Annotated in this window: 314 protein-coding genes and 2 tRNA genes (1 of these 316 running past the window's edge); 112 read left to right on the top strand and 204 right to left on the bottom strand. The window is 68.7% G+C overall.

All coding sequences use genetic code 11. The features are described from left to right. Window positions 1-225: 225 nt before the first annotated feature. Window positions 226-1,038 (bottom strand): rhomboid-like protein, encoded by an 813-nt coding sequence (locus LOK44_RS18365; protein ID WP_237571508.1) that lies wholly within the window; start codon window positions 1,036-1,038, stop codon window positions 226-228. A gap of 8 nt (window positions 1,039-1,046) precedes the next feature. Continuing rightward, window positions 1,047-1,940, bottom strand: a complete 894-nt coding sequence (locus LOK44_RS18360; RefSeq protein ID WP_372481263.1) for an adenylate/guanylate cyclase domain-containing protein — start codon at window positions 1,938-1,940, stop codon at window positions 1,047-1,049. Window positions 1,941-2,184: 244 nt separating this feature from the next. Between LOK44_RS18360 and LOK44_RS18355 the strand changes: the two genes are divergently transcribed. Together LOK44_RS18355 and LOK44_RS18350 are read left to right on the top strand one after the other, a co-directional pair. Next, the gene (locus tag LOK44_RS18355; protein ID WP_237571507.1) at window positions 2,185-3,222 is read left to right on the top strand and encodes an oxygenase MpaB family protein; all 1,038 of its coding nucleotides are present in this window, start codon (window positions 2,185-2,187) and stop codon (window positions 3,220-3,222) included. A 3-nt stretch (window positions 3,223-3,225) separates the two neighbouring features. Beyond that, a complete protein-coding gene (locus tag LOK44_RS18350) occupies window positions 3,226-4,479 on the top strand; it encodes an acyl-CoA dehydrogenase family protein (protein WP_237571506.1) in 1,254 nt (417 codons plus the stop codon). On the opposite strand, the gene LOK44_RS18345 is transcribed toward LOK44_RS18350, so the two are convergent. The 4 genes from LOK44_RS18345 to infC are packed head-to-tail and all read right to left on the bottom strand — an operon-like array spanning window position 4,469 to window position 6,543. Further along, window positions 4,469-5,236 (bottom strand): TrmH family RNA methyltransferase, encoded by a 768-nt coding sequence (locus LOK44_RS18345; protein ID WP_237571550.1) that lies wholly within the window; start codon window positions 5,234-5,236, stop codon window positions 4,469-4,471. The two genes, LOK44_RS18350 and LOK44_RS18345, sit on opposite strands and share 11 nt — an antisense overlap. Further along, complete coding sequence (gene rplT, locus LOK44_RS18340) at window positions 5,233-5,622, bottom strand: 50S ribosomal protein L20 (protein WP_163917593.1); 390 nt, start codon at window positions 5,620-5,622, stop codon at window positions 5,233-5,235. The genes LOK44_RS18345 and rplT overlap by 4 nt, the downstream gene beginning before the upstream one ends. A gap of 58 nt (window positions 5,623-5,680) precedes the next feature. Then, complete coding sequence (rpmI, locus tag LOK44_RS18335) at window positions 5,681-5,875, bottom strand: 50S ribosomal protein L35 (RefSeq protein ID WP_163917594.1); 195 nt, start codon at window positions 5,873-5,875, stop codon at window positions 5,681-5,683. Between the two features lie 8 nt (window positions 5,876-5,883). After that, window positions 5,884-6,543 (bottom strand): translation initiation factor IF-3, encoded by a 660-nt coding sequence (gene infC, locus LOK44_RS18330; protein WP_237571505.1) that lies wholly within the window; start codon window positions 6,541-6,543, stop codon window positions 5,884-5,886. Window positions 6,544-6,741: 198 nt separating this feature from the next. Here infC and LOK44_RS18325 point away from each other — a divergent pair, with 198 nt between their 5' ends. From LOK44_RS18325 to LOK44_RS18310, 4 genes are all read left to right on the top strand, one after another. Then, on the top strand, window positions 6,742-7,104 hold the full coding sequence (locus tag LOK44_RS18325) for a DUF1844 domain-containing protein (protein WP_163917595.1): 363 nt from the start codon (window positions 6,742-6,744) through the stop codon (window positions 7,102-7,104). A gap of 58 nt (window positions 7,105-7,162) precedes the next feature. Beyond that, complete coding sequence (gene lysX, locus LOK44_RS18320) at window positions 7,163-10,492, top strand: bifunctional lysylphosphatidylglycerol synthetase/lysine--tRNA ligase LysX (RefSeq protein ID WP_237571504.1); 3,330 nt, start codon at window positions 7,163-7,165, stop codon at window positions 10,490-10,492. An 88-nt stretch (window positions 10,493-10,580) separates the two neighbouring features. Continuing rightward, window positions 10,581-11,957 carry an alpha/beta hydrolase gene (locus tag LOK44_RS18315; RefSeq protein ID WP_237571549.1) on the top strand — a complete coding sequence of 459 codons (1,377 nt, stop codon included), beginning with the start codon at window positions 10,581-10,583 and terminating at the stop codon, window positions 11,955-11,957. Window positions 11,958-11,973: 16 nt separating this feature from the next. Beyond that, a complete protein-coding gene (locus tag LOK44_RS18310) occupies window positions 11,974-13,083 on the top strand; it encodes a Gfo/Idh/MocA family protein (RefSeq protein WP_237571503.1) in 1,110 nt (369 codons plus the stop codon). Between the two features lie 6 nt (window positions 13,084-13,089). On the opposite strand, the gene LOK44_RS18305 is transcribed toward LOK44_RS18310, so the two are convergent. Then, a complete protein-coding gene (locus LOK44_RS18305; protein WP_237571502.1) occupies window positions 13,090-14,187 on the bottom strand; it encodes a hypothetical protein in 1,098 nt (365 codons plus the stop codon). Continuing rightward, window positions 14,184-15,506 (bottom strand): hypothetical protein, encoded by a 1,323-nt coding sequence (locus LOK44_RS18300; RefSeq protein ID WP_237571501.1) that lies wholly within the window; start codon window positions 15,504-15,506, stop codon window positions 14,184-14,186. The genes LOK44_RS18305 and LOK44_RS18300 overlap by 4 nt, the downstream gene beginning before the upstream one ends. A 63-nt stretch (window positions 15,507-15,569) precedes the next feature. On the opposite strand from LOK44_RS18300, the gene LOK44_RS18295 reads away from it, so the two are divergent. Further along, window positions 15,570-16,187, top strand: coding sequence for a hypothetical protein (locus tag LOK44_RS18295; protein WP_237571500.1), 618 nt, complete (start codon window positions 15,570-15,572; stop codon window positions 16,185-16,187). Between the two features lie 4 nt (window positions 16,188-16,191). Here the strand turns inward: LOK44_RS18295 and LOK44_RS18290 are convergent, their stop codons facing one another. From LOK44_RS18290 to LOK44_RS18280, 3 genes are all read right to left on the bottom strand, one after another. Then, window positions 16,192-17,490 carry a CHAT domain-containing protein gene (locus LOK44_RS18290; RefSeq protein ID WP_372481262.1) on the bottom strand — a complete coding sequence of 433 codons (1,299 nt, stop codon included), beginning with the start codon at window positions 17,488-17,490 and terminating at the stop codon, window positions 16,192-16,194. Next, window positions 17,487-19,229, bottom strand: coding sequence for a hypothetical protein (locus tag LOK44_RS18285; RefSeq protein WP_237571498.1), 1,743 nt, complete (start codon window positions 19,227-19,229; stop codon window positions 17,487-17,489). The genes LOK44_RS18290 and LOK44_RS18285 overlap by 4 nt, the downstream gene beginning before the upstream one ends. An 86-nt stretch (window positions 19,230-19,315) precedes the next feature. Continuing rightward, complete coding sequence (locus LOK44_RS18280) at window positions 19,316-19,813, bottom strand: lipoprotein LpqH (RefSeq protein WP_237571548.1); 498 nt, start codon at window positions 19,811-19,813, stop codon at window positions 19,316-19,318. A 175-nt stretch (window positions 19,814-19,988) separates the two neighbouring features. Here LOK44_RS18280 and LOK44_RS18275 point away from each other — a divergent pair, with 175 nt between their 5' ends. Together LOK44_RS18275 and LOK44_RS18270 are read left to right on the top strand one after the other, a co-directional pair. Then, window positions 19,989-20,261: a PspA/IM30 family protein gene (locus LOK44_RS18275; RefSeq protein WP_237571547.1), complete on the top strand. Its 273-nt coding sequence runs from the start codon at window positions 19,989-19,991 to the stop codon at window positions 20,259-20,261. A 5-nt stretch (window positions 20,262-20,266) separates the two neighbouring features. Continuing rightward, the gene (locus LOK44_RS18270; RefSeq protein ID WP_237571497.1) at window positions 20,267-21,439 is read left to right on the top strand and encodes a winged helix DNA-binding domain-containing protein; all 1,173 of its coding nucleotides are present in this window, start codon (window positions 20,267-20,269) and stop codon (window positions 21,437-21,439) included. A gap of 15 nt (window positions 21,440-21,454) precedes the next feature. Here the strand turns inward: LOK44_RS18270 and uvrA are convergent, their stop codons facing one another. Next, the gene (gene uvrA, locus LOK44_RS18265; RefSeq protein WP_237571496.1) at window positions 21,455-24,364 is read right to left on the bottom strand and encodes an excinuclease ABC subunit UvrA; all 2,910 of its coding nucleotides are present in this window, start codon (window positions 24,362-24,364) and stop codon (window positions 21,455-21,457) included. A 111-nt stretch (window positions 24,365-24,475) separates the two neighbouring features. Between uvrA and LOK44_RS18260 the strand changes: the two genes are divergently transcribed. Together LOK44_RS18260 and LOK44_RS18255 are read left to right on the top strand one after the other, a co-directional pair. Beyond that, window positions 24,476-25,165 carry an MBL fold metallo-hydrolase gene (locus tag LOK44_RS18260; protein ID WP_237571495.1) on the top strand — a complete coding sequence of 230 codons (690 nt, stop codon included), beginning with the start codon at window positions 24,476-24,478 and terminating at the stop codon, window positions 25,163-25,165. Next, window positions 25,162-25,662 (top strand): DUF427 domain-containing protein, encoded by a 501-nt coding sequence (locus LOK44_RS18255; RefSeq protein WP_237571494.1) that lies wholly within the window; start codon window positions 25,162-25,164, stop codon window positions 25,660-25,662. Before LOK44_RS18260 ends, LOK44_RS18255 begins: the two co-directional genes overlap by 4 nt. Before the next feature lie 9 nt (window positions 25,663-25,671). Here LOK44_RS18255 and LOK44_RS18250 read toward each other — a convergent pair whose 3' ends face one another. The 4 genes from LOK44_RS18250 to LOK44_RS18235 all read right to left on the bottom strand — a co-directional run bounded on the left by LOK44_RS18250 (window position 25,672) and on the right by LOK44_RS18235 (window position 29,908). Next, window positions 25,672-26,115, bottom strand: coding sequence for a universal stress protein (locus LOK44_RS18250; protein ID WP_237571493.1), 444 nt, complete (start codon window positions 26,113-26,115; stop codon window positions 25,672-25,674). Between the two features lie 270 nt (window positions 26,116-26,385). Beyond that, window positions 26,386-28,017, bottom strand: coding sequence for a UbiD family decarboxylase (locus LOK44_RS18245; RefSeq protein ID WP_237571492.1), 1,632 nt, complete (start codon window positions 28,015-28,017; stop codon window positions 26,386-26,388). 28 nt (window positions 28,018-28,045) lie between these two features. Then, window positions 28,046-28,465: an SRPBCC family protein gene (locus LOK44_RS18240; protein WP_237571491.1), complete on the bottom strand. Its 420-nt coding sequence runs from the start codon at window positions 28,463-28,465 to the stop codon at window positions 28,046-28,048. Between the two features lie 9 nt (window positions 28,466-28,474). Further along, complete coding sequence (locus tag LOK44_RS18235; RefSeq protein WP_237571490.1) at window positions 28,475-29,908, bottom strand: UbiD family decarboxylase; 1,434 nt, start codon at window positions 29,906-29,908, stop codon at window positions 28,475-28,477. A gap of 101 nt (window positions 29,909-30,009) precedes the next feature. Here LOK44_RS18235 and LOK44_RS18230 point away from each other — a divergent pair, with 101 nt between their 5' ends. After that, a complete protein-coding gene (locus LOK44_RS18230; protein WP_237571489.1) occupies window positions 30,010-30,531 on the top strand; it encodes a TIGR02444 family protein in 522 nt (173 codons plus the stop codon). A gap of 18 nt (window positions 30,532-30,549) precedes the next feature. After that, window positions 30,550-31,119 (top strand): UbiX family flavin prenyltransferase, encoded by a 570-nt coding sequence (locus LOK44_RS18225; RefSeq protein ID WP_237571488.1) that lies wholly within the window; start codon window positions 30,550-30,552, stop codon window positions 31,117-31,119. 12 nt (window positions 31,120-31,131) lie between these two features. Here LOK44_RS18225 and LOK44_RS18220 read toward each other — a convergent pair whose 3' ends face one another. Both LOK44_RS18220 and LOK44_RS18215 read right to left on the bottom strand, forming a co-directional pair. Continuing rightward, entirely contained in the window at window positions 31,132-31,983 is an 852-nt protein-coding gene (locus LOK44_RS18220; protein ID WP_237571487.1) for an acyl-CoA thioesterase, read from the bottom strand. 27 nt (window positions 31,984-32,010) lie between these two features. Next, complete coding sequence (locus LOK44_RS18215; RefSeq protein ID WP_237571486.1) at window positions 32,011-33,009, bottom strand: hypothetical protein; 999 nt, start codon at window positions 33,007-33,009, stop codon at window positions 32,011-32,013. A 277-nt stretch (window positions 33,010-33,286) separates the two neighbouring features. Here LOK44_RS18215 and LOK44_RS18210 point away from each other — a divergent pair, with 277 nt between their 5' ends. Further along, the gene (locus tag LOK44_RS18210; RefSeq protein ID WP_237571485.1) at window positions 33,287-33,775 is read left to right on the top strand and encodes an Rv1352/Rv1906c domain-containing protein; all 489 of its coding nucleotides are present in this window, start codon (window positions 33,287-33,289) and stop codon (window positions 33,773-33,775) included. A gap of 64 nt (window positions 33,776-33,839) precedes the next feature. On the opposite strand, the gene LOK44_RS18205 is transcribed toward LOK44_RS18210, so the two are convergent. Continuing rightward, entirely contained in the window at window positions 33,840-34,190 is a 351-nt protein-coding gene (locus LOK44_RS18205) for a hypothetical protein (protein WP_237571484.1), read from the bottom strand. A gap of 489 nt (window positions 34,191-34,679) precedes the next feature. Between LOK44_RS18205 and LOK44_RS18200 the strand changes: the two genes are divergently transcribed. Continuing rightward, window positions 34,680-34,907 carry a hypothetical protein gene (locus LOK44_RS18200; protein WP_237571483.1) on the top strand — a complete coding sequence of 76 codons (228 nt, stop codon included), beginning with the start codon at window positions 34,680-34,682 and terminating at the stop codon, window positions 34,905-34,907. A 26-nt stretch (window positions 34,908-34,933) separates the two neighbouring features. Here the strand turns inward: LOK44_RS18200 and LOK44_RS18195 are convergent, their stop codons facing one another. Next, entirely contained in the window at window positions 34,934-35,167 is a 234-nt protein-coding gene (locus tag LOK44_RS18195; protein WP_237571482.1) for a hypothetical protein, read from the bottom strand. 85 nt (window positions 35,168-35,252) lie between these two features. Continuing rightward, the gene (locus tag LOK44_RS18190) at window positions 35,253-35,462 is read right to left on the bottom strand and encodes a hypothetical protein (RefSeq protein ID WP_237571481.1); all 210 of its coding nucleotides are present in this window, start codon (window positions 35,460-35,462) and stop codon (window positions 35,253-35,255) included. A 119-nt stretch (window positions 35,463-35,581) separates the two neighbouring features. On the opposite strand from LOK44_RS18190, the gene LOK44_RS18185 reads away from it, so the two are divergent. Then, window positions 35,582-35,989 (top strand): hypothetical protein, encoded by a 408-nt coding sequence (locus LOK44_RS18185; RefSeq protein WP_237571480.1) that lies wholly within the window; start codon window positions 35,582-35,584, stop codon window positions 35,987-35,989. A 20-nt stretch (window positions 35,990-36,009) separates the two neighbouring features. Here LOK44_RS18185 and LOK44_RS18180 read toward each other — a convergent pair. Both LOK44_RS18180 and LOK44_RS18175 read right to left on the bottom strand, forming a co-directional pair. After that, a tRNA-Cys gene (locus tag LOK44_RS18180) sits at window positions 36,010-36,080 on the bottom strand. Between the two features lie 60 nt (window positions 36,081-36,140). Beyond that, the gene (locus LOK44_RS18175) at window positions 36,141-36,896 is read right to left on the bottom strand and encodes a DUF899 domain-containing protein (RefSeq protein WP_237571479.1); all 756 of its coding nucleotides are present in this window, start codon (window positions 36,894-36,896) and stop codon (window positions 36,141-36,143) included. A gap of 89 nt (window positions 36,897-36,985) precedes the next feature. Here LOK44_RS18175 and LOK44_RS18170 point away from each other — a divergent pair, with 89 nt between their 5' ends. Next, window positions 36,986-37,726, top strand: a complete 741-nt coding sequence (locus LOK44_RS18170) for an MgtC/SapB family protein (protein WP_237571478.1) — start codon at window positions 36,986-36,988, stop codon at window positions 37,724-37,726. Here LOK44_RS18170 and LOK44_RS18165 read toward each other — a convergent pair. Both LOK44_RS18165 and uvrB read right to left on the bottom strand, forming a co-directional pair. Further along, window positions 37,723-39,111, bottom strand: a complete 1,389-nt coding sequence (locus tag LOK44_RS18165) for an MFS transporter (protein ID WP_237571477.1) — start codon at window positions 39,109-39,111, stop codon at window positions 37,723-37,725. The two genes, LOK44_RS18170 and LOK44_RS18165, sit on opposite strands and share 4 nt — an antisense overlap. A 38-nt stretch (window positions 39,112-39,149) precedes the next feature. Then, window positions 39,150-41,312 carry an excinuclease ABC subunit UvrB gene (gene uvrB / locus LOK44_RS18160; protein WP_237571476.1) on the bottom strand — a complete coding sequence of 721 codons (2,163 nt, stop codon included), beginning with the start codon at window positions 41,310-41,312 and terminating at the stop codon, window positions 39,150-39,152. Between the two features lie 70 nt (window positions 41,313-41,382). On the opposite strand from uvrB, the gene LOK44_RS18155 reads away from it, so the two are divergent. The 3 genes from LOK44_RS18155 to LOK44_RS18145 are packed head-to-tail and all read left to right on the top strand — an operon-like array spanning window position 41,383 to window position 42,826. Then, the gene (locus LOK44_RS18155; RefSeq protein WP_237571475.1) at window positions 41,383-41,679 is read left to right on the top strand and encodes a hypothetical protein; all 297 of its coding nucleotides are present in this window, start codon (window positions 41,383-41,385) and stop codon (window positions 41,677-41,679) included. Continuing rightward, window positions 41,676-42,194, top strand: a complete 519-nt coding sequence (locus LOK44_RS18150) for a ribonuclease FAU-1 family protein (protein WP_237571474.1) — start codon at window positions 41,676-41,678, stop codon at window positions 42,192-42,194. The genes LOK44_RS18155 and LOK44_RS18150 overlap by 4 nt, the downstream gene beginning before the upstream one ends. An 11-nt stretch (window positions 42,195-42,205) precedes the next feature. Continuing rightward, window positions 42,206-42,826: a hypothetical protein gene (locus LOK44_RS18145; RefSeq protein ID WP_237571473.1), complete on the top strand. Its 621-nt coding sequence runs from the start codon at window positions 42,206-42,208 to the stop codon at window positions 42,824-42,826. 4 nt (window positions 42,827-42,830) lie between these two features. Here LOK44_RS18145 and coaE read toward each other — a convergent pair whose 3' ends face one another. Further along, entirely contained in the window at window positions 42,831-44,012 is a 1,182-nt protein-coding gene (gene coaE / locus LOK44_RS18140) for a dephospho-CoA kinase (RefSeq protein ID WP_237571472.1), read from the bottom strand. 78 nt (window positions 44,013-44,090) lie between these two features. After that, window positions 44,091-45,548 carry a 30S ribosomal protein S1 gene (rpsA, locus tag LOK44_RS18135; RefSeq protein WP_163917618.1) on the bottom strand — a complete coding sequence of 486 codons (1,458 nt, stop codon included), beginning with the start codon at window positions 45,546-45,548 and terminating at the stop codon, window positions 44,091-44,093. A 212-nt stretch (window positions 45,549-45,760) separates the two neighbouring features. Here rpsA and LOK44_RS18130 point away from each other — a divergent pair, with 212 nt between their 5' ends. Continuing rightward, window positions 45,761-46,894, top strand: a complete 1,134-nt coding sequence (locus tag LOK44_RS18130) for a PrsW family intramembrane metalloprotease (protein WP_237571546.1) — start codon at window positions 45,761-45,763, stop codon at window positions 46,892-46,894. A 30-nt stretch (window positions 46,895-46,924) separates the two neighbouring features. On the opposite strand, the gene polA is transcribed toward LOK44_RS18130, so the two are convergent. Next, window positions 46,925-49,654, bottom strand: coding sequence for a DNA polymerase I (gene polA, locus LOK44_RS18125; RefSeq protein ID WP_237571471.1), 2,730 nt, complete (start codon window positions 49,652-49,654; stop codon window positions 46,925-46,927). Between the two features lie 9 nt (window positions 49,655-49,663). After that, window positions 49,664-50,551: a LysR family transcriptional regulator gene (locus LOK44_RS18120; protein ID WP_237571470.1), complete on the bottom strand. Its 888-nt coding sequence runs from the start codon at window positions 50,549-50,551 to the stop codon at window positions 49,664-49,666. A gap of 70 nt (window positions 50,552-50,621) precedes the next feature. On the opposite strand from LOK44_RS18120, the gene LOK44_RS18115 reads away from it, so the two are divergent. From LOK44_RS18115 to LOK44_RS18105, 3 genes are read left to right on the top strand one after another with little or no spacing between them, the layout of a single operon-like run. After that, window positions 50,622-51,341 (top strand): alpha/beta fold hydrolase, encoded by a 720-nt coding sequence (locus LOK44_RS18115; protein WP_237571469.1) that lies wholly within the window; start codon window positions 50,622-50,624, stop codon window positions 51,339-51,341. 28 nt (window positions 51,342-51,369) lie between these two features. After that, window positions 51,370-51,840, top strand: a complete 471-nt coding sequence (locus LOK44_RS18110; RefSeq protein WP_372481261.1) for a Zn-ribbon domain-containing OB-fold protein — start codon at window positions 51,370-51,372, stop codon at window positions 51,838-51,840. Then, window positions 51,837-53,072 (top strand): lipid-transfer protein, encoded by a 1,236-nt coding sequence (locus LOK44_RS18105; RefSeq protein ID WP_237571467.1) that lies wholly within the window; start codon window positions 51,837-51,839, stop codon window positions 53,070-53,072. Before LOK44_RS18110 ends, LOK44_RS18105 begins: the two co-directional genes overlap by 4 nt. 51 nt (window positions 53,073-53,123) lie before the next feature. Here the strand turns inward: LOK44_RS18105 and LOK44_RS18100 are convergent, their stop codons facing one another. The 6 genes from LOK44_RS18100 to LOK44_RS18075 all read right to left on the bottom strand — a co-directional run bounded on the left by LOK44_RS18100 (window position 53,124) and on the right by LOK44_RS18075 (window position 59,061). Further along, window positions 53,124-53,891, bottom strand: a complete 768-nt coding sequence (locus LOK44_RS18100) for an ABC transporter ATP-binding protein (RefSeq protein ID WP_237571466.1) — start codon at window positions 53,889-53,891, stop codon at window positions 53,124-53,126. Continuing rightward, a complete protein-coding gene (locus LOK44_RS18095) occupies window positions 53,875-54,732 on the bottom strand; it encodes an ABC transporter ATP-binding protein (RefSeq protein WP_237571465.1) in 858 nt (285 codons plus the stop codon). Before LOK44_RS18095 ends, LOK44_RS18100 begins: the two co-directional genes overlap by 17 nt. Continuing rightward, window positions 54,729-55,937, bottom strand: coding sequence for a branched-chain amino acid ABC transporter permease (locus tag LOK44_RS18090; protein ID WP_237571464.1), 1,209 nt, complete (start codon window positions 55,935-55,937; stop codon window positions 54,729-54,731). The genes LOK44_RS18095 and LOK44_RS18090 overlap by 4 nt, the downstream gene beginning before the upstream one ends. Continuing rightward, window positions 55,934-56,971, bottom strand: coding sequence for a branched-chain amino acid ABC transporter permease (locus tag LOK44_RS18085; RefSeq protein WP_237571463.1), 1,038 nt, complete (start codon window positions 56,969-56,971; stop codon window positions 55,934-55,936). The genes LOK44_RS18090 and LOK44_RS18085 overlap by 4 nt, the downstream gene beginning before the upstream one ends. 95 nt (window positions 56,972-57,066) lie before the next feature. Beyond that, a complete protein-coding gene (locus tag LOK44_RS18080; protein WP_237571462.1) occupies window positions 57,067-58,278 on the bottom strand; it encodes a branched-chain amino acid ABC transporter substrate-binding protein in 1,212 nt (403 codons plus the stop codon). Window positions 58,279-58,455: 177 nt separating this feature from the next. Continuing rightward, entirely contained in the window at window positions 58,456-59,061 is a 606-nt protein-coding gene (locus LOK44_RS18075; RefSeq protein ID WP_237571461.1) for a two-component system response regulator PdtaR, read from the bottom strand. A 96-nt stretch (window positions 59,062-59,157) separates the two neighbouring features. Here LOK44_RS18075 and LOK44_RS18070 point away from each other — a divergent pair. After that, window positions 59,158-59,234, top strand: a tRNA-Leu gene (locus tag LOK44_RS18070). A gap of 94 nt (window positions 59,235-59,328) precedes the next feature. Here the strand turns inward: LOK44_RS18070 and LOK44_RS18065 are convergent. From LOK44_RS18065 to LOK44_RS18025, 9 genes are all read right to left on the bottom strand, one after another. After that, entirely contained in the window at window positions 59,329-61,281 is a 1,953-nt protein-coding gene (locus tag LOK44_RS18065) for a cellulase family glycosylhydrolase (protein WP_237571460.1), read from the bottom strand. Between the two features lie 467 nt (window positions 61,282-61,748). Beyond that, window positions 61,749-63,728: a cellulase family glycosylhydrolase gene (locus LOK44_RS18060; RefSeq protein WP_237571459.1), complete on the bottom strand. Its 1,980-nt coding sequence runs from the start codon at window positions 63,726-63,728 to the stop codon at window positions 61,749-61,751. 542 nt (window positions 63,729-64,270) lie between these two features. Next, entirely contained in the window at window positions 64,271-64,768 is a 498-nt protein-coding gene (locus LOK44_RS18055) for a Dps family protein (RefSeq protein WP_237571458.1), read from the bottom strand. 95 nt (window positions 64,769-64,863) lie between these two features. After that, window positions 64,864-66,651, bottom strand: a complete 1,788-nt coding sequence (locus LOK44_RS18050; RefSeq protein ID WP_237571457.1) for a DUF2339 domain-containing protein — start codon at window positions 66,649-66,651, stop codon at window positions 64,864-64,866. 78 nt (window positions 66,652-66,729) lie between these two features. Then, on the bottom strand, window positions 66,730-67,389 hold the full coding sequence (locus tag LOK44_RS18045; RefSeq protein WP_237571456.1) for a response regulator: 660 nt from the start codon (window positions 67,387-67,389) through the stop codon (window positions 66,730-66,732). Then, complete coding sequence (macS, locus tag LOK44_RS18040) at window positions 67,376-68,530, bottom strand: MacS family sensor histidine kinase (RefSeq protein WP_237571455.1); 1,155 nt, start codon at window positions 68,528-68,530, stop codon at window positions 67,376-67,378. The genes LOK44_RS18045 and macS overlap by 14 nt, the downstream gene beginning before the upstream one ends. A gap of 34 nt (window positions 68,531-68,564) precedes the next feature. Beyond that, window positions 68,565-69,317, bottom strand: coding sequence for an amino acid ABC transporter ATP-binding protein (locus LOK44_RS18035; protein WP_237571545.1), 753 nt, complete (start codon window positions 69,315-69,317; stop codon window positions 68,565-68,567). A gap of 5 nt (window positions 69,318-69,322) precedes the next feature. Then, window positions 69,323-70,249: an amino acid ABC transporter permease gene (locus tag LOK44_RS18030; RefSeq protein WP_237571454.1), complete on the bottom strand. Its 927-nt coding sequence runs from the start codon at window positions 70,247-70,249 to the stop codon at window positions 69,323-69,325. Between the two features lie 8 nt (window positions 70,250-70,257). After that, window positions 70,258-71,142: an ABC transporter substrate-binding protein gene (locus LOK44_RS18025; protein WP_237571544.1), complete on the bottom strand. Its 885-nt coding sequence runs from the start codon at window positions 71,140-71,142 to the stop codon at window positions 70,258-70,260. A 211-nt stretch (window positions 71,143-71,353) separates the two neighbouring features. On the opposite strand from LOK44_RS18025, the gene LOK44_RS18020 reads away from it, so the two are divergent. The 6 genes from LOK44_RS18020 (at window position 71,354) to LOK44_RS17995 (ending at window position 78,228) form a co-directional block, all read left to right on the top strand. Continuing rightward, window positions 71,354-72,016 (top strand): HdeD family acid-resistance protein, encoded by a 663-nt coding sequence (locus LOK44_RS18020; RefSeq protein WP_237571453.1) that lies wholly within the window; start codon window positions 71,354-71,356, stop codon window positions 72,014-72,016. Window positions 72,017-72,106: 90 nt separating this feature from the next. After that, entirely contained in the window at window positions 72,107-73,555 is a 1,449-nt protein-coding gene (locus LOK44_RS18015; protein WP_237571452.1) for a cytochrome ubiquinol oxidase subunit I, read from the top strand. 9 nt (window positions 73,556-73,564) lie between these two features. Next, entirely contained in the window at window positions 73,565-74,605 is a 1,041-nt protein-coding gene (gene cydB / locus LOK44_RS18010) for a cytochrome d ubiquinol oxidase subunit II (protein ID WP_237571451.1), read from the top strand. Between the two features lie 23 nt (window positions 74,606-74,628). Next, on the top strand, window positions 74,629-76,233 hold the full coding sequence (cydD, locus tag LOK44_RS18005; RefSeq protein WP_237571543.1) for a thiol reductant ABC exporter subunit CydD: 1,605 nt from the start codon (window positions 74,629-74,631) through the stop codon (window positions 76,231-76,233). After that, complete coding sequence (locus LOK44_RS18000) at window positions 76,220-77,758, top strand: amino acid ABC transporter ATP-binding/permease protein (RefSeq protein ID WP_237571450.1); 1,539 nt, start codon at window positions 76,220-76,222, stop codon at window positions 77,756-77,758. The genes cydD and LOK44_RS18000 overlap by 14 nt, the downstream gene beginning before the upstream one ends. Beyond that, window positions 77,755-78,228 carry a DUF4190 domain-containing protein gene (locus tag LOK44_RS17995; protein ID WP_237571449.1) on the top strand — a complete coding sequence of 158 codons (474 nt, stop codon included), beginning with the start codon at window positions 77,755-77,757 and terminating at the stop codon, window positions 78,226-78,228. Before LOK44_RS18000 ends, LOK44_RS17995 begins: the two co-directional genes overlap by 4 nt. Here LOK44_RS17995 and LOK44_RS17990 read toward each other — a convergent pair. The 13 genes from LOK44_RS17990 to LOK44_RS17930 all read right to left on the bottom strand — a co-directional run bounded on the left by LOK44_RS17990 (window position 78,225) and on the right by LOK44_RS17930 (window position 96,168). Beyond that, on the bottom strand, window positions 78,225-79,133 hold the full coding sequence (locus LOK44_RS17990) for an acyl-CoA thioesterase II (protein ID WP_237571448.1): 909 nt from the start codon (window positions 79,131-79,133) through the stop codon (window positions 78,225-78,227). The genes LOK44_RS17995 and LOK44_RS17990 overlap by 4 nt on opposite strands. Window positions 79,134-79,158: 25 nt before the next feature. Then, window positions 79,159-80,580 (bottom strand): pyruvate kinase, encoded by a 1,422-nt coding sequence (gene pyk / locus LOK44_RS17985; protein ID WP_237571447.1) that lies wholly within the window; start codon window positions 80,578-80,580, stop codon window positions 79,159-79,161. A gap of 27 nt (window positions 80,581-80,607) precedes the next feature. Next, entirely contained in the window at window positions 80,608-82,116 is a 1,509-nt protein-coding gene (locus LOK44_RS17980; protein WP_237571446.1) for a glutamate synthase subunit beta, read from the bottom strand. Next, complete coding sequence (gene gltB / locus LOK44_RS17975; protein ID WP_237571445.1) at window positions 82,109-86,689, bottom strand: glutamate synthase large subunit; 4,581 nt, start codon at window positions 86,687-86,689, stop codon at window positions 82,109-82,111. Before gltB ends, LOK44_RS17980 begins: the two co-directional genes overlap by 8 nt. Window positions 86,690-86,771: 82 nt before the next feature. Next, on the bottom strand, window positions 86,772-87,182 hold the full coding sequence (locus LOK44_RS17970; protein WP_237571444.1) for a DUF2752 domain-containing protein: 411 nt from the start codon (window positions 87,180-87,182) through the stop codon (window positions 86,772-86,774). Further along, entirely contained in the window at window positions 87,172-87,651 is a 480-nt protein-coding gene (locus LOK44_RS17965; protein ID WP_237571443.1) for a TM2 domain-containing protein, read from the bottom strand. The genes LOK44_RS17970 and LOK44_RS17965 overlap by 11 nt, the downstream gene beginning before the upstream one ends. A gap of 47 nt (window positions 87,652-87,698) precedes the next feature. Beyond that, the gene (gene lgt, locus LOK44_RS17960) at window positions 87,699-90,185 is read right to left on the bottom strand and encodes a prolipoprotein diacylglyceryl transferase (RefSeq protein ID WP_237571442.1); all 2,487 of its coding nucleotides are present in this window, start codon (window positions 90,183-90,185) and stop codon (window positions 87,699-87,701) included. Next, window positions 90,182-90,973, bottom strand: a complete 792-nt coding sequence (gene trpA, locus LOK44_RS17955) for a tryptophan synthase subunit alpha (protein ID WP_237571441.1) — start codon at window positions 90,971-90,973, stop codon at window positions 90,182-90,184. Before trpA ends, lgt begins: the two co-directional genes overlap by 4 nt. After that, on the bottom strand, window positions 90,970-92,238 hold the full coding sequence (gene trpB, locus LOK44_RS17950) for a tryptophan synthase subunit beta (RefSeq protein WP_237571440.1): 1,269 nt from the start codon (window positions 92,236-92,238) through the stop codon (window positions 90,970-90,972). Before trpB ends, trpA begins: the two co-directional genes overlap by 4 nt. Window positions 92,239-92,336: 98 nt before the next feature. Next, window positions 92,337-93,155, bottom strand: coding sequence for an indole-3-glycerol phosphate synthase TrpC (trpC, locus tag LOK44_RS17945; RefSeq protein WP_237571439.1), 819 nt, complete (start codon window positions 93,153-93,155; stop codon window positions 92,337-92,339). 92 nt (window positions 93,156-93,247) lie between these two features. Then, on the bottom strand, window positions 93,248-93,853 hold the full coding sequence (locus LOK44_RS17940) for a TIGR02234 family membrane protein (RefSeq protein ID WP_237571438.1): 606 nt from the start codon (window positions 93,851-93,853) through the stop codon (window positions 93,248-93,250). Beyond that, entirely contained in the window at window positions 93,850-95,415 is a 1,566-nt protein-coding gene (locus tag LOK44_RS17935; RefSeq protein ID WP_237571437.1) for an anthranilate synthase component I, read from the bottom strand. Before LOK44_RS17935 ends, LOK44_RS17940 begins: the two co-directional genes overlap by 4 nt. Before the next feature lie 42 nt (window positions 95,416-95,457). Then, window positions 95,458-96,168, bottom strand: coding sequence for a phytanoyl-CoA dioxygenase family protein (locus tag LOK44_RS17930; RefSeq protein WP_237571542.1), 711 nt, complete (start codon window positions 96,166-96,168; stop codon window positions 95,458-95,460). A 103-nt stretch (window positions 96,169-96,271) separates the two neighbouring features. Here LOK44_RS17930 and LOK44_RS17925 point away from each other — a divergent pair, with 103 nt between their 5' ends. Next, window positions 96,272-96,745, top strand: a complete 474-nt coding sequence (locus tag LOK44_RS17925; RefSeq protein WP_249783691.1) for a peroxiredoxin — start codon at window positions 96,272-96,274, stop codon at window positions 96,743-96,745. Then, a complete protein-coding gene (locus tag LOK44_RS17920) occupies window positions 96,742-97,539 on the top strand; it encodes an ABC transporter ATP-binding protein (RefSeq protein WP_237571436.1) in 798 nt (265 codons plus the stop codon). The genes LOK44_RS17925 and LOK44_RS17920 overlap by 4 nt, the downstream gene beginning before the upstream one ends. Before the next feature lie 24 nt (window positions 97,540-97,563). Here the strand turns inward: LOK44_RS17920 and hisI are convergent, their stop codons facing one another. The 8 genes from hisI to hisD are packed head-to-tail and all read right to left on the bottom strand — an operon-like array spanning window position 97,564 to window position 103,988. Continuing rightward, window positions 97,564-97,914: a phosphoribosyl-AMP cyclohydrolase gene (gene hisI / locus LOK44_RS17915; protein ID WP_237571435.1), complete on the bottom strand. Its 351-nt coding sequence runs from the start codon at window positions 97,912-97,914 to the stop codon at window positions 97,564-97,566. Then, window positions 97,911-98,699, bottom strand: a complete 789-nt coding sequence (gene hisF / locus LOK44_RS17910; RefSeq protein WP_237571434.1) for an imidazole glycerol phosphate synthase subunit HisF — start codon at window positions 98,697-98,699, stop codon at window positions 97,911-97,913. The genes hisI and hisF overlap by 4 nt, the downstream gene beginning before the upstream one ends. Then, window positions 98,696-99,514 carry an inositol monophosphatase family protein gene (locus LOK44_RS17905; RefSeq protein ID WP_237571433.1) on the bottom strand — a complete coding sequence of 273 codons (819 nt, stop codon included), beginning with the start codon at window positions 99,512-99,514 and terminating at the stop codon, window positions 98,696-98,698. The genes hisF and LOK44_RS17905 overlap by 4 nt, the downstream gene beginning before the upstream one ends. A 5-nt stretch (window positions 99,515-99,519) precedes the next feature. Continuing rightward, a complete protein-coding gene (gene priA / locus LOK44_RS17900) occupies window positions 99,520-100,275 on the bottom strand; it encodes a bifunctional 1-(5-phosphoribosyl)-5-((5-phosphoribosylamino)methylideneamino)imidazole-4-carboxamide isomerase/phosphoribosylanthranilate isomerase PriA (protein WP_237571432.1) in 756 nt (251 codons plus the stop codon). A 5-nt stretch (window positions 100,276-100,280) separates the two neighbouring features. Next, complete coding sequence (gene hisH, locus LOK44_RS17895; protein ID WP_237571431.1) at window positions 100,281-100,901, bottom strand: imidazole glycerol phosphate synthase subunit HisH; 621 nt, start codon at window positions 100,899-100,901, stop codon at window positions 100,281-100,283. Then, window positions 100,898-101,518, bottom strand: coding sequence for an imidazoleglycerol-phosphate dehydratase HisB (hisB, locus tag LOK44_RS17890; RefSeq protein ID WP_163917671.1), 621 nt, complete (start codon window positions 101,516-101,518; stop codon window positions 100,898-100,900). Before hisB ends, hisH begins: the two co-directional genes overlap by 4 nt. Next, a complete protein-coding gene (locus LOK44_RS17885) occupies window positions 101,515-102,645 on the bottom strand; it encodes a histidinol-phosphate transaminase (protein ID WP_237571430.1) in 1,131 nt (376 codons plus the stop codon). The genes hisB and LOK44_RS17885 overlap by 4 nt, the downstream gene beginning before the upstream one ends. Continuing rightward, the gene (gene hisD, locus LOK44_RS17880) at window positions 102,642-103,988 is read right to left on the bottom strand and encodes a histidinol dehydrogenase (RefSeq protein ID WP_372481260.1); all 1,347 of its coding nucleotides are present in this window, start codon (window positions 103,986-103,988) and stop codon (window positions 102,642-102,644) included. Before hisD ends, LOK44_RS17885 begins: the two co-directional genes overlap by 4 nt. 44 nt (window positions 103,989-104,032) lie before the next feature. Between hisD and LOK44_RS17875 the strand changes: the two genes are divergently transcribed. The 3 genes from LOK44_RS17875 to LOK44_RS29790 all read left to right on the top strand — a co-directional run bounded on the left by LOK44_RS17875 (window position 104,033) and on the right by LOK44_RS29790 (window position 106,575). Further along, window positions 104,033-104,419 carry a nitroreductase family deazaflavin-dependent oxidoreductase gene (locus LOK44_RS17875; RefSeq protein WP_237571429.1) on the top strand — a complete coding sequence of 129 codons (387 nt, stop codon included), beginning with the start codon at window positions 104,033-104,035 and terminating at the stop codon, window positions 104,417-104,419. A 54-nt stretch (window positions 104,420-104,473) separates the two neighbouring features. Further along, window positions 104,474-105,109, top strand: coding sequence for a LysE family transporter (locus LOK44_RS17870; protein WP_237571428.1), 636 nt, complete (start codon window positions 104,474-104,476; stop codon window positions 105,107-105,109). Between the two features lie 224 nt (window positions 105,110-105,333). Beyond that, the gene (locus LOK44_RS29790) at window positions 105,334-106,575 is read left to right on the top strand and encodes a hypothetical protein (protein WP_283817855.1); all 1,242 of its coding nucleotides are present in this window, start codon (window positions 105,334-105,336) and stop codon (window positions 106,573-106,575) included. A 3-nt stretch (window positions 106,576-106,578) separates the two neighbouring features. Here LOK44_RS29790 and nadC read toward each other — a convergent pair whose 3' ends face one another. The 3 genes from nadC to nadA are packed head-to-tail and all read right to left on the bottom strand — an operon-like array spanning window position 106,579 to window position 110,059. Further along, window positions 106,579-107,436, bottom strand: coding sequence for a carboxylating nicotinate-nucleotide diphosphorylase (gene nadC, locus LOK44_RS17860; protein ID WP_237571427.1), 858 nt, complete (start codon window positions 107,434-107,436; stop codon window positions 106,579-106,581). Continuing rightward, complete coding sequence (locus tag LOK44_RS17855) at window positions 107,436-109,013, bottom strand: L-aspartate oxidase (protein WP_237571426.1); 1,578 nt, start codon at window positions 109,011-109,013, stop codon at window positions 107,436-107,438. Before LOK44_RS17855 ends, nadC begins: the two co-directional genes overlap by 1 nt. Continuing rightward, window positions 109,010-110,059 (bottom strand): quinolinate synthase NadA, encoded by a 1,050-nt coding sequence (gene nadA, locus LOK44_RS17850; protein ID WP_237571425.1) that lies wholly within the window; start codon window positions 110,057-110,059, stop codon window positions 109,010-109,012. Before nadA ends, LOK44_RS17855 begins: the two co-directional genes overlap by 4 nt. 46 nt (window positions 110,060-110,105) lie before the next feature. Between nadA and LOK44_RS17845 the strand changes: the two genes are divergently transcribed. Both LOK44_RS17845 and LOK44_RS17840 read left to right on the top strand, forming a co-directional pair. Continuing rightward, window positions 110,106-110,819, top strand: coding sequence for an NUDIX hydrolase (locus tag LOK44_RS17845; protein WP_237571424.1), 714 nt, complete (start codon window positions 110,106-110,108; stop codon window positions 110,817-110,819). 34 nt (window positions 110,820-110,853) lie between these two features. Beyond that, window positions 110,854-112,206 carry a lipase family protein gene (locus tag LOK44_RS17840; RefSeq protein ID WP_237571423.1) on the top strand — a complete coding sequence of 451 codons (1,353 nt, stop codon included), beginning with the start codon at window positions 110,854-110,856 and terminating at the stop codon, window positions 112,204-112,206. Here LOK44_RS17840 and LOK44_RS17835 read toward each other — a convergent pair. Genes LOK44_RS17835 through bioB form a run of 3 tightly spaced genes read right to left on the bottom strand, consistent with a single transcriptional unit; the run spans window position 112,142 to window position 114,036 of the window. Further along, complete coding sequence (locus LOK44_RS17835) at window positions 112,142-112,813, bottom strand: DUF2567 domain-containing protein (RefSeq protein ID WP_237571422.1); 672 nt, start codon at window positions 112,811-112,813, stop codon at window positions 112,142-112,144. The two genes, LOK44_RS17840 and LOK44_RS17835, sit on opposite strands and share 65 nt — an antisense overlap. Beyond that, a complete protein-coding gene (gene bsaP / locus LOK44_RS17830) occupies window positions 112,810-113,019 on the bottom strand; it encodes a biotin synthase auxiliary protein BsaP (protein WP_237571421.1) in 210 nt (69 codons plus the stop codon). Before bsaP ends, LOK44_RS17835 begins: the two co-directional genes overlap by 4 nt. A gap of 9 nt (window positions 113,020-113,028) precedes the next feature. Further along, the gene (gene bioB, locus LOK44_RS17825; protein ID WP_237571420.1) at window positions 113,029-114,036 is read right to left on the bottom strand and encodes a biotin synthase BioB; all 1,008 of its coding nucleotides are present in this window, start codon (window positions 114,034-114,036) and stop codon (window positions 113,029-113,031) included. 48 nt (window positions 114,037-114,084) lie between these two features. Between bioB and LOK44_RS17820 the strand changes: the two genes are divergently transcribed. Next, entirely contained in the window at window positions 114,085-114,717 is a 633-nt protein-coding gene (locus tag LOK44_RS17820) for a TetR family transcriptional regulator (protein ID WP_237571419.1), read from the top strand. Here LOK44_RS17820 and LOK44_RS17815 read toward each other — a convergent pair. From LOK44_RS17815 to LOK44_RS17800, 4 genes are read right to left on the bottom strand one after another with little or no spacing between them, the layout of a single operon-like run. Next, window positions 114,667-115,188 carry a 2'-5' RNA ligase family protein gene (locus LOK44_RS17815; RefSeq protein WP_237571418.1) on the bottom strand — a complete coding sequence of 174 codons (522 nt, stop codon included), beginning with the start codon at window positions 115,186-115,188 and terminating at the stop codon, window positions 114,667-114,669. The genes LOK44_RS17820 and LOK44_RS17815 overlap by 51 nt on opposite strands. Beyond that, window positions 115,188-115,877 (bottom strand): dethiobiotin synthase, encoded by a 690-nt coding sequence (gene bioD, locus LOK44_RS17810; RefSeq protein WP_237571417.1) that lies wholly within the window; start codon window positions 115,875-115,877, stop codon window positions 115,188-115,190. The genes LOK44_RS17815 and bioD overlap by 1 nt, the downstream gene beginning before the upstream one ends. Beyond that, window positions 115,874-117,034: an 8-amino-7-oxononanoate synthase gene (locus LOK44_RS17805; RefSeq protein WP_237571416.1), complete on the bottom strand. Its 1,161-nt coding sequence runs from the start codon at window positions 117,032-117,034 to the stop codon at window positions 115,874-115,876. The genes bioD and LOK44_RS17805 overlap by 4 nt, the downstream gene beginning before the upstream one ends. Window positions 117,035-117,063: 29 nt before the next feature. Further along, on the bottom strand, window positions 117,064-118,356 hold the full coding sequence (locus tag LOK44_RS17800; RefSeq protein ID WP_237571415.1) for an adenosylmethionine--8-amino-7-oxononanoate transaminase: 1,293 nt from the start codon (window positions 118,354-118,356) through the stop codon (window positions 117,064-117,066). Between the two features lie 79 nt (window positions 118,357-118,435). On the opposite strand from LOK44_RS17800, the gene sucT reads away from it, so the two are divergent. The 5 genes from sucT (at window position 118,436) to LOK44_RS17775 (ending at window position 127,356) form a co-directional block, all read left to right on the top strand. Beyond that, on the top strand, window positions 118,436-120,613 hold the full coding sequence (gene sucT / locus LOK44_RS17795) for an acetyltransferase SucT (RefSeq protein WP_237571414.1): 2,178 nt from the start codon (window positions 118,436-118,438) through the stop codon (window positions 120,611-120,613). 56 nt (window positions 120,614-120,669) lie between these two features. Next, window positions 120,670-122,796: a glycogen debranching protein GlgX gene (gene glgX, locus LOK44_RS17790; protein WP_237571413.1), complete on the top strand. Its 2,127-nt coding sequence runs from the start codon at window positions 120,670-120,672 to the stop codon at window positions 122,794-122,796. Between the two features lie 56 nt (window positions 122,797-122,852). Next, window positions 122,853-125,105, top strand: coding sequence for a malto-oligosyltrehalose synthase (treY, locus tag LOK44_RS17785; RefSeq protein WP_237571539.1), 2,253 nt, complete (start codon window positions 122,853-122,855; stop codon window positions 125,103-125,105). Then, window positions 125,098-126,831, top strand: a complete 1,734-nt coding sequence (treZ, locus tag LOK44_RS17780) for a malto-oligosyltrehalose trehalohydrolase (protein WP_237571412.1) — start codon at window positions 125,098-125,100, stop codon at window positions 126,829-126,831. Before treY ends, treZ begins: the two co-directional genes overlap by 8 nt. Before the next feature lie 81 nt (window positions 126,832-126,912). Then, a complete protein-coding gene (locus LOK44_RS17775) occupies window positions 126,913-127,356 on the top strand; it encodes a hypothetical protein (RefSeq protein WP_237571411.1) in 444 nt (147 codons plus the stop codon). Here the strand turns inward: LOK44_RS17775 and ilvA are convergent. Continuing rightward, window positions 127,344-128,636 carry a threonine ammonia-lyase IlvA gene (gene ilvA / locus LOK44_RS17770; RefSeq protein WP_237571410.1) on the bottom strand — a complete coding sequence of 431 codons (1,293 nt, stop codon included), beginning with the start codon at window positions 128,634-128,636 and terminating at the stop codon, window positions 127,344-127,346. The genes LOK44_RS17775 and ilvA overlap by 13 nt on opposite strands. A gap of 146 nt (window positions 128,637-128,782) precedes the next feature. On the opposite strand from ilvA, the gene LOK44_RS17765 reads away from it, so the two are divergent. Next, window positions 128,783-129,013: a hypothetical protein gene (locus LOK44_RS17765; RefSeq protein WP_237571409.1), complete on the top strand. Its 231-nt coding sequence runs from the start codon at window positions 128,783-128,785 to the stop codon at window positions 129,011-129,013. Here the strand turns inward: LOK44_RS17765 and LOK44_RS17760 are convergent. From LOK44_RS17760 to lspA, 6 genes are all read right to left on the bottom strand, one after another. After that, on the bottom strand, window positions 129,010-129,384 hold the full coding sequence (locus tag LOK44_RS17760) for an SRPBCC family protein (RefSeq protein WP_237571408.1): 375 nt from the start codon (window positions 129,382-129,384) through the stop codon (window positions 129,010-129,012). The two genes, LOK44_RS17765 and LOK44_RS17760, sit on opposite strands and share 4 nt — an antisense overlap. Continuing rightward, on the bottom strand, window positions 129,384-132,914 hold the full coding sequence (gene dnaE, locus LOK44_RS17755; RefSeq protein ID WP_237571407.1) for a DNA polymerase III subunit alpha: 3,531 nt from the start codon (window positions 132,912-132,914) through the stop codon (window positions 129,384-129,386). Before dnaE ends, LOK44_RS17760 begins: the two co-directional genes overlap by 1 nt. Before the next feature lie 12 nt (window positions 132,915-132,926). Beyond that, entirely contained in the window at window positions 132,927-133,559 is a 633-nt protein-coding gene (locus LOK44_RS17750; RefSeq protein ID WP_237571406.1) for a TetR/AcrR family transcriptional regulator, read from the bottom strand. Window positions 133,560-133,774: 215 nt separating this feature from the next. Then, the gene (gene rarD / locus LOK44_RS17745; RefSeq protein WP_237571538.1) at window positions 133,775-134,659 is read right to left on the bottom strand and encodes an EamA family transporter RarD; all 885 of its coding nucleotides are present in this window, start codon (window positions 134,657-134,659) and stop codon (window positions 133,775-133,777) included. A 35-nt stretch (window positions 134,660-134,694) separates the two neighbouring features. Further along, entirely contained in the window at window positions 134,695-135,609 is a 915-nt protein-coding gene (locus LOK44_RS17740) for an RluA family pseudouridine synthase (RefSeq protein ID WP_237571405.1), read from the bottom strand. 8 nt (window positions 135,610-135,617) lie between these two features. Beyond that, window positions 135,618-136,283 (bottom strand): signal peptidase II, encoded by a 666-nt coding sequence (lspA, locus tag LOK44_RS17735; RefSeq protein WP_237571404.1) that lies wholly within the window; start codon window positions 136,281-136,283, stop codon window positions 135,618-135,620. A gap of 82 nt (window positions 136,284-136,365) precedes the next feature. Between lspA and LOK44_RS17730 the strand changes: the two genes are divergently transcribed. After that, window positions 136,366-137,310, top strand: a complete 945-nt coding sequence (locus LOK44_RS17730; protein ID WP_237571403.1) for an asparaginase — start codon at window positions 136,366-136,368, stop codon at window positions 137,308-137,310. Between the two features lie 11 nt (window positions 137,311-137,321). Here LOK44_RS17730 and LOK44_RS17725 read toward each other — a convergent pair whose 3' ends face one another. Next, on the bottom strand, window positions 137,322-138,698 hold the full coding sequence (locus LOK44_RS17725) for a DNA polymerase IV (protein ID WP_237571402.1): 1,377 nt from the start codon (window positions 138,696-138,698) through the stop codon (window positions 137,322-137,324). Window positions 138,699-138,750: 52 nt separating this feature from the next. On the opposite strand from LOK44_RS17725, the gene LOK44_RS17720 reads away from it, so the two are divergent. Both LOK44_RS17720 and LOK44_RS17715 read left to right on the top strand, forming a co-directional pair. Beyond that, window positions 138,751-138,966 carry an RNA-binding S4 domain-containing protein gene (locus tag LOK44_RS17720; protein WP_237571401.1) on the top strand — a complete coding sequence of 72 codons (216 nt, stop codon included), beginning with the start codon at window positions 138,751-138,753 and terminating at the stop codon, window positions 138,964-138,966. Window positions 138,967-138,975: 9 nt separating this feature from the next. Then, the gene (locus LOK44_RS17715) at window positions 138,976-140,304 is read left to right on the top strand and encodes a hypothetical protein (protein WP_237571400.1); all 1,329 of its coding nucleotides are present in this window, start codon (window positions 138,976-138,978) and stop codon (window positions 140,302-140,304) included. A gap of 3 nt (window positions 140,305-140,307) precedes the next feature. Here LOK44_RS17715 and ileS read toward each other — a convergent pair whose 3' ends face one another. Both ileS and LOK44_RS17705 read right to left on the bottom strand, forming a co-directional pair. Beyond that, window positions 140,308-143,490, bottom strand: coding sequence for an isoleucine--tRNA ligase (gene ileS, locus LOK44_RS17710; RefSeq protein ID WP_237571399.1), 3,183 nt, complete (start codon window positions 143,488-143,490; stop codon window positions 140,308-140,310). A 299-nt stretch (window positions 143,491-143,789) separates the two neighbouring features. After that, a complete protein-coding gene (locus tag LOK44_RS17705) occupies window positions 143,790-144,389 on the bottom strand; it encodes a condensation domain-containing protein (protein ID WP_237571398.1) in 600 nt (199 codons plus the stop codon). 151 nt (window positions 144,390-144,540) lie between these two features. Here LOK44_RS17705 and LOK44_RS17700 point away from each other — a divergent pair, with 151 nt between their 5' ends. From LOK44_RS17700 to LOK44_RS17675, 6 genes are all read left to right on the top strand, one after another. Continuing rightward, window positions 144,541-144,906, top strand: a complete 366-nt coding sequence (locus LOK44_RS17700; protein WP_237571397.1) for an XRE family transcriptional regulator — start codon at window positions 144,541-144,543, stop codon at window positions 144,904-144,906. A 44-nt stretch (window positions 144,907-144,950) separates the two neighbouring features. Beyond that, window positions 144,951-145,685 carry a hypothetical protein gene (locus LOK44_RS17695; protein ID WP_237571396.1) on the top strand — a complete coding sequence of 245 codons (735 nt, stop codon included), beginning with the start codon at window positions 144,951-144,953 and terminating at the stop codon, window positions 145,683-145,685. Between the two features lie 401 nt (window positions 145,686-146,086). Continuing rightward, a complete protein-coding gene (locus tag LOK44_RS17690) occupies window positions 146,087-147,817 on the top strand; it encodes an AMP-binding protein (RefSeq protein WP_237571395.1) in 1,731 nt (576 codons plus the stop codon). A gap of 106 nt (window positions 147,818-147,923) precedes the next feature. Further along, window positions 147,924-148,859 carry an efflux ABC transporter ATPase subunit, DrrA-related gene (locus LOK44_RS17685; protein WP_237571394.1) on the top strand — a complete coding sequence of 312 codons (936 nt, stop codon included), beginning with the start codon at window positions 147,924-147,926 and terminating at the stop codon, window positions 148,857-148,859. Beyond that, window positions 148,856-149,593 carry an ABC transporter permease gene (locus tag LOK44_RS17680; protein WP_308192763.1) on the top strand — a complete coding sequence of 246 codons (738 nt, stop codon included), beginning with the start codon at window positions 148,856-148,858 and terminating at the stop codon, window positions 149,591-149,593. The genes LOK44_RS17685 and LOK44_RS17680 overlap by 4 nt, the downstream gene beginning before the upstream one ends. Then, entirely contained in the window at window positions 149,590-150,384 is a 795-nt protein-coding gene (locus LOK44_RS17675; protein ID WP_237571392.1) for an ABC transporter permease, read from the top strand. Before LOK44_RS17680 ends, LOK44_RS17675 begins: the two co-directional genes overlap by 4 nt. Before the next feature lie 11 nt (window positions 150,385-150,395). Here the strand turns inward: LOK44_RS17675 and LOK44_RS17670 are convergent, their stop codons facing one another. From LOK44_RS17670 to LOK44_RS17645, 6 genes are all read right to left on the bottom strand, one after another. Beyond that, window positions 150,396-151,328: a glycosyltransferase family 2 protein gene (locus tag LOK44_RS17670; protein ID WP_283817854.1), complete on the bottom strand. Its 933-nt coding sequence runs from the start codon at window positions 151,326-151,328 to the stop codon at window positions 150,396-150,398. A 56-nt stretch (window positions 151,329-151,384) separates the two neighbouring features. Continuing rightward, entirely contained in the window at window positions 151,385-152,701 is a 1,317-nt protein-coding gene (locus LOK44_RS17665; RefSeq protein WP_237571391.1) for a UDP-glucose dehydrogenase family protein, read from the bottom strand. Window positions 152,702-153,000: 299 nt separating this feature from the next. Further along, complete coding sequence (locus LOK44_RS17660; RefSeq protein ID WP_237571390.1) at window positions 153,001-153,693, bottom strand: class I SAM-dependent methyltransferase; 693 nt, start codon at window positions 153,691-153,693, stop codon at window positions 153,001-153,003. 58 nt (window positions 153,694-153,751) lie between these two features. Then, on the bottom strand, window positions 153,752-154,387 hold the full coding sequence (locus LOK44_RS17655; protein WP_237571389.1) for a class I SAM-dependent methyltransferase: 636 nt from the start codon (window positions 154,385-154,387) through the stop codon (window positions 153,752-153,754). 129 nt (window positions 154,388-154,516) lie between these two features. Then, on the bottom strand, window positions 154,517-155,329 hold the full coding sequence (locus tag LOK44_RS17650; protein WP_237571388.1) for a hypothetical protein: 813 nt from the start codon (window positions 155,327-155,329) through the stop codon (window positions 154,517-154,519). Window positions 155,330-155,912: 583 nt separating this feature from the next. After that, complete coding sequence (locus LOK44_RS17645; protein WP_237571387.1) at window positions 155,913-159,074, bottom strand: MMPL/RND family transporter; 3,162 nt, start codon at window positions 159,072-159,074, stop codon at window positions 155,913-155,915. Window positions 159,075-159,333: 259 nt separating this feature from the next. On the opposite strand from LOK44_RS17645, the gene LOK44_RS17640 reads away from it, so the two are divergent. Further along, window positions 159,334-160,587: a glycosyltransferase gene (locus tag LOK44_RS17640; RefSeq protein ID WP_237571386.1), complete on the top strand. Its 1,254-nt coding sequence runs from the start codon at window positions 159,334-159,336 to the stop codon at window positions 160,585-160,587. Here LOK44_RS17640 and LOK44_RS17635 read toward each other — a convergent pair. The 8 genes from LOK44_RS17635 to mutA all read right to left on the bottom strand — a co-directional run bounded on the left by LOK44_RS17635 (window position 160,584) and on the right by mutA (window position 178,437). Beyond that, entirely contained in the window at window positions 160,584-161,933 is a 1,350-nt protein-coding gene (locus tag LOK44_RS17635) for a hypothetical protein (protein ID WP_237571385.1), read from the bottom strand. The two genes, LOK44_RS17640 and LOK44_RS17635, sit on opposite strands and share 4 nt — an antisense overlap. After that, a complete protein-coding gene (locus LOK44_RS17630; protein WP_237571384.1) occupies window positions 161,930-163,297 on the bottom strand; it encodes a hypothetical protein in 1,368 nt (455 codons plus the stop codon). The genes LOK44_RS17635 and LOK44_RS17630 overlap by 4 nt, the downstream gene beginning before the upstream one ends. A gap of 2 nt (window positions 163,298-163,299) precedes the next feature. Beyond that, window positions 163,300-164,787: a condensation domain-containing protein gene (locus tag LOK44_RS17625; RefSeq protein WP_237571383.1), complete on the bottom strand. Its 1,488-nt coding sequence runs from the start codon at window positions 164,785-164,787 to the stop codon at window positions 163,300-163,302. Between the two features lie 59 nt (window positions 164,788-164,846). Next, window positions 164,847-171,143, bottom strand: a complete 6,297-nt coding sequence (gene pks2 / locus LOK44_RS17620) for a sulfolipid-1 biosynthesis phthioceranic/hydroxyphthioceranic acid synthase (RefSeq protein WP_308192762.1) — start codon at window positions 171,141-171,143, stop codon at window positions 164,847-164,849. A gap of 759 nt (window positions 171,144-171,902) precedes the next feature. Continuing rightward, window positions 171,903-173,171: an esterase/beta-lactamase LipL gene (gene lipL, locus LOK44_RS17615; RefSeq protein WP_237571382.1), complete on the bottom strand. Its 1,269-nt coding sequence runs from the start codon at window positions 173,169-173,171 to the stop codon at window positions 171,903-171,905. A 108-nt stretch (window positions 173,172-173,279) separates the two neighbouring features. After that, entirely contained in the window at window positions 173,280-174,257 is a 978-nt protein-coding gene (meaB, locus tag LOK44_RS17610; RefSeq protein WP_237571381.1) for a methylmalonyl Co-A mutase-associated GTPase MeaB, read from the bottom strand. Continuing rightward, entirely contained in the window at window positions 174,258-176,534 is a 2,277-nt protein-coding gene (gene scpA / locus LOK44_RS17605; RefSeq protein ID WP_237571380.1) for a methylmalonyl-CoA mutase, read from the bottom strand. A 1-nt stretch (window position 176,535) separates the two neighbouring features. Continuing rightward, the gene (mutA, locus tag LOK44_RS17600; RefSeq protein ID WP_237571379.1) at window positions 176,536-178,437 is read right to left on the bottom strand and encodes a methylmalonyl-CoA mutase small subunit; all 1,902 of its coding nucleotides are present in this window, start codon (window positions 178,435-178,437) and stop codon (window positions 176,536-176,538) included. 165 nt (window positions 178,438-178,602) lie between these two features. Here mutA and LOK44_RS17595 point away from each other — a divergent pair, with 165 nt between their 5' ends. Then, window positions 178,603-179,352, top strand: coding sequence for a TVP38/TMEM64 family protein (locus LOK44_RS17595; protein WP_237571378.1), 750 nt, complete (start codon window positions 178,603-178,605; stop codon window positions 179,350-179,352). 10 nt (window positions 179,353-179,362) lie between these two features. On the opposite strand, the gene LOK44_RS17590 is transcribed toward LOK44_RS17595, so the two are convergent. From LOK44_RS17590 to LOK44_RS17580, 3 genes are read right to left on the bottom strand one after another with little or no spacing between them, the layout of a single operon-like run. Continuing rightward, window positions 179,363-179,719 carry a DoxX family protein gene (locus LOK44_RS17590; RefSeq protein ID WP_237571377.1) on the bottom strand — a complete coding sequence of 119 codons (357 nt, stop codon included), beginning with the start codon at window positions 179,717-179,719 and terminating at the stop codon, window positions 179,363-179,365. Next, the gene (locus tag LOK44_RS17585) at window positions 179,716-180,936 is read right to left on the bottom strand and encodes an SPFH domain-containing protein (protein WP_237571376.1); all 1,221 of its coding nucleotides are present in this window, start codon (window positions 180,934-180,936) and stop codon (window positions 179,716-179,718) included. The genes LOK44_RS17590 and LOK44_RS17585 overlap by 4 nt, the downstream gene beginning before the upstream one ends. A gap of 16 nt (window positions 180,937-180,952) precedes the next feature. After that, window positions 180,953-181,384: an NfeD family protein gene (locus tag LOK44_RS17580; RefSeq protein WP_237571375.1), complete on the bottom strand. Its 432-nt coding sequence runs from the start codon at window positions 181,382-181,384 to the stop codon at window positions 180,953-180,955. Window positions 181,385-181,443: 59 nt separating this feature from the next. On the opposite strand from LOK44_RS17580, the gene LOK44_RS17575 reads away from it, so the two are divergent. Next, entirely contained in the window at window positions 181,444-182,301 is an 858-nt protein-coding gene (locus LOK44_RS17575; protein WP_237571374.1) for an Rv1486c family protein, read from the top strand. Here the strand turns inward: LOK44_RS17575 and LOK44_RS17570 are convergent. The 9 genes from LOK44_RS17570 to LOK44_RS17530 form a co-directional block, all read right to left on the bottom strand. Further along, entirely contained in the window at window positions 182,298-183,386 is a 1,089-nt protein-coding gene (locus LOK44_RS17570) for a ferrochelatase (protein WP_237571373.1), read from the bottom strand. The genes LOK44_RS17575 and LOK44_RS17570 overlap by 4 nt on opposite strands. A 13-nt stretch (window positions 183,387-183,399) precedes the next feature. After that, window positions 183,400-184,209 carry an NADH-dependent enoyl-ACP reductase InhA gene (inhA, locus tag LOK44_RS17565; protein ID WP_237571372.1) on the bottom strand — a complete coding sequence of 270 codons (810 nt, stop codon included), beginning with the start codon at window positions 184,207-184,209 and terminating at the stop codon, window positions 183,400-183,402. A gap of 49 nt (window positions 184,210-184,258) precedes the next feature. After that, a complete protein-coding gene (gene fabG1, locus LOK44_RS17560) occupies window positions 184,259-184,975 on the bottom strand; it encodes a 3-oxoacyl-ACP reductase FabG1 (protein WP_237571371.1) in 717 nt (238 codons plus the stop codon). A gap of 74 nt (window positions 184,976-185,049) precedes the next feature. After that, on the bottom strand, window positions 185,050-186,057 hold the full coding sequence (locus LOK44_RS17555) for a VWA domain-containing protein (RefSeq protein WP_163917729.1): 1,008 nt from the start codon (window positions 186,055-186,057) through the stop codon (window positions 185,050-185,052). A gap of 31 nt (window positions 186,058-186,088) precedes the next feature. After that, complete coding sequence (locus LOK44_RS17550) at window positions 186,089-187,027, bottom strand: DUF58 domain-containing protein (RefSeq protein WP_163917730.1); 939 nt, start codon at window positions 187,025-187,027, stop codon at window positions 186,089-186,091. After that, window positions 187,024-188,166 (bottom strand): chaperone MoxR1, encoded by a 1,143-nt coding sequence (gene moxR1 / locus LOK44_RS17545; protein ID WP_237571370.1) that lies wholly within the window; start codon window positions 188,164-188,166, stop codon window positions 187,024-187,026. Before moxR1 ends, LOK44_RS17550 begins: the two co-directional genes overlap by 4 nt. A gap of 142 nt (window positions 188,167-188,308) precedes the next feature. After that, window positions 188,309-188,950: an NlpC/P60 family peptidoglycan endopeptidase RipB gene (gene ripB, locus LOK44_RS17540; protein ID WP_237571535.1), complete on the bottom strand. Its 642-nt coding sequence runs from the start codon at window positions 188,948-188,950 to the stop codon at window positions 188,309-188,311. A gap of 68 nt (window positions 188,951-189,018) precedes the next feature. Further along, window positions 189,019-190,479, bottom strand: a complete 1,461-nt coding sequence (gene ripA, locus LOK44_RS17535) for an NlpC/P60 family peptidoglycan endopeptidase RipA (protein WP_237571369.1) — start codon at window positions 190,477-190,479, stop codon at window positions 189,019-189,021. Window positions 190,480-190,697: 218 nt separating this feature from the next. Then, window positions 190,698-191,270, bottom strand: a complete 573-nt coding sequence (locus tag LOK44_RS17530) for an Rv1476 family membrane protein (protein WP_249783687.1) — start codon at window positions 191,268-191,270, stop codon at window positions 190,698-190,700. 142 nt (window positions 191,271-191,412) lie between these two features. Here LOK44_RS17530 and acnA point away from each other — a divergent pair, with 142 nt between their 5' ends. Together acnA and LOK44_RS17520 are read left to right on the top strand one after the other, a co-directional pair. Further along, window positions 191,413-194,217: an aconitate hydratase AcnA gene (acnA, locus tag LOK44_RS17525; protein WP_308192761.1), complete on the top strand. Its 2,805-nt coding sequence runs from the start codon at window positions 191,413-191,415 to the stop codon at window positions 194,215-194,217. A 37-nt stretch (window positions 194,218-194,254) separates the two neighbouring features. Next, window positions 194,255-194,818 carry a TetR/AcrR family transcriptional regulator gene (locus LOK44_RS17520; RefSeq protein ID WP_237571367.1) on the top strand — a complete coding sequence of 188 codons (564 nt, stop codon included), beginning with the start codon at window positions 194,255-194,257 and terminating at the stop codon, window positions 194,816-194,818. 11 nt (window positions 194,819-194,829) lie between these two features. On the opposite strand, the gene LOK44_RS17515 is transcribed toward LOK44_RS17520, so the two are convergent. The 7 genes from LOK44_RS17515 to LOK44_RS17485 all read right to left on the bottom strand — a co-directional run bounded on the left by LOK44_RS17515 (window position 194,830) and on the right by LOK44_RS17485 (window position 200,893). Further along, entirely contained in the window at window positions 194,830-195,015 is a 186-nt protein-coding gene (locus tag LOK44_RS17515; protein ID WP_163917737.1) for a helix-turn-helix domain-containing protein, read from the bottom strand. A 122-nt stretch (window positions 195,016-195,137) separates the two neighbouring features. Further along, window positions 195,138-196,766: an ABC-F family ATP-binding cassette domain-containing protein gene (locus tag LOK44_RS17510; protein WP_237571366.1), complete on the bottom strand. Its 1,629-nt coding sequence runs from the start codon at window positions 196,764-196,766 to the stop codon at window positions 195,138-195,140. Window positions 196,767-196,836: 70 nt separating this feature from the next. Further along, window positions 196,837-197,673, bottom strand: a complete 837-nt coding sequence (locus LOK44_RS17505; RefSeq protein ID WP_237571365.1) for an enoyl-CoA hydratase — start codon at window positions 197,671-197,673, stop codon at window positions 196,837-196,839. Window positions 197,674-197,714: 41 nt separating this feature from the next. Further along, window positions 197,715-198,080 (bottom strand): thioredoxin, encoded by a 366-nt coding sequence (trxA, locus tag LOK44_RS17500; protein ID WP_163917740.1) that lies wholly within the window; start codon window positions 198,078-198,080, stop codon window positions 197,715-197,717. 66 nt (window positions 198,081-198,146) lie between these two features. After that, complete coding sequence (locus LOK44_RS17495) at window positions 198,147-199,247, bottom strand: oxidoreductase (RefSeq protein ID WP_283817853.1); 1,101 nt, start codon at window positions 199,245-199,247, stop codon at window positions 198,147-198,149. A 52-nt stretch (window positions 199,248-199,299) separates the two neighbouring features. Then, window positions 199,300-199,938: a hypothetical protein gene (locus LOK44_RS17490; RefSeq protein ID WP_237571363.1), complete on the bottom strand. Its 639-nt coding sequence runs from the start codon at window positions 199,936-199,938 to the stop codon at window positions 199,300-199,302. A 70-nt stretch (window positions 199,939-200,008) separates the two neighbouring features. Beyond that, window positions 200,009-200,893 carry an ATP-grasp fold amidoligase family protein gene (locus tag LOK44_RS17485; protein ID WP_237571362.1) on the bottom strand — a complete coding sequence of 295 codons (885 nt, stop codon included), beginning with the start codon at window positions 200,891-200,893 and terminating at the stop codon, window positions 200,009-200,011. 326 nt (window positions 200,894-201,219) lie between these two features. Here LOK44_RS17485 and LOK44_RS17480 point away from each other — a divergent pair, with 326 nt between their 5' ends. Both LOK44_RS17480 and LOK44_RS17475 read left to right on the top strand, forming a co-directional pair. Continuing rightward, the gene (locus tag LOK44_RS17480) at window positions 201,220-202,155 is read left to right on the top strand and encodes a methionyl-tRNA formyltransferase (protein WP_237571361.1); all 936 of its coding nucleotides are present in this window, start codon (window positions 201,220-201,222) and stop codon (window positions 202,153-202,155) included. A 53-nt stretch (window positions 202,156-202,208) separates the two neighbouring features. Then, entirely contained in the window at window positions 202,209-203,486 is a 1,278-nt protein-coding gene (locus LOK44_RS17475; protein ID WP_237571360.1) for an HNH endonuclease, read from the top strand. A gap of 19 nt (window positions 203,487-203,505) precedes the next feature. On the opposite strand, the gene LOK44_RS17470 is transcribed toward LOK44_RS17475, so the two are convergent. The 7 genes from LOK44_RS17470 to LOK44_RS17440 are packed head-to-tail and all read right to left on the bottom strand — an operon-like array spanning window position 203,506 to window position 209,823. Beyond that, window positions 203,506-203,853: a metal-sulfur cluster assembly factor gene (locus tag LOK44_RS17470; RefSeq protein WP_237571359.1), complete on the bottom strand. Its 348-nt coding sequence runs from the start codon at window positions 203,851-203,853 to the stop codon at window positions 203,506-203,508. Next, complete coding sequence (sufU, locus tag LOK44_RS17465) at window positions 203,850-204,362, bottom strand: Fe-S cluster assembly sulfur transfer protein SufU (RefSeq protein ID WP_237571358.1); 513 nt, start codon at window positions 204,360-204,362, stop codon at window positions 203,850-203,852. Before sufU ends, LOK44_RS17470 begins: the two co-directional genes overlap by 4 nt. Before the next feature lie 5 nt (window positions 204,363-204,367). Then, entirely contained in the window at window positions 204,368-205,639 is a 1,272-nt protein-coding gene (locus tag LOK44_RS17460) for a cysteine desulfurase (RefSeq protein ID WP_237571357.1), read from the bottom strand. Between the two features lies 1 nt (window position 205,640). Beyond that, complete coding sequence (sufC, locus tag LOK44_RS17455) at window positions 205,641-206,414, bottom strand: Fe-S cluster assembly ATPase SufC (RefSeq protein WP_237571356.1); 774 nt, start codon at window positions 206,412-206,414, stop codon at window positions 205,641-205,643. Window position 206,415: 1 nt separating this feature from the next. After that, a complete protein-coding gene (gene sufD, locus LOK44_RS17450) occupies window positions 206,416-207,621 on the bottom strand; it encodes a Fe-S cluster assembly protein SufD (protein WP_237571355.1) in 1,206 nt (401 codons plus the stop codon). Window positions 207,622-207,649: 28 nt separating this feature from the next. Then, window positions 207,650-209,083: a Fe-S cluster assembly protein SufB gene (gene sufB / locus LOK44_RS17445; RefSeq protein ID WP_237571354.1), complete on the bottom strand. Its 1,434-nt coding sequence runs from the start codon at window positions 209,081-209,083 to the stop codon at window positions 207,650-207,652. Further along, the gene (locus LOK44_RS17440) at window positions 209,080-209,823 is read right to left on the bottom strand and encodes a helix-turn-helix transcriptional regulator (protein ID WP_237571533.1); all 744 of its coding nucleotides are present in this window, start codon (window positions 209,821-209,823) and stop codon (window positions 209,080-209,082) included. The genes sufB and LOK44_RS17440 overlap by 4 nt, the downstream gene beginning before the upstream one ends. A gap of 149 nt (window positions 209,824-209,972) precedes the next feature. Here LOK44_RS17440 and mptB point away from each other — a divergent pair, with 149 nt between their 5' ends. The 4 genes from mptB (at window position 209,973) to LOK44_RS17420 (ending at window position 214,585) form a co-directional block, all read left to right on the top strand. Beyond that, the gene (gene mptB / locus LOK44_RS17435) at window positions 209,973-211,688 is read left to right on the top strand and encodes a polyprenol phosphomannose-dependent alpha 1,6 mannosyltransferase MptB (RefSeq protein ID WP_237571353.1); all 1,716 of its coding nucleotides are present in this window, start codon (window positions 209,973-209,975) and stop codon (window positions 211,686-211,688) included. A 77-nt stretch (window positions 211,689-211,765) separates the two neighbouring features. Further along, window positions 211,766-212,668: an ABC transporter ATP-binding protein gene (locus LOK44_RS17430; RefSeq protein WP_237571532.1), complete on the top strand. Its 903-nt coding sequence runs from the start codon at window positions 211,766-211,768 to the stop codon at window positions 212,666-212,668. Window positions 212,669-212,765: 97 nt separating this feature from the next. After that, window positions 212,766-213,542: an ABC transporter permease gene (locus LOK44_RS17425; RefSeq protein ID WP_237571352.1), complete on the top strand. Its 777-nt coding sequence runs from the start codon at window positions 212,766-212,768 to the stop codon at window positions 213,540-213,542. 53 nt (window positions 213,543-213,595) lie between these two features. Continuing rightward, window positions 213,596-214,585, top strand: a complete 990-nt coding sequence (locus LOK44_RS17420) for a COX15/CtaA family protein (RefSeq protein WP_237571351.1) — start codon at window positions 213,596-213,598, stop codon at window positions 214,583-214,585. Here LOK44_RS17420 and LOK44_RS17415 read toward each other — a convergent pair. After that, on the bottom strand, window positions 214,502-215,440 hold the full coding sequence (locus LOK44_RS17415; protein WP_237571350.1) for an ATP-grasp domain-containing protein: 939 nt from the start codon (window positions 215,438-215,440) through the stop codon (window positions 214,502-214,504). The two genes, LOK44_RS17420 and LOK44_RS17415, sit on opposite strands and share 84 nt — an antisense overlap. Before the next feature lie 19 nt (window positions 215,441-215,459). Between LOK44_RS17415 and LOK44_RS17410 the strand changes: the two genes are divergently transcribed. Next, entirely contained in the window at window positions 215,460-216,437 is a 978-nt protein-coding gene (locus LOK44_RS17410) for a quinone oxidoreductase family protein (RefSeq protein ID WP_237571349.1), read from the top strand. A 32-nt stretch (window positions 216,438-216,469) separates the two neighbouring features. Further along, window positions 216,470-216,901: an alternative ribosome rescue aminoacyl-tRNA hydrolase ArfB gene (arfB, locus tag LOK44_RS17405; RefSeq protein WP_237571348.1), complete on the top strand. Its 432-nt coding sequence runs from the start codon at window positions 216,470-216,472 to the stop codon at window positions 216,899-216,901. Window positions 216,902-216,908: 7 nt separating this feature from the next. Here arfB and LOK44_RS17400 read toward each other — a convergent pair whose 3' ends face one another. Next, window positions 216,909-217,829 (bottom strand): heme o synthase, encoded by a 921-nt coding sequence (locus LOK44_RS17400; protein WP_237571347.1) that lies wholly within the window; start codon window positions 217,827-217,829, stop codon window positions 216,909-216,911. 207 nt (window positions 217,830-218,036) lie between these two features. Here LOK44_RS17400 and tkt point away from each other — a divergent pair, with 207 nt between their 5' ends. The 7 genes from tkt (at window position 218,037) to LOK44_RS17365 (ending at window position 226,161) form a co-directional block, all read left to right on the top strand. Beyond that, on the top strand, window positions 218,037-220,130 hold the full coding sequence (gene tkt / locus LOK44_RS17395) for a transketolase (protein ID WP_237571346.1): 2,094 nt from the start codon (window positions 218,037-218,039) through the stop codon (window positions 220,128-220,130). A 40-nt stretch (window positions 220,131-220,170) separates the two neighbouring features. Beyond that, on the top strand, window positions 220,171-221,289 hold the full coding sequence (gene tal / locus LOK44_RS17390) for a transaldolase (protein ID WP_237571345.1): 1,119 nt from the start codon (window positions 220,171-220,173) through the stop codon (window positions 221,287-221,289). A gap of 74 nt (window positions 221,290-221,363) precedes the next feature. Continuing rightward, a complete protein-coding gene (gene zwf, locus LOK44_RS17385) occupies window positions 221,364-222,845 on the top strand; it encodes a glucose-6-phosphate dehydrogenase (protein WP_237571531.1) in 1,482 nt (493 codons plus the stop codon). Continuing rightward, window positions 222,842-223,753 (top strand): glucose-6-phosphate dehydrogenase assembly protein OpcA, encoded by a 912-nt coding sequence (gene opcA / locus LOK44_RS17380; protein WP_237571344.1) that lies wholly within the window; start codon window positions 222,842-222,844, stop codon window positions 223,751-223,753. Before zwf ends, opcA begins: the two co-directional genes overlap by 4 nt. Next, window positions 223,746-224,486 carry a 6-phosphogluconolactonase gene (gene pgl / locus LOK44_RS17375; protein WP_237571343.1) on the top strand — a complete coding sequence of 247 codons (741 nt, stop codon included), beginning with the start codon at window positions 223,746-223,748 and terminating at the stop codon, window positions 224,484-224,486. Before opcA ends, pgl begins: the two co-directional genes overlap by 8 nt. A 19-nt stretch (window positions 224,487-224,505) precedes the next feature. Continuing rightward, a complete protein-coding gene (locus LOK44_RS17370; RefSeq protein WP_163917761.1) occupies window positions 224,506-224,883 on the top strand; it encodes an ATPase in 378 nt (125 codons plus the stop codon). After that, window positions 224,884-226,161, top strand: a complete 1,278-nt coding sequence (locus LOK44_RS17365; protein ID WP_237571342.1) for a cytochrome P450 family protein — start codon at window positions 224,884-224,886, stop codon at window positions 226,159-226,161. A gap of 3 nt (window positions 226,162-226,164) precedes the next feature. On the opposite strand, the gene ppc is transcribed toward LOK44_RS17365, so the two are convergent. The 12 genes from ppc to LOK44_RS17305 form a co-directional block, all read right to left on the bottom strand. Continuing rightward, window positions 226,165-228,972, bottom strand: a complete 2,808-nt coding sequence (gene ppc, locus LOK44_RS17360; RefSeq protein ID WP_237571341.1) for a phosphoenolpyruvate carboxylase — start codon at window positions 228,970-228,972, stop codon at window positions 226,165-226,167. A 48-nt stretch (window positions 228,973-229,020) separates the two neighbouring features. Next, window positions 229,021-229,257 (bottom strand): preprotein translocase subunit SecG, encoded by a 237-nt coding sequence (gene secG / locus LOK44_RS17355; protein ID WP_163917764.1) that lies wholly within the window; start codon window positions 229,255-229,257, stop codon window positions 229,021-229,023. A gap of 44 nt (window positions 229,258-229,301) precedes the next feature. Beyond that, window positions 229,302-230,087 carry a triose-phosphate isomerase gene (tpiA, locus tag LOK44_RS17350; RefSeq protein WP_237571340.1) on the bottom strand — a complete coding sequence of 262 codons (786 nt, stop codon included), beginning with the start codon at window positions 230,085-230,087 and terminating at the stop codon, window positions 229,302-229,304. Window positions 230,088-230,092: 5 nt separating this feature from the next. Further along, entirely contained in the window at window positions 230,093-231,307 is a 1,215-nt protein-coding gene (locus tag LOK44_RS17345; protein WP_237571339.1) for a phosphoglycerate kinase, read from the bottom strand. A gap of 15 nt (window positions 231,308-231,322) precedes the next feature. Further along, on the bottom strand, window positions 231,323-232,345 hold the full coding sequence (gap, locus tag LOK44_RS17340; RefSeq protein ID WP_237571338.1) for a type I glyceraldehyde-3-phosphate dehydrogenase: 1,023 nt from the start codon (window positions 232,343-232,345) through the stop codon (window positions 231,323-231,325). 91 nt (window positions 232,346-232,436) lie between these two features. After that, window positions 232,437-233,414 carry a DNA-binding protein WhiA gene (gene whiA, locus LOK44_RS17335; protein WP_163924634.1) on the bottom strand — a complete coding sequence of 326 codons (978 nt, stop codon included), beginning with the start codon at window positions 233,412-233,414 and terminating at the stop codon, window positions 232,437-232,439. Window positions 233,415-233,427: 13 nt separating this feature from the next. Continuing rightward, window positions 233,428-234,438 carry a uridine diphosphate-N-acetylglucosamine-binding protein YvcK gene (gene yvcK / locus LOK44_RS17330; protein ID WP_237571337.1) on the bottom strand — a complete coding sequence of 337 codons (1,011 nt, stop codon included), beginning with the start codon at window positions 234,436-234,438 and terminating at the stop codon, window positions 233,428-233,430. Further along, the gene (gene rapZ, locus LOK44_RS17325) at window positions 234,435-235,352 is read right to left on the bottom strand and encodes an RNase adapter RapZ (RefSeq protein ID WP_237571336.1); all 918 of its coding nucleotides are present in this window, start codon (window positions 235,350-235,352) and stop codon (window positions 234,435-234,437) included. The genes yvcK and rapZ overlap by 4 nt, the downstream gene beginning before the upstream one ends. Further along, the gene (gene uvrC, locus LOK44_RS17320) at window positions 235,349-237,355 is read right to left on the bottom strand and encodes an excinuclease ABC subunit UvrC (protein WP_237571335.1); all 2,007 of its coding nucleotides are present in this window, start codon (window positions 237,353-237,355) and stop codon (window positions 235,349-235,351) included. The genes rapZ and uvrC overlap by 4 nt, the downstream gene beginning before the upstream one ends. 10 nt (window positions 237,356-237,365) lie before the next feature. Then, complete coding sequence (locus LOK44_RS17315) at window positions 237,366-238,745, bottom strand: Mur ligase family protein (RefSeq protein WP_237571334.1); 1,380 nt, start codon at window positions 238,743-238,745, stop codon at window positions 237,366-237,368. A gap of 10 nt (window positions 238,746-238,755) precedes the next feature. Beyond that, a complete protein-coding gene (locus tag LOK44_RS17310; protein WP_237571333.1) occupies window positions 238,756-240,093 on the bottom strand; it encodes a MurL-like N-terminal domain-containing in 1,338 nt (445 codons plus the stop codon). Next, window positions 240,090-240,803 carry a hypothetical protein gene (locus LOK44_RS17305; RefSeq protein ID WP_237571332.1) on the bottom strand — a complete coding sequence of 238 codons (714 nt, stop codon included), beginning with the start codon at window positions 240,801-240,803 and terminating at the stop codon, window positions 240,090-240,092. Before LOK44_RS17305 ends, LOK44_RS17310 begins: the two co-directional genes overlap by 4 nt. 182 nt (window positions 240,804-240,985) lie before the next feature. Between LOK44_RS17305 and LOK44_RS17300 the strand changes: the two genes are divergently transcribed. After that, window positions 240,986-241,456, top strand: coding sequence for a GNAT family N-acetyltransferase (locus LOK44_RS17300; protein WP_237571331.1), 471 nt, complete (start codon window positions 240,986-240,988; stop codon window positions 241,454-241,456). Here the strand turns inward: LOK44_RS17300 and LOK44_RS17295 are convergent. From LOK44_RS17295 to LOK44_RS17280, 4 genes are all read right to left on the bottom strand, one after another. Then, window positions 241,431-241,904, bottom strand: coding sequence for a PH domain-containing protein (locus LOK44_RS17295; RefSeq protein WP_237571330.1), 474 nt, complete (start codon window positions 241,902-241,904; stop codon window positions 241,431-241,433). The two genes, LOK44_RS17300 and LOK44_RS17295, sit on opposite strands and share 26 nt — an antisense overlap. Next, the gene (gene ribH / locus LOK44_RS17290; RefSeq protein WP_237571329.1) at window positions 241,901-242,377 is read right to left on the bottom strand and encodes a 6,7-dimethyl-8-ribityllumazine synthase; all 477 of its coding nucleotides are present in this window, start codon (window positions 242,375-242,377) and stop codon (window positions 241,901-241,903) included. Before ribH ends, LOK44_RS17295 begins: the two co-directional genes overlap by 4 nt. Beyond that, the gene (locus LOK44_RS17285; RefSeq protein ID WP_237571328.1) at window positions 242,374-243,702 is read right to left on the bottom strand and encodes a bifunctional 3,4-dihydroxy-2-butanone-4-phosphate synthase/GTP cyclohydrolase II; all 1,329 of its coding nucleotides are present in this window, start codon (window positions 243,700-243,702) and stop codon (window positions 242,374-242,376) included. The genes ribH and LOK44_RS17285 overlap by 4 nt, the downstream gene beginning before the upstream one ends. 155 nt (window positions 243,703-243,857) lie before the next feature. Continuing rightward, window positions 243,858-244,457 (bottom strand): riboflavin synthase, encoded by a 600-nt coding sequence (locus LOK44_RS17280; protein WP_237571327.1) that lies wholly within the window; start codon window positions 244,455-244,457, stop codon window positions 243,858-243,860. 101 nt (window positions 244,458-244,558) lie between these two features. On the opposite strand from LOK44_RS17280, the gene LOK44_RS17275 reads away from it, so the two are divergent. Together LOK44_RS17275 and LOK44_RS17270 are read left to right on the top strand one after the other, a co-directional pair. Further along, window positions 244,559-245,269 carry an LppX_LprAFG lipoprotein gene (locus LOK44_RS17275; RefSeq protein ID WP_237571326.1) on the top strand — a complete coding sequence of 237 codons (711 nt, stop codon included), beginning with the start codon at window positions 244,559-244,561 and terminating at the stop codon, window positions 245,267-245,269. Next, complete coding sequence (locus LOK44_RS17270) at window positions 245,269-246,855, top strand: MFS transporter (protein ID WP_237571325.1); 1,587 nt, start codon at window positions 245,269-245,271, stop codon at window positions 246,853-246,855. The genes LOK44_RS17275 and LOK44_RS17270 overlap by 1 nt, the downstream gene beginning before the upstream one ends. Before the next feature lie 16 nt (window positions 246,856-246,871). On the opposite strand, the gene LOK44_RS17265 is transcribed toward LOK44_RS17270, so the two are convergent. From LOK44_RS17265 to LOK44_RS17225, 9 genes are all read right to left on the bottom strand, one after another. Further along, window positions 246,872-247,027 (bottom strand): hypothetical protein, encoded by a 156-nt coding sequence (locus LOK44_RS17265; RefSeq protein ID WP_237571324.1) that lies wholly within the window; start codon window positions 247,025-247,027, stop codon window positions 246,872-246,874. Between the two features lie 246 nt (window positions 247,028-247,273). After that, a complete protein-coding gene (gene ribD / locus LOK44_RS17260) occupies window positions 247,274-248,257 on the bottom strand; it encodes a bifunctional diaminohydroxyphosphoribosylaminopyrimidine deaminase/5-amino-6-(5-phosphoribosylamino)uracil reductase RibD (protein WP_237571530.1) in 984 nt (327 codons plus the stop codon). Window positions 248,258-248,274: 17 nt separating this feature from the next. Then, on the bottom strand, window positions 248,275-248,979 hold the full coding sequence (rpe, locus tag LOK44_RS17255) for a ribulose-phosphate 3-epimerase (protein WP_237571323.1): 705 nt from the start codon (window positions 248,977-248,979) through the stop codon (window positions 248,275-248,277). Window positions 248,980-248,984: 5 nt separating this feature from the next. Further along, window positions 248,985-250,367 carry an RsmB/NOP family class I SAM-dependent RNA methyltransferase gene (locus tag LOK44_RS17250; RefSeq protein WP_237571322.1) on the bottom strand — a complete coding sequence of 461 codons (1,383 nt, stop codon included), beginning with the start codon at window positions 250,365-250,367 and terminating at the stop codon, window positions 248,985-248,987. Continuing rightward, on the bottom strand, window positions 250,364-251,290 hold the full coding sequence (fmt, locus tag LOK44_RS17245) for a methionyl-tRNA formyltransferase (RefSeq protein ID WP_237571321.1): 927 nt from the start codon (window positions 251,288-251,290) through the stop codon (window positions 250,364-250,366). The genes LOK44_RS17250 and fmt overlap by 4 nt, the downstream gene beginning before the upstream one ends. Before the next feature lie 52 nt (window positions 251,291-251,342). After that, window positions 251,343-251,879, bottom strand: a complete 537-nt coding sequence (locus tag LOK44_RS17240) for a LemA family protein (RefSeq protein ID WP_237571320.1) — start codon at window positions 251,877-251,879, stop codon at window positions 251,343-251,345. After that, window positions 251,873-253,693 carry a DUF2207 domain-containing protein gene (locus LOK44_RS17235; RefSeq protein WP_237571319.1) on the bottom strand — a complete coding sequence of 607 codons (1,821 nt, stop codon included), beginning with the start codon at window positions 253,691-253,693 and terminating at the stop codon, window positions 251,873-251,875. Before LOK44_RS17235 ends, LOK44_RS17240 begins: the two co-directional genes overlap by 7 nt. 23 nt (window positions 253,694-253,716) lie before the next feature. Continuing rightward, a complete protein-coding gene (locus tag LOK44_RS17230) occupies window positions 253,717-255,717 on the bottom strand; it encodes a primosomal protein N' (protein WP_237571318.1) in 2,001 nt (666 codons plus the stop codon). Further along, window positions 255,714-256,445 (bottom strand): lysoplasmalogenase, encoded by a 732-nt coding sequence (locus LOK44_RS17225; protein ID WP_237571317.1) that lies wholly within the window; start codon window positions 256,443-256,445, stop codon window positions 255,714-255,716. The genes LOK44_RS17230 and LOK44_RS17225 overlap by 4 nt, the downstream gene beginning before the upstream one ends. Here LOK44_RS17225 and LOK44_RS17220 point away from each other — a divergent pair. From LOK44_RS17220 to LOK44_RS17210, 3 genes are all read left to right on the top strand, one after another. Continuing rightward, the gene (locus LOK44_RS17220; protein WP_237571316.1) at window positions 256,444-257,397 is read left to right on the top strand and encodes an alpha/beta hydrolase; all 954 of its coding nucleotides are present in this window, start codon (window positions 256,444-256,446) and stop codon (window positions 257,395-257,397) included. The two genes, LOK44_RS17225 and LOK44_RS17220, sit on opposite strands and share 2 nt — an antisense overlap. 68 nt (window positions 257,398-257,465) lie before the next feature. Next, window positions 257,466-258,401, top strand: coding sequence for an alpha/beta hydrolase (locus LOK44_RS17215; RefSeq protein ID WP_237571529.1), 936 nt, complete (start codon window positions 257,466-257,468; stop codon window positions 258,399-258,401). Then, entirely contained in the window at window positions 258,398-259,891 is a 1,494-nt protein-coding gene (locus tag LOK44_RS17210) for a flavin-containing monooxygenase (protein WP_237571315.1), read from the top strand. Before LOK44_RS17215 ends, LOK44_RS17210 begins: the two co-directional genes overlap by 4 nt. Here the strand turns inward: LOK44_RS17210 and LOK44_RS17205 are convergent. The 7 genes from LOK44_RS17205 to mihF form a co-directional block, all read right to left on the bottom strand. Beyond that, entirely contained in the window at window positions 259,888-260,649 is a 762-nt protein-coding gene (locus LOK44_RS17205; protein WP_237571314.1) for an SDR family NAD(P)-dependent oxidoreductase, read from the bottom strand. The two genes, LOK44_RS17210 and LOK44_RS17205, sit on opposite strands and share 4 nt — an antisense overlap. A 15-nt stretch (window positions 260,650-260,664) precedes the next feature. Continuing rightward, window positions 260,665-261,678, bottom strand: a complete 1,014-nt coding sequence (locus LOK44_RS17200; RefSeq protein WP_237571313.1) for an acetamidase/formamidase family protein — start codon at window positions 261,676-261,678, stop codon at window positions 260,665-260,667. A 110-nt stretch (window positions 261,679-261,788) separates the two neighbouring features. Continuing rightward, the gene (metK, locus tag LOK44_RS17195; RefSeq protein ID WP_237571312.1) at window positions 261,789-262,997 is read right to left on the bottom strand and encodes a methionine adenosyltransferase; all 1,209 of its coding nucleotides are present in this window, start codon (window positions 262,995-262,997) and stop codon (window positions 261,789-261,791) included. Between the two features lie 112 nt (window positions 262,998-263,109). After that, complete coding sequence (gene coaBC / locus LOK44_RS17190; RefSeq protein WP_237571311.1) at window positions 263,110-264,363, bottom strand: bifunctional phosphopantothenoylcysteine decarboxylase/phosphopantothenate--cysteine ligase CoaBC; 1,254 nt, start codon at window positions 264,361-264,363, stop codon at window positions 263,110-263,112. A gap of 30 nt (window positions 264,364-264,393) precedes the next feature. Further along, a complete protein-coding gene (rpoZ, locus tag LOK44_RS17185; RefSeq protein WP_163917793.1) occupies window positions 264,394-264,690 on the bottom strand; it encodes a DNA-directed RNA polymerase subunit omega in 297 nt (98 codons plus the stop codon). Window positions 264,691-264,779: 89 nt separating this feature from the next. Next, window positions 264,780-265,334 carry a guanylate kinase gene (gene gmk, locus LOK44_RS17180; RefSeq protein WP_237571310.1) on the bottom strand — a complete coding sequence of 185 codons (555 nt, stop codon included), beginning with the start codon at window positions 265,332-265,334 and terminating at the stop codon, window positions 264,780-264,782. Between the two features lie 36 nt (window positions 265,335-265,370). Continuing rightward, on the bottom strand, window positions 265,371-265,694 hold the full coding sequence (mihF, locus tag LOK44_RS17175; protein ID WP_067811067.1) for an integration host factor, actinobacterial type: 324 nt from the start codon (window positions 265,692-265,694) through the stop codon (window positions 265,371-265,373). A 789-nt stretch (window positions 265,695-266,483) separates the two neighbouring features. Between mihF and LOK44_RS17170 the strand changes: the two genes are divergently transcribed. After that, a complete protein-coding gene (locus tag LOK44_RS17170; protein WP_237571309.1) occupies window positions 266,484-266,813 on the top strand; it encodes a hypothetical protein in 330 nt (109 codons plus the stop codon). Window positions 266,814-266,827: 14 nt separating this feature from the next. On the opposite strand, the gene pyrF is transcribed toward LOK44_RS17170, so the two are convergent. Genes pyrF through pyrR form a run of 7 tightly spaced genes read right to left on the bottom strand, consistent with a single transcriptional unit; the run spans window position 266,828 to window position 275,609 of the window. Then, window positions 266,828-267,646 carry an orotidine-5'-phosphate decarboxylase gene (gene pyrF / locus LOK44_RS17165; RefSeq protein ID WP_237571308.1) on the bottom strand — a complete coding sequence of 273 codons (819 nt, stop codon included), beginning with the start codon at window positions 267,644-267,646 and terminating at the stop codon, window positions 266,828-266,830. Beyond that, a complete protein-coding gene (gene carB / locus LOK44_RS17160; RefSeq protein WP_237571307.1) occupies window positions 267,643-271,008 on the bottom strand; it encodes a carbamoyl-phosphate synthase large subunit in 3,366 nt (1,121 codons plus the stop codon). The genes pyrF and carB overlap by 4 nt, the downstream gene beginning before the upstream one ends. Next, complete coding sequence (gene carA, locus LOK44_RS17155; RefSeq protein ID WP_237571306.1) at window positions 271,008-272,156, bottom strand: glutamine-hydrolyzing carbamoyl-phosphate synthase small subunit; 1,149 nt, start codon at window positions 272,154-272,156, stop codon at window positions 271,008-271,010. The genes carB and carA overlap by 1 nt, the downstream gene beginning before the upstream one ends. Further along, on the bottom strand, window positions 272,153-272,722 hold the full coding sequence (locus tag LOK44_RS17150) for a PH-like domain-containing protein (RefSeq protein ID WP_237571305.1): 570 nt from the start codon (window positions 272,720-272,722) through the stop codon (window positions 272,153-272,155). The genes carA and LOK44_RS17150 overlap by 4 nt, the downstream gene beginning before the upstream one ends. Beyond that, a complete protein-coding gene (locus LOK44_RS17145) occupies window positions 272,715-274,040 on the bottom strand; it encodes a dihydroorotase (RefSeq protein WP_237571304.1) in 1,326 nt (441 codons plus the stop codon). The genes LOK44_RS17150 and LOK44_RS17145 overlap by 8 nt, the downstream gene beginning before the upstream one ends. Then, window positions 274,037-274,984, bottom strand: coding sequence for an aspartate carbamoyltransferase catalytic subunit (locus LOK44_RS17140; RefSeq protein WP_237571303.1), 948 nt, complete (start codon window positions 274,982-274,984; stop codon window positions 274,037-274,039). Before LOK44_RS17140 ends, LOK44_RS17145 begins: the two co-directional genes overlap by 4 nt. Before the next feature lie 31 nt (window positions 274,985-275,015). After that, complete coding sequence (gene pyrR, locus LOK44_RS17135; RefSeq protein WP_283817852.1) at window positions 275,016-275,609, bottom strand: bifunctional pyr operon transcriptional regulator/uracil phosphoribosyltransferase PyrR; 594 nt, start codon at window positions 275,607-275,609, stop codon at window positions 275,016-275,018. Window positions 275,610-275,725: 116 nt separating this feature from the next. On the opposite strand from pyrR, the gene LOK44_RS17130 reads away from it, so the two are divergent. Next, entirely contained in the window at window positions 275,726-276,946 is a 1,221-nt protein-coding gene (locus LOK44_RS17130; protein WP_237571302.1) for a serine hydrolase domain-containing protein, read from the top strand. A 3-nt stretch (window positions 276,947-276,949) separates the two neighbouring features. Here LOK44_RS17130 and LOK44_RS17125 read toward each other — a convergent pair whose 3' ends face one another. Continuing rightward, window positions 276,950-278,356 (bottom strand): amino acid permease, encoded by a 1,407-nt coding sequence (locus tag LOK44_RS17125; protein ID WP_237571301.1) that lies wholly within the window; start codon window positions 278,354-278,356, stop codon window positions 276,950-276,952. Window positions 278,357-278,464: 108 nt separating this feature from the next. On the opposite strand from LOK44_RS17125, the gene LOK44_RS17120 reads away from it, so the two are divergent. Next, complete coding sequence (locus tag LOK44_RS17120) at window positions 278,465-279,424, top strand: haloalkane dehalogenase (RefSeq protein WP_237571300.1); 960 nt, start codon at window positions 278,465-278,467, stop codon at window positions 279,422-279,424. 6 nt (window positions 279,425-279,430) lie between these two features. Here the strand turns inward: LOK44_RS17120 and LOK44_RS17115 are convergent, their stop codons facing one another. From LOK44_RS17115 to LOK44_RS17100, 4 genes are read right to left on the bottom strand one after another with little or no spacing between them, the layout of a single operon-like run. Continuing rightward, window positions 279,431-279,973 (bottom strand): hypothetical protein, encoded by a 543-nt coding sequence (locus LOK44_RS17115; RefSeq protein ID WP_237571299.1) that lies wholly within the window; start codon window positions 279,971-279,973, stop codon window positions 279,431-279,433. A 2-nt stretch (window positions 279,974-279,975) separates the two neighbouring features. Beyond that, window positions 279,976-280,569 carry a transcription antitermination factor NusB gene (gene nusB, locus LOK44_RS17110; protein WP_237571298.1) on the bottom strand — a complete coding sequence of 198 codons (594 nt, stop codon included), beginning with the start codon at window positions 280,567-280,569 and terminating at the stop codon, window positions 279,976-279,978. Continuing rightward, a complete protein-coding gene (efp, locus tag LOK44_RS17105) occupies window positions 280,562-281,125 on the bottom strand; it encodes an elongation factor P (RefSeq protein ID WP_237571297.1) in 564 nt (187 codons plus the stop codon). Before efp ends, nusB begins: the two co-directional genes overlap by 8 nt. A 46-nt stretch (window positions 281,126-281,171) precedes the next feature. Next, complete coding sequence (locus LOK44_RS17100) at window positions 281,172-282,266, bottom strand: M24 family metallopeptidase (protein ID WP_237571296.1); 1,095 nt, start codon at window positions 282,264-282,266, stop codon at window positions 281,172-281,174. Between the two features lie 33 nt (window positions 282,267-282,299). On the opposite strand from LOK44_RS17100, the gene LOK44_RS17095 reads away from it, so the two are divergent. Continuing rightward, the gene (locus LOK44_RS17095) at window positions 282,300-282,932 is read left to right on the top strand and encodes a B-4DMT family transporter (protein WP_237571295.1); all 633 of its coding nucleotides are present in this window, start codon (window positions 282,300-282,302) and stop codon (window positions 282,930-282,932) included. A 16-nt stretch (window positions 282,933-282,948) separates the two neighbouring features. Here LOK44_RS17095 and aroQ read toward each other — a convergent pair whose 3' ends face one another. The 10 genes from aroQ to LOK44_RS17045 all read right to left on the bottom strand — a co-directional run bounded on the left by aroQ (window position 282,949) and on the right by LOK44_RS17045 (window position 292,848). Continuing rightward, entirely contained in the window at window positions 282,949-283,389 is a 441-nt protein-coding gene (gene aroQ, locus LOK44_RS17090; protein ID WP_237571294.1) for a type II 3-dehydroquinate dehydratase, read from the bottom strand. Window positions 283,390-283,452: 63 nt separating this feature from the next. After that, the gene (aroB, locus tag LOK44_RS17085) at window positions 283,453-284,532 is read right to left on the bottom strand and encodes a 3-dehydroquinate synthase (protein WP_237571293.1); all 1,080 of its coding nucleotides are present in this window, start codon (window positions 284,530-284,532) and stop codon (window positions 283,453-283,455) included. Next, window positions 284,525-285,163, bottom strand: a complete 639-nt coding sequence (locus LOK44_RS17080; RefSeq protein WP_237571292.1) for a shikimate kinase — start codon at window positions 285,161-285,163, stop codon at window positions 284,525-284,527. Before LOK44_RS17080 ends, aroB begins: the two co-directional genes overlap by 8 nt. Next, window positions 285,163-286,380, bottom strand: a complete 1,218-nt coding sequence (gene aroC / locus LOK44_RS17075) for a chorismate synthase (RefSeq protein WP_237571291.1) — start codon at window positions 286,378-286,380, stop codon at window positions 285,163-285,165. Before aroC ends, LOK44_RS17080 begins: the two co-directional genes overlap by 1 nt. A gap of 159 nt (window positions 286,381-286,539) precedes the next feature. Continuing rightward, on the bottom strand, window positions 286,540-286,965 hold the full coding sequence (locus LOK44_RS17070) for a prepilin peptidase (protein WP_237571290.1): 426 nt from the start codon (window positions 286,963-286,965) through the stop codon (window positions 286,540-286,542). Window positions 286,966-286,974: 9 nt separating this feature from the next. After that, window positions 286,975-287,760: a shikimate dehydrogenase gene (locus LOK44_RS17065; protein WP_237571289.1), complete on the bottom strand. Its 786-nt coding sequence runs from the start codon at window positions 287,758-287,760 to the stop codon at window positions 286,975-286,977. Then, a complete protein-coding gene (mltG, locus tag LOK44_RS17060) occupies window positions 287,760-289,124 on the bottom strand; it encodes an endolytic transglycosylase MltG (RefSeq protein ID WP_237571288.1) in 1,365 nt (454 codons plus the stop codon). Before mltG ends, LOK44_RS17065 begins: the two co-directional genes overlap by 1 nt. Continuing rightward, on the bottom strand, window positions 289,117-289,620 hold the full coding sequence (ruvX, locus tag LOK44_RS17055; RefSeq protein ID WP_237571287.1) for a Holliday junction resolvase RuvX: 504 nt from the start codon (window positions 289,618-289,620) through the stop codon (window positions 289,117-289,119). Before ruvX ends, mltG begins: the two co-directional genes overlap by 8 nt. 4 nt (window positions 289,621-289,624) lie before the next feature. Beyond that, window positions 289,625-292,330, bottom strand: a complete 2,706-nt coding sequence (gene alaS, locus LOK44_RS17050; RefSeq protein ID WP_237571286.1) for an alanine--tRNA ligase — start codon at window positions 292,328-292,330, stop codon at window positions 289,625-289,627. Between the two features lie 116 nt (window positions 292,331-292,446). After that, complete coding sequence (locus tag LOK44_RS17045) at window positions 292,447-292,848, bottom strand: secondary thiamine-phosphate synthase enzyme YjbQ (protein WP_237571285.1); 402 nt, start codon at window positions 292,846-292,848, stop codon at window positions 292,447-292,449. 98 nt (window positions 292,849-292,946) lie between these two features. On the opposite strand from LOK44_RS17045, the gene LOK44_RS17040 reads away from it, so the two are divergent. Further along, entirely contained in the window at window positions 292,947-293,234 is a 288-nt protein-coding gene (locus LOK44_RS17040) for a GlsB/YeaQ/YmgE family stress response membrane protein (protein ID WP_163917821.1), read from the top strand. Between the two features lie 156 nt (window positions 293,235-293,390). Here the strand turns inward: LOK44_RS17040 and LOK44_RS17035 are convergent, their stop codons facing one another. From LOK44_RS17035 to LOK44_RS16990, 10 genes are all read right to left on the bottom strand, one after another. Then, a complete protein-coding gene (locus tag LOK44_RS17035) occupies window positions 293,391-293,861 on the bottom strand; it encodes an SRPBCC family protein (RefSeq protein WP_237571284.1) in 471 nt (156 codons plus the stop codon). Beyond that, window positions 293,858-294,238 (bottom strand): ArsR/SmtB family transcription factor, encoded by a 381-nt coding sequence (locus LOK44_RS17030; RefSeq protein WP_237571283.1) that lies wholly within the window; start codon window positions 294,236-294,238, stop codon window positions 293,858-293,860. Before LOK44_RS17030 ends, LOK44_RS17035 begins: the two co-directional genes overlap by 4 nt. A 103-nt stretch (window positions 294,239-294,341) precedes the next feature. Continuing rightward, window positions 294,342-294,677 (bottom strand): YciI family protein, encoded by a 336-nt coding sequence (locus LOK44_RS17025; RefSeq protein ID WP_237571282.1) that lies wholly within the window; start codon window positions 294,675-294,677, stop codon window positions 294,342-294,344. Continuing rightward, window positions 294,674-296,002 (bottom strand): replication-associated recombination protein A, encoded by a 1,329-nt coding sequence (locus LOK44_RS17020; protein ID WP_237571527.1) that lies wholly within the window; start codon window positions 296,000-296,002, stop codon window positions 294,674-294,676. Before LOK44_RS17020 ends, LOK44_RS17025 begins: the two co-directional genes overlap by 4 nt. 51 nt (window positions 296,003-296,053) lie before the next feature. Then, window positions 296,054-296,899 (bottom strand): DUF3097 domain-containing protein, encoded by an 846-nt coding sequence (locus LOK44_RS17015; RefSeq protein ID WP_237571281.1) that lies wholly within the window; start codon window positions 296,897-296,899, stop codon window positions 296,054-296,056. 79 nt (window positions 296,900-296,978) lie between these two features. Continuing rightward, the gene (locus LOK44_RS17010) at window positions 296,979-297,296 is read right to left on the bottom strand and encodes a DUF4333 domain-containing protein (protein ID WP_237571280.1); all 318 of its coding nucleotides are present in this window, start codon (window positions 297,294-297,296) and stop codon (window positions 296,979-296,981) included. A gap of 76 nt (window positions 297,297-297,372) precedes the next feature. Further along, window positions 297,373-298,431 carry a zinc-binding metallopeptidase family protein gene (locus LOK44_RS17005; RefSeq protein ID WP_237571279.1) on the bottom strand — a complete coding sequence of 353 codons (1,059 nt, stop codon included), beginning with the start codon at window positions 298,429-298,431 and terminating at the stop codon, window positions 297,373-297,375. Next, window positions 298,424-299,347, bottom strand: a complete 924-nt coding sequence (locus LOK44_RS17000) for a transglutaminase family protein (RefSeq protein WP_237571278.1) — start codon at window positions 299,345-299,347, stop codon at window positions 298,424-298,426. Before LOK44_RS17000 ends, LOK44_RS17005 begins: the two co-directional genes overlap by 8 nt. Further along, window positions 299,344-302,019, bottom strand: a complete 2,676-nt coding sequence (locus LOK44_RS16995) for a circularly permuted type 2 ATP-grasp protein (protein WP_372481259.1) — start codon at window positions 302,017-302,019, stop codon at window positions 299,344-299,346. Before LOK44_RS16995 ends, LOK44_RS17000 begins: the two co-directional genes overlap by 4 nt. A gap of 27 nt (window positions 302,020-302,046) precedes the next feature. Beyond that, complete coding sequence (locus LOK44_RS16990; protein ID WP_237571277.1) at window positions 302,047-302,976, bottom strand: DUF389 domain-containing protein; 930 nt, start codon at window positions 302,974-302,976, stop codon at window positions 302,047-302,049. A gap of 307 nt (window positions 302,977-303,283) precedes the next feature. Between LOK44_RS16990 and LOK44_RS16985 the strand changes: the two genes are divergently transcribed. From LOK44_RS16985 to LOK44_RS16950, 8 genes are read left to right on the top strand one after another with little or no spacing between them, the layout of a single operon-like run. Next, window positions 303,284-304,102 carry a DeoR/GlpR family DNA-binding transcription regulator gene (locus LOK44_RS16985; RefSeq protein WP_237571276.1) on the top strand — a complete coding sequence of 273 codons (819 nt, stop codon included), beginning with the start codon at window positions 303,284-303,286 and terminating at the stop codon, window positions 304,100-304,102. Beyond that, a complete protein-coding gene (locus tag LOK44_RS16980) occupies window positions 304,099-305,580 on the top strand; it encodes an FGGY-family carbohydrate kinase (protein WP_237571275.1) in 1,482 nt (493 codons plus the stop codon). The genes LOK44_RS16985 and LOK44_RS16980 overlap by 4 nt, the downstream gene beginning before the upstream one ends. A 58-nt stretch (window positions 305,581-305,638) precedes the next feature. Continuing rightward, the gene (locus LOK44_RS16975; RefSeq protein ID WP_237571274.1) at window positions 305,639-306,964 is read left to right on the top strand and encodes an ABC transporter substrate-binding protein; all 1,326 of its coding nucleotides are present in this window, start codon (window positions 305,639-305,641) and stop codon (window positions 306,962-306,964) included. Between the two features lie 49 nt (window positions 306,965-307,013). After that, window positions 307,014-307,874, top strand: coding sequence for a carbohydrate ABC transporter permease (locus tag LOK44_RS16970; RefSeq protein ID WP_237571525.1), 861 nt, complete (start codon window positions 307,014-307,016; stop codon window positions 307,872-307,874). A 23-nt stretch (window positions 307,875-307,897) separates the two neighbouring features. Next, window positions 307,898-308,698 (top strand): carbohydrate ABC transporter permease, encoded by an 801-nt coding sequence (locus tag LOK44_RS16965; protein WP_372481266.1) that lies wholly within the window; start codon window positions 307,898-307,900, stop codon window positions 308,696-308,698. A 10-nt stretch (window positions 308,699-308,708) separates the two neighbouring features. Beyond that, window positions 308,709-309,797 (top strand): ABC transporter ATP-binding protein, encoded by a 1,089-nt coding sequence (locus tag LOK44_RS16960; protein ID WP_237571273.1) that lies wholly within the window; start codon window positions 308,709-308,711, stop codon window positions 309,795-309,797. Further along, a complete protein-coding gene (locus LOK44_RS16955) occupies window positions 309,794-310,567 on the top strand; it encodes an SDR family NAD(P)-dependent oxidoreductase (RefSeq protein WP_237571272.1) in 774 nt (257 codons plus the stop codon). The genes LOK44_RS16960 and LOK44_RS16955 overlap by 4 nt, the downstream gene beginning before the upstream one ends. Window positions 310,568-310,620: 53 nt before the next feature. After that, complete coding sequence (locus LOK44_RS16950) at window positions 310,621-311,442, top strand: BtpA/SgcQ family protein (protein ID WP_283817851.1); 822 nt, start codon at window positions 310,621-310,623, stop codon at window positions 311,440-311,442. Between the two features lie 22 nt (window positions 311,443-311,464). On the opposite strand, the gene LOK44_RS16945 is transcribed toward LOK44_RS16950, so the two are convergent. Continuing rightward, window positions 311,465-311,944 carry a winged helix-turn-helix transcriptional regulator gene (locus LOK44_RS16945; protein ID WP_237571271.1) on the bottom strand — a complete coding sequence of 160 codons (480 nt, stop codon included), beginning with the start codon at window positions 311,942-311,944 and terminating at the stop codon, window positions 311,465-311,467. 96 nt (window positions 311,945-312,040) lie between these two features. Between LOK44_RS16945 and LOK44_RS16940 the strand changes: the two genes are divergently transcribed. Together LOK44_RS16940 and LOK44_RS16935 are read left to right on the top strand one after the other, a co-directional pair. Continuing rightward, the gene (locus LOK44_RS16940; protein WP_237571270.1) at window positions 312,041-313,231 is read left to right on the top strand and encodes a thiolase family protein; all 1,191 of its coding nucleotides are present in this window, start codon (window positions 312,041-312,043) and stop codon (window positions 313,229-313,231) included. 82 nt (window positions 313,232-313,313) lie between these two features. Next, window positions 313,314-313,730 carry a RodZ family helix-turn-helix domain-containing protein gene (locus LOK44_RS16935; protein WP_237571269.1) on the top strand — a complete coding sequence of 139 codons (417 nt, stop codon included), beginning with the start codon at window positions 313,314-313,316 and terminating at the stop codon, window positions 313,728-313,730. 82 nt (window positions 313,731-313,812) lie between these two features. Here LOK44_RS16935 and LOK44_RS16930 read toward each other — a convergent pair whose 3' ends face one another. Then, window positions 313,813-314,277, bottom strand: a complete 465-nt coding sequence (locus tag LOK44_RS16930) for a nitroreductase family deazaflavin-dependent oxidoreductase (protein ID WP_237571268.1) — start codon at window positions 314,275-314,277, stop codon at window positions 313,813-313,815. Window positions 314,278-314,319: 42 nt separating this feature from the next. Continuing rightward, complete coding sequence (gene aspS, locus LOK44_RS16925; RefSeq protein ID WP_237571267.1) at window positions 314,320-316,104, bottom strand: aspartate--tRNA ligase; 1,785 nt, start codon at window positions 316,102-316,104, stop codon at window positions 314,320-314,322. Between the two features lie 85 nt (window positions 316,105-316,189). Here aspS and LOK44_RS16920 point away from each other — a divergent pair, with 85 nt between their 5' ends. Both LOK44_RS16920 and LOK44_RS16915 read left to right on the top strand, forming a co-directional pair. After that, window positions 316,190-317,104, top strand: coding sequence for an oxidoreductase (locus LOK44_RS16920; RefSeq protein WP_237571266.1), 915 nt, complete (start codon window positions 316,190-316,192; stop codon window positions 317,102-317,104). Window positions 317,105-317,129: 25 nt separating this feature from the next. Then, the gene (locus LOK44_RS16915) at window positions 317,130-317,654 is read left to right on the top strand and encodes an SRPBCC family protein (protein WP_237571265.1); all 525 of its coding nucleotides are present in this window, start codon (window positions 317,130-317,132) and stop codon (window positions 317,652-317,654) included. Here LOK44_RS16915 and LOK44_RS16910 read toward each other — a convergent pair. After that, entirely contained in the window at window positions 317,623-319,122 is a 1,500-nt protein-coding gene (locus LOK44_RS16910; RefSeq protein ID WP_237571264.1) for a carboxylesterase/lipase family protein, read from the bottom strand. The two genes, LOK44_RS16915 and LOK44_RS16910, sit on opposite strands and share 32 nt — an antisense overlap. A gap of 75 nt (window positions 319,123-319,197) precedes the next feature. On the opposite strand from LOK44_RS16910, the gene ypfJ reads away from it, so the two are divergent. From ypfJ to LOK44_RS16885, 5 genes are read left to right on the top strand one after another with little or no spacing between them, the layout of a single operon-like run. Continuing rightward, the gene (gene ypfJ / locus LOK44_RS16905; protein WP_237571263.1) at window positions 319,198-320,094 is read left to right on the top strand and encodes a KPN_02809 family neutral zinc metallopeptidase; all 897 of its coding nucleotides are present in this window, start codon (window positions 319,198-319,200) and stop codon (window positions 320,092-320,094) included. Next, on the top strand, window positions 320,091-320,648 hold the full coding sequence (locus LOK44_RS16900; RefSeq protein ID WP_237571262.1) for a DinB family protein: 558 nt from the start codon (window positions 320,091-320,093) through the stop codon (window positions 320,646-320,648). Before ypfJ ends, LOK44_RS16900 begins: the two co-directional genes overlap by 4 nt. A gap of 46 nt (window positions 320,649-320,694) precedes the next feature. Continuing rightward, window positions 320,695-321,297 carry a TetR/AcrR family transcriptional regulator gene (locus LOK44_RS16895; protein WP_237571261.1) on the top strand — a complete coding sequence of 201 codons (603 nt, stop codon included), beginning with the start codon at window positions 320,695-320,697 and terminating at the stop codon, window positions 321,295-321,297. Further along, window positions 321,290-322,867 (top strand): flavin-containing monooxygenase, encoded by a 1,578-nt coding sequence (locus LOK44_RS16890; protein WP_237571260.1) that lies wholly within the window; start codon window positions 321,290-321,292, stop codon window positions 322,865-322,867. The genes LOK44_RS16895 and LOK44_RS16890 overlap by 8 nt, the downstream gene beginning before the upstream one ends. Continuing rightward, window positions 322,864-323,691 carry a mycofactocin-coupled SDR family oxidoreductase gene (locus LOK44_RS16885; protein WP_237571259.1) on the top strand — a complete coding sequence of 276 codons (828 nt, stop codon included), beginning with the start codon at window positions 322,864-322,866 and terminating at the stop codon, window positions 323,689-323,691. The genes LOK44_RS16890 and LOK44_RS16885 overlap by 4 nt, the downstream gene beginning before the upstream one ends. Here the strand turns inward: LOK44_RS16885 and LOK44_RS16880 are convergent. Beyond that, window positions 323,676-324,368, bottom strand: a complete 693-nt coding sequence (locus LOK44_RS16880; protein ID WP_237571258.1) for a DUF427 domain-containing protein — start codon at window positions 324,366-324,368, stop codon at window positions 323,676-323,678. The two genes, LOK44_RS16885 and LOK44_RS16880, sit on opposite strands and share 16 nt — an antisense overlap. A gap of 7 nt (window positions 324,369-324,375) precedes the next feature. Next, window positions 324,376-325,254 carry an acyl-CoA thioesterase gene (locus tag LOK44_RS16875; RefSeq protein ID WP_237571257.1) on the bottom strand — a complete coding sequence of 293 codons (879 nt, stop codon included), beginning with the start codon at window positions 325,252-325,254 and terminating at the stop codon, window positions 324,376-324,378. 108 nt (window positions 325,255-325,362) lie between these two features. Between LOK44_RS16875 and LOK44_RS16870 the strand changes: the two genes are divergently transcribed. From LOK44_RS16870 to LOK44_RS16855, 4 genes are all read left to right on the top strand, one after another. Continuing rightward, the gene (locus LOK44_RS16870) at window positions 325,363-326,019 is read left to right on the top strand and encodes a TetR/AcrR family transcriptional regulator (protein WP_372481258.1); all 657 of its coding nucleotides are present in this window, start codon (window positions 325,363-325,365) and stop codon (window positions 326,017-326,019) included. Window positions 326,020-326,150: 131 nt separating this feature from the next. Next, entirely contained in the window at window positions 326,151-327,380 is a 1,230-nt protein-coding gene (locus LOK44_RS16865; RefSeq protein WP_237571256.1) for an amidohydrolase family protein, read from the top strand. Window positions 327,381-327,426: 46 nt separating this feature from the next. Then, window positions 327,427-328,569, top strand: coding sequence for an acyl-CoA dehydrogenase family protein (locus tag LOK44_RS16860; protein ID WP_237571255.1), 1,143 nt, complete (start codon window positions 327,427-327,429; stop codon window positions 328,567-328,569). Beyond that, window positions 328,566-329,822 carry an acyl-CoA dehydrogenase family protein gene (locus LOK44_RS16855; protein ID WP_237571254.1) on the top strand — a complete coding sequence of 419 codons (1,257 nt, stop codon included), beginning with the start codon at window positions 328,566-328,568 and terminating at the stop codon, window positions 329,820-329,822. The genes LOK44_RS16860 and LOK44_RS16855 overlap by 4 nt, the downstream gene beginning before the upstream one ends. A gap of 14 nt (window positions 329,823-329,836) precedes the next feature. Here the strand turns inward: LOK44_RS16855 and LOK44_RS16850 are convergent, their stop codons facing one another. The 3 genes from LOK44_RS16850 to LOK44_RS16840 all read right to left on the bottom strand — a co-directional run bounded on the left by LOK44_RS16850 (window position 329,837) and on the right by LOK44_RS16840 (window position 332,295). Next, complete coding sequence (locus LOK44_RS16850) at window positions 329,837-330,595, bottom strand: alpha/beta fold hydrolase (protein ID WP_237571253.1); 759 nt, start codon at window positions 330,593-330,595, stop codon at window positions 329,837-329,839. Between the two features lie 74 nt (window positions 330,596-330,669). Next, on the bottom strand, window positions 330,670-331,680 hold the full coding sequence (locus LOK44_RS16845; protein ID WP_237571252.1) for an Rv2578c family radical SAM protein: 1,011 nt from the start codon (window positions 331,678-331,680) through the stop codon (window positions 330,670-330,672). Window positions 331,681-331,722: 42 nt separating this feature from the next. Then, entirely contained in the window at window positions 331,723-332,295 is a 573-nt protein-coding gene (locus LOK44_RS16840; protein WP_237571251.1) for a TetR/AcrR family transcriptional regulator, read from the bottom strand. A 69-nt stretch (window positions 332,296-332,364) separates the two neighbouring features. On the opposite strand from LOK44_RS16840, the gene LOK44_RS16835 reads away from it, so the two are divergent. Then, window positions 332,365-333,513: an MFS transporter gene (locus tag LOK44_RS16835; protein ID WP_237571250.1), complete on the top strand. Its 1,149-nt coding sequence runs from the start codon at window positions 332,365-332,367 to the stop codon at window positions 333,511-333,513. On the opposite strand, the gene LOK44_RS16830 is transcribed toward LOK44_RS16835, so the two are convergent. Further along, window positions 333,479-333,895: an Rv2576c family protein gene (locus LOK44_RS16830; protein ID WP_237571249.1), complete on the bottom strand. Its 417-nt coding sequence runs from the start codon at window positions 333,893-333,895 to the stop codon at window positions 333,479-333,481. The genes LOK44_RS16835 and LOK44_RS16830 overlap by 35 nt on opposite strands. Window positions 333,896-334,149: 254 nt before the next feature. Here LOK44_RS16830 and urtA point away from each other — a divergent pair, with 254 nt between their 5' ends. The 5 genes from urtA to urtE are packed head-to-tail and all read left to right on the top strand — an operon-like array spanning window position 334,150 to window position 338,941. Next, the gene (gene urtA / locus LOK44_RS16825; RefSeq protein ID WP_237571248.1) at window positions 334,150-335,427 is read left to right on the top strand and encodes an urea ABC transporter substrate-binding protein; all 1,278 of its coding nucleotides are present in this window, start codon (window positions 334,150-334,152) and stop codon (window positions 335,425-335,427) included. 7 nt (window positions 335,428-335,434) lie between these two features. Continuing rightward, entirely contained in the window at window positions 335,435-336,319 is an 885-nt protein-coding gene (urtB, locus tag LOK44_RS16820; RefSeq protein ID WP_237571247.1) for an urea ABC transporter permease subunit UrtB, read from the top strand. Next, a complete protein-coding gene (gene urtC, locus LOK44_RS16815) occupies window positions 336,316-337,434 on the top strand; it encodes an urea ABC transporter permease subunit UrtC (RefSeq protein WP_237571246.1) in 1,119 nt (372 codons plus the stop codon). Before urtB ends, urtC begins: the two co-directional genes overlap by 4 nt. Then, window positions 337,431-338,249 carry an urea ABC transporter ATP-binding protein UrtD gene (gene urtD, locus LOK44_RS16810; RefSeq protein ID WP_237571245.1) on the top strand — a complete coding sequence of 273 codons (819 nt, stop codon included), beginning with the start codon at window positions 337,431-337,433 and terminating at the stop codon, window positions 338,247-338,249. Before urtC ends, urtD begins: the two co-directional genes overlap by 4 nt. After that, the gene (gene urtE, locus LOK44_RS16805) at window positions 338,249-338,941 is read left to right on the top strand and encodes an urea ABC transporter ATP-binding subunit UrtE (RefSeq protein ID WP_237571244.1); all 693 of its coding nucleotides are present in this window, start codon (window positions 338,249-338,251) and stop codon (window positions 338,939-338,941) included. The genes urtD and urtE overlap by 1 nt, the downstream gene beginning before the upstream one ends. Here the strand turns inward: urtE and dtd are convergent. From dtd to LOK44_RS16790, 3 genes are all read right to left on the bottom strand, one after another. Further along, window positions 338,938-339,372 carry a D-aminoacyl-tRNA deacylase gene (gene dtd, locus LOK44_RS16800; RefSeq protein WP_237571521.1) on the bottom strand — a complete coding sequence of 145 codons (435 nt, stop codon included), beginning with the start codon at window positions 339,370-339,372 and terminating at the stop codon, window positions 338,938-338,940. The two genes, urtE and dtd, sit on opposite strands and share 4 nt — an antisense overlap. 196 nt (window positions 339,373-339,568) lie before the next feature. After that, the gene (hisS, locus tag LOK44_RS16795; protein WP_237571243.1) at window positions 339,569-340,843 is read right to left on the bottom strand and encodes a histidine--tRNA ligase; all 1,275 of its coding nucleotides are present in this window, start codon (window positions 340,841-340,843) and stop codon (window positions 339,569-339,571) included. After that, window positions 340,843-340,873, bottom strand: partial view of an MBL fold metallo-hydrolase gene (locus tag LOK44_RS16790; protein WP_237571242.1) — the 3' portion only. The gene runs 668 nt beyond the window's last position; only the last 31 of its 699 coding nucleotides appear in the window; its start codon lies off the right edge, out of view — the gene reads right to left on this strand; it ends in the stop codon at window positions 340,843-340,845. The genes hisS and LOK44_RS16790 overlap by 1 nt, the downstream gene beginning before the upstream one ends.

Here is a 340,873-nt window from a genome sequence, read left to right as displayed (position 1 = left end):
AGCCCACCGCTTTCGCGTCATCTACAACACCATCCGACCACACCAAGCCATCCAGGACCGCACCCCACAACAGGCCTACCTGAACCCCATTAACCTGGAAATCCTGCCAACTCCTTGACTCAAGACAACTCGTGTACGACAAGAGTTCGCAACGAAAACCGGTGCTGACCAGGGTGTGGACGAACACGGCACTGGGGATGAACGGGCCCTCAGACTGCCGCTGCGTCAGACCCGAGGTGTAGCGCCGCAGCGGTCATGACTTGCTCCCAGGTGGGCACGACGAGCGGCCGTCAACGCGCAGGCCACGACCGCTCCCGTCGCGCCGCAAGCCGCTGCCGCCGCCATCGCCTCGACCGTGCCGGCGAGCATCAGGAACCCGAACCACGACGCGACACCCAGCAACACCAACCGCCAGCCGGTCCAGGCACCTGGCGCACCGAACCTGGTCGCCACTGCCATTCCCAGCAGCAGGGCGAGGCCATGGCCAACGTCCGTGAAGTCCCGACCTACCGCGACCGCGGCCACGCCGACGCCCAGCCACGCTCCTATCACGGCGGCTCGCCACCGCCCCGGGACCGCGACGGCCAAGGCGCCGAGCACCGCGGTCGCGCCATAGCTGGTGCCGACATCGGTGGCGCGGGTGATGTCCGCCGACGTCCAACCGGACTGGACCGCGGTCGTGAGCCCGATGGCCACCAGCAGTGTGGCGCCCACGTGTCCGGTCACGAAGGCGTAGATCAACTGCTTACTCCCCCATATCGACTCACCCAGGCCCAGTAGGCACAGCAGACCCGGCAGCCACAGTGCGATGGGTCCGGCGTCAACGACGAACGCGCTACCGAGCAGCGTCCCCACATGACCATGACTGAGGTTGTGGAGGTTCGTGCTCGCGCGCTCGACGGCACGGGCCTGCGCCTGCGGCCCGAGCGCGACGAGTGCCGACGTGACGGCGACCAGGATCGTTCCGTAGAGGAGCGTCGCCCGCAGCCGTCCCAACGACCGCAGCCGCCGCCACCCGGACATGCGTGCACGCACCACCGGGTCGACTATGCCCCCGGTGGCCTTCGTTCCCGGGCATCGTCAGCTGGCAGATCCCTGCGGGTCTTCACCCAGTACATTGCGAGATCCTCTGGCACGCCGGAGATCTTCGGCGCGAAGAGTTGCTTGCGTATCCGCTTGACCGTCAACCCGAGTGCCTGCAGATCGTCCTCCGAGATCTCGTCGAGAGTCGTCTGCGACACCACGAGCCCGCCTCTGGTGGCGCGCTCCATGACGCGCGCAGCGATGTTCACGTCGATGCCGAGCCAGTCGGAACCGATGCGCTGCGGTCGGCCGGTGTGTACGCCCGCGCGCATCAGCGGCGTATATCCCTCGACCTCAACGGTTTTGACGGCCTCCAGCGCGTCGACCACGGCGCGTACCGCGGTCGTCGGGTCGGCGAATACCGCCATCGCGCCGTCACCCATCCGCTTGACGATCTGGCCACCGGCCGCCAGCAGCGGCGGCTCCATCACCTGGGCCACGCGTCGCAGCAATCGCAGCGTCGCGTCGTCACCCGCGGACAGCGACCAGTCGGAGAAACCCACGAGGTCGGTGAACACCAGGGTCACCTCGCGGTAGGCGGGACGTCCCGACACCCTTTCGGTGAGGGCCTGCCACACCTGCAGCGCGCCGAGGCTCACCTCGCGGGAAGCGGCATGCCGATCCAGAATGCGGTCGGCTGCACGCGCTGCCGCACGTGGGCCACCAACCCCCGCCGCCGACAACGGATCACCGAAATCCGGGTCGCCGGGCAGCGCGCGACGGGCCCGCCTGACGAAGTCGACGACGCCGGGGCTGTGATTGGTGGACTTGAGCCAACCCAGCGGACCGCTCGCGCCATAACCCGATCCGACGCACTCATGCCCGTCGGACCGGTCATCCGACGATTCGACATCCACTACTCAACCCTAGGTGGCGCCCGGATCGACCGGCAACGACGTCGACGCCCGGCACCCTGGCGACTAGCGAAGGCGCTGGTCAGGCGATCTTGATTCGCGAGGGGCTAGACCCAGCTCACACCCCGACGTCGCAACCTGGCATCGGTCCAGCCACCGTTGCGCAGCAGTGCCCGAGGGCCGTGGACAACGCCCGTTGTCAGGAATAGTGTGACCGACAGGCACCCTGGGCACCGGCGGAGGACACATGACCGCAACGAAGGTCGACGACACCGCTGCCCCACTCGGGCCCGAGTCCCTCACCTGGAAGTACTTCGGCGATCTGCGCACCGGGCTCCTGGGCGTGTGGATCGGCGCAATCCAGAACATGCACCCGGGGCTCGGCGCGGGCGTCGAGGACCACTCGATCCTGCTGCGCGAGCCGCTGCAACGCGTTGCACGGTCGGTCTACCCGATCATGGGGGTCGTCTACGACGGTGAGCGAGCGGCCGACACGGGCGCGCAGATCCGCGGCTACCACGACACGATCAAGGGCGTCGACTCCGCCGGCCGGCGCTATCACGCGCTCGACCCCGAGACGTTCTACTGGGCGCATGCCACGTTCTTCATGCTGATCGTCAAGTGCGCCGAGTACTTCTGCGGCGGTCTCACCGACGCGGAGAAGCGGCAACTGTTCGACGAGCACGTCCAGTGGTACCGGATGTACGGCATGAGCACGAGACCGGTACCCGGAACGTGGGAGGAGTTCTGCGAGTACTGGGACCGCACCTGCCGCGACGACCTCGAACTGAGTCGCGCCGCACGCGACGTGCTGAACATCCGCATCCCCAAACCGGCCTTCGTTCCCGTGCCAACCACTTTGTGGGACCAGGCATTCAAACCGTTGGTGGCCGGACAACGCTGGATCGCCGCCGGCCTGTTCGACCCCGCGGTGCGCGAGAAGGCCGGCTTGCGGTGGACGCCCGGCGACGAGGTGCTGCTACGCCTGTTGGGCAAGGCGATCGAACTCGCTTTCGTCGCAGTGCCCGACGAGATCCGGCTGCATCCGCGAGCATTGGCCGCCTACCGCCGCGCCGCAGGCCGGCTACCCGCCGACGCGCCGTTGGCCGAGGCACCATCGTTCACCGCCCCACCCCGGGACCGTCGCGGACTGCCGGTGCACTACGTACCGCCGTCCAGGTCGATGATGGAACGAGCCGGGTCACTGGTGCACACCACGTTCTCCCTCGCCGGGCTGCGGCCCGCGCGCGACCGACATACGAATGACCGACGAAAGGCAGCCTGACACATGCTCGAATGGTCCGAGGTCGACCTCGCCGTACGCGACGCCGTTCGCGACTTCGTGGACAAGGAGATCAGGCCGCACCTCGACGACCTCGAGAGCGGCGACATGCCGCCCTACCCCATCATCCGAAAGCTGTTCAGCACGTTCGGCATCGACGCGATGGCCAAGGAATCGCTCGAGCGGCGGCTGGCCAAGATGCGCGATGGGTCGGAATCGGAAGGCAAGTCGGCATCCGGCGGCATGTTCGGCGGCGGCGGCGACCAGGCAGGCATGGGTTTCGTGCTCATCAGCGAGCTGTGCCGGGTCAGCATGGGAGTCGTCACCGGCCTTGGCGTCAGCCTGGGACTCACCGTGCCCACCATCGCCTCCCGGGGCACCCTGGCGCAGCAGGAGCGCTGGCTGCCTGAACTGGTGACCTACGAGAAGGTGGGCGCCTGGGCAATCACCGAACCCGACTCCGGCTCCGATGCGTTCGGCGGTATGACGACCAATGTGGTTCGTGCCACCGATGGGTCGGGCGACTACGTCCTCAATGGGCAGAAGACGTTCATCACCAACGGTCCCGATGCCGACGTGACGGTGGTCTACGCGAAGCTCGACGATGGCGACCGCAGCGTGGACAAGCGCAAGCGCAAGGTCCTCACCTTCGTCCTCGACAAGGGCATGGACGGCTTCGTGCAGTCGAAGCCCATGCGCAAGATGGGCATTCACAGCTCGCGAACCGGTGAACTGTTCTTCACCGACGTGCGCCTCGGACGCGACCGGCTCCTCGGTGAGACGGAGCAGAACGCCTCCGGCGACGGGCGCGACAGCGCGAAGTCGAACTTCTCCTCCGAGCGCATCGGAGTCGCCGCGATGGCGCTCGGCGTCATCGAGGAGTGTCTGCGACTGTCTGTCGACTACGCGAAGTCACGCAAGCTGTGGGGCCAGGAAATCGGTCAGTTCCAGCTCATTCAGCTCAAGCTGGCGACGATGGAAGTGGCGCGGATGAACGTGCGCAACATGCTCTTCCGCGTCATCGAGGCCGCCCAGACCGGCACCCCGATCTCGCTCGCCGAGGCTTCTGCGATGAAGTGGTACTGCTCGCAGGCGGCAACGGATGTCGCGATGGACGCCATTCAGATCTTCGGTGGCAACGGCTACATGACCGAGTACCGGGTCGAACAGCTCGCGCGCGACGCGAAGTCGCTGATGATCTATGCAGGCAGTAACGAGGTTCAGATCACGCACGTGGCGCGAGGACTGCTCAGCGGGTAGCCCTGGCGCTCTGGTACAGGCAGATCGCCGCTGCGGCCGCGACGTTGAGGCTCTCGGCGCCACCGGCCATCGGGATCCGCACGCGGACGTCGGCCGCTGCGGCGACCTCGACGGGCAGACCGTGCGCCTCGGAGCCGAACAGCCACGCCGTCGGCACGTCGAGTCTCACGTCGTCGAGCGACGTCTCGCCGTCGAGCGTCGCGGCCATGACCACCAGCTCCGCGTGCACCAGTTCGGATATCAGCGCGAGGGTGTCCGGCACGTCGACGACGGGCACCGAGAAGATGCTGCCCGCCGACGCGCGAAGACACTTCGCGTTGTAGGGATCGACGCTGTCGCCGGCCAGGATGAGGGCGTCGGCGCCCAGGGCGTCGGCGAGCCGGATCAGCGTTCCCGCGTTGCCAGGGTCGGCGGTGTCGACCGCGACGGCCACCAGTCGAGGCGCTGCCAGCACTGAGGCGAGCGTCACCTCCGGCATGCGGCACACCGCCACCAGACCGACCGGTGTGACGGTGTCCGACAACGCCTTTGCAGCGCGATCTGTCACCAGGTGAACCGGGGCGTCGATGAGGAGGTCGCGAAACCGGTCGGCGGCGACCTCGGTGACGAAGACCTCGTCAACGAGACCACGCCGCAACGCCGACTCGACGAGGTTGGAACCTTCGGCGAGGAAGCGTGCGGCGTGGCGGCGTCCAACGGGACGCTGCAGCTTGATCGCCGCAGCTACCCGATTGGACTTCTCGGTCAGCGGTGTCAGGCGGCTTCGCCCGACGGAGCGTTGACGTCCTCGGGAAGCGCCTTCCTGGCGACCTCGACGAGGGCGGTGAACGCGGCCGGATCGCTCACGGCGATCTCGGCGAGGTTCTTGCGGTCCACCTCGACACCCGCGGCCTTGAGACCCTGGATCAGCCGGTTGTAGGTGATCCCGTTGGCGCGGCCCGCGGCGTTGATGCGGGAGATCCACAGCTTGCGGAAGTCACCCTTGCGCGCCTTGCGGTCACGGTAGGCGTAGGTCAAGGAGTGGAGCTGCTGCTCCTTGGCCTTGCGGTACAGGCGTGACCGCTGGCCGCGGTAGCCCTTCGAGGCCTTGAGGACGGTACGCCGCTTCTTCTGGGCGTTGAGTGCGCGCTTCACGCGTGCCATGGGGGTGTTCCTATTCTCGATCGGTCAGGTGGGAGGCCACGAAGGCCTGCAGGCAAGGTCAGCCGTTGAGCATCTTGGTGACGCGGGCGGTGTCGTTCGCCGCGACGGTGGTGCGCCCGTCGAGGCGGCGGGTGCGCTTGCTCGCCTTGTGCTCGAGCAGGTGGCGCTTGCCGGCCTTCTGCCGCACGATCTTGCCGGTTCCGGTCTTGCGGAACCGCTTCGATGCGCCGCTATGGGTCTTGGCCTTGGGCATGAGAGTCCTCAGTTCTGTGGTGGATCGGTCGGTGCTTCGTCGGCCTGCGCGCTGCCGCGTTGGCCGGCGGGTGTGTCTGCGTCGTGCGCCGCCTTGGCGCGAGTCTTCGCGCCGCGGTGCGGTGCCAGCACCATCGTCATGTTGCGGCCGTCCTGCTTGGCGGACGTCTCGACGAAGCCGTAGTCGGCGACGTCGGCGCCCAGGCGCTGCAACAGGCGGTAACCGAGTTCGGGCCGCGACTGCTCGCGGCCGCGGAACATGATCGTGACCTTGACCTTCGACCCCGCCTCCAGGAAGCGGACGACGTGACCCTTCTTGGTCTCGTAGTCGTGGGGGTCGATCTTGGGCCGCAGCTTCTGTTCCTTGACGACGGTCTGCTGCTGGTTCTTGCGAGACTCGCGCAACTTCTGAGCCGTCTCGTACTTGAACTTGCCGTAGTCCATGATCTTGCAAACCGGCGGTTTGGCATCTGGAGCTACTTCGACGAGGTCGAGATCGGCATCCGCGGCGACGCGAAGGGCATCTTCGATGCGCACGATTCCTACCTGTTCACCGCCCGGTCCAATCAGGCGGACTTCAGGTACGCGAATGCGCTCGTTGATGCGTGTCTCAGTGCTGATGGGGCCTCCTATGTAGTCTTCGAGGAGGCCAACGCCATCGGCGCCCAAAAAGGGCCAGGCCCCGCACGTAGATGCAGGGCCCGAATGCCGACCGGTCGCGACGTACGTCGCCCGTGCAAAGCACGAAACGAACACCTCGCGATGTTCGTGACCGGACCGCTGAGCCGTGAGGCCAACGGTGGGAGCGGGACTCCACTTGCTGTCCCGGCCAATGCCGAGACGGTCGCGCATGGAAGTCTAGCAGGCATGACCGATGATCCCGAACTCCCCGACGAGGCGGCCGAACTGCCCGTCCGCGAACTGGCCGAGATCCCCGCGGTCGAGGTCATCACCCGCGCCGCAGTCATGCTCATGAGTGCGGCGGCCGAGAAGCTGGGCCTGGCCGACGGCAACCCGGAGGACAGCCCACACCAGGACCTCGACGAGGCTCGCCGCCTGATCAACGCCCTGGCTGGCCTGCTCAAGGGTTCCGTCGAGTACCTGGGACTGCACGCCGGACCCATCCGGGACGGTCTCAAGGGTTTGCAGCTGGCGTTCAAGGAGGCCAGTGCGTTCCCCGAGGAGCCGGGCAAGGGTCCGGGCGAATGGTTCACCGGACCCGTTTGGTGACACACGGTCCCCCGCAGTCCCACCCATTTCCCCGGTAGACCGAATATCCTCGCGCCCTATGACCCTGGCCGCGGCAAGCAAGCCGGCGAACACCAAGCACCGCTCCGCCTTCTGGTGGGTTCCCGCTGCGGCCGGGTGGACGGTCGGGATCATCGCCACGCTGTCGCTGCTCGCCAGCGTGTCACCGTTGATCCGCTGGGCCATTCGGATTCCGCGTGAATTCGTCAACGACTACATCTTCAACTTTCCCGACACGAGCTTCGCCTGGGCCTTCGTGCTCGCACTGCTCGCGGCCGCGCTCGCGGCCCGCAAGAGCGTCGCGTGGTGGATCCTCGTCCTGTACATGGTCGCTGCCGTCGGGTGGAACGTCTTCGATCTGGTCGACGGTGACGAGTCGATCATGGAGGACATCGGCGAGGTCGTCGGGCTCGTCTTCCACGTCGCGGCGATTGCCTTCCTGATCCTGGCCCGCCACGAGTTCTGGGCGAAGGTACGCCGGGGCGCACTGATCAAGGCGGCGCTCACGCTGGTGGCGGGCATGGCGATCGGCACCCTCGTCGGATGGGGCCTGCTCGAACTGTTCCCGGGATCGCTGGCCAGGGGCGACCGCCTGCTCTACGCGCTCAACCGGGTGAGCGCGTTCGCAGGCGCGGCCTCGGAGAACTTCGCAGGCCATCCGCACGTGTTCGTCAACGCCCTGCTTGGCCTGTTCGGCGCACTGGCCCTGATGGTCGCGGCGATCGTGCTGTTCCGGTCGCAGCGCGCGGAGAACGCGCTCACCGGCGAGGACGAGTCCGCGATCCGTGGACTCCTCGAGCTGTACGGCAAGAACGACTCACTGGGGTACTTCGCGACCCGCCGCGACAAGTCGGTGGTGTTCGCGCCGAACGGCCGTGCGGCCGTCACGTACCGGGTCGAGGTGGGCGTCTGCCTGGCCAGCGGTGACCCGCTGGGAGACCCGAAGGCGTGGCCCGCCGCCATCGGCGCGTGGCTCGACCTGTGCCAGTCCTACGGCTGGGCGCCGGGCGTGATGGGTGCGAGTTCGACGGCAGCGCAGGCGTTCAGCGCGGCCGGCCTCAACGCGATCGAACTGGGCGACGAGGCCATCCTGCACCCGGACCGCTTCAAGCTGTCGGGCCCCGACATGAAGCCGGTGCGCCAAGCGGTTACCAGGGCACGCCGCGGCGGTCTCACCGTGCGCCTGCGCAGGCACCGCGACCTGAGTCCCGACGAGATGGCCGACGTCATCCGACGCGCCGATGCGTGGCGCGACACCGAGACCGAGCGCGGCTTCTCCATGGCACTCGGTCGGCTGGGCGACCCGGCCGACGGCGACTGCCTGTTGGTGGAGGCGGTGCAGGAGCGAAGCGACACGGGGGATGGTGAGGTCGTCGCCATGCTGTCACTGGTGCCGTGGGGCACCAACGGCGTCTCGCTCGATCTGATGCGCCGCTCACCCCAATCCCCCAACGGCACCAACGAACTCATGGTGAGCGAGTTGTGCCTGCAGGCCGAGGAGATCGGCATCAGCCGCATCTCGCTCAACTTCGCCATGTTCCGCTCGGCCTTCGAGGAAGGCGCGCAACTCGGCGCAGGCCCGGTCGCGCGACTGTGGCGTGCGCTGCTGGTGTTCTTCTCGCGGTGGTGGCAGCTGGAGACGCTGTACCGCTCGAACATGAAGTACCAGCCCGAGTGGGTCCCCCGGTATGCCTGCTACGACGACGCACGCCTGGTGCCGAGGGTCGGCGTGGCATCGGTGATCGCCGAGGGCTTCCTGGTGCTGCCGTTCAGCAGACGCAACAAGCAGCACACCGGCCACCACTCGGCGGTTCCCGAGTCGCTGGCGAAGTCCGGCCTGCTGCACGGTGACGGCACCGCACCCGACCTCAGTGGCATCGCGACCGACGACGGCGAGGGTGCCGGCGGGCCCCGGTTGCCCGAGCAGGTCCGGGTCCGGATGGCCAAGCTGAAGGCGTTGCAGGACAGTGGGATCGACGCGTACCCCGTCGGTCGGCCGCCGAGCCACACCGTCGCCACGGCCGTCGAGACCAGCGGCGTGACGGTCAGCGTGTCCGGTCGCGTCCTCCGAATGCGCGACTACGGCGGCGTGCTGTTCGCCCAACTGCGCGACTGGTCGGGTGAGGTTCAGATCCTGTTCGACGACTCGCGCCTGACCGAGGGCCGCACGGCCGACGTCACCAACGCAATCGATCTCGGTGACCTCGTCGAGGTGACGGGGACCATGGGCCTCAGCCGATCCGGGAAGCCGTCGCTGCTGGCCGACCACTGGCGCCTCATCGGCAAGTGTCTGCGGCCGCTGCCGGACAAGTGGAAGGGACTCACCGACCCGGAGGCCCGGGTGCGGACGCGCTACGTCGACCTGGCCATCAACACGGAGTCGCGTGACCTCATCACCGCACGGAGCAGGATCCTGCACGCCATTCGCGAGACCCTGGTCGGCAAGGGCTTTCTCGAGGTCGAGACGCCGATCCTGCAACAGATCCACGGCGGCGCGAACGCGCGACCGTTCATGACCCACATCAACGCCTACGACCTCGACCTCTACCTCCGCATCGCCCCGGAGCTGTACCTCAAGCGACTGTGCGTGGGTGGCGTCGAGCGCGTCTTCGAACTGGGCCGCGCGTTCCGCAACGAGGGCGTCGACTTCAGCCACAACCCCGAATTCACGCTGCTGGAGGCGTATCAGGCGCACGCCGACTACAACGTGTGGGTGCACGGGTGCCGCGAACTCATCCAGAACGCAGCGCAGGCGGCCAACGGCGCCCAGGTCGTCATGCGACCCGGCGAGACCGAGGGCACGCTGGAGGCCGTCGACATCTCCGGTGAATGGCCGGTGAAGACGGTGCACGGCGCGGTGTCCGAGGCGCTCGGCGAGGAGATCGACCCGACCACCGACCTCGCCACCCTGCGCGCGCTGTGCGACCGCGTGGGCGTGCCCTACCTGACCCACTGGGACGCAGGCGCCGTCGTGCTCGAACTCTACGAACGGCTCGTCGAGGGGCAGACCCTGCAGCCGACGTTCTACAAGGACTTCCCGACGTCGGTGTCGCCGCTGACGAGACCGCACCGCAGCATTCCGGGCGTCGCGGAGCGGTGGGACCTCGTCGCGTGGGGTGTTGAATTGGGCACTGCTTACAGCGAATTGACCGATCCCGTGGAACAACGCAGGCGGTTGCAGGAACAATCGCTGTTGGCCGCCGGTGGCGACCCCGAGGCGATGGAACTCGACGAGGACTTCCTGCAGGCCATGGAGTACGCCATGCCCCCGACCGGCGGGCTGGGTGTCGGCGTGGACCGCGTCGTCATGCTGATCACCGGTCGCAGCATCCGCGAGACGTTACCGTTCCCGCTCGCCAAGCCACGCTGAACCCACTTCACAGCCGGTCCCCAGGAACGGCATCCACGATGATGCGGTGACGACGTCGACGCCGAGGATCGCCGAGCACCTTTCGCTCATGCACGGCTGGCTGCCGCTCGTGGTGCAGTTGATCGCCGTGACACTGCTGGCGCTGGCCGTCGGGTGGCGGCACCGACGCTGGCGGCTCGTGTGGCTCCCGGTCGCGGTCGTCGGTGGCCTGATCCTGACGGCGGTTGCCTACTGGTACGTGACCACCCAGGGGCTCGCCGGCGATCCTGCGCCACGACGACTGTGGGCGTGGACGACGGTGACCGGCGCGGCACTCGTGGTGCTAGTCGCCGGGTGGCGCAGTGCGGGATGGTGGCGGCGAAGTGCGTCGATGCTCGCGGTTCCGCTGTGTCTGGTGTGTGCCGCGCTGGCGTTGAACCTGTGGGTGGGCTACTTCCCCACCGTGCAGACCGCGTGGAGCCAATTGACCGCGGGCCCGCTGCCCGACCAGGTGGATCAAGCCGCGGTCGTGGCGATGCAGAAGGAGCGCAAAATTCCCGACCGCGGTTCCGTCGTCCCGGTGACCATCGGTTCTGCCGCATCGGGTTTCAAGCACCGCGGTGAACTCGTCTACCTGCCGCCCGCCTGGTTCGCATCCGATCCACCGCCTGCGCTGCCGACGATCATGATGATCGGCGGCGAGTTCAACACGCCGGCCGACTGGCTGCGCACGGGCAACGCCATCAAGACCGTCGACGACTTCGCCGCTCAGCACGCGGGCGAGGCACCGGTGCTGGTGTTCGTCGACTCCGGCGGAGCCTTCAACAACGACACCGAGTGCGTGAACGGTGCGCGCGGCAATGCCGCCGATCACCTGACGAAGGACGTCGTTCCGTACATGGAGCAGACCTACGGCGTGAGCGCCGAGAGCGCCAGCTGGGGCGTCGTGGGGTGGTCGATGGGCGGCACGTGCGCCGTCGACCTGACCGTGATGCACCCCGACCTGTTCAGCGCATTCGAGGACATCGCGGGCGATCTCAGCCCCAACTCGGGCACGAAGCAGCAGACGATCGACCGGCTGTTCGGCGGTAGCGAAGCGAAGTACGCGAGCTTCGACCCGACCACCGTCATCACCCGCCACGGCTCCTACCACGGGGTGGCCGGCTGGTTCGACGTCAACGGTCCCATGCCGTCGGCGCCGGCAGTGGTCGACGTCAGGGACGACGTGGGCAACGGCGCCGCGGGCGGCATGGCAACCGGACACACCAGTGACCAGGAGGCAGCGGCCGACTCGTTGTGCGCCCTCGGCGGCAGCCACGGAATCGACTGTGCCGTAGTGGAACAACCCGGTAAGCACGATTGGCCCTTCGCCTCGCAGGCGTTCGCCGCTGCCCTGCCGTGGATGGCCGGCCGCATCGGTACACCGGGGGTCCCGTCGACGCCGCTGCCGACGACGGCCGCAGGACTTCAGGCCACGGCGAGGTAGGCATAGTCTGTCGGGCATGGCCGACTTCACAGCAGCAGCCGCCATCGTCGGCACCGGGTTCATGGGCCGGGTGCACGCGGAATCGCTGGCCCGCATCGGGGTTCGCGTGCTGGGGATCGTCGGTTCCACGCCCGAGCGGGCGGCCGCGGCGGGGATCGCGCAGCCCTACGCCGGCATGGACGAGATGTTGGCCGACGACCGGGTGGACGTGGTGCACGTCTGCTCGCCCAACCATCTGCACCACGAACAGGCACTCGCCGCCCTGCGCGCGGGCAAGCACGTGGTGTGCGAGAAGCCGCTCGCGATGACGCCGGCGGAGGCCCGGGAACTTCGCGACACCGCCCGCGAACTACGTCTGGTGAACGCGGTGTGCTTCATCAACCGCTTCTACCCACTGTGCCAGCAGGCCGCGGCTCGGGTGCGTGCCGGCGAACTGGGTGCGGTGCGACTCGTCACCGGCGGCTACCTACAGGACTGGCTGTCGAAGGACACCGACTGGAACTGGCGTCTCGATCCTCGACTCGGCGGGTCGCTGCGCGTCGTCGGCGACATCGGTTCGCACTGGCTCGATCTCGCGAGCTACGTCACCGGCCAACGCGTCGAGTCCGTGATGGCCGATCTCACCACGACGATTCCAACCCGCCACCGACCGCTCCGTTCCGTGGAGACCTTCGCCCAAGCGGTGGACCAGGAGACCGAGCCCACCAAGGTCACCACCGAGGACATCGCAGGCATCCTGCTCCGATTCGACGGGGGTGCGCGAGGGGTTCTGACGCTGTCGCAGGTGTCCCCGGGCCGCAAGAACCACCTGACCTTCGACCTCAGCGGCTCCGACGGTTCGCTCGACTGGGGGTTGGAGAACCCCGAGCGGATGTGGATCGGTCACCGGGACGATCCCAGCCAGATCCGGATGCGCACGGAAGGCGACTACCCGCCTGGGCATGCGCAGGGATATCCGGACACCTTCAAGGCGCTGCACCACGCCGTCTACACCACGGTCGAATCCGGGGAAGCGCCCGCCGAACCCGGATACCCGACCTTCGACGACGGCCTCGAGCAGGCACTCATCGGCGAAGCGATCGCGCGGAGCGCTCGACTCGAGCAGTGGGCCACCGTCGAGCGCTGAGCGCGATCAGTAATCGGCCTCGGCCGCAAGGATCTCCGCGAGAAACGCGTCGGCGCCTGGACGTGCGAGTCGCCCCCGGGCGTAGTCCCGGATGCGCCGCCGCATGACGTCGGCATCGGGAGCGGGATCGACGTCGGCACCGACGCTGACCGTGGTCGGCGCCCAATCGTGGGTCCATGCCACCACTTCGACGACGGGACCGGTGTCGCCGGCCAAGTCGAAGCGTGCCAGGCCGTCGTCGTCCAGGACCCCGGCCCCCGAGACGCCACCCGATCGCAGGCGCACCGGCACACCGGCAGCAGGGCGGGTGCCAGCGGTCGCCACCCGAACCGTCGCGACGGCGCCGGTGTCGGTGACGTCGACCCGCCACTGAACGGTGTCGTCCGCGGCATCGAAGAGCCCCGCCGGAACCGCCGCCCAGTCGATCGAGCCGACCCCGCTGGCCACCGACGGCTGCGTGCGGCCGCCACGTCCACCCGCCGCCAGCGCGTAGTCGGCGCGGCGCGCGGAAGCCGGTACCGCGGCATCCACGTCCCACACGCCTGCGTCGTCGGCGACCTCGGCGCATGCATCGACCAACTCGACGACCCGCGGATCGCCGTCGCGCCGGTGCGCGAGCAGCGCGGCCTGGTGCGGGGCGAGCAGACCCGCCACGTCGGCGTCGAGGGCGTCGTCGTCGAAGTAGTCCTGCGCCGCCGTGGCGAGCAGCGCGACCTCGGCGTCGAGCAGTGCGGCATCGAGAGTCGGGATACCGTCACGCAGACTTCCCGGCCACCACCGCCGCGCCCAGTGGCCGACCGCCAGACGGCGCAACGGGAGCAGCGCGTCGGCGTCCAGCTCGATGCCGGGCAGATCGACGGAATCGTCGACGACCTCGCCCCCGAGCGCGTCGACCAGTGCATTGTGTCCCCGTGCACCGACCAGGCGCCAAAGCCATTGTGCCGCAGCGATATCAGTCACCGTGACGAGCGTGGCTGCGAGGCCGGCGGGATCGTCGACCGTCCACTCGAGGACCGCCCCCGCCACCTCGAGTACTGCCACCGCAGGCGGTTGCGCGGGGGTGGGCCCGAAGCTCCACAGTCCGGCTCTCGCGTCGATCCTCACCGGGCCACCTCCATTTCCAGCATCGCCTTGATCCGTTGCCGGTGGTCGAGGCTGACCGACCGTGCCACGCCCTCGAGGAGGGCGCGCACGTCGTCGACGTCGTCGCACGGCTCCTGCCACACGTCGCGGCCGTGCAGGCGCGCCCACAGCCGGCTCAGATACGGCCGCGCGAAGCAGGTGAGGTCGTCGACCACCTGCCTCTGCCGCGGGTGCAGGGCCTCCCCCTCGACGAGGTACCGGCGCGCGTGCATCACGTAGGCCTCCTTGCGAAGCCTGGCCTGGATGCTGCGGCCGAGGTCGTAGCGGGTGGGCGTGGAGTCGCTCAACGGCGCGAGGTCGACCGCGATCTCGATGCCCGCGACCAGCGTCGCCTGAATGTCCTCCGACATCAAACCCCATGGCGCACAGGCACGGTCGACCTCCTCGGCGCACAGCGACGGGATGTCCGGCAGCTCGTCGCGGTCCAACGCCCTGCGAAGCGTCGCACGCACTCTGTCGACCACGCTGCGGTCCAGCGGGCGGGCGGCCTCGGAGCCCGGCGGGACCGCGGGCGGTCGCTGCGGTTCCGTCGAACTGAGGCCGACGTCGACGATCGACCACGGAATGCCCTGCGGGGCAACCCTGACTCTGGCGCCGAAGTTGTAGGCCGTGGCGTCGCCGATCAACGCCGACCACACGCGCTGGCGCGCCATTCGCCCGTTGTGGTCGTCGGCCGTCCCGAGCACGGTGGTCAGCCCCGCCAGGAATGGACCCGCGATCGCGTCGCCCGGCTGGACGTCGCGCCAGCTGCGTTCCAACTGTGCTCCAAGCGCGTCGATCACGCGTTCGTCGTCGACGTAGCGGTTGAGCACCTCGATGGCCGTGCGGTCCCGATCGTCGTGCAGGCCGCGCAGTACGGACTCGACGAACTCGCCCTGCGAATCCCGCTGGGAGGGATGGCCATCGGTGACCGCCAGCTCGAAGCACACCGGGAAGTAGAGTTCCTGGGCGTTGCCGGTGGTGATGCGCAGCCGCCGCCGCTCGGCCTTCAGCAGCGCGAACCACGCCGCCGCACAACGCAACCGTTCGGCGTTGTCGACGATGGCATCGATCAGCTGCGCGGCCACGTCGGGCTCTAGCATCGGTGCGGAGAAATGCGGATTGGACCGCAGCCGCAACACGAGCGGGTCCAGGATCCGCTTCACGGTTCGACGCAGCGGCCCGCCGTCGGCGCTGCTGAGCACCTCGACGCCGTCGCCGATTGCCCGCCACGCCTGGTCGATCGCCGCGCGCCGAGGCACGGCGACGGCAACGGACGCCGCGACGTTCCCGGTACTCATCGCATCAGGATAGGTGGCCAGCGCCGGTTTGGTCGCCGAGAAAGTTGGGTTCGGTAGCGCGCCATGGCGAGGAATCTGATCGGCATGTCCTACGCAATCGCGCCCCCGCTGCTCGCCCTCGTCCTACTCCTGATCGCACTCGTCGTCCCGAACGCACTCAGGCGCCGCCGACCCCACCGACCCGAGTCAACCCCGGAGAATCAGGTCGCCGTGGGGATCGGCACGGTACGCACGGTCGCCGACCGCATCACCGTCGAGGTGGAGAGCGTGTCCGGGCAGACCTTCGTTGGCAGGCTGCAGCAGGCCGACGACGACGTCGCGGCACGGCTGCGACCAGGCGTCGTGCTGCTCGTCTCGTTCGACCCCGATGCCCGCGAGCAGCTCACCCTCGCCGACGACCTGCTCGCCGTGCGCACAGGCAGCGTCGCACCCGAGGACCTCATCAGGCACGGCACCAAGTCGTCCGGCGTCGTCACGGCAGTCCGCCCCGGGCGCGAGGACTATCGCGAGGTCGAGCTGGACGTGATCGTGCAGAAGCCCGAGGGCGGTCAGTTCCCGGCCCGCAAGACCGCGCTGCTGCCGGCCACCGCGCTGGACGCCGTGAAGCCCGGAAGCGTCGTCGACGCCTACTACCGCCACGGTGACGAACGAGCCGTCGCGGTGTGCGTGCCGCCCATCTGAGCGGTCACCGCGCTCCGTCCACCGCGAACGACACCACCGCCGCCCAGTACAGCGGGCTGGCGGTGGTATCACCGGATCGCCACTGGCGCATACGTTCTCGTTGCCATTGATCTAGGGCGCAACCCGCGTGCTCATCGACGTGGGCTCGGTCCACGGCCACGACGACCTCGGTCATCGGGTCGGCGTCGCCGCCGACGAACTGCCGGTAACCCGCCGTCGTCGGCAGCGACCACAGTGTGGCCGTGACCAGCTGAGCACCACCGAGCACGGCTGCCGCCACCAGCCCGGTGGCCTCGTCGAACCGGTAGTCGCCGCCGGACGCGCACGCGAGCAACGCGACCCGGGGCGGAAGCGCGAGTTCCAGCGCCATCACGTCGGCCGCCGTCAGCGGCCGTGGGTCGGCCAGGTGCAGCGCCGACTGATCTGCGCTTCCCGAGTCCGCCGCCGTGGCGTGCCCCACGTAGAGCAGACGCGACGGCCGCCGCCCGAGCATGTCGGCGAGCCACCATCGGTTGCCGTCGCTGCGACGGAACAGTTCCACCACGCCGTCGACGGGTGGGAGCACCGATCCGTCGGCAAGCAGCCGCGAGAAGTGCCGTGCCAGCGGCATGTCGGCATCCGGCCGCCCCAGCACCGAGCCCAACGAAGAGTCAGCCCGCTGGCCTGGCACCCGCGGGTCCAGCATCAGCAGCGGTGGACCACCGGCCGCCTCGGCCCAGGACCGCCGCGGCCGCTGCGCGTTCGCGATGTTCGCCGGTACCGCCATCAACACGTCGACGAGTTCCATCAACCGTCGGCCTTCGGTGGACGACGCCGTTTCGCCCTCGTCCCACGGCACGAGGGCCGCCGCCGTTCCCGCGACCGTGACCGCGGCGGCGCGGGCACGTACGAGGGAATCAGCGGATGGCCGCGCCGACGGCACGGCGAGCAGGCCCCAGGGCACCCGCCCCAGCCGGGCACTCGGTGACACGAACAGCACCGCACGTGGATCGGAGGCGCACGCGATCAGCAGCTGCCACGCCGGATCGGACAGCAGGAGCACCCCCAGCCGGTAGGCGAGTACCGCCTCGGTCTCGGGCTTCGCCAGCGGCCCCGTGACGAGCGCACGCTCGAGACCGTCGGCGACCGACTCGTCGCCGATGGGTTCCGGCAGGCCGACGTCGAGTTCGGCCAGCGCCGCCAGCAGCAGCGGTTCCTCGACCACCCACGTAACCGTGCGGGACGGATCGCCGACCACGCGAAGGCTGGCGTAGGTGGCGATCCCGACGTCGGCGAACCGCAGCACCAGAGTCGGCCGGCTCACGGCCACGTCGTCCAGGCGTTCTCGTCGGTCGTGACGTGCTGCCCGTAACGATCGAGCGCAAGCCGGCGGTAGCGGCCGAGCACCGGACCGCTCGTCGGGTCCATCGCCAGCGGAGGAAGCGGACCCAGCCGCGTCAGCGACGGCCCCGTGTCGATCCTGGGCCCCGATGCGACCTGCGCCAGCTCCTCCAGGTCGCTGATGGGCGCGGGGGCGGTCGTGACGCGCGACCAGTCGACCTCGACTGGTGCTTCCGCGGTCGCGAAGGTGCCACGCGCACTGTGGTATTCGATCAACTCGCCGACGAGTTCGGTGTTCTCCGACTCCCAGGCGACGGCGAACGCGCCGGCCAGCATCGGCGCGGAGATGCACTCGGCCCACTGTGCCCTGGCCTCGGCATCGGTGATCGAGTAGCGCACGGAGTCGACCGCCAGCGCAGCAGGGACCTTCAGTTCGGCGGCCCGCGCGAGCTTGTCCATCGCCGAGGCGAACCGGGGGCTACCGGGTTCGGCATGGGTGGCGCCCAGCGACGCCCGATACCGGGCCTCCAACTCGGCCCAGTCGTCGTCGGCGTGGCCGGCACCGTCGAAGCCGAGGTCGGCCAGCGCGTCGGACCGCCACACCGTGCCGAGGTGGTCGTCGAGACGGGCGTAGGCGACCCAACTGCTTCGTGGCGACTCGTCGAGGCAGGCGCGGGCGCGTTCGACCATGTCGATGGCCTCCTGGTAGCGGCCGCGGATGATCGCGATCCAGCTGCGCTGCAACAGTATCCGGTGGATGTGCAGTGGCCGGCCCAGTTCGCGCCAGTGCCGTTCGGCGTGCTCCCAGCTCTCGTCGGCGGCCTGCAACGCCCCCGCCCCCATTCGGGTCAGGCCGAAGTACAACCAGCACCGCGAGACATCATGCGCCCGAGCGTATTCTGCGATCACCGGGTACGCCTCCATGAGCAATCGCTCGGTGGAGAGTTGATCACCGCGGGCCCAGCACACGGTGGCGCGCTCGAGCTTGGTACGCGACACGGGTAGGTCCCATCCCCTGGCCTGTGCCCGTGCACCGGCACGCTGCAGCCAGGGCTCCGCCTCGGCCAACCGCCCCGTCTCGATGCAGAACCTGGCGTAGCCGACGGCACCGAGGACGAACAGGTTGTCGTCGGCCTCACCCGTGGAACCGCCGTCGACGTCCTCGATCACGTTGCGCCACAGCGGGATCGACTTGACGTGCATGTCGTCCTCGCACAGCGCGGCCGCGCACTGGATGCGCGCCAGGGTCCGCAGGTAGGTGTGTTCGGACGTCAGATCGGCGAACTGGGGAGCGCTCCACTCCCCCGACGCCATGCCGTCGAGCACCGCCAAGGCCGCAGCCGCACCCTCGTGATCGCCGAGCGCCGCCAGGAGACCGACCTCGAGTCCCTGAGCACGCCGGCCGTAGCGGCACGTCATGTGCAGGATCGAATCGGTCGACATCGTGGTGCGGTCGACCACGTCGGGCGCCGCGGTGCCGTCGAGCACCGACGCGTAGATCGCCAGGCACTCCCTTATTCGCCGAATTCCCTCGCGCACACCCTCGTACGCGGTGCGCACCAGGTACAGCTCGCCCAGTTGAGCGAGCACCTCGAGCATCAGGTCGTCGCGGTCGGCCTCTTCGATTTCAGGCATCAGCGACAGCAGCAACTCCTTGGCCGACGTCTCGTCGGCCGCCAGCGCAAGGTGGCGGGCCCGCTCGAGGTCGCCGGGGATGGACACGGCTCGATGATAGGTCGCGCGAGCCCGTGCACAGACGGGAAAGCGGCGGACGTGCCGTGCACGTCCGCCGCCTGCGGGGTGAACTGTCAGGAGCAGGTCACCTTGATCTCGAACTTCTTCGTGATCATCCCCGCCATCGGGTTCGCCATGTCGGCGCCCTGCGCCTCGCCGGTGATGGTGTAGGTGCTGCCGTCCACGGCCACCGCGGCCGAGCCGGTCTTCATACCGCCCATCTCCGATACCGCGAGCGCGCTGCCGTCGACGACCAGGCCGAGGGACTCCACCTTCGGCGTCTCCTCGTCGGTCATCACGACACCCAGCCCCTGCGCGCCGCCCCCGATGGGTGCACTGGCGACGTTGATCTTGCCTGCCTGCTTGACGCACGTCACCGACTCGAGGTCGAGGCCGGCGAGGTCCTGACCCTCGACCTTGACCTCGCTGCTCCCGTTGGTGCTGACCTCGCTGGTTCCGTTGCCCGCCACCGCGCTCGAAGCCGGTGTGGCCTCGCCCTTGTCGTCGGAACACCCGACCACCATCAGGGAGACCGCAACCAGTCCGACCCCTGCGGTGATGACTCGCTGCACGCCGATCAACATGTCTGCTCCTTCGTTCGCGTCGCCCCGATGGCGTCGTCGTGTGATCAGTACAGAGGGCTGCGATCGCTACCGATCCCAACTATCGGGCCGGTACGGTGACTGGGTGTCCGACACGAACGCGGCCGAACCGCCCGCTGACGAGCAGGCTCCCGTCGACGCGGAGGTGGTCGAGACCGCGCCGGTCGAGCCAGGTTTCGAGCCCGTCGTCCCGCCGGCACCGGCCGATACCGGCTACACCGCCAGTGGGGTGCCGACCTTCGATGCGGTGCGCGAGAAGATCGAGACCCGCTTCGGCACGTCGATGGGTGCCGCGGAACTCGCCGCCGAGACCCCCGAGGGCCGCAGCGTCGAGGAGCAGTACGAGGCGCGGCAGAAGGCGGCGGCCGAGCGGCTCGCACAGATCCGGGCGTCGATGAAGCCCACCGACGAATCCTAGAACCGGTGCGGCGCTTCACCGTCGAGGAGCGGCGTGCCCGGTTGGCGCGACGGCACCTGCTGGCCGACGGTACGAAACCGGACGTTGCGGGCGCGACCGCCCAGCTGGTCGGCCTGCACGCGACCGACCCGGCCACGCCGTATCTGACCCTGTGGGCTCGCCTTCCCGAGTTCGGCGTCTGCGACCTCGACCACGCACTGTACGAGGCTCGGTCGGTGGCCAAGCAGCTGGCGATGCGGCGGACGCTGTGGGTGTTCGCGACCGCTGATCTCGGGCTCGTGCAGCCGTCGTGCAGCGATCGCGTGGCGGACAACGAGCGCAGGCGGCTGATCGCGGACCTGGAGAAGTCTGGGGTCACCGACGACGGCGGAGCCTGGCTCGCCGCCGCATCGGCCGCGGTGCTCGGTCACCTCGCCGAGCACGGCGCCACCGGGGCGAAGGGTCTGCGCGATGCGCTACCGCAGCTGGCGGGTCACTACGACCCGGCTCCCGGCAAGACCTGGGGCGGAGCGACGCCGGTCGCACCGCGGGTACTCACGGTGCTTGGCGCGCAGGGCCGCATCATGCGCGGACCCAACGACGGGACGTGGACCACGTCGCGACCACGATGGGCGCTGACGCCCGACTGGCTGCCCACGGTCCCGCAGCCGTCGGCCCAGGAGACGGCGCGCGCCACGCTGGTCCGCAACTGGCTGCATACTTTCGGACCGGCCACGTTGACCGACATCACCTGGTGGTTCGGCAACACGAAGGCCTGGGCGCGGGCCGCCGTCGGCGAGACCGGCGCGGTGGAGGTGGAGATCGATCCGCAGGGAACCATCGGGTACGCCCTGCCCGACGACCTGGACCCCGAACCCGCCGTCGAGCCGTGGTGCGCACTGCTGCCCGGGCTCGACGTCACCACGATGGGCTGGCAGGCGCGCGACTGGTACCTGGGCGCTCACCGCGAGCAGGTGTTCGACCGCAACGGCAACGCTGGGCCGACGGCGTGGTCCGACGGCCGGGTAGTCGGCGGGTGGCGCCAGGACGCCGATGGCCGCGTCGAGGTCCAACTACTCGAAGACGTCGGTGCCGCCGCCCGGAAGTCGTTGCAACGCAAGGCCGACGAGCTGACCGAGTGGCTCGACGGCGTCCGGATCAAGCCCCGCTTCCCGTCACCGCTGTCGAGGGTCGGCTGACCCCTGAACCGCCGGCTACGCGCTCACCTTGCGCCGCCGCTTCGGCGCAACCGCCGGAGCGGCGGGCGGTACGGACAGCAGCTCGCCGAGGAACTGACCGGTGTAGCTCTCCGGAGTGGCGGCGATGTCCTCCGGGGTTCCCATCGCGACGACGGTCCCGCCGCCGCCGCCACCTTCGGGTCCCATGTCGACCACCCAGTCCGAGGTCTTGATGACGTCGAGGTTGTGCTCGATGACGATGACGGTGTTGCCCTTGTCCACCAGACCGTTGATGACCTTGAGCAACTTGCGGATGTCCTCGAAGTGCAGACCGGTCGTGGGCTCGTCGAGGATGTACACCGTGCGGCCGGTCGACCGCTTCTGCAGTTCGGCCGCCAGCTTCACGCGCTGGGCCTCGCCGCCCGACAGCGTCGGCGCCGGTTGCCCCAACCGCACGTACCCGAGACCCACGTCGACGAGCGTCTTGAGGTACCGGTGGATCGACGAGATGGGCTCGAAGAAGCCCGTGGCCTCCTCGATCGGCATGTCGAGGACCTCGGAGATCGTCTTGCCCTTGTAGTGCACCTCGAGGGTCTCGCGGTTGTAGCGGGCACCGTGACACACCTCGCACGGGACGTAGACGTCCGGCAGGAAGTTCATCTCGATCTTCAGGGTGCCGTCACCGGAGCAGGCCTCGCAGCGTCCACCCTTGACGTTGAACGAGAACCGGCCCGGCTGGTAGCCGCGCACCTTCGCCTCCGTCGTCGCGGCGAACAGCGTCCGGATCTTGTCGAAGACACCGGTGTAGGTCGCCGGGTTGGACCGCGGCGTGCGGCCGATCGGCGACTGGTCGACGCGGACCAGCTTGTCGAGCTGATCCAGCCCGTTGATCCTGGTGTGCCGACCCGGCACCTGGCGGGCGCCGTTGAGCTTGTTGGCCAGCACCGACGCCAAGATGTCGTTGACCAGCGTCGACTTGCCCGACCCCGACACGCCGGTCACCGAAGTCAGCACCCCGAGCGGGAACGCCACGTCGATGCCGCGCAGGTTGTGTTCGCGGGCGCCGACGACCGTGATCTGACGCTTGCGGTCGATCGGCCTGCGGATGTCCGGGACCGGGATGCTCTCCTTGCCCGACAAGTAGGCACCGGTAATGGACTTGGTGTTCTTCAGCAGGTCCTTGTAGGTGCCGCTGTGCACGATCTGGCCGCCGTGCTCACCGGCAGCGGGACCGATGTCGACCACCCAGTCGGCGTGGGCGATGGTGTCGAGGTCGTGCTCGACGACGATCAGCGTGTTGCCGAGGTCGCGCAACCGCACCAGGGTGTCGATGAGGCGCCGGTTGTCCCGCTGGTGCAGGCCGATCGACGGCTCGTCGAGGACGTAGAGCACGCCGACCAGGCCGGAGCCGATCTGCGTGGCCAGCCGGATGCGCTGCGCCTCGCCACCGGAGAGCGTGCCCGCGGCGCGCGACAGCGACAGGTAGTCGAGGCCGACGTCGAGCAGGAAGCCCAGCCGTGACTGCACCTCCTTGAGCACCTGGCCCGCGATTGCGGTCTCGCGGGAGCCGAGGGTCAAGGCGTTGAGGAAGCCCGAGCAGTCGGCGATGGACAGCTCGCACACCTCGGCGATGGACTTCGGGCCGTACTTCCCCGCCGTCAGCGAGACGGCCAGGATCTCCGGCTTGAGCCTGGTGCCCTGACAGACCGGGCACGGCACGTCGCGCATGAAGCCCTCGTACCGTTCCTTCATCTGCTCGGAATCGGTCTGCTCCATGCGACGGTGCAGGAACGCCATCACGCCTTCGAAGTCGGCGTAGTAGGAGCGGGTGCGCCCGTAGCGGTTCTTGTAGCGCACGTGCACCTGCTCGTTGCAGCCCTCGAGAATCGCCTTGCGCGCCTTCGCGGGCAGCTTGTTCCACGGCGTGTCGACGCTGAAGCCCAGCGCGTCGCCGAGGCCGGTGAGCATGCGGGTGAAGTACTCGGCGTTGTGACCCATCGACCACGGCGCGATGGCGCCCTCGGCCAGGGTGAGTTCGCCGTCGGGGACCACCAGCTCGGGGTCGACCTCCTTGCGGATGCCCAGGCCGGTGCACTCCGGGCAGGCGCCGTACGGGGAGTTGAACGAGAAGGACCTGGGCTCGAGGTCGTCGACCGCGAGAGGGTGGCCGTTGGGGCAGGCCAGCTTTTCGGAGAACCGCTGCTCGCGCTGCGGCGTGTCCTCCTCCTGGTCGACGAACTCCAGCACGACGATGCCGTCGGCGAGGCCGAGCGCCGTCTCCACGGAATCGGTGAGACGCTGCTTGGAGGAGGCCTTGACGGTGAGGCGGTCGACGACCACCTCGATGTCGTGCTTCTCCTGCTTCTTCAGCTTCGGCGGCTCGGTCAGCGGATACACGACGCCGTCGACGCGCACCCTGCTATAGCCCTGGCTGTTCAGCTTCTCGAAGAGGTCGACGAACTCACCCTTGCGGGTGCGGACGACCGGCGCGAGCACCTGGAAGCGGATGCCCTCGTCCATCGCGAGCACCTGGTCGACGATCTGCTGCGGGGTCTGGCGGGCGATCCGCTCACCGCAGACCGGGCAGTGCGGGGTGCCGGCGCGTGCGTAGAGCAGGCGCAGGTAGTCGTACACCTCGGTGATCGTGCCGACGGTCGAGCGCGGGTTGCGGTTGGTCGACTTCTGATCGATCGACACCGCGGGCGACAGACCCTCGATGAAGTCGACGTCGGGCTTGTCCATCTGGCCGAGGAATTGCCGGGCGTACGCCGACAACGACTCGACGTAGCGGCGCTGGCCCTCGGCGAAGATGGTGTCGAACGCCAACGACGACTTGCCCGACCCCGACAGGCCGGTGAAGACGATCATCGCGTCCCGGGGCAGGTCCAGGTCGATGCCCCGAAGGTTGTGTTCGCGTGCTCCCTTGACGATCAGGCGGTCAGCCAACTGATCCCTTTCCTGGTCCCATACCGCTTCCTACATCGCAGAAAGCCGTCCGGCGCCCATGCTATGTGCACCCTCCGACAAGTCTCAGCCGAGCCCGATACCGTGGCCTCCATGACTGGCTCACACATCTTGGTCACCGACGACTACACCGGCCACGTCGATCCCGGCGCCGCCGCGCGCCGAACACTGCCCGGCGCAACCATCGTCAAGGCTTCGGTGGGCCAGATGGACAACAACGCCTACCTGGTCACGTGTTCCCGAACCGGCGAGACCCTACTCATCGATGCCGCCAACGATGCGAACGTCCTGCTCGACCTCGTGGCGACCCACGCCCCGAAGCTGTCGCTGATCGTGACGACGCACCAGCATCCCGACCATTGGTTCGCCCTCGAGGAGGTCGCCGGCAAGACCGGCGCCCCGACCGCCGCGCACCAACTCGACGCCGAGCCCTTGCCGGTGCGCCCCGACCGCCTACTGGCCGACGGCGACACCGTCGAGGTCGGCGACCTCGTCTTCGACGTCGTGCACCTGCAGGGACACACCGAGGGATCGGTCGCGCTCGCACTCGGCGGAGACGCGACCGGGGGCGTCGTACAACTGTTCACCGGCGACTGCCTCTTCCCCGGCGGCGTCGGCAAGACCTGGCGGGACGGCGACTTCGAGCGGCTTCTCGGCGACGTCAGCCGCAAGGTGTTCGACGTCTATCCCGATTCCACGGTCGTCTACCCCGGCCACGGAGACGACACCACCGTCGGGGCGGAACGCCCGCACCTCGGCGAGTGGCGGGAGCGTGGGTGGTGAGCGGCTGGCCCACCCCCGACAAGCCCGGACCCGGCCAAGAGTCGGTCTGGGACTACCCGCGACCGCCCCGGCTCGAGGAGTTCCGCGGCTCGATCACCGTGGAGCTGGGCGGTCAGACCGTCGCCTCCACCGAACGTGGCTGGCGGGTGCTCGAGACGAGCCACCCGCCGACCTACTACCTGCCGGCCTCGGCCTTCGCCGACGGAGTCCTCCGCGAGGCCGACGGCTCGTCGTGGTGTGAGTGGAAGGGCCGGGCCAGCTACTACGACCTCGTGACCCCGACGCGGACGGCCACACGCGCCGCGTGGACGTACCACTCGCCGACGCGCGGGTTCGAGCCGCTGGCGGGAGCGATCGCCGTCATGGCGGCGCAGACCGACCGCTGCACCGTCAACGGCGAGCAGGTCCAGTCGCAGCCCGGGGGCTTCTACGGTGGCTGGATCACCAGTTGGGTGGTCGGCCCGTTCAAGGGCATCCCGGGTTCGATGGGCTGGTAGCCCGCCGGATCAGGACGTGTGGACGATGAGCACGTCGGTCTTCGACCGGCGCGCGACGTTGGCGGGCACCGATCCGAGCAGACGCCCGGCGATCGTGCTGAGGCCGACGTTGCCGACGACGAGCAGGTCGGCGTTCACCTCTTCGGCCAGCTCGACGAGCGCGTCGACGGGAGCGCCGACGATGGCCTTCTCCTCGATGTCCGTGGCCCCTGCGGCGTGGGCACGATCCCGAGCCTCACGAAGAATGGCGTAGATCGGGGCGTTGCCCGACATCTTGTAGCCCTCGTCCTTGAGCAGGTCGGCGGCGCGTGCGTCCTCGTTCTGCGGGAAGTAGGCGGTACTGACGATCAGCTTGGCGCCCGAACCGGCAGCGATCTCGCCTGCGCGATCCACTGCGCGCAGCGACGAATCCGAGCCGTCAGTTCCGACAACCACGGTCTTGTAGCTGCTCATGCATGCCCTCCAAGTATCGATTCCAACGCCACCGCCGAACAGTAACCGCTCGACCCGCGAGCGGGGTGCGATTCGCCGGATGGCGAGCGTTCTACCGGCACTGATGGTAACCGGAGGGCGTCGGCTCGCGGGCGAGTGGTGATGAACCGTACCCGTGTCGCGGGTCGGTGCCCGCGTCGCAACAGACGGGTCGTCGTGACCTGAGTCATGGTCGTGGTGACCGCCACGGAATCGTCGCCGCCGTCAACGGCTTTCGTCCTTCACGCCAACCTACTTGCGGTGACGCGGGTCGAAGTCGTGCGGCTCGGACTCTCCGACGGGGACTGCAAAGTCGGTGTCGGAGAACGTGTAGCGGTACCACGGCGCGTCGTCGCATCGCCCCAGTTCATGTCGAAGATTGCTGAACGCGCGGTAGACGACCTTGTACGGCTGGCCGTTGAAGTGCTGCAGGATCTCCTTCCACGTTCGCGGCGCCTCCCGGATCAGTGCCGCCATGTCCCTGGTCAACTCCTCCTCGGTGAGCGCGACGACGTCGGCCGGCGGGTCACCGAGCACGAAGGCAGTGCTGCGATCGAAGTGGGATCGCACGAAGTTGGGGCTGATCGGAATGGTGCAGTCCAGCCCGATCTTCGACGCCGTGCCCGGCGCGGCGTCATCGCCGATCATCGGGTCGACCGTCATCGTGTTGCAGTTCGGGATGGTCACGGTGTCCAGGTGCGGCATGTAGCGGAACGCCATCGCACACTGCACGGCGTTGTCGTCCCAGATGTCGACGTCCTCGTCGAAGACCATCGCGATCTTCGGGAGCCCCTGCTTCGAACACGTCAGCATCACCCCGAGCGCCTGCTTGGAGTCCCCCGCACCGCGGGTGTTGATCTTCGCGTAGGCGATGTTCGACAGTCCGCCGAGCGGGGCGCGAACCTCCTTGACGTCGATGCCTGCCATCGCGAGCCCGCCGTAGAGATCGGACTCGATCATCGGCAACTGCAGCATGTTGTCGGTGTACCAGGGATGGTCGCCGCCGATGGTCGCGTGCTGGAAGATGCCGCCTTTGCGAAAGGTCATCGCCTTCACGACGGCCCGGAAGTTGGCCTTGATGCCACCGCCGTACATTCCGGTGAACTCGCCGTAGGGACCCTCGTCGTGCGTCAGGCCCTCGGTGGCCATCAGCTCGCATTCGATGACGATTTCGGCGTTGGCTGGAACCAGCAGGTCGATCGTCTCGCACGCGACGAGTTTCGCGGGGTGACCGTAGAAGCTGCCTAGCACCTCGAAGTCGTCGGTGCCGGGCGGCACGCCGGTCAGCGCGGCCACCTTGTCGACGAGCGGTCCGCCGAGCACGATCGCCAGTTCCAGATTCTGCCCCTTGGCCTGTGCCGCTTGGGCGTTCAGTCGCGCCCGGTGCGAGGTGCAGGTCATGTCGAACAGCTTCTCGTTCTTCGTCCGGAACATGCTGCGGTAGATGCCCCAGTCGTACACGCCGGTATCGGGATGCTTGCTCACCACCATGTTGTCGTTGGTGTAGGCATGACCGTCGCGGTCGTGATGGAGGAACAGCGGCAGGCGGGTGAGATCCACGTCGTCGCCGGTGAGGATGACCTCCTTGCACGGTGCGGTGTCCACGATCTCCGGCTTGATGCGGCCCTTGCCGAGTTCGACCATCCGGCGCCCGGTTTCACTCTTGTCGCATCCGAGTGCCCATGCCGTCTGGTCCTGGTTCGAGTACGCGTTGGCGAGGAACTGGAACTCGCAATCGGTGACCTTCTCCACCAGTACCGCGGTCAGCGGATTCGCTTCCATCACCGCGGGGAGTTCGTCGACGCGCTTCTCCTCGGTGATGCGGACCAGCAAGCCGGCCTTCTCCATGTCGTCGACGAAGTCGCTCAGGCTCTGCTGGGGCATGTTCTTCCCTTGGTTGGACGGGGGCCGATCACTCGAAGGCCGCTGCCGGGTGGCCGGTTTCGACGTAGTCACGCAGGTGGTGCAGGAGCACGCCCCACGTCGTGTTGCACTTGCGGAAGTTGCCGTGGGTGCCGGGCCACCCGCCGTGCTGGAGTTCCACGACCGTGCGGCCGTCGGCCGAGCCCACCGTGAAGGTGGCCGTGGTGCCCACCGAGTCTCCGGGACCCTGGACGCAGCGCCAGACCACGCGGGTCGGGGCGTCCGACGTGACTACCTCCCAACGGAATTCGGGATGCCCGGCGTAGGCGAAGACCCAAACGCTTCCCACCTCACCGCTCCCACGGCTGCCGGGCGTGTGCCAACCCGTGACGCCGTCCAAGGTGGTCAGTGCCGCGAACACCCGGTCTGGTGGTCCGTCGATCTTGATCTCGTGGTCGATGTCGGGCACGAGGTGCTCCTACCTGCCGTGGTTGTCGAGTTCGGGGAAGTCGTACTGCTGCCAGCCGGGAACGTCGGCCACCTCGACGAACTCCTTGCCGTGTTCGGCGACCGAGGGGCCGCATGCGTCACCGGCGATCTTGATCACGGTGCCGTACGGATAGGTCGCATCGATGCCGAGGGCGGACCCCGTGCGCTGATCCAGCGGAATCGACTCGTCTATCGACGGATCCAGCGGGCCTGCCCCCAGGCCGTCGACCACGATCACGTCGCGCGCGGGCTGGCTGCGGAAGGACACCGCCCATTCCACCTGTTCGGAGTTCTGCACGTCGATGTCGGGGTCGACGACGATCACGGTCTTGGGCCGCACGTTGGTCGCCATCGCCGCGAGGATCGCCGCCCGCGCTTCGCCTGCGTACCTCGGCCGCATCGCGATCACGACGTAGAACGAGACGCCCCCGGATTGCGGGATGGCGACTCTCTCGATCGTCGGGAACTGGTGACGCATCATCTGCAGGAACGACGCCTCGAAGGCCAATTGCTTGAGCGTGTGGTTCTCCGTCGGCGGCACACCGGTGAGCAGCGCTTGAAAGTAGGCGCCATTGCGATGAGTGATCGCGGTCGGTCGCGCGATCGGCTTCATCGACGCCGGCGTGTAGTAGCCGGTGTACTCCCCCAGCGGTCCCTCCATGACCGTGGTACCGAAGACGACCTCGAACTCGATGACGAACTCCGCGCGGGCGGGCACTTCGACGTCGATCGTCCGGCACTTCACCAATTCGACCGGTGCGCCGCGGAGTCCGCCGGCGACCTCGAAGTCGTTGGTGTCGTCCGGCACCTGAATGGGACCGGTGTAGGCCAGCATCGGGTCGACGCCGATGACCAGTGCCGCATGGAAGGTCTTGTCGCCGCGGGCGACTGCCTTCGCCATGTTCTTGCCGAACCGGTGAAATGGCTGGGCCATGAACGACAGCGTGTGCGCGTCGATGATCTCGAAGCGGTAGTGGCCGATGTCCGGGACGCCGGTCTCGGGATCGCGGCTCACCACGATGCCGGGGGTGATGTACGGTCCGCCGTCGTCCGGGCTGTACCGCGGCACCGGCAACGTCGTGAGGTCGATGTCGTCGCCGAGGATCACGTTCTCGTGCACCGGCGCGTCGTCGACGAGCACCGGCGCGATCCGATGGGCCAAGCCGTCGAGGATGTGCGCGACGACCGAGTTCTCGTCGCAGCCGTAGGCGATCAAAGCCTTCGCCCGTGAGTTGTACACCCCCGCCACCAACGGGAAGTCCGTTCCGTTGTCGGTGAATACGAGCGCGGGTCCGGCCACGGACGCGCTCTTGCGCATCGCCTTGGCCACCTCCAACTCCAAGGCGACCGGCCGATCGACGTCGATGAGTTCACCGTCTACACGCAGCGCGTGCAGGAACTCCCGGAAATCCTGGAACGCCATGGTGGGATGCCCCATACTCTCTGCGTGAAGGTGGCGAGCAAATACAAGAACTACCGTGCCAAGATCACGGAGGCAAGGGGTAGGCGCTACCAGTGCCACCGATGACGGAGCGCTCCGAGTTCGTCGAGTTCGCTCTCGGCGTCTATGGGGCCGACGGCGTCTCGGCCGCCTGCCTGACGCTGCAGGACCGGTGTTCGGTAGACGTGAACCTCGTGTTTTTCGCGGCCTACCTCGGCGCCCGCCGGGGCAGGACCATCACCGCGTCGGACGTCGACCGGGCCGCGGGTCGGGTTCGGCGTTGGAATCGAGAGGTGGTGGCGCCCTTGCGGGATCTGCGCAACAGACTGAGCGACGGGCCCCCGCCCGCCCCGACCGAGGACACCGAAGCCCTGCGGAAGCAGGTGAAGGACGCCGAGTTACAGGCAGAGATGCTCGAACTCGCAGAACTGGCCACCCTCGACCACGACATCGGGATCGCTGACGGCGAAGGCGGTGCCGCCGAACGCGCCGCCGCAGCGATCGACGTGGTCCTGCGCGTCACGGGGACGTCCGCGCCCCGAGGCCGAGAAACCGACGCGGTGGGCGTGATCGCGTCGGCCGCGGCCCGGTATGGCGCGGCGTAGCCCGTGCGAAGAGTCATCGTGGCCATCACCGGTGCGTCCGGTGCCATCTACGGCATCCGCGCCCTCGAACTGCTGAGACAGGTCGCCGACGTCGAGACGCACGCGATCGTGACGCCGTCGGCTCAGCGCACCATCGCCCACGAGACGTCGTACTCCCCCGACGACGTCCGCACACTGGCCGACCACCTTCACCATCCCCGCGACATCGGCGCGGCCGTCTCGTCGGGTTCCTTCGTGTCGGCAGGCATGCTCGTCGCGCCGTGTTCGGTGAAGACCCTCAGCGGAATCGCCAACAGCTATGGCGAGGGGCTCGTCGTCCGGGCGGCGGACGTCTGCCTCAAGGAGCGTCGACGCGTCGTTCTCATGTTGCGCGAGACACCGTTTCACGCCGGCCACATCGATCTGATGGCGCGCGCCACGACGAACGGTGCCATCATCATGCCGCCGGTGCCCGCCTTCTATGCGTTGCCGACGAGCATCGACGACATCGTGCATCAGAGCGTGTCGCGCGCTCTCGAGCTGCTCGACGTCGTGGTGCCCGGCATCAAGCGCTGGGACGGCGGCTCGGCCGTCGCCGAGGAGACGTGAGCAGGGCAGGACTCACTTCCGACCGAAGTACAGCTCCTGCGTGGCGATGCAGATGACCCGTCCCGACCGGTCGTACATCGTCGCGGTGGCCAGGCCCCGTCCGTCGATTCCACTCGGCGAGAACTGATCCGAGAGCACCCATTCGGCGGGATCGAACGGCCGGTGGAACCACAGGGCGTGGTCGATGAGCGCGTTGAAGGTGGTGATGGGCGTGGCCCGTCGCATGACCAGGGCCGTCTCGAGCATCGTCGTGCCGGACAGGTACGTCAGGAGGCAGCTGTGCAGTACGGGGTCGGCAGGCACGGAATCGGTTGCCCGCCAGAACATCCGCAGGCGCGGCGACGGATCCGGGCGTTCGAGCGCCAGGCGTGGTGGCGCGTCGACGTAGCGGAGATCGAACGGCAACGGCCGCAACCAGTAGCCGTTGAGTTCGTCGACGTACTCCGCCAGCTGGTCCTGCATGGCAGGCAGCGTCTCCGGGTCCGGCGCGTCCGGCATCGCGCTCTGATGTTCGGGCCCACCGACCTCGGTGCTGAACGACGCGAGCGCCTCCAACAGCACCTGGTCACCCTGCATCGCCGTGATCCGACGAGTGGACAGCGTTCCGCCGTCGCGTGACCTCACGACCTCGAAGTCGACGGGAAGCCGGGCGTCGCCGGCGCGCAGGTAGTAGACGTGCACGCTGTGCGGCATGCGCCCCGGTGCGGTGCGACTGGCCGCCATCAGCGCCTGCCCGGCGATGTGTCCACCGACGATGTGATGCGCCGGATTGTCCAGCTGCGTCGCGACGAACTGCCCGTCGCCGACCTGCTCGACCTGCAGCGTGGAGATCACGTCGGCAAGCGACGGCGATGGAAAGCTCACGGCGGCATCATGCCGCAAGCCCGTCCGCTACCGCTCGGCCGACCACGCGGTGCCTTCGCACACCAGGTCCGTCGGTATGGGAAGCGTGCTCGGCAATTGCAGACCCATGTCGGGTAGCGCGCTGCCGATCGGAATGCCCGGCGGTGCAGGGACGACGGGCACGGGTGGCACCGCGAGCGCGGCGGCGTCGACGATTGGTGCCGCTGCGGCGGCCGCCGCTTCGGGCGCGATGGCGGGCGCCGGGATCGGTGCTGCGGCCTCGGTCAGTGTGGCGGTCGCCGGTGGTGGGAGCGGCTCGGCCGGTGGTGGTGGCGGGGGCTCGGACGCTGGCGGTGGTGGCGGGGGTGGCGGTGGCTCGGCCGCTGGAGGTGGTAGCGGCGGCGGCGGCTCTGCGGGAACCGGTAATGGCGGTGGTGGGGGCTCGACCGGAGCCGGGGGCGGTGCGGCGGCAGCGGCTTCCAATACTGGCGCTGCGGCTGGAACCGGCGATCCGGCCGGTGCAGCTGCGGCCATGTCCGCAACCGGGGCCGCAGGCACGGCGGGCGGAATCGCGACCGGTGGCGCGATCGCAGGCGGAAGGACAAGGGGTACCGGCACTCCGGCAGCAGGTACGGCGGCGGGTAGAGCAGTGCCCAACGGGATCGCGGTGGCCGCAGCGTCGACGACCGGTGCTGCCGCGGCCGCCGCAGGCGGGAGGGCGCCCGCAGCGTCGACCAGCGGAGCTGCCGTCGGCGCCGAGGCCAACGCCGGCGTGACGAGGTCGAGCGGCACCGTGGCGGCCGGTGGAACTGGTGGAGCAGGTGGCGGCACTGGCGGCGGCGGCACCGCGTTCACCAACGCAGCTGCGGCTGCGTCGTGCACCTCGGCCTGACTCGGCGGAGACGCGGCGAAATCCTGCACGATGCCCATGCACGGCACACCGGGGCTCACTCCGGGTTCAGCCCAGGCACTCGGACAAACCAGCAGTGCAGGCCAGAGCAGACCGGACGTGAACGCCGCCGCAGCCACCCGATTCGTCGCGCTCAACGTGCCTTCCCCGAAAGTATGTCGACGCGGGAAGTCCGCTACGGACGTGCGTCCTGAGAAACCTAACGCGTGACTGGTGTGGCGCAAGTGGTCACGAAGACGCGGTTACCGAACCGTTGCCGCGTAGAGTCGGATCGGAGACCACGTCCGGGTACGCCCGAATTTGCTGCGAGAACCGTTGTCGGCGAATCGAATTGACGGACGGCGTTTGCCCGGTCGACCCTGCACCGCTGCACTGGCTGGGACCCGGTGGTTAGGGCAGCTAAGCTGGATCACCATGAGGTCCACGAAGGCATCGGTCGCTGCGGCGATCACACTCGTCGGCATGTGGGCGTCGGCGGGCGTGGCCGTCGCCGAGCCGGCCCCGGCACCCGCGCCGCCGCCTGCCCCCAAGAACACCATCGACTCCGACGGCACCTATGCCGTGGGCGCCGACATCGCGCCCGGCGTCTACAAGTCCGCAGGCCCCATCGACGGCGGCGCCTGTTACTGGAAGCGCACCAGCGGCGAGAAGATGGTCGACAACGGGCTGACGAAACGTTCACCGGTGGTCACGATCGACCCCTCGGACACCTCGTTCACCACGAATGACTGCCAGACGTGGCAGCTGACCGACTGTTCGCAGTCCGTCTGCCCGCCTCCGCCTGGCCCACCGTCCGGCGCCATCGGCCCGATCCTGAGCATCCTCGGCTCCCAGCTCGGCTCGGCAGCAGGTGCGCCGCCCGCCGCGCCGCCACCGGCGGCCGGCCCCACCCCACCGGGTTAGTCCGGCTCGGACCAACGCGACACCGCCCGCATCACATTCGATGCGGGCGGCGTCTACGCGATGGTTACTGCTGGCGGCCGGGAGCGTTCTCCGACCCACCGGGTCCGTTCTGCGTCACGGTGACCGGACCTGCAGCGCTCTCGCACAGGACCTCTTGATCGTCCGATCCGGCGTCGACGGCCGTGGCCAGCGCCGTCACGTTGCCGACGTCCACGACGTCGCAGACCAGTGCGGTGATCTGCGCCGCCACGCCGACGTTGACGTCCTCGAGGACGGTGATGTCGCCGAGCGCAAGGTTGACCAGTCCGTCCTGAACCTGGACCGGAGCGGCGCTCGCGAGGCCGAGCCCTCCCGTGAACATCAACGACCCGCCGAAGACGGCGCCTGCTGCTGCTTTCACGAGCGTGTTCTTCATGGGTAACTCCTTTGGTGAGCGGAAGCAGTAAGCCGGCCCCCCGACCAGTCGTGCTGCATACCGGAGGCGGGAATGGCCCGCCAGCGCTAGGTGCACCTTCTGCTACCAGCTACTGAAATTGCCCAGGGTGCGGATACTCAAACCGAAATCACAGGAAATGTTAATGAGCAACGCGTACAATGCGGCCAGCTAATTAACTAGTGCGTAACTTTCGATCTTCATCACTCCACGTCAGACTCTGATCGGTACGTCGGGTGGCCAATCATGATCGTTACTGACCATCGAAGAAATCCTCCGAAGATCTTCGCGCAGGTCGCTGAGCAGCAGAGATCGGCAGAGTCGCCGAAACGGCGACGGATGTGTGGGTAACGGGCGCCTGCGCCGACTCGATAGACCGATTGCATGCCGTCGATCTCGGAATGGCCGAATGCGCCATCTCATCGAGTCAGGGCATATCGGCGGTGCGCAATGAATCGAAGGAGCATGAAGATGAAAGTCAAGAAGCTCGCAGCAACTTCGGCCGCCGCCGCCGCACTCTCCGTGGGAGCGCTCGGCTTCGGTTCCGCGACCGCCCAGGCCGATCCCGATTACTGGTGGATCGAGCCACCGCCACCCGGACAGGTCGGTCAGTTGATCGGCGTGCCGCCCGGACACGTCGGCCAGTTCGTGGGTGTGCCGCCCGGTCACTGGGACAAGCCATGGAAGTGGCTGAAGTAGTCCCGACGTCGGGTCGGTAACTCGGATCAACAAGCCTTCGCCGGGCTGAACACCGAACAGATGCGTTCGACCACCAGCGCTGAGTTCTGGTTCTCGATGAAGTGCCCACTGGCCGTCCTCGTCACGTGAGCCGCATCGAGCGCGTCGGCCAATCGCACACCGGCGTCCAGCAATTGGGGCCAGAACGCATTCGCATCGCCTCGGCCGAGGTAACCGAACGGCTCGTCCGAACTCAGGACGACGCTCGGGATGTCAGGCATGGGCGGTGCGGTGGTCAGGTTCGCCAGTGATTCGGGATAGTCGGGGCGCTCCGCGTCTGGCGTGCGCTCTGCCGCGGCGGCGATGTCAGCGACCCACTTGCTGCCACGATCCCTCTCCCAGCGTCGGTTCCAGATACTCGGAGGCCGGGTCGACCAGCACCAGGATCACGGCCGGCGAACCCGAACCGCTGCACTCGAGATGGATGGTCCGACCGTTGCCGACGTCCACGGGACCGTTGACCCGTGCAGCCTCGGCCGCCGCCGACGGAGTCGACGAGCCACAGCTGACCAGCACCGCCCGATCCGCAACACCTTCGAAGCCTAGGGCTGGACCTGGGGATCGGATGCCGCTCGGCGAAACCCGCTCCAGCTGTTCCCGGCTCATCGCGCCCCGCGGCGATCTACCATCCTGGAATGAACCGGACCGTCGTGGTTCTCACCGCCCTGCTGGCCCTGGCCCCGGGCGTCGCTGCGGGTCCGTTCACCGCACACGCAGAACTCCCACCACCTGGCACGCCATGTTCCTTCGCGCTGTCGCCGCCGCACGTGGTGCCATCCCCCGACGGCGACGTCGTCACCGCCACGGTGGCGCCGGCCGGGTGCATGGGCCCCTTCAGTCCCCGCCTGAGCGTCGTGTGCATCCAGCGCAGCGACACCACTCCCCAATGCAGTCAGGGGCGAGGATCGGGCACCACTCAGGTGTTCACGCCCCACGCACCGGGAGCCACCTACACCTCGACGGGCAGGGGCCTTGGCGCCGTGTTCAACGATGCCTCCGAGCCGAACTGGCAGCTGCTGGGGCCGGTCACCGCCGTCCTCTAGCGTCGACGGTCTTGCACGCGAGCGAGTGACGGGATTCGAACCCGTGTAAACGGCTTTGCAGGCCGGTGCCTAGCCACTCAGCCACACCCGCGTTGTCCATGACGATGCCAGCGTGGCCGGCCCGCGCCCAGGGTTTCGCTCCCCGTGATCGCTACTGGAGCGGCACCCCGACCGCCGGTCCGTTCTGCGGCCAGCCTTCGGGTGAGTCCTCCCAGGCCTCCTGGCGCCCGTAGGGCGTGATGTCGAGGAACGGATAGCCCGCCGATGATGGGTCCAGGCCGCGCGCGTAGGTGGTGTAGGTGTGGAACACCTCGTCACCGCGGCGCAGGAACACGCTGGCTCCCGGCCAGTCGCCCCGCAGGTCGTCGTCGGACCAGCCGTCGGCGTGCAGTTCCGCCAGCAATTCGTAGTTGTACTCCACCGGCGCGCGATCCGGGTCGAGCGTGACGTGGAGGTCGTAGGTGAAGTCCCCGTCGCGCGAGGAGTACCACGGGAACGTCCAGCCGTGCTCGTCCCGATAGCGGGCAATGGTGGCGTACGGCGCCCTCGACACCGCGACGAACGTGACGCCGCGGGCATTGAGCAGGGCTCGGTCCCGCTCGGTGAACGTGAGGTCCGCTGCCGCGGTGCAACTCGGGCAGCCACGGTCGGTCGCGTCGATCCACATGAAGTGGTGGACGTAGAGCTGCGGCCGGCCCTCGAACAGATCGGCAAGGCCGACCACGCCATCCGCACCCTCGAACGCATAGTCCTTCTCCACCTTCACCATCGGCAGCCGTCTGCGCTGGGCGTTGACCGCGTCGCGAAGATGCGTCGCCTCCCGCTCCCGCGCGAGCAGCTCCCGGCGCGCCGTCAGCCACTCGTCGCGGCTGACGACCTCCGGGCAGGCGGTCGAATCGATGGTCATGGCGTCCCCTCTCGAACGGTCACCAATGCAGACCGCCCGGCAGCCGGGAACTGATCGTCGATGCGACTGCCTCGCGATACCTTGTCGGCATGCTGCAGCTGCTCGCCGACCCACCGTTCTTCGGCGGCCCCGGACAAGGCACCCGCCAGATCGTCGAGTTGTTCGTGGCCTTCGGGCTGACCGCGCTCATCGGCCTGGAACGCGAGGTGCAGGGCAAGAGCGCCGGCTTGCGCACCCAGACGATCGTCGGCACCGCCGCTGCGCTGATCTTGCTGGTGAGCAAGTACGGGTTCCAGGACGTCCTGCAGCCTGACCTCGTCGTCGTGGACCCGTCCCGCGTCGCGGCCCAGATCGTCTCGGGTATCGGCTTTCTCGGAGCCGGCATCATCATCTTCCGCCGCGGCTCCGTCCACGGACTGACCACGGCGGCGGCGGTCTGGGAATCGGCGGCCATCGGGATGGCCGCCGGCTCGGGCCTGCTTCTGCTGGCCTGCACCGTCACGGCCATGCACTTCCTGATCGTGCTCGGGTTCATGCCGGTGGCCAGGCGGCTCGCATCACGGCTCAGTGGGTCGATCCGGATGCACGTCGTCTACGACGAAGGGCGCGGCGTGCTCACCCGACTGTTGCAGGCATGCGAGCGCCGCGGCTGGCAGCTCGCCGAACTCGCCAGCGACCCCGCAGGCGAACCGCTCGGCGCCGGGCACGGACAGTCCGGCATCGTGGTCACGTTGTCGGGCAACGGAATCGTCAACGCCCCCGGCGTGCTGGCGACGATCGAGGGCGTGACGGCAATCCGTCGACTCGACGACGACCCCGACCCGGACTAGGCCCGTTCCCGGCTCGCACGGTAGGACGCCACCGCGCCGATGACGGCCAACGCGGCGAACGTCGCGAACAGATACCGAGCGGCCGTCTCGTCGCCGCGATCGGTCATGTTCACCACGACGCCGGCCAGGCCCGCGCCGAACGCACCGCAGATCAGCTGCACGGTGTTGATCGCGGCGGCGGCCGTACCGCCCTCGGCCGGGTCGTCGACGGAGCCCATCGCCCACGCCGACAGGTGCGGCCACGCGATGCCCACCCCGGTCCCGGTGATCGCCAGCGCGACGACCCACACCGCGACGATTCCCGCCGTGGCTCCGTCCACGAGGGTCATCGCGCCCACCGCGAGGCCCGTCGCCATCACCAACGGCGCGACCATCACCAGCCGCCTGACGTTCCGGGGACCGGTCACCGAGGCGCTGGAGATCTCGCCGACGGTCCATCCGACGGCCAACGCCGCGCCCAGGAATCCCGCGGCCACAGGAACTAGCCCCGCCAGGCGCTGCCCGAACAGCGGCACGTACATGTCCACCATCGTTGCCGCCATCAACATTCCGAGCGTCAGGTAGATCCACTTCAGCGGGCCGGGTCGAAATGCCGTGGGCGGCAGCACCGATGCCGCGAGACGCCGGTCGACGACGAGGAACACGCCGATCAGCAAGGCGCCGACGCCGAGCAGGCCTGCCGTCAACGCCGCGTGCTTCGCGATTCCCGCCACGCTGATCGCGAGTGCGGCCGCACCGAGCAGCACCAGCGACCACACCGGGATTCGCTGCACGACCGGTCCATGTCCGGCACGCCGGGGTAGAGCGAATGGGACGAGGACCGCCATCGCCGCGGTGAGGATGGCAAGCACCCCGAATGCCCAACGCCACGAACCGAACTGGGCGAACAGACCGCCGGCCGCAGGACCGACGATGGTGCCGACCCCCCACATCGCCGAGACGAGGGCCGACGCCTTGGTCCACAACGACTGCGGCATGGCAGCGTTGATCACGGCGTAGCCGAGCCCGGCCATCAGACCGCCCGCGGCGCCCTGCACGACCCGCCCCGCCAGCAGGAGTTCCATGGTTGGCGCCACGGCGCACAGCACGCTGCCCGCACCGAACACCGACAGCGCCGCCACGTAGGACCGTCGCGGCCCGAGACGGGACAGCGTGGAACTGACCGTCGTGGCGGCGACGACCGAGGACACCAGGTACACCGTCGTCACCCACGCGTAGAGGCGTTGCCCACCGATCTCGGCGACCGTACTCGGCAGCAGGCTGATCGTGAGGAACTCGTTGGTCGCGTACAGCGCGACGCCACCGGCGAGGACCGTCGAGGCCCCGATGTGCTTCGGGCCCAACAGCTCGCGCCAACCGCTCCGGGCCACCTCGAGTTCCGTCATGCGCTCACGGTAGGAACTGAACCGCGGTTGAGGTCAAGCTACTTGAGGCCGGCAGCATCCATGCCGCGCAGTTCCTTCTTCAAGTCCGAGATCTCGTCGCGGATGCGGGCTGCCAGTTCGAACTGCAGATCCCGCGCCGCGGTCATCATCTGAGCCGTCAGATCCTTGATCAGGTCGGCCAGTTCGGCCCGCGGCATCGACTTGGTGTCGCGGCCCTCGTAGATTCCCGCGCTGACCGCCCGGCCCGGCTCGCCTTGGGCACGCCGTCCCCTGGACGAGTTGCGTCCCGATCCGCCGACGTCGACGGTCGCCTCGGTGTCGTCGGCCTCGCGGTACACCTGGTCGAGGATGTCGGCGATCTTCTTGCGCAGCGGCTGGGGATCGACCCCGTGCGCCACGTTGTACGCGATCTGCTTGCTGCGGCGCCGGTCGGTCTCCTCGATGGCCTGCTGCATCGAATCGGTGATCTTGTCGGCGTACATGTGCACTTCACCCGACACGTTGCGCGCCGCGCGACCGATGGTCTGGATGAGGCTTCGCGGCGACCGCAGGAAACCCTCCTTGTCGGCGTCGAGGATCGCGACCAGCGACACCTCGGGCAGGTCGAGACCCTCGCGTAGGAGGTTGATGCCGATCAGGACGTCGTACTCCCCCAGGCGCAGCTGCCGCAACAACTCCACGCGGCGCAACGTGTCGACCTCGGAGTGCAGGTACCGCACCCGGATGCCCGTCTCGAGGAGGTAGTCGGTGAGGTCCTCGGCCATCTTCTTGGTCAGCGTCGTCACCAGAACGCGTTCGTCGCGTTCGGTGCGCTTGCGGATCTCGCCGATGAGGTCGTCGATCTGGCCCTTGGTCGGCTTGACGATGACGTGCGGGTCGACCAGACCGGTCGGCCGGATGACCTGCTCGACGAACTCGCCGCCGGTCTGGCTGAGTTCGTACGGGCCCGGCGTCGCCGACAGATACACCGTCTGGCCGATGCGGTCGGCGAACTCCTCCCACGTCAGCGGGCGGTTGTCGACCGCCGACGGCAGCCGGAAGCCGAAGTCCACCAGGTTGCGCTTGCGCGACATGTCGCCCTCGTACATGCCGCCGATCTGCGGCACCGTGACGTGCGACTCGTCGATGACCAGCAGGAAGTCCTCGGGGAAGTAGTCGATCAGCGTCGCAGGCGCAGTTCCCGGACCGCGCCCGTCGATGTGCCGCGAGTAGTTCTCGATGCCCGAGCAGAACCCGACCTGCTTCATCATCTCCAGGTCGTAGTTGGTGCGCATCCGCAACCGCTGTGCCTCGAGCAACTTGCCCTGGCCCTCGAGTTCGGCCAACCGGGCCTCGAGCTCCCGCTCGATGCTCTCGATCGCCTGCGCCATGCGTTCGGGCCCCGCCACGTAGTGCGTGGCCGGGAACACCCGCAGCGAGTCGACCTTACGGATGACGTCGCCTGTCAGCGGGTGCATGTAGTAGAGCGCCTCGATCTCGTCGCCGAAGTACTCGATGCGGACGGCCAGTTCCTCGTATGCGGGGATGATCTCGACGGTGTCACCGCGCACGCGGAACGACCCGCGGACGAACGACATGTCGTTGCGGGTGTACTGCACGTCGACGAGCAGGCGCAGCAGGCCGTCCCGGGGTACCTCCTGGCCGACCTGGAGTTCGACCGAGCGGTCCATGTACGACTGCGGCGTGCCGAGGCCGTAGATGCACGACACCGAGGCCACCACGACGACGTCGCGGCGCGACAGCAGGCTCGACGTCGCCGAGTGCCGGAGCCGTTCGACGTCGTCGTTGATCGAGCTGTCCTTCTCGATGTAGGTATCGGTCTGGGCGATGTACGCCTCGGGCTGGTAGTAGTCGTAGTACGAGACGAAGTACTCGACAGCGTTGTGCGGCAACATGTCCCGAAGCTCGTTGGCCAGCTGTGCGGCGAGCGTCTTGTTGGGCGCCATCACCAGCGTGGGGCGCTGCAGACGTTCGATCAGCCACGCAGTCGTGGCCGATTTGCCCGTGCCGGTCGCGCCGAGAAGCACGACGTCGCGCTCCCCTGCCCTGACGCGACGTTCGAGATCCTCGATGGCTGCCGGCTGATCGCCGGCGGGTTCGTACTCGCTGACCACCTCGAAGCGATTGCCGGCACGCACCATCGCATCGACGGGGCGATGCTCGGAGTGCGCCAGCACAGGGTATTCGGTAGCGAAGGCCATATCACCAGATTAAGCGCGCACCCCGACAAGTTCATTCCCGCCGTACCCCGCGACGGGTTAGCGTGACGCCGTGCGCGAACCGCTGCGAGTCGCCCTACGACTACTCGGCCTACTCCTCCTGCTGTCGAGCCTCGGCTGCGCCGTCGCTCTGATCTGGCCCGGGCCGGGACGCGTGGCCGACCTCATGGGCGTGACCTGCGGCGACGACGGTCTCGGACCGTCGAGCCAGTGCGGTTGGCTCGATGCCGCCAGCCTACTGTGGGCAGGCTTCGCGGGGGGCCTGCTCGCCGGCTTCGTCCTGCGGATGCTGACCCGGCCCGACGGTCATCGGCCGCTCGTCATCGATCTTCGCCAGTACCGCTCGTGACCCCGCCGATCCATCCCCCCAAACGCGAGACCTTCGACGTACGGCACCGCACCAACACCGACCCGAAGGGCATCGTGCGCGAGGTCGAGGTCTACACCGTCACCCCGTGGGGCCTGTACATGGCCCGGCCGGCTCCAGGCCGGGCCCAGTTCCACTACCTGGAGTCGTGGCTGCTACCGGATCTCGACCTCCGGGCAACGGTGTTCCACTTCAACCCGGGCTACGAGCGCGACCAGGACTTCTACCTGGACGTGGGCCGGATCTCGGTCGACGGGGACGTGTGGCGCACCGAGGATCACTACCTGGACCTCGTCGTGCAGACCGGGCACGGCGTCGAACTGGTCGACGCCGACGAACTGGTGGCCGCCGCGTGCGGCGGGCTGCTCGACCAGGAAACGGCGGACCGGGCGATCCACACCGCGGTCGCGACCGTCGACGGTCTCGCCCGGCACGGCTATGACCTGGAGCGGTGGCTTGATCAGCGTGAAATGGTCCTCACGTGGCGCTCGGCGTAAAGTCTGCTGTCATGAGTTTCAGCAAGCGCGGACGGCACGCGGCGTTCGTCGTGACCGTCCTCGCGGTGGGTGCGCAGCTCGCTGCGCCCGTCGCGCTGGCAGACCCCGCGGCACCCCCGCTGCCTGACGTGCAGCAGGAGTCCGCTGCCACCCCGGCCGAAGGCGTCACGCCCCCAGCCGAAGCCGCGGCACCGCAGTTCGGCGAGGGACCGCACAACGTCGTCTACCGCGCACGGGTCGACGGCGTCTCGCGCGGCGCCACGATCACCTACAAGCTCTCCGACACCGAGTTCAACACCGCCGATCCGACGATGGTGCCGGGACGCACCTTCGAGACGACCGGCGTGGTGTCCGATCCTCAGCAGGCCGGCATGCAGGTCGCTATCCAGTGGCCCTACTCCGCGAGCCTGCACTGCGAGATCCTGGTCGACGACCAGATCGTCGCCCAGGCCGACCAGTTCGTGGCGCCCCGCTTCACGCCCCAGCGCAACGACCCCGGCTACGGCGTGCTCAGCTGCGGCTCGGTGGGCAACTTCCCGCAGGGCAACACCGCACCGGTCGACGCACCAGCACCCGCGCCGCCGCTTCCGCAGGCCGACCCCGCCGTCGCTCCGCCAGCACCCGTCGCCTGACGGACTAGGAGGGAGACCAGCCGGTCCGTTCGGCCCAGGAAACCGCGCGACCGTAGGCGTCGGCCAACCACGGCTCCTTGGCGTCGGCGTAGTCGCCGGACGTCTGGTGTCCGGCGTCGGCGATCCGTCTCTTCAGCTCGAGGTACTCGGCGCGCACGTCGCGCTCGGCCCGCAGCCAGTCCCGGAACAGCAGCGCGAACCGCTGGTTCGGCCAGCCCTCGACGCGCAGGTGCACGTTGGTGGGCCTGCCGGGGTCCGCTGATGCATGAAAGCGCTTCTGCCACATGGCCGGCTCGTCGGTGTGGGCCACGTCGGCGACGACCGAGTCGACCCGGGGGTAGCCAGCCGTGGTCAGTGCCGGGCCCAGTTCGTCGGCGACGTCGAGCGATTCGACGGTGACCTGTACGTCGATGACGTCCTTGGCATCGAGGCCCGGCACGGCAGTCGATCCCACGTGGTCGATGCGCAGCGCCCGGTGACCGCAGGACGTGTTGAGCCGGTTGACGATTCGCGTCGCCTGCTCCGGCCATGACGGGTCGGCGGGCACCAGGACCGGTGCCACGCGGGCCGGTTTCCCGGCCTGAAGGTTGTGCGCGAACGGTACGATCCGGTCGTGCCACAGCGCCCGGGCGGCCGCCACCAAGTCCTCGGCGGGACCGGAGTTGTCGAGCCACACGTCGGCGACGGCACGGCGCTGCTCCACGGTCGCCTGGGCGGCGATGCGGGCTCGGGCGTCCGCCTCGGTGAATCCCCGGTGCTCGATGAGCCGCGAGACCCGTAGGTCCTCGTCGGCGTGGACGATGATCACCAGCGGGAACATCGGCGCCATCTGCGATTCGACGAGCAACGGGATGTCCTCGACGATCACCGCGTCCGCCGGTGCGGCGTCGATCAACTCCTGACGTCGCCTGCCGACCAACGGGTGCACGATGCCGTTGAGGGTGGCCCGCTTCGCCTCGTCGCTGAACGCGACCGCCGCCAGCGCGGGCCGATCCAGCGCGCCGTCAGGGCGAAGGATGTCCTCGCCGAAGGCCTCCACCAGCTTCGCGAGCCCCTCGGTCCCGGGTTCGACGACCTCGCGGGCGATGACGTCGCCGTCGACGACGATGCCGCCGAGTTCGGCGAACGTCTTGGACACCGTTGACTTGCCGGCACCGATACCGCCAGACAGACCAATTCGCAGCACGGCACCAGTCTGTCAGGGGTCCCGAAACGGCGAACGCCCCGGCTCCAGGAGCCGGGGCGTTCGTCGTACTGGCCGTGGTTAGGCGTTGCCTGCGAGCTTCTCGCGCAGCGCTGCCAACTGAGCGTCGCTGGCGAGCGTGCCGCCGGTCGACTCCTCCGGGCGGGAGGACGACGAAGACGACGTCGTGCCGGCGTTGGCGGGCCTGCTGGCCGCCTCCGCGTCGGCAGCGGCGAACTTCTCCATCTGCGCGGTGTGCATCTTGTGGCGGCGCTCGGCCTCGGCGTACCGGGCCTCCCACTCGTCACGCTGCTTCTCGAAGCCCTCGAGCCACTCGTTGGTCTCGGCGTCGAAGCCCTCGGGGAAGATGTAGTTGCCCGCTTCGTCGTAGCTGTCGGCCATGCCGTACTTCGACGGATCGAACTCCTCGGTGTAATCCTCGTTGGCCTGCTTGAGGCTCAGCGAGATCCGGCGACGCTCGAGGTCGATGTCGATGACCTTGACCATCGCGTCGTCGCCGACCTGGACCACCTGGTCCGGGACCTCGACGTGGCGCTCGGACAGCTCGGAGATGTGCACCAGGCCCTCGATGCCCTCCTCGACACGGACGAACGCACCAAACGGCACCAGCTTGGTGACCTTGCCGGGCACGATCTGGCCGATCGCATGGGTGCGGGCGAAGTGGCGCCACGGATCTTCCTGAGTCGCCTTGAGCGACAGCGAAACCCGCTCGCGGTCCATGTCGACGTCGAGCACCTCGACCGTGACCTCGTCGCCCACCTGGACGACCTCGGACGGGTGGTCGATGTGCTTCCAGGACAGCTCGGAGACGTGCACCAGGCCGTCGACGCCGCCGAGATCGACGAACGCACCGAAGTTGACGATGGAGCTGACGACACCCTTGCGGATGGCGCCCTTCTGCAGCTGGTTGAGGAACTCGCTGCGCACCTCGGACTGGGTCTGCTCCAGCCAGGCGCGGCGGCTCAGCACCACGTTGTTGCGGTTCTTGTCCAGCTCGATGATCTTCGCCTCGATCTCACGACCGATGTACGGCTGCAGATCGCGGACGCGACGCATCTCCACCAGCGACGCGGGCAGGAAGCCACGCAGGCCGATGTCCAGGATCAGGCCGCCCTTGACGACCTCGATGACGGTGCCCTTGACGGCCTCGTCCTTCTCCTTGAGTTCTTCGATCGTGCCCCAGGCGCGCTCGTACTGAGCCCGCTTCTTGGACAGGATCAGACGGCCTTCCTTGTCCTCCTTGGTGAGGACCAGCGCTTCGACCTCGTCGCCGACGGACACAACCTCTGAGGGGTCCACGTCGTGCTTGATCGAGAGTTCGCGGGAAGGGATGACGCCTTCGGTCTTGTAACCGATGTCGAGCAAGACCTCGTCGCGGTCCACCTTGACGATGGTCCCCTCGACGATGTCGCCATCGTTGAAGTACTTGATGGTCTTGTCGATCGCGGCGAGAAAGTCCTCAGCCGAGCCAATGTCGTTGATGGCTACTTGCGGCGAGGTGATGGAGGGACTTGGCATATGGTGGATGGCTCCGGACAGGTTTAATAGTAGGGACGTATTCATTGCTCCGGCGCGGGTGCGCCGAGATGTCACACAGCACCCGTGATCATGCACATACGAGTACCCATCGAGGGTACTCGACTGAGGACACGCTGGACAAACCCGGTCCCACGCACCGTTACCCTGCACCCGTGCACAACCCTCCGCCTGCCTTGCCGCCGCACCTTCCGATGCCGGCACTGGCACGGCGAATCCGCAAAGTCGGTGCACCGATAGGCGTCCTCATCCTGCTCGGCCTCGTCGCCGGACTGATCGTCATCGGGTTGACCGCGCTCAACCCGGTCGGCACCGCCATCGGGTTCGTCCTGTCCACGGTCGCGATCGCCGTCGTCGTACTGGCCTACGTGTGGCTCGACCGCTGGGAACCCGAGCCTCCGCGTCTGCTGATCCTCGCCTTCCTGTGGGGTGCGTCGGTCGCCGTCATCGTGTCGATCGTGCTCGGCCTGTGGTTCGAGACGCTGGTCAACCCCGGCGCGGTGGAGACCGCGTCGGTCAGCTTCGTGTCCGTCGCCCTGGGGGCGCCTTTGATCGAGGAAGCGGCCAAGGGGGCGTTCCTGCTGGTGATGCTCACGGGACGCCGACGGCACGAGATGAACTCGCTCACCGACTGCCTCGTCTACGCCGGGCTCACCGGAGCAGGCTTCGCCTGGCTCGAGGACATCCTGTACATCGCGAACGGCGAGTCGCTCGGCGACGCGCTGGTGACCGCCGCCCTGCGGCTGATCATGGCGCCGTTCGCCCACCCGCTGTTCACCACGATGTTCGGCATCGGCGTCTACTTCGCGATGCAACGACGCGGCCTGCTGGCCAAGGCGGGTTTCCTGCTGCTCGGGTACGCGGGCGCGGTCGTCATGCACGGGTTGTGGAACGCCTCGTCGCTGATCGGCCCGGAGGCATACTTCGGCGTCTACGTGCTGTGGATGGTGCCGATCTTCGCGCTCGCGATCGTCCTCGGGGTCAACAGCCGCCGCCGCGAGCAGCGCATCGTTTCCGCCAAGCTGCCCGGCATGGTGGCCGCCGGCCTCATCACGCCAGCCGAGGCCACCTGGCTCGGCTCCATGCGAGCCCGCAAGCACGCCGTCGCCCAGGCCCGCGGGATCCACGGCAAACCCGGCGCCACCGCAACCAGTGCCTTCGCCGCACAGGTCGTCGAACTCGCCTTCGTGAAGGACAGGATCGACCGCGGGTTCGGCGATCAACGCGTGCACGCGCTGCTGGCCGAAGAGGCGTACGCCGTGCACGCGTCGCGAGCAGCCGCCCCGACGCTGCAGTGGCTGGCCGGTTACCACGCTCCCGGAGGGTGAGGCTCTCCAGCGCCGTGACGTCGCGGCCCCTCAGTGCGCCGCGGCGTCCCAACTGCGGCCGTATCCCACCGACACCTCGAGCGGAACGTCGAGCGGGTAGGCCCCACCCATCTCCTTGCGCACCAGCTCCTCGAGCGCGTCGTGCTCACCGTCGGCCACCTCGAACAGCAACTCGTCGTGAACCTGCAGCAGCATCCTCGACGTCAGACCGGCCTCTGCGATGGCGTTCTCGACGTTGACCATCGCGACCTTGATGATGTCGGCGGCGCTGCCCTGGATCGGCGCGTTGAGCGCGGCCCGCTCGGCGGCCTCGCGGACGTTGCGGTTGCTGCTGTCCAACTCCGGCAAGTAGCGCCTGCGACCGAAGACCGTCGAGGTGTAGCCGTCCTTGCGAGCCTGATCGACGACGTCGCGCAGGTAGTCGCGGATGCCGCCGAACCGGGCGAAGTACTGGTCCATCTGGACCTTGGCCTCTTCGGTGGAGATCTTCAGCTGCGCCGCCAGCCCGTAGGCGCTCAACCCGTAGGCCAGGCCGTACGACATGGCCTTGACCCGGCGACGCAGCTCGGGCGTCACCTCGTCGATCGGCACGTCGAAGGCGCGGGACGCCACGAACGAGTGCAGGTCCTCGCCGGTGTTGAAGGCTTCGATCAGCGCCTCGTCGCGGGAGAGGTGCGCCATGATGCGCATCTCGATCTGGCTGTAGTCCGCCGTCATCAGCTCGGCGTAGCCCTCGCCGACCACGAACCCGTTGCGGATCCGGCGGCCGTCCTCGGTGCGGATGGGGATGTTCTGCAGGTTCGGCTCGGTCGACGACAACCGTCCGGTCGCGGCGATGGTCTGGTTGAACGTCGTGTGGATGCGGCCATCGGAGGCCACCGAGTTCAGCAGACCGTCGACGGTCACCTTCAGCCGCGTGGCGTCGCGGTGGGCCAGCAGGTGCTGCAGGAACGGGTGCCCGGTCTTGTCGAACAGCGACTGCAGCGCATCCGCATCAGTCGTGTACCCGGTCTTGGTGCGCTTGGTCTTCGGCATCTCGAGTTCGTCGAACAGCACGACTTGGAGCTGCTTGGGCGAGCCGAGGTTGATCTGCTTGCCGATCACCGAGTAGGCCGCCTCTGCCGCGTCCCGGATCAGGTCGGCGAACTGGCTCTGCAGTTCGCCGAGCAGGTTCAGGTCGACGGCGATGCCGCGGGACTCCATCGCAGCGAGCGCCCGCTGGACCGGCAGCTCCATCTGGCCGAGCAGCGACGAGGAGTCGATGCGGGCGAGTTCCTCGTCGAGCGCGTCGGCCAGGTCCATCACGGCCGATGCCCGCAGCAGGAGCGTCTGCACGGCCTGATCGTCGACGCCGTCGGCATCGTCGAGCAGCGAGAGCTGTTGCTGCTCGGGGCCTTCCGCGCGGAGTTCACGGCGCAGGTAGCGCACCGAGAGGTCGTCGAGGGCGAAGCTCCGCTGACCCGGGCGGACCAGGTAGGCCGCGAGCGCGGTGTCGGACGTCACTCCGCGCAGCGTCCAGCCGCGTCCCTCGAGGTCGTGCATCGCCAACTTCGCCTCGTGCAGCGCCTTGGGCGGGCCGGGGTCGGCGAGCCACGACGACAGCGCCGCCTCGTCCTCCGGGCCGAGAGTGCTGGTGTCGATGTAGCAGCCCTCGCCGTCGGCGGCCACGATCGCCAGCGCCGTCGCGTCACCGTCGTACGCCAGGTGGGTCCCGACGACGGCCAGCCCGAAGCGGTTGCCCAGGCTGTGCTCGGACAGCCATGCCGCCAGGGTGCCCGGTTCCAGGACGCCGCCGCGGACGTCGAAGCCGACCTCGACCTCGGGGTCCGCCGACGCGAGCGTCTCGAAGAGCCGGTCGCGCAGCACCCGGAACTCGAGGTCGTCGAACAGGCGGTGGATCTGATCGCGGTTCCAGGGCTGCATGCGCAGCGTGTCGGGGGTCTGCGCGAGCGGGACGTCCTTGACCAGCTGCGTCAGCTCGCGGTTGAGGATCACGTGAGAGACGTTGGCGCGCAACGCATCCCCGACCTTGCCCTTAACCGTGTCGACCTGGTCGACGAGGGCTTGGAGCGAGCCGTACTCGACGATCCACTTCGACGCCGTCTTCTCCCCCACCCCCGGGATGCCCGGCAGGTTGTCGCTGGGGTCGCCGCGCAGCGCGGCGAAGTCCGGGTACTGGGTGGGCGTCAGACCGTACTTCTCGACGACGGCCTCGGGCGTGAAGCGGGTCAGCTCACTGACGCCCTTGCGCGGGTACAGCACCGTCACGTCGTCACTGACCAGCTGCAGCGCGTCGCGGTCCCCCGTGACGATCAGAACGCGGTACCCCTCGTTCTCGGCCTGGGTGGCCAGCGTGGCGATGATGTCGTCCGCCTCGAAACCCGGTTCCGCGAGCACCGTGATGCCAAGGGCGCCGAGCACCTCCTTGGTGATGTCGATCTGCCCCCGGAACTCGTCGGGCGTGGCCGAGCGGCCCGCCTTGTACTCCGGGTACCTCTCCATGCGGAACGTCTGCCGCGACACGTCGAAGGCCGACGCGATGTGGGTCGGCTGCTCGTCGCGCAGCAGGTTGATGAGCATGGCGGTGAATCCGTACACCGCATTCGTGGTCAGACCGCCCTGGGTCTTGAAGTTCTCCGCAGGCAGGGCGAAGAACGCCCGAAAGGCCAGCGAATTGCCGTCCAGCAGCATCAGAGTCGGCTTGGTGTCGGCCGACGGGGTTCCGGCGGCGCGCTGCGGCGCGGTCTTGGCGGGGCTCACGCCCTCACTCTATTCATCGGGTCCGACGCGCAGTCGACGCCGAGCCATCTCGACCAGAACCCGCGCCGCCGGGCTCATCGGCCCGTCTGCACGCCAGGCGAAGACCAGGCGGCCCCGTAGTTCCGGCACGATCGGCAGCACGTGCAGGCCGGGTCGCGCCGTCGCGGCCATCTCCGGGAGCAGCGCGACGCCCAGGCCACGCTCCGCAAGGTCGGCCAATGCAGCCGGCGTCGACGCCTCGAACGCCACCCGGACCGAGACGCCTGCCGCCGCGCACGCCTGATCGAACCGACGGCGGATGCCCGTGCCCGGCGGCAAGGCGATGACGGGCCGTTCCGCCAAGTCTTCGACGGCAATGGTGCGCCGTCGCACCCACGGGTCTGCCGCGCCGACCGCTGCGACGATGCGCTGATCTGTCACCACCTCGGCCGCGAGCCCGTCCGGGAGGTGGTCGGAGACCGACACGATGGCCACGTCGAGTCGCCCCGTGCGGATGCCATCGATCAGCGCGTCGGAGTCGTCGCTGCCCAGCGAGATGTCGACGCCAGGGTGCGCGACGTGGAACTCCGCCAGCAGTGCGGGAAGGTCGACGTCGTGTGCGGTCACCGCACCGATCGCGACCGAGCCACGGACCAGTTGGCCGAGTTCGTCGACTGCGGTGCGCGCGGCGGCGACCGCAGCGAGCGCGGCGCGGGCATGCGGCAGCAGCGCCGAGCCGGCCGCCGTGAGTCGCACCTCGCGCTTGCCCCGATCGAAGAGCGGTTCGCCGAGTTCGCGCTCGAGGCGGGCGATCTGCGCACTCACCGCCGGTTGCGCGACGTGGACGCGACCTGCCGCGCGGGTGAAGTTGGCCTCTTCCGCCACGGCGACCACATATTCGAGCTGACGCAGCTCCATAATCGTTGATTATAGTTTGAGGAGACAACCGCTATTGGACTTATGATGCGGACGCTTCCACGCTGAAGTCATGTCCACGAACCCCAACGGCAGCACCTTCGTCCTGGTCCCCGGAATGTGCCACGGGGCCTGGTGTTTCGACGACCTGGCGGCGTCTCTACGCGAGGCGGGTCACCGGGTACTCGCGGTGACGCTGAGCGGCGTGGCCGAGCGGGCGCACCTGCTCCACGGCGGGGTCAACCTCGACACCCACGTCACCGACGTCGTCGCAGCCATCGAGAACGACGCGCCGGACGGCGACCTGGTCCTGGTCGGGCACTCCTACGGCGGAATGGTCATCACCGGGGCCGCCGACCGGATCGCACGCGCGGACGACGCGTCGGGACGCCGGTGCCGCGTCGACGCGCTCGTCTTCCTCGACGCCGTGGTGGCGCACGACGGCGAGTCGTGTTGGGACGTCGTCGACGAGGACGAACGACGGTGGTACGTCGGGCTCGACGACAGCGGGTTCGGCGTGCCTCCCCTGCCCTTCTTCGACGAGCGGGCCACGGCCCACCCCCTGGCGAGCGTGCTCCAGCGACTGCGGGTGAGCGGCACTCTCGACCGGTTCCGCCGCCTCGAATACGTCTACGCCCTGGACTGGCCCGGAGAGTCCCCGCTTCGGCGCTCGTATGACCGGGTGCGCGACGACCCCCGATGGAACTGCCACGAACTGAACGGCAAGCACAACCTGATGCGCGACAAGCCCGACGATCTGCTGCAGATCCTGCTCGACGTCGCCCGCCGGTGAAACTGCAACACGTTTCAGTTCCGCGCCCATGATCGTTTACGCTGACCGGGTGCCAGGTGATACCGATGCCGCAACGCAACTACCGGCCATCGACGGTTGGTGGAGTCAGGACGATTCAGGCGCCACCTCGCTGATCGCGGGCAAGTGCACACAGTGCAGCACCTACGTCTTCCCCCCGCGGGCCAACAACTGCCCGAACCCCGGATGTGACGGCGACGACCTGGCCCAAGTGCCGATCTCGCGGCGCGGCACGGTGTGGAGTTACACCGAGAACCGTTATCCGCCACCCGCCCCGTATCCCGCACAGGAGTCCTTCGAGCCCTTCGCCATCGCCGCGGTGGAACTCGCCGACGAGGGCTTGATCGTCCTCGGCAAGGTCGTCGACGGGACGCTGGCCGCCGACCTGAAGGTCGGCATGGAGATGGAGCTGACCACGATGCCGCTGTACACCGACGAGGACGGCTTCGTGCGCAGCGTCTACGCCTGGAGGATCGCATGACGCCGGATACATCCCCCCAGTCGCTGCGCTCCGGCCCGCCGGAACCGCTCTACATCCTCGGCGCCGGCATGCACCCCTGGGGCAAGTGGGGACGCGACTTCACCGAATACGGCGTCGTCGCCGCCCGCGCCGCACTGGCCGAGGCCGGACTCGACTGGCGCCAGATCGAATTGGTGGCAGGCGCCGATACGATTCGCAACGGCTACCCGGGCTTCATCGCCGGGTCGACGTTCGCCCAGAAGCTCGGTTGGAACGGCGTGCCCGTCAGCTCGAGCTACGCCGCCTGCGCCAGCGGTTCGCAGGCGCTGCAGAGCGCGCGCGCTCAGATCCTGGCCGGCTTCTGCGACGTCGCCCTGGTGATCGGCGCCGACACCACGCCCAAGGGAGCGTTCGCGCCCGTCGGCGGAGAGCGCAAGAACGACCCGGACTGGCAACGCTTCCACCTCATCGGCGCGATGAACCCGGTGTACTTCGCACTACTGGCTCGCCGCCGGATGGACCTCTACGGCGCGACGTCAGTGGACTTCGCGCAGGTCAAGGTCAAGAACTCCCGCCACGGCCTACAGAACCCAAATGCCCGCTACCGCAAGGAATCCGCGGTCGAGGACGTGCTGGCCAGCCCCGTCGTCTCGGACCCGTTGCGACAACTCGACATCTGCGCGACGTCCGATGGAGCGGCTGCACTGATCGTCGCGAGCAAGTCCTTCGCCGAGAAGCACCTCGGCTCACTGGAAGGCGTGCCGTCGGTGCGCGCAGTGTCCACGGTGACGCCGCGCTACCCCCAGCACCTGCCCGAATTACCGGACATCGCAACGGATTCGACCGCCGTGGTGCCGGGCCCCGACCGAGTGTTCAAGGACCAGATCCTCGACGCGGCCTATGCCGAGGCGGGCATCGGGCCCGAGGACGTCAGCCTGGCCGAGGTCTACGACCTGTCGACGGCGCTGGAGCTGGACTGGTACGAGCACCTCGGTCTGTGCGCCAGGGGCGAGGCGGAGCAGCTGCTGCGCAGCGGGGCGACCACGATCGGTGGCCGCGTGCCGGTGAACCCGTCCGGCGGGCTGGCATGCTTCGGCGAGGCCATTCCCGCTCAGGCGATAGCGCAGATCTGCGAACTCACCTGGCAGCTCAAGGGTAAGGCCACCGGCAGGCAGGTCGAGGGTGCGAAGGTCGGCATCACCGCGAATCAGGGCCTGTTCGGCCACGGTTCGTCGGTGATCGTCGCCCGCTAGCGATTCGTGGAACATTTCCCGCGGTGCGCGCAGGAAATGTTCCACGAATCGCTAGGCGACGCCGAGGTAGGCGGCGCGGATGCTGTCGTCGGAGAGCAGGTCGCGGGCCACGCCCTCGCGGGTCACGCGGCCGGTCTCCAGGATGTAGGCCCGGTCGGAGCGGCTCAACGCCTGCTGGGCGTTCTGCTCGACCAACAGCACGGTCGTGCCCTGGGTGTTGATCTCGGAGATGATCCGGAAGATCTGCGAGATCACCATGGGCGCCAACCCCATCGAGGGCTCGTCGAGCAGCAGCACTTTCGGCCGCGCCATCAACGCGCGCCCGATCGCGAGCATCTGCTGCTCGCCGCCGGAGAGCGTGCCGCCGACCTGACTGCGGCGCTCGGCCAGACGCGGGAAGGTCTCCAGGACCCAGTCCAACCGTTCGCGATGCTCTGAGCGGCTCGGGAACTTCCGGCCGTAGCAACCCATTTCGAGGTTCTCGACCACGGTCATGCCGGGGAACACCCCGCGCCCCTCGGGTGCCTGGATCAGGCCGTCGGTGACCCGGCGGTGCGCCTTGATCCGCGAGACGTCCTGGCCGTCGAACCACACCGACCCCGACGTCAAGGGCCGCAGTCCGGAGATGGCCCGCATCATCGTCGTCTTGCCTGCGCCGTTGGAGCCCAGCAGCGTGACCAGTTCGCCCTCGCGGACGGTCAGCGACACCCCGTGCAGCGCCTGGATGCGGCCGTAGTGGACCACGGCGTCGCGGACCTCGAGCAGAATCGGCCGCGGGTCGGAGTCGGTCGCCGGGATGGTGTCAGGTGAGTTCGTCATCGGGCACTCCAAGGTAGGCGGCGATCACTTTCGGGTCCTCGCGGATGTCCGCGGGCAGGCCGTCGGCGATCTTGCGACCGAACTCCAGGACCACGATGCGGTCGGTGACTCCCATGACCAGGCGCATGTCGTGTTCGATCAGCAACACCGTGTAACCGTCGTCGCGGATCGCCTGGATGAGTTCGATGAGCGCGGACTTCTCGCTCGGGTTGAACCCCGCAGCCGGTTCGTCCAGGCACAGCAGCTTGGGTTCGGTGGCCAACGCGCGGGCGATCTCCAGCCGCCGCTGATCACCGTAGGGCAGGTTCTTCGCCTTCTCCTCGCCGCGATGGGCGATGCCGACGAACTGCAGCAGCGCAGCGGCACGTTCGATCGCGTCACGCTCCTCGCGCCGGTGACGCGGCGTGCGGACCAGAGCCCCGGGTACCGACGTCTTGTGGCGGGCGTCGGTGCCGACCACCACGTTCTCCAGCGCGGTCATCTCACCCCAGAGGCGGATGTTCTGAAAGGTCCTGGCGATGCCGCGGCGAGTGATCTCGTGGCGCTTGATCTTGCCCAGCGGAGCGCCGTCGAACAGCACGGTGCCCGACGTGGGCCGGTAGACCCCGGTGATCGCGTTGAAGCAGGTGGTCTTGCCCGCGCCGTTGGGGCCGATCAGCCCGAGGATCTCCCCGCGCTTGATGTCGAACGTCACCGAGTCCAGTGCGGTCAGACCGCCGAATTGAACGGTCAGGTCCTGGGTGGCCAGCAGCGTCTCGCCCTCGGCGACCAGCACGTCGCGGTGTAGGACGGCGAGATCCTCGTCGATCAACGGTTCGTCGTTAGCGGGCTGATCGGTCATGCCGCCGCCTTCGTCTCGTCGGCGCTGCGCAGCAGCCTCTTGGCCGACTTGCCATACGCCAGGAGCTGCTGGCGCACCGGGAACAGGCCCTGGGGACGGAAGATCATCAACACCACCAGCGCCAGGCCGAAGAACAGGTACTTCAGGTCGCCCATGTTGATGCCCATGAACTCCACGCCCAGGAGGCGGTTGGGCAGGTAGACGATGATGAACGCACCGAAGATCACGCCCAGCTTGTTGCCTTGCCCACCGAGCACCACGGCGCACAGGAACAGCATCGAGTTGATGATGTTGAACGTCGGCGGTGCGACGTACTGCACCTGCCCCGCGTACAGCGCACCGGACAGACCGCCGATCGCGGCGCCGATCACGAAGGCCCACAGCTTGAAGCGGAAGGTGTTGACGCCCATGACCTCTGCGGCGTCCTCGTCCTCGCGGATCGCCACCCAGGCACGGCCGACGCGGCTGCGCTCGAGGTTGCCCACCAGCAGCAGGATGCCGACCATGAACAGCAGGCCCAGCCAGAACCACCAGGTGCCGTAGTTGGCGTCGCCGGCGGAGTTGCCGTTGGAGAACACGCCGTCGGGCAGGCCCTCCTTCTCCCCCACGTGCGGGTACGCGATCTGGTTGAGCCCACGCGGGCCGTTGGTGACGTCGGAGAGATTGTCGGCCATCAGCCGGATGATCTCGCCGAACCCGAGCGTCACGATCGCCAGGTAGTCGCCACGCAGTCGCAGCGTGGGCGTGCCAAGGATCAGTCCCGCCAGCGCCGTGACCGCCATGGCCAGCGGCACGCAGGTCAGCCATGCCCAGTCCGAGCTGAAGAATCCGCTAGGGCTCATCTGGTTCCACGGACTGTCCGGACTGGTCAGAAGGGCCACGGTGTAGGCGCCGACGGCGTAGAAGCCGACGTAGCCCAGGTCCAGCAGACCCGTCTGGCCCACCACGACGTTCAGCCCGATCGCGATGATGGCGATCATCGCGAACTGGGCCATGGTGCCACCGAAGCTGATGCCGGGGGTGTCCAGGAACGCCGGGGTGTACAGCGGCAGGAAGGCCAGCAGCGTGAAGCCGATCGCGCCGACCACCCACTTGTGCGACCGGCCCAGCCCGTCCCACCACTGCCGCAACCCATCTCCGGGTGCCAGCAGGCGTGACGCCGTGGTCGACGTCTTCTTCGTGTCGGTGTCGTCGTGCGCACTCATGCTCGCGCCTTCCCCAGACTCTCGCCGAGTATGCCCGTCGGGCGGATCAGCAGAACCAGCACCAGCAGGACGAACGCCACCACGTCACGCCATTGGGTGCCGAACAACGCCTGGCCGTAGTTCTCCATGATGCCGAGCAACAACCCGCCCAGCAGAGCGCCGCGCAGGTTCCCGATGCCGCCAAGGACTGCGGCGGAGAACGCCTTGATCCCCAGCAGGAAACCGCCCGAGTAGATGATGCCCTGAGGCACCTTCAACGTGTAGAGAAGCGCGGCGGCACCGGCGAGCAGACCACCGATCAGGAACGTCGTCATGATGATCCGCTCGCGGGACACGCCCATCAACGTCGCGGTGGTCGGATCCTGTGCGACTGCACGGATTCCGCGGCCGAACTTGGTGCGGTTGATCGCGATGTCGGTGAGCAGGGCCAGGATCAGCGCAGCCACGACGATCACGATCGTCACGTTCGACACCGCGGCGCCGAAGATCGTGAACTGAGTCTTGGGCTGCACCAGCACGACCGGCTGCTGAGCGTTTGACCCGCCGTACCCGTCGATGATCTGCGGCAGGATGAAGTGCACGAACTCCTGCAGCACGAACGACATGCCGATCGCGGTGATGAGGAACGTCAACGGACGCGCATTGCGCTTGCGCAGCGGCCGATAGGCGACGAACTCCAATCCCACTGCCGCCGAACCCGACACCAGCATCGCGAAGATCATCGCGATCGCCAGATACAGCACCGTCAGCGCGATGCCCTTGTTGTAGGCGTTGCCGCTCGGGGTGAACCCGAGGATCACGTCGAGGCAGAAGTACGCGCCGAACATGCCGAGCATGAAGATCTCGGAGTGGGCGAAGTTGATCAGCCGCAGCACGCCGAACACCAGGGTGTAGCCCACCGCGACGAGCGCGTAGATCGCACCCCAGGACAGCCCGTCGATCGTGAACTGCCAGAAGCCATTCAGCAGATTGTCGACGTTGAAGTTGATGTTGGCGGCAGTACATGCGTACTCGCCAAGACAGTCGGACGGCATCCGGCGGCGGCTCCTCGTGACGGTGGTGTTCGCGTCGTGAACGAGAACGCGTCCGGAACCGTACTGTTCCGGACGCGTCCCCGTCGTCGAATGTCCTACTGGACCTTGAACATCCAGATCAGATTGGTCGTGAGCTCCCCATTCGGAGTCCACTGATAGTTGCGAGCCACACCCTGGCCGTTGTAGTTCCGGACGAAGTCCAGCAGGGCCGGGCGGGTGATGGCACCCGAGTCGATGCCCTTGAGCAGGATGGTGCCCAGGTCATAGCCCTCGGTGCTGTACGTGCCCGGGTCGGCGCTGAACTTCTGCTTGTACTCCTCGGCAAACGAACCCGTCGCCGGACCGCACGGGCAGGACAGCAGTGCGTCCTTGGACGCCTCACCTGCCTGATCCACGAACTGCTGATCCTTCGTGCCGTCGGCGCTGACGAACGTCGCGGTGACGCCGCCGTCCTTGAGCTGCTGGACCAGCGGCGCGGCCTCGGAGTAGTAGCCGCCGAAGAAGACTGCCTCGGGAGCCGCTCCGTTGATCTGCGTCACCGCGGCGGAGAAGTCCTTGTCGCCCTTCTTGACCGAGATGTTGCACTGCGAATCGGCGACCGGACCAAGCGTCTCGCGCACCGCGGTGGCGAGGCCGAGACCGTAGTCGGTGCTGTCGTCGACAACGCAGATCTTCTTCAGCCCCATGGTGTTCTTGAGGTAGTTGGCCACGGACGGACCCTGCACCGCGTCGTTGGCGAGTCCGCGGAAGAACGTCTTCCACCCGTTCTCGCTCAGCGTCGGGTTGGTGGCCGATGCAGTCACGGATGCGAGGCCTGCCTGATCGAACACCGTTCCGGTCGCCTTGGTCTCACCCGAGAAGGCAGGACCGACCAGACCGATCGTGTACTGATCGTCGACGATCTGCGGCGCGATGGCGGTGGCCTTTTGCGGGTCACCCTCGGTGTCGAACTTCTTCAGCTGAACCTGGCAGCCCGGGTTCGCCGCGTTGTGCTTGTCGATGGCCATCTGCACGCCGTTGACGATGTTGATGCCAAGAGCGGCGTCCGGCCCGTTGAGGGCCCCGGCCATCGCGATGGACACCGGTGGGCACGTTGCCTTGCCGTCGCCCGCGGGGTCAGCGGGAGCCGCGCCCTCGGCGGCTTTGACTTCCGCGCCGTTCTGGTCGATCTGGACCTGCTCGACGATCTTCAAGTCGGACTGCGACGAACTCTCCTCGGGTGCGGACTGATTGCAGCCGGCCATGGCCAGCACAAGCAAGCCCGCGCCGCCGAGAGCAAATGCACTCCGTGCCACGCGACCGTGCACGTTTCACCTCCGGGTCAGGGTTTTCATCGACATCGACGTCACGGCGCGGATCGGCCGGCTCGGCGATGCTTCGGGTAGAACATAGCCAACGCATGGCCATAGTGCGTGGTGTTGAGAAATGCCGCACCTGAAGGGGCTGAACAACCCGCTGGAATGGGCGATTTCGAAACCTGGCCGTTACGCCTCGCCCGGTTCGTCGAGGGTCTCGAGCACCACTTCGGCCACCCGCTTCATCGTGGTTCGTCGATCCATCGCGGCACGTTGAATCCACTTGAACGCCTCTGGCTCGGACATGCCCTGCTTCTGCTGCAGCAAACCCTTGGCGCGTTCCACCATCTTGCGCGTCTCGAGTCGGTCGGACAGCGTCGCGACTTCCTGTTCCAGAGCGGCGATTTCGCCGAACCGGCTGACCGCGACCTCGATGGCGGGAATGAGGTCGGTGATCGAGAACGGCTTGACCAGATACGCCATGGCTCCGGCGTCACGCGCCCGCTCCACGAGTTCGCGTTGCGAGAACGCGGTGAGCACCACGATCGGTGCGATGCGCTTGGCCGCGATCTCCGAGGCGGCGTCGATGCCGTCGCGCCGCGGCATCTTGACGTCCATGATGACGAGGTCGGGCTTGAGGCTCTCGGCGAGTTCGACGGCCTCTTGCCCGTCGCCCGCTTGGCCGACCACGTCGTACCCCTCCTCGCGGAGCATCTCGGCGAGGTCGAGGCGAATCAGCGCCTCGTCCTCGGCGATGAGGACACGTCGCGGCCTGACGGCATCGGGTGTGGTCATGACGCCATTGTGGCGTGGCGCGCGCAGATCAGCGACTTCGGGGCCATGACGAACGCTTCACCTCATCATCTATGGTGGGAAACCGCACCAGCGAAGGCCCTCGTATCCCAACTGGCAGAGGAAACGGATTCAAAACCCGTCCAGTGTGAGTTCGAATCTCACCGAGGGCACCATCTCGCTTGACGGCCGGGCAGTGACGTCCCGACGCAGTACCGCCGCGACCCCCGTGGGAGATCGCGGCGGTACGTAACCAGGCGGGACCGACTATCAGTCGTCCGACCCGCTGCTCGAGGAATCCGAGGACGAGCCCGCGGAACTCGTGGAGCCGGCCTTGGTCTTGTCCGCGCCGCTATCGGTCGTGGACTTCGTCGTCTTGGCTTCCGTCTTCGACACGCTGGTCTTCGACGCGCTGGTCGAATCAGAGTCGTCCGACTTCGTCGACGAGGTGGTCGAGTCATTGGTCGAATCAGAGTCGTCCGACTTCGTCGTACTCGAGCCGGCACCCGACTTCGTCGACGTCGCCGACTCGGTCGACGGCTTCCCCTCGCTGCCGTCGACCGACGTCGGCTCGTCCGGCTCCTCGTCGACCGGTGCCGGCTCCTCCGCCGTCACGTCGGGAACGGCCATCTCGGGCGCCACGACCTCAGGCAGCGACACCTCCGGCACCGACACCTCGACGACCGCAGGCGCTTCGACCGGTACCGGATCGAGTTCCGCGACAACGGGTTCGACAGCGTTCGGCGTCTCCGCCACCGGCTCGGTCGTGGGTTCGGCCGACACCGTGTCGACGCCCTCGTCCGCCACGACGGTGGCGTCCCCCTCCTGTTCGACCGTGGCGGCCAGCTTGCTCGCGACCGTCGGTTCGGGCTCGGTCAGCGCCAGCGTCGCAACCGTGGCGGCCGGGGCCGCGGGACGCAGGAAGCCGAACAGATTCGAGATCGCGTTGACGAACCCCTGGATGAACCCGCCCGGGTTGAACAGGTTCGCGATCGCCGACTGGAACGACTGCGCGATCTGCGCCATGGCGGCGAAGAACTGCGCCAGCGGGTTGGTCGGCGTCCCCGTGACCGGCGGCGGCGTGGTCGTGCCGGGGGGATGGGCGGCGATCCAGTCCTTCAGCATCTGGGCCGCGTCCTTCGGGTTGCCGAGGATGTCCCACAGTCCGAAGAAGTTCTCGAGATCGGCCGGGTTCTGGGGGTTGACGAGGAAGTCGCGGACGGTGTGCAGGAACACGGGACCGACGACGTCGGGGTCGTAGGTCTGCCAGTGATCGAGCAGGTCCTTGATCCAGGCTGCCTGCTGCGCTTCACTCACCCCGGCCGGCCCCGTCGCTACGCCGTACTCGGTGATCCACACCTTCTTGCCGGTGACGAGCGCCATGATCGCCTCGACCTGCTGGCGAGGGGTCAATACCGTCGCCGGGCAGGACGGGCACGAACCGGAATACTTGATCTGGTCGCCGTAGGGATGCACCGAGAGAGCGTCGAAGAAGTCGGCGGCCCCTGCGGCGAGCATCTTCTGCACGAATTCGACGGGGCTCATGGTGAGACCCGCGAACGTCTGCGTCGCCCCGACTGCGCCGGCGACCACGGTCGCGGTGGGATCGATCGCCTTGAGAACGGGATAGACCGCCTTGAGGAGGTTGGCGTAGGCCACCGGGTCGATCGGGTTGAGGAACTGGAAGTAGTTGGGCTCGTTCCAGATCTCGTAGGCCGAGACCGTGCCCTTGTACCTCGTCGCGAAGGCGGACATGAAGTCCTTGAAGAGGTTGGCGTTGGGCACACCGGAACCGAACGGCAGATTGGGTCCGTTCGCCACACCCCACACGGGGGTGCCGTTCACTTCCGCCAGCACGCCCATGTTGCGCGCCGCAGCTGCGGTCATGATGTCGTCGATGCTCGACCAGTTGTAGAAGTTGTCGATCGGTTCGACCAGACCCCACGGGACGAAGACGCGAATGTTGGTGACGCCGATGGCCAGCATGTCGTCGAGTTGCTTCTCGATCGCCGCCTTGGGCTGGCCGTACAGCGGCGACGTCGCGATCCCGACTGTGCTTGGCGTCGTTGAGATCTCGGCGACGGTTTGGAACTTCGCCTCAGCAAGACGAGGCGGCTCTATGAAGAGACCACTGGCGTAGGCGCTCGCGATCGCCACGGGCAGCGCAGCGAGGACACTGCGGGTCGCGATGCGGCGAAGCAGACGCTCCTTGGACTTGGCCATTCCCTGTTTCCCCTTGTCGTAGAGGTTCCGAATTGTCGGCACCGTCAGCCGATGGGCTGAATTTACAACTCCGTCAGCAAATTTGCATAATCAAAATCAAAACAGGGAAATGGTCTTGAAACTGGCCGACTTTGCTTCCTGGAATGACGCAAAGAATGGCTGCTATGGCGAAATTGGCGACGTTCGCCCGGTCTTCACATGACCTGTTACGGAAGTGACTCGGGCGACTGTATGGCCAGTTCACAGCTTCGTGATTTTGTGCCGACCGGTCGCTTGGAATTCGATATTGCCGCTACCGGACCCGTTTTCAGCAATGAATGACGGCCTGTAGACCCCACGCTTTACGCGGCAGCGAGAAATTGTGACAGCCACCGTCACAAATAACATAAGTCCGCTTGGCAAACGCGAAGCGCCACGGTCCCTGCGAGGCAGGGGCCGTGGCGCAGTCGGCGCGTCGGTTAGGGCGGCTAACCCTCCGCTTCCGAACCCGGGTCGGACGCGGCCACACCGGCTTCGGCCGAGACGAATCCCGACCTGGATCCCGAGTTCTCGGCGGTGCCGGTGCGTCGGTCGTGCCGGTGCCCCGGCTGCGACGTCCCGGATCTAGGCGTCGACTTCTGCACCGACTTGGTCCCAGCCTCATCGGATCCGGCAGGCTTGCTAGTGGCATCCCCCGCCTTCGCCGGCTTGGCGGAATCATCTTCGGTCGACGGGTCGCCTGCCGCCGGTTTGGTGTCATCCGACGGATCCGAAGTGCCCGAGGACGGCTTGGGTCCGGCTTCTTCGGCCACTGGCTCGGCCACCGTCGGGTCCGTATCCGGTTGTGTCGTCGCCGGTTCGGTGACTTCGGGATCGGTGGCCTCCGGCTCGACCACGACCGGCTGGGTCACGGCGGGTTCGGTGACGGCGGGCTCGGTGACGGCAGGCTCGGTCACGGTCGGCGCCGGGGCCTCCGGCGCCACCTCGGCGTCGGCGGCGATCGGATCCACACCGGCCTCGGTGGTCCCATCTCCCTCGATCGGCGAATCGCCCGCCGTCACCGTCGAAGCCGGTTCGGCCCCTTCGACCGTGCCTGCTTCGGAGTCTTCGACGACTGCCGCCAGACTGGCCAGCCTGGCCTGCACGTCGGACGTCACGGTCTCGGTGGTGACGAGCGTCGCGGCAGACGTGGGAGCGGCGAACTGCGCGAAGAAGTTCGCGATCGCCTGCGCGATGGCTTGCGCCACCGCCTGCGCCACCGCGGCGAAGAACTGCGCGATCGGATCGATCGGGTTTCCCGGATTGCCGGGGTTTCCCGGATTACCAGGGCCCCCTGGCTGATTCGCCGCCAGCCACTTCTTGAGCATCTCGGCGGCGGCCTTCATGGCGCCGGCCTCAGTCCAGAGTCCGTAGTAGTCGTGCGGATTGGTCGGGTTCAGGGCATTCGGGGTGTCGCGCCCGGTGTACAGGAAGATCGGACCGACCAGGTCCTCGTCGTAGGTCTGCCAGTGATCCAGCAGATCCTTGATCCACGCGGCCTGCTGTTCCTGCGTGAAGGGTCCGCCGGGGGTGGTGGGCAAGCCGTACTCGGTGACCCAGACCTTCTTGCCGTTGAGCATGTCCATGATCGACTCGACCTGCTCGCGCGGCGTCAGCACGGTCGGCTGGCACGTCGGGCACGACCCCGAGTACGCGATCTCCTCGCCGTACGGGTGAACCGAGAGTGCGTCGAAGTAATTTCCGGCGCCTGCGGCGAGCATGCGTTGCACGAATTGGACGGGGTCCATCGTGAAGGACGACGTCTGCGTCGTTCCGACGGCGCCGGCGACCACGGTGGCCGTGGGGTCGAGGTTCTTGATCACCGGATAGACGGCCTGCAACAGCGCCGCGTAGGCCTCCGGATTGATCGGGTTGGAGAATTGCACGTAATTGGGCTCGTTCCAGATCTCGTACGCCGAGACCGTTTCGTCGTATCTGTTGACGAAGTCGCGCATGAAGTCGGTGAACGCCCCGACGTTCGGAGTGTCTGCGCCCAACGGGAAACCGGGAGCGTTCGGGTTGGGCCCGGCCCACAGCGGAGTCGCGTTCACCTCGGCCAGCACACCCATGTTGCGCGCGGCCGCGGCGGTCATGATGTCGTCGATGTGACTCCAGTCGTAGGTGTCGTCCACCTGTTCGACGAGTCCCCATGGCACGAAGACACGGATGTTCTGCACGCCGATCGCCTGCATCTCGTCGAGCTGCTGGTTGATCTGGGCCAGCGTCTGCCCGTAGAGCGGCGAGGTGGCGATGCCGACGGTCGTCGGCGACACCGATATCTCTGCCACCGGAAGGTAGTCGTAGGCGGCGAGCCGGGGCGGCGAGGTGAATATGCCACTGGCATACGCGCCGACCATCGCGACGGGAAGCGCGGCAATGACCGTCCGCGTCGCGAGGTTGCGGAGCAACCCAGCCTTCTTCTTGCTCATCGAGGCTCCTATGCACATTCGTGATTCATCGACCGCGTCAACGTGGTGTTGCCCAAACCTAATCACGCCACAGCAAAGCTGTACAGCTATTGATCAGAACTTCTCGCCGAGTTTGCTCGACGGCTCCCAGCACAAGATCGAAACCGCGTTGATTACGGCCTCCAAGTGCAGATATAGCAAATACCGACGAATGGGATCAAAAGGGTGCTGTTTACAGACGCAAGGATCAAAAATCCCGCTATAGCCGCAGCTCACCGGGCATGCAGCGAAATTGGCTGCAACCCCTCGGGGCGGCTACGCAGCCACCTTGGAGGCAGCGCAATGGCTATCGGCAATAACTACTCTTAGGTAGCTTCTGATCGCACCGGGAAGGCAAACCCTAATTGACTTAGCCGCCAATAACGATGGCAAGCATCTGGTTAATTGATAGTTACGCCCATCACGCCCCGATCACGGGGCGTTGAACGGTAGGCACATCCCCAACGAAGACACGCCGCCCGCTATGTCAGCGGGCGGCGTGGCCGTACGTATGGGTCTCTGGACTAGACCTTGCGGTTCTCCGACTTGATCAACCACGCGAGCTTCTCCAGCCCGTCGACGAGCTGGTGCAGGATGTCCGCCGTCGTGGCGTCCTCGGCATCGACGTCGTCGTGGACGGCGCGCATGGTGTCGACCGCCGCGTACACGCGAGTGGTCACCAGGTCGACGGTCTCAGCGGTGTTCACCTCGTAGGCCGGAAATCTGGGCAGCGAGGTGCTGGCCGCGACGGTGTCGGACCGTCCGTCGGGCACGCCGTCGAGGGCGCGAAGCCGCTCGGCGATCGTGTCGCTGCCTGCGCGGGCGAAGTCGACCAATTCGTCGAGCTGCAGGTGCAGATCGCGGAAGTTGGTGCCCACTACGTTCCAGTGCGCCTGCTTGCCCTGCAGGTGCAGCTCGATCAAGTCCACGAGCACGCGCTGCAGGTTCTCGGCCAGGCCTTCCGAGGCCCGGAATCCGGTCACGTCGGCCTCGTCGCGGCGCTTGGTGGTGGTGTCGACCATCGTCTGCTCTCCCCTCTTCCGTCGAGTAAGAACTCGTCCGCCAGGTTCAACAGCGCCACCGCTGCCGGTGGTAGCGATCGCCGCCGTGAGAGTCCTCACACGCGCTGGTCTTGGTGCGTCAGCATCCGCGCGTACCCGGCTCCCATGCCGAGCAGGACGAGCCCGACGACGATGAACACCACTACGCGGAAGATGCCGTCGAGAGTGCCCAGGTCGAAGAGGAACAGCTTGGCCATCGCCGCCGCGACGAGGGCGAGACCGCCCGCGAGCGCCGCCGAACGCTCCGTGCGCGGCATCCGAGCGGCGATCCACAGCAGACCGGCCGCCACGCCGATCCACACGATCGTCGCCGCGACGTGGCCCGCGTAGAACCCGGCACCCTCACCCCCGACGAGGACGCCCGCCGTCACGAACAGCACGGTGCTCGCATACAGCGCGGCGATGCCGCAACCGCCCCAAACGATTCGAGTGACGTCGGTACCGGGATCGGGCCGGTGCGCCAGCGACCAGACGATCACCGATGCGCACGCGATGACGAGGACGCTGGTGATCAGCGTCGACACCGCGATCGCGGTGGTGACCTCGGTGGGCGTCACCAGAGCGTCGATCGATGCGTAGTCGAGGTAGTAGAGCCCACCCACCGAGGCAAAGGCGAGGGCAGCACCCCCGGCCAGCCCGCTGTGCCGTCCGGCCACGGCCATGACGCACGCCATCGCGACGAGCACGGGCGCAGCGATCGGGCCGTCGAACGCTGCGGTGACGGCAACCAGACCCGCAACCGCCGCCAACGCCGTCCAGACCCGGCGGACCGATCGCGTCACTCCCGGCAGTTCGCGGCCCAACAGCACGATGCCGAGGACGACGGCTGCGAGCGAGGCGTCCAGGACGGCCGACGTCACCCGATCGACGACCAGGGGCAGGGCCAGCACGGGCAACGTACCCACCGCGCCAAGTACCGCCGTACCCACGGGACGACTGCTGTGCGGCAGCAGAAGCAGCGCTCCCACCATCGCGAGAATCGCAGCGATCGCACACGCTGCGGAGAGCCAGCCCGCCGACGACGGCGCCGCCGCGACCAAGACGATCAGCAGGGGCAGCGTGGCGACCGCGATGCGGGCGGCGTGCATCGCCGTCCAGTTCCTGCCCAGCTGAACCGGCAGGGCTGCCGCCGACAAGGCCAGGAGGAAGGCGACCACCAGCAGAGTCAGGTCCCCTGCGACCACGGGCGCCAAGGCAAGCAGCGGTACGAGCACCAGAAGGCCCAGATGCTCGGAGTTCCACCGCCGGGCCAGGGTGAGTCCCCCGCCCGCCACCAGTGCTGCGACCACGAGGCCCGCCGGCGGCGGCACCCACCCGTAGATGGTGGTCACCGCGACGACGTCGATGTACGCGGCCGCGATACCCGTTGCCGCCAACGCGATCGCCCCCACCCGACCACCAGGCCTGCGGATGAGTCGGCAGCCGGTGGCCACCAGCCCCGCGGCCAGGACGGCACCGGCACCGACGCGGACGCCCGGCGCGAGGATGCCCGCCTGGGCGGCCAGTACCAGGAGCAGCGCGATGCCGATCAGTGTCACCGCCACTCCCGCGACGGCAAGCGCCTTGCCGATCCATCCCTCGGAACGCCCTGCTGCGGGGTGCTTCTCGGGCGGGGGCGGCCCGGGCGCGGGCAGAACCGGCGGACCGGCCGCGCGAGGCGGCGCCCAGTACGGTGCGACCGGCACCGCAACCGGCGGCGCATACGAGCCGACGGCGTCGACGCGACGCTCGGCGACGATGCGGGACAACTCAGCGAGGTCGGCAGAAGCCCGGGCGAGGTAACTGGCGATGACGGCGAAGTCCGAGGACAGTCTGCCGATCACGACCTGGTCCGATTCGGTCATACCGCCATCGTTTCAGTCTGCGGTGCCTCTGCGGATGAGTAGTACTACCTCAAAGACTGCGCCGTTGCGGTGCGTCGGTCAGTCGTCGAGGCCGTGCTCGATCGCATACCGGGCCAGCTCGACGCGGTTGGCCACCTGCAGCTTTCGGAAAGTCGCCTGCACGTGGTTCTCCACCGTGCGATGACTCAGCGACAGCCGTTCGGCGATCTGCCTGGCGGTGAGCCCCTTCGCGACGTATCGCAGGACGTCGGTCTCCCGTTCGGTCAACCGCGGCGTCGACGGGCCGGCGTCGGGCGTGCGGGCGATCCGCCGGTACTCCCCCAGCACCAGACCGGCCAGCCCTGGCGTGAAGACAGCCCGGCCCTCCGAAGTGGCCGTAACCGCTCGTGCCAATTCGGTCTTCGAAGCGCTCTTGACGAGGTAGCCCAACGCACCCGCCTTGACTGCCTCGAGGACGTCGTCGCGCTCGTCGGACGCCGAGAGCACCAGCACCCTGCTGCCGGGCGACACCTCGAGGACCGCTGCGGTCGCCTGCGTTCCGGTGCCGTCGGACAGTCGCATGTCCATCACGACGACGTCCGGCTTGACCACCCCGGCCCGTCTGCGCGCGGACTCGACGCCGTCGGCGGTCGCGATCACATCGAAGCCCTGCTCTTCGAGGTCCCGCGCCACGGCGTCGCGCCAGATCGGGTGGTCGTCGACGACCATCACGGTGGGTGTCCGCTCAGCCTCGGTCATTGCGCCCTCCCCGTCGCGGCACGGTCAACTCCCATTCGGTACCGGCGCCGGGTTCGGTCGTCAGCACCGCCGTGCCGCCCAGCGAATGTAGCCGACCGACAATGGATTTCGCGATGCCCATACGCCCCTCGGTGGCCGCCTGCTCGAGCCTGCCCTCGGCGATGCCGACGCCGTCGTCTCGGATGCTGACGACCACCTCGTCGTCGAGGTCCTCGAGCAGCAGGAACGCCCGGGCGTCCGGCCCGGCGTGTGCTGCGACGTTGTCGAGCGCGTTGGCCACCGCTGCGACCAACTCGGTTGCCACGGCCGCGTGCAGCGGCACGGGTTCGGCGGGCAGGCTCAGCGACACCCGGTCGGTCTGCCGTGACCGCAGCAGCGCGGCCACGTCCACGGTCTCGCCCGTGCCCGGCGTCTCCGCGCTCCCGTTGCTGACCAGCCGACGCAACGCACGCTCCTGCTCAGCGGCGAGTTCGGCCAGTTCGGCGGTGTCTCCGCCGATCTCACGGCCGCGCCGAGCGACGAGCGCCAACACTTGCATGGCGCCGTCGTGCACCTCGCGCGACAGCCGCTCGCGTTCCTCCAGTGCCGCGGCCAAGCGAGCCGCCTTCTCGAGTTCGGCGTGGGCCCGGCGGGCGGTCAAGGCTGCCATCCCGACCGCGAGACCCACGGCGAGTTCGATGACGATGGTCGCGTTGCGGCCCAGGTTGATGCTGACGTAGCCCTTGTAGGCCGCGTTGGCCGCCATCACCACGAGCCCGGCCAGCATTCCTCCGACGGGTCCCAGCAGGATCGCCGCCGAGATGGTGGCGTTCGTGGCCCACAGCGTGGTCGGCCACGACTGGTTGTCCAGCACCCACTGATCCGATGCCACCAGCTTCGTCGACAGCACTAGTGCGGCGACCACCAGCAGTTCGGCGCCGACCCACGCCGGCCGACGGCCAAAGCCCTCGAGGTATGCGAACCCGCACGCCGCACTCCAGACGAGCAGGACGGCAAACAGTGCCCATGCCAACCCGGGGTGCTGGAGGTCGTCGTTGACGACGACCTGGAAGTACGCCGCGTAGCCACAGCTGAGGAGACGGAAGCCCTGCGCGGCACGCCACAGCGGCGCCGCCGGGTCGGGTGCCGCCGGTTCGCGCATGGCTCCTACTACACCACCCGGCTATACCACCCGGCTACATAACCTTGGACAGGAATGCCTTGGTGCGTTCGTGTTTCGGGTCGGCCATCATCTCGCGTGGATTACCCCGTTCGACGATGACGCCTGCGTCCATGAACACCAGGTCGTCGGCGACTTCGCGCGCGAAGCCCATCTCGTGGGTGACCACCAGCATGGTCATGCCCTCGGTCGCCAATTCCTTCATGACCTCGAGCACCTCGCCGACCAGCTCGGGGTCCAGCGCGGAGGTGGGCTCGTCGAACAGCATCAGTTTGGGGTCCATCGCCAGTGCCCTGGCTATCGCCACCCGCTGCTGCTGACCGCCGGACAACTGAGCCGGATAGGCCTCGGCCTTGTCGGCCAGGCCCACCCGGTCGAGCAGTTCCCGACCACGCGCGAGCGCCTTGTCCTTCTTCAGCCCCTTGACGTGGACGGGCGATTCGATCACGTTGCCCAGAGCCGTGCGGTGCGGGAAGAGGTTGAAGTGCTGGAACACCATGCCGATCTCGCGCCGCTGCTTCGACGCATCCTTCGGCGAGATCTCGTACAGCTTGCCGCCGCGCTCCCGGTAGCCGACGAGTTCACCGTCGACGTACAGCCGGCCCGCGTTCACCTGCTCGAGGTGATTGATGCACCGCAGGAACGTCGACTTGCCAGACCCCGACGGACCCACGAGGCACAGCACCTGCCCGCGTTCGACCTCGAGCGTCACGCCCTTCAGCACGTTGAGTGCGCCGAAGTTCTTGCACACCTGTTCGGCGCGCACCATCGGCGTCATGCCGCACCCGTTCCCAACTGCGCCTTGGCGAGCGCCTCGAGTTGCTTGGTGGTGAGCTTGCGCGACGCACCACGGGAGAAGTACCGCTCGAGGTAGAACTGCCCGACCATCAGCACGCTGGTGACGAGCAGGTACCAGGTAGCAGCCACCAGGAGCATCGGCACGGGTTCGAATGTACGCGCGGCGATCTCGCGGCTGGCGATGCTGTAGAGGTCGTACGAGTAGGGCACCGCGGTGACCAGCGACGTGGTCTTCAGCATGCTGATGACCTCGTTGCCCGTCGGCGGAATGATCACCCGCATCGCCTGCGGCAGCACCGTCCGGCGCATCGTCATCACCCACGACATGCCCAGCGCGGTCGACGCCTCGCTCTGCCCCTCCGGAACAGAAGTGATGCCCGCTCTGATGATCTCGGCCATGTACGCCGACTCGTTGAGCGCGAGCCCGAGAGTCGCCAGCAGGAACGGGATCGACAGGCTCTGCACGTCCAGCTGGAAGAACGTCGGTCCGAACGGCACCCCGATCTGAATCTTCTGGTAGATCACCGGAATCAGGCCCCAGAACACCAACTGCACGTACACCGGGGTGCCACGGAAGATCCAGAGGTACACCCACGACACCGACCGGAACACCGGGTTGGGGGACAGCCGCATGACCGACAGGAGCACGCCGAGCACGATCGCGAGAACCATGGAGTAGACGGTCAGCTGCAGGGTGTTGGACACCCCAAGCATGATGCGGTCGTTGAAGAGGTACTGCAGATAGGTCTTCCAGCCATAGGCCGGGTTGGTGGCCGCCCCGTACAGGAACAGCCCGACCACGACGACGATGACGATCGCCGCCACCCAGCGCCACGGATGCCGCAATGGCACGGCGTCGATCGCCGCGGGTCCGCCGGGTGGCGACGATGCGTCAGAAGTCATCGAACGGGTCAGCTGACCGCGCCGTTGATGACCGGCTTGTCGATCATGCCGTTCTCGACACCCCAGTTCGACGCGATGGTCTTGTAGTCACCGCTCTCGATGAGGTGCTCGAGCGCCTTCTGCAGCGACTGCGCGAGCGGCGAGCCCTTCTTCACGGGCCAGCCGTAGGGCGCCGAATCGAAGATCTCGCCGGCTTGCTCGAGCTTGCCGTTGCTCTGCTTGATCGCATACGAGATCACCGGTGAGTCCGCCGACATGGCGTCGGCCTGGCCCAGGACCACGGCGTTGGTGGCGGCATCCTGGCCGTCGAACGGGATGATCTCGATGGCGGGCTTGCCGGCGTCGGTGCACGCCTTGCTCTTGGCGGGCAGTTCGTCGACCTCCTGGGTGGTGGTCGCCTGGACCGCGACCTTCTTGCCGCAGGCGTCGGTCGGGTTGATGCCCGCGCCGGGCTTCTGCGCCCAGCTGGTGCCCGCCGAGAAGTAGGTGACGAAGTCGACCGACGCCTCGCGCTCCTTGGTGTCGGTGAACGAGGACATGCCCACGTTGAAGCTGTCACCCTGGATCGACGGGATGATCTTGGCGAAGTCGGCCTCGCGGTACTCGGGGGTCAGGCCGAGCGTGGCGGCGATCGCGTTCATCAGGTCGACGTCGAAGCCGACGATCTTGCCCGTCTCGTCCTTGAACTCGTTGGGCGCGTAAGGAATGTTCACGCCGACGATGAGCTTGCCCGACGACTTGATGTCCTCCGGAACGGTATTGGCGATCTCGTCGACCTTGCTGGCATTCGCCGCAGTCGTGCTCGTCGACGGTCCTGCACTGTCGGTGCTCGACGAACACCCGGAAACGATCAGTGCGCCGCTCGCGGCGACCGCCGCAGCAAGGCGCCACATCTTTCCAACTGACACGAGTTGCCTCTTCTTTCTTCGTCGGGCCGTCGTCGTCCCCTCCAGCGGAGGAGGTTAACGACCGTTGAGCCAGCACGCATGGCCGGTAACGGAACATTAACGACCTTCGGTAGTCGGTGACGGCGTTATCGCGCGCTACGGGCGTGTACGAACGTGAATCGGCCCCCGGTCGATGACCCTGTGGAACACTGCGGGCATGACAACCCACGCGGGCCCAAGTCTGTTGCCCCACCTGTGGAAATCGGCTCTCGTCTCGGGCGTGTTGGCAGTCGCCCTCGGCATCGCCGTGGTCGCGTGGCCGGACATCTCGATCGCCGTCGCGGCGATCTTCTTCGGCGCCTACCTCCTCATCACGGGCATCCAGCAGGTGGTGTTCGCATTCAGCCTCGACGTGGCGGCGGGCGGGCGCGTGCTGCTATTCATCAGCGGCGCAGCATCGCTGATCCTCGCCGTGCTGGCATTCCGGCACCTGTACGACGCCGTCCTGCTGATGGCGATCTGGATCGCGATCGGCTTCATCTTCCGTGGCGTCGCCACGACGATCTCGGCGATCAGCGACCCGACGCTGCCCGGGCGTGGTTGGAATGTCTTCGTCGGCGTCATCAGCCTGATCGCAGGCGTGGTCGTACTCGCCTCACCCCTGACGTCGATGGAGACGCTGGCGCTGGTCGTCGGCATCTGGCTCATCGCCATCGGACTGCTGGAAGTGGTCGCGGCCGTCGGCATCCGGCGCACGACGAACGCACTGCACGACCACATCGGAGCCCACACGACTGCCCCCACGACGTCGACGCCGGTGGCCTCCGACCCGATCGCACCCGGCCCCGAGGCGCCGCCGGCCAGGGACGTCACCAGCTAGAAGAGGCGTTCGCCACTTTCCTGGGGCCTGCGGTCCGTAACTACTACGATGTGTCGTAGGTAGGGCAACGGGGCCCCGGAAGAGGTGCACATGGACTCGCTCGACGTCTCACGGTGGCAGTTCGGCATTACGACCGTCTACCACTTCGTCTTCGTTCCGCTGACCATCGGACTGGCACCGCTGATCGCGGCGATGCAGACCGCGTGGGTCATCACCGGCAACCCGGCGTGGTACCGGCTCACGAAGTTCTTCGGCAAGCTGTTCCTGATCAACTTCGCGCTCGGCGTCGCCACCGGCATCGTGCAGGAGTTCCAGTTCGGGATGAACTGGAGCGAGTACTCCCGGTTCGTCGGCGACGTCTTCGGCGCGCCCCTGGCGATGGAGGGGTTGGTCGCGTTCTTCTTCGAGTCGACCTTCATCGGACTCTGGATATTCGGCTGGACCCGGCTACACCGGCTCGTACACCTGGCCTGCATCTGGATCGTCGCCATCGCGGTCAACGCATCCGCGTTCTTCATCATCGCCGCGAACTCCTGGATGCAGCACCCCGTCGGCGCCCGGGTGAACCCGGAGACGGGCAGAGCCGAACTCACCAGCATCGTCGCGCTGTTCACCAACAACACCGCCACGGCGGCGTTCTCGCACGCAGTGGCAGGTGCGTTCCTCACTGCCGGGACATTCGTCGCCGCCGTGTGCGCCTGGTGGCTGGTGCGCACACCCGACCCCGAGCAGGCGCGGACCATGTACCGGCCCGCAACCATCATGGGTTGCCTGGTCGCCCTCGTCTCCGCGGGTGCGCTCGCCTATACCGGAGACGTCCAGGGCAAGCTCATGTTCGAGCAGCAACCGATGAAGATGGCGTCGGCGGAATCGCTGTGCCACACCGAGACCGACCCGGCGTTCTCCATCCTCACCGTCGGCAGGCACAACAACTGCGACAGCGTCACCCACCTCATCGAGGTGCCCTACGTGCTGCCCTTCCTGGCCCAGGGCCAGTTCGAGGGCGTCACGCTCGAAGGCGTCAAGGACCTACAGGAGCGCTACGAGACCCAGTTCGGTCCCGGCGACTACCGGCCGAACCTGTTCGTCACCTACTGGTCGTTCCGCGCAATGATCGGCCTGCTCGCGGTCCCTGCGCTGTTCGCGGTCGTCGCGCTCTGGCTCACCCGCCGCGGGCGCCTCCCCCGGCAGCGGTGGTTCGCGACGTTCGGACTGCTCACCCTGCCCACGCCGTTCCTCGCCAACAGCGCAGGCTGGGTCTTCACCGAGATGGGACGGCAGCCCTGGGTGGTGGTGCCCAACCCGACCGGCGACCAGGACCTGCGCCTGACCGTCGCCCAAGGCGTGTCGGGACATTCGGTGGGCCTGGTGCTGACGTCGCTGATCCTGTTCACCGCCCTGTACGCGGTGCTCGCGGTGATCTGGTTCTGGCTCATCCGCCGCTACGTGGTCGAGGGTCCGCTCGAGCACGATGCCGAACCCACCCCGCCCGCGCCACCGGGCGACGACGCCGTCGCCCCACTGTCGTTCGCGTACTAGGAGCACGACATGGCACTTCAGGACTTCTGGTTCATCGCCCTGGCCGCACTGTTCCTCGGCTTCTTCGTGCTCGAGGGCTTCGACTTCGGGGTCGGCATGCTCATGCGGTGGTTCGGCGGCGATGCCGACGACGACCGCGAACGGCACCAGCGGGCGGTGCTCAACACCATAGGACCGGTGTGGGACGGCAACGAGGTGTGGCTGATCACCGCGGGCGGCGCCATGTTCGCCGCGTTCCCGGCGATGTACGCCACGCTGTTCTCGGGCCTCTATCTGCCCCTGCTCTTGATCCTGCTCGGCATGATCGTGCGGGTCTGCGCCATCGAGTGGCGCGGCAAGATCGACGACCCCCGCTGGCGCAGCTGGGCCGACGGCGCCATCGCCGCCGGCTCGTGGCTGCCCGCCGTGCTGTGGGGCGTGGCATTCGCCGCGATCGTGCGGGGGCTACCCGTCGACGCCGACGAGCAGATGCACCTCGGAATCACCGACCTGCTGAACGGCTACACGCTGCTCGGCGGACTGGCGACCGCGGGCCTGTTCGCCTTCCACGGTGCCGTGTTCATCCGCCTGAAGACCGAAGGTGCCGTACGCGTTCGGGCCACGCACTTCGCCGCGCTGCTCGGCCTCCCGGTGTCGATCGTCGTCGCCGGCTTCGGGCTGTGGACGCAGGTGTTCTACGGCAAGGACTGGACCTGGCTGGCATTCGGCATCGCCGTGGCCGCGCAATTGATCGCCGTGATGCTGGTGTGGGGACGCGGCAGCGACGGCTGGGCATTCGCCTGCACGGCCGCCGTGGTCGCCTCCGTCGTGATCCTGCTGTTCGGCTCGCTCTACCCGAACGTGATTCCCTCGTCACTCGATCCGGCGTGGAGTCTGACCGTGGACAACGCGTCGTCGGCGCCGTACACGCTGACCATCATGTCGTGGGCGGCACTGTTCATCACGCCGTTGGTGATCGGCTACCAGGGGTGGACGTACTGGGTGTTCCGGCAACGGATCTCGGCCGAGCGGATACCCGACCCCATCGGGCTGTCACGGCGCATGCGATGACACCGTCGACCTCCTCCCCCGCCATGCGACGACACATCGCCGCGTCGGTGGGCTGCGGGACCGTCATCGCGGCCAGCGCCATCGCGGGCGCCGTCACGCTGGCACACCTCGTCGCTGGGATCGTCACAAACCCTCAGAGCCGCACCCTCGAGCACTGGTGGCCCGCCATGGCGCTGCTGGCGGCGCTGTGGCTCGTCCGCGCGGCCGCCCAGTGGGCCCAGGCCCGGCTGAGCCAGCACGGCGCCACGGCGACCATCGCCGAACTCAACCGCGACGTGCTCGAACGGGTCACTGCCCTGCCACCCCGACGCCTCGCCGAGGTTCGCGACGACGCCGCGCTCCTGGTGACGCACGGCCTCGACGGCCTCCGTCCCTACTTCACCCGCTTCCTACCGGCCGTCGTGCTGGCGGCGATCGTCACGCCGGCCGCGGTCGTCGCGATCGCTTGGTACGACCGGCAATCCGCGGTGATCGTCCTCATCGCGCTGCCGCTGATTCCGTTGTTCATGGTGCTGATCGGCCTGGTCACGCGGGACCGGTCGACGGCGTCGCTCGCCGCGATGGGCACATTGCAGTCCCGGTTGCTCGACCTCGTCGCCGGCATCCCCACGCTGCGTGCGCTCGGCCGCGCCGACGGCCCTGCGGTGCGCATCGCGGAACTGAGCGATGCTCACCGACGCTCGGCGCTGGCCACCCTGCGGATCGCGTTCCTGTCGTCACTCGTCCTCGAACTCCTTGCCACCCTTGGCGTCGCACTGGTCGCGGTCAGCGTGGGGCTGCGTCTGGTGTTCGGCGAGGTGGCGCTTGCCGACGCGCTCACCGCGCTGCTGCTGGCCCCCGAGGTCTTCTGGCCGCTGCGCCGCGTCGGCACCGAATTCCACGCCGCCCAGGACGGCAAGACCGCACTGGAGCGGGCCCGCGCCCTGCTCGCCGAACTCCCCCACCCCGCCGCCGGGGACTGCCGCGTCGCCGCGCACGGGGTGCACGTACGCCTCGAGGCATCGAGCGTTGCCGGCCGTGACGGACTGGCCCCCGACGGCCTCGACGCCGACCTGCCACCCGCGGCGGTGACCGTGCTCACCGGACCCAACGGTGCGGGCAAGAGCACCGCGCTGCAGGCGATCCTGGGACTGACCCCGCCGACCTCGGGCCGCGTGCTGATCGACGGGTGCGACGTCACCACACTCGACCACGCCTCGTGGTGGGCCAAGGTGGCCTGGCTCGCGCAGCGACCCGTACTGATCCCGGGCACGATCCGAGAGAACCTCGAACTGTTCGGCCCGCTCGAAGACGCCGAGACCGCCTGCACGGCATCGGGTTTCGACGAGGTGCTCACCGAGTTGCCGGACGGGCTCGACACCGTCGTCGGACGCAACGGTGTCGGACTGTCACTCGGGCAGCGCCAGCGGCTCGGCCTGACCCGAGCGCTCGGCTCCTCCGCGCCGGTGCTGTTGCTCGACGAACCGACGTCACACCTGGACGCCGCCTCCGAGGCGCGGGTGCTGGCCGCGATCGTGGACCGCGCTCGGGCGGGAGCGACCGTCGTCGTCGTCGGCCATCGCGACGAGGTCAAGGCCATCGGCGATCACGTCGTCCAGGTCGGAGGTGCGGTCCTTGTCCACCACTGACGAGTCCCCGATCCGCTTGACCGCGACGGCATTCGACCTGCTACGGCCCCGGCTGCCCCGGCTGGCGGCCGCCGCCGCACTCGGCGTGGCGTCGCTCGGCAGCGCGCTCGGGCTGGCAGCGGTATCGGCCTGGCTCATCGCCAGGGCGTGGCAGATGCCGTCGGTGCTGGACCTCACGGTGGCGGTGGTCGCCGTACGCGCACTGGGCATCTCACGCGGAGTCCTCGGATACTGCGAGCGACTCGCCACCCACGACACCGCGCTGCGTGCCGCCGGCTCAGCACGTACCCGCCTGTACCGCCGACTCGCCAACGCGCCCGGCGAGACGGCCATGCGCTGGCACGGCGGTGAACTCGCGTCGCGGCTGGGCGGGTCGGTCGACGAACTGTCCGACGTCCTGGTCCGATCCGTGCTTCCGATCGTGGTCGCCGCCGTCCTCTCGACGGCCGCGGTGGCCGCGCTGGCGTTGATCTCCCTCGGCGCAGCGCTGGTGCTGGCCGTCAGCCTCGCGGTCGCGGGGTGCCTCGCACCGTGGCTGGCCGCCCGCGCCACTGCAGCCGAGGAGAACGTCGCGGCCGGGCACCGGTCGGCCAGGGACACCGCGGCGATGCTCGCGCTGGACCACGGGCCCGAGCTGCGGGTGGCGGGCCGACTCGACCACGTCGTCGCCGAATGCGCACGCAGCCAACGCGAATGGGGCGCTACCTCCGATCGCGCCGCCCTGCCCGCAGCCGCGGCTGCCGCTGCGCCGACCCTCGCCATTGGGGCGAGCGTGCTCGGCGCCGTCGTCGCCGCGCTGTCGCTGGGGTCCACGTTGCCACCGACCACGGCGGCGATCCTCGTCCTGCTGCCGCTGTCGGCATTCGAGGCGACCACGGCGCTGCCCGCCGCCGCCGTCCACCTGGTGCGGGCACGCATCGCCCTGCAGCGCCTCGCCGACCTCACCGCACCCGGGCCGACCCGTCAGCGGCCCGCCGTCGCGGCACCCGACGTGGTCGCCGGTGACCGCCTCGCGGTCGTCGGTCCCAGCGGTGCGGGCAAGACCACGCTGCTGCTGACCATCGCCGAAGCACACCGTGCTTCCGGCGAGGCGGGCTTCTTCCCCGAGGACGCCCACCTGTTCGACACGACCGTCCGGGACAACCTGCTCGTCGCCCGCGGCGACGCGACCGACGCCGAACTGCACGCCGCGCTCGACGCCGTCGGACTCCGGGCGTGGGTCGACGGCCTTCCCGATGGGCTCGCCACCGTGCTGCACGGCGGCGCGGCGGCCGTCTCCGCCGGACAGCGCAGGCGACTGCTGCTGGCCCGGGCATTGGTGTCGAACTTCCCGATCGTGCTGCTCGACGAGCCCACCGAGCACCTCGATGCCGCCGCCGCGCAGCGCATCGCGACGGATCTGCTGACACCGGGGGCGCTGTTCTCCGCCGACCGCGCGGTGGTTGTCGCGACGCATCAACCGCCCGACGAGGCACGTTGTCCCGTCGTGACGGTGGGCCGCGACGCGTATTCTCGGCAGACATGACCGGGTATCCGGGCGGATATCCGCCGCCGCCACCGCCGCAACAGCCATATCCCGGCTACGGGGGCTACCCGTACCAGTACGGACCGCCGCCGGTGGCGCCGCGCAACGGGTTGGGGATCACCGCACTGGCCTTGGGCATCGTCGGGCTGCTGTCGTTCTGGTCGGTGCTCGGCGGCGTCGTGTTCGGCGTCGCCGCCGTCATCGTCGGCATCGTCGCCCGCGGCCGCGTCAAGCGGGGCGAGGCGAACAACGGCGGAATCGCGGTGGCCGGCATCGTGCTCGGCGCCGTGGCCGTCGTCGTCTCGCTCGCCTTCATCGCGGTGTGGGCCGGCGTGTTCCGGGAAGTCGGCGGCACCGACTACCTCGACTGCGTGTCCCGCGCCGGCTCGGACCAGCAGGCCCTCGACGGGTGCATCGACCAGCTCACCGATCGGGTCGACGGTCAGTTCAGCACCACCCCGTCGCGCTAACGCTCGGGGAAGTACTTGACGATGCCCTCCTGGACGACGGTGGCGAGCACGCGTCCGGACTCGTCGAAGAAGTGCCCTGTGCCCAGTCCCCGGGATTCCGCGGCCACCGGCGACACCGTCGAGTAGAGCACCCAGTCGTCGAACCGGATCGGGCGGTGGAACCACACCGAGTGGTTCATCGTGACGGCGAAGATGCGGTCGAAGCCCCATGACAGCCCGTGGGTGGTGATGATCGAATCCAGCACGGTCGTGTCCGACGAGTACACCAGCGCCGCGGCGTGGAGCACGGGGTCCGCGGGCATACTGCCCTGCGACTTCATCCACACGCGGTTGTGCGCAAGGCTCCCACCGCGGTCCCGCATGACCCACGCCGGGTCGTTGGTGTAGCGCCACTCGATCGGCCGCAACGCGTTCGCGAAGTGCGGCACGGTCTCCTCGTACCCGCGCAGCAGATCGTCGATCCCCGGCAGGTCGTGCGGGGGCGCGACGTCGGGCACGTCCACGTCGTGCTCGAGGCCGCGGCCGCCGGACAGGTGCGATACCAGCGCCGACCCCAGCAGCAGGCCATCCTGGGTCACGTCGACTCGACGGTTGGCGAAGCGCCGCTCGTCGCGCAGTCGGACCACCGAGAACTCGAGGTCCACCTCGGGATCGCCACCGGCGATGAAGTGCATCGACAGGGCGCTTGGCGGTAGCCGGGCATCGACGGTGCGGCTCGCAGCCACGAACGCCTGCGCCATCATCTGGCCACCGAACGTCCGAATCGGGTTCTTGCTGGGGTGCGACCCGGTGAACGCGTCGTCACCGACGCGGGTCAGGTCGAGGACGCGCAGCAACTCCAGGAAGTCCGGATGCGACGCGTCACCGACGGGGGCCCCACGGCCGGACGACGAAGGGCCAGACAAGCGAAGGGCCTCCTCGGATCACTCGTTACGCGTGGTCGTCCTCGCCGATCCGGTGCACGTGGATCAGGTTGGTCGAGCCTACTGTGCCGGGCGGGGCACCTGCGACGATGACCACCAGGTCGCCGCGCTTGTAGCGGCCCAGCGACAGCAGCGACTCGTCCACCTGCCGGATCATGCCGTCGGTGGTGTGCATGTGCGGAACGATGAACGTCTCGGTGCCCCACGTCAGCGCAAGCTGGCTACGCACCTCGGGCAACGGCGTGAACGCCAGCAGCGGCAGGGGGGTGTGCAGCCGTGCCAGCCGCTTGACCGTGTCACCGGACTGGGTGAACGCCACCAACGCCTTGGCGTCGAGCCGCTCGCCGATGTCGCGGGCCGCGTACGAGATGACGCCCCGCTTGGTGCGCGGCACGTGCGTCAGCGGCGGAGCGGCCGTCGAATTCTCCTCCACGGCGGTGACGATGCGGGCCATCGTGCGGACGGCCTCCAGCGGGTACTTGCCCACCGACGTCTCGCCCGACAGCATCACCGCGTCGGCACCGTCGAGGACGGCGTTCGCGACGTCGGACGCCTCCGCGCGGGTGGGGCGGGAGTGCTCGATCATCGACTCCAGCATCTGGGTGGCGACGATCACCGGCTTGGCGTTCTCGCGCGCCATCTGGATCGCCCGCTTCTGGACCAGCGGGACCGCCTCCAGGGGCAGCTCCACGCCGAGGTCGCCGCGGGCCACCATGATCGCGTCGAACGCGAGGACGACGGCCTCGAGGTCGGCGATGGCCTCGGGCTTCTCCAGCTTGGCGATGACGGGCACGCGGCGGCCCACGCGGTCCATGACCTCGTGGACGAGTTCGATGTCCGAGGGCGAGCGGACGAACGACAGCGCGACCAGGTCCACGCCGAGCTGCAGCGCGAACTCCAGGTCGGCGATGTCCTTCTCCGACATGGCGGGCACCGAGACGTTCATGCCGGGCAGCGACAGGCCCTTGTTGTTGCTGACCCGTCCGCCCTCGGTGACGGTGCACACCACGTCGTTGCCGTCGATGTGCTCGACGACGCATCCGACGTTGCCGTCGTCGATCAGCAGCCGGTCACCCGGCGACGCGTCGTTGGCGAGCTGCTTGTAGGTGGTGGACACCCGGTCGTGGGTGCCCATGAAGTCATCGACGGTGATCCGCACCGTCTCGCCGGCAGTCCACAGCGTGGCGCCCGTAGCGAACCGGCCCAGCCGGATCTTGGGTCCCTGCAAATCGGCGAGCACGCCGACGGCACGCCCCGTGGCGTCAGACGCGCTGCGCACGTAGTTGTAATTGGCCTCGTGGTCGGCGTAGTCGCCGTGGCTGAAATTCAGCCGGGCAACGTCCATGCCCACCTCGACGAGGGACTTCACCATCTCTTCGGAGCCAGTGGCCGGACCAAGGGTACAGACGATCTTTCCGCGTCTACTCACGTCTGGTGAGCATAGTCCCTAATCGATTCAGATGACGGCTAGCGGAAGCGCGCCAGGCCTGACCGGCGCAGGAAGCTCCGACTCGCCCATGAGGTACGCGTCGACCGCGTGCGCCGCGCTGCGGCCCTCCGCGATGGCCCACACGATCAGCGACGCCCCACGGTGGGCGTCCCCACATACGAACACCCCGGGGGCCTCGGTCTGCCAATCGGACCCGCACGGCAGCGCGCCGCGCCGGTTCAGGGTCAAGCCCAGTCCCTCGAGCAGCGCCATGTGCTCGACGCCCTCGAAGCCGATGGCCAGCAACGCCAGGTCGCACGGAATCTCGATGGGCTCACCGACCGGGGTGACGACCCGGCGTCCCTCCGCGTCTCGCTGCACCTTGACCTCCGCGATCTGGAGCGCACGCAGGTTCCCGTCGTCGTCACCGACGAAGCGCTGCACCGCCACCTCGTAGCGACGGGCGCCGCCTTCGGCGTGTGCCGGGGATAGCCGAGTGCGGAGCACCAGCGGCCACGTGGGCCACGGTGAGCGGGACTCGTCGCGCTGTCCGGGCGGCTCGGGGTTGTAGTCGAGCTGGGTCACCGAGATGGCCCCCTGCCGGTGCGCGGTGCCGAGACAGTCGGCCCCGGTGTCGCCGCCGCCGATGATCACCACGTGCTTGCCCTTGGCGGAGATCGGCGATTCGCCGTCGCCCTCGCACTCCTTGTTCGCAGGCATCAGGTGGTCCATCGCGAGGTGCACACCGCGCAACTCGCGGCCCTCGACCAGGTTGTCGCGTGCCCGCAGCGCACCGACTGCGAGCACCACCGCGTCGTGCTGGCTGCGCAGCGCATCGACGCGCAAGTCGACGCCGACCTCGCACTCGGTGACGAAACGGGTTCCCTCGGCGCGCATCTGGGCGAGACGCTGATCGAGCGTCGACTTCTCCAGCTTGTACTCCGGGATGCCGTAGCGCAGCAGCCCACCGATCCGGTCGTCACGCTCGTAGACCGTGACATGGTGGCCTGCGCGCGTGAGTTGTTGCGCGGCAGCCAGACCGGCGGGGCCCGAACCGACGACGGCCACGCTGCGGCCGGTCGCGATCGCGGCGGGCTGCGGCTCCACCAGACCCAGCCGCCACGCCTGGTCGGCGATCGTATTCTCGATGCGCTTGATGGTGACGGCGCCGCCTGTGGTGTCCTCGCCGATCGAGAGCACGCACGCCGACTCGCACGGCGCGGGGCACAGCCGCCCGGTGAACTCGGGGAAGTTGTTCGTGGCGTGCAGGCGGTCGCTCGCGGCGTCCCACCGGCCCCGCCGCACCAGGTCGTTCCACTCGGGGATCAGGTTGCCCAGCGGACAACCGGCAGTACCCGAGTGGCAGAACGGGATTCCGCAGTCCATGCAGCGACGTGCCTGCTCCGACACCTCCCGCGCACGGTCCTTGGGGTCCTGGCGCTCGTAGACCTCGTGCCAGTCGCCGACGCGTTCGTCGACGGGGCGCTTGGGCGCCTCGACCTTGGGCACCTTCAGGAATCCGGTGGGGTCAGCCACGGGTCGCCTCCATGATCGCCGCGTCCACGTCGCGCCCCTCGGCCTTCGCCATCCGGGTCGCCTGCAGCACGCGTTGGTAGTCGGTGGGCATGATCTTGGTGAATTGCGCACTGCGCCTTGGCCAATCCGATAGCAGCGACCTGGCCACCGTGCTGCCGGTGAGGTGCGCGTGGGCGGTGACGGTTTGGCACAGCCACTCGAGGTCCTCGGACTCGGGACGCTGCAGCTCGACCATTGCCGGGTTGACGTCGGCCGGGTCCAGCCCGAGCACGTAGGCGATGCCGCCGGACATGCCCGCCGCCATGTTGCGGCCGGTCGGGCCGAGCACGACCACGCGGCCGCCGGTCATGTATTCGCAAGCATGGTCGCCGACGCCTTCGGCGACCGCGACCGCGCCGGAGTTCCTGGCGCAGAAGCGCTCCCCCACCCGACCGCGCAGGTAGACCTCACCCGAGGTCGCACCGTAGAGCAGGGTGTTGCCCGCGATGACGTTCTCCTCGGGGATGAACAGCACGTCCTCGGGCGGGCGGACGACGATGTGGCCGCCCGAGAGTCCCTTGCCGACGTAGTCGTTGGCGTCGCCGATCAGTTCGATCGTGACGCCCGGCGGCAGGAAGGCACCGATCGACTGCCCCGCCGACCCGCTGAGCGTGACGTGGATGGTGTCGGTCGGCAGCCCCTGCGCGCCGTAGCGCCGCGTGACCTCGGCACCGAGCATGGTGCCCACCGTGCGATTGACGTTGCGGACCGGCAGGTCCAGCCGCACCGGGTGGGCGTCCTCCAGTGCGCCCTCGGCGAGCGCGATCAGCGTCTTGTCCAGCGCCTGATCCAGTGCGTGGTACTGGTCCTTGGTCTTGCGGCGCTGGGTGAGCTGCTCGCCGTGCGCGTTCTTCGGCATCGCAAAGATGGGGCTGAGGTCCAGGCCCTTGCTCTTCCAGTGCGCGACGCCGACAGCGGTGTCCAGCACGTCGGCCTGCCCGACGGCCTCGTCGATGCTGCGGAAGCCCAAATCCGCGAGGTACTCCCGCACGCCCTGGGCGATGAACCGGAAGAAGTTGACCAGGAACTCTGGCTTGCCGTTGAAGCGGGCCCGCAACTCTGGGTTCTGCGTGGCGACGCCCACCGGGCAGGTGTCGAGGTGACAGACCCGCATCATGATGCAGCCGGCGACCACCAGGGGTGCGGTGGAGAAGCCGAACTCCTCGGCCCCGAGCAGGGCGGCGACGATAACGTCGCGTGCGGTGCGCATGCCGCCGTCGGCCTGCACGGTGATTCTGTCTCGCAGACCGTTGAGCACCAGAGTCTGCTGGGCGTCGGCCAACCCGATCTCCCATGGCAGGCCCGCATGCTTGAGCGACGTCAGCGGAGCCGCACCGGTGCCGCCGTCCCAGCCGGAGATGAGCACGACGTCGGCGTGCGCCTTGGACACCCCGGTCGCGACCGTTCCGACGCCGACGGAACTGACCAGCTTCACGTGGATGCGGGCCTGATCGTTGGCGTTCTTCAGGTCGTGGATCAGTTGTGCCAGATCCTCGATCGAGTAGATGTCGTGGTGCGGCGGCGGCGAGATCAGTCCGACGCCGGGCGTGGAGTGCCGGGTCTTGGCGATGCTCGGGTACACCTTGTAGCCCGGGAGCTGGCCGCCCTCACCGGGTTTGGCTCCCTGGGCCATCTTGATCTGGATGTCCGAGGCGTTGACGAGGTAGTCGCTGGTCACGCCGAATCGACCGGACGCGACCTGCTTGACCGCACTGCGACGCCGCGGGTCGTAGAGCCGGTCGACGTCCTCGCCGCCCTCCCCGGAGTTGGAGCGGCCGCCGATCTGGTTCATCGCGATGGCCATGGTCTCGTGCGCCTCTGCGGAGATCGACCCGTAGCTCATGGCGCCGGTGTTGAACCGGGTGCAGATCGACTCCACCGACTCGACCTCCTCGAGCGGCACCGGGGGCCGCTGACCCTTCTTCAGCTCGAACAGCCCGCGCAGCGTCCCGCCCTCGCGGGACAACCGGTCGACCTCGTCGGTGTACTGCGCGAACACCTCATCGCGGCCGGTCCGCGTCGAATGTTGCAGCAGGAACACGGTTTCGGGGGTGAAGAGGTGCAGTTCGCCTTCACGCCGGAACGCGTACTCGCCGCCGACCTCGAGCCGCCGGTGCACGCGCTCGGTCGGGTTCTCCGGGTAGGCGCGCCGGTGCCGCAGCTTGACCTCCTCGGCGACGACGTCGAGACCGATGCCGCCGAGCCTGCCCGGGGTACCGGTGAAGTACTCGTCGACCACCTCGCGGTCGATGCCCACCACCTCGAAGGCCTGTGCGCCGGTGTAGGACGCGACGGTGGAGATGCCCATCTTGCTCATCACCTTCATCACGCCCTTGCCGAGCGCCTTGAGGTAGTTGCGGACCGCGGTCTTGGTCTCGATGCCGGTCAGCTCGCCCTCGCGGATGAGGTCCTCGATCGACTCGAACGCCAGGTACGGGTTGACCGCTGCCGCACCGAAGCCGATGAGCAGCGCGATGTGGTGGACCTCGCGGGCATCGCCGCTCTCGACCACCAGGGCGACGGTGGTGCGCTCCTTGGTCCGCACCAGGTGGTGGTGCACGGCCGACACTGCGAGCAGGGACGGAATCGGCGCGCGGGTGTGGTCGGAATCCCGGTCGGAGATCACCAACGTGCGGGCGCCACGGGCGATCTCCTCCGACGCACGCAGGCGGAGGTCCTCCAGCGCGTCGGTCAGGCCTTCGCCGCCGCGTTCGACGTCGTACAGCGCACGCAGCACCGCGGTCTGGAATCCGGGGTGGTCGCCGTCGTCGTTGATGTGGACGATCCGGTTCACCTCGTCGTTGTCGAGCACCGGCCAGCGCAGCAGGATCTGCCGGCACGACGCGGGCGTCGGCTCGAGCAGGTTGTGCTCGGGGCCCATCACCCGGGCCATCGACGTCACGATCTCCTCGCGGATGGCGTCCAGCGGCGGGTTGGTGACCTGGGCGAACATCTCGACGAAGTAGTCGTAGAGCAGCCGGGACCGCTGGGACAGCACGGCCGCGGGGGTGTCGGTGCCCATCGAGCCGAGCGGTTCACCACCCGATGCGGCCATGGGCGTCAGGAGGATTCGCAGATCCTCTTCGCTGTAGCCGAAGGCGATCTGGCGACGCACCACCGAGTCGTGATCGGGCTGCATCCGGCCGCGATCGGGCAGCGTCGCGACGTCGAGCAGCCCGGCGTGCAGCCATTCGTCGTACGGATGGTCGGCCGCGATCTCGGCCTTGATCTCCGCGTCGGAGATGATCCGTCCAGCTGCGGTGTCGACGAGGAACATCGTGTTCGGCTCGAGCCTGCCCCTGGCGACGATCTCGGCGGACGGGATGGGCAGCACGCCGCTCTCGCTGGCGAGGATGATCCTGTCGTCGATGGTGCGCCACCACCGGCCGGGCCGTAATCCGTTGCGGTCCAGCACCGCTCCGACGACCGTGCCGTCGGTGAACGTGACGCAGGCGGGCCCGTCCCAGGGTTCCATGATCGAGGCGTTGAACTGACACAGCGCGCGGCGCGCGGGGTCCATCGCGGTGTTGTTCTCCCACGCCTCGGGGATCATCAGCATCACCGCGTGCGGCAGGCTGCGACCACCGAGGTGCAGCAGCTCGAGCACCTGGTCGAACGACGCGGAGTCGGACGCGTCCGGCGTACAGATCGGCGACAGCCGCGCCAGGTCGCCGCCGATGAGGGGACTCGACAGCATCGCCTCCCTGGCGTGCATCCGGTTGCGGTTGCCGCGGACGGTGTTGATTTCGCCGTTGTGCGCGACGAACCGGAACGGGTGGGCTAGCGGCCACGACGGGAACGTGTTCGTCGAGAAGCGGCTGTGCACGATCGCGATGGCGCTGGTGCAGCGTTCGTCGCGCAGGTCGGTGAAGAACAGGGGCAGCTGCTTCGTGGTGAGCATGCCCTTGTAGGTCATGGTGCGGCTGGACAGACCCGTGAAGTAGACGCCTGTTCCGGCGTCTTCGTCGCTCGGCACGTGGCCGGCCCGCTTGCGCAATGGGTACACGCGCCGGTCGAGATCGATTTCGCCGAGCCGCTTTCCGTCGATCTCGGGCGAGGTGACGAAGAACTGCGCCATGTGCGGCATGCATCCTCGGGCGGTCTCCCCCAGGTCTGCGCCGTCGGGGTCGACCGGCATCGAGCGCCAGCCGAGGACGATCAGGCCCTCGTCCTCCGCGATCCCCTCGACGCGCCGCATCGCCGCGGCTCGTTGGGTGGGGTCCATCGGGAGGAAGCAGACACCCGCGGCGAAGGCGTTTGTGCCGTCGGCAGCCGGTGGCGGCAGCTCGAAGTCGACGACCTCCCTCAGCAGGTCGACGGGCAGTTGCATGAGGATGCCCGCGCCGTCACCGCTGTTGGTCTCGGCGCCGGCAGCCCCGCGGTGATCGAGGTGCTCGAGTGCCAGCAGGCCGTCGGCGACGATGCCGTGCGAGCGGCGACCCTTGATGTCGGTGACCATGGCGACGCCGCACGAGTCGGATTCGTGCTCCGGGTCGTAGAGACCCTGCGCCTGGGGCAATGCCGAGAACAGCATCGAGGAGTACCTCCGCAGTCCGGAAAATGATTTCCGGGACTACAGCGGCCCGAGTGCCGATGCTATCAGCGCACTGTCAGATCTACCCTGTGACGAACGTTGGTACCAGGGGAAACCCGGGCAAATTGCGCACCACGGTCCACGCGATCGCAGCGACGGCGATCGTCACCATGGCCGCCACGGGCATCAGCGTTTGGCCGCGGCGCCACCGCACCAGCAGCCACACCGCCAGCAGTGGCAACCCGACGAGCGCGAAGACGTTGTCGGTGACCGCGGCCGCGAAGTCCCCGTGCAGGACGTCGTGGGTCATCCGGATGCCACCGCAGCCGGGGCACTCCAGTCCCGTCAACGCCTTGAACGGGCACGGCGGGAACAGGAAGCCGGGACGGTGCGGATCGGCCAGCCCAACGTAGGCGAGCCCGCCGGTGACCAGCGCCGCGGCGCCGACGGCGACGTGACCCCGCGTGGGTCGTGTGCTGGCCCTAGGTGCCATCGCGGAGCGGGCGGCCCTCCGGGTCGCGGACCTTGTCGGTCAGGATCAGCACGGCGTCGATGATTCCCCACACCACCGCAGCGATGCCGCAGGTGACGAGGCCGACGACGAGCTGGATCACGCCGAGCTTGGTGTAGCCCAGGTAGATCCGGCCGATTCCGACGAGGCCGATGAGCCCGACGAGTTGCAGCAGTCCGCCGACGAGCTTGGACTTCTCCGAGTACGGCTCACCGGTGACGGGATGCCTGCCGTATGGCGCCAACGGGTCGTGGTAGCCGCCGCCCGGTGGCGGCGGGTACTGCTGGCTGTAGCCCTGCTGCGGGTAGCCCTGCTGCGGGTAGCCCTGCTGCGGGTAACCGGGCTGGGAGAAACCCTGCTGGGTCTGATCCTGCTGGGAGTAACCCGGCGGCGGCGGGGGCGGGGTCGACGGAATTCCATCCTCGCGGCCCCCGAACTGCGGTTCAGTCATGCGGCCAGCATGCCAGACCGGGGTGGCGCTCAGGGGGCGATGATCGATCAGCTGCGGTTGCGCTGCCACCAACGCCGACGGGTCCGTCCGGTCGTGGGCGTCGTGGAGGGGGGAGGCGTGGTGGTGTCGTTGGAAAGCGCCCTGGCGTCTTCCTCCCCGGCCACCGCCGCGTCGTGCACCTCTGCGGCATCGTCCTCGGCAGCAGACACTTCGTCACCGTCGACGGAACCCAGCCCCTCCTCGGGAGCGGCGCTCGACTCGGGGTCGTCAACATCTGATGCCGCTGCCGGGTCGGGTGTCTCCTCCGACGCGGGCTCGGCAGCCACGTCATCAGCCAACGACTCCGCCTCACCGGCACCGACCACGGCAGCCTCGTGCACCTCTGCGGCGTCGTCCTCGGCAGCAGTCACTTCGTCGCCCTCGACCGAACCCAGACCCTCTTCAGGCGCGGCACTCGACTCAGCGCCGTCATCATCTGATGACGTTGCCGCGTCGACCGTCTCAGCCGACACGTCATCAGCCAACGACTCCGCCTCATCGGCACCAACCACCGCAGCCGCATGGACCTCATCGGCGTCACCCTCGGCGGCAGTCACCTCGTCAGCATCGACCGAACCCAATCCCTCCTCAGGAGCGGCACTCGACTCAGCGTCGTCAACATCTAATGACGCTGCCGGGTCGGGTGTCTCCTCCGACACGTCATCAGCCAACGACTCGGCCTCATCGGCACCGACCACCGCAGCAGCGTGCACCTCATCAGCGTCACCCTCGGCAGCAGCCACTTCGTCGCCCTCGACCGAACCCAACCCCTCCTCAGGAGCGGCGTCGGTAGCGGTGGCACCACCATCGTCGCCCGTCTCGGATTCGTCGCGGATCCCGTCCGCAAGCGTCTCCGCATCGTCGGCACCAATGATCGCTGCCGCGTGCACCTCAGAGGCGTCACCCTTAGCGGCAGTGACCTCGTCACCGTCGACCGAGCCGAGCCCCTCTTCGGGCGCCGCAGAATCAGCCTCGGCCGGCACGTCCTCGACCAACGATTCCGCGTCATCGGCAGGATCGTCGGTCGACGCGACGGCGTCGGCCTCGGCACCCAGGTCGGCGGCGAGCGTCTCGGCCTCGAACGCACCTTCTGCGGCTGCTTCCTGAACCTCGGCGGCATCGCCTTCGGCAGCGATGACCTCGTCGCCATCGACCGAACCGAGGCCCGCTTCCGGCTTCTCATCGCCGTCGGCATCTTCGCCTGCCTCGGCGAACGCCTCAGCCTCGGCGATGTCCTCCGACGAGGCAGTCTCCACCTGCTCGACCAGATCCTCGGCCTCCGCAGCGGCCTCCGACTTCATGCCGTCGAAGTCTTCGTCGCCGTTTGCAGCGTCGTCTACGGCGGCATCGTCGGCCTCTTCGGCTGCCTCGGCGAACGCCTCAGCCTCGGCGATGTCCTCCGACGAGGCGGTCTCCACCTGTTCGACCAGATCCTCTGCCTCCGCAGCAGCCTCCGACTTCTTGCCGTCGAAGTCGTCCACGTCGGCGTCATCACCAGCTTCGGACGCGGCGCGTTCGTCTTCCTTGCCTGCCACGACCGCAGCGGCGACCAGTCCACTGGTCGCGGCGGCCGCGGTCAAGTTCTCCCCGGCCTCGTCCACCACCGACTCGCCGCCCGCCTCGGTGTCCTTGCCGCGCAGCGTCCACGGCTCCTCGCGGCCCTTGGTGGCGACCATGACGTAGACCACCGCCGCGATGAACACGAACGTCGACGTGAAGGTGTTGACGCGGATTCCGGTGTCGCCGATCGTCGTCGCGTAGTCGCTACGCATCAGCTCGATCCAGAACCGGCCGACGCAGTAGCCGGCCACGTACAGCGCGAACAGGCGGCCGTGACCGATGCGGAACCGCTTGTCGACCAGCAGGAGAAGTCCGAAGACCAGCAGGTTCCACAGCAGTTCGTACAGGAACGTCGGGTGCACGACGTCGACCAGCTGCCCCGTCGACACGCCGTTCAGCGAGTCGGGATAGCCCGCGGCGTTGCGCCGTTCGTAGACTTCGAGCCCCCACGGCAGCGTCGTCGGCCTGCCGTACAGCTCCTGGTTGAAGTAGTTGCCCAGTCGGCCGATGGCCTGCGCGAGGATGATCCCGGGCGCGATCGCGTCGCCGAACGCAGGCAGCGGTATCCCCCGCCGACGGCATCCGATCCACGCACCGACGCCACCCAACGCCACGGCACCCCAGATCCCGAGGCCACCGTCCCAAATCCGCAGCGCCGCACCAAAACCCTTGCCACCCTCGCCGAAGTACGTCGACCAGTCGGTCAGCACGTGATAGAGCCGACCACCGATGAGACCGAACGGAACCGCCCACAGCGCGATGTCGTAGATGACGCCCGGCTCACCGCCGCGCGCCGACCAGCGACGGTCGCCGATGATCAGAGCGGCGACGATGCCCGCCAGGATGCACAGCGCGTAGGCCCGGATCGGGAACGGGCCGAGATGCCACACTCCCTGGTCGGGGCTGGGCAGGTAGGCCAGAACAGTCAGGGTCACGCGGAAATCCTCTGTCGCACTCCGTCGGCCAGTTCCTCGGTCAGCGCCCTGACCGCCGGGATGCCGTCGGCCAGCGCGGTCACGAGCGCCGAGCCGACGATGACCCCGTCCGCGTAGGCGCCGATCTCCGCCGCCTGCGCACGCGAGCGCACGCCCAAACCGACCCCGACCGCGATGTCGGATACCTCCTTGACGCGGGCGACCAGTTCCGGCGCCATGTTCGACACGGCGTCACGTGCGCCGGTCACGCCCATCGTGGAGGCGGCGTAGACGAATCCGCGAGAGGCCTCGACGGTCGCGGCCAGCCGCTCGGGCGTCGACGACGGTGCGACCAGGAAGATCCGGTCGAGGTTCTGCTCGTCGGACACCTGCATCCACTCGTCGGCCTCCTCGGGAATGAGGTCCGGCGTGATGAGGCCCAGTCCGCCCGCCGACGCGAGGTCGCGCGCGAAGGGCTGGACGCCCTTCTTCAGCACGGGGTTCCAGTACGTCATCACCACGGCGTTGCCGCCTGCGTTGCTGATCGCCTCGACCGCGGACAGCGCGTCGCGCACCCGCACGCCTCCGCGGAGGGCCATCTCGGTCGCCGCGGCGATCGTCGGTCCGTCCATCCCCGGGTCGGAGTAGGCGATGCCGACTTCGATGATGTCGCAACCAGATTCGACCATCGCGACCATGGCGTCGATCGACGTCGCGACGTCGGGGTAGCCGGTGGGTAGATAGCCGATCAGCGCCGCACGCCCCTCGGCGCGGCAGGCGGAGAACAGGTCGGTCAGTCGACTGGTCACGTCGCGGCTCCCTCGTCGTCGAAGAGACCGAACCACTTGGCAGCGGTCTCGACGTCCTTGTCACCGCGGCCCGAGAGGTTCACCAGGATCACCGCGCCTGCACCGAGTTCGACGCCCAGCTTGAGCGCCCCGGCGATGGCGTGGGCGGACTCGATCGCGGGGATGATGCCCTCGGTGCGGCACAGCAGCGCGAACGCGTCCATGGCCTCGGCATCGGTGATGGGCAGGTACTGGGCCCGCCCCATGTCCTTGAGGTACGCGTGCTCGGGGCCGACGCCCGGGTAGTCCAGACCAGCCGAGATCGAGTGGGACTCGATGGTCTGCCCGTCCTCGTCCTGCAGCAGATAGGAGAACGAGCCCTGGAACGCACCGGGCGTGCCGCCGGTGAACGTCGCGGCGTGCCGACCGGTCTCGACGCCGTCGCCGGCGGCCTCGTAACCGACCAGCCGAACACCGGGATCGTCGATGAAGGCGTGGAAGATGCCGATGGCATTGGAACCGCCACCGATGCAGGCCGTCACCGCGTCGGGCAGACGACCCAGCCGCTGCTGGATCTGGGCGCGCGCCTCGAGACCGATGACGCGCTGGAAGTCGCGCACCATCGTGGGGAACGGGTGCGGGCCGGCGGCGGTGCCGAAGCAGTAGTACGTCGCGTCGGCATTGCTCACCCAGTCGCGGAACGCCTCGTTGATGGCGTCCTTCAACGACTTCGAGCCGGACTCCACCGAGACCACGCGCGCGCCGAGCAGCCGCATCCGGGCCACGTTGAGCGCCTGCCTCGCGGTGTCGACGGCACCCATGTAGACCACGCACTCCATGCCGAGCAGGGCGCACGCCGTGGCCGTTGCCACGCCGTGCTGACCCGCGCCGGTCTCGGCGATGACGCGCGTCTTGCCCATCTGACGCGCCAGCAGAGCCTGGCCGAGCACGTTGTTGATCTTGTGAGACCCGGTGTGGTTGAGGTCTTCTCGCTTGAGGAACAGCCGCGCTCCCCCGGCGTGGTCCGACAGGCGCGTGGCCTCGTACAGCGGTGACGGTCGCCCGCTGTAGTCGCGCTGCAGGCGGTCGAGTTCGTCGAGGAACGTCTGGTCGGTGCGCGCCTTCTCGTAGGCGGCGGTGACCTCCTCGATGACGGCCATCAGCGCTTCTGGCACCAGCCGGCCACCGTAGGCACCGAAGTGCCCTCGGGCGTCGGGGTCGTGCACGGTGGGTTCCGCGACGGCTGCGCTCGAACGCGGCAGCTCCGGACCGGCGAGATCGGACATGGCATTCTCTTCTTCGCGCAAACGGCTCATCGGATCTTCTTCTCTTCGCGCAGGCGGCTCATCGCATCGTTCTCATCGCGCGAGCGGTTCGCGCCAGGTCAGCGCGACGGTTTGGGGCAGGACGGGTGATTGCCTGCGTTGACGAGATCGGCCACGGCACTCCGGGGGTCACCACTGGTGACCAGACCCTCACCGACCAGGACGGCATCGGCGCCGGCTCCGGCGTAGGCCAACAGATCGGCAGTGCCACGGACACCGGACTCGGCAATGCGGATCACATTCGAGGGCAGGCCCGGTGCGATGCGCGCAAAGCAGTCACGGTCGACCTCGAGGGTCTTCAAATCCCTTGCATTGACCCCGATCACGCGCGCACCGGCCTGCAGCGCACGGTCGGCCTCTTCCTCGGTGTGCACCTCGACCAGCGGCGTCATGCCGAGGGATTCGGTGCGGTCGATCATCGACTCGAGGGCCTGCTGCTCCAGAGCGGCGACGATCAGCAGCAGCATGTCCGCGCCGTGCGCGCGGGCCTCGTGGATCTGGTACGGGCCCACGATGAAGTCCTTGCGCAGGACCGGGATCGACACGGCCGCGCGGACGGCGTCGAGGTCGTCGAGCGACCCGTTGAACCGACGTTCCTCGGTCAAGACGCTGATCACGCGGGCGCCGCCGTCCTGGTAGGCGCTGGCCAGCTTGGCGGGATCGGTGATGTTCGCCAAGGCACCGCGCGACGGGCTCGCCCGCTTCACCTCGGCGATGACGCCGATACCGGGTTCGCGTAGCGCGGCGAGGACGTCACGCGCCGGAGCCGCGGCCTTCGCCTTGGCCTTGACGTCGGTCAGACTGAGCGCGGCCTCGCGCGCGGCGACGTCGGCGCGGACTCCCTCGATGATGGAGTCGAGCACGGTAGCCGGGCTCATGTGCCGTCGATGTCCTTCCGAGCAAGTCCGGGGACCCGGATGCAACCGGATCGTTCAGAACCAAAGCGTAACCGCCAGCGGGCCACCTACCGTCACCGACCCTCGGTGTGATCGGTGGTCGGGTCGCGGCCCTCGTCGAGCGCATCCCAGATCAAGCGTTCGTTCAACTTCTCGTCACCGGATTCCGCAGCCGGCTCGCGTGCCGCCACCTCGCGCCGGGCCGCGGGCGCGGCGTACTTCGTGCTCGTCACGCGTGGGTGTTTCGCCGATCGCAGGAGCAGCACGGCCGCCACCAGGGTCATGACGGCGGCGAGCAGCGTGAGGATCGCACCGACGTACTGGCGGTCGCTCCCGACCAGCGCATGCACCGGCAGGTCGACGGCGGACGCGGCATAGGCGGCCACGTCCGGCACCACCCACAGCGAGATGGCCAGGTAGCCGAGCCCCGCGCTCACCACCGCGAGCAGCACCGCCACGGCCCGCAGCGGCCAGCCGCGGACGGCCAGCGGCGCCAGCGCAGCCGCGGCGAGCAGGAGCGCGACGGGCACCATCGCCGCAGACCAATCCGCCCCGGACAACGTCGTCATACGCGGTTGACCCAGTCCGTCGGCCGACTCGAGGGTCACCCACGTCAGACGCGACGCTCCCCACAGCGCCAGGGCGGCCGTCACCAGGAGCAGCTGGCCGATCCGGGTCACGGCTCGGCCAGTGTCTCGGCGGCGGCGATGGCCGCCAGCACTGCCCGCGCCTTGTTCGACGCCTCTGCGAACTCGTACGGGCCGTTCGAGTCCGCGACCACGCCGCCGCCCGCCTGCACGTAGGCGGTGCCCGAGCGCATCAGGGCAGTCCGGATCGCGATGGCGAAGTCGGCGTTGCCCGCGAAGTCGAGGTAGCCAAGGACGCCGCCGTAGAGGCCGCGCCGGGTCATCTCGACCTCCTCGATGAGCTGCATGGCGCGGACCTTCGGCGCCCCCGACAGCGTCCCTGCGGGAAAGCACGCGGTGATGGCGTCGAGCGCCGACTTGTCCGACGCGAGTTCCCCGGTGACGGTCGACACCAGGTGCATGACGTGGCTGTAGCGCTCGATGTGGCTGTAGTCCTCGACCCGGACCGTCCCCGGCACGCAGACCCGACCCAGATCGTTGCGTCCGAGGTCGACGAGCATCAGGTGCTCGGCGCGCTCCTTCTCGTCGCTCAGCAGGTCCTTCTCGAGCAGGACGTCCTCCTCCTCGGTCTCCCCGCGCCAGCGGGTCCCCGCGATCGGATGGGTGGTCGCCCTGCCGTCCTTGACGGTGACCAGTGCCTCCGGGCTGGACCCGACGATGGAGAAGTCGAGTTCGCCCGCGTCGTTCGGAACGTTGAGCAGATACATGTACGGGCTCGGGTTGGTGACCCGCAGCATGCGGTAGACGTCGAACGGGTCCGCCGCGGTGTCCATCTCGAACCGCTGGGACGGCACCACCTGGAACGCCTCACCGGCTTCGATGTCGCCGACCAGCTTGTCGACGATGGCCGTGTACTCCTCCACGGTGCGTTGCGAACGGTGCTGGGGCTGCGGGCGGCTGAACGTGGCGACGGTCGATCCGAGTGGTTGGCCGAGCGCGGCCGTCATCACGTCGAGACGCGCCACGGCGTCCTCGTAGGCCCAGTCGACGCGTTCCTCGGTGCCGTTCCAGTTCACCGCGTTGGCGATCAGTGTGATCGTGCCCTCGTGGTGGTCGACGGCGGCGACGTCGGTCGCCAGTAGCAGCAGCATGTCCGGGAGTCCGAGGTCGTCGACGGTCGTCGACGGCAGCCGCTCCAGGCGGCGGACCATGTCATAGGCGAAGAACCCGACCAGCCCACTCGACAGCGGCGGCAACCCGGGAACCGCGGCCGTCGCGAGCAGGTCCAGCGTGGACCGCAACGCCTGTAGCGGGTCGCCGCCACTCGGCGCATCCTTCGGCGTGACCCCCAGCCAGGCGGCTTCCCCGTCGCGCACTGTCAGCGCCGACGGGGCGCCCGCCCCGATGAACGACCACCGCGACCACGACCGGCCGTTCTCGGCGGACTCCAGCAGGAACGTGCCGGGGCGGTTGCCCGCGAGCTTGCGGTAGGCCGACAGCGGCGTCTCGCTGTCGGCGAGCACCTTGCGAGTCACCGGAACCACCCGGTGCTCGGCGGCCAGCGCGCGGAAGGTCTCACGCGAGGTGGTCACGGCGAGCGACGAATCCGCAGCGGCCGACGAGCGCTCGCGCGAAGGACTGGTGGCGTGTTGCACGCGTCGATCCTCCCAGATCGCGGGCGGGGTGCCGCGACTCAGCTAGTCGAACACCGACGCCAGCGGTGTCGCGGCTCCCGGCTCGACCGGACTCGTCAGCATGATCGGCGCCTGCGCCATGAACCGCGGGGTGCGGCCGCGGTGCTCGTCGGCCGCGTGCACGGTGAACGGATGCAGCACGTACATGTCGCCCGGCCCACCCGTCGCACGGTGCACCGGTCGGCCCGCGCTCGCCGCGTCGACGATGGGCCCCGCGACGAACGGGTTCAGCGGTTCGGGACCCAGCACCCTGGCGACGTCGCGGTGCGAACCCGCCCGGATTCTGGTCGGCGCATCGTCGGGTCCCACGTCGGAGAGCAGGGTCAGCAGCAGCACGGCGTGCGGCCTGCCGGAGACCGACCACGACCCGTCGGCGCTCGGGGTGTTCGCGTCGACGTGCCAGCCCCGATCGTCGGCCGTTGGCGGCACCGGAAACCGGACCGGGACGTTGCCCAGCGATCCACGGGGACGCCACCGACCGACGCCACAAATCCCGTCGAGCGCCGCCGCGAGGGCCGGACTCGCCACCAGCTCGCCGAACGACCCATCTCCGGTCAGGTCGGCTGCCCACCGCACGGGTTCGGTCCACGGACCGTCGGGTGACGCACCGAGCTGGCGCCACAACCGGTCGCGCGCATCGTCGGCGACCGCGCGCGGCACCGCCTGCTCGATGCGGGCATATCCGTTGGCCAGGAAGGCGTCGAGTTCGACCATCGCCGTGAGCTTGTCACCCCGAACACCGGGGACGCCAACGGTTTTCCCGGTGCGGTCGTGCACGGCCGCGGAGGTGCACGACCGGGGCGTAGCGTGACTGCCCATGACATCGATCAAGCAGGGCGACCGCGTCGCCGACTTCGAGCTGCCCGATCAGACCGGAACGGCCCGCAGCCTGACCAGCCTGCTCGCCGGCGGGCCGGTCGTCCTCTTCTTCTACCCCGCCGCGATGACGCCGGGGTGCACGAAGGAGGCCTGCCACTTCCGCGACCTGGCCGCCGAGTTCGCCGCCGTCGGCGCGGCCCGGGTCGGCATCAGCGCGGACGCCGTGGCCAAGCAGGCCAAGTTCGCCGAGCAACAGAACTTCGACTACCCGTTGCTGTCGGACGTCGACGGCACGGTCGCCACGGCCTTCGGCGTCAAGCGCGGCCTGCTCGGCAAGCTGATGCCGGTCAAGCGCACCACGTTCGTCATCGACACCGACCGCACGGTGCTCGACGTCATCGCCAGCGAGTTCAGCATGGACACCCATGCCGACAAGGCGCTGGAGGTGCTGCGGCAGCGTCAGTCGGCGTGACGCCCGTCCTCGAACTGGCGGACGTCACGTTCCGCCGCGATGGCAAGCAGATCATCGACGGCATCTCCCTGACCGTCGAACCCGGCGACCACTGGGCGCTGCTCGGCCCCAACGGGGCGGGCAAGAGCACGCTGCTCGGATTCTGTGCGGCGGTGACCTTTCCGACCACGGGAACGGTCCGGGTCCTCGGCCAGCAGATGGGCCGGGTGGACCTGGCAGCCGTGCGACGCCACATCGGGCACGTCAACCCCCGGCACCGGCTGCAATCCCCGCTGACCGTGCGGGAAGTGGTGCTGACCGGAATCACCGCCACGATCGACCTGCCGATCCGATGGGCACCCGGCCCCGACGAACTGGCGCGCGCGGATGCGATGGTGGACTCGGTCGGGTTGTCGCACAAGGCCGATGACCGGTGGCCGATGCTCTCGCAAGGCGAGCGCGGCCGGGCACTGATCGCCAGAGCGCTCGTCGCCGAGCCCCGGTTGCTGCTCCTCGACGAACCGACCACCGGCCTCGACGTCGCTGCCCGCGAACAACTGCTGGAGACGATGGACGGCCTCGACGACACGCATCCCGACATCGCGTCGATTCTGGTCACCCACCACCTCGAGGAACTTCCGACCACCACGACGCACGCACTGCTCATCGCCGACGGCAGCACCGTGGCGTCGGGCCGCGCCCGCGAGGTCGTCACGACCGACAACGTGACCACGGCGTTCTCGCATCCCGTTCGGGTCGGCTACTCCGAGGGCCGCTGGTCCGCGCGGGCCAAGGCGACGCGCTACGACGTGTGAGAAGCCGCCGTGTTCGGTGAGGCGCTACCCGTCGGCCGCGAGGAGCACGTCCGCGTCGAAGCAGGCGTGCGCCCCCGTGTGACAGGCCGCCCCCACCTGATCCACCTCGAGCAGGACCGTGTCGCCATCGCAATCCAGACGCACCGAGTGCACGTACTGGGTGTGCCCGGACGTCTCCCCCTTGACCCAGTACTCGGCGCGGGACCGCGAGTAGTACGTCGCGTTCCGGGTGGCCAGCGTGCGCGCCAGCGCCTCGTCGTCCATCCACGCGACCATCAGCACCTGACCGGTCGCGCGCTCCTGCGCCACCGCCACGAACAGGCCGTTCGCGTCGCGCTTGAGGCGTGCCGCGATTGCGGGGTCCAAGCCTTTCATCGCACCACGATCCCTTGCTCCGCCATCGCCGACTTCACCTCGCCGATGCTCAACTCCTTGAAGTGGAACACGCTGGCGGCCAACACCGCATCGGCACCCGCATCGACCGCGGGCGCGAAGTGGTCTGCCGCGCCGGCGCCGCCGCTGGCGATCACGGGCACGGTGACCGCGGCCCGCACCGCACGCAACATGTCGAGGTCGAAGCCGGCCTTCGTGCCGTCGGCGTCCATGGAGTTGAGCAGGATCTCGCCGACGCCGAGTTCCGCCCCCCGCCTTGCCCATTCGACGGCGTCGATGCCGGTACCGCGACGCCCGCCGTGCGTGGTGACCTCCCAGCCCGACGTCGTCGGCGCCGCACCCGCCGGTACCGTGCGCGCGTCGACCGACAGCACGATGCACTGCGAGCCGAACTGCCGGGACAACTCCCCCAGCAGGTCGGGCCGCGCGATCGCCGCGGTGTTCACCGAGACCTTGTCCGCACCCGCACGGAGCAGGGTGTCGACGTCCTCGATGGAGCGCACCCCACCACCGACGGTCAACGGGATGAAGACCTGTTCGGCGGTGCGCCGCACCACCTCCAGCATCGTCGACCGACCCGACGACGACGCCGTGACGTCGAGGAAGGTCAGTTCGTCGGCGCCCTCGGCGTCGTAGACCGCCGCCAGTTCGACGGGATCCCCGGCGTCGCGCAGATTCTCGAAGTTGACGCCCTTGACCACGCGTCCAGCGTCGACGTCCAGACACGGGATGACCCGTACCGCCAGACCTTCGCCATGGTGGTTCATCGATAGTCCCCCGGATCGCCGATCGATCCGAAGACCTCGAGCAGTTCGCCGTGCACACCCGGCGACCCGGCCAGGGCCGACTGCGATTCGACCGTCCACTCCTCGCCTGCGAGGTCGGTCACGACGCCGCCCGCCGCGCGGACGAGCGCCACACCGGCAGCGTGATCCCACACGTGGTGACCGAAGCTGATGGCGGCACCCAGGACACCGGCCGCCGCGTAGGCGAAGTCCACGCCCGTGGCGCCGTGCATCCGCATCCGGGAGCACTTCTGGCTCAACTTCTCCAGGAACGCCACCCGGTAGGCGCCGGGAAACCTGCCGCGGGAGTCGATGTTGAAGGAGCCACTGCCCACCACGGCGTCGTCGAGGTTGGTGCGTTCCAGGCGGGGCTGCTCGATCCCGTTGACGCGCAACGGGCCACCGACCACCGCCGTGTACCGCTGGCCCGTGAAGGGCAGCCACGTCAACCCGGCCACCGGCTCGCCGTCGCGCAGCAGGCCCAGCAGGATCCCCGCCGTCGGCAGTCCCGCGGCGTAGTTGAACGTTCCGTCGATCGGGTCGAGCACCCACACGTGATGCGACTTCAGGTCGGCACCGCCGAATTCCTCACCGTGCACGCCGATCCCGGTCGTGGACTCGAGCGCGGCCACCACCTGACGTTCGATGGCGAGGTCGACCTCGGTCGCGAAGTCGTTGCCCTTCTTCTGCACGGCGGAGTCTGCCCGGTGGCCTTCGATGAACGGCTTGGCCGCGTCGTCGAGGACCGCGGCAGCGGCGGCCACCAGACCGTCGAGGTCCGCATCGTCTAGAGCCACCGCGGCTACCGACTCACGGCGTCGAGTGCCTCGGGCAACGTGAACCGCCCAGCGTAGAGCGCCTTCCCGACGATCGCGCCCTCGACGCCCTCGCCGGTCAGCGTGGCGATCGCACGCAGGTCGTCGATGCTGGACACGCCGCCCGACGCGATGACGGGAGCCTCGGTGCGCGCAGCGACGGCGGAGAGCAACTCCAGGTTCGGGCCATTGAGGGTGCCGTCCTTGGTCACGTCGGTGACGACGTAGCGCGAGCACCCCTCGGCGTCGAGCCGGTCCAGGATCTCCCACAGGTCGCCACCATCGGTCTCCCAGCCACGGCCGCGGAGTCGGTACCCGCCGCCTGGCATCGATGGGTCGATCTTGACGTCGAGGCCGACGGCCACCTTGTCGCCGTGCTCGGCGATCATGCGCGCGCACCACTGCGGGTTCTCCAGCGCCGCGGTACCCAGATTGACTCGGGCGCAACCGCTTTCGAGCGCCGCGCGCAGCGACTCGTCGTCACGGATGCCGCCCGACAGTTCCACCGCCACGTCCAGTTGGCCGATGACCTCGGCGAGCAGTTCCCGGTTCGACCCGCGGCCGAACGCCGCGTCGAGGTCGACGAGGTGGATCCACTCGGCGCCGTCGCGCTGCCAGGCCAGGGCCGCGTCGACCGCAGAGCCGTAATCGGTCTCGCTGCCTGCCTGGCCCTGCACGAGTCGAACGGCCTTGCCCTCGACCACGTCCACGGCAGGCAGCAGGATCAGCGGTGCGTCATTCAATGTCGTCAGAGCCCCTCGACCCAATTGGTGAGCAGCGTCGCACCTGCGTCGCCGCTCTTCTCCGGATGAAACTGCGTGGCGGACAGGGCACCGTCCTCGACGGCCGCCAGGAACGGCACGTGATGCTTCGCCCACGTGAGGCGTGCGTCGTCACTGCCCTCCCACTTCTGCGCGGCGTAGGAGTGCACGAAGTAGAACCGCGTGTCGGCGTCCAGACCGCGGAAGAGCGTACTGCCCGGCGCCGCGTCGACGACGTTCCACCCCATGTGCGGGATGACCGGAGCATCCAGCCGGACGACGGCGCCGGGCCACTGTGCGCAGCCTTCGCTCTCCACGCCGAACTCGACCCCGCGGGTGAACAGGATCTGCATGCCGACGCAGATCCCCAGGACGGCATGTCCCTTGCTCAGCCGATCGGCGACGATCTGGTCGCCACCGACCGCCCGCAGACCGACCATGCACGACTCGTAGGCGCCGACACCGGGAACCACGAGGCCGTCGGCCGCGGCCGCGGCGTCCGGATCGGACGTGACCTCGACCTCGGCACCGGTGCGTTCCAGCGCGCGCTGGGCAGATCGCAGGTTGCCGGAACCGTAGTCGAGGACGACCACGGACTTCTTCGTCACAGGCTGCCCTTCGTGGACGGCACACCCGTCACTCGAGGATCGGGCTCGACGGCTTGACGCAGCGCGCGTGCAACGGCCTTGAACTCAGCCTCGGTGATGTGGTGCGGGTCGCGGCCGTACAGCGTGCGCACGTGCAGGGCGATCCGCGCGTTGTAGGCCAGCGATTCGAAGACGTGCCGGTTGATGACCGTGTGGTACGGCGCGCTGGATCCCGCAATCGTGAAGTGCACCATGAACTCCGGCTCGCCGGTGTGCACGAAGTACGGCCGGCCCGACACGTCGACGGCGGCGTGCGCCAGGGTCTCGTCCATCGGGATGAACGCGTCGCCGAAGCGGCGGATGCCCTTCTTGTCGCCGAGCGCCTCGCCGAGCGCCTGGCCCAGGACGATCGCGGTGTCCTCGACCGTGTGGTGCCCCTCGATCTCGACGTCGCCCTTGGCGTGCACGGTGAGGTCGAAGCTGGCGTGGCTGCCCAGCGACGTCAGCATGTGATCGAAGAACGGCACGCCGGTGCTGATGTCCACCTGACCGGTGCCGTCGAGGTCGATCTCGACGACGATGTCCGATTCCTTGGTCTTGCGTTCGACTCTCGCGCGGCGGTTCGCCGGGTTCGTCATGAGGCTCCTATGGGGCTGCTGGTGGTGAGTTCCGTGTCGGCCAGGCGCGCGCTGACGTCGAGCAGGACGTCGTTCTCGTCGACCAGGCCGGTGGTGGCGCGCAGGTAACCGGGGATTCCCACGTCGCGGATCAGTACGCCGGCGTCCAGGTAGTGCTGCCACGCGTCGGGTGCGTCGGCGAACTCGCCGAACAGGACGAAGTTCGCATCGCTGGGGATGACGCGAAAACCCATGTCGCGCAAAGCATCCGATACGCGGTCGCGTTCGGCGATGAGCGTCGCCACGCTGCCGAGCGTGTCGTCGGCGTGGCGCAGGGCGGCACGCGCGGCGACCTGCGTCACCGCCGACAGGTGGTAGGGCAGCCGGACGAGCAGCAGCGCGTCGATGACTGCCGGGTCGGCCAACAGGTAGCCCAGCCGCCCCCCGGCGAAGGCGAAGGCCTTGCTCATGGTGCGCGTGACGACGAGCTTCGCCGGGAAGTCCGCCAGCAGGTGCGCCGAGCTCGGCTGTGACGAGAACTCGCCGTAGGCCTCGTCGACGATCACGACTCCCGGTGCCGCCTCGAGCAGTCGGCGCAGATCGTCGAGCGGGATGCTCTGCCCCGACGGGTTGTTCGGGCTCGCGACGAACACGACGTCGGGCCGGTGGTCGCGAACGGCCGCCACGGCGACCTCGACGTCGAGCCCGAAGTCGTCGGCCCGGCTGGCCTCGACCCAGTCGGTCTGCGTCCCGTCGGAGATGATGGGGTGCATCGAGTACGACGGGACGAAGCCGATGGCGCTGCGGCCCGGCCCACCGAAGGCCTGCAGCAACTGCTGCAGGATCTCGTTGGAACCGTTTGCGGCCCAGACGTTCTCGACCGTGACCGGCACGCCGATCTGACCGCTGAGGTACGCCGCGAGGTCGGTGCGCAGCAGCACCGCATCCCGGTCGGGGTACCGGTGCAACTCCGCGGCCGCGTCGCGCACCGATGCCGCCACGTCGTCGACGAGGGCCTGGGTGGGTGGATGCGGGTTCTCGTTCGTGTTCAGCCGCACCGGCACTGACAACTGCGGGGCGCCGTAGGGCGACTTGCCCCGCAGGTTTTCGCGCAGCGGCAGGTCGTCGAGGGTGATCCTCTTCGTCACTTGGAGAACCTCCGCCGGACGGCCTCGCCGTGTGCGGGCAGATTCTCCGCATTCGCGAGCGTGACGACGTAGCCGGCCACGTCCTTGAGAGCAGCCTCGCTGTAGTCCACGACGTGGATGCCGCGCAGGAACGTCTGCACCGACAAACCGCTCGAGTGCCGCGCGCAGCCGGCGGTGGGCAGCACGTGGTTCGACCCGGCGCAGTAGTCGCCCAGGCTGACAGGCGACCACGCCCCGACGAAGATCGCTCCGGCACAACGGACCCTGCCCGCCACGGCGGAGGCGTCGACCGTCTGGATCTCGAGGTGCTCCGCGGCGTAGGCGTTGACGACCCGCAGGCCTGCATCGAGGTCGTCGACGAGCACGATGGCCGACTGCTTGCCGCTCAGCGCCGCCGTGACCCGCTCGCGGTGCACCGTGGTCTCCACCTGCGCGGCGAGTTCGACGTCGGTGGCGTCGGCCAGCTCGGCGCTGGTGGTCACGAGCACCGAGGCGGCCATCTCGTCGTGTTCGGCCTGACTGATCAGATCGGCGGCCACGTGGACCGGGTCCGCGGAGTGATCGGCGAGGATCGCGATCTCCGTCGGGCCGGCCTCGGAGTCGATCCCCACCTGGGACCGGCAGATCCGCTTGGCCGCGGTGACGTAGATGTTGCCCGGACCGGTGATCATGTCCACCGGTGCGAGGTCGGCGCCGTCGGTGTCGGTGCCCCCGTAGGCCATCAGCGCCACGGCTTGCGCTCCGCCGACCGCCCATACCTCCTCGACGCCGAGCAGCGCTGCCGCGGCGAGGATCGTCGGATGCGGCAGTCCATGGAAGGGGCCCGATGGGTCGGTCTGCGGCGGGCTCGCGATGACCAGCGAGTCGACCCCCGCGATCTGCGCGGGTACGACGTTCATGACCACGCTCGACGGATAGACGGCGTTGCCGCCCGGCACGTACAGACCCACTCGCTCGACCGGCAGCCACCGCTCGGTGACCGTCGCCCCGGGAGCGAGCGTGGTGGTGGTGTCCGTGCGCCGCTGATCGGCGTGCACGGTGCGGGCCCGGTCGATCGAGACCTCCAGGGCCTCGCGGATCTCCGGGTCGAGGCTCCGCAGCGCGGCGGCGAGACTCTCGACGGGCACGCGGACGGCCCCGGGCCGCAGGCCGTCGAAGCGTTCGCCGTACTCGAGTGCGGCCTCGGCGCCGCGTTCCACGATGGCATCGATGATCGGCCGGACGACCGGCACCACGGCGTCGACGTCGACCCCACCGCGCGGCAACGCGGCGCGCAGATGGGCGACGGACAGCCGCTCGCCACGCAGGTCGATGCGGGCCAACTTCGGCGATGGAGCACTCACGTTGACTATTGTCCCAGAGCAGTACAAATCGTATTGGAGCCGCCATGTCCGACCTGCCCAGGATGTTCCCGCCCTGGCTCGACCGCATCCAGATCAAGTACTTCAACCCGGTGATCAAGCCCCTCGCCGGGCGCGTGCCGGGACTGGCCAAGATCGAGCACCGCGGCCGGACCTCCGGCCGCACCTACGAGACGATCGTCACGGCCTACCGCAAGGGCGACCAGGTGGCCATCGTGCTGGGGCACGGCAAGACCGACTGGGTCAAGAACGTCCTCGCCGCCAACGAGGCGGACCTCCGCATGTCCCGTGAGACCGTTCACCTGGTCAATCCACGCATCGAACCCAACGGCGACGGTGTGGTCGCGCTGCCCGGCATGGCGCGAAAGCAGGCGCGCAACGTCGCAGTGTTCGTCGCCGACGTCGCCTCCTGAATAGCGCCAGGAAACCCGGTTGAGCCGACCCCGGGCGCCTGCCACACTTCGGGCATGGCGTTCCAGGCGTGGCTGGCGTTCTTCGGTGCGGCGATCCTCATAGCGGTGTCCCCGGGGGCGGGTGCGATCCAATCGATGGCGACGGGCCTGAGCCATGGCGTCCGCCGCGGCTATTGGAGCATCCTCGGGCTCGAGATCGGCCTCATGCTGCAACTCACGCTGGTGGCGATCGGGCTGGGCGCCCTGGTCACCAACTCGATCGTCGCGTTCAACGTCGTGAAGTGGCTCGGCGTCGCCTACCTCCTCTACCTCGCCGTGCGGCAGTGGCGCTCGGCCACCACGGACCTTCAGGAGCAGGTGGGGACGTCCGCCGTCGGAGGGCGGCGCGCGCTGGTGTTGCGCGGGTTCCTCGTCAACGCCACCAACCCGAAGGGCCTGGTGTTCTTCCTCGCCGTCACGCCGCAGTTCGTGGTGCCGACGGCCCCACTGCTTCCGCAGTACCTCGCGATCGGCGCCACCATGGTCGTCGTCGACCTGGTCGTCATGGGCCTCTACACCAGCCTGTCGGCGCGACTGCTGCTTTGGCTCAACACGCCTCGTCAGCAGAAGATCGTCAACCGCACGTTCTCGGGATTGTTCGCCACCGCAGCGGTGGTGCTGTCCCTGGTGCGGCGCGGCGCCACGGCCTGACCACTTCCTGCCCCGCTGGTCGCAGCCGCCGTTTCCGTCAGCGAATCGACGCCGTGGTAAAGCAGCGCGGCAGTGCCGCAGGTAACCTCACCACGAAGAAATGACGGCTGGGTAGATGTTGGCTAATATCTGCTGCTAGCGTGAACGAGCGTTTACCAGGTGTCGTTCGTGGGTAACGACCAGGGCGCTCAGCGCCACCATCGACTCACAGGGGAGACCTCGGGATGCCATCTTCGAGCAGCAACGTCAGCCGACCGACCATGGTCACTGCAGCCATCGCCGTCGGCGTCATCGCCGTCGCCGCTGGTGCCGTGCCGACCGGCAGCGATCGCGGTTCGCAACCCATAACGTCCCAGGTGCCGTCGACCGCCCTACAGCACCAGGCCTACGCGCCGGCGCTGGCAGCCGCCTCCACCCCCACTCCCCTACTCGCGGCCATCCTGCTCGGCGGCGAGCCGGCATCGAGGGGCGCCGTGGCCACGGAGTCCGTCGCATCGGGCGTCAGCAGTCCGGTGGCCACTGCCACGACGACGAACGGCGCGAGCATCGGCGGCGACGCCACCTCGGCAGGCCACTCCGCCATCACCGCGACACCGACTCAGCGCACGACCGCGGCGAATGTCGGGAACGACGACCCCGCGGACCGCGGCCGGTCGTCCGTCGCGGCCGGGTCCGGGGCGGCCTTCGCCGCCGTCGCGCCCTCACTGCCCGGTACCCCGCCACCGGATCTCGGGACGTTCATCGGGTCGATGGTCAAGGTCTTCATCAGTGACGGCGGCCCCGGCCAGAACGCCGGTCTGCTCATCGGCAACGGCGGCCACGGATTCGCCGGCCAGAACGGCGGCAACGGTGGCCTCCTGTTCGGCAACGGTGGCGACGGCGGCTACGGGGTACGCGGCGGCTACGGCGGCACCGGCGGCAACGCCGGGCTCTTCGGCAACGGCGGCAAAGGTGGTACCGGATCGTTCAGCATCACCGGATTCGGCACCGCCACCGCAGGCAACGGCGGCCGCGGGGGCAATGGCGGGATGCTGGTCGGCACCGGCGGCCGAGGGGGTGACGGCGGCGTTGCCTACACGGCCGACGGTGTCGCCACAGGCGGTCAGGGCGGCGCAGGAGGAACCGGCGGACTCCTGTCCGGCGACGGCGGAGACGGTGGCACCGGAGGCATCGCCGAGAGCCCGCGGTCGTCGGCCATCGGCGGACGGGGCGGAGACGGCGGCGCGGCTACGACCGTGGGCAACGGCGGAGACGGCGGCACCGGCGGGTCGGCGACCGGCGTCGGCGACACGCGCGGTGGCTCGGGCGGACTCGGTGGCAGCGGCGGCACGGTGTCCGGCGCGCCGGGTCGCGACGGCGGCGACGGTGCGACCACCAACACCACGTCGACGACGGCCAAGGACACCGCCAAGGACACCGACGGCAGCACGTCGAACTCGTCCGACGCGGGTGCAGGCGAGGACTGACCCCTAGACGTCGAGGCCGATGTCCAGCACCCGGACGGAGTGCGTCAGGGCACCGACGGCGAGGTAGTCCACACCGGTACTGGCGTAGGCAGCAGCCGATTCGAGGGACAGCCCGCCGGAGGACTCCAGCTTGGTTGCCGGCGAGCGATTGTTCTTGCGCTGTACGGCGATCTGCGTCTGCCACACGGGGAAGTTGTCGAGCAATACCAGTTCGACGTTCTCCGAGAGGATCTCGTCGAGCTGCTCGAGTGAGTCGACCTCGACCTCGCAGGGCAGGTCCGGGGCAGCGGTGCGAACGGCCTTGAGGGCCTGCAGCACTCCCCCGGCCGCGGCGACGTGGTTGTCCTTGATCAGCGCGGCGTCGCCAAGGCCCATCCGGTGGTTGACGCCACCACCGACCCGCACGGCGTACTTCTGCAGCATCCGCAGCCCTGGCAGGGTCTTGCGGGTGTCCCGGATCGCCGCGCCGGTGCCCTCGACGGCCTCGACCCAGAGCGCCGTGGCGGTGGCGATGCCGCTCAGATGAGACACCAGGTTCAGGGTCGTGCGTTCGGCGGTGAGCAACCCGCGGGTGGCCGCCTCGACGGTCAGCAGCGAGGCGCCCGCCTCGAGGCGGGTGCCGTCCTCGACGCGGTCGACGACGCGGTAGCCACCGCTGCCGAGCACGTCGTCGAGCACCATCAGGGCCAGGTCCACGCCGGCGGCCACGCCGGGTTCACGGGACACCATGGCCGCGACGGTCGTCGCGTCCGAGGGCACGGTGGCCTCGGTCGTCACGTCTGGGCCGTAGCGCAGGTCCTCGGACAGGGCGCGCCGGATGACCTCTCGGGCCTCGACGCATTCGTCATCGGTGAGTCGCATCAGCACACCCCTTCGGGTTGGTCGACCGTCACGCGCCCGCCTCGCAGACGCACGGTGCTGCTCAAGCCCTTGGCCGGGTCGGCGTCCGGGTGATCGGATCGGTGGTGGCATCCCCGCGACTCGGTGCGCTCCAACGCCGTGGCGGTGACCGCCTGCGCGGTCGCGGTGAGCGCGGCGTCCTCGAACGCGGCGCGGCCGCGCATCGGCGCCGGCGACGCCGTCCGCAGCGCCTCGGTCAACGCGTGCAGTCCGGCCGCATCGCGGATCACCGAGGCATGTCTCCCCATGGCCGCCTGCAAGTCCCTGCGTGGCAACGTAATTCGACGCTCGCCCAGGTCCGGCTGGGCACGCACCGCGCCCGCCTCGGCGGCGTGTGCCGCTGCCGCGCGGCCCGCCCGGCCGCCAACGACGAGCCCTTCGAGCAGGCTGTTGGACGCCAGCCGGTTGGCGCCGTGCATCCCGGTGCGCGCCACCTCGCCCGCGGCATAGAGACCCGCCATCTCGGTGGCCCCGGTGACGTCGGTGACGACGCCACCGCAGCTGTAGTGCGCGCCGGGAACCACGGGGATGAGCTGACGGCTGGGGTCGACGCCCATGGCGAGGCACGCGGCGGTGACCGTCGGAAAGCGCGTCGCGACGTCGGTGACCGCTCGGGCGTCGAGGTACACGCACGGGTCGCCGGTGGCGCGCAATCGGGTGTCGATGGCCGCGGCCACCACGTCGCGAGGCGCGAGGTCGCCCATGGGATGCACGCCGGCGGTGACGCGCGCACCCCTGGAGTCGACCAGCACCGCACCCTCGCCGCGCAGGGCTTCGGTGATCAGCGGGCGCCGCCCGGAGGCGGAACCGTCGAACAACATCGTGGGGTGGAACTGCACGAATTCGAGGTCGCTGACGGCCACCCCAGCCCATAGGGCAAGGGCCAGACCGTCACCGGTCGAGCCGTCTGGGTTGGTCGTCGCGGGATACAGGTGGCCGAGCCCCCCGGTCGCGAGGATCACCGACGGTGCGTGGATCACGCCGGGGCCGTCGCCGTTGTGGACCAGCACGCCGGTCACCGCGCCGTCGCGATGCAGGACCTGCTGCGCCACGTGGTTCCGACGGACGTCGAGCATCGCCGAGGCGCGGTCCAGCGCGCGTTGCACCTCGGCTCCGGTGGCGTCACCACCCGCGTGCACGATCCGCCGGCGGGAGTGACCGCCCTCGCGGGTCAGCGCCCAGCCTCCGCGCCCGTCCTCGTCGAATCTGGCACCGCCGGAGACCAAGTCGGCCACGGCGGCGTAACCGTCGGCCACGATCGAGGTGACCGCTGCGGGATCGCAGAGACCGCCGCCCGCGGCCAGGGTGTCGGCCACGTGGGCCTCGACCGAGTCGTCGGTGCGCGGCACCACCACGGCGATGCCGCCCTGGGCGTAGAACGTCGCGGTGTCGCCCGCCTTGCCGAGCACGACCACCCGGGCGCCACGCCGATGCGCGGAGAGCGCGGCGGCGAGCCCCGCGACGCCGGTGCCCACGACGACGACGTCGGCCCGCTGCTGCCAGAAGCCGGCCCCGCCGCATGCGGCCGGGGTGGTCATTCTCCGCCGCCGGGCTGCCCGATCTGGATCATGCGCTGCACGCTGCGTCGAGCCGCGGCTGCGACATCCAGGTCGACGTGAACCTCGTCGGCGCCCTCGATCAAGCAGCGCAGCAGCGCTGCGGGCGTGATCATCTTCATGTACCCGCACGACGCACGGTCGTTGACGGCGAGGAACTCGACATCGGGTGCGGCACGGCGCAACTGGTGCAGCATGCCGACCTCGGTGGCCACCAGCACCTGCCGGGCACGCGTCTCCCGGGCGGCGTCGAGCATGCCGCCGGTCGACAGGATCTTGACCCGGTCGTCGGGCACCGCGCCCTCGCCCGCGAGGTAGAGCGCGGACGTCGCACACCCGCACTCGGGGTGGACGAACAGCTCGGCGTCGGGGTGGCTGCGCGCCTGAGACGCCAGCTCCTCGCCGTTGATGCCCGCGTGCACGTGGCACTCACCGGCCCAGACGTGCAGGTTCTTGCGGCCGGTCACGCGGCGGACGTGCGCACCGAGGAACTGGTCGGGGCAGAACAGCACGTCGCGGTCCTCGGGAATGGAGGCGACCACCTCGACGGCGTTCGACGAGGTGCAGCACACGTCGGTGAGCGCCTTGACCGCCGCGGTGGTGTTCACGTACGAGACGACGACGGCGTCGGGATACTCGTCCTTCCAAGCCCGCAAATCGTCGGCGGTGATCGAGTCGGCCAGTGAGCAACCGGCCCGCTGGTCGGGGATCAGCACCGTCTTGTCGGGACTGAGGATCTTGGCGGTCTCCGCCATGAAGTGCACACCGCAGAACACGATGGTGTCCTCCGACGCCTCGGCCGCGATGCGCGACAGCGCCAGCGAGTCGCCCACGTGGTCGGCGATGTCCTGGATGGCGGGCAGCTGATAGTTGTGCGCGAGCAGTGTCGCGTTGCGCTCCTCGACGCGGCGGCGGATCTCGCCTGCCCACTCCTCGTCGGCGACGACGCCGCCGTAGCCGGCGGGTCCGTTGGTGATCCGTGCGGCCCAGCCGCCCCGTGAACCTGCCGCGAGGTCGAGAACCGTCATGGTTGTCTCCTTTGACTCAAGAGGTTTTCGACTTATGATCGAAAACATGGCTCATGTTAGCACTTCGCACGAAGTCCTCGCCGTCGTGTTTCAGGTGCGCCAGCTCGACACGCGAAATCCCCAGCTCACCGTGCTGCTGTGGGAACGCGCCATGGAGCCTCAGCGCGGCGCCTGGGCGCTGCCCGGTGGCCAGCTGCGCGACGACGAGGACATGTTCACGTCGGTGCGCAGGCAACTGGCCGAGAAGGTCGACCTGCAGGAGATCGCCCACCTGGAACAACTCGCCGTGTTCAGCGACCCCGGTCGCGTCCCGCATGCGGTGTTCGGCTCGCGGGTGATCGCCTCGACCTTCCTCGGCCTGGTGCCCTCCCCCGCCACGCCGGAACTGCCGTCCGACACGCGCTGGCATCCGGTCGACGCCCTGCCCCCACTGGCATTCGACCACCAGACCATGATCACCAACGCCCATACCCGACTCATCGCGAAGCTGTCCTATACCAACGTTGGATTCGCCCTGGCGCCAAGAGAATTCGTGCTGTCAACCCTGCGCGACGTCTACGGCGCCGCGCTGGGCTACCAGGTGGATGCCACCAATCTGCAACGAGTCCTGGTCCGGCGCGGAGTCATCACCCCCACCGGCACCACCGCCAAGTCCGGACGCAGCGGAGGCAGGCCTGCCGCCCTCTACCGCTTCACCGAATCGCGTTACCGCGTGACGGACGAGTTCGCCGCGCTGCGGCCACCCGGCGTCGGCGCCTGACCCGTCTTTAAGGGATCCGTGAGAGACTGGCCGGATGGATTTTGGCAACGCAGCCGAGGCAACCGGTGCGGAGTGGATCGGCCAGGTCCCTCACCAGGACCTTCAGCCGCACGAGCGGCCGCTGCTGCCCGAGCGTGATCCGTTCTACCAGCCACCGGACGGCTTCGAGCACGCCCGGCCGGGCACCGTACTGCGATCACGGGACGTGTCGCTGGCCTTCATGGGCGTGGTGCGTCAGAAGCTGACCGCAACACAGCTGCTCTACCGCACCACCGACATGAACGGCAATCCGGACTCGACCGTCACCACCGTGCTGGTGCCCACCGAGCGGGACACCGTCCGACCCTGCCCGATCGTGTCCTACCAGTGCGCCATCGACGCCATCGCCGGCCGGTGCTTCCCGTCCTACGCGCTGCGACGCGGCGCCAGGGCCGTTGGCGCGCTTGCCCAGTTCGAGTTCCTCCTCATCTCCGCCGCGCTGGCCGAGGGGTGGGCGGTCTCGGTACCCGACCACGAGGGGTCCGACGGCACCTGGGGCGCCCCACGCGAGCCCGGCTACCACATCCTCGACGGCGTGCGGGCCGCGCTGAACACCGAGTCACTGCGGCTGTCCCACGAGGCGCCGGTCGCCCTGTGGGGCTATTCCGGCGGCGGACTCGCCACGGCGTGGGCGTCGGAGGTCTACGCCGACTACGCACCGGAACTCAACGTCGTGGGCGCCGTGCTCGGCTCGCCCGTCGCCGACCTCGGCAGCGCCTACCGGCGGCTCAACGGCAGCATCTTCTCGGGCCTGCCCGCGATGGTGGTCGCCGCGCTCACCCACGTCTACCCGGACCTCGACCGGGTGATCGCCGAGCACGCCACGCCCGACGGCAAGAAGATGCTCGATCGCGTCCACCGGATGACCACCGCCCACGCCGTGCTGTGGCTGATCCGCAAGGACATGGACGACCTCGTCGACCAACCGCTCCAGCAGATCCTCGACTCACCCGAGGTGCAGCACGTCTTCGAGAGCATCCGGCTGGGCAACACCGCGCCGACCCCGCCCGTGCTCATCGTGCAGGCCGTCCACGACAAGATCGTGTCCGTCGACGACATCGACCGGCTGACCGAGACCTACGAGCGCGGCGGCGCGCACGTGACCTACCACCGCGACATGTTCAGCGAGCACATGCTGCTGCACCCGCTGTCGGCGCCCATGGCGCTGCGGTGGTTGCGCGACCGCATCAACGATCGGCCGCTGTCGGAGCACCGGTTGCGCACGGCATGGCCAACCATGCTGAACCCCTCGACCTACCGAGGCATGCTCCGACTGAGCCTGATCAGCGCGAAGGTGATCCTGGGTCGACGGGTGGAACGTCGGCCGCTGTCCGTGCTGGATCAGTGACCACCGGCGGCCACGCACCCAGGTCGTCGCGCGGCGTCGACAGCACGCACAGCGCATACGCCAGCGCCGCCAAGCCCGCCGGGAAGACGATCGTCAGCGCGATCTGCAGCGGGGTGTGCCCGAAGAACACCGCGGGCGCCTCCGTCACATAGTGCACGCGATGCTCGGGCGACACCGGCGCACCGGCCACGTCGACCGCGCCGTAGCGCCAATGAGCCAGTGCCGCACCGACTCCTGCGGCCGCGGCGGCCGCGATCATCGAACCCACGACCAGCGCCCCGGCCAGCACCGGACCGCGATGCGCACGCCACCGCCACACCGCTGCCGCGGTCACGATCGCCACGACCGACACCATGGCTGGGATCAGGAACGCACCGAGGAACAACTGATCGGCCGCATCGCCGACGAAGCCGCGCACGCGATCACCGGCGCGGGTCAGCCCGACGACTCCCGCAACGGGAGGAGCCAGCACCGCCCACGACGCGCCGACCGCGACGCCCGCCAGCGCCAGGCCGAGCACCACCGTCGCCGCAGCGCGTCGACGCGTGACGCGCGGTGCCGCGGGATCCTCCGGCAGCATCACGGCGGGTTCGGTGGCGTTGGTCATCGGTTCTCCAGATCCTTGGAGTCGAGGGCGTCGTGGCGCGAACACCTTGCGGACCACCCGTCGGGGCGGACCTGAACGATCATGCGCCTGCCGCACTGCGCGCAGAACCGCGGTGGCTCCAGACCGAGCCGAGCAGCCGCCGGGATGTCGGACGACCCCGCGCCGTCCTCGGGCTGACCGGTGTAGACGTTGAATTTCTGCGGCATCGCAGGCGCTCAGATGGTGGCGTTGAGCGCTTTGATCGGCATCTGCAGATCGTCGAGCAGTTCGAGGTCCGCCTCGGCGGGCCTGCCCAGCGTCGTCAGGTAGTTGCCGACGATCACGGCGTTGATGCCGCCGAGGATGCCCTTCTTCGCGCCGAGGTCGCCGAGAGTGATCTCGCGCCCACCCGCGAACCGCAGCATAGTGCGCGGCAGCGCGAGACGGAACGCCGCGACGGCCTTGAGCGCCTCCGATGCCGGCAGCACCTCGAGGTCGCCGAACGGCGTGCCCGGGCGCGGGTTCAGGAAGTTCAGCGGCACCTCGTGCGGGTTCAATTCGGCGAGGTTCGCGGCGAATTCCGCGCGCTGCTCGAGGGTCTCGCCCATGCCGAGGATGCCGCCGCAGCAGACCTCCATGCCGGCCTCGCGAACCATCTCGAGGGTGCCCCAGCGCTCCTCCCAGGAGTGCGTGGTGACGACGTTCGGAAAGTGCGACCGCGCGGTCTCCAAGTTGTGGTTGTAGCGGTGGACGCCCATCGCGACGAGGCGGTCGACCTGCTCCTGGTTCAGCATGCCCAGCGAGCAGGCGATCTGGATGTCGACCTCGTTGCGGATGGCCTCGATGCCCGCGGCGACCTGTGCGAGCAGTCGCTCGTCGGGTCCGCGGACGGCGGCGACGATGCAGAACTCGGTGGCACCGGACTTCGCGGTCTGCTTGGCGGCCTCGACGAGGTTGGGGATGTCCAGCCACGCACTGCGCACGGGCGATGCGAACAGACCCGACTGCGAGCAGAAGTGACAGTCCTCGGGGCAGCCGCCGGTTTTGAGGCTGATGATGCCCTCGACCTCGACCTCCGGGCCGCACCACTTCATCCGAACCTCGTGCGCGAGGGCGAGCAGATCCTCGAGATGGTCATCGTCGAGCTGCAGTACCGCGAGCACCTGCGCCTGATCGAGACCCTCGCCCCGTTCGAGCACCTGCTCCCGGGCTTCGTCAAGGACATTCGTCGCCGCTACGGTCACCCGGCACTCCTTCTCACATCGGACTTGAACGGTGTTTAGGATACAGGCGTGGAAACGCACCGCCGCCACGGCCGGGCCGAGGTGGTCGCCAAGGCCGCTCACCTGCTCGACGAGTACGGCCTCGCCGACCTGACCATGCGACGACTGGCGCGCGAACTCGGCGTCACGCCCGGAGCGCTCTACTGGCACTTCGCCGACAAGCAGGAACTGCTGGGCGCCGTCGCCGACCGCATCCTCGAACCCACCTGCCACGAACCCGTCGACGCGCCGTGGGCGGTGCGCATCGTCGCCATCGGATCGGGCTTGCGCGACGCACTGCTGTCGAGCACCGACGGTGCCGAACTGGTGTCGGCCACCTTCGCGTCCGGCACGTCCCGGGCCCTGCGCGGCATCCTCGAGCGACTGGTCCAGGCCGCCGGTGACGCGGGCTTCGTGCCCACCAACGCCGAACTCGCCGCTCGCACGATCGTCTACTACGTCCTCGGATTCACCGCCGACGAGCAGTCCCGGCTGCAGTGGGACGCCGCGGGCGCGCTGCCCCAGGATCAGTCGGTTCTCACGTCGAACCCCAACGCACGCTTCACGTTCGGACTGCGACTGCTCACCGACGGTATGGCCGCCCGGCAGGCGTCAGACGCCGATGACGGTGTCGATCCGGGCGTCGCCGTCCCAGCGCCGTAGCGCCGAGAACGTCCCGGCCACGTCGTCGGCGCCCAACACCTCCAGCGCGGCAGGAAGGTCGCCCGGCGGCAGACGGCGGCACACGGTCACGTGCGGCGTCCACTGGCCAGGCAGCGCATGCGGGAACGGCCCAGGATCCTGATGGCCGACGCTGTGCTCGTGCACGTCCCGATGCAGCCGCAGCAGGGGTTCGCTCGGAATCACCAACCTGACCACCGTCAGCGACCGCCGCCCGAACACCATGACCGCGCCGATGCGACACCGCATGGGCAGCGACCGCGCGGACTCCGCCAGCTCCCCGTCGACGGCCGGCGCAATGCGCTCGGACACCGCGAGCGTGACGTGCGGGCGATTGGTCGGTGAGCGGTGGTTGGCCTGACTGGGCAGCCCCGCCTCGGCGAGCGCGGTCCAGTCGCTGCGCAGCGCGTCGTCGGTGACGTCGTCGAAGATCAGCTCGATCGAGTGCGCCACTACAGCAGACTCCGCAGCCAGTCCGGCGAGAACGCCTGCGCACTGAGAGTGGCGAACGACGCCGGGTCCAGCGTGCCCGAACCCGAGGGCAGCACGGCCCGCACCGGCGCGATCTCCCCCAGCGCGTCGAGGTTCGACGCCTCTGCGACGTTGGGGGCGGCGGGGTACGCACCGACGATCACACCAGCACACGGGACACCGCGCACGCCAAGGGCTTCCACCGTGAGAGCGGTGTGGTTGAGCGTCCCCAGCCCGGCGGCGGCCACGACGAGCACCGGGGCGCCGACGTCGCCCGCGAGGTCGCGCAGCGTCGCTCGGTCGGACGACAGTTCGACGAGCAGACCACCCGCCCCCTCGACGATCACCAGCCGATCCGGCGCATCGGAGCCCAGGATCAGGTCACCCAGCTCGGCCCGACTGGGCAGCACGGCGCCTGCGCGCAGCGCCGCCGCACGGGGCGCCAGCGGCTCGGGATAACGCCACCCGCGAACCAGCCGGTCGATGCCTGCGAGCCTGCCGACCTCCGCGAGGTCGTCGTCACCCTCGACCAGGGTCGGGCCCGATCCCGTCTGTACGGGCTTGCACACTGCGACGTCGATGCCCGCGATGCCGGCCGCGCACGCCAACGCTGCGGTCGCCACCGTCTTCCCAACGCCGGTGTCGGTTCCCGTGACGACGACGACGCTCATGATCGTGCCGCCGCCAGCACTTCCGTCAGCACCCGGCGAGCCAGATCCAAGTCGTCGTCGGTCAGGGACGCACGCGCGGTGAGGCGCAGACGCGACGTGCCCACAGGCACGGTCGGCGGCCGGAAACAGCCCACCCGCAGACCCCGTTCCAGGCAGCCGTTGGCAGCGGCGAGCGCGACCTCCGGCTCCCCCAGGATCACCGACACCACCGCCGACCCCGGCGTCTCGGGCACGCCGCAAACCTCCGCCAGGGCACCGGCATTCGCGAGCACGGCGTCCGCGCGCCACGGTTCGGCGATCAACACGTTCAGCGCGGCCCACGCCGCACCCACGGCGGCCGGCGCCAGGCCGGTGTCGAAGATGAACGGCCGGGCGGCGTCGATCAGATGGTCGCGCACCGGCCTCGGCCCGAGCACGACGCCGCCCTGACTGCCGAGCGCCTTGGACAGCGTCGTGGTCATCACGACGTCGGGCGCACCGGCCAGCCCGACCTCGTGCAGCAGCCCCCGACCGCCGTCACCACGAACCCCGAGACCGTGGGCCTCGTCGACGATCAGCAGCGCGCCGCGTCGGCGGCACACGTCGTGCAGTCTGCGCATCGGGGCCCTCGCACCGTCGGCGCTGAAGACCGAGTCGGTCAGGACGACGGCCCGCGCCTCGCTGCGCGCGGCGAGCGCCTCGTCGACGGCGTCGACGTCGCGGTGCGGCGTCACCAGCACCCTGGCGCGAGACAGTCGGCACGCGTCGACCAGCGAGGCATGGGTGTACGCGTCGGACACCAGCAGCGAGCCGGGCCCGGACAGCGCCACGACGGCACCGAGGTTGGCGGTGTAGCCCGACGAGAACACCAGGGCAGACTCCGCGCCGACGAACTCCGCCAACGCGTCCTCGAAGCCCTCGTGCAACTCGGTGTTGCCGGTGACCAGACGCGACCCCGTCGAACCGGCGCCCCACGTCCGCAGCGCCTCCACGCCACCGTCGATCACCGCGGGGTGCGCGGCCAGACCGAGGTAGTCGTTGGAGGCCAGGTCCAGTTCGGTGCCCACCGGCGGACGTGCCCGCAGCGACCTGCGCAGGCCGGCGGCGCGGCGCTGGCGCTCGACGTCCTCCAGCCAGGACAGCGGTGACAGCGCAGACGTCGGAAACGACCGTGGCACCCGAACTCCCTCCGACACTTGAACACCGTTCAGGTTAGTGCACGCGCGACCGCAACCATCCCCGACCCGATGCGGGCCACCTCGTCGGGAGTGCACACGAACGGCGGCATCGCGTAGACCAGATTCCGGAACGGACGCAGCCACAGGCCGTGCTCGAGCGCCACGGCCGTTGCCCGCGGGACGTCGACGGGCTGCGCCATCTCGATCACCCCGATCGCGCCGAGTACGCGGACGTCGGCGACGCCGTCGAGGCCCGCGGCAGGCGCCAGTCCCGCGCGCAGCCCCGCCTCGATCTCGCGCACCCGCGCCTGCCAGTCCTGCCCGAGCAGCAACTCGACCGACGCGACCGACACCGAGCACGCCAGCGCATTCGCCATGAACGTCGGCCCGTGCATCAGCGCACCCTCGTCGCTGGCGCTGATCGCCCCGGCCACCTCGCCGGTGCATAGCGTCGCCGCCAGCGTCAGGTAGCCGCCCGTCAGGGCCTTGCCAACGCACATCACGTCCGGGGTCACGCCCGCCAGGTCGGCGGCGAACAGCGCACCCGTGCGGCCGAACCCGGTGGCGATCTCGTCGAAGATCAGCAGCACGTCGTGTCGCGAACACGCGTCGCGCAGGTCGGCGAGGTAGCGCGGATCGTGGAATCGCATGCCGCCGGCGCCCTGCACCACCGGCTCGACGATCACGGCGGCGACCTCGTCCGCCCGCTCGGCGAGCTGGCGCGCGAAGGCCTCGGCATAGGCCGGGTCGTACTCCGAGGGCACCTGCGGCGCGAAGACCTGGGGGCTCAGCACGTTGCGCCACAGCGTGTGCATCCCGCCGTCGGGGTCGCACACGCTCATCGGCGTGAACGTGTCGCCGTGGTAGCCACCGCGCCAGGTCATGAGGCGGTGCCTGCCGGGCCTGCCGCGCGCCACCTGGTACTGCAGCGCCATCTTCGCGGCGACCTCGACCGCCACCGACCCGGAGTCGCTGAAGAACACCGTGTCGAGGCCCTCGGGGGTGATCTCGACCAGCAGCTGGGCCAACCGGGCAGCGGGCTCGTGAGTCAACCCGCCGAACATGACGTGGTTCATCGTCGCGAGCTGGTTGGTGACGGCGGCGTCGAGCACCGGATGGCCATGGCCGTGAATGGCGGTCCACCAGGAGCTCATCGCATCGATCACCTCGATGGGGTGGCCGTCCTGGATGACCGTCAGCGACGTGCCCTTGGCGCCGACGGCGACGACCGGTGCCATCGCCTCGGCGCCGATCGTGCTGTACGGGTGCCAGACGTGAGCGGCATCGATCGCACTGATCTGGTCGGGCGTCAACGCAGCCACGGTCCATCGCTCCCTTCACGTGGGGGCCCATCGTCGAGATGAGCGCACACCCCGCCGCACGGTAGATTGTCCGACGACCATGCTGACCCTCGCCCCTGCCCGGACGGCGTCGCGTACCGACTCCGGGTCCACTTCGCCTGCCGCCATGGGCACACGGGCGTCGGGCTTCTACCGCCACGATCTCGACGGTCTTCGGGGCGTCGCAATCGCGCTCGTCGCGGTGTTCCACGTGTGGTTCGGCAGGGTCTCCGGTGGCGTCGACGTCTTCCTGGCGCTGTCGGGGTTCTTCTTCGGCGGCCGCCTGCTGCGGGCAGCGCTGACCCCGACCGCCTCGCTGGCACCGCTGCCCGAGGTGAAGCGCCTGGTGCGCAGGCTGCTGCCTGCGCTCGTCGTCGTGCTGGCGGCCTCGGCGGTGCTCACGATCCTGGTGCAGCCCGAGACCCGGTGGGAGACGTTCGCCGATCAGAGCCTCGCCAGCCTGGGCTACTACCAGAACTGGGAATTGCTGCGGACCGCATCGGATTACCTGCGGGCAGGCGAGTCGGTCAGCCCGCTGCAGCACATCTGGTCGATGTCGGTGCAGGGCCAGTTCTACATCGCGTTCCTCGCGTTGATCTTCGGTGTCGCCTTCCTGCTGCGGCGCATCATCGGCAGGCACATGCGCGCACTGCTGATCGTGCTGCTGACGGCCCTGACCATCGCGTCGTTCGTGTACGCGGTGATCGCGCACGGCGACAACCCCTCCACCGCGTACTACGACAGCTTCGCCCGGGCCTGGGAGCTGCTGCTCGGCGCGCTGGCCGGAGCGTTGGTTCCGTACGTGCGCTGGCCGATGTGGCTCCGCACGGTGGTGTCGGTGATCGCCCTGGCCGCGATCCTGTCCTGCGGCGCGTTCATCGACGGCGTCAAGGAGTTCCCCGGTCCATGGGCGCTGGTCCCGGTCGGGGCGACCATCCTGTTCATCCTGAGCGCCGCCAACCGGGCAGCCGACCCGCACGTCGCCAAGGCCGGTGCCCGGATGCCCGCACCGAACCGCCTCATGGCCACGGCGCCGTTCGTGAAGCTGGGCACGATCGCCTACTCGCTGTACCTGTGGCATTGGCCACTGCTGATCTTCTGGCTGGCCTACAGCGGCCACACCCGCGCCAATTTCCTCGAAGGCGCGATCATCCTGCTGCTCTCGGGCGTGCTGGCGTGGCTGACCATGCGCTACGTCGAAGAACCGTTGCGGCTGCGCGCACCGGTGGCCACCCGGCCGACGGTGTCGGTACCTCTGCGCAAGCGGCTGCGCCGACCCACGATCGTCCTGGGGTCGATCGTCACGCTGCTCGGTGTCGCGCTGACGGCAACGTCGTTCACGTGGCGCGAGCACATGACCATTCAGCGGGCCAACGGCAAGGAACTCAGCGGCCTGTCCTCGCGCGACTACCCGGGTGCCCGCGCGCTGATCAACAACGCCAGGGTGCCCAAGCTCCCGATGCGGCCCACGGTCCTCGAAGCCCAGGACGACCTGCCGCAGACCACCATCGATCAGTGCATCAGCGACTTCGACGACGCCAGCATCAGAAGCTGTGCCTACGGCGACGAATCGGCCACCCGAACGATCGCCCTCGCGGGCGGCTCGCACGCCGAACACTGGATCACCGCGCTCGACCTGCTGGGCAGGCTGCACGGCTTCAAGGTCGTCACGTACCTCAAGATGGGGTGCCCGCTGACCACCGAGGAGATGCCGCTCGTCATGGGCGACAACCGCGAGTATCCGAAGTGCCGGGAATGGAACCTCAAGGTGATGCCCCGCCTGATCGCCGACCATCCCGACTACGTGTTCACCACCTCGACCCGGCCGTGGAACATCAGGGACGGCGACGTCATGCCCAGCGCATACGTCGGAATCTGGCAGGCGTTCGCAAGGGCGCGCATCCCGGTGCTGGCCATGCGGGACACGCCGTGGAACGTCCGCGACGGCGAACCGTTCTTCCCCGCCGACTGCCTGGCCGGGGGCGGCGACGCCAGCACCTGCGGCATCAAGCGCTCGGAGGTACTGTCCGATCACAACCCCACGCTGGACTTCGTCAAGCAGTTCCCACTGCTGAAACCGCTCGACATGAGCGACGCGGTCTGCCGTGAGGACCAGTGCCGCGCCGTCGAGGGGAACGTGTTGATATACCACGACTCTCACCACTTCACCACGACGTACATGCGCACGATGACCAACGAATTGGGGCGCCAGATCGCCGAGATCACCGGGTGGTGGTGACTCCCGCGTACGTGAGGACACCGACCGGCACGGCCCACGTAGGGAGCGAATGACACATGGTCTCTGCCATCTGGCCGGGAACGGCCTATCCGCTGGGCGCCACCTATGACGGTGCGGGCACCAACTTCTCGGTGTTCTCCGAAGTCGCCGACTCGGTCGAACTGTGCCTGATCGAGAAGGACGGCACCGAGGAGCGGGTGGTCCTCGACGAGTGCGACGGCTTCGTCTGGCACGGCTATCTGCCCACCGTCAGCCCCGGGCAGCGGTACGGCTTCCGCGTGCACGGGCCGTGGGACCCGGCATCGGGCCATCGGTGCGACGCCAGCAAGCTGCTGCTCGATCCGTACGGCAAGTCGTTCCACGGCGAGTTCGACTTCAGCCAGGCGCTGTTCTCCTACGACCTCGACGCAGACGACCTCGCCTCGGGTGGCACCCCGCCGCGGAGCGACTCGCTTGGCCACACCATGACCAGCGTCGTGATCAACCCGTTCTTCAATTGGGCGTCCGACCGTTCGCCGAACACGCCGTACCACGAGACGGTGATCTACGAGGCGCACGTCAAGGGCATGACCCAGACCCACCCAGCCATCCCCGAAGAGCAACGCGGCACCTACGCCGGCCTGGCGCATCCCGCGATCATCGAGCACCTCAAGTCGCTCAACGTCACGGCCATCGAACTCATGCCGGTGCACCAGTTCCTGCACGATCATCGACTGATCGACCTCGGCCTGCGAAACTACTGGGGCTACAACACCTTTGGCTTCTTCGCCCCGCACCATCAGTATGCGTCGAACCAAAGCGCGGGTGGCGTGGTCGGCGAGTTCAAGACCATGGTCCGCTCGTTCCACGATGCCGGCATCGAGGTCATCCTCGACGTGGTCTACAACCACACCGCCGAAGGCAATCACCTCGGCCCCACGTTGAACTTCCGCGGCATCGACAACGCGGCGTACTACCGCCTCCTCGACGGCGACCCGCGGTTGTACAAGGACTTCACCGGCACCGGCAACAGCCTCAACGTCCGCCATCCGCACACGCTGCAACTGATCATGGATTCGCTGCGGTACTGGGTGATCGACATGCACGTCGACGGGTTCCGCTTCGATCTGGCCTCCACGCTGGCCCGGGAATTGCACGACGTGGACCGTCTGAGTGCGTTCTTCGACCTGGTGCAGCAGGACCCCGTGATCAGTCAGGTCAAGCTGATCGCCGAGCCGTGGGACGTCGGCGAGGGCGGCTACCAGGTCGGCAACTTCCCGGGTTTGTGGACTGAGTGGAACGGGAAGTATCGCGACACAGTGCGTGACTACTGGCGGGGAGAGCCCGCGACCCTAGGCGAATTCGCATCTCGTTTGACCGGCTCGTCGGACCTCTATGAGGCCACGGGTCGGCGGCCGAGCGCGAGCATCAACTTCGTCACCGCCCACGACGGGTTCACCCTCGCGGATCTGGTGTCGTACAACGAGAAGCACAACGAGGCCAATGGTGAGGACAACCGCGACGGCGAGAGCCACAACCGGTCGTGGAACTGTGGTGTCGAGGGCCCGACGGACGATCCGGAGATCCTTGCACTGCGCGCCAGGCAGATGCGCAACATCATGGTCACCCTCCTGGTCAGCCAGGGCACGCCCATGATCAGCCACGGCGACGAGTTCGGCCGCACCCAGCACGGCAACAACAACGTGTACTGCCAGGACTCCGAGATCTCCTGGATGGACTGGACTATGTGCGAGACCAACGCCGATCTGGTCACCTTCACCCGCCGGGTCACCGAACTGCGCAAGAAGCACCCCGTGTTCCGCCGCCGCCGCTTCTTCGAAGGCAAGCCGCTGCGCACCGGCGACGAGGTGCGCGACATCGCATGGCTCACCCCGTCGGGGACCGAGATGACGTCAACAGAATGGAATTCGGGGTTCAAATTCGTGGCCATGTTCCTCAACGGCGATGCCATCCCGTCGCCGAACGCACGCGGTGAGAGGGTCGTCGACGACACCTTCCTGCTGTGCTTCAACGCCCACCGCAACCCGGTCGACCTCGTCGCACCCGAAGCGAGCTACGCCGCCCACTGGGTGGGCGCGCTCGACACCGCCGATCCGACCGGCGCCTGTGACCACTCCCTGTCGGCCGGCGACACCACGTCGCTGCCCGGCCGGTCGGTCCTCGTCCTGCGCAAGACGGCGTGACGGCCGTGACCAACCCGACGACCAAACGCCCCATCCTGTCGACCTACCGTCTCCAGATGCGCGGTGACCAGTTCACCTTCGCCGATGCCGAGGCGCTGCTCGACTACCTCGACGACCTCGGCGTCAGCCACGTCTACCTCTCCCCCATCCTCACCGCCGCCAAGGGCTCGACCCACGGCTACGACGTGACCGATCCCACGAAGGTGTCGCCGGAACTCGGTGGCGCCGAGGGCCTTTCGCGCCTCGCCGACGCCGTGCACCAGCGCGGCATGGGCCTGATCGTGGACATCGTGCCCAACCACGTCGGCGTCGACGACCCCACCCAGAACGCGTGGTGGTGGGATCTGCTCGCCCACGGGCGCGACTCGGCGTACGCCTCGTACTTCGACGTCGACTGGACCCTGGACCCCGACGGTCGCATCGTCCTGCCGGTACTCGGCTCCGACGACGACCTCGACGACCTCACCGTCGACGGCGACGTGCTGCGCCTCGGCGACCGCACCTGGCCGCTGGCGCCCGGGACCGGCTCGGGGTCGGGGCGTGACGTGCACGACCAACAGCACTACAAGCTGATCGGCTGGCGCCACAACGTGTGCGGCTACCGGCGGTTCTTCTCCATCACGTCGCTGGCGGGGCTACGCCAGGAGGACCGCGCCGTCTTCGATGCCACCCACGTCGAGGTGAAGCGCTGGTTCGACGAGGGCATCGTCGACGGGATTCGCATCGACCACCCCGACGGTCTGTCGAACCCCACCCTGTACCTGCAGTGGCTGCGTGAACTCACCGGTCCCGAGGCGTGGATCGTCATCGAGAAGATCCTCGCCGTCACCGAGCCGCTGGACCCGACGCTGCCCGTGCAGGGCACCACCGGATACGACGTCCTGCGCGAGGTCGGCGGCCTGTTCGTCGACCCGACGGGTCGTCGGGCCCTCACCGAACTCGTCGACACCTCTGGCGTCGAGCACGGCGAGATGACCACGATGGCAAGCGAACTCAAGTCCCGGGCCGTCACCGACACCCTCGGCAGCGAACTCGCCAGGCTGTGCCGGACCATCGTCGCGGCCACTGGGGAGGACCATCCCGACCTTCCGGCCGCCGTGGCGGGCCTGCTGACCCACGTCGGCGTGTACCGGTCGGACTACCTGTCGCTGTCGTCGATCATGCCGGTCGCGGTCGCCGAGACCCTCAGCGAAGCGCCAGAACTGGGTGAAGCACTCGCGATCGTCACCGCGGCCGTGGCAGTCAGTGCCGAGGCTGCCGCCCGACTGCAGCAGCTGTCCGGGGCGGCGACGGCGAAGTCGATGGAGGACTGCCTCTTCTACCGCGATGCGCGCCTCGTGTCGCTCAACGAGGTCGGTGGCGAACCGGAGTGGTTCGGCGTCGGCAAGGCCGAGTTCCACGACCGCAACGCGGTGCGCGCCAAGCTGTGGCCGTCGGCGATGACCACGCTCACCACCCACGACACCAAGCGCGGCGAGGACGTCCGGGCGCGGATCGGCGTGCTGTCCCAGGTGCCGTCACTGTGGGGCGAACTCGTCGGCGCCTGGTTGGCGGCGATACCGGCGCCCGACACGGGCACCGCGCTGTTCCTCCTGCAGAACGTCTTCGGCGTGTGGCCGGTCACCGGCCACGTCACCCAGGAGCTGCGGGAACGGCTGCACGCCTACGCGGAGAAGGCGATGCGGGAGGCGGCCACGCACACCACGTGGAACGACCCGGACGGCGACTTCGAGTCCGCCGTGCACGCGTGGCTGGACGCCGTGGTCGACGGCCCGGTGGCAACGGAGCTGACGTCGCTGGTGGGCCGCCTCGACGAGTACGGCCGCAACGATGCGCTGGGGCAGAAACTGTTTCAGCTGACCCTCCCCGGCGTGCCCGACGTCTACCAGGGCACCGAACTGTGGGAGGACAGCCTCGTCGACCCCGACAACCGCAGGCCGGTGGACTACGCCATGCACCGGCAGGCGCTGAACACCCGCGACCACGACAAGTTGCGCGTCACGGCCGCCGCGCTGCACCTGCGCCGCGAGCGACCCGACACGTTCGTCTCGGGCGGCTACCGGCCGGTGCTCACCGACGGGGCTGCCCGCGAACACGTCGTGGCCTTCCAGCGGGGCGACGACGTCGTGGTCGTGGCCAGCAGGTGGACCGTGCGCCTCGCCGAATCCGGCTGGGGCGACACCACCTTGAACCTTCCTGCCGGTCGCTGGACCGACCGGCTCACCGATCGCGAGTTCACCGGACGGGTCGCGATCGCCGACCTGTACGGCGACCTGCCCGTCGCACTCCTGGAGAGAAACGTTGACTGACCACGAATTCGCGGTGTGGGCGCCGAGGCCTGAACTGGTCCGCCTCGACGTCGACGGCACCGTCCACGACATGACCCGGTCCGACGACGGGTGGTGGCGAACAACGGTCGACGTGCCCGCCAACGCGCGCTACGGCTTCCTGCTCGACGACGACCCCAAGGTGCTGCCGGACCCGCGCTCGCCGCGCCAGCCGGACGGCGTGCACGAGCGGTCGGCGCTGTGGGATCCGGCGACCGCCCGGTGGAACGACGACGGCTGGGCAGGACGCTCGATCGAGGGCGCGGTCATCTACGAACTGCACACCGGAACCTTCACCGCCGAAGGCACCTTCGAGGCGGCGATCGCCAAGCTGGACCACCTGGTCGACCTCGGTATCGACTTCGTCGAGTTGATGCCCGTCAACGCATTCGGCGGCACCCACGGTTGGGGTTACGACGGCGTGCTGTGGTACGCCGTGCACGAACAGTACGGCGGCCCAGACGGTCTGGTGCGGCTGATCGACGCCTGCCACCAGCGCGGCCTCGGCGTGCTGATCGATGCGGTGTTCAACCACCTCGGCCCGTCGGGCAACTACCTGCCGAAGTTCGGCCCCTACCTCTCGTCGGGCAGCAACCCGTGGGGCGAGTCGGTGAACATCGCCGACGAGGACTCCGACGAGGTGCGCCGGTACATCATCGACTGTGCGCTGCGCTGGATGCGCGACTTCCACGCCGACGGACTCCGACTGGACGCCGTCCACGCGCTCGTCGACGTCACCGCCGTCCACATCCTTGAGGAGATGTCGACCGAAACCGACGCTCTGGCAGAGGAAGTGGGCAGGCCACTGTCGCTGATCGCCGAGAGCGACAAGAACGACCCCCGGCTCATCACGCCTCGCGATCAGGGTGGGTATGGGTTGACGGCGCAGTGGGACGACGACATCCACCACGCGATCCACACCGCGGTCTCTGGCGAACGCCAGGGCTACTACGGCGACTTCGGTTCGATGGAGACGCTCGCCGCCACGCTCAAGAACGGGTACTTCCACGCCGGCACCTATTCGTCGTTCCGACGTCGGCGCCATGGCCGTCCGCTGGACACCAAGGCGATCCCGGCGACCCGACTGCTCGCCTACACGACGACCCACGATCAGGTGGGCAACCGTGCGGTCGGCGACCGGCCGTCACAGAATCTGACCACCGGTCAGCTCGCGGTCAAGGCCGCACTGGTGCTCGGATCGCCCTACACCGCAATGCTGTTCATGGGTGAGGAGTGGGGATCGTCGAGCCCGTTCCAGTTCTTCAGCAGCCACCCCGAGCCCGAGCTGGCGCGCGCGACCGCCGAGGGCCGCAAGGCCGAGTTCGCCGAGCACGGCTGGGACGCCGACGAGGTCCCCGATCCGCAGGATCCAGAGACCTTCCAACGGTCCAAGCTCAAGTGGGACGAGGTCGGCGAGGGCGACCACGACCGACTGCTCGACGTCTACCGCGGGCTCATCGCGTTGCGTCGTGACGAACCGGGCATGGCCGATCCGTGGCTCGACGACCTCGGGGTCGACTACGACGAGGACGCCGGATGGATCGTGCTCCGTCGCGGGGCACTGTCCATCGCCTGCAATCTGAGCGCCGATGCCGTGTCCGTACCGGTGAGCGGTGAGGTCCTGCTGGCGTGGGGCGAGCCGCGTGCCGGCGAGACGACCGAGCTGCCGGGTCATTCGTTCGCGGTGGTGCGTACCTCCGCGGCCTAGCCCGTCAACCAGTCGTCCCCAGGCCTCGCGCCTGTGGATGACTGGTTGAGTCGATCGTGGGCCACGCCCACGATGACACGCATGAGCCTGCTTCCGATCCCGCCGATCGACACCGCCACCGACCCCATCGTCACACCTGCCGACTTGAGGCAGCGATGGCGGGCACTGATGGGCCCCCTGGGTTTCGGCGAACGCCTGCTGCGGTTTTCGTTCGTCGGGACCGATCGCAGGCTCGTCAAGCTCCTGAGCGACGTCCCCATCGGCCGAAGTCCGACACCGGCCATGGTCGACGACTTGATGTCCGCCCTCGAGGTACTGCTGCACGACGTCGCCGATGGCGGAACCGTGGCCTTCCTGCTCACCCGCCCGGGCCTCGGCTCGGTGTCACGCTGGGACCGGCAGTGGGCGGATGCGCTAGTGGCCGGCGCAGCCGAGCGCGGCGTGGCGATCGAGCCGATCTTCCGGGCCCACGATCACGACATCGCGCTCGTCGGGCCGCAATCGCTGGCAGCCTACGCCAGGTAGCGGTAGGTCGGCGAACCCGGCTCGAGGAGTTCGACGTGACAGTCCGACTCGTGCATCCTGGCGAGCAGGCCCTCCAGATCGGCCGCCGAGCCCATCTCGATGCCGACGAGCGCCTCGCCGGTGTCGCGGTTGTTGCGCTTGACGTACTCGAACAGGGTGATGTCGTCGTTCGGGCCGAGGACCTCGTCCAGGAACCGGCGCAGCGCGCCCGGCTCCTGCGGGAAGTCGACCAGGAAGTAGTGCTTGAGGCCGAGGTGCACCAGTGAGCGCTCGAGCACCTCGCCGTAGCGCGACACGTCGTTGTTGCCGCCCGACACGAGGCACACGACCGTCGACCCCGGCGTGATGTCGGCCTCCACCAACGCGGCCGCAGACAGCGCCCCGGCCGGCTCGGCGATGATGCCCTCGTTCTGGTACAGATCGAGCATCGCAGTGCACACGGCGCCCTCGTCGACCGTTGTGATCGAGAGCATGTCGCCAGCGGCCGTCAGCGCTGCGAACGGGAGCGCCCCCGCCCGGGCGACCGCCGCACCGTCGACGAACTGGTCGACGTTCTCGAGCGTGACGGGTTCCCCGGTCGCCAGGGCAGCGACCATCGCCGCGGCACCCGCGGGTTCCACGCCCAGCACCGACGTGTCGGTGGTCCGTTCCGCGAAGTACGTCGTCATGCCGCTGATGCACCCGCCACCGCCGACGGGGACGATCACCAGATCCGGTTCGCTGCCGAGCTGCTCGAGGATCTCGACGGCGATCGTTCCCTGACCGGCCATCGTGCGGAGGTCGTCGTACGGCGGCACCAGTGTGGCGCCGGTCCGCGCGACGTCCTCGACCGCTGCGGTGGCGGCGATGTCATAGGTCTTGCCGCCGACGATGACCTCGATGAACTCGCCGCCGTGGTACCGGATGCGGTCGCGCTTCTGCTTGGGCGTCTTGGCCGGCACGTAGACGCGGCCATGCACGCCCATCGAGCGACAGGCCAGCGCGAAGCCCTGAGCGTGATTGCCTGCCGACGAGCAGACCACGCCCGCGGCGAGTTCGGCTGGGCTCAGCTGCATCATCAGGTTGTAGGCGCCCCGCAGCTTGTACGAGCGGACGGCTTGGAGGTCTTCGCGCTTCAGGTAGACCCGAGCACCGGTCAGCGTCGACAGCCGATCACTGAACTGCAAGGGGGTCTTGGCGACGACGCCCGAGATTCGCTGGGCAGCCGCATCGATGTCGGCCGCCGAAAGGGGTGATTCGAGCGGCGACCGTTTCGTTCCCTGGCTCAGCTCAGCAGTCACCGGTCAATGGTGCCACTGCGTCGCGCACTAGCAGAAATCTCCGTTTCCGCGGACGCGTGAAAGCGCAGACGAACGGGTAGGTCCACATAGTCCTGATCCGGAGTTTCGGCTAGCCGAAACCATGGTTGAGAGGTATCGTCGAACACATGACCACCGCCGGGAACTTCCACTCGACCGTCGCCCGCGCGACGTGCGACGTGCCCGTCGCAGGCGTCCCGTGGCCGGCATACAAGCTCATCGCCCTGCTGGTAGGGGCGGTGGTGCTGCTCGTCGTCGGCGTCCTCACCATGACCGCATCGACGGCCGTGCTGTCCGGCGCCGCCGTGGGCACACTCACGTGGCTCGGGCTCAGCGCCTACTGCTCGTCCTGCCGCTAGTCCTGCAGGAGATCCCGCAGCGTCGCCAGATCCGCGGCCACCGCAGCCGCGTCTGCCTCGAACTCCGCATCCGGGGTGCCGGGTCGGCGGCGCAACGTGAAGACGACCTCGCAGCGCGCCTCACCCGTTCCGGCAGCCAGCACTCGCATCGGGTTGTACGTCGACTCCCCCGTCGGCAGCGTCACCACGTGGTCGAGTACGCCGAAGGCATTGACCGGGGCGAACTCCACGGTCGCGGTCGCCAGCGTGGGGTCGGCGAGACCGGCCGCCCAGCGATGCAGTTGGCGCGGATCGGAGGCGAACGCGTACACCGCCTCGGGTGCGGCGTCGATCCACACGGAGATGTGCCGGGACGGCTCTGGCTGGTCCATCAGCCCCCCAGGCAGCCCGGTCCGAGCAGCGCCTTGAGATCGCCCATCAACGCCGACGACGGCGTGACGCGCAGCGTCTGATCCAGCTCGAGCGTGGTGATCCGGTCGCCGCTGATCAACCGCAGGTGCACCTGTGAGGTGCCGGGGTGATTGGCGAGCACGTGCTTGAGTGCCGTCACCTTCTCGACGGTGCACTGCCTGGTCGGCAGGCTCACCGCCAGCGGGCGGTCGGCCTGGGCGCTGGAGAAGTCCGGGACCACCAGGTCGTTGACGATCAGCGACAACCGGTCGTCGCGGGCATTGACCTTGGCGCCGATGATCACCACGGCGTCGTCGGCGATGTCACCGCCGAAGGTGGCGTAGGTCTTCGGGAAGAACATCACCTCGATGCCACCGGTGAGGTCCTCCAATTGAGCTGAGGCCCAGGGCAATCCGTTCTTGTTCACCCGGCGGTTCACCGACGCCAGGATCCCGCCGACGCGCACCTGGGCGTCCGCGGCGACGTCCCCGTCGAGGATAGCGGGGATCTGCGTGTCGACCTGTGTGGCCAGCAGGTGCGCGACCCCGTCGAGGGGGTGCCCAGACACGTAGAGACCCAGCATCTCCCGCTCGAGTGCGAGTTTGTGCTTGTCCTCCCACTCGTCCTCGGGGACCTTGATCGTGAACACCGCGTCGGTCGCCGTGTCGGCACCACCGAACAGGTCGAACTGCCCCATCGCCTCGGCCTTCTTGGTGCCGAGGACCGAGTCGACCGCGTCTGTGTGGATGAGGAACAGCCCCTTGCGGGAGTGCCCAAGCGAGTCGAACGCACCGGCCTTGACCAGCGACTCCGTCACCTTCTTGTTGCAGGCGGTGATGTGAATCTTGTTGAGGTAGTCCGAGAAGTCGGTGTACTTGCCCTTCTCGGTACGGGTGTTGATCAGTGAGCTGACGACGTTGGCGCCCACGTTGCGCACCGCCCCCAGCCCGAACCTGATGTCGGCGCCGACGGACGCGAAGTTGAGCACCGACTCGTTGACGTCCGGCGGGAGCACGGTGATGCCGAGCCTGCGGCAGTCGGCCAGGTACACCGCCGCCTTGTCCTTGTCGTCGCCGACCGAGGTGAGCAGGCCCGCCATGTACTCCGCGGGGAAGTTCGCCTTCAGGTAGGCCGTCCAATACGACACCAGGCCGTAGCCGGCGGCGTGCGACTTGTTGAACGCGTAGTCGGCGAACGGCAGGACGGTGTCCCACAGCGCCTTGACCGCCGCCGCGGAGAAGCCGTTGGACTTCATGCCCTCGGAGAAGCCCTCGAACTCCTTCTCCAGGACCTCGCGCTTCTTCTTGCCCATCGCCTTCCGGAGGATGTCCGCTCGGGCGAGCGAGTAGCCGGCGACCTTCTGCGCGATGCGCATGATCTGCTCTTGATAGACGATCAGGCCGTATGTCTCCGAGAGGATCTCGCGCAGCGGCTCCTCGAGCTCGGGATGGATCGGCTTGATCGCCTGGCGGGCGTTCTTGCGGTCGGCGTAGTCGTTGTGGGCGTTCATGCCCATGGGTCCGGGACGGTACAGCGCGATCACGGCGACGACGTCCTCGAAGACCGTCGGCTGCATGCGCCGCAGCAGATCTCGCATCGGCCCACCGTCGAGCTGGAACACGCCGAGGGTGTCGCCCCTGCCGAGCAGCTCGTAGGTCGCGGGGTCGTCGAGCGGGACGGCGTCGAGGTCCAGCTCGATGCCACGATTGGCCTGAATGTTCTCGATGCAGTCACCGATGATCGTCAGGTTCCGTAGCCCGAGGAAGTCCATCTTGAGCAGGCCGATGGCCTCGCACGACGGGTAGTCCCAGCCCGTGATGATCGCACCGTCCTGGGGCCGCTTCCACAGCGGAATGGCGTCGACGAGCGGCTCGGAGCTCATGATGACCGCGCAGGCGTGCACGCCGGCGTTGCGTACCAGGCCCTCGAGGCCGCGCGCGGTCTCGTAGATGGTCCGCACGTCGGGGTCGGTGTCGATGAGCGCGCGGACCTCCGCGGCCTCCTTGTACCGCTCGTGTGCCGGGTCGGTGATGCCCGAGAGCGGGATGTCCTTGGCCATGATCGGCGGCGGCAGCGCCTTGGTGATCCGGTCGGCGATCGCGAACCCCGGCTGGCCGTAGTTCACCCGGGCCGAGTCCTTGAGCGCGGCCTTGGTCTTGATGGTGCCGAACGTGATGACCTGGGCCACCCGGTCGCTGCCCCACTTGTTCGCCGCGTAGCGCAGCATCTCGCCCCGGCGGCGATCGTCGAAGTCGATGTCGATGTCGGGCATCGAGGCGCGCTCGGGGTTGAGGAATCGCTCGAACAGCAGCCCGTAGGTGATCGGGTCGATGTTGGTGATGCCCATGGCGTAGGCGACCAGCGAACCTGCGGCGGACCCACGGCCGGGCCCCACCCGGATGTCCACGGAGCGGGCGTAGTTGATGAGGTCGGCGACGATCAGGAAGTACGAGGGGTATCCCTTGTCGCAGATGACCTTGATCTCGTACGCGGCCCGGTCGGTGTACTCGCCTGGCACACCGGCGGGAAACCGTCGCTGCAAACCGGCGGTGACCTCGTGGGCGAGCCACGACGCCTCGTCGTGGCCGTCGGGCACCGGGAAGACCGGCATCCGGTCCTTCGGGGCCCAGACGTCGGCGTAGGGCTGCACGCGTTCGGCGATCAGCAACGTGGAGTCGCACGCGCCGGGCACCTCGTCGTCCCACAGTGCGCGCATGTCCGCGGCCGACTTGAGGTAGTAGCCGTCACCGTCGAACTTGAACCGCGCCGGGTCCGACAGCGTCTTGCCCGTCTGCACGCACAGCAGCGCCTCGTGGTTCCGCGACGCCTCCTTGGTGACGTAGTGGCAGTCGTTGGTCGCCAACGGCGGAATGCCGAGCTTGCGACCCACCTCAAGCAGGCCGTCACGCACCCGCCGTTCGATCTCGATGCCGTGGTCCATGAGTTCGAGGAAGAAGTTCTCCGGCCCGAAGATCTCGCGCCACTTGGCCGCGGCCTCGAGCGCTTCACGCTGGTGGCCGAGACGGAGCCGGGTCTGCACTTCGCCGGACGGGCAGCCGGTGGTGGCGATGATGCCCGCGGAGTGCTCGGCGATCAGCTCGGCGTCCATCCGCGACCACTTGCCGAGCTGGCCCTCGAACGACGCCATCGACGACAACCTGAACAGATTGCGCAGCCCGGTCGCGTTCTCCGCGACCATGGTCATGTGCGTGTAGGCGCCGCTGCCGGAGACGTCGTCGCCCTTCTGGCTGGGATCGCCCCACTGCACGCGCTTGGTGTCGAATCGCGACGCCGGCGCGATGTACGCCTCGACGCCGATGATCGGCTTGACGTCCGCTTCGATCGCCGCGTTGTAGAACTCGCTGGCCCCGAACATGTTGCCGTGGTCGGTCATCCCGAGTGCGGGCATCTCGAGCCGATTGGCCTCGGCGAACATGTGCTTGACCTTCGCCGCACCGTCGAGCATGGAGTATTCGGTGTGGTTGTGCAGGTGCACGAAGGATCCGCTCATAGGGTCGTCAGTCTATGGCCGACCTCCGACGGCGTTCGGCGTGTCGCGGCACGTGTCTTCGGACACCGACCCGATCGACGGACTGTCCAGCAATCCGTGCGAGAAGAGAATCTGGAGTTGCTTGGTTATCGCGCTCATCGTCGCGCCGCGATCTGGGAAGCCTGCACACAGGCCGACCCCCCAGAGCACCGAGTGCAGCATGTCCGCGATCGGGGTGGCACAGGTGTCCGACGGCAGTTCCCCGCGCCGCACCGCGTCGCCGACGAGCGTGATCAGGTAGCACCGCAATGCGTCGTGCCGGTCGTCGCGCAACTCCGGGTTCCGGGTTGCCTCCAGCCGGGCGCTGATCAGGAACGACACCTGCGAGCGGTCCCGACGGTCGGTCTCGTACATGACTGCGACCAACGCTGACAGCGATTCCGCCAGCGTGTCACGGCTTCCCGCCCGCGCAATCCAGTTGCCGACCAGTTCGCCCGCCTCTTCGACCAGGGCTGCGTAGATCTCGTCGCGCGTGGAGAAGTAGTAGTGCAGCGTGGGCCTGCTGAGATCGGCCTCGAGCGCGATGGCCTGGAACGTGGCCGCGGGATAGCCCCGCTGGTTGATCACCGACCGTGCGGCCTTGAGGATGCGGTTGCGCGTTTCCACCGAGTCGGAGCCAACCGGTCGACCCCGGCGCCTGGTGGCCGGCAGTGGTCTCTCATCGGTTTGCGACATGGTCCTGACCTCACCGACGAGGAGATTGGCGCTCCTCGTTCAGCAAACAGTATGACATTGCTATCGACCGGTCAACCGCAGGCTTGCGGCAAACTGGGCGACGCGGCGCGAACTCGAGTCCGTCAGGCCGGAGGCGTTTGCGTGACTCAGGGAGCGGCGGTCGACGCGGCTGCGGTGGCCTTCGATGCCGACCTGCCTCGCAACGCGCCGAACGTCATCACGATCAGTGCGACCCAGATCAGCCCGAACCCCACCCACCTCGCGGGCGGCATCGGCTCGTGGCCGATCGCGACGCCCCATGCCATCTGCAGGGCCGGGTTGAGATAGAACAGCAGACCCATCGTGACGAGCGGGAGTCGCTGCGCCGCGGCGGCGAACAGCAGCAGCGGCACCGCGGTGACCGGACCGGCCAGCACCAGCAGCCAGGCATGCCCGGTGCCGTACCCCAGGAAGTGGCCCTGGTCGGCCGACTGCAGGAAGATCAGATAGCCGGCGGCGATGGGGAGGGCGATCAGGGTCTCGACCGCCACGCTGACCCGAGGGTCCGCGTCGACGACCTTCTTGACCAGTCCGTACAGCGCGAACGTGAACGCCAGCACGACCGAGACGTACGGCGGGGTGCCGACGCCCACCGTCAGGACCACCACCGCGACGACCGCGAGGGCCAGGGCCGCCAGCTGCCAACGCCCGATCCGTTCCCGAAACACCACCACGCCCAGTGCCACGGTCACCAGCGGGTTGATGAAGTACCCGAGCGCGGCGTCGACGACGTGGCCGTGCGTCGCCGCGTAGATGTAGGTCCCCCAGTTGGCCGACACCAGCGCCGACGCGGCGGCGAGCAGCAGCCAGCTGCGGCCGCTGAGGCGACGCAGGTCGCCGAGCCTGCGGGCCACCGCGAGGACGCCGACCATGCAGACGACGCTCCACACGATGCGGTGCGCCAGCACCTCCAGCGACCCCGCGGGCAGCAGCAGCGGGAAGTAGCCGGGACACAGGCCCCACCACACGAAGGCGCCCACGCCGAACAGCACGCCCGAACGGCGTTGCGCCGCTGCGGCGTCCGCGGTCACGACTGGTGCCGGCGCAGCACGTCCAACGCGTGGCTCAGGTCCGCCGGGTACGGGCTGGTGATCTCGATGCGACGGCCGTCGGCAGGGTGGGCGAAGGCCAGCGAGCGCGCGTGCAGCCATTGCCGTTCCAGGCCGAGCCGCTTCGCGATCGTCGGATCGGCGCCGTAGGTCAGGTCGCCACAGCAGGGATGGTGCAGCGCCGCGAAGTGGACCCGGATCTGATGCGTCCGGCCGGTCTCCAGGTGGATGTCCAACAGGCTCGCGGAGGCGAACGCCTCGACCGTGTCGTAGTGCGTGACGCTGTCTCGACCGTTCTCGGTCACGGCGAACTTCCAGTCGTTTCCCCGGTGCCTGCCGATGGGGGCGTCGATGGTCCCGCTGGACGGGTCGGGATGCCCTTGCACCAGGGCGTGGTACCGCTTGTCGACCGTGCGTTGCTTGAACGCCCGCTTCATCAGCGTGTACGCCCGCTCCGAGATCGCAACGACCATCACCCCGGAGGTGCCGACGTCCAGACGGTGCACGATCCCCTGGCGCTCGTGGACGCCCGACGTCGTGATCCGGTACCCGGCGGCAGCAAGGCCGCCGAGGACGGTGGGTCCGGTCCAGCCGACCGAGGCATGCGCTGCCACGCCCGCGGGCTTGTCGACGGCCACGATGTCGTCATCGGAGTAGAGGATCGTCATGCCCTCGACGTCGACGGTCGGATTCTCCGGCGGCGCAGGCGGTTCGGGCAACGTGACCTCGAGCCAGGCGCCCGCGGTCAAGCGCTCGGACTTGCCGACCGGGACGCCGTCGACGGCTATCCCGCCGTCCTCGGCCAACGTCGCGACGACGGTTCGGGACAGCCCGAGCAGTCGCGCCAGACCCGCGTCGACGCGCATCCCGGCCAGCCCCTCCGGGACCGGCATCGACCGGGTCATCGGGTGGTGTCGGATTCGTCCGATGCGGCACCGGTGCCCGGCTCGTCGACGACCGGTGCGGGCGCCGAGGTCTCTACCTCATCGGACGGACGCCGTCCGTCTACCTCATCAGCCGGACGCCGTCCGTCGGTGTCGAAGTCGAAGCCGAACAACGACAGTCCCACGAGCAGGATCGCTCCCCCGACGACTGCGGGATCGGCGACGTTGAACACCGGCCACCACCCGATCGACAGGAAGTCGACGACGTGTCCGCGCAGCGGTCCCGGCGACCGGAAGAACCTGTCCACCAGATTGCCCAGCGCGCCGCCCAGGATCATGCCGAGCCCCAGCGCCCACCACGGGGACACCAGCCGGCGGCCCATCCACACGATGCCGAACACGACGCCGGTCGCGACCAGGGTCAGCACCCAGGTGTAGCCGGTGGCCATCGAGAACGCCGCGCCCGAGTTGCGCACCAGGGTCCAGGTGACGGTGTCGCCGATGATCGAGACGGGTTGGCCGGGCGTCAGCAGCCTGACCGCCAGCACCTTGGTCACCACGTCGAGCGCGAGTACCACCAGAGCGACCGACAGCAGGAGGCGCAGGCGACGGCGGGGCGACGGCGGTACGGGGTCCCCGTCCGCGGTCACGGGCTCCACCGAACCCGACGTTTCATCAGTCACGCTCCCATCATCCCAAAGACGTCGTGGTGAACAATCGGCGCATGAGACAAGCGTGCGAACCGTGCCACCGAATCCGTCTGGCATGAGCCGCGTCGTCGTCGTCACCACCGGCGGCACCATCGCCACCAGTACCGACGCCGACGGAGTGGCGCGGCCAACCCATGGCGGCACGGATCTGCTGTCGACCGCGGGCACCGCCGCGGATCGTCGGGTCGTCGACCTGCTGGCACTGGATTCCTCGGAGATCGGTCCGCCCGAGTGGCACCGGATCGGCCGTGCCGTGGCCTCGGCCATCGGCGATGGTGCGCACGGGGTGGTCGTCACGCACGGCACCGACACCATGGAGGAGACCGCGCTGTGGCTCGACCTGGTCCACCGCGGGCCAGAGCCCGTCGTGCTCACCGGTGCGATGCGCAGCGCCGACGCCCCCGACGCCGACGGTCCCGGCAACCTGCGCGACGCGCTGGCGGTGGCCGGCGACTCGCTCGCCACGGGCACCGGCGTCACGGTGTGCATGGCGGGCACCGTGTGGCAGCCGCTGGGGTTGACCAAGACCGGATCGGGGTTCACCGGCATCGCCCTCGGGTCGGCGTCGCACGACGGTGTCGTGCTCGACCGGGCCAAGCGGCGGCCGTCGTTCGCCGACGACCTCGCCGGGCCGCCGCCGCGCGTCGACGTGGTGGCGACCTACGCAGGCAGTGACGCGGTGGCGCTCGATGCCTGCCTGGCCGCTGGGGCGCGCGGCATCGTGCTCGAGGCGATGGGCGCGGGCAACGCCGGGCCGGACGTGGTCGACGGCGTCCGGCGTGCCACCGCCCGGGGCGTGACCGTGGTCGTCAGCACCCGCGTGCCGGGGGCCAGGGTGTCCGCGCGGTACGGCCCCGGGCTGGCACTTGCCGAGGCGGGCGCAGTCCCGGTGCCGATGCTGCGGACACCGCAGGCGCGCGTGCTGCTGATGGCCGCGCTGGCCTCCGGCGCGCACGTCGGCGACGTCTTCGCCGAGTGGGGCGAGTTGCCGGCCGGCTAGGGGCTGGTCGGTTAGGACTGGTCGTCGTCGGTGAGCGCACCGACGAAGTCCAGCCAGTCGAGGCTGTCGACGGGATTGGCGCGCCGCACCTCGGGTGTGTCGACGGGCATCGTGCGAGCAGGGCCGGGACCCGTGCCCCGCGTCTCGAACCGCACGGTCATCACGCCGTGACCGGCTCCCTGCACCCAGCCGTGGCCGTAGGACTCGTGCGTCACGTCGTCGCCGATCCGCCACGCCGCGGCGGCGAACGCAGACGCCGAGGAGGACGCCGTCGCCGCTTCGTGGGTGGCGGGCACGCCATCGGCGGTCTCGAGGGTCTGCTCGAGGTCGGGGAACAGTGACTCCTGCTGCACGTCCGACAGTCCCGAGAAGCCGACGCCGAGCAGTCGGATGGGCCCCACCTCGATCGGATCGAGCAGTAGCCGCCTGGCCGTGGCGGTCAGCGTGGCCGCGTCGTCGGTGGCGTACGGGAGCGTGGCGGACCGGGTGAGCGTGCTCATGTCGGACTTCTTCATCTTGACGGTCACCGTGCGCGCGCCGCGGCCGTCGCGGAGCAGACGCCCGTGCGCGTGGTCGCCGATCGGGCCGACGGCCTCGCGGAGCTGGCCGATCGTGGTGAGGTCCTCCGGGAAGGTGGACTCCGAGCTGATCTGCTTGGAACTCGACCGCTCGGCGACGGGACGATCGTCGATCCCCTGGGCCAACCGGTGCAGCGCAGGCCCGACGGTTCCGCCGAGTACGTCGGCCACCTCCGAATCCGCAAGTGCCGCAAGGGCACCGATGGTGTCGATGCCCAGCCGGTGCAGACGGTCCTCGGCGACCGGTCCGATCCCCCACAGCCGCCGCACCGGCAGGCCGGCGAGCACGGCCTTCTCGGTGGATCGGTCCACCACGCGGACACCGTCGGGCTTGGCGAGGTCGGAGGCGATCTTCGCGATCTGCTTGCCCGAGCCCGCGCCCACCGACGCCACGAGGCCGGTCTCCGACCGCACCCTGGCGCGCAGGTCCTCGCAGAACGCCTCCACCTCGGCCGCGGTGGCACCGACCAGTTCGGCGGGCTCCCCGAACGCCTCGTCGAAGGAGAGCTGTTCGAGGACGGGAACCACTGCCCGCACCGTCTCGAGGACCCTGCGGCTGGCGACGCCGTAGACGACGCCGCGCGGAGGCAGCACCACCGCTGCGGCACCGACTTGCCTGCGCGCCTGGTGCATCGGCATTGCCGACCTGGCGCCGAACACCCTTGCCTCGTAACTGGCCCCGGCGACCACCCCGCGTCCGCCGAGTCCGCCGACGAGCACGGGCCTGCCCCGCAGCGTCGGACGCGTCAGCTGCTCGACGGAGGCGAAGAACGCGTCCATGTCGAAGTGCAGGACCCAGCGGCCGTCCATGGTGGCGATGCTAGAGGCCATTGCCGACTTGCCCGGGACTAGCCTGACGGCCATGGACCACGACGTGCCGATCGGCGACGAATCCATCCGTCTGGGCCAGTTCCTGAAGCTGTCGTCGCTCATCGACAGCGGTTCGGACGCGAAGGCTGCGATCGCCGACGGTCTCGTCACGGTCAATGGCGAGATCGAGGTGCGCCGCGGCCGCCAGCTGCACCCCGGTGACGAGGTGACCATCGGCGGGTCCACGGCGCGGGTGGCCCGTGCATAGCATGACCGCGTGGACAACACGCTCGCCTACATCGACCAGGGCTCGTTCCTCGCGCTGAGGGCACTGGGCCGCGGCCCGCTGATTCAATTCACCTGGATCTACGACCGTCCGATCGACTTGCAGGGGCTGCGGCGGTTCCACGCCAACCTCGGATTCGGCCTGCTGGGCAGGCGCATCGAGCGTTCGCCGCTGCCCTTCGGCCGCGACAGGTGGGTCGCCGCACCGGGTCCCGCGGCCATCGAGATCGCGGCCGAGGACCGTCGCCGCGAGGACGTCTGGCTGTGGGCCGACGAGCGCGTCCGGGTCCCCATCGACCCGCAGGCCGGTCCGTCGTGGCATCTCGGCGTGCAGCCCCTCACCAACGGCGGGGCGGCGGTGACGCTGGTCGTGTCGCATTCGGTCGGCGACGCGATGGCGATCCACATGGCGATCTCCGACGCTGTGAGTGGCGTGCGGCGCGACCTCGGCTACCCGCCGCCGGGTTCCCGTACCCGGGCGCGGTCGGTGCGGGAGGACGCCCGGCAGACCGTGCGGGACGTGCCGGACATGGCCAGGGCGGTGGCGTCGGCCGCTCGCGTGGCGCGGGCGGAGCGCGAGAATCTGGCGACGTCGGCCAAGTCGGGTTCCAAGCAGCGGGGACGCGGGACGGCCGAGGAGATCGTCGTGCCCAACGCGACGGTGTTCATCGACCTCGAGCACTGGGACGAGCGGGCAAAGAGCCTCAACGGCACCAGCAATGCGTTGTTCGCCGGTTTCGGAGCCCGGCTCGGGCAGCTCCTCGGCCGGGTGGGCGACGACGGGTTCGTCAGGCTGTCGCTGCCCGTCAGCGAGCGCGCACCCGGTGACACCCGCGCCAACGCGCTCACCGAGGCGTCGGTCGTCGCCGACCCCGCAAAGGTCGTCACCGACCTCGCCGATCTGCGTCGAGACATCAAGCGGGCGTTGACCGCGCTGGCCGAGGCGCCCAACGAACTGCTCGGCCCCCTGGCGCTGGTACCGCTGACCCCGGCGCCGCTGGTGCGCCGCCTCGAGGGCATGGTGCAGCAGGTGGGCAGTCCGATCGGATGCTCGAACCTCGGCGAGTTCGCGGCGGAGGTCAACCGCCCCGACGGTACCGATGCCGACTACTTCGCTGCCAGGCTGATCGAGCCGAAGGTCACGACGAAGGTCCTCGACCGGATGGGCGGTTCACTCTTCCTGGGCTGCACGCGCCTTCACGGCCGCATGTCGGTGTCGGTGGCCGGATGGGTGCCCGGCGGAACGAACACCCGTGCAGCCCTGCGCGACTCGGTCGGTCAGGCGATGTCCGACATGCAGCTCACCGGCATCGTCGAATGACCGTCACGCCTTCACCAACGAAACCCTGACGCCGTCGCCGATCTCGGTGCCGTCGACCGGGTCACCGAAGTCGAAGCTGGTGGCCAGGATCTCCTTGGCGATCAGGTCGGCGTGCGTGCGCGCCCACTCCTCGCGTTCGCCGGGCACCGCGACGACGACGCGGATGCGGTCGGACACGTCGAGACCCGACGACTTGCGTAGATCCTGCAGTTCGCGGATCCGGTCCTTGGCCCAGCCCTCGGCCTCGAGTTCGGGGGTGACCTCGCCGTCGAGCACCACCAGTCCGGCGCCGTCGGGTAGCGCTGCGGTGAAGTCGGGGTCGGCCGCGACGAGCCGCGAGCTGTACTCCTCGGGCAGCAGTGTCGCCGGGCCTGCCGTCAGCGTGCCGTCGGCGTTGACGACGCCCTGACCGGACTTGACGGCCTTGATCGCCGCCTGCACGTCCTTGCCGATCCGTGGTCCCGCAGCACGTGCGTTGACCGTGAGTTCGAAGCGGCCGTAGGCCGGGATGTCGTCGGTCAGCTCGACGGTCTTGACGTTCAGTTCGTCGGCGATGAGGTCGACGAACGGACACAACCGCTCCGGATCCTCAACGGCCACGGTCAATTTGGGCAACGGCAACCGCACCCGCAGCTTCTTGGCCTTGCGCAGTGACGACCCGGCCGAGCAGACGTCGCGAACCTGGTCCATGGCGGCCACCAGTTCTGGGTCCGCAGGCACCACACCGGGTTCCGGCCAGTCGGTCAGGTGCACGGATCGTTGCGCGGTGACGCCCCGCCAGATCACCTCGGCGACCAACGGCAGCAGTGGCGCCGCGAGCCTGCCGGTCACCTCGAGGACGGTGTGCAGGGTGTCGATCGCATCGGGGTCCTCCTCCCAGAACCGCGAACGTGACCGGCGCACATACCAATTGGTCAGGGCCTCGGTGAACTGCCGCAGCTGGTCACAGGCGACGGAGATGTCGCAGACGTCGAGCGAGGCCGTTAGGTCGTCGCGCAGCACGGCGAGCTTGGCGAGCACGTACCGGTCCAGGACGTGCGGCGAATCGGTCCGCCAGGTGCCCTTCTTCGGCGCGTACAGCGACAGGAACGTGTAGGCATTCCAGAACGGCAGCAGCACCTGCCGGACCCCGTCGCGGATGCCCTGCTCGGTGACGACGAGGTTGCCGCCGCGCAGGATCGGCGACGCCATCAGGAACCACCGCATCGCGTCGGACCCGTCGCGGTCGAACACCTCGCTGACGTCGGGGTAGTTGCGCAGCGACTTGCTCATCTTCTGGCCGTCGTTGCCCAGCACGATGCCGTGGGCGACGCACGTCTCGAACGCCGGTCGGTCGAACAGTGCGGTGGCCAGCACGTGCAGGGTGTAGAACCACCCGCGCGTCTGGCCGATGTACTCGACGATGAAGTCGCCTGGGAAGTGCGCCTTCTCGCTCCCGGATCCGTCGAACCAGTCCCGGTTCTCGAACGGGTAGTGCACCTGCGCATAAGGCATCGACCCCGAGTCGAACCACACGTCGAGGACGTCCTCGATGCGGCGCATCGTCGATCTACCGGTGGGGTCGTCGGGGTTGGGTCGAGTCAGCTCGTCGATGAAGGGACGGTGCAGATCGTCCGGCCGTACGCCGAAGTCGCGCTCCAGCTCGTCGAGGCTGCCGTAGACGTCGATGCGCGGGTAGGCGGGGTCGTCGGACTTCCACACCGGGATCGGCGTGCCCCAGTACCGGTTTCGCGAGATCGACCAGTCGCGTGCGCCGGCCAGCCACTTGCCGAACTGCCCGTCCTTCACGTGTTCGGGGTACCAGGTGATCTGCTGGTTCAGCTCGACCATGCGGTCCCGGAATGCAGTCACCTTGACGAACCACGACGAGACGGCGCGGTATATCAGCGGATTCCGGCACCGCCAGCAGTGCGGGTAGGAGTGCTCGTAGGTCTCGTGCCGCAAAAGCAGCGGCGCGTTCACCGCGGCCGGTCCGGTGCCGTTCTTGAGGTCGCGAATGATGTCGGGGTTCGCCTCGAACACCTGCAGGCCGACGTAGTCGGGCACGGTCGCGTCGAACCGCCCCTTGGCGTCGACCGGGGTCACCGCGACGATGCCCGCGGCGTCCGCAGTGGCCTTGTCGTCCTCGCCGTAGGCAGGCGACATGTGCACGAGCCCGGTGCCGTCCTCGGTGCTGACGAACTCGGCGGGCAACACCTGAAAGGCGTTGGCAGCCTGCTCGGAGTCCACGAAGTACGGGAACGGGGGCAGGTAGCGCAGGCCGAGCAGCTGGTGCCCGGTGTAGGTGGCGACCACGGTCGGCTCATCGCCGAGTTCGCGCGCGTACGCCCCGAGCCGGGACTGGGCGATGACCAGACGACGACCGTCTGCCTCGACCACCGCGTACACGACCTCCGGATTGACCGCGACGGCCTGATTGGACGGCAGCGTCCACGGCGTCGTCGTCCAGACCAGTAGGTACGCGCCGTCGAGGTCGGCATCCGCCGCCTCGCCATTTCCTCGGTCGCGCTCCTCGCGCAAGCGCTCGTCGGCGATCCGGAACCCGACCGTCAGCGCAGGATCCTGCCTGCTCTGGTAGACGTCGTCGTCCATGCGCAGCTCGTGGCTCGACAACGGGGTCTCGTCGTTCCAGCAGTACGGCAGGACGCGGTTGCCCTCGTACGCCAGACCCTTGTCCCACAACTGCTTGAACGCCCAGATCACCGACTCCATGAAGCCGGGGTCCAGCGTCTTGTAGTCGTTGTCGAAGTCCACCCAGCGGGCCTGGCGGGTCACGTAGTCGCGCCACTCACCGGTGTACTTCAACACCGACGCCCGGCACGCGTCGTTGAACTTCTCGATGCCCATCTCGTCGATCTGGGCCTTGTCGGTGATGCCGAGTTGGCGTTGCACCTCCAGTTCGGCGGGCAGGCCGTGGGTGTCCCAGCCGAATCGGCGTTCGACCTTGTAACCGCGCATCGTCCGGTAGCGCGGCACGATGTCCTTGACGTAGCCGGTCAGCAGATGCCCGTAGTGCGGGAGGCCGTTCGCGAACGGCGGCCCGTCGTAGAAGACGTACTCCTGCGCACCGTCGCGTCGGTCGATGCTGGCGCGGAAGGTGTCGTCGGCGGCCCAGAACTCGAGCACGTCGAGTTCCAGCGCGGGAAAGTCCGGCGTGCCGCCGGCAGGCTTTGGGTAAGCGCTCACTGGTGCGTCGTCTCCTGTGCCGAATTGAGGCCAACGGCCTCGGAAGCCGAAGGTTCAGGCACGGGGACGACGTCGCGCACGTGCGCGAACACCGCGGTACCACCCCGCTTGCGCACCAGGTGCGCCGCTCGTGGAGGCGATGACGGGCCCACCCGTTCGGTTCTACTGAGCGCTCGGAGAAGCGCGGTTCTTCCGAAGACTCCCCGGTGATGGCCGGATCGACGCCGCGTGCCTGAATTCTAGGCACTCCCAGATTCTAGGCACTCGTGACGTCGGGTTCCCAACTGGTCGCGAGGTGACTAGTAGGACATCGCGAGTTCGGCGCTGATCAAGATGGGCGCCGATGCCTCGGAGGTCAGTTCGATGAGCGCGAGTGGCAGCTGCTCGGCGAGTTCCTCGATCGTGTAGGGCTCGAAGCTGCGCGCGTCGTACCACCACTCGAGCACCACGACGCCGTCGCGGCGGCGTGCGTGCAACTCGAGACCGTGTCCCCAGCCGGCCGGGCCGGGGGTGACGTCGTCAACCGCGAGCAGCACGTTGGCGACGGCGACGTGGTCGGCGAACTCGTGCAGCGCGCGATGCAGCGAGAGAGCGGCGACGGCATGGTGCACGGACGCGAGCATGTCGGTTGCCGGGAGGACCGACGGGCCTGCGCACGACAGGGCCACCGGGTGCACCGAGGTCCCGATCCCCGTGAGGTCGACGGCGACGACACCGGCCCCGACGGTCCGGTCGATGGCACGACCGAGCGCGGCGAGCAGGACTTCCTCCGCCGTCAGCCCGAGCGCGGCGCACGCCCCGTCGAGTTCCATGGTGAGGACATCGGACAGGGTCGCTGTGTGCCGCGCGAGGTCGTCGCGCACCGGCCGGCCGTCGGCGTCGTAATCAGTCAGCTGCATGTTTGCGCACATCATGCGGGGAACGGTACAGGGTCATTCCCAGAATTGGGATACCTCTGCCAAAACCGTGACGACCATGTCAATTAAGAGCAACCACTCCAGGATCTGGCTCGCGCTGCCCAAATCCGGGATGGCCAGCTATGGTGTAGCGATGCCCCGCACGGATGAGAACGGCCGGCAGCTGAAGGCACTGCTCGACTACCTGCTGGATGGCGACATCGACGCCAAGGCGATTTATGACGCCTTGGGCACGTCGAGCAGCACGTATTACCGACGCATCAAGGAGCCGGACTACCCGAACGCCGAGGAGTTGCGGCGGGTGGCGGACCGCTTCGACCTCAGCTATCCCGACCTGCAGGTTCGGTTCGGCCTGATGAGCCGCGAAGAGGTCTGGAGCTATCTCGACTCCGCCCCGCTCACCGTGGCCACCGTCACCGAGCCAGTTACTTCACAACGCACCGTTCGGCGACAGAAGTTGTCGCAGTTGGTGCCACGGCAAGACGCGCCGCCGCTTTAGCGATAGGCTTTGCTGAACAGCAATTCCGCTCGAAGGCGAATTCCATGGCCCTTGCAGTACTCATCGCGATCACGATCGCGTGTGTGGCATGGAGTTTGTGGATTCGCCGGGTGACGTGGTCCTGCCGCTGGGAAGTCGCCGCGACGCTCAACGTCGCACTTCAGGGCGGTGCAGTGCTGCTGATGTCGCCGCTGGCGTCGGAGACGCTCGGCCACTGGCTGCACGCTTTGACGGGCAAGTGGAACCTCGAGGACTACCTCGGCCACGACCTCTACATCGTCGCCGCGTCGGCCGTCGTCTACAACGCACTCGGCCGTTTGCAGGACGACCATGCGCTGCAGCGGACGTTCAAGCAGTACGTCGAACTCCCCGCCACCATCTGCATTCCTCTCCTGCTGGTCGCCTTCTCGCTGGGCAACGGTGCCGCGATCTACCGCCCCGACTTCTTCAAGGTGCCGACCGACTTCTGGCTCGGCTCCTACTGGGTGCTGCTCTGCGGCACGCTGATCTACCTGCTCGGATACGGCTCCCGAGCCCTGCTGATCCTGCGCAAGGACCCACGCTCGCGCAAGATCGCGAACATCTACCTGTTCGCGTCGTTCTGCGGGATCATGGCCTGCGTCGTGCGCATCGTCACCTCCTTCGTACCGGCGCTGCAGCCGGTCGAGAACGGCACGCTGGTCTGGATCTTCGCCTGCATGTGCGGCGCGGCATTCGCACTGACCTCCGCGCATTCATGGCGCATCAAGACCAAGTGGTTCTCGACGGCCGATCGCTGACGTTCCGGCTTCCGCCAACGGGTAGCTGAGTCGCCGTCGGCGACGATCGCCCATCGCCATCGCCGGAGACGAGCCCTTCCCGCGCGTCGTGAACCGATACGGGTGCTGGCTACCGTCACGAGCCGCCGCCGAGCCGAACCGTTTCCGATCTCAAGGCGGACGAAGCCCTGTTCGGACGCCGATGTCCACCTAGCGCATGTCCAATCCGCCGAAAGGTATCGAAACTTGGTGAACAACAGTCAGTTTGCGGGCCGAACGTGGCCGCTCGAATTCCGCCCTGACAGAGCCGGTTCAGCTAACACACTGCGACTAAGTCGTTTTCGCTATGCTGCGCAGCGCGTGGTTTCATTCCTTAAGCTCGACACAACGCTTTAGCTTCCGCCGCAGAGAGGGCCAGATCCATGCTCGACTCGTCGATTCCCGCGATTCTTCGCGAGCGAGCCAGCCTTCAACCGAACGACACGGCATTCACGTTCCTGAACTACGACCAGGAGTGGGAGGGCGTCGAGGAGACGCTCACGTGGGCCCAACTGCAGCAGCAGGTCGTCGCGCTGGCGGCCGAGATCCGCACCCACGCGCAGATCGGCGACCGCGTCGCGATCCTGGCGCCGCAGAACATGTCGTACATCCTCGGCTTCCTTGCCTCGTTCGAGGCCAACGTCATCGCCGTGCCGCTCTCGCCACCGTCGGCGGATTCGCACGACGAGCGGGTGGCGGCCGTGATGCGCGACGCCCAACCCACCGTTCTGCTCACCACGTCGGACACCGCAGCCGCGGTAGCGCGCTACGCCACGTCCCAGGACGGGAACCCGGCACCGGTGGTGATGGAGGTCGACGCACTCGACCTGAGCGTGCGCCGTCGATCGACGTCGCGGCGCGAGACGCCGCCCGCCACGGCCTACCTGCAGTACACCTCCGGGTCCACGCGCACCCCCGCGGGCGTCATGGTGTCCCAGCGGAACCTGTTCGCGAACTTCGAGCAGCAGGTCGCCGCGCTGCTCATCGAGTACGGCAAGGTGCCACCACCGGGAACGACGTCGGTGTCGTGGCTGCCCTTCTACCACGACATGGGACTCATCCTCGGCATCTGCGCTCCGATCCTCGGCGGCTGGCACTCGGTCGTGATGAGCCCGATCGCGTTCCTGCAGCGCCCGGCGCGGTGGATTCAGCAGATGGCGACCAGGGGGCGCGCGTTGACGGCCGCCCCGAACTTCGCGCTGGACCTGGCCGCGGCGCGCACGACGGACGACGACCTGACCGGCCTCGACATGAGCAACGTCCTGGCCATCATCTGCGGAGCGGAGCGCGTGCAGCCCGTTTCGGTGAAGCGGTTCACGCAGCGCTTCGGCAAGTTCGGATTCCCCGGTCGGGTGATCCGACCGTCGTTCGGCCTCGCGGAGGCCACCCTGTTCGTCGCCACCGACGACCCGGCCGTCCCTCCCGTCGTCGTGACCTTCGACACGGAGAAGCTCACGGCCGGCATGGCCAAGCGCAGTACGACCGGCACGTCCCTGATCAGTTATGGCGTGCCGCAGTCGCCGGCTCTGCGCATCGTCGACCCGGACACCCGGCAGGAGTCGCCTGCCGGACGGATCGGCGAGATCTGGGTCCGCGGCGACAACGTGTGCGCGGGCTACTGGAACAAGGCCGAGGAGACCGAGCACACCTTCGGTGGCGCGATCGCAGGATCGTCCGATGCCGCCGACGAGCAGAAGTGGTTGCGCACAGGCGATCTCGGGTTCATCGACGACGACGAATTGTTCATCATGGGCCGCATCAAGGACATGTTGATCGTCCGCGGCCGCAACCACTACCCCGACGACATCGAGGCGACCGTGAGCGCGGTGTCCAACGGTCGGGTCGCTGCCATCTCGGTGGAGGACGGCACCACCGAACAACTCGTGGCGATCATCGAGATGAAGGAGCGCGCCACCCCCGAGGAGACTCAGGAGCGCCTGCGCAGCGTGAAGAGCGATGTGATCTCTGCGATCTCGCAGGCGCACGGGATCAACGCAGCCGATCTGGTGTTCGTGGGCCGCGGCTCAATCCCGATCACCACGAGCGGCAAGATCCGCAGGCAAGCCTCCGCCGAGCTGTACCGCGAGGGACGCTTCGCCCGACTGGATTCGTGATTGCCGGCGCAGCGTCGATCCCCCACCGACAACGCACGATTGGACTCCGCCACATGGGATCAAGCGCAGGTCCACGATCGGTCACCGCTCTGTATCGTGTGAGCCCGTGATCGAGCTCATCAATGTCGCCAAGACATTCGGCCAGAGTGTTCCCGCGCTGCGCGACGTGAGCTTCTCGGTGCCCACCGGCTCGGTATGCGCGTTGCTGGGCCACAACGGCGCCGGCAAGACCACTACGGTCAACATCCTCTCGACGCTGTTGAAGCCGTCGTCAGGGCGAGCGATCGTCGCCGGCTACGACGTCGCCAGTGAACCGACGGAGGTCCGCCGCAACATCGGCGTCACGGGCCAGGACGCCGCGCTCGATCTCCGGCTCACCGGCCGGGAGAACCTGGTGCTGTTCGGTCGGCTGCGCGGTTTGCGCCGGGACGCGGCGCGAGGACGCGCTGAGGAACTGATTCAGCAGTTCGACATGGCCCATGCCGCCGATCGGCAGGTCAGCGGCTACTCCGGCGGCATGCGGCGCCGCATCGACATCGCGGTGTCGCTGGTGGTGCCACCGAAGGTGCTGTTCCTCGACGAGCCGACGACAGGACTGGACCCGCGTAGTCGGCGGGACGTCTGGAATCTGGTGTCCGGTATGGCGGCTCAGGACATCACCGTCCTGTTGACCACCCAGTACCTCGAAGAAGCCGACATCCTCAGCGATTCCATCGTCATCCTCGACCAGGGTCAAATCGTCGCGAAGGGCACTGCAGACGAACTCAAGCGGCAGACCGGCAGCAGTTACTGCCAGATGACGGCATTGGACCCCGAGGATCTGCCACGGATTGCGAACGCGTTGGCCGACTTCGCCGAGGTCGAGGTGGACGCAGAGACGAGTTCGGTGTCCGTGCCCGCACAGCAGGGCGTGGCCACCTTGTCCGAAATCGCTCGGCGGATGGACGAACTCGGCGTCGAACTCCTCGACATCTCGCTGCGCCGCCCCTCGCTGGACGAAGTGTTCCTGCACCTCACCACCACGCCGGCCACGTCGACGTGACGGCATTCGCACTTCTGACGGCCCGTACGTTGCGACGCGGTCGGTTGGATCTCGTCTTCGCCGTCGTGGTGCCGATACTCGGTCTGGTCGGGCTGACGTTCCTGCTGCGCGACGTCATACCCACCGGCCAGATGAGCTACGCGCAGTACGTCCTGCCCGCAATGGTGGTCCAGGCCATGCTGTTCGGCGCACTGACCACCACGGATCGGGCGGCGTGGGACAAGATCAGCGGTATCAGTGCGCGGATGCGCACCCTGCCCATCTCGCCCTACACCCCGCTGATGGCCCGGATGGCGTACTGCCTGATCCGCGGCGTGCTGGCCCTGGCCGCCTCGGTCCTGGGCGCGTACTTCTTCGGCTTTCGACTGACGAGCGGCTTCTGGTACGCCGCGGCGTTCGTCGTGATGTCGCTGACGCTGACACTGGCGCTGTCACTCGGCGCGGACGCGACCGGCAACAAGGCCGCGCGGACCGAGGTTGCCAGCCAACTGCTGTTGGTCCCCCAGGTGCTGCTGGTGATGTTGTCGACCGGTCTCGCGCCGGTCGACGCCTTTCCCGACTGGCTGCACCCCTTCGTCCAGTATCAGCCGGTCTCGCAGATCATCGAGACGCTGCGCGGGTTCACCATCGGCCAGGTCGAGACCGGCAACGTCGTGACGAGCCTGGCCTGGTGCCTCGGTCTCCTGATCGTGCTCGGCGCCATCGCCGTTCGCATCCAAGGGCGTAGGGCATGACGTCGACGTCCGAGCGATCGCATTCGCTGCTGGCCGAGAGTTGGATCTTCGCCGGGCGACTGTTCGTCCAGTGGCGACGGTATCCCGTGGTTCCGATGCAGGCCCTGCTGTTCCCCGCCGGGTTGCTGATCATCTACGGCGTGCTGGTCGGCAAGTCCATGACCCGTCTCACCGGAAACAGCGGCCTGGACCTGTTGATACCGGTCTGCACACTGGCCGGCGCCATGTCCGGCGCCGTCGGCGCTGGGCTCGCGGTGCCCTACGACAGGGACAGCGGTCTGCTCACCCGGCTGTGGATCATGCCGGTACACCGAACGTCTCCGTTGACCGGCGCTCTGATCGCAGAGGCGGTGCGCACGTTCGTCGCGTCCGCGCTCGTCGTGGCGATCGGGTACGCGATGGGTTTCCGGTTCGGCGGCAACGCCTTCGGGCTGCTGCTCTACCTGCTGATCCCCGTCGTCGTCGTCATGGTCTTCGCCACCATCGTGATCACGCTCGCGCTGCGACCGCAGGGACGCATCATCCTGATGTGGACCAACACCGTGTGTACGGGGTTGGCCTTCGCGACTCTCGTTCCGGTCGAGAAGCTTCCGGCGCTGCTGCGCCCCATCGCCGAGTATCAACCGCTCGCACCTGCGGCGGCAGCGATGCGTGCGCTGTCCTCGGGCGGCGAGATCTGGCTGCCCGTGGTGCTGACGGCGCTGTGGGCGCTGGTGATTGGAGCGTTGTTCCTGCCGATGACGGTTCGCGGCTATCGGACTGCCGCCGAAGGCGGCAAGCTAGGCGGCTGACCGGCCGGGTGCTACCCGCGGTCCAATGTCGGGAGCACGTCGAAGGGCACGGGCATCTCGAACTCCGATCGTTTCAACCATGCGGAGATGAAGCCGTACTGGAACGCGAGGCCCACCAACGCATTGGCTGCCAGTTCGCTCACCGGTCGCCCCAATTCGGCGCGCACGGTCGTCCAGGCCTCACCGGCCGACAGGCGCGCCGACGAGTGCTCGCCCCTGCTCGTGGCGTCGTTGCGGTGCACCCAGCGCAGGTAGGCATTGCTGTGCCCGTAGCGCTTCCACTGACTACCCATGTCGCGCATCGCAGTACGCGGCTCCCACTCCATCAGGACGCGGGTATCGGTCCCTATCGTCCCGAGCCCCTGTTCCTGAATCCGCCAACAGATGTCGAGGTCTCCACCGCCACGCATCTGCCTGAATCCACCGACCTTGGCGAACGCGATCCGATCGATGCCGAGGTTCGCCGTCGGGTAGTAATCGGGCTTGGGCGGCACCATCCCGATGGTCGCCTTCATCGCCCCACCCCCGCGGGGAAGCATGAACGGCTGCATCGCGGCCGCCATCCGTGCCGCGATGGTGGGCCCGGTCACGGTGCGAACGTTGGTGCAGGACAGTGTGACTCCTGGCTGCTGCTGGAGTTCGCGATGCGCGTCGAGCAGCCCCGGCAACGGTCGGCACCGCCCGTCCGTGAAGAGGAGGATGTCGGCGCGGGACTCGCTGGCGGCGAGCTGGCGGGCGTAGTACGGGCCGCGACCATTCGTCACCCCCACGACGTTGGCGCCCAGCGACCGCGCCGCTGCCGCGGTGTCGTCGGTGGACGCATCGTCGACGACGGTCACGCGATCACCGTCGGCGAGCTGATCGAGTATGGGCACGAGCAGTTTCGGTAGGTGATCGGCCATGTCCCGAACCGGGATGATCACCTCGATCGTCTGCCCCACCATGACTCACCCTCCTCGTCGCGACTGCTGATCGCCCGGCACCGCCGAACTGGCCTACGTCAGGCCTTCGGTCCACCACGGCCGAGGCCGAACATCTGCCATCCGGCGTCGGACCAGTACTGACGGTCGATCGCATTGCGGGTGTCGAGGAGCCGCGGCTCTCTCACGACCGACCGGAAGGCCACCGGATCGATGGTGCAGTATTCCTCCCACTCAGTCGCCAACACGACCAGATCGACGTTCCTGCAGGCAGCTTCGGCGCTGTCGAAGTAACCGAGCGTCGGGAACCGCGCCTTGGCATTCTCGATCGCCTTCGGGTCGTGGACCCGCACGTCGGCACCCTTGAGGTGCATGGCTGCGGCCACGTTCAGCGCGGGCGAATCGCGGACGTCGTCGCTGTTGGGCTTGAACGCGGCACCCAGCACCGCGATGCTCTTGCCGAGGAACTCTCCGCCAACGGCTGCGCGGGCCACCTCGACGGCCTTCTCGCGCTGACGGATGTTGATCTTGTCGACCTCGTGCAGGAACCTCAGCGTGTGCGACGCACCCAGCTCGCCTGCCCTGGCACTGAACGCGCGGATGTCCTTCGGCAAGCATCCGCCGCCGAAGCCCAAGCCCGCGTTGAGGAATCGTGCGCCGATGCGGTCGTCGTACCCCAGTGCGCGGCTGAGCGTGACGACGTCGGCGTCGACGAGATCGCATACCTCGGCCATGGCGTTGATGAACGAGATCTTGGTAGCCAGAAAGGCGTTGGCAGCGACCTTCACCAATTCCGACGTCGCGAGATCCGACGTCAGGTGGGGCGTTCCGGCGTCGATGATCGGGCCGTAGACCTCCTGCAACGTCTTCTCGGCATGTTCGGACGTCACGCCGAAGACGAGCCGATCCGGCCGCAACGTGTCCTCGATCGCCTTGCCCTCACGAAGGAACTCCGGATTCCACGCCAGTTCGAGACCAAGTGGCGACGTCGCGAGTTCCGCCGCGAGGCGCTGCGCCGTGCCGACCGGCACGGTCGACTTCCCGACGATCAGACCGTCGCAGTCGGCGTTCTCGGCGACCATCCGGAATGCCCCGTCGACGTACTGGACGTCGGCCGCATCAGAGCCTGGCAGTTGCGGCGTCCCGACGCACACGAAGTGCACCGATGCGCCAGCCACCGCCTCTGCGGGCGACTTGGTGAATCGCAGCCGCCCCGTGGCCAGCACGGTGGCGAGCAGCTCGTCGAAACCCGGCTCGTAGAACGGCGACGAGCCGGCCGACAGCATGTCGATCTTCGAGGCATCGGTGTCGTAGGCCACCACGTCGTGCCCGAGGTGCGCCATGCAGACGGCGTGAACGGCACCCAGGTAGCCCGTTCCAATCACGCTCATTCTCATTCAGCTCAACTCCACGCTCTACCATTGAGTTCGGACCACGCACGGGCCGTCGGTCGATTATCTCCCAGCGCACGTCACGCACCGTGTTCGCGGTCGCCGAGTCGTCGGGTGCCAGTACATCACACGACGCGGCGTTGCCGCGTGTCGCCGATACGCACCCAGAGCAGCGCCGGCGCGAACACCGATCACGCCGCGCGAGGATGCGAGGGCATCAATGCACGCTCATCGACCCGCATGAGGTCTTCGAACACCCAGCGCGACGCGCCCCGCCAGCCGGCAACGGAGCGCTCGCTAGCTGCTTACCCGACCGACGCCCTCGAAAAGACATGGAAATTGGCGAAGCTGGTGTTGCTGGGATCCTTGGGCGAATAGGGATACCGGTTCTCGATCGTCTCCACCCATTCGAAGTCCGTGCTGTTGGCCTCGATCCAGCGCGTGAACTTGCGGTGACGAACGTGCGGGTCCGGCCAATCCGAGTCGAAGTCGCTGGCATAGACGATGACGTGTCGCGTCGCCGCGTCGAAGAGCTGGGTCATGTATGCATCAAAGGTCTCGTCTTCCACCAGGTGGTAGATGACGTCCAGCGACAAGGACAGCTCGGCACGATGGAGTTTGGATACGCGCGATGTGTGAAGGATGGTTATAGAGTCGTCGGCGGCGAACCTCCGACGGGTCGCCTCGACCACTGTCTCGGAAATGTCGACACCGATGTAGCTGGGATACTGCGCAAGACTTAGTTGTGCACCGTCGCCGACACCGAACTCGATGACGCTCGCGACGTCGTTGCGCACGACGAAGTCGTTCAGCACTTCGGCTTTGAACGCGGCGAGGCGGTTGTAAGAACCTGCGCCTGAGTTCTTACCCGAACGGTATCGGTTCTCCCAATAGTCGGCTGAATTATCGAACCGAGGGGGCCGACCGAGGGCCTTCGACAGTCGACCGAAGACGCCGTTGGACCCACGCACCCGACGCAACATTTCGTTGTCAAGCATTGCTCCCCCTTTGCTGATCGAGCGAGTTCCTCTGTTGGAGACGTTTGCGCAACGCCGCTCAGGTCTGGATCCGACGGATCGCGAAACTCTGATTCTCGATCGGATCGGCCGTCGCGAAGACGATCTCCCAATCACACTCCACGCAGAATTCGTGTACCGCCTCGACTACGCCATATCGCAGAACCTTGGACCAATTACCCATGACGTAGTCATGGCCTGCGATGAAGCCGCCGGGCTTCACCTTTGGGGCGTATGCCCGTAACTCCGCGGCAGTCAACTCGTACGCATGAGTGGTATCGATGTACACCCAATCGAACACGCCGTCGTCGAACTCCGAAGCTGCTTCGAGGGATGACCGTCGGTGCACCACGACAGAGCCATCTGCAATCTGGTCGGCGAACCGCTCGGTGACACCTTGGAACTTCTTTTGTGAGTACCGTCGTGTACCCCACATGTCGATCAGGTGGAGTTCGGAGGGGTGGCAGTTGGCGAGGATTTCTTCGGTGAAATCACCCTCGTCGACCCCAATTTCGGCACATGTCCCGCCAGCGGGTAAGTGGTCGAGGAGCACCCGACGATTCAACAAGAGTTGGCAACGGTCAATGTTCTCTTGCTTCAACGCAACTCGCGGAATTGCCCGATCAATTCGCGGCGCGACAAGCGATTGCCCGATACGAAATAACAAGTCCCCCATGCGAACACCGTAGCATTCGGCCCTCGATCATCTAGCGGAATACTGGAAAACAACGCATTCCATTGGTACTAAAATGCGCCGGAATAGCACAGGTAGGTCCAGGCCACTTGCAACATCCAGGACCCGACGTCAGCCGACCTTGGTCCGTTTCTGCGGATTCATAGCTCTATGCGACGAGCGACTCCCGAGCCAGGCGGACTCCGCTTTGGCCGCAATGGCGTCATTCGCAGTCCCGTCACGATCCCACAGACCGCAATTCGAAGCGATCGGCATCTCCCACCAAAGAGCGGCAGATTCTCGTACCTGCCGTACCGGCACCCCTGTTGCAACCGCGGCATAGTGCAACCAGAAGTCGTCAGCCCGTGGGCACACTTCGATGAACTCGTCGCCGCGTTCCCTCAGTGTGCGAAGCAGTCGTGGTGGATAGGCGACGCCGGAGACGCCGGTGGCGAAGACCCGCGGGGAGGGCTCGCGTGACTCGCATGTCGGCCAAGAACCGTATGGACCGGCACCCCGAATGCGCGCCCGAAAGGCAGTGACCTCGTCAGGTCGGTGCGCGTCGAGCAGTTCCTCGAGCCATGTCGGCGGGTAGTAGGCGTCGTCGTCCACCGTCACCAGCGTCGTGCTGGGCTCGCTCGACAAGATCTCCTGGACGTAGGGGAAGTACTTCTTGTGAGGACCGAAGTCATGGCAATGCCGAATTTCCAGACCCCGTGACACCAGACGTCGAAGCGTCGCAGGCGGATTCGCTACCGCTGCGGCGTCGTCGAGCCACAAGATCACTCGACGCGGCCGAACCGTACCGCTGCCGATTGTTTCGATGGTCTTCCATACCGTGGCAGTCCGCTTGCCATACGTGGTCAGCGAAACGTTGGCCCCGCCATCGCCGACGATCGATCGCGTCGACCGATGGTTCGTGAGCAACAATCTTGGCCAGAGCATCAAGTACTCCGGCAGGGCTCGTAGGAAACTCAGAACCGATGACGGGTATGTCCCGGTGTTGTGCGTGACGTGTCCTGCACTCCAGACCGTTTGGCAATCGATGGGCCGCCAATTGACCATGCTTACCCTAACGCGCCACGCCGAGATCATTTCTCGAGCATGGCGGCGCCATCGCGACGGTGGCCGATTTTCGTCTGCGGACACCGACCGACCATAACGAAGATCGGGGCCAGTTGCATATCGGCTCAGCATCTTTCGGCCTCGCACGGCGAGGACTGCAAAGTACATGGGATTCGAGCAAACGAATCTCGTAGCGCATATGCGGGGCGCAGGATGTGCTCAATAGGCACTCACCTGGGAACTGAACGTCAGAGTCGCAGCTTTGCCACGCTCAACCCGCTGGCGGTTGCAAGTGGAGCGAATTCGTCGACGAGAACATAACTTTGGTATCAATCGCGCCGGAGTTGGGTCGAATCAGTCCCGCACTGGTAGCGGTCGCCCTTGTCGGGGCGAAGGAAGCGCCACCGCAGCGGGAACGATTCCGGTTCGTCGAATAGAGCGCCAGCGCGTGCCTTCTCGGCCGCTAGGGGTTGTCGTCCCGATCGCCCCACGCCAGCCGCACCGAACTCGCCGTCCGGACCGCGGTCGCGTAACCGTCGTCGGTGTCCACGACGTCGTCGTCGCCGTCGTCGGGAACACGGCCGCTCCGGATCGGTCCCGTGTCGGCGTCACCGTGCTCGTCGAACCACTCGTGGTCCACGTCGTCTGCGGCCGCGGCGTGGTTGGCACGCGCCAGAGCCAGTAGTTGCCGCGGGGTCTTCGACGGCCACCAGTTGGCGTCGCCCACCATCACGGCCAGGGCAGGCACCGTGATCGTCCGCACGATGAAGGTGTCGAGCAGCAACCCGACGCCGATGATGAAACCAAGCTGCACCACGGTCGCAAGGCTGCTCACCGTCAACGCCAGCATCGACGCCGCGAAGATGAGCCCGGCCGACGTGATCACACCGCCGGTGGCGCCCACGGTCTTGATCACCGCGGACGGCACACCGAGTTTCGCCTCGTCGCGGATGCGGGAGATGAGCAGCAGGTTGTAGTCGGCACCCACCGCGACCAGCACGAGGAACGCCATCCCCCCGACGCTCCAATAGATGTCCTGACCCAGGATGACCTGGAAGAACAGCACGCCGATGCCCATCGCGGACACGTAGGACAGCACCACCGAGAGCATCAGGTAGACCGGCGCCACCACCGCCCGCAGGATCAACGCCAGGATCAGGAAGACGACGACCAGCGTCATGATGATGATGTAGCGCAGGTCCGCGTTGTAGTGATTGCGCATTTCGTTGTTGAACGCCGAGAACCCGACCATCCTGATGTCGGCGTTCTGCAGGCTCGTGTTCGGCCGCGCACTGTTGGCAGCGTCGACGATGTCATCGACCTGGTCCATCGCCTCGACGCCGAACGGGTTCAACGCCGTCTGAACCAGATAGCGGACGGTGTGCCCGTCCTCGGAGACGAAGAGCTCCGCCGCCTTCTGGAACTCCTTCTGCGTAAGGATCTGCGGTGGGATGTAGAAGCCGGACATGGCCGGGTCGGCGGCATCGCGCTTCATCGCCAGCAAAAAGCTCGAGGCCTGATCGAGGCCGCCACCCATGTTCCGCGTCTGATCGACCAACAGCTTGACGCCGTCCGCCAGCTGATTACTCGAGTCAGCGAGCTGATTCACGCTGGTACGCAGCTCGCCCAACCTGCGGTCGAGGTCGTCCTCGTCCTCGATCCCGAGCTGCTGCAGGCCCCCCAGCGCGCGTTCGAGGTTGGATCCGACGTCGCGGATGACGTCGTCGACGCGATCGGTGCCCTTGGTCTCCTTCAGGCCCCTGCTCAGCGCCTCCAGGTAGGCGACGTCGGCCTCGTTGTAGCCGTCCACCCGGCGTTGCAGCTCGGCCCGAGCCGCCACGCACGCTGGATCGATGTTGCACGCAACGTTGTTGTTGAGCGCGACGAGCATCGACTTCGACGACCGGTAGGCGTCGGTGACCTGCTCGAGGCTGTCGCCCAGCGAATCGCCCACCGACTGCATGTTCGCCAGCAGGCCCGCCTGTTGCTCGAGTTCGGCGAAGGTGACGTCGTCACCCATGGCCTCCTTGATGGCGATCAGCCCGCCGACCACTTCGCGGATCGACGCGAACGAGCCGAGCACCTGGTCGCGGAACTGTTTGTGCACGTCGGCGAGTTGGCGCGCGCCATTGCTCAGCAGGTTCAGGTTGTTGTTGTTGTCCTCGATCAGCCCGGACGCGTCGGCCAGCTTGGAGCCGACCTCGCCGGCCTGATAGGTGGACTTCGCCTCGTTCAGCATCTCGCCGGTGGGACGCGTGATACCGCGCACCATGTCGATGCCCGGCACCTGGGAGACCCGCTGCGCCATCTGCTCCAGGTCCGCCAACGACTTCGGCGACCGGAGGTCGACGTTCGGGTCGTGGACCATGATGAACTGCTGCATCGTGGTACTGACCGGAAAGTGCTTGGTCAGGGCGTCGTAGCCCCTGTTGCTCGCCGCGTCGGCCGGGATGTTCTTGCGGTCGTCGTAGTTGTACTGCACGAAGGCGGTACAGGCAGCCAGCGCCAGCAGCACCGCCAGGCTCGCAACGAGGTGGATCCTCGGCCGTCGGACGATGTGCACGGCGGACTTGCGCCAGAAGCGCCCCGTGAGGTCCTTCTTGACCTTTATCCAGCCGCGCCGCCCGGCGAGCACCATGAGGGCAGGCAGGACCGTCAGCGAACCCAGCACGCCGATCAGGATGGTGACCGCCAGCGACGGACCCACGGTGAGGAACACGCCGAGGGTCGCGAACGACAGGCCCATGAAGGTCAGGGCAACCGTCGCCGCCGAGCCCGTGATCACCTCGCCGATCGTCGCGATCGATCGGATGACGGCTTCGTCCGAGCCCATCCCGTTGCGCAGACATTCCTGATATCGGCTGAACAGGAACACCGCGTAGTCGACCCCGGCGCCCATCATCATGCCGGTCATCAAGATCATCGTCTGCGGGCCCAGTGGCAGGCCCAACTCACCCAGCCCGGCGACCACCTGCTGCGCGACGGCCATCGAGATGCCGATCGTGATCAGCGGCATCAACATCGCGACCAGGTTGCGATAGACGATGATCAAGATCGTCAGAATCGTGACGACCGTGGAGATCTCGATGATCAGCTGGTCGCGGGCGCCGATCTCGTTCAGGTCGTCGAACGTCGCCGCTCCGCCCACGACGTTGACTTGCAGCGCCGATCCTGCCGTCGACTCCTCGACGATCTTCAGGGCAGCGCGGTACGCCTTCTGGCCCGACCCGGAACCCATCGTTCCCGCCAAGCTGATCGGCAGGGTCCAGGCCTGCTTGTCCTCGCTCGTCATCGCCTGGCGGAGTTCGGGGATCGCCACGAAGTTCTGGGTCGACTTCACGTTGGTCTTGTCGGTGGCCAGTGCCTCGACGAGCCGCCGGTACACCTCCTCGTCCGCGGGGGTCAGTTCGTCGTCCTTCGACAGCACGACGACCGCAACGTTGCCGCCATCAGCCCCCTTGAAGGCCTCCTTCATCAGCGCGGTCGACGCGAGCATCGGTGAACCCTCCGGCAGGAGGGCGGGCGGATTCTTCTGCGACACCACGAGCAGGGGGCTGATCGTCAGGAAGAGCACGACGGCCAGCGACACCCAGAAGACGAGGATCGCGATGGGTCGCCGAACCACGAATCGCCCAAGCGATTCGAACGCCCCATGTACAGAGGCGCCACGGCTATCGGCGCGGCTGAACACCATGTGAGGTTACACCGACCAGCTACCGTCAGTCCGCGGTTGACGTGTCGCCTCAGGCGTCTCTCAGCAACGTGCATTGTCGGGACGTGCTGTAATCGTGTGTGCTTCGTGCGAAATCGGGAAAGTCGTTCCAAAACAACGCTCTTTCATACCAATCGGCGAAATCCGTGTTCAGCCCCGGATCGGCTGCGCGGTGACGCCGAAGACGTTCGTGATCGCAGTGCACGGCACTCGCGGCGACGTCGAGCCGTGCGCGGCCGCAGCACTCGAACTCCAGCGCCGGGGGCACCGCGTGCGCATGGCCGTGCCCCCCAACCTGACCGCGTTCGTCGAGTCCGTCGGCCTCGGGCCTGCGGCAACGTACGGGGTCGACTCGCAGCAGCAGCTGGAAGCCGACATCTTCAAGGACTGGTGGAAGTTTCAGAACCCGATGACGGTGTTGCGGCGCAGTCGCGAGTACGTCACCGAGGGCTGGTCGGAGATGAACGAAACCTTGGTGGCCAACGCCAAGGACGCCGATCTGATCCTCACCGGCACCACGTATCAGGAGGTCGCGGCCAATGTGGCCGAAGCGCTGCACATTCCGCTCGCGGCACTGCACTACTTCCCGTGCCGTGAGAACGGCCAGGTGCTCCCGGTTCCGCTACCCCGGCCGGTGCTGCACGCCGGCTGGTCGACTGCGGAATGGGCGCACTGGAAGGTCCTGAGTAAGGCGGAGAACGCCCAGCGCATGGCGCTCGGGCTACCGCCGGCAAAGACGCGCGCCATCCGCCGCATCGTCGAGGGCGGCGCGCTGGAAATCCAGGCCTACGACGAGGTGTTCTTCCCCGGACTCACCGAGGAGTGGCGGGGCGTTCGGCCCCTGGTCGGGTCGCTGTCGCTCGAACTGCCGGCTGCCGACGACGATGACGTCCTGGCCTGGATTGCCGCGGGCACTCCACCGATCTACTTCGGTTTCGGCAGCATGCCGGTCGAGTCACCCGCCGACGCCGTCGCCATGATCACCGCCGTGTGTGCCGATCTCGGCGAACGTGCGCTGATCAGCAGCGGCGTGTGGGACGTCGCCGACCTGCCACGCAGCGAACACGTCAAACTGGTCGGCGCGGTGAATCACTCGAAGGTCTTCCCGGCCTGCCGCGCAGTGGTGCACCACGGTGGCGCAGGCACCGTGGCCGCGAGCGTCCGCTCGGGGGTGCCGACGGTGGTGCTATGGGTGTCCGCCGATCAGCCGGTGTGGGCGGGGAAGCTCAATCGCCTGGGAGTCGGGGTGGCCCGGCGCTTCTCGAGCACCGATGCCCGCTCGTTGACCAAGGCGTTGCGGACCGCGCTGAGCCCGGCATGTCAGGAGCGCGCACGCGAGGCCGCCACCAGGATGACATCGCCCGCGCGTGCCGCGTCGACCACGGCAGACCTCCTCGAGGAGGCGGCAGGCCGGGGGCGCGACTAGATGATCGTCGCCTTGAGCTCCAGCGTGGCGAGCGTCTCGGTCACCCGGTCCCCCAGCCACTCTCGCGTGTTGTCGGCACCCACCTCGTAGCCGACGACACCGATCGAGATGAAGGTCGCCGTGCGGCCTGCCGCGAGGACCAACTGGCCCCCGGTGCGCTCGATCGTGGCGCGCGAGACGTTCTGGTCCATGGGCCGGAACAGGACGTAATCGGCAGCGCTGCCGTCGATTCGCGTCATCTCCGCCGGTACCTCGCCGAGGTTCGAACAGGACACGGGGAGGTCACCGAACAACACGTCGGCGGTGCGCCGGACTGCCCGCTTCGGCACGTAGGGCGTGATGGGCAGCAGCAGGTGGGTGTCGTCGGGGACGTCGCGCACCATGGCGAAGGCCTCTCGCACAGCAGATCTGGCCCCGGCGAGGTCGGTGGTCACGTCGGACGGGTCGATCGTCGCCGTGGCGATCTTCATCGCGTTGCCGCGCAGGTCGTCGTCGCCGGCCCGGTCACTGATGGCGATCAGGGTGGTCACCGCACCGTCGTCGCGAACCCGGCCGAGCCGCTTGCCCAGCAACGCCCCGAACCCCGCGAGCAGCGAATACGTCGTACCACCAAGCGCTTCGGCGCGCGCATCCCAATCCCGTGCGTCGACGATCGCGGACACCGCAGGCAGCACGACGTCGCCGTCGGGCACGTGCGCAGCCGGCGGCCGGGATGCGCCGGACGAGGAGATCTCGCCGCGCTTGCCGTAGGCGAACTTGGCGGCGTGCACGACCGTCCGACCGAAGTCCGGGAGATCGCGCGCGACCTGCCGAACGTCGGACGTGAAACGATTCCGCCGGGGCCGCCGCGCGGGCATGTCGTAGCCGAAGTCGCGGCGTCTGCCCTCGACGGCCTCGGCCATGGCCAGCAGTGAACCGCCGCCGTCGAGTAGGCAGTGCGACAGCACCAGGGTCACCGCGGACGTGCCGTCGCTCATCGGCAGCACGCCGAGATGCCACCCGGGGCCGTGCACGGGATCGACCGGGGTCTGCGACCGCTCCTCGATCCACGCGCCGAGTTGGCCCGGTGGCCGCGTGTCGGCGACGTCCAGTGGCGCGGGCGCCCCGGCTGCCGACACCCAGCGGTGGCGGCCGAAGGGCAGGACGGAGTGCTCGATCAGCCGAGCCGCCAACCCCTGGCCGAAGTGGGCGTGAAAGCGCCGGATGCCGGCCATGTCGACTGGGCGCTCGTACACCCAGACGAACTGGGCCAGCTGTTGACGCCCGGTGGCCTCGAACGACAGGTACGTCGCCTGGTCGATGTAGGCCAGACGGTCGTCACTGCCGCTGAGACGACCTCGGCTCACAGGACTTCCCCACCGAGCCCGAACTCCGCGAGCGCAGCGGTGACGCGCTCGCGCAGAGCGGCCTTGGTGTTCTCCGACCCGGGCTGGTAGGCGACGATGGTCAGCGTCACCTTGCCGTCGATTCTCGCGCCGACGACCGTCAGCAGCCCCTGCCGCTCCTCGAGCACCCGGCGGGTGACGTGCTGGTCGATGCCGCGCAGCATCACCCGCTCGGCGACGGTTCCGTCCGGGCGGGCGACGTCGACGGGCAGGTCGCCGAGATTGGAGCACGACACGGGTTGTGCGGTGAAACCGAAAGCGAGGTCGGCCGATTGGCGCACGGCGACCTTCGGGATGAACGGGGTCAGCGGCAGCAACTCGAACGTCGTGTCCGGCCCTTCGCGCATCACCTGCAAAGCCTGTCGGATCGCCGTTCGCGTCTCGGACAGGTCCTTGGTGACGTATGTGGGGTCGGCGCGCACGTAGGCCAGCGTGACCGCGTTGGCACGGGTGTCCTCGAGCGTGCGGTCGTTGATCGGGACGATGAGCCCGACCGTGCCGTCGTCGGCGAGTTCCCTGCCCTGCAGGATGGCCAACCGCGCTGCCACCCCGGCCAGCATCGAGTGACTGTTGCCACCCAGCTCGGCCGCACGGGCATCCCAGTCATCGAGGGACACGAACGCCGACACGACCGGCACCACGACCGGGGTGTCCGGGTGGCGCTGCTCGGACTTCTGCTTGGACGCGCCCGCAGACTCCTTGCGCTCCTTGCGCCTGCCGTTGAGGAACTTGGCGGCGGTGACCAGCGTCCGTCCCAGTTGCGGTGCGTCCCTTGCAGTTTGGCGTAGATCCTCGACGATCGCCGCCCGTTTGGCCCGCGATCGGGGCGGCGGATACCCGAGGTCGCGACGGGTCCCCGCCACCGCCTCGAAGACCGCGAGCAACGCGGCGCCACCGTCACCGATGCAGTGCGATCCGACCAGGCTCACTGCGGTCGACCCGTCGGTCATGGGCAGGACGCCCATGTGCCAGGCCGGTCCGTGTTCGGGATCGATGGGCCGCTGCGAGTGCTCGTCGAGCCAGTCGCTGAGTTCCGAGCGCGGCCGTGGGTCGGCGACCACCTCGAGCGGTGCCGCCGGACCGAGTGCGGAGACCCACCGGTGCCGACCGAACGGCAGCGGCGAGGGCTCGATCAGCCTGCCCGCCATGCCATACCCGAAGTCGCGGTGGAATCGCCGGAGTTCGTCCCAGTCCACCGGATGGTCGTACACCCACACCATCTGCATGGCGGCGGCCTGCCCCGTGGCCCGCAAGCCCAGGAACAACGCCTGATCGACGAACTCGAGCAGATGGTCGGGCTGCTCCCGAGTCTGCGGAACTGCCATGCTCAGCTCTTGGCCGCCGGTACCGGCTCGCGGTCGCGGACACCGTTGTGGTGCTTGGAGTCTCCGTGACCCACGTGCCCGCGGGTGCGGCCGTGCACGGCGCCGTCGGCGACACCGACGTAGATGGCGGTCATCGCCTCGAGGTACCGGTCGATGGACTCGCGGGCGATCGGGTTGTTCGGGTACGCCACCGTGACGGTGGTCTCCCGCTCACCGCGGTTGACCCACAGGCCGATCTGGTAGGCCGAGCGCGCATCGCCGAACACCCTGCCGTTCATCCGTTCCCACTCCGCGATGATGCTGGCGGACAGCGGGGGCAGACCGGCGTCGAGGAACGACACCATGGGCACGCCGGGCGGCGGGCTGTGCAGCCCCAGCTCGGGATCGGCCAACTCAAGTACCCGGTCGAACGGCACGTCCGCCATGTACATGCGACCGTCGAACGACTTCTGCGCAGCACGGGCGGTGTCCCCGAACGACGCCGGATCGACGTCCACCGAGATCGGCACCACGCCGGTGAACCACCCGGTGGTCTGGAACTCCTCGGGCGTTTGCCGCGTCGTGGTCGGGGTAATGACGTGGTACTCCGTGGAGCCGGTCAGCACCTGCTGCGCCATTGCAGCGCAAGCGAATACGCCACCGATGAACCGCGCACCCGCCGCGGTGCACGCGGCTTCGAAGCGATCGGACTGCTGCTTGTCCAGCAACCGCACGGTGAGGAGGTCACCCGACACCGACCACGGCGGATCACCGAGGGGGAAGGGAAAGTGCGGCAACGTGCCGTCGTTGTGCGCAGCGAACTCGACCCACTCCCGAACGGCGGGCGTCTCCGCCGTGAGCGCGGCGAGGTAGTCGCGCTGACGGACGCAGTAGTCGTCGTAGCTACCGGCGGCCGGCAGCGGAATCGGCGCGGATCCTGCGGCGAGCGCCGCGTACATCATGTGGATCTCGACCAGCACGATCCCCATGAACATCGCGTCGGTATGGACGTGGTCGATGCTGATGTAGAACGTGAAGTGGTCGGCACGCTGAATGATGCCGAACGAGAAGCAGTCCCACTGCAGTGGATCCGGCGTGCTGAGCACGTGCTCGCGCCACTGCGACGCCGTCATCTCGCCGTGCTTGGTCGGCACGAAGTTGATGTCCCTGGGGTTGGCAACGGTGTGCCGGACGATCTGGTCGTCGTCGGTCATCTCGAACCAGCTGTGGTACGTGTCGTGACGACGCAGGTAGGCGTTGATGACGTGGCTCATCGCGCGCACGTCGCACTGACCCTGCATGTCCCAGGCCGGGATGTTGAGTCGCGCCATGTCGGTGCCACCGGCCAGATGGCTGAGGTAACCCCGGATGTGCTGTGCCTGCTGATAACTCACCGGCACGTCGCTCACCGGCGCCTTGGCCACCTTCGCACGGCTCGCGGGCGACGGGTGCCAGGACACGACGTCACCCGAAGTCCCTATCCAGTCGTGGATCGCCTTGATCGCAACCATTTATCTCTTCCCCGCTCGTTGTCTGGCAATGAGCGACGTCATCGGCGCTGATCGGGCCATCACGACGACACCGTCGTGGATTCGTTGTCGATGTTCATGGCGCTGGCGATCGTCTCGCTCAGACGCTCGGCCAACGCACGCACCGTGGTGACGTCGGTCGAGCCGATGCGGACCCCGGTCTCGGCCTCGAGCCGCGTGCGCAGCTCGAGCGTCCCGAGTGAGTCGAGGCCGTACTCCGACAGCGGCCGGTCGGCGTCGACCGAGCGCCGCAGGATCAGGCTCATCTCCTCGGAGATCAAGCGACGCACCCGCGCCGCCCAGTCCTCGCGCGGCAGGAGTCGCAGTTCCTCGAGGAACTCGCTCGTCCCCGACCGGTCCTGGCCCAACGATGCGAACGCCTCGGCGAACGGGCTGGTCTGCGCGAACGCGGTGAGCCAGGCGGCTCCCGCGACAGGCGCGTAGCCGCTATACACCCTGGTGTGCCGCATCAGGGCATCGAACGCGTACGCACCGTCCTCGGGATCGATGGCCATGCCGTCGTTGTCGGCCATCGCCTGGCCGGCACCGATCTGAGCCCATGCGCCCCAGGCGATCACCTGTGCGGGCAGTCCCTTGGACCGGCGCCAGCGCGCGAACGAGTCGAGCCAGCTGTTGGCCGCCGCGTACGCACCCTGGCCGGGTGAACCGACCATCGCCGCCGCCGAGGAGAATCCGCAGAACCAGTCCAGCGACGCCGTCGTCGTGGCCTCGTGCAGACGCCAGGCGCCCAGCGCCTTCGGCGCCCAGTCCCGGTCGAGCAGATCGTCGGTGATGTTGGCCAGCGTCGCGTCCTCGACGACCGCCGCGGCGTGCAGGACGCCGCGCAGCGGGATGCCCGTCGCGGTGGCGCATGCGACCAGCCGGTCGGCCGTGCCAGGAACCGCCACGTCGCCGAGTTCGACCTCGATCTCGGTGCCCTTGCGCCGGATCCTGTCGATCACGCGTTGCGCCTCGGGGCTCGGCGTGGAGCGACCGTTGAGCACGATGCGCCCGCACCCCGACTTGGCCATCATCTCGGCGAGGAACAGACCGAGCCCGCCGAGACCGCCGGTCACGACGTACGCGCCGTCGCTGCGGAAGGCCGGCGCGCGGTCGGCGGGCACGACGGCGGCGTACTGCCCCGCGCGCGGCACGTCGAGCACCAGCTTGCCGGTGTGCTCGGCAGCACCCATCGCGCGAATCGCGTTGGCGCCGTTGGCCAGCGGGTAGTGCGTCGTCTGCGGCGGCGGCAGCTTGCCGTCGGCGATCTGCTGATAGATCGTCTCGAGCAGGCTGCGCAGCGTGTCCGGGGTGACCAGGGTGAGCAGTGCGAGGTCGACCGCGTAGAACGACAGGTTCCGGCGGAACGGGAACAGGCCCATCTTCGTGTCGCCGTAGATGTCGCGCTTGCCGATCTCGACGAACCGACCGCCGAAGGTCAGCAGTTCGAGACCCGCCCGCTGCGCGGCACCGGGCAGCGAGTTCAGCACGATGTCGACGCCGTAGCCGTCGGTGTCGCGCCGGATCTGGTCGGCGAACTCGACCGTACGCGAATCGTAGACGTGGTCGATGCCCATGTCGTTCAGCATCTTCCGACGTTCCGGGCTGCCGGCGGTGGCGTAGATCTCCGCCCCGGCTGCCTGTGCGATCGCGACCGCGGCCTGACCGACGCCGCCGGTGGCGGAGTGGATCAGCACCTTGTCGCCGGCCGTGATCCGGGCCAGGTCGTGCAGCGAGTACCACGCGGTGGCGTGCGCGCTCGGCACGGCCGCCGCGGTGGCGTCCGGCAGGTCCTCGGGGATGCGGACGGCGAGGTTCGCGTCGCACGTGACGAACGTGCACCACGCACCGGTCGCCGAGATGCCCGCGACCCGGTCGCCGATCTGGTGATCGGTCACGCCGGCACCGACCGCGGTCACCACGCCTGCGAAGTCGGCGCCGAGTTGCGGCATCCGGCCCTCGAAGGACGGGTAGCGGCCGTACGCGACCAGGACGTCGGCGAAGTTGAGGTTCGACGCCGACACCGCGACCTCGATCTGGCCGGGGCCAGGTGGGGTCCGCTCGTAGGACACGAGTTCGGCCGACTGCAGGTCACCGGGAGTGCGGATCTGCAGGCGCATGCCGTCGCGCTCGGGGTGGACGACGGTGGTGTGCCGCTCCTCGGCCTGCAGCGGCGTGACGTTGAGTCGGGCCGCGTAGTACTGCCCCTCGCGCCATGCCGTCTCATCCTCGTCGGAACCCGAGAGCAGTTCGGCGGCAATGGATTCCGCGTCGGTGGTGTCGTCGACGTCGATTTGCGTCGGTCGCATCGACGGTTGCTCCATGCCCAGGACGCGCACCAGGCCGCGCACACCGCCCTGAGCGAGATGCGGCACCTCGCCGGACAGCACGGACTGCGCTCCCCTGGTGACGACGTAGAACCTCGGCGGCTCGCCGGGCACTTCGGGGATGACGCGGGCGATGCGCACCAGGTGGCGGACGTGGTCGGCGCCGTCGGCGACGGGGTCGCCGTCCGCGCGCTGCGGATCCTCGACGATCACGACACCGGCGAACGGGCGGGCCGTCAACGTCTCCCGCAGTCCTGCGGCGACGGTGGCGTGATCGCCGTCCGCCGGCCAGGTCAGCGTCGTGACGTCCGCGTCGCGGGACTTCAGCACGTCGGCCAGTCGAGCGGCCATCGGGTCGGAGTCCACGCCGGTGTCGATGATCATCCACGCCCCGGTCCCCGCCACGTCGGCGACGGGAGTGTCCTGGCGGCGCCAGTCGATGGTCAGGAGCCGGTCGTTGAGACGACGCTCGCGCTGCCCCTGCTCCGAGACCCCGGTTCCGAGTCGCAGACCGGACACCGTCAGCAGCACGTTGCCGTGCTCGTCGAGCACGTCGATGTCGGCTTCGACCCCCGTCGGCGCCACGCTGGTCAACCGGACCAGGCAGTAGTGGGCGTTGCGGGTGGATGCGTATGCCTTCAACTCGCGCACGCCGAGCGGCAGCATCAGCGCACCGCTGGTGTCCGAGAACAGCTCGGGATGGGCACCCACGGCCTGGAAGCAGGCGTCCAGGAGCGCAGGATGCGCCACGAACGACCCCTGCTGCGAGCGGATCGAACCGGGCAGCGCGACCTCGGCGAGGACGGACGGGCCGTCGGCGGTGTGGGCCGCGGTCAACCCGCCGAACGCCACGCCGTAGCCGATGCCGCGCGCTGCGTAGAAGTCTCGGAGTTCCTGGCCCTCGACCCGCACCGGGTGTGCGGCGAGGAGGTCGGGGACGTCGTACGGGGTGGGCTGATCGCCGTCGTCGGCGGCTTGCAGCACGGCTGAGGCGCGCTGCACCTCCTCGTCGTCGGCGTGGGTCTTCACGGTGAACTCGACGACGCCCGTCGGCGTCACGGACGCGACGGCCGACAGCGGGGTCTGCTCCTCGAGCAGCAGCATCTGCTCGAACGTCACGTCCCGCACCGATGCCCCGTCGCCGAGGACCTGGCGGGCGGCGGCGAGTGCGATCTCGCAGTACGCGGCGCCGGGCAGTGCGGCCACGTCGTGCACCCGGTGATCGTCGAGCCACGGCTGCGCCACGGTGCCGACGTCGGACTGCCACACGTGGCGTTCCGGTGTCTCCGGCAGCCGGACGTGTGCGCCGAGCAACGGGTGGATGGCGACGGTGGCGGCGTTGTGGCCCTGCTCGTCGCGGGTCAGCATCAGGTGGGTGTGCGTCCACGTGGGCAGCGGCACGTCGAGGAGGTCCCCGTCCGGCCAGAGCACCGAGTAGTCGATCGCCGCGCCCGCGCCGTGCAGATCGGCGACGAACTCGCGCATGCCGTGCGGCAACTCCTGCTCGCGACGGATGCTCGCCAGCGCCGCCAGGCGGATGTCGAGGCTGCGGGCGTTCTGGTCGACGGCGTGCGTGAGCAGCGGATGCGGTGACAGCTCGCCGAACACGCGGAAGCCGTCTTCCAGCGCCGCCTGGACCGCCGCGGCGAAGCGCACGGCGTGCCGGAGGTTGTCCGCCCAGTAGTAGGCGTCGAAGTCGGCCGGATCGCGAGGGTCGTACAGCGTCGACGAGTAGTACGGAACGGTCGGTTCCATCGGCTCGATGTCCTCGAGCGCCTCGGTGAGGTCGTCGAGGATCGGGTCGACCTGCGGCGAGTGCGACGCCACGTCGACGGCCACCTCGCGCGCCATGATCCCGCGGGCGTCCCACTCGGCGATCAGCGCGCGGATCGACTCCTTGGCACCGCCGACGACGGCAGAGGACGGCGATGCCACGACCGACAGCACGACGTCGGTGACGCCGCGGGCGGCGAGTTCAGAGAGCACCTGCTGCGCCGGTAGCTCGACCGACGCCATCGCGCCCGAGCCGGAGACCGTCGCCATGAGGCGCGACCGGCGGGTGATGACCTTGACGCCATCGGCGAGCGACAGGGCGCCTGCGACGACGGCAGCAGCCGCCTCGCCCATCGAGTGCCCGATGACCGCCCCGGGGGTGACGCCGTAGGCCGCCAGCGTGGCCGCTAGGCCCACCTGCACGGCGAAGACGGTCGGCTGCACCCGGTCGATGCCCGTGACGACGTCGGCCGAGGACATCGCCTCGGTGACGGAGAAGCCGGATTCGGCCTCGATCAGCGGTTCGATCTCCGCGATCTTGGCGGCGAACACCGGTTCGGTGGCGAGCAGCCCCTTGCCCATGGCAGCCCACTGCGAGCCCTGGCCGGAGAACACCCACACCGGGCCGTGGTCGCCGTTGCCGACGGCAGGCTCGATGGGACCGTCGCCGTCGGCGATCTCGCGCAGCGCGGACACGAGCTGTGCGCGGTCCGCGGCGATGACGACGGTGCGCACCGGTCGGTGGGCCCGTCGGCGCGCCAGCGTGTACGCCAGGTCGGACAGTCCGGTCGTCTCGTCGGCGTCCTGGGTCGCAACCCAGTCGGCCAGCCGGCCGGCCGTACGGCGCAACTCCTCGACCGAGGTGGCCGACAGCGGGAAGAGCTTCGGGCCGTGCGACACGGCGTCGGCCAGATCGTTCTGTTCGACGCGTCGCGTCGACTGCCCCTCCGGGGCGGCCTCGAGCACGGCATGCACGTTGGTGCCCGACAGGCCGTACGAGGACACCGCGGCACGACGGGGGTGGTGGCCGTTCGTCGGCCACGGGGTCGTCTCGACCGGCACGAAGAGATTGGTCTCGATGCGGGCCATCTCGTCGGGCATCTCGGTGAAGTGCAGGTTCTTGGGCACGGTGCCGTGCTGCAGCGACAGGATCGCCTTCATCAGGCCGATGGCGCCGGACGCGGACTGGCCGTGGCCGAGGTTGGTCTTGGCCGATCCGAGCGCGCACGGCCCAGCGGTGCCGTAGACCTCGGCGAGGCTGGCGTACTCGATGGGGTCGCCGACGGGCGTGCCCGTGCCGTGGGCCTCGACCATTCCGACGGTCTCGGGGTCGATGCCACCGGCGGCGAGCGCCGAGCGGTAGACGTTCACCTGGGCAGGGCGAGACGGCACGGCGATGTTCACCGTGTGACCGTCCTGGTTGGCGGCGGTGCCGCGCACCACGGCCAGGATGCGGTCACCGTCGGCGAGGGCGTCGTCGAGCCGCTTGAGCAACAGGACCGCGGAACCCTCGCCGCTGACGAAGCCGTCGGCGTTGACGTCGAACGCGTGGCACTTGCCGGTGGGCGACAGCATGCCCTGGGCGGAGCCGGAGGACATCTTGCGGGGTTCGAGCATGATCGACACGCCGCCGGCCAGCGCAAGGTCGCTCTCGCCGTCGTGGAGGCTGCGGCAGGCCATGTGGACCGACAGCAGGCTCGACGAGCAGGCCGAGTCGACGGTGTAGGCCGGGCCGTGCACGCCGAGGTGGTAGGCGATCCGACCGGACGCGAGGCTGAAGTTGTTCCCGGTGAAGCCGTAGGGGCCCTCGACGGCATGCGCGTCGGCGGCGAGTAGCTGGTAGTCGGCATGGGTCATGCCGATGAATACGCCCGTCAGGGAGTCGGCGATGGTGGCCGGGTCGATACCGGCGTGCTCGATCGCCTCCCAGGCTGTCTCGAGCAGCAGGCGGTGCTGCGGGTCGATGGCCGTGGCCTCGCGCTCGTTGATGCCGAAGAAGTCGGCGTCGAACCCAGCGACGTCGTCGATGAACGCGCCCCACTTGGACACGGAGCGACCGGGAACACCTGGCTCGGGGTCGTAGTACTCCTCGGCGTCCCAGCGGTCCAGGGGAACCTTGGTCACGGTGTCCTGGCCTCGCAGCAGCGCCTCCCAGAGGGCCGCCGGTGAGTCGATGCCCCCGGGCAGTCGGCACCCCATGCCGATCACGGCAACCGGAGTAACCAGAGTGTCAACCACGTACTTCAACCTCTTTCACGAACGTTCGGAGCCCGACTCGCTGGGGGTGCAGCCTGCGTCAAACGTGGGTTCGCCGCATGTGTGCTGCAGTCCCTCGCTTCCCGCCGACATTCGCCTGTTTCGGTTCAAACGACGCGAATGCAACCTGCCAAACCCGAGATACCTCGGCAAACCTACATCCGCTCATTCACCCCAACCTTTGCTCGGCGGAAAGGTTACACCCCGCCAGGTCAATCCGTCTTGTCTACCAGGATCATGCCCCTGGCCTGCGCAAATAAGCAAAATTAACGATCTTGGTCAAATCTGGTTACCTTCACGGGGGGACCCAATAGATTCGCTTCGCGTCAATCTAGCAAACTAAACAGGCGTCAAAACGACGCCGCTCTGGGAGTGACGTACGTAACTCCTTGCGTGTGCCAGGACCGTACGCATCGAAATACTATGTTTGCTGAGTGATCATGACTATCGGGAAAACGGCCTGATGAGAGCCATGGGACCAAAGGTATGTGTTAGCCGGGTGTGACACCTGCGCATTCCGGCTCGGCTGGCGCCAGCGGTAGGGGTCACCCTGACTGGCAATCGTGAGCGGAGTAACGCATATTGTCGGCACCGTCGTATCGGCAACCGATCAGGCCAAAGGTCGGTTTTGGCCCGGCAAACCGTACTGCCTCAACGTCTTTGCACCAAAACCGCTGCTACACAAGCTAATCGCGTATTCGCGGTACGTGATCACGCGGTTTCAGGAACGTAGCCAGTCCGTCAGACGGCATCCTCCGCGAGGCCGTCGAACGACGATCCAAAATGACCGATCGGGGTGTGTCCATGCTTGCGGGCACTGGCCACCCCACGTCGAATCAGCGCAGCCGTCGCCACGAAGCCCGCTTGGTCCCCGACGACCATCGGAGTTAGCAGGCGGTTGTGCACGAAACCGAACGCCAGGCCGCTGCTGGGGTCCGCCCAGCCCAGCGACCCGCCGAGACCCACGTGTCCGAAGCCCGGCATGATGCCGCCCAGCGGCAGCCCGTGGTACCCGAGATGGAAGGACATCGGCATGAGCAGGGTGCCGTCGGGGTGCAGGCTGCGACGTCCGGTGAGGCTCGCCGTCAGCTCCGGCGACAGGAATCGCGTTCCTCCAACGGTGCCGCCGTTCGCGATGGCGCCGTACATCCGGGCGAGACCGCGGGCGGTGGCCACGCCGTTGGCCGCAGGCAGTTCGGCGTCGAGCAGCGGTATGTCGCGCTGGACGGTCGCCTTCATGCCCGGGAAGTAGAGCGACCCGAAACCACCGGCGATGGGGAGCGCCGCGATGTGCGGTGCGAGGAGGTTGAAGATCGGGTTCTGCAGCCGGCTCTGCGGCCCGATGATCCGGGCGGGCTGGGTGGGCGCCGTCAGAGGTGGGCGGCCGAGGTGGATGCCGTCGGTGTCGAGTGGTTCGGCGAGTTCGGTGCGGAACAGGTCGCGCATGCCGCGTCCAGTGACGGCTCGCGCGAGACCCGACACCAACCAGCCGAAGGTGATGGCGTGGTAGGCGGGCCGACCTCGCAGCACGCCCATCGGAGCCGCGGCCATGCGCTCCTCCATGAGCACGTGGTCCATCATGTCCACCGACGTGGCGCGGTTGAGATGGGACAGCCCGGCACGGTGGCGCAACATCTCCCGCACCGTGACGCGTGACTTGCCGTTCGCGCCGAACGCAGACCAGTACTCGGCGACCGGGGCGTCGTAGTCGATCAGACCGCGATCGGCCAACCGGTGGATCACGGTCGAGGCCGCACCCTTGGTCGCCGAGAACACCATGGCTCCGGTGTCTGCGACCCAGTGTCGCCTGCCACGCCGATCGGCCCAGCCCGTCCACACGTCGACGACGGGTTCGCCGTCGAGGTAGATGGCGAGCGCGCCGCCGCCGAGACGGGGATGCGGGAACAGCGTCGCGAACGCGCGCACGGCACAGGCGAAATTGGGATCCGCCGCGCCCTGAACGCCATGCGGAAGCGCCTCGCTGCGCTCCCGAAGTGTTGCTGGGGTCACAGTTCACAAGATTACAGACGGGTGTCCAGTAAGGGACCACCCGTTATCGATCCGATGAGGATTCGACGGTGACACCGTTGCCTGACGCGCCAGGCCGCCGTGAGGGCGCTAGCCGTCGGACGCGTCGAGGATCGCCTGGGCGGCGAGCGCGGGGGTGAGTTCTCCGTCGCGCACCTGCTGCTCGACGTCCGCCCGGATGGCCTTGACCTTCGGATGGGACAGCACGCGGTCGAGCACGGTGTCGCGCACCATCGACCACGTCCACTCGACCTGCTGCCTGCGGCGCCTGGCCTCGAATTCCCCGGCGTCGGTCAGCACGCGCCGGTGCTCCAGCACGGTCTCCCACAACTTCGCCAGACCGTCACCGGTCAGCGCACTCATCGTCAACACCGGTGGCCGCCATAGGGTTTCGCGCGGGTAGATCAGACGGATGGCGCCGGCGAGTTCCCTGGCGGCCGCCTTGGCCTCGACCTCGTGTGGGCCGTCGGCCTTGTTGACCACAACCACGTCGGCGAGTTCGAGCACGCCCTTCTTGATGCCCTGGAGCTGATCACCGGTGCGCGCCAGGGTCAGGAACACGAACGAGTCGACCATGTTGGACACGGTCACCTCGGACTGACCGACCCCCACGGTCTCGACCAGGATGACGTCGTAACCGGCCGCCTCCAGCAGCACGATCGTCTCGCGAGTGGCTCTGGCCACCCCGCCGAGCGTCCCCGACGTCGGGGACGGTCGGATGTAGGCGTCGGGATGCACTGCGAGGCGGGCCATTCGTGTCTTGTCGCCGAGTATGGAGCCGCCGGTTCTGGTCGACGACGGGTCCACCGCGACCACCGCCACGCGGTGTCCCCGTTCGATGAGGTGCATGCCCAGCGCCTCGATCGTCGTCGACTTCCCAACTCCGGGCACACCGGTGATCCCAACGTGGTGGCCGCTGCCCGCCTCGGGCATCAACTCCAGCAGCAGTGCCTGCGCCCGATCCCTGTGATCGGACCGCGTCGACTCGACCAGTGTGATGGCACGCGCCAACGCGGATCGGTCGCGGCCGCGCACGGCCCTGGCGAGGTCCTCCACGCCGTCGGTCATCTAGCCGAGGTCGTAACCGAGCCGCTCGGCCAGCTTCTCCAGCAGACCGATGGCTGCATCGGCAATCACGGTGCCCGGCGGGAAGATCGCGGCCGCCCCCGCGGCGTACAGCTCGTCGAAGTCGCCGGGCGGGATGACGCCGCCCACCACGACCATGATGTCGGGCCTGTCGACCGCCGCGAGGGCATCGCGCAGCGCGGGCACCAGCGTGAGATGCCCTGCCGCCAAGGAGGAGACGCCGACGACGTGCACGTCGTTGTCCGCGGCCTGCCGCGCCACCTCGTCGGGCGTGGAGAACAGCGAGCCCACGTCGACGTCGAAGCCGATGTCGGCGAACGCCGTCGCGATGACCTTCTGGCCGCGGTCGTGCCCGTCTTGGCCCATCTTGGCCACCAGGATGCGCGGCCGGCGACCGTCCGCCTCGGCGAACTTCTCGACCAGTTCCGTTGCAGCGCTGACGTTGCTCGCCTTACCCACCTCGTCCCGGTAGACCCCTGCGATCGTGCGGATCTCGGCCTGATGCCGCCCGTAGACCTTCTCCAGCGCGTCGGAGATCTCCCCCACCGTCGCCTTGGCGCGTGCCGCGTCGATCGCGAGCGCCAGCAGGTTGTTGCCCAGGCCATCGACCCCCGAGTTGCCGGAAGCCGCTGCAGCCCTGGTCAATTCGGCCAGTGCAGCCTGCGTGGCGGCCTCGTCGCGGTCGGCGCGCAACTGTTGCAGCTTCGCGATCTGCTCGGCACGCACACGGCTGTTCTCGACCTTGAGGACCTCGACCTCCTGGTCCTCGTCGACCTGGTATTTGTTGATGCCGATCACCGTCTGAGCGCCAGAGTCGATCCGCGCCTGGGTGCGGGCGGCGGCCTCCTCGATGCGCAGCTTCGGGATGCCCTCGCCGATCGCCTGTGCCATGCCGCCGTGCTCGGCGACCTCGCGGATGTGGGCGCGGGCCTTCTCGGCCAGTTGGTGGGTCAGGAATTCGACGTAGTAGGAGCCACCCCACGGGTCGATCGGTCGCGTGGTACCCGACTCCTGCTGCAGTACCAATTGGGTGTTGCGGGCGATGCGAGCCGAGAAGTCCGTGGGCAGTGCCAGGGCCTCGTCGAGTGCGTTGGTGTGCAACGACTGGGTGTGGCCTTGGGTTGCGGCCATCGCCTCGATGCAGGTGCGCGCCACGTTGTTGAACGGATCCTGCGCGGTGAGCGACCACCCGGAGGTCTGCGAGTGGGTGCGCAGCGACAGCGACTTCTCGTTCTTCGGTTCGAACTGCGCGACGAGTTCGCTCCACAGCAGCCGGCCCGCACGCAGCTTGGCCACCTCCATGAAGAAGTTCATCCCGATGCCCCAGAAGAAGGACAGCCGGGGCGCGAACTTGTCGATGTCGAGGCCCGCGTCCAGACCGGCCTTGAGGTACTCGACACCATCGGCCAGCGTGTAGCCGAGTTCGAGATCGGCTGTCGCCCCGGCTTCCTGAATGTGGTAGCCGGAGATCGAGATCGAGTTGAACTTCGGCATCTTCACGCTGGTGTAGCCGAAGATGTCGGAGATCACCCGCATCGACGGCTTGGGCGGATAGATGTAGGTGTTGCGGACCATGAACTCCTTGAGGATGTCGTTCTGGATGGTCCCCGCCAGCTTCTCCGGCGGCACACCCTGCTCCTCCGCGGCCACGACGTACAGCGCCAGGATCGGCAGCACGGCGCCGTTCATGGTCATCGACACCGACACCGTCGACAGGTCGATCCCGTCGAATAGCTGTCGCATGTCGAGGATCGAGTCGATTGCCACGCCCGCCATGCCCACGTCACCGGCGACGCGCGGGTGGTCCGAGTCGTAGCCGCGGTGGGTGGCCAGGTCGAACGCCACCGACAGGCCCTTCTGACCGGCGGCGAGATTGCGCCGGTAGAACGCATTCGACTCGGCGGCCGTGGAGAACCCGGCGTACTGGCGGATGGTCCACGGCTGGTTGACGTACATCGTCGGGTACGGGCCGCGGACGAAGGGCGGTGCGCCCGGGAAGCCGTCGAGCGGATAGCCCGCGTCCACGATCTCGTCGCGGTCGGCGGCGATGTACACCGGTTTCACGTCGATGCCCTCGGGCGTGGCCCAGCCGAGCTGGTCGGCGGTGTAGCCGTGCGCCTCCGCGGCCTCGGCAACCTGCGCGTCCACCGCGGCTGGAGTGGCCGGCTCGCCCGTCTTGTCGCCGCGCAGCGGCACGTCGGCGAAGCTGGCGATGGCCGTGGCCGTCGTGTCGGACGCGGCTACATCGGATACGGCCATGTCAGGCCCCCAATCTGGTGAGCAGGGTCGACAGCGCGGCGATCGCGTCGATCTTGGCGGTCAAGTACTCGTCGGGCCCGTGCTCGGCGCCGGCGACGGCCTTCTCGGGTCCGGCGAGGTACACGTGCGAGACACCCGCGGCGCGGGCGGCCGCGACGACGGCCGACGCCTCGTCGCCGTAGCGGGCGTCAGTGCCGCAGATGACGACGACGCTGGGGTCGCCGGCCTCGGTCACCGCGGCGGCGACGCCGGGGGCGCTCACCGTGCCGGGGTTGAGGGTCAGGACGCCGCCCGATGCCAGCAGGTTCGCGGCGAACGTGGTCCGGACGTTGTGCTCGGCGAGCGGGCCCAGTGGCAGCAGCAGCGCCGTGGGGCGGGACCCACGGGCGGCGAGGAAGGCGTCCGAGCGGTCGCGCAGCGCTTCGAAGTCGGCACCCCAGCGCACCACCGCCGGCTCCGAGTTCGCGAGCACGTTCGCAGGCAGCGGAGCCTCCGTGAGGTTCGGGTACTCGTTGACGCCGGTGACGGAGGTCCGCCGGTGCGCGACGTCGGCACGACGGCGATCGCGGACCTCGGCGATCTGGGCGGTCACGTAGTCGGCCGAGCGGTCGAACCCGCCGCGGGCCTCGACGTCGGTGAAGTGCGCCCATGCCTGCTCGGCCAGCGCCTGAGTGAGGTCTTCGACGAACCACGACCCGCCTGCGGGGTCGAGGACGCGTCCGACGTGGGACTCCTCGAGCAGCAGCAGCTGGGTGTTGCGTGCCATGCGCCGCGCGAACGTCGTTGCCACACCGGGCAATCCGCCGGGGATGGCGCTGTCGAAGGTGTACACCCCGACGGTGTCCGCTCCCCCGACGCCCGCGGCGAACGCGGCGAGCGTGGTGCGCAGCATGTTCACCCAGGGATCGCGCTGCGACATCATCGGCATGGAGGTGACGGCGTGGACGGTCGCCGCACCGGCGTCGGGCGCCCCGACCACCTCCGCGACTCGCGCCCAGAGTTGGCGTGCCGCACGCAGTTTCGCGATCGTCATGAACTGGTCGTCGTCGGCAGCGAAGCGGAAGCTGATCTGGCGCAAAGCATCGGGCGTCGGCACGCCGCCGTCGGTCAACGCACGCAGATAGGTGACGCCGACCGCGATGGCCGCACCCAGCTCCCAGGACGCGCTCGCCCCGAGACCGTGGAACGTCGGCCCGTCCACCGTGATGGCACGGACGCCGCCGTCGTAGCCCATCGCCTTGGTTGCGGTCGACACGACGTCGCCGATCGACGGTGCCGCGCGGCCAGTCAGCGCTGCGGTCAGCGGGTCTGCGCCGAGATCGATCGACAGCCGTGCGCGCCGGTCGTCGTCGAGATCGGTCACCAGGGCCAGCACCGCGTCCGCCGCGGCGGTGTAGTCCGCGCCCGCCTCGAGGATCACCGGCACCAGTTCGAGGAAGACGCCCTCGAGGAGGCGGTCGAGTTCGGCTGGGGACACTGCCTGCCGGCCTGATCCATTCCCCGTCGCTTCGCTCGCCCCGACGCGAAGGGCGAGCGCGCTGGCCCCCTCGGTCAGCGCACTGAGCACCGCTCCGTTGCCTTCGTCCACCGACACCTGTCCCGGCAGCGGGAACGTCTCGACGACCTTCCACCCGGACTTCACGTCCCGGCGGGCATCGCCGCCGCGGACGAACGGCCACCGGCCCGGCAGCGGGGGTTCGGGCTGCGAGTCGAGCATCGTGTACAGCGGGCGGATGGGGAAGCCCTCGTACGTCTCCGAGTCCAGGAGGTGTTCCGGTTCCGCGCCGAGATCGCTGGGATCCTTGCGGCTGCTCTTGGCGAGGACGCCGGCGACCGCCGCACGCCACTGGTCGCGGTCCGACTCAGCAATGCTGAGCTTCGAACTGGACACCTGTTCGGACACCGATGACTCCCCTGCTATCGACCCTGATGCAGCGTGTGACTTGACAACCGTCCATCAGGCTAAATGATCGGCGTCACGGCGCGAACCAGCAGGCCGACGCTACTGACGGGTAGGTCGGCCGCGTCGCGTCGGGCGGCGGCGCAGAGCCCCGTACCCTTGGAAGACGTGAAGTCCGTCGTGAGCACGTTGCGCACGGTCCGGGGCGCAATTGCATCGACCGCGACCCAGGTACCGCGCCGCAAGCTCGCAGCCATCGTGACGGCGATTGTGATTCTCGTCGCAATCGCGCTCCTGGTGCCTCTACCCTCTGCCCTGCAGCTGCGCGACTGGGCCACCTCGGTCGGCCCGTGGTTCCCGCTGGCGTTCTTCGCAGCGCACGTCGTGGTGACGGTGCTGCCGTTCCCCCGAACCGCGTTCACCCTGTCGGCCGGGCTGTTGTTCGGCCCGTTGCTCGGGGTGACCATCGCGGTGGCGGCGAGCACCATCAGCGCCGTCGCGGCACTGTTCCTGGTTCGCGCGGCCGGCCTGCAACTCGATCGGCTGGTGTCACACCCCCGGGTCGGCATGGTCGACAAGCGTCTACGGGCCCGCGGCTGGGCCACCGTGCTGTCGATGCGGCTGATTCCCGCGGTGCCGTTCTCGGTGCTGAACTACGCGGCAGGTGCGTCGGCGGTGCGCCCGCTCCCCTTCACGCTCGCGTCGTTCGTCGGTCTGCTGCCGGGCACGGCCGCGATCGTGATCCTGGGCGACGCGCTCACCGGCAACGTCAGCCCGCTGCTGTTCCTGGTCTCGTCGTGCACGGCCGCGCTGGGAGTCGCGGGCCTGCTGTACGAGATCCGGACGCACCGCAGGTCGGAGTCCGCAGCCGACGAGCAGACGCCGACTCCCGACGCCGAACCCGCGGTTACGTCCTGACCGGCGCTTCTCAGGCTCGCGGCGGGCCCTTGGCCGTCATCGTCGCGTACAGGCCGAGGAACCCCGACGCCGCGACGATCCCGGGGCTCCAGTCCCTGGCCTTCACGTGGGCCGCGACGGCCAGCACGAAGTAGACGGTCAGCATGAACGTGGTCAGACGCGCGAGCGCCGGGAAGCGGTAGGCCGACAGCAGGCCGATCGCAGCCGCACTCTTCACCACCGGGATCAGCGGGCGCAGTTCGGGCGCCAGGTTGACGTCGTCGAACGCCTTCTCGATCGGCGCGACGGGGATGGCGCATGCGACGGCGTCACCGGCCTGGATGGCGGCCAACACGGCGTAGGTCCGCTTGGCCGTCAGGACGCTCATGACTCGGGCGACCCGTGCCGCGGCGCCTGGGCCGGCTGACCGAAGTTCGTGGCGGGCGGCTGCGCCTGCTGCGAGAGCGGTGCGTACTGCGGTGGGGCGTCGATCGCGCTGGCGACGGGTTTGCGCGCCTCTGCCTCGGCCCTGGCCACCGCCTCGGCGATCTCCGGGTCGGTCTTGGTGTTGAACCACTCGGCGACCTCGGCCGAATCGTCCTCCGGCTTGGGCAGATCGCCCTCCACCGGTGACGGCTGATAGCGGAACACACCGTCCTCGCCGGGCGCTCCGAGCATCTTGGTGAAGCCCTGCAGCGCCGAGCCGAAGTCGCTGGGCACCAGCCAGACCTTGTTCGCCTCACCCTTGGCCATCAGCGGGAGCGTCTGCAGGTACTGGTAGGCCAGCATCTCGGGTGTCGGGCGCCCGGCCTTGATGGCGGCGAACGTCTTCTCGATCGCCTTGGCCTGGCCTTGCGCCTGCAGGTAGGACGCCGCGCGCTCGCCCTGGGCCCGCAGCATCCTGGACTGCCGGTCGGCCTCGGCCGCGAGGATGGCCGCCTGCTTGGCGCCCTCGGCCGACAGGATCTGGGCCTGCTTCTGCCCTTCGGCCTGTTTGATCGACGCCTCGCGGTTGCCCTCCGCGGTGAGGATCATCGCGCGCTTCTCGCGGTCGGCGCGCATCTGCTTCTCCATCGAGTCCTGGATCGAGGGAGGCGGGTCGATGCTGCGGAGTTCGACGCGTGCCACGCGCAGTCCCCACCTGCCGGTGGCCTCGTCGAGGACGCCGCGGAGCTGACCGTTGATCTGGTCGCGCGAGGTGAGGGTCTGTTCCAGCGTCATGCCGCCGACGACGTTGCGCAGGGTCGTGGTGGTCAACTGCTCGACGCCGACGATGTAGTTGCTGATCTGGTAGACCGCGGCCTGCGGGCTGGTCACCTGGAAGTAGACGACGGTGTCGATGTTGACGGTCAGGTTGTCCTCGGTGATGACCGGCTGGGGCGGGAAGCTCACCACCCGCTCCCGCAGATCGACCCTGGCGCGGATCTTGTCGACGAACGGCAGCAGCAGGGTCAGCTGCCCCGACACCGTCTTGCTGTATCGGCCGAGTCGTTCGATCACCGCCGCCTCGGCCTGCGGGATCACCTTCACCGACTTGGCGACGACGATGATGGCGAACAGCACGAGCACGGCAACCAGTACGAGTCCGGCGACAGCACCTTCCATTTCGGTTTCCCCTTACTCAGACGGACTTGAAGACGACTGCGGTGGCGCCGTCGATGCGCACGACGGTCACGTGGTCCCCGGGTTCGTAGACGTCGTCGTCGCTGAGTGGACGCGCCGTCCAGACCTCACCGTCGAGCTTGACCTGTCCCTCGTGGCGGGCCACCCGATCGAGCACCAGTGCGCTCTTGCCCTCGAGCGCCTTGGCGAAGTCCGGCAGTCCCGTGCCTGCCGCGAACCTACGCCGCAGAGCCGGTCGCACCAGGACCAGCAGCAGGATCGACACCACCGCGAAGACAACGCCGTCGACAACGAAGTTGTCGATCAGCAGGCTGGATCCGACTGCAGCCAGGGCGCCGCCGCTGAGCATCAGCAGGAACAGGTCGCCGGTGAGGGCCTCCGCCCCGGCCAACCCCACCGCGGCGATCAGCCAGAGCAACCAGACGGGCATGTGGCCAGCGTATCGCGTCGGCGGCCCGTGCGGCCGTCAACTATTACACTGCGGTCATCATGTGGTGTCCCAGTGTTTCCCTCTCCGTGTGGGCCAATGCCTGGCTCGCAGGCGTCGCGGCGCCCGATGACGTTCTCGATGCGCTATCCTTATGGGCGCCAAGACATTCGGTGACCGCTTACGATTCGGTCGCCGCCGGCCGAACCGGTCTGCCATGGCCAGACCTGACCGACGCGGGTGCGGTGTCGATGCTGCAGACGCTGCGTACCGCGGCAGGCCCTACGACGGGTGAGCCGGCATTCCACGTCGTCCTGCCCGTGCCGGGCGACGTCCGCGGGTTGGCACCGGGCACGCAGTTCCAGACCGACGCCATCACCGCGGGCGAGGCCATCGTCGTGACGTCGGCGCGCGGTGACGCGGTCGGGCTGGTACCCGACTTCCTCTACGACGACGACGCGGACTACGACGCGGAGGCCGAGTACGGCGACCCGTTGGCGCTGTCCTGGACCGTCTACTCGCTGCCGACCGCGCCCATCGCCGACTACCACGACCTCGGCCAGGCCGAACTCGACCTGCGGTCGGCGGTGCGTTCCGCCGCCGATGCCCTCGGCACTCTGCGGGCCGGGACCGTCGGCGCGGACGTGGCCGATCCACGCGGACTCGTCGAGCAGATACTCGAGTCCGGGAGCGCTCACATGGCACCCGAGCACGCCCCCGCCCGGGCGCTGCGGGTGCTCGAGAACGCTGCGCGCGTCGACGCGATCATCACGGTGAGTTCCGGTCTGATGCCGATCGGTCTGCAGACGACCCATGACATGCAGATCGCCAACGACGCGCTGCGGCCCCTGACCGGTGTGGTGCGCTCCGCGCGCTTGGCGGCGGTGGGCGCGATCCTGCAGTCGGCCTGGCGCGACTAGCCCGGCGGCTTGCCGGCAGCTGCCCCCGCAGCAGGCCGTTGGGACACGCACTGCGGCGTGCACAGCGCACCGTTGACCGTGCAGCCGTAGCCGGGAACCGGTGACGGGTCCGCGACCCTGGTGGGTTCGGCGCCGAGACGCAGTTCGTCGATCAGGTCGACCGCCAGGCGCGCGAAGCGTCGGCGGGCGTTCGGCGTACTGGCCCGCGCGAACGCGATCCCGGCGTCCCTGGCCTGGTCGCGAACCTCGTTGTCGAGATCCCAGACCACCTCGATGTGGTCGGCGACGAATCCGATCGGGCAGGCGATGACGGCCTTGGTGCCCGCCGCTGCCAGCGCCGAGAGGTGGTCCCCCACATCGGGTTCCAGCCACGGCACCTGAGGCGGGCCGGAGCGCGACTGCCACACCTGGTCGTAGGAGGCGAACCCCGCCGCCGCGGCGACCAGCGCTGCGGCGTAACCGACCTGACGAGCGTAGAGGTCGGGTCCGCACTGCGATGCCGCGCGCAGGGGAATCGAGTGAGCGGTGAACACCAGCCGTGCCTCGGCGCGCAGATCGTCGGGAAGCGTTGCCGCGGCGTCGGATATCGACTCGGCGAACATCTCGATCAGCAGCGGGTGGTCGAAGTACTGGCGCAGCTTCACGAGTTCGGGCGCGTCGTCTCCGACCACCCTACGAGCCCGGGCGATGTCCTCCTGGTACTGGGTGCATCCGGAGTAGCCGCCCCACGCGGACGTCGTGAACACTGCCGCGCGCCGGACGCCATCGTCACGCATCCGCGCGACGGTGTCCTCAACGTAGGGCTCCCAGTTGCGATTGCCGAAGTACACCGGAAGCGTCATGCCGCGGTCGGCCAGTTCGGCCTCGATCTGCTCGATCAGCGCGCGGTTGATGCCGTTGATCGGTGACACGCCACCGAAGTGCAGGTAGTGCTCGGCGACGCCGTCGAGTCGCTCGGGCGGGATGTTGCGTCCCCGGGTCACGTTCTCGAGGAACGGACGCACCTGCTCGGGCCCCTCCGGGCCACCGAACGAGAGCAGGAGCAGCGCGTCGAAGTCCTGCTGGTTACCGCCGCCGAGTTCCATTGCAGCGCAGTATCTACAGCAGCTGCGTGTGTGCGCCGCCGTCGGCGTACACGACGGTACCGGTGGTTGCGGGAAGCCAGTCGGACAGCAGCGCGCACACCGTCTTGGCCACGGGGGTGGGGTCCTTCATGTTCCAGCCGACGGGAGCGCGCTGATCCCAGCCCTCTTCGAGCAGTCGCATCTGGTCGCCCGCCTCGGCGCCGAGCGCTCCGCCGACGATCGCGCTCATCGCCAGGGTCCGAATCGGGCCGGCCGCAACGAGGTTCGAGCGGACGCCGAACGGCCCCGCCTCGCGGGCGACGAAGCGGTTCACCGATTCGAGCGCGCTCTTGGCGACGGTCATCCAATTGTAGGCGGGCATCGCTCGGGTCGGATCGAAGTCCATGCCGACGATGCTGCCGCCGGAGTTGAGCACCGGCAGTGTCGCCTTCGCCAGCGACGCGTAGGAGTACGCCGAGATGTGGATGCCCTTGGCCACGTCCTCGTACGGCGCGTCGAAGAACGGGTTGATGCCCATTCCGGTCTGCGGCATGAACCCGATCGAGTGCACGACGCCGTCGAGCTTGTTGCCCTCGCCGATTACCTCGGTGATGCGGCCGGCGAGGCTGTCGAGGTGCTCGCTGTTCTGCACGTCGAGTTCGAGCAGCGGCGCCGGGTTCGGCAGCCGGTCGGCGATGCGCTGGATCAGCTTCATGCGGTCGAAGCCGGTGAGCACCAGTTCGGCACCCGCCTCCTGTGCGACCTTGGCGATGTGGAACGCGATCGACGAGTCGGTGATGATGCCCGTGACGAGGATGCGCTTGCCCTCGAGAAACCCTGTCATTCTGCTGACTCCTTGGTGGGGGAAGTGGTGGCGAGCCGAAGCCCGTAGATCAGTGGCCCATGCCCATGCCGCCGTCGACGGGGATGACGGCTCCGGCGATGTAGCTCGCGTCCTCCGACGCCAGGAAGCTCACGGCTCCGGCGACCTCCTCGGCCGTCCCGACCCGCTTGGCGGGGATGTACTCCAATGCGCCGGTCTGGATCCGCTCGTCGAGCGAGCGGGTCATCTCGGTGTCGATGTAGCCCGGGGCCACGACGTTGGCGGTGACGCCTGCCTTGGACAGCTCACGGGAGATCGACCGCGCCATGCCGATCAGACCGGCCTTGGCGGCCGCGTAGTTCGCCTGGTTGCCGATGCCCCACATGCCGGAGACGGAGCCGATGAAGATGATCCGGCCGAACCGCTTGCGCTGCATGCTGCGCGAGGCTCGCTGGGCCACCCGGAACGCGCCGGTGAGGTTGGCATCGATGACGTTCTCGAAGCGCTCCTCGGTCATCCGGATGAGGAACGCGTCCTGGGAGATACCGGCGTTGGAGACCAGGACCTCGACGGCACCCTGATGCTCCTCGACCTCGGTGAAGGCGCGGTCGACGGCAGCGCTGTCGGTGACGTCGCACTCGACGCCGAACAGGCCGTCGGGCGCTCCGGAGCCACGGTGGGTGACGGCCACCTTGTGTCCGTCGGCGGCCAGGCGCTGGGCGATGGCGAGACCGATGCCTCGGTTGCCACCGGTGACGAGGACTGAGCGCGATACGAACTCCGGCATGCTGGCCAACCTATCGCCTCGGCTGGGCGTGATCGAAATCGGATCCGCGGTGCGGCACGGGCACGAGGGCCGGCTCAGCCCGGCAGCCGGCGGTTCAACAGCAGGGCGCCGAGTGCGGCGAACGCCAGGAGGAACGCGCCCAGCCGGAGCCAACCGACGCTCGCGTCACCCTTGATCGTCTCGTACCCGATCTGCTCCTGCAGGGTCGTGAAGACGTCCTTGAGCTGCTGCAGGCTGGACGCGGTGTACGCGCTGCCCCCGGAGAGGTCGGCGATCTTCTTCAGCATCTCGTCGTCGACGGGCACCGGCTGGCGCTGCCCGTTGATCTCGACGAAGCCATACGGAGTGCCGAACGACACGGTCGAGACAGGCACGCCCTGGTCCTTGGCCGTACGGGCCGCGGTGTAGGCGCCCTTCGGGTTGTCTGGATTCGAGGGCACCGTCTCCTTGCCGTCCGACATCAGCACGACGCGCGCAGGCGGCGCGTCCTCACCCCCGCCGATGACCGCGCCGACGGTGGCGATCGCCTGCAGCGCGGTGAAGATGCCCTCGCCCGTCGCGGTGCGGTCGGCCAGTTGCAGCTTGTCGATGGCAGCCTTCGACGCCTCGCGGTTCGTCGTCGGAGCCACCAGCACCGTCGCCGTACCCGCGTAGGCGATGAGACCGAGGTTGATTCCCGGGGTCAGCTGGTCGGCGAACTGCTTCGCCGCCTCCTGTGCGGCCACCAGGCGGTTCGGTGCGACGTCGGTGGCGCGCATCGACTGCGAAACGTCGATCACCAGCATGACCACCGCGCGATTGCGCGGTATGCGAACGTCGTTGGTCGGCGCGGCCATCGCGACGGTGAACAGCACCATCGACAAGACGAGGAGGATCGCGGGCAGGTGCTTCCAGCGCGTGCTGCGCTTCGGTGCGATGCTCTCGAGCAGCTCCATGTTCGCGAAGCGCAGCATGCGCTTCTGCCGGGCCAGCTGCGCCACGACGTACAGCCCGGCCACGGCGGCGACCACGATCAGGAACAGCAGATACCAGGGGTGTTCGAAGCCGGACAGGCTCATCGGCCCGAGCAGGGGTAATGTCATGTGTTGCTTGCCATTTCAGCCCGAATCCTCGCTACCGGAGAGCCAGACGGCGGTTCGCCACGAACCTCACCACGTCGGCAATCCAGTCGCGGTCGGTGCGCAGGGTGAGCAGCGGTGCACCGCACCGGCGCAGCGTCCTGGCCACCTCGGCGCGGTGTGCGCCTGCCGCCTTCGCGAAGTCCTCGCGCAGTTGAGCGTCGATCGTGAACTCGCGCGTCACACCGGATTCGGTGTCCTGCAGGATCACCTCGCCGACGTCGGGCAGTTCCACGTCACGGGGATCGAGCACCTCGATGCCCAGCACCTCGTGCCGACCGGCGATGGCGCGCAACGGCTTCATCCACGTGATTGGCCCCAGGAAGTCACTGATGACCACGGCCATGCCGCGGCGCCGCTCCGGCCTGCGCAGCGCATCGATGGCCGCCGCGAGGTCACCGCGCACGCCCACCGGCGCCTTGGGCATCGTCGCGATGGTCCGCAGGATCTCCTGCTCGTGCAACCGGCCGGACAGGGCGGGCACCCGCTTGGTGGCGTCACCGTTGGTGATCACGGCACCCAGCCGGTTCCCGCCACCACTGTTGAGGAACGCCACCGCCGCGGCCGCGGCCACTGCGAGGTCGCGCTTCTCGCAGCCCGCCGTGCCGAAGTCGAGGCTCGCCGAGACGTCGACGACCAACCACGTCTCGAGTTCGCGGTCGGCGATCATCTGCCGCACGTGCGGGGTCGTGGTGCGTGCCGTCACCGACCAGTCCATGCGACGGACGTCGTCGCCGGGCTGGTAGACCCGGGACTCCCCCGGCTCCGAGCCAGGGCCCGGGATCAATCCCTGATAGTCGCCGTGCAGCACGCCGTCGAGCTTGCGGCGCACCGTCAGTTCGAGCTTGCGCAGCGCCGCCGAGAGTTCGGGGTCACGGATCTGACCCCGTTGCAGTGACGGCAGATCGACTGCCCGGCCCTCGGACCGGGTCACCGACCGCTTGCCGCCGCTGCCGCGGTGGGCACAGCGGGCGCCACCGAATGGCCTTGCTGCGGAATGGCATTGACCTGGGGCAGCGCAACCGTCTGCAGGATGCGGTTGACCACGGTCTCCGCGGACACCTCGTCGGCGAGCGCATCGTAGGTCAGCACCAGGCGGTGACGCAGCACGTCCGGGATGATCTCGACGACGTCGGTCGGGATGACGTAGTCACGCCCGCGGATCAACGCCAGCGCGCGCGACGCTGCGATGATGCCGAGCGACGCACGCGGCGATGCACCGTAGGCGATCCAGGCCTTGGCGTCGGGCATCCCGAAGCGCTCGGGCTCACGCGTCGCGGTCACGATGCGCACCACGTAGTCGACGAGCGCGTGGTGGACGAAGACGCCGGAGGCCACGCCCTGCAGGCGCAGCAGGTCGTCGGGGTTGAGGATCTGCTTCGGCGTGGGCGGGGTGACGCCCATCCGGTAGATGATCTCGCGCTCTTCCTCGGGCGACGGGTAGTCGATGTTGAGCTTGAACAGGAAGCGGTCGCGCTGCGCCTCGGGGAGCGCGTAGACGCCCTCCTGCTCGATCGGGTTCTGCGTCGCCATGACCAGGAAGGGGTTGGGCAGCGGGAACGTCTTGCCGCCGATCGACACCTTGCGCTCGGCCATGACCTCGAGCAGCGCCGACTGCACCTTGGCGGGTGCGCGGTTGATCTCGTCGGCGAGCAGGAAGTTCACCATGACCGGACCGATCTCGGTGTCGAACTCCTCCTTGCCCACGCGGTAGATCCGGGTGCCGACGATGTCGGTGGGCACCAGGTCGGGCGTGAACTGGATGCGGGCGAACGTTCCGCCGACCACCTTGGCGAACGTCTCGACGGCGAGGGTCTTCGCGACACCGGGGACGCCCTCGAGCAGGACGTGTCCCTTGGCGAGCAGGCCGACGAGCATGCGCTCGAGGAGTTGGTCCTGGCCGACGATGATGCGCTTCACCTCGAAGATCGCGCGCTCCAGCGTGTGCACCTCCGACTGGAGACCTGCGCTGGCAGGCGGCGGCGTCTGCTGCGGTCCGCCGGCGTAGCCCTGCGCCGGGCCGGGACCGGGAAAGCCTCCGGCGCCCTGCTGCGGCCCACTCGGTGACGTCATCAAGCACCCTCCACATCGCTCGCGTCAGACCTACCGGTCCGACTCGCCCAGCCAGACGGCGGGCGCTAGTCCCCAACTATTCCAGGCACTTCGAGATCCGTCGACGTTGCCCGGTTCGGGCGAGTGTCGCGACCCGGGTGATTCAGGACTCGATGATGCGCGTGAGGTACGGCTGCAGACCTGCCGTGCGCAGCGGGCTGACCGTCACCTTCTCGGCGCTGCCCGACGCCTCGAGCATCTTGCCGCCGCCGAGGTAGATGGCGACGTGCTGGCTGCCGCCGGGGCCCCAGAACAGCAGATCGCCGCGCTTGGCTTGGGACTGTGGCACCTTGCGACCGGTGTTGTACTGGTCGCCCGAGTACTTCGGGATCTGCACGCCGACGCCTGCGAAGGCGAAGCGGGTGAAGCCCGAGCAGTCGTAGCCGACCTTGCCCGCGTCGTAGTCGACGCCTGCGCTCGGCCCGTTGAGCGCACCGCCACCCCAGGAGTACGGCACGCCCATTTGGGAGCCGCCGCGCCTGATGACGTACTCGATGGCCGCGGGTCCGCGGACGCGCCCGCCGGGCAGTGCCGCCGCGGCGGGTTTGCCGCCGAGACCGATGCTGGAGAGGAACTGCTGTCCGAGGTTCTGCGTGGTCTGCAACGCGATCTGGCTCACCTGGAACGACGCGTTGGCGATGGCGACCGGGTCACCGGGCGCCCCCGAGCTGGCCACCTTCGGCAGCGTCGGATCCCAGGCACCCTCGTCGGGCGCGGCCGCCGCGGGCACCGTGAGCCCGATCATCAGCGACAGCGCGCCGAGCAGCGGCACTAGCGCCTTGGCGATGCGAGAGGACTTGGGAGCCAAGGAGATCACCATTCGATGAGTCGGGTTGCGTACGGCGTCATGCCGCTGGTCCGGACGGGTGAGACCTTCACCACCGAACCGGTGTACGGCGCCTCGAGCATCTGGCCGCCACCGAGGTACATCGCGACGTGCTGGCTGGCGTTGGGACCCCAGAACAGCATGTCGCCGCGCCGCATCTCCGACGTCGGCACCTTGCGGCCGGCGTTGTACTGGGAGCCGGAGTAGTGGTCGAGCTTGATGCCGACGCCGGCGAACATGTAGAGCATCAGACCCGAGCAGTCGAAGCCGACTGTGCCCGAGCCGGAGTCGATCCCGCGGCTGGCGCCGGCAGCGTTGCCGCCGCCCCACGAGTAGGGCGTGCCCATGACGGCCATGCCGCGCTTGATGACGTACTCGGTGGCCTGCTGTCCGTAAACCCGCGGGATGGCACCGTTGGTGATTCCCGTTGGCGTGGGCAGGATTCCGAGCTTCTGCAGAAAGCTGCGACCCATCTGCTGCGTCGCCTGCATCGACGTGGTCGCGATACCGAGGATGGCGTTGATGATCGCGACCGGGTCGCCACTGACGAACGCGCTCGGAATGGCGGGCAGCGTCGGGTCCCACGGCGTCGCCCAGTTCCCGCCGGCCGGTGCAGGCGCCCCGGGGCTGCGGTCCCAGTCGGCCGAGGGGCCCGACGGCGTCACCGCATTTCCGGCCGGCGCAGCGGGCGGGGACGCAGTGCCTGCGGACGCATTGCCTGCCGGAGCCGATGCCGACATCTTGCGGACCTCCGCCAGCTTGGCCTGGGCCGAGGCCCGTTCGGCGCTGAGGCGGTCGAGTTCGCGCTGCTGATCCTTGAACGTCTGCTGCGCGTCGGTGAGCGACTTGACCGCCGCGTCCTGGCTGGACTGGGCGTCGGCGAGGGCCTGGTCGGCCTTCTGCTGGGCCATGCGGGCGGCCGAGTCGCGATTCGCCTGCTCGGTGCGGGCGCGCATCAGGTCGTCGATCGCCTGCCGGGAACTGACGGCGAGCGTCTGCCCGGTGGCTGCGGTGTCGATGATCTCGCGCGGATCGTCCGCGGTGAGGTAGGACGCGGACGGGCCATTCACGTAGGCCGACGCCGCGAACTGGTCGAACCGCTGCTGCGCGGAGGCGATTGCCGCATCGGCCTCGGTGAGTGCCGACTTGCTGGCCTCCACCTCGCCGCGGGCCTTGTCGGCGGCTTCCCTGGCGCTCTGCACGCCGACGATTGCCTGGTTGACGCTCTCCTGCTCGGCCTGGATCTCACTGCCGAGGTTCTGGAGCCTCTGATTGGCATCGGCGACCTCTGCCACCAGTGCGGAAATGCCTTCTGGGCCGCCCGGTTCAGCCACGGCGATCCCCGGGCCGTGGCTGAACACCGTGGCGACGAGGACTCCGAGCACTAGTGAGCTTGCGCCGACCCGGCCCGACAGGCGGTAGGCAGAGGCGCTCGTGATGCGTCTCATGGGTCTCCGGTCTCCTAGGGCAGCGCGCGAACGCGCCGGAATGTCCGTCGAGTGCCGAGTCACATGAGTCACATTGAACGCACCTGCAACATCGAGCACCTTCTGCACCGTACGTCACAAAAAGCGCTAAAGAAACGCCAGTAACGAATTACAAACTTGTAATTGAAACCGGCGTTATCGAAAGGTTATGAAGCCTTTTCCGAAATGCGAAGAACGGGTCAGTTCGCAGGCGGCGCAGCGTCTTCCGCGACGGCGGAACCGGCGGGCGCACGCCTGGCCCGAACTTGCAGCAGCCGGGTCGCAACGGCCGCCGCCAGGACACCGATCACGAGCACGACCGTGAATGCGGTCCACGGGAAGTGCGTTGCTTCCAGTTCGCCGACGAAATTCGTCGCCGATTGCACCGGATTCCCGGTCTTCGCGACGTCTTGGCCGGCCTCGAGGGTGGCGCGGTCGAATTCCTCGCTGTAGGTGCCCGCGAAGGATGGGCTGATCGTCAGCACCGTGGACCCCGGGTGTGCCTGCCCCACCTCGGTGGCGATGTCGCGCAATGGGGTGTCGATCGGCGGATTGGTCGGGACCACCACGATCTTCAGGTCGATGCCGTTGGCCTTGGCATCGGCCACGACCGCCTTGAGCCCCGGCACGTCGGCCGCAGGCGCGCTGACGCCGTCCCTGCTCACCGCGGCGTTTACGGCGACGATGTCCACGTCCGGCGGGATGTAGGCCGGCGGGAACGGAATGACGTGTGGTCCGGTCACACGCGCAGGGTACGGGATCGGGCACCCCATGAGTGGGATCGACTGGCATCGAACACGGATCGGGACAAGACTGGACCCCGGCCTTGGTCGCTTAAAAGGACAAGCGTACTGTAGGAATCGGAAGCGCCGCCGACACAGCCCCGTCGCGGCGATTACTACACCGGGAGTTGATGTGAGCAGCGTGAATTCATTCTCCGCGCGCGACACCTTGAAGGTCGGCGACGAGAGCTACGAGATCTATCGGCTGGACGCCGTACCCGGCACGGAGAAGCTCCCGTACAGCCTCAAGGTGCTCGCCGAGAACCTCCTTCGCACCGAGGACGGCGCGAACATCACGAAGGATCACATCGAGGCGATCGCGAAGTGGGATCCGTCTGCCGATCCCAGCGTCGAGATCCAGTTCACCCCGGCCCGGGTGATCATGCAGGACTTCACCGGCGTGCCGTGCATCGTCGACCTGGCCACCATGCGCGAGGCCGTCGGCGACCTCGGTGGCGACCCGCAGAAGGTCAACCCGCTCGCCCCCGCCGACCTGGTCATCGACCACTCGGTGATCGCCGACCTGTTCGGTACCGCCAACGCCTTCGAACGCAACGTCGAGATCGAGTACGAGCGCAACGGCGAGCGCTACCAGTTCCTGCGCTGGGGCCAGGGCGCGTTCGACGACTTCAAGGTCGTCCCGCCCGGCACCGGCATCGTCCACCAGGTGAACATCGAGTACCTGGCGAGCGTCGTGATGCTGCGTGACGGGGTGGCCTACCCCGACACCTGCGTGGGCACCGACTCCCACACCACGATGGAGAACGGCCTCGGCGTGCTCGGCTGGGGCGTCGGCGGCATCGAGGCCGAGGCCGCGATGCTGGGTCAGCCCGTGTCGATGCTCATCCCCCGTGTCGTCGGCTTCAAGCTCAGCGGCGAGCGCCGCCCGGGCGTGACCGCAACCGACGTCGTCCTCACCGTGACCGAGATGCTGCGCAAGCACGGCGTCGTCGGCAAGTTCGTCGAGTTCTACGGCGAAGGCGTCTCCGAGGTGCCGCTGGCCAACCGCGCCACCCTCGGCAACATGAGCCCCGAATTCGGTTCCACCGCAGCGATCTTCCCGATCGACGAGGTGACCATCGACTACCTGCGCATGACCGGTCGCGACGAGCAGCAGCTGGCACTGGTCGAGGCGTACGCCAAGGCGCAGGGCATGTGGCACGACCCGAGCCGTGAGCCGAAGTTCTCCGAGTACCTCGAACTGGACCTGTCCGACGTGGTGCCGTCGATCGCCGGACCCAAGCGTCCGCAGGACCGCATCGCCCTCGACGACGCGAAGTCGGCCTTCCGCAAGGACATCCACAACTACGTCACCAACGGTGAACCCGCGCCGGAGACCAAGCTCGACGAGGCCGTCGAGGGAACCTTCCCCGGCAGCGATCCCGTCACGCTCTCCTTCGCCGACGATGACTCCGCGCCGCTGCACTCCGCGGCGAACAACGCCGAGGGCAGGCCCACCAAGCCGGTCACCGTGCGCTCCGCCGAGCGCGGCGAGTTCGTGCTCGACCATGGCGCCGTGGCCATCGCCGCGATCACGTCGTGCACCAACACCTCGAACCCCGAGGTCATGATGGGCGCTGCCCTGCTGGCGAAGAAGGCCGTCGAGAAGGGCCTGACCGCCAAGCCCTGGGTGAAGACCACGATGGCACCGGGCTCGCAGGTGGTCACCGACTACTACGACAAGGCCGGCGTGTGGCCGTACCTGGAGAAGCTGGGCTTCTTCCTGGTGGGTTACGGCTGCACCACCTGCATCGGCAACAGCGGACCGCTGTCCGACGAGATCTCGGCCGCGATCAACGAGAACGACCTGTCCGTGACCGCGGTGCTGTCGGGCAACCGCAACTTCGAGGGCCGGATCAACCCGGACGTCAAGATGAACTACCTGGCGTCCCCGCCCCTGGTCATCGCCTACGCGCTGGCAGGCACGATGGACTTCGACTTCCAGAACGACGCGCTCGGCAAGGACGAGCAGGGCAACGACGTCTTCCTGAAGGACATCTGGCCGACGCAGCAGGAGATCTCCGAGACGATCGCCTCGTCGATCAACCAGGAGATGTTCCGCAAGAACTACGCCGACGTCTTCAAGGGCGACGACCGGTGGCGCAACCTGCCGACGCCGAGTGGCGACACGTTCGAGTGGGATTCCAAGTCGACCTACGTGCGCAAGCCCCCGTACTTCGACGGGATGCCCGCCGAGCCGCAGCCGGTGACCGACATCAGCGGCGCTCGAGTGCTGGCGCTGCTGGGCGACTCGGTGACCACCGACCACATCTCGCCTGCAGGCAACATCAAGGCGGGTACGCCTGCTGCGCAGTACCTCGACGAGCACGGCGTCGACAAGGCGGACTACAACTCCTACGGGTCGCGTCGTGGCAACCACGAGGTGATGATCCGCGGCACGTTCGCGAACATCCGCCTCAAGAACCAGCTGCTCGACGACGTCTCGGGCGGTTACACGCGCGACTTCACCAAGGATGACGCGCCGCAGGCGTTCATCTACGACGCAGCGCAGAGCTACGCCGCCCAGGGCACTCCCCTGGTCGTGCTCGGCGGCAAGGAGTACGGCTCGGGCTCGTCGCGCGACTGGGCGGCCAAGGGCACGTCGCTGCTCGGCGTGCGCGCGGTGATCACCGAGTCGTTCGAGCGCATCCACCGGTCGAACCTGATCGGCATGGGCGTCATCCCGCTGCAGTTCCCCGAGGGCGAGTCCGCGGCGTCGCTCAAGCTCGACGGCACCGAGGTGTTCGACATCTCGGGCATCGAGGCACTCAACGAGGGCAAGACGCCCAAGACGGTGCACGTGACGGCGACCAAGTCCGGCGGCGACAAGGTCGAGTTCGACGCGGTGGTCCGAATCGACACCCCCGGCGAGGCGGATTACTACCGCAACGGCGGCATCCTGCAGTACGTGCTGCGCAACATGCTGAAGTCGAACTGACCGCAGGCAGAAGAAGCAGAGAAGACGAGGCGCTTCCTTGCCCCGGGTGACCGAGGACCATCTCGCGGCGCGCCGTCGCGAGATCCTCGACGGTGCAAGGAAGTGCTTCGCTCAGTACGGCTACGACAAGGCGACCGTGCGGCGGCTCGAACAGACGATCGGGCTGTCGCGCGGCGCCATCTTCCACCACTTCAAGGACAAGGACACCCTGTTCTTCGAGTTGGCCCACGAAGATGCCGAGCGCATGGCGGACGTCGCCGCCCGTGAAGGACTGGTTCAGGTCATGCGGGACATGCTGGCCGCGCCCGAGCAGTTCGATTGGCTGGCCACGCGGCTGGAGATCGCCAGGAAACTACGCACGGATCCGGTGTTCAACAAGGGCTGGGCTGAACGCTCGGCGGAGTTGTCGGCTGCGACCACCGAACGGCTGCGTAGACAGAAACAGGCAGGCCGGTTGCGTGAGGACGTGCCGAGCGCGGTGCTGCAGACCTACCTCGATCTGGTGCTGGACGGCCTCGTCGCCCGACTCGCGTCGGGCGACGACACCGAACGCCTAGGCGCAGTACTCGATCTGGTGGAGGCGTCCGTCCGCCAACGGTGAATCGGGTCTGACTAGCTTCGCGTGCGGTGGTTCGGTCCGCCTCGGCTACGCATGGTGGTGCCGGATTCGCGCAGCATCGCGTGGATGGACCCGTAGGACCGTCCCGTGCTCGCTACGAGTGATCGGATGCTCGCGCCTTTTTCGTAAGCGCTTCGCAGTTCGTCGAGCAGTTGATCGCGCGACTTGGTGTCTCTCATCAATACCCTCCCGGCAGCTCTTCCGGATGTGTGCGGGAGTTGTAATACCCTGCCCATCCGGATTCAATCGCCGTGGGCGAGAACTGAGTTTGCGGAGGAGACGGCCCGACGCGGCTCTGCCGTCAGGCCAATTCGATGAGTTCGCGGTATTCGTCAGACCAGAAGTCCTCGGTGCCGTCGGGAAGCAGCACCACCCGCTGCGGTTCCAACGCCTCGGCGGCGCCCGGATCATGGGTCACCAGAACGACCGCGCCGGCGTAGCTGCGCAGGGCGTCGAGCACCTGCTCACGAGACGCCGGATCCAGGTTGTTGGTCGGTTCGTCGAGCAGGAGCACGTTGGCCGTCGACGCCACCAGACCCGCCAGCGCCAGACGCGTCTTCTCACCACCGGACAGCGTGCCCGCCGGTTGATCGAGTTGGGGCCCGGTGAACATGAAGGCGCCGAGCAGGCTGCGCAACTCCTGTTCGCCGGTGTCGGGCGCCGCGTGCCGGATGTTCTCCCACACCGATGCGAGGCCGTCGATCGTGTCGTGCTCCTGGGCGAAGTACCCGAGCTTGAGGCCGTGCCCGGGCTCGATCGCCCCGGCGTCGGCCTTCTCGGCGCCCGCGAGGATGCGCAGCAGCGTGGTCTTGCCCGCGCCGTTCAATCCCAGCACGACGACGCGGGAACCCTTGTCGATCGCCAGGTCTACGCCGGTGAAGATCTCGAGCGAGCCGTAGGTCTTGGTCAGGCCCTTGGCCACCAATGGCGTGCGACCGCATACCGCTGGCGTCGGGAACCGGATCTTGGCGACCTTGTCGGCAACGCGCTCGTCGTCGAGTTCGGCGATCATGCGCTCGGCCCGTCGCAGCATGTTCTGTGCGGCAACGGCTTTGGTGGCCTTGGCCCCCATCTTGGCGGCTTGGGTGCGCAACGCACCCGCCTTCTTCTCGGCGTTGGCCCGTTCGCGGCGCCTGCGCTGCTCGTCGGTGGCCCGGGCGTCGAGGTACTTCTGCCAGCCCATGTTGTAGACGTCCGCCTCGCCGCGCACCGCGTCGAGGAACCAGACGCGGTTGACGACGTCGGCGAGCAGTTCCACGTCATGACTGATGACCACTAGTCCACCGGCGTGGTTCTGCAGGAACGACCGCAGCCAACCGATCGAGTCGGCGTCGAGGTGGTTGGTGGGTTCGTCGAGGAGCAGGGTGGTATCTGAACCCGAACCGGTGTCCGACGCCGCGAACAGGATGCGGGCCAATTCGACGCGACGCCGCTGACCACCGGACAGCGTGCGCAGCGACTGGGTCAGGATGCGCTCCGGCAGGCCGAGGCTCGCGCAGATGCGGCCAGCCTCGCTCTCCGCGGCGTATCCACCGAGCGCGGCGAAGCGCTCCTCGAGTTCGCCGTAGCGACGGACCGCCTTGTCGCGGGCGGCGTCGTCGGCGACCTCGGCCATGATCGTCTGCTGCTTCTCGAGGTCGGACAGCAGCATGTCGAGCCCGCGCGCCGACAGGACGCGGTCCCGGGCCAGCATGTCGAGGTCGCCTTCTCTGGGATCCTGTGGGAGGTACCCGATCTCGCCGGTCCGCTCGATCCTGCCCGCGTAGGGCTCGCCCTCCCCCGCCAGGATGCGCATGGTGGTGGTCTTGCCTGCGCCGTTGCGGCCGACCAGACCGATGCGGTCGCCCGGTTGGATGCGCAGTGCCGAGCCTTCGGTGGACAGCAGCGTGCGCGCGCCGGCGCGGACCTCCAGGTCCGTTGCGGTGATCACGCTGCTGACCTACCCCTCTGTGTATTCGTCGTCGTCGTTACTTCTCGTCACTAGCAGTCGACTCCTCGCGCTAGCGCTCGTCGGTGAAGACCGGGTCCCGTTTCTCGGCGCGCGCAGCAACCGCCTCCTCGAAGTTGGCGGTGAGCAGACGCACGTAGAGTTGACCAAGACCCTCGGCCTGCATGTGACCTTCCAGGCTACCGGCGTCCAGTCCACTCCAGAGCGTGCGCTTGGTCAACTCGATACCCGGCCGGGAGAACCCCGCGATGCGGTCGGCCATCTCGTAGCAGGTGTCCAGTAGCTCGCCGTCAGGGACGGTGCGGGACACCAGTCCGATGCGCTCGGCCTCGGCGGCGTCGATGTCCCGCCCGGTCAGCATGGCCTCGAACGCTCGCGAGGTGCCGATCGCACGTGGTAGCAGGTAGGACAGGCCGAGTTCGCTCGCGGTGAGGCCGTTGTTGATGCCCGCCGCGCGGAAGTAGGCGCCATCGGCGGCGACCCTGATGTCGCAGGCCAGTGCCAGACACAACCCGCCGCCGATGGCCGCGCCGTTCACCGCCGCGATGACGGGCTGGTGCAGCTTGCGTATGGCGAGGATCACGTCGTCGAGCACCTCCATCGACCGCAGCGCGAACGTCGGCCTGGTGAGGCCGGCGACGTGCGGGACCGATCCGGCGGACTTGTGGTCGGCTCCGGACGAGAACCCGCGCCCCGCCCCGGTCAGCACGACCGCGCGTACCGAGTTGTCGTGGGTCACCTCGTCGAGGACCGCCTTCAGCGGCACCATGACGTCGAACGCCATCGAGTTCATCCGCTCGGGGCGGTTGAGGGTGATCACGGCGACCTCTGGTCGCGGCCGGTCGACGAGGACGAGGGGCGCGTCGTTCTGCTCGCTCACGACGTGCACGCTATCGCGTGCGCGCCCCCGTTCCGCAGACCTTGGGGAGGTCAGGCCTGGTCGGCTTCGCCCTGCGAGGCGATGGCCGCTTCGATGTCGAAATCCTTGATCTGGGAGATCACGGCGTCCAGGTCCTTCGCGGGAAGCATCCCCGAGTGGCGGAACACCATGTGGCCCTTCTTGAACGCCATCAGGGTCGGGATCGCCTGGATCTCGGCCGCCTGGGCGAGTCCTGGTTCCGCCTCGGTGTCGACCTTGGCGTGCACCACGTCGGGGTGCTTGTCCGACGAGGCGGAGAACGTCGGCGCGAAGGCCTTGCAGGGACCGCACCATTCCGCCCAAAAATCGACCAGCACGATCTCGTTGTCGGTGATGGTCTCGTTGAACTTCTCGGCAGTGATGTCTTGCGTGCTCACGTGATTCCTAACGTCGTGGTCCATCCCGTTGTTCCAGTGCGCGAACGGGCTGTCGGCTGGGTGTTCTCAGGTCAGAGCAGCCAGTGCGGTGCGGGCGTCGTAGCCATCGAACCCTTGCAGGGTTCCCGTTCGCAGCCGGTTGACCCATGTGGGGTCGGCCAACAATGCCCGCCCGATCGCGACGACGTCGAACTCCCCGGTTGCGAACTGATCGATCAGGGTCTCCACCGACGCCGGCTTGATGATCTCGCCGTCCTTCTCACTGCGGAACTGGGTCTGCAGGCCCACCGATCCCACGGCGATGACCGGCGCTCCGGTCACCTTCTTCGTCCACCCCGCGAGGCTCAGCGCCGGATCGAGGTCGGGGAAGGCCGCCGCGTAGTGCCTGCGGGTCGACGGGTGCAGGACGTCCACGCCTGCGTCGAGCAGCGGGGCCAGGATCGCCTGCAGTTCGGTCGGGTCGTCGGCGATCGATGCGGCGTAGTCGGTCCCCTTCCACTGCGAGAAGCGGAACACGATAGGGAAGTCGGGCCCTACGGCGGCCCGCACGGCGGCGACCACCTCGGCGGGGAACTTCGTGCGCTCGACGGCGGAGCCGCCGTACGCGTCCGTCCGCAGGTTGGTCCTCTCCCACAGGAAGCTGTCGAGCAGGTAGCCGTGCGCACCGTGCAACTCGACGGCGTCGAAACCCGCCGCCTTGGCGTTCGCGGCGGCAGTGGCGTAGTCCGCGGCGACGTCGACGAGTTCGTCGGCGGTGAGCGCTCGCCCGCGCGGCTTGCCGGTGCCGCCGACGCCGGACGGGCTGACAGGGATGACTCCGTCGGCGTGGTGACGCTCGCCGCCCTGATGCCAGAGCTGCGCGGCGATCACCGCGCCGTGGGAGTGCACTGCGTTCGTGACGACGCGCCACCCGTTCACGGCGTCGTCGCCGACGAGCGTGGGCACCGAATCGGGATAGGCCGATTCGGCAGCGCCCAGCCGGACACCCTCCGTGACGATGAGGCCGACTCCCCCGGCCGCCCGACGTGCGTAGTAGTCGGCGACGTCACGTCCGGGGACGCCGCCCGGTGACGCCTGTCGCGTCATCGGCGCCATCGCGAAACGGTTCGGGATCGTCATCGATCGAACGGTCAATGGCGTGAACAACTCACCGGGGTCGGAGGTCATGTAAGCGTGCAACACCCTTCGACTCGAAGCGATTCCGTCGTGGTCGTCGCGATCACGAGGTGGCGCGGCCCTCGGCGAAGAACCTGGCGATCTCCTCGGCGAGGCGGTCGACGTCGTGGCCGGGATCGAGGGGGCGCAGCGCGCCGAAGGGAGCGTTCCAGAACGCGCCCGTGCGGGGCGTCCCGGGGCCGACGTACGCATACGGCAGCGGGTGGTGCTCGTCTCCCGCCGAGACGCCGTAGTTCACCTCGGCCTCGGTGACGGCGACGTCGAAGTGCTCGGGCCACAACACCGGATGTTCTTCCGGCAGCGCCTGCTTGAGCGCGAATCCGCCCGCGTAGAGGCAGCGATACAGCAGTTCCGCCGCACCGGGGTCGATGGCGAGTTCCGCATCGGCTGGCAGTGGATCGCGCAGGTCGTACAACCCTGCCGGCGGGCCGTAGTCGACGCCTGCGGCCGCCGCGAGCGCCCCGACCGGACCGGCTAGCGGCGCCGAGTCGTCCTGCCAGGTGAACTCGGTGGCGTGCACCGACAGCGGCAGCGCGGTGGCGGCGAAGCCGTCGGGGCGCACGGCGAGGCGGACCGTGCCGGCGGCCCGGTACTGCGGTCCCGCGACCAGGCTCTCGGCGACGCCGCGCAGGTGCCGGCGCGTCGACACGTAGACCTCGATGGCGTCCTTCGTCCCAGCCACGCTGCCTCCCACGGTGCATCCACGAGCACCCGAAGCCGGGCCCGCGGCCAACCTACCCCCGCGGGCTCGATCAGGGTCGCCCGCGCCGCACCTGCTCGAGTGTCGGCAGTTTCCAGTGCTTGCCCTGCTCGACGTCGAAGCTCATCGGCCGGTAACGGAGTAGTCCGCTACCCGGGTATGGCGTGTACTCGCCGAACCAGACGGTCCCGCCGACGGCGTAGAGGTCGATTCTAATGAAGTCCCAGCCCGAGCCCAAGGCGCTGGCGATCTCGAGCATCGTCTCCAGCTCCGGTGGGCGAGGTTCGTCGGCGACGGGCATGATCCGCCAGCACACGTCCAGCCGGTTCCAGTCGGTGTCGAGGAAAGTGGCCGTCTGGGACGTGAACCGGCCTCGATTCACCTGAATGAGTTCGACCCGGCCGTCGAAGACGAAGAACTTGTAATCGGTCGGCGCGGCGCCGTCGGGGGTCGGGATGCGTTCCTCGATCAGCAGGCCCGGCCTCGCTTCCTCGTAACCCCACTCGCCGAGCGCCACCGGGGTTTGCTCTCCCCAGTGCCGCGTCTGATCGACGAGCCCGTCGAGGTCGGTCCCCGGGTCGGGCCCGAAGAGCACCTGCCCGCTGCTGTGGTTGGGCTTCAACACCCACGGCGGCAGCGCGAATAGGTCTGGCGCAGTACGCAAGTCGGTTCCGAACCAGTAGGTCTGCGGGATCCGCAACTTCGGCCCCGGGTAGGCCGCTCGGGCCATCTCCTTCATCCGAGTCTTGTCGCACGCGGCGACGATGCGGTCCCGCCGGTCGTTGAAGATCCGCCAGTTGGCCTTCTCGTTGAAGGTGCGTGGCCGACGGAAGTTGCCGGGTTTGCGAATCATCCCCAGGTAGAGGACGTGGCGCAGGAGCCGCGTCGGCACCAGCCGAGCCGTCCACGCGTGCACCGCCCGCTCCACCCAACGCACGAATGCCTCGATCGACCGCTTCGGTCGCTGGGGCCTCGGTCGCCCATCGGCGACTTGGACCAGACCCTCCGTTTTCAGCAACTCAGTCATCGACAACGCATCATCAAGGTCATGTCCAGAGTCTTACCAAACTCTGACACCTTAGTGGGGGCCACGTAGGAGAATTTCCTGGTGGAGGGGTTTCGATGGAACCATCGGCCCGTCAGCGAAGTCGATTTGACCATCGCAAGTGAGCTTAGGCTAAGGTAACCCACGGCCGCGTCAGCAACGTCCCCGAAGATCGGGACCCCACCCGTCCGGCCCCGACTCCATGGAGGAACTCAGCGATGCGCGTCGTCTTCTTCGGTTTCCAGACGTGGGGCCGCCGCACCCTGCAGGCCCTGCTCGACTTGGATCAGGACGTCCCGCTGGTGGTCACGCACCCCGCGAGCACGCAGTCCTACAAGGCGATCTGGTCGGACTCGGTCGAGGAACTCGCCCGCGAGCACGACATTCCGGTGCATCTCACCGACCGGATCGATGCCGAGACCATCGATCTCGTCAAGCGATCCGAGCCCGACGTCAACGTCGTCAACAGCTGGTACACCAAGTGGCCCGCCGAGTTGTACGACCTTCCGCCGCACGGCACCTTGAACTTTCACGACTCGATGTTGCCGCGGGGCACCGGGTTCTCGCCCGTGCTGTGGGCGTTGATCAGCGGGGAGACCCACACGGGCCTGACCGTTCATCGCATGGACGAGGGCTTGGATACCGGCGACGTGCTCGTCCAGCGGTCGTTGCCGATCGGAAGCACCGATACGGGCACCGAGTTGGTCCTGCGGACCATGGACCTGATTCCCGAGGTACTTCGCGACGCGCTCGACGCGCTGGAATCGGGGACGCCGGTCTGGCGGCCGCAGAACAGGGACGAGCAGACGTACTTCCACAAGCGTTCGGAGCGGGACAGCTTACTCGAACCAAGTTGGCCCGCAGAGGATCTCGAGCGGTTCGTGCGTGCGCTGTCGGCTCCGTATCCGCGGGCGTTCACGTTCTACCGAGGCGAGCGCCTGGAGGTGCTGGAGGCGCACACGTCGAAGGCGCGGTTCGGCGGCACGGTCGGACGGGTGATCGTGCAGGAGGGCGGCGGCGCCGTGGTGTGCGGCCCGAACGCCCACCGGGGCGCCAACCGTGCCCTGGTCATCACGCGGGTGCAGGGCGCCGACGGCATCGAGCGCGCGGGCAGCGACGCGTTCGCCCGCGGCGGGTATCTGCAGCAGGCGTAGGGAGGCCGACTTCCGCGCGTGGTTTGTCAGACCGAGGTGGCATACTCGAACACGTGTTCGACACGCTCGACTTCGACCCCACCACGGTGGACGAGGCCGGCCTGATCGACCGCATCACCGAGCTGGAACGGCTCAAGTCCACCGCCGCCGCAGCCCAGGCCCGGATGACCGCCGCCCTGGACCTGATGCGCCGCACCGCAGAAGCCGACGCCGGCATCCCACTACGCAAGCGCGGCCAAGGCCTCGCCTCCGAGATCGGCCTCGCCCGACGCGAGTCACCCAACCAGGGCGGCCGCCACCTCGGGTTCGCCCGCGCCCTGGTCCACGAAATGCCCCACACCCTCGCCGCCCTCGAAACCGGCGCGCTCTCCGAATGGCGGGCGACGCTGCTGGTCAAGGAATCGGCCTGCCTCGAGGTCGAAGACCGCCGCACCCTCGATGCCGAGATGTGCGCCGACCCCACCGCGCTGATCGGCAAGGGCGACAAGCGGATCACAGCCGACGCCAGGGCCATCGCCTACCGCCTCGACCCGCACGCCGTGGTCGAACGCGCCCGCCAGGCGGAGACGGAACGCGGTGTGTGGGTCCGGCCCGCTCCCGACGCCATGGCCTGGGTGAGCATCCTGCTCCCCGTCGCCCAGGGCGTATCGGTCTACGCCGCCCTCAAGCAGGCCGCCGACACCACCAGCGACGGCCGCAGCCGCGGCCAGGTCATGGCCGACACCGCCGTCGAACGCATCACCGGCCGCCCCGCCGACACCCCCATCCCGGTCACCGTCGACCTGGTCATCACCGACGAAACCCTCCTCGGCGGGGACACCGAACCCGCCCGCATCCCCGGCCACGGACCCATCCCCGCAGCAGTCGCCCGCCACCTCATCTCCGACGCCGTCGGCGACGACCGATCCCGCGCCACCCTGCGCCGCCTCTACCGCCACCCCAAGACCGGCACACTGGTGACGATGGAATCCCGCGCCCGACGATTCCCGAAGGCGTTGACGGCGTTCATCGCGCTACGCGACGACACCTGCCGCACCCCCTACTGCAACGCACCGATCCGCCACACCGACCACGCCCAACCCAACGCGCGCGGCGGACCCACCTCCGCACTCAACGGCAACGGCATGTGCGAAGCGTGCAACTACGCCAAGGAAGCACCCGGCTGGCGCGTCCGCACGTCGAAGAGGTTTGGTTGTCATACAACCGAAGTCATCACACCCACCGGAACCACCTACACCGGCAAGGCCCCACCACTGCCCGGCCGCAACAGCGACCACGTCACCAGCATCGACGTCGCACGCTTCCGAGTCGTGTTCCGCCGCGCCGCCTGAGAAGGCGGCAGACGAATACCTAGACGGTGAAGCCGAGCGCGCGCAGCTGCTCGCGGCCGTCCTCGGTGATCTTGTCCGGTCCCCACGGCGGGTTCCACACCCAGTTGATCTTGATGTCGTTGACCAGGCCGGCACCGACGAGCGCGCTGCGCGACTGATCCTCGATGACGTCCGTCAGCGGGCAGGCAGCCGACGTCAGCGTCATGTCGATGAGCGCCACCTTGCCGGCGTCGCCCTCCTCGACGTCCAGGCCGTAGACGAGGCCCAGGTCCACGACGTTGATGCCGAGTTCGGGGTCGACGACGTCACGCATCGCCTCCTCGAGGTCGGCTTGGAACTCCTCATTGGGCACCGCGGTGTCGCTCATCCGGCGTCTCCTTTACTGGCTTGCGCCTCGATCTGGTCTTGTGGCATGGCCTCGGCCAGCGCTTCATCTGATGGCATGGCCTCCGCCAGCGCCGCCTTGAACGCCATCCAGCCCAGCAGCGCGCACTTCACGCGCGCCGGGTACTTGGCTACCCCTGCGAAGGCGATGCCATCGCCTATTACGTCCTCGTCACCGTCGATGGTTCCGCGCGACGACACCATCTCGGTGAACGACGCGACGGTCTTCATCGCATCCCCCACCGTCAGGCCGATCACCTGGTCGGTGAGCACCGACGTCGAGGCCTGGCTGATCGAACAGCCCTGACCGTCGTAGGACACGTCGGTGACCGTCTCGCCGTCACCCGACAGCGTCACGCGCAACGTCACCTCGTCGCCGCAAGTCGGATTGACGTGCGACACCTCCGCGGCGAACGGGTCACGCAGCCCGCGGTTGTGGGGGCGCTTGTAGTGATCGAGGATCACTTCCTGATACATCTGCTCCAGGCGCACGACGGTCAGTCCCCCGCCCCGAAGAAGTCGATCGCCCGCCGAACGCCCGCGACCAGTCTGTCGACCTCGTCGAGCGTGTTGTAGACGGCGAACGACGCGCGCGCAGTCGCCGCGATGCCGAACCGACGGTGCAGCGGCCACGCGCAATGGTGGCCGACCCGCACGGCCACGCCCTCGTCGTCGAGTACCTGCCCGACGTCGTGGGCGTGCACGCCGTCCACCACGAACGACACCGGCGAACCCCGATTCTCGAGCGTGCTCGGCCCGATGATGCGGACGCCGTCGATGCCCCCGAGGCCCTCGAGGGCCGCAGCCACCAACCGCGCCTCGTGCTGGTGCGCCGCGGCCATGCCGATGTCGTCCAAATACCGTGCGGCTGCGCCCAGTCCGACGACCTGCGACGTCATCGGGGTGCCTGCCTCGAAGCGCTGCGGCGCCGGGGCGTAGGTGGTCGCCTCCATCGTGACGGTCTCGATCATCGATCCACCGGTCAGGAACGGCGGCATCTGCTCCAGCACTTGCTGCCTGCCGTAGAGCAAGCCGATCCCGGTGGGACCGAGCATCTTGTGCCCGGAGAAGGCGGCGAAGTCGATGTCGAGGGCGTGGAAGTCGACGGGCTGGTGCGGCACCGACTGGCAGGCGTCCAGCACGGTCAGCGCTCCGACCGCCTTGGCGCGCGACACGAGTTCCGCGACCGGCGCCACGGCACCGGTGACGTTCGAATGGTGGCTGAAGGCCACGACCTTGACTCGCTCGTCGAGTTCGAGGGAGTCCAGATCGATGCGGCCGTCGTCGGTTACGCCATACCAACGCAGCGTCGCGCCGGTGCGCAACGCCAGTTCCTGCCAGGGAATCAGGTTGGCGTGGTGTTCGAGTTCGGTCGTGACGATCACGTCGCCCGGGCCGACTGCGCGCTCGAACCGACTGTCGCCCATCGTGTAGGCGACCAGGTTGATCGCCTCCGTCGCGTTCTTGGTGAACACGAGTTCGTCGGTGCCTGCCCCCACGAAGCGAGCGATGTCCGCCCGCCCTTGCTCGTAGGCGTCGGTCGACTCCTCCATCAACTGATGGGCCCCGCGGTGCACCGCACCGTTGGAGGTCAGCAGGAAGTCGCGCTCGGCGTCGAGGACGGCGAGCGGCTTCTGCGACGTGGCACCGGAGTCGAGGTACGCCAACCGGTTTCCGCCACGCATCACCCGGTCGAGGATCGGGAAGTCCGCGCGAATCCGGTCGACGTCCACGGCCACGTCGACGTCAGAAGTCCGCGTGGCCGTCACGTCAGGCTCCCGAAGCGGCAGACTGCGTGAAGCGCTCGTAGCCGTTCTCCTCGAGTTCGTCCGCCAACTCCGGCCCGCCGGACTCGATGATCCGACCGTCGAAGAAGACGTGCACGAACTGCGGCTGGATGTAGCGCAGGATCCGCGTGTAGTGCGTGATTAGCAGGACGCCGGCGTTCTCGGTCGCGGCGTAGCGGTTGACGCCCTCGCTGACGACGCGCAGCGCGTCGACGTCGAGGCCCGAGTCGGTCTCGTCGAGGATCGCGATCTTCGGCTTGAGCAGACCGAGCTGCAGGATCTCGTGGCGCTTCTTCTCGCCGCCGGAGAAGCCTTCGTTGACGCTGCGCTCGCTGAACGCCGGGTCGATGTCGAGATCGCTCATCGCGGTCTTGACCTCCTTGACCCAGTGCCGGAGCTTCGGCGCCTCGCCGCGAACCGCGGTGGCTGCCGTGCGCAGGAAGTTCGACATCGACACACCGGGCACCTCGACGGGGTACTGCATCGCCAGGAACAGGCCCGCACGGGCGCGCTCGTCAATGCTCATCTCGAGGACGTCCTCGCCGTCGAGCGTGATCGATCCCGATGTGACGGTGTACTTCGGGTGGCCGGCGATGGCGTAGGACAGCGTCGACTTGCCGGATCCGTTGGGCCCCATGACCGCATGGGTCTCCCCCGACCGCACGGTCAGGTTCACGCCCTTGAGGATCTCGATGTCGGCGCCGCCCTCGGCGGAGATGACGGAGGCGTGGAGGTCTTTCACTTCAAGAGTGGTCATGTCAGCTACTTCTCGATTCGGTGATGGCTAGTTCTCGTTCGATGGCTTCGGTCAGTCGCTCACGCACTGCGGGCACGGCGATCTTGGCGATGATCTCGCCGAAGAAACCGCGCACCACCAGGCGACGGGCCTGCTCCTCGGGGATGCCGCGGGCACGCAGGTAGAACAGCTGCTCGTCGTCGAACCGGCCGGTCGCACTGGCGTGTCCGGCGCCGGCGATCTCGCCGGTCTCGATCTCGAGGTTGGGCACCGAGTCGGCGCGGGCACCGTCGGTGAGCACCAGGTTGCGGTTCGCCTCGTAGGTGTCGGTGCCGGTGGCCTCGGCACGGATCAGCACGTCGCCGATCCACACCGTGTGGGCGTCTGGCTTCTTGGAGTCCGGATCGCCTTGCAGCGCACCCTTGTACAGCACGTCGGACTTGCAGTTCGGCTGCGCGTGGTCGATCAGCAGCCGTGACTCGAAGTGCTGCCCGTCGTCGGCGAAGTAGGTGCCGAGCATCTGCGCGTCGCCGCCGGGCGCGGTGAACCGCACGCTCGCCGCGGTACGCACGACGTCGCCACCGAGGGTGACGTTGACGTGGCCCAGCACGGAGTCCTTGCCGAGCTTCGCGTGATGGGCGCTGACGTGCACCATGTCGTCGGCCCAGTCGGCGATCCAGATGACGCCGAGGCCGGCGGCGTCGCCGACGATGATCTCGACGTTGTCGGCGTAGGTGCCGCTGCCCCGCAGGTCCACCACGACGATCGCGCGGGACAGTTCCTCGATGCGAATCTGCAGGTGGCCGTAGGCCACTGCGCCCTCGCCGGGTCCGTCGACGGTGATCTCGATGGGCTCGGACACCTCGGTGTCACGCGCGACCGTGACGATGGTGGCCTGCTCGAACGACGAGAATGCCTGCGCAGCAACCCGATCCGACGGCACGCCGCCCTGGCCTAGGCGTGCGTCGCCGCGCTGGACCGTCTCGACGGTGACGCCGGGGCGGTCGGTGACCGCGATCGTCGCCGAGCCGGTGGCGGGAGCCGATCCGTCGTGCAGGCCGCGCAGTCGCTTCAGCGGGGTGAACCGCCACAGTTCGTCGCGACCGCCCGGTACCTCGAAGGCGTTGACGTCGAAGGACGAGAACAGCTCGCCCTTGTTGAGGGCCGCCAGCGTCGACCCGCCGTTCTTGGCGGCCTCGGCCGCTTCGGTGAGATTGTTCTGGGTCATGCTCGTCTTCCCGTCGCTTCGCTCGCCCTCAACCGACTGCGCCTTCCATCTGCAGTTCGATGAGCCGGTTCAGTTCGAGCGCGTACTCCATCGGCAATTCCTTCGCGATGGGCTCGACGAAGCCGCGAACGACCATCGCCATGGCCTCGTCCTCGGTCATGCCGCGGCTCATCAGGTAGAACAGCTGATCCGCACTGACCTTGGAGACGGTCGCTTCGTGACCCATCGTGACGTCGTCCTCGCGGATGTCGACGTACGGGTAGGTGTCGCTGCGGCTGATCGAATCGACCAGCAGCGCATCGCACTTCACGCTCGACCGCGATCCGTGCGCACCCTTGTTGATCTGGACCAGGCCACGGTAGGACGCCCGGCCGCCGCCACGCGCCACCGACTTCGAGACGATGTTGCTCGAGGTGTTGGGCGCGAGGTGGAGCATCTTGGCGCCGGTGTCCTGGTGCTGGCCCTCGCCCGCGAACGCCACCGACAGGACCTCGCCCTTGGCGTGCTCGCCGGTCATCCAGACCGCCGGGTACTTCATGGTCACCTTGGAGCCGATGTTGCCGTCGACCCACTCCATCGTGGCGCCGGCCTCGGCCCGCGCCCGCTTGGTGACCAGGTTGTAGACGTTGTTCGACCAGTTCTGGATGGTGGTGTAGCGGCAGCGTCCACCGGGCTTGACGATGATCTCGACGACCGCGGAGTGCAGCGAGTCCGACTTGTAGATCGGCGCGGTGCAGCCCTCGACGTAGTGCACGTAGGCGTCCTCGTCGACGATGATCAGCGTGCGCTCGAACTGGCCCATGTTCTCGGTGTTGATGCGGAAGTAGGCCTGCAGCGGGATGTCCACGTGGACGCCCTTGGGCACGTAGATGAACGAGCCGCCCGACCACACCGCGGTGTTCAGCGCGGAGAACTTGTTGTCACCGGCTGGGATCACCGTGCCGAAGTACTCCTCGAACAGCTCCGGATGCTGCTTGAGCGCCGAGTCGGTGTCGAGGAAGATGACGCCCTGTGCCTCGAGGTCCTCGCGGATCGAGTGGTAGACCACCTCGGACTCGTACTGCGCCGCGACACCGGACACCAGGCGCTGCTTCTCCGCCTCGGGGATGCCGAGCCGGTCATAGGTGTTCTTGATGTCGGCGGGCAGGTCGTCCCACGTCGCGGCCTGCTTCTCGCTGGACCGCACGAAGTACTTGATGTTGTCGAAGAAGATGCCCTCGAGGTCGGAACCCCAGTTCGGCATCGGCTTCTTGTCGAACGTGCGCAGAGCCTTCAGGCGCATGTCGAGCATCCACTGCGGTTCGCTCTTCTTGGCCGAGATGTCGCGCACGACTGCCTCGCTGAGGCCACGCTGGGCGCTGGCGCCCGCGACGTCGGAGTCCGCCCAGCCGTAGCCGTAGGTGCCCAGCGACGCGATGGTCTCTTCCTGGGTCAGCTGTGGTGCCTCGGGGGTGGTCGTCATGTCGACGCTCCTTGCTCATTCGTGGTGGTGGACTCGGCGAGGGCTGGATGCCGAGGGAACTGCGTGTCTGGGGCTTTCCCGCCGGCGGCTTGCTTGCCTGGGTCGACGGGAACGTGCGTGGTGCAGGCGAAGTCGCCGTTGACGATCGTCGACAGCCGTTGGACGTGGGTGCCCAGGATCTCGGCGAACGCCTCGCGCTCGGCGTCGCAGAGTTCGGGGAACTCCTCGGCGACGTGCGACACCGGGCAGTGATGCTGGCAGATCTGCACACCGCTGAGCGGCCCGGTGACCGGAGCGGTCGTGGTGGCGTAACCCGCCTCGGTCAATGCGCCCGCGACGCGGTCCACCCTGGTGGCAACGTCGGCGGGGCCGTCGGATACTCCTGAGAGGATGGTGTCGATGCGACGCCTGGCGAACGTGCGGATTGCGTCGTCGCCGCCGATTTCACGCAACTGCCGCATCGCAGCGACGGCGAGGTCGTCGTAGGCGTGCTCGAGCTTGGCCCGGCCACCGGCGGTGAGGCGGTAGCGACGAGCGGGACGGCCACGGCCGCTGTGCTGCCAACTCGCGGCAGCCACTGACTCGGCGTCACCGGCCTCGATGAGGGCGTCGAGGTGACGACGCACCCCTGCCGCCGAGATCCCGAGCCTGTCGCCGATCGCGCTCGCGGTGATGGAGCCCGACTCCAGCAGCAGCCGGATGATCGCCTTCCTGGTGTGCCCGTCCTGGGTCGCAGGCATGGCGTCATGCCCGCGCGCGACCTCGGAACCGAATTTCACAACACCAGTGTGACGCAATTCCAGGGGTCGGTCTAGCAAGGTGACCCTTAGCTAGCGGGGAGAACAATCACACCTCCGGACGGGAATACGACGCCGGTTACGCTGCTGTGATGGCAGCCCGCCTACAGTCTCTCAGCTCGGCCGTTGCCCGTTGGCACGCCGACGAGGTCGCGATCGGGTCGCCGCTGAAGGCCGACGAGGTCGCGCTGATGCGCCGCACCCGCGTGTTCGGCGCGACGGGCACGGTGCTGATGGCGATCGGCGCGCTCGGCGCCGGTGCGCGGCCGGTCGTCCAGGACCCCACGTTCGGCGTCCGACTGCTGAACCTGCCGTCGCGCATCCAGACCGTGTCCCTGACGATGACCACCACCGGCGCCGTCATCATGGCGCTGGCCTGGCTGATGCTCGGCCGCTTCGCGCTCGGCCCCCGGCGCATGTCGCGCAGCCAGATCGACCGCACCCTGCTGCTGTGGGCGCTGCCGCTGCTCATCGCTCCCCCGATGTACAGCAAGGACGTCTACTCCTACCTCGCGCAGAGCCGGATTGCCCGCAACGGGCTGGATCCCTACGTCGTGGGCCCCGCGCCGGGCCTGGGTCTCGACCACGTCTTCACCCTGTCCGTGCCGAGCCTGTGGCGGGACACACCCGCGCCCTACGGACCGCTGTTCCTCTGGATCGGGCGGGGCATCTCCGAACTCACCGGCGACGACATCGTGTTCGCTGTGCTGCTGCACCGCCTGGTCGTGCTGCTCGGCGTCGGCCTGATCGTCTGGGCCACGCCCCGCCTGGCGCGTCGCTGCGGCGTCGCGGAGGTCAGCGCGCTGTGGCTGGGACCGTGCAACCCGCTGCTGTTCATGCACCTGGTCGCGGGCATCCACAACGAGGCGCTGATGCTCGGCCTGATGCTCGCGGGCACCGAGTTCGCGCTGCGCGGCGTGCAGGCCGCGGGCCGGTTGCTGCCCCGCCCGTTGCGGTGGCCGCACGGCAGGGACGAGTGGGTGCAGTGGATGCCCATGGCGATGCTGTTGCTCGGCACGGTGCTGATCGCACTGTCGTCTCAAGTGAAGCTGCCGTCGCTGCTCGCGGTCGGATTCGTGGCGATGGCCCTGGCGTGTCGGTGGGGCGGGACCGTCAAGGCGTTCTTCCTCGCGGGCGGATCGCTGGCCGCCGTGTCGGTGGCCGTGATGGCGCTGGTCGGCTGGGCGAGCGGACTGGGCTTCGGGTGGCTGTTCACCCTCGGCACGGCCAACGTAGTGCGGTCATGGATGTCGCCTCCGACGCTGGTGGCGCTCGGCACCGGTCAGGTCGGCATCCTGCTGGGACTCGGCGACCACACGACGGCCATCCTTGGCCTGACCCGTGCCATCGGTGTGATCATCATCGCGATTCTGGTCACCTGGCTGCTGCTCGCAGTCCTGCGCGGGCGCCTCAACCCGGTCGGCGGCCTCGGCGTCGCACTGGGCGCGACGGTGCTGCTGTTCCCCGTCGTCCAGCCCTGGTACCTGCTGTGGGCGATCATCCCCCTGGCCACCTGGGCGTCGCGGCCTGGGTTCCGCGGGACGACGATCGTGTTGTCGCTGGTCGTGGGCATCTTCGGGCCGACCGCCAACGGCGACCGCTTCGCGCTGTTCCAGATCGTCGACGCCACGGGTGCCAGCGCGATCATCGTGGCCCTGCTCATCGCGTTCACCTACCGCAGGCTGCCGTGGCGCCCGCCGGTCGAGCCCGAGGGCGCCGACGTAGGCCCGCCCGAGCTGCCCAGCGCCGGGTCGAAGCCACCGCCGCCGCCGACCGCGCGGCCCGACGCCTACGCTGAATCTCCGTGACCTCCCGTTCCGACGTTCCCGGCTCCGCGCGCGAGGGTTCCCCGGACGTCGACGACTCGGGGGACGCCGTCGTCCGGCTGCGCGGCATCACCAAGCGGTACGGCACGACCGTTGCGGTCGACGGCCTCGACCTCGACGTGCGGCGGGCCGAGGTGTTCGCCCTGCTCGGCCCCAACGGCGCGGGCAAGACCACGACGATCGAGATGTGCGAGGGATTCCTCAAGCCGGAGTCGGGCAGCATCCGAATCCTGGGACTGGATCCGGTCGCGGACAACGCGCGGTTGCGCGAGCGGATGGGAGTCATGCTGCAGGGCGGCGGCGGCTACCCGGCGGCGCGGGCAGGCGAGATGCTCGGCCTGGTCGCGGCGTACTCCGCGCGGCCGCTGGACCCGGCCTGGCTGATGGACGTCCTCGGCCTCACCGACTCGGCCCGCACCACCTACCGGCGACTCTCGGGCGGTCAGCAGCAGCGGCTGGCTCTCGCCTGCGCCATCGTCGGCAGGCCCGAACTCGTGTTCCTCGACGAGCCGACCGCGGGCATGGACGCCCACGCGCGCATCGTCGTCTGGGACCTGATCGACGGGCTCCGCCGCGACGGCGTGACCGTGGTCCTGACCACCCACCAGCTGACCGAGGCCGAGCAACTCGCCGACCGGCTGATGATCATCGATCGCGGCGCGGCGGTGGCGACGGGCACGCCGAGTGAGTTGATGCAGCGTGGCGCCGAGAACCAGCTCCGGTTCTCCGCTCCCCCGAAACTCGATCTGTCACTGCTGATCTCCGCCCTGCCCGAGACGTACCGCGCGACGGAGGTGGCCCCCGGCGAGTACCTGGTGGAGGGCCACGTGGATCCGCAGGTGCTGTCGACGGTGACCTCCTGGTGCGCCCGGCTCGACGTGCTGGCGACGGGCATGCGGGTCGAGCAGCGCAGCCTCGAGGACGTGTTCCTCGACCTGACCGGACGGGAGCTTCGGTCATGACGAGCGCTACGGCAACACCGCCGAGACTGCTGGGAGATCACCGATCCGGCCCGAATCGCGATCTCACAGCAGAGTCGACGACGATCGGCGGGTTGCGATGACCACGAACAGGTTCGAACCGGGCACGTTCACCCCGGACCCCCGGCCCGCGACGGTGCCGAAGATGCTCGCCGCCCAGTTCGGCCTGGAACTGAAGCTGCTGCTGCGCAACGGTGAGCAGCTACTGCTGACGATGTTCATCCCGATCACCCTGCTGGTCGGGATGACGCTGCTGCCGCTGGGCGACTTCGGTCCCAACCGCGCCGCGACATTCGTTCCGGCGATCATGGCGTTGGCCGTCATCTCCACGGCGTTCACCGGCCAGGCGATCGCGGTGGCGTTCGACCGGCGCTACGGCGCGCTGAAGCGTCTCGGTGCGACGGCCCTACCGGTGTGGGGGATCATCGCGGGCAAGTCACTGGCCGTCGTCACCGTCGTGTTCCTGCAGTCGGTTCTGTTGGGCGCGATCGGCATTGGGCTCGGCTGGCGCCCGGAACCCGCGGGCTTGGCGCTCGGGGCACTGGTCATCGCGCTCGGCACGGCCGCGTTCGCGTCACTCGGACTGCTGCTGGGCGGGACGCTGCGGGCCGAGATCGTGCTCGCGGTGGCGAACCTGCTGTGGTTCATCTTCGCGGGCTTCGGCGCGCTGACGCTCGAGGGCGGAATCGTCTCGAACGCCCTGCACTGGGTCGCGCGGTTGACGCCTTCGGGCGCGCTCACCGAGGCGTTGACCCAGGCGATGACGCTGTCGGTGGACTGGTTCGGCGTGGCCGTGCTGGCCGCGTGGGGTGTGGTCGCCGCATTGTGCGCACTGCGGTGGTTCCGCTTCACCTAAGCCGCACGGCCCCCTACTACGGCTTGTAGTTCGGTTTGTCCTACCATCGAACCGTGGCCATCCGACGCTTGTTCATGAAGGGCGTCGACCTGCTGCCCCTACCCAGCCTGCGCGTCCAGCGCATCATCGCGGCGGTCGTCGTGCTCACCCAGGGCGGCATCGCCGTGACCGGCTCGATCGTCCGCGTCACCGCCTCGGGCCTTGGCTGCCCGACGTGGCCCCAGTGCTTCCCCGGCAGCTTCACTCCGGTCCCGCACGCCGAGGTCCCCGGCATCCACCAGGCCGTCGAGTTCGGCAACCGCCTGATCACGTTCCTCGTGGTGCTGACCGCCGCGCTGGCCGTCCTCGCCGTCCTCCGCGCGCGACGTCGCCGCGAAGTGCTCGTCTACGCCTGGCTGATGCCGGCCTCGACCGTCGCGCAAGCGGTCATCGGCGGCATCACCGTCCTCACCGGGCTGCTGTGGTGGACGGTTGCGATCCACCTGCTGGTGTCGATGGCGATGGTGTGGCTGGCCGTGCTGCTGTACGTCAAGATCGGCGAGCCCGACGACGGAGTCCCGCAGCGGATGGTCCCGAAGCCGTTGCGCCAGTTGACCTTTCTGAGCGCGATGGCGCTGTCGGTGGTCCTCGTCACCGGAACCATGGTCACCGGTGCAGGCCCGCACGCCGGCGACAAGAGCATCGACGCTCCCATCCCGCGGTTGGGTCTGGACATCGTCACGCTGGTCTACCGGCACTCCGCGCTGGTGACCGCCTACCTCTGCCTGCTCATCGGCCTCGCGTTCGCGCTGCTGGCCGTGCGCGCACCGCGTCCCGTCACCATGCGGCTCGTCGTACTGGTGATCCTCGTGGCGCTGCAAGGCATGGTCGGAACGGTGCAGTTCTTCACCGGCGTGCCCGCAGCCCTGGTGGCCGTGCACGTCGCGGGTGCCGCGATCTGTACGGGTGCGACGGCCGCGCTATGGGCGTCGATGCGACAGCGGACCCAGGCCGAACCCGTCGAGAGCCGATTCGACGGCGAGCGCGAACTCTCGCTGCCGTAATCGACGGTCCTCGTCGTTCAACTGCCGCCACCCCAGCGACGGCTCGACGAGTTCCAGCTCGAGCAGGCGCGGATCGTCGCGCTCGCCGATGACGTCGACGCGGGCGTAGAGGAAGTCCGACGGCGCCCTGCCGAGACGGTCCGCTGCGGCTGCGAGCGCTGCGTGCCCCACGGCCCACAGTTCGAAGTCGGGTTCGGCCGGACGCAGTGACTCCTCGGCGTAGGTGCCGGATTCGTCCATGGCGGGGGCACCGCCCGGCGGTGGCAGCAGCGGGCCCTTGGTGAACGCGTGCGACTGCTGGCCGGCGAGGAACACCAGCGCCGTCTCGCCCGCCTCGATCCGGGGGTCGTACGGCTGCACGAGAGCGGTGCGGCCGGACGCCTGCAGGGCGGCGGCATGCCGGGCAGCGGCGTCGGGATCGGTGAACCGTCGGGCGCCGACCGAGCCCGCACCCACTGCTGGTTTGACGACGACCTCGCCGTCGGGCACCCGCACCGCGTCACCCCGTGCGAAGAACAGGCTGGGCACCGTGGGGACCCCGGCCGTCGCGAGATCGTCGAGATAGCGCTTGTCGCTGTTCCACGCCACCACGTCGGGACCGTTGAGCAGGTTGGGCACCCGCCGTGTCCACGCCAGGAACTCGTCGAGACGCTCGGTGTAGTCCCACGTCGCCCGCAGGATCACCAGGTCGGCCCGCTCCGTTTCCGGGTCGTCCCAGGCGAGCCAGCGCGCGTGCAGACCGCGCGTCCGCAGCGCACCAGCCAGCCCCGCGTCGTCACCGTCACCCTCGACGAGGGCCTTGCAACCTGCGAAGACGATGCGAGGATGCCGAACGTCGGGCCGTGCGAGTTTCACTGTTGGAATGATAGGTGGCATGCACGCCATCGAAGTCGCCGAAACGGGCGGACCCGAAGTCCTCAACTACGTCGAGAAGTCTCAGCCCGCACCCGGGCCGGGCCAGGTTCTGATCAAGGCCGACGCCATCGGCGTCAACTTCATCGACACCTACTTCCGCTCGGGTCAGTATCCGCGCGAACTCCCCTTCGTCGTGGGTACCGAGGTGTGCGGCACGGTCGCCGAGGTCGGCGAGGACGTCGCCGCGCTGGCCGTGGGCGACCGCGTCGTCACCGCCCAGGCCGTGGGCGCCTACGCCGAGTACTGCCTGGCGCCTGCCGACTTCGTCGCCTACGTGCCCGACGCGGTGTCGGCCGAGGTTGCCGCCTCCGCACTGCTCAAGGGCATGACGGCGCACTACCTGATCAAGTCGGTCTACCCGGTGCAGCAGGGCGACGCCGTGCTGGTGCACGCCGGCGCCGGCGGCGTGGGGCTCATCCTGACCCAGTGGGCTACCAGCATGGCGGTGAAGGTCATCACCACCGTCTCGACGCCCGCCAAGGCCGAACTCTCCCGGCGCGCGGGCGCGGTGGAGGTGCTGGACTACCCCGGCGACGACCCGGCGGAGTTCGGCGCGAAGGTGCGCGACCTGACCGGCGGTGTCGGAGTCGCCGCGGTGTACGACGGCGTGGGCGCCTCGACGTTCGAGGCGAGCCTCGCCAGCCTGGCGATCCGGGGCACGCTCGCACTGTTCGGTGCGGCGAGCGGCCCGGTGCCCCCGTTCGATCCGCAGCGGCTCAACGCCGCCGGATCGCTGTTCCTGACCCGGCCGACCCTTGCGCACTACACCTACACCGCCGACGAATTCTCCTGGCGTGCGGGCGAACTGCTGGACGCGATCGCGACGGGCACGCTCGACGTGACGGTCAGCGAGCGGTACCCGCTTGCTGAGGCGTCCCGGGCGCACGCCGACCTGCAGGGCCGCAAGACCGTCGGCTCGGTGGTCCTGGTGCCCTGACGTCAGGACCCCCTCGTGCCACGCTGGTCGGCGTGGCCAGGGACCTGAACGTGACGCGGACGCTCGTCGTGTCCGGGTCCGAGCTCCGCGAACGGTTCTCCCGATCGTCGGGACCTGGCGGCCAGGGCGTCAACACGGCCGACAGTCGCGTCGAGCTGTCGTTCGACGTGGCGCACTCGCCGTCGATCCCGGAGACGCTGCGCTACCGGATGCTGTGCAGGCTGCGCGGGCGGCTCGTCGACGGCGTGCTGACGGTCACCGCCAGCGAGCACCGCGCGCAACTGCAGAACCGCGAGGCCGCTCGCGAACGGATGGCGAAACTCCTGAAAGACGCCGCGGCGGCACCGCCGCCGACGCGCCGCCCCACCAGGCCCACCAGGGGTGCCAAGGAGCGCCGGATCGCGGAGAAGAAGCGACGAGGCCAGACGAAGCAGGGTCGCCGCGCGGGTTGGGACGCGAGCTAGCCGACGGTCAGAAGTGCAGCAGCGTCGGCAGCGCCAGGGCCGAGTCGACGGCCAACGCGCAGAACACCACCGCCAGGTAGTTGTTCGACTGCAGGAACAGGCGCAGTGGCTTGACCGCCTCGCCGCGCTTGACGCCGCTGTAGAGCTGGTGGGCCATCACGAGGAACCAGGCCCCGGCGAGCAGTGCCACGATCGCGTACAGCCATCCGGTGGCCAGCACCAGCGCTAGCGTCGCGAACACCGTCAGCCACGTGTAGATGAGGATCTGCCGAGTGACCTCGCGCTCCGTGGCGACCGCGGGCAGCATCGGCACGCCTGCGGCGCGGTAGTCGTCCTTGTAGCGCATCGCCAGCGCCCAGGTGTGCGGTGGCGTCCAGAAGAAGATGATCGCGAACATCACCAGCGCGGGCCACTCGATCGTGCCGGTCACCGCGGACCAGCCGATCATCACCGGCATGCAGCCGGCGGCCCCGCCCCACACGACGTTCTGCGAGGTGCGGCGCTTGAGCAGCAGGGTGTAGACGAAGACGTAGAACGCGATCGTCACGACGGCCAGCACGCCGGAGAGCAGGTTGGTGGTCGTCCACAGCCAGAAGAACGAGCCCACGGACAGGACCAGACCGAAGATCAGCGCATTGCGGGTCGGGACGGTGGCCCTGGCCAGCGGACGGAGCGCAGTGCGCTTCATCACCTTGTCGATGTCGGCGTCGGCCACGCAATTGAGCGTGTTCGCGCCCGCCGCGGCCAGCATGCCGCCAACGAGGGTGTTGAGAATCAGCAGCGGGTCGACGGTGCCGCGATGCGCCAACAACATGGCGGGGATCGCAGTGACAAGCAACAGTTCGATGACCCGGGGCTTGGTCAGCCCGACATAGGCCATGAACGTGGTGCGAATCCGGCTCGGCGCCCCGCGCTCGCGAATGCTCACGCAGTTGACTCCTCGGTTTCTTCGCGGCAGCGCGCAGCTTCTACTACAGACGATGGTAGACCGCTTCGCGGCCACGGCCGAACCGCAGGGTCGGTTCACCACCCCGACTAGGCCCGGTGACCAACAGTTCTCCCCCGCCGTCTGCGACGGGAGACCCACGAGCACTAGGGTGGACTCGTCTGGCTTTCCTACCTGAGGAGTGAGTTCGTGACCACCGTGGAAGAGATTTCCGCACTCACCCAACCCCACCATCCCGACGACTGGACGGACCTCGACTCCGCCGCCGTCGACACCGTCCGCGTCCTGGCCGCCGACGCCGTGCAGAAGGTCGGCAACGGCCATCCCGGCACGGCCATGAGTCTCGCGCCGCTGGCCTACACGCTGTTCCAGCGGCAGATGCGCCACGACCCGAGCGACGTGCACTGGTTGGGTCGCGACCGTTTCATCCTGTCGTGCGGGCACAGCAGCCTGACGCTGTACCTGCAGCTCTTCCTCGGCGGGTTCGGCCTGGAACTCGAGGACATCGAGTCGCTGCGTACGTTCAAGTCCAAGACGCCGGGCCACCCGGAGTTCCGGCACACCAAGGGCGTCGAGATCACGACCGGTCCGCTGGGCCAGGGCCTCGCCTCGTCGGTGGGCATGGCGATGGCGGCACGGTTCGAGCGCGGGTTGTTCGACCCCGACGCCGCACCTGGCACCAGCCCGTTCGACCACTTCATCTACGTCATCGCCTCCGATGGCGACATCGAAGAGGGCGTGACCAGCGAGGCGTCGTCGCTCGCGGCGACTCAGCAGCTCGGCAACCTGATCGTCTTCTACGACAAGAACCAGATCTCGATCGAGCACGACACCAACATCGCGCTGTCCGAGGACGTGCCCGCGCGCTACCGCGCCTACGGCTGGCACGTGCAGGAGGTCGAGGGCGGCGAGAACGTCGAGGGCATCGAAGCCGCCATCGAAGAGGCCAAGAAGGTCACCGACAAGCCGTCGTTCATCGCGGTGCGCACCATCATCGGGTATCCCGCACCCACCAAGATGAACACCGGCGGCGTGCACGGCTCGGCGCTCGGCGACGACGAAGTGGCAGCCACCAAGAAGGTGCTCGGGTTCGACCCGGACAAGAAGTTCGAACTGCGGCCCGAGGTGTTCGAGCACACCCGCAAGCTCGTCGAACGCGGCCGCGAGGCGCACGAGAAGTGGCAGCCCGAGTTCGACGCCTGGGCCGAGCGCGAGCCGGAGCGCAAGAAGCTGCTCGACCGCCTGACCGCGGAGGAGCTGCCCGAGGGCTGGGACTCCGACATCACCTACTGGGAGCCGGGATCCAAGGCCGTGGCCACCCGTGCCGCGTTCGGCCAGGTGCTCAACGACGTGGCGCCCAAGCTGCCCGAATTGTGGGGTGGCTCCGCCGATCTCGCGGGCAGCAACAACACCACGATCAAGGGCGTCAAGTCGTTCGGCCCGCCGTCGATCTCGACCGAGGACTTCACGGCCGACTGGTACGGCCGCGTCCTGCACTTCGGCATCCGCGAGCACGCGATGGGCTCGATCCTGTCCGGCATCGTGCTGCACGGACCGACCCGCGCCTTCGGCGGTACGTTCCTGCAGTTCTCGGACTACATGCGCCCCGCGGTGCGGTTGGCGTCGTTGATGGACATCGACACCATCTACATCTGGACGCACGACTCGATCGGCCTCGGCGAGGACGGTCCGACCCACCAGCCGATCGAGCACCTAGCCGCGCTGCGCGCGATCCCGAACCTGTCGGTCGTGCGGCCGGGCGATCCGAACGAGACCGCCTACGCGTGGCGCAGCATCATCGCGCGCGGCAACGGCAGCGGCCCCGTCGGTTTCATCCTGACCCGCCAGGGCATCCCGGTGCTGGAGGGCACTGACTTCGAGGGCGTGTCGAAGGGCGGCTACGTGCTCGGCGGCGGTAAGCCCGCCGACGACGCGGACGTGATCATCATCGCCACCGGCTCGGAGTTGCAGCTGGCGGTCGAGGCACGAAAGCAGTTGGCGGAGAAGGACATCGTCGCGTACGTGGTCTCCATGCCGTGCGTCGAGTGGTTCGAGAGCCAGCCCAAGGAGTACCGCGACAGCGTGCTCCCGCCCGAGGTGTCGGCGCGCGTCGCGGTCGAGGCCGCCGTCGCGCAGAGCTGGCACAAGCTGGTCGGTGACACCGGCGAGATCATCTCGATCGAGCACTACGGCGAATCGGCCGACGACAAGACGTTGTTCCGGGAGTTCGGCTTCACCCCAGAGGCAGTGGTGGCCGCCGCGGAACGATCAATGGACAACTAGCGCGGCCCCCGCGCGGACGACTAGCAGAAGAGGCAATCGCATGACTCAGAACCCGAACCTCGCGGCGCTGAGTGCCGCAGGAGTATCCGTATGGCTCGACGACCTCTCGCGTGAGCGACTGCAGTCCGGCAACCTGCAGAACCTCATCGACACCCGCAGCGTCGTCGGCGTGACGACCAACCCGTCGATCTTCCAGGCCGCCCTGTCCAAGGGTGACGCCTACGACGGGCAGATCGCCGAACTCGCCGAGCGCGGCGCCGACGTCGACGCCACCATCCGCACGGTGACCACCGACGACGTCCGCAACGCCTGCGACCTGTTCACGAAGACGTTCGAGGCGAGTGGCGGGGTCGACGGGCGGGTGTCCATCGAGGTGGACCCCAGGCTCGCCCGCGACGCCGACAAGACGATCGCCCAGGCCATCGAGCTGTGGAAGATCGTCGACCGGCCGAACCTGCTGATCAAGATCCCGGCGATGAAGGAAGGCCTGCCTGCGATCACCGCGGTGATCGCAGAGGGCATCTCGGTCAACGTGACGTTGATCTTCTCGGTCGAACGCCACGAGGCCGTCATGGACGCCTACCTCGCCGGCCTCGAGAAGGCCAAGGAAGCCGGCCACGACCTGACCAAGATCCATTCCGTCGCATCGTTCTTCGTGTCGCGCGTGGATTCCGAGATCGACAAGCGGCTCGAGGCGATCGGCTCGGACGAGGCACTCGCGCTGCGCGGGCAGGCCGGTGTCGCCAACTCGCGGCTGGCCTACGCCGCCTACCAGAAGGTGTTCGAGAGCGGACAGCGCTTCGGCGCGCTGAAGGCCGACGGCGCCCGGGTGCAGCGCGTGCTGTGGGCGTCGACCGGGGTGAAGAACGAGGACTACTCCGACACGCTCTACGTCACAGAGCTAGTGGCGCCGGACACCGTGAACACGATGCCGGAGAAGACGCTCGAGGCGGTCGCCGACCACGGTGAGATCAAGGGCGACACCGTCACCGGCACCGCGGACGCGGCGCAGCAGGTGTTCGACGAGCTCGAAGCCATCGGCATCGACCTCACCGACGTGTTCCTGACGCTCGAGAACGAAGGCGTCGAGAAGTTCGACAAGTCGTGGAGCGAACTCATGGAGGCTACGCAACAGCAGCTCGACGAGAAGAAGTCCTGACGCTGGTGGGCAGCGATCAGGCCAACCGTCCGGCCGACTGGGTGAACCCACTGCGGGACAAGCGCGACAAGCGCATGCCGCGCATCGCGGGGCCGTGCGCCGTGGTGATCTTCGGCGTGACGGGCGACCTGGCCCGCAAGAAGTTGATGCCCGCGATCTACGACCTCGCCAACCGTGGGCTGCTGCCGCCGTCGTTCGCGTTGATCGGCTTCGCACGCCGGGACTGGGCCGACGAGGACTTCGGCAAGGTCGTCTACGACGCGGTGAAGCAGCACGCCAGGACGCCGTTCCGCCAGGAGGTCTGGGACCGGCTCGCCGAGGGAATTCGCTTCGTCCAGGGCACGTTCGACGACGAGTCGTCGTTCGAGCGGCTCAAGGCGACCCTCGACGACCTCGACATCGAACGCGGCACCGGCGGCAACCACGCGTTCTACCTGTCGATCCCACCCAAGGCGTTCCCGGTGGTGTGCGAGCAGCTCTCCAAGTCGGGGTTGGCGAACAAGCCCGAGGGATGCTGGTCGCGGGTGGTGATCGAGAAGCCATTCGGCCACGACCTGGAGAGTGCCGAGGCGCTCAACGGCGTGGTGAACAGCGTCTTCCCGGAGTCGTCGGTGTTCCGCATCGACCACTATCTGGGCAAGGAGACGGTGCAGAACATCCTGGCGCTGCGGTTCGCCAACGAATTGTTCGAACCGGTCTGGAACTCGCACTACGTCGACAGCGTGCAGATCACGATGGCCGAGGACATCGGTCTAGGCGGCCGCGGCGGCTACTACGACGGGGTCGGTGCGGCGCGCGACGTCATCCAGAACCACCTGCTGCAACTCCTGGCGCTGACCGCCATGGAGGAGCCGGTGAGCTTCTCGCCCAGTGAATTGCAGGCCGAGAAGATCAAGGTGCTCTCGGCAAGCACGCTCGCCGAGCCGTTGGACGAGACCACCTCCCGCGGCCAGTACACGGCGGGCTGGCAGGGCGGTGAGCGGGTCGTCGGACTCCTTGAGGAAGAGGGTTTCTCGGAGACGTCCACGACCGAGACGTTCGCGGCGATCACCGTCGACGTCGACACCCGCCGGTGGGCCGGGGTGCCGTTCTACCTCCGGACGGGAAAGCGGTTGGGCCGCAGGGTGACCGAGATCGCACTCATCTTCAAGCGCGCTCCGCACCTGCCGTTCGACGCGACCATGACCGAGGAACTCGGCCAGAACGCACTCGTCATCCGCGTGCAACCCGACGAGGGCATCACGCTGAGGTTCGGCTCGAAGGTGCCCGGCAACGCGATGGAGGTCCGCGACGTCAGCATGGACTTCTCCTATGGGTCGGCGTTCGCCGAGGAGTCCCCGGAGGCCTACGAGAGGCTGATCCTCGACGTGCTGCTGGGCGAACCGTCGCTGTTCCCCGTCAACGCGGAAGTCGAACTGGCCTGGAAGATCCTGGATCCTGCGCTTCGGTACTGGGAGTCGCACGGCAAGCCGGATCCATACGAGTCCGGCGGCTGGGGTCCGGACTCGGCGTTCGAGATGATGAATCGGACCGGGCGCGCCTGGAGGAGACCGTGATAGTCGACCTGCCGAACACCAACACCGGCGCCATCAACAAGAAGATCCAGGCGCTGCGCGAAGAGGGCGGCGCGATCACGCTGGGTCGCGTGCTGACCCTCGTCATCGCCCCGGACACCGAAGCGGTGCTGGAGGATTCGATCGAGGCCGCCAACGCGGCCAGCCGCGAGCACCCGTGCCGCGTGATCGTGGTCAGCCCCGGCGACCGCCTCGCCACCGATGCCCGGCTCGACGCGCAGCTGCGCGTCGGCAGCGACGCGGGCGCGAACGAGGTCGTGGTGCTCCGCCTTTCGGGTCCGCTGGCCAACCACGCCAGCAGCGTGGTGATGCCGTTCCTGCTGCCGGACACCCCCGTTGTGACGTGGTGGCCGGACGTCGCGCCGGACGTGCCTGCGCGAGACCCGTTGGGTCAGTTGGCGCTGCGCCGCATCACCGACGCCACGAACGGCGAGGATCCGCTGGCGGCGATCAAGGGCAGGCTGGCCGGTTACTCGCCGGGCGACACCGACCTTGCGTGGAGCCGGATCACCTACTGGCGTGCGCTGTTGACCTCGACGCTCGACCAGGGGCCATTCGAGGAGATCCAGTCGGCGCACGTGTCGGGCCTCAAGGACGAACCGGCGCTGGACATCCTGGCCGGCTGGTTGGCCAGCAAGATCGACGGCCCGGTGACACGTGGGGTCGGCGAGCTGAAGGTCGAACTGGTCCGCGTCAGCGAGACGATCACGCTGAGCCGGCCGCAGGAGGGCGTCACCGCCTCCCTGACCCGGACCGGCAAGCCCGACGCCCTGGTGCCATTGGCGCGCAGGGAGACTCGCGAGTGCCTCGCCGAGGACATGCGACGTCTCGACGCCGACGAGATCTATCTGGCCGCCCTGCGCGGCATCGACGAGGTGACCTATGTCTGAGACCGTGATCGAGAAGTACGCCGACACCGACGCACTGGTGACGGCCGCGGGCGACCGTCTGGTGGCCGCGATCGCCGCGGCGATCGACGCGCGCGGCGTGGCGCACGTCTCCCTGACCGGCGGCGGCACCGGCGTCAAGCTGCTCAAGCGCGTCGCCGAGAGGTCGGCCGAGGTGGACTGGGCGAAGGTCCACGTCTACTGGGGTGACGAGCGGTTCGTCCCGGCCGACGACGACGAGCGCAACGAGAAGCAGGCCCGCGAGGCGCTGCTCGACGGCATCGACGTCCCGCCGGCCAACGTGCACCCGATGGCGCCGAGCGACGGCGAGTTCGGCGACGACATCGACGCGGCCGCGGCGGCCTACGCCGACGTGCTCGCCGCCAATGCCTCGGGCGGTGGTCCGGTACCCGAGTTCGACGTGCACCTACTCGGCATGGGCGGTGAGGGTCACGTCAACTCGCTGTTCCCGCACACCGAGGCGACGCGGGAGACCGAACGGTTCGTCGTCGGCGTGACCGACTCCCCCAAGCCGCCGCCGAAGCGCATCACGATGACCTTCCCCGCGGTCACGAAGTCCCGTCAGGTGTGGCTGGTCGTCTCGGGGGGCGAGAAGGCCGACGCCGTCGCAGCAGCTGTCGGTGGCGCCAGCGCCGAGGACTTCCCCGCGGCGGGAGCCGTGGGCACCGAGGCCACCGTGTGGCTTCTCGACGAAGCCGCCGCGGCCAAGCTGTAGCACGCCGCATACTCACCTCATGGCAGACAGAGGTGACGGACGAAGCAGGGCCGCGCATGGTCGGCAGCGGATCAAGACGCTGACGCAGGCAGCGCTGAACGCCGACGTCACCGTCGAACAGGTCGACACCCTGCTCACCGAACTCGGTGACACGCTGGTCGACCTCAACAGGTCCACCAGCGGTCTGGACGTCACACTCGAGCGGTTCAACGAGACCATAACCCGCATCGACGAATTGGCGCCGCGCCTCATCGCCGTCGTGGAGCGTCTCGAACGCATCGTCGACCGGGTCGAGCGGATCGTGGGTCTCGGTGAATCGGTCGTCGCGCCATGGGCGGCCACCGAACACGTGGTGCGCGGCGCGCTCAACGCCGTCCGCAAGAGCACCGGCCTGTAGGTGCCCGCACCGGAGGACGTGCTTCCGGTCGCCCACGGCGTGGGACTGCCCTGGGACGTCGCTGTCGGTGACGCCGTGGCCGCCATCGCAGACGCACGCGGTACACACGGCGACGACTTCGTCGTGATCACCGGCGGCGACCGTTACGTGTTCACGTTCTCCCCCACGGGCGTCGAGTCGTTCTACGCGTTGCCGGAGGAGACCGCCAGCAAGGGGCTTGCCGACTTCCGGATGCTGTGCCGCAAGCTGCCCGACGAGATCTTCGCGGGCAGGCGCACGCTGCCCGGTTCGCTGTTCCGGCGCGACGACGTGACGTCCTATCTCGCCCACCTGGAACACGCACTCGACGTCACCGGAGACGAGTTGGGCGACCGCGGCGACGTCGACGTCTTCGCGCTCACCCGCAGGCTCGGTCACCGGATGGGGCTGGCGTCGTGGGCCGCGCCGGGCTGTGCCGACGGGGAGCCGTTCGAGCGACTGGTCCGCGCGTTCGACGCACTCGACGGGTCGGACGCCTTCGTGCATCCGGACGCGATGGCCGCGGTCGCCGCATCGGGGAAACGAGTGGAACGGGCTGCGCTCGCCGAGGTCGCCGACGTCGTCGAAGGCGCTCTCGCACGGCACGATCCGGCACCGGGGTCACTGTTCGCCCGCATCGTCGGCGAGTGGGCCGACGAAGAACCAGACGCCCGCGCCCGCGGGGTCGCCATGGACGTCGCACTCATCCACATCGCGTCGATGTCGAACCTGATGGCCGCATTGGGCTGGGCGATCGTCGATCTCGTCGAGCACCCCGATGCGTTACGGGCCGTCGCGAACGGTGACGAGGACCTCGCCCGGCGCTGCGCCCTGGAGAGCACCCGCATGGCGCAGCGCTCCATCATGTCCCGCGCGGTACTCACACCCGTCGAATTCCGCACGGGCACGGGCGTCGTGGACGTGCCGGCGGGCTGGACCATCGCGACGCTGCTGCCGCTGCTCAACACCTCGGCCGGGCCGGGTCTCACCGGATGGGACCCCGACCGCTGGCGTGGGTACCGGCTCGCCGACGTCGCGGGCCTCGCATCACCGATGCTGGTCACCGCGTTCGGCCACGGCAGGCACACCTGTCCGGCGCAGCCGTTCTCGCTCGCGGCGATGACGACTGCGATGACGCGCCTGCTGGGCCGCTACGACGTCAGCGCCCGGTGGCGTGACCACCCGCGGCCGGTGGCCGCACAGATCGGCGGGGTCGCGCGATCGGCCGACGCCGCCGCGATGCGCTACGCCGTGCGCTGAGCCTCAGCCGCTGTTGCGCAGCGCCGTCGCCAGCCCACTCATGGTGAGCAGGATCCCCCGCTGCACCAGCTCGTCGGCGTCGCCCGCGCGGTACCGGCGCAGCAGCTCGACCTGAAGGTGGTTGAGCGGTTCCAGGTACGGGAAGCGGTTGAACACCGACCGGGCCAGCGCGGGGTTGTCGGCCAGCAGGTCGTCGTGGCCGGTGATGATCTCGTGCATGCGGACCGTGCGGTGATACTCGTCGACGATCTTGTCGAACACCCTGTGCCGCAACGCCTCGTCCTCGACCAGCTCCGAGTAGCGCGCTGCCAGACCCATGTCGGCCTTCGCCATCACCTGCGCCATGTTGGACAGCACGGAGCGGAAGAACGGCCACCGCTCGTACAGGTCGCGGAGCACGGCGAGCTTCTCGTCCGGGCTCTCTGGGCCACCGTTGATCCACTCCTCGACGGCCGTTCCCGTGCCGTACCAGCCGGGCAGCATCACGCGCGACTGACTCCACGCCAGCACCCACGGGATGGCCCGCAGGTCGGCGATGGAGGTAGTGGGCTTGCGCGAGGTCGGCCTGCTGCCGATGTTGAGCGCTCCGATCTCGCTGACCGGCGTCGAGGCCTTGAAGTACTCGACGAACCCGTCGGTGTCGTGCACCAGGTCGGCGTAGGCGCGTTGCGCCCGTGCCGCGAGGTCGTCGAGCACCTCGTAGGCCGGCTCGGCCGTGTCGCCGAGCCCTTCGACGTCGAGCAGCGTGGATTCCAGCGTCGCCGCGAGCAGGGTCTCCAGGTTGCGGTGGGCCGTTCGGGGCTCGGCGTATTTCGCGGCGATGATCTCGCCCTGCTCGGTGAGGCGCAGCGACCCCTTCACCGCGCCCGGCGGCTGCGCCAGGATGGCGTCGTAGCTCGGGCCGCCGCCGCGTCCCACGGTTCCGCCGCGGCCGTGGAACAGCCGCAGCCGGATCCCGGTCTTGCGGGCCGACTCGACCAGATCCAGCTCGGCGCGGTACAGCGCCCAGTTCGCCGCGAGGTAGCCGCCGTCCTTGTTGGAATCGGAGTAGCCGAGCATGATCTCCTGCTGCTCGCCCCTGGCGTGCACCATCGCGCGGTACAGCGGGAGGTCCAGGACGGCCTCGAGGATCGACGCCCCGCGCTGCAGATCGTCGATGGTCTCGAACAGCGGCACGATGCCGACGGGGGCGAAGGGATGCTCTCCCGACGCGTCGAGCAGGCCGGCCTCCTTCAGCAGGATCGCCGCCTCCAGCATGTCCGAGACCGACTGGCACATCGAGATGATGTAGTTGGGTACGGCCTGCGGCCCGAACACCCGCACCGCGCGCGCCGCCGCTGCCACGATGTCGAGTTCCTTGCGGGCCAGGTCGGACAGTTCGGCGTTCTCGCCGACCAGGGGCCTGCGGGTGCCGAGTTCCGCGACCAGGATCTCCACGCGGTCGTCCTCGGGCAGCGACCGGTAGTCGGGATGGACGCCCGCCCACGCGAGCAGCTCGGCGATGACCTCCTCGTGGACGTCGGAGTTCTGCCGCATGTCCAGGCCCGACAGGTGAAAGCCGAAGACGTGCACCGCTTCCCGCAGTCGGGACAGCCGGTCGTCGGCAACGACCGCGCTGCCGTTGGCCCGCAGCGAGGCGTCGACGACGTCGAGGTCGGCCAGCAGTTCGTCCGGTGAGCCGTACCGGTCGAGCCCCAGGTCGAGTTCGCGTTCCGGCTGGCGGTCGAGGATCGACCGAGCCGTGGCCGTCAGCCTGCCGTGGATCCCCCGCAGCGCGCGCCGGTACGGTTCATCGGCGCGGGCGGGTTCAGCGCAGATCTCGGCGAGTGCGGTCAGTTCGTCGGTGACCTTCACGAGCCGCGCCGACATCGACAGCTCCTGCTCGAGGGCCGTGATCTCGGAGAAGTAGTGGTCGAAGGCTGTGTAGGCGGCGTTGCCGGTCGCGAGCCGAACCACCTCGGCCGTCACGTTCGGGTTGCCGTCCCGGTCCCCACCGATCCACGACCCGGGCCGCAGGATGGGCTCGGACAGCAGGTCGGCGTCGGGCCAGCGGGCCTGCAGCGCGGTGCGCACTTCGGCGTTCACCTTCGGGATGACGTCGAAGAACGCCGCCGGGTAGTACCGCAGACCTGTCTCGATCTCGTCCTGGATCTTCAACCGCGACAACCGGATCAGTGCCGTCTGCCACAGCGTCAGGATGCAGCGGCGCAGTTCCCGCTCGATGTCGCGGCCGTCCCCGGTGGTGGTGAGCCCGCTGGCGCGCAGCCGCATCAACTCCGTGATGCGGTGCTGGGTGTCGAACACCGTGCGCCGCCGCGTCTCGGTCGGATGCGCGGTGATCACCGGCGAGACCAGGGCGCCGGTCAGGGCGTCCGCGACCGTCGCGGAGTCGAGTTCGGCCGACTCGAGTTTCAGGTACGTCGCCGCCAGGCTGCTGCGCTGCGGTGGCTCCCCCGCCGCCACGTGCACGGCCCGGCGCCGTTCCCGGTGGATGTCCTCGGCGACGTTGGCGAGCAACGCGAAGTGGGTGAAGGCACGGATGACCGGGATGGCCTGGTGGACGTCGACGCCGTCGAACAGTGCCGCGAGCTGACTGCGGTCGATCTCGGAGCGGCGGACCCGGAACGACTCGACGCGGGCCCGCTCGACGAGGTCGAAGACGTCATCGCCGCTCTGCTCGCGCACCGTGTCACCGAGGATGGCGCCGAGGAGCCGGATGTCCTCGCGCATCGGTTCGGTCGCCTCACGGCCCACCTGTGTTCGGCGCACCGGGCCAATGGGTTCGAGCGCGGTGTCCGTTCCGTCTGCCATGCGTCCAGTATCGATGGGCACCGACGGTGACGCAGGGTGAGAAGTCTCCTAGACGCCGTACTTGATCTGCAGCGCGATGCCGACGATCGACACCAGCCAAATGCCGGTGACGAAGTACGTGAGCCGATCGAGGTTCTTCTCGACCACGGTGGATCCCGACAGGCTGGACTGCACACCGCCGCCGAACAGCGTCGACAGGCCGCCACCCTTGGCGCGGTGCAGCAACACCAGCAACACCACCAACAAGCTGGTGACGATGAGGGTGATCTGCAAGGCCAGGTACATGGCTCCCAGAATAACGGGTGAACCGACCGTTCCCCGCCAGGGGGTTACGGCAGGGGGCCGCCGGCCGCGATGGCCGACAACGTCGCGAACTGCTCGCCGTCCAGTGACGCACCGCCGACGAGGGCGCCGTCCACGTCGGTCTGACCGACGATCTCGCCGACGTTCTTGGCGTTCACCGAGCCGCCGTAGAGCACGCGCACCGTGGCCGCCACGTCGACCGACGCGAGTTCCGCCAGCTCCTTGCGGATGGCCGAGCACACCTCCTGGGCGTCGGCAGCACTGGCCACCCGGCCGGTGCCGATCGCCCACACCGGCTCGTAGGCGATGACCACCTTGCTCAGCTGCTCGGCGGAGAGCCCCGCCAGCGAGCCCCTGAGCCGTTCGACGTTGTAGGCGACGTGGTCGCCCGCCTCGCGGACGTCGAGGCCCTCGCCGATGCAGACGATCGGGGTGAGGCCGTGCTTGATGGCCGCGGCCGCCTTCGCCGCGACCAGCGCGTCGTCCTCGCCGTGGTACGTGCGCCGCTCGGAGTGGCCCACGACGGCGAACGAGCAGCCCAGCTTCGCCAGGAACGCCCCGCTGATCTCGCCGGTGTAGGCGCCCGAGTCGTGCTGCGACACGTCCTGCGCGCCGTAGGTGAGCCGCAGCCGGTCGCCGTCGACCAGCGTCTGCACACTGCGCAGATCGGTGAACGGCGGGATGACTGTGACGTCGACCTTGTCGAAGTACTTGTCCGGCAACGAAAATGCGATCTTCTGCACCAGGGCGATGGCCTCGAAGTGGTTGAGGTTCATCTTCCAGTTGCCTGCGATGAGCGGTTTGCGCGCCATGTGTCTCAAGACTCCAGGATCTGGATGCCGGGCAATTCCTTGCCCTCGAGGTACTCCAGTGACGCACCGCCACCGGTGGAGATGTGCGAGAACCCGTCATCGGGCAGCCCGAGCTGGCGGACAGCCGCGGCCGAGTCGCCGCCGCCGACGACGCTGAAGCCGCCCTTGCCGGTCGCGGTGACGATGGCCTCCGCAACGCCCTTGGTGCCCGCCGCGAACGCCGGGAACTCGAACACGCCCATCGGGCCGTTCCAGAACACCGTCTTGGCGTTCGACAGGAGAGCCGTGAAGCGCTTCACCGACTCGGGGCCGATGTCGAGCCCCATCTTGCCGTCGGGGATCTTGTCCGCCGCCACGGTCTCCGGCGGCGAATCGGCGGCGAACTTCTCCGCCACGACGATGTCGACGGGCAGGTGGATGACGTCGCCGAAGTCCTCGAGCAGTTGGCGGCAGGTGTCGATCATCTCCTCCTGCAGCAGCGAGGAACCGACCGAAACACCTTGGGCGGCAAGGAAGGTGAAGCACATGCCGCCGCCGATGATGAGGCTGTCGGCCTTGGTCGCCAGGTTCTCGATCACCGCGAGCTTGTCCGACACCTTGGACCCGCCGAGCACGACGGCGTACGGACGCTCCGTCGAGCTGGTCAGTTGCCTGAGCACCTCGACCTCCGCGGCGACCAGGTTGCCTGCATAGTGCGGCAGCAGCGTCGCCACGTCGTACACCGACGCCTGCTTGCGGTGCACGACGCCGAAGCCGTCGGAGACGAATGCCCCATCGTCGCCGACCAGTTCGACCAGGGCCTTGGCCAGCTTCAGGCGTTCGGCGTCGTCCTTGCTGGTCTCCCGCTCGTCGAAGCGGATGTTCTCCAGCAGCAGCACGTCGCCGTCGGTCAGGCCCTCGGCTCGCGCCAGGGCGTCGGTTCCCACCACGTCACCGGCAAGCTGGACGTGCCTGCCGAGGTGCTCGCCGAGCGCGGTCGCGACCGGCGCCAGCGAGTACTTCGGGTCCGGCCCGCCCTTGGGGCGGCCGAGGTGGGCGGTGACGACGACCTTGGCACCCGCGTCGGCCAGCGCCTTGAGCGTCGGAACCGACGCGATGATGCGGCCGGGGTCGGAGATGTTGCCATCGTCGTCGACGGGGACGTTCAGGTCGGAGCGCACCAGCACGCCCCGACCGTCGACGCCTTCGGACAGCAGGTCGGACAGGGATTTGAGCGCCATGGCTGCTGGACGGACCTACAGCGACTTGCCGACGAGTGCGACCAGGTCGACGAGGCGGTTGCTGTAGCCCCACTCGTTGTCGTACCAGGAGACGACCTTGGCCTGGTTGTCGATGACCTTGGTCAGACCGGAGTCGAACAGCGAGCTGTGCGGGTCGGTGACGATGTCACTCGACACGATCGGCGCGTCGTAGTACTTGAGGATGCCCTTGAGCGGTCCGTCGGCGGCGGCCTTGAACGCGGCGTTGATCTCCGCGGCGGTGCCCGGCTTGGCCAGCTCGGCGGTCAGGTCGGTGACCGAGCCCGTGGGGATCGGCACGCGCAGCGCGTAGCCGTCGAGCTTGCCCTTGAGTTCGGGCAGCACCAGGCCGATGGCCTTGGCGGCGCCGGTCGAGGTGGGCACGATGTTGATGGCGGCGGCACGGGCGCGACGCAGGTCCTTGTGCGGACCGTCCTGCAGGTTCTGGTCCTGGGTGTAGGCGTGGATCGTCGTCATCAGGCCCTTGACGATGCCGAACTCGTCGTTGAGCACCTTGGCCAGCGGGCCGAGGCAGTTCGTGGTGCACGACGCGTTGGAGATGATGTTCTGACTGCCGTCGTACTTGTCGTCGTTGACGCCCAGCACGATCGTGATGTCCTCGTCGCTCGCGGGCGCCGAGATGATGACCTTCTTGGCGCCGGAGTCGAGGTGGCCCTGCGCCTTGTCGCGCGCGGTGAAGATGCCGGTGGACTCGACGACGACGTCGACGCCCAGATCGCCCCACGGAATCGCGGCGGGGCCCTCCTTCACGGCGAGCGCCTTCATGGAGTGACCTCCGACGACGATGGTGTCCTCGCCCTCGAGGCTCACGTCGTAGGGCAGCCGACCCAGGATCGAGTCGAACTTGAGCAGGTGAGCGAGCGTCGCGTTGTCGGTGAGGTCATTGACCGCGACGATCTCGATGTCGGTGTTCTTGCCTTCTGCCTTCTGCGCATCCAGCGCGCGGAAGAAGTTTCGCCCGATGCGGCCGAAGCCGTTCACGCCTACCCGGATGGTCACGCATGTCTCCTTAGTCGGTGATGGACTGCCCGCAGCCAGCCTAGTAGCGGGCGGTCGAGCGCGTGCAGCCTGGTCAGAACGCGAGGTGAACTCAGGCGTCGTCGAGCAGATCCGGCGTCACCGCGGATTCGGTGTCCGGAATGCCGTCCTGTTTGGCCTTGCGGTCGGCCATCGACAACAGTCGCCGAATGCGGCCGGCCACAGCGTCTTTGGTCATTGGCGGGTCGGCGAGGCGGCCGAGTTCCTCCAAGGATGCCTGGCGGTGCTCGACGCGCAGCCTGCCCGCGGTCGACAGATGGTCGGGCACGGTGTCGCCGAGGATGTACAGCGCCCGCTCCACGCGTGCGGCGGCGGCGACGGCGGCCCGCGCCGACCTGCGCAGGTTCGCGTCGTCGAAGTTCGCGAGACGGTTCGCGGTGGCCCGCACCTCGCGCCGCATCCGGCGCTCCTCCCAGGTGAGCCTGGTGTCCTGGGCGCCCATCCGGGTGAGCAGCGCGCCGATGGCCTCGCCGTCGCGCACCACGACCCGGTCGGCACCGCGGACCTCGCGGGCCTTCGCGCTGACCCCTAGTCGCCGCGCCGCGCCGACCAGTGCCAGCGCCGCCTCGGGTCCTGGGCAGCTGACCTCCAGCGCCGAGGAGCGGCCGGGCTCGGTCAGCGATCCGTGCGCGAGAAACGCACCGCGCCAAGCCGCTTCGGCGTCCCCGACGCTGCCGCCGACCACCTGCGCTGGCAGCCCGCGCACCGGCCTGCCACGCAGGTCGAGCAGACCGGTCTGCCGGGCCAGCGCCTCGCCGTCCTGGGCGACCCGGACGACGTAGCGGGTGCTCTTGCGGATGCCGGTCGCCGACAGCACGTGCACGACGGCGTTGTAGCCGTAGAGATCGTGGATGTCCTTGCGCAGCCGCCGCGCGATGATCCCGAGGTCGACCTCGGCCTCCACCACCACGCGTCCCGCCACGATGTGCAGTCCCCCGGCGAACCGGAGCAGCGACGCCACTTCGGCGCGCCGTGCGGTCACCGAATTGATCACCAGCCGACTCAGTTCGTCCTTGACCTCGGCAGTCATCGCCACGTAACTGTCACCTCTCGTCGACCGATCGGACGGTGGGCGTGGGAATCGTCGGCTCCACGGTGGGCGCGGCGGTGCTCCCCCGCAGCCGCACCCGCTCCAGAGCCGCGGCCAACCGCGCCGGGTCATGTAATGGTGTACCAGGTCGGGACACGTCGGAAAACTCGACGGCGGCATCCAGGGTGGCCGCGGTCCGTCTGAGTTGCTCGCGTTCCCGCTCGCTCGGCACGCTGGCGGCGTCGACGACGATGTCGTGCACCCGGAATCCCGGCGCGTGCTGGGCCAGCACGTGCAGGTGCCGCTCGGCGGAGAAGCCTGCCGTCTCCCCCGGCTCCGACACCAGGTTGAGGACCAGCGCGCGGCGCGCCTGCGTCGCCTGCAGGGCGGCGGCCAACTCCGGGACCAGCACGTGCGGGATGACGCTGGTGAACCACGAGCCGGGGCCCAGCACCACGAGGTCCGCGGCCATGATCGCGTCGACGGCCTGGCGGGTGGCGGGCGGGTTGCCCGGCAGCAAGCGCACCCGGCGCACCTTGCCGACGGTGGTGGCGATGCCGACCTGACCGCGGATGACGCGGCTCATCCGCGGATCGGTCTCCAGCCCACCCACGTCGGCCTCGATCTGCAGCGCGATCGGGCACATCGGCAGCACCCGGCCCTTCAGTCCCAGGACGCGGCCGAGTTCGTCGAGTGCCGCGACCGGATCGGCCAGCACCTCGTTGAGCCCAGCCAGCATCAGGTTCCCGATGGGGTGGCCCGCCAGCGCGCCGCTGCCACCGAACCGGTGCTGGATGATCGTCGCCCACAGTTGACCGTGCGGGGTGTCGGCTGCCAACGCCGCCAACGCCATTCGCAGGTCTCCCGGCGGTACGACGTCGAGTTCGTTGCGCAGCCGGCCCGACGACCCACCGTCGTCGGCCACCGTCACCACCGCGGTCACGTGCGGCGTCAGCCGGCGCGCGGCGGACAGCGTGGCATAGAGACCGTGCCCGCCGCCGAGCGCGACGATGCGTGCACTCATTCGCGCCCCATGTCGCGGTGCAGCACCCGCGCGGTCACCTGCTCGCCGTCCTCCAGCCGGGCCGCGAGTGCCTCCGCGATGGCGACGCTGCGATGCTTGCCGCCGGTGCAGCCGATGGCGACGGTCATGTAGCGCTTCCCCTCCCGGCGGTACCCATCGATGACGACTTCAAGAAGGCGATGGTAGGTGTCGAGGAACTCCATCGCGCCGGGTTGCCCCAGCACGTAGTCCCTTACCCCCGGATGCTGGCCGGTATGCCGCCGCAGGTCGTCGACCCAGTGCGGGTTGGGCAGGAACCGCACGTCCATCACGGTGTCCGCGTCCATCGGCAGCCCGTACTTGTAGCCGAACGACTCGACCGTGACGCTGGTGTGCGCGACGGCCTCCGTCCCGAACGCACGCTCGACGCTCGCGCGCAGGTCGTGCACCGACAGCTTCGACGTGTCGATGACGAGGTCGGCCGCCGCCCGCACCGGGGCGAGCATGGCGCGTTCGGCGGCGATGCCCTCGGCCAGCGTCTGATTGCCCTGCAGCGGATGGCTGCGCCGGTTCTGCTCGTAACGCCGGACCAGCATGTCGTCGGACGCCTCGAGGAACAGCACCCGCGGGGTGATGTTGCGGGTGGCCAGGTCGCTGCGCACCCAGTCGAGGTCGCCGGTGAACCCGCGCGAGCGCACGTCCATGACGAGCGCCAGCCGGGTGATCCGCGAACCCGCGGCCAGCCCCAGCTCCACCATCCTCGCGATGAGTTCGGGCGGCAGGTTGTCCGCGACGTACCAGCCGAGGTCCTCGAGCACCTTGGCGGCCGTGCCGCGTCCTGCCCCGGACAGCCCGGTGACGAGGACGACGTCGATGCCGTCCCCCCCGGCGATGCCGCCGTCGTGCAGTTCGTCGCTCGTGTTCTGTTCTGTCATCCGGATGCCCTCGTCCGATCATGGTCGATCAGCGGCTCCTCTGGGACCGGTTCGGCCGGTGCGGCCACGGCTTCCGCGCCCGGCACTTCCACGCCGAGGGCCTCCAGCACGGCCCTTGCCGTCGTGACGCCGATGCCGTGCACCGAGGTGATCTCGTCGACGGTGGCCTCCTTGAGCCGGGCGACCGAGCCGAAGTGCGTCACCAGCGCCTTGCGGCGGTGCTCGCCGAGGCCGGGCACCGAGTCGAGCGCCGACGCCGTCATCCGCTTGGACCGCTTGCTCCGGTGGTAGCTGATCGCGAACCGGTGCGCCTCGTCGCGGATGCGCTGCAGCAGGTACAGGCCCTCGCTGTTGCGCGGCATGATCACCGGGTCTGCCTCGGCGGGGACCCACACCTCCTCGAGCCGCTTGGCCAGGCCGATGACGGCCACGTCGGTCACGCCGAGTTCCTCGAGCACGGCGGCCGCGGCGTTCACCTGGGGCGCGCCGCCGTCGACGACGTAGAGATTCGGCGGATAGGCGAAGCGGCGCGCCTTGCCGTCCTCGATCAGCGGACGGTCGGCCTCGCCGATGTGGCGCAGGAAGCGTCGCCGGGTCACCTCGGCGATCGACGCCACGTCGTCGCTGCGACCGTCGCCCGCGGCCTCCCTGATCGCGAAGTGCCGGTAGTCCGACTTGCGGGGCAGACCGTCCTCGAACACCACCAGCGACGCGACCACGTCGGTGCCCTGCACGTGGCTGATGTCGACGCACTCGATCCGCAGCGGCGCGTCGGCCAGACCCAGGAATTCCTGAATGCTCTGCAGTGCAGCCGATCTCGCGGTGAAGTCACCCGCGCGCTTGAGCTTGTGCTGCGTCAGCGCCTCCTTGGCGTTGCGGTGCACCGTCTCGGCCAATGCCCGCTTGTCGCCACGGACCGGCACGCGCAACCGCACCCGCGAGCCGCGCAGACCCGTCAGCCAGGTGGTCAGTTCCTCGGCGTTCTCCGGCAGACACGGGACCAGCACCTCGCGTGGCACCGGCGCATTCGCCTCGTCCGCCGACCCGCCCAGTTCGGCCTGCTCGCCGTAGAACTGCGTGATGAACTGCTCGACGAGGTGCTCCTGGCCGGATTCGCCAGGCTCGCCGGACTTCTCGACCACCCAGCCGCGCTGACCGCGCACCCGGCCGCCACGGACGTGGAACACCTGCACGGCCGCCTCGAGGTCGTCGTCGGCGAACGCCACCACGTCGGCGTCGGTGCCGTCGCCGAATACGACGGTCTGCTTCTCGAGCGCCCGCTTGAGCGCACCGATGTCGTCGCGCAACCGCGCTGCCCGCTCGAAGTCGAGTTCCTCGGCCGCGGCGTTCATCTGCTTCTCGAGGTCGCGGACGAGGCGGTCGGTCTTGCCGGCGAGGAAGTCGCAGAAGTTCTCGACGATCCTGCGGTGCTGCTCGGCGGTGACGTTGCCCACACACGGCGCCGAGCACTTGTCGATGTATCCGAGCAGGCAGGGTCGCCCGATCTGGCTGTGCCGCTTGAAGACCCCGTTGGAACAGGTCCGCGCCGGAAACACCCGGGTGAGCAGGTCGAGGGTCTCGCGGATGGCCCAGGCATGCGAGTACGGCCCGAAGTAGCGGACGCCCTTGCGTCGCGGCCCGCGGTAGACGAACAGCCGGGGGTACTCCTCGTTGAGCGTGACCGCCAGCACCGGGTAGGACTTGTCGTCGCGGTAGCGGATGTTGAACCGCGGGTCGAATTCCTTGATCCAGTTGTATTCGAGCTGAAGTGCCTCGACCTCGGTGTTGACGACGGTCCACTCGACGCTGCTCGCGGTGGTGACCATCTGCCTGGTCCTTGGCGCCAGCCCGGACACGTCGGCGAAGTACGAGTTCAGCCGGCTGCGCAGGCTCTTGGCCTTTCCGACGTAGATGACCCGCCCGCGAGGATCGCGGAAGCGGTAGACGCCCGGCTGCAGCGGGATGGACCCGACGGCGGGTCGGTACGTCTGTGGATCGGGCACGGGTTCCAGGTTAGTTGGGTGGGGCGACGTCGGCGGACGCGCTGCCGGTGGGGCCGGTGAGGGCGTCGATGAGGCCGCGGAACGCGGCACCCTTGGCCTCGTAGTTCGCATACAGGTCGTAGCTCGCCGCGCCTGGCGAGAGCAGGACGACGTCGACGTCGGGTAGGGCGGCGGCGATCCGCACGGCCTCGCCGAGGTCCGCGACGACGCGGGTGTCATCCGGGTGGGTTCGGGCGAAGCGGCGGCCGATCATGGCCCCGTTGCTCGGCGACTGGATGAGCGTGACCCTGCGGGCGCCGCTGCAGAGGTAGTCGTCGACCTGCGCGTAGTCGAGCTGGCGGTCCATGCCGCCGACGATCAGCGCGACGGTGGCGTCGGAGGGAGTCGACCGGAGCGCGGCGACGACGCTCTCCCCCGTGGTGGCCAGGGTGTCGTCGACCCACCGGATCGGCCTGGCCCCGGAGTTCGTGGTGCGGACGGTCTGGAGGCGGTGCGGCAGCCCCTCGAACACCGCGGCGGCGGCGTGCACGATCTCCGCGTCGATCTCGCGGCCGGTGGCCGCCCGTGCGGCCGCGACCGCCAGCGCGGCGTTGACGGCGTTGTGCGGCAACGACATCACCGACCCACCGGGAATCGGCGGCACCGCGGCTGGATCGACGAGGTGCAGGGTGGCCGGGAGGTCGGTGACGCCGATGCCGCGCAGCCGCTCGACGACCTCCGGTGTACACACCAGAGCGCGGGCGCCCCTGCGGAACACGTTGGCCTTCGCGGCGTAGTACGACGCGGTGTCGCCGTGCCAGTCGAGGTGATCCTCGTAGAGGTTGGTGATCACGGCGACGGCGGGCGAGGCGGTGAGCAGCGCGGCCTGCTGGCTGGACAGCTCCGCGACCACCACCTGACCGGGCCGGGGCGACAGGTCCGACAGCGGGGTGCCGATGTTGCCCGCCACGACGTTCTCGACCCCGAGTTCGCCGAGCAGGCGGCCCAGGAACGACGCGGTGGTCGACTTGCCCTTGGTGCCCGTCACGCCGATGGTCTGGGCGCCGAAGCGGCTGACGAACCAGTCTGCGGCGCTGGAGATCTCCGTCCCGGACTCCCGCAGCTGCGCGAACACGGGGTGGTGCCACGGCACGCCGGGGCTGACGAACACCACGTTGCAGTCGCGCAACCGGTCCAGGTGCTCGGGTCCGCGGTACACGGTGAGTCGGTCGATGCCGTCCGGCGTCTCGAACGGCCGCCGGCCGACGTCGTCGACCGCATCGACGCGCGCCGCACCCGCTGCGGATGCGGTGCGTGCCATCGAGATTCCCTCGCGGCCGAAACCCCATATCCCGACGACGCGGTCGGTCAGGTCCAGCCGGGCCCCTGCGGTGTTCGAGTCTCCGGTCACGTGCGTCGGCTCAGTCCAGCGTCGCGGCGTACCGGTCGGGTACGTAGTGCACGTCCGATGCCGTCGGATCCTCGGTGGTCGCGACCGTCATCAGCTCGGCGCGACGCGGCCGCACGGCCTCGACGAGCGGCAGACCGCCCCATTCGCCGTCGTCGAGGATCGCGAGCATCGCCTCGGCCGCCTCGTAGTACTCGCCGACGCACTCGAACGGCTTGTGCGCGCCGAGGCCGACGATGTCCTCGACCCCTGGCTGATTGTCCGTGTCCTGCAGGACGTTGCGGCCGAAGATCTTCTCCAACTGGACCCTGCCGAGCCGAGGTCCCATCAGCAGGAAGACGAACAGGCACTTCGGGCAGTGCCCGCACCACGATGCGGCCCGCCGGCCGGGATCGAGCGCGAACGGCCGGTTGCAGCTGATGAACGCGCCGAAGTACTGGGGGAAGTCGCGGAACCGGTCGGCGATCTCGGACTCCGAGAGTGCCCGCAGCAGCGAGAAGTACCGGTCGGGGTTCATCCCGTGCTCGGTCAGGGTCGTGCGCAGCAGCGTCTCATACGAGATGCTCTTGGACCACTGGTGATTCACGTCGCGGCCCAGCCACTGCACGTTGCCGACGTTGGAGGACCGCTCGTTGGAGAACACGACGGGGCCCAATCCCCTGGCGTCGGCCACGATCAACCCGATCACGCTGTTGATCGCGGTCACCGGGACGTGCCCGTTGTACGCACCGCGGGAGTTGAGCTCGATGAGTGTCCGGTCGATCGAGCGCCGGACCCGGGTGCTGTCGAGACCGCTGATCTCGATGCACCTATCGATCGGGTCGAATTCGTTGACGCTGAACAGCATCGGGTCGAAGCCGTGACGCTTGAGGAGTTCGATGGTGACCACGGAGTCCTTGCCGCCACCGACGGGCACCAGCGGCCTGGCCGCGGCGTCGAAGCCGTCCGAACCCCTGGGCCCCGCCGGAGCCGCCGGCGCATCCGGTCCGATGACGTCGGGCGTCAACGCCGACGGCAGCGACCCGCGGTAGGCGAACTCGCCGAGTCCGCCCGCGATGAGTTCGCGCAGATACTGCTTCTCGAACTCCGCTGTCGCAAAGCCGATCTCGATGGTGGGCGGGACGGCTGCCTTGTAGTAGCTCGGGGAGCACGTCAGCGTGAGCAGACGGAGGAGGCGGTCGTCGGCCTGGCTCGGCAGGTCGGTCCCGAAGTCCACGACCTCGGCGAAGTGGACGTCATCGGTCCCGTCGCGGCCGCGTAGCGCGTACCGCGCCGTGAACCTGCCGTCGGTCAGGTCGTAACCGTCGATGCTGAACGCCCGGTAGGCGTCTGGGTCGAAGTGCTCGGTCATCGTTGCTCCACGAAGGGCGGGGCGCCGTGCGCCGGGAGGCTCGTACCGTCGAGGTCGGCCACGGGATGGATGAGGAAGCGCGGTGAGACCCACCACGCCCGGGTCACGTCGGCGGGCACGCGCCCGGTTCGCTCGACGTGGGCAGTGACGCCGCAGGCGGCGAGTTGGTCCAGCAGCGATGCGGGCTCCGGGTCCTCGATCCCGAACAGCCCGTTGGCGGTCTCGACGACCAGGGCACCGAGGTACGGCGCGTCGGACGGTTCGGCACTGGGAACGGCGTCGACCCAGCCCTGATCGGCCAGCCACCGCTGGAACTGGTCGATGTGACCCCTGCTGGTGGTGCGTCCCGCCATCCGGCGCCACACCGGGTCGGCCGAGCGCGGGACGAGGCCGACGGCGTCGCAGCGGCCGATGCGCACGGGCGCCGGTCGAACGGGCTCGACCGGTTCGCTTCCGACGACCACCCGGCTCCGCCCGTCGACGTCGAACACCGTGACGGTGACCGCCAGCATCGTGCCGACGGGTCGGGTGGCCGCCAGCTGTTCGAGCACCGCGACCCGGAAGTCGTCCAGCCCCGGCATTGCGATGCCGAAGAAGTCGGCGACCTCGGCGAGCCGGTGCCACGCTCCGCGGACGTCGGGTTCCACGCCGACGACGACCGGCACGGTCAGCGTCGGGTTGGTGCCGAGGTGGGTGATGACTTGCGTCACAGGCAGAAGCGGAGTAACGATCTCGGGTATCGAGTGCGTCGAGCGGGACCCAGACGGGGACGACACGTCCATTGCCGCCGTCATGCCCGCGTCCGATCGAAAAGCCCTCACTATCAGGGCATTCTATCGCACGCGACGAATGCGGCCGGGCAACCCGACGAGCGCAGGCGCATAGGCGCCTGGTGACGGCACCGAGCGTGGTCAGGCTGACCGAGGAACAGTGGCGCGCCTTCGCGGCCCTGCGCCTGCGGGCACTGCGCGACACCCTCGGCGCCCAGGACCGGCAGTACCGCAGCGAGGAGGCCTTCACGGCTGCGCAGTGGCGGCGCAGGTTGCGGGCGCACACCCAGTTCGCGGCAGTGCTCGGCGACCGCATGGTCGGCCTGATCGGCGTGCAGCGGGAGAGCGCCGACTCGGCGTACCTGTACTCGCTGTGGCTGGAACCGTCCGCCCGCAGGCGCGGGCTCGCCCACGAGCTGGTCACCACGGCCGTCGACTGGGCGCGCGCCGAGCGGGTGCGCACCGTCACGCTGCGGGTCGAGGAGGACAACGACGTCGCGCTCGGCGTGTATCAGGACCTGGGGTTCACCATGGACGCCACCGTCACCGCGGGCAACCCCGACGAGGTCACGATGCGTCTGAACGTCGGGTGACATCGGTGCGGTATCGCGCCATCAGTTCGCGCACCCGGTCCATCGACTCGACGGCACGCATCTTGTCGACTGCCTGGATCGCCATCGCCGGCACGTACTCGTCGTCGGGGAGGTCGACCCGGGCCCACCGCGTCCCCGGCGGGAACGACACGTCCACCACCTCGGACCAGGGAATCAGTCGGTACGCCAACAGGTTCCGGACCGCAATGCCCTCGCTGCCCACCCGCAGCCTTGGCCGGGCGAAGAGCAGGACGAGACCGCCGATGATGATGCCAAGCAGGGCGATGGCCACCTGGTCGGCCGTCCGGAAGATCACGCCGCTCGAGCCGATCTTGAGCAGGAACCCCACCGTGATGTGAGCCGCGGCGATGAGAAACGCTGCACCGTAGGCGAAGTAGGGGGTGAGGTGCGGACGCACCTCCAGGTCCCAGCGGCCGGAGTCGGTCACGAGCCGCGGATCTCCCGCAGTGTCACAGCGGTCGACAACGCCGCGGCCGCCGCTTGCGCGCCCTTGTCTTCGCTGGAGCCGGGCAAGCCGGCACGGTCGATCGCCTGCTGCTCGTCGTTCACGGTCAATACGCCGTTGGCGACCGGGGTGGACTCGTCGAGCGACACCCGGGTCAGTCCCTGCGTGACGGCATCGCACACGTAGTCGAAGTGCGGGGTCTGGCCACGGATTACCACGCCCAGCGCCACGACGGCGTCGTGCTTGGCGGCGAGAGCCTGCGCGACCACCGGGATCTCGATCGCGCCGAGCACGCGGACCACGGTGGGGTCGACCACACCGGAACCCTTCGCGGTGCGCACCGCGCCGTCGAGGAGCGCGTTGCAGATCGTGTCGTGCCAGGTGCTGGCGACGATAGCGAGGCTCACGTCCGAGGCGTCGATGGCCGGCATGTCCGGCACTCCGTGGCCGCTCACGGCGCGCCACCCGTCTCGTCGGCCGTCGGGGGCAACCGGTCCCCCAGCATGTAGACCGCCTCGTCGTAGCCGTCCATGCGGACCGACTCGTCGAAGTCGTCGAGCCCGGACAGGTCGTGACCCATCCGGTCGCGCTTGGTCATCAGGTACCGGATGTTCTCCGAGTTGGCGCGCACCGGCAACGGCACCCGTTCGATGATGTGCAGTCCGTACCCGTCGAGCCCGACGCGCTTGGCCGGGTTGTTGGTGAGCAGCCGCATCGACCGGATGCCCAGGTCGACGAGGATCTGCGCGCCGATGCCGTAGTCGCGTGCGTCGGCGGGCAGCCCCAGCTTGAGGTTCGCGTCGACGGTGTCGGCGCCCGCGTCCTGCAGCTGGTAGGCCTGCAGCTTGTGCATGAGGCCGATACCCCTGCCTTCGTGGCCGCGCATGTAGAGCACGACGCCGCGGCCCTCGCGGGCCACCATGGCCAGCGCCGCGTCCAGCTGGGGGCCGCAGTCGCACCGGCGTGATCCGAACACGTCGCCGGTCAGGCACTCGGAGTGCACGCGGACCAGCACGTCGTGGCCGTCGGCGTCGGGTCCGGCGATGTCGCCGCGGACCAGCGCCACGTGCTCGACGTCCTCGTAGATGCTGGAGTAGCCGACGGCGCGGAATTCGCCGTAGCGGGTGGGTATGCGGGCCTCCGCGATGCGCTCGACGTGGCGTTCGTGCTTGCGGCGCCACTCGATCAGGTCGGCGATCGAGATGAGGGCCAGATCGTGGTCGTCGGCGAAGACGCGCAGCTCGTCGGTCTGGGCCATCGCGCCCTCGTCCTTCTGGCTGACGATCTCGCAGATGGTGCCCGCGGGCTGCAGTCCGGCCAGCCGGGCCAGGTCGACGGCGGCCTCGGTGTGGCCGGGCCTGCGCAGGACGCCGCCGTCCTTGGCGCGCAGCGGCACGACGTGACCGGGCCTGGTGAACTCGTCGGCCTTGGACGACGGATCGGCCAGCAGCCGCATGGTGGTGGCGCGGTCGGACGCCGAGATGCCCGTGCCCACGCCCTGCTTGGCGTCGACGGTGACGGTGTAAGCCGTCTGATGCTTGTCCTGGTTGACCGCGTACATGGGCAGCAGGCCCAGCCGGTCGCAGACCTCGCCCGACAACGGCACGCAGAGATAACCCGAGGTGTAGCGCACCATGAACGCCACCAGCTCCGGCGTGGCCTTCTCGGCCGCGAAGATCAGGTCGCCCTCGTTCTCGCGGTCCTCGTCGTCGATGACGACCACGGCCTTGCCGGCAGCTATGTCGGCTATCGCCCGCTCGACGGAATCAAGCCTCGTCATCTACGTCACCTACTTCGAAGGGGCCGCCACCGGGTGCCCACCGCGTCGATTGCGCAGTGCCGTCCGGGGCGTCCTGGACCTTGTGAACCGACATCAGTATGAACCACTGAGACGGGTGAGTTATTGCCGCGCCCGACCACCGGGTTGGGAACCCGCTACGCGTCCCGGCTGTTGAGCAGACGCTCGACGTACTTGGCGATCACGTCGACCTCCAGATTGACCGGGGTGCCGACCTCCGCCCGTCCGAGGGTCGTGAGATCCAGGGTGGTCGGGATCAGCGACACCTCGAGCCAGTCGTCGCCCAGTGCCGACACGGTCAGCGAAACGCCGTCGATGGTGATCGAGCCCTTCTCGACGACGTAGCGGGACAGCGAGGCGGGCACGGAGATCCGCACGACCTCCCAGTTCTCCGACGGCGACCGGGAGACGACGTGGCCGGTGCCGTCGACGTGGCCCTGCACGATGTGTCCACCGAGCCTGCTGTTGACGGCTGCAGCGCGTTCCAGGTTGACCCGGCTGCCGACGTCGACGCCGGCGAGGCTGGACCGGTTGAGGGTCTCCGCCATCACGTCGGCGGTGAACTCGCCGCCGGCCCGCACCTCCACCACGGTCAGACAGACGCCGTTCACGGCGATCGAATCACCGTGACCGGCATCGGCGGTCACCAGCGGCCCGCGGATGACGAACCGCGCGGCATCGACCAACTCCTCCTTGCCGACGACCTCACCCAATTCTTCGACGATTCCCGTGAACACGTCTCCAGGCTAGTCAGAATCGCAGATCACGGGCCGTGGCAACCGCCGGACCCGTAGCCCGGGGCACCTGATCACCGAGCCCGACCCTCTACGATGGGCGCATGCAGACGCGCCCCCGGCTTGCCGTCCAATCCCTGTTCACCGCCCTCGTCACCGCCACCCTGCTGGTCGCAGGGTGTTCGTCGTCCGACAAGGCGTCCGATGCCCCACTTCCCGAGGCGGCCACGCTGCTGACGGAGTCCAACGAGACCACCAAGGCCCAGCAGAGCGTTCACCTGCAGCTCACCACCACGGGCGAGATCCCGGAACTGCCGATCGCCTCGCTGACCGGCAATCTGACCCAGACGCCGGCCGTCGCCGCGTCCGGCAAGGCCGACATCGTGTTCCTCGGCCAGAAGCTCGAGGGCGTCGACTTCGTGGTCGCCGACAACATCCTCTACGGCGCCATCACGCCGGACAGCTGGCAGGACTTCGGTCCCGCGGCGGACATCTACGACGTGTCGGCGATCCTGAACCCGGACACAGGCCTGGCCAACCTGCTCGCCAACTTCTCCGATGCCAAGACCGACGGCCGCGAGAACGTCAACGGCGTCGACGCGGTCAAGGTGTCCGGCAACGTGAGCGCGGACGCCGTCAACAAGATCGCCCCGCAGCTCGCGGCGACCGGTCCCGTCCCGGGCACCGCCTGGATCCAGGAAGAGGGCGACCATCAGCTGATCCAGGCCAAGCTGGAGCCCAAGCCAGGACAGAGCGTGCAGATGACGCTGTCGGACTGGGGTAAGCCGGTCACCGTCACCAAGCCCGCGGTGTGATGGCACACCAAGCCACCACCGAGCCGTCCGGATCGGCCACCAGCCGCCGGATCGCCATCAGCGCAGGCGGTCTCGCGGTGCTCCTCGGAGCGCTCGACACCTACGTCGTGATCACGATCATCCGCGACGTGATGATCGACATCCAGATCCCGATCAACCAGATCCAGCGGGTCGCGCCGATCATCACCGGTTACCTGGTGGGCTACATCGCGGCGATGCCGCTGCTGGGCCGCGCGTCCGACCGGTTCGGGCGCAAGCTGCTGCTGCAGATCAGCCTCGCCGGGTTCGCCGTCGGCTCGATCATCACCGCGCTGTCGGGTGATCTCACGATGCTCGTCATCGGGCGCGTCGTCCAGGGCATCGCCAGCGGCGCGCTGCTGCCGGTCACTCTCGCGCTGGCCGCCGACCTGTGGGCCGAACGCAAGCGCGCCGCGGTCCTGGGCGGCATCGGCGCGGCGCAGGAACTCGGCAGCGTGCTCGGCCCGCTCTACGGCATCGCCGTGGTGTGGGCGCTCAACAGCTGGCGCGACGTGTTCTGGATCAACGTGCCGATGGCGGTCGTCGCCATGGTGATGATCCACTTCAGCGTCCCCGCGAAGCAGAAGGCGCAGGGCCCACCCGAGAAGATCGACGTCATCGGCGGAGTGCTGTTGGCGATCGTGCTGGTGCTCGTCGTGTTCGGCCTCTACAACCCCGCCCCCGACGGCAAGCAGGTCCTGCCCGAAGGCGGCTGGATCCTGCTGTGCGGTGCCGCCGTCGCGACGGTCGCCTTCTTCGTCTGGGAGAAGATCGCCAAGACCAAGCTGATCGATCCCGTCGGCGTGCACTTCCGGCCGTTCCTGTGCGCGCTTGGTGCGTCGTTCGCCGCTGGTGCCGCGCTGATGGTGACGCTGGTCAACGTCGAACTCTTTGGCCAGGCCGTGCTGTCCCTCGACCAGAACCAGGCGGCGTTCCTGCTCATGCGCTTCCTGGTCGCCCTCCCCGTCGGCGCCCTGCTCGGCGGATGGATCGCGACACGCATCGGCGACCGCGTCGTGGCGTTCGCGGGTCTCGTGATCGCGGCGTTCGCCTACTGGCTGATCTCGCAGTGGCCCGTCGACCTGCTGGCCGCGCGCCACGACTTCGGGGTGTTCACGCTGCCGACGATGGACGTCGACCTCGCACTGGCCGGCTTCGGGCTGGGCATCGTGATCGGACCGTTGACCTCGGCGGCGCTGCGCGTGGTGCCTGCGCCACAGCACGGCATCGCGTCGTCGCTGGTGGTCGTGGCCCGCATGACCGGCATGCTGGTCGGCGTCGCCGCACTGTCGGCGTGGGGTCTGTACCGGTTCAACCAGCACCTGCAGAGCCTGCCGAAGTCCGCTCCCGGCGGAAACCTGTTGGACACCATCAGGATTCAGGCCGACAACTATCGACTGGCCTATGCCATGCAGTACGGCGAGATCTTCGCGATCACCGCGGTCGTCTGCGTAGTGGGTGCGCTGCTGGGGTTGTTCATCAGCGGCAAGAACGAGACCGCTGAGACTCCGGCGGATGACCCGGATGCGAACCCGGACGAGGCCGAGGCCGTCCGAGCCACCCGCTAGGAGTCGGGCGCCGCTCTCAGCAGCGCTCGATGCCCGGCTGCTGCAGCTTGAACTCCCTCGGGTCCACCGGACCCGAGGAGTGCAGCACTGCGCGCAATGGGCGGCACACCATCTCCATGATGGCGCCCTGATCGACCGGGCGAAGGGTGATCCAGTCCTGCAGAGCAGTCATGCTCGTCGTCCTCTTCTCGTGCTTACGTCCGCGCAACGTCGTCGGTAAGGCGCGATGTCAGTGTCGGTGACGTGCATCCGAACACGCCTTCGATTCTACCGAGCCCTACTCGGCCGATGGGTCTGGCCGAAGCCGGATGGAGTCTCGAACTGGTAACGAGTCCCCCAACTCGCAGCCATCCTGGAGTGACGCCAGTCACAGTGGGGCACAAAGGAATTCCACGTCACCCCGCGGGGCGGCGTCAGCTCAGTTCGGCACCAGGCTCAACCGCAGGTCCGGACCGATCCGCTCCGTGCCGTCGAAGCGCCACCGCTGCGCGTTGCTGATGTTGAGCACGCCCACGTCGTCGACGGCCGCAATCGGCCCGCCAAGCAGGATCGGGGCGACATAGGCGACTATCCGGTCGATCGCGCCCGCGCGCAGGAACGCACCGGCCAGCGTGGGGCCACCCTCGAGCAGGACGTCGGTGCGGTCGGACAGCGCCCGCACGACCTCCCACGGATCCCGCGTGCGGATCACCATGGTGCGCGAATCGTCGTTGAGGACCCGCGCCTCCGACGACACCTCACGTTGGCCGACGACGACCCGCAGCGGTTGCCGGGCGGCGAGGCTCCCGTCGGGCAGCCGGGCGGTCAGCGTCGGGTCGTCGGTGAAGACGGTGCCGGTGCCGACCACGATCGCGTCGACCACGGCCCTGCGCCGGTGCACGTCGGCGCGGGCCGCCTCGCTGGTGATCCACTGGCTGCTGCCGTCCGCCGCGGCGCTGCGGCCGTCCACGCTGGTGGCGTACTTCCACGTCACGTGCGGGCGACCGGTGCGCTGCTTGTGCAGCCATTCGCGCAGCGGACCCCCGGCGGCCTCGTCGGCAAGCAGCCCCGCCTCGGTCGCGACGCCGGCGTCGGTCAGCCGAGCGGAGCCGCCGGCAGCCGCCGGATTCGGGTCGGCGATGGCGTACACCACACTCGACACCCCGGCCGCGAGCAGCGCGTCGACGCACGGCGGGGTCCGCCCGTGGTGGTTGCACGGCTCGAGCGTCACCACTGCGGTACCCCCGGCCGCCCGCTCGCCCGCGCGGCGCAGGGCCAGCACCTCGGCGTGCGGACCACCCACCGGTTCCGTGGCGCCCACACCGGCGATCTCGCCGTCGCGATCGAGGATCACGGCACCGACGGGTGGGTTCGGGTACGTCGACCCCTTGACCTGCTCGGACAGCTCGATGGCGCGCCGCATGGCGGCCTCGGCAACGCTCACGACAGATGCGGTGACGCGGCGGCAGCCCGCCGTCGCAGCGACGCCACGGCCTCGGCCGGGTCCGCCGCGCCATAGACCGCAGATCCCGCGACGAAGCAGTCCACGCCAGCCTCCGCAGCGGCCTCGATCGTGTCGGCGTTGATGCCGCCGTCGATCTCGACCACCACGGTCAACTCCCCCGCGTCGACCAGCGCGCGCACGGCGGCCACCTTCGCCAAGACCTCGGGCATGAACTTCTGGCCGCCGAAGCCCGGCTCGACCGACATCACCAGCAGGGTGTCGAAGTCGCGAAGGATCTCGAGGTAGGGCTCGATCGGCGTACCGGGCTTCACGCTCAGGCCTGCCCGCGCGCCCGCCGCCCGAATGTCGCGCGCCACGGCGCGGGGATCGTCGGTGGCCTCGGCGTGGAAGGTGACGTTGTAGGCGCCCGCCTCGGCGTACGGCGGCGCCCACCGTGCCGGGTCGTCGATCATCAGGTGACAGTCCATCGGGATGTCGGTGACCTTCAGCAGGCTCTCGACGACCGGCAGGCCCAGCGTCAGGTTCGGCACGAAGTGGTTGTCCATGACGTCGACGTGCAGCCAGTCGGCGCCGTGCACGGCAGCCGTCTCGTCAGCCAGTCGGGCGAAGTCCGCAGCCAGAATGGACGGCGCGATCATGGGTGCCTGGGCGAGCGAAGCGACGGGAGATTGGCCAGCCATGGCGGTCACCCTACAAGCAGCGCCGCGGCGAACATCGCGTCCGTGCCGTGGCGATGTGGCCACAGCTGCACGTGGCTGCCCTGACCGACCACGGGGTCGAACAGCGGCCAGGTGTCGATCGGCTCGACGGAATGACGGCGCACCGCGTCGGCGACCACCCCGACCGTCTCGGCCAGGTGCGGCGAGCAGGTGGCGTAGAGCACGACGCCGCCGGGGCGGGTCAGCGCGATGGCCGAGGCGAGCAGCTCCCGCTGCAGCTTGACCAGCGGCGGCACGTCACCGGGCTGGCGTCGCCAGCGTGCCTCTGGCCTGCGACGCAGCGCGCCGAGACCGGTGCACGGCGCGTCGACCAGGACGCGGTCGAAGGACGCGGCGGGCAACCCGGTGTCGCGGCCGTCGACGCGCAGCACCTCCACGTCGAGACCCTTGGTGTTGCGCTCGACGAAGTCCGCGCGATGCGGGGTCGGCTCCACGGCCGTCACGCGCGCGCCGGAGCCCGCGGCGATCGCCGCCAGCAGCGCGGTCTTGCCGCCCGGGCCCGCGCACAGGTCGAGCCACCGGCCGCCATCCCCCTCCACGGGCGCCAATGTCAGTGCGCGCGCGACGAGTTGGCTGCCCTCGTCCTGCACGAGGGCTTCGCCGTCGCGGACCGGCGCCAGCAGACCGGGATCACCACCGGCCAGGTACACCGCGTACGGCGAGTAGCGGCCGGGCGTCCCGTCCACCGCGGCCGCCAGCTCCTCGGCGGTCCGGACCCCGGGCCGGGCCGCGAGGTGTACGACGGGCCTCTGGTCGTCACTGATCAGCAGGTCCTCGAGTTCGGCCGCATCGGCGCCCAGCGCATCGGCGAAGCACTGCGCGATCCACCGCGGGTGGGAATGGGTGAACGCCAGATGCCCCACCGGGTCCTTCTCGGCCGACGGCGCCAACTCCGCCATCCAGGACTGCTCGTCGCGCTTGGAGATCGACCGCAGCACGCCGTTGACGAAACCCGCACGGGGCGTGTCGACTTCGATGGCCGCCTGCTCCACGGTGGTGTCGACCGCTGCGTGCGCGTCGACCCGGGTGCGCAGCAACTGGTAGGCGCCGAGCCGCAGCAGGTCCAGCAGGACGCCGTCGATCTGATCGACGGGCCGCCCCGACGCCGAGGCGATGACCGCGTCGAGGACGCCGAGGCTGCGGCAGGTCCCGTAGGCGAGTTCGGTGGCGAACGCGGCGTCGCGACCGGTGATATTCCGTTCGCGTAGCAGTGCGGGCAGCGTCAGGTTCGCGTATGCGTCCCGCTCGGACACCGCACGCAGGGTGTCGTAGGCGACCCGACGCGCGGGATCCAGCGGTGTGCGACGGGTGGGGCGGCGGGGGCCACGTCCCCGATCCGGCCGGCTCACGAGGCCCGCGCCGTGTCGTCGAGGCGGGCGCCACGGGCCCAGTCGGCCGCAGCCATCGGTTTCTTGCCCGGCGGTTGTATCCACCCGAGCGTCACCGGCGACGAGGCCGTACCCACGTGCACTCCCTCCCGGTCGGCCCGAATGTCGCCGGGCGACAGGGCGTCCCGTTCGGTCGGGGTCACCGGTCCCAGCTTGACGCGCAGCTCGCCGATGGTTGTCCAGGCGCCCGGATTGGGCGTCACGGCCCGGATCCGGCGGTCGACCACGTGGGCGGGCAGGTCCCATCGCACGCGCGCCTCCTCGACGGTGATCTTCGGGGCGACGGTCACGCCCTCGGTGGGTTGCGGCACGGCGGTCAACGATCCGTCGGCAATTCCGTCGAGGGTGGATTCGAGCAGGCCCGCGCCCGAGGTGGCCAGACGTCCCAGCAGGTCGCCTGCGGTGTCGGTCGGCCGGATCGTCTCGGTCACGACGCCGAAGACGGGCCCCGAGTCGAGGCTCGGTTCGATCTGGAACGTCGTTGCTCCGGTGACGGTGTCGCCCGCCGCGATCGCGGCCTGGACGGGCGCGGCGCCCCGCCATGCGGGCAGCACCGAGAAGTGCAGGTTGATCCACCCGAGGCGGGGCACGGCCAGCAGCCCATCACGCAGGAGCGCGCCGTAGGCGACGACGGCGCAGCAGTCGGGCGCGTAGCCGGCCAGCTCGGCGACGAACTCCTCGGAGTTGGGCCGCTCGGGACGCAGCACCGGGATGCCCTCCGCGAGTGCAAGCGCCGCGACCGGTGACGGGGCGGGCTTGCCGCGTCGGCCGGACGCCGCATCCGGCCGGGTCAGCACGGCCACCACGTCGTGGCGTGACGAGTCGAGCAGGCGGCGCAGGGACGGCAGTGCAGGCTCGGGTGTGCCTGCGAACACGATTCGCATGGGTGGTCTTAGTCCTCGGGTCTGGAGTGTGGATGTCTCGGCCGTGCGCTTCTCAGCGTGGCATCTGGTAGTACTCGCGTTCACCGACGCCTGCCAGCGGGGCGACGAGCATCCACGGGATGGTGCCGACCAACCGGTTCAGGGTGGCGACGGCGTCGTTGTAGTACTGGCGGGCGAACGCCAGCGTCTTCTCGGTGTCCGCGAGGTTCTCCTGCAGGTTCAGGAAGTTCTCCGACGCCGCGGACTGCGGCTGCCCGCGACTGGCGGCCAGCAGCCGGTCCACGGCGTCGTCGAGGTCGCGTTCGGCGGCACTGCGCTGGGCCACCGAGGTGCCGCCGGTCGCGGACGTGAGTGCGTTCTGCGCCGTCACGGCCCGGTCGAGCAGCGTCCGCTCGTGCACGGCGAAGGTCTCCACCGTGTGCACCAGGCTCGGGATCAGCGACGCGCGCCGGGTCAGCTCCACGTCGATGCCCGCCAGCGCCTCGGCGACTCGGACGTCGGCGGTCCGGATCTTGTTGTAGCCCACCACGAATCCGACGAGCACCAGCGATAGCAGCACCAGGACGAGGACGAGTACCGCGGTCACCACGAGCCGCCACCTCCTCCGCCGCCGCCGCCACCGCCACCACCGCTGCTACTGCTGCTCGAACTGCTGCCGCCGCTCGAGGACGACGATGCCTGCGAGGCGGTGTACGCGCCGATCGACGACGACAGCGCCGACTCGAAGCCGTCGAAGTCCGCCCCCCCGCCCGAGCCGATGGACGAGTCACCGTCGCCCGAATTCGACGCGGAGTGATACCAGACCGGTTGCGGTGCAACGGTTCCCGTGCTGGCCCGGTACTTCTCCGCCCATGCCGCCGCGGTACCCGCCGCCACGGCGTACGGGACGTAGGCCGCGTACAGGTCCTTGCGCGCGGCGAAGTCGAAGCGCGTCTCCGCGGAGTCCGTGGACAGCAGCCGATGGAAACCCTCTGCACGCGACCACAGTTGGCGGCCCGCCTCGGTGCGTCTGGAGCCGACGCCAGCGGCCCACGCCCCGATGGTGAGCGCGAAGAACGCCGCGAACGGCAGCCCCCACATCGTGGCGGGGAAGCCCCACCGGAAGAAGCCGCACAGCGCGAGGATCGCCGCGACGGCGTTGGCCGAACGGACCCACAGTTCCTTGCTGCGCGGCTCCGTCAGGCCCTCGTCGCGCGCCCACTCCTTCGCTGCAGCGGCGAGTTCCTTCTTCGCCTTGTCGAGCTTCGCCCCCGCCTTGGCCGATTTCCTGGCCTCGAACACCTTTCCAGGGCCCATGACGTCGAGCGTCGATGCGACCGCAACGCCGACCGGGTCGACGTCGATCCAGTCCTTGCGCTCGGCGATGCCCCGTACGTTCCACTGCTCGTCGGTCACCTGACGCAGTTCGACCATATTGCGTTCGGCGAGGTGAAAGAGCGTGGCCGTCAACCCATGCGATGGCACGCTCTCGGTGCGGATGAACTCGGTCTGCACGGGTCCGAGCCCGGGCGGAGGTTCGTACTGCACGGGCGACCCGGGCACCGGCTCGACGGTGGTGCGGTACCAGAGGTAGCCCGCCGCGCCCGCGGCGACCGTGATGCCGAGCACCCACGCCGCGGTGACGACGGACTGGCCGAACACGCGGTCCCAGGACTGCGACCACGGCAGCTCGACGCGCTGCGGCGTCGGCACGTCCACGCCTGCCCGCAGCGTCACCGGTGTGCGCGGTGGCAGGTCGGTCGCCGAGAACTCGACGGTGTCGCCGTCGAGGGTCAGGCCGGTGCACGGGCGCCCGACCCCGAACCCGACGGCACACCGGGCACCCGTCACGTCGCCGGGCAGGGTGGCGCGGATGCGCACGCGCTCGATCTCGTTGTTCCACGACGGCGCCACGACGTTCCAGAAGAACGTGGACTCCGATTCGGGTCGGCCCACTTCGGAGGCAAAACGGCGATCCGCGCCCGTCGAGCCGGGGTCGAGCACCCCGTCGATGGTGTACCGGATCTCGTAGGTGTGGGCGCCGGGCCACAACGTGCTGTCGGGGTCGCCGATCTTGGCGACGCGGAACCGGTCGGCGTCCTCCCAGAGCATCTGGTTGGGCACCGGCTCGCCGTCGAGGAGGATCGACGTGATCTCCGGGATCTGCCGCACGGACGGTTCGTTGGGATTGGCGACGTCCCAGTACCGGAAGATGCCGTGCCGTCCGGGCGGGAAGTCACCGGTGATCGTCTCGACCGCGGTCAGGGCGCCGTCGGCGCCGACGGTGAAGTCGGCGCGGTAGTCGGTGATCACCACCGGGTCGTCGGCGGGGCCGCCGGCGGAGGCCGACCTGAATACCAGCGGCCACAGCAGTCCCAGGGCGATCAGCCCGAGGAGGAGCAACCATCCGAGGATCCTGCGCACGTCACCTCCCGGGTTTGGACGCCTTACCCTATGTGCAGCGGGTCGATCTGTACGCGAACCGGCGATCCGTCGTGGCGGGCACTGGCCACGCCGGTGGCCTTGCGCAACGCCGCGGCCAATTCGAGGCCCTGCTCGCGCGGCACCCGGACGAGCATGCGGATGACGGGACCGTCGACCGGTTCGCCCGCTGGGCGGCGAGCGCCGGGCGGCAGGTCCACCGGCCCAAGCACCTCGGCCCCCTCTGGCAGCGTCGCGGCGTCGATCAGGGCGGCCGCCGATGCGACCTCGCCGTCGATCGCCGCCATGTGCGCGGCCGGCGGCAGCCCAACCTCGGTCCTCGCGTCGAGTTCGGCCTCGGCCGCCGCGACGGGATCCCACCGGACGAGTGCCTGCACCGTCGGGATCGCCGACTCGGCCACGACGGCGACCACGCCGCCCTCGGACCGCGGCCGCACCAGCGCACCCGCTGCCATCCACCGGCGCAGCGCGTCCTCTCCCGCCCGCAGGTCCTGCCTGCCGAGCAGCGCCCATCCGTCGAGCAGGAGCGCGGCGCCGTACCCGCCGGGCGCAACGGGTTCGGCGCCCGGCGTCGCGACGACCAGGGCCGGGGTGTCCGGAACCGTCACGAGCACGGCGTCCCCGCCCGAGGTGACGACGGTGGTGCCCGGGAAGGCCCTGCCGAGTTCCTCTGCCGTGCGCCGGGCACCGACCACGACGGCCCGCACGGCGTCCGACCCGCATCGGGCGCACCGCAGTGCGGGTTCGTGTCGGCCGCACCAGCGGCACACCGCGCCGGCCGTGTCCCGGTCGGGCAGTGACAGCGGCCCGGTGCAGTGTCTGCAGCGCGCGATGGCCCGGCAGCGTCCGCATGCGAGAGCGGGCACGTACCCGCGGCGCGGCACCTGCACCAGCACGGGCGCGCCCGCCGTCAGCGCGGAGCGGGCGGCGTCGAGCGCCATCGTCGGCAGTCGGGCGGTCCGCGCCGCCGGGTCGCGCTCCTGCGCATAGGCACTGTCCTCGATGGCGACGACCCGCGCCGCCCTGGCCCGCACCTGGGCGCGGGGGGCCACCAGGTCGTGTGCCCACCGGGACCGCACCAGGGCTTGGGATTCGGCGGTCCGCGAGTACCCGCCGATCAGCGCCGCGCAGCGCACCTGGTGGGCGCGCAGCATCGCGACCTCGCGGGCGTGCGAGTACGGCGCGCGCGGTTCGGCGAGGCTGTCGTCGCCGTCGTCCCACACCATGACGAGCCCGAGGTCGGTGACCGGTGCGAACACCGCACTGCGCGTGCCGATCACGAAGCGGGCGCCGCCGCGCAGCACGGCCAGCCAGCGCCGGTACCGCTCGGCGGGGCCCAGCCCCGCCGACAGCGCGACCACCCTGGTCGGGTCGACGTGCCGGGACGCGGCGGCGTGCAGCGCGTCGACGTCGCTCTGGTCGGGCAGGACGGCCAGCGCGGCCCGGCCGGAGTTGACCACCGCAGCCCCCGCCTCGGCCAGCCGATCGGCCCACTGCTCCCCCGGCAGCGCCTGCCACACCGCGCGCGCCGCCCGCCCCTCGGCGAGTGCACCGAGGAAGGCCTCGGCCCGGCCGTACACCGACCACCCGGCCGGATCGACGTCGGTGGTGACCAGCGGGACCAGCTCGGGGACGGCCTGCTTCTCGACGTTGGCGTGGCGTGGCGGCACGGCCAGCCGCAGGACGTCGGGCCGGGTTCCGGCGTACCGGGTCGCGACGGCCTCGGCGAGGCGCCGGACGTCGGGGGTGAGGACGGGCTCGGCCGACACGACGCGGTCGAGCCAGCCCAGCTTGCCCACGTGGTCGGTGTCCGAACGCCGTTCCAGGATGAAGGCGTCGACGAGCCTGCCGTGGAACCGGACGCGGGCGCGCACGCCCGGTTGGGCGTCGTCGCACTGCTCGCTGCTGACCAGGTAGTCGAATTCGCGATCGAGATGCGGCACCGACAGCATGGGCAGCACGCGTGCGATCGGCTCGTGTTCGGCGGCCTGTCTGGTCGTGCTCACTCGGCCGGTGTAGCAGCGCCCGCCGACGCCGTAGGTCCTCGACCGAACAGGAATCCCGCGGTGATCAACAGGATCGACGCGGCATACGCCCACCAGATCGGGACGGCGAGCGCCTCGGAACCGAGCACGAACTTCCCGATGCCGATCATGCCGTCGGACACCGCGAAGCAGACCGCGCCGAGCGCCGTCCACGGCGTCGGCAGGTCGGCAAGCAGCGCCGCGCAGGCCATCGCGCCGAGCACGACGATGTAGAGGGTGACCGGCACGGCCATCCCCTCGGCGACCAGGCGCGGCCAGAACCAGACGAGAAGGGCGACGCAGGCGGCGACGAGGACGGCGCACGCCGCGACCCGCGGGGTGGTGCGGCGGGCCAGCGGGCGCAACGCGGCCAGGAAGCACAGGTGCGCGACGAGGAACGCACCGAGGCCGAGCACGAACGACGGCTCCCACCACGGGACGGCGAGCAGGGCGTCGCCCGCGGCGGAGAACGCCAAAGCAGCGACGAGCCAACGACGTTCGCGCGCCACCCGGTGACCGAGCGCGGCGACCGCGAGCAGCACGGCGGTCAGCGCCTTGGCCGCGGGCTGCAGCGCGAACTGGCCGGTGAGGTCGGCGCCCGACGGCAGCCGCGCTGCGGTCGCGATCAGGAACACGCCGTACGCCGCGCCGACCACGCCGGCGGTGACCCACGCGATGCGCGATTGCGACGATGCGTACCTTGTGCCCATGCCCGCAGACGACGCTCCCGTCAGCCCGACACCACTCGACCCCATCCTGGAGAAGGTACTGGAAGCAGTTCCCTTCCAGCTGACGACCGAGGGCGGTCCGGAGGCCACCCGGCAGCGGTTCCGCGACGTGCCACGGCCCGAGGTCCATCCCGAGGTGACGGCGCAAGACCGCGAGATCGGCGGGCCCGGCGGCCCGCTTCCGATCCGGCTGTACCGGCCCGCCGACGTGGGCACGTCGCCGCTGCCCATCGTCATGTTCTTCCACGGCGGCGGCTGGGTGGTCGGCGACCTCGACACCTACGACGGCGCCGCAAGGGTCCACGCCGCCGAGACCGGCGCGCTGGTCGTGGCCGTCGACTACCGGCTCGCGCCGGAGCACCCGTACCCGGCAGCCGTCGACGACGTGTGGGCGGCAACGCGGTGGGTGGCCGAGCACGCCGACGAACTGGGCGCCGACGCGACGCGCATCGCGGTGGCCGGCGACTCCGCGGGTGGCAACCTCGCGGCGGTCGTCGCGCAATTGGCCCGTGACGCCGACGGCCCGGCGCTGCGGTTCCAGTTGCTCTGGTACCCGGCCACGACGTGGGACGTGACCTTGCCCTCGTTCACCGAGAACGCGAACGCCCCGATCCTGGACACCGTCTCGGTCGCCGGCTTCTCCCGGTGGTACGCCGGCCACGTCGACCTGTCCGACGCACCGGCCACCCTGATCCCGGGCCGCGCCGAATCGCTGGCGGGCCTGGCACCCGCCTACATCGCGGTGGCGGGCCACGATCCACTGCGCGACGACGGCATCCGCTACGGCGAACTGCTGACCGCCGCCGGGGTGCCCGCCGAGGTGCACAATGCCGCGAACCTGGTGCACGGCTACCTCGGCTACGCCGGCGTCGTCCCGGCAGCCACCGAGGCGACTCAACGTGGGCTCGCCGCACTGCGCGCCGCGCTAGGTTGAAACCCGTGACGGACACCTCGGCGAGCACGACGCCCGGGCAGCGGCCCGACATCGACCCGATCCTGAAGATGGTGCTGGACGCGGTGCCGCTGGAGTTCACGATCGCCGACGGCGTCGACGTGGCCCGCGAGAAGTTCCGGGCCGTCAAGCCGCCGCCGGAGATGCTGCCGGACCTGCGCATCGAGGCTCGGACCATCGGTCACGGGGACCTGACCGACGTGCCCGTCCGCATCTACTGGCCGCCGGTCGACCAGCACGCCGACCTGCCCGTCGTCGTGTTCTTCCACGGTGGCGGCTGGTGCATCGGCGATCTCGACACCCACGACCACGTCGCCCGCGCACACGCCGTCGGCGCCGAGACCATCGTCGTGTCGGTCGACTATCGCCTAGCGCCCGAGCATCCCTTCCCCGAGGGCGTCGAGGATGCGTGGGCCGCACTGCAGTGGGTCGCCGACCACGCGACCGAACTCGGCGGCGACCCTGCACGCATCGCCGTGGCAGGCGACTCCGCGGGCGGCAACCTCGCCGCGGTCATGGCGTTGCGGGCACGCGACGCAGGCGGGCCGCCACTGACGTTCCAACTGCTCTGGTACCCCGTGGCCGTCGGTGACCTGTCGGCGCCGTCGTTCACCGAGAACGCCGACGCGCCGATCCTCAACCGCGACGTGACCGCGGCCTTCCTCACCTGGTACCTGCCTGGGATGGACATGACCGATCCCGCCGCACTGCCGACCGACCTCGCGCCCGCGAACGCCGCAACGCTGGCGGGTCTGCCGCCCACATACATCGGCACCGCCGAGCACGATCCGCTGCGCGACGACGGCGGCAGGTACGCCGAATTGCTGGACGCCGCAGGCGTTTCCGTTCAGCTGTCCAATGAGCCCACCATGGTGCACGGATTCGTCAGCCTCGCGTTGGTGGCGCCCGCGGCGGCCGAGGCCACCCAACGCGGGCTCGCGGCACTGCGGGCCGCGCTGCATCCGGCCGGAGGCGACGCTCGATGACCACGCCCGACCATCACACGATCATCGTCGGCGCAGGGTTCTCGGGCATCGGCGCGGCCATCGCCCTGGACCGGGCGGGTCTGCACGACTACGTCATCCTGGAGGCCGGCGCCGAGCCCGGCGGAACCTGGTACTGGAACACCTATCCCGGCATCGGGGTGGACATCCCGTCGTTCTCCTACCAGTTCTCGTTCGAGCAGAGCACCGACTGGTCGCGCACATACGCCAAGGGCGGCGAACTCAAGGGTTACGCCGACCGGTGCGTGGACAAGTACGGGCTGCGCCGCCGGATTCGCTTCGACACGCACGTCACCGCGGCGGTTTTCGACGACGAGAACGACCTGTGGCGGGTGGATCTGGCGTCCGGCGGGAATCACCACGCCGGGTCACTGACGGCACGCTTCCTCGTCAACGCCAGCGGCGTGCTCACCGTGCCCAAGCTGCCCGACATCGACGGCGTCGACACCTTCGCAGGCGTCACCATGCACACCGCGCGCTGGGACCACACCCAGGACCTGTCGGGCAAGCGGGTCGCCATCATCGGCACCGGCGCCTCGGCCGTGCAGGTGATTCCCGAGATCGCGCCGAAGGTGGAGCACCTCGCGGTCTTTCAGCGCACGCCGATCTGGTGCCTGCCCAAGTTCGACGTCCCGCTGCCCGCGGCGGCGCGCCTGGCCATGCGGATTCCCGGCGGCAAGACCCTGCACCGGCTGATCAGCCAGGCCTACGTGGAACTGACGTTCCCGATCTCCGCGCAGTACTACACCGTGTTCCCGCTGGCCGACCGCGCGGAGCGGCTGTGCCGGGCGTATCTGAAGCGCGAGGTGCACGATCCGGTCACCCGGGACAAGCTGACCCCGCGGTACGCCGTCGGCTGCAAGCGGCCGGGGTTCCACAACACCTACCTGTCGACGTACAACCGCGAGAACGTGGACCTGGTCACCGAGCCCATCCGGGAGGTCACGCCGTCGGGCGTCACGACCGCCGACGGCACCACCCATGAGGTCGACGTGCTGATCCTTGCCACCGGTTTCAAGGTGATGGACGTCGACGCGGTGACGTTCGACGTCACCGGCAGCGGCGGCGTGGAACTGGCGGACTACTGGGAACGCAATCGGATGCAGGCCTACGAGGGCGTCAGCATCCCGGGGTTCCCGAATTTCTTCTCCGTCATGGGCCCGTACGGCTACGTCGGGTCGTCCTACTTCGCGTTGATCGAGGCGCAGACCCGCCACATCGTGCGGTGCCTGTCGCAGGCCGCGCACCAGTCGGCGTCGCGCGTCGAGGTGTCGCAGGAGGCCAACGACCGCTACTTCGCCGAGATGATGCGCAAGCGGCACCGCCAGATCTTCTGGCAGGAAAGCTGCAGCAAGGCCAACAGCTACTACTTCGACCGCAACGGCGACGTCCCGCTGCGGCCCGCCACCACGTTCGAGGCCTATCTGCGCAGTCGCCGCTTCCCGCTGCGGGACTATTCGTTCAGCGCCTAGAACTGCACGCCGCGGGTGAGCGCGCCGTCGACCAGGAGGTTGGTGCCGGTGATGAAGCTGGCGGCCGAACTGCTCAGGAAGACAACGGCATTCGCGACCTCGCCGGGGGTTGCCATGCGCCCGGTGGGGTTGAGGCCGAGCGCGGTCGCGAAGAGTTCGGGGTCGTCGCGCTCGATGGACGGCCATACCCCACCCGGGAAGTAGGTGTTGCCGGGGCTGACGGTGTTGGCGCGGACGCCCTTGCCCGCGAGGTCGAGCGCCAGGCCCTGGGTGTAGTGGATGATGGCGGCCTTCATGGTCCCGTACGGCCCTGCGGCGAAGTCGATCTCGCGTCCTGACACGCTGGAGATGGTGACGATCGAACCGCATCCGCTCTTTAGCAGGTGCGGTAGCGCCGCCTCCACCAGGCCCACGGTGCCCATCAGGTCGACGTCGAAACTCGTGCGCCAGTTCTCCGCGTTGGCGGGGATGGCCAGGGCGCTGACGTTCGCCACCACGCCGTCGATGCCGCCGAGCGCCGCAGCGCTGGCGGCCACCCACTCCGCGAGCGCCGTGCGGTCCCCGACGTCGACGGCGCTGCCGATGACGGTCGACCCCGTGGCGGCCAACTCCGTCTGGGCGGTCGCCACCGCGTCGGGGGTGCGGGCGCAGTAGGCGACTGCGGCACCCTCGGCCAGTAGACCGTCGACGACGGCCCGTCCGATGCCGCGGGTGCCCCCGGTGACGAGGAAGCGCTTGCCTGCGAGTCCCAGATCCATGGTCGTCCGTTCCGATCAGTAGTTGATGGAGCCCAGTGAGCTTGCGGCGCCGCGTAGTTCGGCGTGCAGACCGGCGTAGGCGGGTGCGGGCGGCAGCAGCCGCTTGTCGATCTTGGTGACGGCGCTGTAATTCGTGTCGACGACGTTGGCGATCGGCACCTGTGAGATCTGGGTCAGCAGCTGATAGGCGTCGAGCCGGTCGAGCCCGTACAACTCCCCCAGCCAGCCGATCATCTCGACCTGGCTGGCGCGCCACGCCTCCTCGAGCGGCCGCCCGGATCCAATGCACATCAGATGCGTGTCGGTCTCCAGCCGCGGCCATGCCGGACCGCCGCCCTTGACCAGGTCGACGATCGCCGTCACGTGCATCGCACCCTCGACTGCGGTGCCGCACGACTCGCCCTCGCCCTGCCGGTAGTGGCCGTCACCGAGCGAGAACAGGGCTCCCTCCACGTTGACCCGCAGGTAGCAGGTGGCGCCCGCGGTCATCTCCGGGGTGTCCATGTTGCCGCCGAAGTCGCTCGGCACCAGCGACGTCCGCACTTCGCGGCGGCCGGGGGCGACGCCCACCGTGCCCAGCATCGGGTTGGCGGGCAGCCGCACCGAGAAGTCGCTCGCCTGGGCGTTGAAGCCGACGGTGTGCGTGCCGGCGTCGTAGTCGTAGACGTACGTGCGCTCGGGCAGCGGGTCCTGCAGCGTCGGGCTGACGGGGATGCTGGTGAGGCCGCCGAAGAATGGGATCAGCGTGGAGGCGCCCCACGTCCGCGCCGGGGTGAGGTCGACCAGGTGCACGGCGAGCGTGTCGCCGGGTTCGGCGCCCTCGATCCAGAACGGTCCCGTCTGCGGATTGAGGTCCTCGGTGTTCAACGCGGTGCTCGCGACGTCGTCGCGGCTGGTGATCCGCCCGCCGTAGGCGTCCTCGGTCCACAGCGACAGCACGGTGCCCGGCTTGACGCGCAGCACCGGGGCCGCACCGCCGAAGGTGTAGGTCAGCTGGTCCGTCGTGGGAATGAAGGTCACCTGGTCCATGACCACCATCCTGGTGGAAGCGCCGCCCTCGCGCCCCACGAAGCGCAGTCGGCCCCCATTCCGCTTGGGAATGGGGGCCGCTGCGTGCGTTCGGTGTCTGGGCCGGGGTGCTAGACCGAGGCCTTGAGGTCTTCGACCTTGTCGGTCCGCTCCCAGGGCAGGTCGATGTCGGTGCGACCGAAGTGGCCGTACGCGGCGGTCGGCGCGTAGATCGGGCGCAGCAGATCGAGGTCGCGCACGATCGCACCGGGGCGCAGGTCGAACACCGACGTGATGGCCTTCTCGATGCGCTCCGGGTCGACGGTCTCGGTGCCGAAGGTCTCGACGAACAGTCCGACCGGGGCAGCCTTGCCGATGGCGTAGGCAACCTGGACCTCGACGCGCTCGGCGAGGCCTGCGGCGACGACGTTCTTGGCCACCCAGCGCATCGCGTAGGCAGCCGAGCGGTCGACCTTCGAGGGATCCTTGCCGGAGAACGCGCCGCCGCCGTGGCGGGCCCAGCCGCCGTAGGTGTCGACGATGATCTTGCGGCCGGTCAGCCCGGCGTCGCCCATGGGGCCGCCGAGGACGAACTTGCCGGTGGGGTTGACCAGCAGGCGGAAGTCCGAGGTGTCCAGCGTGGCGTGATTCAGGTCGGCGAGGACGGTGTTGACGACCTTCTCGCGGATGTCCGGCGCCAGGGTGGCGTCGAGATCGGTGCCCTCGGCGTGCTGCGTGGACAGTACGACGGTGTCGAGCCGGACCGGGGTGACGCCGTCGTACTGCACGGTGACCTGGGTCTTGCCGTCGGGACGCAGGTAGTCAAGGACGCCGTCCTTGCGCACCTCGGTGAGGCGGCGGGCCAGCCGGTGCGCCAGTGCGATCGGCAGCGGCATCAGTTCGGGGGTATCGCGGATGGCGTAGCCGAACATCAGTCCCTGGTCGCCTGCGCCCTGCAGGTCCAGCGGGTCGGCGCCGCCCTCGACGCGGGTCTCGTGGGCGGTGTCGACGCCCTGGGCGATGTCGGGTGACTGGGCGCCGATGCCGATGTTGACGCCGCAGGTCTCGCCGTCGAAGCCCTTGTCCGACGAGTCGTACCCGATGTCGAGGATGCGGGCGCGCACGGTGTTCGTGATGTCGGCGAACGCCTCCTTGGCGATCGTCGTGACCTCGCCGACGACGTGCACCTGGCCCGTGGTCACCAGCGTCTCGACGGCGACGCGAGACTTCGGGTCCTGCGCGAGCAGAGCGTCGAGCACGGAGTCGCTGATCGCGTCACAGATCTTGTCGGGGTGGCCCTCGGTTACCGACTCACTGGTAAACAGCCGAGCTTTGCTCACGGTGTAGTCCCTCTCCATTGCTTAGTCATGCGAATGATATAGCCGTCAGTTGTAGGCAAGCGTGCAACCCATGCGCGCGCAACCCTTGCACTCAGGCCGCGGAGTGCGCGCGTCACCCCAGGCGCAGGAATGCTCCGATCGCGTCCACGATACGGCTGGCCATCAGGGTCTTCGAACCGTGCTCCAACGCGACCTCGTTGCCGTCGGCCGACAGGAGCCATCCGTCGTTGTTGTCGACTTCGAAGGCGCGGCCCTCGCCGACCGCGTTGACGACCAGCAGATCGCAGCCCTTGCGCGCGAGCTTGGCCCTGGCGTGGAACAGCACGTCGCCGTTGGCGTCGCCCGTCTCGGCCGCGAAGCCGACGATGGCCTTCATGTTGGGCAGTTGCCCGTCCGTCCGCGCCCGTACGGCGGCGGCGAGAACGTCCTCGGTGCGCGTGAGTTCGATCGCGGGTGCGTCGGAGGCGTGGCCTGGCTCGTGCGACTTCTTGATCTTGCTGGTCGCAACGTGCGTCGGCCGGAAGTCGGCGACCGCCGCCGCCATCACCAGGACGTGCGACTCGGGGGCGTGCTTGGACACCGCGTCGTTCAGCTGGTCCGCCGAGCCGATGTGCACGACCTCGACGCCGGCCGGGTCGACGAGGCCGGCGGTGTGGCCGGCAATCAGCGTGACGTCGGCGCCGCGCTGGGCGGCGACGCGCGCGACCGCGTATCCCTGCTTGCCGGAGCTGCGGTTGCCGATGAAGCGCACAGGGTCGATCTGCTCACGGGTGCCACCGGCGCTGACGAGAACCTTCACCCCGGACAGGTCGTAGGGCAGCGCGTCGGGTCGCTCGAGCAGCAGCTGGGCAAAGGTGCTGATCTCCTCGGCTTCGGGGAGGCGCCCGGAGCCGCTGTCGGCACCGGTGAGCCTGCCCGCGGCCGGTTCCAGCACGATGGCACCCCGACGCCGCAGCGTCGCCACGTTGTCGACGGTGGCGGGGTGGTGCCACATCTCGGTGTGCATCGCCGGGGCGAAGAGCACCGGGCACCGCGCGGTCAGCAGTGTGGCGGTCAGCAGGTCGTCGGCGCGGCCGGAGGCTGCGCGTGCGATCAGGTCCGCGGTCGCCGGTGCCACGACCACGAGGTCGGCCTCCTGGCCGATGCGGACGTGCAGCACCTCGTCGACGTTCTCGAAGACCGTGGTGCGGACCGGGTTGCCGGAGAGCGCCTCGAACGTCGCGGCGCCGACGAACTTCAGCGCGGAGTCGGTGGGCACGACGCGAACGGAGTGCCCGGCCTCGGAGAGCTGGCGCACCAGGGTGCACGCCTTGTACGCGGCGATGCCCCCGGCGACGCCGACGATGATCTGCTTGCGCTCAGTCATTTCGCTCGCCCGGGACCCCGCCGCTGGCCGCTACTCGCCGCCCTCGGTGTGCTCGAGGAGGTCGGCGTGGATCTCGCGCATGGCGATCGACAGCGGCTTCTCCTGCAGACCCGGCTCGACGAGCGGGCCGACGTATTCGAGGATGCCGTCGCCGAGCTGGTTGTAGTAGTCGTTGATCTGGCGCGCGCGCTTGGCGGCGTAGATGACCAGCGCGTACTTGCTCGACGCGCGGTCGAGCAGCTCGTCGATGGGTGGGTTGGTGATGCCCAGCGGCGTGTCGTAGGCGGTGGCGGCGTCGGAGTCGAGGCTCTCGACAGGGTTGCTCACGAAGAAATCTCCCGGTGTTTCGGAGTAGCTGCTGGATGTCTGATGGGCTTGTCCGGCGGCCTCTCCAACACGTTCAGGCGCCCGGACGGTCAACGGCCCACCAGCAAGGATACCAATTCAGCGCACGCCGACTCCAATTCAGCGTTGACGACGACCGTGTCGAAGCTGTCCTGGGCGGCCAGTTCGGCTCGCGCGGTGTCGAGTCGGCGGGCCATGACCTCCGGAGTCTCGGTGCCGCGGCCGACGAGTCGGCTCTCCAGGGCGTCCCAGCTGGGTGGAGCCAGGAAGACCGATACCGCCTCGGGCATCGCCTTCTTGACCGCCTGCGCCCCGGCAAGGTCGACCTCGATCAGCACGGGGCGCCCGGCGCGGGCGGCCTCTCGGACGGGTCGGGCCGGCGTGCCCGAGCGATGCAGGCCGCCATGGATGTCGGCCCACTCGAGGAGTTCGCCGTCGTCGATCAGTTGCTGGAACCGATCGGGGGTGACGAAGGCGTAGTCGACGCCGTCCACCTCACCCGGCCGCGGGGACCTGGTGGTGGCGGAGACGCTGAAGTGCAGGTCGGGGATCCGTTCGCGCAGACATCGCACGACGCTGGACTTACCGACAGCAGAGGGACCGGACAGCACCACGACGCGTGTCATGGCCGTCCGGCCCCTCGGCCGGCGTACACGTAATGCCTAATCGCTGGTGAAGTCGAACTTCTCCAGGAGGGCCTTGCGCTGACGATCGCCGAGGCCGCGCAGGCGGCGGGTCGGAGCGATCTCCAGCTCGGTCATGATCTCCTGAGCCTTGACCTTGCCGACCTTGGGCAGGGCCTCCAGCAATGCGGAGACCTTCATCTTGCCCAAGACCTCGTCGGTCTCGGCGTCCTTGAGAACCTGCTTGAGGTTGGTGCCGCCGCGCTTGAGTCGATCCTTTAGTTCGGCTCGCGCTCGACGTGCGGCAGCAGCCTTCTCCAACGCTGCCGCGCGCTGCTCGTCGGTCAACTGGGGAAGGGCCACGGGGTTCCTCCGTCTCTTGCCGTCATCTGTTGTGTCTTGACTGGTTAGACAACCAGCCAGCGGGGACGACCGTACCCACGCTGACTGACGAAAGCTAACCCCACCCCCGGCTCGAGGAGCCGTTTTCCCAGCGTGTAGGACGCCAGCGAACCGTCCCGGCGCGCACGAATCTGCCCCTCGACCGGCGCGACGAGGCCCTGTCGACGTCGGATGTGCCTGTTCACCAGCGGTTTTGGCGCATCGCCCCCAGACGGGGCGGCACGCCCGACCCAGCGGGCGCGGCGATGCCGGGCGGCGGCGCCCCCGCCGGAGAGAAATTTTCCCAGGTCACCGCGTGTCGGGCGTGTCGGAACGCGCAGTTCTCCACCACGGGCGTCACCCCCGTCACTCCCGTGACAGGCGTCACATCCCTCCCTCACCAGGCACTCACACGCGCCCCGAAGCCCGTGCACAGTCGGGCGCCATAGCGTGCAAAGGTCGGGCCGCTGGGGCGCCCGAGGCGACGACCGGCTGCCGCCGCCAACGCCGGCCATCAGCCGTTCGCCGGGGATCGCCGATCCCACCGAAGCCGGCCCACCCGAACCAGTCACGGCGCGTGCGGCCGGCAGTGATCACACCGCCGGCCGCACGCCATTGTCCGTAAGACATTCGGCATCAATGGTTCTCGACTGGTCAACGGACGCACAGCGCGCACCTAAGCCGACCACAGAGCCGACCCATCCCCGCTTCCTAGCGTCACCGGTACGTGCGGCGAACACGCGCCTCGCGAACGAAGACGGAGTCGACGACATGACCTTCAAGACAGCCCTGAGCGCATCGACGATCGCGATCGGCATCGGCCTCGGCGCGGTGGCCGGGATGGGCACCGCCGCGGCGAATCCGGGCCAGCCGTGCAACGCACCGGGCGCCCCGGCATGCCAAGACCAGCGCGACGGCCAGCGCCAAGCTGGCGATCAGAACCGCGGCAACGCGCCGATCGACTGGCGGCAGCGCGGCGCCGACCAGGCCCGCCAGGATCACCAGCCCTTCAACTGGAACGGTCAGCAGGTCAACCCGATGCGGGCGGGCAACGGCGACGGCTGGGGCTTCTGGTTCCTCGGGCAGTGGATCCGGCTCTAGCAGGCACCCGCTAGCTAGCGCGCCAGGTGTGCGACGGCGTCCCGCATGCGCTCGCCCGCCGTGCGGAGCGCCGCCACATCGGGCCCGGCTCGCAGCACCTCGCGCGAGACGGCGGGCAGCAGCGTGCCCGGGGCGGCACCGCCGAGGCCCGCCAAGTCCTCGGGCCGTCCGCCCTGGGCGCCCACGCCCGGCACCAGCACCGGGCCGCTCAGGGCCGTTAGGTCGGGCACCGCGGTCAGCGTGGCGCCGACCACCACTCCCACCGATCCCAGGCCGACCGCAGCGCCGTTCTCCGCAGCGGCGTGGTCGACGATCGCCTGCGCGACGGTCCTGCCGTCGGCGGTGGCGCGCTGCACGTCGGCACCCTCGGGGTTCGACGTCGCCGCGAGGACGAACACGCCGCGCCCGTTGGCCGCAGCCAGGTCCAACAGCGGACGCAGCGATCCGAACCCAAGGTATGGCGACGCCGTCACGGCGTCGCACGACAGGGGCGAGGAACCCGCCCACGCGGCGGCGTAGGCCGCCATCGTGGTGCCGATGTCACCGCGCTTGGCGTCGGCCAGCACCAGCACCCCGGCGCTGCGCAGCGCGACGATCACGTCCTCCAGCACCGCGAAGCCCGCCGACCCGTACGCCTCGAAGAACGCCACCTGCGGCTTGACCACGGCGAATCCGGCGAACGCCTCGACGCAGGCGTCGGCGAACGCCCGCAGCCCGGCGGCGTCCGCGCCGAGACCCCACGCCTCGAGGAGCTGCGGATGCGGATCGATGCCGAGGCACAGCGGGCCGCGCGCGGACACCGCCTCGGTCAGCCGCGCCCCGAACGTGGTCACGTCCGGCCGTTCGCCTGCTCGCGTGCTCCCATGCTGCTGTGCAACTCCTGCAGCGACATGACGCCGATGTCTCCCCGGATGCCGGCTTCGATGCCCTGCACCGCCGCGGACGCTCCCTGCACGGTGGTCACGCAGGGGATGTTCATGGCGACCGCTGCCGAGCGGATCTCGTACCCGTCGACGCGTGGACCGGAGTTCCCGTAGGGAGTGTTGATCACCATGTCGACCTCACCGGCCTTGATGGCGTCGACGGCCGACGTCGCCGGTCGGTCCGCGCTGGGCGCCTCGAAGTGCTTGCGCACCGTGTCGCACGGAATGCCGTTGCGCCGCAGCATCTCGGCGGTTCCCTCGGTGGCCAGCACCCGGAACCCGAGATCGGCCAGCCGCTTGACCGGGAACACCAGTGAGCGCTTGTCCCGGTTGGCCACCGAGACGAAGACCGTACCGGCGGCGGGCAGCGAACCGTAGGCCGCCGTCTGGCTCTTGGCGAACGCGGTGCCGAAGTCCCGGTCGATGCCCATCACCTCGCCGGTCGACTTCATCTCCGGGCCGAGCAGCGAGTCGACCTGCGAGCCGTCGGCCTTGCGGAACCGGTTGAACGGCAGCACCGCCTCCTTGACCGCGATGGGCGCATTCGGTGCGACGTCGGCACCGTCCCCGGTCGCGGCGAGCATGCCCTCCCGGCGCAACTGCGCGATGCTGGCGCCCAGCATGATGCGGGCGCAGGCCTTGGCCAGCGGCACGGCCGTCGCCTTCGAGACGAACGGGACCGTCCGGCTGGCCCTCGGGTTGGCCTCCAGCACGTAGAGCACGTCGTCCTTGAGCGCGTACTGCACGTTGAGCAGACCGACGACGCCGATGCCGTGGGCGATGGCCTCGGTCGCATGCCGTACGGCGGCGATGTCCTGCTTGCCGAGGGTCACCGGCGGCAGCGCGCACGCCGAGTCGCCGGAGTGGATGCCTGCCTCCTCGATGTGCTCCATCACGCCACCGATGTAGACCTCGGATCCGTCGCACAGGGCGTCGACGTCGATCTCGATGGCGTCTTCGAGGAAGCGGTCCACCAGTACGGGGTGCTCGGGCGAGAGCTGGGTGGCGCGAGTGATGTACCCGCGCAACGTCTCGTCGTCGTAGACGATCTCCATGCCGCGCCCACCCAGAACGTAGGACGGGCGTACCAGAACCGGGTAACCGATGTCGGCGGCGATGCGTCGGGCCTGCTCGAAGCTGGTCGCCATGCCGAACCGTGGTGCTGGCAGGCCCGCGTTCTTCAGGACCTCCCCGAACTCGCCACGGTCCTCGGCGAGGTCGATCGCCTTGGGGCTGGTGCCGACGATCGGGACGCCCGCGTCGGCGAGACGCTGGGCGAGGCCCAGCGGCGTCTGCCCGCCCAGCTGCACGATCACGCCGATGACGCCGGGTCCGCCCGCGCCGGAGGCCGATTCGGCGTGGTAGACCTCGAGGACGTCCTCGAAGGTCAGCGGTTCGAAGTACAGCCGGTCGGCCGTGTCGTAGTCGGTCGACACCGTCTCGGGGTTGCAGTTCACCATCACGGTCTCGAAGCCGACCTCGCTGAGCGTGGTCGCCGCGTGCACACAGCTGTAGTCGAACTCGATGCCCTGACCGATCCGGTTGGGACCCGACCCGAGGATCAGCACCTTCGGCTTGTCGGTCTGCGGGGCCACCTCCGTCTCGGCCGCCGGGTCGATTTCATAACTGCTGTAGTGGTACGGCGTCTTGGCCTCGAACTCCGCGGCGCAGGTGTCCACCGTCTTGTAGACGGGATGAACTCCCAGCCGCCGCCGCAGCGTCCGCACACCGTCCTCACCGGCGAGTTCGGGCCGCAGTGCCGCGATCTGACGGTCCGACAGGCCGCTGTGCTTGGCGGCGCGCAGCAGTTCCTCGTCGAGGACGGGTGCGGCGCGCAGCTCCTTCGAGAGGTGCACCAGCCCGGCGATCTGGTCGACGAACCAGGGGTCGACGCCGGAGGCCTTCGCGACGTCCTCGACCGACGCACCCTGGCGCAGTGCCTGCTCGATGTCGTAGAGGCGACCGTCGGTGGGCGTCTTGAGCCGTGTCAACAGCTCCTCGACGGTGACTTCGGGATCCACGCCGGTCCAGAAGCCGCCGCGGCCCGGCGTCTCCAGCGACCGCATCACCTTGCCGAGAGCTTCGATGAAGTTGCGCCCCAGCGACATTGCCTCGCCGACGGACTTCATCGTCGTCGTCAGGGTCGGGTCGGCGCCGGGGAACTTCTCGAAGGCGAACCGGGGCGCCTTGACGACGACGTAGTCGAGCGTCGGCTCGAAGCACGCCGGCGTCTCCTTGGTGATGTCGTTGACGATCTCGTCGAGGGTGTACCCGATGGCGAGCTTCGCGGCAATCTTGGCGATCGGGAAGCCGGTGGCCTTCGACGCCAGTGCGCTCGACCGGGAGACGCGTGGGTTCATCTCGATGACGACGAGTCGCCCGTCGTCCGGGTCGATCGCGAACTGGATGTTGCAGCCGCCGGTGTCGACGCCGACCTCGCGCAGGATCGCGATGCCGAGGTCGCGCATCGTCTGGTACTCGCGATCGGTCAGCGTCATCGCGGGCGCCACGGTCACCGAGTCACCGGTGTGCACGCCCATCGGGTCGAAGTTCTCGATCGAGCAGACCACCACCACGTTGTCGCGGTGATCCCGCATCAGTTCGAGCTCGTATTCCTTCCACCCGAAGATCGATTCCTCGATCAACACGTTGGCCGTCGGCGATGCGGACAGGCCGTCGCCGGCCATCCGGTCGACGTCCTCGACCGAGTACGCCATGCCGGACCCGAGGCCACCCATCGTGAACGACGGCCGGACGACGACGGGCAGGCCGAGTTCGTCGACGGTGTCCCGGACCTCCTCCATCGTGAAGCACACCCGTGACTTGGCCGACTCGCCGCCGACCTTGGCGACGATGTCCTTGAACTTCTGCCGGTCCTCGCCGCGCTGGATGGCCTCGAAGTCCGCGCCGATCATCTCGACGCCGTGGCGGTCCAGCGCCCCGTTCTCGTACAGTGCGACGGCCGTGTTGAGCGCGGTCTGCCCGCCGAGCGTGGCCAGCAGCGCGTCGATCTCGTTGCCACGCTCGGCCTGCTGCACGATCACCTTCTCGACGAACGCCGCGGTGATCGGTTCGATGTAGGTGGAGTCGGCGAACTCCGGGTCGGTCATGATCGACGCCGGATTCGAGTTGATGAGCGTCACCCGCAGGCCTTCGGCCTTGAGCACCCGGCAGGCCTGCGTGCCCGAGTAGTCGAACTCGGCGGCCTGCCCGATGACGATGGGGCCCGATCCGATGACCAGGACGTGCTTGAGGTCTTCCCGGCGCGGCATTAGCGCTCGACCCTCCCTTCCTTGGCTTCGGAGATGAGGTCGACGAATTGGTCGAACAGGTATGCGGCGTCATGGGGTCCCGCCGCCGACTCGGGGTGGTACTGCACCGAGAACGCCCTTCCGTCGAGGAGTTTGATGCCCTCGACGACTCCGTCGTTGGCGCAGGTGTGGCTGACCACGGCCCGGCCGAACTGCGTGTCGAACTCCTCGCCGGCCTCCCCTTCGAGGGCGAAGCCGTGATTCTGCGAGGTGATCGCGACCCGTCCGGTCAGGTGGTCGACCACCGGAACGTTGATCCCGCGGTGACCGAAGGCCATCTTGTACGTCGAACGCCCCAGGGCGCGGCCCAGGATCTGGTTGCCGAAGCAGATGCCGAACAGCGGTATTCCGGCCTCGAGGACCTTGCGGGTCACCTCGACGACGTGGTCGGCGGTCGCCGGGTCACCGGGACCGTTGGACAGGAACACCCCGTCGGGATCGAGCGCGGCGACGGCGTCGAAGGTGGCGTTCGACGGCACCACGTGGGTCTGGATGCCCCGCTTGGCGAAGTTGCGCGGGGTGTTGGTCTTGATGCCGAGGTCGAGCGCGGCCACTCTGAAGCGTTGAGGCCCTTCGGCTTCCACCACGTAGGTCGAGTCGGTGCTCACCTCGCCGGCGAGGTCGGCACCCAGCATCGACGGCTGGCTGCGCACCCGGGCAAGCAGCTCGTCCACCTCGGCCAGGGCGTCGCCCGAGAAGACGCCCGCCTTCATCGACCCCGCACTGCGCAGGTGCCGGACGACGGCGCGGGTGTCGATGCCCGCGATCCCAACGACTCCCTGGCGGACCAGTTCGTCGTCGAGCGTGCCGGTGGCGCGCCAGTTGGAGGCGCGCGGCGAGGGGTCCCGCACGGCGTAGCCGGCGACCCAGATCTTGTCGCCGCGGCTCTCGGCGTCCTCACCGTTCCACCCGGTGTTGCCGATCTGCGGTGCCGTGGCGACCACGATCTGACCGTGATAGCTCGGGTCGGTCAGCGTCTCCTGGTACCCGGACATGCCGGTCGAGAACACCGCCTCGCCCAATGTCTGTCCCACGGCCCCGAACTCGGTGCCGGTGAATACCCGACCGTCGTCCAGCACCAGCACTGCCCGACCGGCTTGCCTGCTCATCCGGCGTCCTCCTGTACCCAATTGGCGAGTTCGCGGCGGTCGTCGCCGCGGAACCCCGTGTCGATCTCGGTGCCCGACGGCAGCGTCCAGCGGATCGCCAGAATGCCGTCGTGCGTCACCACCTTGCCTGCGATGGCCCGTTCCGTCCGTATCGCTCTGATGGACTCGTCGGGGATCCAGATCGGGCTGGCGCCCGTGCGCTGCAACATGATCCCCTCGGGGTACCGGGTCAGCACCGCCTTGCTGCGAAAACCCAGGTCGCCGACCGCGACCCGGTCGAGCCAGGCCGACGAGCCGCGGGCAGAAGGCGACTCGGACTCCTGACCGGGGCCGCCCTGCGGAAGCGGTTCGGATCGGGCGATGGTGCTGCCCACGTAGAGGCCGCGGGTGGCGGGAATCAGTGCGGGCCCGACGGTGTCCGGCATCGGCGGCAGCTTGCCGATCTGCTCCACCTGCCGCTGCGCGCGTCGCAACCAGCCGCGCATCATCTGCCGGATCAGCAGCGCGATGATCACGACCAGCACGGCGGCCATGATCAGCGAGGTGACCAGCGTGGAGTCATTCATCCGGGAGTCCGCTCTTGCCCTCGCGCGCAGTCACCTTGCCGCGCAACAGCGTCAGCGTCACGGTTGCGGGCAGGGTCATGGCCTCGTACGGCGTGTTGTCCGAGCGGCTGGCCAGCGTCCGTCCGGTGACGGTCCACTCGGTGTCGGGGTCCACCACGGTGAGGTTGGCCGGCTCCCCCACCTCGAGCGGACGCCCCTGATCAGGCAGTCCGACGATCGCGGCGGGCGCCTCGCTCATCACCCGTGCCACGTCGCGCCAGGTGAGCAGTCCCGGCTGCACCATCGTCTGGACCACGACCGACAGTGCCGTCTGCAGTCCGAGCATTCCCGGCCGCGCGGAGGCGAACTCGCACATCTTCTCGTGCTCGGCGTGGGGTGCGTGGTCGGTGGCCACGCAGTCGATGACGCCGTCGGCGAGCGCCTGGCGCAGCGCGATCGCGTCGTCGGCCTCCCGCAGCGGGGGGTTCACCCGGTTGCGGCCGTCGTAGTCGGCGAGGCGCGCGTCGTCGAGCAGCAGGTGGTGCGGCGTGACCTCGGCCGTGATCGAGATGCCCTGTTCCTTGGCCCATCTGATGAGTTCGACCGTGCCGACCGTCGACGCATGGCAGATGTGCACGCGGGCGCCGGCATCGCGGGCCAGCAGCGCATCGCGCGCGACGATCGACTCCTCGGCCGCGCGGGGCCAGCCCGCGAGCCCGAGCCGGGCGGCGTTGGGTCCCTCGTGCGCGACGGCGCCCACGGTGAGCCGCGGCTCCTCGGCGTGCTGGGCGATGAGCACCCCGAGTCCGGTGGCGTACTCCAGCGCCCGGCGCATCACCAGCGGATCGTCGACGCAGACGCCGTCGTCGGAGAACATCCGCACCCGGCCGACGCCCGCTGCCATGAGGCCCATCTCGGTGAGTTGCTTGCCCTTCAGCCCGACGGTGACCGCCCCAACGGGGTGCACGTCGACCAATCCCACCTGCTGGCCGCGGTGCCACACGTGGTCGGTGACCACGGCGGTGTCGGCGACGGGATCGGTGTTGGCCATGGCGAACACGGCGGTATAGCCACCCAGTGCCGCTGCCGCCGAACCGGTTTCGATGTCCTCGGCGTACTCGCGGCCCGGTTCGCGCAGATGCGTGTGCAGGTCGACGAAGCCAGGGAGCAGGACCTGGCCCCGGGCGTCGACGACGTCGGCGTCGTCGGGCGCCGTGAGGTCGGTTCCGATGTCGGCGATCTGACTGCCGGACACGAGGACGTCGACGGGCTCTCCCTCGCCGTAGGGGCGGACGCCGCGGATCAGGATGGGTCGGGACCCGTGCACTCGAGACGTCATGCGCTGACCTCCGCTCCGCTGCCGACCAGAAGGTGGAACAGCACCGCCATCCGGACGTGTACGCCGTTGGAAACCTGTTGCAGCACAGCCGACTGCGACGAATCGGCGACCGACGACGCGATCTCCATGCCGCGCAGCATCGGGCCGGGGTGCAGGACGACGACGCCCTCGGCGAGCCTGCCGAGGCGCTTCTCCGACAGCCCGTAGCGCACCGAGTACTCGCGCGCCGAGGGGAAGAAGCCGCCGTTCATCCGCTCGGCCTGCACCCGCAGCATCAGCACGACGTCGGCGCCGGGCAGTTCGGCATCGAGGTCGTGCGACACCGTCACCGGCCACGACGACACCCCGGTGGGCAGCAGGGTCGGCGGCGCGACGAGCACGACCTCCGCGCCAAGGGTGGCCAGCAGCAGCACGTTCGACCGGGCGACGCGGCTGTGCAGGACGTCGCCGACGATGACGACGCGCTTGCCCTCGACTCCCCCGAGCCGCTGCCGAATCGTCAACGCGTCGAGCAGCGCCTGGGTCGGGTGCTCGTGCATCCCGTCGCCAGCGTTGATGATCGAGGGGCCGCCGGAGCCTTCGGCCGTCCACTCCGCCAACTGCTGCGCCGCACCCGACGCCGGATGCCGGATGATCAGCGCGTCGGCGCCCGCGGCGCGCAGGGTCAGCGCGGTGTCCCGCAGCGACTCGCCCTTCGACACCGACGAGCCCGAGGAACTGACGTTGATGACGTCGGCGCTCATCCACTTGCCTGCGACCTCGAACGACACCCGGGTGCGCGTGGAGTTCTCGTAGAACATCGTGATGACGGTGCGACCGCGCAACGTCGGCAGCTTCTTGACCTCGCGGCCGAGCAGGGCCTCGCGGAACCGGTCGGCGTCGTCGAGGATCGCGGCGGCCTCGTCACGGCCGAGATCGGCCACCGACAGCAGGTGCCTGGTCATCGTTGGGAATCCTTGCTCTTCGCGCAAGCGCTCATCGCGGGGGCCCTCCCGTGTTCGCTATCGTCACGCCGTCGGCGCCGTCCTGTTCGGCGAACCGGACCTTCACGTTGTCCAGGCGTGAGGTGGGCACGTTCTTTCCGACGTAGTCGGCACGGATGGGGAGTTCGCGGTGGCCGCGGTCGACGAACACCGCCAGCTGCACGATCCGGGGGCGGCCCACGTCGCGCAGTGCGTCGAGGGCAGCGCGGACGGTGCGGCCGGAGTACAACACGTCGTCGACCAGGACGACGATCGCTCCGTCGACGCCACCGTCGGGGATGGTCGTCTCTGCGAGCGCACGTGGCGGCTTGGACATCAGGTCGTCGCGGTACAGCGTCACGTCGAGCGCGCCGGTCGCCACGTCGACGCCGGAGAAGTCGGAGATGTTGCGGGCCAGCCTGGTGGCGAGGGTGACGCCGCGGGTGGGGATGCCCAGCAGCACGACGCGCGGCGCATCGGGACCGCCGAGCGCGGTCTTCTCGATGATCTGATGGGCAATGCGGGAGATCGTTCGGCTCACGTCTGCCGCGGACATCAGTTCCCGATCGGGACTGGCGTCGGCAGAGCCGGCTGAGGCATTGGGCATGACGTACCCGGACCTCCTTCTCCGCCTCGCTGGACGGATCGTTAAAGGACGTCGAACTGCGCCGAACCTTACCACCGGCGCGGTGGGCCCGAATCGACGGCCTACGCTGAAACGCGATGAATCTCGACGGGAACCAGGCATCCATCCAGGAGGTGATCGACGCCGGGGTACTCGCCGGCGCCGTGACCCTCGTCTGGCAGGGCGGCCGCGTGCTGCAGGTCAACGAACTCGGTTACCGCGACGTCGCCGCACGCGTCCCCATGCAGCGCGACACGGTCTTCCGCATCGCGTCGATGAGCAAGCCGGTGACCGTCGCCGCCGCCATGACGCTGGTGGAGGAGGGCCGGTTCGCGCTGACCGACCCGGTCACGCCGTGGCTGCCCGAACTCGCCGACCTCCGGGTGATGGCGGATCCGGCCGGGCCGCTCGACAAGACGGTGCCGGTGCGCCGCCCCATTACGTTCGACGACCTGATGACCCATCGCAGCGGTCTGGCGTATGCGTTCTCGGTGGGAGCGCCGCTCAACCGGGGCTACGGCAAGCTGATGTTCCGTCAGGACCAGGACCGCTGGCTGGCCGAACTGGTCAAGCTGCCGCTGGCCCACCAGCCCGGTGACCGGCTGACCTACAGTCATGCGACCGACGTCCTTGGCATCGCGCTGTCGCGCATCGAGGGCAAGCCGCTCTCGGAGGTGCTGGCGGAGCGGATCTTCGAGCCGCTCGGCATGACCGATACCGGGTTCTCCGTCACCCGCGAGGGCCGCAGCCGGGCGGCGACGATGTACAAGCTCGAGGAGTCGGGCTCCGGTGGGTTCACCCTGCGCGACGACGCGATGGGACCGGCACCGTTGACGCCGCCGCCCTTCTGCGCAGGCGGCGCGGGGCTCTGGTCGACCGCCGACGACTACCTGACGTTCGCCCGGATGCTGCTGCACGGCGGCACCGTCGACGGCGTGCGGGTGCTGTCCGAGGAGTCCATCGCCGCGATGCGCACCAACCGGCTGACCGACGAGCAGAAGCGGATCCCGTTCCTGGGCATGCCCTTCTGGCGCGGCCGCGGGTTCGGCCTGAACCTCTCGGTGGTGACCGATCCCGCCCAGTCGCGTCAGCTCTACGGCCCTGGCGGCCTCGGCACGTTCAGCTGGCCGGGTGCGTTCGGCACGTGGTGGCAGGCCGATCCGTCGGTCGACCGGATCATGATCTACCTGATCCAGAACCTTCCCGACCTCAGCCCCGACAGTGCTGCCGCAGCGGTGGCAGGCAATACGTCCATGCTCAAACTCCAAGCGGCGCAACCGAAGTTCGTCCGCCACACCTACCAGGCGCTCGAGGACTGACCCTCAGACCTTCGCGATGTCGGCGGCGCGGGTCGATCGGTGCCTGCGCTGCACGATCAGCCCCGCGACGACGATGAAGACCGCGGAGATGGCCGACAGCAGGATCGCCTGCTGCTGATCGGCGTCGAACGCCATCAGCACGAGGATCGCGACGATGCCGACGATCGTCACCATGGTCAGGCCGGGGAACAGCCACATCGCCACCGGCGCCCGCTCGCCTGCGGCCCGCATCTTGCGGCCGAGCACCAGTTGGCTCGATGCGATCGACAGGTAGACGAACAGTGCGACGGCCCCGCTGGTGGCCAGCAGGTACCCGAAGATCTTCTCGGGCAGCAGGTAATTGCCTGCGACGGCGAGGAATCCGACGATCATAGACGCGAGCACCGCCACCCACGGCGCGCCGTTGCCTGCGACCTTGCGCACGGCCTGGGGCGCGTCACGACGCTCGCCGAGCGAGTAGAGCATCCGGGAAGCCGTGTACAGCGCCGAGTTCAGGCACGATGCCACGGCTGTGAGGATGACGAGGTCCATGATGAGCTTGGACCCGGGAATGCCGATGGCCTCCAGCGTCGACTGGTAGGAGCCGTCGGCCAGCTGGTCGTAGGGCATCAGGGCGACGATCACGAAGATCGAGCCGACGTAGAACAGCGAGATGCGCCAGATGACCGAGTTGACGGCCTTGCCGATGCCCTTCACGGGGTTCGGCGACTCCGCCGCGGCGATGGTCACGATCTCGGTGCCCATGAACGAGAACATCGTGATGAGCAGACCCGCGATCACTGCGCCGAAGCCGTTGGGCATGAATCCGTCGGGCTGCCATAGGTTCTCGATGCCGCTGACCCCCGAGTCGGGAATGAGACCGAAGATCGCCGCGACGCCGATGCCGATGAACGCGACGATGGCGACCACCTTGATGAGCGCGAACCAGAACTCGAACTCCCCGTAGTTGCCGACGCTCACCAGGTTCGTGATCGTCAGCAGCAAGGTCACGGCCAATGCCCAGATCCATTGCGCGCCACCGATGAGGTCGGTGAGGATCGCTGCGGCAGCAGTCGCCTCGACGGGGATCACCAACACCCAGAACCACCAGTAGAGCCAACCAACGGAGAACCCCGCCCAGTGGCCGAGCGCCCGCTCCGAGTACACCGAGAACGATCCGGTGTCCGGATTCGCGGTCGCCATCTCGCCGAGCATGCGCATCACCAGCACGACCAGCGTGCCCGCCAGGATGTAGGAGATCAAGACTGCGGGCCCAGCCTCCTTGATCGCGTTCGCCGAGCCCACGAACAAGCCCGCGCCGATCACCCCGGCGATCGAGATCATCGTGATGTGGCGTGGCTTGAGGCTCGTGCCGAGACCTCGCTGCTCCCCTACCGCCGGCTCCGGTGCCACCGTGGTGTCGTCAGTCATCAACCTGCCCCCCCCCGTTCCAGCGAGCTGAGCGTCAGTGCGCGCGCAGGCGCCTAGACTGCCCAGCGATCGAATCGGCGAAACCCCCACTATGGAACGAGCCCAGACATGACCGCGTTGAGGACTCCGGACGATCGTTTCGCCGGACTGCCTGGCTTCGACCACGCGCCGAGCTACGTCGACGTCGAGGCCCGCGGCATCCCGCCGCTGCGCATGCACTACGTCGATGCCGGTCCCGAGGACGGCCCCGTCGCGCTGCTCCTGCACGGGCAGCCCACGTGGTCGTACGCATACCGGTTGGTCATCGACGTGCTGACCGCCGCAGGCATGCGCGTCATCGCCCCAGACAACATCGGGTATGGCCGCTCCGACAAGCTCACCGAGGCAACGGATTACACGTTCGTCAGGCACGTCGAGTGGCTGACGAGCCTGGTCACCCGGCTGGATCTGGCCGACGTCACCCTGGTGGTGCAGGACTGGGGCGGTCCGCTGGGGCTCAGCGTGCTGGCCCGCCACCCGCAGCGCTTCGCCAGGATCGTCGCCACCAACACCATCCTGCACACCTGCGACCCCGCGCTGGCCGGGCTGCTGACCTGGCCGCATCACGGTGTCGGCGACGACCGGGTGCTGCACGCCGAGACACTGCTCGACTACGTCAGCTTCTACCAGCGCGCCCCCGACATCACGCCCAGCTTCTTCCTCGACGCGGTCGCGGGGCCACTGCCCGCCGACGTCCTCGCCGCCTACGACGCACCGTTTCCCGACCGGACCTACAAGGCGGGGCTGCGCCAGATGATCGCGCTGGTCCCGCTGACGCGCAACGACCCAGGTGCCGCGATCGGCCGGGCCACGATGACCGCCCTCGAGCAGTGGCACCGGCCGTTCCTGACCGCGTACTCCGACGGCGACCCCGCCACCGCAGGCTGGGATCGCGTCTTCCGCAGCCGCATCCCCGGCGCCGCGGGCATGCCGCACCGGGTGATCACTGGGGCAGGCCACTTCGTCCAGGAGCAGCGCGGCGAGGAACTCGGCGAGATCGTCGTCGAGTTCGTCCGTACGACGAGCTGACGGCTCCTAGGCCGAGCGGGACAGCACGCGACCGAATTGCATCAGCCGCTGCATCTGTGCGAGACCACCGTCGTCGACGGTCTTGGTGTAGCGGAACGACTCGCAGAACAGATCGGTGTCGACGACCGACTTCCGACGCGCGCGCGTGAGGAGCTGGGTGTACATCCGCAGTCGCACCTCGGCGAGCCTGCGGGTGCCGTCGGGAAGGATCTCGAACTCAGTGGTGAGGATGTGGTCGGTGACCGTCGACAGCAGGATCGTGCGCACCGACGCGTCGAGGATCCGGCGCGGTTCCGATCCCGCGGTCACGGACGCGTCGTCGTCGGCCCTCCACAGGATCAGACGCCTGCCGTCGGTGGCCACGACCTCCTGCCACACCGCTTCGCCCCACGGTTCGTCACTCTCGCCGCGCGACATGATGAACGACGTGATCGCCGAGAAGTCGACGACGGAGCGGAGCTGCTCGAGTGCCAGGTCGGGATCCCGCAGGTACACCCGGGCCGCCTCGTCCACCGAGGTGTAGGGCGCCCAGTCCTGCGGGACGCCCACGCTCAGGCGTCCTCTGCGGGCCCGGCAGTGCCTCGGACGGCCGCCGCAGCCGCACGGATCTGTGGCGTCACCAGCATGACCTGGCCGAGCACCCCGTTGACGAAGCCGGGCGAATCGTCGGTCGACAGCTTCTTGGCCAGCTCGACCGCCTCGTCGACGGCGACGGGTTCCGGCACGTCCTCGGCGTGCAGCAGTTCCCACACCGCGACGCGCAGGATCGCGCGGTCGACCGCGGGCAGCCGCTCCAACGTCCAGCCCTGCAGGTGAGCCGAGATCAGGTCGTCGACGTGGGCGGCGTGCTCGGTGACACCCTTGGCGACGGTGACCGTGTACGGGTTCAACGTCGACACGTCCATGTCCGTGTGCGCCAACGCGTTTCGCGACGATGCGATCTCGGCGGGCGTCATGCCGCGGGCCTCGGCCTCGAACAGCAGGTCCACCGCGCGCTTGCGCGCCTGATGCCTGCCCTTGTCCGGACCCTTGCGACTGCCTTCGTCGCCCGAGTAACTCCACTCGCCCTTGCTCGATATCCCGTCGCTTCGCTCGCCCCGGCTCGATATCCCGTCGCTTCGCTCGCCCCGGCTCGAGTCAGGCATTGACCCTTCCCAGGTAATTGCCGTCACGCGAGTCGACCTTCAGCTTGTCGCCGGTGTTGATGAACAGCGGCACCTGGATCTCGGCGCCGGTCTCGAGGGTGGCGGGCTTGGTGCCCGCGCTCGACCGGTCGCCCTGCAGCCCCGGCTCGGTGCTGGCGACCAGCAGCTCGACGGTCACCGGCAGCTCCAGGTACAGCGGCACGCCGTCGTGGAACGCGATCTGCACCGGCATGCTCTCGAGCAGGAAGCCGGCGTTGCGGCCGACCAGCGCCTCGGGCAGGGAGTGCTGCTCGTAATCCTCGGAGTCCATGAACACGAAGTCGGCGCCGTCGCGGTACAGGTAGGTGGCGTCGCGGCGGTCCACCGTGGCGGTCTCCACCTTCACACCGGCGTTGTAGGTCTTGTCCACGACCTTGCCCGATAGCACGTTCTTGAGCTTGGTCCGCACGAAGGCCGGTCCCTTGCCTGGCTTGACGTGCTGGAACTCGGTGATCTGCCAGAGCTGGCCGTCGATGTTCAGGACGAGCCCATTCTTGAAGTCGGCGGTCGAAGCCACGTTGGGTACTACTCCTCAGCATGTCCGTGAGCGGCCTACCTCGTTGTCACGAGAGAACTGCAAGTTCCTTGGGGAACCGGGTAAGCAACTCGGGTTCGGGTGTGTGATCCCCGCCCACGACCAACGTGTCCTCAATGCGGACGCCGCCGTAGCCGGGCAGGTAGACACCGGGCTCCACGGTGACCGCAGAGCCAGCAAGCAGTGTACCGGCGGATGACGCGCTGATTCCCGGCGCTTCGTGGATCTGCAGGCCGACGCCGTGCCCGAGCCCGTGGCCGAAGTTCTCCGCGTAGCCGGCATCGGCGATGACCTGGCGCGATGCACCGTCGACCGCGCTGAGCGACACTCCCGGCGCGAGCGCCTCGCGGCCGGCGCGCTGCGCGGTGGCCACCAGGTCGTAGACGTCGCGCTGCCACTGCGCCACCGGCGCCAATGCGAACGTGCGGGTCATGTCCGAGTGATAACCAGCCACCAGCGCGCCGAAGTCGATCTTCACGAAGTCGCCCGCCGCCAGCACGGCGTCGGTCGGACGGTGATGCGGGATCGCCGAGTTGGTGCCCGCCGCCACGATCGTCTCGAAGGAGACGCCGTCGGCGCCGTGGTCGAGCATCCGCGACTCGAGGTCGCGGGCAACCTCCTTCTCCGTGCGGCCGGGCCGCAGCCCACCCGCGGCGACCAGGTCGGCGAGCGCGGCGTCGGCGGCCTCGCAGGCCAACCGGAGCAGCGCGATCTCGCCGGCGTCCTTGACCTCGCGCAACGCCTCAACGGTTCCCGCCGCCCGGACGAACTCGACCCCGTCGGCCGCCTTCTGCAGCTGCGCGAACCCGTCGACGGTCACGACGTGACTCTCGTATCCCAGCCGCCCGATCCCGCCTGCCGCCGCCCGCGCCGCGAGGTGGGGCCCGCAGGCCCGCTCGATGACCAGCTCGGCGTCGGGCGACTGGGCGCCGGCCTGCGTGACGTACCGCCCGTCGGTCGCCAGCACCGGCACGTCGTGGTCGGCAAGCACGAGTAGTGCGGCGTTCGATCCGGTGAATCCGGACAGATAACGCACGTTGACCAGGTCCGTCACCAACATCGCGTCGAGATTCGCCGCATGCAGACGGCGACGCAACCGGTCCCTGCGGTGGGAAATCGTCACGGCGCATGACGCTACTCGCTACGCTGTGCCCTCATGAGTAAGTGGTTGCTGCGCGGATTGGTTTTCGCCGCCCTAATGGTCGTCGTCCGGCTCCTTCAGGGCGCACTGATCAACGCGTTCGAATCAAGTGCTCTGATCATCAGCATTTCGCTGGTCGTCGTGTACGCGGTGGCCGCGTTCATCTGGGGCAACATCGACGGTCGCGCCGACGCCCGCGCCAACCCCGACCCCGATCGTCGCGGCGACCTCGCGATGACCTGGCTGCTCGCCGGGCTGTTCGCGGGCGTCGTCAGCGGCTTCGTCGCGTGGCTCATCTCGCTGTTCTACGACAACCTCTACGCCGAGGGACTGCTGAACGAACTGACGACGTTCGCCGCGTTCACCGCCCTGCTGACGTTCGTCGCCGCCATCGCGGGCGTCACGATCGGCCGCGTGCTGGTCGACCGCAAGGCGCCACCGCTGCAGCGCCGCTCCGCAGAGGACGACCGTGCCGACACCGACGTGTTCGCGGCGGTCGGTGCACGTGACTACCCCGACGATGGCTCGACGGCCGAGGGCGCACAGGCGGCCAGGACCGACCAGATCGGTACCACCGTGACCAGCCCGCGCGAGTCCGAGGAAGCGGGCACGGCACCCACGACCACCGAAGGCCGCCAGCAGCCCTGACGCGGGCCGTGCCGGGCTAGGACGCGGCGGCGAGGTAGCGCAGCGCGAGCAGGTATCCCTGCACGCCAAGCCCGACGATCACGCCGGTGGCGACGGCACTCAGGTACGAGTGGTGCCGGAACTCCTCGCGAGCGTGCACGTTCGAGATGTGCACCTCGATCAGCGGTGCCGTCAACTCCGAGCAGGCGTCCCGCAGCGCGATCGACGTGTGCGTGAGCGCGCCTGCGTTGAGGATGACCGCCTCGCCGGCATCTGCGGCGTCGTGCACCCAGCCCAGCAGGTCGGCCTCGCTGTTGGACTGGCGCACCCGCACCGTCAGCCCGAGTTCGTCGGCCTCGCGTTCGATCAGCGCGACGAGGTCGTCGTGGGTGGTGCTGCCGTAGACCGCGGGCTCGCGCTTGCCGAGCCTGCCGAGGTTGGGTCCGTTGATGACGTTGACGGTGGCGGCGGTGGTCACTGGCGGGACTCGATTCTCTTCGCGCAAGCGCTCATCGGAACTCGATTCTCTTCGCGCAAGCGCTCATCGGGTACCGATCTCCGAATAAGCCCCTACCACCAGGGCCGGATCGGGCCCCTCCAACCGGCCCGGCTTCGCCAGCCCGTCGAGCACGACGAACCGCAACACGCCCGCGCGGGACTTCTTGTCCCCCGCCATGTACTCCAGCAGCTGCGGAAGGGCGTCGGCGTCGTAGTCCACCGGCAGTCCCAGCGAGGTCAGGATCGTGCGGTGCCGGTCGGCGGTCGCGTCGTCGAGCCGCCCGGCCAGGCGGCCCAGTTCGGCGGCGAACACCAGCCCCACCGAGACCGCCGCACCGTGCCGCCAGCGGTAGCGCTCGCGACGCTCGATGGCGTGGGCGAGCGTGTGCCCATAGTTGAGGATCTCGCGCAGTGCCGATTCCTTCTCGTCGGCGGCGACCACCTCGGCCTTGACCGCGATGGAGCGACGGATCAACTCGGGCAGCACGTCGCCGGTGGGGTCGAGCGCGGCCTGCGGGTCCGCCTCGATGAGGTCGAGGATCACGGGGTCGGCGATGAAGCCGGCCTTCACGATCTCGGCCATGCCTGCGATGATCTCGTTGCGCGGCAACGACTCCAGCGTCGCGAGGTCGACGAGTACTGCCAGCGGCTGATGGAAGGCGCCGACCAGGTTCTTGCCCGCGTCGGTGTTGATGCCCGTCTTGCCGCCGACTGCCGCATCGACCATGCCGAGCAGCGTGGTCGGCACGTGCACGACGTCGACGCCACGCAGCCAGGTGGCTGCGGCGAATCCTGCGACGTCGGTCGCCGCACCTCCGCCGAGGCTGACCACGGCGTCCCTGCGGTCGATTCCGATGCGGCCCAGCACTTCCCAGATGAATCCGAGGACGGGCAGTTCCTTGCCCGCCTCGGCATCCGGGATCTCGATGCGGTGGGCGTCGATCCCCTTGGCGGCCAATGCATCCCGGATCGCCTCAGCCGTCGCGGCGAGTGTCGGCTGGTGCAGGATCGCCACCCGGTGCCTGCCGTCGAGCACACGGGTGAGGTCCTCGAGCAGACCGCGCCCGATGATCACCGGGTATGGCCGATCGACGTGGACGTCGACGGTGACGGGTTCAGTCATTGCGCGCTTCCGCTCTGCGGGCCAGTGCCGCGGGACTCGGCGGGGCCTCGGTGGTGGGTCCGGGATTGAGGACGGTGGGCAGTCTGCGCCATGCCGATCGGCGACGTCGGCGCAGCGGGTGGTCGCTTGCGGCGCACTCGAGGCGGTGGACGATGTGCCGCACCACGGCGCCTGGATTGCGCCGGTTGGTGTTCACCCGCAACGTGGCCACCTCCCGGTACAGCGGCACCCGGTCGGACATCAGCGCGCGGAACCTGGCGTCGGGGTCATCGGTCGCGAGCAGCGGCCTGCCGCCGCCGGAGGTCCGCCGCACGCCCTCGGACGCACTGATCTCCAGGTACACGACGGTGTGGCCGGCCAGTGCCTCGCGCACCGCGGGAGTCGTCACCGCCCCGCCGCCGAGCGACACGACGCCGTCGTGCTCGGCCAAGGCCGCGCACACGACCTCGGCCTCGATGCGACGGAACTCGGCTTCTCCGTCGAGGAAGATGTCGGCGATGCTGCGACCGGTCGTCTCGACGATCTTGGCGTCGGTGTCGAGCAGTGGGACGCCCAGCGCCTTCGCCAGACGTCGGCCGATGGTGGACTTGCCCGAGCCGGGCATGCCCACCAGCACCGCTCGGGGCGCCATCAGCCCAGCGCCCTGGCCGACTCGGTGTGAGCGCCGCGCGCGGAGACCGAACGCAGGTAGGTGTCGACGTTGGCGCGGGTTTCGGTCAGCGAGTCGCCGCCGAACTTCTCGAGCGTGGCGCGCGCCAGGACCAGCGCCACCATGGTCTCGACCACGACGCCTGCCGCGGGCACCGCGCACACGTCGGAACGCTGGTGGATGGCGACGGCCTCGTCGCCGGTGGCCATGTCGACGGTGGCCAGTGCCCGGGGCACGGTCGAGATGGGCTTCATCGCGGCGCGCACCCGCACGGCCTGTCCGTTGGTCATGCCGCCTTCGAGGCCGCCTGCCCGGTTGGTCGAGCGCATGACGCCGTCGGGTCCCGGGTAGATCTCGTCGTGCGCGACGCTGCCGCGGCGGCGGGCGGTTTCGAACCCGTCGCCGATCTCGACGCCCTTGATGGCCTGGATGCCCATCACCGCGCCGGCCAGCTGGCTGTCGAGCCGGCTGTCACCGCTGGTGAAGGAGCCCAGGCCGATGGGCAGCCCGTCGGCGACGACCTCGACGATGCCGCCGAGCGTGTCACCGTCCTTCTTGGCTGCCTCGATCTCGGCGATCATCGCGGCTTCGGCGTCCTTGTCGAAGGCACGCACCGGGCTGTCGTCGATGGCGTCGAGGTTCTCGGGCCGCGGCGGGGGGCCGTCGTAGGGCGTCGATGCGCCGATGGACACCACGTGGGAGAGCACCTCCACCCCGAGCGCCTGGCGCAGGAAGGCCCTGGCGATGGTGCCCGCGGCGACGCGTGCAGCGGTCTCGCGCGCGCTGGCTCGCTCGAGCACAGGACGGGCGTCGTCGAACCCGTACTTCAGCATCCCGGCGTAGTCCGCGTGCCCCGGCCTCGGCCGGGTCAGCGGGGCGTTCCGCGCTGCGCCTGTTTCGGCAAGATCCCGACTGTCCACCGGGTCCGACGCCATCACCGTCTCCCACTTGGGCCACTCGCTGTTGCCGATCTGGATGGCGATCGGGCCGCCGAGCGTCACGCCGTGGCGCACGCCGGCCAGGATCGTCACCTCGTCGGCCTCGAACTTCATCCGGGCGCCGCGGCCGTAGCCGAGCCTGCGCCGCTTGAGTTCGGACGCGATGTCGCCGGAGGTGACGTGGACGCCCGCAACCATGCCTTCGACCACGGCGACCAAGGCCCGTCCGTGGGATTCACCTGCAGTAGTCCATCGCAACACGCGTCCGATTCTCCCACGCCCGCCCCCGCCCGGCGAAAACGCCGGGCTGTCCCCTCACGCGAGGCTGCGCTGCATCGACGAAACACGCGTTTTGGCGGAGAAGTGCGAGTGGGTCCCGCCAAAAGGCGCATCTCGCAATGGGCGGACGGTGCGCCGGGGCTAGAGAACCGCCAGCGCGAGCGCCCCGGCGGTGGCAGCGCACATCGCCGGGCCGTGCGGTATGGCGGGACGTCTGGCGAGGATGCCCGCCGCCGCCGTGAGGACCGGGGCGCCGAGCGCGGCCAGCAGCCACACGTCCGGGCCGAACGCCCCGGTGAGCGCTCCCACACCGATGGCGAGCTTCACGTCCCCGGCGCCCATGCCGGACGGGGCGGCGAGGTGCACGACGAGATACGTCGCGGTCAGCGCCGCCGCACCCGCCAGGGCCGCCGCGCCACGGCCGTGCGCCGCGGCGAACGCGAGTATCAGCACGGCGCCGGTCAGCGTCAACGCGTTGGGCAGCCTGCGGCGCCGGACGTCGTGGAGGCTCAGCGCCGTCAGCCAGGCGAGCACCGCCACGCACGCGCATCCGGACCACACCCCCACCCTCGAAGGCTAATCCCGCGAAAGCGCCGCCCTCATCACCTCTTTGGGGGCCGGACGCCCGGTGAACTGCTCGACCTGGGCGAAGGCCTGGTGCAGCAGCATCTGCAGTCCGCCGACCACGCGCCCACCGCCGGCCTCCACGGCGAGCGCCAGCGGGGTCGGCCACGGGTCGTAGATCGCGTCGAGCAGCAGCGGCACGCCGACGATCGAGGGGGCGTGCGCGGCCGCGGCGTCGGCCGGGATGGTGCTGACGGCGGCGGCGAGACCGGGCAGTCGTGTACCGAGCCCGACCCAGCGGGTGGCGACGCCGAGGCGCTCCCCCAGCGCGACCAGCGGCGCGGACTTCTCCTGGCTGCGCGCCACGATCGACAGCTCGGTGACGCCGAGGCCTGCGAGCGCGACGACGGCCGCGGGTGCGGTCCCGCCCGACCCGATCACGGCCGCGGAGCCGGTGACCGGTCCCAGCGCGCCTGCCACGCCGTCGACGTCGGTGTTGTCGGCGCGCCACCCGGTCGCCGTGTGGACCAGGGTGTTGGCGGAGCCGACCAGCTCGGCGCGAGCGGTGCGCTCGTCTGCGAAGCGCAGCGCAGCGAACTTGCCGGGCATCGTCACCGACACGCCGACCCATTCCGGCCCGAAACCCGCCACGAGGGACGGCAGCCGCTCGGCGGTGCACTCGATGCGCTCATAGGTCCAGTCGGTCAGACCGAGCGCGCGGTAGGCGGCCAGATGCAACTGCGGTGACCTGGAGTGCGCGATCGGCGATCCCAGTACCGCGGCCCTGCGGACGGTCACTACCGTGCGCTGTCCAGCACCCCGTTGCGCAGGGCGACCTCGATGTTGGCGAGATGTTGTGGGTAGTCGCGGGTGAACAGCGTCGTGCCCTGCATGTCGACCGTCACGAAGAACAACCAGTCCCCCGGCTCGGGATTCTCCGCGGCGACCAGCGCCGGCTGTCCGGGTGAGCAGATCGGCGACGCGGGCAGGCCCTCGAGCGCGTAGGTGTTCCACGGGGTCTGCCTGGCGCGGTCGGCGTCGGTGGTCGCGACCTCCTGCCGGTCCAGCGCGTAGTTGACCGTCGAGTCGAACTCGAGCCGCCGATACACCGGGTCGTTGAGCCGGTTGTAGATGACGCGGGCGACCTTGGCGAAGTCGTTGGGCAGCGACTCCTTCTGCACCAGCGAGGCCACGATCAGGATCTGGTACGGCGAGAGGTTGCCTGCCGCACCGGCGGTCAGCAATCCGCCCGCCTCGTACTGGGCGACGCTCGCGGCGACGAGCGTGTGCAGGATCTCCGGTGCGGGTGCCGACGGGTTGACGTTCCACGTGCCGGGCGCGATCAGCCCCTCGATGCGCCGGTGGTCGTCGGCGAGTGCGGCGATCGGTTCCAGCGCCCACTGCGGGATCGCCAGCGCCGCAGGGTCGGCGGTGGCCGCGGCGTTCTTCAGGTCGTCCACCGATACGCACTGCTGGGCCCCGTCGAGGTCCACGCACGTGGCCTTCCAGATGAGCGAGAAGATGCCGTCGGTCACCGAGCCGGTCTTGACGTCGGCGCTGTCGTCGAGCTGCCTGCCTTCTGGAATGACGAGGCGACCCACCCTGTTCGACGGATCGGCCAGCCGCTTCACCGCGTCGGCCGCGGGTATCTCGGTGCGCACCTTGTAGAAGCCGGGCTGGATGGAGGTGATGGCGTCGTTGCCGGACGCAGCGGTGACGAACGCGGCCGGGGTCGCCACCACCGCGGCGTTCTTCAGCGTCTCGCCGATCGCCGTGGTCGAGTCGCCGTTGTTGACCTCGATGACGACGTCCTTGACGCCCGCCCCCTGATAGTCGTCGTCGGTGCCGCCGAACATGCCGCTGAACAGCTGCGAGCCGAGGAACACCGCACCGACGACCACGACGACCAGCGCAGCGATCGAGAAGACGGTGATGTTGCGGCGCTTGCGGCGATTGCGCTTGGCCCTGGCCCGCTCGGTACGACTCATCGCGCGTCGGGGGGCACCGACCGCCTCCGGTCCCGGCCGGTCATGGCCCCAGGAGGAGAAGCCCTCGTCGGTCGCCCCGCCGTGGTCGACGTGCTCGTCGCCACGGTCCAGTGGCTCGTAGTCGCGACCGTAGTGGTCGTCGTACCCGTAACCGCGCCCGCGGTCATCACTCATCGTCGGCTCCGCCGTGTTCCGCCAGCACGTGGCGTCGTTGATCCAGCCAGTTCTGCAGGATGCCTACGGCGGCAGCCTGGTCGATCATCGTCTTCTGACCCTTGGCACGCACCCCGGCCTCGCGCAGCGAGCGTTGTGCGGTCACCGTGGTCAGTCTCTCGTCGGCCATCCGTACCGGGATGGGTTCGATGCGCGCGGCCAGTGTGTCGGCCAGGTCCATGGCGTCGAGTGCCGACGTCCCGGCCCGGTCGGCCAGCGTGCGGGGCAGTCCCACGACCACCTCCACCACCTCGAGTTCGGCCGTCAGTCGGGCGAGCCTGCGAATGTGCTTGTCGGACTTGTCCCGACGCACCGTCTCCACCGGCGTGGCGAGGATGCCGTCGGGGTCGCAGGTCGCGACGCCGATGCGCACCGTGCCGACGTCGATGCCGAGCCGTCGCCCGCGGCCAGGGTCGGAACTCCCGGGGCGGTCGGGTTGACGGTCGGTACGGCTCACCCAGCTAGCTCCGGCCTACCTCGGCGCGGAGCGCGGTGAGCGCCGCGTCGATACCGGAGGCACCGCGGCCCGAGCCCTGCGCGAGATCGGCCTTGCCGCCCCCGCGCCCGTTCACCGGTGCACCGAGCACCTTGACCAGGTCGTTGGCGCTGAGCCCGAGGTCCTGCGCTCCGGCGTTGACGGCCACCACGAACGGCACGGCGTCGTCGTCACCCTCGGCGATCAGCGCGACCACCGCGGGCTCGGCGCCCAGCTTGCCCTTGATCTCGCCGACCAGGCTGCGCAGATCTGCCGCCGAGATGCCGCCGGCCATCCGCTGTGCCACGACACGGACCCTACCCACGAGTTCCGCTCCGGCTGCCGCGTTGGCTGCCGCGGCGCGCGCGCCGGCCAGCCGCATGCGGTCGAGTTCCTTCTCTGCGGTCCGCAGCCGCTCGACGAGGTTGGCGACGCGTGCGGGTACTTCCTCCGACGGCACCTTGAGCGACGCCGCCAGACCGGCCATGAGGGCCCGTTCCTTGGCGAGGTGCCGGAACGAGTCCAGCCCGACGTAGGCCTCGACGCGGCGCACGCCGGATCCGACCGAGGCTTCGCCGAGGATCGTGACCGGCCCGATCTGCGCCGAGTTGTGCACGTGGGTACCGCCGCACAGTTCGATGGAGAACGGTCCGCCGATTTCGACGACGCGCACCTCGTCTGGGTAGTTCTCGCCGAAGAGCGCCATGGCGCCCATCGCCTTGGCCTTGTCGAGTTCGGTGTTGAAGGTGTTGACCGCGAAGTCCGCCTCGACGGCTTCGTTGGTGACCTCTTCGATCTGCGACCGCTGCTCGTCGGAGAGCGAGCCCTGCCAGTTGAAGTCGAATCGCAGGTAGCCGGGTCGGTTGAGGGACCCGGCCTGAACGGCGTTCGGCCCCAATACCTGTCGCAACGCGGCGTGCACCATGTGCGTACCGGAGTGCCCCTGGGTGGCGCCGTGCCGCCACTTGGGGTCGACGGCCGCGGACACCGTGTCACCCTCGACGAACTCGCCGGACTCCACGTTCACCCGGTGCACCCACAGCGTCTTGGCGATCTTCTGCACGTCGGTGACGGCGGCCTTGGCCGTACCGCTCGACCCGGTGCCGGAGATGGTGCCGACGTCGGCGATCTGACCGCCGGACTCCGCGTACAGCGGGGTGCGATCGAGGACGAGTTCGACGCGTTCGGGCGCTGCGCCCTCGGGGCCTGCCGCACCGTGGGCGACGACCGGGACACGCCTGCCGTCGACGAAGATCCCGAGTATCGTTGCGTCCGAGGTGAGTTCGTCGAAGCCGGTGAACTCCGTCGGGCCGGCGTCGACGAGTTCGCGGTAGGCGCTCAGGTCGGCGTGGGCGTGCTTGCGCGCGGCGGCGTCGGCCTTGGCACGCTGCCGCTGCTCGGCCATCAGGCCGCGGAAGCCCTCCTCGTCGACGGTGAGGCCGTGTTCGGCCGCCATCTCCAGCGTCAGCTCGATCGGGAAGCCGTAGGTGTCGTGCAGGGCGAACGCGTCGGTGCCCGAGAGCACGGTGGCACCGGAGGACTTGGTGGTGCGGGCCGCGTCGTCGAACAGCTTGGACCCCGAGGCCAGCGTCCGGTTGAACGCGGTCTCCTCGGCGACCGCGATGCGCTGGATGCGGTCGAAGTCGGAGACCAGTTCCGGATACGACGGGCCCATCGCGTCGCGGACGGTCGCCATCAGGTCGGCGACGATCGGCGTGTCGATGCCGAGCAGCTTGGCCGAGCGGATGGTGCGGCGCAGCAGGCGGCGCAGCACGTAACCGCGACCGTCGTTGCCGGGGCTGACGCCGTCGCCGATGATGATGGCCGCCGTGCGGCTGTGGTCGGCGATCACCCGGTAGCGCACGTCGTCGTCGTGGTTCCCGGCGCCGTATCCGCGGGGTGCGATGCTCGCGACGAGGTCGATGACGGGGCGGACGAGGTCGGTCTCGTAGACGTTGTCGACGCCTTGGAGCAGGCACGCGACGCGTTCGACGCCCATGCCGGTGTCGATGTTCTTGCGCGGCAGCGGGCCGAGGATCTCGAAGTCCTCCTTGGAGGTGCCCTCGCCGCGCTCGTTCTGCATGAACACGAGATTCCAGATCTCGATGTAGCGGTCCTCGTTGGCTTCCGGGCCACCGTCGACGCCGTACTCCGGACCACGGTCGACGTAGATCTCCGACGACGGACCGCACGGTCCGGGGATGCCCATCGACCAGTAGTTGTCGGCCTTGCCGCGGCGCTGGATCCGCTCGAGCGGCAGCCCGGCGACCTCCTGCCACAGTTCGATCGCCTCGTCGTCATCGAGATAGACCGTCGCCCAGAGCTTTTCGGGGTCGAAGCCGTAGCCGCCCTGGTCCTGCGGGTTGGTCAGCAGGGTCCAGGCGAACCCGATGGCGCCCTTCTTGAAGTAGTCGCCGAACGAGAAGTTGCCCGCCATCTGGAAGAAGGTGTTGTGCCGGGTCGTGATGCCGACCTCGTCGATGTCGGGGGTGCGGATGCACTTCTGCACGCTGACCGCGCGGTTCCAGGGCGCGGTGCGCGCCCCGAGGAAGAACGGGACGAACTGCACCATGCCTGCGTTGACGAACAAGAGGTTCGGATCGTCGAGGATGACCGATGCGCTGGGCACCTCGGCGTGTCCCGCCTTCACGAAGTGATCGAGGAAGCGCTTCCTGATCTCGTGTGTCTGCACGTGCTGTTCGTCCTTAATGGTTCATGGGTGGTCCGCGCGGGCCGTTCCTGCGACGGGGCCGATGCCCGTCGACCGCATCACAGTACCGGTCCCGACCCACCGGGCAGACGCGGTGATCAACCGTCGACGAAGCTCAGGCGGACCGAACGGTGGGGATTGTCGCGGTTCAGGTCGACGAGCACGACGCTCTGCCACGTGCCGAGCAGTGGCTTGCCGTCCTGCACGGGCACCGTGACCGACGGCGACACGATGGCCGGCAGTACGTGGTCCGCGCCGTGGCCTGGGGAACCGTGCGAGTGGCGGTAGCGGTCGTCGCGCGGCAGCAGGCGCTCGAGGGTGTCGACGAGGTCGGAGTCCGACCCCGCTCCGGTCTCGAGGATGGCCACGCCTGCCGTCGCGTGCGGCACGAACACGTTGCACAGGCCGTCGCCGCGGCCCGCACAGAACGACCGGACCTCGTCGGTCAGATCCACGGTCCGCTGCCTGGTGGTGTCTACGTCGAGCACGTCGGTATGCACGATTCGAGCCTACGGGCGGCAACGATTTTGACGCGCGGGTTTATTAGACCGACGCCCTTGGGTACTGCTCTGTCACCATTCATCGGCTGGAGGAAGAAATGACCATCACCGGCATCATCACCGCGATCCTGATCGGCATCGTGATCGGCGTGCTCGGCCGACTCGTCGTACCCGGCAGGCAGAACATCTCCGTCATCGTGACGATCCTCGTCGGCATCGTCGCGGCGTTCCTGGGCACCGCCCTGGCTCGCGCGCTGGGCCTGCCCACCGCCACCAACGGCATCGACTGGATCGAGCTCCTGGTCCAGGTCGTCGTCGCCGCGATCGGCGTCGCGCTCGTGTCCGCACTCATGGGCCGTCGCCGCACCGGGGTCGTGCGCCGCTAGAACCGGAGAACCTCAGTGCAGCGGGCGATCCCCTCGATCCCCTGCCCGCTGTGCCCCTGCGTTGCCGCCGGATTCGGCTCCGCTGACGTCGTGCTCCCGTTCACGACCCGTCGCGGAAGCCGATCACCCGGCGGCAACGCCCATTTGGCTCCAATGTCACGCCGTGAGCAGGGCATCCAGCTTGTCGTACGCCTCGACCATGCCGGCCTCCATGCCCGACGACAGCAGACCGTCGCGAGCTTCGAGGCTCGGGCAGATCGATCGGCCGCGGAGCCGGCTGCGATCGGCACCCAGGTCCTCGAACCGCAGGAATTCGATGTTGACCATGTCCGGTGCGCCCTCGAATTCGAATGTCTGAATGATGAGTTCGTTCTCCCGGACGGTGTGGAAGACGCCGTTGAACGCGTACTCGCCGTCGGCGTCGGCGTGGACGTAGCGGTATCCGCCGCCGGTGTGGAAGTCCCACCGGACGATCGTCATCCTGAGGTCGCCCGGGCCGAGCCACTGCGCCACCAGATCCGGTTCGGCGTGCGCGCGGAACAGCGCCTGACTGCTCGCCGCGAACTCGCGGGTGAAGTCCATCGCCAGCGTGTCCACCGGCGCCATCAGGTCGAGTGCGTTGGTCATCGGTCCCTCTCCTCGTTCTCTCTGGTGTTCTCGGTCGTCGCGTTCTCCGTCATCGCCGCCAGCAGCCCGTCCAGCCGGCGGTAGTTGCGTTCGGCGTCCAGCCGATACCGGTCGATCCACGACGTCAGCGCTTCGAGTGCCGCTGCGTCGAGATGAACGGGCCTGCGCTGGGCCTCCCGGCTCCGGGTGACCAGGCCGGCCTGCTCGAGCACCTGAATGTGCTTGGACACCGCCTGCTTGGTGATGTCGAACGGCTCGGCCAACTCGTTGACCGTCGCCGGACCCCGAGACAAGCGCGCCACGATCGCCCGGCGAACCGGATCGGCCAGGGCCAGGAAGGCCCGGTCGAGTCGGTCCGCATCGCCATCACCCCTCAATCGTCAACCTTCTCTTTGATCAACCAATTGATTGACTACAATGGTAGGAGTGGTATTCGGCGGTGTCAAGAGTTCTTCAGACGGTTACGGAGGTGGGGTGGGCTCAGCGCAATGCGTCGCCCGGGAACCCCATGCACGGATGCACGTCGTAGACGAACACACCGGACTGGACGCCGGGATCGCCGTCCATGATCTCCCTGGTTTCCTCGACCGTGGCCGAGAACACCCCGACGCCACAGGTGCCCGAGTCGTCGGTGACCGGCAGCACGAGGGCCAGCCGACCGTCGTCGCGCAGCCCGAAGTTGCGGCGGCCGTGCTCCCAGATCACCGACTCGGTGTCGGGCCCGCCGAAGTTCGGCCCGGTCCGCAGCACCATCAGGGTGTAGGTCTTCGCCGTCGCCAGCATGGCCGCCATCTCGTCGTCACCGAAGACCTTCATCGGTCGCCTCGCTTCCTGCGGATGATCGCTCTGAGCTTCTCGAGCCGGCCGCTGATCTCGCGTTCGGCCCCGTGCGAGGTCGGCCGGTAGTAGTCGACGCCGACGAGTTCGGCGGGCGGATACTGCTGCGGCACCACGCCTCCCGGGTCGTCGTGCGGGTAGGCGTAGCCCTGCGCGTTGCCCAGCGCCGCGGCACCCGAGTAGTGCCCGTCGCGCAGATGCGGCGGAACCAGACCGGCCTTGCCCGCCTTGATGTCCCCCATCGCCGCAGCCAGCGCGGTGGTGACGGCATTCGACTTCGGCGCGGTGGCCAGGTGCACGGTGGCGTGCGCCAGCGTCAGCTGCGCCTCCGGCATGCCGATCAGCTGCACGGTCTGCGCCGCGGCCACCGCGGTGGGCAATGCCGTCGGATCGGCCATGCCGATGTCCTCACTGGCCAGGATCATCAGTCGGCGCGCGATGAATCGCGGGTCCTCCCCCGCGGTCATCATCCTGGCGAGGTAGTGCAGCGCGGCGTCGACGTCGGAGCCGCGCACGGACTTGATGAAGGCGCTGATGACGTCGTAGTGCTGGTCGCCGTCGCGGTCGTAGCGCACGGCGGCCTTGTCGAGTGACTGCTCGATGGTCTCGACCGTCAGGTGGTCGCCCGCCTCCGCGGCCACCTCGAGGGCGGTCAGGGCGCGCCGGGCATCCCCTGCGGCCAGGGACACCAGCAGGTCCACCGCGTCGGCGTCGACCTCGATGGCGCCCGCCAGGCCCCGTGGATCGGTGATCGCTCGTTCCACCACAACCCGGATGGCGTCGGCGCCGAGCGGTTGGAGCTGCAGGATCAGCGATCGCGACAGCAGGGGCGCCACGACCGCGAACGACGGGTTCTCGGTCGTGGCGGCGACGAGCAGCACGATGCGGTTCTCGACCGCTGCGAGCAGGGCGTCCTGCTGGGTCTTCGAGAAGCGGTGCACCTCGTCGATGAACAGCACGGTCTGCTGGCCACGCAGCAGCGCCACCCTGGCCTGCTCGACGACCGCCCGGACCTCCTTGACGCCCGCGGTCAGCGCGGACAGTGCCTCGAACCGCCGTCCCGTCGCACCCGAGATCAGGGACGCCAGCGTGGTCTTCCCCGTGCCAGGCGGACCGTAGAGGATGACCGACGCGGCGCCCGACCCCTCGACGAGACGCCGCAGCGGTGAGCCCTGCCGGAGCAGATGGTCCTGGCCCACCACCTCGTCGAGGTGGGCGGGCCGCATGCGCACCGCGAGCGGCGACGTCGCGGTGATGCCCGAACTGCGTTCGGGGACCGGGTCGTCGAACAGTCCGTCAGACATCGGAGCCGAGGAGTCGGCGTCGTCGGACACGACTTCTGCTTACCACGCCGGTCAGTCGGCGGGCTGCGTGACGAAGTCGATCAGTTCCTCGACGCGGCCGATCAGCTCTGGTTCCAGATCGGTCCAGTCGTGCACGCTCCCGCGGACGCGTTGCCAGGCCCTGGCGATGTCGGCCTGATCCCGGTGCGGCCAGCCGAACGCGTCGCAGACCCCGTGCTTCCACTCGGTGCCGCGCGGGATCACCGGCCACGCGGTCTTCCCGATCCGGGCGGGTTTGACGGCCTGCCAGATGTCGATGAACGGGTGCCCGACCACGAGGGTGTGCGCTCCCCCGGGTCCACGCGCCACGTCGGCTGCGATGCGGGCCTCCTTCGATCCCCGCACCAGGTGATCGACGAGCACGCCGAGTCGCCGGCCCGGCCCGGGGCGGAACTCCGCGACGATCGCCGCCAGATCGTCGACGCCACCGAGGTATTCGACGACCACGCCCTCGATGCGCAGGTCGTCGCCCCACACCTGTTCGACGAGTTCGGCGTCGTGACGCCCTTCGACGTAGATCCGGCTGGCGAGCGCGGTGCGGGCGCGCACGTTCGCGACCGCCACCGAGCCCGACGCCGTGCGCGTCGGCGCCTTGGGTGCGGGCCGTCGCGGCGGCGGGTTGAGGATCACCGGCTTGCCCTCGAGCAGATATCCCGGGCCGAGCGGGAAGGACTTGCGCCTGCCGTGCCGGTCCTCGAGTTTGATCGCGCCGTACTCGACGCCGACGATCGCGCCGACGTAGCCGCTCTGTGCGTCCTCGACCACCAGGCCGATCTCGGCCACGCGTTCGGTGGACTTCGGCCGCCTGCGCGAATGTGGGTCGCTGGCGAGCACGTCGGAGCCGTATCGATCGTTCACCCGAGCGATCCTAGGAAGGTATGCCCGCCGATTGCGGCACCGCCACGCACCGTGACTCGACCGTGGCGTGACGGCGTCTTCAGCCGGTCGGCTCGAGTTCCTGGAGATCGAATGTCGCGTCCTTGCCGTTCACCTCGACGACCTTCAGGTGTGCGAGATAGCGGGTGCCCTCGGGGCCCGTGAATGCGCACTCGAACTCGACGCCGACCTGCGCCTCGATGCCGTCGGGACACGTCACGTCCTCGGGCGTGAACTGCGTCTGCTCGGAGACGAGGTCCGAGACGAACTGCGCGGTCGGCCCGGACTCGATGGTGGACTCACCGCACGCGGCGAGCGTGAGAGCGGCTGCGCCGAGGACGAGGCTGACGCCGATGCGGGCGCCACGGGTGGAACTCATGATGCCGAATGCTGCTGCACGGGACTGTCGAAGGTCAAAGGACACGCCGCGCGCTAGCCGCCCGGATGCCCGACCGCTAGCCGCCCGCCGCTGCGGCCAGCTTGGCGGGGTCCGAGGTCACTTCGTCGATCACGGTGTGGATGAAGCGCATCTTCTCCAGCACCGCAGGCGGTAGGACGAACGGATACAGGTCGTCGTGTCCCATCGAGCGGTTCACCATGTTGAGCGCCCAGGACAGCGGGAGCCACATCTCGATGATGGCGTCGAAGCCGCTGGGCCCGAGGTTGCGCCGGTCGAAGGTGGCAGCCGCGGGTGCGAAGCTGAACGCCGCTGCGGTGTCGAGGGTGTCGCGGATGTGGAGGTAGTGAGCGAACGTCTCGGCCCAGTCCTCGGCGGGGTGCATGGTGGCGTAGGACGAGACGAAGTCCTTGTTCCACCCCGCGGGCGCGCCCTGGCTGTAGTGCCGGTCGAGCGCGGCCTGATAGTCGGCGTCGGCGTCGCCGAACAGCTCCCGTGCCCGTTGCTGGTACTCGGGGGCTGTACCGACGAGCCGGTAATAGTAGTAATGCCCGATCTCGTGCCGGAAGTGGCCGAGCAGTGTGCGATACGGCTCGTCCATCGCGATGCGGAGTTGCTGGCGGTGCACGTCGTCGCCCTCGGCCAGATCGAGGGTGATGACGCCGTTCGCATGACCGGTGAACACCTTCTCGTCGGCGCTGGACAGCAGGTCGAAGGCCAGGCCGAAGTGGGGATCGTCGTCGCGGCCGACGATGGGCAGCTTCAGGTCCACCAGCTCGACGATCAACCGGCGCTTGGCCTTCTCCGCTGCGGCGAAGGAGGCCAGCGCCACCTTGTCCCCGTCCCGGGGACGCGTCCTGGTCAGCGCACACGACGTGCACAGCTTGCGCACGGGCGCCACCTCGACCAGCCAGTTGCACTTGGCCAGATGGAGATTCGCGCACAGCTGGTATTCGCTGGCGTCCACGGCACCGCCGTGTTCGCTCTCGGACCCCTCGGCGATGACCAGGAAGGCCATGTCGTCGAGTGAGAAGCCGAGCTTGCTCTTGCAGGACAGGCACACCGAGTTCTCGAACGCCAGCCGCTGACCGCAGTTGGGACAGATGAAGTCACGCACGGAGCAGGCCACCCTGCAGCGGCGCCACGTCGACCGAGACGTCGATCACGCTGCTCTCGGAGTCGGTGTAGATGATCCCGCGCAGCGGTGGCACGTCGGCGTAGTCGCGACCGAAGCCCACGACCACGTACCGTTCGTCGACCATCGTGTCGTTGGTGGGATCCAGCCCCAGCCACTGGTTCTGCGGCGTCCACACCGCGGCCCACGCGTGTGTCGCATCGACACCCACCATGCGTTCCCTTCCAGGAGGCGGATCGGTTGCCAGGTATCCAGATACGTAGCTGGCGGCGAGACCGTTGGCTCTCAGGCAGGCGATCGCCAGCCGAGCGAAGTCCTGACATACCCCTTCCCTGGCCACCAAAACCTCCGCCACCTGGGTCGACACCGTGGTGGATCCGGACCGGTAGGTGAAGTCGGCGTTGATTCGGGCGTTCAGTTCGGTCAGCACGTCGATCAGTGGCCGCCCGGCCACGAAAGTCGGTGCCGCGTAGGCACGTAGTGCCTCGGTGACCTCCGGAGGCCGCAGATCGAGGGTGAACTCGGTGGCCAGCGCGCCGTCCGCCCCGACGGGCCGGGCGATCTCCCACGGCGCCAGTGCCGAGCCGGCCCCGTAGGACTCCGCCGGTGGCGGGTCGACCGCCACCACGGAGTGGCTGGTCACCGACAGCGTGCGGTGCCGCTCGGTGACGTGGAAGTACGAGCTGACGTTGCCGTAGCCGTCGCGGCTCGTCGAACGGTCGGCGGCCTCGGGATCGACGACCAACTCGTGCGAGAGGCAGCGCTGCGTGTCGGAATTCCTCGGCGTGAGGAAGCCTCGGCCGTAGGAACTCGTCACGTCGTCGGAGTAGCGGTAGGTGGTCCGGTGGGTGATCTCGTAGAGCCTCCCGCCCGGCGATGCCGGTTCGCGGGGGGTCATGGCATCACCCGGCGCTCGGCGGGTCCCCACAGCGGTTGCATCTCCCCCGGCACCGACAGGTGCGTCGCGGTGATGACGCGCGACAGGTCGCGCAGGTCGGAGTGCAGGGCGTCGAGCAGTTCGGCGAAGTCGGCGCGCCGACCGTCGGGTGTGACGTTCTCCAGGTCGGCGGGGTCCGTTCGGCGCAGCCGGGCGATGACGTCATCGATGGACCGTTCCGGACGCGTCGACCCCGACGAGGACGGAAGTGCCTTGAGATCGGCCCGGATTCGCTCCAACTGGTAGACCAGCGACCGGGGATTCCCGTCGTCGAACAGCAGCAGGTCCGCCACTGCGGCCACGCTGACCTTCCCGAGCGTCCGCCGCCGGTAACTGACCGACGACTCGCAAGCCACCAGCGTCGACTCGGTGATCGTCTGCTCCGCGCCCGGCCCGCGCACCGTGGTGAGCGTCGCACCGAGCAACGCCGTCAGCCAGGATCCCCGTTCGATGCGCTTGCCGATGTCCATCACGGTCCAGCCGACGTCCTGAATCATCGACTCGGCCGCCACGCCCGACAGCGCGAGCATGCCCACCAGCGTCTGGCTGTGTGCCGTCGCGAGGTACGTCTCGCCCTCGGTCTGGGAGTCGGGTGGCAGCGCCGTCGGTTGCAGCACGGCACGTTCCACGGCGGCGAGCACCATCCACGTGTCGTTGGACAACTGGTCGCGCACCGCCCGGGACGCCTGGGCGAGACGGTCGATCGACTGCGCGAGCGACCCGGGGCGATGCCGGTCCGCGGTCAGCGACCACAGCGTGGTCGGTGTCGTGGCGACCATCTCGGCGTGGTCGCCGTCGGCGCCGGTATCGGTCCCAGTGATGTCGCCGAGCGAGGTCAGCAGCACCGGAACGCATTCACTGCCCGCCATCTCGCGGCGGTAGCGGAATTCGTGATAGCGCTCGCGGGTGACGGTGAGCAGGCGCGCCATGCTCTCGGCGCGTTCGGCATACCGGCCGAGCCAGAACAGGTCCGCCAGCATGCGCGGTGAGCTGACCGCGCGGGTGGCGCTCGGCGTCAGGACGGGCAGGTCGACGACCGGTGACGGCGTCCGCTCGGCGGTGCCCCGGGTCGGGGTGCGAACCCAGACATCCTTGGCCGCAACGGTATTCAATCGGTGGGCGGCGCTGCCAGGCGCCACGAGGTAGCCGAGACCGCCGACCATCGGCGCATAACCGCTGCGTTGCGCGACGGAGAACAGCCGCATCCCCACCTTGCCCGCGGACAGTCCGCCGCGTCGCTGATCGGTGGGGGCCGTGGCGAATTCGGGTAGTTCCTGCCCCACCCACTGCCACGGCGTGGCCGAGATTCGCGCGCCGAGGCGGTCGAGTTCGGCTTTGGACAGCTCGGGTCCGACGATCGGCGCGGTCCCGTCGACGGGTCTGATCATCAAAGAACCCAGATGCGAGAGCAGATACGAGCGTTCGACGTCGATGCCACCCCAGTACGCCTGTGCCGACCGCAGTGCGGGGGTCTCACCAAGGAGCAGTTGCCCGAGTTCGGGCAGGAAGCGTTGCACTCCTGCGCTTTCCAAGATGCCGCTGCCCAGTGTGTTGACGACCGTCACCGCGCCGCGGCGGAGCACCTCGACGAGACCGACGACGCCGAGGCGTGAATCGGCGCGCAGATCCAACGGATCGACGAACTCGGCGTCGACGCGGCGCAACACGACGTCGACCCGCTTGAGCGTGCCCAGCGAGCGCATCCACAGCTTGCCGTCGCGCACCACCAGGTCAGCGCTCTCCACCAGCGGAAAGCCCAGAACGCCCGCCAGGTAGGCCTGATCGAACGCGGTCTCGGAGTAGATGCCTGGGCTCAGCACCACGACGACCGGTTCCGCCGCCGATTCCGGCGCCGCGTCGACGAGCGCGAGCCGCAGCGCCTGCGCCCATGGTGACGTCGGGCGCGGGCCGATGCTCTCGTAGAGGTCGGGGACGGCATTGGCGACGACGCGTCGGTCTGCCAGTGCATAGCCGGCACCCGAGGGCGCCTGCGTCCAGTCCGCGTTGACCACGAACTCACCCGATCCGCTGCGGCTGACGTCGCACCCGTGCAGGAACAGCTGGTGGCGTCCTGGCACCTCGATGCCGCGCGCCGCGCGGACGTACCCGGGATGTGCGAACAGCAGTTGCGCAGGCAGCACGCCGCTGGTGATCGACTTGCGGTCGCCGTACAGGTCGGTCAGCACGGCGTCGAGGAGCCTCGACCGCTGCACCAGACCGGCTTCGAGGACGGCCCAGTCCGCCGCCGACACGACCATCGGGAGACCGTCGAGGTACCAGGGCCCGGGCGTCGCCGCCACGCCGTCGCCGCCCGCGGCGCCGATCACCGACCCGTATCGGTCGGCCTGGACGTAGGTGATCCCGTAGTCGTCGACGAGGCCGCGCACCGTGGTCCGCAGCCGTTCCAGACCTCCGTGGCCGCGGTCGGACACGCACTCGGCGAGTTCCCGCCAGGCGGGTCGGACGCCACCGGTCTCGTCGACGAACTCGTCGTAGTCCGCACCGTCGCGGACGTCGAACAGCGCCCGCTGCGCGATGGCGGTCTGGTACGCGCCGACGACGTCGGCGGCGGACGCACCCGCACCGCCGATCGTCGACATCGGCTCTGGGAGGCCGCCGGCTCGAAGCACCATCAACGCAGAACCGTACGCACCCGGCCGCTACTTGCGCATCTCGTGGTGAACCAACCGGCCGCTCGGGCGCAGCATCAGCACCAGGACACCGGCCACCACGATGCCGACGAGGTTGACCACGAGCTGCAGAGCGGACTTCGCCGCGACGTCCCACTGTCCGACGGTGGCGGCGACGACCGCGAAACCGGCTGCGGTGATGGTGTATACGGAGATGAACACCCCGACCAGGCCCGCGGACCTCGACGAGACGAGTGACAGCATGCCCGCCGCGCCCGCGAGCAGTGCGACGACGAACGACAACGGGCCGACCTGGAAGATGAAGTCGACCTCCTGCACGTGCTCGACGCTGTCGGGGCTCAGCCAGCCGACGGCCTCGGCCGCCATGGTGGTCAGCGCGGTGATCCCCATCGCGATGGGAAATCCAACGATCAGCGCGGCGGCGGCCCTCCGGGCGAGGTTGGCCCTGCGCTGCACCAGCGCGACCGACAGTGCCGCCAGTGGACCGAACTCCGGGCCGAGGATCATTGCACCCACGACCGTGACGGTGGAGTCGGTGACCACGCCGATGGCCGTCAGCAAGCACGCGAGCGTGAGGAACAGTACGAAGGTGACGCTCAGCGTCGCCTCCTCCCGGGTGCGGCCGATCAGCTCGTCCCAGATCACGGCGTCGGCCGGGTCGCCGTCCGCCTCCTTCTCGGCGTGGTGCGCGCGGGTCGACAGGACGGTGTCCAGGACTTCCAGCGTGATCGCGCCGCGATGCTGCACGTCGAGGTCCTTGAGACGCTTGATTACGTCGTTGGCGCACTCGCGCGCGATGTCGGCGGTGATCTCGTCACCCTCGGGTTCGATCGCCACCCCCGGGTGCAGCAGGAGGTTCGCAACCCCGACCTCGCCGCGGAGGATCCCGATGACGTCGTCACGGAGGTCCTCGGGTGCGATGACGCGCAAGTGCAGCACGCTCGCACGGTATCGAGGCGAAGCGGTGTTGGGCGCCGCCATCGGCAAACCGTTCGGTGTGTCGCCTACCCGATCTCGACCCGGGTAGCGACGTGCCCGCGATCATCCCGGGCCGTATCCCGGTGGGCGTGCCACCCGCACCGAGCACGAATTCGGAGAAATCGTCGCGGAAGTGTGGGCATTGCACACCGACCTGTTATAGATTCACATCCATCGCACCGCGAAGTGCATGTTTTGAACATGTTTCGCGACCAATATGTGAATTTCAAACACATCCAAGTGCTGGAAGGGCCGGTGAAGGTCGACGGTGGATGCCAAGTCCCGGCGGGATCGCATTGCGCAACGCGTGCGCACCGATCGCGAGGTCGGCTTCGCCGAACTCGCCGCTGAGTTCGACGTGTCGGAGATGACGATCCGCCGCGACGTCGAGTCCCTCGAGATGCTCGGACTGGTCCGTCGCGTGGTGGGCGGTGCGATCGCGCTGTCCCGCAAGGACTCCGAGCCCTCCTTCGCCACCCGCGTCGCCAACGCCGCGGAGGAGAAGCGCCACATCGCCGACGCCGTGGCCGACCTGATCGGACCCGCCGAGACGTTGATCCTGGACTCCGGCAGCACTGCCCTGGCCGTCGCCCGCTCGCTGCGCGGCCGCGGACTGGGCCTGACGATCGTGACGCCGAGCCTGCTGGCGGCCCTGGAACTGGTCGACGAGGCCGACACGACCGTCGTGCTGACCGGCGGCGAACTGCGCCCCGGCGAGCTGAGCCTGATCGGGCCCGCGGCCGAGGACACTCTCGGCAACTACAACTGCGACACGTTCGTCATGGGTGTCGCGGGCATCGACGGCGATCGCGGGATCTCCGACTACCACCAGTCCGAGAGCCGGGTGAAGCGCGCGGCCAGCCGACGCGCCGACCGGGTCGTCGTCGCGGCGGACAAGAGCAAGCTCGGCCGGGTGACGTTCGTGAGCATCGCGGCGCTCGCGGAGGTCGACGTGATCATCACCGACGGCCCGAGTGACCATCCGGCGCTGGTGGCGGCGCGCTCGCTCGGGGTCGAGGTCGTGACCGTGGCGAGCCACGAAGCGGATTCGCCGTCTTGCCGCTCGCGCGGGGCCGGCTCGCGGTGAGCACGCACACGATCGGCATCGACATCGGTACCACCGGCACCAAGACGGTGCTCTTCGACCCATCGGCCGGCATCGTCGCCCAAGCCGGCCGGGAGTCGACCCTGCACTCCCCCGTACCCGGTGGCGCCGAGGCCGACACCGCGCAGTGGCACGCCAACGTCGTCGACACCATCCGCGAGGTCCTGCGGGTCAGCGGTGTCGGCTCCGACGCGGTGGGCGCCGTCGCGGTATCCGGCATGGTGCCCGCGGTGATCCCGGTCGACGCCCACGGAAACGCGTTGCGCCGGGCCATCCTTCAGAACGACGCCAGGGCCACCGACGAGGTGCGCCTGCTGGCCGAGGCACTGACGGACGTCGACCTGGTCGCATTGACCGGTTCGGCGCTGACGCAACAGTCGGTCGCGCCGACGACGATGTGGCTGCGCGAGCACGAAGCCGACGTCTACGGGCGCACGGCGCACTACGTGGGCTCCTACGACTGGGTGCTGATGGCACTCGGCGCCGACGCGCACGTCGAACAGAACTGGGCGCTGGAGTCCGGCCTGTTCACCATCGACGGCGAGGTCGCCCGACGGGTGGTGGCGGCCTCCGGACTCGACGTCGCGACGTTGCCGCCCGTGTACCGGCCCGGCACCCAGGTGGGCGAACTCAGCGCGACCGCAGCCGAACTCACCGGCCTGCGCCCCGGTACCGCTCTCGTCGTCGGGGGCGCCGACCACGTCCTGTCGGCCTTCGCCGCCGGGGTGAACCGGCCAGGTGACGCGCTGGTCAAGCTCGGCGGCGCGGGCGACATCCTGGTCGCCAGTGACACGAAGGTCGTCGACGAGCGGCTCTACCTCGACGCCCACCCCGTACCGGACCACTGGTTGCCCAACGGCTGCATGGCCACCAGCGGCAGCCTGATCCGGTGGTTCCAGGCGCTGATCGGCGGCCCAGAACTGACCACGCTGGACGACGAGGCGATGCGCGCGGCTCCCGCCGAGGTGTTGTGCCTGCCCTACTTCCTCGGCGAGAAGAGTCCGCTGCACGATCCCGATCTGCGCGGAGTGTTCGCCGGGCTGCATCTCGGGCACGGCAGGGCCGACGTGTACCGGTCGGTGCTCGAGGCCATCGCCTTCGGGTTCCGCCACCACGTCGATGTCTTCACCGACATCGGCATCGCACCGACGCGGGTCATGATCACCAACGGCGGGTCGAAGTCCGTGCTGTGGAAGCAGATCCACGCCGACGTGCTCGGCCTCGAGTTGCGTCCCGTCCGTGGGCACCCCGGCGCGTCGCTGGGCGCCGCGGTGATCGCCGCCATCGGGATCGGCGCGCTCGACGACTGGTCCGATGCCGCCCGCTTCGTCGCCCTCGATCCGCCGGTGGTGCCCGATGAGTCCCGCCGGGCGATCTACGACGACGCGTACCGGACCTGGCTCGACCTCGGCGCGGCGGTCACGCCCGTCTCGCACGCCCTGGCACGACGAACGCCCTGACGCACCAACGATTGACACACCGCATGATCCACACCAAGGAATGAAGGGAAGTGCCGCAGTGAAGTTCACGAAATCCACGACACCTCGGCGGAGGCGGCCGTCCCTCGGGTCGGCGACCGTCGCCGTGCTCGCCGCCGTCTCGCTGACGCTCAGCGCCTGTGCAGGCAGCGGAGGACCGGAACAGGCAGAGGCCACCGGAACCGGCGACGTCGGCAAGGACGCGTCGGGCACCGTCCGCATCCTGATGGAGAACGTCCCCGACACGGACATCGTCAAGTCGATGGTGGGTGACTTCAACGCCGAGTACCCCAACGTCGCGATCGACGTCGAGACGCTGACCTACGACCAGATGCGCGACAAGCTGGTGTCGTCCTTCCAGTCGCCCGAGGCGACGTACGACCTGATCGTCGTCGACAACCCGTGGATGGTCGACTTCGCCGACGCGAAGTTCCTGCAGCCGCTGGACTCCCGGATCGACAGCACCACGGACTACGACGCTGCGGACTTCTTCCCGTCGCTGACCGACATCACCACCGTCGACGGCGTGCGCTACGCGGTGCCGTTCTACAACTACGCGCTCGGATACGTCTACGACTCCGAGGATCTCGCGCAGGCCAACCAGCAGGTGCCGACGACGCTCGACCAATTGGTCAGCACGTCCAAGGCGCTCAAGGTCGGTGACCGGGCAGGCCTGGCGATGCAGCCGCAGCGCGGCTACAAGATCTTCGAGGAGTGGGGTAACTGGCTGTTCGCCGCCGGCGGCTCTATCTACGACGACGAGGGCAAGGTCACGCTGAACACCCCCGAGGCCAAGCGTGCGCTCGAGGCCTACATCGACACGTACGAGACGGCCGCCCCGCCCAACAGCCTGAACTGGAGCATGGACGAGGCACAGCGTTCGGTGGCCGCCGGCCAGGCCGCGGCGATGATCAACTACAACTGGCAGCTGCCCGCGCTCAACGAGCCGGGTTCGGGCCCCTCGGCCGGGAAGTTCAAGCTGGCGCCCATCCCCGGCGGCAAGCAGGTGCTGGGGTCGTGGAGCTGGGCCATCCCCGCCAACTCCGGATCCTCCGACGCGGCATGGGCGTTCACGTCCTGGCTGACCTCCAAGCAGCACGACGTCGCACGCACCGAGAAGGGCGGCGCCGCGATCCGGCAGAGCACCCTGAAGGATCCGGCAGTTCTGGGCGGACGCTTCGGCGCCGACTACTACCGCACCGTCGAGCAGCTCCTGGCCGACGCGTCGCCGCTGAGCCAGGGACCGAGCGGCGAGGAGATGATCCAGGCCGTCGGCACCGAACTCAACGAGGCCGTCGCGGGCACCAAGAGCGTCGACGACGCCCTGGCCGCCGCGCAGGCCGCCGCCGAGAAGATCCAGGGCTAAGTAGAACACCGGCCACCCCGAGGAGAGGAGTAGTGCGTCGATGAAGTTCATGACCTTCAAGCACGGCATGGTCGCGCCACTGATCGCGCTGTTCCTCGGGGTGGTCGGGTTCCCGCTCCTGTATGCGTTCTATCTGAGCGTCACCGACTACAAGCTGACCGACCGTGGCACGCCGTCGATCGTCGGCGCCGGGAACTACGTCGCGACGTTCGGCGACGCCTCGTTCTGGCATTCGTTCGGCACCACGGCCACGTTCGTGGGCGTGGCGGTGGGCCTGGAATTGGTGATCGGGCTCGCGTTGGCGCTTGCCCTGCACAAGCAGCGTTGGGCGCGCGACGTCACGCGTTCGATGCTGCTGGCGCCGATGTTCATCACGCCGATCGCGGTCGGGCTGATCTTCCGGTTCTTGCTCAACGATCAGCTCGGCGCGATCCCACACATGTTGCGGGCCATCGGGATCGACTACGACTTCTTCGGTCCAGGCCGCGCACTTTTCACGCTCGCGTTCATGGACGTGTGGCAGTGGACGCCGTTCATGGTGCTGTTGCTGCTCGCCGGGCTGCAGTCCATCCCCTCGGAACCGTTGGAGGCGGCGCGGGTCGACGGTGCGCGCGGGTGGTACGTGCTGCGCCGCGTGACGTTGCCGCTGCTGGCACCGGTGCTCGTGGTGGCGATCCTGCTGCGGAGCCTCGACGCCATGAAGGTGTTCGAGTACGTCTTCGCCACCACTCGCGGTGGGCCGGGCACCGAGACCGAGACGCTGCAGTACTTCGTGTATCAGACGGGAATTCAGTTCTTCCGGCTCGGCTCGGCGTCCTCGATGGCCTTCGTCGTGCTCGTCGTGGTGCTGACGATCATCGTGGTCGCGTTCCGCCGGCTGGAGCGCACCCGGCGAGGGGAGCAATCGTGACGTCGTCGATCAAGGATTCCCCGGTGCTGACGGTGTGCCGGGTGGCGCTGCTGTGGGCTGCCGGGATCACGGTGCTGTTCCCGCTGGCGTGGGTGGCACTGGCCAGCGTGAAGTCACCGCAACAGCTCAACGAGCCGTTCCTGCTGCGGTTCACGCCGACGTTCGAGGCGTGGCGCACGGTGCTGTCGTCGGACATCCTCGCCGCCGCGGGCCGCAGCGCGATCGTCGGGCTGACCACCGTCGGCATCAGCGTCGTGGTCGGCAGCCTCGGCGCCTACGCGATCGCCCGCTATCGCGCAGGCGGCACCGCCACGCGGTTCGGGATGCTGGCCGCCCAGGTGCTGCCGCCGGCGGTGCTGGTGTTCCCCTTCCTGAGCATGGCGTACGCGTTGCGGCTCAACGACACCCTCGTTCCGGTGATCTTCGCGCACCTCAGTTTCGTTCTGCCCGTAGTGACCTGGTTCCTGATCGGCTTCTTCGAGGCGGTCCCCCGCTCGCTGGAAGAGCAGGCGCAGGTCGACGGATTCACCCGGTGGCAAGCCTTCCGGCTGGTGGTCCTGCCGCAGGTGTTGCCCGGCATCGGCGCCGCGGCGATCTTCGGTTTCACGCTGTCGTGGAACGACCTGTTCTACGGGCTCATCCTGGCCCCCGGCGAGGCAGCGATCCTGCCGGTCGCGATCGCCGGCTTCAACACGTTCCGCGGCGTACAGATCGGGTCGATGAGCGCCGCGATCCTGATCGCCGTCATACCCGTCGTCATCGCGAGCTTCTTCATCCAGCGCAAGTTGGTGCAGGGCATCAGCGGCGGCGCGGTGAAGTTCTGAAAGGCATTACATGGCAACGGTTCACTTCTCGGGCGTGACGAAGTCCTACGGCTCGACCTCCGTGGTGGACGACCTGAACCTGGAGCTGCCCGACGGGTCGTTCACCGTTCTGGTCGGTCCGTCGGGATGTGGCAAGTCGACGTCACTGCGCATGCTGGCCGGCCTCGAGTCGGTGACGTCGGGATCCATCACCATCGACGGGCGTGACGTCACCCACCTGCAGCCGCGGGAGCGCGACGTCGCGATGGTGTTCCAGAACTACGCGCTCTACCCGCACCTGACCGTCCGGGAGAACATCGCGTTCCCGCTGCGGGCGTCGAAGACCCCCCGCGCCGAGGCGCTCGCGCGTGCCGACGAGGTCGGCGAATCCCTGGGCCTGGGCAATCTCATGGCGCGAAAGCCGAAGGACCTCAGCGGAGGTCAGCAACAGCGCGTCGCGATCGGCCGCGCGATCATCCGGCAACCCTCGGTGTTCTTGTTCGACGAGCCCCTGAGCAACCTCGACGCCAAGCTGCGCGTGGAGACCAGGACCGAACTGCTGCAGATCCAGCGCAGGCTCGGCATCACCTCGCTCTACGTCACGCACGACCAGGAGGAGGCGATGACGCTGTCCGACCGCATGGTGGTGATGCGCGACGGCCGCGCCGCCCAGGTCGGTACGCCGCTGGAGGTGTACGGGTCACCGGTCGACAGCTTCGTGGCGTCCTTCGTCGGCAGCCCGAAGATGAACCTCGTCGACGGCGAGATCGCCGACGGAGCCTTCACCGCGCCGAGTGGGCTACGGCTGGCGCTCGACGGCGCGGGTGCGCCGGGCCGGGTCACGTTGGGCGTGCGGCCCGACGACCTGCTGGTCACCCCGGACGCGGACGCCGATGCCCGGGTGACGCTCGTCGAGCTACTGGGTCCGAGGGCCATCGTGACGATAGCCGGGGGCGGCTCGAACCTGACCAGTGTGGTCGAGACACAACGCATGTCGGGAATCGCCGAGGGCGCATCGGTCGCCCTCTCGGTGCGCCCGGGTGCAGCACACGTCTTCGACGCAGAGACCGGCCGACGACTCGTCGGCGACACCAAGGATGGGAAACAACCTCAGAGATGACCAGGACAGTGGTAGTGACCGGCGCGGGATCCGGTATCGGACGGGCGATCTCACGCACCCTTGCCGAACGCGGATGGAGCGTCGTGGTGACCGACGTCGACGCCGACGCCGCGGGTGCCGTCGCAGCGGATCTTCCCGCCGTGGACGGCGCTCCGCACGAGTCGGCCTCCCTCGACGTGAGGTCACCGTCGGACGCCACGGCGCTGGCATTCGCGACCGCCGACCGGATCGGCCTGGACGCCTGGGTGAGCAACGCGGGCATCTCGTTCATGCACCGCTTCCTCGACGCGCCGGTCGAACGCTTCGATCAGACCATGGACGTCAACCTCAAGGGCGTCTTCGTATGTGGCCAGGCCGCGGCTCGGGCCATGCTGCGCACCGGCACCGGCGGCGCCATCGTGAACACCGCATCGATGGCGGGCAAGCAGGGGCGCGTGCCGTTCCTCAGCGACTACGTGGCGTCGAAGTTCGGCGTCGTGGGCCTCACCCAGGCGATGGCATATGAACTCGGTGAGCACGACATCCGGGTCAATTGCGTCTGTCCGGGTTACGTCGAGACCCCCATGCAGTCAAGGGAATTGGAGTGGGAGGCGCAGCTGCGCGGCACGACGGTCGACGGCGTGCGAAAGATGATGCTCGACGACACTCCGCTGCGCCGCCTCGAGCAGCCCGAGGACGTGGCCACCGCGGTCGCCTTCCTGCTCTCCCCCGACTCGCGCTTCATCACTGGCGAGGCGCTGGCCGTCAACGGTGGCGCCTTCATGGACTAGCCCAAGCAAGCCTCCACGACTCATCGCTCACACCTGCAACGAAAGGCACGACCTTGACCACGACCTGGCTCGACGAGGTCTTCATCGTCCGCAAACCCGTCATCGCCATGCTGCACCTGGCGGCGCTACCCGGTGATCCCGGCTACGACAGCGCCGCGGGCATCGCCGCGGTCGTCGCGCGCGCCCGCGAGGAACTCGACGCGCTGCAGTCCGGCGGCGTCGACGGCGTGATGATCTCGAACGAGTTCAGCCTGCCCTACCTCACGAAGACCGAGCCGATCACGGCGATCACGATGGCGCGCATCATCGGAGAGTTGTTGCCCGAGATCGCCGTTCCGTTCGGCGTCAACGTGCTGTGGGACGGCCGGGCATCGATCGACCTCGCCGTGGCCACCGGAGCGAGCTTCGTCCGGGAGATCTTCACCGGGGTGTACGCCAGTGACTTCGGCCTGTGGAACACCAACGTCGGCGAGACCGCGCGGCACCGCGCCCGCGTCGGCGGCAGCCACGTCAAGCTGTTCTTCAACATCGTGCCCGAGTCCGCCACCTACCTGGCCGCGCGCGATCTGGCGTCGATCACCCGTACGACGGTGTTCGCCACCCTGCCCGACGCGATCTGCGTGTCCGGCGCGACGGCGGGCGCGCCTACGGATTCGCAGGCCGTGCGGGTGGTGAAGGAGGCAGCCGGTTCGGTACCGGTGTTCGTCAACACCGGCGTGCGCGCCGAGAACGTCGCGACCCAGCTCGACCTCGCCGACGGCGCCATCGTGGGGACCTACTTCAAGGAAGACGGCGTCTTCGAGAACCGCGCCCAGCGGTCACGTGTCGAGGAGCTGATGACCCAGGCCAGGGAGTTCCGCAAGCAACTGGCCTGACCCGGTTCGCCGCCGGCGCGCGTCAGGCCGACGCGCGCCGGTCGAGCCGTACGCCCAGTTCGTCCGGCGACACCAGATGCCCCTTGGCGCAACGGATCTCGACCGTCGCATCGGATCCGCACTCGAGGTGGGTGAGCCGCAGCGGAGTGTCGTCGTCGACGTGCTTGCGGCCCCACTCGAACATCGCCCACACGACCGGCATGAAGTCGGTGCCCGCGTCGGTCAGCACGTACTCGTCGCGGCTGCGCTGGCCGGGTTCGCGGTAGGGCCGCTTCTCGAGCAGACCCACCTCGACGAGTTCAGCGAGCCGCGCGGACATCGCAGCCTTGGTCACGCCCACGCGCCGGGCGAAGTCGTCGAAGCGCGTGGTGCCGTAGTACGCCTCGCGCATCACCAGCATGGCCGACTTGGTACCCACCAGCGCCATGGTCTTCTCGATCGGGCAGCGGCCGACGGCGGACCACGCATCGCGGTCGGCGAGAGGTCCCTGCAACAGGTTCACGGAATGAACTCCCCATCTGAGTTGTTCCAACTATACCCAGGTGGTATATCTCTGGGTACATACGAGGATACCCAGCGATGAGTTCAGGAGGACACCATGAGCGGGTCGTTTTCAGATCGTGACGCCGTCATCGTCGGCGCGGTGCGCACACCGGTCGGCAAGGGCAAGGCCAACGGCGCACTGCACGACGTGCTGCCCGTCGACTTGCTGGCGCACAGCCTGCGCGAAATCGTCGAACGCACCGGGGTGGATCCGGCCCTGGTCGACGACGTCATCGCAGGCGCGGTGACCCAGGTGGGCGACCAGTCCGTCAACATCGCCCGCAACGCCCTGCTGGGCGCGGGGTTCCCCGAGACGGTCCCCGGCACCACCGTCGACCGCCAGTGCGGCAGCAGCCAGCAGGCGATCCACTTCGCCGCGCAGGGCGTGATCTCCGGGTCCTACGACATCGTGATCGCCGCGGGCGTCGAGTCGATGTCGCGCGTACCCATGGGGTCGAGCGTCCTACCCGGCAGCGACCCGTTCGGTGCGGGCATGGCGGCCCGCTACCCCGACGGGCTGGTCCCCCAGGGCATCAGCGCCGAGCTGATCGCCGCGAAGTGGGGCCTGTCTCGCGCCGAGCTGGACGAGTTCTCCGCCGGTAGCCACGAAAAGGCCGCTCGCGCAACGAAGGACGGTTCGTTCGACAAGGAGTTGGCGCCGATCGCCGGGCTCTCGACCGACGAGATCATTCGTCCCGGCACCACCGTCGAGACGCTGGCAGGCCTGCGGCCCGCGTTCTTCAGCGAGGCAGTCGGCGCGAGGTTCCCGCAGATCGGCTGGAACATCACGCCCGGCAACTCGTCGCCGCTGTCGGACGGCAGCGCCGCGGTGATGATCACCAGCGCCGCCAGGGCGCGCAAGCTCGGGCTGACACCGCTGGCCCGCATCCACACCATGACGGTGGTCGGCTCCGACCCGCTGTACATGCTGACCGGCGTCATCCCGGCAACCGAGAAGGTGCTCGCCCGTTCGGGACTGAGCCTGGCGGACATCGACCTGTTCGAGGTCAACGAGGCGTTCGCGCCCGTGGTGCTGGCGTGGGCGAAGGATACCGGAGCCGACTTGGCGAAGACCAACGTCAACGGCGGCGCGATCGCGATCGGTCACCCGTTGGGCGCGAGCGGTGCGCGGATCATGACCACGCTCGTCAACGCGCTCGAGCAGCGGGGCGCCCGCTACGGGTTGCAGACGATGTGCGAGGGCGGCGGCATGGCCAACGCGACGATCATCGAGCGGCTCGGCTGACTTGGCCCCCACCCGCATGACGCCTTCGTGACGCGGCCGGTGATCGCGGTTCGCCCATGTGCCAACGGGTTATCGCAACCGGATGAAGAAACTCCACCACTCGATGTTCGTCTCGGGCGTGGCGGCGATCGCGGCCGCAGGCTTCCTCGTCGGCTGCAGCAGCGACGGCGAGACCGAGCAGCCGAGTGACACCGGCACCTCGGTGAGCACGATGCCGGCCACCACGCCGTCAGCCGTTCCGCCTCCCACCACGTCCGGCTCCCCCGGCCTCGACAGCCAGGACCCAGCGGGCACAGCACCCTCCCCGACGGGTGGCGCATCGGGCAGCGGTTCGGCGGATGACGGGGGCTCGAGCGGCCCCAGCCAGACTGTCAGCGGCGGCATCTCGGCGGCTCCTCCGCCGGTGAACGGCAGTGCCACGGCGCCGACCGGCGACAATCTGCCCGGCGAGAACGCCGGACCCCAGGGTCAGCCCGGGACGCCCGGCGACGACAACTAACGACTGCACTAGTCGTCGAGACTGCACTGAGGGCTGTGATCCTCGCCGGATCGCAGCCCTCAGTGCAGTTTCAGCGCAACGACTAGTCGCGGACGAGTTCGAACAACGGGATGCGACGCGTGGTGTTCGCCTGGTAGTCGGCGAACACCGGGGCCTGCTCGATCACCTTCGGGTAGGCCGCGTCGCGCTCGTCGTCGGGGAATTCACGCGCAACGACGTCGTAGGCCGTGATCTCACCGGATTCGGTACCCACCTCGATGCGTGCTCGCGGATTCGCACGCAGGTTGTGCACCCACGCGGGGTCCTTCGGCGCACCCGCGTAGGACCCGATGATCACCATCTTGCCGTCGATGGTCAGGTAGGCCAGCGGTGACAGTCGCGCAGCACCGGACTTGGCGCCAACGGTGTGCAGCAGCAGGATCTGGCCTCCCGCGAACGGCCCGCCGACCTTGCCGCCATTGGCGCGGAATTCCTCGACGACGTTGCGGTTGAACTCTTCGAGTGCGTTGGTGTCGGAAACCAGCTTGGCCTTGTCGATGTCGGTCATGTCACATCGTAAGTCGGCTCGGCTGACGACTATTCCCGATCGCTACGACTTGACGTCCGCGCTTGCCTGCTTGGGCTTGCCGTCGATGCCCGACTCCTTGCGCTGCTGTGGCGTGATCGGCGCGGGCGCATCGGTCAACGGGTCGACTCCGCCGCCCGACTTCGGGAACGCGATCACCTCGCGGATCGAGTCCATGCCCGAGAGCAGCGCGACGATACGGTCCCAGCCGAACGCGATACCGCCGTGCGGGGGCGCGCCGTAGTTGAACGCGTCGAGCAGGAAGCCGAACTTGTCCCGGGCCTCGTCGTGATCGATGCCCATCATGGCGAATACCCGCTCCTGCAGGTCGCCGCGGTGGATGCGGATCGATCCGCCGCCGATCTCGTTGCCGTTGCAGACGATGTCGTAGGCGTTGGACAGCGCGTTGCCGGGATCGGTGTCGAAGGTGTCCTCGGATTCCGGCGTGGGCGAGGTGAACGCGTGGTGCATCGCGGTCCAGGCACCTGCGCCCACCGCGACGTCACCGGAGGCGGCCGCTTCCTCGGCGGACTCGAACATCGGCCAGTCCACCACCCAGGTGAACGCCCACGCCGTCGGATCGATCAGATCGAGGCGCTTGGCGATCTCGATGCGGGTCGCGCCGAGCAGGGCGCGGCCGGCCTTGACCGAACCGGCCGAGAAGAAGATGCAATCACCGGGGCTGGCGCCGACGTGCGCGGCGAGGCCTTCGCGCTCGGCGTCGGTGAGGTTCTTGGCGACCGGGCCAGCCAACTCGCCGTCCTCCCCGACCAGCACATAGGCCAGGCCCTTGTGGCCGCGCTGCTTCGCGAACTCCTGCCAGCCGTCGAGCGTGCGCCGCGGCTGTGACGCACCTCCGGGCATCACGACCGCGCCAACGTACGGCGCTTGGAAGACGCGGAACGTCGTGTCGGCGAAGTACTCGGTGCACTCGACGAGTTCCAGCCCGAACCGCATGTCCGGCTTGTCCGAGCCGAATCGGCGCATGGCCTCGGCGTAGGTGATCCTCGGGATCGGCAGCGGCAGGTCGTAGCCGATCAGCGCCCACAGCGCCTTGAGGACCTGCTCCGACACGGCCATGACGTCGTCAGCGTCGACGAAGCTCATCTCCATGTCGAGCTGGGTGAACTCCGGCTGACGGTCGGCGCGGAAGTCCTCGTCGCGATAGCAGCGCGCGATCTGGTAGTACCGCTCCATGCCCGCCACCATCAGCAGCTGCTTGAACAGCTGCGGGCTCTGCGGCAGGGCGTAGAACGAACCCGGCTGCAAGCGGGCGGGCACCAGGAAGTCGCGGGCCCCCTCCGGCGTCGACCGCGTCAGCGTGGGCGTCTCGATCTCGATGAAGTCGTGGCCGGCGAGCACCCCGCGGGCCGCCGCGTTGACCTTGGACCGCAGCCGGAGCGCCGCACCGGGACCCTCGCGGCGCAGGTCCAGGTAGCGGTACTTGAGGCGCGCTTCCTCGCCGGGGGTCTCATCGAGCTGGAACGGCAGCGGCGCACTCTCGCCGAGCACGGTCAGCGTCGTCGCGTTGACCTCGATGTCGCCGGTGGCAATGTCGGCATTGGCGTTCCCCTCGGGCCGGGCCTCGACGACGCCGGTGACGGCGACGCAGAACTCGGCGCGGAGCCGATGCGCCTGCTCAAGCACGCCGGCATCGCGGAACACGACCTGTGACACCCCGGAGGCGTCACGCAGGTCGATGAAGATCACCCCACCGTGGTCGCGCCTGCGCGCCACCCAGCCGGCGAGTGTCACCGTCTGCCCGGCGTCGGTGGACCGCAACGATCCGGCGGCGTGACTGCGCAACACGAAGACTCCTCGTCCTGGGGGGTGGGTACTGGGAACGAACCGAGTGATGAGTCTAGTGCGGGCGGTGCGGGGGTATTTTCGCCCCGTGGACCAGTGCCCTCGCGAAGAAGCCGACGTCAGCAGGATCGCCGTGGTCGGGCCCGGCGCCATCGGCACCACCGTCGCAGCGCTGCTGCACGAGGCGGGCCACGACGTCCTGGTCTGCGGGCGCACGCCGCGCGCGACCTCGGAGGTGCGCCCCGACGACGGCGACCCCGTCGTCGTGCCCCGTCCGGTGTGCACCGATCCCGCCGACGTCGACGGTCCGGTCGACGTGGTGTTGCTGGCGGTCAAGGACACCCAGACCGAGGCCGCGGCCGGGTGGCTGCGTGCGCTGTGCGGCCCGGACACCGTGGTGTGCGCGCTGCAGAACGGCGTCGAGCAGGTCGAGCGCGTGGGGCGGTACTGCCCGGGTTCGACGGTGGTGCCGTGCGTGGTGTGGTTCTCGGCCGAGATACAGCCCGACGGGTGGGTGCGGCTGCGCACCCCGGTGCGACTGGTCCTGCCCGACGATCCCGCCGGACGCGGTCTCGTCGCGCGGTTGACGGGCCCACGGATGTCGGTCGAGGCCGATCCGGACTTCCCCACCGCCGCGTGGCACAAGTTGCTCGTCAACGCGGTCGGCGCCGTGATGGTGCTGACGGGTCGCACGTCGGGGACATTCCGCCGCGACGACGTGGCTGCCCTCGCGCGGGCCTACCTCGCCGAGTGTCTGGCGGTGGCACGTGCCGAGGGGGCGCAGCTGGGCGACGAGGTGATCGACCAGACGGTGGCGCTGTTCGCGCAGCTGCCGGAGGACCTGACGACGTCGATCCTGACCGACCGCCAGCACGGCAGGCCGCTGGAGTGGGACGTCCGCAACGCGGTGGTGGTGCGCCGGGCGGCGACGCACGGTCTACCGACGCCGATCGGCGACGTGCTCGTGCCGCTGCTGGCCGCCGCGAGTGACGGACCCGGGTAGACACCTGGGCCTAGAGTGTCTACCCATGGCACGTACCTACCCGTGTGACCGCGTCGGTCTGGACTTCATCGAGTCGGCCCCGTTCCGATTCGTCAGCACCGTCGACCTCCCGATCACGCCCGAGCAGCTCTTCGGAGTCCTCGGCGACGCCGAGTCGTGGCCGCACTGGGCCACGGTGATCACCCACGTGGAATGGACCAGTCCCGAACCGCGCGGCGTGGGCACCACGCGGACGGTCACGATGCGCGGCAACATCGTCGGCGACGAGGAGTTCCTGGCCTGGGAACCGTTCACGCACATGGCCTTTCGCTTCAACCAGAGCACGTCGAACGCGATCTCGGCGTTCGCCGAGGACTACCGCGTGGTCGAGACGGCGGGCGGCTGCCACCTGACGTGGGTCATGGCGATGAAGCCGAACGGGTCCGCGGGCCGGCTGGGCATGACCCTGTTCAAGCCGGTGATGGCCTGGCTGTTCCAGCGCTTCCTGCACAACCTGCGGCGCTATGCCGACGAGCGGTTCAGTACAGCCCCTCCCACGCCGAACGCCTGATTCGGTCGGGATCGGCGACGGTCTCGTCCCGGGTGGACCGGATCACCCGGGTGCGTCGGTCGCGGTCGTCGTAGATCGGCCACTCCCCGCCCTCCTGCACGCCGAGGCGGCCCTTGGCGAAGTCCAGCCAGGTCCGCTGCATGCGGCGGCCGACCGCGGGTTGGACGCGGCGGCCCAGCGGGTGGATCTTGCGGCCGAGATACGACGAGTAGCTGTGCTGCACGTGCACGATCTCGCTGCCGTGGGTGGCCCCGAGACCCAACGCGCGCAGCGTCCAGGTGGCGTGGTCGAACCGGTAGACGTGCGTCGGCGCGAGCGCGCTGTACGCGTCGGCGAACGCCCACGTCGGCGCGCCGAACATCGCATCGGCGCCGAAGGCCACCAGCGCGCTGCGCCGCGGGTACGCCGGGTAGGCGGCGAGCACGTCGTCCTTGGCGTGCGGCGCGGTGCGGGCGAAGTAGGACTCGATCCCGTCGAGGGTCGTCGGCAGCATGGGCGGCTTGCCCCAGGCGAACATCGACGCCTCGTGGGTGTTGGTGCCGACGATCAGCGGGATGCGCGCCACCGCGCCCGCCCGTGCCGCGTCGATCGGGTGCTGGGGCAGTAGGTCGACGCCGTGGGTGAGCCCGTAGGCGAGGTGCGGACTGTCCGCCGCGCTCTCCCCCTGCAGCTCGCCGGCCGCGCGGCGCAGTCGACGCTGCGGCAGCGCCTTCACCTCGTCGACGCCGACGCCGAGACGCTCGAGAAATTGCCAGGCGCGCCTTGCCCTGGTCTCGCGGTCGGCGATCAGCGGTAGGGCGGGGCTCTGCGCGATCGCGCGGGTGAACAGGCCGCGCGCTGCGGAAGTGGCGAGCAGCGCCAACACCGATGTCGCACCGGCAGATTCGCCGAATACCGTCACCCGGTCGGGGTCGCCGCCGAACGCCCCGATGTTGTCGCGTACCCAGGACAGCGCCGCCAGCTGATCCCGCAGGCAGAGGTTGTCGTCGAACCCGTCGCCGAGCGCGCTCAGGTCGAAGCCGCCGAAGACGCCCAGCCGGTAGGTCACGTTCACCACCACGACGCCGCCGTTGGCTGCCAGCCGCGAGCCGTTGTACAGCTGCAGCTGGCCTGCCCCGTAGACGAAGGCGCCGCCGGGAATCCACACCATCACGGGGAGGGATCTGGTGGGATCGGGCGACCACACCGTCACCGTGAGGCACGCCTCGTCGCGGATCTTCGGGTCGTCGCGTCCGCCGCCCACGAACGACCGGCCCTGCGGTGGCAGCGGCCCGTGCTCCACGGCGTCGCGTACGCCCGACCACGGCTCGAGCGGAACGGGCGCGAGGAACCGGCGCTCCTCCACCGGTTGCTCGGCGTACGCCACGCCCCGCCACACGTTGACCCCGCCCTCGACGGCGCCGCGCAGGGCCCCGTGGCGGGTCTGCGCGATCGTTCGATCTGCCGCGGTTTCGCGCTGAGCCGTCACGGGCAAATCGTAGTGTGCGAAGCTGAACGCGGCTGCGGCGCAGCCACCCCTCACGTGTCGATGGATGGAGTTCGAATGACCTTCAACGAGGGCATGCAGATCGACACGAGCACCACCCGATCCAGCGGTGGCGGGGGCGGCGGCGGACGCGGCATCGCCGTCGGCGGCGGTCTCGGCGGCCTGATCATCGTGGTGGTCGCGCTGTTCCTCGGGGTGGACCCGAGCACCATGGGCGCCGGCCCCAGCGAGTACGACTCGCAGGGCGTACAAACCCCCGGCTTCGACGTGAGCCAGTGTCGGACCGGCGCGGACGCCAACAACATCGTTCAGTGCCGCGTCATCGCGACCGGGAACTCGGTCGACGCCGTCTGGTCGCAGCTGCTTCCGGACTACCGGCGCCCCAGCATCGAGCTGTTCCAGAACAGCGTCGACACGCAGTGCGGCCCGGCCACCGAAGCCGTGGGGCCGTTCTACTGCCCGCCCGACCAGACCGCCTACTTCGACGTCGACTTCTTCGAGACGCTGAAGACTGAGTTCGGCTCCAGCGGCGGCCCGCTCGCGCAGGAGTACGTCGTCGCCCACGAGTACGGCCACCACGTGCAGAACCTGCAGGGCACCCTGGGCAGGGCCCAGCAGGACGCGACCGGCCCCGAAGGCGGCGGCGTCCGCACCGAACTGCAGGCCGACTGCTACGCGGGCCTCTGGGCGCACTACGCGTCGATCACGAAGCAGGAGAGCACCGGTCAACCGTTCCTGCAACCGTTGACCGACGAGGACATCGCCGACGCGCTGTCGGCAGCGGCATCGGTCGGTGACGACCGCATCCAGGAGAAGACCCAGGGTCGCGTCAGCCCCGAGGCGTGGACGCACGGCTCGGCCGCCGGACGGCAGTACTGGTTCACCGAGGGGTACCGCACCGGTGACGTGAACGCGTGCGACACCTTCGCCGCCCAAGACCTGCACCAGGGATGACGGCCGACACCGATAGTCCGCACGGCATCGAGCCGGACACGAAGGACTGGACGTGGGTCCTCGAACGGCCCTGTGCGGAATGCGGTTTCGACGCCGCGTCGATCTCACACCACGACGTCGCCGCGGCCATCCGCCGCGACGCCGCCGATTGGGTCCTCCGACTGTCCGGGCCCACCGTCCGCGAGCGGTCGGATCCCGCGGTGTGGTCGGTGCTCGAGTACGGCTGTCACGTCCGGGACGTACACCGCATGTTCGACGGAAGGGTCCGACTGATGCTCGCCGAGGCCGAACCGCTCTTCCCCAACTGGGATCAAGACGGCACCGCGGCGGCCGACGACTACGCCTCCCAGCATGCCGCAGTGGTCACCGAGGAACTCGTCCAGGCCGCGCACCGGGTCGCGGACACCTACGCGTCGGTGTCCGCCGACGAATGGTCGCGACCGGGGCTGCGCAGCAACGGCAGCAGGTTCACGGTGTCGACGATCGCTGTCTACCACCTGCACGACGTCGTCCACCACGGGTGGGACGTCGATTCACCTCGGATCGGCCAGTAATCCCAAAGCGCTGACCACGTTGAACACATATCGTTAATGTGTTCAAGTGCCCGACGACGCCCCGCCGCCTCGGACACCGTCGATCGCTCTCCTTCGGGCCACCGCCGAGACGTTGCGCCACCTGGGCCCCCGCCGCTTCAGTTTGACCGCGGTCGCCGACGCCGCCGGGGTGTCCCGCGGCACCGTGCACAACGCATTCGGCAGTCGGGAACGGGCGATCAAGGTCGCGCTCGACCACCTCGCCTCGGCGTTCGTCGACACGATGGCCGACGAGGTGCACCGATCCGGCACGCTGGCCGACCAGGTGGCGGCGGCGGCCCAGCTGATCTGTGCCCACCGGCAGCGCTCCGATCACGTCGCGCCCGGGGGCATCAACGAACCCATCCTGGTGCTGTTGCTGCGCCACAGCGGTGACGACCTTGTCCACCGCGCCATCGAACTGTGGCAGCCGCTGGTCAAGGCCGCCCAGAGCAGCGGCGAAGTCGGCCCAGGCGTCGACGCCAAACGCGCAGGCGAGTGGATCGTCCGCATCCTGTTCAGCTTCGAGCTACTGCCTCCCATGGGCGTCAACCTCGACAATCCCCGCGCGGTGCGGCGATTCGTCACCGACCACGTCGTCACTGGACTCACCGGAGGAACGCATGACTGAAGCCCACCACGAGGTCGTCGTCATCGGCGCCGGGCCAGGCGGCATCGCTGCCGCACACCTATTGCGCGAGAGGGGTATTCACGACGTCGTGATCCTGGAGCGCGGCGCGGACTTCGGCGGCACCTGGCGCGACAACCACTACCCCGGCCTCGCCGTCGACATCCCCACGCTGTGGTACCAGCTGTCGTTCGCACCGAACCCCAACTGGAGCCGCCTGTTCGCACCCGGCCCGGAGATACACCGCTATCTGCGCGACACCGCGACCGCGCTGGGCCTCTACCCCCTCCTCCGACCGCACACCGAAGTCACCGCGCAGCGCTGGGACGATCGAGCGGGCCGATGGCTGCTGAGTACGCGCGACGGCCGTACCATCTCGGCGCGATTCCTCATCAGCTCCGTCGGCGGGTACGTCAACGCCAAGGAGACCGTGGACATCCCGGGCTTCGATGACTTCGCCGGGACGATCCTGCGCCCCAACGCGTGGGACGACTCCTATGACGCCCGCGACAAGCGGATTGCCGTGATCGGCACGGGCTCGAGCGGCGTGCAGATCTCGGCGGCGCTCTCGCCCGTCGCCCGCAGCCTGGAGGTCTACCAGCGCACGCCGGCCTGGGTGCTTCCCAAGGTCGACTTCGACATCCCGCCGTCGATGCGGCGCGTGCTGCGCCTGCCCGGTGTCGTACCCGCCATCAACGTGGCGGGACGAATGCTGATGGACGCGGCCATGATCGCGCCGATCGTGCACCTGTTCTCCCGACTTCCGAACGCTGTGCTGAAACGCGTGATGCCGTGGTACGACGCCTACTGCCGCGCCCTTTACCGGCTGCTGCTACTCGCCACCGTGCGGGATGCGCGCACGCGCCGGGCGCTGGTGCCGAAGTACGGGATCATGGCCAAGCGCCCCGTCATCTCCAGTGCGTTCCTCCCCGCGCTCAACCGCCCCAACACCAAACTCGTCACCACGCCCATCGAGCGAATCACCCGCGACGGCATCCGCACCAGCGACGGCCGGGAGCACCCGGCCGACCTGGTGGTGCTGGCCACCGGTTACGAATTGTGGACCGACCCCGAGACCTACCGCGAGGGAACCATTCTGGGCAGCAACGGTTTCGACCTCGCCACCTACTACCGCGCGCACGGGCTTCAGAGTTACGCCGGCACCGCCCACCCGCGGCTGCCCAACCGGTGGGAGATCGTCGGACCAAACGGCTTCGTCGGGTTCGCCTGGCCAGACTTCGTGGAGACGATCGCCGCGCATGCGGTGCGGATCATCGACGAGACCAGGCGGCGGGGTGACGACGTCGTCGAGGTGTCGCAGGACGCCTTCAACCGATGGAACGCGACGATGGCGAAGCGGGGCAAGACCGCCCACCTGTACTTCACCGAATGCAATCCGGGGCTCAACACCTACTTCATCAACTCCCAGAGCGACACCGTCTACCACCGGCCCCAGACGATCACCGGCTCACGACGCTTCGCACGCCGCTCCCCGCTGCGCGACTACCAGTTCTCCCGCCGCTCCGCCCTCGCGCGACCGGCCACGTCCGACCTCGAGGAGCAACCCGCATGACCGAAACCGACACCCCGCTGGCCGGACGCGTCGCGTACGTGACCGGCGCCGCCCGCGGCCAGGGCCGTTCGCACTGCGTGCGACTCGCACGGGCAGGTGCCGACATCGTCGCCATCGACGCGTGCGGTCCGGTCGCCGAGCACAACGGCTACGCCCACGCGACACCCGAGGACCTGGCCGAGACGACGAGCCTCGTCGAGCGCGAGGGCCGCAAGATCCTGGCCAAGGAGATCGACGTGCGCGACCTCGATGGGCAGCAGCGGGTGGTCGCCGAGGCGATCGAGCAGTTCGGCCGCCTCGACGTGGTCGTCGCGAACGCGGGCGTGCTCAATTGGGGCCGGCTGTGGGAGATCTCGGCGCAACAGTGGCAGGAGATCATCGACACCAACCTCACCGGTGTGTGGAACACCGTGAAGGCGACGGTCCCCGCCATGATCGACGCGGGCAACGGTGGTTCGATCATCGCCATCAGTTCGGCGGCGGGCGTCAAGGCCGTGCCGGGGTGCGGCCACTACTGCGCGTCGAAGTTCGGCGTCGTCGGTCTGACCAACTCACTGGCGGTCGAGTTGGGCGAGTACGGGATTCGCGTCAACTCCGTTCATCCCTACGGCACCGACACCCCAATGGGCAACGACGTCTCGATGTATCAGATGTTCGCCGACCACCAGAGGTTCATCCACAGCTTCTCCCCCGGCGCGCTGCCTACCGACTCGCTGGCCGCCCCGGATCTGGTCTCCGACATCGTCGTATGGCTTGCAGGCGACGGGTCGTCGCTGGTCACCGCGGCCCAAATCCCCGCCGAGAAGGGCTATCTGAAGGTCTGATCGGCGGCAGGCAGTTCGGCCGACACCGACAACCCGACGCCGTCGAAGCTGAGGAAGCCCCTTATCGGCTCGGTCTCCGGCAACGGCTCGGCGTAGCTCCACGCGACGTCCGGGACGACGGTCTCACCGAGTACCGCCGCCCAGTACGTGGCGACGCCCTTGTAGTTGCAGTAGCTCGACGTGTCGGTCGCGCGCAGCAGATCCGTACGCACGTGCGCCGGGTCCACGTATAACCTTGGTGCCAAAGCGGTTTCGAACACGATCACGGTCTCGTCGGTATCCACCAGCGTCTCGCCCCCGACGGTGACGCACAGCCGCCGCTTCGTCGACCTGCAGTCCACGCGGTGGTACGGGTTCGGCGGATAGTGGACCAGGCGGCGCCCCTCCTCGAACCACGCGTCCGCCGCCGTCCACGGCACCGTGACGTACCCGGGCGCCTCCGGTACCGGTGCGGCCGGGAGATCGCCCGCCAGTTCCGCCGGGAACGCGTAGCTCAGCGGGTGCCCTTCGCGATGCACCAGCAGGCACCGCTCGGTGTCGAGCACCACGTCGTCGCCCCGCACGGCCCGGACCCGCCGTGGATGCGGCTCGACGAGCACCATGGACCCGTCGACCGGGGGTGACAGCCGGCCGGCGCGCTGCGAGCTGAGCGGTCCGTGACCGGCGACCAGGCTCACCGGTGGCCTACAGCCGGGCGGACGCGTCGATCGACGTGTCGGTTGTGCGCAGTGGCCGGATCATCGCGTCCTGGGAGAAGGAGGCGATGAGTTCACCCGCCTCGGTGTGCACGGTGCCGCGGATGTAGGACATGCCCGCGCCCACCTGAGTGCTCTCGTGGCCGTAGAGGATCCAGTCCGACCACGCGAACGGCTCGTGGAAGCTGACGACGATCGTCATCGGCGCCGTCGACACCGTCAGGTGGGCCTGGGCGGTGCCGATGCCCTCGTGCGCCCGCATGGTGGTCGAGATGCCAAGGTGGCCGGTGAAGTACGCGATGAGCGCCTTGGCGAGGTCGTCGCGCGTCGGAACGGGGTCGTAGTGCAGCCAGGCGTGCAGCTCCGGCGGTCCGACCTCGTCGGGACTGTTGACGTCGACGACGTCGACCAGCTTCAGCTCGCGCCCCACCATCGGCATGTCTCCGGGGTTGGCGTCCGCGGGTGCGGTGACGTCGGGCCGCGGCAGGTGGTGCCGGATGACGTCAGCCGACGGGACGTCGGTGAAGACAGTCGCCGTGATGCAACGCTTGCCGTTCTGGCTCGCGGACACGACGGCGGTGGCGGTGGTCCGTCCCTCCGCGACGACGTCGACCGTCAGCTCGACCGGTGGCCCGACGAGGACGGCGCGCGCGAACACGGCGGTCGCGGAACGAACGGACTTCTCCGGGAAGCGCTTCGCGACCGCGACGATCGCCTGCGCGAGCACCTGGGTGCCCTCGACGACCTGACGTTCGTCGGCCCCGGCGAGGCCGGTCTGGCCGATGAACCGTTCGCCGTCGGGTTCGACGTCGAACAGCTCGAGTAGCCCCGCGAGGGTCCACTGCGATTGATCGGGCTGCGTGGTCATGGAATGACGCCCCTTCCGCTGTCGGATGCTCCGCTATACGAATCTCGGGCTGCCGAAACTCGCCGCCAAGCACACCACAGACTCGCGAGAAACGGTAACGTCGTTCTCGTGGCCCGGAGCGGAGAGACCCAGCCCGGTGAGCCGACGAGGCGCGCGAGCGCCGTGCCGGCCAATGCCGGGACGGTCGACGAGGAATCGCGCGCCACCCGGTTCATGCGATCGGCGTTGTCGATCCTCGGCGAGACCGGCAGGGCGGACTTCACCGTCCTCGAAGTCGTCGAGCGGTCGAAGACATCGCTGCGGTCGTTCTATCAGCACTTCGCGAGCAAGGACGAGCTGCTACTCGCGCTGATCGAGAAGATCATGTCGGAGTCCACACTGCGCTGGCGCGCCGACACCGATGACCTCGGGGCCGCCGAGGCCCTGCTCCTGTTGATCGAAAAGGTCAGCGCTCCCGCGTCGTCCACCACCCAGGACAGCATCAACAGGGGTCTGACTTTCTACAACGACCACCTGGCCGAGACCGTCCCCGCCGAGTACGCCAGGGTGCTGGCCCCGGTGAAGGTGCTCATCGGCGACATCATCGACCGCGGCATCGCCGAGGGGGTCTTCGCACCGGACCTCGACGTCGACGCCTCCACGACGCTGATCATGCAGTCCGCGATGGGCGCGATGCGGTTGCGGGTGCTCGGCGCCGAACTAAACGGCACCCCACTCGAGGGCAAGCACATCTACGACTTCTGCCTGCGCGCCCTGCGGAAGTGAGCCCCGCCCGGCAGGGCGCCGACCTGCGCTGAGCGGCCGCCAAAGTCTCGACGATTCGGGGGTGTCTACGCTGCTCGCCTGGTGGTAACGTCATTACCAAATCGGGCCTACGAGACTTCCAGGAGGCGGAAATGCCCTCACGCGAACTGTCCTATCCGGTCTTCGACGCCGACAACCACTTCTACGAGCCGAAGGAAGCACTGACGCAGTTCCTGCCGGAACACCGCAAGGGCGTCATCGACTACATCGAGGTCCGCGGCCGCACCAAGATCATGGTGCGCAACCAGGTCAGCGACTACATCCCGAACCCGACCTTCGAGGTCGTCGCACGCCCCGGCGCGCAAGAGGACTACTTCCGGCACGGCAGCGGCGGCAAGAGCTACCGCGAGGTCATGGGCAAGCCCATGAAGGCCATCCCCGCGTTCCGCAACCCCGAGGCCCGCATCGAGGTGCTCGACGGGCTCGGACTCGACTACACGCTGATGTTCCCCACCCTGGCCAGCCTGGTCGAGGAGCGGCTGAAGGACGATCCGGACCTCATCCTCGACATCGTGCACGGACTCAACCAGTGGATGTACGAGACGTGGCAGTTCAACTACGCCGACCGCATCTTCTCCACCCCGGTGATCAACCTCGGCAACGTCGACCGGGCGCTGGAGGAACTGCAGTGGTGTCTCGAGCGCGGCGCCAAGACCGTTCTGGTCCGGCCTGCGCCGGTGCCCGGGTACCGCGGCAGCCGGTCGATGGGCCTGCCCGAGTTCGACCCGTTCTGGGACGCCTGCGTTCAAGCTGGCATCCCCGTCTCGATGCACGCCAGCGACAGCGGCTACTCGCAGTACCTCAACGACTGGGAACCCGGCGACGAGTTCAAGCCGTTCGCGCCGACGGCCTTTCGGATGGTCGCCATGGGCAAGCGCCCGATCGAGGACACCATGGCCGCGATGGTCTGCCACGGCGCGCTGACCCGCAATCCCGATCTGCGCATCCTGTCGGTCGAGAACGGTGCCTCCTGGGTGCCGTACCTCTTCTACCAGTTCAAGGACGTCTACATGAAGATGCCCGACGCGTTCCCCGAGGACCCGATCGAGGCCTTCAAACGGTGCGTGTACGTGGCACCGTTCTGGGAGGACGACTTCAAGAAGATGGCGGACCTCTGCGGTATCGACCGGATCATCTTCGGCTCGGACTGGCCGCATCCCGAGGGCTTGGCCGACCCGATCAACCTGGTCGGCGACCTCGAGGCACAGGGCCTCGACGACGAAGGCGTCAAGAAGGTGATGGGGCGCAACATGGTCGACCTCTTCAAGGTGCCCAACCAGAAGGTCTACGAGCCGGGCGTGCCCGCGCTCGTCCTGGCCTGATCCTGCCGCTCCCCCAACCCACGACAGAAGAGGCGCAACCGATCTCATGACACGAGTCGCCAACCCGGAACAAGAACTCTTCGCGTCGACGGCCGAGGAGTTCCTGCAGCGGGAGGGCTCGCTGACGCACGTGCGCGAACTGCATGCCGCCGGTGAGACCTTTCACCCGCAGTGGTGGCAACGCGCCGCCGAACTCGGTTGGACCAGCTTGCTGGTGCCCGAGGAACTCGGCGGCGGCAGCGTCTCGGGTGACGGCGTGGCGGACCTGGCGCTGGTCGCCGAACTCATCGGGCGTTCGGTTGCTCCCGGCCCGCTGCATCCGGTGAGCACCGTGCTCGCCGGCCTGGTCGACGCGGACGACGCCGAAAGGCACTCGGCCGTCATCGAATCGCTCGTCGCCGGCGAGTTGGTGGCCTCCTGGGCGGTGTACGAGCCCGGGCGGAGCTGGGCGCCGACGGAGTCCACCGTCACCGCCACCCCGACGGGGTCCGGGTGGCGCATCGACGGCGTCAAGGACCGCGTCGAGGCGGGAACCGAGAGCGGCATCGTCCTGCTCGTGGCCGTGGCCGACGGCGTGCCGAGGCAGTTCCTGGTTCCCACCGACGCCAAAGGCGTCCACGTGGAGGCGCAGAATTCCCTCGACCTCGTCAAGCGGTACGCGCGCATCACGTTCGACGGCGTCGAGGTGGCGCAGGACGCGGCGGTCGGCACGGCCGAGCAGACGCCGGCCCTGATCGCCCGGCAGGCCCAGATCGCCCAGGTGCTGCAGTGCGCCGAAGTCGTCGGGATACTCGATTCGGTCTTCGCGTTCACGGTGCAGTGGGCGTTCGACCGGCATTCGTTCGGCAGGCCGCTGGCGTCGTACCAGGCGCTCAAGCACCGGTACGCGGACATGAAGATCTGGCTGGAGGCCTGCCGCGCTACGACGCGTGCGGCGGTCGCCGCGGTGAGCGCCCGCTCCGACGACGCCGACCGGCTGGTCAGCGTCGCGAAGTCCTACGTCGGGGAGCACGCACCGGACATGTTGCAGCACTGCGTGCAACTGCACGGCGGCATCGGCGTGACCTGGGAACACGACCTGCACCTGTTTCTGCGGCGAGCGACCCTGAACCGAGCCATGCTGGGCACTCCGGAAGAACACGACCTGCGCGTCTATGCGCTCACCGAAGAATTGGAGTCCGCATCATGACCGACACCACGACTGACGCTCCGGTGAGCACCGAGACGGTGGCGGAGTTCGCCGATCGGGCACGAACCTGGTTGGCGGACAACATGCCTCGCGTCGACCCGGCCGACCCGCCTTACGTCGACCGCGGCGAGGAGGGTCCGTGGTTACGCGCTCGCGAACTGCAGAAGCTGCTGCACTCGGGTGGCTTCGCCGGGATCTGCTTCCCCCGGGAGTACGGCGGCCTGGGCCTGCCGATTGCCTACCAGCGCGCGTTCAACGAGGTGTCGCGCGAGTACGAACTACCGCTCATCCTGAACACCCCGACGTTCACGATCTGCGCGGCAACGATTCTCGACACCGGCACCGAGGACCAGAAGCGCACCCACATCGCCGGGGCCATCAGCGGTGAGGAAGTCCTCGTCCAACTTCTGTCGGAGCCCAGCGGCGGGTCCGACCTCGCCGGCGTCATCACGCGCGCGGACCGGCGTGGCGACAAGTGGATCGTCAACGGCGCGAAGACGTGGAGCACCAGCGCGTTCGCCGCCGACTACGGGTTGTTGCTCGCGCGCACCAATTGGGACGTCCCGAAGCACGAGGGGCTGACGATGTTCCTGGCGCCATTGGCTGCTGACGGCATCACGATGCGCAGGATCAAGCAGGTCGACGGCGGCAACGAGTTCTGCGAGGAGTTCTTCGACGACCTCGAACTCGGCGACGACGCCGTGGTCGGCGAGGTCGACAAGGGCTGGGAAGTGGCCTCGCGGCAGATGTTCCACGAACGTCGCGCCGTCGGCGGCGGCTCCGAGTTCGCCAGCGGCATCGGCGCCGAGGGGTCGACAGACCAGCTGGTCGACTACGTCGAACTGCTGCGCGCCACCGGGCAGACGGGAAACGAGCGGATCCGCGCGATGGCGGGCCGTGCGCTGGTGCGCCGGGCCGTTCAGGAACAACTCGTCGACCACGTGTACCACGGGGTACTCGACGGCTCGCTGCCGTCGGCCGCCGGTTCCATCATCCGCATCACCCATGCCGAGACCGTGCAGTTCGAGATCGACACCGCGCTCGAAATCGCCGGGCCCGCAGGCGTCGTCGACGACGGCAGCGGATTGTTCTCCTTCGGCAGCCGCTATCCGTCGCGGCAGGCCGCGTCGCTGGGCGGCGGTACCACCGAGATCGCGCGCAACGTAATCGGCGAGCGCGTCCTCGGTTTCCCTCGCGAACCCGCACCCGACCGGGGCGTGCCGTTCAACCAGGTGAAGCGCAACAAAAACTGACGGACCCGGGGCGGTCAGCCCCGGTGTGCCCGCCAGAAGTCGACCATCACGGCGGCCGCCGACGCGGGGTCCTGCGTCATCCACCAGTGCCCGAGTCCGTCGAGTACCTCGATTCGTGCGCCTGTCCTGGCCGACGCACGCTGCTTCTGCTCAGGGGTTCCGACGTAGTCGTCCTCGGTGGGCAGCAGCGCGAGACCCGGTCGTGCGGCAGCCGCTTCGAGGTGCTCACCGGCCTTGGCGGCGTTGGGTTGTGCGGCCGAGCGGTAGAGGGTGAGGATCGACCGGCCCATCGCCTCGTCGATGCCTGGGGCCACCCGTTCGGCGATCTCGGCAGCCATCCCGGCTCCCGTGAGGAAGGCGGCGCGATCGGACACCGGCATGGCGGCCAGTCCCGCGACCACCTGCTCCCCCACCTCGGGCGTCTGCCACTGCTGGGCGAGGTCGTGCCACACGTACTCGGCGTCGAACACGCCAGGTATGTCGGACACCCACGTGCGGAGCAGGTCGGGTCTCGTCATCGCGACGTTGAGGACGTGGCCGCCACCCCAATCGTGGCCAACGAGGTCCACGGGTTCTCCGATGGCCTCCAGTTCGGCGGCCAGCCAATCGCGGTATCCGTGCATCGTGGCGCTGAAGGCGTCCGGCACCGGCGCGCCGAAGCCCGGCGGCGAGAGCCTGCGGACGTCGGTCTCACCGAGATCCGCGAGCGAGGCGACCAGCAGGTCCCACACCGCGGCCGTCTCGGGCACTCCATGGACGAAGACGACGGTCATGCGCTCTCCTGTCGATCACGAGCAACGTGTCGCAACCTACCTCCGACGGGTGACGACGCGTCGACGACCTCGGGTCAGAACAGTGTCGGCTGCAGTTCTGCCACCGCGGTGGGCGCGGTCCGCACGCGAAACGGTCGGTTCCGCGCCTCCAGCCCATGGCGGTGCACCAGCGGAGCGGCCTTGTCGCGCAACGCGTCCCGATAGCCTTGTGGCAGGTAGGCGCCCCGTCGGTACAGCTCGCGGTACTGCGGCAGCAGGTCCGGCCGGGCCTCGGCAAGCCAGTTCATGAACCACCCGCGCGTCGACCCCCTCAGGTGCAGACCGAACACCGTCACGCCGGTGGCTCCCGCCGCGGCGACGTCGGCGAGCAGCGCGTCGAGGTGCTCGACGGAATCGGTGAGGTGCGGCAGCACCGGCGCGATCATGACGTGGCAGTCGAGGCCGGCGTCGCGGATGGCCCGCACCAGGTTCAACCGGGCGCGCGGCGTCGGCGTCCCTGGTTCGATCTGCTGGTGCAAGTCCGCGTCGCCGATCGCCAGCGACACCGAGACGGTGACGTCGACGGTCTTGCCCGCTTCGGCGATCAGCGGCAGATCCCGTTGCAGCAGTGTGCCCTTCGTCAGGATGGACATCGACGTTCCGGACCCGGCAAGGGCGTCGATGATGCCTGGCATCAACGCGTAGCGGCCCTCGGCCCGCTGATACGGGTCGGTGTTGGTGCCGAGAGCGACCGTCTCGCGGGTCCACGATCTGCGCCGCACCTCCCGGCGCAGCACGTCGACGACGTTGGTCTTCACCACCACCTGGGTGTCGAAGTCGACGCCGGAGTCGAAGTCGAGGTACTCGTGGGTGGGTCGGGCGAAGCAGTAGCGGCAGGCGTGGCTGCACCCGCGATAGCCGTTGACGGTGAACCGGAACGGCAGGCCCGAGGCCTCGGGCACCTTGTTGAGCGCCGTCTTGCACAGAATCTCGTGGAAGGTAATGCCGTCGAACTGCGGCGTGCGCACCGACCGGACGAAGCCGAGGCGCTGCAGTCCGGGCAGCGCTCCGTCGTCGACCTCGATGCCTTGACCGTCCCATCGCACTTCTCCATTCGAACGTGCGTTCGATGATCTGTCAAGGCATGGTCAGGAACGGGTGGCTGCGGCGACCACGGCGGCGGCGACCCGGCGTGCTGTTGCGCTGCGGCGACGGCGGTCGTCGCGCAGACGCATCCCGAGTTCACCCGTGACCACCAGCAGGATCTGTTCGGCGAGGTCGTCGGGTGCGTCACACGGCAGCGCATTCGCGAGCCGGCGCAGCGTGTCGCGCAGGTGATCGGTGTCCCGCTCGATGGCCGCGGCGATCTCCGCGGGCGGGTCGGCGTACTCGGCGGCGGCGCCGAGGAACGCACACCACCTGGCCCCGTCCGGACGGTCGGCGTATGCATCGATTGCATCGAAGATTGCCAGTAGACGCTGCTCGTCGTCGCTCGCCGCGGAGATGGCGTCGTCCCACACCTGCCGCCAGCGTTCATGGCGGCGCTCGAGCGCGGCGGCGATCAAGGCCTCCTTGCTCCGAAAGCCCCGGTACAGCGTGGCCGCCGAAACGCCGGCCCTGGCCAGCACCGCGTCGACGGGGGCTGACTCGATACCGCGGGAGAACACGACGTCGTCGACCGCGTCGAGCAGCTTCTCCTCCGAGCCCTTGCGCACCGGCATGACGATCAGCCTAGACTCGCAAAGGTGAAACGATCGTTTTCGTTTAATGGCGTCCGCCCAAGTCTCGTCGTGGTGTTCGGGACGTGCTTCATCGCCGCCACCTACGGGCTGGTCCGGCTGGCCTACGGACTGTTCCTCCCGGATGTCCAGCGGGATCTGGGGCTGGGTGCGGCCGGCGCCGGGTACGTCTCGTCGGGCTCGTCGCTGGCCTACTGCGGTGCGGCCCTGGTCGGCTTCTTCCTCGGCAGCCGTCGGCCGCGTGCACTGGTACTGGCAGCCGTCGCCACCGCGTGCCTCGGTGTGTTCGGCATGGCTGCGGCCACCAGCGTCGTCGCCTTTGCCGCCTGCGCGGTACTCAGCTCGGCCGGCGCCGGCTTCGCCTCACCGGCGCTGGTGGCCATCGTCGCGCGCAACGTGGGCCCCCGCCGCCTCGACAGCGCCCAGTCCGCGGTCAACTCGGGCACCGGACCGGGCTTGGTGGGCGCCGGAGCGCTGGCACTACTGCTGCTGCCGCAGTGGCGCACGAGCTGGGTCCTGGTCGGCGTGGTCACCGCAGTCCTCGGCGCAGTGGTGCTGGCCGTCGACAGGGGCGCGACCACCAGTACGCCTCGAGCGCAACGACTTCCGACGACGTGGATCAGGAGTCACGCGACCGCCATCGCCGCAGCCGTTCTGCTGGGCGCGGGATCGGCCGCGGTATGGACCTACGGTCGCAGCCTGCTCGTCGAGACCGGGGGCGGATCGGAACGCGACACCGTCACGTCCTGGATCCTGCTCGGCGTCGGCGCCACCGCGGTCGCCGCGACCGCCCGGCCACTGGCGAGGATGCACCCGACCGACGCGTGGATGCTGACCTGCGCACTAGTGACGTGCGCGGTGGTGGTGCTCGCCCTCGCACCTCAGCGAGCCACCCTCGTCGCGACCGCATGCCTCACCTTCGGCTGGGCGTTCGTGGCAGCCACCTCCGCGCTCATCGCGTGGACCACCCGCATCGACCCCGCCAACGCCGCGGCCGGTACCGCAATGCTGTTCGTGGCATTGACGTTTGGCCAGGCCGCGGGCGCCTCAGCCCTGGGGTTCGCGATCCCCCGGTCGGGTTTCACGACGGCGTTCCTGGCCGCCGCGGCCCTCACTGCGTCGGCGGTCGCGGTCGGCGCCCTGGACCGGCGCCGCTACACCGACGTCAGTTCCAGGACCGCAGCTGGCACTGCGTGGTGAACGGGCCGGTCTGCTCGACGACCACCTGACCGTCGACGGCGATCTCGCAGCGCACGTTCGGGTCGGCCTGCATCGCGTGCGCGGCCCCGCTCGCGGAGAGGAACGCCCACTGCGAATCGGCCAAAGTGGTCTCGAAGACCCACGGGGCACCCGGCGCCAGGTCCACCTTCTCGCTCTTGACGAACGCGTTCGGGTCGGCGTGGTACGCCTCGAGACTCGGCGGCGCCGCGAACGAGTAGTAGAGATTGAAGTCTCCGGGCCCCAACGCCGAGAGCGTGTACCTGACCTGGTGTGCGGCGGGTTCCGCACTCGCTGTCTGACCTAGTCCGAGCGACGCGGCCGCCAGCGCGAACGCGGTTCCAACCACTGCTGTCTTACGCATGATCGTCACATCGACGGACCGTACCGCACCGTTACACGGCGCATCCAGGAGCGCGAAGCCGTCGCGTGTACCCGCCGATCGTCGGGTGAACACCGTGCGAACGCGTCGTTAATTCATTCGTCACGTACAGAAATTCCACAGAAACAAAGCGTCTCTAACGTCCCGCATCGACGCTCGACGAGCGTCGAACCTCGGCGCTCGCAGCGGATTCGCATCCGCGCGCCAGCGCCTCGCGGCACGACGAAAGGTTGTTCATGCGGTTGTCCAATGGGGGTACCACCCGCTCGCGGCTCAACAGAACCGCCCTGGCGGCCGGGAGCCTGATCGCCACGACCAGCCTCCTGCTGGCCGGTTGTGGCAGCAAGGCGAGCGAAACCGACGGCGCCGCAGCCGAGTCGTGCGTCGACACCTCCGGCTCGACCGTCAAGGTGGGATCACTCAACTCCCTGTCGGGCACGATGGCGATCTCCGAGGTCACCGTCCGCGACGCCATCAAGCTGGCCGTCGACGAGATCAACGCCTCCGGCGGCGTCATGGAGAAGCAACTCCAACTCGTCGGAGAAGACGGCGCGTCCGAACCCACGGTGTTCGCGGAGAAGGCCGAGAAGCTCATCAGCAGTGACTGTGTCGCAGCGGTGTTCGGCGGCTGGACGTCGTCGAGCCGCAAGGCCATGCTGCCGGTCTTCGAGAGCAACAACGCGCTGCTCTACTACCCCGTGCAGTACGAGGGCCTCGAGTCGAGCAAGAACATCTTCTACACCGGTGCCACCACCAACCAGCAGATCGTGCCCGCGCTGGACTACCTGAAGGAGAAGGGCGTCAAGTCCCTCTACCTCGTCGGTAGCGACTACGTGTTCCCCCAGACGGCGAACCGGATCATCAAGGCGTACGCCAATGCCAACGGCATCGAGATCAAGGGCGAGGACTACACCCCGCTCGGATCGACCGACTTCTCCACCATCGTCAACAAGGTGCGCAGCGCGGACGCCGACGCCGTATTCAACACGCTCAACGGAGACTCCAACGTCGCCTTCTTCCGCGAGTACCGCAACGTCGGCCTGACCCCGCAGCAGATGCCGGTGGTCTCGGTGTCGATCGCCGAGGAAGAGGTCGGCGGCATTGGCGTACAGAACGTCGCCGGCCAGCTCACGGCCTGGAACTACTACCAGACCATCGACACCCCGGTGAACCAGAGGTTCGTCGAGGCGTACAAGAAGGCCTACGGCGCCAACAAGCCGACGTCGGATCCGATGGAGGCCGCGTACGTCTCGGTCTACCTGTGGAAGAACACCGTCGAGAAGGCGAAGTCGTTCGACGTCAAGGCCATCCAGGACAACGCGGGCGGAGTCACGTTCGACGCGCCCGAGGGTCTGGTGACCATCGACGGCGAGAACAACCACATCACCAAGACCGCACGCATCGGCGAGATCCGGCCCGACGGACTGATCTACACGGTGTGGGAGTCCCCCGGCCCGATCGAGCCGGACCCCTACCTGAAGTCCTACCCGTGGGCCGCCGGCCTCTCCGGCTGATTCACCCGTGGATGTCCTGATCGGACAGCTGGCAACGGGATTGAGCCTCGGCTCGATCCTGTTGCTGGCTGCACTGGGCCTGTCGCTGACGTTCGGTCAGATGGGCGTCATCAACATGGCGCACGGCGAATTCATCATGGCCGGCTGCTACACCGCGTACGTCGTGCAGCAGGTGTTCTCGAATGCCGGTGTCTCACTGCTGCTCTCACTGGTCATCGGGTTCTTCGTCGGTGGCCTCATGGGAGTGGTTCTGGAGGTCACGCTGATCCAGCGGATGTACGACCGGCCGCTGGACACCCTGCTGGTGACGTTCGGCGTGGGCCTGATCCTGCAGCAGGTGGCGCGCGACGTGTTCGGCGCCCCCGCCGTCAACGTCATCGCCCCGTCGTGGTTGTCGGGTGGTGTCGAGATCTTCGGCGCCGTGGTGCCCAAGACCCGCATCTTCATCCTGATCCTCGCCGCGGTGTGCGTGGCGGCATTGGCCACGGCGCTCAAGACGAGCCCGATGGGACGGCGCATCCGCGCCGTCGTGCAGAACCGTGATCTGGCAGAGACGAGCGGCATCTCGTCGCGCAAGACCGACATCACGACGTTCTTCATCGGATCGGGTCTGGCGGGCGTGGCCGGGGTGGCACTGACGCTGATCGGCTCGACGAGCCCCACCACCGGGCAGAGCTACCTCATCGACGCGTTCCTCGTCGTCGTCGTCGGCGGTCTCGGCCACATCAAGGGCACGGTGATCGCGGCGCTGGGCCTGGGGTTCTTCAACTCGTTCATCGAATACAACACCACCGCCTCGCTGGCCAAGGTGATCGTGTTCGTGATCATCGTGTTCTTCCTGCAGGTTCGCCCGCAGGGACTGTTCACCGTTCGGACCAGGAGCCTCGTATGACACGCGTACTCGGCCGCTGGCAGACGTGGGCGGGGTTCGGCATCGCCGCCGTCGCGCTGTTCGGCGTCGCCCCCGCGCTGCTGTCGGACTTCCGGCTCAGCCTGCTGGCGAAGTTCCTGTGCTTCGCCATCGTGGCCGTCGGCATCGGATTGGCCTGGGGCCGTGGCGGAATGCTCGTCCTGGGCCAGGGCGTCTTCTTCGGCCTCGGCGGCTACATCATGGGGATGCACCTGAAGATCTCCGACGCCGCACTGACCAAGCAGGCGGTGCCGGACTTCATGCAGATCGCGGGCGTTCGCGAATTGCCCGCCTACTGGCAGCCGTTCGCGTCGCCCATCGTGACGCTGCTGGCGGTGGTGTTCGTCCCGACGGCGATCGCCGCCCTGCTGGGCCTCGGCGTGTTCAAGCGCCGCGTCAAGGGCGCGTACTTCGCCATCCTGTCCCAGGCGCTGGCCGCCGCGCTGGCGATCCTGCTGATCGGCCAGACCAGCATCGGAGGTAGCAACGGGCTGAACAACTTCCGCACGTTCTTCGGGTTCGCGCTCAAGGACCCAGTGAACAAGCAGATGCTCTACTTCATCGCCGCGGCAGTCCTGCTGATCGTCGTCGCGATCGTGCGCCAGCTGATGCAGAGCCGCTACGGCGAACTGCTGGTCGCAGTGCGCGACGGTGAGGAGCGCGTGCGCTTCCTCGGGTACGACCCGGCGAACGTCAAGGTCGTCGCCTATACGGTGGCCGCGTTGTTCGCGAGCATCGCGGGCGCGCTGTTCGCCCCGATCGTCGGGTTCATCGCGCCGTCGCAGGTCGGCATCCTGCCGTCGATCGCGTTCCTCATCGGCGTGGCGATCGGGGGCAGGACGACGCTGCTGGGACCCGTGCTCGGCGCGATCGGCGTGGCTTGGGCGCAAACCGTGTTCTCCGAACGCTTTCCGTCGGAGTGGACCTACGCCCAGGGCCTGCTGTTCATCGTGGTCGTCGGGTTCTTCCCCGCCGGCTTCGCGGGACTCGGCGTCTTCCTGCGCCGCCGGCGCAAGGGCAAGCCGGAACCGGACCCGGAACCGGTGGCTATACCGGACCCCGACCCCGAGCCCGAGAAGGCAGGAGCCAGCCGATGACCGAGACCTTGGGTAGCTCGACGACGCCGGTGGCCGGCGGCAACGTCGGCATGGGCACGCAGTACCTCGAAGTGCGCGGGCTCACCGTCGACTTCGACGGCTTCAAGGCCGTCAGCGACGTGGATCTGACGCTCTTCCAGGGTGACCTGCGCTTCCTGATCGGGCCCAACGGCGCGGGCAAGACGACCGTCATCGATGCCATCACCGGGTTGGTGTCGGGCACGGGGTCGGTCAGTAAGTCCGGCGTCGAACTGCTCGGCAAGAAGGTGCATCAGATCGCCCGGCTCGGGGTGGGCCGCACGTTCCAGACGGCGAGCGTGTTCGAACAGCTGACGGTGTTGCAGAACCTCGACATCGCCGCAGGCGCGGGGCGGTCGGCGTGGACGCTGCTGCGGCGCCGATCCGGGGTGTTGCCTGCCATCGAGGAGGCGCTCGAGATCACCGGTCTGGCCGACCTGGCGGACCGGCCCGCGGGGGTGCTCGCGCACGGGCAGAAGCAGTGGCTGGAGATCGGCATGCTCCTCGTCCAGAACGCCGACGTGCTGCTGCTGGACGAACCCGTGGCCGGGATGAGCCACGACGAACGCGAGGAGACGGGAAACCTGTTGCGGCGCATCGGTAGTGAACGGACCGTGGTGGTGGTCGAACACGACATGGACTTCATGCGGGCATTCGCGACGTCGGTCACGGTCCTGGCACGCGGACAAGTGATCGCCGAGGGAACGGTCGCGCAGGTGCAGGCCAATCCCAAGGTGCAGGAGGTCTACCTCGGCACGGCCGCGGCGGGCACCGACGCTCTGGTGGAGGAGTCCTGATGCTCGAACTCGTCGACGTCCGTAGCGGATACGGCCGCTCGGAGGTGATCCACGGAGTGAACCTCGAGGTGCCCTCGGACGGCGTGGCCGCGGTGATGGGCCACAACGGTGCAGGCAAGACCACGCTGCTACGCGTTGCGGTCGGACTGCTCAAGTGCTCGGGCGGCAGGGTGATGTTCGACGGCGAGGACGTCACGAAGATGCGGCCGAGCGCCCGGGTGGCGCGCGGGCTGGCCTACGTGCCCCAGGGCCAGCAGTCCTTCGGGCAGCTCACCACCGCGGAGAACCTGCAGGTGGTCGCCGACGGCCGTAAGAACGGTAAGCAACTGATCGACGAGCAGCTGGACCTGTTCCCGGCGCTCAAGGAGCTGTTGGGCCGGCGGGCCGGATTGCTCTCGGGCGGTCAGCGTCAGCAGCTCGCGATCGCGCGGGCACTCATCACCACGCCCACGTGCCTGATCCTCGACGAACCCACCGAGGGCATTCAACCCTCGGTGGTCGCCGAGATCGAGGCGGCGATCACGGCGCTCACCCGCAGGGGCGGTCTCGGCGTGCTGCTGGTGGAGCAGCACATCGGGTTCGCGCTCGAGTCGGCGCAGCGCTACTACATCCTCGAGTCGGGGCGCGTGACGTCCAGTGGCACCGGCGGTTCCGCGTCGGAGGCCGACGTGCGCGCCGCGATGGCGATCTAGGACAGTTCGAGCAGCACGGTCACCGGACCGTCGTTGACCAGCTCGACCTTCATGTCGGCGCCGAAGATGCCCGTCTGAACGTCGGCGCCGAAACCGCGCAGCGCGTCGCACATCGCGTCGACGAGGGGTTCGGCGACGACGCCGGGTGCGGCTGCGTTCCACGACGGCCTCCGCCCCTTCGCCGTGTCGGCGTAGAGCGTGAACTGGCTGACCACGAGAACCGGCGCCGCCACGTCGGCAGCGCTGCGCTCACCGTCGAGAATGCGCAGACGCCACAACTTCTCGGCCATCCGCGCGGCGACGTCGGCATCATCGGTGTGCGTGATACCAACGAGCGCCACCAGCCCCTGACCCTCCGGAGCGATCTCCCCCACCACGTCGCCATCGACCACGACTCGCCCCGAGGTCACCCGTTGCACCAGTACCCGCATGGGCAACGATGCTGCCATCCTTGGGTGCTGCCGAGTGTCGCCTTGTGTCACGCGTTTCGCATTTTTACGTGACTCAACCCGACACTCGGCGTGGACGCCCCACTCGACCCTCTGCGAGCGTGCGCAAACTCGGGTTTCCACCCGGCGTGTCGCCCGCAAACACGCACGCTCGCGGGAAGTGCTCGCCAGAAAGGGGCTAGAGGAGGCGGACGCGGCCGAGGCGCGCGAGCACGTTGCCCACGACGGCGTCGATGGCCACGTCGACCTGCTCGCCGGTGGCCAGGTCCTTGACGCCAACGGTGCCGGCCTCGAAGTCGCGGTCACCGGCGACCAGTGCCATCGCCGCACCGGAGCGGTCGGCCGCCTTCATAGCGCTCTTCATGCTGCGGTCGCCGTAGGCCAGGTCCACCCGGACGCCCGCGTCGCGCAGTGCCGCACCCAGTTTCGCCAGCTCGAGCTTCGCCGCGTCGCCCAGCGGCACCGCGAACACGTCGACCGCGCTGGTCTGCCCGACCGTCTTGCCCTCGGCCGCCAGGGCGAGCATGGTCCGGTCCACGCCGAGCCCGAAGCCAATGCCGGACAGGTCACGCCCGCCGAGCTGGCGCATCAACCCGTCGTAGCGACCACCGCCGCCGATACCCGACTGCGCGCCGAGGCCATCGTGGACGAACTCGAACGTCGTCTTCGTGTAGTAGTCCAGCCCGCGCACCATCCGCGGGTTGATCACATACGGCACCCGCAGCGCGTCGAGATGTGCCAGCACGGTGTCGAAGTGCTGCTTGGCGACGTCGGACAGGTGGTCCATCATCACCGGTGCGTCGGCAGTCATCTCCCGCACGTGCGGCCGCTTGTCGTCGAGCACTCGCAGCGGGTTGATCTCGGCCCGCCGCCGGGTGTCCTCGTCGAGATCGAGCTTGAACAGGAAGTCCTGCAACAACTCTCGATACTGCGGCCGGCACGTGTCATCGCCGAGGGAGGTGATCTCCAGGCGGAAGCCGTCGAGCCCGAGTGCGCGAAACCCACTGTCGGCGATGGCGATCACCTCGGCGTCGAGCGCCGGGTCGTCGACGCCGATGGCCTCGACGCCCACCTGCTGCAGCTGCCGGTAGCGGCCGGCCTGCGGGCGCTCGTAGCGGAAGAACGGACCCGAGTAGCAGAGCTTGGCGGGCAGCGCACCGCGGTCGATGCCGTGCTCGATGACCGCACGCATCACGCCCGCGGTGCCCTCGGGCCGCAAGGTCACCGACCGCTCCCCGCGGTCGGCGAAGGTGTACATCTCCTTGGACACGACGTCGGTGGACTCCCCAACGCCGCGCGCGAACAGCGAGGTGTCCTCGAAGATCGGCAGCTCGACGTAGCCGTAGCCGGCACGACGAGCCGACTCCAGCAGACCGTCGCGGACCGCGACGAACTGGGCGGACTCGGGCGGCAGGTAATCCGGGACGCCCTTGGGCGCCTGAAATTCGCTCATCACAGACCTTCGAGGAAGGGGTTGGTTCGA

This window comes from Mycolicibacterium lacusdiani, assembly GCF_021916785.1.
GTDB classification, from domain to species: domain Bacteria; phylum Actinomycetota; class Actinomycetes; order Mycobacteriales; family Mycobacteriaceae; genus Mycobacterium; species Mycobacterium lacusdiani.
Note: the sequence above shows the minus strand (reverse complement) of the source record. Positions and strands in the feature narration are given on the sequence as shown.

Bases quoted from the DNA above. Each gene is read 5' to 3' on its own strand.
- LOK44_RS18235 (WP_237571490.1), bottom strand. From the start codon at position 29,908: ATGGCGTTCCAGGATTTCCGGGAGTTCCTGCACGCGCTGCGTGTAGAC.
- rplT (WP_163917593.1), bottom strand. From the start codon at position 5,622: ATGGCACGCGTGAAGCGCGCACTCAACGCCCAGAAGAAGCGGCGTACC.
- LOK44_RS17875 (WP_237571429.1), top strand. From the start codon at position 104,033: ATGTCCGACCTGCCCAGGATGTTCCCGCCCTGGCTCGACCGCATCCAG.
- LOK44_RS18095 (WP_237571465.1), bottom strand. From the start codon at position 54,732: ATGACCGATCAGCCCGCTAACGACGAACCGTTGATCGACGAGGATCTC.
- tpiA (WP_237571340.1), bottom strand. From the start codon at position 230,087: ATGGCGCGCAAACCGCTCATCGCAGGCAACTGGAAGATGAACCTCAAC.
- LOK44_RS18310 (WP_237571503.1), top strand. From the start codon at position 11,974: ATGGCCGACTTCACAGCAGCAGCCGCCATCGTCGGCACCGGGTTCATG.
- LOK44_RS17140 (WP_237571303.1), bottom strand. From the start codon at position 274,984: ATGACCAGGCACCTGCTGTCGGTGGCCGATCTCGGCCGTGACGAGGCC.
- LOK44_RS18170 (WP_237571478.1), top strand. From the start codon at position 36,986: ATGCTGCAGCTGCTCGCCGACCCACCGTTCTTCGGCGGCCCCGGACAA.
- LOK44_RS17625 (WP_237571383.1), bottom strand. From the start codon at position 164,787: ATGGTTGCGATCAAGGCGATCCACGACTGGATAGGGACTTCGGGTGAC.
- LOK44_RS17700 (WP_237571397.1), top strand. From the start codon at position 144,541: ATGCCCCGCACGGATGAGAACGGCCGGCAGCTGAAGGCACTGCTCGAC.
- LOK44_RS16930 (WP_237571268.1), bottom strand. From the start codon at position 314,277: ATGACCGACATCGACAAGGCCAAGCTGGTTTCCGACACCAACGCACTC.
- LOK44_RS18075 (WP_237571461.1), bottom strand. From the start codon at position 59,061: ATGACCACACCCGATGCCGTCAGGCCGCGACGTGTCCTCATCGCCGAG.
- LOK44_RS17095 (WP_237571295.1), top strand. From the start codon at position 282,300: ATGAGTAAGTGGTTGCTGCGCGGATTGGTTTTCGCCGCCCTAATGGTC.
- LOK44_RS16830 (WP_237571249.1), bottom strand. From the start codon at position 333,895: ATGCGTAAGACAGCAGTGGTTGGAACCGCGTTCGCGCTGGCGGCCGCG.
- LOK44_RS17035 (WP_237571284.1), bottom strand. From the start codon at position 293,861: ATGACCAACGCACTCGACCTGATGGCGCCGGTGGACACGCTGGCGATG.
- LOK44_RS17515 (WP_163917737.1), bottom strand. From the start codon at position 195,015: ATGAGAGACACCAAGTCGCGCGATCAACTGCTCGACGAACTGCGAAGC.
- rapZ (WP_237571336.1), bottom strand. From the start codon at position 235,352: ATGACAGAACAGAACACGAGCGACGAACTGCACGACGGCGGCATCGCC.
- LOK44_RS17655 (WP_237571389.1), bottom strand. From the start codon at position 154,387: ATGGGGGACTTGTTATTTCGTATCGGGCAATCGCTTGTCGCGCCGCGA.
- LOK44_RS17650 (WP_237571388.1), bottom strand. From the start codon at position 155,329: ATGCTCTGGCCAAGATTGTTGCTCACGAACCATCGGTCGACGCGATCG.
- LOK44_RS17145 (WP_237571304.1), bottom strand. From the start codon at position 274,040: ATGACGTCTCGAGTGCACGGGTCCCGACCCATCCTGATCCGCGGCGTC.
- LOK44_RS16970 (WP_237571525.1), top strand. From the start codon at position 307,014: ATGACCTTCAAGCACGGCATGGTCGCGCCACTGATCGCGCTGTTCCTC.
- carA (WP_237571306.1), bottom strand. From the start codon at position 272,156: ATGAGCAGGCAAGCCGGTCGGGCAGTGCTGGTGCTGGACGACGGTCGG.
- LOK44_RS17495 (WP_283817853.1), bottom strand. From the start codon at position 199,247: ATGACCTCCGACCCCGGTGAGTTGTTCACGCCATTGACCGTTCGATCG.
- LOK44_RS16960 (WP_237571273.1), top strand. From the start codon at position 308,709: ATGGCAACGGTTCACTTCTCGGGCGTGACGAAGTCCTACGGCTCGACC.
- LOK44_RS17040 (WP_163917821.1), top strand. From the start codon at position 292,947: ATGACCATCACCGGCATCATCACCGCGATCCTGATCGGCATCGTGATC.
- bioD (WP_237571417.1), bottom strand. From the start codon at position 115,877: ATGAGCGTCGTCGTCGTCACGGGAACCGACACCGGCGTTGGGAAGACG.
- LOK44_RS18035 (WP_237571545.1), bottom strand. From the start codon at position 69,317: ATGGTGCGCGCCGAACAGGTGTGCAAGAACTTCGGCGCACTCAACGTG.
- ppc (WP_237571341.1), bottom strand. From the start codon at position 228,972: ATGGCAGACGGAACGGACACCGCGCTCGAACCCATTGGCCCGGTGCGC.
- treY (WP_237571539.1), top strand. From the start codon at position 122,853: ATGCGCGGTGACCAGTTCACCTTCGCCGATGCCGAGGCGCTGCTCGAC.
- LOK44_RS17765 (WP_237571409.1), top strand. From the start codon at position 128,783: ATGACCACCGCCGGGAACTTCCACTCGACCGTCGCCCGCGCGACGTGC.
- LOK44_RS17970 (WP_237571444.1), bottom strand. From the start codon at position 87,182: ATGGCACCTAGGGCCAGCACACGACCCACGCGGGGTCACGTCGCCGTC.
- ripB (WP_237571535.1), bottom strand. From the start codon at position 188,950: ATGATCGGGCTCACGGTGCCCGCGGCGGCCGCGCCCGACGAGGGTGCC.
- LOK44_RS17870 (WP_237571428.1), top strand. From the start codon at position 104,474: ATGGCGTTCCAGGCGTGGCTGGCGTTCTTCGGTGCGGCGATCCTCATA.
- LOK44_RS16955 (WP_237571272.1), top strand. From the start codon at position 309,794: ATGACCAGGACAGTGGTAGTGACCGGCGCGGGATCCGGTATCGGACGG.
- LOK44_RS18355 (WP_237571507.1), top strand. From the start codon at position 2,185: ATGACCGCAACGAAGGTCGACGACACCGCTGCCCCACTCGGGCCCGAG.
- LOK44_RS17995 (WP_237571449.1), top strand. From the start codon at position 77,755: ATGACCGGGTATCCGGGCGGATATCCGCCGCCGCCACCGCCGCAACAG.
- uvrB (WP_237571476.1), bottom strand. From the start codon at position 41,312: ATGGCCTTCGCTACCGAATACCCTGTGCTGGCGCACTCCGAGCATCGC.
- cydD (WP_237571543.1), top strand. From the start codon at position 74,629: ATGCGACGACACATCGCCGCGTCGGTGGGCTGCGGGACCGTCATCGCG.
- LOK44_RS17730 (WP_237571403.1), top strand. From the start codon at position 136,366: ATGAGCCGCGTCGTCGTCGTCACCACCGGCGGCACCATCGCCACCAGT.
- LOK44_RS16885 (WP_237571259.1), top strand. From the start codon at position 322,864: ATGACCGAAACCGACACCCCGCTGGCCGGACGCGTCGCGTACGTGACC.
- LOK44_RS17695 (WP_237571396.1), top strand. From the start codon at position 144,951: ATGGCCCTTGCAGTACTCATCGCGATCACGATCGCGTGTGTGGCATGG.
- LOK44_RS18090 (WP_237571464.1), bottom strand. From the start codon at position 55,937: ATGAGTGCGCACGACGACACCGACACGAAGAAGACGTCGACCACGGCG.
- nusB (WP_237571298.1), bottom strand. From the start codon at position 280,569: ATGCCTGACTCGAGCCGGGGCGAGCGAAGCGACGGGATATCGAGCCGG.
- sufC (WP_237571356.1), bottom strand. From the start codon at position 206,414: ATGACCACTCTTGAAGTGAAAGACCTCCACGCCTCCGTCATCTCCGCC.
- ribD (WP_237571530.1), bottom strand. From the start codon at position 248,257: ATGCGGCGCGCCATCGAGCTGTCCGAGCAGGTCAAGGGGTCGACGTAC.
- fmt (WP_237571321.1), bottom strand. From the start codon at position 251,290: ATGCGAATCGTGTTCGCAGGCACACCCGAGCCTGCACTGCCGTCCCTG.
- ypfJ (WP_237571263.1), top strand. From the start codon at position 319,198: ATGACCTTCAACGAGGGCATGCAGATCGACACGAGCACCACCCGATCC.
- LOK44_RS16855 (WP_237571254.1), top strand. From the start codon at position 328,566: ATGACCGACACCACGACTGACGCTCCGGTGAGCACCGAGACGGTGGCG.
- LOK44_RS18060 (WP_237571459.1), bottom strand. From the start codon at position 63,728: ATGAGCAAGAAGAAGGCTGGGTTGCTCCGCAACCTCGCGACGCGGACG.
- LOK44_RS17470 (WP_237571359.1), bottom strand. From the start codon at position 203,853: ATGAGCGACACCGCGGTGCCCAATGAGGAGTTCCAAGCCGACCTCGAG.
- LOK44_RS17570 (WP_237571373.1), bottom strand. From the start codon at position 183,386: ATGGAACTCGGCGGCGGTAACCAGCAGGACTTCGACGCGCTGCTCCTG.
- LOK44_RS17660 (WP_237571390.1), bottom strand. From the start codon at position 153,693: ATGCTTGACAACGAAATGTTGCGTCGGGTGCGTGGGTCCAACGGCGTC.
- nadC (WP_237571427.1), bottom strand. From the start codon at position 107,436: ATGCGACTCACCGATGACGAATGCGTCGAGGCCCGAGAGGTCATCCGG.
- moxR1 (WP_237571370.1), bottom strand. From the start codon at position 188,166: ATGACGTCACCGAGTGGGCCGCAGCAGGGCGCCGGAGGCTTTCCCGGT.
- LOK44_RS18175 (WP_237571479.1), bottom strand. From the start codon at position 36,896: ATGACCATCGATTCGACCGCCTGCCCGGAGGTCGTCAGCCGCGACGAG.
- LOK44_RS18100 (WP_237571466.1), bottom strand. From the start codon at position 53,891: ATGACGAACTCACCTGACACCATCCCGGCGACCGACTCCGACCCGCGG.
- LOK44_RS17345 (WP_237571339.1), bottom strand. From the start codon at position 231,307: ATGGCGCTCAAATCCCTGTCCGACCTGCTGTCCGAAGGCGTCGACGGT.
- hisS (WP_237571243.1), bottom strand. From the start codon at position 340,843: ATGAGCGAATTTCAGGCGCCCAAGGGCGTCCCGGATTACCTGCCGCCC.
- LOK44_RS17225 (WP_237571317.1), bottom strand. From the start codon at position 256,445: ATGGGCACAAGGTACGCATCGTCGCAATCGCGCATCGCGTGGGTCACC.
- LOK44_RS17965 (WP_237571443.1), bottom strand. From the start codon at position 87,651: ATGACTGAACCGCAGTTCGGGGGCCGCGAGGATGGAATTCCGTCGACC.
- LOK44_RS17080 (WP_237571292.1), bottom strand. From the start codon at position 285,163: ATGGCGCCCCGAGCGGTGCTGGTGGGCATGCCCGGCTCGGGCAAGTCC.
- macS (WP_237571455.1), bottom strand. From the start codon at position 68,530: ATGCGCGAACCGGCGGCACCCGACCCGGCGGCGCCGCTGTGGCGTGCC.
- pgl (WP_237571343.1), top strand. From the start codon at position 223,746: ATGTCTGAGACCGTGATCGAGAAGTACGCCGACACCGACGCACTGGTG.
- LOK44_RS18350 (WP_237571506.1), top strand. From the start codon at position 3,226: ATGCTCGAATGGTCCGAGGTCGACCTCGCCGTACGCGACGCCGTTCGC.
- LOK44_RS18250 (WP_237571493.1), bottom strand. From the start codon at position 26,115: ATGAGCAGCTACAAGACCGTGGTTGTCGGAACTGACGGCTCGGATTCG.
- LOK44_RS17270 (WP_237571325.1), top strand. From the start codon at position 245,269: ATGGCACACCAAGCCACCACCGAGCCGTCCGGATCGGCCACCAGCCGC.
- LOK44_RS17215 (WP_237571529.1), top strand. From the start codon at position 257,466: ATGGTGCTGGACGCGGTGCCGCTGGAGTTCACGATCGCCGACGGCGTC.
- LOK44_RS17575 (WP_237571374.1), top strand. From the start codon at position 181,444: ATGTGGTGTCCCAGTGTTTCCCTCTCCGTGTGGGCCAATGCCTGGCTC.
- LOK44_RS17275 (WP_237571326.1), top strand. From the start codon at position 244,559: ATGCAGACGCGCCCCCGGCTTGCCGTCCAATCCCTGTTCACCGCCCTC.
- secG (WP_163917764.1), bottom strand. From the start codon at position 229,257: ATGTACCTGGCCTTGCAGATCACCCTCATCGTCACCAGCTTGTTGGTG.
- LOK44_RS17835 (WP_237571422.1), bottom strand. From the start codon at position 112,813: ATGACCAACGCCACCGAACCCGCCGTGATGCTGCCGGAGGATCCCGCG.
- LOK44_RS17530 (WP_249783687.1), bottom strand. From the start codon at position 191,270: ATGGGGTGCCCGATCCCGTACCCTGCGCGTGTGACCGGACCACACGTC.
- LOK44_RS17200 (WP_237571313.1), bottom strand. From the start codon at position 261,678: ATGGACCAGGTGACCTTCATTCCCACGACGGACCAGCTGACCTACACC.
- glgX (WP_237571413.1), top strand. From the start codon at position 120,670: ATGGTCTCTGCCATCTGGCCGGGAACGGCCTATCCGCTGGGCGCCACC.
- urtE (WP_237571244.1), top strand. From the start codon at position 338,249: ATGCTCGAACTCGTCGACGTCCGTAGCGGATACGGCCGCTCGGAGGTG.
- hisF (WP_237571434.1), bottom strand. From the start codon at position 98,699: ATGAACCACCATGGCGAAGGTCTGGCGGTACGGGTCATCCCGTGTCTG.
- LOK44_RS17740 (WP_237571405.1), bottom strand. From the start codon at position 135,609: ATGCCGGTCCCGGAGGGGCTGGCCGGGATGCGCGTCGACGCGGGTCTG.
- gmk (WP_237571310.1), bottom strand. From the start codon at position 265,334: ATGACACGCGTCGTGGTGCTGTCCGGTCCCTCTGCTGTCGGTAAGTCC.
- LOK44_RS17265 (WP_237571324.1), bottom strand. From the start codon at position 247,027: ATGACTGCTCTGCAGGACTGGATCACCCTTCGCCCGGTCGATCAGGGC.
- LOK44_RS18085 (WP_237571463.1), bottom strand. From the start codon at position 56,971: ATGCCGTCCGACTGTCTTGGCGAGTACGCATGTACTGCCGCCAACATC.
- LOK44_RS17440 (WP_237571533.1), bottom strand. From the start codon at position 209,823: ATGCCTGCGACCCAGGACGGGCACACCAGGAAGGCGATCATCCGGCTG.
- LOK44_RS17775 (WP_237571411.1), top strand. From the start codon at position 126,913: ATGAGCCTGCTTCCGATCCCGCCGATCGACACCGCCACCGACCCCATC.
- LOK44_RS18260 (WP_237571495.1), top strand. From the start codon at position 24,476: ATGACTGGCTCACACATCTTGGTCACCGACGACTACACCGGCCACGTC.
- LOK44_RS18145 (WP_237571473.1), top strand. From the start codon at position 42,206: ATGAGTTTCAGCAAGCGCGGACGGCACGCGGCGTTCGTCGTGACCGTC.
- bsaP (WP_237571421.1), bottom strand. From the start codon at position 113,019: ATGCCGCAGAAATTCAACGTCTACACCGGTCAGCCCGAGGACGGCGCG.
- LOK44_RS18030 (WP_237571454.1), bottom strand. From the start codon at position 70,249: ATGACTTCTGACGCATCGTCGCCACCCGGCGGACCCGCGGCGATCGAC.
- LOK44_RS18195 (WP_237571482.1), bottom strand. From the start codon at position 35,167: ATGCCTGACATCCCGAGCGTCGTCCTGAGTTCGGACGAGCCGTTCGGT.
- cydB (WP_237571451.1), top strand. From the start codon at position 73,565: ATGGCACTTCAGGACTTCTGGTTCATCGCCCTGGCCGCACTGTTCCTC.
- sufB (WP_237571354.1), bottom strand. From the start codon at position 209,083: ATGACGACCACCCCCGAGGCACCACAGCTGACCCAGGAAGAGACCATC.
- LOK44_RS17210 (WP_237571315.1), top strand. From the start codon at position 258,398: ATGACCACGCCCGACCATCACACGATCATCGTCGGCGCAGGGTTCTCG.
- LOK44_RS18315 (WP_237571549.1), top strand. From the start codon at position 10,581: ATGCACGGCTGGCTGCCGCTCGTGGTGCAGTTGATCGCCGTGACACTG.
- pyrR (WP_283817852.1), bottom strand. From the start codon at position 275,609: ATGCCCAATGCCTCAGCCGGCTCTGCCGACGCCAGTCCCGATCGGGAA.
- trpB (WP_237571440.1), bottom strand. From the start codon at position 92,238: ATGTCCGATCTCGCCGGTCCGGAGCTGCCGCGTTCGAGCGCAGCCGTC.
- LOK44_RS18200 (WP_237571483.1), top strand. From the start codon at position 34,680: ATGAAAGTCAAGAAGCTCGCAGCAACTTCGGCCGCCGCCGCCGCACTC.
- LOK44_RS17840 (WP_237571423.1), top strand. From the start codon at position 110,854: ATGGATTTTGGCAACGCAGCCGAGGCAACCGGTGCGGAGTGGATCGGC.
- coaBC (WP_237571311.1), bottom strand. From the start codon at position 264,363: ATGACTGAGCGCAAGCAGATCATCGTCGGCGTCGCCGGGGGCATCGCC.
- LOK44_RS17665 (WP_237571391.1), bottom strand. From the start codon at position 152,701: ATGAGAATGAGCGTGATTGGAACGGGCTACCTGGGTGCCGTTCACGCC.
- LOK44_RS17025 (WP_237571282.1), bottom strand. From the start codon at position 294,677: ATGAAGGTCTTCGGTGACGACGAGATGGCGGCCATGCTGGCGACGGCG.
- LOK44_RS18210 (WP_237571485.1), top strand. From the start codon at position 33,287: ATGAGGTCCACGAAGGCATCGGTCGCTGCGGCGATCACACTCGTCGGC.
- LOK44_RS18115 (WP_237571469.1), top strand. From the start codon at position 50,622: ATGTCCACGAACCCCAACGGCAGCACCTTCGTCCTGGTCCCCGGAATG.
- LOK44_RS16890 (WP_237571260.1), top strand. From the start codon at position 321,290: ATGACTGAAGCCCACCACGAGGTCGTCGTCATCGGCGCCGGGCCAGGC.
- LOK44_RS17310 (WP_237571333.1), bottom strand. From the start codon at position 240,093: ATGACCGAGCACTTCGACCCAGACGCCTACCGGGCGTTCAGCATCGAC.
- LOK44_RS17720 (WP_237571401.1), top strand. From the start codon at position 138,751: ATGGACCACGACGTGCCGATCGGCGACGAATCCATCCGTCTGGGCCAG.
- urtC (WP_237571246.1), top strand. From the start codon at position 336,316: ATGACACGCGTACTCGGCCGCTGGCAGACGTGGGCGGGGTTCGGCATC.
- dtd (WP_237571521.1), bottom strand. From the start codon at position 339,372: ATGCGGGTACTGGTGCAACGGGTGACCTCGGGGCGAGTCGTGGTCGAT.
- fabG1 (WP_237571371.1), bottom strand. From the start codon at position 184,975: ATGCCGGAGTTCGTATCGCGCTCAGTCCTCGTCACCGGTGGCAACCGA.
- LOK44_RS17925 (WP_249783691.1), top strand. From the start codon at position 96,272: ATGACATCGATCAAGCAGGGCGACCGCGTCGCCGACTTCGAGCTGCCC.
- LOK44_RS17150 (WP_237571305.1), bottom strand. From the start codon at position 272,722: ATGAATGACTCCACGCTGGTCACCTCGCTGATCATGGCCGCCGTGCTG.
- LOK44_RS18205 (WP_237571484.1), bottom strand. From the start codon at position 34,190: ATGAAGAACACGCTCGTGAAAGCAGCAGCAGGCGCCGTCTTCGGCGGG.
- LOK44_RS18295 (WP_237571500.1), top strand. From the start codon at position 15,570: ATGGCGAGGAATCTGATCGGCATGTCCTACGCAATCGCGCCCCCGCTG.
- urtD (WP_237571245.1), top strand. From the start codon at position 337,431: ATGACCGAGACCTTGGGTAGCTCGACGACGCCGGTGGCCGGCGGCAAC.
- LOK44_RS17170 (WP_237571309.1), top strand. From the start codon at position 266,484: ATGACCTTCAAGACAGCCCTGAGCGCATCGACGATCGCGATCGGCATC.
- LOK44_RS16840 (WP_237571251.1), bottom strand. From the start codon at position 332,295: ATGCCGGTGCGCAAGGGCTCGGAGGAGAAGCTGCTCGACGCGGTCGAC.
- LOK44_RS16935 (WP_237571269.1), top strand. From the start codon at position 313,314: ATGAAGAAACTCCACCACTCGATGTTCGTCTCGGGCGTGGCGGCGATC.
- LOK44_RS18055 (WP_237571458.1), bottom strand. From the start codon at position 64,768: ATGGTCGACACCACCACCAAGCGCCGCGACGAGGCCGACGTGACCGGA.
- LOK44_RS18130 (WP_237571546.1), top strand. From the start codon at position 45,761: ATGCCGGCACTGGCACGGCGAATCCGCAAAGTCGGTGCACCGATAGGC.
- LOK44_RS17130 (WP_237571302.1), top strand. From the start codon at position 275,726: ATGAATCTCGACGGGAACCAGGCATCCATCCAGGAGGTGATCGACGCC.
- hisB (WP_163917671.1), bottom strand. From the start codon at position 101,518: ATGACGAACCCGGCGAACCGCCGCGCGAGAGTCGAACGCAAGACCAAG.
- LOK44_RS17220 (WP_237571316.1), top strand. From the start codon at position 256,444: ATGCCCGCAGACGACGCTCCCGTCAGCCCGACACCACTCGACCCCATC.
- LOK44_RS18050 (WP_237571457.1), bottom strand. From the start codon at position 66,651: ATGACCGAATCGGACCAGGTCGTGATCGGCAGACTGTCCTCGGACTTC.
- rpsA (WP_163917618.1), bottom strand. From the start codon at position 45,548: ATGCCAAGTCCCTCCATCACCTCGCCGCAAGTAGCCATCAACGACATT.
- LOK44_RS17010 (WP_237571280.1), bottom strand. From the start codon at position 297,296: ATGAGTTCCACCCGTGGCGCCCGCATCGGCGTCAGCCTCGTCCTCGGC.
- LOK44_RS18230 (WP_237571489.1), top strand. From the start codon at position 30,010: ATGACGGAGCGCTCCGAGTTCGTCGAGTTCGCTCTCGGCGTCTATGGG.
- sufD (WP_237571355.1), bottom strand. From the start codon at position 207,621: ATGACCCAGAACAATCTCACCGAAGCGGCCGAGGCCGCCAAGAACGGC.
- LOK44_RS17585 (WP_237571376.1), bottom strand. From the start codon at position 180,936: ATGGAAGGTGCTGTCGCCGGACTCGTACTGGTTGCCGTGCTCGTGCTG.
- yvcK (WP_237571337.1), bottom strand. From the start codon at position 234,438: ATGAGTGCACGCATCGTCGCGCTCGGCGGCGGGCACGGTCTCTATGCC.
- LOK44_RS18045 (WP_237571456.1), bottom strand. From the start codon at position 67,389: ATGACCGAGGCTGAGCGGACACCCACCGTGATGGTCGTCGACGACCAC.
- carB (WP_237571307.1), bottom strand. From the start codon at position 271,008: ATGCCGCGCCGGGAAGACCTCAAGCACGTCCTGGTCATCGGATCGGGC.
- LOK44_RS18185 (WP_237571480.1), top strand. From the start codon at position 35,582: ATGAACCGGACCGTCGTGGTTCTCACCGCCCTGCTGGCCCTGGCCCCG.
- LOK44_RS18105 (WP_237571467.1), top strand. From the start codon at position 51,837: ATGACGCCGGATACATCCCCCCAGTCGCTGCGCTCCGGCCCGCCGGAA.
- LOK44_RS18015 (WP_237571452.1), top strand. From the start codon at position 72,107: ATGGACTCGCTCGACGTCTCACGGTGGCAGTTCGGCATTACGACCGTC.
- LOK44_RS17410 (WP_237571349.1), top strand. From the start codon at position 215,460: ATGCACGCCATCGAAGTCGCCGAAACGGGCGGACCCGAAGTCCTCAAC.
- rpe (WP_237571323.1), bottom strand. From the start codon at position 248,979: ATGGCTGGCCAATCTCCCGTCGCTTCGCTCGCCCAGGCACCCATGATC.
- aroB (WP_237571293.1), bottom strand. From the start codon at position 284,532: ATGACTGAACCCGTCACCGTCGACGTCCACGTCGATCGGCCATACCCG.
- LOK44_RS16900 (WP_237571262.1), top strand. From the start codon at position 320,091: ATGACGGCCGACACCGATAGTCCGCACGGCATCGAGCCGGACACGAAG.
- LOK44_RS17480 (WP_237571361.1), top strand. From the start codon at position 201,220: ATGCGCGTCGTCTTCTTCGGTTTCCAGACGTGGGGCCGCCGCACCCTG.
- trpC (WP_237571439.1), bottom strand. From the start codon at position 93,155: ATGAGCCCGGCTACCGTGCTCGACTCCATCATCGAGGGAGTCCGCGCC.
- LOK44_RS18020 (WP_237571453.1), top strand. From the start codon at position 71,354: ATGACAACCCACGCGGGCCCAAGTCTGTTGCCCCACCTGTGGAAATCG.
- LOK44_RS18300 (WP_237571501.1), bottom strand. From the start codon at position 15,506: ATGAGTACCGGGAACGTCGCGGCGTCCGTTGCCGTCGCCGTGCCTCGG.
- LOK44_RS18165 (WP_237571477.1), bottom strand. From the start codon at position 39,111: ATGACGGAACTCGAGGTGGCCCGGAGCGGTTGGCGCGAGCTGTTGGGC.
- hisI (WP_237571435.1), bottom strand. From the start codon at position 97,914: ATGAAAGGCTTGGACCCCGCAATCGCGGCACGCCTCAAGCGCGACGCG.
- LOK44_RS17205 (WP_237571314.1), bottom strand. From the start codon at position 260,649: ATGGATCTGGGACTCGCAGGCAAGCGCTTCCTCGTCACCGGGGGCACC.
- whiA (WP_163924634.1), bottom strand. From the start codon at position 233,414: ATGACTGCCGAGGTCAAGGACGAACTGAGTCGGCTGGTGATCAATTCG.
- urtA (WP_237571248.1), top strand. From the start codon at position 334,150: ATGCGGTTGTCCAATGGGGGTACCACCCGCTCGCGGCTCAACAGAACC.
- nadA (WP_237571425.1), bottom strand. From the start codon at position 110,059: ATGACGGTTCTCGACCTCGCGGCAGGTTCACGGGGCGGCTGGGCCGCA.
- LOK44_RS17425 (WP_237571352.1), top strand. From the start codon at position 212,766: ATGACCACGAACAGGTTCGAACCGGGCACGTTCACCCCGGACCCCCGG.
- LOK44_RS18025 (WP_237571544.1), bottom strand. From the start codon at position 71,142: ATGTGGCGCCTTGCTGCGGCGGTCGCCGCGAGCGGCGCACTGATCGTT.
- LOK44_RS18065 (WP_237571460.1), bottom strand. From the start codon at position 61,281: ATGGCCAAGTCCAAGGAGCGTCTGCTTCGCCGCATCGCGACCCGCAGT.
- LOK44_RS17855 (WP_237571426.1), bottom strand. From the start codon at position 109,013: ATGACCACCCCGGCCGCATGCGGCGGGGCCGGCTTCTGGCAGCAGCGG.
- zwf (WP_237571531.1), top strand. From the start codon at position 221,364: ATGCCGCGCATCGCGGGGCCGTGCGCCGTGGTGATCTTCGGCGTGACG.
- LOK44_RS17285 (WP_237571328.1), bottom strand. From the start codon at position 243,702: ATGACGAGGCTTGATTCCGTCGAGCGGGCGATAGCCGACATAGCTGCC.
- LOK44_RS16915 (WP_237571265.1), top strand. From the start codon at position 317,130: ATGGCACGTACCTACCCGTGTGACCGCGTCGGTCTGGACTTCATCGAG.
- LOK44_RS18245 (WP_237571492.1), bottom strand. From the start codon at position 28,017: ATGCCCCAGCAGAGCCTGAGCGACTTCGTCGACGACATGGAGAAGGCC.
- LOK44_RS17125 (WP_237571301.1), bottom strand. From the start codon at position 278,356: ATGACTGACGACACCACGGTGGCACCGGAGCCGGCGGTAGGGGAGCAG.
- rpmI (WP_163917594.1), bottom strand. From the start codon at position 5,875: ATGCCCAAGGCCAAGACCCATAGCGGCGCATCGAAGCGGTTCCGCAAG.
- LOK44_RS18325 (WP_163917595.1), top strand. From the start codon at position 6,742: ATGACCGATGATCCCGAACTCCCCGACGAGGCGGCCGAACTGCCCGTC.
- dnaE (WP_237571407.1), bottom strand. From the start codon at position 132,914: ATGAGCGGATCCTTCGTGCACCTGCACAACCACACCGAATACTCCATG.
- lysX (WP_237571504.1), top strand. From the start codon at position 7,163: ATGACCCTGGCCGCGGCAAGCAAGCCGGCGAACACCAAGCACCGCTCC.
- LOK44_RS17555 (WP_163917729.1), bottom strand. From the start codon at position 186,057: ATGACATTACCCCTGCTCGGGCCGATGAGCCTGTCCGGCTTCGAACAC.
- mptB (WP_237571353.1), top strand. From the start codon at position 209,973: ATGGCAGCCCGCCTACAGTCTCTCAGCTCGGCCGTTGCCCGTTGGCAC.
- LOK44_RS16850 (WP_237571253.1), bottom strand. From the start codon at position 330,595: ATGACCGTCGTCTTCGTCCATGGAGTGCCCGAGACGGCCGCGGTGTGG.
- scpA (WP_237571380.1), bottom strand. From the start codon at position 176,534: ATGGCCGTATCCGATGTAGCCGCGTCCGACACGACGGCCACGGCCATC.
- LOK44_RS17590 (WP_237571377.1), bottom strand. From the start codon at position 179,719: ATGAGCGTCCTGACGGCCAAGCGGACCTACGCCGTGTTGGCCGCCATC.
- LOK44_RS17370 (WP_163917761.1), top strand. From the start codon at position 224,506: ATGGCAGACAGAGGTGACGGACGAAGCAGGGCCGCGCATGGTCGGCAG.
- LOK44_RS17020 (WP_237571527.1), bottom strand. From the start codon at position 296,002: ATGTCTGACGGACTGTTCGACGACCCGGTCCCCGAACGCAGTTCGGGC.
- LOK44_RS17675 (WP_237571392.1), top strand. From the start codon at position 149,590: ATGACGTCGACGTCCGAGCGATCGCATTCGCTGCTGGCCGAGAGTTGG.
- inhA (WP_237571372.1), bottom strand. From the start codon at position 184,209: ATGACAGGGTTTCTCGAGGGCAAGCGCATCCTCGTCACGGGCATCATC.
- LOK44_RS17760 (WP_237571408.1), bottom strand. From the start codon at position 129,384: ATGGACCAGCCAGAGCCGTCCCGGCACATCTCCGTGTGGATCGACGCC.
- tal (WP_237571345.1), top strand. From the start codon at position 220,171: ATGACTCAGAACCCGAACCTCGCGGCGCTGAGTGCCGCAGGAGTATCC.
- LOK44_RS16860 (WP_237571255.1), top strand. From the start codon at position 327,427: ATGACACGAGTCGCCAACCCGGAACAAGAACTCTTCGCGTCGACGGCC.
- sucT (WP_237571414.1), top strand. From the start codon at position 118,436: ATGCTGACCCTCGCCCCTGCCCGGACGGCGTCGCGTACCGACTCCGGG.
- LOK44_RS18110 (WP_372481261.1), top strand. From the start codon at position 51,370: ATGATCGTTTACGCTGACCGGGTGCCAGGTGATACCGATGCCGCAACG.
- LOK44_RS17705 (WP_237571398.1), bottom strand. From the start codon at position 144,389: ATGCAGCTGACTGATTACGACGCCGACGGCCGGCCGGTGCGCGACGAC.
- LOK44_RS17670 (WP_283817854.1), bottom strand. From the start codon at position 151,328: ATGGTGGGGCAGACGATCGAGGTGATCATCCCGGTTCGGGACATGGCC.
- LOK44_RS17725 (WP_237571402.1), bottom strand. From the start codon at position 138,698: ATGGACGGCCGCTGGGTCCTGCACTTCGACATGGACGCGTTCTTCGCC.
- LOK44_RS16865 (WP_237571256.1), top strand. From the start codon at position 326,151: ATGCCCTCACGCGAACTGTCCTATCCGGTCTTCGACGCCGACAACCAC.
- LOK44_RS16940 (WP_237571270.1), top strand. From the start codon at position 312,041: ATGAGCGGGTCGTTTTCAGATCGTGACGCCGTCATCGTCGGCGCGGTG.
- LOK44_RS17690 (WP_237571395.1), top strand. From the start codon at position 146,087: ATGCTCGACTCGTCGATTCCCGCGATTCTTCGCGAGCGAGCCAGCCTT.
- LOK44_RS17930 (WP_237571542.1), bottom strand. From the start codon at position 96,168: ATGGTCGAACTCGACGCCTTCCTGGCCAACGGATATGCCCGCATCGAG.
- LOK44_RS16995 (WP_372481259.1), bottom strand. From the start codon at position 302,019: ATGGTGCTTCGAGCCGGCGGCCTCCCAGAGCCGATGTCGACGATCGGC.
- ripA (WP_237571369.1), bottom strand. From the start codon at position 190,479: ATGAGACGCATCACGAGCGCCTCTGCCTACCGCCTGTCGGGCCGGGTC.
- LOK44_RS17120 (WP_237571300.1), top strand. From the start codon at position 278,465: ATGACCGCGTTGAGGACTCCGGACGATCGTTTCGCCGGACTGCCTGGC.
- LOK44_RS17630 (WP_237571384.1), bottom strand. From the start codon at position 163,297: ATGGCAGTTCCGCAGACTCGGGAGCAGCCCGACCATCTGCTCGAGTTC.
- LOK44_RS17580 (WP_237571375.1), bottom strand. From the start codon at position 181,384: ATGCCCGTCTGGTTGCTCTGGCTGATCGCCGCGGTGGGGTTGGCCGGG.
- meaB (WP_237571381.1), bottom strand. From the start codon at position 174,257: ATGACCGACGGCGTGGAGGACCTCGCCAGGGCCGTGCGCGGCCGCGAC.
- LOK44_RS29790 (WP_283817855.1), top strand. From the start codon at position 105,334: ATGCCATCTTCGAGCAGCAACGTCAGCCGACCGACCATGGTCACTGCA.
- LOK44_RS17000 (WP_237571278.1), bottom strand. From the start codon at position 299,347: ATGACCCCCCGCGAACCGGCATCGCCGGGCGGGAGGCTCTACGAGATC.
- LOK44_RS16875 (WP_237571257.1), bottom strand. From the start codon at position 325,254: ATGACCACGCAGCCCGATCAATCGCAGTGGACCCTCGCGGGGCTACTC.
- mltG (WP_237571288.1), bottom strand. From the start codon at position 289,124: ATGAGTGATGACCGCGGGCGCGGTTACGGGTACGACGACCACTACGGT.
- gltB (WP_237571445.1), bottom strand. From the start codon at position 86,689: ATGCTGTTCTCGGCATTGCCCCAGGCGCAGGGTCTCTACGACCCGGAG.
- LOK44_RS18120 (WP_237571470.1), bottom strand. From the start codon at position 50,551: ATGGAGCTGCGTCAGCTCGAATATGTGGTCGCCGTGGCGGAAGAGGCC.
- LOK44_RS17845 (WP_237571424.1), top strand. From the start codon at position 110,106: ATGGCTCATGTTAGCACTTCGCACGAAGTCCTCGCCGTCGTGTTTCAG.